General features: G+C 70.2%; 343 protein-coding genes, 5 tRNA genes, 4 pseudogenes and 1 riboswitch. Of the genes and pseudogenes, 174 read left to right on the top strand and 178 right to left on the bottom strand.

The window, feature by feature from the left end; translation table 11 throughout:
* Nucleotides 1-513: 513 nt before the first annotated feature.
* Nucleotides 514-1,185, bottom strand: a complete 672-nt coding sequence (locus tag K2F47_RS37935) for a hypothetical protein (RefSeq protein WP_242911078.1) — start codon at nucleotides 1,183-1,185, stop codon at nucleotides 514-516.
* Nucleotides 1,186-4,084: 2,899 nt separating this feature from the next.
* On the opposite strand from K2F47_RS37935, the gene K2F47_RS37930 reads away from it, so the two are divergent.
* Nucleotides 4,085-4,312, top strand: a complete 228-nt coding sequence (locus K2F47_RS37930; RefSeq protein ID WP_242911077.1) for an NUDIX hydrolase — start codon at nucleotides 4,085-4,087, stop codon at nucleotides 4,310-4,312.
* A 1,790-nt stretch (nucleotides 4,313-6,102) separates the two neighbouring features.
* Here the strand turns inward: K2F47_RS37930 and K2F47_RS37925 are convergent.
* A complete protein-coding gene (locus tag K2F47_RS37925) occupies nucleotides 6,103-6,834 on the bottom strand; it encodes a hypothetical protein (protein ID WP_242911076.1) in 732 nt (243 codons plus the stop codon).
* A 10-nt stretch (nucleotides 6,835-6,844) separates the two neighbouring features.
* Between K2F47_RS37925 and K2F47_RS37920 the strand changes: the two genes are divergently transcribed.
* On the top strand, nucleotides 6,845-8,095 hold the full coding sequence (locus K2F47_RS37920) for a sulfatase family protein (RefSeq protein ID WP_242911075.1): 1,251 nt from the start codon (nucleotides 6,845-6,847) through the stop codon (nucleotides 8,093-8,095).
* A 69-nt stretch (nucleotides 8,096-8,164) separates the two neighbouring features.
* Nucleotides 8,165-9,097 (top strand): formylglycine-generating enzyme family protein, encoded by a 933-nt coding sequence (locus K2F47_RS37915; protein ID WP_242911074.1) that lies wholly within the window; start codon nucleotides 8,165-8,167, stop codon nucleotides 9,095-9,097.
* Between the two features lie 344 nt (nucleotides 9,098-9,441).
* On the opposite strand, the gene K2F47_RS37910 is transcribed toward K2F47_RS37915, so the two are convergent.
* Nucleotides 9,442-9,512: transfer RNA gene (locus tag K2F47_RS37910), tRNA-Gly, on the bottom strand.
* An 88-nt stretch (nucleotides 9,513-9,600) separates the two neighbouring features.
* On the opposite strand from K2F47_RS37910, the gene dcd reads away from it, so the two are divergent.
* From dcd to K2F47_RS37890, 4 genes and pseudogenes are all read left to right on the top strand, one after another.
* Nucleotides 9,601-10,176: a dCTP deaminase gene (dcd, locus tag K2F47_RS37905; RefSeq protein WP_242911073.1), complete on the top strand. Its 576-nt coding sequence runs from the start codon at nucleotides 9,601-9,603 to the stop codon at nucleotides 10,174-10,176.
* 154 nt (nucleotides 10,177-10,330) lie between these two features.
* Nucleotides 10,331-11,554 carry a quaternary amine ABC transporter ATP-binding protein gene (locus tag K2F47_RS37900; RefSeq protein WP_242911072.1) on the top strand — a complete coding sequence of 408 codons (1,224 nt, stop codon included), beginning with the start codon at nucleotides 10,331-10,333 and terminating at the stop codon, nucleotides 11,552-11,554.
* Nucleotides 11,555-11,687: 133 nt separating this feature from the next.
* Nucleotides 11,688-12,407: pseudogene (locus K2F47_RS37895) on the top strand (ABC transporter permease); the annotation flags it as partial.
* Between the two features lie 94 nt (nucleotides 12,408-12,501).
* The gene (locus K2F47_RS37890) at nucleotides 12,502-13,380 is read left to right on the top strand and encodes a glycine betaine ABC transporter substrate-binding protein (protein ID WP_242911070.1); all 879 of its coding nucleotides are present in this window, start codon (nucleotides 12,502-12,504) and stop codon (nucleotides 13,378-13,380) included.
* An 86-nt stretch (nucleotides 13,381-13,466) separates the two neighbouring features.
* Here the strand turns inward: K2F47_RS37890 and K2F47_RS37885 are convergent, their stop codons facing one another.
* Both K2F47_RS37885 and K2F47_RS37880 read right to left on the bottom strand, forming a co-directional pair.
* A complete protein-coding gene (locus K2F47_RS37885) occupies nucleotides 13,467-14,267 on the bottom strand; it encodes a ZIP family metal transporter (RefSeq protein ID WP_242911069.1) in 801 nt (266 codons plus the stop codon).
* A gap of 93 nt (nucleotides 14,268-14,360) precedes the next feature.
* Entirely contained in the window at nucleotides 14,361-16,511 is a 2,151-nt protein-coding gene (locus tag K2F47_RS37880) for a (Fe-S)-binding protein (RefSeq protein WP_242911068.1), read from the bottom strand.
* A gap of 296 nt (nucleotides 16,512-16,807) precedes the next feature.
* Here K2F47_RS37880 and K2F47_RS37875 point away from each other — a divergent pair, with 296 nt between their 5' ends.
* Nucleotides 16,808-17,422: a TIGR03086 family metal-binding protein gene (locus K2F47_RS37875; protein ID WP_242911067.1), complete on the top strand. Its 615-nt coding sequence runs from the start codon at nucleotides 16,808-16,810 to the stop codon at nucleotides 17,420-17,422.
* A gap of 24 nt (nucleotides 17,423-17,446) precedes the next feature.
* Here K2F47_RS37875 and K2F47_RS37870 read toward each other — a convergent pair whose 3' ends face one another.
* A complete protein-coding gene (locus tag K2F47_RS37870; RefSeq protein ID WP_242911066.1) occupies nucleotides 17,447-18,655 on the bottom strand; it encodes an acetyl-CoA C-acetyltransferase in 1,209 nt (402 codons plus the stop codon).
* 96 nt (nucleotides 18,656-18,751) lie between these two features.
* On the opposite strand from K2F47_RS37870, the gene K2F47_RS37865 reads away from it, so the two are divergent.
* Complete coding sequence (locus K2F47_RS37865) at nucleotides 18,752-20,323, top strand: 3-hydroxyacyl-CoA dehydrogenase (RefSeq protein ID WP_242911065.1); 1,572 nt, start codon at nucleotides 18,752-18,754, stop codon at nucleotides 20,321-20,323.
* A gap of 4 nt (nucleotides 20,324-20,327) precedes the next feature.
* Here K2F47_RS37865 and K2F47_RS37860 read toward each other — a convergent pair whose 3' ends face one another.
* From K2F47_RS37860 to K2F47_RS37850, 3 genes are all read right to left on the bottom strand, one after another.
* On the bottom strand, nucleotides 20,328-21,395 hold the full coding sequence (locus tag K2F47_RS37860) for a CU044_5270 family protein (RefSeq protein ID WP_242911064.1): 1,068 nt from the start codon (nucleotides 21,393-21,395) through the stop codon (nucleotides 20,328-20,330).
* 1 nt (nucleotide 21,396) lies between these two features.
* Complete coding sequence (locus K2F47_RS37855; RefSeq protein WP_242911063.1) at nucleotides 21,397-21,981, bottom strand: RNA polymerase sigma factor; 585 nt, start codon at nucleotides 21,979-21,981, stop codon at nucleotides 21,397-21,399.
* Between the two features lie 86 nt (nucleotides 21,982-22,067).
* Entirely contained in the window at nucleotides 22,068-23,564 is a 1,497-nt protein-coding gene (locus tag K2F47_RS37850; protein ID WP_242911062.1) for an MFS transporter, read from the bottom strand.
* 116 nt (nucleotides 23,565-23,680) lie between these two features.
* Here K2F47_RS37850 and K2F47_RS37845 point away from each other — a divergent pair, with 116 nt between their 5' ends.
* Entirely contained in the window at nucleotides 23,681-24,397 is a 717-nt protein-coding gene (locus K2F47_RS37845; RefSeq protein WP_242911061.1) for a TetR/AcrR family transcriptional regulator, read from the top strand.
* 29 nt (nucleotides 24,398-24,426) lie between these two features.
* Here K2F47_RS37845 and K2F47_RS37840 read toward each other — a convergent pair whose 3' ends face one another.
* Nucleotides 24,427-25,623, bottom strand: a complete 1,197-nt coding sequence (locus K2F47_RS37840; RefSeq protein WP_242911060.1) for a hypothetical protein — start codon at nucleotides 25,621-25,623, stop codon at nucleotides 24,427-24,429.
* A complete protein-coding gene (locus tag K2F47_RS37835) occupies nucleotides 25,620-26,288 on the bottom strand; it encodes an RNA polymerase sigma factor (RefSeq protein WP_242911059.1) in 669 nt (222 codons plus the stop codon). The genes K2F47_RS37840 and K2F47_RS37835 overlap by 4 nt, the downstream gene beginning before the upstream one ends.
* Before the next feature lie 563 nt (nucleotides 26,289-26,851).
* Here K2F47_RS37835 and dnaK point away from each other — a divergent pair.
* From dnaK to K2F47_RS37805, 6 genes are all read left to right on the top strand, one after another.
* Nucleotides 26,852-28,720, top strand: coding sequence for a molecular chaperone DnaK (gene dnaK / locus K2F47_RS37830; protein WP_242911058.1), 1,869 nt, complete (start codon nucleotides 26,852-26,854; stop codon nucleotides 28,718-28,720).
* Nucleotides 28,714-29,400 carry a nucleotide exchange factor GrpE gene (grpE, locus tag K2F47_RS37825; RefSeq protein ID WP_242911091.1) on the top strand — a complete coding sequence of 229 codons (687 nt, stop codon included), beginning with the start codon at nucleotides 28,714-28,716 and terminating at the stop codon, nucleotides 29,398-29,400. The genes dnaK and grpE overlap by 7 nt, the downstream gene beginning before the upstream one ends.
* A 179-nt stretch (nucleotides 29,401-29,579) precedes the next feature.
* Entirely contained in the window at nucleotides 29,580-30,746 is a 1,167-nt protein-coding gene (gene dnaJ / locus K2F47_RS37820) for a molecular chaperone DnaJ (RefSeq protein ID WP_242911057.1), read from the top strand.
* Between the two features lie 33 nt (nucleotides 30,747-30,779).
* On the top strand, nucleotides 30,780-31,232 hold the full coding sequence (locus K2F47_RS37815; RefSeq protein WP_242911056.1) for a heat shock protein transcriptional repressor HspR: 453 nt from the start codon (nucleotides 30,780-30,782) through the stop codon (nucleotides 31,230-31,232).
* An 8-nt stretch (nucleotides 31,233-31,240) separates the two neighbouring features.
* Nucleotides 31,241-33,847, top strand: coding sequence for an ATP-dependent chaperone ClpB (gene clpB, locus K2F47_RS37810; protein ID WP_242911055.1), 2,607 nt, complete (start codon nucleotides 31,241-31,243; stop codon nucleotides 33,845-33,847).
* A gap of 155 nt (nucleotides 33,848-34,002) precedes the next feature.
* On the top strand, nucleotides 34,003-34,536 hold the full coding sequence (locus tag K2F47_RS37805; protein WP_242911054.1) for an RNA polymerase sigma factor: 534 nt from the start codon (nucleotides 34,003-34,005) through the stop codon (nucleotides 34,534-34,536).
* 2 nt (nucleotides 34,537-34,538) lie between these two features.
* On the opposite strand, the gene K2F47_RS37800 is transcribed toward K2F47_RS37805, so the two are convergent.
* The 4 genes from K2F47_RS37800 to K2F47_RS37785 all read right to left on the bottom strand — a co-directional run bounded on the left by K2F47_RS37800 (nucleotide 34,539) and on the right by K2F47_RS37785 (nucleotide 38,077).
* On the bottom strand, nucleotides 34,539-35,954 hold the full coding sequence (locus K2F47_RS37800; protein WP_242911053.1) for an MFS transporter: 1,416 nt from the start codon (nucleotides 35,952-35,954) through the stop codon (nucleotides 34,539-34,541).
* The gene (locus K2F47_RS37795; protein ID WP_242911052.1) at nucleotides 35,951-36,436 is read right to left on the bottom strand and encodes an SRPBCC family protein; all 486 of its coding nucleotides are present in this window, start codon (nucleotides 36,434-36,436) and stop codon (nucleotides 35,951-35,953) included. Before K2F47_RS37795 ends, K2F47_RS37800 begins: the two co-directional genes overlap by 4 nt.
* 91 nt (nucleotides 36,437-36,527) lie before the next feature.
* Nucleotides 36,528-37,745 (bottom strand): RNA polymerase sigma factor, encoded by a 1,218-nt coding sequence (locus tag K2F47_RS37790; protein ID WP_242911051.1) that lies wholly within the window; start codon nucleotides 37,743-37,745, stop codon nucleotides 36,528-36,530.
* Nucleotides 37,742-38,077, bottom strand: a complete 336-nt coding sequence (locus K2F47_RS37785; RefSeq protein WP_242911050.1) for a YciI family protein — start codon at nucleotides 38,075-38,077, stop codon at nucleotides 37,742-37,744. The genes K2F47_RS37790 and K2F47_RS37785 overlap by 4 nt, the downstream gene beginning before the upstream one ends.
* Before the next feature lie 118 nt (nucleotides 38,078-38,195).
* On the opposite strand from K2F47_RS37785, the gene K2F47_RS37780 reads away from it, so the two are divergent.
* Complete coding sequence (locus tag K2F47_RS37780) at nucleotides 38,196-38,471, top strand: hypothetical protein (RefSeq protein WP_242911049.1); 276 nt, start codon at nucleotides 38,196-38,198, stop codon at nucleotides 38,469-38,471.
* A gap of 87 nt (nucleotides 38,472-38,558) precedes the next feature.
* A complete protein-coding gene (locus K2F47_RS37775; protein ID WP_242911048.1) occupies nucleotides 38,559-39,356 on the top strand; it encodes an alpha/beta fold hydrolase in 798 nt (265 codons plus the stop codon).
* On the opposite strand, the gene K2F47_RS37770 is transcribed toward K2F47_RS37775, so the two are convergent.
* Nucleotides 39,338-39,703 (bottom strand): winged helix-turn-helix transcriptional regulator, encoded by a 366-nt coding sequence (locus tag K2F47_RS37770; protein WP_242911047.1) that lies wholly within the window; start codon nucleotides 39,701-39,703, stop codon nucleotides 39,338-39,340. The two genes, K2F47_RS37775 and K2F47_RS37770, sit on opposite strands and share 19 nt — an antisense overlap.
* Nucleotides 39,704-39,812: 109 nt before the next feature.
* Here K2F47_RS37770 and K2F47_RS41875 point away from each other — a divergent pair.
* A pseudogene (locus tag K2F47_RS41875) lies at nucleotides 39,813-40,328 on the top strand (SDR family NAD(P)-dependent oxidoreductase); the annotation flags it as partial.
* A 170-nt stretch (nucleotides 40,329-40,498) separates the two neighbouring features.
* On the opposite strand, the gene K2F47_RS37765 reads toward K2F47_RS41875, so the two are convergent.
* From K2F47_RS37765 to K2F47_RS37750, 4 genes are all read right to left on the bottom strand, one after another.
* Complete coding sequence (locus K2F47_RS37765) at nucleotides 40,499-40,723, bottom strand: DUF397 domain-containing protein (RefSeq protein WP_242911046.1); 225 nt, start codon at nucleotides 40,721-40,723, stop codon at nucleotides 40,499-40,501.
* A complete protein-coding gene (locus K2F47_RS37760) occupies nucleotides 40,710-40,919 on the bottom strand; it encodes a DUF397 domain-containing protein (RefSeq protein ID WP_242911045.1) in 210 nt (69 codons plus the stop codon). Before K2F47_RS37760 ends, K2F47_RS37765 begins: the two co-directional genes overlap by 14 nt.
* A complete protein-coding gene (locus tag K2F47_RS37755) occupies nucleotides 40,906-41,763 on the bottom strand; it encodes a helix-turn-helix domain-containing protein (RefSeq protein WP_242911044.1) in 858 nt (285 codons plus the stop codon). Before K2F47_RS37755 ends, K2F47_RS37760 begins: the two co-directional genes overlap by 14 nt.
* Nucleotides 41,764-42,080: 317 nt before the next feature.
* The gene (locus K2F47_RS37750; protein ID WP_242911043.1) at nucleotides 42,081-42,656 is read right to left on the bottom strand and encodes a GNAT family N-acetyltransferase; all 576 of its coding nucleotides are present in this window, start codon (nucleotides 42,654-42,656) and stop codon (nucleotides 42,081-42,083) included.
* A 153-nt stretch (nucleotides 42,657-42,809) separates the two neighbouring features.
* On the opposite strand from K2F47_RS37750, the gene K2F47_RS37745 reads away from it, so the two are divergent.
* Entirely contained in the window at nucleotides 42,810-43,688 is an 879-nt protein-coding gene (locus K2F47_RS37745; RefSeq protein ID WP_242911042.1) for a metallophosphoesterase family protein, read from the top strand.
* Here the strand turns inward: K2F47_RS37745 and pyrE are convergent.
* The gene (pyrE, locus tag K2F47_RS37740; RefSeq protein WP_242911041.1) at nucleotides 43,685-44,218 is read right to left on the bottom strand and encodes an orotate phosphoribosyltransferase; all 534 of its coding nucleotides are present in this window, start codon (nucleotides 44,216-44,218) and stop codon (nucleotides 43,685-43,687) included. The genes K2F47_RS37745 and pyrE overlap by 4 nt on opposite strands.
* 62 nt (nucleotides 44,219-44,280) lie before the next feature.
* Here pyrE and K2F47_RS37735 point away from each other — a divergent pair, with 62 nt between their 5' ends.
* A complete protein-coding gene (locus K2F47_RS37735; protein WP_242911040.1) occupies nucleotides 44,281-44,775 on the top strand; it encodes a lipase family protein in 495 nt (164 codons plus the stop codon).
* On the opposite strand, the gene K2F47_RS37730 is transcribed toward K2F47_RS37735, so the two are convergent.
* The 4 genes from K2F47_RS37730 to K2F47_RS37715 form a co-directional block, all read right to left on the bottom strand.
* Complete coding sequence (locus tag K2F47_RS37730) at nucleotides 44,776-45,420, bottom strand: tetratricopeptide repeat protein (RefSeq protein ID WP_242911039.1); 645 nt, start codon at nucleotides 45,418-45,420, stop codon at nucleotides 44,776-44,778.
* 90 nt (nucleotides 45,421-45,510) lie between these two features.
* The gene (locus tag K2F47_RS37725; protein ID WP_242911038.1) at nucleotides 45,511-46,848 is read right to left on the bottom strand and encodes an NYN domain-containing protein; all 1,338 of its coding nucleotides are present in this window, start codon (nucleotides 46,846-46,848) and stop codon (nucleotides 45,511-45,513) included.
* Nucleotides 46,849-47,190: 342 nt separating this feature from the next.
* Entirely contained in the window at nucleotides 47,191-48,807 is a 1,617-nt protein-coding gene (locus K2F47_RS37720) for an alkaline phosphatase D family protein (protein WP_242911037.1), read from the bottom strand.
* A 54-nt stretch (nucleotides 48,808-48,861) separates the two neighbouring features.
* Nucleotides 48,862-49,878: an NADP-dependent oxidoreductase gene (locus K2F47_RS37715; RefSeq protein WP_242911036.1), complete on the bottom strand. Its 1,017-nt coding sequence runs from the start codon at nucleotides 49,876-49,878 to the stop codon at nucleotides 48,862-48,864.
* A gap of 116 nt (nucleotides 49,879-49,994) precedes the next feature.
* On the opposite strand from K2F47_RS37715, the gene K2F47_RS37710 reads away from it, so the two are divergent.
* On the top strand, nucleotides 49,995-53,117 hold the full coding sequence (locus K2F47_RS37710) for an ATP-binding protein (protein ID WP_242911035.1): 3,123 nt from the start codon (nucleotides 49,995-49,997) through the stop codon (nucleotides 53,115-53,117).
* On the opposite strand, the gene K2F47_RS37705 is transcribed toward K2F47_RS37710, so the two are convergent.
* Entirely contained in the window at nucleotides 53,081-54,094 is a 1,014-nt protein-coding gene (locus tag K2F47_RS37705) for an SDR family oxidoreductase (protein WP_242911034.1), read from the bottom strand. The two genes, K2F47_RS37710 and K2F47_RS37705, sit on opposite strands and share 37 nt — an antisense overlap.
* Before the next feature lie 102 nt (nucleotides 54,095-54,196).
* Between K2F47_RS37705 and K2F47_RS37700 the strand changes: the two genes are divergently transcribed.
* Nucleotides 54,197-55,147: an SDR family NAD(P)-dependent oxidoreductase gene (locus K2F47_RS37700; protein WP_242911033.1), complete on the top strand. Its 951-nt coding sequence runs from the start codon at nucleotides 54,197-54,199 to the stop codon at nucleotides 55,145-55,147.
* A gap of 104 nt (nucleotides 55,148-55,251) precedes the next feature.
* Complete coding sequence (locus K2F47_RS37695; protein WP_242911032.1) at nucleotides 55,252-55,893, top strand: hypothetical protein; 642 nt, start codon at nucleotides 55,252-55,254, stop codon at nucleotides 55,891-55,893.
* A gap of 50 nt (nucleotides 55,894-55,943) precedes the next feature.
* Here K2F47_RS37695 and K2F47_RS37690 read toward each other — a convergent pair whose 3' ends face one another.
* Both K2F47_RS37690 and K2F47_RS37685 read right to left on the bottom strand, forming a co-directional pair.
* Nucleotides 55,944-57,635 carry a protein kinase domain-containing protein gene (locus K2F47_RS37690; RefSeq protein ID WP_242911031.1) on the bottom strand — a complete coding sequence of 564 codons (1,692 nt, stop codon included), beginning with the start codon at nucleotides 57,633-57,635 and terminating at the stop codon, nucleotides 55,944-55,946.
* A gap of 58 nt (nucleotides 57,636-57,693) precedes the next feature.
* Nucleotides 57,694-58,149 (bottom strand): MarR family winged helix-turn-helix transcriptional regulator, encoded by a 456-nt coding sequence (locus tag K2F47_RS37685; RefSeq protein WP_242911030.1) that lies wholly within the window; start codon nucleotides 58,147-58,149, stop codon nucleotides 57,694-57,696.
* Nucleotides 58,150-58,212: 63 nt separating this feature from the next.
* On the opposite strand from K2F47_RS37685, the gene K2F47_RS37680 reads away from it, so the two are divergent.
* The 4 genes from K2F47_RS37680 to K2F47_RS37665 are packed head-to-tail and all read left to right on the top strand — an operon-like array spanning nucleotide 58,213 to nucleotide 59,995.
* Entirely contained in the window at nucleotides 58,213-58,581 is a 369-nt protein-coding gene (locus K2F47_RS37680) for a VOC family protein (protein WP_242911029.1), read from the top strand.
* A 56-nt stretch (nucleotides 58,582-58,637) separates the two neighbouring features.
* Nucleotides 58,638-59,039 (top strand): hypothetical protein, encoded by a 402-nt coding sequence (locus K2F47_RS37675; RefSeq protein ID WP_242911028.1) that lies wholly within the window; start codon nucleotides 58,638-58,640, stop codon nucleotides 59,037-59,039.
* A complete protein-coding gene (locus K2F47_RS37670) occupies nucleotides 59,036-59,488 on the top strand; it encodes a MerR family transcriptional regulator (RefSeq protein WP_242911027.1) in 453 nt (150 codons plus the stop codon). Before K2F47_RS37675 ends, K2F47_RS37670 begins: the two co-directional genes overlap by 4 nt.
* 24 nt (nucleotides 59,489-59,512) lie before the next feature.
* Complete coding sequence (locus K2F47_RS37665; RefSeq protein ID WP_242911026.1) at nucleotides 59,513-59,995, top strand: ATP-binding protein; 483 nt, start codon at nucleotides 59,513-59,515, stop codon at nucleotides 59,993-59,995.
* 303 nt (nucleotides 59,996-60,298) lie between these two features.
* Here K2F47_RS37665 and K2F47_RS37660 read toward each other — a convergent pair whose 3' ends face one another.
* Genes K2F47_RS37660 through K2F47_RS37650 form a run of 3 tightly spaced genes read right to left on the bottom strand, consistent with a single transcriptional unit; the run spans nucleotide 60,299 to nucleotide 61,291 of the window.
* Nucleotides 60,299-60,601: a hypothetical protein gene (locus tag K2F47_RS37660; protein ID WP_242911025.1), complete on the bottom strand. Its 303-nt coding sequence runs from the start codon at nucleotides 60,599-60,601 to the stop codon at nucleotides 60,299-60,301.
* On the bottom strand, nucleotides 60,598-60,960 hold the full coding sequence (locus K2F47_RS37655; protein ID WP_242911024.1) for a hypothetical protein: 363 nt from the start codon (nucleotides 60,958-60,960) through the stop codon (nucleotides 60,598-60,600). Before K2F47_RS37655 ends, K2F47_RS37660 begins: the two co-directional genes overlap by 4 nt.
* 7 nt (nucleotides 60,961-60,967) lie before the next feature.
* The gene (locus K2F47_RS37650; RefSeq protein WP_242911023.1) at nucleotides 60,968-61,291 is read right to left on the bottom strand and encodes a hypothetical protein; all 324 of its coding nucleotides are present in this window, start codon (nucleotides 61,289-61,291) and stop codon (nucleotides 60,968-60,970) included.
* A 136-nt stretch (nucleotides 61,292-61,427) separates the two neighbouring features.
* Between K2F47_RS37650 and K2F47_RS37645 the strand changes: the two genes are divergently transcribed.
* From K2F47_RS37645 to K2F47_RS37625, 5 genes are all read left to right on the top strand, one after another.
* Nucleotides 61,428-61,718: a helix-turn-helix domain-containing protein gene (locus tag K2F47_RS37645; RefSeq protein ID WP_242911022.1), complete on the top strand. Its 291-nt coding sequence runs from the start codon at nucleotides 61,428-61,430 to the stop codon at nucleotides 61,716-61,718.
* A 6-nt stretch (nucleotides 61,719-61,724) separates the two neighbouring features.
* The gene (locus K2F47_RS37640) at nucleotides 61,725-62,231 is read left to right on the top strand and encodes a DUF5753 domain-containing protein (protein ID WP_242911021.1); all 507 of its coding nucleotides are present in this window, start codon (nucleotides 61,725-61,727) and stop codon (nucleotides 62,229-62,231) included.
* Nucleotides 62,228-62,437: a DUF397 domain-containing protein gene (locus K2F47_RS37635; protein WP_242911020.1), complete on the top strand. Its 210-nt coding sequence runs from the start codon at nucleotides 62,228-62,230 to the stop codon at nucleotides 62,435-62,437. The genes K2F47_RS37640 and K2F47_RS37635 overlap by 4 nt, the downstream gene beginning before the upstream one ends.
* 100 nt (nucleotides 62,438-62,537) lie before the next feature.
* The gene (locus K2F47_RS37630) at nucleotides 62,538-63,131 is read left to right on the top strand and encodes a DUF5919 domain-containing protein (protein ID WP_242911019.1); all 594 of its coding nucleotides are present in this window, start codon (nucleotides 62,538-62,540) and stop codon (nucleotides 63,129-63,131) included.
* The gene (locus K2F47_RS37625) at nucleotides 63,128-63,334 is read left to right on the top strand and encodes a DUF397 domain-containing protein (protein WP_308198536.1); all 207 of its coding nucleotides are present in this window, start codon (nucleotides 63,128-63,130) and stop codon (nucleotides 63,332-63,334) included. The genes K2F47_RS37630 and K2F47_RS37625 overlap by 4 nt, the downstream gene beginning before the upstream one ends.
* Before the next feature lie 628 nt (nucleotides 63,335-63,962).
* Here the strand turns inward: K2F47_RS37625 and K2F47_RS37620 are convergent.
* The 9 genes from K2F47_RS37620 to K2F47_RS41620 all read right to left on the bottom strand — a co-directional run bounded on the left by K2F47_RS37620 (nucleotide 63,963) and on the right by K2F47_RS41620 (nucleotide 71,455).
* Complete coding sequence (locus K2F47_RS37620; protein WP_242911018.1) at nucleotides 63,963-64,547, bottom strand: Uma2 family endonuclease; 585 nt, start codon at nucleotides 64,545-64,547, stop codon at nucleotides 63,963-63,965.
* Between the two features lie 487 nt (nucleotides 64,548-65,034).
* Nucleotides 65,035-65,871, bottom strand: coding sequence for an ABC transporter permease (locus K2F47_RS37615; RefSeq protein WP_242911017.1), 837 nt, complete (start codon nucleotides 65,869-65,871; stop codon nucleotides 65,035-65,037).
* Nucleotides 65,868-66,812 (bottom strand): ABC transporter ATP-binding protein, encoded by a 945-nt coding sequence (locus tag K2F47_RS37610; protein ID WP_242911016.1) that lies wholly within the window; start codon nucleotides 66,810-66,812, stop codon nucleotides 65,868-65,870. Before K2F47_RS37610 ends, K2F47_RS37615 begins: the two co-directional genes overlap by 4 nt.
* The gene (locus tag K2F47_RS37605; protein ID WP_242911089.1) at nucleotides 66,809-67,342 is read right to left on the bottom strand and encodes a MauE/DoxX family redox-associated membrane protein; all 534 of its coding nucleotides are present in this window, start codon (nucleotides 67,340-67,342) and stop codon (nucleotides 66,809-66,811) included. The genes K2F47_RS37610 and K2F47_RS37605 overlap by 4 nt, the downstream gene beginning before the upstream one ends.
* A 2-nt stretch (nucleotides 67,343-67,344) precedes the next feature.
* Entirely contained in the window at nucleotides 67,345-67,773 is a 429-nt protein-coding gene (locus K2F47_RS37600; protein WP_242911015.1) for a lasso peptide biosynthesis B2 protein, read from the bottom strand.
* On the bottom strand, nucleotides 67,770-68,021 hold the full coding sequence (locus tag K2F47_RS37595; RefSeq protein ID WP_242911014.1) for a lasso peptide biosynthesis PqqD family chaperone: 252 nt from the start codon (nucleotides 68,019-68,021) through the stop codon (nucleotides 67,770-67,772). The genes K2F47_RS37600 and K2F47_RS37595 overlap by 4 nt, the downstream gene beginning before the upstream one ends.
* A complete protein-coding gene (locus K2F47_RS37590) occupies nucleotides 68,018-69,811 on the bottom strand; it encodes an asparagine synthase-related protein (protein ID WP_242911013.1) in 1,794 nt (597 codons plus the stop codon). The genes K2F47_RS37595 and K2F47_RS37590 overlap by 4 nt, the downstream gene beginning before the upstream one ends.
* A 220-nt stretch (nucleotides 69,812-70,031) precedes the next feature.
* A complete protein-coding gene (locus K2F47_RS37585) occupies nucleotides 70,032-70,151 on the bottom strand; it encodes a lasso RiPP family leader peptide-containing protein (protein WP_242911012.1) in 120 nt (39 codons plus the stop codon).
* A gap of 239 nt (nucleotides 70,152-70,390) precedes the next feature.
* Nucleotides 70,391-71,455 carry a helix-turn-helix transcriptional regulator gene (locus K2F47_RS41620; RefSeq protein WP_242911011.1) on the bottom strand — a complete coding sequence of 355 codons (1,065 nt, stop codon included), beginning with the start codon at nucleotides 71,453-71,455 and terminating at the stop codon, nucleotides 70,391-70,393.
* A 152-nt stretch (nucleotides 71,456-71,607) separates the two neighbouring features.
* Here K2F47_RS41620 and K2F47_RS37575 point away from each other — a divergent pair, with 152 nt between their 5' ends.
* Complete coding sequence (locus K2F47_RS37575) at nucleotides 71,608-72,126, top strand: ricin-type beta-trefoil lectin domain protein (protein ID WP_242911010.1); 519 nt, start codon at nucleotides 71,608-71,610, stop codon at nucleotides 72,124-72,126.
* Between the two features lie 28 nt (nucleotides 72,127-72,154).
* Here the strand turns inward: K2F47_RS37575 and K2F47_RS37570 are convergent, their stop codons facing one another.
* Together K2F47_RS37570 and K2F47_RS37565 are read right to left on the bottom strand one after the other, a co-directional pair.
* The gene (locus K2F47_RS37570; protein WP_242911009.1) at nucleotides 72,155-72,562 is read right to left on the bottom strand and encodes a hypothetical protein; all 408 of its coding nucleotides are present in this window, start codon (nucleotides 72,560-72,562) and stop codon (nucleotides 72,155-72,157) included.
* A 69-nt stretch (nucleotides 72,563-72,631) separates the two neighbouring features.
* A complete protein-coding gene (locus tag K2F47_RS37565; protein WP_242911008.1) occupies nucleotides 72,632-73,375 on the bottom strand; it encodes a DedA family protein in 744 nt (247 codons plus the stop codon).
* Between the two features lie 316 nt (nucleotides 73,376-73,691).
* Here K2F47_RS37565 and fbaA point away from each other — a divergent pair, with 316 nt between their 5' ends.
* From fbaA to K2F47_RS37550, 3 genes are all read left to right on the top strand, one after another.
* The gene (gene fbaA, locus K2F47_RS37560) at nucleotides 73,692-74,714 is read left to right on the top strand and encodes a class II fructose-bisphosphate aldolase (RefSeq protein ID WP_242911007.1); all 1,023 of its coding nucleotides are present in this window, start codon (nucleotides 73,692-73,694) and stop codon (nucleotides 74,712-74,714) included.
* A gap of 65 nt (nucleotides 74,715-74,779) precedes the next feature.
* Nucleotides 74,780-75,229, top strand: coding sequence for a winged helix-turn-helix transcriptional regulator (locus tag K2F47_RS37555; protein ID WP_242911006.1), 450 nt, complete (start codon nucleotides 74,780-74,782; stop codon nucleotides 75,227-75,229).
* 45 nt (nucleotides 75,230-75,274) lie between these two features.
* The gene (locus tag K2F47_RS37550) at nucleotides 75,275-75,802 is read left to right on the top strand and encodes a GNAT family N-acetyltransferase (protein ID WP_242911005.1); all 528 of its coding nucleotides are present in this window, start codon (nucleotides 75,275-75,277) and stop codon (nucleotides 75,800-75,802) included.
* Here the strand turns inward: K2F47_RS37550 and K2F47_RS37545 are convergent.
* Entirely contained in the window at nucleotides 75,799-76,593 is a 795-nt protein-coding gene (locus K2F47_RS37545; RefSeq protein ID WP_242911004.1) for an SAM-dependent methyltransferase, read from the bottom strand. The two genes, K2F47_RS37550 and K2F47_RS37545, sit on opposite strands and share 4 nt — an antisense overlap.
* Nucleotides 76,594-76,695: 102 nt before the next feature.
* Between K2F47_RS37545 and K2F47_RS37540 the strand changes: the two genes are divergently transcribed.
* The 3 genes from K2F47_RS37540 (at nucleotide 76,696) to K2F47_RS37530 (ending at nucleotide 79,514) form a co-directional block, all read left to right on the top strand.
* The gene (locus tag K2F47_RS37540; protein WP_242911003.1) at nucleotides 76,696-77,106 is read left to right on the top strand and encodes a DUF3151 domain-containing protein; all 411 of its coding nucleotides are present in this window, start codon (nucleotides 76,696-76,698) and stop codon (nucleotides 77,104-77,106) included.
* 218 nt (nucleotides 77,107-77,324) lie between these two features.
* On the top strand, nucleotides 77,325-78,608 hold the full coding sequence (locus K2F47_RS37535; protein WP_242911002.1) for an adenylosuccinate synthase: 1,284 nt from the start codon (nucleotides 77,325-77,327) through the stop codon (nucleotides 78,606-78,608).
* Nucleotides 78,609-78,668: 60 nt separating this feature from the next.
* A complete protein-coding gene (locus tag K2F47_RS37530; protein WP_242911001.1) occupies nucleotides 78,669-79,514 on the top strand; it encodes a glycerophosphodiester phosphodiesterase family protein in 846 nt (281 codons plus the stop codon).
* A gap of 165 nt (nucleotides 79,515-79,679) precedes the next feature.
* Here the strand turns inward: K2F47_RS37530 and K2F47_RS37525 are convergent, their stop codons facing one another.
* Nucleotides 79,680-80,765 carry a magnesium and cobalt transport protein CorA gene (locus K2F47_RS37525; protein WP_242911000.1) on the bottom strand — a complete coding sequence of 362 codons (1,086 nt, stop codon included), beginning with the start codon at nucleotides 80,763-80,765 and terminating at the stop codon, nucleotides 79,680-79,682.
* A gap of 535 nt (nucleotides 80,766-81,300) precedes the next feature.
* On the opposite strand from K2F47_RS37525, the gene purD reads away from it, so the two are divergent.
* From purD to K2F47_RS37505, 4 genes are all read left to right on the top strand, one after another.
* Nucleotides 81,301-82,563, top strand: a complete 1,263-nt coding sequence (gene purD / locus K2F47_RS37520) for a phosphoribosylamine--glycine ligase (RefSeq protein WP_242910999.1) — start codon at nucleotides 81,301-81,303, stop codon at nucleotides 82,561-82,563.
* 34 nt (nucleotides 82,564-82,597) lie between these two features.
* Entirely contained in the window at nucleotides 82,598-83,908 is a 1,311-nt protein-coding gene (gene purB, locus K2F47_RS37515) for an adenylosuccinate lyase (RefSeq protein ID WP_242910998.1), read from the top strand.
* Between the two features lie 366 nt (nucleotides 83,909-84,274).
* Nucleotides 84,275-85,057 (top strand): MOSC domain-containing protein, encoded by a 783-nt coding sequence (locus K2F47_RS37510; RefSeq protein WP_242910997.1) that lies wholly within the window; start codon nucleotides 84,275-84,277, stop codon nucleotides 85,055-85,057.
* Nucleotides 85,054-85,911 (top strand): phosphoribosylaminoimidazolesuccinocarboxamide synthase, encoded by an 858-nt coding sequence (locus K2F47_RS37505; protein ID WP_242910996.1) that lies wholly within the window; start codon nucleotides 85,054-85,056, stop codon nucleotides 85,909-85,911. Before K2F47_RS37510 ends, K2F47_RS37505 begins: the two co-directional genes overlap by 4 nt.
* A gap of 412 nt (nucleotides 85,912-86,323) precedes the next feature.
* Here K2F47_RS37505 and K2F47_RS37500 read toward each other — a convergent pair whose 3' ends face one another.
* Nucleotides 86,324-87,367, bottom strand: a complete 1,044-nt coding sequence (locus tag K2F47_RS37500) for a suppressor of fused domain protein (RefSeq protein WP_242910995.1) — start codon at nucleotides 87,365-87,367, stop codon at nucleotides 86,324-86,326.
* A 277-nt stretch (nucleotides 87,368-87,644) separates the two neighbouring features.
* Between K2F47_RS37500 and murA the strand changes: the two genes are divergently transcribed.
* Nucleotides 87,645-88,931: a UDP-N-acetylglucosamine 1-carboxyvinyltransferase gene (gene murA, locus K2F47_RS37495; protein WP_242911088.1), complete on the top strand. Its 1,287-nt coding sequence runs from the start codon at nucleotides 87,645-87,647 to the stop codon at nucleotides 88,929-88,931.
* A gap of 924 nt (nucleotides 88,932-89,855) precedes the next feature.
* The gene (locus K2F47_RS37490; RefSeq protein WP_242910994.1) at nucleotides 89,856-91,187 is read left to right on the top strand and encodes a transcriptional regulator; all 1,332 of its coding nucleotides are present in this window, start codon (nucleotides 89,856-89,858) and stop codon (nucleotides 91,185-91,187) included.
* Nucleotides 91,188-91,268: 81 nt separating this feature from the next.
* Here the strand turns inward: K2F47_RS37490 and hisC are convergent, their stop codons facing one another.
* The 4 genes from hisC to K2F47_RS37470 all read right to left on the bottom strand — a co-directional run bounded on the left by hisC (nucleotide 91,269) and on the right by K2F47_RS37470 (nucleotide 94,921).
* Nucleotides 91,269-92,369 (bottom strand): histidinol-phosphate transaminase, encoded by a 1,101-nt coding sequence (gene hisC / locus K2F47_RS37485; protein WP_242910993.1) that lies wholly within the window; start codon nucleotides 92,367-92,369, stop codon nucleotides 91,269-91,271.
* 85 nt (nucleotides 92,370-92,454) lie between these two features.
* On the bottom strand, nucleotides 92,455-92,736 hold the full coding sequence (locus K2F47_RS37480; RefSeq protein ID WP_242910992.1) for a DUF6401 family natural product biosynthesis protein: 282 nt from the start codon (nucleotides 92,734-92,736) through the stop codon (nucleotides 92,455-92,457).
* A gap of 50 nt (nucleotides 92,737-92,786) precedes the next feature.
* Entirely contained in the window at nucleotides 92,787-93,476 is a 690-nt protein-coding gene (locus K2F47_RS37475) for an NUDIX hydrolase (RefSeq protein WP_242910991.1), read from the bottom strand.
* Between the two features lie 101 nt (nucleotides 93,477-93,577).
* On the bottom strand, nucleotides 93,578-94,921 hold the full coding sequence (locus tag K2F47_RS37470) for an SPFH domain-containing protein (protein ID WP_242910990.1): 1,344 nt from the start codon (nucleotides 94,919-94,921) through the stop codon (nucleotides 93,578-93,580).
* A 236-nt stretch (nucleotides 94,922-95,157) separates the two neighbouring features.
* Here K2F47_RS37470 and K2F47_RS37465 point away from each other — a divergent pair, with 236 nt between their 5' ends.
* Nucleotides 95,158-95,910 (top strand): DUF4386 domain-containing protein, encoded by a 753-nt coding sequence (locus tag K2F47_RS37465; protein WP_242910989.1) that lies wholly within the window; start codon nucleotides 95,158-95,160, stop codon nucleotides 95,908-95,910.
* On the opposite strand, the gene K2F47_RS37460 is transcribed toward K2F47_RS37465, so the two are convergent.
* The 3 genes from K2F47_RS37460 to K2F47_RS37450 all read right to left on the bottom strand — a co-directional run bounded on the left by K2F47_RS37460 (nucleotide 95,907) and on the right by K2F47_RS37450 (nucleotide 97,809).
* Complete coding sequence (locus K2F47_RS37460; RefSeq protein WP_242910988.1) at nucleotides 95,907-96,086, bottom strand: NfeD C-terminal domain-containing protein; 180 nt, start codon at nucleotides 96,084-96,086, stop codon at nucleotides 95,907-95,909. The genes K2F47_RS37465 and K2F47_RS37460 overlap by 4 nt on opposite strands.
* A 254-nt stretch (nucleotides 96,087-96,340) precedes the next feature.
* Nucleotides 96,341-97,063: a hypothetical protein gene (locus K2F47_RS37455; protein ID WP_242910987.1), complete on the bottom strand. Its 723-nt coding sequence runs from the start codon at nucleotides 97,061-97,063 to the stop codon at nucleotides 96,341-96,343.
* Nucleotides 97,064-97,134: 71 nt separating this feature from the next.
* Nucleotides 97,135-97,809 (bottom strand): lysophospholipid acyltransferase family protein, encoded by a 675-nt coding sequence (locus tag K2F47_RS37450; RefSeq protein WP_242911087.1) that lies wholly within the window; start codon nucleotides 97,807-97,809, stop codon nucleotides 97,135-97,137.
* Between the two features lie 423 nt (nucleotides 97,810-98,232).
* Here K2F47_RS37450 and K2F47_RS37445 point away from each other — a divergent pair, with 423 nt between their 5' ends.
* The 3 genes from K2F47_RS37445 (at nucleotide 98,233) to K2F47_RS37435 (ending at nucleotide 101,412) form a co-directional block, all read left to right on the top strand.
* Nucleotides 98,233-98,604, top strand: a complete 372-nt coding sequence (locus K2F47_RS37445; protein ID WP_242910986.1) for an STAS domain-containing protein — start codon at nucleotides 98,233-98,235, stop codon at nucleotides 98,602-98,604.
* Between the two features lie 231 nt (nucleotides 98,605-98,835).
* Nucleotides 98,836-100,536: an SAM-dependent methyltransferase gene (locus K2F47_RS37440; RefSeq protein WP_242910985.1), complete on the top strand. Its 1,701-nt coding sequence runs from the start codon at nucleotides 98,836-98,838 to the stop codon at nucleotides 100,534-100,536.
* Between the two features lie 36 nt (nucleotides 100,537-100,572).
* Nucleotides 100,573-101,412 carry an SAM-dependent methyltransferase gene (locus K2F47_RS37435; RefSeq protein ID WP_242910984.1) on the top strand — a complete coding sequence of 280 codons (840 nt, stop codon included), beginning with the start codon at nucleotides 100,573-100,575 and terminating at the stop codon, nucleotides 101,410-101,412.
* 154 nt (nucleotides 101,413-101,566) lie between these two features.
* Here the strand turns inward: K2F47_RS37435 and K2F47_RS37430 are convergent, their stop codons facing one another.
* From K2F47_RS37430 to K2F47_RS37405, 6 genes are all read right to left on the bottom strand, one after another.
* Complete coding sequence (locus K2F47_RS37430; protein ID WP_242910983.1) at nucleotides 101,567-102,367, bottom strand: glutamate ABC transporter substrate-binding protein; 801 nt, start codon at nucleotides 102,365-102,367, stop codon at nucleotides 101,567-101,569.
* Nucleotides 102,368-102,380: 13 nt separating this feature from the next.
* On the bottom strand, nucleotides 102,381-103,886 hold the full coding sequence (locus K2F47_RS37425) for a GlnX family signal transduction membrane protein (protein ID WP_242910982.1): 1,506 nt from the start codon (nucleotides 103,884-103,886) through the stop codon (nucleotides 102,381-102,383).
* A complete protein-coding gene (locus tag K2F47_RS37420; RefSeq protein ID WP_242910981.1) occupies nucleotides 103,883-104,461 on the bottom strand; it encodes an FHA domain-containing protein in 579 nt (192 codons plus the stop codon). Before K2F47_RS37420 ends, K2F47_RS37425 begins: the two co-directional genes overlap by 4 nt.
* Before the next feature lie 3 nt (nucleotides 104,462-104,464).
* Nucleotides 104,465-105,796: a VWA domain-containing protein gene (locus K2F47_RS37415; RefSeq protein WP_242910980.1), complete on the bottom strand. Its 1,332-nt coding sequence runs from the start codon at nucleotides 105,794-105,796 to the stop codon at nucleotides 104,465-104,467.
* A 64-nt stretch (nucleotides 105,797-105,860) separates the two neighbouring features.
* The gene (locus K2F47_RS37410; RefSeq protein WP_242910979.1) at nucleotides 105,861-108,212 is read right to left on the bottom strand and encodes a serine/threonine-protein kinase; all 2,352 of its coding nucleotides are present in this window, start codon (nucleotides 108,210-108,212) and stop codon (nucleotides 105,861-105,863) included.
* Nucleotides 108,209-109,426, bottom strand: coding sequence for a hypothetical protein (locus K2F47_RS37405; protein ID WP_242910978.1), 1,218 nt, complete (start codon nucleotides 109,424-109,426; stop codon nucleotides 108,209-108,211). The genes K2F47_RS37410 and K2F47_RS37405 overlap by 4 nt, the downstream gene beginning before the upstream one ends.
* A 434-nt stretch (nucleotides 109,427-109,860) precedes the next feature.
* Between K2F47_RS37405 and K2F47_RS37400 the strand changes: the two genes are divergently transcribed.
* The 4 genes from K2F47_RS37400 (at nucleotide 109,861) to K2F47_RS37385 (ending at nucleotide 116,070) form a co-directional block, all read left to right on the top strand.
* On the top strand, nucleotides 109,861-111,231 hold the full coding sequence (locus K2F47_RS37400; protein WP_242910977.1) for a hemolysin family protein: 1,371 nt from the start codon (nucleotides 109,861-109,863) through the stop codon (nucleotides 111,229-111,231).
* Nucleotides 111,219-112,235: a hemolysin family protein gene (locus K2F47_RS37395; protein ID WP_242910976.1), complete on the top strand. Its 1,017-nt coding sequence runs from the start codon at nucleotides 111,219-111,221 to the stop codon at nucleotides 112,233-112,235. The genes K2F47_RS37400 and K2F47_RS37395 overlap by 13 nt, the downstream gene beginning before the upstream one ends.
* A 74-nt stretch (nucleotides 112,236-112,309) precedes the next feature.
* The gene (locus tag K2F47_RS37390) at nucleotides 112,310-113,290 is read left to right on the top strand and encodes a cation diffusion facilitator family transporter (RefSeq protein ID WP_242910975.1); all 981 of its coding nucleotides are present in this window, start codon (nucleotides 112,310-112,312) and stop codon (nucleotides 113,288-113,290) included.
* Between the two features lie 692 nt (nucleotides 113,291-113,982).
* The gene (locus K2F47_RS37385; RefSeq protein ID WP_242910974.1) at nucleotides 113,983-116,070 is read left to right on the top strand and encodes a coiled-coil domain-containing protein; all 2,088 of its coding nucleotides are present in this window, start codon (nucleotides 113,983-113,985) and stop codon (nucleotides 116,068-116,070) included.
* 39 nt (nucleotides 116,071-116,109) lie between these two features.
* On the opposite strand, the gene K2F47_RS37380 is transcribed toward K2F47_RS37385, so the two are convergent.
* A complete protein-coding gene (locus K2F47_RS37380) occupies nucleotides 116,110-116,487 on the bottom strand; it encodes a phage holin family protein (protein WP_242910973.1) in 378 nt (125 codons plus the stop codon).
* Between the two features lie 90 nt (nucleotides 116,488-116,577).
* A complete protein-coding gene (locus K2F47_RS37375; RefSeq protein WP_242910972.1) occupies nucleotides 116,578-117,042 on the bottom strand; it encodes a LapA family protein in 465 nt (154 codons plus the stop codon).
* Between the two features lie 179 nt (nucleotides 117,043-117,221).
* Here K2F47_RS37375 and K2F47_RS37370 point away from each other — a divergent pair, with 179 nt between their 5' ends.
* Together K2F47_RS37370 and recQ are read left to right on the top strand one after the other, a co-directional pair.
* Nucleotides 117,222-117,881, top strand: coding sequence for an HAD family hydrolase (locus tag K2F47_RS37370; protein ID WP_242910971.1), 660 nt, complete (start codon nucleotides 117,222-117,224; stop codon nucleotides 117,879-117,881).
* 80 nt (nucleotides 117,882-117,961) lie between these two features.
* Nucleotides 117,962-119,779 (top strand): DNA helicase RecQ, encoded by a 1,818-nt coding sequence (recQ, locus tag K2F47_RS37365; RefSeq protein ID WP_242910970.1) that lies wholly within the window; start codon nucleotides 117,962-117,964, stop codon nucleotides 119,777-119,779.
* 71 nt (nucleotides 119,780-119,850) lie between these two features.
* Here recQ and K2F47_RS37360 read toward each other — a convergent pair whose 3' ends face one another.
* Together K2F47_RS37360 and K2F47_RS37355 are read right to left on the bottom strand one after the other, a co-directional pair.
* Complete coding sequence (locus K2F47_RS37360) at nucleotides 119,851-120,507, bottom strand: hypothetical protein (protein ID WP_242910969.1); 657 nt, start codon at nucleotides 120,505-120,507, stop codon at nucleotides 119,851-119,853.
* A 2-nt stretch (nucleotides 120,508-120,509) separates the two neighbouring features.
* Entirely contained in the window at nucleotides 120,510-121,004 is a 495-nt protein-coding gene (locus K2F47_RS37355; RefSeq protein WP_242910968.1) for a SigE family RNA polymerase sigma factor, read from the bottom strand.
* Nucleotides 121,005-121,432: 428 nt separating this feature from the next.
* Here K2F47_RS37355 and K2F47_RS37350 point away from each other — a divergent pair, with 428 nt between their 5' ends.
* The 5 genes from K2F47_RS37350 (at nucleotide 121,433) to K2F47_RS37330 (ending at nucleotide 127,877) form a co-directional block, all read left to right on the top strand.
* Nucleotides 121,433-121,726 (top strand): DUF5666 domain-containing protein, encoded by a 294-nt coding sequence (locus K2F47_RS37350; protein WP_242910967.1) that lies wholly within the window; start codon nucleotides 121,433-121,435, stop codon nucleotides 121,724-121,726.
* 98 nt (nucleotides 121,727-121,824) lie between these two features.
* Nucleotides 121,825-122,520, top strand: coding sequence for a response regulator transcription factor (locus K2F47_RS37345; protein WP_242910966.1), 696 nt, complete (start codon nucleotides 121,825-121,827; stop codon nucleotides 122,518-122,520).
* Nucleotides 122,517-123,878 carry a sensor histidine kinase gene (locus K2F47_RS37340; RefSeq protein ID WP_242910965.1) on the top strand — a complete coding sequence of 454 codons (1,362 nt, stop codon included), beginning with the start codon at nucleotides 122,517-122,519 and terminating at the stop codon, nucleotides 123,876-123,878. Before K2F47_RS37345 ends, K2F47_RS37340 begins: the two co-directional genes overlap by 4 nt.
* Before the next feature lie 1,355 nt (nucleotides 123,879-125,233).
* Entirely contained in the window at nucleotides 125,234-126,340 is a 1,107-nt protein-coding gene (locus K2F47_RS37335) for a CapA family protein (protein WP_242910964.1), read from the top strand.
* A 1,108-nt stretch (nucleotides 126,341-127,448) separates the two neighbouring features.
* A complete protein-coding gene (locus K2F47_RS37330) occupies nucleotides 127,449-127,877 on the top strand; it encodes a DUF6210 family protein (protein ID WP_242910963.1) in 429 nt (142 codons plus the stop codon).
* 986 nt (nucleotides 127,878-128,863) lie between these two features.
* Here K2F47_RS37330 and K2F47_RS37325 read toward each other — a convergent pair.
* The 3 genes from K2F47_RS37325 to K2F47_RS37315 form a co-directional block, all read right to left on the bottom strand.
* Nucleotides 128,864-129,334, bottom strand: a complete 471-nt coding sequence (locus tag K2F47_RS37325) for a macro domain-containing protein (RefSeq protein ID WP_242910962.1) — start codon at nucleotides 129,332-129,334, stop codon at nucleotides 128,864-128,866.
* Nucleotides 129,335-129,366: 32 nt separating this feature from the next.
* Nucleotides 129,367-130,209: a glycoside hydrolase domain-containing protein gene (locus K2F47_RS37320; protein WP_242910961.1), complete on the bottom strand. Its 843-nt coding sequence runs from the start codon at nucleotides 130,207-130,209 to the stop codon at nucleotides 129,367-129,369.
* A gap of 765 nt (nucleotides 130,210-130,974) precedes the next feature.
* The gene (locus K2F47_RS37315; protein WP_242910960.1) at nucleotides 130,975-131,943 is read right to left on the bottom strand and encodes an oxidoreductase; all 969 of its coding nucleotides are present in this window, start codon (nucleotides 131,941-131,943) and stop codon (nucleotides 130,975-130,977) included.
* A gap of 55 nt (nucleotides 131,944-131,998) precedes the next feature.
* Here K2F47_RS37315 and K2F47_RS37310 point away from each other — a divergent pair, with 55 nt between their 5' ends.
* The 3 genes from K2F47_RS37310 (at nucleotide 131,999) to K2F47_RS37300 (ending at nucleotide 134,342) form a co-directional block, all read left to right on the top strand.
* On the top strand, nucleotides 131,999-132,421 hold the full coding sequence (locus K2F47_RS37310; protein ID WP_242910959.1) for a MerR family transcriptional regulator: 423 nt from the start codon (nucleotides 131,999-132,001) through the stop codon (nucleotides 132,419-132,421).
* A gap of 462 nt (nucleotides 132,422-132,883) precedes the next feature.
* Nucleotides 132,884-133,624, top strand: a complete 741-nt coding sequence (locus K2F47_RS37305) for an HAD family hydrolase (protein ID WP_242910958.1) — start codon at nucleotides 132,884-132,886, stop codon at nucleotides 133,622-133,624.
* Between the two features lie 364 nt (nucleotides 133,625-133,988).
* Nucleotides 133,989-134,342: a hypothetical protein gene (locus tag K2F47_RS37300; RefSeq protein WP_242910957.1), complete on the top strand. Its 354-nt coding sequence runs from the start codon at nucleotides 133,989-133,991 to the stop codon at nucleotides 134,340-134,342.
* A gap of 540 nt (nucleotides 134,343-134,882) precedes the next feature.
* Here K2F47_RS37300 and K2F47_RS37295 read toward each other — a convergent pair.
* Nucleotides 134,883-134,955 (bottom strand) — tRNA-Arg (locus K2F47_RS37295).
* Between the two features lie 479 nt (nucleotides 134,956-135,434).
* Here K2F47_RS37295 and K2F47_RS37290 point away from each other — a divergent pair.
* From K2F47_RS37290 to K2F47_RS37275, 4 genes are all read left to right on the top strand, one after another.
* Entirely contained in the window at nucleotides 135,435-135,854 is a 420-nt protein-coding gene (locus tag K2F47_RS37290) for a hypothetical protein (protein WP_242910956.1), read from the top strand.
* Nucleotides 135,855-135,984: 130 nt separating this feature from the next.
* Nucleotides 135,985-136,077 (top strand) — tRNA-Ser (locus tag K2F47_RS37285).
* A 335-nt stretch (nucleotides 136,078-136,412) separates the two neighbouring features.
* On the top strand, nucleotides 136,413-136,550 hold the full coding sequence (locus tag K2F47_RS37280) for a hypothetical protein (RefSeq protein WP_242910955.1): 138 nt from the start codon (nucleotides 136,413-136,415) through the stop codon (nucleotides 136,548-136,550).
* Between the two features lie 278 nt (nucleotides 136,551-136,828).
* Nucleotides 136,829-138,520 carry a M1 family metallopeptidase gene (locus K2F47_RS37275; protein WP_242910954.1) on the top strand — a complete coding sequence of 564 codons (1,692 nt, stop codon included), beginning with the start codon at nucleotides 136,829-136,831 and terminating at the stop codon, nucleotides 138,518-138,520.
* Nucleotides 138,521-138,892: 372 nt separating this feature from the next.
* On the opposite strand, the gene K2F47_RS37270 is transcribed toward K2F47_RS37275, so the two are convergent.
* Nucleotides 138,893-139,198, bottom strand: coding sequence for a DUF1330 domain-containing protein (locus tag K2F47_RS37270; protein ID WP_242910953.1), 306 nt, complete (start codon nucleotides 139,196-139,198; stop codon nucleotides 138,893-138,895).
* 188 nt (nucleotides 139,199-139,386) lie between these two features.
* On the opposite strand from K2F47_RS37270, the gene K2F47_RS37260 reads away from it, so the two are divergent.
* Nucleotides 139,387-140,289 carry a LysR family transcriptional regulator gene (locus K2F47_RS37260; protein WP_308198534.1) on the top strand — a complete coding sequence of 301 codons (903 nt, stop codon included), beginning with the start codon at nucleotides 139,387-139,389 and terminating at the stop codon, nucleotides 140,287-140,289.
* Nucleotides 140,290-140,583: 294 nt separating this feature from the next.
* On the opposite strand, the gene K2F47_RS37255 is transcribed toward K2F47_RS37260, so the two are convergent.
* On the bottom strand, nucleotides 140,584-141,018 hold the full coding sequence (locus K2F47_RS37255; RefSeq protein ID WP_242910952.1) for a hypothetical protein: 435 nt from the start codon (nucleotides 141,016-141,018) through the stop codon (nucleotides 140,584-140,586).
* Between the two features lie 527 nt (nucleotides 141,019-141,545).
* Complete coding sequence (locus K2F47_RS37250) at nucleotides 141,546-142,541, bottom strand: SDR family oxidoreductase (RefSeq protein WP_242910951.1); 996 nt, start codon at nucleotides 142,539-142,541, stop codon at nucleotides 141,546-141,548.
* 85 nt (nucleotides 142,542-142,626) lie between these two features.
* Here K2F47_RS37250 and K2F47_RS37245 point away from each other — a divergent pair, with 85 nt between their 5' ends.
* A complete protein-coding gene (locus K2F47_RS37245; protein WP_242910950.1) occupies nucleotides 142,627-143,217 on the top strand; it encodes a TetR/AcrR family transcriptional regulator in 591 nt (196 codons plus the stop codon).
* 188 nt (nucleotides 143,218-143,405) lie between these two features.
* Entirely contained in the window at nucleotides 143,406-143,624 is a 219-nt protein-coding gene (locus K2F47_RS37240; protein WP_242910949.1) for a recombinase, read from the top strand.
* Here the strand turns inward: K2F47_RS37240 and K2F47_RS37235 are convergent.
* The 12 genes from K2F47_RS37235 to K2F47_RS37180 all read right to left on the bottom strand — a co-directional run bounded on the left by K2F47_RS37235 (nucleotide 143,606) and on the right by K2F47_RS37180 (nucleotide 156,448).
* Nucleotides 143,606-144,451, bottom strand: coding sequence for a hypothetical protein (locus tag K2F47_RS37235; RefSeq protein WP_242910948.1), 846 nt, complete (start codon nucleotides 144,449-144,451; stop codon nucleotides 143,606-143,608). The genes K2F47_RS37240 and K2F47_RS37235 overlap by 19 nt on opposite strands.
* 84 nt (nucleotides 144,452-144,535) lie before the next feature.
* Nucleotides 144,536-144,889, bottom strand: a complete 354-nt coding sequence (locus K2F47_RS37230) for a VOC family protein (RefSeq protein ID WP_242910947.1) — start codon at nucleotides 144,887-144,889, stop codon at nucleotides 144,536-144,538.
* A gap of 236 nt (nucleotides 144,890-145,125) precedes the next feature.
* Nucleotides 145,126-146,643, bottom strand: a complete 1,518-nt coding sequence (locus K2F47_RS37225; protein ID WP_242910946.1) for a DUF4419 domain-containing protein — start codon at nucleotides 146,641-146,643, stop codon at nucleotides 145,126-145,128.
* 286 nt (nucleotides 146,644-146,929) lie between these two features.
* On the bottom strand, nucleotides 146,930-147,193 hold the full coding sequence (gene cas2 / locus K2F47_RS37220; protein ID WP_242910945.1) for a CRISPR-associated endonuclease Cas2: 264 nt from the start codon (nucleotides 147,191-147,193) through the stop codon (nucleotides 146,930-146,932).
* Nucleotides 147,194-147,196: 3 nt separating this feature from the next.
* The gene (gene cas1 / locus K2F47_RS37215) at nucleotides 147,197-148,177 is read right to left on the bottom strand and encodes a CRISPR-associated endonuclease Cas1 (protein ID WP_242910944.1); all 981 of its coding nucleotides are present in this window, start codon (nucleotides 148,175-148,177) and stop codon (nucleotides 147,197-147,199) included.
* 1 nt (nucleotide 148,178) lies between these two features.
* Nucleotides 148,179-148,676 carry a CRISPR-associated protein Cas4 gene (locus K2F47_RS37210; protein ID WP_242910943.1) on the bottom strand — a complete coding sequence of 166 codons (498 nt, stop codon included), beginning with the start codon at nucleotides 148,674-148,676 and terminating at the stop codon, nucleotides 148,179-148,181.
* Entirely contained in the window at nucleotides 148,673-151,063 is a 2,391-nt protein-coding gene (gene cas3 / locus K2F47_RS37205; protein WP_242910942.1) for a CRISPR-associated helicase Cas3', read from the bottom strand. Before cas3 ends, K2F47_RS37210 begins: the two co-directional genes overlap by 4 nt.
* Nucleotides 151,064-151,073: 10 nt before the next feature.
* Entirely contained in the window at nucleotides 151,074-151,727 is a 654-nt protein-coding gene (cas5, locus tag K2F47_RS37200) for a CRISPR-associated protein Cas5 (RefSeq protein WP_242910941.1), read from the bottom strand.
* Nucleotides 151,728-151,793: 66 nt separating this feature from the next.
* Nucleotides 151,794-152,837, bottom strand: a complete 1,044-nt coding sequence (cas7i, locus tag K2F47_RS37195; protein ID WP_242910940.1) for a type I-B CRISPR-associated protein Cas7/Cst2/DevR — start codon at nucleotides 152,835-152,837, stop codon at nucleotides 151,794-151,796.
* Complete coding sequence (locus K2F47_RS37190) at nucleotides 152,834-154,180, bottom strand: DEAD/DEAH box helicase (RefSeq protein ID WP_242910939.1); 1,347 nt, start codon at nucleotides 154,178-154,180, stop codon at nucleotides 152,834-152,836. Before K2F47_RS37190 ends, cas7i begins: the two co-directional genes overlap by 4 nt.
* Nucleotides 154,181-154,268: 88 nt before the next feature.
* Nucleotides 154,269-155,006 carry a CRISPR-associated endoribonuclease Cas6 gene (locus K2F47_RS37185; protein WP_242910937.1) on the bottom strand — a complete coding sequence of 246 codons (738 nt, stop codon included), beginning with the start codon at nucleotides 155,004-155,006 and terminating at the stop codon, nucleotides 154,269-154,271.
* A gap of 371 nt (nucleotides 155,007-155,377) precedes the next feature.
* Entirely contained in the window at nucleotides 155,378-156,448 is a 1,071-nt protein-coding gene (locus K2F47_RS37180; RefSeq protein WP_242910935.1) for an SAVED domain-containing protein, read from the bottom strand.
* A 553-nt stretch (nucleotides 156,449-157,001) separates the two neighbouring features.
* On the opposite strand from K2F47_RS37180, the gene K2F47_RS37175 reads away from it, so the two are divergent.
* From K2F47_RS37175 to K2F47_RS37145, 7 genes are all read left to right on the top strand, one after another.
* Complete coding sequence (locus K2F47_RS37175; protein WP_242910933.1) at nucleotides 157,002-159,233, top strand: Cas10/Cmr2 second palm domain-containing protein; 2,232 nt, start codon at nucleotides 157,002-157,004, stop codon at nucleotides 159,231-159,233.
* A complete protein-coding gene (locus K2F47_RS37170) occupies nucleotides 159,230-161,731 on the top strand; it encodes an RAMP superfamily CRISPR-associated protein (protein WP_242910931.1) in 2,502 nt (833 codons plus the stop codon). The genes K2F47_RS37175 and K2F47_RS37170 overlap by 4 nt, the downstream gene beginning before the upstream one ends.
* Nucleotides 161,728-163,314, top strand: coding sequence for an RAMP superfamily CRISPR-associated protein (locus K2F47_RS37165; RefSeq protein WP_242910929.1), 1,587 nt, complete (start codon nucleotides 161,728-161,730; stop codon nucleotides 163,312-163,314). The genes K2F47_RS37170 and K2F47_RS37165 overlap by 4 nt, the downstream gene beginning before the upstream one ends.
* Nucleotides 163,311-163,871: a type III-D CRISPR-associated protein Csx19 gene (csx19, locus tag K2F47_RS37160; protein WP_242910928.1), complete on the top strand. Its 561-nt coding sequence runs from the start codon at nucleotides 163,311-163,313 to the stop codon at nucleotides 163,869-163,871. Before K2F47_RS37165 ends, csx19 begins: the two co-directional genes overlap by 4 nt.
* 331 nt (nucleotides 163,872-164,202) lie before the next feature.
* Nucleotides 164,203-165,990 (top strand): TIGR03986 family type III CRISPR-associated RAMP protein, encoded by a 1,788-nt coding sequence (locus tag K2F47_RS37155; protein ID WP_242911085.1) that lies wholly within the window; start codon nucleotides 164,203-164,205, stop codon nucleotides 165,988-165,990.
* Nucleotides 165,962-168,268, top strand: a complete 2,307-nt coding sequence (locus tag K2F47_RS37150; RefSeq protein WP_242910927.1) for a hypothetical protein — start codon at nucleotides 165,962-165,964, stop codon at nucleotides 168,266-168,268. Before K2F47_RS37155 ends, K2F47_RS37150 begins: the two co-directional genes overlap by 29 nt.
* A 191-nt stretch (nucleotides 168,269-168,459) precedes the next feature.
* Nucleotides 168,460-169,512 (top strand): hypothetical protein, encoded by a 1,053-nt coding sequence (locus tag K2F47_RS37145; RefSeq protein WP_242910926.1) that lies wholly within the window; start codon nucleotides 168,460-168,462, stop codon nucleotides 169,510-169,512.
* A gap of 46 nt (nucleotides 169,513-169,558) precedes the next feature.
* Here the strand turns inward: K2F47_RS37145 and K2F47_RS37140 are convergent, their stop codons facing one another.
* Both K2F47_RS37140 and K2F47_RS37135 read right to left on the bottom strand, forming a co-directional pair.
* A complete protein-coding gene (locus K2F47_RS37140) occupies nucleotides 169,559-170,110 on the bottom strand; it encodes a hypothetical protein (protein WP_242910925.1) in 552 nt (183 codons plus the stop codon).
* Between the two features lie 419 nt (nucleotides 170,111-170,529).
* Nucleotides 170,530-171,747, bottom strand: coding sequence for an isoaspartyl peptidase/L-asparaginase family protein (locus K2F47_RS37135; protein WP_242910924.1), 1,218 nt, complete (start codon nucleotides 171,745-171,747; stop codon nucleotides 170,530-170,532).
* Here K2F47_RS37135 and K2F47_RS37130 point away from each other — a divergent pair.
* A complete protein-coding gene (locus K2F47_RS37130; RefSeq protein WP_242910923.1) occupies nucleotides 171,713-172,846 on the top strand; it encodes a phosphatase domain-containing protein in 1,134 nt (377 codons plus the stop codon). The genes K2F47_RS37135 and K2F47_RS37130 overlap by 35 nt on opposite strands.
* Before the next feature lie 6 nt (nucleotides 172,847-172,852).
* Here K2F47_RS37130 and K2F47_RS37125 read toward each other — a convergent pair whose 3' ends face one another.
* Together K2F47_RS37125 and K2F47_RS37120 are read right to left on the bottom strand one after the other, a co-directional pair.
* Nucleotides 172,853-173,266, bottom strand: coding sequence for a Dabb family protein (locus K2F47_RS37125; RefSeq protein WP_242910922.1), 414 nt, complete (start codon nucleotides 173,264-173,266; stop codon nucleotides 172,853-172,855).
* A gap of 90 nt (nucleotides 173,267-173,356) precedes the next feature.
* Nucleotides 173,357-173,911, bottom strand: coding sequence for a TetR/AcrR family transcriptional regulator (locus tag K2F47_RS37120; RefSeq protein ID WP_242910920.1), 555 nt, complete (start codon nucleotides 173,909-173,911; stop codon nucleotides 173,357-173,359).
* Nucleotides 173,912-174,035: 124 nt separating this feature from the next.
* Here K2F47_RS37120 and K2F47_RS37115 point away from each other — a divergent pair, with 124 nt between their 5' ends.
* Entirely contained in the window at nucleotides 174,036-174,557 is a 522-nt protein-coding gene (locus K2F47_RS37115; protein WP_242910919.1) for a hypothetical protein, read from the top strand.
* A 53-nt stretch (nucleotides 174,558-174,610) separates the two neighbouring features.
* Nucleotides 174,611-175,117, top strand: coding sequence for a hypothetical protein (locus K2F47_RS37110; RefSeq protein WP_242910918.1), 507 nt, complete (start codon nucleotides 174,611-174,613; stop codon nucleotides 175,115-175,117).
* Here K2F47_RS37110 and K2F47_RS37105 read toward each other — a convergent pair.
* From K2F47_RS37105 to K2F47_RS37090, 4 genes are all read right to left on the bottom strand, one after another.
* Nucleotides 175,114-175,665 carry a hypothetical protein gene (locus tag K2F47_RS37105; RefSeq protein WP_242910917.1) on the bottom strand — a complete coding sequence of 184 codons (552 nt, stop codon included), beginning with the start codon at nucleotides 175,663-175,665 and terminating at the stop codon, nucleotides 175,114-175,116. The two genes, K2F47_RS37110 and K2F47_RS37105, sit on opposite strands and share 4 nt — an antisense overlap.
* Nucleotides 175,666-176,053: 388 nt before the next feature.
* Complete coding sequence (locus K2F47_RS37100; protein ID WP_242910916.1) at nucleotides 176,054-176,995, bottom strand: hypothetical protein; 942 nt, start codon at nucleotides 176,993-176,995, stop codon at nucleotides 176,054-176,056.
* Nucleotides 176,996-177,031: 36 nt separating this feature from the next.
* Nucleotides 177,032-177,898, bottom strand: coding sequence for a helix-turn-helix domain-containing protein (locus K2F47_RS37095; protein ID WP_242910915.1), 867 nt, complete (start codon nucleotides 177,896-177,898; stop codon nucleotides 177,032-177,034).
* 152 nt (nucleotides 177,899-178,050) lie between these two features.
* Nucleotides 178,051-178,872, bottom strand: coding sequence for an SAM-dependent methyltransferase (locus K2F47_RS37090; RefSeq protein WP_242910914.1), 822 nt, complete (start codon nucleotides 178,870-178,872; stop codon nucleotides 178,051-178,053).
* An 834-nt stretch (nucleotides 178,873-179,706) separates the two neighbouring features.
* Between K2F47_RS37090 and K2F47_RS37085 the strand changes: the two genes are divergently transcribed.
* From K2F47_RS37085 to K2F47_RS37075, 3 genes are all read left to right on the top strand, one after another.
* Nucleotides 179,707-180,342 (top strand): DUF4360 domain-containing protein, encoded by a 636-nt coding sequence (locus K2F47_RS37085; RefSeq protein WP_242910913.1) that lies wholly within the window; start codon nucleotides 179,707-179,709, stop codon nucleotides 180,340-180,342.
* A gap of 239 nt (nucleotides 180,343-180,581) precedes the next feature.
* Nucleotides 180,582-181,217, top strand: coding sequence for a DUF4360 domain-containing protein (locus K2F47_RS37080; RefSeq protein ID WP_242910912.1), 636 nt, complete (start codon nucleotides 180,582-180,584; stop codon nucleotides 181,215-181,217).
* A gap of 38 nt (nucleotides 181,218-181,255) precedes the next feature.
* Complete coding sequence (locus K2F47_RS37075) at nucleotides 181,256-181,939, top strand: DUF4360 domain-containing protein (protein ID WP_242910911.1); 684 nt, start codon at nucleotides 181,256-181,258, stop codon at nucleotides 181,937-181,939.
* Between the two features lie 3 nt (nucleotides 181,940-181,942).
* On the opposite strand, the gene K2F47_RS37070 is transcribed toward K2F47_RS37075, so the two are convergent.
* Entirely contained in the window at nucleotides 181,943-182,095 is a 153-nt protein-coding gene (locus K2F47_RS37070; RefSeq protein ID WP_242910910.1) for a hypothetical protein, read from the bottom strand.
* A gap of 305 nt (nucleotides 182,096-182,400) precedes the next feature.
* On the opposite strand from K2F47_RS37070, the gene K2F47_RS37065 reads away from it, so the two are divergent.
* Both K2F47_RS37065 and K2F47_RS37060 read left to right on the top strand, forming a co-directional pair.
* A complete protein-coding gene (locus tag K2F47_RS37065; protein ID WP_242910909.1) occupies nucleotides 182,401-184,425 on the top strand; it encodes a phosphocholine-specific phospholipase C in 2,025 nt (674 codons plus the stop codon).
* Between the two features lie 81 nt (nucleotides 184,426-184,506).
* Nucleotides 184,507-184,941 (top strand): DUF6069 family protein, encoded by a 435-nt coding sequence (locus K2F47_RS37060; RefSeq protein ID WP_242910908.1) that lies wholly within the window; start codon nucleotides 184,507-184,509, stop codon nucleotides 184,939-184,941.
* On the opposite strand, the gene K2F47_RS37055 is transcribed toward K2F47_RS37060, so the two are convergent.
* From K2F47_RS37055 to K2F47_RS37040, 4 genes are all read right to left on the bottom strand, one after another.
* Nucleotides 184,904-185,914, bottom strand: a complete 1,011-nt coding sequence (locus K2F47_RS37055) for an adenylate/guanylate cyclase domain-containing protein (protein ID WP_242910907.1) — start codon at nucleotides 185,912-185,914, stop codon at nucleotides 184,904-184,906. The two genes, K2F47_RS37060 and K2F47_RS37055, sit on opposite strands and share 38 nt — an antisense overlap.
* A gap of 51 nt (nucleotides 185,915-185,965) precedes the next feature.
* Nucleotides 185,966-187,558 (bottom strand): sigma factor, encoded by a 1,593-nt coding sequence (locus K2F47_RS37050; protein ID WP_242910906.1) that lies wholly within the window; start codon nucleotides 187,556-187,558, stop codon nucleotides 185,966-185,968.
* A gap of 356 nt (nucleotides 187,559-187,914) precedes the next feature.
* On the bottom strand, nucleotides 187,915-188,181 hold the full coding sequence (locus K2F47_RS37045; RefSeq protein ID WP_242910904.1) for a hypothetical protein: 267 nt from the start codon (nucleotides 188,179-188,181) through the stop codon (nucleotides 187,915-187,917).
* 133 nt (nucleotides 188,182-188,314) lie between these two features.
* On the bottom strand, nucleotides 188,315-189,541 hold the full coding sequence (locus K2F47_RS37040) for a helix-turn-helix transcriptional regulator (RefSeq protein ID WP_242910903.1): 1,227 nt from the start codon (nucleotides 189,539-189,541) through the stop codon (nucleotides 188,315-188,317).
* 178 nt (nucleotides 189,542-189,719) lie between these two features.
* Here K2F47_RS37040 and K2F47_RS37035 point away from each other — a divergent pair, with 178 nt between their 5' ends.
* Complete coding sequence (locus K2F47_RS37035) at nucleotides 189,720-190,808, top strand: NsdA family TPR-like regulatory protein (RefSeq protein ID WP_242910902.1); 1,089 nt, start codon at nucleotides 189,720-189,722, stop codon at nucleotides 190,806-190,808.
* Nucleotides 190,809-190,863: 55 nt separating this feature from the next.
* Here K2F47_RS37035 and K2F47_RS37030 read toward each other — a convergent pair whose 3' ends face one another.
* A complete protein-coding gene (locus tag K2F47_RS37030) occupies nucleotides 190,864-192,132 on the bottom strand; it encodes an aspartyl protease family protein (protein WP_242910901.1) in 1,269 nt (422 codons plus the stop codon).
* Nucleotides 192,133-192,246: 114 nt separating this feature from the next.
* On the opposite strand from K2F47_RS37030, the gene K2F47_RS37025 reads away from it, so the two are divergent.
* Both K2F47_RS37025 and K2F47_RS37020 read left to right on the top strand, forming a co-directional pair.
* Nucleotides 192,247-192,951 (top strand): response regulator, encoded by a 705-nt coding sequence (locus tag K2F47_RS37025; protein WP_242910900.1) that lies wholly within the window; start codon nucleotides 192,247-192,249, stop codon nucleotides 192,949-192,951.
* Complete coding sequence (locus tag K2F47_RS37020; RefSeq protein ID WP_242910899.1) at nucleotides 192,941-194,725, top strand: HAMP domain-containing sensor histidine kinase; 1,785 nt, start codon at nucleotides 192,941-192,943, stop codon at nucleotides 194,723-194,725. Before K2F47_RS37025 ends, K2F47_RS37020 begins: the two co-directional genes overlap by 11 nt.
* Before the next feature lie 23 nt (nucleotides 194,726-194,748).
* Here the strand turns inward: K2F47_RS37020 and K2F47_RS37015 are convergent, their stop codons facing one another.
* Nucleotides 194,749-195,237: a SigE family RNA polymerase sigma factor gene (locus K2F47_RS37015; RefSeq protein WP_308198531.1), complete on the bottom strand. Its 489-nt coding sequence runs from the start codon at nucleotides 195,235-195,237 to the stop codon at nucleotides 194,749-194,751.
* Between the two features lie 418 nt (nucleotides 195,238-195,655).
* On the opposite strand from K2F47_RS37015, the gene K2F47_RS37010 reads away from it, so the two are divergent.
* Both K2F47_RS37010 and K2F47_RS37005 read left to right on the top strand, forming a co-directional pair.
* Nucleotides 195,656-196,582 carry a hypothetical protein gene (locus K2F47_RS37010; protein WP_242910898.1) on the top strand — a complete coding sequence of 309 codons (927 nt, stop codon included), beginning with the start codon at nucleotides 195,656-195,658 and terminating at the stop codon, nucleotides 196,580-196,582.
* Complete coding sequence (locus K2F47_RS37005; RefSeq protein WP_242910897.1) at nucleotides 196,582-197,424, top strand: MauE/DoxX family redox-associated membrane protein; 843 nt, start codon at nucleotides 196,582-196,584, stop codon at nucleotides 197,422-197,424. Before K2F47_RS37010 ends, K2F47_RS37005 begins: the two co-directional genes overlap by 1 nt.
* A gap of 42 nt (nucleotides 197,425-197,466) precedes the next feature.
* On the opposite strand, the gene K2F47_RS37000 is transcribed toward K2F47_RS37005, so the two are convergent.
* The 3 genes from K2F47_RS37000 to K2F47_RS36990 all read right to left on the bottom strand — a co-directional run bounded on the left by K2F47_RS37000 (nucleotide 197,467) and on the right by K2F47_RS36990 (nucleotide 200,390).
* Nucleotides 197,467-197,655 carry a hypothetical protein gene (locus K2F47_RS37000; RefSeq protein ID WP_242910896.1) on the bottom strand — a complete coding sequence of 63 codons (189 nt, stop codon included), beginning with the start codon at nucleotides 197,653-197,655 and terminating at the stop codon, nucleotides 197,467-197,469.
* A gap of 263 nt (nucleotides 197,656-197,918) precedes the next feature.
* Complete coding sequence (locus K2F47_RS36995; RefSeq protein WP_443611980.1) at nucleotides 197,919-199,103, bottom strand: ATP-binding protein; 1,185 nt, start codon at nucleotides 199,101-199,103, stop codon at nucleotides 197,919-197,921.
* A gap of 279 nt (nucleotides 199,104-199,382) precedes the next feature.
* Nucleotides 199,383-200,390, bottom strand: coding sequence for a pirin family protein (locus K2F47_RS36990; RefSeq protein ID WP_242910894.1), 1,008 nt, complete (start codon nucleotides 200,388-200,390; stop codon nucleotides 199,383-199,385).
* A gap of 209 nt (nucleotides 200,391-200,599) precedes the next feature.
* Between K2F47_RS36990 and K2F47_RS36985 the strand changes: the two genes are divergently transcribed.
* Nucleotides 200,600-201,061 carry a MarR family winged helix-turn-helix transcriptional regulator gene (locus K2F47_RS36985; protein ID WP_242910893.1) on the top strand — a complete coding sequence of 154 codons (462 nt, stop codon included), beginning with the start codon at nucleotides 200,600-200,602 and terminating at the stop codon, nucleotides 201,059-201,061.
* Nucleotides 201,062-201,077: 16 nt separating this feature from the next.
* Here K2F47_RS36985 and K2F47_RS36980 read toward each other — a convergent pair whose 3' ends face one another.
* On the bottom strand, nucleotides 201,078-201,506 hold the full coding sequence (locus tag K2F47_RS36980) for a hypothetical protein (protein ID WP_242910892.1): 429 nt from the start codon (nucleotides 201,504-201,506) through the stop codon (nucleotides 201,078-201,080).
* Between the two features lie 162 nt (nucleotides 201,507-201,668).
* On the opposite strand from K2F47_RS36980, the gene K2F47_RS36975 reads away from it, so the two are divergent.
* A complete protein-coding gene (locus K2F47_RS36975; protein WP_242910890.1) occupies nucleotides 201,669-202,406 on the top strand; it encodes a M15 family metallopeptidase in 738 nt (245 codons plus the stop codon).
* Nucleotides 202,407-202,410: 4 nt separating this feature from the next.
* Here K2F47_RS36975 and K2F47_RS36970 read toward each other — a convergent pair whose 3' ends face one another.
* The 4 genes from K2F47_RS36970 to K2F47_RS36955 all read right to left on the bottom strand — a co-directional run bounded on the left by K2F47_RS36970 (nucleotide 202,411) and on the right by K2F47_RS36955 (nucleotide 205,371).
* Complete coding sequence (locus tag K2F47_RS36970; protein ID WP_242910888.1) at nucleotides 202,411-202,578, bottom strand: hypothetical protein; 168 nt, start codon at nucleotides 202,576-202,578, stop codon at nucleotides 202,411-202,413.
* A gap of 55 nt (nucleotides 202,579-202,633) precedes the next feature.
* A tRNA-Ser gene (locus tag K2F47_RS36965) sits at nucleotides 202,634-202,722 on the bottom strand.
* A gap of 82 nt (nucleotides 202,723-202,804) precedes the next feature.
* A complete protein-coding gene (locus K2F47_RS36960; protein ID WP_242910886.1) occupies nucleotides 202,805-203,185 on the bottom strand; it encodes a cupin domain-containing protein in 381 nt (126 codons plus the stop codon).
* A gap of 26 nt (nucleotides 203,186-203,211) precedes the next feature.
* Nucleotides 203,212-205,371 carry a MinD/ParA family ATP-binding protein gene (locus K2F47_RS36955; protein ID WP_242910884.1) on the bottom strand — a complete coding sequence of 720 codons (2,160 nt, stop codon included), beginning with the start codon at nucleotides 205,369-205,371 and terminating at the stop codon, nucleotides 203,212-203,214.
* A 156-nt stretch (nucleotides 205,372-205,527) separates the two neighbouring features.
* On the opposite strand from K2F47_RS36955, the gene K2F47_RS36950 reads away from it, so the two are divergent.
* Both K2F47_RS36950 and K2F47_RS36945 read left to right on the top strand, forming a co-directional pair.
* The gene (locus tag K2F47_RS36950; RefSeq protein ID WP_242910882.1) at nucleotides 205,528-206,484 is read left to right on the top strand and encodes an NAD(P)H-quinone oxidoreductase; all 957 of its coding nucleotides are present in this window, start codon (nucleotides 205,528-205,530) and stop codon (nucleotides 206,482-206,484) included.
* 11 nt (nucleotides 206,485-206,495) lie between these two features.
* Nucleotides 206,496-207,032 carry a bacterial proteasome activator family protein gene (locus tag K2F47_RS36945; RefSeq protein ID WP_242910880.1) on the top strand — a complete coding sequence of 179 codons (537 nt, stop codon included), beginning with the start codon at nucleotides 206,496-206,498 and terminating at the stop codon, nucleotides 207,030-207,032.
* Nucleotides 207,033-207,078: 46 nt separating this feature from the next.
* On the opposite strand, the gene K2F47_RS36940 is transcribed toward K2F47_RS36945, so the two are convergent.
* From K2F47_RS36940 to K2F47_RS36915, 6 genes are all read right to left on the bottom strand, one after another.
* Nucleotides 207,079-207,882, bottom strand: coding sequence for an HAD family hydrolase (locus K2F47_RS36940; protein ID WP_242910878.1), 804 nt, complete (start codon nucleotides 207,880-207,882; stop codon nucleotides 207,079-207,081).
* A gap of 124 nt (nucleotides 207,883-208,006) precedes the next feature.
* Nucleotides 208,007-209,266 carry a serine--tRNA ligase gene (serS, locus tag K2F47_RS36935; protein ID WP_242910876.1) on the bottom strand — a complete coding sequence of 420 codons (1,260 nt, stop codon included), beginning with the start codon at nucleotides 209,264-209,266 and terminating at the stop codon, nucleotides 208,007-208,009.
* 69 nt (nucleotides 209,267-209,335) lie between these two features.
* Entirely contained in the window at nucleotides 209,336-210,142 is an 807-nt protein-coding gene (locus tag K2F47_RS36930; protein WP_242910874.1) for a class I SAM-dependent methyltransferase, read from the bottom strand.
* A 21-nt stretch (nucleotides 210,143-210,163) separates the two neighbouring features.
* Nucleotides 210,164-211,093, bottom strand: a complete 930-nt coding sequence (pheA, locus tag K2F47_RS36925; protein WP_242910873.1) for a prephenate dehydratase — start codon at nucleotides 211,091-211,093, stop codon at nucleotides 210,164-210,166.
* 128 nt (nucleotides 211,094-211,221) lie between these two features.
* Nucleotides 211,222-211,680, bottom strand: coding sequence for a DUF4446 family protein (locus tag K2F47_RS36920; protein ID WP_242911083.1), 459 nt, complete (start codon nucleotides 211,678-211,680; stop codon nucleotides 211,222-211,224).
* Entirely contained in the window at nucleotides 211,680-213,071 is a 1,392-nt protein-coding gene (locus K2F47_RS36915) for a glycosyltransferase 87 family protein (RefSeq protein WP_242910872.1), read from the bottom strand. Before K2F47_RS36915 ends, K2F47_RS36920 begins: the two co-directional genes overlap by 1 nt.
* Before the next feature lie 359 nt (nucleotides 213,072-213,430).
* Between K2F47_RS36915 and K2F47_RS36910 the strand changes: the two genes are divergently transcribed.
* Nucleotides 213,431-215,788, top strand: coding sequence for a hypothetical protein (locus tag K2F47_RS36910; RefSeq protein ID WP_242910871.1), 2,358 nt, complete (start codon nucleotides 213,431-213,433; stop codon nucleotides 215,786-215,788).
* A gap of 181 nt (nucleotides 215,789-215,969) precedes the next feature.
* On the opposite strand, the pseudogene mptB reads toward K2F47_RS36910, so the two are convergent.
* The 3 genes and pseudogenes from mptB to K2F47_RS36895 all read right to left on the bottom strand — a co-directional run.
* Nucleotides 215,970-217,238, bottom strand: a pseudogene (gene mptB, locus K2F47_RS41870) (polyprenol phosphomannose-dependent alpha 1,6 mannosyltransferase MptB); the annotation flags it as partial.
* Between the two features lie 531 nt (nucleotides 217,239-217,769).
* A complete protein-coding gene (locus tag K2F47_RS36900) occupies nucleotides 217,770-218,501 on the bottom strand; it encodes a glycosyltransferase family 2 protein (protein ID WP_242910870.1) in 732 nt (243 codons plus the stop codon).
* Between the two features lie 135 nt (nucleotides 218,502-218,636).
* On the bottom strand, nucleotides 218,637-218,972 hold the full coding sequence (locus tag K2F47_RS36895; RefSeq protein ID WP_242910869.1) for an STAS domain-containing protein: 336 nt from the start codon (nucleotides 218,970-218,972) through the stop codon (nucleotides 218,637-218,639).
* A 305-nt stretch (nucleotides 218,973-219,277) separates the two neighbouring features.
* Here K2F47_RS36895 and K2F47_RS36890 point away from each other — a divergent pair, with 305 nt between their 5' ends.
* Nucleotides 219,278-219,649, top strand: a complete 372-nt coding sequence (locus K2F47_RS36890) for a hypothetical protein (protein WP_242910868.1) — start codon at nucleotides 219,278-219,280, stop codon at nucleotides 219,647-219,649.
* Between the two features lie 731 nt (nucleotides 219,650-220,380).
* On the opposite strand, the gene K2F47_RS36885 is transcribed toward K2F47_RS36890, so the two are convergent.
* Both K2F47_RS36885 and K2F47_RS36880 read right to left on the bottom strand, forming a co-directional pair.
* Nucleotides 220,381-221,520: a sensor histidine kinase gene (locus K2F47_RS36885; protein ID WP_242910867.1), complete on the bottom strand. Its 1,140-nt coding sequence runs from the start codon at nucleotides 221,518-221,520 to the stop codon at nucleotides 220,381-220,383.
* A complete protein-coding gene (locus tag K2F47_RS36880; protein WP_242910866.1) occupies nucleotides 221,517-222,212 on the bottom strand; it encodes a response regulator in 696 nt (231 codons plus the stop codon). The genes K2F47_RS36885 and K2F47_RS36880 overlap by 4 nt, the downstream gene beginning before the upstream one ends.
* Before the next feature lie 159 nt (nucleotides 222,213-222,371).
* On the opposite strand from K2F47_RS36880, the gene K2F47_RS36875 reads away from it, so the two are divergent.
* The 3 genes from K2F47_RS36875 to K2F47_RS36865 all read left to right on the top strand — a co-directional run bounded on the left by K2F47_RS36875 (nucleotide 222,372) and on the right by K2F47_RS36865 (nucleotide 224,980).
* Complete coding sequence (locus K2F47_RS36875) at nucleotides 222,372-223,109, top strand: hypothetical protein (RefSeq protein ID WP_242911092.1); 738 nt, start codon at nucleotides 222,372-222,374, stop codon at nucleotides 223,107-223,109.
* Between the two features lie 62 nt (nucleotides 223,110-223,171).
* A complete protein-coding gene (locus K2F47_RS36870) occupies nucleotides 223,172-223,342 on the top strand; it encodes a hypothetical protein (RefSeq protein ID WP_242910865.1) in 171 nt (56 codons plus the stop codon).
* Nucleotides 223,343-223,423: 81 nt separating this feature from the next.
* Nucleotides 223,424-224,980 (top strand): long-chain-fatty-acid--CoA ligase, encoded by a 1,557-nt coding sequence (locus tag K2F47_RS36865; protein WP_242910864.1) that lies wholly within the window; start codon nucleotides 223,424-223,426, stop codon nucleotides 224,978-224,980.
* On the opposite strand, the gene K2F47_RS36860 is transcribed toward K2F47_RS36865, so the two are convergent.
* Nucleotides 224,977-225,576, bottom strand: coding sequence for a TetR/AcrR family transcriptional regulator (locus K2F47_RS36860; protein WP_242910863.1), 600 nt, complete (start codon nucleotides 225,574-225,576; stop codon nucleotides 224,977-224,979). The two genes, K2F47_RS36865 and K2F47_RS36860, sit on opposite strands and share 4 nt — an antisense overlap.
* A gap of 126 nt (nucleotides 225,577-225,702) precedes the next feature.
* Between K2F47_RS36860 and K2F47_RS36855 the strand changes: the two genes are divergently transcribed.
* On the top strand, nucleotides 225,703-226,116 hold the full coding sequence (locus tag K2F47_RS36855; protein ID WP_242910862.1) for a DUF5360 family protein: 414 nt from the start codon (nucleotides 225,703-225,705) through the stop codon (nucleotides 226,114-226,116).
* On the opposite strand, the gene K2F47_RS36850 is transcribed toward K2F47_RS36855, so the two are convergent.
* From K2F47_RS36850 to K2F47_RS36835, 4 genes are all read right to left on the bottom strand, one after another.
* Complete coding sequence (locus K2F47_RS36850; RefSeq protein WP_242910861.1) at nucleotides 226,061-226,963, bottom strand: endonuclease/exonuclease/phosphatase family protein; 903 nt, start codon at nucleotides 226,961-226,963, stop codon at nucleotides 226,061-226,063. The two genes, K2F47_RS36855 and K2F47_RS36850, sit on opposite strands and share 56 nt — an antisense overlap.
* A 144-nt stretch (nucleotides 226,964-227,107) precedes the next feature.
* Nucleotides 227,108-228,292 carry an elongation factor Tu gene (tuf, locus tag K2F47_RS36845; protein ID WP_242910860.1) on the bottom strand — a complete coding sequence of 395 codons (1,185 nt, stop codon included), beginning with the start codon at nucleotides 228,290-228,292 and terminating at the stop codon, nucleotides 227,108-227,110.
* Nucleotides 228,293-228,821: 529 nt separating this feature from the next.
* Nucleotides 228,822-229,124, bottom strand: a complete 303-nt coding sequence (locus K2F47_RS36840; protein WP_242910859.1) for a hypothetical protein — start codon at nucleotides 229,122-229,124, stop codon at nucleotides 228,822-228,824.
* A 624-nt stretch (nucleotides 229,125-229,748) separates the two neighbouring features.
* Nucleotides 229,749-230,876 carry a helix-turn-helix domain-containing protein gene (locus K2F47_RS36835; RefSeq protein ID WP_242910858.1) on the bottom strand — a complete coding sequence of 376 codons (1,128 nt, stop codon included), beginning with the start codon at nucleotides 230,874-230,876 and terminating at the stop codon, nucleotides 229,749-229,751.
* A 383-nt stretch (nucleotides 230,877-231,259) separates the two neighbouring features.
* Here K2F47_RS36835 and K2F47_RS36830 point away from each other — a divergent pair, with 383 nt between their 5' ends.
* Nucleotides 231,260-232,120, top strand: a complete 861-nt coding sequence (locus K2F47_RS36830) for a methyltransferase domain-containing protein (protein WP_242910857.1) — start codon at nucleotides 231,260-231,262, stop codon at nucleotides 232,118-232,120.
* Between the two features lie 498 nt (nucleotides 232,121-232,618).
* Nucleotides 232,619-233,722, top strand: a complete 1,104-nt coding sequence (locus K2F47_RS36825) for a methyltransferase domain-containing protein (protein WP_242910856.1) — start codon at nucleotides 232,619-232,621, stop codon at nucleotides 233,720-233,722.
* An 88-nt stretch (nucleotides 233,723-233,810) separates the two neighbouring features.
* Here the strand turns inward: K2F47_RS36825 and K2F47_RS36820 are convergent, their stop codons facing one another.
* On the bottom strand, nucleotides 233,811-234,194 hold the full coding sequence (locus K2F47_RS36820; protein WP_242910855.1) for a VOC family protein: 384 nt from the start codon (nucleotides 234,192-234,194) through the stop codon (nucleotides 233,811-233,813).
* Nucleotides 234,195-234,216: 22 nt separating this feature from the next.
* Between K2F47_RS36820 and K2F47_RS36815 the strand changes: the two genes are divergently transcribed.
* Nucleotides 234,217-234,735 carry a TetR/AcrR family transcriptional regulator gene (locus K2F47_RS36815; protein WP_242910854.1) on the top strand — a complete coding sequence of 173 codons (519 nt, stop codon included), beginning with the start codon at nucleotides 234,217-234,219 and terminating at the stop codon, nucleotides 234,733-234,735.
* A 1-nt stretch (nucleotide 234,736) separates the two neighbouring features.
* Here K2F47_RS36815 and K2F47_RS36810 read toward each other — a convergent pair whose 3' ends face one another.
* Both K2F47_RS36810 and K2F47_RS36805 read right to left on the bottom strand, forming a co-directional pair.
* Nucleotides 234,737-236,206 (bottom strand): DHA2 family efflux MFS transporter permease subunit, encoded by a 1,470-nt coding sequence (locus K2F47_RS36810; RefSeq protein ID WP_242910853.1) that lies wholly within the window; start codon nucleotides 236,204-236,206, stop codon nucleotides 234,737-234,739.
* Nucleotides 236,203-236,775 (bottom strand): NADPH-dependent FMN reductase, encoded by a 573-nt coding sequence (locus K2F47_RS36805; RefSeq protein WP_242910852.1) that lies wholly within the window; start codon nucleotides 236,773-236,775, stop codon nucleotides 236,203-236,205. The genes K2F47_RS36810 and K2F47_RS36805 overlap by 4 nt, the downstream gene beginning before the upstream one ends.
* A gap of 285 nt (nucleotides 236,776-237,060) precedes the next feature.
* On the opposite strand from K2F47_RS36805, the gene K2F47_RS36800 reads away from it, so the two are divergent.
* Nucleotides 237,061-237,693, top strand: a complete 633-nt coding sequence (locus K2F47_RS36800) for a GNAT family N-acetyltransferase (protein ID WP_242910851.1) — start codon at nucleotides 237,061-237,063, stop codon at nucleotides 237,691-237,693.
* Between the two features lie 8 nt (nucleotides 237,694-237,701).
* On the opposite strand, the gene K2F47_RS36795 is transcribed toward K2F47_RS36800, so the two are convergent.
* Nucleotides 237,702-238,619: a LysR family transcriptional regulator gene (locus K2F47_RS36795; protein ID WP_242910849.1), complete on the bottom strand. Its 918-nt coding sequence runs from the start codon at nucleotides 238,617-238,619 to the stop codon at nucleotides 237,702-237,704.
* A 176-nt stretch (nucleotides 238,620-238,795) separates the two neighbouring features.
* Between K2F47_RS36795 and K2F47_RS36790 the strand changes: the two genes are divergently transcribed.
* Complete coding sequence (locus K2F47_RS36790; RefSeq protein WP_242911082.1) at nucleotides 238,796-239,359, top strand: ATP-dependent Clp protease proteolytic subunit; 564 nt, start codon at nucleotides 238,796-238,798, stop codon at nucleotides 239,357-239,359.
* Nucleotides 239,360-239,365: 6 nt separating this feature from the next.
* Here the strand turns inward: K2F47_RS36790 and K2F47_RS36785 are convergent, their stop codons facing one another.
* The gene (locus tag K2F47_RS36785; RefSeq protein WP_242910848.1) at nucleotides 239,366-240,310 is read right to left on the bottom strand and encodes a hypothetical protein; all 945 of its coding nucleotides are present in this window, start codon (nucleotides 240,308-240,310) and stop codon (nucleotides 239,366-239,368) included.
* Nucleotides 240,307-241,056: an RNA polymerase sigma factor gene (locus K2F47_RS36780; RefSeq protein WP_242910847.1), complete on the bottom strand. Its 750-nt coding sequence runs from the start codon at nucleotides 241,054-241,056 to the stop codon at nucleotides 240,307-240,309. Before K2F47_RS36780 ends, K2F47_RS36785 begins: the two co-directional genes overlap by 4 nt.
* Before the next feature lie 721 nt (nucleotides 241,057-241,777).
* Here K2F47_RS36780 and K2F47_RS36775 point away from each other — a divergent pair.
* Both K2F47_RS36775 and K2F47_RS36770 read left to right on the top strand, forming a co-directional pair.
* On the top strand, nucleotides 241,778-243,898 hold the full coding sequence (locus K2F47_RS36775) for a bifunctional polysaccharide deacetylase/glycosyltransferase family 2 protein (protein WP_242910846.1): 2,121 nt from the start codon (nucleotides 241,778-241,780) through the stop codon (nucleotides 243,896-243,898).
* Nucleotides 243,899-244,111: 213 nt separating this feature from the next.
* A complete protein-coding gene (locus K2F47_RS36770) occupies nucleotides 244,112-244,720 on the top strand; it encodes a TenA family protein (RefSeq protein ID WP_242910845.1) in 609 nt (202 codons plus the stop codon).
* On the opposite strand, the gene K2F47_RS36765 is transcribed toward K2F47_RS36770, so the two are convergent.
* Nucleotides 244,713-245,801, bottom strand: coding sequence for an alkene reductase (locus tag K2F47_RS36765; protein WP_242910844.1), 1,089 nt, complete (start codon nucleotides 245,799-245,801; stop codon nucleotides 244,713-244,715). The two genes, K2F47_RS36770 and K2F47_RS36765, sit on opposite strands and share 8 nt — an antisense overlap.
* Before the next feature lie 97 nt (nucleotides 245,802-245,898).
* Between K2F47_RS36765 and K2F47_RS36760 the strand changes: the two genes are divergently transcribed.
* The 3 genes from K2F47_RS36760 to K2F47_RS36750 all read left to right on the top strand — a co-directional run bounded on the left by K2F47_RS36760 (nucleotide 245,899) and on the right by K2F47_RS36750 (nucleotide 247,804).
* Complete coding sequence (locus tag K2F47_RS36760; RefSeq protein ID WP_242910842.1) at nucleotides 245,899-246,342, top strand: MarR family winged helix-turn-helix transcriptional regulator; 444 nt, start codon at nucleotides 245,899-245,901, stop codon at nucleotides 246,340-246,342.
* A gap of 277 nt (nucleotides 246,343-246,619) precedes the next feature.
* Entirely contained in the window at nucleotides 246,620-247,132 is a 513-nt protein-coding gene (locus K2F47_RS36755) for a GNAT family N-acetyltransferase (protein WP_242910840.1), read from the top strand.
* Between the two features lie 123 nt (nucleotides 247,133-247,255).
* Complete coding sequence (locus K2F47_RS36750; protein WP_242910839.1) at nucleotides 247,256-247,804, top strand: GNAT family N-acetyltransferase; 549 nt, start codon at nucleotides 247,256-247,258, stop codon at nucleotides 247,802-247,804.
* Nucleotides 247,805-249,551: 1,747 nt separating this feature from the next.
* On the opposite strand, the gene K2F47_RS36745 is transcribed toward K2F47_RS36750, so the two are convergent.
* From K2F47_RS36745 to K2F47_RS36730, 4 genes are all read right to left on the bottom strand, one after another.
* On the bottom strand, nucleotides 249,552-250,235 hold the full coding sequence (locus K2F47_RS36745) for a GOLPH3/VPS74 family protein (RefSeq protein ID WP_242910837.1): 684 nt from the start codon (nucleotides 250,233-250,235) through the stop codon (nucleotides 249,552-249,554).
* A gap of 935 nt (nucleotides 250,236-251,170) precedes the next feature.
* The gene (locus K2F47_RS36740; protein WP_242910835.1) at nucleotides 251,171-253,492 is read right to left on the bottom strand and encodes a heavy metal translocating P-type ATPase; all 2,322 of its coding nucleotides are present in this window, start codon (nucleotides 253,490-253,492) and stop codon (nucleotides 251,171-251,173) included.
* A gap of 30 nt (nucleotides 253,493-253,522) precedes the next feature.
* Nucleotides 253,523-254,443: a DUF8832 domain-containing protein gene (locus tag K2F47_RS36735; protein ID WP_242910833.1), complete on the bottom strand. Its 921-nt coding sequence runs from the start codon at nucleotides 254,441-254,443 to the stop codon at nucleotides 253,523-253,525.
* A 31-nt stretch (nucleotides 254,444-254,474) separates the two neighbouring features.
* Nucleotides 254,475-254,681 (bottom strand): heavy-metal-associated domain-containing protein, encoded by a 207-nt coding sequence (locus K2F47_RS36730; protein WP_242910832.1) that lies wholly within the window; start codon nucleotides 254,679-254,681, stop codon nucleotides 254,475-254,477.
* Nucleotides 254,682-255,004: 323 nt separating this feature from the next.
* On the opposite strand from K2F47_RS36730, the gene K2F47_RS36725 reads away from it, so the two are divergent.
* Nucleotides 255,005-255,868 carry an Fpg/Nei family DNA glycosylase gene (locus K2F47_RS36725; protein ID WP_242910831.1) on the top strand — a complete coding sequence of 288 codons (864 nt, stop codon included), beginning with the start codon at nucleotides 255,005-255,007 and terminating at the stop codon, nucleotides 255,866-255,868.
* A 24-nt stretch (nucleotides 255,869-255,892) separates the two neighbouring features.
* On the opposite strand, the gene K2F47_RS36720 is transcribed toward K2F47_RS36725, so the two are convergent.
* A complete protein-coding gene (locus K2F47_RS36720) occupies nucleotides 255,893-256,354 on the bottom strand; it encodes an SSI family serine proteinase inhibitor (RefSeq protein ID WP_242910830.1) in 462 nt (153 codons plus the stop codon).
* Nucleotides 256,355-256,403: 49 nt separating this feature from the next.
* On the opposite strand from K2F47_RS36720, the gene K2F47_RS36715 reads away from it, so the two are divergent.
* The 8 genes from K2F47_RS36715 (at nucleotide 256,404) to K2F47_RS36680 (ending at nucleotide 265,523) form a co-directional block, all read left to right on the top strand.
* The gene (locus K2F47_RS36715; protein WP_242911081.1) at nucleotides 256,404-256,736 is read left to right on the top strand and encodes a rhodanese-like domain-containing protein; all 333 of its coding nucleotides are present in this window, start codon (nucleotides 256,404-256,406) and stop codon (nucleotides 256,734-256,736) included.
* A gap of 38 nt (nucleotides 256,737-256,774) precedes the next feature.
* Nucleotides 256,775-256,889: riboswitch (TPP riboswitch) on the top strand.
* Entirely contained in the window at nucleotides 256,883-258,256 is a 1,374-nt protein-coding gene (locus K2F47_RS36710) for a purine-cytosine permease family protein (RefSeq protein ID WP_242910829.1), read from the top strand. Its footprint overlaps the riboswitch before it by 7 nt.
* A gap of 142 nt (nucleotides 258,257-258,398) precedes the next feature.
* Nucleotides 258,399-260,393, top strand: a complete 1,995-nt coding sequence (locus tag K2F47_RS36705) for a sensor histidine kinase (RefSeq protein WP_242910828.1) — start codon at nucleotides 258,399-258,401, stop codon at nucleotides 260,391-260,393.
* 375 nt (nucleotides 260,394-260,768) lie between these two features.
* On the top strand, nucleotides 260,769-261,314 hold the full coding sequence (locus K2F47_RS36700) for an ATP-binding protein (protein WP_242910827.1): 546 nt from the start codon (nucleotides 260,769-260,771) through the stop codon (nucleotides 261,312-261,314).
* Nucleotides 261,315-261,768: 454 nt separating this feature from the next.
* The gene (locus K2F47_RS36695; RefSeq protein WP_242910825.1) at nucleotides 261,769-262,902 is read left to right on the top strand and encodes a sensor histidine kinase; all 1,134 of its coding nucleotides are present in this window, start codon (nucleotides 261,769-261,771) and stop codon (nucleotides 262,900-262,902) included.
* Nucleotides 262,899-263,552: a response regulator gene (locus K2F47_RS36690; RefSeq protein WP_242910823.1), complete on the top strand. Its 654-nt coding sequence runs from the start codon at nucleotides 262,899-262,901 to the stop codon at nucleotides 263,550-263,552. The genes K2F47_RS36695 and K2F47_RS36690 overlap by 4 nt, the downstream gene beginning before the upstream one ends.
* Nucleotides 263,553-263,695: 143 nt before the next feature.
* Entirely contained in the window at nucleotides 263,696-264,328 is a 633-nt protein-coding gene (locus K2F47_RS36685; RefSeq protein ID WP_242910821.1) for a hypothetical protein, read from the top strand.
* A gap of 28 nt (nucleotides 264,329-264,356) precedes the next feature.
* Nucleotides 264,357-265,523 (top strand): serine hydrolase domain-containing protein, encoded by a 1,167-nt coding sequence (locus K2F47_RS36680; protein WP_242910819.1) that lies wholly within the window; start codon nucleotides 264,357-264,359, stop codon nucleotides 265,521-265,523.
* A gap of 15 nt (nucleotides 265,524-265,538) precedes the next feature.
* Here K2F47_RS36680 and K2F47_RS36675 read toward each other — a convergent pair whose 3' ends face one another.
* Nucleotides 265,539-266,474 (bottom strand): NAD-dependent epimerase/dehydratase family protein, encoded by a 936-nt coding sequence (locus K2F47_RS36675; RefSeq protein WP_242910818.1) that lies wholly within the window; start codon nucleotides 266,472-266,474, stop codon nucleotides 265,539-265,541.
* A 71-nt stretch (nucleotides 266,475-266,545) separates the two neighbouring features.
* On the opposite strand from K2F47_RS36675, the gene K2F47_RS36670 reads away from it, so the two are divergent.
* Nucleotides 266,546-267,013: a MarR family winged helix-turn-helix transcriptional regulator gene (locus tag K2F47_RS36670; RefSeq protein WP_242910817.1), complete on the top strand. Its 468-nt coding sequence runs from the start codon at nucleotides 266,546-266,548 to the stop codon at nucleotides 267,011-267,013.
* Nucleotides 267,014-267,249: 236 nt separating this feature from the next.
* Here K2F47_RS36670 and K2F47_RS36665 read toward each other — a convergent pair whose 3' ends face one another.
* A complete protein-coding gene (locus tag K2F47_RS36665; protein ID WP_242910816.1) occupies nucleotides 267,250-268,449 on the bottom strand; it encodes an arginine deiminase in 1,200 nt (399 codons plus the stop codon).
* A 42-nt stretch (nucleotides 268,450-268,491) separates the two neighbouring features.
* On the opposite strand from K2F47_RS36665, the gene K2F47_RS36660 reads away from it, so the two are divergent.
* Nucleotides 268,492-269,670 carry an MFS transporter gene (locus K2F47_RS36660; RefSeq protein ID WP_242910815.1) on the top strand — a complete coding sequence of 393 codons (1,179 nt, stop codon included), beginning with the start codon at nucleotides 268,492-268,494 and terminating at the stop codon, nucleotides 269,668-269,670.
* A 51-nt stretch (nucleotides 269,671-269,721) separates the two neighbouring features.
* Here the strand turns inward: K2F47_RS36660 and K2F47_RS36655 are convergent, their stop codons facing one another.
* Nucleotides 269,722-270,354: an isochorismatase family protein gene (locus tag K2F47_RS36655; RefSeq protein WP_242910814.1), complete on the bottom strand. Its 633-nt coding sequence runs from the start codon at nucleotides 270,352-270,354 to the stop codon at nucleotides 269,722-269,724.
* Between the two features lie 220 nt (nucleotides 270,355-270,574).
* Between K2F47_RS36655 and K2F47_RS36650 the strand changes: the two genes are divergently transcribed.
* Nucleotides 270,575-271,414, top strand: coding sequence for an NAD(P)H-binding protein (locus K2F47_RS36650; RefSeq protein ID WP_242910813.1), 840 nt, complete (start codon nucleotides 270,575-270,577; stop codon nucleotides 271,412-271,414).
* A 3-nt stretch (nucleotides 271,415-271,417) separates the two neighbouring features.
* Here K2F47_RS36650 and K2F47_RS36645 read toward each other — a convergent pair whose 3' ends face one another.
* Nucleotides 271,418-272,182, bottom strand: a complete 765-nt coding sequence (locus tag K2F47_RS36645) for an SDR family oxidoreductase (RefSeq protein WP_242910811.1) — start codon at nucleotides 272,180-272,182, stop codon at nucleotides 271,418-271,420.
* A 127-nt stretch (nucleotides 272,183-272,309) separates the two neighbouring features.
* On the opposite strand from K2F47_RS36645, the gene K2F47_RS36640 reads away from it, so the two are divergent.
* Both K2F47_RS36640 and K2F47_RS36635 read left to right on the top strand, forming a co-directional pair.
* A complete protein-coding gene (locus K2F47_RS36640) occupies nucleotides 272,310-272,648 on the top strand; it encodes a winged helix-turn-helix transcriptional regulator (protein ID WP_242910810.1) in 339 nt (112 codons plus the stop codon).
* Nucleotides 272,649-272,748: 100 nt separating this feature from the next.
* On the top strand, nucleotides 272,749-273,192 hold the full coding sequence (locus K2F47_RS36635; protein ID WP_242910809.1) for a nitroreductase family deazaflavin-dependent oxidoreductase: 444 nt from the start codon (nucleotides 272,749-272,751) through the stop codon (nucleotides 273,190-273,192).
* Nucleotides 273,193-273,213: 21 nt separating this feature from the next.
* Here the strand turns inward: K2F47_RS36635 and K2F47_RS36630 are convergent, their stop codons facing one another.
* A complete protein-coding gene (locus K2F47_RS36630; RefSeq protein ID WP_242910808.1) occupies nucleotides 273,214-273,834 on the bottom strand; it encodes a TetR/AcrR family transcriptional regulator in 621 nt (206 codons plus the stop codon).
* A gap of 65 nt (nucleotides 273,835-273,899) precedes the next feature.
* On the opposite strand from K2F47_RS36630, the gene K2F47_RS36625 reads away from it, so the two are divergent.
* Entirely contained in the window at nucleotides 273,900-274,886 is a 987-nt protein-coding gene (locus K2F47_RS36625) for an ATP-binding cassette domain-containing protein (protein ID WP_242910807.1), read from the top strand.
* Complete coding sequence (locus tag K2F47_RS36620) at nucleotides 274,883-275,692, top strand: ABC transporter permease (protein ID WP_242910806.1); 810 nt, start codon at nucleotides 274,883-274,885, stop codon at nucleotides 275,690-275,692. The genes K2F47_RS36625 and K2F47_RS36620 overlap by 4 nt, the downstream gene beginning before the upstream one ends.
* An 8-nt stretch (nucleotides 275,693-275,700) precedes the next feature.
* Here K2F47_RS36620 and K2F47_RS36615 read toward each other — a convergent pair whose 3' ends face one another.
* Nucleotides 275,701-277,035, bottom strand: a complete 1,335-nt coding sequence (locus K2F47_RS36615; RefSeq protein WP_242910805.1) for an FAD-binding oxidoreductase — start codon at nucleotides 277,033-277,035, stop codon at nucleotides 275,701-275,703.
* Between the two features lie 151 nt (nucleotides 277,036-277,186).
* The gene (locus K2F47_RS36610) at nucleotides 277,187-277,993 is read right to left on the bottom strand and encodes an SDR family NAD(P)-dependent oxidoreductase (RefSeq protein WP_242910804.1); all 807 of its coding nucleotides are present in this window, start codon (nucleotides 277,991-277,993) and stop codon (nucleotides 277,187-277,189) included.
* Nucleotides 277,994-278,189: 196 nt separating this feature from the next.
* On the opposite strand from K2F47_RS36610, the gene K2F47_RS36605 reads away from it, so the two are divergent.
* Nucleotides 278,190-278,609: a YciI family protein gene (locus K2F47_RS36605; protein WP_242910803.1), complete on the top strand. Its 420-nt coding sequence runs from the start codon at nucleotides 278,190-278,192 to the stop codon at nucleotides 278,607-278,609.
* A gap of 31 nt (nucleotides 278,610-278,640) precedes the next feature.
* A complete protein-coding gene (locus K2F47_RS36600; protein WP_242910802.1) occupies nucleotides 278,641-279,891 on the top strand; it encodes an RNA polymerase sigma factor in 1,251 nt (416 codons plus the stop codon).
* A gap of 7 nt (nucleotides 279,892-279,898) precedes the next feature.
* On the opposite strand, the gene K2F47_RS36595 is transcribed toward K2F47_RS36600, so the two are convergent.
* From K2F47_RS36595 to K2F47_RS36585, 3 genes are all read right to left on the bottom strand, one after another.
* On the bottom strand, nucleotides 279,899-280,738 hold the full coding sequence (locus tag K2F47_RS36595; protein WP_242910801.1) for an SAM-dependent methyltransferase: 840 nt from the start codon (nucleotides 280,736-280,738) through the stop codon (nucleotides 279,899-279,901).
* A 218-nt stretch (nucleotides 280,739-280,956) separates the two neighbouring features.
* On the bottom strand, nucleotides 280,957-281,400 hold the full coding sequence (locus tag K2F47_RS36590; RefSeq protein ID WP_242910800.1) for a cyclic nucleotide-binding domain-containing protein: 444 nt from the start codon (nucleotides 281,398-281,400) through the stop codon (nucleotides 280,957-280,959).
* A gap of 65 nt (nucleotides 281,401-281,465) precedes the next feature.
* On the bottom strand, nucleotides 281,466-282,143 hold the full coding sequence (locus tag K2F47_RS36585; protein ID WP_242910799.1) for a Crp/Fnr family transcriptional regulator: 678 nt from the start codon (nucleotides 282,141-282,143) through the stop codon (nucleotides 281,466-281,468).
* A gap of 190 nt (nucleotides 282,144-282,333) precedes the next feature.
* Between K2F47_RS36585 and K2F47_RS36580 the strand changes: the two genes are divergently transcribed.
* Complete coding sequence (locus tag K2F47_RS36580) at nucleotides 282,334-282,918, top strand: helix-turn-helix domain-containing protein (RefSeq protein WP_242910798.1); 585 nt, start codon at nucleotides 282,334-282,336, stop codon at nucleotides 282,916-282,918.
* A gap of 85 nt (nucleotides 282,919-283,003) precedes the next feature.
* Here the strand turns inward: K2F47_RS36580 and K2F47_RS36575 are convergent, their stop codons facing one another.
* Together K2F47_RS36575 and K2F47_RS36570 are read right to left on the bottom strand one after the other, a co-directional pair.
* Nucleotides 283,004-283,906 (bottom strand): 5'-methylthioadenosine/S-adenosylhomocysteine nucleosidase family protein, encoded by a 903-nt coding sequence (locus tag K2F47_RS36575; RefSeq protein WP_242910797.1) that lies wholly within the window; start codon nucleotides 283,904-283,906, stop codon nucleotides 283,004-283,006.
* Between the two features lie 2 nt (nucleotides 283,907-283,908).
* Nucleotides 283,909-285,633, bottom strand: coding sequence for an AbeC-like domain-containing protein (locus tag K2F47_RS36570; RefSeq protein ID WP_242910796.1), 1,725 nt, complete (start codon nucleotides 285,631-285,633; stop codon nucleotides 283,909-283,911).
* A gap of 122 nt (nucleotides 285,634-285,755) precedes the next feature.
* On the opposite strand from K2F47_RS36570, the gene K2F47_RS36565 reads away from it, so the two are divergent.
* From K2F47_RS36565 to K2F47_RS36555, 3 genes are all read left to right on the top strand, one after another.
* A complete protein-coding gene (locus tag K2F47_RS36565) occupies nucleotides 285,756-286,502 on the top strand; it encodes an NUDIX hydrolase (protein ID WP_242910795.1) in 747 nt (248 codons plus the stop codon).
* 1,081 nt (nucleotides 286,503-287,583) lie between these two features.
* Nucleotides 287,584-288,606 carry a hypothetical protein gene (locus K2F47_RS36560; protein ID WP_242910794.1) on the top strand — a complete coding sequence of 341 codons (1,023 nt, stop codon included), beginning with the start codon at nucleotides 287,584-287,586 and terminating at the stop codon, nucleotides 288,604-288,606.
* Between the two features lie 83 nt (nucleotides 288,607-288,689).
* Nucleotides 288,690-289,694: a hypothetical protein gene (locus K2F47_RS36555; protein ID WP_242910793.1), complete on the top strand. Its 1,005-nt coding sequence runs from the start codon at nucleotides 288,690-288,692 to the stop codon at nucleotides 289,692-289,694.
* 59 nt (nucleotides 289,695-289,753) lie between these two features.
* Here K2F47_RS36555 and K2F47_RS36550 read toward each other — a convergent pair whose 3' ends face one another.
* Nucleotides 289,754-290,071, bottom strand: a complete 318-nt coding sequence (locus K2F47_RS36550; protein WP_242910792.1) for a hypothetical protein — start codon at nucleotides 290,069-290,071, stop codon at nucleotides 289,754-289,756.
* 69 nt (nucleotides 290,072-290,140) lie between these two features.
* Here K2F47_RS36550 and K2F47_RS36545 point away from each other — a divergent pair, with 69 nt between their 5' ends.
* Nucleotides 290,141-290,980 carry a LysR family transcriptional regulator gene (locus tag K2F47_RS36545; RefSeq protein WP_242910791.1) on the top strand — a complete coding sequence of 280 codons (840 nt, stop codon included), beginning with the start codon at nucleotides 290,141-290,143 and terminating at the stop codon, nucleotides 290,978-290,980.
* 3 nt (nucleotides 290,981-290,983) lie between these two features.
* Here K2F47_RS36545 and K2F47_RS36540 read toward each other — a convergent pair whose 3' ends face one another.
* Nucleotides 290,984-291,490, bottom strand: coding sequence for a winged helix-turn-helix transcriptional regulator (locus tag K2F47_RS36540; RefSeq protein ID WP_242910790.1), 507 nt, complete (start codon nucleotides 291,488-291,490; stop codon nucleotides 290,984-290,986).
* A 71-nt stretch (nucleotides 291,491-291,561) separates the two neighbouring features.
* Here K2F47_RS36540 and K2F47_RS36535 point away from each other — a divergent pair, with 71 nt between their 5' ends.
* Complete coding sequence (locus K2F47_RS36535) at nucleotides 291,562-292,320, top strand: methyltransferase domain-containing protein (protein WP_242910789.1); 759 nt, start codon at nucleotides 291,562-291,564, stop codon at nucleotides 292,318-292,320.
* 145 nt (nucleotides 292,321-292,465) lie between these two features.
* Nucleotides 292,466-294,202 carry a DEDDh family exonuclease gene (locus tag K2F47_RS36530; protein ID WP_242910787.1) on the top strand — a complete coding sequence of 579 codons (1,737 nt, stop codon included), beginning with the start codon at nucleotides 292,466-292,468 and terminating at the stop codon, nucleotides 294,200-294,202.
* On the opposite strand, the gene K2F47_RS36525 is transcribed toward K2F47_RS36530, so the two are convergent.
* Nucleotides 294,178-295,533 carry an MFS transporter gene (locus tag K2F47_RS36525; protein ID WP_242910785.1) on the bottom strand — a complete coding sequence of 452 codons (1,356 nt, stop codon included), beginning with the start codon at nucleotides 295,531-295,533 and terminating at the stop codon, nucleotides 294,178-294,180. The genes K2F47_RS36530 and K2F47_RS36525 overlap by 25 nt on opposite strands.
* Nucleotides 295,534-295,636: 103 nt before the next feature.
* Here K2F47_RS36525 and K2F47_RS36520 point away from each other — a divergent pair, with 103 nt between their 5' ends.
* On the top strand, nucleotides 295,637-296,476 hold the full coding sequence (locus K2F47_RS36520; protein ID WP_242910784.1) for a helix-turn-helix transcriptional regulator: 840 nt from the start codon (nucleotides 295,637-295,639) through the stop codon (nucleotides 296,474-296,476).
* A gap of 4 nt (nucleotides 296,477-296,480) precedes the next feature.
* On the opposite strand, the gene K2F47_RS36515 is transcribed toward K2F47_RS36520, so the two are convergent.
* Entirely contained in the window at nucleotides 296,481-296,765 is a 285-nt protein-coding gene (locus tag K2F47_RS36515; RefSeq protein WP_242910782.1) for a zinc-binding dehydrogenase, read from the bottom strand.
* Between the two features lie 70 nt (nucleotides 296,766-296,835).
* Here K2F47_RS36515 and K2F47_RS36510 point away from each other — a divergent pair, with 70 nt between their 5' ends.
* A complete protein-coding gene (locus K2F47_RS36510) occupies nucleotides 296,836-297,669 on the top strand; it encodes an endonuclease/exonuclease/phosphatase family protein (protein WP_242910780.1) in 834 nt (277 codons plus the stop codon).
* Nucleotides 297,670-297,726: 57 nt separating this feature from the next.
* Here the strand turns inward: K2F47_RS36510 and K2F47_RS36505 are convergent, their stop codons facing one another.
* Entirely contained in the window at nucleotides 297,727-298,053 is a 327-nt protein-coding gene (locus K2F47_RS36505; RefSeq protein ID WP_242910779.1) for an ArsR/SmtB family transcription factor, read from the bottom strand.
* A 106-nt stretch (nucleotides 298,054-298,159) separates the two neighbouring features.
* Between K2F47_RS36505 and K2F47_RS36500 the strand changes: the two genes are divergently transcribed.
* Genes K2F47_RS36500 through K2F47_RS36485 form a run of 4 tightly spaced genes read left to right on the top strand, consistent with a single transcriptional unit; the run spans nucleotide 298,160 to nucleotide 302,325 of the window.
* Entirely contained in the window at nucleotides 298,160-299,608 is a 1,449-nt protein-coding gene (locus K2F47_RS36500; protein WP_242910778.1) for an MFS transporter, read from the top strand.
* 42 nt (nucleotides 299,609-299,650) lie between these two features.
* Complete coding sequence (locus K2F47_RS36495; protein WP_242911080.1) at nucleotides 299,651-300,916, top strand: sensor histidine kinase; 1,266 nt, start codon at nucleotides 299,651-299,653, stop codon at nucleotides 300,914-300,916.
* Nucleotides 300,904-301,545 (top strand): response regulator transcription factor, encoded by a 642-nt coding sequence (locus K2F47_RS36490; protein WP_242910777.1) that lies wholly within the window; start codon nucleotides 300,904-300,906, stop codon nucleotides 301,543-301,545. The genes K2F47_RS36495 and K2F47_RS36490 overlap by 13 nt, the downstream gene beginning before the upstream one ends.
* 3 nt (nucleotides 301,546-301,548) lie before the next feature.
* Nucleotides 301,549-302,325 (top strand): DUF4097 family beta strand repeat-containing protein, encoded by a 777-nt coding sequence (locus K2F47_RS36485; protein WP_242910776.1) that lies wholly within the window; start codon nucleotides 301,549-301,551, stop codon nucleotides 302,323-302,325.
* An 8-nt stretch (nucleotides 302,326-302,333) separates the two neighbouring features.
* On the opposite strand, the gene K2F47_RS36480 is transcribed toward K2F47_RS36485, so the two are convergent.
* The 3 genes from K2F47_RS36480 to K2F47_RS36470 all read right to left on the bottom strand — a co-directional run bounded on the left by K2F47_RS36480 (nucleotide 302,334) and on the right by K2F47_RS36470 (nucleotide 306,480).
* Nucleotides 302,334-304,802 (bottom strand): FtsX-like permease family protein, encoded by a 2,469-nt coding sequence (locus K2F47_RS36480; RefSeq protein WP_242910775.1) that lies wholly within the window; start codon nucleotides 304,800-304,802, stop codon nucleotides 302,334-302,336.
* Complete coding sequence (locus tag K2F47_RS36475; protein ID WP_242910774.1) at nucleotides 304,799-305,536, bottom strand: ABC transporter ATP-binding protein; 738 nt, start codon at nucleotides 305,534-305,536, stop codon at nucleotides 304,799-304,801. The genes K2F47_RS36480 and K2F47_RS36475 overlap by 4 nt, the downstream gene beginning before the upstream one ends.
* Nucleotides 305,537-305,649: 113 nt before the next feature.
* Nucleotides 305,650-306,480, bottom strand: a complete 831-nt coding sequence (locus tag K2F47_RS36470; protein ID WP_242910772.1) for a helix-turn-helix domain-containing protein — start codon at nucleotides 306,478-306,480, stop codon at nucleotides 305,650-305,652.
* A 127-nt stretch (nucleotides 306,481-306,607) separates the two neighbouring features.
* Here K2F47_RS36470 and K2F47_RS36465 point away from each other — a divergent pair, with 127 nt between their 5' ends.
* Entirely contained in the window at nucleotides 306,608-307,354 is a 747-nt protein-coding gene (locus K2F47_RS36465; RefSeq protein ID WP_242910770.1) for an NADPH-dependent F420 reductase, read from the top strand.
* 62 nt (nucleotides 307,355-307,416) lie between these two features.
* Here K2F47_RS36465 and K2F47_RS36460 read toward each other — a convergent pair whose 3' ends face one another.
* Entirely contained in the window at nucleotides 307,417-308,310 is an 894-nt protein-coding gene (locus K2F47_RS36460; protein WP_242910769.1) for an NmrA family NAD(P)-binding protein, read from the bottom strand.
* Nucleotides 308,311-308,524: 214 nt separating this feature from the next.
* Nucleotides 308,525-309,004: a MarR family winged helix-turn-helix transcriptional regulator gene (locus K2F47_RS36455; RefSeq protein ID WP_242910767.1), complete on the bottom strand. Its 480-nt coding sequence runs from the start codon at nucleotides 309,002-309,004 to the stop codon at nucleotides 308,525-308,527.
* Between the two features lie 240 nt (nucleotides 309,005-309,244).
* Between K2F47_RS36455 and K2F47_RS36450 the strand changes: the two genes are divergently transcribed.
* Nucleotides 309,245-310,012 (top strand): hypothetical protein, encoded by a 768-nt coding sequence (locus K2F47_RS36450; RefSeq protein ID WP_242910765.1) that lies wholly within the window; start codon nucleotides 309,245-309,247, stop codon nucleotides 310,010-310,012.
* Between the two features lie 9 nt (nucleotides 310,013-310,021).
* Here the strand turns inward: K2F47_RS36450 and K2F47_RS36445 are convergent, their stop codons facing one another.
* A complete protein-coding gene (locus K2F47_RS36445; protein ID WP_242910764.1) occupies nucleotides 310,022-310,648 on the bottom strand; it encodes an FMN-dependent NADH-azoreductase in 627 nt (208 codons plus the stop codon).
* Nucleotides 310,649-310,747: 99 nt separating this feature from the next.
* Between K2F47_RS36445 and K2F47_RS36440 the strand changes: the two genes are divergently transcribed.
* From K2F47_RS36440 to K2F47_RS36425, 4 genes are all read left to right on the top strand, one after another.
* Complete coding sequence (locus K2F47_RS36440) at nucleotides 310,748-311,260, top strand: RNA polymerase sigma factor (protein WP_242910763.1); 513 nt, start codon at nucleotides 310,748-310,750, stop codon at nucleotides 311,258-311,260.
* The gene (locus K2F47_RS36435) at nucleotides 311,257-311,715 is read left to right on the top strand and encodes a hypothetical protein (protein ID WP_242910762.1); all 459 of its coding nucleotides are present in this window, start codon (nucleotides 311,257-311,259) and stop codon (nucleotides 311,713-311,715) included. The genes K2F47_RS36440 and K2F47_RS36435 overlap by 4 nt, the downstream gene beginning before the upstream one ends.
* 46 nt (nucleotides 311,716-311,761) lie before the next feature.
* Complete coding sequence (locus K2F47_RS36430) at nucleotides 311,762-312,193, top strand: DUF3995 domain-containing protein (protein ID WP_242910761.1); 432 nt, start codon at nucleotides 311,762-311,764, stop codon at nucleotides 312,191-312,193.
* Between the two features lie 246 nt (nucleotides 312,194-312,439).
* Nucleotides 312,440-312,958, top strand: coding sequence for a hypothetical protein (locus tag K2F47_RS36425; protein ID WP_242910760.1), 519 nt, complete (start codon nucleotides 312,440-312,442; stop codon nucleotides 312,956-312,958).
* A 6-nt stretch (nucleotides 312,959-312,964) separates the two neighbouring features.
* Here the strand turns inward: K2F47_RS36425 and K2F47_RS36420 are convergent, their stop codons facing one another.
* Complete coding sequence (locus K2F47_RS36420; RefSeq protein WP_242910759.1) at nucleotides 312,965-313,735, bottom strand: hypothetical protein; 771 nt, start codon at nucleotides 313,733-313,735, stop codon at nucleotides 312,965-312,967.
* 110 nt (nucleotides 313,736-313,845) lie between these two features.
* Nucleotides 313,846-314,685 (bottom strand): MBL fold metallo-hydrolase, encoded by an 840-nt coding sequence (locus K2F47_RS36415; protein WP_242910758.1) that lies wholly within the window; start codon nucleotides 314,683-314,685, stop codon nucleotides 313,846-313,848.
* Between the two features lie 158 nt (nucleotides 314,686-314,843).
* Here K2F47_RS36415 and K2F47_RS36410 point away from each other — a divergent pair, with 158 nt between their 5' ends.
* Nucleotides 314,844-315,569, top strand: coding sequence for a TetR/AcrR family transcriptional regulator (locus tag K2F47_RS36410; protein WP_242910757.1), 726 nt, complete (start codon nucleotides 314,844-314,846; stop codon nucleotides 315,567-315,569).
* Here the strand turns inward: K2F47_RS36410 and K2F47_RS36405 are convergent.
* Nucleotides 315,533-316,351, bottom strand: a complete 819-nt coding sequence (locus tag K2F47_RS36405) for an MBL fold metallo-hydrolase (protein ID WP_242910756.1) — start codon at nucleotides 316,349-316,351, stop codon at nucleotides 315,533-315,535. The genes K2F47_RS36410 and K2F47_RS36405 overlap by 37 nt on opposite strands.
* A 95-nt stretch (nucleotides 316,352-316,446) precedes the next feature.
* On the opposite strand from K2F47_RS36405, the gene K2F47_RS36400 reads away from it, so the two are divergent.
* On the top strand, nucleotides 316,447-317,055 hold the full coding sequence (locus K2F47_RS36400) for a helix-turn-helix domain-containing protein (RefSeq protein WP_242910755.1): 609 nt from the start codon (nucleotides 316,447-316,449) through the stop codon (nucleotides 317,053-317,055).
* A 34-nt stretch (nucleotides 317,056-317,089) separates the two neighbouring features.
* Here the strand turns inward: K2F47_RS36400 and K2F47_RS36395 are convergent, their stop codons facing one another.
* Nucleotides 317,090-317,662: a TetR/AcrR family transcriptional regulator gene (locus K2F47_RS36395; protein ID WP_242910754.1), complete on the bottom strand. Its 573-nt coding sequence runs from the start codon at nucleotides 317,660-317,662 to the stop codon at nucleotides 317,090-317,092.
* 55 nt (nucleotides 317,663-317,717) lie between these two features.
* Here K2F47_RS36395 and K2F47_RS36390 point away from each other — a divergent pair.
* A pseudogene (locus K2F47_RS36390) lies at nucleotides 317,718-318,857 on the top strand (MFS transporter); the annotation flags it as partial.
* A gap of 40 nt (nucleotides 318,858-318,897) precedes the next feature.
* Here K2F47_RS36390 and K2F47_RS41615 read toward each other — a convergent pair.
* Both K2F47_RS41615 and K2F47_RS36380 read right to left on the bottom strand, forming a co-directional pair.
* Nucleotides 318,898-320,214: a pentapeptide repeat-containing protein gene (locus tag K2F47_RS41615; protein WP_242910752.1), complete on the bottom strand. Its 1,317-nt coding sequence runs from the start codon at nucleotides 320,212-320,214 to the stop codon at nucleotides 318,898-318,900.
* Between the two features lie 182 nt (nucleotides 320,215-320,396).
* Nucleotides 320,397-321,992, bottom strand: coding sequence for a phytoene desaturase family protein (locus K2F47_RS36380; RefSeq protein WP_242910751.1), 1,596 nt, complete (start codon nucleotides 321,990-321,992; stop codon nucleotides 320,397-320,399).
* Between the two features lie 346 nt (nucleotides 321,993-322,338).
* Between K2F47_RS36380 and K2F47_RS36375 the strand changes: the two genes are divergently transcribed.
* The gene (locus tag K2F47_RS36375; protein ID WP_242910750.1) at nucleotides 322,339-323,655 is read left to right on the top strand and encodes a retropepsin-like aspartic protease; all 1,317 of its coding nucleotides are present in this window, start codon (nucleotides 322,339-322,341) and stop codon (nucleotides 323,653-323,655) included.
* A gap of 412 nt (nucleotides 323,656-324,067) precedes the next feature.
* Nucleotides 324,068-325,222 (top strand): site-specific integrase, encoded by a 1,155-nt coding sequence (locus tag K2F47_RS36370; protein WP_242910749.1) that lies wholly within the window; start codon nucleotides 324,068-324,070, stop codon nucleotides 325,220-325,222.
* A gap of 492 nt (nucleotides 325,223-325,714) precedes the next feature.
* On the opposite strand, the gene K2F47_RS36365 is transcribed toward K2F47_RS36370, so the two are convergent.
* Nucleotides 325,715-326,698, bottom strand: a complete 984-nt coding sequence (locus K2F47_RS36365) for a tetratricopeptide repeat protein (protein WP_242910748.1) — start codon at nucleotides 326,696-326,698, stop codon at nucleotides 325,715-325,717.
* A gap of 340 nt (nucleotides 326,699-327,038) precedes the next feature.
* Here K2F47_RS36365 and K2F47_RS36360 point away from each other — a divergent pair, with 340 nt between their 5' ends.
* Together K2F47_RS36360 and K2F47_RS41865 are read left to right on the top strand one after the other, a co-directional pair.
* Nucleotides 327,039-327,437, top strand: coding sequence for an ATP-binding protein (locus tag K2F47_RS36360; RefSeq protein ID WP_242910747.1), 399 nt, complete (start codon nucleotides 327,039-327,041; stop codon nucleotides 327,435-327,437).
* Nucleotides 327,437-327,895 carry a DUF397 domain-containing protein gene (locus K2F47_RS41865; protein WP_372490977.1) on the top strand — a complete coding sequence of 153 codons (459 nt, stop codon included), beginning with the start codon at nucleotides 327,437-327,439 and terminating at the stop codon, nucleotides 327,893-327,895. Before K2F47_RS36360 ends, K2F47_RS41865 begins: the two co-directional genes overlap by 1 nt.
* Before the next feature lie 1,275 nt (nucleotides 327,896-329,170).
* Here K2F47_RS41865 and K2F47_RS36355 read toward each other — a convergent pair.
* Nucleotides 329,171-332,569, bottom strand: a complete 3,399-nt coding sequence (locus K2F47_RS36355) for a CHAT domain-containing protein (RefSeq protein WP_242910745.1) — start codon at nucleotides 332,567-332,569, stop codon at nucleotides 329,171-329,173.
* A 12-nt stretch (nucleotides 332,570-332,581) separates the two neighbouring features.
* Entirely contained in the window at nucleotides 332,582-334,426 is a 1,845-nt protein-coding gene (locus K2F47_RS36350; protein ID WP_242910744.1) for a WD40 repeat domain-containing protein, read from the bottom strand.
* 82 nt (nucleotides 334,427-334,508) lie between these two features.
* Here K2F47_RS36350 and K2F47_RS36345 point away from each other — a divergent pair, with 82 nt between their 5' ends.
* On the top strand, nucleotides 334,509-334,865 hold the full coding sequence (locus tag K2F47_RS36345; protein WP_242910743.1) for a hypothetical protein: 357 nt from the start codon (nucleotides 334,509-334,511) through the stop codon (nucleotides 334,863-334,865).
* A 4-nt stretch (nucleotides 334,866-334,869) separates the two neighbouring features.
* Nucleotides 334,870-335,781, top strand: coding sequence for a hypothetical protein (locus K2F47_RS36340; protein WP_242910742.1), 912 nt, complete (start codon nucleotides 334,870-334,872; stop codon nucleotides 335,779-335,781).
* Nucleotides 335,782-335,947: 166 nt separating this feature from the next.
* On the opposite strand, the gene K2F47_RS36335 is transcribed toward K2F47_RS36340, so the two are convergent.
* Together K2F47_RS36335 and K2F47_RS36330 are read right to left on the bottom strand one after the other, a co-directional pair.
* Nucleotides 335,948-336,502: an ImmA/IrrE family metallo-endopeptidase gene (locus K2F47_RS36335; RefSeq protein ID WP_242910741.1), complete on the bottom strand. Its 555-nt coding sequence runs from the start codon at nucleotides 336,500-336,502 to the stop codon at nucleotides 335,948-335,950.
* Nucleotides 336,499-337,023 carry a helix-turn-helix domain-containing protein gene (locus K2F47_RS36330; RefSeq protein ID WP_242910740.1) on the bottom strand — a complete coding sequence of 175 codons (525 nt, stop codon included), beginning with the start codon at nucleotides 337,021-337,023 and terminating at the stop codon, nucleotides 336,499-336,501. Before K2F47_RS36330 ends, K2F47_RS36335 begins: the two co-directional genes overlap by 4 nt.
* A 116-nt stretch (nucleotides 337,024-337,139) precedes the next feature.
* Here K2F47_RS36330 and K2F47_RS36325 point away from each other — a divergent pair, with 116 nt between their 5' ends.
* The 3 genes from K2F47_RS36325 (at nucleotide 337,140) to K2F47_RS36320 (ending at nucleotide 339,162) form a co-directional block, all read left to right on the top strand.
* Nucleotides 337,140-338,165, top strand: a complete 1,026-nt coding sequence (locus K2F47_RS36325; protein WP_242910739.1) for a nucleotidyltransferase family protein — start codon at nucleotides 337,140-337,142, stop codon at nucleotides 338,163-338,165.
* Nucleotides 338,166-338,368: 203 nt separating this feature from the next.
* Complete coding sequence (locus K2F47_RS41945; RefSeq protein WP_504913526.1) at nucleotides 338,369-338,734, top strand: type II CBASS E2 protein; 366 nt, start codon at nucleotides 338,369-338,371, stop codon at nucleotides 338,732-338,734.
* Entirely contained in the window at nucleotides 338,647-339,162 is a 516-nt protein-coding gene (locus K2F47_RS36320) for a hypothetical protein (protein WP_242910737.1), read from the top strand. Before K2F47_RS41945 ends, K2F47_RS36320 begins: the two co-directional genes overlap by 88 nt.
* A gap of 512 nt (nucleotides 339,163-339,674) precedes the next feature.
* Here the strand turns inward: K2F47_RS36320 and K2F47_RS36315 are convergent.
* From K2F47_RS36315 to K2F47_RS36305, 3 genes are all read right to left on the bottom strand, one after another.
* On the bottom strand, nucleotides 339,675-341,918 hold the full coding sequence (locus K2F47_RS36315; protein ID WP_242910735.1) for an ATP-binding protein: 2,244 nt from the start codon (nucleotides 341,916-341,918) through the stop codon (nucleotides 339,675-339,677).
* Between the two features lie 44 nt (nucleotides 341,919-341,962).
* Nucleotides 341,963-343,087, bottom strand: coding sequence for a hypothetical protein (locus tag K2F47_RS36310; protein WP_242910734.1), 1,125 nt, complete (start codon nucleotides 343,085-343,087; stop codon nucleotides 341,963-341,965).
* 113 nt (nucleotides 343,088-343,200) lie between these two features.
* On the bottom strand, nucleotides 343,201-344,331 hold the full coding sequence (locus K2F47_RS36305) for a hypothetical protein (protein WP_242910733.1): 1,131 nt from the start codon (nucleotides 344,329-344,331) through the stop codon (nucleotides 343,201-343,203).
* Nucleotides 344,332-344,360: 29 nt separating this feature from the next.
* Between K2F47_RS36305 and K2F47_RS36300 the strand changes: the two genes are divergently transcribed.
* Complete coding sequence (locus K2F47_RS36300) at nucleotides 344,361-344,645, top strand: helix-turn-helix domain-containing protein (protein WP_242910732.1); 285 nt, start codon at nucleotides 344,361-344,363, stop codon at nucleotides 344,643-344,645.
* A 619-nt stretch (nucleotides 344,646-345,264) separates the two neighbouring features.
* Here K2F47_RS36300 and K2F47_RS36295 read toward each other — a convergent pair.
* On the bottom strand, nucleotides 345,265-345,531 hold the full coding sequence (locus tag K2F47_RS36295) for a hypothetical protein (RefSeq protein WP_242910731.1): 267 nt from the start codon (nucleotides 345,529-345,531) through the stop codon (nucleotides 345,265-345,267).
* Nucleotides 345,532-345,625: 94 nt separating this feature from the next.
* Here K2F47_RS36295 and K2F47_RS36290 point away from each other — a divergent pair, with 94 nt between their 5' ends.
* A complete protein-coding gene (locus K2F47_RS36290; RefSeq protein WP_242910730.1) occupies nucleotides 345,626-346,573 on the top strand; it encodes a hypothetical protein in 948 nt (315 codons plus the stop codon).
* A gap of 155 nt (nucleotides 346,574-346,728) precedes the next feature.
* On the top strand, nucleotides 346,729-348,537 hold the full coding sequence (locus K2F47_RS36285; protein WP_242910729.1) for a hypothetical protein: 1,809 nt from the start codon (nucleotides 346,729-346,731) through the stop codon (nucleotides 348,535-348,537).
* Nucleotides 348,538-348,722: 185 nt separating this feature from the next.
* Here the strand turns inward: K2F47_RS36285 and K2F47_RS36280 are convergent.
* Nucleotides 348,723-348,805: transfer RNA gene (locus K2F47_RS36280), tRNA-Leu, on the bottom strand.
* Between the two features lie 128 nt (nucleotides 348,806-348,933).
* On the opposite strand from K2F47_RS36280, the gene K2F47_RS36275 reads away from it, so the two are divergent.
* From K2F47_RS36275 to pknB, 7 genes are read left to right on the top strand one after another with little or no spacing between them, the layout of a single operon-like run.
* Complete coding sequence (locus tag K2F47_RS36275) at nucleotides 348,934-349,689, top strand: FHA domain-containing protein (RefSeq protein WP_067451055.1); 756 nt, start codon at nucleotides 348,934-348,936, stop codon at nucleotides 349,687-349,689.
* Nucleotides 349,690-349,700: 11 nt separating this feature from the next.
* Nucleotides 349,701-350,210: an FHA domain-containing protein FhaB/FipA gene (locus K2F47_RS36270; RefSeq protein WP_242910727.1), complete on the top strand. Its 510-nt coding sequence runs from the start codon at nucleotides 349,701-349,703 to the stop codon at nucleotides 350,208-350,210.
* Nucleotides 350,207-351,772, top strand: a complete 1,566-nt coding sequence (locus K2F47_RS36265) for a Stp1/IreP family PP2C-type Ser/Thr phosphatase (RefSeq protein WP_242910725.1) — start codon at nucleotides 350,207-350,209, stop codon at nucleotides 351,770-351,772. The genes K2F47_RS36270 and K2F47_RS36265 overlap by 4 nt, the downstream gene beginning before the upstream one ends.
* Nucleotides 351,773-353,359 carry an FtsW/RodA/SpoVE family cell cycle protein gene (locus tag K2F47_RS36260; protein WP_242910724.1) on the top strand — a complete coding sequence of 529 codons (1,587 nt, stop codon included), beginning with the start codon at nucleotides 351,773-351,775 and terminating at the stop codon, nucleotides 353,357-353,359.
* Between the two features lie 10 nt (nucleotides 353,360-353,369).
* The gene (locus K2F47_RS36255) at nucleotides 353,370-354,851 is read left to right on the top strand and encodes a peptidoglycan D,D-transpeptidase FtsI family protein (protein ID WP_242910723.1); all 1,482 of its coding nucleotides are present in this window, start codon (nucleotides 353,370-353,372) and stop codon (nucleotides 354,849-354,851) included.
* Nucleotides 354,848-356,299 carry a serine/threonine-protein kinase gene (locus K2F47_RS36250; protein ID WP_242910722.1) on the top strand — a complete coding sequence of 484 codons (1,452 nt, stop codon included), beginning with the start codon at nucleotides 354,848-354,850 and terminating at the stop codon, nucleotides 356,297-356,299. The genes K2F47_RS36255 and K2F47_RS36250 overlap by 4 nt, the downstream gene beginning before the upstream one ends.
* 22 nt (nucleotides 356,300-356,321) lie before the next feature.
* Nucleotides 356,322-358,136: a Stk1 family PASTA domain-containing Ser/Thr kinase gene (pknB, locus tag K2F47_RS36245; RefSeq protein WP_242910721.1), complete on the top strand. Its 1,815-nt coding sequence runs from the start codon at nucleotides 356,322-356,324 to the stop codon at nucleotides 358,134-358,136.
* Nucleotides 358,137-358,407: 271 nt separating this feature from the next.
* Here pknB and K2F47_RS36240 read toward each other — a convergent pair whose 3' ends face one another.
* From K2F47_RS36240 to K2F47_RS36225, 4 genes are all read right to left on the bottom strand, one after another.
* Nucleotides 358,408-358,989, bottom strand: coding sequence for an anthranilate synthase component II (locus K2F47_RS36240; protein ID WP_242910720.1), 582 nt, complete (start codon nucleotides 358,987-358,989; stop codon nucleotides 358,408-358,410).
* A gap of 4 nt (nucleotides 358,990-358,993) precedes the next feature.
* The gene (locus K2F47_RS36235) at nucleotides 358,994-359,194 is read right to left on the bottom strand and encodes a hypothetical protein (RefSeq protein ID WP_242910719.1); all 201 of its coding nucleotides are present in this window, start codon (nucleotides 359,192-359,194) and stop codon (nucleotides 358,994-358,996) included.
* A gap of 8 nt (nucleotides 359,195-359,202) precedes the next feature.
* On the bottom strand, nucleotides 359,203-359,829 hold the full coding sequence (locus tag K2F47_RS36230) for a class E sortase (RefSeq protein ID WP_242911079.1): 627 nt from the start codon (nucleotides 359,827-359,829) through the stop codon (nucleotides 359,203-359,205).
* Between the two features lie 98 nt (nucleotides 359,830-359,927).
* Nucleotides 359,928-360,626, bottom strand: a complete 699-nt coding sequence (locus tag K2F47_RS36225; RefSeq protein ID WP_242910717.1) for a DUF881 domain-containing protein — start codon at nucleotides 360,624-360,626, stop codon at nucleotides 359,928-359,930.
* Between the two features lie 135 nt (nucleotides 360,627-360,761).
* On the opposite strand from K2F47_RS36225, the gene K2F47_RS36220 reads away from it, so the two are divergent.
* Nucleotides 360,762-361,019: a cell division protein CrgA gene (locus K2F47_RS36220; protein WP_242910716.1), complete on the top strand. Its 258-nt coding sequence runs from the start codon at nucleotides 360,762-360,764 to the stop codon at nucleotides 361,017-361,019.
* 221 nt (nucleotides 361,020-361,240) lie between these two features.
* Here K2F47_RS36220 and K2F47_RS36215 read toward each other — a convergent pair whose 3' ends face one another.
* Entirely contained in the window at nucleotides 361,241-362,128 is an 888-nt protein-coding gene (locus K2F47_RS36215; protein WP_242910715.1) for a rhomboid family intramembrane serine protease, read from the bottom strand.
* 46 nt (nucleotides 362,129-362,174) lie between these two features.
* A complete protein-coding gene (locus K2F47_RS36210; protein WP_242910714.1) occupies nucleotides 362,175-362,699 on the bottom strand; it encodes a peptidylprolyl isomerase in 525 nt (174 codons plus the stop codon).
* A gap of 159 nt (nucleotides 362,700-362,858) precedes the next feature.
* On the opposite strand from K2F47_RS36210, the gene K2F47_RS36205 reads away from it, so the two are divergent.
* Both K2F47_RS36205 and K2F47_RS36200 read left to right on the top strand, forming a co-directional pair.
* Nucleotides 362,859-363,320: a hypothetical protein gene (locus K2F47_RS36205; RefSeq protein WP_242910713.1), complete on the top strand. Its 462-nt coding sequence runs from the start codon at nucleotides 362,859-362,861 to the stop codon at nucleotides 363,318-363,320.
* A 111-nt stretch (nucleotides 363,321-363,431) separates the two neighbouring features.
* A complete protein-coding gene (locus K2F47_RS36200) occupies nucleotides 363,432-364,223 on the top strand; it encodes an acyltransferase (RefSeq protein WP_242910712.1) in 792 nt (263 codons plus the stop codon).
* Nucleotides 364,224-364,259: 36 nt separating this feature from the next.
* On the opposite strand, the gene K2F47_RS36195 is transcribed toward K2F47_RS36200, so the two are convergent.
* On the bottom strand, nucleotides 364,260-364,967 hold the full coding sequence (locus tag K2F47_RS36195; protein ID WP_242910711.1) for an alkyl sulfatase dimerization domain-containing protein: 708 nt from the start codon (nucleotides 364,965-364,967) through the stop codon (nucleotides 364,260-364,262).
* Nucleotides 364,968-364,979: 12 nt separating this feature from the next.
* Between K2F47_RS36195 and K2F47_RS36190 the strand changes: the two genes are divergently transcribed.
* Nucleotides 364,980-366,494 (top strand): recombinase family protein, encoded by a 1,515-nt coding sequence (locus K2F47_RS36190; protein ID WP_242910710.1) that lies wholly within the window; start codon nucleotides 364,980-364,982, stop codon nucleotides 366,492-366,494.
* The last annotated feature ends 707 nt before the right edge of the window (nucleotides 366,495-367,201 follow it).

Genomic DNA, 367,201 nt, shown 5'->3' with positions numbered 1-367,201 from the left:
TATCCGGCCAGTTCTCTGCCCGCAGCCGCCTTGGAGGGGCAGCCATCGCGCGGGAAGCCTTCCTGTTGCCTTTCGGCTGCCGGCATTGGCTTCTTGGGCATCCTGTCCCCGGTGGGGAGTTTTGCTCTCCTTGCGGTCGGCCTACCAGATCATGACTCTGGACCCCATCGGGATTTCCACGTTCCACACCATCGAGTTACGACCGGATTGGGTGCCCTCTATACCCCGGGGCCAGCGGTGTTCACGCAACCGACTGCCTTTCCCCGGTTGCCGCTTGCCGCCTCTTCCAGCGGCCAGGCCCTGCACCCTGGTGACACTTTCCACCCACCCAGGGGTCTGCGTCACGGAGCATCATCAAGGGTTCACTCGCGTTCACCAGCCCGGTCTTCCCCTTGCCCGGTGCTCCCCGGATGGATCGGGGCCCTTAGGCTTCTTCTCTGGGCTTCGCACCCCAACAGGCAGGACCTGCGGCGCACGCCAGAGCGGGGACAGGTGTCGAACACTCACCTGGAGTTATCCATCCGGCATAACCGGACCTCCAACCGTGTAACTCACTCGATTAGTGCGACTTCGTGTCGCACAGGGCAGGCGCAGGAACGCGCAGAGCACGTCGATGCAGGTTTGCCGGAATTCGCGGGTGGGGGCGTCGTCGGCCAGGCCGGCCAGGGCGTGCACACCGCCGAGCTGGATCGCGGGCGAGGGGTCGCCGAGCTGGGCGACGGCGGCGGTGAACCGGTCGGTGCGCTGGCCCTGCTCGGTCAGCTCATGCGAACGCCGCTGCCCCTCCTCGGTCAACTCGAACGTCCGCCGCTGCACCTCCAGAGCATGCAACTGTCCCTGCTCGGTCAACTCGAACGTGCGGCGCTGGCTGGCTTCGGTGGCCTCGGCGCTGCGCCGCGCCGCCTCCACACCCTCGATCGCCGCCTGCGCCGACCGGCGCGCCGAGACGGCATTGGAGGCGGTGTAGTAGATCGCCCCCCCCGCCAACACCCCCGTCCCCACCGCCATCGCCCGGCCCCGCACCGTGTCCAGCGCGTCCGCCAGATCCTTGCCCGCCAGGCCGTCCTTGCCGCCGACCCTCACCCCGTCGACGTGCACCAGCCACCACCGCGCACCCGGCCCCAACACCCACACCACCACCGCCACCACGGCGACACCGACCACCACCAGCGCGATCCGCGCCACCCGCCCGGCCGTCCGTGATCTGCCCGGTCCCGCCGTGCCCGCACCCGCGCCGTCCTGCGCCACCTCACCCACGCCGCTCAGACGCCCAGCACACACCGACCGGTTCACCACACCACACGCCCAGATCCGGCCGCACAGCCAGCCGGCTCCAGAGGGAAACCGCCGCTCAGCAACACATGGGGATGAAACATCCCCCCGGTGGCCATACGCGCTCTCCTCCTGGCATTGACCCTGACCCTGCGCAGCGCGGCAGGAGAGCGGCGCGTGGGCCCGGCGGACGCTCGACCCGGGGCACGGAAACGGTGCGGAAGCGCAGGCGTTTCTGCGCCTATCACTGCGTTTCATCTGGGCGCCCCCCACACCCGCTTTGACCTGGGCCGGGCTCGCCGCGCGGGATGCCCCGGACGTCCTCGGACGCCGTCTGTGGGGGGCATCCGGCCGGTTTCACGGCGTCACGATGGGGGTGGGCGATACGCTCACCGCTGCACCCTCTCTCCCTCCGACCTGCCGGTTGAGGCCTCGCCTGCAGGCGAGGGATGGGAGGTGGTCGGGTTGGGCAGTCCTCGTCGTCGTCGGCGTGACTGGCACAAGATCGTCATGACCTTTGCCAGCGCCGGGCAGTTCATGGTGGCGCTCGCGCGTTTCGCGTGGGAGCTGCTGGACGGCGAGAGCCCCGGACCGCGCCTCTGAGGCCGGGCCGGGGCCCTCCCGGGACGGGCCTCCGTGGCGGCGGGACTGGAACCCGCGCAGCCGCCGCGGGGGCCCTCTTCATTTACGTCCTGCCTGATCAGCGCGTTGAAGGGGGAGCACTGATCAGTCCGCGCACCTGAGCCATGAAGGTAGCAGGCCCGGGGCCCCAATTTCCGCTATGCCCACATAGTTTGCGCCTACCTGGCGGTATTCCCATGACTGTGGGCGCCTCGCTCGCGTCGGGCCCCTGGATGTTGGGACATACGTGGCTGGAGACTCGCCCTCTTGTAGACAACAGCCCCGTGTGCAAGCGGGATGAACTGCGGGAACGCGAACACCCGGCTCCGCCTGGTCCTCGTCGCGGACGGCAGGAGGGAAGTAGTTGCCCGTTCCCTTTGGCGACATGTCTAATCACGGAGAGTTAGCGAAACGTCAACGTCGCAACCCTGAGTGCTTGACAAGGCGGCTCCCCTGATCGCCCGGCTGCTCAAGGGAGCCGCGGGTGTTCGGGAGGAGACCGCGCGGCTCGGGGGCGGCTTACCGCGCGAGAGAGCCGGGGCCCCGTCGGCCGCCGCGACCCGGTACCGGCCGCGCGCCAACCGCGTCGCGGAACCGGACGTGACGTGGCGTGGTAGCCCATCGTGCTCTAGGGGCTTGAGCAGCAACCGAACGGCCAGACACGTTAGGGAGCCGGGCGGGCGCGTCCTTCAGAACGCTGCATGCAGGGCAAGGTCGCCGACTTCTTCCGCACCGCCGCCTCAGAGCCCGCCGAGAACCGCTGTACCGATGTTCCTCAAGGCCGACACTGCCGGGACGCCGCACAGCCAGCACGTCCCGCCGGGCGAGGACGCTCGCTCCACGCCCCATGGTGCGCCTGGGGCCGTCTTCGTCTTCGGGCCTGCTAAGCCGCGCGGACGGTCATGCCTCGGTCTTGGCGGCGCCCCGGTACAGAGCGGAACCCGCCGCTCAGCAACACATGGCAGTGAAACCTCTTCGGCAGCGCCCGGACGCAGCCGCGCAGGGGCCCCTCGACTCCTAAGTCAAGGGGCCGCCTGGTGCTGATGCCGACTAGTGGTGATCGAGGTGGTGGGGGCCAGGATGGGGCGCTGGGGAGCAGATACAACGGACGCGGCCACAGTTTCCGCACACCGGAACGCTCATGATTTCCTCTTTGCCTTGGAAGGAATGCCAGCTGCCCTTTACCCATTATTTCATGATTCACCGCAGCGGCCTCGTTTTGCCTGCCCTGACCCCCTCCCACCCTCCGCCGCCCCCCTGATTTTTTGCTCCCTTGATCGTCCGACTGCCCAAGGGCGCGAAACCGCCCCGCCGCCGGAAAGGAGCACCCCGGGAGGCTGCACAGAACGTCTGGAAAACAATCACAGCCGCGCGCGACTTCCGGGCGAACGGTCACCAAGGGAGGCGGTCGCCGCCGGGCCACCTTGATCGACACACTCGTGGAACGTCCTTAAAGACCATGCACAACACGGGTCCAATTCGGCAGATTCTGTCCCATACGCGTGAATTGGAGGTTAAACGTCAACCTAAGGCCCGATGATGAGAGCGAAGACTAGCTCGTTGCCCTACGTGCATCGTCGAGCCATCGACCCGCGACCTAGTTCACGACGTCCTGTCTTCTAACTCTCCCTTGGAGTGCCGTTGACGAGTCTTCGCACAGAGCCGCCGGGCAGCCAGGGCTGGCCCGTGGGTCAACGACCTCGCCTGGCCCGCCGCCCGGCCCGGACACTCGCAGCGCCCGAGAGGTCCCCGGCAAGACCGGCCCAGATGGCGGCGACTCGAGGTGAACGCCCCAGCCACTGGTAAAGGGGAGACGCGGGCGTCCACCGATACGCGCGTCCCGCTCGGCGGGATGTGGGCGAGCGCGTGTGGTCGCAGGTGATCTTAGGCCGGTGTCACGTTCTTGGTCGCTGGAAGCGGCAGCGGGCAGTGCGGATCGAGTACGTGAACGCGGCCAGGTGCGCGGCCAGGCGCCGGCGCATCTGGTGGAGCCATCGGTGGATGGCTCCGCGTCCGAGCCCAGTTCAACAGTTGCACGCCGTTGACGAGGATGGCCAGAGCCGAGCTGCCGGCGGGGGACGGGGCCTGATGAGGCTACGGAGTGACTACCGTCGCCGAGGTGACGATCGAGGATGCGCGCTACCTCTGACACGAGGCGGCGGCGGTGCCAGCCGGATTGCGAGTCACTCAGGTGTACGGCTACCTGCTCTGCCCACTGACGGCACGGGTGCTGGTGCAAGACGACGATGGGAGGTTCAACCCGCCGGGCGGAACCCTGGAGGAGGAGGACGACGGCTGGGAGGCGACGCTGGCCCGCGAGGCGTTCGAGGAGAACCAGGTGCACATCCGAGCGCGGTCTACCTGGGTTATCAGGAGGTGCACCGGCTGGGGATGGCGCCGTAGGCGCAGGTGCGGATGACGGGCCTGATCAACGCGTTCGAGGAGCGGCGGCCCGACCCCGACGGCGGCCGCACTACCGCCGGTTAATGACCTCGCTGGCCGATGCCCCGCAGATTCTGGGATGGGCGAGCCGGCGGTGGCACAGGCCAAGGCGACCGCGCGGGTCGCTGAGGAGGTCTGGGGGCTGCCCGTGGGTGCTCCGACACCGGCCGGGTACGTCGACTGAGCCGTTCCTGACGTGACGACTGCCCTGTATGCGGCCAGTCCGCACATGCCGCACGGGAGGGCCAGCGGCCCCGCACAAGCGCGCGCACGTCCGCAATGGGACCCGCACGGCGCTGGGCGTAGCTCAGCCGCCTTCCCCCACATCAACCACCGCCCGTTCACGGCCTTCCGCAGACCCGCGCGCTGCGGCTGCTTGGGCCGCTCGGTCGGGGTACGGACGCCCTGATCACCTCAACATCGCCTAAGCGTCAGCGACGCTTAGGCCGAGCCTGGTGGAGGAGGGCGGGGTGGTCGTTCAAGGCGGCTGGGGGCCGTCCACAGGTGCTCCCCGCGCAGGCGGGGATGGTTCCACGCCGGTCCCGCCTTTGAGGACGTAGCCGCCGTGCTCCCCGCGCACGCGTGGGGTGGGCCGGGCCGATAAGGCGCTGATCGCCTCGGCGGGCTGCGAGCTACCGCCGGAGGACGACGTTGACCCGAGCCGCCTGTGCACGTCTCGACGACTACGGAGAGCGCCTGGTGAGGGTTGGTTTGTCGGGGCGGGCTGGTCAAGTACGCGTGGCGTTAACTGCTAGTGCGGTATCTAGCTGCTAGCCAGGTTCTGCGTGACAACCTATGGGTTTTTGATCCGTCCCAGGCGTCCAGCGCTCCTCATGGCTGCGACAGTCGCGGTGGAACCGCTCCTGTGAGCAAGGCGCCGCAAAGCGAGACATAGCAGCAGAGTGCTCGGCGGCCGGAGCCGCCGAGGAGCCCAGGTTCAGGTGTCCAGGGAGTGACATCCAGGCCGCCACAAGGATGGGGCGTACGCCCCCGTCGCGTGTGATCCGCAGTGATAGATGAGTGATAAAGCGCTTGATTGAAGATCAGAGAGGCGCGATCAAGGCTGTGAACTGGGGGTATGTGGAGCGGGTGACGGGAATCGAACCCGCGCTGTCAGCTTGGGAATCAAACCGATCACGGCCGTCACAGCGTCTGACCTGGCCTCCGTTCTTACCGCAAGTGACCGTGTCTACCCCTTGATCACCCTGTCCAACTGCACGCTAATTGCACGCCACTCGTTCCGCTGACCTGCACCGAATCAGCTCCTCCGGCTTCTCCTGCCGTATCCCCGACGTCCGGCCGCACAGACGCGCATCGCTCCGGGGCCCAGGGGCGGCGTACCCCCTGGTTCGAGCACGCTCAGCGACTTCCGTCGCGCTCCGGATCTGGTTCTGTGATCCCTCGTAAGGGTAATGAGGACCCGTGCTGCGAAGCGTGCTGGTTGCGAACCCTCGTAGGGCAATGAGGACATGCCTCGAATCTCGATGCGAACGAGCTTCGGAGCGTTGCGAACCCTCGTAGAGGCGATGATGCCGCCATGGTAAAGCCGCTGGCTGGATGCTGCATGGATGGCCGTAGATGGAGCGCGATTGCAGCAAGCCTTCGGTCGTGCGCGAGACCTCGGCGTGTCGCTGAAACGATCAAGATCGATCTCGGCAGCGCGGTCGATCTGGTGGCTTGCCGCCGCCTCGCGCTCGTCAGCGTGGACTCGGCCAGGGTGGTCGACACGGCCCTAAGCTGAAGTATTGACAATCTATCCTACTTTTCCTATCGTTTTGGTTCGTATCGAAGCCGCTTCAGACGGCTTCCGGAAGGCTGAGCGAGCACCTGGCCGAGGGTCGGGTGCGCCGGCCGTGCTCGAATGTGCGGGCACCCGCAAACTCTGTGCGAAATCACCAATGCGGATGACAGCCCCCTTGTGACGTTAAGGCGCAGGCGTGCGCCGTCGAGGCATTGGCCTATGGCCGTGGGGTGCACCTTCTTCCGGAAATAGGTCAGCTCGCGGGATTGACGCGCTGGGGGACAGTTCATTACCGTTCGCTTATGACTTCGGGTGACTTTTTGGTCGCTCGCCTGCATGTCGATTTTAAGCGGCAGGCGAGCGCGCTCTGTCCGCCCTTCGCCGTATAGCCGTCGCAACGGCAGCGTGTTGCCCTGCCGCCCGCGATGCTTCCTGTGAGTTCGTGTCCACGGCTCCAGTTTTGAGATCACCTTCAGATGCAGCTCGAATTCTTCGCGCTGCGAGCCTGTTTCCCTTTCTCCTTCTCGGCGTCCCGTGTGTTTATCGAGTGATTCATTTCCGTCCGTAGGCGGCATGTCGCCGTCGGTGAGAGGAGTGAGGAACATGAATGAGGAACAGCAAGAACGCGGAAGCAGCGCGAGCGGGGTCGGTCGGCGGCAATTTCTCGCCGGCTCGGCCGCGGCGGCCGCGGTGGCGGCCGCTTCCTCGGCGCTTCCGGGGATCGGCGGGATAGCGTCCGCGGCCACCCGTCCGAACATCCTGCTGATCGTGACCGACGATCAGCCGAAGCAGACGAACTGGGCGATCCAGAAGACCATCGCCTGGCTCGGCGGGCAGGGCGTGACCTACAACAACGGCCACGTCACCACTCCGCTGTGCGCCCCCTCGCGGTCGTCGGTCTTCTCGGGACGGTACGCGCATAACCACGGCGTGCGGAACAACAGTGCCTCTCACAGCCTGGACCAGAGCACGACGGTACAGCGCTACCTCAAACAGGCGGGCTACCGTACCGGACTGTTCGGGAAGTACCTCAACTCCTGGACGCTGGCCGACAACCCACCGCACTTCGAGGAATGGGCGCTGCTCCAGCCCGGATACGTGGACGCCCAGTGGAACCTCAACGGCACCGTTCAGACGATCAACGGATACACGACCAACATCATCAAGAACAGGACGCTGGCCTTCCTGAGCAAATCCACGACCGACACGCGCCCATGGTTCGCGTACGTCACCCCGTACGCCTCGCACGAGCCCAACATTCCCGCCGCCCAGTACGCCGACACGGTCGTGCCGTCCTGGGACGGCCGTCCTTCCGTCCCCGAGGCCGACCGGAGTGACAAGCCGGCCTATGTCAAGAACGCGACCAACACGCTGGCCGACGGCCGGGCGGTGCGGCAGCGGCAACTGCGGACACTGCTGTCGGTCGACGACGCCGTGCAGGCGTTCAAGGACAAACTGGCGGCCCTCGGCCAGCTCAACAACACGCTGGTCATCTACATCGGCGACAACGGGTTCCAGTGGGCCGATCACGGCCTCCTCGGCAAGGGGACTCCCTACTCCCCGGCCCACGAAGTGCCGTTCTACCTGTCCTGGCCCGCAGGCGGCCTGGGCTCGGGGACCACGGACAACCGCATCGTCGCCAACATCGACATCGCGCCGACCATCCTGGCCGCCGCCGGGATCACCCCCACGACGCCGCAGGACGGCAAGTCGCTGCTGTCCGGCTTCAACCGCGATCACCTGCTCGTCGAATGGTGGAAGCAGGGCACGGCGGGCGTCAAGGACAGTTGGGCGTCCTACGTCGCGAAGAACAAGCAGTACGTCGAGTACTACGACCTGCACACCGACGCGAGCGGCAGCGTCTCCGGCACCGGACAGGTCACCTTCCGGGAGTACTACGACCTCGTCAACGACCCGTACCAGCTGACCAACAAGCTCTACCAGGCGAGCCCGGCCGACGAGCAGAACCTGGGCATCCCCGCGCTGGCCTCCCAGCTCGCTGCGGACCGCCAGAGCTGACCACACAGCCAGGATCGCGGCCCGCGTCCGCGGGCGGGCCGCGGTCACCTGGCCGAGCGGAGAGAACCCATGTCCGACCTTTGCTGCACCCCCGGCCGCGAGCCGGCGGGCGCCCTGGCGACCGCGACCCCACAGTCGGCCACGCCGCGCCACAAGCACATGATCCGGCTTTCCGGCGGCCCCTTCCTCATGGGCACCGACGACGAGGAGGGCTATCGGGCCGACGGAGAGGGACCGGTCCGGCAGATCGACCTGAGCCCCTTCCGCATCGAGGCGACCACGGTGACCAACACCCAGTTCGCCGCATTCGTCAAGGCCACCGGCCATGTTACCGAGGCCGAGCGATTCGGGTTCTCCTTCATTTTCGAGAGCTTTCTCAGTGAGGAGAACACGCGCGCTTCCCAGGTTGTTCACGCGACTCCTTGGTGGCGTGCCGTACCGGGTGCCTTCTGGAAGCGGCCAGAGGGGCCTGGCTCGTCCATTACCTCCAGGCAGAACCATCCGGTCGTGCACGTCTCGTGGAACGACGCACAGGCGTACTGCGCCTGGTCGGGCACTCGGCTGCCCACCGAGGCGGAATGGGAGTACGCCGCACGAGGCGGGCTGGAACAGCGCCGCTACCCCTGGGGGGACGAACTGACCCCGGGCGGACGGCACATGTGCAATGTCTGGCAGGGAGACTTCCCGAATCTCAACACCGGCGAGGACGGTCATCTCGGTACGGCGCCGGTGAAGTCCTACCGTCCTAACGGCTACGGCCTCTATAACGTCGCCGGGAACGTCTGGGAGTGGTGCGCCGACTGGTTCAGCGCCGATTTCCACCGCACCGGGCCGCGCAGGGACCCGGTAGGTCCACCCGAGGGCACGACACGGGTGATGCGCGGTGGCTCGCACATGTGCCACGCGTCCTACTGCAACCGCTATCGCGTCGCGGCCAGGTCGTCCAATACGCCCGACAGTTCCGCAGGCAACATCGGCTTCCGTGTCGCTAGGGGCTTCTAGGGGGAAGCCCTCGCCGGCGGTGGTGGGCGCCGACAGCCGCCGGCGTGCCTGGCTCGCGGCTCCGGCCAGGGCATGAGCGATCCGCGTGTGAGCACTCCGAACTGGACGATCATGCTTCTGCGGATGATCAGCCCGCGCTCGAGGTAGGAGATGCGGTCGCCGATCACCTCGCCGCCGACGTGCGACGTCTCGTCCAAGCCGAGCACGACCAGGGCGATGACGGCGCGGCCGGGGCGCTGATACCCGTGGCCTAATGGCACGCTAATGGCCCGCCGCTGACAGCGGTAGAAACGATCAAGGCCCAGGTTCGGGGATCATGTCCCTGGCCTGGGCCTTCGCGTGGGAGCGGGTGACGGGAATCGAACCCGCGCTGTCAGCTTGGGAAGCTGAAGTTCTGCCATTGAACTACACCCGCGTGGGCGGTTGGGGGGCCGCCGCCGTTCGGACATCGTACCGGATCGGCGGTGTGCGCGTGTGGTGGGTGGGGGCGGTAGCTTTTGGAGGTGCTGCTCTCCGATCGTGACATCAGGTTCGAGATCGAGTCCGGACGGGTGAAGATCGACCCGTATGAGCCGGGCATGGTTCAGCCGTCCAGTGTGGACGTGCGGCTGGACCGGTACTTCAGGGTGTTCGAGAACCACAAGTATCCGCACATCGACCCGGCCGTCGAGCAGAGGGATCTGACGCGGCTCGTGGAGGTGGAGGCGGACGAGGCGTTCGTGTTGCATCCCGGGGAGTTCGTGCTCGCGTCGACGTACGAGGTGTTCGCGCTGCCGGACGATCTCGCGGCGCGGCTGGAGGGGAAGAGTTCGCTGGGGCGGCTCGGGCTGCTGACGCATTCGACGGCCGGGTGGATCGATCCGGGGTTCACCGGGCATGTGACGTTGGAGCTGTCGAATGTGGCGACGCTGCCGATCAAGCTGTGGCCGGGGATGAAGATCGGGCAGATGTGCCTGTTCCGGACGAGTTCGCCGGCGGAGTACCCGTACGGGTCGGAGAAGTACGGGTCGCGGTACCAGGATCAGCGGGGGCCGACGCCGTCGCGGTCGTACCTGAACTTCCATCGCACCAGCGTGTGACCGGGATCACCAAAAGATGAAACATCTTCGCGAGACGGGTAGTTTCGACCGACGCATAGCTTTGGCGTCCGGTTGGCATCTTCTTTACGTGAGTTGAGTCCCGTCCGGGCGTGAACCCGTTCTCACCCCGGACGTGGGAACACGAAAGGAGATCGTGTCCATACTCCGCGCGCGAAGCGTCACCAAGCTCTTCGGCCGTAAGGCGGCCGAGGCGCAGCGAAAAATCAGGGCGGGTGCGACGCCGGAGGACGTCCGGGCGCTGGGCGTCACCCCCGCCGTCGTGGACGCCACCTTCGAGGTCGAGCAGGGCGAGATCTTCGTGGTCATGGGCCTGTCGGGGTCCGGCAAGTCGACGTTGATCCGGATGCTGAACGGGCTGCTGGACGTGTCGGACGGGTCCGTGGAGATCGACGGGCAGGACATCGCCAAGCTGTCCCCCAAGGCGCTGCGGGCGCTACGGCAGGACAAGATCAGCATGGTCTTCCAGCACTTCGCGTTGTTCCCCCACCGGTCGGTTCTGGCCAACGCCGCGTACGGGCTGGAGGTGCGCGGCGTTCCCAGGGAGGAACGAGAGCGCACCGCCCGGGAGTTCCTGGGGCTGGTCGGGCTGGAGGGGTGGGAGGACAAACTCCCTGGTCAGTTGTCCGGTGGCATGCGGCAGCGGGTGGGGCTCGCGCGGGCGCTGGCGGCGGGGACCGACATCATTTTGATGGACGAGGCGTTCAGCGCCCTGGACCCGCTGATCCGGCGCGAGGTCCAGGATCTGCTGCTCGACCTTCAGGGACGGTTCGGGAAGACGATCGTCTTCATCACCCATGATCTGAACGAGGCCATGCGCATCGGGGACCGGATCGCGGTGATGCGGGAGGGCCGGATCGTGCAGATCGGGACGGCCGAGGAGATCCTCACGGACCCGGCGAACGACTATGTCGCCCAGTTCGTCGCGGATGTGGACCGTACCAAAGTGCTGACGGCGGCCTCGGTCATGGAGAAGCCGCTGGTCACCGTCCCGGCGAACACCGGGCCGCGGACGGCGCTGCGGACGATGCGCGAGCACCAGACCGGCGCGGCGTTCGTGGTCGGGCGCGACCGCAAGCTGATCGGCAAGGTCAAGGCGGTCGCGATCACGGACGCGGTGCAGGACGGCGTCCAGTCGCTGGAGAGCCTGCTCGACCCCGAGGACCTGCTGCCCGTCGCGCCGGACACGCCGGTCGCCGACCTGTTCGCGCGGTGCGCGGAGAGCGACCTGCCGGTGCCGGTCGCGGACGCGGACGGGACGCTGCTCGGCGTGATCCCCCGGGTGACGCTGCTGGCGGCGCTCGGCGCGATCAACTCGGAGGCCAGGCCGGTGCTGACAAAGGTGGGCGACGATGAGTGATCTTCCCCGGGTGCCGGTGGGCGAGTGGTTCGACGATGCGGTCACCTGGTGCACCGACAACCTCGGGTGGCTGTTCGACGGGATCGGCTCGGCGATCGAGACGACCGTCGACGGGCTGACGGACGTGCTCACCGTGCTTCCGCCGCTGGTGCTGACCGTGGTGCTGGCGCTGCTCGCGCTGTTCCTGCGCGGGTGGAAGCTCGGGTTGTTCACGCTGCTCGGGTTCGGCCTGATCGAGAGCATGGAGCTGTGGGAGCCGGCGATGGACTCGCTGGCGCTGGTGCTGGTGTCGGCGGTCGTGTCGGTGCTGGTGTCGATCCCGGTGGGGATCGCGGCGGCGCGCAACGACGTGGTGAGCCGGGTGGTCCGGCCCGTTCTCGACCTGATGCAGACGATGCCGGCGTTCGTGTACCTGATCCCGGCGATCTTCTTCTTCAGCATCGGCGTGGTGCCGGGCGTGGTCGCGACGGTGATCTTCTCGCTGCCGCCGGGCGTCCGGCTGACCGAGCTCGGCATCCGCGGTGTGGACCCGGAGATGGTCGAGGCGGGCGAGGCGTTCGGGACGCCGCCGGGGCGGATTCTGACCCGAATCCAGATCCCGCTGGCGATGCCGTCGATCATGGCGGGCGTGAACCAGCTGATCATGCTGTCGCTGTCGATGGTGGTGATCGCGGGCATGGTCGGCGCGGGCGGGCTCGGCGGCGAGGTGCTGGAGGGCATCAACCGGGTGGACGTCGCCAAGGGCTTCGAGGGCGGTGTCGCCGTGGTGGTCCTGGCGATCTTCCTGGACCGCATCACCGGGGCGCTCGGCGACCGCACGACCGTGTCGCGCGCCATGGCGAACATCTTCTGACCGCTCCCCGGTCGAACATCCGCTGACCGCCGGTCGTCTTTCGACCGCTGCTCTCAGGTCGGCTTTCACTGTGCAGGACGAAGAAGGGAAGGGTATGCGCTTTACGTTCAAGGGACTGACCATCGCGGCGGTGACGCTCGCCATGGGAATCGGGGCCGCCGCGTGCGACTCCGGTGACAAGAAGGACGACAAGAAGGTCACGATCGGCGTGGTCTCCGGCTGGGCCGAGGGCGAGGCCGCCACGGCGCTGTGGAAGCGCCTGCTGACCGACAAGGGCTACAAGGCCGACGTCAAGACCCTCGACACCGGGCCGCTTTACACGGGAATGGCGAAGGGCGACGTCGATCTGTTCATCGACTCCTGGCTTCCCGGCACCCACGAGGACTACTGGAAGCAGTACGGGAAGAAGCTGGAGAAGCTCGGCGTCTGGTACGACAAGGCGCCGCTGACGATCGCGGTGCCGAACTACTCGCCGCTGAAGTCGCTCGACGACCTGAAGGGCAAGGGCGGCCAGTACGGCGGCAAGATCGTCGGTATCGAGAAGAGCTCGGGCCTGTACCGGGTGTCGCAGGAGAAGATGCTGCCCGCGTACGGGTTGAAGGACGAGTACAAGGTCACGACGTCCTCGACGGCGGCGATGCTCACCGAGTTGAAGAAGGCCACCGACGCCAAGAAGGACATCATCGTCACGCTCTGGCGGCCGCACTGGGCGTACTCGAAGTTCCCCGTCCGCGACCTCACTGATCCGAAGGGCGCGATGGGCCAGCCGGACGGCATCAACACCGTCGCGCGCAAGGACTTCAGCGACGACAAGCCGGAAGTCGCGGGCTGGCTGAAGAAGTTCCGGATGGACGACAAGCAGCTCGGCTCGCTTGAGGACCTCATCGAGAACAAGTACAAGGGCCAGCCGGACCAGGCCGTCACGGAATGGCTGAAGGCGAACCCGAGCTTCGCTCAGTCCATGACGGGCTGACCCTCGTTCGGAACGTTCCGAACAGGTGGTGACAGAAGGGCCGTCCGGGTTACTCCGGACGGCCCTCTGCCATTCACGGAAAATTTTCAGCCCGCTACGCCCACGCTGAAGACGACCGCGAGCAGGCCGATTCCGGTGGCGCAGAGCGTCATCACGCGCGGGTGCCCGCTGTGCGCCTCGGGGAGGATTTCGGCGGCGGCGAGATAGAGCAGGACGCCCGCGAACACCCCGAGATAGGGGCCGAGCACCGCGTCCGGCACCGAGACCAGCAGCGTGAGCGCGGCCCCGACGATGGGCGCGGCGGCGTCGGCGACCAGCATCAGCAGGGCGGGACGGTGGTCGTCGCGGTTCAGGGACGCGGCGGTGAAGGTGTTGAACCCGTCCGCGAAGTCGTGCGTGATCACGGCGAGCGCGACGAACGCGCCGGTCTCCAGCCCGGACTGGAAGCCGAGGCCGATGCTGAGGCCGTCCACCAGACTGTGCCCGACGAGCGCGCACGCGGCCAGCAGCCCGGCCCGGCCCTCACCGGCGCCGGGGCCGTGCGCGTGGCCGCCGGGGTGGTCGTGCGGCGCGTACTCGCCCTCGTGGCCCCGGTGGATCGCCACGGCCTGCTCCACCACGTGGAGCAGCAGGAACCCGCACGCGAAGCCGATCATCGGCGCGGGGACGCCGAACGGCCGGTCGTGGGTCATCTCCAGCGACTCGGGGATCAGGTCGAACGCGACGACGCCGAGCATCAGCCCGCCCGCGAGCCCGAGGACGAGGTGCCGGTGGTCCCGGACGCGCATCGCCGCGAGACCGCCGATGAGCGTCATCAGGAACGCCAGGAGGGACACGAGGACGGCCATCTCCTGGTCATACCAGTTCGGCGGCCTTCCGAGCATCATGGACCGCTATGGGTCGCTTGACCCCCGCGTTAATCCAAGGCCATGCGAACGCGAGAGCCCCGGGAGCCCCGGAGGCCCCGGAGCCCCCAAGCGTCACTCCGCGGCGACGGCCTCCTTCGCGGGCGCCGAACCGCCCTCTCCCTTGATGGAGCGGATCAGGAGCTGCGAGACGTCCACGACCTCCAGCGACTCCTTGGCCTCGCCGGAGTTCTTCTTCTCGTTGATGGCGTCGCCCAGCATGACGAGGCAGAACGGGCAGGCGGTGGAGACGGTGTCGGGATTTGTTTCCAGCGCCTCGTCCACGCGCTCGGTGTTGATGCGCTTGCCGATCCGCTCCTCCATCCACATGCGCGCGCCGCCGGCGCCGCAGCAGAATCCGCGGTCCTTGTGGCGGTGCATCTCCTGCGTCCGGACGCCGGGGACGGTGGCCATGATGTCGCGCGGCTGCTTGTAGACCTTGTTGTGGCGGCCGAGGAAGCAGGGGTCGTGGTAGGTGATGTTCTCCTCGATCGGGGTGACCGGGGTGAGCTTGCCCTCCTCGACGAGGTGCGCGAGCAACTGGGTGTGGTGGACGACCTCGTAGTTCCCGCCGAGCTGCGGGTATTCGTTGGCAAGGGTGTTGAAGCAGTGCGGGCAGGTCGCGACGATCTTCTTGGCGCCCGCTTCGTTCAGCGTCTCGACGTTCTGCTGGCCGAGCATCTGGAAGACGAACTCCATGCCGAGACGGCGCGCCGGGTCGCCGGTGCAGGCCTCCATCGGGCCGAGGACGGCGAACTTCACGCCCGCGATGTGCAGCAGCTCGGCGACGGCCTTGGTGGTCTTCTTGGCGCGGTCCTCAAGGGCGCCGGCGCAGCCGACCCAGAACAGGTATTCGGTGTCCTCGGGGAGTTTCTCGTCGACGACCTCGACCTCGAAGTCGAGTTCCCCGACCCAGTCGAGACGCTTCGTCTCGGACATGCCCCATGGGTTGCCCTTGTTCTCCAGGTTCTTCAGCATCACCCCCGCCTCGGACGGGAACGAAGACTCGATCATGACCTGGAAGCGGCGCATGTCGAGGATGTGGTCGATGTGCTCGATGTCCACCGGGCACTGCTCGACGCAGGCGCCGCAGTTGGTGCACGACCACAGGACGTCGGGGTGGATGACGCCGTTCTCGCCGACGAGTTCCCTGTCGACCTGCATTTCGAGCTTCTGCTCGTCGGTGAACTTCTCCCGCGCCTCCTCGGACGCGGTGAAGTAGGGCGCCTTGGCGAGGGCGTGGTCGCGCAGGTCGAGGATGACCATCTTGGGCGACAGCGGCTTGCCGGTGTTCCAGGCGGGGCACTGCGACTGGCAGCGGCCGCACTCGGTGCAGGTCGCCATGTCGAGGAAGCCCTTCCAGGTGAAGTCCTCGATCTTGCCTCGGCCGAAGACGTCCTCGTCGGGGTCGGCCTCCTCGAAGTCGAGCGGCTTGCCGCCCGACATCATCGGCTGGGCGGCGCCGAGGCCGTCCGGGCGGCGCTTGAACATGACGTTCAGCGGCGCCAGGAAGATGTGCAGATGCTTGGAGTTGACGACGAACACCAGGAACACCAGCGCGACCGCGATGTGCAGCAGCAGGCCGACGGACTCCAGCACTTCGAGGGTGTCGTGGCTCATCCCGTCGAACAGGTGCCCGACGGCGTAGGAGAAGTACGCGCCCTTGCCGTAGTCGAGGTTGCCGTTGGCCCACTCGACGCCCCGGAAGAAGAACATCGTCCAGATCACGTTGAAGATCATGAACAGCGTGATCCAGGCGCCGCTCAGGTGCGAGCCCTTGAAGCGGGAGTCGCGTCCGATGCGCTGGGGCGAGTTCTTGATCCGGATCGCGGTGAAGGTGAGCAGGCCGGCGGCGCAGGCGAGCGCGATCGTGTCCTGGACGAAGCCGATCGGCCCCCAGGTCTGGAGGCCGGGGATGTGCTTGTCCAGCCCGAACAGCAGCGCGACGGCCGCCTCCAGGTAGACGGTGATCAACAGGATGAACGCCCACATGACCGCGGCGTGGGCGATCCCGGCGACGGTCCATTTGAGCAGTTTGCGCTGGCCGAAGACCTCGGTGACCTGGTCCTCCAGGTCGGTCTTCGGGTCGCGCCTGACCTGGAGCACCCGCTCGGGGTCGGGCTGGCCGCTCCGTGCGATCGCGTAGAGGAACAGCACGCGCCGTCCGGCCAGCGCCAGCGCGACCGCCGTACCGGCGAGCCCAATGATCAAAGTGGTCCAGAACACGGTTCCGTCCTCCTGCTACGGGCGATGGCAGTCAGCGTAGGACTCGCCGCGGACCGCGTCTCATTCGGGGGCCGAATACTACTCGGTAGTAGCTTACGCGCCGCTCCGCAGGTCAACGCTCGACCGCTTTCCGGGTCGGCGCCCGGCCGCTGCCCAGGTCAGCGGTCGACCGCTCCCGGCCAGCGTGATCCGCTGCCGATGCTCGCGTCATCCCCACACCATAGAGATGCGTGACGGCGATGAGAATCGTCCGATCATGGAGTCTGTATGAGCGAGGACTAATCAAGGAGCGCCCTGTGAGCACAGATACCGGCAAGACCGCGACCCCCGACCTGGTCCCGGCGGCGCGGCGGCTCGGCCGCCTGATCGCCGGCGCCCCCGACTCGGCGCTCGCCGCCGCGACGCCGTGCGAGAACTACACGCTGGGCGACCTGATCGACCACGTGAACGGGCTGTCGGTCGGCCTCGCCTGGACGGCGGCGAAGGCGTGGCCGGCCGAGAAGTCCGCCCCGCCGTCCGGTGACGCGTCCAACCTCCCGGAGGGCTGGCGCGAGCGCATCCCCGAGCAGCTCGACGCGCTCGCCGCCGCGTGGGGCGACCCGGCCGCGTGGGAGGGCATGACCCGCGCGGGCGGCGTGGACCTGCCCGCCTCCGTCGCCGGCAGCGTCGCGCTGAACGAGCTGGTCGTGCACGGCTGGGACGTCGCCCGCGCGCTCGGCGTCCCCTACGACGTCGCCGACGACGAGGTCGAGCAGTGCCTGAACTTCGTCGGCGCGGCCGTCCGGGACAGCGGCGGCGCCCCCGTCGAGGGGCTGTTCGGCGCCGCCAAGGACGCCCCCGAGGGCGCCGGGCCCCTCGACCGGATGCTCGCCATGACCGGGCGCGACCCGTCCTGGACGCCGCCCGCCTGACGTTCGATCACACCCGCTTGAACATCAGATCTTCTCGAACACCGCCGCGAGGCCCTGGCCGCCGCCGATGCACATGGTCTCCAGGCCGTAGCGGGCCTCGCGGCGGTGCATCTCGCGGGCGAGCGTCGCGAGGATGCGGGCGCCGGTCGCGCCGACGGGGTGGCCGAGGGAGATACCGGAGCCGTGGACGTTGAGGCGGTCCCAGTCGGCGTCCTTGAGGTCCCATTCGCGGGTGACCGCGAGCACCTGCGCGGCGAACGCCTCGTTCAGCTCGATCAGGTCGAGGTCGGCGAGGCCGATCCCGGCGGCGTCCAGCGCCTTGGCCGTGGCCGGGACGGGCCCGATGCCCATCGTGCGCGGCGGCACGCCCGCGCGCGCCCACGAGACCAGCCGGACGAGCGGCCGCAGCCCGAGCTCGGCGGCGCGCTCGGGGGTCGTGACGACGCACGCGGCGGCGGCGTCGTTCTGGCCGCTGGAGTTGCCCGCGGTGACCGTGGCGGCGTCGTCGCTCTTGCCGAGGACGGGACGCAGCCGCGCGAGCCCCTCCATCGTCGTGTCGGGACGCGGGTGCTCGTCGGTGTCCACGACCGTGTCGCCCTTGCGCGACCGGACGGTCACCGGGACGATCTCCTCCGCGAAGACGCCGGAGCGCTGCGCGGCCACGGCGCGCTGGTGCGAGCGGACCGCCAGCTCGTCCTGCTCCTCGCGTCCGATGCCGTACTCGCGGCGCAGGTTCTCGGCGGTCTCCAGCATCCCGCCCGGGACGGGGTGGTTCGCGCCGCCCGCGGTGACGCGGCCGCGCGCGAGCGAGTCGTGCAGGTTGAGGCCGGTGCCGCGGATGCCCCAGCGCGCCTCGGTCGTGTAGAAGGGCGCGTTGCTCATGCTCTCGGCGCCGCCCGCGATGATCACGTCGCTGACGCCGGTCTGGATCTGCATCGCGGCGTAGAGGACGGCCTGGAGCCCGGACCCGCAGCGCCGGTCGATCTGGATCCCGCCGACCTCGACCGGGAGCCCGGCGTCGAGCGCGGCGACGCGTCCGATGGCGGGCGCGTCGGAGGTCGGGTAGCAGTGGCCGAGGACGACCTCGTCGACCGCGGCGCCGGGCAGGCCGGTGCGCTCGACCAGCGCCCTGATGACGGTGGCCGCGAGCTCGGTCGGCTGGACGGTCTTGAACACCCCGCCGAACCGGCCGATCGGGGTACGCAGCGGCTCGCAGATCACCGCGTCGCGCATGGTGTGCTCCTCTTTCTCCGGGTTTGGCGGGTACTTGGCAGGCTACGACGTGGCCGTCCGGAACTCGCGGGCGGGTTTCCGCCAAGCGGACTCCTGTTGAATACGCAGACGATCGAGGAGGCGGCTTTGGAGCAGTGGGCACGACGGGCGACGGCGATCCGGGTGATCGGGACCGGGGCGATGGGACGCGGGATCGCGCAGTGGGCGGCGGCGGGCGGGCTCACGGTGGAGCTGGCCGACGCGCGCCTGGAGGCGGTCACCGAGGCGGTCGAGGACATCGGCGCGATGTTCGACCGGCTCGCGGCGAAGGGACGGATGGACGCCGCCGGAGCGGAGGCGGCCAAGGCGCGGCTGCGGCCGGTCGGGGAGCCGCTGACGCCGCTCCAGAACTGCGACCTCGTGGTGGAGGCCGTGAAGGAGGACCTGGCGGCCAAGCGGGAGCTGTTCGCGGCGCTGGAGAAGGTGGCCCCCGAGCACACGGTCTTCGCGACGAACACCAGTTCGCTGCCGGTGACGGCGATCGGCGCGGCGCTCGCGGACCCGTCCCGGCTGGCGGGGCTGCACTTCTTCAACCCGGTTCCGCTGATGCGGCTGGTCGAGGTGGTCCCCGGCGCGCGGACGGCCGGGTGGGTGCCGGACGCGCTCGCCGACCTCGTCCGGCGCCTCGGGCACGAACCGGTGCTCGCGCCGGACGCGCCCGGCTTCCTGGTCAACCACGCCGGGCGCGGGCTGGTGACCGAGGCGTTGCAGATCCTGTCGGAGGGCGCGGCGGAGCCGGTGGACATCGACCGGATCGCGCGGGACGTCCTCGGCCTGCGGATGGGCCCGTGCGAGCTGCTCGACCTCACCGGCCTGGACGTGTCGCACCCCGTCATGGAGGGCATCTGGACGGGCTTCTACACCGAGCCGCGGTTCCGTCCGTCCCGGATCGCGCGGGCGCGCATGGAGGCGGGCCTTCTCGGACGCAAGACGGGTGAGGGCTTCTACAAGTACGTGGACGGCGCCAAGCAGGAGCCGCAGGAGGTTTCGGCACCGGACGTGGCACCGCGTCCGGTCTGGATCCACGACGAGGAGCCCGGCGTAAGGGAAGGGCTGGGCGCGCTCCTGTCCGAGGGCGGCGTGCAGGTGGAAGCGGGGGACGAGCCGTCCGGCGAGGCGATCGTGCTGGTGGCGCCGTTCGGCCGCAGCGTCTTGGACGTGGCGCGCGACCTCCCGCTGGAGCGAACCCTGGGCGTGGACCCGTTCGGCGGGTTCTTCACCCGTCTCACCGTGTCCGTGCATCCGGGAGTCGACAGGGACGCGGGACGCGCCGCCCTCGCCGCCCTCGTCGCGACGGGACGCGCGGTGAGCGTCGTCCGGGACGCGCCCGCGAGCGTCGCCCAGCGGCTCATGGCGTCGGTGGTGAACGTGGGGTGCGGCATCGCGGAGCAGCGGCTCGCGCGTCCGGCGGACATCGACACCGGCGTCCGGCTCGGCCTCGGCTACCCGCGCGGGCCGCTGGAGTGGGGCGACAGCGTGGGGGCCGCGCGGGTGCTCGCCGTCCTGCGCGGGCTGCACGAGGCCACCGGCGACCCGCGGTACCGGCCGAGCGGATGGCTGGCCGAGCGGGCGGCGCTCGGCCTGCCGCTGGCGGAGGCCGGCACCACCCCGCTCGACCTGACGGGCTGACCGGTCAGGGAAGGGCGGGGACCCGTGGGCCCACGTCGGTCCAGCCGACCTGGAGGTAGGTCATCGTGCGGTTCCTGCCCGGCAGGGCCGCGCTGCCGGGCTCCTGCGCCTCGGCGAGCACGAACGAGGTCTTCGGGTCGATCGTCAGGCGGGTCCCGGCGTCGCCGCGGCCCTGGATGACGATCCCGACGCCCGCGCGTCCGGTGCCGTCGGTGGCGGGGCCGGTGGCCTTCACCCCGGGCATGCCGGCGAGGGCCCGGTAGGCGGCGGCGCGCACCTTCGGCGGGGCGGGCACATCGGAGAGCAGCCCGGCGAGGCACTGCGCGAGGAACCCGGTCTGGGCCTCGGCGGGCACGGGGCCGTCGTCGTTGTGGAGCATCGCGTTCCGGACGGCGGCCCGCAGCCCGGCCGGGTCGGTCGGCAGTGCCCGGACCTGCGCGAACGACATCTCCTTGTCGCAGACCGTGAACGAGCTCGGCCCCTGCACCTTGATCATTCGGCCCGGTCCGGGGGCGAGCGCGAGGCGGCCGCCGAGCCCCGGCCCGCGCTTCCAGGCGGTCGGCCTGCCGTCGCGCTCCCAGGCGGCCTTGTCGGCGGCGGTGCGGGGCCGCGTGCCCGCGTCGCGGTCGGCGATCCAGACCTGGCCGTCCGGGCGCGCCCAGGTCTCGCTCACCCGCCGCCGCTCCACCTGGTACCGCCCGCCCTTGGGGCCGACCTCGAAGGACGTGGTGCCGAGCGTCCGGCGGTGCCAGTAGCGTCCGGTGGCGGGCGACGACTCGGCCTGCCTCGCGGCCGACAGCAGCACCTCCCGCGCCGACACCGGCCGCGCCTGCACGGGATCGGGCGCGCGCGGCGACGTGCCCGAGGACACCAGCACCGCGCCCACGACGGCCGCCGCCGCGACACCGGCGAGGCCCATGACCGGCCACTTCAACCCGAGGGGACGGCGGCGCGGCGCACGGATCTCCTCGCTGAGGCGGCGTCGTCCGGCAGCGGCCGACTCCTCCGAAGGCGGCTCGTCCAGCATCGTGGCGATCATCTGGTACTCGTCCATGCCGTCCATGCCGTTCATGTCAGGGTCCTTCCGTGCCGTCGAAGGGCAGGTCGGCGCGCAGCCTGCGGCGCGCGCGGTTCAGGCGGGAGCCGACCGTCCCGTACGGGATGCCGAGGACGGCGGCGATCTCCTCGTGGCTGAGCTGGCCGAGCGCCTTGAGCAGGACGACGTCGCGCTCCTTGCGCGAGAGCCCGGCGAGCGCGCGGGCCAGGTGCGGCTGGAGGCGCTCGGCGGTCACCGAGGTCGCGACGCGGTCCTCGTGGCCGGCCGGGTCGGGTTCGGCGCCGAGGCGGGCGAGCGCCTGGTAGCGGCGGGTCTCGGTCCGCCGGTGCTGCGCGATCAGGTTCGTCGCGATCCCGTACAGCCATGGCCGGACGGCGCCGCGCGCCGGGTCGAACGTGGCGCGGCGGCGGAAGGCGGCCAGGAACGTCTCGGCGACGACGTCGTCGGCCGCCTCCCGGCCGAGACGTCCCGCGACGTACCGGTACACCGCCGGGAAGTACCGGTCGTAGAGGGCGGTGAACTTCTCGCCGTCCTGGAGGGACGCGGCGAGCAGCGACGCGTCGTCCTTGCCGCGCGTGGAGAGTTCGGGTGGGGCCGTCACCCGTCGGCCCCTCGGCTGGGGTCGGGCATGAAACTACCTCCGGGGGTTGGTGTCATCTTCTACTCCGCACCCGCCCCGGATCGCTTTCACGCGTGCGGGACGGTCTCCTGCGTCCGGTCCGCCGCCGGACGGTCCGCCGGGCGGCCCTCGCGCAGCACGACCAGCGCGAAGATCGCGGCGGCCAGCATCGTCGCGGCGGCGGTGAAGGAGCCCGCCGCCTGCGCGTGGACGAACGCGTCCCGCGCCGTGCGGGCGAGGCCGGGGTCGCCGAGGGCGAGCGCCTCGCCGAGCGAGTGCCGCGCCGGGCCGGGCACGCCATCGGGGAGGCCGCCCCGGTACGCGGCGGAGATGATGCTGCCGATCACGGCGACGCCGAGCGCGTTGCCGAGTTCCTGGCCCGCGTCGTTGACCGCCGAGCCGACCCCGGCCTCCGCGCGCGGGACGGCGGCCATCAGCGTGTTGTAGGCGGCCGGGGTGCCGAGCCCGGCGCCGAACCCGAACACGACGAGGCCGACGACGATCACGCCGAAGCCGTCGCCGGGGCCGACGAGCCCGAGCGCGGCGAAGCCCGCCGAGGCGATCGCGAAACCGGCGGCGATGGCCCTCGCCCCGCCGATCCGGGCCTCCAGCGCGGCGCCGAGGCCGTTGCCGAGCCCGGCCGAGACCGCCACCGGCAGCATCGCGAGGCCCGCCCTGAGCGGCCCGTAGCCGAGGACGAGCTGGAACATCTGCGTGAGCGCGAACATCGTCCCGGCCAGCGCGAACCCGAAGAACGCGATGACGACGGCGGCGCCGGAGAACCGGCGGTGCCGCAGCAGCCGCAGATCGAGCATCGGCTGGGGGTTGCGGTGCTGCCACAGCACGAACAGGCCGAGCCCGGCGGCCGCGACGGCGAGCCCGCCGAGCGTGCGCGGGCCCGTCCAGCCGTGCTCGGGGCCGGAGATGATCGCCCACACCAGCGCCGACATGCCGAGCGTGGACAGCACGGCGCCCAGCACGTCCGGACGGCGGCGCGGCCCCCGCGACTCCGGGACGAGGACGAGCAGCCCCACGACCGCGACGACCGTGACCGGCACGTTCACCAGGAACACCGACCCCCACCAGAAGTGCTCCAGCAGGAGCCCGCCGAGCGTCGGCCCGGCGGCGATGCCGACCATCGACGTCGCGCCCCAGATCGCGAACGCCTTGGCCCGCTCGTCCTCGCCGAACACCTGCGCCATGATCGACATCGTGCCCGGCATGAGGAACGCGCCGCCGAGGCCCATCAGCGCGCGCGTCGCGACGAGTTGCGCGGGGTTCGCGGCGAACGCGGCCAGCAGCGAGCCGAGGCCGAACAGCGCGAAGCCGATCAGCATCGCGCGGCGGCGGCCGTAGCGGTCGCCGAGGCTGCCCGCCGTGAGCAGCACGCCCGCGAAGACCAGCGCGTAGGCGTCGATCACCCACTGGACGTCGGACGTCGTGGCGTCCAGGTCGTCCAGCAGGGACGGGATCGCGACGTTCAGGATCGTGTTGTCGACCACGACCGCGAACAGGCTCAGGCAGAGCACGCCGAGGATCTGCCAGCGCCTCGGATGCGGGTCCATGAATCCCTCCTCGTACAGTGTTCCAGTAGGCCCGCACACTGTACGAGCTTCATCGCACACTGTTCAAGTCCCGGTACCCTGTACGAGACGTCCGCGAGCCGCGAGGAGGAGGCGCCATGGCCAAGGCACCGGCGGGCCCGACGTCCGTCTGGACCCGGCCGCCGCGAACCCGGCGCGAGCAGCCCACGCTGACCCGCGACCAGATCGTCGACGCGGCGCTCGGCCTGCTCGACGCCGAGGGCCTCGACGGGCTCAGCATGCGGCGGCTCGGTACCCGGCTGAACTCCGGTGCTACGTCGGTGTACTGGCACGTGGCGAACAAGGACGAGCTGCTCGAACTCGCCCTCGACCGGGTCATGGCCGAGGTGGAGATCCCCGCCGCGGACGGCTGGCGCGCGGCGGCGAGCGGCTACGCGCGCAGCCTGCGCACGATGATCCACCGGCATCCGTGGACGGTCACGCTGTTCGGCAGCCGTCCCATGATCGGCCCGAACGCCACCCGCGTGCTGGCCGAGGTGCTCGCCGCGTTCGGGTCGGCGGGCTTCACCGGGGTCGACCTCGAATACGCCTGGTCGGCGGTGGTGGACTACGTCATCGGCGCCGCGGGCAGCGAGGCGAGCTGGCAGCGCAACCAGCTCGGCACGACCGCCGCCGAGTGGATGGAGAACCTCGGCCCGTACCTGGCCCGGCTGGACGTGGAGCATCCCGATCTCGCGACCCACATCCGCGAGATCTGGATGAAGGAGACCAGCGGCGTCCTGGAGGAACGGTTCTCGTTCGGCCTCGGCTGCGTGCTCGACGGGCTCGAAACGCGCAGGCCCTCCGCCCGATGAGCGGGCGAAGGGCCTGATGGGGGGATCGGCTAGAAGGGCAGGGCGGCGGGGGGCTGCCGCTTGGTGTCGCTCCAGCCCGTCGAGCGGACGGCCATGTAGTTGATGATGAAGCCGGGCTTCATCTCCGCGTACGGGCCGCCCGGCTTCGTCAGCATGTCCTGGACGGCCAGCACGCCGCCGGTCTTCGCGTCGAAGACGATCGCCGTGCGCGAGGCGTAGGTCCCCTGCTCGGCCTTCGGCGCGCCCCACTCGCCGGTGACCGTCACGGTGCGCTCGGCGGAGGCCAGCGCGACGCCCCGGCGGCCCAGCGGGTCGGCCGTCTCGCCGATCGCCCGGATGCCCCGGTGCCCGGCCAGCGCCCGCATCAGCCCCGCCCGCACCTTCGGCGGGACGGGGGTGCCGCCGAGGATCGAGGCCGTCCGCCAGATCCCGCTGGAGGCGGTCGCCGAGTCGCGCAGCTTCTCCGCCTTCCCCTTCATGCCCGCCGCCCGGCTCGCCTCCTTCTCGCTCAGGAACCTCTCGGCGAGCTTTGCCGGGTCGCTCGGCAGGTTCCGCCACTCCTCCGCCGGTTCGCCCAGGAACTCGCCGCCGCCGCGCGGGTTGACGCCCACCTCCGGGCCGCTCGACCGCCAGCCCGCGACCTTGGCGGAGTAGGTGTAGTAGTGGTCGTTCGACCAGACCCGGAAGCTGGACGGCGACCCGGCCCTGCGCCACAGCGCCTCGTCCGCCTCGGTCAGCGGCCGGGCCGGGAGGTCGCGCCCGTAGTACGCCTCGCCGGTCCCCTTCTTCATCCCCGCCCAGTGGAACGACTCGCTCGCCGCGCCGACGATGGCGTACGAGCCGGTCTTCGGCCGGACGATGTAGGACTGCCCGTCGATCCGGTCGGTGTACCAGTACCTGCCGATCGGCGTCCGCTCCGCGTTGGCCGCCGCCGCGAGCACGGCCTGCCTGTCCAGATCGACGCCGCCGGACGCCTCCGGCGAGCCGGACGAGCCCGCCCCGCCGCCCTGGCCAGTGACGGCGATGGCCACGGCCGCCGCCGCGCCCGCCGCGACCAGCCCGGCGCCGAGCCCGGCCGGCCAGCCGATACGCCGCCGTTCCGTCCGGACGCGCCTGCCCGCCATCTCGTCCTCCAGCATCGTCAGGGCCTTGGCCCGCGCCTGCCCCGACGGAAGCGGCGGCTCGCTCAGCAGGCCCCTGACCTGGTCCATCTCGTTCGCGTTCACGCGGGCGTCTCCTCAATGATCAACGTGGGGTTGGTGCCGCCGAGCGACTCCCGGAGGCGGCGCCGGGCGCGGTGCAGGCGGGAGGCGACCGTGCCGGTCTTGATGCCGAGCGCCTGCCCGACCTCCTCGTAGGACAGGTCGGCCAGCGCCACCAGCAGCAGGACGTCCCGGTCCCCGCGCGGCAGCCGGGCCAGCGCGTTCGCCAGCTCCGCGCCCGCGCCGCCGGCGGTGACGCGCGCCGTGACGACGTCCTCGTGGCCGTCCTCGAAGGGCTGGGCGGGCGTGCGCGCGAGGGCGCGGTAGCGGCGGCCCTCCGAGCGCCGGTGCAGCCCGATCAGCCGGGTCGCGATGCCGTACAGCCAGGGGCGGACCGTTCCACGCGCCGGGTCGAACCCGTCCCGCTTGCGGAACGCGGTGAGGAACGTCTCGGCCGCGATGTCGTCGGCCGCGTCCGCGCCGAGGCGCCGGGCCACATACCCGTGGATCGCGGTGAAGTGCCGGTGGAAGATCTCCGCGAACGCGGCGGGCTCGCGCCGCGAACGCGTGATCGCCTCCGTGTCGGACGCGTCGGACGCGTCGGACGCGTCGGAGGCGTCGGAGGCGTCGGAGGCGTCGGAGGCGTCGGAGGCGGCCCCAGCGGAATCCGGCGGGTCGTGAAGGGCCATGGGGTAGATCCTCGCTGTCGGGGGGAGTGCGCGGTCACGGTCACCCCGCTCTCAACCGATCCCCCGTTCCGCCTTCACGCGCGAGCGCCCCCCGCCCGGAAACCGGACGGAGGGCGCCGAGGAACGCTTTTGCCCTACCGGACCCGGTAGGCGCGGATGATGCGCTGGTCGATGCCACTGCCGCTCGCGTCCTTCGCGCTGACGCGCAGCGAGACCGCCTGACCCTTGACGGGGGCGGGGAGCGGGGCGCCGAAGCGTCCGTCGCCGAGCGGCTTCGCCTGGACGGCCTGCCAGGCGCTCCTCCCGGCGAGGGACGGCGGCGCTGACGTTCTCCTCCGTCCAGAGGATCTTCGAGCCGGCGGGGACGTCGCGGGAACCGGAATAGCCCGCGCAATCGTCCTGTTGTAGAGGTCGTCAGCAAAGTTGAGTCCGGTCGACTCAAGTCATTTGACAACAGGACGGGCCGGACGGCAGTCTTGCTGGTACCAGACCCGACCGGCGTGACCCAGGGGGCGACGCCGGAGAGCACGACAGACCGGCAAGAACGACGGAGGACGAGAGACATGGCACGTGCGGTCGGCATCGACCTCGGGACGACCAACTCGGTCGTCGCGATCCTGGAGGGCGGCGAGCCCACCGTCATCGCCAACGCGGAGGGGTCGCGGACCACGCCGTCCGTCGTCGCCTTCGCCAAGAACGGTGAGGTGCTCGTCGGCGAGGTCGCCAAGCGCCAGGCGGTGACCAACGTTGACCGGACGATCCGCTCGGTCAAGCGCGAGATGGGCACCGACTGGAAGACCACGATCGACGGCAAGGATTTCACGCCGCAGCAGATCAGCGCGTTCGTACTTCAGAAGCTGAAGCGCGACGCCGAGTCCTACCTGGGCGAGACCGTCACCGACGCGGTGATCACGGTCCCGGCGTACTTCTCCGACCACCAGCGGCAGGCCACCAAGGAGGCCGGGCAGATCGCGGGGCTGAACGTCCTGCGCATCATCAACGAGCCCACCTCGGCGGCGCTGGCCTACCACCTGGAGAAGGAGAACGAGGCCACGATCCTGGTGTTCGACCTGGGCGGCGGCACGTTCGACGTGTCCCTGCTGGAGGTCGGCGACGGCGTGGTCGAGGTCAAGGCCACCAGCGGTGACAACCATCTGGGCGGCGACGACTGGGACCAGAAGATCGTCGACTGGCTCGTCGAGAAGTTCAAGAACGCCAACGGCGTCGACCTGTCCAAGGACAAGATGGCGCTCCAGCGGATCCGCGAGGGCGCGGAGAAGGCCAAGATCGAGCTGTCCGGCTCGTCCGAGACCACGATCCACCTTCCCTACATCACCGCGTCGGCCGAGGGCCCGCTGCACCTGGAGGAGAAGCTCACCCGCGGCGAGTTCCAGCGGATGACCTCCGACCTGCTCGACCGGACCAAGGCGCCGTTCCACTCGGTGCTCAAGGACGCGAACATCTCGGTCAACGACATCGACCAGGTCGTGCTGGTCGGCGGCTCGACCCGCATGCCCGCGGTGTCGGAGCTGGTCAAGGAGCTGACCGGCGGCAAGGAGCCCAACAAGGGCGTCAACCCCGACGAGGTCGTCGCGATCGGCGCGAGCCTCCAGGCCGGCGTGCTGAAGGGCGAGGTCAAGGACGTCCTGCTGCTGGACGTGACGCCGCTGAGCCTCGGCATCGAGACCAAGGGCGGCATCTTCACCAAGATCATCGAGCGGAACACCACGATCCCGACCAAGCGCTCGGAGACCTTCACCACGGCCGACGACAACCAGCCCTCGGTGGAGATCCAGGTCTTCCAGGGCGAGCGCGAGATCGCCGCCTACAACAAGAAGCTCGGCACGTTCCAGCTCACCGGTCTGCCGCCGGCGCCGCGCGGCGTCCCGCAGATCGAGGTCACCTTCGACATCGACGCCAACGGCATCGTCAACGTCAGCGCGAAGGACCAGGGCACCGGCCGCGAGCAGTCGATGGTCATCACCGGCGGCAGCGCACTGCCCAAGGACGACATCGAGAAGATGATGCGCGACGCCGAGCAGTACGCCGAGGACGACCGCAAGCGCAAGGAGGAGGCCGAGGTCCGCAACCAGGCCGACACCCTCGCGTACTCGACCGAGAAGTTCCTGCGGGAGAACGACGAGAAGGTCCCGGCCGAGCTGAAGACCGAGGTGAACGACGCGGTCGCCGAGGTCAAGAAGGCCCTGGAGGGCACCGACGTCGACCTCATCAAGTCCAGCGCGGAGAAGCTCGCCCAGGTCAGCCAGAAGATGGGCGCGGCGATGTACGCGCAGAACCCCGAGGGCGCGCAGGCGGGCGCGGAGGACCACGGCCCGACCGCGGGCGCCCAGGGCGGGCAGGCCGACCAGGACGACGAGGTCGTCGACGCCGAGATCGTGGACGACGAGAAGCCGAAGGGTGACGCATCGTGACGACCTCCCCCAACGAGGGCGAGGAGCGGGAGGGCCCGGTGATTCGCGACAAGCGGCGCATCGATCCCGAGACCGGCAAGGTCCGCGAGTCCGGCGGGACGTCCGGCGGGACGGGCGAGCAGCCCGCCGCGCCGGGCTCCCCGGCCGCACCGGCCGAGGGCGATGCGGATTCCTCGCTGAAGACCCAGCTGGCGGAGCGGCTCGCCGATCTCCAGCGGCTGAAGGCCGAGTACGACAACTACCGCAAGCGCGTCGAGCGCGACCGGGTCGCGGTGCGGGAGCAGGCCCTCGGGCAGGTGCTCCAGGAGCTGCTCCCGGTGCTGGACGACATCGGCCGCGCCCGTGACCACGACGAGCTGACCGGCGGGTTCAAGTCCGTCGGTGACCGGCTGGAGTCGGTGACGGGCAAGCTCGGCCTGGAGCGCTACGGCGCGAAGGGCGAGCCGTTCGACCCGACCGTCCACGAGGCGCTGATGCACGCGTACTCGGCGGACGTGACGGAGACGAGCGTCGCGGACGTCCTCCAGCCCGGCTACCGGATCGGCGAGCGCGTCCTGCGTCCGGCGCGGGTCGCGGTGGCCGAGCCCGACCCGAACGCCGAGTCCGCCGCCCAGTCGGACGGCCAGGCGGACGCGTCCGACGCCACTCCGAGCAGCGACGAGAAGACCGACGACGAGTGACCCCTCCCGGCGTTGTGCCGCCGGGGGGATCCGGGGGTGACTCCGGCACGTTCCAGAGGTGACCCTGGAACGACTCGCGGGCCATGCGTCCCGGCCGGCGCCGAGCGGTGCCGGCCGGGACGGGCCCCGGGGCATGCACGAGACATGTGGCAAGTGGCGATAGCAGAGAGCGGGGCGCCGTGAGCACCAAGGACTACCTGGAGAAGGACTACTACAAGGTCCTCGGTGTCGCGAAGACGGCCTCGCAGGAGGAGATCAAGAAGTCGTACCGGAAGCTGGCCCGCAAGTACCACCCGGACGCCAACAAGGGCGACACCGACGCCGAGGACCGCTTCAAGGAGGTCTCGGAGGCCTACGACGTCCTCTCCGACGAGAAGCGTCGCAAGGAGTACGACTCGGTGCGGGCGATGCCGGGCGGGTTCCGGGGCCAGCAGGGCGGCGGCTTCCCCTTCGACCTGGGAGACCTCTTCGGGCAGCAGGGCGGGGGCACGCAGCCGGGCGGCGCCGGGGAGCGCATCGGCGACCTGTTCGGCGGGCTGTTCAACCGGGGCGGCGGCACCCGCACGACCGGGACGCGGCGGGCCAGGCGCGGCGCCAACGTCGAGACCGACGTGACGCTGTCGTTCGGCCGCGCGATGAACGGCGTGACCGTCCCGATCAAGCTGACCAGCGAGGCGCCGTGCGACGGCTGCCGGGGCACCGGCGCGAAGGCCGGCACGGTCCCGCGCGTGTGCCCGAACTGCGAGGGCACCGGGCAGGAGACCCGCAACCTCGGCAACTTCGGGTTCCAGGAGCCGTGCAAGCAGTGCCACGGACGCGGCCTCGTCGTCGACGACCCGTGCCCGATCTGCCACGGCAGCGGCCGCGCGACCGGCACCCGCACGATCCAGGCGCGGATCCCGGCGGGCGTCGCGGACGGGCAGAAGATCCGGCTCAAGGGCAAGGGCGCGCCGGGCGAGAACGGCGGCCCGAACGGCGACCTGTACGTGAACATCAAGGTCCGTCCGCACCAGGTGTTCGGCCGCAGCGGCGACAACCTGACGCTGACCGTCCCGGTGACGTTCCCGGAGGCGGCGCTCGGCGCGGAGATCCGGGTGCCGACGTTCCAGGGGCAGCCGGTGACGCTGCGGCTGCCCGAGGGCACGCCGAACGCCCGCACGTTCCGGGTGAAGGGGCGCGGCGCGTCCCGCCGCGACGGCACCAAGGGCGACCTGCTGGTCACCGTGGACGTCCAGGTGCCGCAGAAACTCGACGACCAGACCCGCGAGGCGCTCACCCGCCTGCGCGAGTCGGGCGCGGGCGACGACCTGCGCGCCGACCTGCTCCAGCAGGCCAGAACGGAGTGACCCGGTGACCGAGCGGCGGGCGGAGGCGCGACCATGAACACCGATCCCTTCGGCGACAGCACCCCGGTCTATGTGATCTCGGTGGCGGCGCAGCTGTCCGGGCTGCATCCGCAGACGCTTCGGACCTACGACCGGATGGGCCTGGTGTCCCCCGGCCGGACCGCCGGCCGCGGGCGCCGCTACTCGATGCGCGACATCGTGATGCTCCGCGAGATCCAGCGGCTCTCCCAGGAGGAGGGCATCAACCTCTCGGGCATCAAGCACATCCTGGAACTCCAGCGCGACAACGTCCGGCTCCGCGAGGAACTCGCCAAGGCCCACGCCGCGCTGGAGGACCTCGCGAACGAACTGGAATCGACCCGTTCCGTCGCGGCGCGGCTCGCGCAGCAGCGGCGGCGCGGGGACGCGGGCGGGACGCCGGGCGCCGATCTGGTGCCGATCAGGCACACCAGCGTCGTTGTCTGGCACGAGCGCAACCGCGACTAGGGGGAATTGTGGACATCAAGCTCACGCAGAAGAGTCAGGAGGCGGTGTCGGTCGCGGTCCGCAGGGCGGCGGCCGAGGGACATCCCGAGGTGGAGCCGGAGCACCTGCTGGTGGCGCTGATCGGGCTGCCGGAGGGCACGGCGGTGCCGCTGCTGGAGGCGGTCGGGGCCGACTGGCAGGCCGTCCGGCGGCAGGCCGAGGAACAGCTCGCGGCCAAGCCGAAGGCGGCGGGCTCGACGGTCGCGACGCCGCGGCTGTCCGGCCAGCTCCAGCGGGCGATCAACACCGCGGGCAACCGCGCCCGCCAGCTTGAGGACGAGTACGTCTCGACCGAGCACCTCCTCGTCGGCCTCGCCGCCGACGGCGGTCCGGCCGCCGGGCTGCTCAAGGAGTTCGGCGCGACCCCCGAGGCGCTGCTGGACGCGTTCGAGAAGGTCCGCGGGCACGCCCGCGTGACCAGCGAGAACCCCGAGGGCACCTACCAGTCGCTGGAGAAGTACGGCGTCGACCTCACCGCCGCCGCCCGGGACGGACGGCTCGACCCCGTCGTCGGGCGCGACGCCGAGATCCGCCGCGTCGTCCAGGTGCTGTCGCGCCGCACGAAGAACAACCCGGTGCTGATCGGCGAGCCCGGCGTCGGGAAGACCGCCGTCGTCGAGGGCCTCGCGCAGCGGATCGTCGCGGGCGACGTGCCCGAGTCGCTGCGCGGCAAGCGGCTGGTCTCGCTGGACCTCGCCGCGATGGTCGCGGGCGCGAAGTTCCGCGGCGAGTTCGAGGAGCGGCTGAAGGCCGTCCTGAACGAGATCAAGGAGTCCAACGGGCAGGTCGTCACGTTCATCGACGAGCTGCACACGGTCGTCGGCGCGGGCGCCGCCGAGGGCGCGATGGACGCGGGCAACATGCTGAAGCCGATGCTGGCGCGCGGCGAGCTGCGCATGATCGGCGCGACCACGCTGGACGAGTACCGCGAGCGCATCGAGAAGGACCCGGCACTGGAGCGCCGCTTCCAGCAGGTGCTGGTCGGCGAGCCGTCCGTGCAGGACACGGTCGCGATCCTGCGCGGGCTGAAGGGCCGCTACGAGGCGCACCACAAGGTGCAGATCAACGACTCGGCGCTGGTGGCGGCGGCGACGCTGTCGGACCGCTACATCACCTCCCGCTTCCTGCCCGACAAGGCCATCGACCTCGTGGACGAGGCCGCGTCCCGGCTCCGCATGGAGATCGACTCCCGTCCGGTCGAGATCGACGAGCTGCAACGCGCCGTCGACCGGCTGAAGATGGAGGAGCTGAACCTCTCCAAGGAGACCGACGAGCCGTCCAGGCAGCGCCTCGAACGGCTCCGCGCCGACCTCGCCGACAAGCAGGAGCAGCTCAACGGGCTCGTCGGCCGGTGGGAGCAGGAGAAGGCCGGGCTGAACCGGGTCGGCGAGATCAAGGAGCGCATCGACCAGCTGCGCGGCGAGGCCGAGCGCGCCCAGCGCGACGGCGATCTGGAGACCTCCGCGCGGCTCACCTACGGCGAGATCCCCGAGCTGGAGAAGCAGCTCCAGGAGGCCTCCGAGGCGGCCGAGAACCGCGACGCGATGGTGAAGGAGGAGGTCGGCCCCGACGACGTCGCCGACGTCGTCGCGTCCTGGACCGGCATCCCCGCCGGGCGCCTCCTTGAGGGCGAGACCGCCAAGCTGCTCCGGATGGAGGAGGAGCTGGGCCGCCGCCTCATCGGCCAGAGCTCGGCCGTCCGCACGGTGTCGGACGCGGTGCGCCGCGCCCGCGCCGGGATCTCCGACCCCGACCGTCCGACCGGATCGTTCCTGTTCCTCGGCCCGACCGGCGTCGGCAAGACCGAGCTGGCCAAGGCGCTCGCGGAGTTCCTGTTCGACGACGAGCGGGCGATCACCCGCATCGACATGAGCGAGTACTCCGAGAAGCACAGCGTCGCCCGCCTGGTCGGCGCGCCGCCCGGTTACGTCGGTTACGAGGAGGGCGGGCAGCTGACCGAGGCCGTCCGGCGGCGTCCGTACTCGGCCGTCCTGCTGGACGAGGTCGAGAAGGCGCACCCCGAGGTGTTCGACATCCTCCTCCAAGTGCTGGACGACGGCCGCCTCACCGACGGCCAGGGCCGCACGGTCGACTTCCGCAATACGATCCTGATCCTCACCTCCAACATCGGCTCGCAGTTCCTCGTGGACCCGACGCTGGAGAACGGCGCGAAACGCGAGGCGGTCTGGAACGCCGTCCGGGGCGCGTTCAAGCCGGAGTTCCTGAACCGCCTCGACGACGTGATCCTGTTCGACGCGCTGTCGACCGACGAGCTGACCCGCATCGTGGACCTCCAGGTCGACAAGCTCGCCGAACGCCTCGCCGAGCGGCGGCTCACGCTCCGCGTCACCGAGGCCGCCCGCGAATGGCTGGCGCTGACCGGCTACGACCCGCTGTACGGGGCGCGGCCGCTGCGGCGCCTCGTCCAGACCGCGATCGGCGACCAGCTGGCCCGCGAACTGCTGTCCGGCGACGTCCACGACGGCGACGAGGTGGTCGTGGACCTGGACGAGCCCGCCGACCGGCTGTCGGTGACCCCGTCCAGCGGCCTGACGCTGACGAAGCAACCCGGCTGAATCCTTTGGCCGGGTCCGCCCCTCTCATAGGCGAGCCGCGTGCGGCGGCGAACCGAACTGGGAGGTCGTCATGATGATCGTTGGTGCCGGAATCGGCGTGGCCGTGCTGATCTGCGCGTGCACGGTCACGGTCCTGCGGCGGCGGAGCCGCTCCCGTGGCTGAGACGACCTGGCCGGGCGAGCGGCTCATCGCCGCCGCCCGGCGCGGCGACGTCGAGTCGATCACCGCTCTGGTGTCGGGCTCGCACCCGCACGTGCGCAGGTTCGCCCGCTCCCTGTGCGCCTCCCCCGAGGACGCCGAGGACGCTGCCCAGGAAGCGCTGATCATCCTGTACCGCAAGATCGGGACGCTGCGGGCCTCCAGCGCGCTCGCGTCGTGGATGTTCCGCATCGTCCGCAACGAGTGCCTGCGGCGGGTGCGGCGCGACGTCCCGGTCCCCGACCTCAGCACGTCCGGCCTCCTGGCGAACTCGGCCGAGGACGAGACCCTCCAACGCCTGGAGGCCGGACGCATCGCCGCCGCGATCGCCGCCCTGCCCGCCGACCAGCGGCACGTCCTGATCATGCGCGACGTCCAGGGCCACAGCGGCCGCATGGTCGCCGACGCGCTGGGCCTCAGCCTCCCCGCGATGAAGTCACGCCTGCATCGCGCCCGTGCAGCCGTCCACCACGCGTTGCAGGGCGAATGACCTCACGCCTGCGTGCCGCCCCGGAAGCCGATCGCCGCGACGACGGCTCCGAGACCGGCGAGGACACCGATGGCGGCGAACGCGGTGTGAAAGCCGTCGAGGCCTTCTCCGGCGACAAGGACCGTCGAAATGGCGGCGACGCCTGCCGCGCCGCCGATCTCGCGCATGGTTTCGAGCAGGCCCGCCGCGAGCCCTGATTCCGATTCCGTGACACCGGACAGCGCACCGATCTGGAGCGTGGGCCCGCAGATTCCGAACCCGAGTCCGGCGATCAGGAATGCCGGAAGCAGGTCGGTGAGATAGGCGGCATCGGCGGGGACCCGGACGAGCCACACCATTCCGGCGGTCAGCAACGCCAGACCGATCACCAGCAGGCGGCGGACGCCCACAACGGCCGCGAGGCGTCCGGCGACCCACGAGACCCCGAACGAGGTCGTCGTCGTGGCCAGCCACGCCAACCCCGTCCGCGTGGCCGAGTAGCCGAGTTTCTGCTGCATCAGCAGCGATCCGAGGAAAATGAACGAGAAGAGCGCGCCGAACGCGAGCAGCGCCGTGACGTTCGCCGCGACGAGCGTGCGATTCCTCAACGCCCCGGCCGGGACGAGCGGGGCCGGTGAACGCCTCTCCGACCACACGAACAAGGCCAACAGCACACCGGCTCCCGCGAACCACGCGAGCGTGCCGGCAGAGGTCCAGCCATGGGTGGAGGCATGGTGGAACCCGTAGACGAAGGTCAGCAGCCCGCCGGTCACCGTGCCCGCCCCCGCGATGTCGAGCGGCCCGGAACGGCCACGGGATTCGTCGGTCGCAAGGCAGGTAATGGCGAGTGCGATGAGCACGAGACCCGAGGGAACGTTGATGAAGAACGCCCACCGCCAGCCCGGACCGGCGGCGATGAGGCCGCCCGCGACGACGCCCACCGTCCCGCCCATTCCGGCGACGGCCCCGTAAATGCCGAGGGCCCGATTGCGTTCCGGCCCTTCACGGAAGGTGACGGCCAGCAGCGACAGGGCTGCCGGTGCGATGAGCGCGCCGCCCAGCCCCTGGCCTCCGCGAGCCGCGATCAGCACGCCCACCTGCTGCGCCAGGCCCGCCACCAGCGACGCGGCGGTGAACAGACCGAGACCGGCGAGCAGCATACGGCGCCGTCCCAGCAGGTCGGTCATCCGTCCGCCGACGAGCAGGAACCCGCCGAGCAGCAGGCCGTAGGCGACGACGACCCATTGCAAACCGCCTTGGCTGATTCCGAGATCGCGCTGGATCGAGGGCAGGGCCACATTCACGATCGCGATATCGAGACCCACCATCGCCATGCCCGCGCACGCCATCGCCAGCACGAGCCCTTGCCGGGGACCCGGCTTTCGCCGGTGCGCAGAGGCCGGCGGCCCGGCGACGGTCTTCACATCGTGGCCGTTCATCGGCGGTAGCTCGCAATCGGCTGGCCGGTGCCGGTGGTGACCAGCTGCGGCAGGCTCTCGGTGATGTAGAACGTCCAGCCGCGCGAGCACGCTTCGAAGCAGGCGGATTCCTGCGCGCTGAGGCCCTCGTGCGTCAACCGCAGCGTCGTGCCCTCGGTGATATCGAAGACGACGTTCGTGCCGGTCCATTCGTCGCGGTCGTCGACGAACGTGAGGTCGGAGTCCACGACGTGCCAGACAACCCTTCGGCCGGGCACGAACTCGGTGATGCGGAACCGGGCGAAGCGGATGCCCTTCTTGGCCCGGACGGTCTCACCGGCGTACGCGGTGTCGTCGGTGAAGACGAACTCGTCGTGCAGGGCGGCGGAATGGCCGATGAGGTTCTCGTTCCACCAGCCGCGAACGTCGGTGACGGCCTCGAAGACCTGCTCCGGCGTCCGGTCGACGGTCATGGTGGCGGTCAGATACTCGGTGTCCGACATGGACCTTGCCTCTCTCTCGGTGGTTTCGCCCCACCGACGAAGGAGGCAGCCCGGGATCGACATCGTCCGGGAAGAAATTTGGTCGCGCTGGTCAGAGCCCGGAAAGGCGTCCCGCCAGATAGCGCCGTTCGGCGTCGGTCGGCGCCAGCCTCAGCGCCTCCTCGTAGGCCGTCGCGGCCTCGGCGAGGCGGCCGTCCCGGCGGAGGAGATCGGCCCGTGTCGCGGGCAGCAGGTAGTAGCCGTCGAGCTCGCCGGACGCGTCAAGGTCGTCGACGAGGGCGAGCCCGGCGGGAATGCCCTCCGCCATCGCGACCGCCACGGCGCGGTTGAGGGCCACCACGGGCGAGGGCGCCAACCGCATCAGCTTCGCGTAGAGGGCGGCGATCTGGGGCCAGTCGGTGGTGGCGGCGTCGGGCGCCGTGGCGTGGCAGGCGGCGATCGCGGCCTGCACCTGGTACGGCCCGGAGCGCCGCACGGCCAACGCCTGGTCGAGCGTCGCCAGGCCCTCGGCGATCAGCGCGCGATCCCACCGGGACCGGTCCTGGTCCTCCAACGTGACCAGTACCCCGCCCTCGGTGCGCTGCGCGCGGCGGGCCTCCAGCAGCAGCATCAACGCCAGCAGGCCGCGCGCCTCGGGCTCGTCCGGCATCAGGCGGACGAGCGTCCGGGCGAGGTGGATCCCCTCGGCGGCGAGCGCCCGGCCCCCGTCCTCCTCGTCGTAGCCCGCGTTGAAGATCAGATAGAGCACCGCCAGAACGGCCGCCACCCGGCGCGGCAGAAGCTCCGCCGGTGGAACCCGGTACGGTATCCCCGCCTCGACGATCTTGCGTTTGGCGCGCACCAACCGCTGCGCCATCGTCGGCTCGGCGGTCAGGAAAGCCTTGGCGATCTCCCCCGTGCTCAACCCCGCCAGCGTCCGCAGCGTCAGGGCGACCCGGGCCGGGAACGGCAGCGCGGGATGGCAGCACGTGAAGATCAGCCGCAACCGCTCGTCCGGGATCTCCTCGGCCGACGACTCGCCCGGATTTCGCTCCAGCACGGCGAGCTGCCGCAACTTCGCCGCCCCCGTCGCGTCCCGCCGCAGCCGATCGGTCGCCCGGTGCCGTGCGGTCGTCGTCAGCCACGCCCCCGGACGCGCCGGAACGCCGTCGCGCTCCCACGTCGCCAACGCGGCGGCGAAGGCGTCCTGCGCGCAGTCCTCGGCCAGGTCCCAGTCGCCGGTCAGCCCGATCAGCGTGGCGACCACCTGGCCCCACTCGTCCCGGTACGCCGCGTCGACCGCAGCGCGAACCGCCTCAGGCGCGGTCATTCCCACACAGGACGGACCTCGACGCACCCCCGGCTCGCGTAGGGGTGCAGCGCCGCGATCGCGAGCGCCTCGTCCAGATCGTCGCACTCGACGATGTCGATACCGCCGATGAAGTCCTTCGTCTCCGCAAAGGGACCATCGGACACCAGCGTCTCCCCGTCACGGACACGCACGGTCGTCGCGTCCGCCACCGGCCGCAGCCGAGCACCCCCGAGGCTGGCCCCCCGCCGCTTCACCTCCGCCGCGTACGCCTGGTACGCCGGGTCCGCCGCGATCTCCTCCATGGTCGGCGAGACCGTCTCATCGTCACAGATCAGAAACACATACTTCATGCCGCCACTATGCACGACCTGCCCGAACGCCACATCCCTACCGCCCGCTCGCCTGAATCCTCTGACCGCGTCCACCCCTCTCATAGGCAAGCCACCCTCCCCACGGAAGGACACGACGATGGCCGACGGCTTCGCAAGCACCTCCCTCCCCCGCCACCTGCTACGCGGCGCAGTGGGATTCGGCGCCCTGATCGCCGCATTCGCCCTCCTACCGCTGTGGGGCCCCGCCACCCTCCTCCTGGCCCCGATCGGCCTGCTGGCCCTACGCGGCTGCCCGACCTGCTGGACGATCGGCCTGATCCAAACCCTTTCCAGAGGCCGCCTGGAACGCACCTGCAAGGACGGCCGCTGCGAACTGACCGCCGCCAAGAACACTCGCGCACCGAGAAGGTGAGCGACCGTCAGCGGCCGGTGCGTCCATGGTCAGCGGGTGCGGACAGAGTGCTGTTCATCGAGACGGACACCTGACGGAGGTTCGACCATGAACGGCACCAACACCCGCGACGAGCTTCACATCGACGGCCGCCGACTCTCCTACCTGGACTTCGGTGGGCCCGGCCGACCGCTGCTCGCGCTGCACGGCCACCTCTACGAGGGCCAGACCTGGGCGCGGCTGGCCGAAGCACTGGCGCCGCAGTGGCGGGTCATCGCACCCGACCAGCGCGGACACGGCGACTCCGACCGAGCCGCCACCTACACCCGCGACGACTACGTCAACGACGCGATCGCGCTTCTGGACCACCTGGGGATCGAGCAGGCCGTGACCCTCGGCCACTCCGGCGGCGGCATCACCGCCTACCAGATCGCCGCCCGCCACCCCGACCGCGTGACGGCCATCGTCAACGTCGAGGGACCGGTCTGCGATCTCGACGACGGCCCCAGCGCCCTGTCGTTCGTGCTGTCGATGCCCTACACCGCCCCGGACCGCCAGGCACTCCTGGACGCCATCGGCCCGCTGGCCCCGATGCTCGGCGACAAGCTGCGCCCCACCCCGGACGGCGGCTGGCGCCTGCCGTTCCACCCCCAGGACACCATCACCTCGGAACAGGGAACGCACGGCGACCACTGGGCCGACTGGACGTCCACCACCTGCCCCGCCCTGTTCGTCCTCGCCCGCGACAGCCAGGTCATCACCCCCGAGGAAGGCAAGGAGATCGTGACCCGGCGTCCCAACACCCGGCTCGCCGAGCTGGACGGCGACCACTTCGTCCACACCACCGACCCCGACGGCTTCGCCGCCGCCGTCACAACCTTCCTGACCTACGACTCGGCGTCGTAGCGGCGGCGGTTCTCAGTGATCTGCCGCCGGTGCTCGACGGCCCAGTCACCCACGGCCGTCAAGGAGCCCAGGAGCGTCAGCCCAAGCTCGGTGAGCGCGTACTCCACCCGAGGCGGGACGGCGGCATGGACGGTACGCGTCACGAGCCCGTCGCGTTCGAGCTGCCGCAACGTCCGGGTGAGCATGCGCTGGGAGATGCCGGTGACGGCCCGGTGCAGCTCGCCGAAGCGCATGGTGCGGGTGCGGAGCTGCCCCACGACGAGGATCGTCCACTTGTCGCCGATCAGCGCGAGGATCTGGAGGACCTCCCGGCAGACGTCCTCCTCCGACTCGGCGACGCCCCGCATGGGTTACCTCCATGTCCGGTACTGACACGAATGTGCCTTCTTGATCAACATCGTAGTAACAGGCCATGCTGCTACGAACAAAGGGTAAGCATGACGGAAGGAACACCCTGTGAGCAGGACACTCGTCATCGTCGGCGCCGGCCCCGGGCTGGGCATGGGGGTGGCCCGCGCGTTCGGCCGCGCGGGCTTCCGGGTAGGACTGATCGCCCGCACCAAGGAGAAACTGGACGCCCTGGTCGCCGACCTGGCCGCCGAGGACGTCCAGGCCACCGCGTTCCCCGCCGACATCCGCGACCGCTCAGCCCTGGTCGCCGCTCTGAACTCGGCCCGAGAAACCCTGGGCCCGATCGACGCCCTCGAATACAGCCCCAGCCCGACCGGCCCGATCACCCACGCGGTGGACACCACAACCGAATCGGCAACGGCCCAACTGGACCTCCACGTATTGGGAGCGATCACCGCCGTCCGCGAGGTGCTCCCGGACATGCGAGCACGCGGCACCGGCACCGTCCTGCTGACGACGGGCGTCTCGTCCACCATCCCCGCGCCCTTCCTGGCGAACGTGGGCATGGCCATGGCGGCGCTACGAAACTGGGCGCACACCCTTCACGCCGAACTGAAACCACACGGCATCTACGCAGGGCACAGTCACCATCGCCACAGGGATTACCCCAGACGACACCGCGCACATCGGCGCCCGCTACTACCGCATGCACCAGCAACGGGCCCAGCCCGAGGAAGTCATAGGCGACCTGGACGCCTTCCGCACCCTGGTAGCCCAGTACAAGTAATCCGTCAGCCTTCCCCCGCCCGCAGCACCGCAGACCCGTCCTTCTTGATCCGCGAGACCAGGCTGAGGAACACTTCACGGCCCACGACCAGCCTCGGGCCGTTCGGGTCCTTGCTGTCACGCAGCGCAATCACACTTCGTACGCCCGCGACCTCGACACACTCATCCGAAACGCCGCCGCTGTGGCTGCTCTTACGCCAGATGGCAGAGGCGAACTCAGTGTTCTTCATTCTCGTCGTCCTTGATCAGCGAGATCAGGCCGAGGAACGCTGCACGCCCGACGACCAGCTTCGGACCGTCCGGGTCCTTGCTGTCACGCAGCCCGACCACACCAGGGGCACCCGCGACCTCGACACACTCGCCCGATGCACCGCCGCTGTGACTGCTCTTACGCCAGACGGCAGAGGAGAAGTCAGTGTTCTTCATTCTCTTCCTTCAGTGTTTCGAGCAGACCGCGGAGGTAAAGCTCCGAGTCGGCGGCCGACAGTGCACTCGCCCGGATACGCTCGAACAGCGCCTGAAGCTCATTGACGTACCGGGGTTCATCGAGCATTCTGCCTCGTCCTCGCGGGCCTTCATAGTACCCAGTGACCGTCCCATCGGAATTCTTCAAAAGCTGGAACGCTACTTCGGGGGCGACCTCGCCCCGGTCGGGGACCACGTAGATCGCGATGTTGGGGCGCTGCATCAACTCCAACAGGTGTTCGTACTGGGCGATCCGCGTCTCGCGGTCTCCGTACTTGCGGTGGAGTGCGTACTCGTCCACCACGAACACGACCTGCGGCGGATTCTCCCTGTCCAGGATCTCCTGCCGCTGGAGGCGAGTCGCGACCACGTCATCGAGCTTGTCGGGGGGCGTGGCCCTCTCCAGGACCGCCCGAGCGTAATCTTCCACCTGGAACAGGCCCATGACCACGGTGTTCTCGTAGACCGAAATGATCGTGGCTTCGCCCTCGACCTCGATGAAGACCGGGAAGTCGGCGGGCAGCCCGATCTCCTCGACGACGCGGGGCTGCAACCAGGTGAAGAAGCAACCCAGCTCGAAGTACTTGTCCAGACCCCGGGCGACGGCCGGGCTCGGCGTCCGGGTGCCGACCTCGATGGCGCCGACGAGGCTGGCCGACACGTAGATGGCGTTGGCCACCGTGTTCTGGGAGACCTTCCGCTCCTCGCGGAGCCGTTTGAGGTGGTAGATGAACAGTTCGCGCGCCGTGGTGTCCGCGGTGAGTTCGACCTCGGGGTCGGGGTGGGGCTCAGGGGTGGTCATCATCCGGGGAACCTCCCGATTCCACAGAAACTTGTGGAGGGCAGCGCGAACTTGTGCGACATACGCACCGCCTCACTTGTGACCAACCGTAGCGCCATGAGCGCCGCTTGGAGTCGATTTCAGAAAAGCCACCGCACATACACTTCGTCGGCGGTGAAGTTGCAGTTAGTAACAGCAGGAAGGTAAAGACGGCAACGACAGCAGGCGCGATCCACGATCCGCGCTATATGCGGCCGATCTACCACAAGGCGGAAGCACGGCATATTGTGAATATTCCGCTTCAAACTGTCCGAAAAGCCGCCTCTACTGAGGTCGGACAGTTACTCGGGAACGGGCCATTCCTCGGCCAGGAGCGCGTATGAGAGGCCGTCGAGCCATCCCCTGGTGCGGTGGAGAGAGTCCTTCACCGTGTGCTGCTCGCGGCGCATCCCGAGCCGTTCCATCAGCCGCCACGAGGGTTCGTTGTCGTAGAAGCAGTCGGCGCACAGGCGACGCAGGCCGAGCCTCCCGAAGGCGAGGTCGATGAGGGCGCGTACCGCTTCGGTGGCGTAGCCTTTGCCGCCGTAGGCGGGATCCAACGTCCACCCGAGCTCTCCTTGGACGCTTTTCGCCTGGTCGGCGACCTCCTTCTGGGCCCAAGCGTCCTGGACCCGCAGCGTCAGATCGCCGATCACCCGGCCGTCCAGTTCGACGATGAGCAGGTCCGCGAGCCGCTCCTCGCGGAGAAAGTGCTCACGGTAGTCGTCGTACGTCGCCGGGGCGGCCCCGATCCATTCCTGAGTCTCCGGCAGTTGCCGGAAGGTCCAGGTCGCGTCCAGGTCGTCGGGGGTGGCCCGGCGCAACAGGAGTCGGGCGGTGGGGATCGGCCAGTCCAGCGTGTCAAAGGGGTGACGCATGGGCCTCATGCTGGCAGAGAGCCCTGGTCACCCGAAACGGATTACTGCGGGCGACCTCCCAACCGCGATGCGGCGCGGTCATGGGCCGTAACCCGGCCGACAGCTCCGCCGCGTAAGCTCGCCTATCCGCCCAACTAGGTCGTGGAGGTCGGGATGAAGGTTGCGTTCATCGGTGATGTGCATGGGTGTGTGTTGCATGCGTTAGGGGCGGCCGTGCTGCTGGCCCGGCGTCGGGGGATCAGGCTGGACGCTGTGATCCAGGTCGGGGATATGGGTGCCTTTCCCTCGGCTGAGCGGTGGGACGAGCCCAGTCGCCGGTTCGGCGCCGAGGGTCCGGCACAGAGTGATTTCTTTCGCCTGTTGGATCCCTCTTCGCGGCTGGGTGAGGGCGTTCGTATGGCGCTTGAGGAGATTCCCCCGCTGCTCTTCCTCAGCGGTAATCATGAGGACCACGAATGGCTCGCGGAGCTGCATCGGGGGCGTGGCGCTGTGACGCCCGTGGACCCCCTAGGCGTCTTGCAGCATGTCGTCTGCGGGCACATCGCCGAGGTCGCGGGGCAGCGAGTGGCGTTTTTGGGGAAGGTCGAGCTGGACGGCTATATGGACCTCGACCCGGACGCCTACGACTCTCTTCTGGCCGTCGAGCCTGGGAGCGTGGATGTTCTGGTCACCCATGACGGGCCGTACGGCATGTCTTCTCACCGTGGGGTCACGCAGGGGTCGAGGAAACTGAGTCGCCTCATCGAGCACCTTCAGCCTCGCCTGCACGTCAGCGGGCACTACCACCATCAGAACGGGCCACGCCGCTATGGGACGACGGTCTCCTACGCCCTCGCCCAGCTCATTCCGCCCAAGCGCAACCTGAGGGACTCGACGCCGGTCAATCCCCGTCAGCAGGTCGCGCCGGGCAGTATCGGGCTGTTCGACACGCGCACCCACGAGTTCGAGTACGTCCACGATTCGTGGCTCGCCGACGTTTGCGGCGATCGGCTCGACCTGGCCGCGCTGATCGGCGGCCCGTTGCCGGGTTAGAGGGAGAGGTCGGTGATGGCGTAGGGGTGGCGGTATTCGAGGTTTTCGGCGGCGATTCGGTCGGCGGCGCCGCGTTCCAGGATTGTCGCTACGGCTACTACCTCGGCGCCTGCTTCGCGTAGGGCGTCTACGGCCGTCAGGACGCTGCCGCCCGTGGTCGAGGTGTCCTCTACCGCGAGGACGCGGCGGCCCTTGACGTCCGGGCCCTCGATCCGGCGTTGCAGGCCATGGGCCTTGCCCGCCTTGCGGACGACGAACGCGTCCAGGCGGCGGCCCCGGGCGGCGGCGGCGTGCAGCATCGCGGTCGCGACTGGGTCGGCGCCCAGGGTCAGGCCGCCGACGGCCTCGAAGTCGAGGTCGGCCGTCGCGTCGAGCATCACCCGGCCGACGAGCGGCGCGATCGCGCCGTCCAGGGTCACGCGGCGCAGGTCCACGTACCAGGAGGCGCGCTTGCCGGAGGACAGCACGAAGTCGCCGTGCACGACGGCCTTGTCATTGATTGCGTTCAGCAGGTCATCACGATCGCTCACGGGAGGAACCCTATTGGGCCCGCCGGGGTTCGCTACGGTGAGGGCATGACGAGGATGTGGACGTGACCCCCGGAACCCTCGTCCTGCTGCATGCGCCCGGCGCTTCCGCTTCTTCGTGGGGGGACCTGCCGGAGATGCTGCGTTCCTACGGGCTCGACGTGATCGCGCCGGACGTGGCGGACGTCGGGCCCGGGTACGTCGCGCGGGTCTCGCTGATCATCACGGCGACCGGGCCGGACGTGCCGCTCGTGCTGGTGGCGCACGGGGACGCGGGGCCGCTGCTACCCGGGGTCGCGCTGGCCCAGCGGGCGGCGCATCGGATGGTCGGCGGGTATGTGTTCGTCGATGCCGCGTTGCCCCGGCCGCAGGACGATCGCATTCCGCCTGACTGGCCTGAGGCGCCCTGCGGCTATCTGCGGACGCAGGCCGATCGGAGTGCCTCGTCCGGGCATGACCAGGCGGTCAAGGAGGCGCGGCTGCGGGGCTGGGCGGTCGTGGAGCACGAGCCGCCGGCCGCCGTCGCGCAGGCGTTGAGCGAGCTGGTCAGCACGCTCTGATCAGGCGTCGTTCTTCAGCAGGTCGTCCAGCAGCGCGTCGTAGTCGTCCTCGGCGCGGCCGAGGTCGATGCGGGCGCGGTAGCGCAGGCGCAGAAGGGCTTCGAGGCTGTCCTCGGCGATGGCGACGTCGTCGGGGCCGGGCGTCAGGGTGTCGGGCGCGGGGCGCTCGTCGGGTCCGCCGCCGATGCCGGTGCCGACGGCGCGGTCGCGCAGGGCGAGGACGACGTCGGCGCCGCTCGTGGCCCATTCGTGCGCGCCGGACGTGTCGCCCTGCGCGTACAGCACCTCGGCGACGGCCCGGTAGACCTCGGGGTCGCGGGGCTGGTCGGCGCGGATCTGCTCGACCAGGCGGCGGGCCTCATCGGGCTCGCCCAGCTCGAAGAGCGCGTCGGCGAGATAGGCGCGCGGGTCGCCGTAGACCTCGCCGCCGTCCTCCAGCGCCTTGCGGTACAGCTCGGCCGCCCGCGCGTGGTCGCCCGCGTGCTGCCACTGCTCGCCCGCGCGCAGCAGCACGTTGGCGCGCGAGACCCCGCCCGACACCGCCTCGGCCAGCTCGGACAGCCGCCTGGCAGCCGAGATGTGATCGCCGGTGCGCAGGGTGTCGAACTCCAGATCGTCGAGATCGTCTTCCGTCACATGCGTCACGCTTCAACGCTACCCGGCACCCGGCGGCCGAAGCGGGCGAATCGATGATGATCGTGAATTACCTACGCGAACCTGGAGGGCGGGTGCCCTTCACCTGCGGGAACGTTCGAGGGCGTCCCAGAATCCGCGGCGCAGCGCATGCCGCACCTCGTCGTGCAGGAGGAAGTCGATCGGGAGCGAGGAGCCCTGGAGCAGCCGGGCCTCCAGGTCGGACGGCATGCGCGGCTTGCGCGCGAGCACGGCCTCCAGCCACAGCGCGGGGGCGTCCCGGGCGACGGACTCGCCGAAGTCCTGGCCCTCCTGGTGCGCGGCCTTGACCGCGTCGGCGAGCGAGGGGGTGTTCTGCTGCGGCGGGACGGGCGCGATCTGCTGCGGGCCGGTGTAGGGGCCGGGCGTCGGGTTCTGGAGCCCCGCGGACGGCGCCGACATCGGCTGCGACTGGTTGGACGGCAGCGGCAGGGGCTGCGACGACAGCGGCGACTGCGGGGGCGGCGGCGGGGACGGCGCCGGGATCGGCGAGTTGTAGGGCAGCGACGGGCGCGAGGGGCCCGGCGCCGTCGTGGACGGGGGGCTCGGCGTCGGCGCGGCCTGGAGCGGCATGGGCGGCTGCGTCGTCGCGTTGCCGAAGGAGGAGCCGAGCGAGCCGCCGGGCAGGGGCAGCGGCATCGGGCCGGTGCCCGCCGAGGAGCCGGACGGCGAGGAGTTCGACGTCATCGCAGGGCCCAGGTCGCGGACGGACGGCGTCGGGATCGGCGGCTGCCCCACGATCGGCGTCGAGGGCGGCGGCCCGGGCTGGGAGGTGGTGCGCAGCGGGCCGATCGGGCTCGTCCCGGTGCCGTGCCCGTTGGACAGCGGGCTCGTCCCGAGCGAGGACGACGAGGGGCTCTCCGCGCCCGAGAGCAGGTTGACGTAGGGCCGCAGGTGGCCGGAGCCGATCTCGATGAGGTCGTCGCACTCCTGCCGCAGCACGCGGGAGATCGTCCAGTTGCCGTCGACGGCGACGTGCACGACCGTGACGCGGACGCCGAGGTCCTGCGCGTCGGCGACGACCTGGGCGAGGTCCTCGTCGCCGCTGACGACGACGGCGTCGGCGAGGGCGCCGTGGCGGGCGAGCGTCATCAGGTCGCGGTGGATCTCGATGTCGACGCCCTCGCGGCGGCCGGGGCGGACGCGTCCGAGCCGCAGTTTCAGGCCCGGCAGGTCGGCGAGCGCCTCATGCTCGGCCGAGCGCCTGCCCTCGACCGTGGCCTCGTACCAGTAGCAGCGCAGCAGCGGGACGCCGGTGCGTTCGCGCGCGAGGTTGCTCAGCAGTTGCAGGAGGCCGCCGAAGTCCCAGGAAACGGTCTCGCGGTGGCGGGTTCCGTGCACCGCCATGGAACCGTCGGCCAGGAGGTAGCCGGCGTCTACGAACAGGGCGCAGCGATCCATGCGGCACCGCCCTTCCTCAACACGGGGCCGTCGGGCCGGCGAGAGTGACCATCGTGCGGCGGCCGCCTTCCTGCGCTCGGGGATGCTGGCCGGCGTAGCGGCCCCGGGCGCCTCTAGCGTAGTGAAGCCCACAAGCCCCGTAGGTCGATACGGCGATTCGCCACTCTTTCATGACGCCCCGCCGGTTCGCGACTCCCCGGTAACAAAGATTGGGGAGCCGCGGCGGACGCTACCAGCCGCGCCCGCCACCCCTCCCGGAACCACATCATCTTTACGGGAAGCAGCAGGTGAACGCTTGACCAGGAGGTCCCTACGACCTCGCCTTCAACAACGCGTGGCGCGTCACGGGGTGATGGACGCGCGGCCCATCTCGGCCAGCGTCGTCGCGTCCCGGGGCGTCTCCCAGCGCACTTTGCACTCGCGTCCCGACAGCGTGACGGTCGCGATGGCGTTGTCGAACCACGGGCCGTCGGTCATCCGCCACCGCAGCGGCGGCGCGGGCACCTTCGACAGCATCGACAGGACGCGGAACGGCGCGGCGGCGGCGCGCGAGCACACGACCTTGTTCGCCCAGCGGAACTTGCCGATCAGCGGGTTCCGCAGCGGCGAGCAGACGATCTGGGTGATCTGCGACCGGGTCTCCGGGGCGATGACCCGCGCCAGGTAGGAGTAGTGGATGTCGCCGGAGAGGAAGGAGATGCTGGCGGGCGCGGGCCCCCGGTCGCCCTGGCCGACCGCGACGACATCGCCCGCGACCTCGCGGAACGAGCGCTCGAACGCGGCCCAGTGCTCCAGGTCGGCGGCCTGCCGGATCTTCTCGCCGAGCGCCGCGCTCCGCTTGCCCCAGGCGCCGCCCGCGACGGCCTCGTTCCACGACTCGGCGTGGTGGATCGCGCGGGGCAGCAGGTAGGGCAGGGAGCTGGCGATGAGCAGGTGGTCCATGCCGCCCTGGCACTGCTCGTCCAGCCAGCGGAACTCCTCGTCGTCGAGCATGCCGCGCCGGTCGGCGGTGAGCAGCCGGGAGCAGCGGCTGTCCACGACGATCAGACGGGTGCCGCCCCAGTCGTGCGCGTAGCTCCAGCGGGTGCTCGCGGGTTCCTTGTCGGCCTGCTCGGCGAACTCGTCCAGGATCGGGCCCGCGTCGCCGGACGCGTCGCGCACCGCCTTGTAGAGCGGGTCGGACGCGCGGTCGCGCGGCGACATGTTCCCGAGGTGCTGGTAGATCCAGTACGAGCCGATCCCGCCGGTGATGCGGGCCTTCCACCAGGGCTGCGACCACATCTCCTCGCGCCAGGCGTAGGAGGTGTTCCAGTCGTCGCGGATGTCGTGGTCGTCGAAGATCGTGAAGGTCGGGACGGTGGACAGCAGCCACCGCACCGCCGGGTCGTGCAGCCAGGCGAGCTTGTACAGGTGGGTGTAGTCCTCGAAGTCGGCGGCCTCGTCGACGGGCGGCTCGTCCGCGCCGCGCCGGGAGCGGATGAACGCGCGCATCTCGTCGCTCAGCTCGTCGGCGTACACCTGGTCGCCGACCATGAGCAGGATGTCGGGCCAGGCGACGTCGTCGCCGCCGCGGAGCCGGTGGGCGAACGCGGCGAGCGCGTCGTGGCCGAACCGCTCGGGCGTGCCGGGGGAGCGGCGGCACGACCCGAACGAGATCCGCAGTTCGCCGTCCGGGTCCAGTGTCCTGATCTGGCTGGGCGGGAACTCGTCGCCGGGGACGGGCCAGACGGTCTGATCGTCCAGGACGACGGCGTAGGGGACGCGGGCGCCCGCGTCGAGCCCGTCGATCTCGACGAGCCCGTAGTGGTGGCCGTGCGCGGTGAACGTGCGGGCGGCCGCGTCCAGGCCGTGCTCCGCGTTCACGACCCGGACCTCGCACGGGCCGTCGGTCTCCACCCAGATCGTCGCGGTGTGCGCGCTCACGTGCCGGAGGTGCGGCCCGAGTACCAATGCGGTCATACCACGTCTCTCTAGCGGACGCGGGGGCGCCGCGTCCACCGGAGTCGGCGCGGCTCAGGGGAGGCGGACGAGCATCTTCCCGGTGTTCGCGCCGCTCAGCACGCCGATGAGCGCGGTAGGTGCTTGGTCGAGTCCGTCCAGAACGGTCTGCTCGGTGTGGAGCGATCCATCGGCGAGCCAGCCCGCGGCCCTTCCGATGAACTCGGGGAAGAGGCCGATGTAGGAGAGGACCTGCATGCCGCGCAGCGTCAGTTCGGCCTGCACGAGCCGGAACAGGTTGGACGGGCCCGGCGCGGGCTCTGCCGCGTTGTACCCGCTGATCGCGCCGACCAGCGCGGCGCGCCCGCCGGGACGCAGCGCGCCGATCGCGGCCTCCAGGTGGTCGCCGCCGACGTTGTCGACGTAGACGTCGATGCCGTCCGGCGCGGCGGCGGCCAGCTGGGGCGCGATCGGCCCGGCGCGGTGGTCGAGCGCCGCGTCGTAGCCGAAGCGGTCGAGGAGCAGCCGGTTCTTCTCCGGCCCGCCCGCCGACCCGATCACGCGGGACGCGCCGAGCTTGCGGGCGAACTGCCCCGCGACGCTGCCGACCGCCCCGGCGGCCGCCGACACGTAGACGACGTCGCCCTCGCGAATCTTCGCCACGTCCGTAAGCGCCGCGTATGCGGTGAGGCCTGGAATTCCGAGCGCGCCGAGGTATTCGGGCTCGGGGGCGAGGTCGGTGTCGATGATCGTGGCGGTCGCCGCGTCCATGACCGCGTACTCGCGCCAGCCGAGGAAGTGCGAGACGCGGGCGCCGGACGGCACGTCCGTCGATCGGGAGGCGATCACCTCGCCGACCGCTGAGCCTTCGAGCGGCTCGCCGATCGCGAAGGGCGGGAGGGTGCCGGGGACGTCGTCCATGCGTCCGCGCATGTAGGGGTCCACCGACATCCACGTGTTGCGGACGAGGATCTGACCGTCCGACAGCTCGGGGATCTTGCTCTCGGCGGCCTCGAAGTTCGCCGCGACGGGCGCGCCCACCGGACGCGACGCCAGGCGGATCTCACGGCCGACCGTTGGTTGTGAAGTCATGCCCCGAGCGTGCCGGGAAGATCTTCAGGTCTTCTTCGGATGCCCTGTAGGCCGGGCCACATTCGGGGCCGAGAGCTTCGCGGACACGGGTTTCGTGGGCACGTTAGTCTGCGGACATGCGTTTCGGGGTGCTCGGCCCGCTCGCGGTCTGGGCGGCGGACGGAAGGCCCGTGCGCGTCCCCGAGCTGAAGGTCCGCGCGCTGCTCGCCGACCTCCTCGCGCACGAGGGGCGGGTCGTCTCGTCCGACCGGCTGATCGAGGACGTGTGGGACGGCGACCACCCGCCGCGCAACCCGACCGCCACCCTGCACACCCGCGTGTCCCAGCTCCGGCGCGCGCTGGAGCAGGCCGAGCCCGGCGGGCGCGACGTCGTCGTGTCGCAGCGTCCCGGCTACCGGCTGCACCTCGATCCGGAGAGCGGCGGCGCGGAGGTGGACGCGTTCAAGTTCCGGGCGCTCGTGGTGCGGGCACGCGGAATGTCAGACCGGCGTGCGAAGGTCGAGCTGCTCGACGAGGCGCTGGCGCTGTGGCGGGGGTCGGCCTACGCGGATTTCGGCGACGCGGAGTTCGTGCGTCCGGCCATCGTCGAGCTGGACGAGGAACGCCTGGTCGCGGCGGAGGAGCGCGCCGAGGCGCGGCTTGAGCTGGGCGAACACGCGGCGCTGGCCGTCGACCTGGTGAACCTGGTCGCGGCGAACCCGCTGCGGGAGCGGCTGCGCGCCGTCCACATGCGGGCGCTCTACCGGGCAGGACGGCAGAGCGAGGCGCTCGCGGGGTTCGCCGAGCTGCGCGCCCGCCTGGACGCCGACCTCGGCCTCTACCCCGGCCCCGAGCTGGCGGCCCTGCACGAGGCGATCCTCAAGCAGGACCCCGAGCTCGACGTGTCCACCTACGAGTCGCAGTACTCCGCGAGCCGCCCGCGTACGAACCTTCCCGCGCCGCTGACCGGGCTCGTCGGACGCACGGCCGCCGTCGCGCAGGTCCGCGACCTCATGCGGACGAGCCGCCTCGTGACGTTGACCGGCCCCGGCGGCGTCGGCAAGACGCGGCTGGCGCTGGAGGCCGCCGCGGCCGAGAACGAAGAGGAGGCGTGGCTGGTCGAGCTGACCGGGTTCGAGCGCGCCACGACCACGCTCGCCGACCTCGTCGCGGGAGTCGCCGCGCTCCTGGGCCTGCGCGAGGACGGCCCGCTGCCCGGCGCCGCCGCCGATCCCCTGCGGCGGCTCGCGGACGCGTTCCGCGCGCGGCCCGCGCTGCTCGTCCTGGACAACGTCGAGCACGTCGTCGAACCCGTCGCCGAGCTGGCCGCGCACCTGCTGCGGGACGCGCCCGGCCTGCGCGTCCTCGCCACCGGGCGGGAGCCGCTCGGGATCTCCGGCGAGCGGCTGTGGCCCGTCCCGCCGCTGGACCCGCCGGACGCCGAGCGGCTGTTCGTCGCGCGCGTCGCCGCCACGATGCCCGGCTACGCGCCGTCCCCGGCCGACCGGGCGGCGATCGCGGCGATCTGCCGGAGCCTGGACGGCCTGCCGCTCGCGCTGGAGCTCGCCGCGTCCCGGGTGCGCGCGCTCGGCGTCCACGAGCTGGCCGGACGCCTCGACGACCGGTTCGGCCTGCTGACCGCCGGACGCCGCGACGCGCCCGCCCGGCAGCGGACGCTCCGCGCGATGATCGATTGGAGCTGGGAGCCGCTCCCGGCCGCCGAGCGGGTCGTGCTGCGGCGGCTCGCCGTCCACGCCGACGGCTGCGCGCTGGAGGCGGCCGAGGCGGTCTGCGCGCAGGACGGCCTGGACGTGCTCGACGTCCTCGCCCGGCTGGTCGACCGGTCCCTCGTCGTCCGGACCGACGAGGGCCGCTACCGGCTGCTGGAATCGGTCCGCGCGTACTGCCTGGACCGGCTACGCGAGGCGGGCGAGCACGACGCGATCCGGCTGCGGCAGCTGCGCCACCACACCGCGCTCGCCGTCCGCGCCGCGCCCCACCTCTACGGGCATGACCAGCGGCGATTCCTCGACCAGCTGGACGCCGAGACCGCGAACCTGCGCGCCGCGCTCGACACGGCCGCCGCGCTCGGCGCCGGGGACGACGCGCTCCGGCTCGTCGACGCGCTCGCCTGGTACTGGCTGCTGCGCGGCCGCCTGACCGAGGCGCGCCGCTCGCTCGACCTGGCCCTCGCGATCGCCCCCGCCGACGGCGACCGCGCGCTGCGCGACCGCGTCGAGGTGTGGCGGACGGGGTTCACGCTGCTGTCCGGCACGATGGTGGAGTTCGACGTCCCGGACGGCGACCCCTGGGCGCAGTGGTTCCTCGCCCTCGCCCATCGCGGCTGCGGCGACCTGGACCTGACGATGTCCATGGTCGAGCAGTCCCTCGGCGGCTTCCGTGCGCGTGGCGACCGGTGGGGCACGGCGGCGGCGCTGAGCGTCCGCGCGACGATTCACCGGGCCCGCGCCGACCTTTCCGCCGCCCGCGCCGACGCCGAGGAGAGCCGCGCCTGCTTCCGCGACCTCGGCGACCGCTGGGGCGGCATCAAGACCGCGAACACGCTCGCCGAACTGGCCGAAATACACGGCGAATACGCCCGCGCGGCCGGGCTGCGCCGCGACGGCCACCGCATGGCCGAGGAACTCCTTTTGTGGACGGAGGCGTCCTTCGGCCTTTCCGGCCTCGGCCGCATCGCCCTTCTGGACGGCGATCCGGCCGCCGCCGAGGATTACCACCTTCGCGCGCTGCGGCTGGCGGTCGGCGCGTCGGACAGGGTCGCCGAACATTTCGCCGAGGTCGGCCTGGCCCTCATCGCCCGCCATCGCGGCGACCTGGACGCCGCCGAGGCATACCTTCTGCCGTGGCTGCACTGGATCCGGACGTTGAAAGGCGAGCCGGGATTGGCGCTCGTGCTGGCCGAATTGGGATTCATCGCCGAGCTACGCGGCGACGCGGCCGCCGCGCTGGCCGCTCACCGCGAAAGCCTGGAATCGGCGCGCGAGGTCGGCGACCCGCGCGCGGTCGCGCTCGCACTGGAGGGCATCGCGGGTGCGCGCGTCCTGTCGGGGACGCCAGGCGAGGCGGCGCGGCTGCTCGGGATGGCCGCCGCGCTCCGGACGTCCGTCGGCGCGCCACTGCCCCCGGCGGAGCGCGCCGACGTCGACCGAATCGCCTCTCGCGCCCGCTCCGCCTTGGGCGAGGCGCGTTATCAGGCCGAGTTTCAGCGGGGTTCGGCGACCCCGCCCGATTCGGCGTGAGCGAGGATTTCCCTTTCCTTTTCCGGGTCCAATCCGAGTTGCGGACGGTCGGCGCGCAGCGGAGCCTCCCCACCGATGCCCTGTAGCCATTCCCAGGTGTCGGTGACCGTGTCCTGGATCGGACGGCAGCGAAGGCCGGTGCTCAGCGCCTTGGTGACGTCGGCCCGCATCAACGTGTCGTAGACCTCGCCTGGCGGGAGCCAGACCGGGATGTCCATCCACGGCTCGACGCCCGCCGCGAGGATCGGTTCCGGGTCCACCCAGACCAGTTCCGCCTTGTTCCCGGTAACGTCGGCGCAGAGGTGCAGGAATTCGTCCATCGTCGTGTGACCGGCGGGGCTGGCGATGTTGTACGGGCCGCCGAGCCCCTGTTCGACGGCGTCCAGGGTCCAGGTCGCGAGGTCGCGGACGTCGATGTATTGCAGGCCATGGTTCTGTGGCCCGGGAGCAAGCACCTTCCCACCTCGGGCCATCCGCGCGAGCCACCAGGGCAGGCGTCCGATGTTCTCGTACCGTCCGAGGATCAACCCCACCCGGACGAGCAACGCCCGGTCACCGAACGCGCGTACCGCCGCCAGCTCGCCGCCCCGCTTGTTCTGCGCGTACTCGCCCTTGCCCGCATCTGCGGAGCCCTCCACGACAGGCGCGTCCTCGCCGCTCCCGGGTGCCGTCGGGAAGGGATAGACAGACCGGCTGGAGATGTAGACGTACCGTCCGGCCCGGTCAGCGAGCAGCTGCGCGGCGTCCCGCACGTCGGACGGCGCGCCCGACCAGGTGTCGACGACCGCGTCCCACTCCCCCTCACCGAGTGCCGCCAACCCGCCAGGCTCAGCACGATCGCCGTGGAGCGACGTCACTCCCGCCGGCGGTTCCTGGCGTCCTCGGTGGAAGAGGGTGACGTCGCAGCCGCGCGCGAGCGCCTCCTCGGTGATGGCCCGACCTGCGAATCCCGTCCCGCCCAGCATCAGTAGCCTCATGGGACCACCCTCCCAAACGTACGTAACGTACTTAACACCCGGTCGCCGGCAGCGGAACGTCGAGTTTGACCTGGAGTTCACTCCAGCTCCTACTTTCGACCCATGACCACACCGCAGCACAAGATCGGTTCAGGGTTCGGCGCGCGGAGCACCACGTCCGACGTCCTCGCGGGCATCGACCTCTCGGGACGGCTCGCCATCGTCACCGGCGGGGCCTCGGGTCTCGGGCTGGCGACGACCCGCGCGCTCACGGCGGCGGGCGCGCGAGTGATCGTCCCGGCGCGCCGCCGCCCGGCCGCCGAGGAGGCGCTGCGCGGAACCGGCGGCGTCGAGATCGAGGAACTCGACCTCGCGGACCCGCGCAGCATCGACGCGTTCGCCGAACGCTTCCTCGCCTCCCGCCGCCCCATCGACCTGATGATCAACAACGCGGGCATCATGGCGTCGCCGGAGACCCGTATCGGCCCCGGCTGGGAAAGCCAGTTCGGCGTCAACCACCTCGGGCACTACGCGCTGGTCAACCGGCTCTGGCCGGCGATCGCGGACGGCGGCGCGCGGGTGGTCTCCGTCTCCTCCAACGGCCACCAGCTCTCCGACATCCGCTGGGACGACGTGCATTTCGAACGCGGCTACGACAAATGGCTGGCCTACGGCCAGGCGAAAACAGCGAACGCGCTGTTCGCCGTCCATCTGGACACTATCGGCCGCGACGCGGGAGTCCGCGCATTCTCCGTGCACCCCGGAACCATCGCGACCTCCCTGGGCCGCCACATGTCCGAGCAGGAACTGACCGACCTTTCCGCAAGGATCGAGGCCAGCCCCACCAACACCGGCTGGAAAACCCCGGAAGAGGGCGCGGCGACCCAGGTATGGGCCGTGGCCTCGCCCCTTCTGAACGGCCTCGGCGGGGTCTACTGCGAGGACTGCGACATAGCCGAGCCCGCGCAGCCGGACGCCTTCCTCGACCTCGGCGTCGCCGCCTGGGCCACCGATCCCGAAGCGGCGGCCCGCCTGTGGCAACTTTCCGCCGACCTCACGGGGGTCTCCGTCTAGGGCCCTAAGGCCCTGCATCCAATGGGGCCCTAGGGCTCTGACCTGGGCACCCGTCCCGGACTTAGGTTCCTTTCGACAGACCGGCCACAGTCGAAAGGACCCCCATGACCCGTAAGGCAGTGAAGATCGCGGTCGTCGCGGCCGCCGTGACCGCGGTCGGCGGAGCCGGCATCGCCACCGTCGTCCAGGACGGCTCGGACAACACCAAGATCACGAACGTGTCGGCCGGGACGCACGTCTCCGCGAAGAAGGCCAAGGTGCCCTGCGTCGTCCCGAATTCCAGGGTCGCCAAATACCGCCACTTCGAGCGCACGGAATACGTCTGGAACAACAACTACCCGTGGCGCACCTCCGCCTGGGGCCCGAAGAACGTCGAGATCAAGAAGGGCGAGAAGGTCTCCAACGTCGTCACCGCGACCCTCGGCGCCCCCATCAAGTCGATCAATCTGGCCGTCGGATTCCAGGTGAACCAGGAGAAGTCGACCGACATCTCCATGCGCTGGCGCCTCAAGACGCGCCGCCACTTCACGCTCCGCGTGGGGCAGGGCTTCAAGGTCTACAAGTTCAACGTCTACCAGGCCCTCGGCTACATCCAGGCGGGCGGCGGCGGATACTGCGTGTTCAACGGCAAGTACAGCTATGTCGGCTCCAGCTACGCCAAGAACTTCTGGACGCTGGACGACAAGTGCACCTACAACAGCAAGGGCAAGCAGGTCCTCTGCAAGAAGAGCGACGTGACCTACTGACCCGCCCCGCTCTCGCCGGCGGCCACACCCGCCGGCGAGAGCACCCGCCCTCAACTCCAGTCGGTGACCCGCGTGGCGATGGCCGCGCCCTCCGCGAGCAGTCCGGTCGGCGCCACATCACCATGCCCGATGAGGGACAGCAGAATGTCCTTCGCCGCCGGACGCACCCCCGGGTCACGGCTCAGCCCGCGCTCGACCATGGCCGCCAGCGCCCCGGACGCCCGCCCCGCGAACTCGCCGAACTCCGCCTCGCCCCGCAGCTTCCGGTACATGATCTGCGGAATCGAGTCGGCGCCGTGGGGCGGCCGCCCGGTCGCCGCGTAGACCATCGCGCACGCCCACGCGTACACGTCCGCCGGCGGCCCGACCGCGCCGCCCTCGAACTGCTCGGGCGCCATGTACGCGGGCGTGCCGATCACGTGCCCGGTCACCGACGACCCGGCGTTGGCGACGCGCGCGATACCGAAGTCGATGACGCGGAGCCCGTCCGCGGCCAGCAGCACGTTGTCGGGCTTGAAGTCGCGGTGCACGATCCCCGCCTCCGCGATCGCGGCCAGCGCCGTGATCGTGCCGATGGCCAGCCGGTCCAGCGCGCCGCCCGCCCGCGGCCCGCCCGCCGTGACGGCCTGCCGCAGCGACGGACCCTCCACGTACTCGCTCACCACATACGGCACCTCGCCCTCGAAGGCCGCCTCCAGGACCCGCGCCGTGCAGAACGACGCCACCCGCCGCGCCGCCTCGATCTCCCGGACGAACCGCTCCCGGGCCCGCGCGTCCCCCAGCGACGCCGCGTGCAGCACCTTGATCGCGACCCGCTCGCCCCGTCCGTCCTCGGCCAGGTAGACCACGCCCTGACCGCCCTGCCCGAGCCGCCGCAGCACCCGATGCGCCCCGATCCGCACGGGATCTCCGGGCCCGAGCGTGCCCGGCGTCGCGTCCTCCCGCCCGACCGCCTCCCTGCCTTCGAGCCGCTCCACCGGGACGTCCAACGCGCGGGCGACGTCGTCCGCCCCGAGCGCCCCGCCGTCCTCGGCGAGCCCGTCGACCAGCAGCCGCGCGGCGGCCTCCTCCACCAGGTCGACGGCCTTCTCCGGCAGGAACCGCCCGGTCAGATGCCGATCGGCGAGCGTCGCCGCGGCCTCCAGCGCCGCGTCAGTGATCACGATCCCGTGGTGCTCCTCCAGCCGCGACCTGAGCCCGCGCAGGACGGCGGTGGTATCACCGACGCTCGCCTCCGCGACGTCCATCCGGTGGAAATGCCTGCGCAGGACGGGCAGCCCCGCGAGCCGCTCCCGCTCGCCCACCGGCGTCGCCGTCGCGATCACCCGCGCCGCACCCGGCGACCCGACCGCTCCCAGCGCCGAGGCCACCGGCACACCGCGGGCGGCCATCGTGTGCAGGTCGTCCAACACCACGATCACGGGCTGGGTCAGGAGCCGCTCCAACTCCCGCACCGCCCCGATCGCCGCGAGATCGAACACGAGCAGCCGCACGTCCCGCAACCCCGCCGGGACGTCCCCGCTCGCGATGCGCAGCGCGAGTCCCTCGATCACCGACGTCTTACCGACCCCCCGCTCCCCGACCACCAGCGGATTCGCGCGGTCACGCCGGACGAGGATCTCGATCAGCCGCCTGACCTCCGCCTCCCGTCCGACGACCGGTCCCACCTGCCCGGCCCGCGCGCGTGCGGTCAGATCAACCGCGAACGGCGACTCACCCTGCTCCGACACGTCGTGCTTCACGCTCAACCCCACCCGCCGACCGATCAGTCAGGCCATCCTCCCCCACTCGGAGCACGAGCTATGCGCCGTCGTTGCCTTCGCGCAGCGAGTGGATCATCCTCTGCAAAATCCGGAACGCGTCCGCCCGCTCGGCCTCGGTCATGCCGTCCAGCATTCTGACCTCGACGGACCGGACCGCCGCGGACGCCTTCTCAAGGCTCCGCCGCCCGCGAGGCGTGAGCCGCGCGGGAAGGGCCTTCCCGACGGGCGCCGCCGCGGGCCTGGTCACGTAGCCCTCTCGTTCCAGGGCCTGGAGCAGCACGTTCATCGTCTGCCGGGTCACGAACGCGCCCCGCGCGAGCTCGGAGTTCGACAGGCCCGGTCGCTGGGCCAGCAATTCGAGGCAGGCGTAGTGCGTGATGCTCATCCCGAGCGGCCGCAGCACCTCCTCCATGGCCGCGCGGAGCGCGCTCGACGCCTCTTTCAGCAGGTAGCCCAGGGACGTCCGCAGGTCGACGACCTCGTCTTGACTCATGTCAGCATTCTGACATAGCGTGTGTTGTGTCAGAAAGCTGACATAATGATAAGGAGCATCACCATGCCCGTCACCGGCCCCGACTTCGTCTCGCTCCAGGCGCGCGACCTCGACGCCTCGCAGGCGTTCTACGAGCGATACCTCGGCCTCGTCCGGTCGCGGACCGGGCCTCCGCACGCCGTCGTCTTCGAGACGAAGCCGATCGCGTTCGCACTGCGCGACATCGTTCCCGGCACCGATCTCGAATCCGCCGCCCGGCCCGGCATCGGCGCCGCGATCTGGCTCCACGCCACAGACGTCCAAGCCATTCACGACGCCCTGGTCGCGGACGGTCACACCATCGTCTCCGCGCCGATCGACGGGCCCTTCGGCCGGACGTTCACCTTCGCCGACCCCGACGGCTACCAGATCACCCTCCACGACCGCGCCTGACCGGAGCTTGCCCGGGGATTGCAGCCGGTACCGGGGTACAGGCTTACCGTCGGTTCATGGAGTTCAAGCAGGGAAAGGCCGGTTCGGCTCCGGCAATTCAGGACGAGGGCTGGACCCCGGCGGCATGCACACTGCCCACGGCCCAGAAGCCATTGCGGGTCGCCGAGTTCGACGCATTGTTCGCCGAGGCGGTCACCGCCGTGGAGCTGGTCGCGTCGGGACGGGTGCGGATGCGTATGCGGCCCGCCCCAAAATTGGCCGGACGCGCGGCCGACCTGGCGGCCCGCGAGACCGAATGCTGCTCGTTCTTCACCTTCTCGATAACCGCGACCAGCGGCGAACTGACCCTGGAGGTCGCCGCCGCCGACGAGCACGCGCCGGTCGTGGCGGCGCTCGCCGAGCGGGCGGAGCAACTCGTCCAGAGAGATGGCATCAAGCCGGAGGAACGGTTCCGGTGAGCGGATACGAGGGGCTCCGCTCCAGCCAGGTCGCCCAGGCAGCCGGGGTGAACCCGCAGACTTTGCGCTACTACGAGCGGCGGGGGTTGATCGCCGAACCGGAGCGGACCCTGGGCGGCCACCGGCTCTACCCTGCCGAGACGGTGACGCTGCTGCGAGTGATCAAAACAGCGCAGCGGCTGGGATTCACGCTGGACGAGGTCGCCGAACTGCTGGAGACCGGCGCCCACCGCCACCAGGCCCCGGACGCCGGTCTCGCCGCACGGGCGCGGCACAAGCTGGCCGAGGTCGAAGCCAAGATCGCTGACCTGGAGGCCATCGCGGGCAGCCTGCGCGAGGCACTGAACGCGGGCTGCGATGACCTGATCGCCTGCTCAAGCCGACCCCGGTGCCCGCTGCCGTTCCCCGGCGTGGACGCGCCGTCCACTGCTCCAAGCCGGCTGCCATAGAACCGCCACGTATGCTCCGGCGGCATGAAGCGGGTGTTGGTGACAGGTATGTCGGGGGCCGGTAAGTCCACGCTGCTGGACGAACTCGCGTCGCGCGGCTTCCCGGCAGTGGACACCGACTACGGCGACTATCTCGAGGAAATCGACGGTGAACGACTGTGGCGCGAGGACCGGATCCGGACGCTGCTGCACGACGCTCCCGTAGCAGAGACGGGCGCGCTGTTCGTGCAGGGCACGGTCCGCAATCAGGGCTTGTTCTATCCGTGCTTCGACCACATCGTGCTACTCAGCGCCCCGGTAGAGGTACTGGTCGAGCGGCTTTCGACCCGCACTACCAACTCCTACGGCAAGGACCCGGCCGAGCTCGCCGCCACCCTTGAATACGTCGAGACGGTGGAACCCCTGCTGCGGGCCTCGGCCACGCTGGAAGTGGTGACGACCGTTCCCGTGCGCGAAGTCGCCGACATCGTCCTGGCGCACATCGGATTGCCATCGCCACCGGTGTGACGGGCGATGTAACCACGAGGCCGGTGCCGGACCTATAGGACGCGCGGCGCGCCGTACCGGATGCCGGCCGGGCTGCCTGGCGTCCGCAGCCTGGGCACCGTCCGCGCCCCACTCGGCCGCCCCGCGACCGCACCCCCAACCCCTCGCCTCCCCGGCGCCCGCCGCAGGTAGGCCGACGAGTTGGGCGGGGGTGTTCGAGGCGGCCCCCGCCCGGGGATGGATGGGGTCCCGGACCGCTTCCCCAGTCACATCGGCTCCGGGACCCCGTGCCCGCCGGACGAATCTTGTCCACGGCGGGCAGCTTTATGCGTCGGACGACGTCGTCTGGACGCGGCGAATGTGGCGGCGCAGCGCGTAGATCGTCGGAGGGTCTCCGTTGACGCCTAATCCGGACACGATCAGCAGTTCCGCCCTGAGATACCGCCGGGGAGCACGCGGCTCGTCCTGCCGGTAGGACAGCAGCCCGGCGGCAGCCCACCGGTTCAGCCGCGCCGCGTTCACGCCGGTCAGGATGGACGCGAACCTGGGAATCATCCACATATCCGCGTGGACGCCGTTGACCTGCGCCACCAGCCCGTATCTCTTGACCGGATACTCCTCGGTCATGCCGCCACCGCCGTTTCCATGCTCGTCCTGATCTCCTTTGCCGCTGCGCTGATTTCATTGGCAGGACGGATGGTCCGGTCTGCCGTGACGTCGTAGAACCACCACTGGCCGTGCCGGTAGAGGCAGCCGACCGTCCTCGCTCGGCGGGGTGCCCGCACGGGAACTACACGCAGGACCACGAATCCGTCGAGAACGGCGAACACGGTCATCAACCCGGCCGCGTCCTCGAACTCCCGAGCCAGGTGGACCAGAAACGTGACCCGCTCGCTCTGCGGAATGAAGGTCGCGGGCCCGCCCTCCTGCTCCACCTCGCTCGGGGGCTGAGGGTGGTTTCCCGGGGTCTTCTCATGGCGTCCCATGACCGGGTCACATCCTGGGGCTGACGACCCTGCCGATCGCCTCGGCCGCCACCTGCGGATCCCCGTCGCCCGCGATGTCCTCGCCCCACGACCAGACGCCCCGCAGGCTCTGACCGACCCACCGGACGTGGACGGTCTCCTTGAGCCGCGCTCCCCCGTCACCCACGACGTCCAGAAACGGGGCCCCGTCGCCGTAAAGCTGCCGCATGGACGTCTTGAAGCCCCCGACCATGTCGAGCGCCCTCACCACATCCTCAAGCCAGGAAACTTCCCGCTCGTACCCCGGTTCGCCCGGCTGCGATGTTCGTCCCGCCGTGTCGTCGATGCACATGATCTGTCTCCTGAGCCACCGATTTCGCTGTCTGGCCTCCGATGGTGTGTTCTCGCGGCTACTCTGCGCTATACAAAGCTCTCCACAAGCGACTGAGCCCAAGCACAGCGTCACGTGCCGGATCAGGGAGGCCCCCATGCCGTCGATCGACCCGTCGGAATCGGCTCGTGCATACCTCGCGTACCACCTCAAGCGCCTCCGCGAGGAAAAGGGCTGGTCACAGCCCACGCTTGGCAGCAAGATCCACGTCTCGGGAAGCCTGATCAGCGGCATGGAGACCCAGCAGCGCCGCCCCACCCGCAGGAACTGCCAGGCCCTCGACCGGGCGTTCGAGCAGGACCAGTTCTTCACCCCGCTCTACCCCCGCGTCCTCGAAGAGACCGGCCTCCCAGCGGGATTCCCCGAGTTCGCAGACGCGGAGGGCTAGGCAGGCATGATCAAGGTTTATGAGAACTTCGTGATCACAGGTCTCTTCCAGGCGCCTGACTACGCTCGCGCCGTGCTGAAGGCCGGCCAGCAGCCGAACAAGCTGGAAAGTCTCGTCACGGCCCGACTCGAACGTCAGGAGATCATCAACGCGGATGAGCCCCCAGCCATCTTTGCGTTGCTAGACGCCTCTGTGCTCCGTCGCCCCTTCGGCGGTCGCGAGGTCATGCGCGCACAGCTCGAGCATCTGCTCACGTTGGCTGACCTGCCGCACGTGCATATCCACATCGTCCCCGAGGACGCCGAACTGTCTCCAGAGGGTACGTTCACGATCCTGTGCTCCCCTGGGGAGCCGGACACCGTCTACGCAGAGTCCGCCGGTGGGCGCGGCCGTCTGATCGACGAAGGCGATTACGTCGCCGAACTTGGCATACTGTTTGAGTTGATCAGGTCCAAGGCGTTGAACGCTGAGGAGTCGACGGCCGCCATCCGTAAAGCGTTGGAGGAACTGTGAAGACGACCGACAAGCTTACGTCCGGCCCCTGGCGCAAGAGCAGTTACAGCGGTGGGCAGAGTGGCCAGTGTGTGGAGGTCGCGGAGACCTACGCGCTTGTGGGAATCAGGGACAGCAAGAACCCCGAAGGTGGTCACCTGTCCATCGGCCGCCCCGCGTTCGCCGCGCTGGTGTGGCGAGTGAAGGCCGGAGACCTCAACCTGTGACCGACCCTCGATCGGCCCCGGCGGGACCTCCCTCCCGCCGGGGCCTTTCGCTTGGCACACTGGTAGAGCCGAGCAAGAGGCACCGGGAGTTGGTGAGGCCGTGCTCTGGCCCAAAACCGTCGGCAGGAACATCAAGATCGGCGCCGACCGCGAGATCGTCGCCGTTTATCCGTACCGGTCAAGCTGCCCGAAATCGGTGTGGCGCGGGCTGATCAGCAATGCGAAATCAGAACTGACCTTCGCGGGATACACCAACTACTTCCTATGGCTGGAGTTGCCCAACCTACGCAGCGTCCTGCGCAGGCAGGCAGAGGCGGGTTGCCGCATCCGCTTTCTCATCGGCGACCCGAACAGTGAGGTCACACGTCGCAGAGAAGAGCTGGAGGCGGTCCCGCTGACCGTCAGCACTCGCATCCAAGTCACGATGGACGAGTTGTCCAAGCTCAGCGACGTCCCGACCATCGAAACGCGCTACGGCGACGAGCACATCGGACTGAGCGCATTTGTCTTTGACGACCAGATGCTCGTCACACCGCACCTCGCGCGCCTGGTCGGGCACGACTCCCCGATGCTGCACATTAAACGACTTCAGGACGACGGCCTCTACGACCGGTTCGCCTCCCACGTCGCCAGCCTCTGGGAACTCGCCAATCACCAAGCCGAGACCGACCAACACCCCATGGAGGAACCGTGAAGATCACCAGCACGACGTCCGTCCAGTGGCGCAAGAGCAGCTACAGCGGCGGCAGCTCCGGCCAGTGTGTGGAGGTCGCGAGAACCGCCACCCTCCTGAGTATTAGGGACAGCAAGAACCCGCACAGCGGCCACCTGGCCATCGACCGCACCGCGTTCACCGTGCTCGTATCGCGAGCAAAGGCTGGGAACCTCGACCTTTAACCGGCCACCGAGGCCAGCCCGAGACGGCGGGCGTACGGCCGGGTCCACCGCCCCGCGCTTCCCCTCCCTTCGGGAGGCCCACCCCAAGAAGGAACAAGCGACCGCGCCTCGCTGAGATGCGGTAGCCGTGTCCGCTGCCAGGTCAACCTTGATCGTTTCAGCGACACGCCGGGGTCGCGTGCACTACCGGAGGCTCGCTGAAATCGCACTCCATGTACGGCTGTCGCCGTGGCATCCAGCCAGCGGCTTTACCATGGGGTCCTCATCGCCCCTACAAGGGTTCGCAACAAACTGACACACACCGCCATGTAGCCCTGGAACGTGTCCTCATCGCCCCTACAAGGGTTCGCAACGTGAGGATGAGCACCGTGCCGCGGTTCATCAGAGGTCGTCCTCATCGCCCCTACAAGGGTTCGCAACTGCAGCAGCACGTCCAGGATCTGCACTAGATCGTCCAGTCCTCATCGCCCCCACGCGGGTTCGCAACAGCCTCCGCGTCGTCGGGCGCAGCGGCGCCGCGCGTCCTCATCGCCCCTGCGAGGGGATCACAAAACCAGTCCCAGATAAGCCAGAAGCCGCCTGCACCCAGCCATTACCGCTCGGGTTGTTGAGCGGTACGTCGCGGATGTCAGCGTTCGCGGACGGCCTTGAGTTCTATGTCGAGGGCGAAGGGCAAGGTGGCGGTGATCCGGTCGTGGTGTACGCCTGTCGCGACGTATCCGCCGGTGGCATCGCCCAGTTCGTAGGTGTAGACGGCGAACGCCGGTGCGGTCTGGTCGGTCTCCACCCGCCAGTAGTGCCGGATACCCGCCTCGGCGTACAAGGCTGGTTGCACTCGGCGGTCCCTGTGCCTGGTCGACGGTGAGACGACCTCGACAACCAGGGCGACCTGATGGGCGAGAATCGGGCGCTCGTAGGGGTCGTGGTCGCTGGAGTACACGACGATGTCGGGAGCGATCTCGACCGCCTCCACTTCATCGTCGTCCAGGAGGACGTCCACGGCGGTGTCGACCTGCCAGGCATCGGGGGCCGCGTCTTCGAGACGAGTCGCCAGACGCCGGGCGATGCGCTGGTGGAGCGGGCGGGGCCGGGGGGCCACCACCAGCGCTCCATGGATGAGGCTCACGCGTACCGGAAGGTCTTCGGGCAGCGCCTCATAATCTGCCCGCGTCCAGGTACCGCCGGACGGCAACGGGAGGGTCAACGTGGGCACGGTTCGTTCCGCCTCCGGTGGTCTGGTGCAAGCACACGTGTCATCCAGCCAGCGGCTCTACTATGGGCTCCTCGTAGCCCCCACCAAGGTTCGCAACGCCCCGGCGGTAGTGGTGGCCAGCAGGAGTCGCTGCGTCCTCATAGCCCCACGGGGGTTCGCAACCGAGCGGTGCAGCGGTGCGCCATGCCGAGCCCGTCGGCGTCCTCATCGCCCCTACGAAGGTTCGCAACGCGGCGGTCCTGCTGTCGGGCGGAGGTCAGGCAGGAGCCTCGTCATCGCCCCTGCGAGGGTTCGCAACACCTTGGCGGTGGTGATGCGGACGTACGCAAGCCCTGGTCCTCATCGCCCCGCAGGGTTCGCAACTTGGCTTCTGCCAGCGTCCAGGCGACGTGCAGGGGCCCTCATCCTCCTCGGCTCCTGCCTGATTGTGGAGGGGGGCGGGCGCTTGGGCTGCGGGGGGTGAGGGTGGGGGCTTGGGTTGTTGGGGTTAGCGGGGGCGGGAGAGGGCTTTGGTGGCTGTGGTGGCGGCTGCGGTGGCGATTAGCAGGCTTGCGAGGATGGCGGTTAGGACGCCGGGGCCCGTGGTGCCTGTTAGGCATAGGTCTCGGGCGGAGTTGATGCCGTGGGTTATGGGGTTGTAGCGGGCGATCCAGCGGAGCCAGCCGGGGAGGCCGTCCATCGGGACGAAGGCGTTCGAGGCGTACATCAGCGGGAACATCACCAGGCCCGCGGTGGCGTGGAGGGCTTCGGACTGGTGGATCCAGCAGGCCAGGGCGATGAAGAGCCAGCTCAGGCTCCAGCTCACCGCCAGGGAGAGGGCGGCGGCGGCCAGCAGGCCTTCGACGCCGCCTGCGGGGTGGTAGCCGAACAGGGCGCGGGCCAGGGTCAGGAGGACGAGTAGGCGCAGGGCGCCTCGGGCCAGGCCGGCGAGGCTGCGGGCTATGAGGATCGAGCCGGGCCAGACCGGCATCGAGCGGAGGCGGTCGAGGATGCCCGACTGGGCGTCGTCGGTGACTCCGATTCCGGCCTGGATGCCGCTTTGCAGCGTTGTGGTGAGCATGAGGGCCGGGAAGAGGAAATCGATGTATTTGATGTGGGCGGGGAAGCCCGGGGCGTAGGCGAGGCCGGAGAAGACCTGGCCGAAGGCGATCAGCATTATGAGGGATTCGACCACGCCGATGATCAGCAGGCGGCGGTCCAGGACGAGGGCGCGCATGGAGCGGGCCGTCAGTATCGCGATCTGGGTCGTCGTTGCCGCGCCGTGCCAGTCGTCGGAGCCTGTGAGCGGCTCGTGGGGGTGGTCGGTGAGGGGCGGGGCGGTCATGGTGCTTCCGTTCGGCGGTGGCCGGTCAGGGCCAGGTACACCTGGTCCAGGCCTGGTTCGGACAGGGTCAGGCGGGTGGGTTCGATCCCGGCCGCGTCCAGGACGCGGACGACGGCGGTGAGGTCGCGGTCGCGGGTCAGGGTGATGGTCAGGGCGCGGCGGGGGCGGTCGCACTCGGGGGGCAGGCCCGCGGCGGTCAGGGCGCGGTCGGCGGCGAGCGTGTCGGCGGCCGTGGCGAGGCGGACCGTCGCGCTGCGGCGGCCGATGCGGCGTTTGAGGTCCTCGGGCGGGCCGGTGGCGACGACGCGGCCGTCGGCGAGGACGGTGATCGCGTCCGCGAGGCGGTCGGCCTCCTCCAGGTGCTGGGTGGTCAGGACGACGGTGCTGCCGGTGGCGGTGAGCCCGCGCACCATGTCCCAGGTGGCGAGGCGGCTGGCCGGGTCCAGGCCGGTGCCGGGCTCGTCCAGGAAGACGACCTCGCTGCGCCGGACGAGGGTCATCGCCAGGTCGAGGCGGCGCCGCATGCCGCCGGAGTAGCCGCGGGCGGGACGGTCGGCGGCGGCGGTCAACTCGAACGCCTCCAGCAGCTGGTCGGTCCGGGCGCGGGCGGCGCGGCGTCCGGCGCCGAGCAGGCGGGCGGTCATGAACAGGTTGTCGCGCCCGGACATTGTGAGGTCCAGCGTCGTCTGCTGGCCGGTGAGGGCGATGCGGCGGCGGACCTGGGCGGGACGTTCGAGCACGTCATGGCCCGCCACGCGGACGGTGCCCCGGGTGGGGCGCAGCAGGGTCGCGAGGACGCCGACCAGGGTGCTCTTACCGGCGCCGTTGTGGCCCAGCAGGCCGTGGACGGCTCCCCTGGGCACGGTGAGGTCGACGGCGTCGAGCGCGATCACGCGGCCGAAGTGCTTGCTCAGCCCGCGGACCTCGATCGGCGCGGTCACGGCTGGGTCCTGGCGTGCACCCGTCCGAGGACGAGGGTCACGGCGCGGTCGTAGGAGCGCAGCAGCACCGGCGCGGCGACCAGGCCGGCGGCCAGCGCGGCGCCGCGGACGGCGAGGCCCTCCCAGGCCGGGGCAGCCAGACCCGCCAGCGCCAGGGCCAGGAGCAGGAGGTTGCGCAGCAGTAGGGGGTAGCTCATGATCGCGCTGCCGCCGAAGCAGCCGCATTCGGCGAACACCTTGCCGCGGACGGCCCGGAAGACCACGCCGATGAACAGAATGAGGAGCGCCGCTGCCGTCCACAGGCCCGCGGTGGCGGTGGCGGGCACGGCGATCAGCACGGCGGTCAGGGCCTCGACGACCGCGAAGGCCCCGGCGAGCACGGTGGTCTCCGGACCCGAGCGCATCGTCAGCTTGCGGACGGTGGTGGCGAACCGCTCGAAATCCTCCCGGCCCCGCAGTTTGCTGAACGCGGCGACGGCGAAGATCCCGGCCGTCAGACTCTGGGCGGCCAGCGCGAACGCCTCGCGCATGCTCACCGCCCGCCCCGGCGCCGGGCGGGCACCGTCATGGTCTTGTGGTAGAGGTGCATGTCGTCCAGCTCCCCGATCGCGGTGCCGTCCACCTCGACCCAGGCGTGCGCGCGGAACGGCTCGACGCGGACGCCGGTGCACCAGTCCGGCCAGGACCCGCCCATCCGGCACAGCAGCGCGACGGCCACCGATCGCCGCAGGCAGCCCTGCCCGGCGCAGTGGAGGCTGACCGCCACGACCGCCTCGCGCGCGGCCAGCGCCTGCGCGGCGGTGGCCGGGCGGGCTCCGCGGCGAGCCGCCTCCAGGACGCGCCGCAACCGGCGTGGCGGCAGCCGCTCCAGCAGCGTCGCCGCGGACACGGCCGCGAGGGCGGCCGCCCGGCGGCCGCGGGAGACGTCCGGTCGCGGTTCGAGGGCGACGGGCATCGTCATGGGAGCAGCACCTTCTCTGCCAGGAGCGATTTGATCAGCGCCTCCACGTCCGAGGTGATCCGGTCGGCGAAGTCGGGGTGCTGCCGCGTCAGGCTGTCCACCGCCTCTTCGGGCGTGGCTCCGTCCGCGAGCATGAGCAGCACGGCTCGGCCGGTGCCGTTGAGGGACCAGTAGCGGCCGGTCCGCTCGTTGAGCAGCACCAGGCCCTGGCCGGTGTCGGTGAGGGTCACATCGGGGCATATCTTCATCGGCCCGCCTCCGAAGCGGCGCGTGAGCGTGGACGTCCGGTGCCGACCGAGCGCAGCCACACCTCACAGGCGAAGGTGTTGAGCAGGGGCAGCAGTTCCAGCGAGACCGGCGGCGGGCTCAGGATGACGGCGCGCAGCGCCGCGGCATCGACCAGGCCGAGCGAGGCCAGGCGCATCCCGTCGCACAGTTCCAGCAGGTCGTGGCGGTGCTCGCGGAGCCCGGTGTAGAGATCCGCGCTGAACTCGGCCTTGGAGCGCCGTCCGAGGCTGCGGCTCGGGACGATGCCGCGCATCGCCTCGACCAGCACGGGTTTGTACCGGTCGGCCCGCAGGCAGTCGGCGTAGTCCACGGCGAGGGCCGCCTCGACCACCTGATCGTCCAGGAAGGGCGCCTCGGTGGTGACGCCGTGCTGGAGCGAAAGGCGGTCGATACGGCGCACCAGCTCACCGCCCTGGCGGATGTGCTGGACGGTCAGGTGCCGGCCGCGCAGCGGCGACAGCGGGGACGGGCGCGCCCGCGCCACCTCCCGCAATCGATGCTGAACTGAGCGCACCGCCTCGGGCGTGGCCCAGGCGGGCATCCGGTAGGCCGGGCCCCAGCCCGACAGCGGGGCGGTGCCGACCCCCCGGATCGGGTTCCGCAGGTCGCGGCCGATCTCGTGGCCCAGCCAGTCGGCGAACGAGGTGCGGTCCAGTAGTGCGGCGACGGTGGGACGGGTCTGCCAGCGGGACACCGCCCGTCCGGCGCGCAGCTGCCCGATCGCCCGCAGCGGCCGTCTGCGCAGCAGGTCGTGCAGGTAGGCGGGGGTGGGAAGGAACAACTCGTCGCCGCCGTGGCCGGTCAGATGCCGGGACGAACCGGCCGCCGCCATCAGGCGCGCCTGCTCCAGCACCATCGCCCGCGCGTGGACGGACGGAAGCGGCGCCTCCAGATCGGGGTCGGTGTCGAGCAGCCCGGCGAAGTAGCGCGGGCAGTCCTCCGCACGGTAGGACATGTGCTCGGCGCCGGGCAGGGACGTCGCGGCGAGCGCGGCCCAGCGGCCGTCATCGCTGGACGGGTCACCGGGCTCGCAGACGACCGTCAGCAGCCGATCGACCCGGCCGGCCGCCAGGAAGCACACGCTGGTGGAGTCCATTCCACCGGACAGGTCGGCGCTCAGCATCGCCTGGCCGTGCGTCCGGACCCGCACCGCCTCCTTTAGCGCGTGCCGCACCCGGCGCGCCCCTTCGGCGAGCGGTAGCTCGGGCGCCGGAAGCGACCGGCCGTGCGTCACCCGGCCGCGACCGTCGGGCCCGATCCGCAGGTGGCAGCCGGAGGGAAGCGCCTGTATCCCCTTCCACAGGCACTCCTCGCTCAGCGGCCACGGCACGGCGGGGGCGAGCAGCCGGACGGCCAGTTCCTCTTCGGCGATCGCCGCGTCCGCCAGCTCGGCGAGCCCGTCGGGACGGTCGGCCGCGATCGTCACTCCCAGCACCTGGCCGTGAAAGACCTCCCGCACCGTCGAAAGGTCTCCCTGGACGAACACGACGCGGTCCATCGCGGCGACCGTGTGGTAGCTGCCGGGCAGCTCGCGGCTCAGATCCGCCAGGGCGCCCGGCTCAGGTTGCCCGACGATGTACCTGGTCAGCCATGGCACGCTCACCTGGACCCGTCCCAGCAGCGCGATACGCCGTCCTCCTGCCGCGGCCCAGCGGACCTCCTCGTCCTGCCAGTGGCCCACGATCCACGGACGTCCCGAATCGTGCGGCAGCATCCGCAGGTCGGGCCACCGGGTATGCAAGGACGCCACGACCAAGGCACCCTCGGAATTGTCGGGAACCACGAAGAACCGCATGCCTTCCCCCAGCGAGCGGGACGGCTCACCGTGATTTCGTCCCGCGCGAAAGCCGGGCCCGGCGGTGTTCGATGCCGGGCGCTTCGAAAGATGGGCGCCGGCCGTGCCGGTCTTTGACGACCGGCACGGCCCTCCCCCGGCAGCATGGGCCGACCGGGGAATCACGAGTGGACTGTCAGCAGTTCCACATGGCGCACTGGTTGATGCGGTCGAATCCCCAGGACCTGTCTCCAAGGGTGATCTCGCGCAGATCGCCGATCACTACGAGGGACGGCGGCTCGTAAGCCATGCTCATGTCGGTTCACCTCCTCCCCTGAAGCGGACGGTCAGGGGTGAGCAACATAGAACCCGACATTCGCTCACAGTGTATATATCGCTACGGACAGTAATGAATGGGTGTTCGGGGTAGGGAGACCTCGCCACCGTCGCGCCACCCCTTGCTGGTGGCCGATTCGCAGGTCACAGGGGTGGACGGGGTCTGGCGGCGCCGCCAGAGTCACCCCACCGGCGGCAGGAGTACCGCCTGCCCGGGAGTCAGTTGAGGAAGCGCGACAGGAGTTCTTCGCGGGTGGAGACGCCCGCTTTGCGGTAAATGGATTTCAGGTGGTCATTGAGGGTGTGAGGCGACACGTGCAGGCGGCGGGCGATTTGCTTGCTCGATAGCCCTTCGAGGACGTGGTCGATGACCACGCGTTCTCTCGGGCTGAGGCCCTGCCAGAGTGCCACCGCCGAAAGCAGTTCCTTACCGGCGGCCGCCTGAATTGTCACGGCGATCGCGCCGGTGGGCATGGGCTGGGCTCGTATGGCGATCCAGCCGCGCGGGGTGGGGACGCGGGTCAGCCCCGGCATGCCCGGGCCGCGGGTCGGCGTCGGCTCCTCCGGGCCGCGGACGCTCTGGGTGAGGTGCCAGATGGTGCTTTCCATCGGCAAATCCGGCGCGGCCAACGCGGCGGCAGGAAGCGTTTCGAGTTCGCGAATCCAGATGCGTGCGGAGGGGGTCGCGGACAGGATCGTCTCGTCGGCGCCGAGGACCAGCACGCCCGGTGGCGCGCCGAGCCTGTTCGGTTCTGGGGGCACGCCCGTCGCATAGCGGCGCAGCGCGGCGACGATGTCGCGGGCCAGGTGCTGGGCGCGGGACGCCTCGTCCGGCGAGAAGGGGCGGGCTCCCCTGGGACGGAGCAGGACCAGGCCGCCCCAGGTCGTCCCGCCGTCGACCAGCGCGAGGCGGAGTTCGCTGCCCACGCCCAGGTCGGCCATCACCGCGCGCATCGTGGGGCTGCGGCGCCGCACGGGGCCGTCGGTGTTGAGGACGCCCACATGGCACGGACCCGCCACCAGGCGCTGGAAGGGAAACGGGTGGTCGCAGTTCAGGCGCTCACCCAGGGTCAACTGCCGCGCGGCCGCCGTCGTGTAGCCGTGCCCGCGCGCCAGGAAGCACCCGGCGCCGGTGACGGGGTCGACCGCGGCGAGCATGTAGCCCTCGTGCGGTACCGCGCGTCCGACCCACCGTGAGATCACCGCACCCAGTTCGGTGGCCGAGCCGACCTCCGTGGCGGCGCCGACCAGTGCGGCGCCGGGCGCGCTCCGTCCAGCGCTCACCCCGCCCAGTATCGACCACGCGCCGCATGCGGACAAGCACGCGTTGTCCATCCCAGGATCTGGGGATGGCCGCCCACCAGTGCCGGCGCGAACGTTGAGGCGACAGGGACCACCGATCCGGCGGACCCGCAACCATCGAACTGGAGAGCACGATGCGCACCTTCTCGATTCTCGCGCTGCTGCCGGCCGTCACCATGGCGGGCGCGCTGTGGGCCGGCTCGTCGGCCTCGGCCCCCTCGTCCGCCTCGGCGGCGCCCGCGCCCAAGCCAGAGAAGAAGCTCACCGGCTTCCTCGTCAAGCCCCGGGCCGCCGGTGGCCTGTGCCTTGAGGTCGCGGACGGCAACACCGGCAACGGCGCCCTGACCACGGTCTGGCCCTGCCACGGCGGCGCCAACCAGCGGTGGTCGTTCGACGGCGGGCGGCTCAGAAGCGACCTGCCCGGCAACAAGTGCCTGGACGTCCGCGGCGGAAACGGCGGCAGCGGGGCCGCCACCAACCTCTACGACTGCAACGGCGCGGCCGGGCAGCAGTGGCACTTCAGGGGCGACAACCTGGTCAGCGGGGTCAACGCGAACTGCCTCACCGTCGTCGGCGCGAACTTCGCGGGCGGGGGCGCGGTCGTGAACTGGCAGTGCGTCAACGGCAGGGACCAGGCGTGGGAGATCTCCTGATCGCGACCGGTCCCTCCCCGGCCTCCCGTCACTTCCTGGCGGAGACGAACCACTGGCCCCGCGTGCCGGACGGCTTGGCGGGCCACTTCCTGCCGTAGATCACCACCTCCAGGGAGCCGCCGTTCGTGGCGACGACCTGGAGGGGGGTCTGCTCGTACTTGCGGGTGTCGCCGGTGGACAGCAGGGCCTGGGTGAGGACCTCGCCGGTGTCGGCGACGCGGACGAGGACGTTCGTGGCCGGGCCGGTCACCCGGATCACGAGGGGCAGCGCACCCGAGGACGAGGAGGACGGGCTGCGGCTCGGCGCGGACTTGTTCTGGCCGCCGTCGCCCGGGGACGGGGAGACGGTCGCGGGATCGTGGTTGTCGGAGTCGCCCGAGACCGCGTTCACCAGGGAGAGGCCGCCGGCGACAAGAAGACCCAGGGCGGCGACCACGGCTACGACCGCGATCAGTATGCGCGCGAGACCACGAGGGTCCGACCGATGACGTCCCACATGGGGAGGTTAGCGATAACTGTCACCGCTGAGCGACGGACGAGACTCTTCGGGGCCATTATTCTTCGGACGCGAGTGCTTGCCGCCCCCGCGCGAGGCCTTCCGGCCCTTCATGACCTCGCGGATGATCGGGATGACCGACAGCACGAGGATCACGGCGACGCCGGGCAGGATGTAGCGCTCGACGTCGGGGACCTCGGAGCCGAGGAAGTGCCCGAGCAGGAACAACGCGTCGGTCCAGACGACGCCGCCGACGACGTTCCAGATGAAGAACTTGCGGGCGTCCATGCCGAGCATCCCGGCGAGCGGGTTGAGGAACGTCCGGACGATGGGGACGAACCGGGCCAGCACGACCGCCTTCGCGGGGCCGAACCGGTTGAAGTAGTACTCGGCCTTCTCCACCCACTCCTGCCGGAAGATCTTGGAGTCGGGCCGTTCGAAGAGCTTGCGGCCGTAGCGCGCGCCGAGCCAGTGCCCGAGCTGCGCGCCGGCGATCGCCGCCACCGGGCCGCCGACCAGCAGCCAGGGCAGCGACAGCGACTGGAACTCCTGGCCGTTGACGGTCGAGACCGCCGTGAGGATCCCGGCCGTGAACAGCAGCGAGTCGCCCGGCAGGATGCAGCCGATCAGCAGCCCTGTCTCCGCGAAGATGATGGCGAGGACGCCGATCGTCGCAAACGTGCCGAAGAGCTGCAACCAGGCCGTCGGATGCAGGTACTCGGTGATGTCCAGGGGAAGGGTCGTGAGATCCACATTGCGAGCGTACCTGTCCCGGCGCTCTTCGTGAGCGCGAAACCGGCCTGTTCCGGGGGTGTTCGAGTCGTTCTCATGCTGGGGATCGCGCCGGACGCACCCTCGCAAACCCCTCGACCGGACGCCGGAATCCTGGATACTTGGGGCACCTCGCGGGCCCCTCTGGAGTGGGCGAGCGCCCCGACGAGATACTGACCGTGGACGGAACGCACTGCCCGGAACCGCGTGACCAGGCGAATCGACTGGGTACGCGGTGGACGGGTGCTACCGCCCGGCCGGATGCCGGCGGCACCCTGCGTAAGAAAGGACGCTGACAATGCCCATCGCAACGCCCGAGGTCTACGCGGAGATGCTCGACCGAGCGAAGCAGGACGGCTTCGCCTATCCCGCCATCAACGTGACGTCCAGCCAGACGCTGAACGCCGCGCTCCGCGGCTTCGCCGAGGCGGAGAGCGACGGTATCGTCCAGGTGTCCACGGGGGGAGCCGAATACCTCTCCGGCGCCACGGTGAAGGACATGGTCACCGGCGCGAGCGCCCTCGCCGAGTACGCCCGCGTGGTCGCCGCCAAGTACCCGGTGAACATCGCCCTGCACACCGACCACTGCCCGAAGGACAAGCTGGACGGCTTCATGCGGCCGCTGGTCAAGATCTCGCAGGAGCGGGTGGCGCGCGGTGAGGAGCCGCTGTTCCAGTCGCACATGTGGGACGGTTCGGCCGTGCCGCTGGAGGAGAACCTCCAGATCGCCGCCGAGCTGCTCGACCAGTGCGCGAAGGCGCGGATCATCATGGAGATGGAGATCGGCGTCGTCGGCGGTGAGGAGGACGGCGTCGCCAACGAGATCAACGAGAAGCTCTACACGACGCCGGGCGACGCGCTCGCGACCGCCGAGGCCGTCGGCGTCGGCGAGCGCGGCCGCTACATCCTCGCCGCGACGTTCGGGAACGTGCACGGCGTCTACAAGCCGGGCTCGGTCAAGCTCCGGCCCGAGGTGCTCAAGGGCATCCAGGACGCGGTCGGCGAGAAGTACGGCAAGGACAAGCCGTTCGACCTGGTCTTCCACGGCGGTTCCGGCTCCACGCTGGAGGAGATCCGGGAGGCGGTGTCCTACGGCGTCGTGAAGATGAACATCGACACCGACACCCAGTACGCGTTCACGCGTCCGGTGGCCGACCACATGCTGCGCAACTACGACGGCGTCCTGAAGGTGGACGGCGAGGTCGGCAACAAGAAGCAGTACGACCCGCGCTCGTGGGGCAAGGCGGCCGAGGCGGCGATGGCGGCGCGCGTCGTCCAGGCGACCGAGCACCTGCTGTCGGCGGGCAAGCGGCTGAAGTGACGTCCCGGCGGGGCCGCGCACCGGCGGCCCCGCCGTTTTCCCTTACGGCCGGGTAGCCTCGCAGCGTGGCACTGCCCCGTACCTATGAGTCACAGAACTGCTCGATCGCCCGCTCCCTCGAAGTCGTCGGCGACCGCTGGACGATGCTGGTGATCCGGACCGCGTTCGAGGGCGTCCGCCGGTTCGACGACTTCCAGGACGTGCTGGGCGTGGCCCGCAACGTCCTCACCGACCGCCTGTCGCGGCTGTGCGACGAGGGCATCATGCGCCGCGTCCCCTACCAGGACCGTCCCGAGCGCTTCGAGTACCGCCTCACCCGCAAGGGCGTCGAACTGTGGCCGGCGATGATGTCCCTGTTGCTGTGGGGCGACCGCCACTACGCACCGGACGGCCCGCCGACGCTCGTGGGCCATCGCGGCTGCCCGGGGACGCTCACGGCGAGCTTCACCTGCGACGCCTGCGGCGCGTCGCTCGGGCCGACCGACGTGGAACCCCGTCCGGGGGCCGGTCGCTGAAATCGTCAGTTGCTTCACAAAACTTGATGCGGTCCAATGGGTTGCATGACGAGACTCACTGTGCGGACGGTCGCCCACCTTCCTCCGCCCGCGCTGGAGGACGTCCGGATCCGTCCGTACGGGATCACCGACGGGCCCCGGCTGCGCCGGATGTCGGAGCGGCTCTCCAAGGCCAGCCTCTACACGCGGTTCTTCTCCGGCACGCCGCACATCCCCGACCACTACGTCCGCCTGCTGGAGCGGCTCGACCACTGGGACCGCGAGGCCCTGATCGCGCTGGACGCGGACGAGATCGCGGGCGTCGCCGAGTACAGCCGGGACCGGCGGCGGCCCTGGTGCGCCGACCTGGCCGTCCTCGTCACCGACCCCTGGCAGCGCCGGGGCGTCGGCAGCGCGCTCGTCCGCTACCTCGCCCAGCTGGCCGCGCGGCGCGGCATCACCGAGTTCGAGGCGGACGTCATCCCCGGCAACCGGGACGCGCTCCGGTTCGTCCAGCACGGATGGCCCACCGCACGCGCGCGGACCGTGGACGGCACCGCGCATTTCCAGCTGCCGCTGCCCGTCCGCCCCTAGGGTTTGCGGGCCACCCCGCCGTGCATGCCGACCTGCTCGGCCGACGGAATCGGGCCCGCCGGACGCCAGTGCGCGATGGAGCCCAGCCCCGGTTCGACCAGGTCGAGGCCGTCGAAGAACCGGGCGACCTCGGATTCGGTGCGGAGCGACAGCAGCGCGTCCGGCGCGTGCCGCCGGTACACGCCGGTGGCCTCGGCGGCCTTGCGGGGGTCGGCGTCCGAGCCGCCATGCGAGATGACCAGGTACGACCCGGGGACGAGCCGGTCGAGGAGCGCGGAGACGATCCCGCGCGGGTCGTCCGCGTCCGGGACGAAGTGGAGCACCGCCACCAGCAGCAGCGCCACGGGACGGTCGAGGTCCAGCGTGCGGGACGCGTGCTCCAGGATCGCGTCGGGGTCGCGGAGGTCGGCGTCCAGGTAGTCGGTCGCGCCCTCGGGCGTGCTGGTGAGCAGCGCGCGGGCGTGGGCGAGCACCACCGCGTCGTTGTCCACGTAGACGATGCGGGACGAGGGTGCGATGCGCTGCGCCACGTCGTGGACGTTGTCCTGCGTCGGCAAACCGGTACCGATGTCGAGGAACTGGCGTATTCCGACCTCGCCCGCCAGGTACTGGACGGCGCGTCCGAGAAAGGCGCGGTTCTGCGTCGCGGATAACCGCATGCTTGGAACGATCTCCAGGAGCCGCGCCGCGGCCCGGCGGTCGGACTCGTAGTGGTCCTTGCCGCCGAGCAGGCAGTCGTACACGCGCGCGGGGCTCGGGACGCCGGTGTCGATTCCGCCGGGCGTGAGCATTGGGCGATCCTAACCGCGTCCCCGCAAGGGCTCCAGGGTTCCCACCGGACCCGCCGGAAAGCCGATTGGGCCGGACGAGGCGCGCCGACCTACGATGACCCGATGACGAACAACCTGCTCGGCGGCCTGCCTCCGACCGAACTGCCGGACAACGCCGAGGCCAGGGAGGCCCTGGCGAACGACGTCGACCCCTTCGAGGTGGCCGCGCGCCACCCCGACTACCCGGGGGCGTGGGCCGAACTGGCCGACCGCGCCTTCGCCAGGGGCGGCGTGATCGACTCCTACGCGTTCGCGCGCACCGGCTACCACCGGGGCCTCGACCAGCTCCGCCGCGCGGGCTGGCGGGGGCAGGGGCCCGTCCCGTGGGAGCACGAGCCCAACCGCGGTTTCCTGCGCGCCCTGCATGCCCTCGCCCGCGCCGCCGCCGCGATCGGTGAGGACGACGAGGCCGAGCGCTGCCGGACGTTCCTCAAGGACTCCAGCCCCACGGCCGCCGAGGCCCTCGGGAACTGATCGCTTTCGCCCCGGGCGCTGATCGCTACCGCTCCGGGGCTGATCGCTTTTACTCCGGGGCTGATCGCTTTCGCTCCGGGGGCTGATCGCTTTCGCTCCGGGCCGCCCCGGACGGCGTGCGTTTTCCTCTGGCTCCAGGTGCGGGTACGCTTTGATCGCAAGAGGCCCCTTCGCTCTTGCGGCGACCGGGGCCTTCGTCGTGGGAAGGAAACAGCGGCATGCCGGCCATCGTTCTTGTCGGAGCCCAATGGGGAGATGAGGGCAAGGGCAAGGCCACCGACTTGCTGGGCGGGGACGTCGACTACGTCGTCCGCTACCAGGGTGGCAACAACGCCGGCCACACCGTGGTCATCGGCGACAAGAGCTATGCCCTGCACCTGCTGCCGTCCGGGGTGCTGTCCCCCGACGTGGTCCCGGTGATCGGCAACGGCGTCGTGATCGACCCGGCCGTGCTGCTCCAGGAGATCGACGGCCTGCGGGACCGCGGGATCACCTGCGAACGGCTGCTGATCTCCGGAAACGCGCACCTGATCATGCCCCACCACCGGGCCCTGGACAAGGTCACCGAGCGCTACCTCGGCAAGGCCAGGATCGGCACGACCGGGCGCGGCATCGGTCCCGCCTACGCCGACAAGATCAACCGGATGGGCATCCGCGTCCAGGACCTGTTCGACCCGAACATCCTGAACCAGAAGCTCGACCTGTCGCTGCGCGAGAAGAACCAGGTCCTGACGAAGGTCTACAACCGGCGCCGGATCGAGACGGACCCGATCGTCCAGGAGTACCTGGCCTACGGGGAGCGGCTGCGGCCGTTCGTCGCCGACACCTCGCTCGTGCTGAACAAGGCGCTGGAGGACGACAAGGTCGTCCTGCTGGAGGGCGCCCAGGGCACGCTGCTCGACCTCGACCACGGCACCTACCCGTTCGTCACGTCCTCCAGTCCGACGGCGGGCGGGGCGTGCGCGGGCTCGGGCATCGGCCCCACCCGGATCAGCCGCGTGATCGGGATTCTGAAGGCCTACACGACGCGCGTCGGCTCCGGCCCCTTCCCCACCGAACTGCTGGACGAGCAGGGCGAGTACCTGCGCAAGACCGGCGGCGAGTACGGCGTCACGACCGGCCGCGACCGCCGCTGCGGCTGGTTCGACGCGGTGATCGCCCGCTACGCCACCCGGGTCAACGGGATCACCGACTACTTCCTCACGAAGCTGGACGTGCTGTCCGGCCTGGAGCGCGTCCCGGTCTGCGTCGCCTACGAGATCGACGGCGAGCGGGTCGAGGAGATGCCGACCACGCAGACCGACTTCCACCACGCCAAGCCCATCCTGGAGTACCTGGACGGGTGGAAGGAGGACATCACGGCCGCGAAGACGTTCGACGACCTGCCGAAGACCGCACAGGCTTATGTCCGGGCGTTGGAGGAAATGTCGGGCGCCCAGATCTCGGCGATCGGCGTCGGACCCGGCCGCGAGCAGACGCTGTCGCTCCGTTCCCTGATCTGACCTGCCGTTTTCACCTCCACTCCACCCGGGCCCGAGGCGCCCGCGCTAGCGTGCGGAGCCGTGACGCGAACCGTCGAGGTCCACGGCCATCGGGGGGCACGGGGGCTTCGTCCTGAGAACACCCTCCCCGGCTTCGCGTGCGCGCTCGACCTGGGCGTGGACGCCGTCGAACTCGACGTCGGCCTCACCTCCGACGGCGTGGTCGTCCTCTGCCACGACCAGGTGCTCTCGCCGGTGAACCTCTCCGACACGAGGCCTGCGCGTCCCGGCGACCCGGCGTTCCCCTACGTCGGCAAGGCGATCAGGGACCTCACGCTGGAGCAGCTCAAGACCGTGGACGCGGGCGTCCGGCAGCGCGACGACATGTTCACGGCGACGCAGCTCCCGCTGCCCGGCACGCCGATCCCGACGCTCGCCGAGGCTTGTGCGCTGCTGGAGCCGTCCAGGGTGCTGCTGTCGGTGGAGTTGAAGACCGATCCCAGCTGGCCTGATGAAGACGTCGCCCGGTTCGTGCCGGCGGTCGCGTCCGTCCTGGACGAAGCGGGCGTGACCCATCGGAGCCGTGTGCTGGGCTTCGACTGGCGCGTCCTCGCGGAGGCCCACCGCCACCCGGCGCTCGGCCGCGTGGCGCTGGTCGAGCGCAAGACCCTCGTCCCGGACACCCCGTGGCTTGCCGGGCTCGCGCCGGAAGACCCGATCGCCGCCGCCGTGGCGATCGGCGCGACCGCCCTGTCGCCCGAGCACACGCTGATCACCCCGTCCCTGGTGGACGACGCCCACGCGGCCGCGCTCGCCGTCGTCGCCTGGACGGTCAACGAGCGCGAGGACATGTCGCGCCTGGCCAAGTACGGCGTGGACGCGATCGTCACCGACTACCCGGACCGCGCTCTGACCCTCAGCGCCTAGCACGCGCCCCGGTGACCTCAGCTGTCACGCGGGCGCGTTGGCTGAGCGGTGGGGCGACGCCGAAGGCGAGCCCCACCGGGAAGATCGCGAAGCGATGCCGCGCCCGCAAAGGCACGGTCACATCCCGAGCCGCCAGGCGAGGGACGTGGGCCGGGACTTCGATAATCACAGCCAGCCGTTGCGGCGGAAACCGCGGTACAGGGACAGACACGCCAGGCCGATGACGGCGAGGATCAGCGGATAGCCGTAGCGCCACTGGGTCTCGGGCATGAAGTCGAAGTTCATCCCGTAGACCCCGGCGATCGCCGTCGGGACCATGAAGATCGCGCCCCAGGCGGAGATCTTGCGCATGTCCTGGTTGTCGGCGACGGTGACCTGCGTCATGTGGGCCTGGAGTATCGGGTTGAGGAGCTCGTCGTAGGACTCGACCTGCTCGCGGACGCGGGTGAGGTGGTCCTCGACGTCCCGCAGGTACTCCTTGATCTCGGCGGGCACGAAGCGGCGGCCCGACAGGTTGCGCAGCGGTCCGGCGAGCGGGCCGACGGCGCGCTTGAGCTGGATGACCTCGCGCTTGAGGCGGTAGATGCGGCGGGACTCGTCGGTGCGCTCGGGGGAGAAGACGGCCTCTTCGACCTCGTCGATGTCCTCCTGGACGGCGTCGGCGACGCAGACGTAGCCGTCCACCACGCGGTCGGCGACGGCGTGCAGGACGGCCGCCGGGCCCTTCGCGAGCCGGGCCGGGTCGCGCTCCAGCTGCTCACGGACGGGCCCGAGGGAGCCGTGCGCGCCGTGCCGGACGGTGACGACGAAGTCCGGCCCGCAGAAGATCATGATCTCGCCGGTCTCGACGACCTCCGCGCCGTCGGGCCCGCTCGCGACGTAGCCGACGGTCTTCATCACGACGAAGTGCACGTCGTCATAGCGCTCCAGCTTGGGACGCTGGTGGGCGTGGATCGCGTCCTCGACGGCGAGCGGGTGCAGGCCGAAGACCTCGGCCAGCTCGGTCAACTCGGTGGCGGACGGCTCGTGCAGGCCGACCCAGACGAAACCCGCGGAGTCGCCGTCGGGGGTGAGGCGGCCGTCGCGGACGAGGCGGACGGCGTCCTCGGCGGTCGCCGTGGAGGCGCGGTGCCCGTCGATGTAGGCGGCCCAGTCGATGACGGCGGAGTCGCGGGGCCGGACCGGCGCGGTGGTGGGGCGCCCGCGCGTCTTGAACAGGGCGCGGCTGGGGCGGACTCGAGTCATGGCCATGAGGTGCTCCTAACCCTCCGGCCACACGCGTAACGCGCGCGCTCGACCCGGGCTGGATCAGCTCAGTGAGCGCACGCGGGCGACGGCCGGACGCCAGATGGAGGCGGACGGATGAACAGTCCTGCTCGGACTGTGAGGGTTTTCCGGCGAACCGCAAGGATCACCAGGACTCATCCCGACCACCTCCTTCCACACCTTGGACAGCGGGGCGTCAAGCCCGTCGCAGCTTACCAGCCGACATTTAAGACGCTGGGCGCAATGGGAAGGTTCACCTGAGACACGTGTGACGGCCGCCTCACCGTCACGCGACCGTCCAGGGGACCGATCGTCAAGTCCCTTGGCCGGTCAGTCACCGTGCCCGCTCGTCCGGCAACCAAAGCGGACACCAGGCACAAGCGCCGGACGCGCCACCGGACACGTACCGCACAGGCACCGGCACGCGCGGCACCGGCCGGACGCAGGTCGCGCAGGCAGAACATGCGCCGGGGCGGGCGGCGGGCGCGGACGGGGGCCGCGACCACTAAGCTCGCGTGACGTGCGAGTACTCGTCCTTGGATCGGGTGGCCGCGAGCACGCGCTCGCCCGCGCCCTGCACCGCGACCCAGCCGTCAGCGCCCTCCACTGCGCCCCGGGCAACCCGGGCACGGCCGGGATCGCGGACAACCACCAGCTCGACCCCACCGACCCCACGGCCGTGACCGAGCTGGCCGGACGGCTCGGCATCGAACTCGTCGTCGTGGGCCCCGAGGTGGTGCTGATGGCGGGGGTCGGCGACGCGCTGCGCGCGGCGGGCATCCCGTGCTTCGGGCCCGACCGCGCCGCCGCCCGCATCGAGGGGTCCAAGGCGTTCGCGAAGGAGATCATGGCGGCGGCGGGCGTCCCGACCGCCGACTCGCGCGTCTGCGAGACGACCGCGCAAACCGAGGCGGCACTGGACGCGTTCGGCCCGCCCTACGTGGTGAAGGACGACGGGCTCGCCGCCGGTAAGGGCGTCGTGGTCACCGACGACCGCGCCGCCGCCGTCGCGCACGCCGCGTCCTGTGAGCGCGTGGTCATCGAAGAGTTCCTCGACGGCCCGGAAGTGTCACTGTTCGCGCTGTGCGACGGGGAACACGCCGTCCCGCTGCTGCCCGCGCAGGACTTCAAACGCGCCTACAACGGGAACGAGGGCCCCAACACGGGCGGGATGGGCGCCTACACGCCGCTCCCCTGGGCGCCCGACGGCCTCGTGGACGAGATCATGTCGACGGTCGTCCAGCCCACCGTCGACGAGCTGCGCCGCCGCGAAACGCCGTACGTCGGCGTCCTGTACGCGGGTCTGGCGCTGACGTCCCGCGGCCTCCGCGTGATCGAGTTCAACGCCCGGTTCGGCGACCCCGAGATCCAGGTCGTCCTGGACAGGCTGGCCACACCGCTCGCGACGCTCCTCCAGGCATGCGCGATCGGCGGGCTCGCCCCCGAGCTGCGACCCGAGTGGCGGCCCGGCTCGGCCGTCACGGTCGTGGTGGCCGCCGAGGGCTACCCGTCCGCACCGGTCAAGGGCGACGAGATCACGGGCCTGGCCGAGGCGAACGTGGTCGAGGACGCCTACGTGCTGCACGCGGGCACCGGCCGCGACGCCGAGGGACGGCTCGTCGCGTCCGGCGGCCGCGTCCTCAACGTGATCGGCTCCGGACCGGATCTGGCCACCGCCCGCGCGACCGCCTACAAGGCCGTCGCCGAGATCTCGCTGCGCGGTTCCCACCACCGCACCGACATCGCCGAAGAGGCCGCCGGGCTCGCGAACCAACCCACCTGACCCCTGACCGTCGGCGACCTGGGACAATCGTCGGGTGATCGAGAGGTACACGCTTCCGGAGATGGGCCGCGTCTGGAGCGACGCGCACAAATACGAGCTGTGGTGCCAGGTGGAGGTCCTCGTCGTCGAGGCCCACGCCGAGGCGGGCACCATCCCGCCGGAGGTGGTCGAGCCGGTCCGCAAGGCGCCGCCGCCGACCCCGGAGGCGGTGCACGAGATCGAGGCGGTCACCCAGCACGACGTGATCGCCTTCCTGTCGGCGTGGGCCGACAACACCGAGCCGCGCGAGGCGGCCCGGTACGTCCACTTCGGCATGACCTCGTCCGACCTGCTCGACACCGCGCTCGCGCTCCAGCTCGTCGAGGCGACCGACATCCTGCTCGCCAAGGCCGACACGCTCGTCGCGACGCTGCGCGACCACGCGCTCGCGCACCAGGCGACGCTGCGCGTGGGACGCACCCACGGCATCCACGGCGAACCCGACGTCTGGGGCCACCGCGTCGCCGACTTCGCCTTCGCCATGGCCCGCTCCCGCGACCGCCTCCGCCGCGCCCGCGAGGCCGTCGGCGTGATGGCCATCTCCGGCGCCGTCGGCACCTACTCCAACATCGACCCGGCCGTCGAACTGCACGTCGCGCGCAAGCTCGGTCTGAAGAGCGCGGACGTGTCGACACAGGTCGTGATCCGCGACGGGATCAGCGAGTGGGTCTCGTCCCTGGCGATCATGGCGACGGTGTGCGAGGCGATCGCGCTGGAGGTGCGGCACGGCCAGCGGACCGAGGTCCGCGAGCTGTGGGAGCCGTTCGGCAAGGGCCAGAAGGGCTCGTCGGCGATGCCGCACAAGAAGAACCCGATCATCTCCGAGCGCCTCGCGGGCATGGCGCGGATCGTCCGCGCGCAGGTCGTCCCGGTGCTGGAGGGCATCCCGCTCTGGCACGAACGCGACATCTCGCACTCCTCGACGGAGCGGATCGCGCTCCCGGACGCCTCCATCGCGCTCGACTACATGCTGAACCTCACCAACCGGCTCATGTCCGGCCTGGTCGTGGACGAGGCGCGCATGCGCGCCAACCTCGACTCGACCGGCGGCCTGATCTACACCTCGACCGTCCTGCTGGAGCTGGTCGAGGCGGGGATGAGCCGCGACGACGAGGCGTACCCGCTCGTCCAGAAGGCGGCGATGGAGACCTGGGAGACCGGCGTCCCCTTCCGCGAAACCCTCCGCACGCACGCCGCCGCCGCAGGCCTAACCCTGGACGAAGCGCGCCTGGACACCGTCTGCCGCCCGGAACGCTTCGTCGAACGCCTGGCCCCCGTCTTCGACCGCCTCACCGCCCTAACCTGACCACGAAGGGCCGGGCGCCCCCGCCCGCCCGGCCCACCAACACCCAGCGGCAGCTCGGCCGCCGAAGGACCGGCGGCGGCAAGTCGATCATGCACCTGTCGGCTCAGCCAGGCACGGCTACCCGGCCGCCACGAGCTCGACGGCGGGTCGGCAGCCGCCCGGCCGTCCAAGGGCCCGCACACCGGCAAACTGAACACCGCGTCCGGCTCGGACGGGAATGCAGGGCAACCCGAGCACCTCGACCTCAACGGCTGGCCAGTGACAGCTCGCCGCCGAGGGGCCCGGGCACCGGCGGGCTGGGGCCGCGCGAGATGATCGGGACGGTGGGGACGTTCGGAACGGATGGAATGACCACAGGAGGGGACCTTGCCCGCGACGCTGACCGAACTGAACGTGTATCCGCTCAAGGGCGGCGGCGGCACGTCGCTGGACCGTGCCGAGCTGACCGACCGCGGGGTCCGGTACGACCGCGAGTTCATGCTCGTCACGCTCGACGGTCGCTTCATGTCGCAGCGGACCACCCCGGCGATGGCGTTGATGCGGCCGTCCTACAACGGCGAGGTCCTTTCGGTGGACGCGCCGGGCATGGAGACCCTCGTCCACAAGGCGGCGGACGACGGGGACGTCCTGGACGTGATCGTGCACCGGTACGAGTGTCAGGGCGTCGACCAGGGCGACGACGCCGCCGCGTGGTTCTCCTCCCTTCTGGGGCGTGACTGCCGGCTGGTGCGTTTCACGGGCGAGCGGAAGACGTCGCGGGGCGGCGGCGAGCTGATGTTCGCCGACGCGTACCCGCTGCTGCTCATCTCCGCCGAGTCGCTCGCCGAGCTCAACGGGCGGCTGGACGAGCCGCTACCGATGAACCGGTTCCGGCCGAGCCTGGTCGTGGAGGGGCTCGGCGCGTTCGGCGAGGACGACGTCCGGCTGCTGCGCGTCGGCGACACGGTGATCGAGCTGGTGAAGGCGCGCGGACGCTGCGTGGTCACCACCACCGACCAGGACACCGGCGAGCGCGGCCGGGAGCCGCTGCGGACCCTCGCGTCCTACCGCACCTGGGACCAGGAGATCGTCTTCGGGCAGGACGCGATCCCCCGCACGGTCGGCACGCTCACGATTGGCGACCCCGTCGAGATCCTGGAGAACAAGTGAAGCACCTGCACAGCGGCAAGGTCCGGGACCTGTACGAGCTGCCCGGCGGCGAGCTGCTCATGGTGGCCCGCGACACGATCTCGGCGTTCGACTACATCCTGGACACCCCCATCCCGGACAAGGGCCGCATCTTGACCCAGCTGTCGCTGTGGTGGTTCGAGCAGCTCGCGGACCTGCTGCCCAACCACGTCGTCTCGACGGACCTGCCGGACGGCGCGCCCGCCGAATGGGCCGGCCGGACGGTCGTCGCGCGCCGGCTCGACATGGTCAAGGTCGAGTGCGTCGCGCGCGGCCACCTCACCGGCTCCGGTCTCAAGGACTATCAGGCGACGGGGACAGTCTGCGGCGTCCCGCTCCCGCCCGGCCTCGTGGACGGCTCCGCGCTGCCCGAGCCGATCTTCACCCCGACCACCAAGGCGCCGGTCGGCGAGCACGATGAGCCGATGACGTTCGCGCAGGTCGAGCAGGCCGTCGGCGCGGACGTCGCCGCCCGGCTCCGCGACGTGACGCTCGCCGTCTTCCGTCGCGGCGCCGAGCTCGGACGCGAACGCGGCATCATCGTCGCCGACACCAAGATCGAGCTCGGCTGGGCACCGGACGGCGAGCTCGTCCTCGCCGACGAGGTCCTGACGCCCGACTCGTCCCGCTTCTGGCCCCAGGACGGCTGGGAGCCCGGCCACGCGCAGCCGTCCTTCGACAAGCAGTTCGTCCGCGACTGGCTGCTGTCGCCCGCCTCAGGCTGGGACCGCGCCTCCGGTGAGGCACCCCCGCCCCTGCCCCCCGCGATCGTCGACCGCACCCGCGCCAAGTACGTGGAGGCCTACGAGCGCCTGACGGGCCGCACCTTCGCCTGACACCTAGCCCACGCCCCACCGCCCCGTGCAACCCCGCTGAGCGCCCGAGCACACCAAACACGCGGCCGCCCCCAGCCGCAGCCCGCGTGCGCCCCTACGGCCGCGCCAAGCACCCAAGCGTCGCAAGGCGCGGACACACAACCGCGCCAGCGCGCGGCCGTGCCGAGACACAGCCATACGAAGCGCGAACGCACCTAGCGCGCAGGCGCGGTAGGCGCGCAGGTTCGGTGGGCATGCAGACCTGCCGAGCGCGTAGGCGTGGTCGTGCCGGACGCGTAGGCGTGATGGGCGCGCAAGCGTGGTGAACGCATAGGCGCGCAGGCGTGCAAAGCGTGCGGGCGTACTGAACGCGCGGCTACCGCGAGCGTGTGGGCGTACGCGCGCGGGCGGGGGGGTGTTGTAGGGGGTGGGGCTAGCCGACTACTTCGCCGGTTTCGTTGCCGTAGCGGTCTCGCATGGCGGTGGGGACGATTTCTACGGTGAGGCCGGGCAGGGACGGTACCGCTGTGCTTCCGGCGGTGGGGCGCAGGGTTGCGGTGAGGTCGTCCAGGGCGGACGGGGGGACGTGCACCTCTAGGACGCCCTCGCCCGGTTGCTCCACGGCGAAGGCGTCGGCGGGGCGGAAGGTGAGGACGGTGTCCTCGGTTTGGAGGAGTAGTTCGCGGCCGAAGGGGAGGCGGCCGCGTAGGGACTCGGCGACCGCGGGGGCCTGGAGGGCGCCGAGGCGGAGGGTGGTGGCTCCGGCGTCGCGTTCCCAGTGGGCGGTGGTGACGTAGAGGAGGCCGCTGTTGGAGCCGTCCCGCGCGATGCCCTCGCGGACGGCGCGCGCGAGGTCCGGGTCGGCGAGCAGGGAGCGGCGGTCGACGTCGGTGACGAACAGCGGCAGGTGGGGGGCGAGGGCGTCCATGAACGCCCCGGCGTTCCACTGGCGGAGGGCCTCGTACTCCTCCGTCGCCAGGCCGACGACCTGGAGGAACTTGACGCGGCCGTGCGGGGTCATGATCTCGCCGAGTTCCGGGTCGAGGACGAAGCCGACGGCGCGGATGTCGGAGTCCTCCCGTTCGGCGGCGATCGGACCGTTGACGCTCATGTGGTGGCCCGGCTCGAACCAGTTGCCCGAGTTGAAGACGTAGCGGCCGAGGTTCTGGAGCAGGTTCGCCGCCCAGACCGGCGGCGTCTCCTCGGCCGGGTCGCGGACGAGGCGGAAGGTGAACTCGAATCCCCAGCCCGACTCGTCCGGGTCGTCGGACTCCTTCTCGTACAGCTCCGACATCCCGTACGACACGAAATGCCAGTGCGGCTCCGGCTCGGCGCGCGCGTAGACGCTGATGCCGTCGAGCGGGTCCGGGCCGCCGAGCGCCCACTTGTGCACCGTGCCCAGGTGGTAGGGGTCGGTGTCCCCGTAGAGGGGGCGCAGGGCGGCGTTGATGGCGTCCCAGCCGGGGGATTCGTCCATGAAGATCACACTAGTCCCGGGGGCGGCGCGGCGGGTCCGGGTGGTGAATTTGCCCCGGAGGCCGAACCTTTGCGAACCCCCGGGTATCTCACCGAACAGACAGGCGCCGGGGTGGCGCGGACCGGACGCCCCATCTCCGCCTCGGTGGTTTACTGGGGTCCCGTTGGGCAGGGGGGACACGTTCGGCGCGCCCGGCCCTCGTGATTCCGCCGCTAGACCCACGTGTTCCGGTAAGCACCGTTGACGGCAACCAAAAGGGAGTTAGGCGGACATGAGCATGGGCCACGAGGTTCGGTACCGCGTGCGCGGCGGCCGGAAGTTGCAGGGCACGGTCTTCATCCAGGGCGCCAAGAACGCCGTCCTCCCGATGATCGGTGCCTCGCTGATGGCCTCCACGGGCCGCACCGTCCTGCGCAACGTCCCGATCATCGAGGACGTGCGGCGCGCGGTGGAGCTCGCGCGGGCGATCGGCGCGAAGGCCGAGCTGCACGAGACCGAGCGGACGCTGGTCATCGACGCGTCCTCGCTCAGCAGCCCGGTGCTGCCCGCCGACATCGCCTCCCGGTTCCGCGGCTCGTTCCTGTTCGTCCCGGCGCTGCTGCACCGGCTCGGCGAGGCCGTCATCGAGGGCGTCGGCGGATGCAATCTCGGCAGCCGCAACCTGGACTTCCACTACAACGGCTTCAAGCGGATGGGCGCCACCGTCACCGAGCAGGTGGCCGACAACGGCGACGGGATCATCCACATCAAGGCCGGCGACCTGCGCGGCGGGACGCTGTACTGCGACACCCCCTCGCACACCGGCACCGAGAACCTGATCATGGCGGCGGCGCTCGCCCGCGGGACCACGCTGATCAAGAACGCGGCGCTGGAGCCGGAGGTGCTCGACAACATCGCGATCCTCCAGGCCATGGGCGCCAAGATCAGCGGCGGCGGCACCGGGTTCATCACCGTCGAGGGCGTGGACGAGCTGACCGCCGTCGAGCACAGCGTCATGCCCGACCGGATCGACGCCGGCGTCTTCGTGATGGCCGCCGCGATCACCGGCGGCGACCTGAACCTCGTCGGCGCGAGCCTGGAGCACCTCGGCGTCGCCGCCGACAAGCTGGAGCAGATGGGCGTCGAGTTCCACCAGCGGGGGGCCGTCCTCCAGGTCCACCGCGACCGGACGCTCCGTCCGATCAACGTCATCACCGACGAGTACCCGGGCTTCGCCACCGACCTCCAGTCGCCGATCATGGCGCTGTCGTGCCTGGCCGAGGGCCCGTCCTACATCTACGAGCGGATCTTCGACGGCCGGTTCAAGCTGGCCTACGAGCTTGGCAAGATGGGCGCCGACATCGAGGTCGACGGCAACCGCGCCAAGGTCAACGGGCCGCGCGTCCTGCGCGGCGCCGAGGTCGAGGCGCACGACCTGCGCTGCGGCAGCGCCCTGGTGCTCGCCGGGCTCGCCGCCGAGGGCGAGACGACGATCACCTCCGCGTACTACCTCGACCGCGGCCACGCCCACACGGCCGAGCGGCTCTCCTCGCTCGGCGCCGACATCGTGCGAGAGGCCGAGTAGGCGGTATTCGCGACCGTGCCTTCGCGGGCGCGAAGGCACCCGCGCCCGGGTCCGCGGCCCGTGGGGGTCGGCCTTCGGGGTCGGCCCCGCGGGCTTGTCTGATCATTTGTATTTCGTATGACGACTGACCATTCTCGGGCCATGGCCGAGCCCTGTTCGCGCGCCGGAGCCGCGTACGGACGGTCACGGGCGACCGAGTGGTCACTCGGGATGGGCGGGCGGCCGCAAGTGGCCGGGCTCGGGGGCCCGGCCTGACCAACTCCGGAGTCGGTCCTTACCGGGGTTGTAACCTCCGGCGGCCGTCGGCTCCGTAATCCGTCAACATGGCGTCACCGGTCAACTACACCTGGCTAGGGAGTGACGCTTCCATGTCCGCCACGCCGAGGCGTTGACCTGGGATGTAAGGTCTGGAACGCTCCCGATGGACCCGACCGTAACGCGGTAAAAAATCACCGCCCCGGAGAGTCACGGCCGCGCGAACGGATCACTCGTATTTCCGGGCGCTTCGGCACCGGGTCGGTGGATTTCGGCCTGCGCGTAAACCGAACGACCGCACAAGGGACCTCTGAGTGCGCAGCAGCGTCAGGAGGGCCCTCTAGCGGCGATTTCGGGTCTTGTTTTTCAACTTCGGACGACCGAAGATGCAGGATCAAGGCTGGCCGAATGGTGACAAATTACTGACTAGGGGGTCGCGTAGGTTACTTTTTCGCCGCACTCTTGATTCGATTTCGCGTCTGGGCGTCACACATCGTCGCCCTGACCCGATCTGCCCACTGAGGAACGAATCGCACGGGAACTGCGGTGCTGGGTCAGAAGGCAGGGGCGACGAGCCATGAGTCAACCGTTGGGCGAAACGTGCGCGAACGCGTGGCTGGGGCCACCGGGTCTCCGCCGAGAGGATGGACCGGAAGCGAGAGATCATCGATGACGGCCGCACGAACGGGGTCGGTGACACCCGATCTCACGATCGGGGTCGTAGGCCCGCATGACCTCGTCGAGAGGGTCATGTTGATGGGCCACGGCCCCACACCGGTACCTAGCCGGCTGGTGGCCGCCGCATATCGGGACGAACAGGAGGCGGCCGACAAGGTCGTGCGGCTGGGCTCGGGCGTGGACGTATGTCTTTTCGCCAGCCCCGTGCCGTACGACTTCGCCCGCAAGGCGGGGGTACTCACGATGCCCGCCACCTACGTCCCGTTGAACGGCGCCGCCCTGCAAGGCGCGTTGCTGCGCGCATCCCTGGACGAACGCTTCGACCCGTCGCGGGTGAGCATCGACGTGCTCGGACGCGCCGAGGTCGAGGAGGCCTACGCCGAGATCAGCCTCGGCACCGAGCAGGTGCACCTGCGCGAGGAGGCCGCCGGGCCCGGCACGCTCGCCGCGTTCCATGAGCGGCTGTGGCGGCGCGGCGCGACGACGGTCGCGATGACCTGCGTCCACGCGACGGCGGAACGGATGGAGATGGCGGGCGTGCCCACCATCCGCGTCCGGCCGACCGGCGCGGCGATCCGCAGCTCGCTCCAGACGGCGGCGCTGCTCGGCGCGCACCACCGGCTGGAGGAGTCGCAGCTCGTCGTCGTGCTCGTGGACGTCCCGACGCTGCGCGAGACCCCCCGCCGCGTCACCCCGCGTTACTGGCGGGACGAGCTGAAGCTGGCGCTGCACCGCGTCCTGCTCCAGGAGGCGCACCGGATGAACGCCTCGGTGTGGCCGCTGGACGACCACAGCTACCTGGTCATCGCCACGCGCGGGTCGGTCACCGCGTCCACCGAGGGCTTCCGGACGCCGCCGTTCGTCGAGCGGGTCCGGGAGGAGCTCGGCCTCGCGATCGAGGTCGGCATCGGCATGGGACGCACCGCGCACGAGGCGGAGAACCACGCGCGCGCCGCGCTCGCGCGCTCGCAGAGCTCCCAGCGGGCCCAAGGCTTCGCGCTCGACCGCGACGGTCGGGCCCTGGTGCCCGCGCCGCGCACCCCGCCGCGCAGCCAGCCGCAGGCCAAGCCGAAGGGTCTGGAGATCCTCGCACGGCTCGCCGACAAGCTCGGCGACCAGGACCAACCCCTCATCGTGGACGCGGAGAACGCCGGCAAGATGCTCGGCGTCACCCCCCGCACCGCGCGCCGCCTGCTGCGCACGCTCGTCGAGGAGGGGCTGGCCTGGCCGCTCCCGCCGAACCGGACGCCGCAGCCCGGCCGCCCGCGCCAGCTCTACCGCCTGATCGTCGAGAAACTCGGCCCGAAGGCCACCGCGGGCTGACGGCGGGCTCCGCAGCCCCCGGACACGGACGGTCCGGGGGCGGAGCGGCCCCGAGCGGTCAGCCGCGGCACCGCGAAGTGGTCAGTTGCGGTGAGGGAAGTTCCTTGCGACGGCCAGGAACGCGTCGTTCTCCTCCGGCGAGCCGATCGAGACGCGGGCGCCCTCGCCCGGGAACGGGCGGACGCTCACGCCCTGCGCGTCGCAGGCCTCGGAGAACTCCATGGTCCGCTCGCCGAGCCGCAGCCAGACGAAGTTGGCCTCGGTCGGCGGGACCGTCCAGCCGTCCTCGATCAGGGCGCCGCGGACCCGGTCGCGCTCCTTCACCGTGCCCTCGACCCGCGCGAGCAGCTCGTCGGTCGCGGCGAGCGAGGCGATCCCGGCGGCCTGCGCGACGGAGTTGACGCTGAACGGCAGGAACGTCTTGCGGATCGCTCCAGCCACCAGCGGATGGCCGACGAGGTAGCCGATCCGCAGCCCGGCCAGGCCGTAGGCCTTGGAGAACGTGCGCAGGATCGCGAGGTTGGGGCGGCCGGCGAGCAGGGTCAGGCCGTCCGGGACGTCGTCGTCGCGGACGTATTCGCGGTACGCCTCGTCCAGGACGACCAGGCAGTCCTCGGGGACGCGGTCGAGGAACGCCTCGATCTCCGCGCGGCCGACGACCGTGCCGGTCGGGTTGTTCGGGTTGCAGACGAAGATCAGGCGGGTGCGGTCGGTGATCGCGTCGGCCATCGCGGCGAGGTCGTGGGTCTCCTCCCGCAGCGGCACCTGGACGGGCGTCCCGCCCGACAGGGCCACCAGCAGCGGGTACGCCTCGAACGACCGCCACGCGTAGACGATCTCGGCGCCCGGCTCCGCCACGGCCTCCAGCAGCATCTGGGACACCCCGACCGAGCCGCAGCCGACCGCGACATGATCGGCCGGGACGCCGCAGTGCGCCGCGATGGCCTCGGTCAGCGCCGTCGCGTTGTTGTCGGGGTAGCGGTTGATGTTCGCCGCCGCGTCGACGATCGCGTCCAGCACCGAGGGCAGCGGGCCCTGCGGCGACTCGTTGGAAGACAGCTTGAACGAGCGGCCCTCGGGCGACACGACGACCTTGCCGGGCTTGTAGGCCACGAACCGGTCGAGGACGGAGCGGAAGCGCGGCGATGTTACTTCGGACACCGTTGTCCTCCAGGTGAACATGGGTGGTCGGCACCCAGCCTACGTATCCCCACACATTGGACATAGTGGACGGTCGCCCGAAGCCGCCGGGGGCGGGCCCGCCGGGCTATCCGGGTGAGCGCAGCAGCCAGCAGACCGCGACGATCCGGACGAACTCCCAGTCGCGGGTGTCGCCCGGCCACCAGCCCCGGTTGAACGCCTCCTCGGCGAAGTCGCGCAGGTAGCCCATCAGCTCGTCCTGGCCGACGGCGCCGAGCTCGTCGCGGAGGGTGGCGACGTGCTGGTCGACCGCCGCGGCCAGACCGGGCGAACCGGCCATCTCCGCGACGCCGGCGTCGCCGATGTCCCGGACGAGCAGTCCCAACACTTCGGACGAGTCACCGTTCATAGGGTGAGAACCTAGCAACGGCCCCACGATGCTCGAAACATCCCCCCAGGTCATGGCGCCCGTCGCTCGGGCGGGGGGCGCAGCATCGGCGGGCGGAGCTGCTCGGCGGCGCCGCGTCCGTACAGGCGTGCGGGACGCCCGCCGTCGCGGGTCGTCGTCCGGTCGGTCGGCACCAGGAACCCCTCGGCGCCGGTGACCTTCCGGTGGAAGTTCCGGGGGTCCAGGACGGTGCCCCAGACGATCTCGTACACGCGGCGCAGCTCCGCGACCGTGAACTCGGGCGGGCAGAACGCCGCCGCGAGCGAGGTGTACTCCAGCTTCGCGCGGGCCCGCTCCACGCCGTCGCAGAGGATGCGCCGGTGGTCGAACGCCGCCCGGTCGTGGTTGGTCAGCTGCTCGACCGACGTCCACAGCACCTGCGCGCGGCTGGAGGCGGGCAGGTCGGGCGCCAGGCCCAGATACGCCACGCTGACGACCCGCTGCCTCGGGTCGCGATCGGGGTAGCCGTAGGTCGCGAGCTGCTCCAGATGGATCCGGACGTCGGCCAGCCCCGCCCGCTCGGCCATCAGCCGGGACGCGGCGACCGGCAGATCCTCGTCCAACTGGATGAAGCCGCCGGGCAGCGACCACGTCCCGTTGTAGGGGTCCCGGTCGCGCCGCCACATCAGGGCGCAGAGCCGTTGCTCCCGCACGGTGAGGACGACGAGGTCGACGGTGACGGCGAGCCGCGGGACGGACATGAAAGAAGTCTAGGGCGACGCCCGTCCGCCTCGGGCTCCCGACAACTCAGGCCCCGCCGGGGACGACGGGGCCTGAGAGGCGGGTCAGTTCTCCTCGCGGGTCACTTCTCCGTGGGGACCTCCACCGGGACGGTGGGGATCTGGGCGTTGGCCGGGGCCGTGCCGTTCTGGCCGTTGGAGCCGTTCATCCCGGCGAGGAGCTGACGCGCGACGCCGAGGCCGGTGCCGCCCAGCGTGAGGGCCTTGGCGAGCATGTCCTCGATGCCCTCGGCGCCGTTGAGCACGACCATGTTGTCGACGTTGCCGAAGACCTGGGCGCCCGCCTCGACGATCTGGGGCCACTGCTCGGCGAGCTGCTGCGCGATGACCGCGTCGGTGTTGCGGGCCAGCGCGTCCGCGCGGGCCTTGATCGCCTCGGCCTCCGCGAGACCCTTCTGGCGGGTGGCGTCGGCCTGCGCCTCACCGAGCAGGCGGGTCGCCTCCGCCTCGCGCTGGGCCTTGAGCTGGATCTCGGTCGCGGCGGCCTGCGCCTGCGCGATCCGCTGCTCGCGCGCGGCCTCGGCCAGCTTGACCTGCTCGTAGGCGCGGGCGTCGGCGGGCTTGCGGACCTCGCTCTCCAGCCGCTTCTCGGTGCGCTCGGCCTCCAGCTCGGCGTTGCGGGTCTCCTTGAGGATGACCTCCTGGCGGGCCTGCTGCGCGGCCTGGCTGACCTGCCCCTCGTACTCCGCCTTCTTGATCTCGGTGTCGCGGATCACGGCGGCGTTCTCGCGCATGGCCTCCTGCTCGCGCTGGGTGGCCTCCTGGTCGCGCTCGGCCTCGGCGATCCGGGCCGCGGCCGCGACGCGGGCGGCGTGCGGACGGCCGAGGTTGGCGATGTAGTCGGTCTCGTCGTCGATCTCCTGGATCTGGAGCGAGTCCACGACGAGGCCGAGCTTGCTCATCTCGTCGGCGGCGGAGCTGCGGGTCTCGCTGGTGAGCCGCTCGCGGTTGAGGATGAGGTCCTCGACGGTGAGGTTGCCGATGATCGACCGGAGGTGGCCGGTGAACAGCTCGTGGATCGCGCCGTCCATCGAGCCCTGCTGCTCCAGGAAGCGCCGCGCGGCGTTGGCGATCGACACGAAGTCGTCGCCGACCTTGTAGATCACGACGCCGCGGACCTTCACCGGAATGCCCTGCTGGGTGACGCAGTTGACCTCGAGGTTCGCGGCGCGGCTGTCGAGCCGCAGCCGGCGGGCGACCTGGAAGCCCGGCAGCACCGAGGTCCCCTTGCCCGTAATGATCTTGAACCCGAGGCTGTCGAGCCCGTCGATCGGCTTGGACCTGGCGCCCAGCCCGGAGATGATCAGCGCCTCGTTGGGCTCGGCGACCCGCCAGACCATCTTGAACAACACGATGAGCACGATGATGGCGACGACGACGGCTACCGCCGCGGCGATCAAGGGCATCCGGCTTCCTCCCCTCGGGCGACGGGCCTCTACAAGGGGGTCCGTACGCGTTTCCTCCTAGACGCAGAAAATGCCTGGACGGTTCGCGTCCTGAGGAATCTTCATAAATTTTCCCACCCGCTGGCTCCCCCAGGGCGGCTGAAACCGGCCACCCGCAGGTGGAGACAACGATCGTCCGGCGTGGTTCTCTGATCCCGCGGCAAGGGCCGGGGGGCTGATCCAAGCCTGGGAGACACGTGAACACGACCGAATCTCCGACGCCGCACGCCCCGGCGGACGCCGCTCAGCGGACGGCCAGGATCGCCGGTGTCTGGTTCATCCTCACCTTCGTCTTCTCGATTCCGGCGGTGGTGCTGTACGACCCGGTCCTCAACGACGCGAACTACATCCTCGGATCGGGCGCGGACACGCAGGTGCGGCTGGGCGCGCTCCTGGAGGTCCTGACCGCCGTGTCGAACATCGCGACCGCGGTCGTGCTGTTCCCGATCCTGAAGCGGCAGAGCGAGGGCATCGCCCTCGGCTACTTCGGCGCGCGCATCCTCGATTCGACCTTCATCCTGGTCGGGGTCGCGTGCGTGCTCGCCGTCGTCGCCCTGCGGCACGACCTGGGCGGCGAGGGCGGCGCCGACGCCGTCCTGATCGGCCGGGCGCTGATAGCGGTCAAGGACCAGACGTTCCTGCTCGGCCCCGCCTTCTGCGCGGGCCTCGGCAACGGGGTGATGCTGGGCTACCTGATGTTCCGGTCGGGCCTGGTGCCGCGTCCCATGGCGCTCATCGGGCTCGTCGGAGGCGCCATCGCCTTCGCCACGGCGACCGCAGTGCTGTTCGGCGCCTACGAGCAGGTGTCAGCGGTGAACGTCCTGTTCACGGTGCCGGAGATCATCTGGGAGGCGGCACTGGGCATCTGGCTCGTCACCAAGGGCTTCCGCCCCGTCCCCCTCATCACCGGGACGGCCGCCGGGCCCACGCCTGACCAGCGTGACGTCTAGGCGAGCGCCTGCGCCACGTAGACCGTCCTGGGCGGGTGGTACTCGACCACCACGACGATCGTTCCGACACCGAACTCGTCGCGCGGGTCGACGGGATGCGCGTAGAACGCCTCGACGCCCCCGCGAATCGGGATCATGACCTCCCCGACCAGACCGGCCCCGATCTTCCCGGTCACCCGCCCCTCCCGACCAATCAAGGGCCCTCCCCTACTTATTGCTTCGTCCTTGGCGGTCGGCGCTGGCGCGCCTTCCTTCAACGGGCGAAGCGGCGATCGCTGGCATCGCTCCGAACTCGCCTGGCGGCTCGCTTCGCGATCAGGTTCTCGCAAGCTCGAACCTGCCTTCGGACGCGATCGCACGGGTGAGGTATCGGCCGGTTCAGGTTAATGGCTGGGACTGTCAGGCAGGGGTCCTGGCGCCTGGGGCCCGGCTAGCCGAGGATGCGGCGGGCTTGGGTCAGGGACTCTCGGGCCAGGCGTTCGGCCTCCTGGCGGGTGGCGCGGGGGCCGAAGACGCTGACCGTGCCCAGGTAGCGCTGGTCCTTGAAGACCACATACCAGGTGTAGGCGCGCTCGCGGCCGGTCACGGTGGTGACGCCGACCGCCCTCGAACCGCCGCCGATGTCGCCGCGCACGGTCTCGACCACGCGGTGCTGCGACCACTGCGCGCCCATTCTGGTGCGGAAGGCCAGGCAGCCGGGAGGGACGCGCGCGTTCACCTGCTTCTCGGCGTCGGCGTCCGACACGCCCATCAGGGTCTCGGTGACCAGGTGGCCGTCGGCCGCGGTGAAGGCGGCCAGCGCGGCGGGGGTGTCGGTCTCGAGGTTGCCGATCGGGCCGCCGACGGCGCCCGTGCCGCCGTTCTGGCAGCGCGGCTTGTCGACCGTGACCTGCTTGCGGAGCTGCTCCAGGTCCTGGAAGGCCTTGAGCGTCCCGTACTCGCCCGAGTCGGGGTCGCCGTTGCGGCGGTAGCCGGGGGTCTCGACGAGGAGCGCCTGCTCCAGCTGCGCGGCGGTGTAGCCACCGGCGAGGACGGCCTTTCCGGCGCGGACGGGCCGCGCGCGCTCTTCCCCGCTGTCGCCGCAGGCGGACACCGCCGCCAGCGTCGCGACGAGGGTGACCGGGAGCATGATCGGGAGGAGCCTGTGGGCCATGCGGGCGACACTACGGCCCGGAATGCGCGAGATCCTCCGGCGACACGCCCGCGCGGCCCTTCCAGGCGGGCTCAGGCCTTCTGGTCGGCCCGCTCGTTGTAGACCCCGGCGTACTCCTGGCCCGACATCTTCTGGATGGTCTCGACGATCTCGTCGGCGATGGCGCGGCGGGCCTTGGCGGGCGGCAGGTCGTCGTAGTGGGAGAAGTCCATCGGGGGGCCGATGCGGACGGTCGGGCGGGGCCCGAACACGCGCGGCAGCGAGGCGCCGAGCGGCTGGATCTTCTCGGTGCCCTCCAGCGCGACCGGCAGGACGCGGGCGCCGGAGGTGAGGACGAGCCAGCCGACGCCGGTGCGGGCGCGGTAGAGGCGCCCGTCCGGGGAGCGGGTGCCCTCGGGGTAGATCGCGAACGCGCCGCTGTTGTCGAGAATCTCGGCGGCCTGCTCCAGGGCGCCCATGGCGGCGCGCCTGGCGCCGCGCCGGACCGGGACGTGCCCGAGGTTGGTGAGGAACCAGCGGACGAAGCCCTTCTTCAGCCCGCCGCCCTCGAAGTAGTCGGCCTTGGCGATGTAGGTCACCGGACGCGGGACCGCAAGCGGGATGATGAAGCTGTCGATGAACGACAGGTGGTTGCTGGCCACGATGAGCGGGCCGTAGCTCGGCACGTTCTCCCCGCCCTCCACCCTGGGGCGGAAAAGCAGCCAGAGGATCGGACGCACCACGCGCGTCATGAACGTGTAGAACACCAAGCCTCCCGAATTCGGCACCGCCACTGTAACCTCTGCGCCGATCCGGGCCCCGGTCACCGCCTGCTTTTCCCGCGGCGGTGCCGGTCAACAATGGGCCTGCCGCAGGTCACGTGCGCACCGGCAAGCCTATACTGGGCACGTCCGCACCGGGGAACGCGGGTCGACGCCATTGGCCGGGGGCTTCGGGCGACCACCATTCTTACCGATAAGTAAGTTTCTCTACAGTAGGTTATTGCGCCCGTTTCCGCGGCCGCCGCGGGGGGAGGGACGGGGCGTCCCGTCCCCGGCGTGGGGTGCGGGGCAGGGCGGAGCAACCTGGTCCTTTACCTGGAACTGCTTGGTATGCGGGCATGGGTGCGCAATGCTGAGGAGTCACCTGGGACGGGCTCAGGCCCTCCCAATCGGGGCGTGAGGTGACCAATGGACTTCGACATCCATCTGATGCGCGACGAGGGCTGCACCCTCGCCCGGGTGCGGGGCGACATCGACGTGGTGTCCCGCGCGCGGTTCGAGCGGGCGTTGTTCGAGGTCGTGGACGCGGGCGGGCCGCTCGTCGTCGACATGCGGCAGGTCACGTTCTGCGACTCCACCGGCCTGAACGCCATCGTCGCCGCCAACCGCCGCGCGCTGGAACGCGGCACGCTGGTGGCGCTGGCCGGGCTGCCGCCGCGGGTCCTGCGGGTCTTCCGGATCACCGGGATCGACAAGTTCATCCCGATCCACGACACGCTCGGCGAGGCGCTCGGGTCCCTGGCCGACGAGCCGCAGGACCACAGCACCGGCAGCGCCTGACCCCCAGCACCGCAGCGCCTGACCCAGGGCCGGCAGCGCCCCGCCTCCGCCTTCCGTCCGGGAATTGGCCGGGGCGAAAGACCCCGTCCCCCTTCCAGCGATACGGAAATCGCACCGCCAACCTGGCGAATCACATAAAAACTGGAAACAGTGGCTTTTGCCACGGCAAAATGTCAGCTAAATCGGCATCTTGTCATGCGGGCATCGACTGGCCTGGAGGGAGTCGCCCCCGTGAGATTCTCTGTCCTGGGTGTGCTGACGGTCACCGACGACGAAGGTCGTCCGCTCGACTTCGGCGAGGGGCGGGTGCGCAAGCGCGGCGTCCGGCATCTGCTGAGCGTGCTCGCGTTACGCGACTGGGCCCTGTCGGCCGAGCAGCTCCGCTCGCTGCTGTGGGACGACGACCCACCGGAGAGCACGTCCGCCCCGCGGACGCTGGTCTACCGGGCACGGCGGCTGCTCCCGCGCGGCGAGGAGAGCCTCGCCACCGAGGTCGACCACGCGGGCGTGCAGCGGTACCGGCTCGTCCGGGGCCCGCGGGACGAGTTCGACGTCGAGGAGTTCGGGAACGCCGCGACGCTGGCCGACAAGGAGCGGCGCCGGGGGGACCTCGAACAGGCCGCGCGGCTCTACGAGGAGGCGCTCGGGCTGTGGCGGAGCCGTCCCGGCGAGGCGCCGCTGCCGGACTTCCCGCCCACCGCGACGATGGACGCCTACCTCGCACCGCTGCTGACCCGCCGCGTCCAGGTGACCGAGGCGCTGGTCGAGACGCGGCTCGACCTCGGACGGCACGGCCCCGGGCTCGCCGAGCAGATCTCCGGCTTCCTCGCGCTCGACCCGCTGAACGAGCGGCTGCACGCGCTGCGCATGCTCGACCTGCACCGGACGGGACGCCGGGCCGAGGCCCTGCTCGCCTTCCGGCACGCGGCCGACTCGTTCGAGCGGCTGCTGGAGACCTCGCCCGGGGTGCGGCTGGAGCGCATGCGCGACCGGATCCGCGCCGACGACCCCTCGCTGCTGTGGCGGCCCCGGCAGCGGTCTCCGCAGGTCGAGGACGAGCGCCCTCCCGACCCGGAGGGCCGCCCGACCGCGCGCGGGGTCGTGGACGTCACGCTCGGCGGCAAGGACAACTACGCCGCCGACCGCGCGTTCATCGCCAAGATCATCAAAGAGACCGGCACCGACACCTGGAAACTGTCGGGGGAGAAGCGCGACTGCGTCGTCCGGATGATCCGCTACATCGGCGGACGCGGCGTCCGGCAGTTCCTCGATCTCGGCACCGGCATGCCCGACCCGGAGGGACGCGACGTCCACCGGATCGCGCGGCAGGTCGCGCCGGACGCGCGGCTCCTGCTGATCGACAACGACCCCCACGTCGGCGCCTACGCCAACGCGCTCATGGCCGACGGCGCGGGCATCGTGTTCCGCGAGCTCGACCTGTGCGACGTCGACGCGGTGCTGCACGAGGCCCGGGCGCACCTCGACTTCACCGAGCCCGTCGGTCTGCTGTGCGCGAACACGCTTCAGCACCTCGGCGACACCGGCGACGACGACCTCGGCACCGGCGCGCTCGTCGAGGCGCTCGGACGCTACTCCGGCGCGCTGCCCCCGGGCAGCCTCGTGGCGATCACCCATCTCAGCGACGACGGCCTCGACCCGCGGCTGCGCCCCTACCTGGACGCCCGCGACCCCGGCAGCGTCTTCGCGCTCCACCTGCGGAGCCCTACGCAGATCGAGCGGCTGTTCTGCGGGCTGCCGCTGGTCGAGCCGGGCCTGGTCGACGTGGGCAGGTGGCGTCCCGACCAGCCGTGGACGCGGCGCAAGATGCGCATCATCGGCGGCGTCGCGGAAGTGCGTCACGGAAGTGCGTCACGGAGTGCGCACGCTCGGATGACCGCGCGGGTGCGCGGTAGTGGTCCGCCGACGGTGTGACCGACCGTGTGACGGGGGCGGCCTATCGTCCGAGGCATGTCTGGTCTAACTCGCTCCTTCCGGGGCGCGATGAAGCCACGACCCAACGCGGGGGACCACCGGGGGCCGACTTCCAGGCCAGCGCACAGCGCGCGCGTATGGGACTACTGGCTAGGCGGGAAGAACTTCTACAGCACGGACGCGAAGGTCGCCATCGAACTGACCGAGATGCTTCCGCATCTCGGCAGGGCGGCACGGGCGCAGCGCGGATTCCAGAGCAGGGCCGTCCGCCACCTGGCGGAGAGCGGCGTCGACCAGTTCCTCGACATCGGCGTGGGGCTGCCCGCCCGGTACGGCACGCACGAGGTCGCGCAGGTCGCGGTGCCGACCGCGCGGGTCGTGTACGCCGACAAGGACCCGGTCGTGATGGCGCACGCACGCGCGCTGATGGCGGGCCGGCCCGAGGGCGCCGTCGCGCACCTGCACGCCGACCTGCGGGACCCGGACGAGATCCTCCTCGGCGCGGCGGAGACGCTGGACCTGCGGCGGCCGGTGGCGCTGCTCCTGCTCGGGGTGCTGGAGCACATCGCCGACGACGAGGAGGCGCAGTGGATCGTGAAGCGGCTGGTGTCGGCGCTCGCGCCCGGGAGCCATCTCGTCGCGGGGCACCTGACCGGGGCGCTGAGCCCGGCGGCGATGGAACGGGCGGTCGCGCACTGGAACACCACGACCGCGCCGGGGGTGGTCAGCCGCACGCCCGAGGCGATCGCGGCGTTCTTCGGCGGGACGGAGCTGCTGGCCCCGGGCATCGTGACCTGTTCGCGCTGGCGGCCGGGGCCGGGGTCGACCGTCCCCGCCGTCCACCGCTACGGCGGGGTCGGGCGCGTTATTTATTAAGTCCCGGCCCACGTCCCTCGCCTGGCGGCTCGGGACGTGACCGTGCCTTTGCGGGCGCGGATCGCTTCGCGATCTTCGCGGTGGGGCCTCGCCTCCGGCTTCGGCCCCACCGCTCAGCTACGCGCCCGCGTGTGCGCTGAGGTCACTGCGGTTTCTAGGAGCAGCCCTCGAACTGGGGGACGCTCGTCGTCAGTTTGAGGCCCGAGTCGCCGAACCACTTGTCGAGCAGGCGCGCGGCCGTGCCGTCCTGGTACATGCGGGTGAGGGCGCGGTTGACGGCCTCGCAGCCCTCCAGGTCGCCCTTGCGTAGGCCCACGCCGTACTTCTCGTCGGTGAACGGGGCGTTGATGATCTTTCCGCCGCGGCCGGCGGCGAAGCCGGCGAGGATCAGGTCGTCGGTGGAGACGGCGTCCAGGCGTCCGGCGGCGAGGTCGTCCATGCAGGCGCCGTAGGTCGGCGCGGTGACGGGCGTGGCGGCGATCTCGCGTTCCTCGACGACGCGCCGCCAGGAGTTGGACCCGGTCACCTCGCAGATCCGCTTGCCCTTCAGGTCGCGGACGTCGCGGATCGCGGCCCCGGGCCGGACGAGCGTGTCCTGGTGCGCGACGTAGTACGGCCCGGCGAACGTGACCGCCTTCTTGCGCCGGGCCGTGATCGAGTACGTCGCGAAGATCAGGTCGACGTCGCCCGCCGCCAGCGCCGCCTCCCGGACGGAGGAGTTCGTCGTGCGGAACCTGATCCGGTTGCGCGGCACGCCGAGCCTGCCCGCGACGTAGACGGCGACATCGACGTCGAACCCCTCGTAACCGTTCGGGCCCTGGCGTCCGAGCCCGGGCTGGTCGGCCTTCACGCCGATGACCAGGGACTTCTTGTCGGCGACCGTGCCGGGGCCCGAGTTGCCGCACGCCGCGAGCGACAGCAGCAGGCCGGCGGCGGCGAGACGGGTGGCGCGCATGGGCTCACTCCTGTCAGCGGAACTCGGCCAGCCGGGGGCGGACGCCCGCGGCGACCAGCACGGCGATGAGGGCGGCGGCGAGCGGCGGCAGCGCCGTCCAGCCGCGCAGGCCGCCGTCGGCGTCGGCGATCTCGGTGTCGAACGCGCGCTGGTGGACGGCGGTCAGCGCGCTCAGCGACGCGTCGTAGGCGCCGAAGTCGCGGATCACGTTGGACGTGCGGCCCATCCGCAGATCGACCGCCCCGGCGCGGTCGCCCTTGGCGGCCAGCTCGCGCATCCGCCGGTCGGAGTCGAGGACGAGCTGGTACGACCTGAGCACCTGGACGAAGTTCGCGCTCGCGCCGCCCCGGGCGCTCGCCCGCGCCTCGTCCCCGAAGAAGCCGAGGAAGGGATCGGGGTCGCCGGGCTTGTAACCCGCGATTCCGCTGTTCACGGCCGCGTAGTAGCTCTCCAGGTTCACCGGCCTGGTGCCCATGTCCGGATAGATCACGGCGAGCGACTTGTCGAGGTAGGTCTGCTCGTAGGTGTCGGCGCGGCCGGGGTCGAGCAGGTAGCGGCTCTCGTCGGCGAACGCGCTGTGGCTGATCGCGCGGGCCCGCGACAGCGCGAGGACGGACTCGAAGCCGTCCTGCTTGGCCGTCCTGATGTGCCCGGCGAGCGCCGTCAGCAGGCCCGCGCCGACCAGGACGAGCGCGAGCGTCGCGACCGTCGCCAGCACCAGCGCCGGGTTGAGCACGCGGCGGAACGTCCGGGTGAGGTAGACCTGCCCGGCGAGCAGGAGCGCGAGCGCGATGGCGCCGGTGACCGCGACCCACGTCCGTCCCGACAGCACCGCCGAGCGCTTCGTCTCGTACGCCTGCCGGACGGCCGCGCCGCTGTCGAGCGTGATGTTGTAGGCCTTCGGCAGCAGTTCGAGCCGCATCAGGTCGGTGGCCTGCCGGTAGGCGTCGACGACCTGCGCCGGCAGCGCCCCGGGCGCGTGGTTCGCCTGCCGGTCCAGCAGCATCGCCTGGCCGACGAGCCGTTCGTAGCGGCCGAGGCCCTGGAGGACCTCCTGGACGGTCGTCCGCAGCTCGGCGTCCCCGCCCGCGATCTGCGCTGCCTGCACCGCCGCCGCGACCGCCTCCGCGCGGCGCCGCTCGTAGAGGCGCAGCGACTCGTCGTAGCCGATGCCGAGCCGGTGCTCGCGCCCGATGAGCAGGATGTTCGCGACCTGCGCGTCCATGTCGCTGAGCGAGAAGTAGAGCGCGCTGGTCGCGACGACCTGCGGGCCCGCGTCGTGCCCGATCGTCTCGACGGAGTCGCGCGCGTTCCCGATCGCCATCGTGAGCACGCCGAGCAGCGCGGCGACGGCGAGCAGCGTCACGACCGCGTAGGCGCGGATCTGCCCGGGGATGGTGCGCAGCCAACGGCCGCGCGCGAACGCGACCGTCTTCCTCTCGGGGCCCATTTCCAGGACGGCCGCCGTCTCGCGAGCCGCCGTCTCGCCCGCGGTGGGCCGTCTCCGCGTCGTCGTCATGACGGGGCCTCCGGCGGGGTCAACATGATGGTCGTCCAGGCGCCGACGTGGATGCGGTCCCCCGCGCCCACCGGGACGGGCACGTTCACCGGGATCGGCTCGGACCCGCCGTTGACCGTCGTCCCGTTGGTGGACCCGGGATCGACCAGCACCCACGTCCCGTCCGGCTGCGCGAGCAGCACCGCGTGCAGGTGCGAGACGCCGGGGTCCTCCGGGAGCACTCCGAGGTCGATCTCCGACCCGCCGCGCCGCCCGATCCGCACCTCGCCGCCCGACAGCCGGACGCGCCGCTCCGGGCAGTACGGCGGGAACACCAGCGCCGCCGAGTCCGGGCCCTCCAGCGCGAGGACCGAGGTGTAGTAGTCGTGGTCGGCGTTGATCACGGCCGTGAGGGGCCCGCGCCGGACGCCGCCGAGCCGCGGCGGCGGGACCATCGGCGTGAGCCAGGCGTGCCGGGGCACGGCGGGCATCTCGAACGTGGGCGCGCCCACCCGTCCGGCCGTCTCGAAGTCGTGGCCGTCGATCTCGCAGTAGCGGCCCGAGCGGGGCGCGCCGCAGTTCGGGCAGTCCCCCATGTCTCAGCCTCCGCCCTCGCCCGGTTCCGTCTCGTTCTGGCGGGTGCGCACCGTCCGCACGGACCGGGTGTCCAGCGACATCTCGTCGGCCTTGGACACCCCGCGCTTCAGCCGGACCGTGCCGGTCTCCGGGTCCAGGACGTCCACGACCCGGTCCAGCAGCCCGGCGATCTGCTCGTTCCCGACCCGCTGGGCCAGCACGACGGCGCGGCCGAGCCGGGTCGTCGCGGTGTCGTCGTCGCCCTCGCGGCGCGCCTCCAGCCCCTCCCGGATCGCGTCGGCCAGCTCGGACTGCCCGGTGTGGTGCGCGACGCGCCGGTTGATCCGGGTGGACTTGCCCTCGTCCTCGGTCCACTCGGCGAGGACGCTGCCGTGCGCGAGCTCCCGCTCGGGCACCTCGGCCGTCCCGGGGACGACGATCTTCACCCAGGCCGCGCGCATCTGCCGTCCGACGTCGCCCGGCGGCACCTCGACGCACAGGTGGTACTCGCGCTGCTCGGCGCCCCACGCGCCGGTCGGGTAGTCGCCCGTCTGCCGTCCCGACTCCGTCCGGCGGCCGGTGAGGTCCTCCACGAGCGGCACCATCTGCTTCACGAACCGCACCCGGGCGTGCTGCGGCGTCCACACGCGCAGCGCCACGTCCGTGACCTCCTTGCCCATCGCGTCCCGCGCCATCGACAGGAAGTCCGACTCCAGGTCGGCCGGGTCGGGGACGTCGAGGAACCCGCCGAGCAGCACAGAGGTGATCTTGCGCAGCTCGGCGACGTCCCAGTCGGTGCCGACGCCGCGCGCGTCGCAGACGAAGCCGTCCGCGCAGTGCCGGAGCGCGGCGTCCAGCTCGTCGGCGCTCTCGTGCTGGTTCTTGCCGTCGGTCAGCAGGATCGCGTGCCGGACGGCGTCGCGGTGCCTCTCGAACAGCCGGTTCGCGAGCCGCAGCCACGAGCCGATCGCGGTGCCACCCGCCGCGTCCAGCCGTCCGATGGCGACGAGCGCGCCGCGCCGCGTCCTGTCCCCCGCCCGGACGAGCCGCTCGCCCTGCGGGTAGATCATCCTCGGCCGGTTCGCGCCGCCGATCACGGCGAAGTGCACGCCGTCGCGCAGCGCCTTCACGGCGGCGCGGGCGGCGCGCTTGGCGGCGACCAGCTTGCCGCCGTAGGACATCGACCCGGACGTGTCGACGATGATGATCTCGGCCGCCGGACCGCGGCGCGGCGCCTGCGCCGGCGGGTGCGCGCTCGCGGCCTCCACCGAGACGATCGCGTGCATCTCCCCGGCGCCCGCCGGAAGGTAGGGGTTCTGGTCGACGCGGATCGTGAACTCGGGAAGGTCGCTCATGCCGGGCTCCCTGATCTGTTCGGGCGGCGGTTCGGCGGGCGGCGGGGCGCAGCGGCGCGGGGGATCACAGGAGGGTCCTCGGGCGGACGGCGTTGGCCCGCTTCACCAGCGCGTGCCGCCGCTCCGCGCCGCCCGCGAGCTTGGCCAGCACCCGGTAGCTCTCCTCCAGCCTCCCCCGGAGCCTCGCCTCCCGCATCGGCACGCCGAGGACCGTCTGCCGCCGCACCGGACGCGCCGGGTCGCGGTCGGCGCGGACCCACGCCAGCGCCGCCTCCAGCACCTCGGCGGCGAACGCCGCCCGCCGCTCGGTGTCGAGCCGGAGCGCCTGCAACCGGCGGCCCGCCTCGACGAGCGTCGCCGCGTCCAGGTCGCGGGGGCGGCGCCCGCGCACCGCCGCCGCGACCGCCGCGAGCTGCGCGGCGAGATGGTGGCTGGAGACCGGCGGAACGGAGTCGAGCACCCGCTCGGCCCCGGCCCGGTCGCGGGCCCTCAGCTTGACGCGGGCCAGCCCGAACGCGGCGCTCACGTGGGTGGGGTCGGTGCGCCAGACCGTCTCGTAGAAGCGCCCGGCCTCGGCGGCCTCGCCCCGGCACTCGTGGCAGAACGCGAGCGCGAGCTTGGGCGCGTGCTCGCCCGGCATCAGGTCGTACAGGTCGGTGAAGACGGCGGACGCATCGCCCGCGCGCCCGTCGGCGAGGGCGCGGACGCCGCGGTACCAGTCGACGCGCCAGTCGTCCGGGCCGTCCCGGGCCAGTTCGTCGAGCAGCGCGCCCGCCTCGTCCAGCTCGTCCAGCTCGATCCTGACCCGGACGAGCGCGAGCCTGACCTCCCGGGACGCGACCGGCGCCGCCTCCAGCGCGGCGGCGAGGTCGTCCGGGTCGCGGGCGGTGAGCCCGGCGAGGAACGCGGCGGCCGGGTCCGCGCCGTGCACCAGCGGAACGGGCAGCGCCACCGCCGCGGCCGCCGCCTCCAGCGGCACGAGCACCGACACGCAGCCCTCGTCGGGACGCAGGCCCGCCGGGGTCCGCGCGTCCTCGCGGCGGGTCTCGCCGGGGCCAGCGACGACCTCGGCCCCGGCGGTGTGCTGCTCGGGGCCGAATAGCGCGGACGGCGCCGGGCGGGGACGCCCGTCCTCGGCCGACAGCACCTCCCGCAGCACGCCGGTGAGCTGCTGCGCCATCTCCGCCGCGCTCTGGAACCGGCGCGCCGGGTCGGGATGCGTCGCCCGGCGCAGCAGCCGGTGGTAGGACTCGTGCCGCTGGAACAGCGGCACCTCCTCGCGCGGCGGCAGGCTCCGCAGGTGCCGCCGCGTGTACCCGGCGAAGGGGAAGCTGAGCACCGCGAGCGTCCGGCCGACCGTGTAGAGGTCGGAGGTGATCGTCGGGCCGCGCGAGCCGATCTCGGGCGCCTGGTAGCCGGGCGTCCCGAAGATCGGGCTGTCGACGTCGAACGCGCGCCGCACCCCGCCGAGGTCGATCAGCTTGAGCTGCTCCTCGGACTGGATCGCGTTGTCGGGCTTGAAGTCGCAGTACAGCAGCCCGACGCCGTGCAGGTAGCCGAGCGCGCTCAGCACTTCGAGGCCGTAGGCGATCACCTGGCCGAGCGGCAGCGCCGCCTGCTCGCCCTCCGCGTCGCGGCGGGAGAGCAGGATGTCCTTCAGCGACCGCCCGCCGACGTACTCCATGACGATGTAGCCGGACCCGGCGTGCTTCACGAAGTTGTAGATCTTGACGATGTTGGGGTGCTCGACCTCGGCCAGGAACGCGCGCTCGGCGGTCGCGGCGGCCAGCGAGTCGGCGTCGCCGGTGTCGAGCATGCCCTTCAGCACGACCCACCGCTCGCTGACGTTGTGGTCACGGGCCAGGTACACCCAGCCGAGCCCGCCGTGCGCGAGGCAGCCGAGCACCTCGTACTGCCCGCCGATCATCTCGCCCGGACGCAGCTTCGGCGTGAACGAGAACGGATGCCCGCAGCTCTTGCAGAACCCCTCGGTGCGCCCGGGGCGCCCGTCCCGGCCCCGGCCGATCGCCGCGTCGCAGCGGCTACAGAAGCGGCGGTTCTCCGGCACCCGCGGATCTTTCATGATCGCGGACGCGGGGTCGCGGGTCGGCACCGGCGGCACCTCCACCAGCCCCGCCCCGAGCATGCCGCGCCGCGTCGAGCCGCTGGAGCCGCTCCGGCCGGAGGACTCCGAGCCGGAGCTCTCGGGCGCGGCGAGCACCGCGACGGGCGCCGACCACCCCGACCCGCCCGACCCAGCCGACCCGCCCGATCCGCCCGAGGCCGCGGCTTCGGTCGCCTCGGTCGCCGCCGGGTTCACCGGCGGCGGCTCGGGCAGCGGGGCCATCCCGCAGACGTCGCAGAAGCCGTCGGCCGCGACGTCGCCGGGGCAGCCGTCCTGGGCGCATCGGGTCATGGCGGGGTCCCCGTCTCCTCGCGTCCGCACTCCCTGATCGCGCGCTGGTACTCCGCCACCGCCACCGTCGATCCGCGCAGGTCGCACGGCGCCGTCCACAGCAGGTCGCGGGCCTGCCCGTAGAGCAGCGTGAGCTTGTCCTCCTCGGCCAGCCCGAGGCGCGCGGCCTTGGCGCGGTAGGCCTCCAGCCGGCCGCGCAGCTCGTTGCGGCGGTCGAGCAGCCCCGCGCCCAGCCGAAGATCGCTCCAGGCACGTTCCCGGGCGTCCTCGGCCGCGCGCTCCAGCTCGGCGACCCGGCCCGCCATCTCGACCCAGCGGCCCGCCTCGCGGAGCCGCTCCAGCGCGGCCAGCCGGTCGCGGAGCCCGGCGGCGAGACCCGGCTCCGGCGCGGGCAGCATCGGCGACGCGATCTTCTCCAGGACGATCGCATGCGTCGCGAGGACGCGCCGCTCCAGCGCCTCGACCTCGTCGATGGCCGCGGTGACCTGCTCCATCTGGCCGGCGTAGCCGTCGCGGAGCCGGGCGACCCCCGACAGCTCCCCGCGCAGCGACGACAGCGTGGACCGGACGCGGTCCAGCCGCGTCGTGTCGGCCCTGCCGTCCTTGACGAGCGACAGCGGATCGGTGCGGACGAGCCTGCCGAGCGCCGTCAGCTCCCGTCCCAGCCGGTCGAGCTCGGGGTGCCGGGTGCCGTCCAGCGAATGGGCCAGCCGCGCCATCTCCCGCCAGCCCTCCTCGGCCTCCTCCAGCGGGACGAGCAGCGCCGACCACGCCGCGTCCGCCGCCGCGACCTCCCCGGCGACGAACTCGTACGCCTCCGACATCAGCGCGACCGCCTCGTCGAGCGTCACCCGGCGCTCGGTCGGGCCGAGCAGCGTCCGCGCCTCCAGCGGGATCTCGCCGTCCGGCATCTCCACCGACAGGCCCGACAGCATCCCGGTCAGCTCCACCAGCGTCGCCGCGTCCGGCCGGTGGGCGCGCTCGCGCAACTGCGTCGCCGCGTCCAGCACGCGCTGGTAGGCCTCGAAGAGCCGCCACAGCACCGCGAGCCTGGCCTGCGCCGCCTGCCAGCGCCGCCACGTCTCGCCGGTGAGCCGGGCGCCCTTGAGCAACCGGCTGCCGTGGTGGCCGTCCAGGTCGAGCAGGGACGCCGCGATCCGCTCCCGCTCCTCGTGCAACTCGCGCAGGGCATGGTCGACGCCCTCCCGGCTCATGGGCGCGGCGGCCCCTGCCCCGCTTTCTTCCACGTCAGTCCCGCGGTCGGCTCTCTCGGTCCCCGTGAGCTCTCCCCGGTCCTGCGGTTCGGGAGCGGGAACCGCATCCAGGATCGGGCTTGCGCTCACCCAATAGTGTGATCCGTGACACTCTACGAAACAAGCGTTCATCCCCGGACGGCACCCCCTCCCCCTTTCGCCCTGATTTCGGGCCTTTCGGCCCTTCCCGGTGCCGCTGCGTGCGGTCGCGCGCACGCCGCGTGTTCGAGTGGCTTCCAGCGGGTGTTCAGCGCGTCCCCAGCACCCGTTCGGTCGCGCCCATACCCTTGTGCTCCAGGAACCTCGCATCGCAAGGTGGCGTTACGCAGGTAAGTCGTCTACGAGAGGAGTGGTGAGTCCGCGGTGTCGGACCCCAGTCATAGACCCGGTGCCCGATGGTGAGCGCGGCCCTGGGGGTGCTCGCGGTCGTCGTTCTCACCGCCGCCACGGGATACTTCGTCGCACAGGAGTTCGCCTACGTCGCCGCCGACCGCGCGGCGCTGCAACAGGCCGCCGAGCGCGACGCCGCCGCGCGCCGGGCGCTGCGGGTGATCGGCCGGCTGTCGTTCATGCTCTCGGGCGCGCAGCTCGGGATCACGATGACCACCCTGGTCGTCGGCTTCATCGCCAAGCCCGCGCTCGCCGAGCTGATCGAGCCGCTGCTGGACGTCGCGGGCGTCCCCGCCGGCGCGACCGGCGCGATCGCGCTCGCCACCGGCTTCGTCCTGGCAACGCTGATCCAGATGCTGCTGGGCGAGCTGTTCCCCAAGAACCTCGCGCTCGCCCGCGCCGAGACGCTCGCGCGCGTGCTGGCCGCCTCCACCCTCGCCTACCTCGCGGTCGCGGGCCCGCTGATCCGGCTGTTCGACCGCGCCGCCGAACGCCTGCTGCGCGCCGTCGGCGTCGAGCCCGTCGACGAGCTGCACAGCGGCGCGACGCTGGAGGAGCTCGGCGACATCATCGGCAAGTCGCACAGCTCCGGGCACCTGCCCGCCGACCTGTCCGGCCTGCTGGAGCGCGCCCTGTCCTTCGGCGACCTGACGGCCGACGAGGTCATGGTGCCGCGCCCGCAGGTCAGCACGTTGCCGGGCACCGCGTCCGCGGGCGAGCTCGTCGCACTGATCCGCGACACCGGGCACAGCGTCTACCCCGTGTACGGCCAGGAGGTCGACGACGTCATCGGCGTCGTCGGCGTCCGCGAGGTCGCCGACGACTCGCTCGACCCGGCGACGCCGCTCGCGCGGATCGTCCGTCCGGCGCTGCTCGTCCCGGGCAGCCAGCCGCTGTACGGGGTGATCGAGCACATGCGCGACGCGGGCGAGGAGTTCGCCTGCGTCGTGGACGAGTACGGCGGCCTCGCCGGCATCCTCACCTTCGAGGACGTCGCCGAGGAGCTGGTCGGCGAGATCGCCGACGAGACCGACGCCCGCGAGGACGCCCCGACCTCGGGCCCCGACGGCTCCTGGCTGGTCGACGCGGGCATGCGCATCGACGAGGTCGGCCGGCTGACCGGCCTCGACCTGCCCGAGGGCGACGCCTACGACACCCTCGGCGGCCTCGTCATGGCCGAGCTGCGCCGCCTGCCGAGCCCCGGCGACCGCCTCACGGTCGCGCTGGACGGCGCCGGGCAGGTCGAGCTGGAGGTCGTCAGCGTCGCGCGCCGCGTCGCCGCGAAGATCCGCATCAGCGGCCCGGCGCCGCGTCCGCCGCGGCCCGTGGAGACCGGGCGGCCGGACGTCGAACAGGAGGTGTCGTGGACCCGCTGACCTCGCTGCTGATCACCGTCCTGCTGCTGATCGGCAACGGATTCTTCGTCGCCGCCGAGTTCGCGCTGGTGGCGGCCAACCGCTCGCAGCTCGAACGCGCGGCGGCCAAGGGCAGCCGTCCCGCCGTGGCGGCCGTCGCGGGCGTCCGCGAGCTGTCGCTGATGCTGGCGGGCGCGCAGTTCGGGATCACGATGTGCTCGCTCGGCCTCGCGATCGTCACCGAGCCCGCGTTCGAGCACGTCCTGGAACCGCCGCTGCACGCCGCCGGGGTCCCCGAGGCGGGCTCGAAGGCGATCGCGCTGGCCTGCGCGCTCGCCGTCGTGACCTTCCTGCACATGGTCGTCGGGGAGATGGCGCCGAAGTCCTGGGCGATCACCCATCCGGAAAGATCGGCGCTGCTGCTGGCGCTGCCGTTCCGGGGCTTCGCGAAGGTCTCCCGTCCCGTCCTGTCGGCGCTGAACGCCACGACGAACGCGCTGCTGCGGCTGATCGGCGTCACGCCCCGCGACGAGCTGGACAGCCACACCGACCCGGCCCGCCTCAGCCACCTGCTCGGCGAGTCGCGCCGCCTCGGCCTGATCGGCAGGCACGACCACGAACTGCTCGGCCGCGCCATCGCCGCGCGGGTCGCGACCGTGGGGCCGCTGGTCGTCCCCGCCACGTCGGTGACCACGATCGGCGCGGACGCGACCGCCGCGCAGATCCGCCGGACCGCGACCGCCAGCGGCCACAACCGGCTGCTCGTCCGCGATGAGGACGGCACGATGACCGGGATCGTGCACGTCCGCGCGGCCATCACCGAACCCGACAGCGAACGCCGCGCGGCCGACCTGGCGCACCCGGCGCCCGTCCTGAAGGCGGAGACGACCGTGCTGGACGCGGTGAGCCAGATGCGCCGGACGCGGGCGGCCTTCGCGGTCGTGAACGACGCCCGCGACGAGTTCGCGGGCATCGTCACCCTCGACGACCTCCTGGCGGAGCTGCTGGCCACCAATCCGCACTGACCACCGCCCCGCACCTGCGAAAACGACGCTGTTGTCGAGATGCCGCAACGCGATTTCTGAGTCATCGTGGGGGGATGAGCGAGCATCGTCACGGGCGGCTCCACCACCTGCGGCCGCATTCCCACGGGGCGGCGGACAAGGTCGACTCCGCGCTGGAGGGCAGCGCCGAAGGCATGCGGGCGCTGTGGATCTCGCTGGCCGGCCTGGGCGCCACGACACTCGTCCAGGCCGTGGTGTTCGCGTTCTCCGGGTCCGTCGCGCTGCTCGGCGACGCCCTGCACAACGCGGCGGACGCGCTGACCGCCGTCCCGCTGGCCATCGCGTTCGTGCTGGGCAGGCGCCCCCCGACACGCCGCTACACCTACGGCTACGGCCGCGCCGAGGACCTCGCGGGCGTCGTGATCGTGCTCGCGGTCGCCGCTTCCTCGGTGGCCGCCGGGTACGCGGCCGTCCACCGCCTCGCTCATCCACAGCCTGTGGAAAACCTCTGGGCGGTCGCCCTGGCCGGGCTCGCCGGGTTCCTGGGCAACGAACTCGTCGCCCGCTACCGCGTCCGCGTGGGCCGCCGGATCGGCTCGGCCGCCCTGGTCGCCGACGGCCTCCACGCCCGCACGGACGGCTTCGCGTCCCTCGCCGTCCTGCTCGGCGCCGGAGGCCTCGCCCTCGGCCTCCCCTGGGCCGACCCCGTGGTCGGCCTCCTGATCACCCTCGCGATCCTCGCCGTCCTGTGGCAAACGGCCCGCGAGGTGGGGCGCCGCCTGATGGACGCCGTCGACCCCGCCCTGGTGGACCGCGCCGAGGAGGCCCTGCGCGGGACGCGCGGCGTCCTCGGCGTCGGCTCCGTCCGCCTCCGCTGGATCGGCCACCGCCTCCGCGCCGAGTGCGACGTGATCGTCGACCCGCTCTCCACGATCGTCCAGGCCCACCGCGTAGCCGTGGACGCCGAGCACAGCCTCCTGCACGCGCTCCCCCGCCTGTCAGGCGCCCTCGTCCACCCGGATCCACGGCCCGGCCCCGGCGAAGATCATCATGCCGTTCTCGCCGAACACCACTGATCCATAAGCTGTGAGACGTTAGTCCGGAGCAGAAGGGGAGAAATACGGCCCCGGGGTCGATCTGGAACGGGATGGCGTCGGTGAAGCAGTCAGCAGAGCCCAACAAGCCGAACGGGGACGAGCACCCCGTCCACGCTCCGGAAAATCCTCCGGAGAAGACCACGGCACCGCTCCCGGAGCCCGACCCGGCCGCGGCAACAATCCCGGACGCGGAACCACTAGCGGCCGCACAACCCCCCACAAACCCAGAAGCGCCCACAGACCCCACCCCCCTCGCACCGCCGACCGCGGAACTCGATCCAGTCGCAGCAACCGACCCGCTCGGTGAACCAGACAAGATCGCGTGGCCGACCACGGAGCTGGGCACCCAGGCGGAGGTGGACGCGCAGCCGGAGGCGAGCGCGGATCTGGTCTCGCGCACAGCGCCCGAGCCAGGCGCGGACCTCAATCCGACCGCAGAACTCGATCCGATTGCGGCACCGGTCGTGGATGCGCAGCCAGGCGCGGAGCCGGGCGGCATTTCCCGGGCGGGAGCGGCCCCACAGGCGGAGGTGGACGCGCAGGCGGACGCGGGCGCGGAGCTCAATCCCACAGCGGAACTCGATCCGGTCGCGATAGCGGACGCGCAGGCGGGTGCGGAGCCTGGGCCGCTATGGGATGGGGCTTGTCTGGTCGAGTCCGCTTATGGGGGGTTGACCGAGGCGTTCGAGGAGCGTGAGGCGCGGTTGCGGGGGGCCTCGTCCGAGGCGGTCGGGTGGGGGGTCTATGTCGCGGCGGTGCGCGCGTTCAGGGAGCGGCGGGTCGTCGGGGATTGGGAGGCGCTGGCCAGGTTGCTCCTCGCCCCGGGCTCCCTGGATTCCGATGATGTTCGGATTGTCGAGGCGGAGGACGGGGACGCCGCCGTCCGCGCGGCCGTCCAGGAAGTGTTGGACGCGAACGAGCGGGCCCTCCTTCTTGCACCCGACCAGGAGCGGGCCGAGGAACTTCTGCGGGGCATGCGGGACGACGCCTTCGCCCTCCTGGTCGAGACGCGCCCGGCGACGCCGCCGGTCGAGCCTGCCGGGCCGATGCCGCGTGGCGAGTTCGGGTCCAACGGCACCGTCGAGTTCAGGCCGCTGAACTTCAACGACGAGGGCAATCTCGACATGACCCTCCCCGATCTTCCGGAGCCCGCGGAGGCGGCCGGGGACCCCGAGGAGTGGGTGCGGGACGCGGTCGTCCGGCCCGTGGGGGAGGCGTGGCGGCAGTCCTGGGAGACGGAGGCGCGCCTGCTCAAGCGCGGGTTGATGTGGCTGGAGCAGTGGCCACGGGACGCGGCGGCGCTGCAAGCCGTCCAGGACGAGAACGCGCGGCGCCGCGCGGAGCTGGAGGCCGAACTGGCCGCGCTCGCCAAGGAGATCGAGGACGCGGGCACGGCGGTCGCGGCGGCCGAGCAGGGCGCGGTGGACGCGGAGGCTGAGGCGGAGCGGCTCATCGCCGTCCAGGACGAGGCGGAGGCCGAGCTGGCGGGGCCGAAGGAGGAGGCCGAGCGGCGCCAAGCGGTGGCGGACGCGGCGGCCGCCGACGCGAGCGACCACACCCGCGACGCCGACGCCGCCCACGCCCGCTGCGCCGAGCTGGAGGCGCGCAACGCGACCGCGCAGTCCGAGCTCCAGGCGGCGCGCGACCTCGAGGCGTCGCTCACCGACGAGCTGGAGCGGGCGAGGGAGGCGCTTCCGGGCGTCGCCGAGGAGGCGCAGCGGCTGGTGGCGGCCGACGCGGACGCCTCGGGGGAGGGCCACGCCGCCTACTACCGGCTCGTCTCGGCGGAGTCGGCGCTGTCGGCGATGAAGCGGAAGATGACGTTCGGGCAGCGGATGCACGTGGCGTCCCCGCCGTCCGGGCTGAGCGGCCTGCGCGCCGAGGTCAAGGCCCGCGCCCGGGAGGCGGACGAGGCGGCCAGGCGCGCCCAGGAGGCCAAGGACGCGGCGGAGAAGGCGGAGCGGCGGCACCAGGAGCTCGCGGCGTTCGTCAACGACGGCGGGACGCGGCTCGCGACCGCACGGGACGCGCAGGAACGCCTCGGCACGGAGCTCGTCTGGCTCGCGTCCGAGCGGGAGAAGGCGGCCGCCGCCTACCAGGAGCAGGCGAGGCTGGCCGCCGAGTCCGTGGACAGGGCCACGCAGATGAGCATGGAGGCCCGCGTCGCGCAGCAGGCCGCGCGGGCGATCGAGGAGCGGGTGGAGGCCGCGCGCCAGGCCCGGGAGGATGCCCTCGCCACCGCCGGGCGGGCCAAGGCCGCCGCGGAGGCCGCGGCCGCGCATGCGGTCGAGACCCGGTCCGCGCTGGAGCGGCGCACGGCGGAGGCCGAGGCGGAGCTGGCGTCCCGCGAGAACGATCTGGAGACCGCGGTCGAGGCGGAGGCGCGCTCCCGCGAGAACGTCCGGGAGATCTGCGGCTCGGACCCGGTCGGCGAGCCCGAGCTGATCGGCAGGCACCAGTCGCGGGCCATGGCGCGGATCGAGCAGCTCACGGCCTATCTGGACGGCGGCGACGCCGCCGACGGCGCGGCCGAGGTCCTGCTCCGCACCGCCGACCTGGTCGTCGGCACCCCGCTCGGCATCGGGCTCACCGCCGCCGGGGAGGAGTTCGACGCGCTGATCGTCGCGGACACGGGACGGCTCACCGACGCGGAGTTCCTGGTCGGCGCCGTCCGCTCCCGCCGCTGGATCCTCGTCGGCGGCGCGGGAGCGGAGACGGGCTCCCCCTTCGCCCGCGTCGCCTCAGCCGGCGAGGGCTAGGACGCGTCGCGCGGCTGAGGACGCCGGGCCGGAGGTCGACTAGTCGTCGTCCCCGCCGAGGACGAGGTGGAGGAGCCAGCCGACCACGCCGACGACGATGGCGCCCCAGAAGGCGGGCCAGAAGCCGGCGACGTGGAAGGGCAGGTCCAGGCGGTCGGCGACGACGCTGGTCAGCCACAGCAGCAGCCCGTTCACCACCAGGCCGATGAGCCCGAGCGTGAGGATGTAGAGGGCGCAGCCGAGCGTCTTCACGATCGGCTTGATGATGGCGTTGACCAGGCCGAAGATGACCGCGACGGCGACCAGCGTCAGCGCGCGCCGTCCGGCCGTGTCACCGGAGACCGTGATGCCGTCGAGCAGCGCCGTGGCCGCCCCCAGGGCGGCCGCCGTGATGCCGATCTTGAGAAGTATCCGCACACCACGATCATGCTGGTCGGGGACGCGGATGCCATCCCTCTACATGGCGATTTCGCCGTGCGCCTCACTCATCATCCGGTACGAGGAGGATTAGTCGCGGCGGTCGAAGAAGGGCGAGGCGGCGGGGTTCTGCTGCCGGGACGCGCCGCCTCCGGGACGCGGCGCCGCGCCTGCCGCAGCCGGTACCCCGGCGTCCGGTGCCGGGGCCGTGGGCTGAGGAGCCGCGGCTGTGCTCTGCCTGATGCGCGCGAGCTCCCGCTGAAGTTGCCGCTTCTCCATCTCCAGGGTCGAAAGCGACTCCTCGTGTTCCTCGCGCAGGTAGCGGAGGTCGCGGCGGGTGCGCATGACGCGTCCGGCGCCCATGAACGTGAGCATCGCCCCGGCGATGAAGGCGAGGGCCACGGCGGCGCCCGCCAGGAAGACCTGCCATTGGTTGTCCACTCCCGGCACCGTCTCGCCGAAGAGCGTGAGGTGCATGGGACCCGTGTTGTCGAGGACGACGCCGACCGCCACCACGAGGGCCGCCGCGACGAGCAGGAAACCGAGGAACACCATGGGCAGATCTCCTCTGCTGTGACTCCGGAGGGGGACGGAGGTCCCCCACCCTGCCAGAGACCCCCCGGACGGCGCCTCCCCCGCCGAAGAACTTCCGTTCGGCTCGTACCCGCGGTTCTCCGGCCATCGCACCGGGTAGTGATCGTTGCCGGGAGACCGCACCGAACGAGGAGGGGCCCATGCCCGTGCAGGCCATCGTGTTCGACCTGGACGGGGTCCTGATCGACTCCGAACCGCTGTGGGAGGAGGTCCGCCGCGGCTACGTGTCCGCGCACGGTGGACGCTGGCTCCCCGACACCCAGGACCGGCTGATGGGCATGAGCGCCGCCGAATGGGCCGACTACATCGCGACCGAACTCGTCGACGGCGTCACCCCCGACGAGGTCGCCTACGAGGTGATCGACCAGATGTCCCAGCGCTACTCGGACGGGCCGCCGCTGCTTCCGGGCGCGCGGGAGGCCGTCCAGCGGATGGCCGAACACCGTCCGCTGGGGCTGGCCAGTTCGTCGCCCCGCGCGCTGATCGACCTCGCCCTCGGCAAGCTCGGGGTGGACGCGCTGTTCCGCGCCACCGTCTCCACCGAGGAGGTCGACCGGGGGAAGCCGGAGCCCGACGGCTACCTCATGGTCGCGGCGCAACTGGAGACCCCGGCCGCCGCCTGCGTCGCCATCGAGGACTCCTCCAACGGCCTGCGTTCGGCGCACGCGGCGGGGATGCGGGTGATCGCCGTCCCGCGCGAGGAGCACCCGCCCGCCCCGGACGCGCTGGCCCTCGCCGCCCGCGTCGTCCGGCATCTGGACGAGATCACGCCGGAGCTGGTCGAACGGCTCGGTTCCTGAGAGCGGTCGTCGGGACGTCTCCGGCCGCTCGCTCGGCCGTCCTTGGGACGGGTGTCGGTGGCGGCTCCTAGGATGGGGCGATGGCTTCCCCCGAGGCGCTGGAGACGCTGCGGCGCGTGTTCGGCTACGACGCGTTCCGTGACGGGCAGGGCGAGATCATCGATCACGTCGTCAACGGCGGCGACGCGCTCGTGCTGATGCCGACCGGCGGCGGGAAGTCGCTGTGCTACCAGATCCCCGCGCAGGTCCGGAAGGGCACCGGCGTCGTCATCTCGCCGCTCATCGCCCTCATGCAGGACCAGGTGGACGCGCTGCGCGCCCTCGGCGTCCAGGCCGGGTTCCTCAACTCCACCCTGGACCACGACGAGCGCCGCGTCGTCGAGGCCCAGTTCGCGGCGGGCGAGCTCGACCTGCTCTACCTGGCCCCCGAGCGGCTCCGCCTCGCGTCCACGATCGAGCTGCTCGACCGCGCCACGATCGCGCTGTTCGCGATCGACGAGGCGCACTGCGTCTCCCAGTGGGGGCACGACTTCCGTCCCGACTACCTGATGCTGTCGGGTCTGCACGAGCGCTGGCCGGACGTCCCGCGCATCGCCCTCACCGCCACCGCCACCGAGGCGACCCGCGCGGAGATCGCGTCCCGGCTCAACCTGGAGCAGGCGAAGCACTTCGTCGCGAGCTTCGACCGGCCGAACATCCAGTACCGCATCGAGCCGAAGACCGACGCGAAACGCCAGCTCCTGCACCTGCTGCGCAACGAGCACCAGGGCGACGCGGGCATCGTGTACTGCCTGTCGCGCAACTCGGTGGAGAAGCACGCCGAGTTCCTCACCCAGAACGGCATCGAGGCGCTCCCCTACCACGCGGGCCTGGACGCGCGGATGCGCGCCGAACACCAGTCCCGCTTCCTGCGCGAGGACGGCCTGGTCATCGTCGCGACGATCGCGTTCGGCATGGGCATCGACAAGCCCGACGTCCGCTTCGTCGCCCACCTCGACCTGCCCAAGTCCGTCGAGGGCTACTACCAGGAGACCGGACGCGCCGGACGCGACGGCCTCCCGTCCACGGCCTGGCTCGCCTACGGCCTCCAGGACGTCGTCAACCTCCGCAAGATGATCGACGGCGGCGACGGCGACGCCGCCCATCGCCGCCGCCAGAGCACCCACCTCGACTCGATGCTCGCCCTCTGCGAGACCGTCGAGTGCCGCCGCGTCCAGCTGCTGAACTACTTCGGCCAGACGGGCGGCCCCTGCGGAAACTGCGACACCTGCCTGTCGCCCCCGCAGACCTGGGACGCGACCGTCGCCGCGCAGAAGGTCCTGTCGGTGATCGTCCGGCTCGACCGGGAACGCCGCCAGAAGTTCGGCGCCGGGCACATCATCGACATCCTGCTCGGCAAGAAGAGCGCCAAGGTCATCCAGTTCGACCACGACTCGCTGAAGCCCTTCGGCGTCGGCGCCGACCTCCGCGAGGCCGAGTGGCGCGGCGTCGTCCGCCAGCTCCTCGCCCAGGGGCTGATCGCCGTCGAGAGCGAGCACGGCACGCTCGTCCAGACCGACGCGAGCGCCGACGTCCTGCGCGGCGAACGCAAGGTCATGATGCGCCGCGAGGCGGAGCGTCCGGCGGCGAAGGCCGCGAAGACGGCCAAGGCGGCGAAGGCCGTGATCGAGCTGCCGCCCGAGGCCGTCCCGATCTTCGAACGGCTCCGCGCCTGGCGCGGCGCGACCGCCAAGGAGCAGGGCGTCCCCGCCTACGTGATCTTCCACGACGCGACGCTCCGGGAGATCGCCACCGCGCAGCCGTCCTCGCTGGCCGAGCTGGGCCAGATCAGCGGAGTGGGCGAGAACAAGCTGGCCAAGTACGGCGACCAGGTCCTGGAGACCCTGGCCGCCGCCTGACACACGGCTTGGTCGTCCTAACCCAGCGCGGATCGTCCCCGCCTTGGGGGTAGGTCGTCCTCACGCGGGGGTCAGGTCGCCTGATCGTAGATGCCGACCGCCCAGGCGCCGTCCCAGAGGCCCGTCTCTGACGCGATCAGCGCGACGCTGCTCGGGCTGGTCTCCGCCGTGACGGGTGCCTGCGGCGGCAGCACCCAGACCTCCAGCGTCCGGGCCGACCCGACCCACCCGGGCCCCGCCGACTGCTTGTCGAGCTGCGACACGTGGTCGTCCGGGCCGCACCGTCCGACGCTCCCCGGACGTCCGGGCGTGTCGAGGCGAGTGATCAGCCAGGAGTTCGGCACGGCGCAGCGCACGTTGAACAGCGTGTTCGCGCTCCGCGCGGTGAAGCGGAGCGCGGCCATCTCCCCCATCCGCTGCCGCCGCACGCTCTGCACGAGCGCCACCACCTCGCCCCGCTGCGCGGCCTCGGGCAGCGGAACCTTGAGGGGCAGCCGCACCGCGACCGGCACGACGTCGTCCATGGGCTGATGTCCGGGCCCGGGGCTCACCGTGAGCGCGGCCGCGGCGGCGACCGCCATCGTCCCGGCGGCCAGCACGCCGCCCCGCCGACGGCGCCGGATGGACCGGCCCCGGCGCACGACCTGATCGACGCGCCCCGGATTGGGGGAGGCGCCCCCGCTGAAATTGCGCAGAACCGCCGTCAGCTCTTCCTCTGCGTAAGGCACCGTTACCTCGTTTCCTTCAACACGTGCAGGGACGGATCCACCCGCAACCGGACAAGAGCCCTACGGAGCTGCGTCTTCACCGTGGAGCCCGTGCATCCGAGGACGACCGCGACGTGCTCGACCGACATCTCCTCGAAGTAGTGCAGGACGACCACCGCACGCTGCCGAGGCGAGAGCCGCCCGAGCGCGTCCCACATGACCTCGCGGTCGTCCACGGCCTGGGAGACGTCCGCGCCGGGGACCTCGGGCAGATGCTCGGTGGGCACCTCGCCCCGCCGCCGCAGCCGCCACCAGGACGCGTGCGTGTTCGTCAGAATCCGGTAGACGTACGGGCCCGGATCGTCCTGAATCCGCCCCCACGCGACCCACGCCTTGGCCAGCGCCGTCTGCAACAGGTCCTCGGCACGGGCCCAGTCCCTGGTCAGCAGGTACGCGGTCCTGAGCAAACGGTCCGAATGCTCCTCGACGTAGTCGGTGAAACCGGCACGATCCGCCATCCCGTCCTCCGCCCCTCGTTCACCGTCCCTACTCCCGGCGCCACCCGAACGGAGGACACCTCCCGTCAAACTGAGACCCACATCACATTTCCACCTCTCCCGCCCCATGCCGCTCGCCACCAACACACACGGCACGAAGCGAAGGCGGCTTCCACGAAGCCGGGCGAGAATTCTCAGGGTTCTCCCAGGATTCTGAGAGGCGTTCTGCCAGGCATCCCCGGTTACATGTGGCCATGCGTACCAACAAGAAGACTCTCGCGGCTGGGATAGGAGCGACAGGTCTGCTCGGCCTGGGCCTATACCTGGCGGTCCCGGCTGCGGCGGCGAACCCGACCCCGACGCCCAGCCCGTCCACGTCCGGGCCGTCGTCCAAGGCGCCTTGGAAAATGCACCAGAGGAACGGCGACGGCCCCCCGAGGCGCCACGGCATGGGCGACTTCCGGGGCGTCCACGGCGAGGCGACCGTCCGCCGCGAGGACGGCTTCCACCTCGCCACCTGGCAGCGCGGAGCGATCACCGCCCGGTCCGGTGCCGCGCTGACCGTCCGAAGCGAGGACGGCGCGTCCTGGACCTGGACCACCGACTCGAACACCACCATTCGCAAGGACGGCGCCAAGTCCGCTCTTTCAGCGCTGAACAACGGAGACCAGGTCCTCGTGTTCGGCGAACGCTCCGGAAACACCCGCACCGCGAAACTCGTCCGCGCCCCAAAGAAGCGCTGACCGGCCCCTCGCAGAAATCAACGTCACTGGACGGGAGCCGGTGACGGGTAACAAGCTGGGTGCCCAGTGAGGCGGGGCAGAACGACAGATGGGGGCCGATGAGCGAGAGCCGGCGGGTGCTCGTCGTGGACGACGAGGCGAACATCCGTGACCTCATCGAGGTCGCGCTGCGCTTCCACGGCTTCGCGACGGCCACCGCGGGCACCGGCGCTGAGGCGCTGCGGGAGGTGGCCGAAAGGCGGCCCGACCTCGTCCTGCTGGACGTGATGCTCCCGGACCTGGACGGCTTCGAGGTGTGCCGCCGGCTGCGCGCGGACGGCGACCAAATACCAATCATCTTCCTGACGGCGCGGGACACACCGTCCGACACCGTAAGAGGGCTCACGCTCGGCGGCGATGACTATGTCACCAAGCCGTTCTCGATCGAGGCGCTCGTCGCGCGGGTCCGGGCCGTCCTGCGCAGAACGGCACCGCTGACCGCCACGGCCCCCGGCGACGACGGCGTGCTGCGCGTCGGCGACCTCGAACTCGACGAGGCGCACTGGACGGTCCGGCGCGGCGGGGCGCACGTCGACCTGTCGCCGACCGAGTTCAGGCTGCTGGCCCACCTGATGCGCCACGCCGGAAAGGTCCTGTCGCGCACCCAGCTCCTGGAAAGCGTCTGGGGCTGGGAACACCACGGCAACGCCCAGGTCGTCGAGACCTACATCAGCTACCTGCGCCGCAAGCTCGACCCGCTCGGCACACCGGTCATCCACACCCAGCGCGGGGTGGGCTACGCGCTGCGGCCATGACCCTCAACGCCCGGCTGCTGACCGGCCTGCTGGCGGTCACGCTCGCGGGCCTGGCGATCATGGGCCTGGTGAGCGCGCTCGTCCTGCGCGGATACCTGATGCACCGGGTGGACGGGCAACTCCAGGCCACCCGCGACCGCGCCGTCGCCCGGTTCGCCCGTCCCGGCCCGCACGGCGTCGCCCCGGCGCAGTTCGTCGTGGTGGCCGTCGCCCCCACCGGAGAGGTGAGGGTGCTCAGCGGCGACGTGCCGAACCCTGACCGTGCCATCACCGAAGTGCAGCGCGCCGACCGTGCTGTTCTCACCGCTCGGGCAGGCGACCTCGCCCCGTTCTCACTTCCCGGACTGCGCGCCGTGGCACGCCCCTGGCGCAACGGCATCGTGGTCGTGGCCGCACCGCTCACCGAGATCAGCTCGGCGGTCCGCAACCTCGTCCTCACCGAGATCGCCACCGCGGCCGTCCTGCTCGCCGCCCTGGCCCTCCTCGGACGCCGCCTGATCGGCCGCGGCCTGCGTCCGCTGGACCAGATGGCCGCCACCGCCCACGCGATCACGACCGGCGGCGACCTGCGCGCCCGCATGCCGGACCCCGGCAGGCGCACCGAGGCCTCCCGCCTCGCCGGCGCGATCAACGTGATGCTCGACCGCATCGAGCAGGCCTTCTGGGCCCGGAGCCGCTCCGAGGCCCGCGTCCGCGAGTTCGCCGCCGACGCCTCGCACGAGCTCCGGACACCGCTCACCACGATCCTCGGCTACGCCGAGCTGTACCGCCACGGCGCCCTCGGCCCCGACGAACTCCCCGACGCGATGCGCCGCATCGAGGACGAGGCCCACCGCATGAACAACCTGGTCGGCGACCTCCTGGAACTAGCCCGCCTCGACCGCGGAGCGGCACTCCACCCGGCCCCCACCGACCTGGTCGTCCTGGCCCGCGACGCCATCGCCGACGCGACCGCCGCGTCCCCCGACCACCCCGTGCGACTCGAGGCCCCCGACACCCTCATCGCCACCGTGGACGAGGCACGCCTGCGCCAGATCTTCGCGAACCTCCTGGCCAACGTCCGCGCCCACACACCCCCCGGCACACCGGCGACCGTCCGTCTCGCCCCCGGCGTCATCGAGGTCGCCGACGAGGGCCCCGGCATGTCCCCGGACGACGCCGCCCGCGCGTTCGAACGCTTCCACCGAGCCGGACAGGGCACCACGGGCGCGGGCCTAGGCCTCCCCATCGTCGCCGCGATAGCCGCCGCCCACCACGGCCAGGCACAACTACTCTCCGCCCCCCACGCCGGAACCACAGTGAGAATCACCCTCCCACCCACACCCCCGCCCGCCACCCCCACCAACACACCGCAGTAACAACACCCCAGACTTGGGCCCACCCGTCACAGCACCAAGCCCCAACCGCCAGAACACGACCGAACCCATCCACCCTGCCGGTGTCCGGCAGCGGACGCAGCCCCCACCGCATTTACAACCACGACTCACCAGCGCTGAGGCGACTGACGCGGTCCTCGACACCACGACGACCGCAGCAGCAGATGGAGTCAAACCCCAATGATCACTCGCCGCAGCTGAACCCACCCACCAGGCGCGCAGCGTTCAGGCAGGCCCCACAACACCCAGCACTTCCAGAAGCCACGCCGAGGCGTCGCCGCGAACCCCCGCAGGGCCGATGAAGACGCTCGCTCCCCGACCATGCGATCGGATGACGGTTTGTTGCGAACCCTCGTAGGGCGTTGAAGACGCTACCCCAGGACCGCGCCACACGAAGCCCCAACGCGTCGACACACCCCTCCCAGACGCGATGAGCACCAGGCTGCGGCCTGACCTACTGGGTCGTGCTGTCGTTGCGAACCCCCGTGGGGGCGATGAGGACCTTTGGACGGGATCGACCGGACCATGGCCGAGGCGTTGCGAACCCTCGTGGGGGCGATGAGGACACGTGGGGCCGTCTGATGGGGGCGACAACTCCATGTTGCGAACCCTCGTGGGGGCGATGAGGACCCCACGGTAAAGCCGCAGGGTGTGCGGTGGGAAGAGGGCCCGCTAGGTGCGGATTTTTCAGCGGTTCGCCGGTTGGGTTCTCGGGCCCGGCGTGTCGCTGAAAAATCATGATCAACGCTCCGAGGCAAGACCGGCGCTCCACCCTCGTGGTGGAGGGTGACGGAGCCCCGGCACACGGGGGTGCAGCGTAACCCCTCATCCAACTCGGGGACGTCCGATCGTCGGCCAGCGTGAAGTCAGCTTGGCGTGCAAGCCGCGAGCCTGCGCCCTCGATCGAGGACGAGGCGCGGAACCCCTCCTCGCCCGACTCCTCCGGCTCCAGTTCGAGCGTGTCGGCCTCGGACCGCTGGACGGGCGACGTGCGCGTCCCCTCCGCAGGCTCGATGGCGTGCGGCGGCGCGACGATCGCGGCCCGCAAAGAGGGCTTGACGGCCGCGTCGCGGCGTGACGTTCGCACGGAGATCCCATCGCGTAGACGCCGCCGAGCGACGCCCTGCGCGATGGCGGCGGCAATATGCCTGTTACGTGACGCTTATTCACTATACAAAGACACTCCCAGAACCCAGCGGGCCCCGACAAAGCCATGACTAACGGTGATCCACATTCTGGTAAGTTGTCGTTTGAGTGAATTAAGATGATGAAGACCCATATGCATGCGAACTTCAGCGTCCACACGAAAGGCCGCGAACGCCCGACACCGGCGCGCTATGGGCGTCCTGCTCGTCGGCACGCTCGGGCTCTCCGCACTGCCGGGGTGCAGTGACGACAACGACCACCCCGCAGGCCAGCGCGGGGCGACCGAATCGGGCGGACGCCAGGCAACTCGGTTCACCGTGGCGGGAACCGGAGACTTCCTCCTGCACGAGGTCGTGACCAAGCAGGCCGCCTCGGACGCACGCGCCAAGGGCAAGGACGGGTTCGACTTCAGTCCGATGCTCGCGCAACTCAAGCCCATCATCAGTGAGACGGATCTGGGAATCTGCCACGTCGAGACTCCGTTGGCCCCGCCTTCGGGGCCGTTCCAGGGCTACCCCACCTTCAGCTCGCCGCCGCAGATCGTGAACGCGATCCGCGGGCTCGGCTACCGTACCTGCTCCACCGCGTCCAACCACTCCATTGACCAGGGAGAACCCGGCGTACGCCGAACCATTGACGACCTGGACAAGGCGAAAATCCGAAACACAGGCACGGCCCGTAGCGCGAAGGAGGCGGAGGAGATCAACATCCTGAACGTGAAAGGAGCCAAGGTCGCCCAGCTCTCCTACACGTTCGGCACCAACGGTATTCCGAAGCCCGCCGGAAAACCGTGGATCGTGAACGACGGCCTCAACCCCCAAAAGATCCTCGCCGACGCGGCCCGCGCCAAGCAAGCAGGCGCCGAAATCGTGATCCTCAGCCTGCACTGGGGCGAGGAATACCAGCACGAGGCGACACCCGAGCAGCGCGGCCTGGCGAGAACGCTAATGCGCTCACCCAATGTAGACCTGATCCTCGGTTGCCACGCGCACGTCGTCCAGCCCTACGAGCAGATCAACGGCAAATGGGTCGTGTACGGCATGGGGAACGCGGTCGCCAACCCGACCGCCAACACTCAGGCCACGCACGAGGGAATCGTCGCGCGGGTCACCTTCACCCGAAACTCCCAAGGCCAGTGGAAGACCCAGCCATCCTTCGTCCCCACGCTCGTCACGCCTGGCACGATCAGACTCCGCACGCTGAGCAGCGATTCAGGAAACCAGGCCACCGTAGCCCGCACAAGCCAGATCGTACGAAGCCTCGGATACAACATCCCACTCGCCTCAACCCAAAACTAAGGCCGTTTCGAAGTCATCCGCGCCAGCCGCTCATCGCGACGATCCAGATGGCACTTGAAAGCGGACGGCGATTTTGCCGTAGCAGATATCCACGACGCGATGGCGCTTGATGCCACATCCCACTGGCGCAGCGGACGCGCTATCCACCCGGATCCAACAATGGGACCACAGCGCCATGCTGCCGACAGCGCCGCCCGAGACACGAGGGTCGTGTAGGTCGATCAACAATCACCGGCTGCCGCACCGCAACCCCCATGGACGTGGTCTGCGGGCTAATAGATAGCGCATGCGAAAGCCCAAAAAGCAGACGACCCTACTCGTCAATGAGGAGTAGGCCCCACCGGCCAGACGGACGTCGAGGCGGATACGCATCGTCCAACCCCCAACCGGGCGAACGGCTACGCCGCACCCACGACCACGTCGAACCGCCGAACCTCTTGCCGCCCCCAAGCCCTGAGCCTCGCGAGGGCAGCCGCTGACCGGCGGAACAAGGGACCCGGACGCCCACGAAGTGCAGACCCCACCCAGCCCGGACGACGCCGAGGCGGATACGCGGCCGCCCGAACCCCGCCCCGAACGGAGCTCGGTCCGGCGGTAGACGTCGCAGGCCACACCAGCCGCGGGCCGATAAGCCCGGCAGGCCACGAACACCACCTCGCCCCCAGACGCTCAACCCCTCGCGCTGCCAACAGCCTGCGATACGACGCCTCACCCGCTGGCAGTGTTAGCGGCGAACAACCCCACATCGCCTACCAGGAGCCATGGCACTCCGGCGCGTCCCGCCACGACGCCCGACCCCGCACCTGCCACCGGATTACGTCCACCTCGAGAACCGTCCCGACCAACACGGGCACAGGCAACAACCATCCGGCCGTGCCCATTGCGCATCGTCCCGCGTTCGTCCGGTCACCGCCGGGCTGTTCAAAGTTCTCCGGTATTTCAAGGTTCTTCATCATCGATGAACCCCTCCACCGGAGACCTCTCGTTACAGATCACTGAACCCGTCTCACCGTAGGACGCCAAAACCCGCCCTAGGACGCGTCTCATAATTGATCTCACAGAGCTAAATTTTGTTGAGTTCACGACGGCAGCCCGGAAGGCTGCCGCTATGAGCTCTCGACGATTCGTCTTCCTCGATCCTGACGGCATGAGTGGCGGCGGCTGGTTGCATGTGGTGGTTCAGGCGAAGACCGGAGTCTTCTATCAACAGCAGTACGGCGGAACCGCCTGTCGGCAGGGGCAGGTGGAGGGCTTTCTTGTGCCGCTGTTCGGCCCAGATGAGCTGGACGCCCTGGGCGAAATGTTCGAGACGAACTTCCGTGGTGCTGGCACCTGGAACCACGCGTGGTCGGATGACGAGCGGGACAGGCTCCGCGTCATCATCGAGGCTGTCCGCTACTGGGCGTGCGACGGGACCACTGAGGAACTGCGCACCCTGCGGTTGGACGAGAGCCGGGTTCAAGAGGTCGACGAGGCGTGGGTCCCGGTGATCACACCGGACGGACCTGGCGTGTTGGTGTGGTTCAACTCGGACTGAGCTTCCGCGGTCAACCAGCCGCCCGCAGCCAGTGGATCAGGGCAGCGATAACGCGCCTGGTCCGGCAGTGATCCGCCAGCTCGTCGAACCCGGTGGCAACGGCGCGGAACTGCTTCAGCCCCACGAAGCAGCGCTCGACAACGTTCTGGCCCCTGGTAGGCGGTCTTGTCGAAGGCCGGAGGCCGGACGCTCCGGCCCGCGTGATGTGCCCTGTTGGCGATCTGGTCCCGGCGCTCGGGGATGAGCGCCTTGATGTTCCCACGCCGCGATAGGTGGCGAAGCCTCCTGGACGAATGGGCTTTGTCCGCTACTACCGAATCAAGTTTTGTGCTCGGACGCCCCGTCCCCCAACCGAGGGATGCGGACCACGTTCAACACCACCGGGAACAACGGTGCAGTCCGCCGCGTCGCCGGTGTTGAGCACGATCGACAGCGGGAGACCTCACCCGTCGACAGCCAGACGGATCTGAGAGACGGTCGTGACCGTGATGGCGGCGCTGAAGCCGTCCGACCGCATGATGGCCGACGGCGTCCACCGTCGTCAGCCCGACACGGGACCGGCCGAGCACCTCGCGACGCGAATCGCGAAACCGCTGCCGGATCTTCCGCTTCGCCTGCCACCTCGGCTCCTTTGTGCGGGCGTCCGCGGCAGGCTGATGTGCTCGGGCAACCGTGGAATCAACCGGGACCGCCCACTCCCCGGCATCCACCGCATCATCGCGAACCCGGACCTCCTAGAGCAGCTGGCCCCAGGTGCCGTCCTTCTCCCACTAGATGAAGCGTCGGTAGACGGCCTACGACGGGCTCTATCGCTCAGGCAGGTCGTGACAGAGGCAGCGCCGGTTCGAGGCCGCCACAGCACTCCGTTCAACCTGCCGATGGGGCCCGCCCCCCCGGACACCCAGCACCATCGCTCCGCGGAAGCAGCGGCTCTATCCGTACCCAGACCGCGTCCGCTGCCATCACGAGATCAATATGAGACACGCCTAGTCGTCGTAGACGGTCACCTCGACGCCCCGCTTGGCGAGGTGCTGCTTCACCAGCGGTTCGACCAGCTCCCACTTCCCCCCGGCGAGCCCGCAGCCGACACGTGGCATGTGCACGCTCGCGTCGAGTTCGACTGCTCTGCCTCCGAGCACCTCCAGACACTGTCCGAGCGCCTCGTACCGGATCGGAGGCCCCTTACGGCTCCGCTTGATCCCCCGCTGCGCGACCATGTTCGCGACCCACACGTACTTCTCGACCTGGACGAACTGCACGGCCCCCAGCCCGAACCCACTGCTCGTCCGCTCGCGGTACCAGCGCCGATACTCCGCCTCCGGCTCCGTCCAGCGCCGCGACACCGCCAGGACGAAGCCCTTCCCCCAGCCGCCCAGGTCGTTGCAGACATGGGCGACGATCTTCACCCCCTTGGCCTGCGGCGACGTCGCGTCCCCCTTGAGATACCTGACCCCCACGCGTCGGCACGCTACCCGCCGCCACCGACATTTCAGCTGACGGGCGCGTCCCAGGCGGCCCGCCACGTCGCCGGCCCGACGACGCCGTCCACGCCGAGGTGCTTCTCCTGCTGGAAGGCGCGGCAGACACGCTCCGAATCCGCTCCGTAAGCACCGTCGACGCTGATCCGCCATCCGCGTGCGTGCATCTGCCGCTGCCACTTCTGGACGTCATCTCCATGCATGACGGGCGGCTGCGTGAGATACCGGCCGGGCCAGGCCGGAGCGTGCGACGGCGGCGGCTTGGGCGACCCGTTGACCTTCCACTGTCCGTAGTCGTCCTTCATGGCCCGGTTGTAGTCGACGCCCACATCGTTGATTGTGTGGTCGTTCGAATACTGCTGGAGATGCGCCCGCGAGTCCCAGCGCCCGCCGGACCACGCGTACGTCTGCCACCCGTACGTGATCTTCTTGGCGTCGAACGCCCGCTTGATCGGCCCGTAGCCGGCGTAGAGACCGATCCGTCCGCGTCCGAGCACCGACGCCGCGCCGTCCAGATAGGCGTTGATCGCCGCTTGCTGGCTGGACTCGGCGTCGAAGTCCACGGCGAAGTAGATCGGACGATCCGACGGCATTCCGCAGGCCCGTGCCTGCTTGGCCGCGTCCTCCGCGTCCTCGACCCCACCGTCCTTCCCGGACAGCGCCCGCGACGCCGACGTCTCCCAGACCACGACCAGCCAGAGGCCACTCTCCGACAGTTGCTCAGCCTCGGCGCGAGTCAGGTTCTTCCCGGTCGCGTCATGCGACAGGTAGCGGCAGACGAACTTCGCCCCCGCCTTCCTCAGCGCGGACGGGCCAGGCCGTCCCCACGCGTAATCCACTCCGAACACGCTCATTTCGCCATCCCTTCTGTCATGACGGGCAGGCAACACCGCATCGTGCGACGCACGCAGGCATATTGACAAACTCACACAAGCCGTTCAACCCATGTCCACCGCAAAGTCTTACCCCACACCCCTCAAAAAGCGAAACGAAGTCCAACACCACCACATAACCGACAAATCAGAAGCCAAACCTCCGGGCGTCCTCATGAGCGCCAAGGGCGCCCCGACCAGCCATGTTGATCAACCAACCGCCCCACGTGGATCACCACACGAAGAGACAAGATCATGATCAACGCTCGTTCGTCCCGAATAGAAAACCCATCCTGCTCGACCAACTGCCGTCAAGCCATCTGGTTGATCATTCGCCGAGAACGTCCACCACCTCTGCCGATCCATCCCAGACTCCGCACACCCTCCCACGCTGCCCTGGAGGACAGCCCACCAACTTCCCCACCATCCCGCCGCCAAACACAAATCTGAATCCGCGTCGCTGCAGCCGCGACGGAGTACTGCGTCGCATCGAACTCCTCATCCTCCGCCATGCCAGCACGCCTCGAACCAGTATTCAGACCCCTACCAGGGACGCAGAAGCGGCGCCCACGAGCCGCTCAAGATGCACGACTTCGCCTTCAGATGCCCGCAATAGCAAAGACACATAGCATTAAATTGTGCTCGGCACCGGTCTGCCTTCTGCCTGCCACTACCGCCGGCACAACCCCTGGCAGGCAACCGGGACGCCTGACCGGGCCACGTCCACACCCTCCCGACGACGCTTCATCAGAAGACCGGCGCGGCCCCGGTCGCCGCGACGGACAAGTCCCAAAGTCGGGCGGCCGAGTCGGGAGCGATGGCGTATTCGCGGACGCCGCCATCGTCCATCGGCTCGTCGGGGCCGGAGACACGGGCGACCTCGCAGTCCTCCAGATAGACCCCGCCACGATTGGCGAGGAGCGGAGACGTGGCTGCCCAGAGCCCAGTCGCGGCACCCTGCGAAGGGGACTTGAACCCGGCACCGATCACGTTGCCGCGCTCGTCCACCCACCCACGGTCGACCTGCTCGCGAAGGGACATCTCCCGCTGCAACCCAGTGATGATCTTGCCCGGGTGCAGGGCGAACGCCCGAATGCCGTCGCCACGTCCGAGAGCATCGAAGTGGATGGCGAACAGAGCATTGGCGGTCTTGGCCTGACCATAGGCCAGCCACTTGTCGTAGCCGGTGCGGAAGTGCGGATCGTGCCAACGAATGTCGGTCAGAGTATGCCCAGCGGAACTGTTGACGACAACGCGGGCACCACCAGCGGCCAGGAGCGGGTAGATCTCACACGCGAAAGCGAAGTGGCCGAAATGGTTGGCGACGAACTGGCTCTCCCATCCAGCAGGGCCGACGCGCCGCTCCGGAGTGGCCATGACGCCGGCGAGAGCCATGAAGACGTCGACCCTGTCGACGCATTCGCTGATTCGCGCGGCAGCCGTACGGACACTGTCGAGGTCCGTCAGATCCATAGGGATCACTTCGCAGCCTTCCACGTCCTCAAGTGCGGCGCGAGCGATACCGGGCCGACGCGCAGGCACAATGACGCGGGCCCCAGCGGCCGCCAACGCCCGGGTGGTCGCCAGGCCGAGTCCGGAGTAACCACCGGTCACGATGGCGGTCTTTCCGGAGAGGACGATGCCTGCCATGACATCCTCGGCGGTACTGGCGGCAGAGAACGGGGAGCCGAGCGGCTGCTGATCAGTGGTGGTCATGTCCACGACGTTACGATCTAGAGCAAGGTCTAGATCAAGCCCTAGGGTGGACGGCATGGAAACCGCCGAACCTCCCGCTGAACAGCTGAGCATCGGGGAGGTGGCCGACCGGACCGGACTCAGCGTCCACGCACTCCGCTTCTATGAACGCGAGGGCCTGCTCGTCGGACCCGTCCAGCGCACCGCCGGAGGCCGACGGCGATACACCCCCGTCGATGTCGACTGGCTGCTGATCTGCGTCAAGCTCCGTGAGTCCGGCATGCCGCTCGCCGACCTCAAACACTTCGCCGAACTGGTACGCCGCGGCCCTGGCAACGAGACTGAACGCCTACGGCTCCTCGACGCCCACCAACACCGCGTCGAGGCGCAGATTCAGGCCTTGGAAGAGTGCCGCGCCCTCATCGCCTGGAAGGTCGGCGTCTATGCCGAACACCTCGCCCACGGCAAGGCAGGCGGCCTCTGGGACCCGACCGGCTGAGACCCACCAACACCTCGTCCACCACCTGAAACCAGAATGCCTACCTACGACCTCCATAGATGGTGACCGACTGTATCTACAATGGTGACGGTCAGCCACATTGAATCGGATCGGGTGACGTCGCACCCCCATTCCGAGGACGACACGCTCGTCGCAGCGAGGTCCATCCGAGACGGCACCTGCATGCCCCAATGGAGGCAAGCGGTCGTGACCACATGTCCCCAGACAGATTCCGGCAGGTCATGACGCCGTAAGCGCCTTTCACGGGTACAGGCTGTCACCTTGGACCGACGCGCTCCGCAATGTCCGACACGCCGAACCGTCTGCGCGCCGCCGCCGGGAGACGGTCGCGATTGCCCTGGACGACGTTGGCCCCGCGCCTCGGAAGAGGAGGCTCGTGCACTCGCATTCTCAGCGAAGCGCGTTGCGTCGTCCGCACAAGGAGTTTCCTACGATGCGTGCGTGCGAACTTTGGTGCTCTGGGACATCGACCACACGCTCATCAGCGTCAGGGGGCTCAGCGGCGAGATCTATTCCACCGTGTTTCAGCAGCTCACCGGCCGCACCGCGGAGAGGGTCGCGGACATGGCTGGCCGTACAGACCGAGCGATCACCTCCGAGACCCTGCGCCATCACGGCATCGAGCCCACGGACGATCTCATGCTCCGCTTCATGGACGCGTTGGGTAACGCGTACTCCGAAAGGCGAGGCGAGATCAAGGCACGCGGCCGCGTTCTGCCAGGAGCGCAGGCGGTACTAGAGGCGCTCAGCACGAGAGCCGACGTGGTGCAGTCTGTGCTGACCGGCAACATGAAGCCGATCGCAGTGTGCAAACTGAGCGCCTTCGGGCTGGAGGGGTTCGTCGACGTCGAGGTCGGCGCGTACGGCTTGGACCACGCCGAACGCCCCCCGCTGGTGAGGCTCGCGCAGGACCGAGCCGGCCGCAAGTACGGCGAGACGTTCGACGCGTCCAGGACGGTCCTGGTGGGCGACACCCCGCACGATGTGCACGCCGGTCACCAGGGCGGCGCCCGTGTGGTGGCGGTCGCGTCCGGGGCCAGCAGCGAAGGCGACCTGAGGGCCGCCGGCGCGGAGGTCGTCCTGAGATCCCTGGCCGACACCGATGCTGTGGTCCGCGCCGTCCTAGACGCTGGCCAACCGCGCTCCCGCTCCACCGACGTCCGCGCCCCAGAGGCGTCGTAGAACTTCCTTCCGGTCGCCATTCCAGCAAGACGTCGACCTATGAAGACCCGACGACGGCGTCCAGGGCATACACCTCGACCACCACGTCCACCTTCGCCAAACCGACCAAGTGCGCTCGTCCCGGGCGCTGGCGCCTCCGCACGAGCTACGCGACCACGATGAGCGGACGCTCTGCGAAGGACGAGCGGTTCGCGTTGCCCTCACCAACGCAAAGGGCCCCTCGCGCTGCATGATTGACGTCCTTCCTTCCGTCTCTTCCGAAGTGCAGGGAAGACTGTTCGCCGTGACGAGGTCGGTGAGTCGTACGGTTTTGGCCGTCACGGCCAGTGGGCCATGGCTGGTCCTGACGGGCAGCACGTGGGCCGTGGACACCGAGAACGAGTCCGCCGTTCGGCTCAGCCGGGGCCGCATGTGGTTGCTGCCGCTGCTGGAGCGTCCACGGATTGAAGTCGAGTCCGAAGCACGGGCCTGCCTCGGGGCCTGTGATCCCGACGTGGGCGAAGCGCTGAGGGCTGTGATCGATATGGGCCTGAACGCTTGGTCGGACTACTGGCTCTCCAAGGCCGCGGCCTGGATGACGGACGAAGAAGTCGTGGTCTTTTCCGAGCGGCTCCACGAGATCGCGCTGGAAAGCGTCGGGCCTCAGTCCCAAGACACCCAGCACGCGGCGAAGCGACGGCTCAAGCAACTGGGACTGTGGTCGCCTAATCGCGGGTGAACTCGTGCGCCGGGAACACCATCCCAACCGAAGCGAGGCCAGTCGGCAGCGAGGCCGCTGTTCCTTCGCCGCTTATCCCTCCCGCCTCGAGGAGCGTGTGGGCGATGTCCCACAGGATGAGCTTGTGCACGCTGTCGCGTCCTCCACGCGTCGCGGTCACGGACGCTACACACCCACCCCGCCCACAACGGAAGGATTACGGGCTGATCTTCGCAAGCGAGGCCGGAGGCCCATGGACCCGACAACTACTTGCACATGTTCTCCAAGCTGGCCAGACGCGCGGAACCCGACCACTGCCGTCCGCCCGGGTTGCGGCACTCAGGCGCGTCGCCGATGCGCGCTCAAGGGACGCCGTCGCACACCGGCTTCCAGATCCTCGGGCAGACGTCGATCGCCTTCACCAAGACCGTGTACGAGCATCTGCTCGTTGACGTCAGACAGACGCCAACCGAGGCCATGAGCGGGGCCGATCGATTCCCGTGGCTCCCATGCCCCATGCAAGAAACCCCCTCCGTCACCGGAAGGGGTCTCTGAGCTGTGCGCACCCGAAGGGATTCGAACCCCTAACCTTCTGATCCGTAGTCAGATGCTCTATCCGTTGAGCTACGGGTGCTTGCTGCCCTGGCTCTCACCAGGAGTTTTACCAACGGGCCGAGAGTCTAGCAGCTCGCACGTGAGTGATTGAGCATAGGATTCCTCGGCCCCGCGCGCTCTCTAGTGTAGGGCACTCGCACCTGTGGCCCGTCCCTCTGAAGCGCCCGAGGCCCTGACGGCAGGCGCTCACCGCCGCCCCTGGCCTGACCTGCCACGCCCGAGTGACGCAACCGCCGAGCCCTCGGAGTCCCCACCGCCGGCACGCGGACACATCGGCTACCGCTCCTCCCATGAGCCCGCCGCCCGGCCCCGTCCGGCGCGGCAGTCCGAGGACGCACGCCCGAGCGTCCGATAGCCCGTTCCATACGCTGCGCGTTGTGACCTGGGTCACGGAACCGATTGTGGCGGGATGGCGCCAAAGGGGTAATCGAGACGGAAGTGACCTGCGAGGTCTACCCTCGTCCGATGTCCCAAACCCCCCTAGAAGGAGAAACCCAAATGCGCATGTCTGCCACCAAGCTCCTCGGCGTCATCGCCATCGGTGGCGTGCTGCTCGGTTCCACGGCATGCGGGCCGATCGACTCCGTCACCGGCGGAGGCAAGAAGAAGACCGCCTGCAAGAACATCGAGTCCGAGCTGCGCAGCGTCGCCTCCGGCGGCGTGTCGAGCGGGTCCGCGGCCAACGCCCAGCGGTTCGCGGACGCGGCGTCCAAGATCCGCAGCGAGGGCCAGAACGCGGGCGGCGACGTCCAGACCGCTGCCACCAAGTTCGCGAGCGACCTGGACGACACGGCCGCCACCCTGCGGCGCCTCAGCTCCGGCAACCTCTCCGGCGGCTCGCCCGACTTCACCGCGATGCAGCAGCACGGCAACGAGCTCGGCAAGGCCTGTGGCTACACCGGCTTCCGCCTGGGCTGAATCGCGACGCTCCGCTCCCGCGGCCCCGGGAGCGGAACCCAGCGATCCGGACTAAGCTCAGGCCATCCCGGGCCAGACTTTGCCGGTAGGCGCGCTGAACCGGTAGCCTGTCCTGAGCCTGAGGGCAACTGGAGGATTCGCCTAGTCCGGTCTATGGCGCCGCACTGCTAATGCGGTTTGGGTTTACCGCCCATCCGGGGTTCAAATCCCCGATCCTCCGCCACCTGACCAGGGGTTTCGCCGAAGATCACGTTCTCCGGCGAAACCCCTGCCGCGTTCCATGTGTCCCTTTCCGGGCGTGGTGTGCACGAGACGTCGCGGCAGTGTCGCCGAACCCAGGCCAGAGCCCCCAAACTGGTCGACGACGCCGCCCTCACCACCGCCGACGCCATCGGCCAGGCGGCAGTGGGCCCCAACGGCACCCACCAACGCCCCGGAAGCGACGCGGTGCGCGGACAACTGTTCCTGCGCACCGGAACCCACGCCGTAGCCCCCCAGCCGCCTCCGGCCGCCGCTCTCCAGCGCTGCGCTCGGCCGCCTCGCCGACGCCCCGTCGCGGTGCCCGTCGACGTCGTCCCGGCGGTCGTGCTCGCCTCGCCGACGGGCGGCCATTCCGGGACGTCCTGGGAACGTTTCGGGGACGGGCTGAGACGTCCTCTAGCGGGCGAGACGTCCTGGCGGCGCGGCCCCCGCTAGACCTAGCAGCATCGCTAGCGGGCTGACGGCCCCTCCGGGGCCCTTCACGCGGGTCCGTGCGGGTGTGCGTGTCACCGGGGACACCTGGCGGTCGTCCCGTAATTGCACGCTCCTAATTAATAAATGGACAGGGAACTTATTAATCCCGCGCCCGACCCCGAACCGAGGGGCGCCGGGGCGCGGCACCGCTTGAGGTGCACCGGATGTTCGGTTTAAATACTTTTGCGTAGATTGTCGCGAATGTGGTTATGTGACGACAAGTGAAAGGTCGGTCAGGGATGGCGATGTTCAGGTCCGCGCGCCGGTTGCCGTTAGCGGTCGCCGTGGTCGGCGCCGTGACGCTCGGGTTGCTCGCGCCGGTCGCGGCGGCCGACGTCCAGTTCGAGCCCGGTGTGCCCGGTCTCGGCGACCCCTATTTCCCCGACCTCGGCAACGGCGGGTACGATGTCGAGGACTATCACGTGAAGATGGCCTACGAGGCCGACACCGGAGCGATCAACGCCACGACCACCATCAACGCGACCGCGACGCAGGACCTGTCCCGGTTCGACCTCGACCTGTACAAGTTGAACGTCCGCTCGGTACAGGTGGACGGGGAGACGGCCGGGTTCGCCCGTACCGGCGAGCGTGAGCTGGTGATCACGCCGCGCGAGGGCCTGCGGAAGCAGAGCGCGTTCACCGTGGTCGTCCGGTACGACGGCATCCCCGAGGCGTTGCGTGGCCCGATCAGTTCCGGCCGACCATACGGATTCGTGCGCACCGGGAACGGCGCGACGATCATCTCCCAGCCGGACGGCGCCTCCACTTGGTTCCCCTCCAACGACCATCCGCGCGACAAGGCGTTTTTCACGGTCGAGACCACCGTCCGGCAGGGCCTCCAGGTGGTCGGCAACGGACGGCTGGTCCAGCAGCCGCGCGGTGAGGACACCGACACCTTCGTCTGGACCGAGGACAGTCCGATGGCGACGTACCTGGTCACCAACTCGATCGGACGGTTCGACACCACCACCAGCACCACCAGCGAGCTCATCTCGCAGCTCGACGCCGTCAACTCGGGGATCGCGTCAGACCCCGCCGCGGCGCGCACCCGGGCCTGGACCAAGGCGGCGGTCGACGGGATAAGCCCCCTCTTCGGCTTCTATCCGTTCGACACGACCGGCTCGATCATCGAGAACAACGACGTCCCGCCGCTCAACCTCAAGGGCGCGCTGGCGACCCAGACCCGGCCCACCTACCAGTCGCCGCCCACGGAGGCGGACGTGGCGCGCGCGATCGGCTACCAGTGGTTCGGCGCCAGCGTCACGCCCGCCCGGTGGAGCGACGTCTGGCTGGGCGACGGCCTCGCCACCTGGACGGAGAAGTTCTGGGCCGAGAGGAACGGCGGCCCGTCCGCGCAGGAGGCGTTCAAGCGGATCTACGACGATCCGCCGACCGTGCCGCCGGGCCGCCCCGGTTTCTGGGACATCGCCGTCGCCGACCCGTCCCGCGACCAGATGTTCCACCCGGCGGTCGCCCTGCGCGGCGGCATGGCCTTCCAGGCGCTCCGCCACATGATCGGTGAGTCGCGGTGCGCGGAACTGACCCGTGCCTGGCTGTCGAGGAACGAGTACGGCACCGCCACGACCGAGGACTTCGAGGCGCTGGCCCAGCAGATCACCGGACGGGACCTCCGCGACTTCTTCAAGGTCTGGCTGCACACCGCCGCCAAACCGCCCGCCGGATGGTGGGGCGTCGATTCCGCCATTCGGACGGAGAGGGCGGGCAGGTGGCCGAACCACCGCCTGCCCTCACGCCCGGCGGCGGTCCGTGCCGGTGATGGCAGCGAGGCGATCCACGGCGGCAAACTCGCTGACCATGCCGTGGACGACGCCGAGTGGGCCGGGGCGCGCGGGGCCGTCCCAGTCGGCCCAGGCGGAGCGGAGCTGCCGCGCGGGCTCACCGGCCGTAGGCGCGGACCTGACGGGTGGTGAGGGTCCGGCGACGCGCAGCATGTCGTCCCAGTGCGCGCAGATGCAGTCCGGGTGGACGGTGTGGCGGGACATGTGGTCCAGCGGTGCGGGTGTTGGTGCGCGCCACAGAGGCACCGCCGCGAGGTCCTCGGTCAGGAACACCCCATCGTCCGGACAGTGCCCCTTACAGAGTTCATAGCGGGCCAGACCGGACGCGTCCCGGGGCGTACCGTCCTGCCTCAGCCGGTGGCGTAGCTGGCGACATCGGCGGCCAACCGCTGGCCTTGCGGCAATTTCCGCGCCGCGGCGATGGGTTCGAACTCGTCTCGTGAGTCGTCGTTCAGCACCGTGGGCGTACCGGGGACGGATGCTCAGCGATAGCTGGGCCGCCGGTCAGTCGAGGCCTTCGATGATGCGAAAGTCGCGCTCGACGCCGTCGGGAAGGGCCACCAGCGCCTTCTGGTATGCCTCGCTCTCATATGCCGCGACGGCCTGTTCGAAGCTGTCGAACTCGATCAGTACGACGCGTTGCGCGATTCCGGCCTCGTGGGCGACGACTCGACCGCCACGGGACGGGAGGAGGGACAGGTTGCGCCCACCCCCAGCCTGGACGGCCGGACCGGCCAGCTTGTCGTAGGCGGCCAGCCCCTCAGGGTCGGAAATGGCGGGGTAGACGCTGACCCAGTAGCCCTTGGTCATGGAAACCTCCTGCGTTCGGCCGGACACGTCCGACTTCGAATTGACACTCAGATCGATCGATCCCGGCGACCGGTACCGCGGTCGGCTGAACCGGCATATGCGCAGGTTAGGGCTTGGTATGCGGTCGAGGGAAAGACCGGTGCGAGATAGACTCAGAACGGTTCGTTATCAATCGGCGGGGAGGGCACGTGGCGCCGGACACGGTGAGCCTGCGGTACTTCCTGGTGCTGGCGCAGGAGCTGAACTTCACCCGCGCGGCCGCACGGATCGGTATCGCACAGCCCGCACTCAGCGCCCGGATGCGCCGATTGGAAACGGAACTCGGTACGGCCCTACTGGTCCGCAACACCCGTAGCGTCGTATTGACCACGGCCGGTGCGGCTTTGGCGGAGTCCGCGCCGCCCGCGCTGGCGGCGCTGGACCGGGCATGGGACACCGCCCGCAGCGCGGCGGCCGGTGACCTGGGCACGCTGCGCTTCGGATACAGCCTGTCCACCGGGGCGGAGACGACCCCGGCCCTGGTGGACAGGCTGACTCGCGGCAACAGCGGTCTCCAGGTCAGCGCGGTCCCGATGGCGACACCGGAGATCTCCCCCGCGGTCGCCGACGGCCGCATCGATGCCGGGATCACCCGCGGTGAACAGCCGGGCCGTGGCGTGCGCCGGTCCCTGCTGCGGCGTGAGCGCACCGGGGTCCAGCTGGCGCAGCACCATCCGCTGGCCGAACACCCGGAGATCGAGATCGCCGACGCGGCCGCCTATCCGCTGCGACTCCCCGACCGTGCGGCCAACCCCGTGATCCACGATCAGCTGGCCGCACTGTTCCAGGACACCCGACCACACCCCCGATTCCACACCCCCGCAGTTTCTTTCGACATGTCTCAGCACGACCTGCACGACGGAGTCACCCTCGCCCCGGCCGGAGAAGCCGCCCTCACCGCATCACCGGCCGGTCTCACCTGGCGACCGCTGCGGGACGCGCCCAGCCTGACGATTCACCTGGCCCTCCCCCGCGAGCAGTCGCCACTACACCGCCGCATCCGTGCCGTCGCCACAACCCTGGCGCGCGAGCTGCACTGGCTACCGGACTGACGTCCCAGAGACCAAGCAAGACTGCGGTGGCCAGGCCGAAAACCCGGCGCCCGTCGTATTTCGCGGTGATGACGACAGCGGTCTTGTTGAACGTCCGGACCCGCTGCCCCGTACCAGCCGCCCCCGCCGACCCCGACCGTTGGGAATCGCCACCGTTTCACAACGGATGTTCGGCCATACCGCCCGGCAGGGGCGCGGAGCGTTACCCGGTCGCGCTGGTGAAGGCGGCGTTGGAGAGGTCGCCGTCCAGTGCGTCCGCCAGATCCTTGTCGATCAGATCACCGACGAAGGCCGTCAACCCAGGTAGAAGACGGAGGTCGTCGAGGAGCCCTGCCAGGTGGCGGTGATCTGGCCGGTCCCGCCTGCCTGAGCCGAGGACGCCACCGAGGCCGGGAAGGACACCCCGGGGCTTCCCGCCGGGATCGTGACGGTCGCCGGAACCTTGATATCCGCGACGTTGCTCTTCAGGGCGACCGTGGCTCCTCCCGCAGGGGCGGCCGTGCCGATGCCGACGGCCATCTTGGTACCGGTGCCGGGTCGTGCCACACCGCTGGACAGGGCGAAGGCGGTGGGCAGAAGGACCAGCTCACGCGAGGCCTGTGAGGTTCCCAGATGAGCCGATGGCTTGATGATGGTGGCGTGGTCACGGTCGTAGGGCTCGGCCGAGTAGGCGGTGGCGGGGAACGATACCGACGTCTTTCCGGCGGGGACGGTGACCTTCGCGGGCATGAGGACGCTGGGTGCGGAATGGTGTTGCGCCAGAGGGTGACCTGGGAGCCCCCGGCGGGAGCGGGTCTGTCCAGGGTCACCGAGCCGGTCAGCTTGGTACCGACCGTGGCGGCCTCGGCGCTGAACCGCAGTGTCGAGACCGCCGGCTGTATCTCCTGGGCCGTTGCCGGCAGCGCCGTCGTGGCGAGGGCGAGCGGGGCGGCGGTGGCCATGACCGCGATGGCGCGTCGTGCGCGGGTCTTAGTGATCATGGTTTGCAGGCTAAGGAGGAGAAACCCCGAGTTCCCAGGCCGGGCGGTATTCCGTTCGCGGTACGTAAGAACTGGCGGCGTCGCCGTCATTCTGGAGTAGTTGCCTGAATTGGCCGCCGGAGCACAGACCGCCCGACCACCGGGCACTACCAGGGGCCCCGCATCAACTCCGGCACCGGCACCTCGCCACGGGCTGGACGCTCCATCCACCACACATCGTCCGGCACGCCGCTCAACAGCCTCGGCACCCGCAATTCGCAACTCCAACCCGCAGCGTCACACGGTGGCGAAAGTGGTGCCGATGGCCCTCATCCGCTCGACGGTGAAAGCCGGGTCGAGCAGGGCTTCGGGGGTGTGCAGGCCCGGGCCGACAGGTTCGCCGCGCAGGCCGAGCAACCGCTCGACGCCGAGGGCGATGCCGAGGGCCGTGAGGGGGCGCTGGCCTGCGGGGTGGAAGAGATGGCGGCGGGTGCGGAGAGGGTCGCCGGACGGGCCGGTCCCCTCCAGGTCGATGAGGACCTCGGTGGAAGGCGGCTCGCCGCGTCGGCGGCTGGCCGAAGCGCCGACGGCGAAGTCGAAGTGGACCTCACCCGCCCCGGTGGCCAGGGCGAGGCTCGGGACGTCGAGGATGGCGATCCGCCGGCCGGGCAGCACGACACCGTCGATGCTGGGCACACCCACCTCCGCCTCGGCCCCGAAGACCCAGGTGAAGGCCCCGTCCCGGCGCACCAGGCCGGCGGAGGTGACAGCGGCGAGGCGCTCCAGGTCTTCAAGCGCCGCGGGTCCGCCGGCGTCCTGGTCGTCGAGGACGGCGGCGATCCGGACGGCGTCGAGCCGTCCGAACTCCCGGGCCAGGTCAAGGGCCACGAGGACGACGAGACCGGCCAGATAGTGGCTGGCCAGCAGCACCGGTGCGGCACTCGCCCGCTGGGCACCGGCGACGACCTCCGGGCCGATGTCGACCAGGCCGCTGGAGATACTGAGGTAGGGCAGGCCGCGCTCCTGGGCGTAACCGAGCCCGTGCAGGCGGGAGTCGCGCACGGCTGCGACCACGGCGGAGAAGTCCTGCTCGGCGGGGAGGCCGAGGGCGGGACGCCGGAGGTCGAGGGTGACGGCGATGGCATTGCCGAGTTCGTCGGCGACCTTCCGGGCGCGGTCGAGGTTGCGGCCCGCGATGGCCAGGGGCAGGTCCGGGTGCCACCCCCGTAGGACGGCGGCGGTGTCCGAGCCCGCCCGGCCCGACCCGCCCATGATCAAAACTGGCTGCTTCATCTACGGAGTCCTCTCACTCACACCAAGCTACATTTTGTAACCTACTCTTTGTAGCTTAGGCTGACGTCCTGACGCAAGGAGGACGATGAGGGCACCATCGACCCGCCTGTCCAAGCAGGCCAGGCGGGAGCAACTGCTCGTCTCGGCGACGGCGATCGTCCGCGACCGCGGGGCCGACGGCCTGACCCTGGTCACGCTGGCTGAGGCCGCCGAGGTCAGCAGGCCGATCGTGTACGACCACTTCGGCACCCGTCAGGGGCTTCTCATCGCGCTCTACCGGCGGCTCGACGAGCAGCACCGGGCCGCGCTGACGCGGGCACTGACGGAAGCAGGGGCTGACGCATACGGGGTCGCAAGGCTGATGGCCCAGGCCTACCTCACCTGCGCCACGACCATGCCGGAACTCAACGCGATCTCGGCGGCGTTGAAGGGGAGCCCGGAGATGGAAGCGGTCCAGCACGAACTGCTCGATGACTACACCGACCTGATGGCCGACGCGCTGGCCCCCCATTCCGGCCTCGGCGCCCAGGCGCTCCGACTACGCTGCGCCGGTGCACTGGGCGCCGCCGAGGCGATCGCCGCCGAACTCAACCACGGGCGCACAACCGTCCCCGAGGCAGTCGACGCGCTAACCGACCTGATCATGAGCTGCCTAACCGCCACCCCCCACCGCTAACACCGTCCGCTGTCACCTCGTCGATCGGGCACTCGACGAGGGCCGGTCAGCTGGTCGATCTCGGACCTTGGGCCGCCAACTTCGACAAACGCAAGGTCGAACGCGGCTCCTCCAGACGGCCTTACGGCACCGGCTGCCAGCACGAACACGCCTGCATCCACTGCCCGATACTCCACAACACCTTCCGGATGCGCGGTCGCCTCGCCGAGTTCCAAACCGGCTTCCTCACCCGTCGTGCACGCGCCGAGGCCGAATCATGGCTCGGCGAGATCGATGGCATCGGCCTGACACTCGCCTTCCCGCGCTCCAAGCGGCAGGAGGCGAAACGCCAGACCCGGCAGACGCCTGTCGACCTGGGTCCTCCCGCTCCGCGCATCAGCGCGAAGGCTCACGGGCACGAATCATGACCTGCCCGGATTCGCTGCTCTGCCACGTGAGTGACGTGCGCGAACCGCGCCAACTCATCCTGGGGAATCACCCCACCCGAACCCGGCCAGAGAGCCGAGGTGGTCAGCCGGAAGACGAGCGCGCGCACGAGCATCTGAAGCCCGTCACGGCCGGGAAGAACATCGTCGAGCAAAGCTGGGGCCGCGTGGTGGTAGAGCAGCCCATCGACGACCACGACGGCCTCGGCATACGGCACCGGCCGCCAGTAGGGGGAGAAATCAATCACGGCTGGTGGCCGACCCGGATGGAACATGACATTCCCGGTGAGGTCCCCATGGACGAGTTGGCTTTCGGTCCGCACCGGCTCTTTTAGATGCAGCAACCTCGCCAGCAGTTCGTCAGCATCTGTCGACGGCGGTGGCGGCGCTTCGTCCCAAGCCACCCGATCGCTGATCGCCCAAGGATCTCGGCGCCGGTCAAGGAATCGGGGCCGTGGTAGATGCCGCAGTGCCTGGTGAAACGCTCTGGAGGCAGCGATCAAACGCTCCCAGTTCCCAGCCGGCCCCGCGTGGCCATCAAGAAGCTCAGCGGCCGTCCAACCCTCAACGACGTAGTCGCCGTCACGCGAGCGGCGGGGCCGCGGAACGCGGAATTCGGCCGAGGCGGGCAGTCCCGCGAAGACCGCTGCGGACCATTCGGCCGCCTGCGGATCACTCGTCGGCTTCAGAACCGCGTTTCCGACGCAGAAACTCTCCCCCTGGCCGCCGGCGAGCGGGCGAGCCGATCCCGTCAGATCGAACGCCGCCAGCACCCTGGCCGGAGGCCCACAAGCCATCCCCGAAGTCATGGTCGAGAGCATGCCCGATCGCCCGACCAGCGGGCATCTGGTTAGCGACAGCGCGCGGGTAGGGGCTGGGTTTTGTTCAAGCGGTCAGGCGGGCTGCCACAGCTCGACCCGATTGCCCTCGGGATCGGTGACCCAGCCGAATCGACCGACACTTTCCATGTCCTGGGTTTCCTCTGCTACGTCCGCTCCCTTGGCGCGCAGTTGCGCGAGCATCGCGTCCAGGTCGCGAACCCGGAAGTTCAGCATGGCTTGCTGGGTGCGGGACCCGAAGTAGTCGGTCTCGGACTCGAACGTCGCGAATACCGTCGGCCCGTCGTTCTGACGCCACAGGCCGTTCTCGTCCGCGTCCAAGCCCAGACAATCGCGATACCACGCGCTCAGGGCCGCCGGGTCGGCGGCCCTCATGAAGTACCCACCGATTCCAAGCACACGTTCCATGCCGCGATTTTGCCAGCAACAGCTCTCGCGCGGACGAGAACCCACGATCGCCCCAAAAGCGCATGGGTACAACTTGGGTTGAGGAACGCTAGCCACCGGACGTGGCCATCCGCCGCGACCGGCGGCTACTTGAGAGGCGAGCCATCGCGATCGCCTCTACGCCGGCGGTGGTGGACGACCGAAACCCCAAATCGCTACTCAACCAATCCCCGAGAACTGCCGCACCCGACATGGTTCTAGGAGGCTGCTCCGTCGAGCTGGTCAAGCCGCCCGGTTTCCAGGTGGGAGATATCACCGCCAGAGTCCAGGGCGGCATCGAGTAGCAGTGCGAGCGAGGTGCCGTACACCGGGACGTCGGCGGGCTCATCCACTAGCCGGAATGCGTTGTTCGGATGACCCTCAGATTCGATCTCGACCCGCTCGACACGGCAGACGATCCAGTGGAAGGTCTGCATGCCGAGGTCGATGGCCGCGCTGATGCACCGGCCGTCAGCCATGTCGATGACCGTCTGGATCGAACGGTGGTGCGCTCCGCGCCGAATCCGGCGGTGGTCCGCGGCCGGACGCAGCCGCCAGGCGCCGTCGAACATCGTCGCCGAGCCGATGCGACGGTAGAGCGCCGCAAGGTCGGCGGGGGCGTAGCGCCAGCGGTGGGGCCGCGGCGCATCGGCCGCATGGTCGCGGATGATCCGGTCGATCACATCGTCGATCTCGACCGAAGCCGGCGCCAGATACCAGCCGTTGAGCGGGCGCAGCGCGCCGTCGCGCTCCTGAGCGACGCCGATCACGCCGGCATGCAGGGCCACGGTCGAATTGACGTGCCGGACCCGGTCGTTGATACCGATCCTCACCCGCGACAATGTGGCCGGCACCCGGTCGCTGCGGATGCCGGGACCGTTATAGGGCCCCTTAGGACCGGTCGTTATGCCGCGGGGTTCGTCGATTGGCAGCCCCAGCAATGGATTGGGCTTGGTGACCTCCCCGTCACCGGACAGGTACGGGTAGAACCGCGCGGCCCAGCCTGTGATAACCTCGCCGCCGTAGGCGTCGACGGGGCTGTAGATGCGCCGCCAGAACGCGATGTCCACATCGCCCGCCGCGGCTCTGACGCATTGGTCGGCGATTGCCGCGAGTGAGCGGCACCAGGTTCGCAAACCGAACGCGGCGAGTGTGTCCACCCGATTACGGATCGTCTGCCAGTCCTCGATCGTGCCGGTCAACGTGATGGACGGGATACCGCAGACGAAGGTCATCCACAGCGCGAAGTAGGGCGAGTACACATCCAGCAGGGCAACCCGTCCGGCCATCCGATCGACGTCTGTGCTGGTGGAAAAGTCGCAGTCGAACTCGCCGACGCTGCTGATCTCGGCAAGGAGCAGCTCACTGAACGACTCGACAGCGTGCTGCCACGAGCCGGGCCCCTGAGGCATCGGCCCGTCGACCATTACCATGAGCCGTTTGCGACCGGCGTGTTCGACCAGCCGGGGGCGCAGTTCCTCGGCGTGAAGGCGCACATGCTGGGCCAGGCCCTGCATGATGGTCAGCCACACCACGTCCGGGGAAAGCACGAGCGGACGATGTTCGGCGAACGCCCGTCCCACGGCGCTGAGCAGTGGGTGTACACCGTCGCTCTTCAACACCGGCACGGTCGGATCGCCTCCGACCACCAGCGCTTCAGCGAACTGATCGCCGAGGGGCCCGGTAGGCAGTCGCTCCACGGTCGGCTCGACATCATCGACCTCGAAGGTCATCATTCACCGGACGGTAGCGCGAGTTTCGCCTGACCGTCTCACCTCCATGGAGGCTTGCGGTTCAACAGACCTGGGCATCGAATGCCGTCAGGACGATGGCACGGAACAGCAGGCACCACAGCGGCAAGCATTGGGCCGTGGTCGGACGGTGCCAGACAGGGAGAGTAGACCGCTGATAGCGGCGATGATGATTTCCGCTGGCCGCGGGTCCGCAGTTTCAGAGCCCATTACGACCCCTGGCGAGGGTATGAGGACGGCGTTCATGTGGCGACTGTGGGCTGGTGGGGGTTCACAGGATGTCGGTGGGGTTGGGTTCGGCGGCGCCCCAGGCGTGGCGGATGGGGGTTGTGCCTGGGGGGAAGGTGTAGACGATCACGTTGTCGTAGGAGAGGTCCAGGAGGGTTTCGACTTCTGATTGGAAGCGGCGTAGTTGCGCTTGGGTGACCTGGCCTTCGAAGACGCTTCGTTGGACGTGGTGCAGGTACTTGCGGCAGGTTCGCAGGATGCGGGGATTTCGTTCCGCGGCGGTGTCGTAGACGACGATGACGTGCACGGCTCACCACCAGATGCGGAACGGCTTGTAGGTGGTGCCTTCGAGGCATCGTCGGGTGAGGGCGAGGGCGTCGAGGTAGAGCAGTTCGTCGTAGGCGACGGAGCGGTTGAGGGTGCGGTGGGCGACGGTGACGGCCAGTTCGTCGCGGACGGCCTGGACGACTAGTTTGCGGCCGTTTTCGCTGAGCATGGCCTGGTTGGTCTCGGTGTCGAAGTGGTGCTCCTTGAGTTGGTTCCGGGTGGCCATCCGCAGGAGCAGCCGCTCGGCGAAGAGTGGCCTGAACATCTCGGAGATGTCGAGGACCAGGGAGTGGCGTTGGCGTTCCATGCTGCTGTGCAGGAAGGCGATGCCGGTGTGCAGGGGCGTCAGACGTAGGGCCGTGAGAGTACGGGCGTAGGTGATGCCGTTCACGTAGCTGATGAATGCGTTGCCCGCGTTCTTGGGCGGGCGGCGGCTGCGGCCGCCCAGCTGGAGCCAGCCGGGGAGCTTGGTGTCGAGGACGTCCCATGCCGATCGGCGGAAATTGCCCTCGATGCCCATGAGGTGGGCGGCGCTCTCAGCGGATTCGAGGTCCTTTCGCAGGACGTCGTAGGGGCGGGCGAGGAGTTTTCGGTCGATGACGCGGCGGACGTTGAAGGCGGTGGAGCCGACGATGTTGCGGGCGACCTGGAGTGCGGCTTCGGGGTGTTCGGCAAGGCGAGCCTGGGCGAGGACGGTTTCGCCGGACGTGCTGGTGTCCGAGGTGAGCAGTGATCCGGCGTAGTCGCCGTAGTGGCTCAGGAAGTGGACGTTGATGCGGTGGCGGTTCAGGAGCGCGATGACGGAGGTGTTGATGTCGGTTTCGGCGCAGGCGACGATGTCACGGACGTCGGTGACCGGCAGGTGAACCTTGCCGGTTCCTTCGCGTTCGATGACCAGTGATTCGTCCTTGCGGCGAATGCGGCAGGGGCTGGTGAGCCAGTAGGTGCGTGCGGCGGCGGGCATGTCATTCCGTCCAGCAGTAGTCGGTGTAGCTGCAACCCCGGCAGGCGGAGCGTGCGAGGCGGGTGGGCGAGGTGTCGGCGGCGGCGACGGTGAGGACCTCGGCGATGTCGGCCTTGGCTTTATGGGCGGCTTCTGGTGTGTAGGGGTGGCGGTGGGTGCGGCGGGTTTTGGGGTAGTGCAGGATCGCGCCCTGAGCGTCGATGCCGATATCTGCGAGGCGGTAGCAGTAGTGGCGTCCCTGGGCCTGGTCGGCGGGGGTCGGCCGGGCCGATGATTTGACTTCGTGGACCCAGTGGCGGCCGTCGACGAAGTCGAGTTTCGCCGCGCCGAGGTCTACCGGGCTGCGGCGGGTGTACGAGGTGTCGTGTACGGCCTCACCGAGTTGCACGCTGCCGTTCAGGTGTTCGGGGCGGACCCCGCGCAGGTAGAGCCACAGTTGGCGGCGGCAGTGGTAGAGGTATTTGATGTGGACGCCGCCGACGTCATCGGCCTCGATCAAAGGATCTCACCCGGTTCGTATTTTTGGTGGGGGTCGGGGTTGATGGCCCGCAGGCCTAGGCGTTCGTCGTAGTCGCCCTCGATGACGCATATCCTGAAGCGCTTGTCATAGCTGCCAAGGGAGGTGCACCATGACGGGACGGGTATGAGGTACTGGTCGGCGTGCAGGCGAGCGACTGCCTTGTCCTCCTTGCCCTCCAAGGAGGCCCTGTAGTCGTCGTGGTCTTGGCGAAGGATGACTTCGGATCCTTCGAATTGCCGGTCGAAGATGTCAGCTAGAAGAGACCGGTCGTCGAAGGGGTGGGAGAATTCGAGGAAGGCCTTCTCGAATTCGCGGCGGTGGCGCTCGACCCTTTCGGACCAGGTGCGGCCCCAGGGGCCGGCGTAGATCTCGTCCAGCCATCCGGTGATGACCTGTTCGTTGATGGCCTGTCCGTCGTGGCGGGTGAGGATGTCCCAGCCGTGCAGGGTGGGCTCGGCTTCGTAGACGCCGTCGGCCCACTGTTCGCCGTTGCGGGTGGAATAGGCGGGTTGGTGGACGATCAGCGGGGCGGGGGCCAGGGTGCCGAGCCTGTTGGTCCTGCCGAAGCGCTGGACGAGGGCTTCGAGGTCGGCGGCCGAGGTGTGGCAGGCGTCGAGATCGAGGTCGAGGGAGACTTCGAGCGCTTGGGTTCCGACCAGCAGGCCCGGCCGGCGGGGCTCTCGGCTGCCGAAGCGCTTCTTGATGGCGGTTTCGATGGGGGTCCGGTCCATGCGGCGGTAGCGCGAGTGCAGTAGATGTGCGGAGCCTGCGCCGTGGAGTTCGACGCAGAAGGGTCCGAGGGTTTCGTAAAGGGTGATCGCGTCGCGGATGTTGTTGGCGACGATGAGGACGGATTGGTCATCGATGAGTCGTTGGCGTATCTCGTCGAGGGACTTCTTGTCGGTGAGATGGGCTTGGCGGGTGTGCAGCCGGTGCCGGACGGGTGGTTGAAGCTCCGCCGGTGGTTCGACCAGGGTCGTCCGGCCGTCGAGAGCTTGGGAGACCAGGTCGGCGAGGGCGGTGGGCATGGTCGCGGAGAGCACGGCGACGCGTCCGCCGAGGCGGTGCCAGAAGCTGAGGACGGCGAGGATCATGCCGAGGCGGCGCGCGTCGTAGGCATGCAGTTCGTCCAGGATGAAAATCGAGTTGGCGCTGTCGGTGAGGATGCTGGAGTGCACGGGTCCCGCCAGTGCGCCCCGAAGGAGCTGGTACGGGGTGCCGATACGGAGGAGTTCACGGAAATTCTTGGTGGCCTCCGCGCGGGAATGCGCTTTGGTTGCGGCGGCGTCCTCACTGGCGCATCCATCGGAAAGGGACTTCGCAAGGTGGTACGAGGCAGCTCTGGAGTGAGCGACACCGATCCCGTCAGGTGAGTTCAGGTCTTCGGCGAGGCGGCCAGTCATGGCGTTGATGCTGGCCAGGTAGGGCAGTAGGTAGAAGACGCGGGGATTTCCATTTGCGCGGACCGCCAGGTCGCCGGTCTGGGTCACCGCCCATAGGAGGACCGCCTCGGTTTTGCCGCTTCCCGTCCAGGAGCGCAGGAGAAGGTTGCCGAGGGTTTCGGCGGCCTGTCGCTGTTGCGGACGTAGGGTGTGGCCGCGACCCGCGAGCCGCTCCGCCAGCCGGACGGGGTAGGTCTCGTTCAGTGGGTTCCGGCTGTCCAGGGGCACGTGCGCGGAGGACAGGTGGTCGGCCATGGTGACTGCGCCCAGTAAGAGAACTGCCGTGGTGCCACCGGCGTTGCCGTATGGGAGTTGCAGCCCCCAGCGATCCACGAGTTTCTGGAATTGCCGATGGGCGGCGTCCGTCAACTGGCGGACGCCGGGTCGCGGCGCGGTCTCGGGGAACGGCAGACGGTACCGGCGGCCGGTGGCGTGCAGCCATTCCATGAGGGCGACGAGGCGCTCCTGGTCGGCCGGTGTGAATTTTTCGGCGAAGTCCTTGGGACGGTCGTCGACGTACTGCGTGAACAGCGGCAGTTTGGACGCGCCTTCGAGGCCCGAGGTGAATGGTCGGTGATGCCCGGCCACCACCGCCGCTACCCAGTCACATTGCTCGGTGGGTAGATCGGCGAGAAGCAGGCGTACGAATCCCAGGGACAGCACCTCGTGCCGTTCGCCCCAGACGGTCGGCTTCTGCCCGGCGATGTTGCCGATCATCCGCTGGAAGCCGTCCGGCAACTTGCCTGTGTCGTGGAGCAGCGCGGCAAGCGCCGCCCACGTCCAGAAATCGGGTGGCATGCCGGGGATGTCGCCCACCCGGGCACGGATCGCCCACACGGCTTCCAGGGTGTTCAGCAGATGGCTGGTCAGCAGCTCGCCGGGAACTCCCGGCTCGGGGGAGCTCTTCGCTCGAAGGTCTTTCACAGTGGTGGTCTCAGGGGGTCGGGGCCAGCCGGTCCGGATGGACAGGTGGGAGGAGCGCCAGGGCCTGTCCGTCCGCAGTGGCGAGGCCGGTGTCGATTTCAACCCGCGCGCCGTCCGGGGCATATCGGTAGTTGTCCCAGGTGAAGCGGGCTCGGTCGGCGGAGATGGCGGTCGTCAGCCGCATCGTCGTGCCGGTTGCGTTCGGCAGGCCGAAGGGGACGATCGCATGGTTCTGGCGGCCGGTCGACGTGGTCAGCTCGGCGCGGCGGACGGCCGTGGCGACCAGGTCCTGGCTGCGACCGAGCCGCAGCGGCCAGACCGGGCGGCGGATCGCGCGCGTCCACAGGCCGATGTCCTCGGTGAGCCAAACCGTCAGCGTGACGAGGGCCAGAAAATCCCGGATCTTGATGGTGACGTTGGTCGGGGTCCCGGGGCTGCCGAGCGGGTGGTAGGTCTCCAGGTCCTCGCCCGATCCGGCGGCGTGGAAGGTCATGGCGAACCGGGTGTGCGGGGGCACCCGGTCCCATCCTCCGGCGGCGGCGGCGAGCATCCCGCCGACGGTGGACGGCGGCGGGCAGGGCAGCCCGACCTGGAGCCCGTCGTAGAGGGGGTTGCGGAAGCTGACGACCGGAGCCGTGACGGTCACTTCCAGGGCCTCGGGCATGGGCGTACTCCTTGCGGACGACGCGGACGACGCGGGCGGGCGGGTGGCTCGTACGGTGCGGGCGTGCTATCGCGCGTCGTCGAACCAGTGGTCGTGGTCGCCGCGTTCGATCTCGTCGGCCAGGGTGTTCAGGACGGTCCGGGGGTGGCCGAGGACGAGCCGCTCCTCCTTGATCAGGTCGGCGAGGTCGCTACCGGCCCGGTCGCGCTGGCCGCCGAGGAACCCGGGCGCCCAGCCGATGCGGACCGGGCCGTCCAGTTCGTCGGCCCACGCCTCGATCTCCTCGCGCAGGACGTCGGCGTCGAAGTGGGTCGCCTTGTCGCGCTCCCGTACGACCCTGGTGAACGGGTTGGTCCCGCCCTTGATCGGCGCGAGGATCAGCAGGCCGGGCGTCCGGTCGCCGTAGTGGGCCGACTGCTTGGCGCCGCCCTTGACCACCGCCATCGTCCGCAGCAGCACCGCGACCCGGCGGCGCCGCTCGTCGATCGGCAACCGCACGCACCGCACGTCGCGCAGGACGACCTCACTGCCGCCCCGCTCGACCACCTCGTCGGCCAGGCCGCCGGGCAGCGCGGCCTTGGTCGTCCTGCCACCGGTCTCGAACGTCCCGGCGCGCGGCAGGTCGAGGAGCAGGTCACCGGCCAGGTCGGCGGTGTACATCTCGTGCTCGTGGATGACGGGGTTCGTCCCGGGCTCGAAGTCGCGGCTCATCGTGCCGAAGTCCATGATCGGCCTGTTGGGCACGACCGAGACCAGGGTGCCGGTCGCCAGCACCGTGTCGCGCATGAACGTCTGCGACTTGCCCGCTTCGTCCGCCTTGACCGCGATCATGTAGCCGAACAGGTCGTCGTCCAGGTAGAGGTCGGGACGGCCGCGCGTGTAGGCCTGCTGCTTCTTGCCCTCCCCGCTGCGGATCACCGGCGAGGTCGGCTCACCGGTCGGCAGGCTGTCGCGCAGCCACCGGCGACCTGCCTGCGCGGACACATACGGATACTTGTCCCCTCTGCCGACCATGAACTGCTTGACCATTCCCCGGTTGTCCTCGCCCCGCCCGTTGTTCGGCGCACCGGCCTTGATCTGGAGAATCTGCTGTCCCACCAGGAACGTCACAGCCGTGCCCCTTCCTCCTGGTCGCCGCCGACGGCGACGGCCAGTTCCTTGATCTCCTGAAGTTCCTCCTGTGAGCCCTTCGGCTCCCATCCCGCCTCGGCCAGCGCCTCCAGCACGGCGAAGACCAGCAGCCGCCGCCAGGACCAGGACCGCTCGTCCTCGAAGAGCAGCCGGTAGTCCTGCACCGGCAGCAGGACGGGCGAGGTGTCCTTGGGCCGCGCGAAAAGGAGCCAGTCCACGCCCTTGGAGCGGAACCAGCCGTGCAGGTTTCCGCCTTTGCTGTTGGCCTGGATGAATTCGCGGAACGGGCCCCGGCGGCTGTCCTGCCCCAGCAGTGCGGCCAGCCGTCGCGCCAGTTCCTTAATGCGTTCGACGTCCTTGTCGTCCATGGTCAGTACCTCACGGCAGTAGTCGTAAAGGAGTGGGCCTAACACGATCGTTTCGGCGGGGATGAGGGCGGCCGCCGAGATCTTGTTCAGTACGTGGCCGATCGCGAAATCCAAGACCTGTGCCGGACGGGTGAACGCGCGCTTGGCCAGGAACGCATCTCCCGGAACCTGCTTCGTTCCCTGCGTCGCGACCAGCACCGGGTATGCGGCCCTGAGCTCGGTCTTCTTGTTGGTGGATCGGAGCCATTCCGCGACCGGCTGGGTCAGCTCCTGCGTGGCGAGCAGCTGCTCCTTGTTGGAGTTGGACAACACGATCAGCTCCACACCGGAGGTGATCCGCTGGCTGTAGGCGCGCACCGCTTGCAGCACCCACAATTCGCGCGCGTACGGGCTGGGCTTCTGCTTCTTGGACGGCCCGGCGGAAGCCCGACGCAAGGTCTGATCAACCGTGGTCGCGGTCATCCTCGTCAGGAATTCGTCGTCCCAGGAATGCATCAGGGCGGCCCGGCCGCCCGACAATGACGCGCCATACGGGAAGGCCCACAGGCTCGCGACGCACGGGTAACACAGCGGTGTGCCCTCGTGACCTGGTGCGGTGGTGTTGCGGTGCGCGACGCTCGCGCCCAGGGGGATGTCGACCTTGCCGTACCAGTCGCAGGCCGGGCGTGCGCAGTATGCGCACGGCGCCTCCGGCCAATCAGCCGGATCCGGACACGCCCGCCACTCCTCGATCAGCCGCTTCCGCTCCGGGGGTGTTTGTCGTCCGCGCGCGGTCGGATTCAGCTTCGAATTCGGCCACAGCAGGTAACTGGCCCCGAGCCAGAACCCGCCGTCATCGGTGGCCTTCGCCGCCTTGACCGTCTCCAGGAGGTGGCTCGTCATCCGCTCGACGGTCGCGTGGAGGAGGCCGCCTGATACGTCGCGGGGGTGGTCCACCTTGGCGAGCGCCGCCAAGGCGAAAGCCCCTACGCGCTGCAAAGGACTCGCGGTCAATTCCAAGGACGGGGCCGCAGTCAATTCCAAGGACGTGGCCGATGCGGTCTCAGGCACCGATCCAGCCCATTCCGGTGCTGTTGGCCTGACCGAGCCCCCAGGAGTGCAGAGCCGAAAGCGTCTCCGGCGCCCCGGACACCATTACCTCAACCCTGGCCCCCGGCTTCTTCCCGCCCCCGCCGCTGCCGACCGCGAACGAGCGCTTCGGCCCGATCCAGCCGACGTTTTCGAGGGTCACCTCCGGATCCAGGCGCAGGGCCGCCGCCTTGCGCCGGAGATTGCTCTGCACGTAGACGTCCCATTCGGGCTCGCCCGGAAGGCACCACGCCTGCCGGTGCGCGCGGGCACCGGAGTCGTCCCGTCCCGAGCACTTCATCACCACCGGCGTCTCGGTGCGGAAGACGGCCTTTCCCGACTCGAACTTCGGTGCCTCCACCGGCTCGACCGTGTCGACGATGAACGCGGTCGCTCCCCACGCCAGCACGGGAATCGCCGCCAGCGCGGCCGCCCAGCCCTCGACCACCGCGATCAGCGGACTGCCGAACTCCACGACACCGGGGCCTTCGGCGGCATAGACCCCGCGCCGCCGCCGCGCCGCGGGGAACACCGGCGCGCCGTACCCGAAGGGGGCGAGTCCGTGGGATCCCAGCCCGTTCCGGTGGAGGGCCTTCCCCAGCTCGGGCGCCCCCCGCTCCAGCAGCGCGTACGACAGCGCCCGGCCAGGCGCCAGCACCTCCTCCCATGGAAGCTCCTGGGCCCCCGTATGGAAGCTCACTCGCAAACGCATCAAATCGGTCCTTTCTCGGCAATTGGTAACGGGCAGGAGGTGTGAACTTTCAGCCAGGACTGATGGACGGCCGGTTTTGTCAGACCCGTCTGCGAGCGTGAACTCCACCGGCTCCTCGCCCACGACGGGGGACGTTACGCCACCCTCATGGTGGAAGATGAGCTGACAACAAACTTAATCACGACATCGCCTGTCCGGATGTGGTCTCGAACGCAGGAGTGGATATGCTGGCTTGGAATATCGCCCCGCTCGATCAGCATTTGCCGGGGTCACAACTGATCGAGTTTTTTGTCGGTTTTGTCCGCAGGCTCGCGCTCATCGCCCCTAGGAGGGGTCACCACAATTCCCCATTTTCATCCGAATCCAGACCTTTAGCCGCTATCGGACGGGAAGGGGGTATAGGTGCTGGAGACGTCGTCGAAGTTGAAGGCCGTCCAGCGGTGGGGCTGGATGTGAGCCAGCCGGGCGCCGAGGGCGATGGAGATGGCGACCGGTCCGGTGAGAAAGACGGAGTGCCGTCCGGTACGGGCGTCCGCCGGCAGGGGAGCGTCACGCCAGGCGCGGCAGACCTGCTCCACGATCGCCGTGTAGGTCTCCTCGGTCTCCTCCAGCCTGCCCGTGCTCCGCCGGCGCAAGAGCAGGAGGTTGCCGATCCCGTGCCCGCGGCAGGCGGCGCGCACCGGCTGGACGAAGTCGTCCCCAAGGTTCTGTAGGTCGATGGCGAGCGCCGTGCACGTCCGGTCCCCGTCCTCGATGACCTCCAGCGGCTCCATGGTGAGGAGTTCGGCCGTGAGCGGTCCTTCCCGGAGGCTGATCGCCGGGAAGTAGGACGGGTCGCCGTCGCGCTGCCGCACCGCGTGGACGACGATCTCGCGCGGGTGGGTATGGCCGATCCTGGCGCCGAACCGGAACCCGGCCGGCAGCGGCATCGTCGGGATCACGTTGATGCGGGTGGCGCCGCTGACGAGCCGTTCCGCGATTCCCGCCGCCGCGATCATCTCGTCGGCGAGAGCGTCGATGCCCTCCTTGGGCCACGGGTGGGACTCGGGGAGCGCGAGCCGGGTCCGCACGGTGACCGCGCAGGCCCGCTGGCTGTACTCGATGGCCTTGCCCTCCAGCAAAGCCGCACGCGCGGCGCCGCGTCCGGGGTCGGCCGCGGTGACGACGAGCCCGATCTGGGTCTTGGCGGACGCGCGGACGCGCAGCCAGCCACCGAACCCAATACAAGCGAGCCCGGCGAGACAGCCGAGGACGAACCACCAGCGACCGGCCGGAGTATGCGTCATGACCGACTTGGCGGCCTCGATGCCGAACCCGCCCGCGAGGGCACCACCGATGCCGCTCCAGGTGGCGCCGTCGGTGATCACGCGGTGGGTCCGCGACGGGGTCGTGGACGGGCCCCCGACGACCGTCATCGTCGGTGCGTTCGTGGTCTCGGTCATCGCCGCCTCGCTCCCTCGCCGTGGACGACACGTACTGATGGACGAAGCCGCTCCCGGCACCCCCGCAGCACCAAAACCCCTGCACAGGCTCACGCGACCACGTCCTGACGCTGGAGAACCTGTAGCGATGGACGAAAGCCGCACCCGGCGCGTCCTCGGCGCCATACCCCTGCACAGGCTGGGACGGCCTCGCCCTGACGCTAGGAACCTGTGGGGACGGACGAGGGCCGCTCCCGGCGCCCCGCCACGCCAGCACCCCTGCGCAACCTCAGGCGACCACCTCCTGAGGCTGAAGAACCTGCCGGAAGGGACAAAAGCCGCACCCGCCCCCGGGCGGCGCCAAAACCCTGCGCGGGCTCGGACGGCCTCGTCCTGAGGCTAAGGAAACCGCCGGGAGGGACGGTGCCTACTGAGAGGCCGGAGTCGGTCACCGTCAGTGTTCGCGTTCGCCGGAAGGCGGCCGATCGGCCCACCTAGCATGCCGCTCTGACGACCGTCGGGGTCCGTCCATCAGTCCCTACCGATGGTGCTGTGGACGAGAAGGGGGCGCAGGGTGCAGGTGCACGCGGTCGTGTTGAGCACGGCGGGCAACCAGAACTACATCTTCGGATCGAACAAGCGCCGGGAGAATGTCGGCGCATCGCATCTGATCACCTGTGTCGAGGGCGAGTGGCTCGACAGGGCGTTGGCCGAGGCCTGGGCGGACGCCGGAGCCGAAGCGGAAGTCGGGGTGGGCGCGGAGGCGCCGGGCGTGGACGGCCGCGCGTGGCGCGTCGAGGAACACGGCATCGAAGTGGTGACCGCGAATGCGGGCGGTGTGACGATGCTGGTCAGGGACGAGGAAGTCGGCAAGAAGGTCGTCGGGATCATCACCGAAGCGGCCTTGCGCGAGGCACCGGGCCTGGACGTGTGCGGCGCGGTCGGCCAACCCTTCACATGGGGGGACCCCAACGAGATCGCCCGGGGCATCGCCGAGGCCCGGGAGCTCCTCGTGGTCGCGCGGACGCGGCGGCGCGGGCCGAGGCTGCGGTTTCCGGGGGTGCCGATCGCGGCGCGGTGCGGATCCAGTGGGCTTCCGGCTCGCGGGGTCGTCGAGTTCCCGGAAGGACGATCGCCTTCGGATAGACGGCATCCCCCGGAAGGACGGCCACCTTCCGCAGTACGGCCACCTGCGGCAGCACAGCCGTCTGTGGAAGCGCAATCGCCTACGGAAGGGCGACCGCTGATGGAAGCACGGCCGCCGGTAGAAGTGCGACCGCCTGCCGGGGCACGGCTTCCTGTGGAAGCACGGCCGTCCGTGGAAGGACGACCGCCCGCAGAAGCGAGGCCACCTGCGATAGGGCAGGCGCCAGCGGAAGCGCAGCCGCCGGTAGAGGCACGGCCGCCCGCGGAAGCGAGGCCACCTGCGGAGGGGCAGCCATCGGCGGGAGCACGACCGCTTGCCGAAACTCGGCTGCCTGCGGAAGCACGGCTCCCTGCCGAAGCACGGCCGCCCGTGGAAGGGCGACCACCTGCGGAGGGGCAGGCGCCGGTGGAAGGGCAGGCGCCGGTGGAAGGGCAACTGCCTGTCGAAGGGCAACTGCCTGTCGAAGGGCGACTGGCTGCCGAAGCTCAGTTGCCCACCGAAGGACGGACGCCAGCCGAAAGGCCCCTGGAGGGAGCGCGGGCGCGTGCGGAAGGGCGGCTGCCTGAGGCTCGTTCGGCGCCGAGTCTGGCGAAGTTGCACGCCTTCGATCGGGCGTTGCTGCGGCTGGCAATCAAGATGGGGCTCTGTGTCGAAGGCGACGAGGAGGCGGTGGCTCGCCGCAAGCTTTCCTCGATCATCGACCATCTGAACTTCAGGGCGGAGTGGGTCGCGGTCGTCCATGCCGACGGCAATGGCATGGGGAAGGTATTCCAGCGCTTCCCGTCCCTCATGGAGGAGCAGGAGGTCAAGACTGCGGCGGATTATGTAAGCAAGTACCGCGATCTGTCGGAAGGCGTCGACGAGTGCGCCCGGGACGCGTTCCGGTCGGCGTTGAAGAAATTGCGTGGCAACGGCTGGTCGGCGGGCACGGACGAACCGCCGGTCCTTCCGCTCGTTCTCGGCGGCGACGACCTCACCGTGGTCTGTGACGGGGAGCTGGCCCTCCCGTTCGCACGCGATTACCTGGAGGAGTTCACTCGGCTGGCCAACGAGCACGACGCGGTCGGTGGGGTACTCAAACACGTGGAGGATTTGCGCGGGTTGGGCGCTTGCGCCGGTGTCGCCATCGTGAAGCGTGCCTATCCGTTCCACCGCGCCGTCCACCTGGCCGAGGAGTTGACCGACGAGGCGAAGGTGGTGAAGCAGGAACTGGGGCAGGACAGGAGCGCCCTGTCATTCCATGTTCTCTACGAGAGCGCGTACGCCGATCTGGAACGCCTGCGCGAGCAGCAGACGCTCGATGACGGGGATACGTGCCTGTCGGGGCAGCCCTATGTCGTCGGGGACGTGGGCGATGCCGAGTGGGCGCGCCACCGGCATTGGGACGACCTGGAAAGACGAGTCGCCGCGCTGACCGCCAGGGAGGACGGTGCCCTCGTCATCTCGGCGTCCCAGGCGCACGAACTGCGGTCCGCCCTGTTCCGTGGACGCCAGGCCGCGCAATCGCGATTCAAGATGGTATCGACGTGGCTCGGAGAGGAAGCGGTGCACGGGCTCGCCGACGACGGTTCGCTCTTCTGGGAGGACGGAACGAACCGCACGGGGCTCCTGGACGCGCTGAACGCCGCTCCCTTCCTCCGCTCGAAGGACGTGTCATGAGCCATTCCATTTCGCTGACCCTGCGCATGCTGAGTGATTGGCACATCGGCGCCGGTACCGGACAGTACGGTCGGCTGAGCAGGCAGGTGCTGAAGGACGAGAAGCACGGGTTGCCTTTCGTCCCGGCGAAGTCCCTCAACGGCGTCTGGCGGGACGGCTGCGAGATCGCCGCACGCGCCCTCGACACCAACACCGGCACCAACAGCGAGAGCAGGACGGGCAGGGGCACGGGCAGGGACGGGGGCAGCGGCAACAGCGGCAACGGCAGCGGGAGTGACAGCGGCAGCGGGAGCGGGAGTGGCAGCGGCGGGGGCGGCGGGGCGAGTGCCAGTAGCGGCGGCGACAGCAGTGGCGGCGGCGGGGCGAGGGGTGGGGATGGTATTTGGCGGTCCTGGGTGGATTATCTGTTCGGTTATCAGCCGACCTTTCTGAGTGCCGAGGCGGGTGACGCGCCGGCGGTCGCGGCGCGGCATCCGCGGCCGGCCGCGTTGCGTTATCTCGGCCCGCTCCGCCTTTCCGGTGAGCTCGGGCAGGCCATCGCGGGGAATCGGCGCCTGCTCGATGCGGTGACGTTCGTGAAGCCCGGCGTCGCGCACGACCCGGTGACCGGGGCGGCCAGGGAGGACATGCTGCGTTTCGACGAGATGGCGCGCGGCGGGGTGACGTTGGAAGGCACGGCGGAGCTGCCGGAAGGGTTGACGGAGGAGCAACTCGGCTGTGCGCGCGCCCTGCTGTGGGCGGGGGCGAGGCTGGTGGAGGGGATCGGCGCGAAGCGGCGCAGGGGGTCCGGGCGGTGCCGTCTCGATCTCGGGGGCACGGGACTGCCTCCGAGTGGCGACGACCTGGCGCGCTGGACGGCGAACCCGGTGCCACCGCCGCAACCCGAAGGCCCACCGCAACCCGACTCCGCTGGTAAGAGGGCGGCGGGCGAAGGCTGGGAGCACGTCGTCCTGCGCATGACGCTCGAAACGCCGCTGCTCGCGCACCACCGCACGGTCGGGAACCTCGTCGAGAGCCGTGACCATGTGCCCGGTTGGATTCTGCTGGGGCCGGTGCTGAAGCGGCTCAACTCGTCCGCGGCGGCCGCGGCGGCGCGCTGCGGGGACCTCGTGGTGACGCCCGCGACCCCTCAGGTGGACGGGGCGCGAGGCCGTCCTGTCCCCCGTGTCTTCGAGCGCGACAAGGAAGACCGGAGCATCCATAACCGCGCGGCCGAGGCGTCCCCGCAGGACAGGGCTTTCAAGCGGGTGCGAAAGGGCTATGTCTCCGTCGCACCGAACGTGGCGGTCGAAACGCCCGAGTTCGTCCTGAGAATGCACAACACGATCGAGGACGAGTCGCAGCGTCCCGCCCAGGCCCTCGGCGGCGTCTACGTGTACCAGGCGATCAAGCCCGGGACCGTGCTGGTGGCGGAGGTCAGGGTCCGGCGGGGAATCCTCGACGCCGGATGGTGGACGAACCTGAGCGGCCAGTGGCGGCTGGGCCGGTCCCGCAAGGACGACTACGGCCTGGTTTCGGTCACCACCGAACTCGTCGACCCGACATCCGAAGCGACTCCGATCAGGGCTGGTGACCGGCTGTGCGTGTGGCTGCTGTCGGACGTCCTCGTCCGCGACAGCAGGCTCGCGCCGAGCGACGACCCCCATGATTTCGCCGAACTCCTACAGAAAACGTTCGCCGAAGCCGGAGCGGACGGAGTGAAACTCGAACCGGTCCTGCAAGAACGCGGCCGGATTCCCACCAGTTATGAGATCGCCCGAACCGACTCCTGGCACCGCGGGTGGCGGCTGCCGAGGCCGGTCCTGCTCGGGTTCGCGGCGGGCGGCTGCCTGACCTTCGCGGTGAAGGCGGGCCATATCGGCGCGGACGTCCTGGCGGAGGTCGAGCGGTCGGGCATCGGCGAGCGGCGCGGCGAGGGATTCGGTCAGGTCCGTATCAACGATCCCCTTCTCGTGAACAAGGTGCCCACCGGCGGCGGCAGGCAGCCGGTCGAGCAGGCGAGGGCGGCGGCGCGAAGGCTGGCCACGAACGACCCCGGTCACGCCGGCGCGCGGTTGATCGAAACGGCGGCGTGGCGCGCGGAGATCTGGCGGCTCGCCGAGGAGCGGGCCGCCTCCCCGAACGAGGTGCTCGGCTCGATCGTCGGCCTCTCGGCGACGCGGCTGAACGCGCTCCGCCGCCTGTTCGACCACCTCGGCGAGGAGCCGGAGGTGCTTGAGGCACGCATCGTCCGGCTCACGAAACGGTGGGACGCGCCGCGCATCACGGCGGCGATCCGAACCCTGCTGGCCAGGCAGGACGTATGGGAAACGCTCCAGTTCGAGGATCAGTACCGGCTGTGCCTGACCGTCGACGGCCCGGACGTCCTCCCCCGCGAACTGCGGCCGGAAGCGCTGCGTTCGCTGCTCACGGCATGCCTGGCCGCCCACACCCGACAAAAGGCCCACACCCAGCAAGAAGCGCACACCCGACAGGAAGCCCAGGAGGAGCGCACATGACCGGGCGTCCGATGGACCGGCGGCTCCGCGTGCGCGGCTGGCTGCGCACCCAGACGCCGCTGCATGTGGGCGGTGTCGCGCTCGATCCGGCCGAGGCACTGCCCGTCGCCGTGGACGGGCAGGACCGCGTCTACGTCCCCGGCACGAGCCTCGCCGGGGTGCTACGTGCCTGGATGCGCGGCGCCGATCCCCTAACCGCCCCACTGAACGACATGTGGGGTTTCATCCCGGACAAGGACCCGGACTCCGGGCAGGCGAGCCGGGTCGTCGTCCGCGACGCCGTGATCACCACCACGACCGGTACCGACGGGGACGGAATCCCGAACGAACCCCTCAGATCGCGAGCATTGCCGGTCGTCCACGGTGTCGGCATCGACCGCGTCACCGGCGCCGCCGCCTCGGCGTTCCTGTACGCGCGCACGATCGTCCCGCCCGGCCACTACCTGTCGTTCGACCTCGACGTCGAGACGACCCGGAAGACCCTCGACCGTGACCGCGCCCGCCTGCACGCGTTGCTGACCGCGTTGAAGGCCGAGGAGATCGGCGTTGGCGCCGCCAACGGCAAGGGCTTCGGTGTCGTGTCGCTGATGGCGTCGCCGCTCGACGTCCACGAACACGACTTCACCAGCCGGGACGGCCTCCTCGCCTTCCTCGGCGGCGAGCCCGAGGTGTTCGACGAGTCGCGGGTGGACGCGGGCGCCGCCGACCTGCCCGCCCGCCGCGAAAAGCTGACCGTCCAGCTCCGGTGGAGGCCGGACGCGCCCGTCATGGTCCGGGCCGCCGGCGAAGGCGCGATGATCAAGACGCTGCCGCTGACCACCCAGCTCGGGCCGGACATGCTGAAGCTCACGCTGAGCGGGAAATCCATCAAGGGCGCCCTCCGCGGCCACGCCGAACTCATCGAACGCACCGCCCGCGGCATCGACGCACCGCCGCCCCCGATCCAGGACGCGGAGGACGACGCCGACGCGCCCGCGCGCCGGCATGCCGAGGCCTTCCTGAAGCAGCTCGACGGGCTGGACGCCGTCTGCGTCCTGTTCGGCACTGCGCGGCGCGAACCGTCCACCCATCCGTGGGGCGCGGGGGCGCTGACCGTCCACGAGTGCGTGAGCGAGACGGTCGTCCCCTCCGACGTATGGGACATCGTGGTCAACGGCGCACCGGACCCCGACGACGCGAAGGCCCTCCCGCCCTCGGTGCGCGACGCGCTCGCCGCCCGCGGCCTCGACCAGGCCGACCACGTCGCGATCGACCGCTGGACGGGAGGCGCCGCCGACCACCTGCTGTTCAGCGTCCTCGAACCGCACGGCGTCGACTGGGAGCCGATCCGGCTGACCGTCGACCTCACCCGTCTCGGCGGCCACCGAAATGTGGCTCTCGCGCTACTCCTGCTCGTGCTGCGGGACCTGGAGCAACGCCGCGTCCCGCTCGGCGGCATGGTGAACCGGGGCTTCGGCGACGTCACGATCGAGACCATCGAATTCTCGGGCAACGGCTGGACGTCGCGGACCACTCTCAAGGACGCCCTCCGGCACGGGGAAATCGCGACCGCATGGCGCGAATACGCAGGGGGAACGCGATGACCGGCACGACCTTGCACGTCGCCACCTGCGACGGCCTCTCCTTCGCCGAAGCGATGAAATGCGCACCGGACGGGTTCGCGCTGCTTACCACACCATGGCGCTACGAGGTCGTCACCGTCGCCGAAGCACGCGGCTCCTCTTTTGAAGGTGTCTTCGAGGCTCGCGCTTTCGACGAGCACACCGAACTGCGCTGGATTCAGGATTCCGGGCGCGCCGTCCTGCTCACCGAGGACCCGACGATCCTGCCTTCGTCTTTCATCGCGCGCCCCTCGGTGGATGCCATCAGCACAACAGATGGCGGCTACCTCCTGTGGGGAAAGGCCGTCAGCACATCGGACGGCTGGACGACGCTCACCACGGAGCGCATCGGCAGCCTGCGCGTCCCAGGTGAGTTCGGTCGCGGCGACCGCGTGGAGGTGGCGACCCGCGAGTACATCGCACGCGACTCCGAGCACGGCAACGCCTACATCGCGGAAGAACGTCTGCTGTCCTTCAAAGTCTCAGACCCGATGCGCAGGGAGAAGCATGACCGGGAACAAGCCGCCCAAGCCCAGTGACATCCTCTTCCGTAACAAGTTCGCTACCGAGAAAGCAGCGCGGACGCCGAAGCCGAAATCCGCTCCGTCCCGCAAACCCCCGCCGCGTGGCTCAGGGAACGGCCGTCAAGAGGCGTTCCTCAACCCGTACACCTTCGTTCCCGCCTTCTCGCGCGAGGGTATGACGGGTGCCTTCGCCGACACCGTTCCGCACGGCGCCGACCGGCTGCACGAGGAGAACTGGACGGGGACGATCGGCGTCCGACTCATCGTCCGGACGCCGCTGCTGCTGCTCGACACCGCCCGCGCCTACAACGCGCCGGGCGACGAAGAGGGACACCTCACCTACCCGGTGCTGCTGCGCGACGGCCGCCCTCACCTCCCGGCGACCGCGCTCAAGGGAATGCTGCGCGCCGCCTACGAGGCGATCACCAACAGCCGGTTCGGCGTGTTCAACGGCCACGACGACCCGCTCGGCTGGCGGCGCGTCGCCGACGACGCGCGCCACATGTATCCCGTCCGCGTCAGCGCGGACGGGAAATCACTCGAGTTCTGGGAGGCCGTCAAATTTCCTTCCTACCCCAAGGCGGCCACGATTCCGCCTCCGGAACACGGTGAACGCGTGTGGGTGAAGACGACCAAGGAAGGCACCGAGTTCAGGTTGGACTCCGAGATCAGGACCGGCAAGGGATGGGAGGAGGGATTCGCCTTCATCACCGGTCAGAACGCGGAGAAGAAGCACGATGAGCGGGTCTTTGTCAGGGGAAGGTCCAAGCCCGCCCCGCTGACCGACGAACTCCGCGAGCGCTGGGAAGCTCTCATGGACCATTATCGCCGACACGAGCAGGACATCGAATCCGGTGGCGAACTCGAAATCAGCCCTCACCGGAAGAGCGAGGAGCGGCGCAAGCTCACACCGGAGACCTTTTGCTGGGCGTACAAGAAGAACGGACGCATCGAGGCGCTGTATCCGGTCATGATCCCGCGTGATCTCGCCATCGCGAGCCCGGCCGAACTGGTTCCGCCGAAGGTGGAGCCCGCCGCCTCCTACCGCGATCTGTCCCCGGCCGACCGCGTGTTCGGCTGGGTCGCGCAGGAGGGTTCCGGTACCCGCCCGGCCGCGTACCGGGGCCGGGTGCGCGTCAACAACATCACCTGCGTCACCGCCGCTGAAAAGGCCGTCGAACGGTTCTCCGGAAAAGGGCTGCCGCTGGCGATTCTCGCCCAGCCCAAACCCACACAGAGTCGCTTCTACCTTTCCGAGAGCGCCGCCGAACCGAACCGTCCGATCAAGGACGGCATACCCAAGAACGACGTGCACCGCGACCCCGACCGCGCCCTCCGGGGACGCAAGATCTATTGGCATCACCGGCGTGCGGCGGCGAGCGCCTCCTACTGGACCCAGCCGTCCGCATCGAAAGGCGACCCCACCCAGCAGCCGGTCGACAACGACCTGTACCGGGAGTACCGGCGGCCGAACGCGGTCGCCGACGAGCGCCTCACCGATGACAGGACGGCATTCCAGACGACCGGCGAGCCGCAGCGCGACAAGCAGAACCGCTCCGTGCGCGGCTGGATCGCCAGAGACACCGAGTTCACCTTCAGCATCGGCGTCCGCGACATTCCCGAAGTCGAACTCGGGGCGCTGCTGTGGCTGCTGACGCTCGGCGACGACCATCACCACCGGCTCGGCCTCGGCAAGCCGCTCGGCTTCGGCAGCGTCCACCTCTCCCTGGATCTGAAGGAAACGGAACTCCACACCGGCGCGCAATGGTCGGAGTACTATCGCGACCTCATGGGGGAGCTTCCCGGCTCCTCCGCGGAAGCCACGGTGACCACCTGCATCCAGGCGTTCGTTCAGGAAGCAAGCAACCAGCCGGGATTCGCCGCGATCGAAAGCGCCTTCCGCGCCGCAGCGCGGGGCAAACACGACCTCCCCGTCCACTATCCCCGCGCCCGCCCCAAGGGCATGCGGGCGCGGCGTACGCCCCCGAACCCAGCCGGGGAGTCGTACGCCTGGTTCACCGCCAACGAGAAACTCCAGGGCAGAGACGTCGCACCGGGCCGAGGCCGTTCCCTCCCGTCCGCCGACGCCTCCCGAGGAAGCGAACTTGTCGTCTACGACGAAGAGCAGCCCTGACCCGGACGCGGCGCCGCTGCTGATCCACCCGATCGGCGGCGGCGACCTCGGCCAGCGCCCGCTCGCGACGTCCCCGGGCCCGATCGACTTCCACGGAAGTCCGGGCGATCGACGGCCCCTGCACAAGGTCTTCGACGGCCTCACCGAGACCGGCACCGACATCGGCGGGCTGCTCATCATCGCGACGACGAACACCAACAATTTCTCGCGGCGCCCTTTCGCGGAGCACGCGCAGCACATGAAGGAACTGCTGTGCTCCCCGAACGGGCTCTGCGGCCGCACATTCGCACGCGACAAGCTCCACATCGTCCAGGTCGCCGAGCCCACCGTCCGACACGGCGTCGATTCCCTGAAACCCGTGCTCACGGCGCTCGCCCCCCGCGAATGCCTGCTGACATCCGGGGCCGGCTCCTATGCCCTCGGCGCCGGTGTCCTGCTCGCCGGCATCGAGACCGGCGTGCAGATGACCCTGCTGCCGGTCGACGAGCCGTCCGCCGCCTATCGCCTTCGCGACCTGATCGACCCGCATGACACCCTGAGGAACTGGCTGCTCCGGCATCGCTTCTGGGACGAACTCGCCACCGTCGACCCACCGAACGCGGACCTCTGGCAACTGCTCGCCGCCCGCCAGCGTGCCGACATCAGCCTCGCCGAGGCCGCCACCCCCAACCCCGCCCTCACCCAGGGAACACTCGACAAATTTCGCGAACTCTGGCCGACCGTCCAGGCCGCCTTCTACGAACGACTCGCGCGGGGCGAGGCCATCGACCACGCCCTGCTCCGCACCTGGTTCACCCAGCGGATCAGCAAACCGTCCCGCAAAGAGGACGCCGCGGTCCCCGTATCGGCGCGACGGCTGCTGGCAGATCTCGCGAAGAAACTGAGCGACCCGGAATTCCGCGGCGGCGCCGGCCTCATCAAGGAAGCTCGTTACCGGCTCTCACCCATCCCCCGGGCACACCACGCGGCGCTGGTGGGCGACGACCAATTCATCGGCCTCTTCGAGGAGAGCGCCAACCACAAAGCACACCTCGCCCCACCCGGAGCCCGCCGCCTGCCCGGCTCACTGCTCGCGAACGCCGACCAGTGGGAGAAGGGCGACCCAGTTCCTGGCCTGGTGAAACAGCGCGACATGGCGGTATGGCCCGTCCTCGGAACCGGCGATGTCCTCGTCCTGATGTGCGTCGGAATGACCCCCGAGAATGACCCGGCCGACAAGGGTGGACACGCGGCCGTCCACAGGGTCATGAACTGGGCGTCCGAGCGCTGCGGCACCCTCGCCCGCCCCGGCCGGGTCAGGCTGCGCCTGCTGGCCAGCGAGGAGACGATGGAGCGTGCCCGCTCCTGGGTGACGCTCGCCCGCGCCACCGCCCCCGCCGGCAGCCTCGACGCCGCCGTCCTCGGTCCCTTCTCCACCGACCCGGGCGATGCCGCCGCGATAAACGCCGCGCTCCTCACCGCACTGGGTGAGGCCGAGCCGACCGGCCGGTACGGCTCGACCAGCCTCCGGGACGTGGACGAGGTTTTACTCGTCATCAATTCTGGAAAACCGGTCACGGTCAATGGAATGGTCGCCGCAGGCGTCCAATGGTCCCTGAAAGCCGCATGCCCGCTGCGCGTCGCCGAACTCGGCCGCGACCGGGCACTGCGCACCGTCCTCAACGAGGCCGGCCTCGCCCTGTGCCGCCTCGGAATGGACGCCCGCCTCGCCCGGCTCGCCTCATCGGCCGTCCGCCGACTCGACACCCGCACCGCCTGGCAACTGCTCGACACCGGCTCACCGGCCCTCTCCAGCGCCCGCGACACCGCCGCCCGGCTCCATCGCAACCTGTACGGCCACGCGGAGCCGACGACAAGCGTGGACACCCGCCGCGAAATGGCCTGCCGACGCCTCGAACTGATCGCCCACGTCCTGGCGGACGAGCCGTGGCGGGCTTGCTACACAGCCGTGGAAGTGCTCCGTCCGGGTCTCTTCGACTGGGACGCATGGAAATCCATGAGGCGGCAATTCGCACCGCTCGCAAGGCTGAACGCCTACCGAAACGAGACTCCCTATGCCCACCTGCTCGACAGGCTCCGCGAAGAGCAGCTCGGCCACGGCGTGCGGAAACCGTCGAGGAGACCACCCGATCCGGGGGCGGTCCTCAAAGAGCTGCGCGGAGCCATCGACGCCCTCAGCCGGCCGCGTAGTCACCAGGACTACCCGAGCCTGCCGCTCGTCCCCCACTACACACGCCTCCTTCCCCAGCTCGAACACCTGGGGAAGGAGGCCCGGTGACCACGGACGGCACCGGTTCTCGCAAGCCGCTTGACGTGAGCGGAGGGTCACTCCGATACTGGTGACCGTTCGACGGCTGCGGCCGAAGAGCGTTTTCGAGGCCCCTGCGCCTCCTGAGGAAGACCGGACCGATCCCCGGATTTCATTTCCCGTGGGACGACCGGTCTGTTCGGACTACCTCAGGAGGTTCCGTGCGGCCCCTCTCCCACCTGACCCACCCTGACGGCGACATCGCGTTCCACGCGTTCCACGCCTTCGTCTCCCCGGCGTTGCGCGTGGCCGCGCGCGGACCGCTGCTCCGGGCGAGGCACGCCGGCCGTCCCTGCGGCGCGCCGACCGGCTCGCGGTGGTGCGCCGACTGCGAGGCGACGGTCGACGACCTGCTCATGGACGGCTGCAAGCGGCTGCGGACCGCGCTGAGCAAGGAAGTGCCGGTGACTCGCGCGGGGCAACCCGTCCGAGAAATGGCCCTGGTGTGCGAACACCTGTTGTCACCCGACGCGAAAGAGGAGGACTCCATCTCCTGGGCGCCGAGGCTTCGGGAAACGGGGAACATCGTCGAACCCGCGTGGCTGCGGGCCGCACGGGCGCAACTCGTCCACTATCCGTTGCGCCATCTGGAGGAGCAGACAAGGCGCGCGGACGCGGTGCGCCGGGGCGCCTCGGCGCGTCCAGATCGGGACCTGCGCCAAGCGGCCTGGGCCGCTTCGCTGCGCGAAGATCCCGCCGGCCTGGAAATGCTCATCGTGGCGGTGTTGCGCATACGACGCAGGGTTCCCGACCCATTCCAGGTGCCGGACGACATACGGGAGCGCCACGGGTTGACGCGAACGGAGGCGTCCCGGCGGTTGGGGAGGGCACTGTCCGCATTGCGCACGGCCAACCCGGGGTTCTTCACCGCCAACATCGAAGCGCCGGTGGGCCTCGAACTCCCGGCCGCCCCGCCGGACGGCCCGGCGGGACAAGACCACGCCCGCGCGACCCTGGCCCGCCTGCTCACGTCCCGCGTGAACGAGCCCGACCCGCACGCGACGCGCCGCAAAACGTATCGAAAGGTCGCCACCGCCGTATGCGAGATAGGTATTGGACGCCCCGCCGACCCGGTCGCCGTGGCAACCCAGGACTTGGGCATCGCACCAGAACTGGCCGGACGAATGGTGCGCCGCCTCGCCGTTCTGGTGGCCACGGCAGGCGTAGATTGGACGGATCGAGTCGCAGAATCCGCCGAAACGTCCGTCCGATGAGCACCCCGCATGCGGTTTCTCCACATCTCGCGACGTCTATGGCCTCTCATCGTCCCTGCGAGGGGTCGCAGCTGCGGCGGCGCTTGTAATGGATTGTTACGGCGGCCAGCAGGGGAGGCCATGCGAGCATTGGTGCGTAACAGGCGTGCATGAACCACAGGTCCGCGCCGGTGGGGCTGCCCGCCGGGTTCTTGATAGCCGTGTAGAGGTAGCCGACGTTGTACAGCGCCACCAGCGCCGCACCCGTCATAGCGGCGATAACTACGGGCTTCACGAGGATGGGGCGGCCGCCGATCCATGGCATCCCTTGGGGGAACCGCTCACCCCAAGGTTGGATCAATCCCAGGGTCAGCAGGGCGAACAGTTCCGCGACCAAGCTCAACCCGACCACGTACGCCGAGCCCCAGCCGGGCGTATGGAGGTCGTCCATGAAAGACTTTTCGAAGCCCATCGGGTTGCCCCAGGCCATCGGCAACCGCCACAGCCCCGAAGGAAGCGCCGCGAGTGCGGCGATGTGCGCGGCCCAACGGGCCCAGCCGGGTACCCCCGGCACCGTGCCGAAGGCAGATCGCCGAACCGGAACAGCGAAGGTGGCCATCTAGGGCTCCTCGACATCAGATGCAGGCTGACCTCTAGATACTCGCGACCCGCAACTCCCGACGACCTCCCCCACAGGACGGGAACGCTCACCCGCAGGGGTGATCCCGCCCCCCGACTCGTCCCGCACTGGTCGTGGACACTGCGCCCCGACACAAAGTCGATCAAGACTTTTCAGCGACACGCCGGGCTCGACAGCACAACCGACGGATCGCTGAAAAATCCACGTCCGACGTCCCCCTCTTCCCTCCCCAGACCTGCACCTTTACCCTGGGGTCCTCATCGCCCCTACCGGGGTTCGCAACCCTGACCACGCGGACATGCGTGGGGGCCGGGACACCCGGTCCTCATCGCCCCCACCGGGGTTGTAATACGCCCCTCGGCTGGCGTTGGTGGTACCAGCTGAACGAGAGTCCGGTGTTAGGAGGTGGGGGTTTCGTCGTCGTAGAGTCTTGTTGTGATCTTGCCGTCCGCGGTGACGTAGCCGTTGATGATGCCCTTGGTGCTGTGCGGGGTGGCGAGGTTTCCCCTGGTGTCGAGGGCTATGACGCCGCCGGTCGCGCCTAGGGCGGGGACCTTTTCGTTGACGACGGTCGCGGCGGCCTTGGTCACGGGTAGGTGCGCGTATTGCATGAGCGCGGAAATGTCGTGCGCGGCGACGGTGCGGATGAAGGCTTCGCCTGTGCCGGTGGACGAGATGGCCACGGTGCGGTTGTCGGCGTACGTTCCGGCGCCGATGACCGGGGAGTCGCCCACCCGGCCGGGCTGCTTGTTGGTGAGTCCGCCCGTCGAGGTGGCGGCGGCGACGTTGTGCGAGCGGTCGAGAGCGATGGCGCCGACCGTGCCGCCGGTCTCGGCCTTCGCGCCGGGTTTCGGGTGTTTGGCGTCCATGAGCTGGTCCCAGCGGCGCTGCGTCCAGAAATAGTCCTGGGTGGTGTACGGGACGCCATTGCGGAGCGCGAAGTCGTCGGCGCCCTTGCCCGCCATGAAGACGTGCGGCGATTTCTCCATTACCAGGCGGGCGAGCGAGATCGGGTTCTTGGTGTGGTGGACGCCGGCCACCGCGCCTGAACGCAGGTCACGGCCGTTCATGATGGAGGCGTCCAGTTCCTGTTCGGCGTCGGCGTTGAACACGGCACCTTTGCCTGCATTGAAGTTCGGGTCGTCCTCCAGGACGTTGACGGCTGCCTCGACCGCGTCCAATACCGGTTTGTTCTGCTTGATTAGCGCGTAGCCGGTTCGCAGTGCCTTGGTCAGGCCGTCGCGGTAGGCCTTTTCCTCTTCGGGTGTCAGGCTGCCGCGCGGCACGGACCCGGCTCCGCCGTGGACCGCCAGCACGACGCCGCGCAGATCCGACGCCGGCGCTCCCCGGACGGGCATCGCGGCGGCGAATTGGGAGCCGGACAGGCCGATGACCAGCGCGGCGAGGCCGACGGACACGGGCAGGGAGCGACGCATGGGAGACCTCCTGGAGTGAACGACCACCGAGATCGTCCCCGGCCCGGCTTCAGCAACACGTTCAATACCTGCCAAAAGTCGTGCTCGTTCGCGGGGCCGGATGTCATGATCGGTGGTGTACCGGTGTGTGTCGTGCGGGGGTGCCATGGTCGAGCCTGCGAACGTGCTGCTGTCGGGCATTGTCGGGTCCACCGCCTATGGTTTGGCGGGGCCCGGTTCCGATATCGATCGGCTCGGTGTGTACGCGGCGCCGACCGTCGAGTTCCATGGGTTGAACCCGCCCGCCGGGCGTGCGGCGACCACGGTCACGACCAAGCCCGATGTGACCTTTCATGAGGCGGGGAAATTCGCCGCGCTCTGCCTTCAGGCGAATCCGACCGTGACCGAGTTGATGTGGTTGCCGGACGAGCTGTACGAGGCGCGTACGGCTCTCGGCGACCAGCTCATTGGAATTCGGGCGGCCTTTCTTTCCGCGGCGCGGGTCAAGGACGCCTATCTGGGATACGCGTCGCAGCAGTTCAAGCGCATGGAGACTCGCGGGGACGGGTCCTTCAGCGCCGACACCCGCAAGCGGACCGCCAAGCACGCCCGTCACCTCGCGCGGCTCGTCCACCAGGGGCTCGGTTTGTATCGGACCGGGCAGCTGGACGTGCGGCTCTCCGATCCGGAGTGGTATCTCGGCTTCGGGGAGCGTGTCGCCGCGGGCGACCTCGCCGAGGCCCGCGCGGTACTGGGGCGGGCCGAGGACGACTTCGCCGCCGCCCGCACGCCGCTGCCGGACGAACCGGACCGCGACCGTGTCGAGAGCTGGCTGCACGACGTCCGCGCCGCGCATCTGTCCCGGCCTGCCGCGCGGGGGCTCTACCTGGTCGATCTCGATGGGACCGTGGCTCTGCGGCAGGAGACCGAGGACGTCCGCTCGCCCTATGACTGGGCCCGCGTCGGCGAGGACGTTCCGCACGAGCCGATCGTGGAGGTCGTCCGCGCGCTGGACGCGGCCGGGCACCGGATCATCTACCTGTCGGGCCGGTCGGAGGAGTGCCGCGCGGCGACCGGCGTGTGGATCGCCGCGCATGTCGGTGTTCCGGGCGAGGCGCTGCTGATGCGTCCGGCCGGGGACCATCGGCCCGACCGGGTCATCAAGCGTGCCCTTTATGAGAGGTTCGTGGCACCGGTCGGGCCCGTGACGGCCGTCCTGGACGATCGTGCGTCGGTCGTGCGGATGTGGCGTGCGGACCTTGGTCTCACCGTGTTGCAGGTCGCCGAGGGCGACTTCTGAGCCCGCTCAGGCGTGCTGTCCCGGCGCGGCGCTTCCGCTGTATTCGCCCAGGTCGGAGACGAGCTTGGTGAGTTCGGGGTCGCGGTCGTAGCGGCGCTGGTGCAGGGCGGCGATCTTTGCGCCCAGCTCGGGGTCGGGGTCGTCGGTGATGTCGAACGAGGCGAACCTGTCGACGAGCGGCAGGCCGATCCGGTCTGTCCGCATGTGCGTGGGATGCGTGAGGTACTCCCAGTAACCCTCCAGGTCCTCGATGTGGAAGGTGGCGCCCCATTCGTACTCGCCGCCGTAGTCGCGTCCGACGGTAAAGGACGTCACGGACGGGATGGAGCGGCCCTGGTTGCGCAGGCTCTCCAGGGCCTCCTCGATCTGCTCGGGGGAGACGCCGGGCTTGAACGTGAAGCGGTTGCCGTGCACGATCACGGTTCTTTCCCTTCGAGGCGGTGGAGTGAGTGGCTAGTCACTCACTCCTTCTGACATGGAGAACGCGGCGCGGGTGCGCCTTGTTCCGATCTACGGGTGGCGGATTCCGGCGTCCAGCAGCCGGGCCCAGTGCTCGGGGATCTCGTCGACCCCGGCCGTCACTATCAGGTGGCAGAGTTGGCCGTAGGCCATGAACCGCTGGACGGCCTCGTCCGACGCTCCCGAACGGGCCCTGGCCAGCTCGACCACGCGTTTGAGGCCGGCGCGCAGGCCCGCGCCGATCTCGGGGATCTCGGCGACCGACTGCGCGTGCACCTGGAGGAGCAGCAACGTGCGGTCGGCGATGAGCTCCGCGTAGGCACCGCCCATCGCGTCGAGCACGTCCTCGGGGTCCGCCGAGGCGGCGGCGCCGGCGCCGCGTTCGAGCGCGTCCAGGACCTGGTCGAAGCAGGCTTCGAGGGCGGCGGCGAACAGCTTCTCCTTGCTCGGGAAGAACTTGAAGACGTAGGCGGGCGAGATCTTCGCCGCGCGCGCGACGTCCGCGACGGTCGTCCCGTGGTACCCGCCGTGGGCGAAGGCGCGGACGGCGGTCGCCGCGACGACCGGGCGGCGGAGCTCGGCGGTGGAGAGCATGCCTCGGGCCATGTGAGTGACCGTACACTCACTCCTGCCGCGCGTAAAGCGAGACCGCGGGACGCGACGCGACGAGAACGAAGCCGTATGGGCGCCAGGTATGGCGAATCGGCCGCCCCGGCGGCATGCTCAGAACATGATCGATAACGTATCGCCGACGACGGGGACGCGGCGGTCCGTGGCGTCGATGATCTTCACCGCGGCGAGCCTCGCGTTGCCGCTGGCGCTGCTGGCGGGGGCGGTGCACCTGCTGGCGTTCGCGATCGAGGAGGGCGGGGCGACGCGTGACGCCGCCGCTGGACGCGGGCGCCCCGGAGTGTTCCTCGCGGAGAGCATGCGCTGCTCGCGGAGGTGCTCCTGGTACGGCCGTTTCACACCGCGGGCCGGTAACGCGGTGAAACACGGCGTCGAACTTCGGGGAGCGGACGAGAACGCGGTCAAGGCGGGAAACCGGCTACAAGGACGGGACGTCGGACGTTTCGTCCAGGCGGACGGCGGCAAGGGCGAATGGGGGTCCACGATCAGCGCCGCCGTCGGCATATTCCTGCTCCTGGCCTTCGCCGTGGGAAGCCTGATCGCCTTCTTCGTCGGCAGGGACAGTGCTCGCCGATCCACCGGCTACCGGCGCCTACCGGCCGGGACCGGTCCCGGAGCCTGAGTCCTAGCTTCGAGCACGTAAGCGGTAAGCCTGAGGACAGCGAACTGGGTGCGGTGCGGGGGACATATCGCACCGACAACCGGCGACGCGGCCGGATCGCGGCGATCCTGCTGCTGGGCGGCGTACCGCTGACCGCATTCGCGGTCGCGTCCTGGATCTTCCTCGACGAAGCCAGCAAGAAGAGCCCGCCGACCGGCGGTGACCCGCTGGTGTTCCCGAGCATTCTGCTCGGGCTCGGGATCGGCATGCTCATCATGGGCGGCTGGATCGGCGTCCTGGCGCTCAACCGCCGGGGCGAGGTCTTCGAGTTGCACGACAACGGCCTGCGGTATTCGCGGGTCGGCCGGTTCGAGCGCGTCACGTGGAGGGACGTCGAATGCCTCGTGATCCGTGACGGCAAGGACAACGCCTTCGCCCGGTGGGCCGGCGGCGACGTGAGCTGCACCGTCGTTCTCACCGAGGGACGCAGGCTCGCCATTACCGGCCTGACCGAGAACGCCGCGCAACTCGTGCGGCATATCGACGCGGCGATGCAGTCCCGGACCGACCCGGACGGTTAGGGAATCCACATCCAGGCGTCCGTGTGCGTCTCCTTCACGTTGACCGGGACTTTTTCGAGCCGCCAGCCTTCGAGCAGGTGGTAACCGTCGGCGACCTCGTGCAGTTCGTTCGAGGTGATGACGGCGAACTCCGCCTTCCGCGCGCTCATTCTCGCCTTGAACTCCGGCGCGTCGAGCATGCGGCTCACCCGGTTGAGAGCGGTGCCCGAGTAGCCCTTGGCGTCCTTGACGAGATATCCGGCGTCCAAGGCCAGGCGCAGTTGCATCTTCGCGGGGTGGGCGGCGAGGAGGTTGTATCCGCGCACCTCGCCGCAGAGTTTGCGGATGAAGTCGCGGAACAGCACCTCGACACCGACCTTTCCGGTGACGACGAGGAGGCCGTCGCCACGGTCGATGTTCTTCTCGGACCGCCAGCGCACGCCGGTGGCCGCCGACGCCGACTTGGCTATATCCCCCACCGCCTTGCGCATATACGCCTGCGACGTCACGTCCCGGCTGGCGAAACGGGAGATGTCGACCGCGAAACAGGTCCGGTGCCGAGGTCTCATGACCTCGTGCCCCCGGTGGTTCCGCTCACCTGCGCCTTTCGGGGTGTCTTCTCGTTCGCGGCCTAGGCCCAGGGAATCGATCAATCGGTCGGACTCCAGTTCGTTCAGGGCGGTCGACGACCGGCCGTCTGCGCCGTGGCGCCGGTTCACCGGAAAGAAACTTTCACATTAGACGCGACCGTTTCCCGCTTCCGAGAAGGTGGCCCGCATTGCGACATGAGCCCCGGAAGTACGGTCGAACACACCATACCCTGTCGTACCGAAGCTGGCCAATGAGCGACTTTGCCCGAAAGAAAACAAAATGAACTGTCAGGCGACGGCAGGAGAAGCAGGGAAACGCTACGAAACGCTTATCGCGGCACCGATAAATGATCACGGACCGAGCGCTTCAGCCCTCAAGAAGTGGCGCCTTCCCCCTGGTACCGGGATTGGTGGCGCGGCCGGCGCACCTGCCGAAGAAGCGCGCGGCGGCCTCGTCGCCCGAGCGGAGCGCGGCGTACTCCAGGACCCGCGCCTGCGTGACGGCGAACACCCTCGCCTCATCACGTCCGGTTTTGAACGCCATGAAAAGGTCGGTGGCGGCGGACACCCCGGCCGCACCCGCGTTGGCGGCGAACGACTCCGCGCGCTGGGCATAGGGAGAACTCGAGGCGATCAAAGCGAGGGCCACCTCGAACAGCACGCCGGGGTCGCCGGTGGAGGTGCGGACGGCAAGGGACCGGGCGTACTGGCCGAGGGTCGTCAGCGCGTGCATTTCGAGGCGGGTCATCTCGACCGGTTCGGGCACGGCCAGCGGACGGGACGGCTCGGCGAGCGGACTCGGCGTGGGCAGTCGCACCGGCGCGTCGACGCCCCCCGCGTCCTCGATGAACTCGCCCCGGCGGACCTGCTCCTTGTCCAGGGTGCGCGCCTCGATCAGCAGCGCCTGCCAGCCGCGGAGGGTCGACACCCCGGGATCCACGGGAATCACCTCGTCCACCCGGGCCAGGTGCTGGAAGGCGAGGATCAGGCGGGAGAGCTGCGACGCGCTCGGCAAACTGTCATGCGTGCCTGCGAGGATCTTCTGGATGTTCCCCTTGGACGACAGTCCGGCGGCGTCGCCGGCCCCGGCGAAGTCGGGGTAGAGATCGGGAAGCCGCTTCAGCGTTTTCAGGACCCGGCTCAGGTAGGGCTCTCCATGTTGGAGGTATGTCTGGTTCAGGCAGTTCACCATCAGCTGGTGGGCCCGGGTCCGTCGCGGCTTCGTTGCCATCGGTCCGTCCTTGCACTGGCATGCGAGCTGGGTGCTGAGCTGTCGCCGCCGGCCAGCCTGCCACGCCCGCCAGGTCACTTCTGCGTCATACGCGACATTTGGCCCCACCCGGCTTCACAGCGCGGAGATCATCCGCCGTAGCAACGGGGGGGTGTGCGCCGGAGGCTCGGCGACGATCGCCAGCAGGTCCATCGCGTACTGGGCCCGCTTCTGGTCCTCGAAGTAGTAGCCGCGCTCGAACTGCTGGAGGTAGGTCACCTGCCGGACGTCCGGGTCGCGCAGCACCCGCACCAGCGTGAACGGGCCGCGTGGAAGGTCCTGCCCGACGGACAACGGGATGATCTGGACGGTCACGTGGGGCAGCTCGCACAGGTCCAGCAGGTGGTCGAGCTGCCGGTAGGTGATCTCCGGCGTGCCGACGCACCGGCGGAGGGCGGTCTCGTCGATGATCGCCCACAGCCGGGGCGGATGCCGTTCATAGAGGACGCGCTGGCGACGCAACCGCAGTTCCAGGCGTTGGGCCAGCTCGACTTCCCCGACCGCCCGGTTGGCCCCGCGAATCATGGACGCGGCGTAGGCGGAATGCTGGAGCAGGTCGGGGATGGCGCCGACCGCGTAGCAGCGGATGAGCTCGGCGGACTGCTCCGCGCCGAGGTAGGGCAGGAACCACGGGTTTATCAGGTGGTGGTAGGGCTTCCACCAGCCCTCCTGCCGGGAACTGATGGCGAGCTGGAGCAAATGGAGGCGGGCCGCGTGGTCGGTCAGCTCATACAGCGACGCCAGCGCCATCACGTGGTGCGGATCGGACGCGGTCAACCCCTGTTCCATCGTCTCCAGCAGCGGCAGCGACCCGATGGCCGCGCCCGCCGTCTCGGACGTCACGCCGTTGCGTTCGCGCAGGTCACGAAGCTTGGCCGCGAGCAGCAGGCGCGGACGCGTCAGCGCGTCGGGCTCGTCCGTCGGCAGGAACAGAGTGGGCACGCTTCACCTCCCCCGGACGCACCGCGCCACCACGACCTGTCACAGCTCACGACAACTCGCTACAAGTCTGAGCAAGCTTGCCCGATCCCGCCGGGCCCGGGCAGCCCGTCAGGAATACCGGCAGGAAAGAACAAGAAATCATGCCGGGAATGTCATGGCTTTCGGCCGACGCCGCCGAACTGGTCGACCTCATCCGGTAGGAGGTCGGTGGTTTCGGGCCGCCATCGGTTGCACGACACGACGCCCGGCTCCAGCAATTCCAGGCCCACCGCGTCGAACAGATCCTCCAGTTGGCGCTTGGACCTCCACACCCCCTTGGGGGCGGCGTCCCGGTTCCACATCTCGACGGCGTCCCGTGCGCGCACGCCGGTGATCTCGTCGGTCTGGTGGCTGATCGCCAGATGGCTTCCCGGGACGAGCCGGTCCATCAGGCGGCCCAGAATCCGGCGCGCCTGGTCGTCCTCCATGATGTGCCAGACCACGCCGAGCATGGTGACCGCGACGGGGCGGTCCAGGTCGAGTGTGCGGCTCGCCTCGTCCAGGATGTGGTCCGGGCCGTGCATGTCGGCGTCCAGATACGCGGTGACACCCTGCGGCGTGCTGGTCAGCAGCGCGCGGGCGTGCGCCAGGACGAGCGGGTCGTTGTCGACGTACACGACACGGGCGTCGGGACGCAGGCGCTGGGCGACCTCGTGGGTGTTGTTGGACGTCGGCAGGCCCGTCCCGATGTCGAGGAACTGGTCGATGCCCGCCTCGCCCGCGAAGAACTCCACCACCCGGCTCAGGAACAGCCGGTCGGCACGGGCCTGCGCGACGATATCGGGCAGTATTCGCTCGATCTCGTCGGCCATCGCCTTGTCGGCCTCGTAGAACTGGTGGCCGCCGAGCCAGTAGTCCCACACGCGAGCCGAATTGGCGACGCTCGGATCCAGCCCGGGGACCGATGGCAGATGCTCCTCGAAATGCTCACTCATGATCAACCCCACCAAATCAGACACAAAGCTGTTTTCAGGCTAAACAATCCGAGCAGCGGGCGCGAGGTCCTTCATTGGACAGGACCGGCGGCTTGACAGGAAGCAACGACCTCATCCGGCACAATACAGCGCCGTCGCCCCATCCATTAGCCGACCCCCCTGCGCGACTCCCGGCATTCATCGCGCCCTCACCCCAATGTGCTCATTGGGCAACAACGGGCCCCGCGTCCGTGCGGGCGGCCGATGACATGGGGATCGACCTGCACAAACCCGAGCAAGGGTGGCTTTCGATTAACTTCGAGCAGGCGACGGCGGAGCTTGGACATGTCCACCTTGACGGCCGGACCCGCGGAGTCCTATCGATTTTATCGAGAAGGCACCCCGCCCCAGAATGTGCCTTTGTGAATCCGCCGATCAACTTCGCTCGCGAGCACTTTCGACGCGGAACCGCGCGCAACGGAGTCGTGATTGCCCGACCACCGGGAGTGAGCGACACAGCGGCCAGGCCGGCGTCCGGAAGGGTGGCTTCGGCTAGTGATCAACAGAGGTTTCGGCTGCCCCTTTCCCCGATGCTGGAACGTTCGAGGCTGGTGGGGCGGGTGGGAGCACGAGATCAGGCGGCCTGGGACGCAGTTGTTTAAAAAAGTTAAGACAGAAATCGAATCGAAAAAGACGACGTTGACCCCCTTCCTCGGGGGGGAATACCGTCACGAATGCTTACCGGCCGCGCGGTGATCAACGATGAACCCGCGAGCGACAGTGGCCAGAAATATCGGAGCGGTCAGCAGGGCCGCACCGAATCCCTCTCCCCTATTCGCGTGAAAGACCAAACACATGATGAATGCCAAACGCACGGCGATCGCACTGGCGGCTCCCCTCGCCCTGGCCGCTCTGACGGCCGCTCCCGCGTCCGCCGCTCCCGCCATACCGGACGGCGTCACCGTCGAGGTGGCCACCGTCAACGGCTCGGGCTGCCCGAAGGGCACGTCCGCGGTGGTGATCTCCGAGGACAGGACCGCCTTCACCGTCAGCTACAGCGACTACCACGCCTACGCCGGCGGTGACGCGACACCGGTCGACTCCCGGAAGAACTGCCAGCTCAGCGTGAACGTCCACGTCCCGGACGGCTACACCTACGCCATCAGCGGCGCCGAGCACCGCGGCTTCACCGGCCTGGAGGCCGGGGCGACCGGCCTGCTGCGGACGAACTACTACTTCCAGGGCCTGCCGCGGGACACGACGGCGGACCACCAGGTCAGGGGCCCGGAAGTCAAGAACTGGGAGTTCAACGACAGGATCCCCGCGCCGCAGCTGGACTACAAGCCGTGCGGCGTGTCCCGCAACCTCAACCTCAACACCGAACTGGTCGTGGACCAGAAGGGCTCCGACGGCAAGAAGACGAGCTTCATGTCGATGGACTCCACTCACAGCAGCGCGCGCTACTACTTCGAGTGGAAGCGCTGCCCCTAGCCGTTCGGACCGGGGCCCCGCCAATGCCGGGGCCCCGGTCGGCGGCACCATACCCGTCCAGGAGGGAACAGATCGCGAAAAGCGACGCACTCCCCTTTACGGGTGGCCGCCACCGCCACAAATGATTTTCGGCTGCGAGGTGATCAACGGTGAAGCCATGAGCGACAGCAGCTAGGAAGCATCGGGGCGACCACCATGGCCGCGCCGGACCCCACCCGATTCGCGCGGAAGAGCAACACATGATGAATGCCAAACGTACGGCGATCGCACTGGCGGGCGCCCTCGGCGTCGCCGCCCTGACGACCCTCCCCGCCTCCGCGGCTCCCCCTGCCCCGGACGACGTCAGTGTCGAGGTGGCCACCGTCAACGGCTCCGGTTGCCCGCAGGGCACATCCTCGGTCGTGATCTCCGAGGACAGGACCGCCTTCACCGTCAACTACAGCGAATATCTCGCCTACGCGGGCGGTGACGCGTCACCGGTCAACTCCCGTAAGAACTGCCAGATCAACCTGCGCGTGAACGCCCCGGCCAACTGGACCTACGGCATCATCGGCGCCGACCACCGCGGTTTCGCCGGGCTGGAGGAAGGGGCGTCCGGCCTGGTGCGGACGAACTACTACTTCCAGGGTCACCCGACGAACCAGGTGAGCAGTCACCAGCTCAAGGGCAGGTATGTCGACGACTGGACGTTCCGCGACAGGTTCAGCCCGTCCGAGGTCGTCTACAAGCCGTGCGGCGAGTCCCGCAACCTCAACCTCAACACCGAACTGCGGGTGAATGCGGGAAGCTCCGACAGCAACAAGATGAGCTTCCTGTCGATGGACTCCACCCACAGCAGCGCGCGCTACCTCTTCGCGTGGAAGCGCTGCTCCTAGCCTTCGGCTCTAAGATCGGGCAAGGGTCCGGTGCGGCCGTGAAGCACCGCACCGGACCCACCCGGCTCGGGAGGGAAGTCCTCCACATGATGAATGCCAAACGCGCGGCGCTCGCGCTGGCGAGCACATTGGGCCTCGTCACGCTGACGGCCGCTCCCGCATCCGCGTCCCCGGCAATACCGGACGGCGTCAGTATCGAGGTGGTCTTGGTCCACGGCTCCGGCTGCCTGAAGGAGACGTCGTCGGTGGTGATCTCCGAGGACAGGACCGCCTTCACCGTCAACTACAGCAAGTATCTCGTCTATACCGGCGGCGAGGCGCCACCGATAGCCAGCCGGAACAACTGCTTGATCATGCTGGGCGTGCACGCCCCGGCCGACTACACCTACGGCATCCGCGGCGCCGACCACAGTGGCTTTGCCGGTTTGCAGGACGGGGCATCCGGCCAAGTACGGACGAGCTACTTTTTCCAGGGAATGCAGACGGACCACGTGAGCAGCCACCAACTCAAAGGCCCGTATCTCGGCCACTGGGTGCTCACTGACAGGTTTCCTCATCCGATGGTGAACTACAAGCCGTGTGGCGAGGAACGCTACCTCGCTCTCAACACCGAATTGCGAGTGAACCCGGGAAGCTCCGACAGCGACAGAATGAGCTTCCTGTCGATGGGCTCCACCCACAGCAGCGCACGCTACGACTTCGCGTGGAAACGCTGTCCTTAGCCTTCAGATCGAGGCCCCGGCGAAAGCTGGGGTCTCCTGCTGGCAGAGCCATTCGTCCAGGACGCGAGAGTCGGTCTTGGTGAGGCCTTCCGGAGCATCGACGCGGTGGAGGAGGGCCTTGCCGTTGTGGTGGGCGGCGACCCAGGATCGGTCCAATCGGGTTCCCACCGGGTTTCAGCGGGGCCGTGCGAATATCTCTGGCGGCGTGGCGGGTATGCGACTTTCCTGGGAAATGGCATGAGACGGGCTTCGTCCATGCCGGTGAAGGCGGCCTTGTGTGCAGGCCGCCTTCACTCTTCGTGGCGGCCGGTGCCGGTGTCTGGACTGGTGCCGTTCACCGCCGCGTCGCCTCCCCTCATCGAGCCGTTGCCTTCCGGTGCCGTTCGTGTTCGCGTCGCGGCGTGTTCCCCGGCGGCTGCTGCTCTGGGGGCCCTCAGTCACACCAGAAAGGCACCCCGGCCATGACGGAACTCGATCGGCGGCGTTTCCTGCAACTGGCAGGCGGAACGGCGGCGCTCTCGGCGCTGCCCGAGAGCATCGCGCGGGCGGAGGCGATCCCCGCGCATCGGCGCACCGGGACCATCCGCGATGTCGAGCACATCGTCGTCCTGATGCAGGAGAACCGGTCCTTCGACCACTATCTCGGCGCGCTGCGCGGGGTGCGGGGGTTCGGCGACCCGCGGCCCGTGAAGCTGCCGAGCGGCAGGACGGTCTGGCACCAGCCGAGCGGCGACAAGGAGGTGCTGCCGTTCCGTCCCGACGTGGACGACCTCGGGCTCCAGTTCATCCAGGGCCTCAACCACGATTGGACCGGCGGGCACAAAGCCTGGAACCAGGGAAAGTACGACCAGTGGATTCCCGCCAAGGGAACGACGACGATGGCGTACCTGACGCGCAAGGACATCCCTTTCCACTACGCGCTGGCGGACGCGTTCACGGTGTGCGACGCCTACCACTGCTCGTTCATCGGGAACACCGACCCGAACCGCTACTACATGTGGACGGGATACACCGGCAACGACGGCAAGGGCGGCGGGCCGGTCCTCGCGAACGACGAGCGCGGCTACGACTGGACGACCTATCCCGAGCGGCTGGAGAAGGCCGGAGTGTCGTGGAAGATCTACCAGGACGCCGGTGACGGCCTGGACGCGAAGGGCTCCTGGGGTTGGACGAACGACCCCTACATCGGCAACTACGGCGACAACTCGCTGCTCTACTTCAACAAGTACCGCAACGCCGCCCCGGGCGATCCGCTGTTCGACAAGGCGCGGACGGGCACGAACGCCAAGGCCGGTGACGACCTGTTCCGCATTCTCCGGTCGGATGTCCGGAACGGGAAGCTTCCGCAGATCTCATGGATCGCGGCGCCGGAGGCATTCAGCGAGCATCCGAACTGGCCCGTCAATTACGGCGCCTGGTACATCGCGAAGGTGCTGGACGCGCTCACCGCCAATCCGGAGGTGTGGAGCAAGACAGCCCTGCTCATCACCTACGACGAGAACGACGGCTTCTTCGACCACGTGCCGCCGCCCTATCCTCCCGACTCGCGGAAGCAGGGTCTTTCGACGGCCGATATCACGACGGAGATCTACCCGGGGTCGTCCACCTACGCGCGGGGCCCGTACGGGCTCGGGCAGCGCGTCCCGATGTTCGTGGTGTCGCCGTGGAGCAAGGGCGGCTGGGCGTGCTCGCAGGTGTTCGACCACACGTCCATCATCCGGTTCATGGAGCGGCGTTTCGGCGTCCGGGAGCCGAATATCTCGCCGTGGCGGCGCGCCATTTGCGGGGACCTCACTTCGGCATTCAATTTCGCGCGTCCGGACGAGCGGCCCACGACGCTTCCCGACACCAGCCGTTACGCGCCCAAGGACCACGACCGGCACCCCGACTACGTGCCCAAGCCCCCGGCGGACCCCGCGCTGCCCAAGCAGGAGTCCGGGCAGCGTCCCGCGCGGCCGTTGCCGTACACACCGTCCGTGGACGGTAAGGCGACCGACAAGGAGTTCACCCTCCGCTTCTCCTCGGGAAGCGGAGAGGGAATCTGCTACCTGGTGACCTCGGCGAACCGGGCGGACGGCCCGTGGAGCTACACCGTCCACAACGGGCGGACGCTGTCGGAGACCTGGGACACCAAGGACGCTTACGAGTTCTCGGTGTTCGGCCCGAATGGATTCTTCCGCCAGTACTCGGGCAAGGGCGCCGGGCCGGAGGTGTCGGCGCATCACAGCGGCGGCTCGCTCAGGCTCGTCCTGGTGAACAACGGCCGGACGCCCCGCCGCCTTACGGTCACCGACAGCTATGGCGAAGGCTCGGAGAGTTACTCGATCCGGCCGGGCGGACGGGCCGTCCATCGCGTGTCCCTGCGCCGGACCAACTCCTGGTACGACGTGTCCGTGACCTGTTCCAGCGACGATTCCTTCCTGCGGCGGCTGGCCGGTCACGTCGAGAACGGCAGGGCGAGCGCCACCGATCCCGGAATCGGCTGAGAAAACTTCCGGCCCGATGTCGAGAACGCGGCGGCCGGTTCGACCTCTGTGTGTAGCAGCCCTCTGAACAAGGAGCACATCATGCACGCAGCGACCGCCGCCTCCGTCCGAGACCTGACCTCCCGCCCGCTGTGGCTGGTCGGAGCCGTCGCGGGCGCCGCCGCGAGCGCCGCCACGGAGGTGTACGGCCTGGTGGCGCGTGCCGCCGGCGTCCCGATGGAGGCCGGGGGCATCGGCGCCGCGACCGCCGACCCGGTCACCGTCGGGATGTTCGCCATGGGCACGGTCATCTGCACGACGCTGGGCACCGTCCTGGCGCTGGTGCTCGCGCGCTACGCGTCCCGTCCGGCCCGGATCTTCGTGACCGTCGCGGTCGCACTGACCGCGGTGTCGCTGTTCAGCCCGCTCGCGGCCGGTGACACCGCGGTCTCGACCAAGATCATGCTGTGCCTCTCCCACGTGCTGGCGGCGGCGATCGTCATCCCGGCGATCGCGCGCCGCCTCGCCCGTCCGTGACCGCGCGCCGCAGCAGGCGGGGGCGGACCTTGCCGAGACCCTGGAGCGGGCGCGGGCGCAGGTCCGTCACGTCGTACCCGCCGATCGGGAGCGCCGCCGCCAGCGCGCCGTCGATCAGCACCGTCCCGGCGTGGGCGGTGGCGGTGAGGCGCGCGGCGAGGTTGACCGGTGTCCCGAAGACGTCGCCGAGCCGCTGGATGACCTCCCCGTACGCCATCCCGACGCGGACCTTGGGCACCTCGGGGTCGGCGTTGAAGTACTCGGCGATCCGCAACCCGATCTCTGCGGCGGCGCCCGGGTCGGACGCGACGAACAGCACCTCGTCGCCGAGGGTCTTGACGACGCGTCCGCCGTGCTCGGCGACGGCCTCCGCCGCCGTGGACTCGAACCGTTCCACGAATGCGGCGAGCGCGTCCCCGTCCAGGCGGCGGCTCAACTGGGTGAACGAGACGACGTCGGCGAAACCCACCGAAAGCCAGGCGATGCCCGCGGCGGGATCGGCGCTCGCGGACGCGGTCGTCGCGGCGGCGCGCATCCCGGCGGCGGCGAGCTGGCGCCGCCAGCCGTGCAGCAGCAGGCGCTCGAACGCCGGACGCAGCTCGCCCGTCGCGGCGAGGGCGGCGGTGACGACGTCGGCGGTGGGGGCCTCGCCGAGGCGTTGCAGCCAGACGTCCCCGAGCCAGCTCGCGAGCCGTCCCATCGTCTGCCCGACCGCGCGGACGAGCTGGAGCACCATCTCCTCGTCGATCAGGTCGTCCTGGAGCAGCTCCTTGATCTCGCGGAGCGCGTCGGCGTCGCCGTCGGTGAAGGCCACCTCGTCGTCCGGCGGCGTGGGGAACCCGAGGGCCTGCCAGATGCGGCGCGCGTAGTCGTCGGACACGCCGCTGAGGCGCTCGACCTCCTTGCGCGTGTGGCGCAGGGGGCCGCCAAGGAGGATCTCCTCGATGTCCTGGGGACGGCCGTCATGTGTCATCAGTCGATGTAACACCAGGGCGCGGGACGATCACCAGCCGACCCCGTCCGATCACAGGACGCTGGCGCCCCACACGACGGTCACGGTCTGCTCGGTGCCCTCGGCGTCCTTGAACGTGACGGTTCCGCGGCCGGGCAGCCCGATCAGCGGGGAATCGAGGGTGAGCGTCAGCACGCTCGTCCCATCCTCGGGCATGCCGCCCTCGGTCTGCGACAGCGTGAGGCGGTTGCTGGACGAGTCCGCCTTCCACGTGACCGGGCCGCTCTTGGCCGCGAGCCGCACGGTCGCGGTCCTGGTCCCGTACAGCTCGACCTTCGCGGGGGCGACGAGGAGGTCGCCCGGCCCCTGCGGGGGTTCGGTCCCGGGCGGCGGCGTCGGCGAGGGGGAAGTGGGCGCCGTCGTCTCCTGCCCCTCCTTCCCCTGCCGGACGGTCGGCGACCCCGCGCCCGGGCCCGGCACCACGGGCGCCGGCTGCCCCTGCCGCTTCGGGTCGTGCGGGTCCCGGTCGCCCGGCCTCGGGCCGCTCGACGGGGCCTGATGGGTGATGGACGGCTGCGGACGCGTCCGCAGCGGCGGCCACGACAGCGGATCGCCGCCGAGCCCCGGCCCCATGACGAACACGGCCACGAGCGCCGCGACCAGCGCGCCCGCCATCCCGCCGCCGGTGATCAGCCATTTGCGGGTGAACGGCGAGGGCACGTCCGGCTGGCTCGGCAGCCCCTCGGGCGTGAGCGTGCCGCCGCGCGCGGCGATGTCCGCGCGGTATCCGGCCAGCTCGGGGTCGGTGGCGGTGTGCATGACGCGGTGCCGGAGCGCCGCCGGGAGGACCGGCGCGGGCGCCCTGCCGAGAAGCGCGGCGGCCCGTACCTGCCCGCGCCGGCGGCAGTCCGGACACCGCGCGACGTGCTCGTCGAGCACCGGGTCGCCGGACGGTTCGGGGACCTCGCCGCGCCGGTGGGCGGTCCGCCAGAGCCTGCCCGACCGCGGGCCGCGCGTCCTCCCCCGGTGCGGCGCGGCATCACGCGATGCGAGGACGGCGACGCCTCCCGCACAGGCGACGACGGCGTTGTGCAGCTCGTCGGCGACGGCGGCCTCCAACGCGTCCCGGCCCCGCCGGATCCGCAGCGCCGCCCGCCGGGTGGACAGGCCGAGCGCGGCTCCGAGCCTGGTCGGACGCAGGCCGTGCCGGAACGCCAGCACGACGACCTCCTGGTCGACCGGCTCCAACCGCGCCATGCCCGCGCGCAGCAGCTCGTGCAGTTCCTCGGACGGCGGCCACTCGTCGTCCGGCTCGCCGGTGCCCGCGCGGTCCATGAACGGCGCGTCGGGGAACTCGGCGTCCGGGTCCCAGTACGGTTCCTGCGCGCGTCCCTCCCGGAGGCACCGGCGCCGGGACGCCCCGTACAACCAGGAACTCAGATGCAGATGGTCGCGCATGCGCGGCGCGCGGCGGCAGGCGTCGATGAACGTGTCATGGACGATGCCCGCGGCGGCCGTCTCGTCCGCCGTCATCGACACCGCGTAGTCGTAGAGGCGCTCCCCGTACTCGTCATAGAGCGCGGCGAGGGCCGCCTCGTCACCTTCGTTCAGCCCTTTGACCAACCTGCGGTCGGCCACGGCCTCGGAGGGGGACACCCTGGGCATTCACGCTCCCGACAACGGCGTGGAAGTCCGCCCCAGAGGGGTCGTCCGGACACTCGGCCCACCCTGCATACACCCGTCCACCCCTGAACCACCACAAGATCGCCAAAATCGACATGAACGATGACAGCGGGATCAATCTCCACCCCACAGGGTGACCACCGAAGGGCCGCCCGTCCGGGACGCGCGATGCCGGTCGTCGTCCCGGACGGGCGGCCGGGCACGGCCCCGGGGGCGGGGGGCCATGCCCGCCGTGCAGCCTCGCTTGCAGCGATCCGAGCGCCTGGCGTCCGGCTGCACGACATCAGGGCGGACGCGACGGCCGCTGCCGCGCCTTTCCAACGGCCGCCGCGCCCACGTCAAGGGGTGTCCCCGTCCGCGATGATCATCGCCGCCTCCGTGACCTGCTCGGCCGGAGCGATCGGCTCCCCACCACCGTCGAAGAACCACAACCGGTCCCCGTCGATGACCCGGGGCCGACAGAAGACCACCCGCGCCACCGCAGGCGTGGCCACATCCAGGACGAACCCCAACTCACTCCGAACCCCCCGCCCCTGAAGCGCGGCCCCCAGAGCAGCGAGCGGCGCATAGGCGAGCTGGCTTGCCCGAGCCGTACCATTCGTCACGATCGGACCCACCTTCCGGCCAGGGCCCCGACCGAGATACGCCCGGGGCCGCCTGCGTTCGGAAGTAGTCAAACCGCTCTGAATTGAAAGCGGCAGGGACGTTCCATCCTACTTTTGCGACGCTAAATTGCGCCTAGAGTCGAACTCCTACAAATTCAGCAAGGCGGAGCAATCCGGGCGGACACGGCGATATCTCGCTCAAATCGTGAATGATCGAAACCGCGAGTGTATGGTGGCGCATCCAGGCGGGTGCAGTCCTGCGGAGTGTTTCCAATCTGTGCACGGCGCCGAGGGCGTCCCCGAGGTCGGTGTGGGCGCGCGCCAGGTCGAGCAGGAGCCAGGTTCGCCATGAGGGAGGGGTCTCCCGGCTGAGCCGGATGCCGTCGGCGAGCGTGAGCGCTTCGTCGGGGCGCCCATGCTGCACCGCCAGCCGCACCCGTTCGATGCGGACGGAGGAACGGCTGAACACCGACACGGCGCGACCGTCGGACACCGGCGGAAGCTTGGTCAGCTTCTTCGACTCCCGCTCGGCGATCGTCATCATTTCCGTCGCCCGGTCATAGTTGCCCGACCGCGCGGCGCTGGTGGCGGCCGACATGACCAGCCCGCCCCAGACGCGCAGGCTCGCGGCGGTCGTGATCCCGGTCTCACGGACCACCACATCGGCGCCGTGCTCGGCGAGATGGGCCGCGTCGTCCAGCCGGTTCTGGCGCTGGTACGCCCAGGCGACCGAGCCGTAGACCATCGGCGCGAGCAGGGGATCACCGCTGTTCTGAGCCGCCGTGACCGCGCGCTCAAGGCTGGACAGCGCGAGGTCCGTCTTACCGAGGCGGATGGCCAGGTGCCCCGCCAGTTGGAGGGCCTTGCCCATACTCACCTCGCCTGCCGCACGATGCTCGGGGGGCCCGATCGCCGCCGCCAGACGGGCATCATCGATGATCGCGGGAAGCACCTCGATCAAGCGGCCGAATTGCGCCGAGTGGTACAGCGTCCAGCCGTCGGAAATCTCCGCTCGCAGCATCGGAATTGACAGGCCGTCGGCCGCGTCGTGCGTGGGCGGCGGCTCAAACAGCGGAGGCATGATCGCGCGCCGCAACGCGACAAGTTGGGGAGATTCAGTCTCCCCATTGGACGGCACGCCCGGTGGATCGCCTATCAGGGCGGTGACCTCCACCCCCAAGCCGCGGGCGAGCGCATGCAATGTCGGGAGTCGCGCACTGTGCTTACGGCGCTGCTCCAGCTTGCGAACCACGTCCACCGACACCCCGGACCGCTCGGCGAGGCCCTCCTGCGTCAGGTCGGCCAACCGCCTCAGCCGCGCGAGACGTTCGCCGATGTGCTCCTCGTCGCCCGTAGCCATGGGAACCTCTCGCCGCGTTCCGCTGCCGCCTCCCACGGTACGCGCCGCACAGCGGCAAGGGGCGAGTATCCATAACGTCCTGAGTTCGTGCAATCACACACTGTTGTCGGGTAGCGAGGGGAGACTTAGCAGGGAAGGGCCCACGCCATTGGTGGCCCCAGGCGAGAGGTGCATCGCTGTGTCCACCTCCGACAAGAAAGCGATCGGCGCGCGCCTGCGCGAACTGCGCGAGGAACCCCGCGACCAGCATGGCCGCCCCCACCGCTCCCGCGAGAAATGGGCCCTCGTCCTGCGCAGCGCCGCCGGTGCCGCAGCAGACGAATTGCCGGGCATCACGAGCCTGGCGAAGATGATCCAGCAATGGGAACGCGGCGATCACGTCCCCGGCCCGATCTACCGCCCCCTCTACGCCCGCGCTACGGGCAAACCCGAGGCCGAAATCTTCGGCGGCGAACCCACACCCGCCCACCTCTGGCGCCCGGATGGGCTGACCAGCGCGGTAACGCCCGATAACGAGGACCGCCTCAAGCAGGTCTCCCTGCGTCCCGCGCGGCTGGATGTCGCCACGCTGGAGGCGCTCGCCGCCGTCCTCGCCGGGCAGCGCCGCCTGGAGGACGCGATGGGCCCGGCCGCGCTGCTCGGCCCGGTCGCCAGGCAACTGGACGCCCTCGCGTTCATGCTGCGGGACGCGCGCGGCCCCTTACGCGACCGGCTCGGCCGGATCGTCGCCGAATGGACGGTCTACGTCGGGTGGCTGAACGCCGCGCTTCGCCGTGACGAGCAGGCCCTCGCCCTGTTCGGACGGGGAGAAGAACTCGCTGACGACGTTGAAGATGGGACGATCTCGACCCTCGCGACGAGCTTTCGCGGCTACGTCGCAAGGCAGCAGGGCCGCCCACGCGCCCTCGTCCGCGCGGCCATGGCGGCGCTCGCGACCCCTGGCGGCCATCCCGCGCAGCGGACTTTCGATGAGTTGCAGGCGGCGCAGGGATACGCCGCGCTCGGCGAGCGCGAACAAGCACAACGCCTCTTGGGCGAGGCCGCCGAGCGCGCCGAGAACGACGTCGACCCACCGCCGCCGGTGTATTGGTACAGTCCCGCGTTCTTCCGGCTGTACATCGGCATGATGCATCGCGATATCGGCGAGTACAGCGCAGCGGCTGCGCTGCTCATCGCCGGTCTCGACGGCCTTCCCGCGGACCAGCTCGACGCCGAGTGGCTTGGCGAATACCGAGCCGCCCTCACGGAAGCCCGCGAGCGCGCATAGGGCGCGTCATCGTGTCGGGGCGGACCGAACCCGCAGGTGATCTGAGGAGCAGGCGCTAGGGGTGGGTGATGTAGAGGTTCATGTTGGTGTAGTCGAAGGTGATGGCGAAGGGCTTGAAGAACTCGTGGGTGATGTTGGCGAGGGTGTGGAAGCCGTAGGCGTCGTCGAACAGGAGGGGGCCTGCGACGCCGCGTATGTTGTGGCCGACGGCTCGGCCCAGGCTGACCCGGCTCGCTTCTATGGGGAAGCATTTGATGGTTCCGTTGAACCATTCCGGGTGCTCGTAGTCGGGCTCGATGCCGACCTGTTCGGCCGTCCGCTCGGTGGTCACGATGCCCAGTTCGGTGCCGCCGGTGTCGAGGGAGACGACCTCCGGGCCGTGGCCGTTGACGCTGCCCAGTGCGCAGGGGATGAAGGGCTTGGTCGGCAGCCACAGCGGCAGCCGCTGGGCGTGCCTGGCCGAGCGCTCGAACTCGTGAAGCTGTGCCCGGGTCTTGCGGCGCAGGATGAGCGCCTGGTCCGCGTAGTCCATCGTGGTCAGGAAGCGGTGGAAGAGTGCCGTGCCCAGGGCGCCGGACAGCTGCGGCATTCCGGGCGGGGTCGGCTGCTTCTGGTCGCTCCACAGGACGGGCACGTTGCGCATCTCCATGTCGCCCAGCCGTATGGAGTCCGCCACGCCGAGGTAGAGGGTGGTCTCCGTGCCGGGGATCCCGCCGCGCATGGTGGACACCACGCGCAGCCCGGCCTCCTCCGCGAGCTCCGTCGAGAGGCCGAAGCCCGCTCCGGTGTCGAGCATGAAGTTCCGCGCTTGTCCGTTCACTGACGCCTCGATGACCGGTAGCGGGTCCACCGCTTTGAACGGCAGCCGTGTGGACGCCGCGCCGTGCAGCTCGAACGGTGTGCCGGTCACTGCGGCGTACTGCTCGCCGTAGGCGGCGCGGCTCGTTCCGCGCAGGAGCGGTGCGGCACGGGAGAGTTGGTTCTGGCGCGCGAAGCAGTCGGCGAGCCGTATTTTCGTGTCGGTGTCGGCTGGTGCCAGGCGTAGGGCGCGAGAGAGGTACCACTCCGCGTTCTGGAATCTGTTGGACAGCAGGGCGATGTATCCGCGTTGGGCCAAGGCGTGCGCGTTGTCCGGGTTCCGGTGCAGGACGCGCTGGTATGCGCGATCTGCCGCTGCGAACCGTCCGGCCTTGAAGAGGCGGTCGGGGTCGATCTCTGCGGCGGCCTTTCCGGCGGTGTCCAGCAGGGGGAGGGCGGCCGCCGCTCCGGCCGTCAGCCCGGCCCGCCGCAGGAAACCGCGCCGGCCGAGGTTCTCGTTCGTCATGACGCTCCTCTCGTTGCCGTGCAGCGTGCCGATCACCTATCAGGATTTGGTTAGGTTCCTGTCAGAGGCCGGTTCTCTCGGGGAATCTTCAGGAAGGTGCGCGACACTCTGGGGATGTCCGCGCGGATCCTCATCGCCGAAGACGATCGCAAGCAGGCCGATCTCGTCCGGAGGTACCTGGAACGCGAGGGGCATCGGACGACGGTGGTGCACGACGGCCGGGCGGCCATCGACGAGGCCCGCGGGCGGTGGCCGGACCTGCTCGTCCTCGACCTGATGCTCCCCGGCGTGGACGGCCTGGACGTGTGCCGCGTGCTGCGCACCGAGCGCGACCTCCCGATCGTCATGCTCACCGCCCGGGCCACGGAGGACGATCTGCTGCTGGGGCTGGCGCTGGGCGCCGACGACTACGTCACCAAGCCCTACAGCCCGCGGGAGCTGGTCGCCCGGGTCAGGACGGTGCTCCGCCGCGCCGCCCGCGCCATGACCGCCGAGACGACCGCGCACAGCGTCGGCGGCCTGGTCGTCGACACGGAGCGCCACGAGGTCCACGTCGACGGCGCGCCGGTCGACACCACGCCGGGGGAGTTCGCCGTGCTCGCGTGCCTGGCCGCGTCACCGGGACGGGCGTTCACGCGGCCGATGCTCCTGGAGCGCGTGGGCGGGTTCGGCCGCGACGTCACCGGCCGCACCATCGACGTCCACGTGATGAACCTCCGCCGGAAGATCGAGCGCGAGCCGACCCGGCCCCGGCGGCTGATCACCGTCTTCGGCGTCGGCTACAAGCTCGCCCGGGACGGCGGCCCGGATGCGCCGTAGCCTGCGGGTGCGGCTGCTCGGGATGTCGCTCGCGGTCGTCGCCACGGCGCTGCTCGCCACGTACGGCACCGGCCGGCAGCTGCGGGAGGAGCGGGCGAGCAGCGCGTCCCTGCTGGAGACCGACAGCGAGATCCGCGGCGTCCTGCTCACCTACGCGAACGACCACCGGAGCTGGGACGGTGTCGGGCCGCTGGTGCGGGAGCTGGCCCGCCGCACCGGGCGCCGGATCGCGCTCACCACCTCCGGCGGCGAGCCGATCGCGGACTCGGCGCGGGGGCCGCTGCCTCCGGCGCCGTCCGCCCGGATCGACGCGGCCGACCCGCGCACCCCGCTTCGCGGGTCGCGGCCGAGCCTGGTCGCGCGGATGACCGACGTGTCGCTCGCGTACTACGGCTGGCAGCTCACCGGCCCGGAGCGGAGACGACGGCAGTCCCTCGCCGAGCGGGCCGTCGGCTGCCTGCGCCGGGCGGGCCGCCCGGCCACGGCCGGCACGCGGGACGGAACCGACCTGTCGCTGTACAGCCCGCTTTTCGCCACCGCCGGGAGGTCGCTCGCGGTCTACGGACCGCCGGACGTGCGCCGATCATGCGTCTCGCCCGAGCTGTACGCGCCCAGCGCCGCCGCGCACGGGCTCAACCGGTCGGCCGTCGAGCGGACCCGCGCGTGCCTCGACGCGCACCAGCTTCCCTACGAGGCCGCAACGGACCCCTTCGGGATGCGCCTGCTCCAGCCACCGAAGGGCGCCCGGAAGGACCGAGCGTGGTCGGACTGCGAGCGGGCCGCCCGGGTCGCGGCGAAGCGCTCGTACGTCGCCGCGCCCGCCAGGCTCTACCTGGGCACGAGCGACCGGTTCGCGCCCTTCTCCCCGGACGGCTGGGCCCCGACCGTCGCGACCACCTCGGCGATCCTGCTGGTGGCGGGCGTGGTCACCGTACTGGCCGGAGGACGGCTCGTCCGGCCCATCGTGGCGCTGACCGCCGCCGCCCAGCGGATGGCCGCAGGCGACCACGGGGTGCGCGTCCCCGCGCGCGGCGGCGACGAGGTGGCCCGGCTCGCGGCGGCCTTCAACACGATGGCCGCCTCGGTCGGTGACAGCGTCCGGCAGCGGAAGGCGCTGGTCAGCGATGTGGCCCACGAGTTGCGCACCCCGCTGGCGAACGTCCGCAGCCACCTTGAGGCCGCCCAGGACGGGGTGCTCCCGCTCGACGCCGCCCTCGTCCGGTCGCTGCTGGAGGAGTCCGACCTGCTGGACCGGCTCGTGTCCGACTTGCAGGACCTCGCGCTCGCCGACGCCGGGACGCTCCGCGTCCACCCGGAGGAGCGGGACGCCGCCGACATCGCGGGCCTGGCGGTCGCCGCGCACCGGGCGCGGGCCGAGTGGTCGGGGGTGGCCGTCCGCGTCCATGCCCCGCCGGAGCCCGTCATGGTGCGCGCCGACCCGGCCCGGTTGCGCCAGGCGCTCGGCAACCTGGTCTCGAACGCGGTGCGGCACACCCCCGAGGGCGGCGCGGTGGACGTCGCGGTGCGTCGCCGTCCGGACGGCGTGGTCTTCACCGTCGCCGACACCGGCACGGGCATGGCGCCCGAGCACCTGCCGCACGTGTTCGACCGGTTCTACCGGGCCGACCCGTCGCGCAACCGCGCCACCGGTGGCAGCGGGCTCGGGCTCGCGATCGCCAAGCACCTCGTCGAGGCGCACGGCGGCCGCATCGAGGTCGCCAGTGTTCCGGGCCGGGGCTCGATCTTCACCATCCGGCTTCCGCACGGCCCCTGACCACTTTTGTCCGGGACGGGACGTCAGCTGAAGGTGTTGTCGTCGCGGAGGCGGGTCATGGCGCGGGAGACCGTGCTTTTCACCGTGCCCACGCTGACGCCGAGGATTTTGGCGACCTCCGTCTCGGACATGTCCTCGTAGTAGCGGAGCATCACGGCGAGGCGCTGGCGTTCGGGGAGGCGGCGGAGGGCGCGGGTCAGGACGTCGTGGAGTTCGCTGCGGCGGGTGTGGTCGTCGACGGGGCGGTCGGGGAGTTCGTCGGTGGGGTAGATCTCCAGTTTGCGGCGGCGCCACCAGGAGATCTGGGTGTTGACCATGGCGCGGCGGACGTAGCCGTCGACGGCGGCGCGGTCGTGGATGCGGTCCCAGGCGAGGTAGGTCTTGGCCAGGGCGGCCTGGACGAGGTCCTCGGCCTCGGCGCGGTCGCTCGTCAGCTGGGTCGCGGCGCGCAGGAGCGCGGGGCCTCGGTCGGCCATGTACTCGCGGAACTCCTCGTGGCGCGTCCTGTTCACGTCATCACCGAGCCAGGGGTTGTGGAGCGGCGCCCCGCCGGGGACCTTTCTGGATCTTGACTGCGCGTGCTTCCGGTACAGTTGACGATCTCAGCTGGACCGTAATTGCGGGCCTACTAAAACCATAATTTCGGGTCAACCAGTGCATAATTTACAACCGACGTCTATGCATCGTCCCCCGCCGAACGACTTATCGCGACAAATCCGTCGACTGGAAGGTCACCGCGCGTGAAGCTTGACTCGCCGTCCTAACTACCGTGACCGAGTCAAGATCAATGCCGGAGTCCCCGCCATGCCGCTACCCCGCCCTCGTGGAGCAAGGCGCCGCCGACACCGGGAGGCCGTCTTCGGAGGAACCCCCGCCCTCCGTACCGGCCTGCCCGAGAGATCGGATCCCGCGCTGGACGTCACCGCTGGGATGATCTTGGACGCGAGCCCGCACCTGCTCGTGCTGCGCACCGCCGACGGCGAGGCGCGGCTCCCGATGACCGATGCCACCAGGATCTGGCACGGCGGCCGCGGGGGCCTCGCCGCGCTGCGTCCCGGACGCGAGGTGATCGTGCGGCCGAAGGCCGACGGGCTCGGCGCCGACCGGGTGTGGGTGGACATCGCCCGCGTCACCGGCACGATCCTGGCATGCGGGGACGACTCCGTCGATGTCGATATGGGCCCCCATCGCGGCCGCGCCCACGTGGTGATCCCCCCGCACGCCCTCGGACGGGTGCTGGTCCGGCACCCCCGGCTCCAGCCCGGCTACCTGATCGACGTGGTGTGCGTGCGGTCGGCCGGAGGGCCGCAGGCCGTACGCCCCGGTACGTCGCAGCCGGGCTACCGGGCCGACGATCTCGCCGCGCCCGAGGCGTCCACCCCCGTCCCCGAGGTGCTGCACGGGACGGCGACCTGGTTCGGCGACGTGACCACCCGCGGTGGCACCTGGCCCGACGCCGGGCAGAGGGGGTCCGGCGTCGGCCAGGTGCCGGGGAGCCGCCCGGTGCCGGGGAGCTTCGGCGCCGCGTATCCGGCGGTCGATCCCGAGGGGGACGGCGGGGGGTGCGCGGACGCGCCGTCCGGCTGCGTGGCGCTCCCCTACCTGTCGCTCGGCAGCGAGGTCACCGTCCACAACGAGTGCGGCGGACGGTCCGCCACGGTGCCCGTCGTGGAGTGCGGCTGCGTGGCCGCGCGGTACTGCGACCGGTGCGTGGAGTGCGGGACGTCGCCGCGCGGGCGCATCGTCGAGCTGACCCCGGCCGCGTTCGTCGGCCTCGGCGGCGAGCTGGAGGCCGGCTGCTTCAACGCGGTCGTGCGGCCCCACGTCCCCGCGATGGCGATGGGGAGGGCGCGGTAATGGTGACCTCGATCCAGAACACGCAGGTCCTGCTGCTGGCGACCGTGCTGCTGGCCGCGTGCCTGGCGAAGCTGATGGTCCGCGAGCGGGCGCTGGACGCCCCCGACCACGTGCACGGGGTCCCGGTGCCCGCCGGGCTGACGGCGCTGCGCCGCAGCCGAGGGCTGAACGTGGGCCTCGGGCTCGGCGAGGGCCTGCTCGGGCTCGCGCTGCTGGTGACCTCGCACGTGTCGGTGCGGCTGGCGACGACGATCGCGTTCGCCGCCGCGACCTGGGTCGTCGGCGAGCTGCGGGCGCACCGGCCGGACGCGGGATGCGGCTGTTTCGGCGGGCTGAGCGGCAAGCGGGTCGGCGTGCGCACCGTCCTGCGGGCCGTGCTGTTCACCGCCGCGGCGGTCGCCTCGCTGGGCGCGCCGCTGGCGGGGTTCCAGGTGCTGCGGGACGTCCAGGCGCAGGTCGGGGTGGTGCTGCTGGCGGAGCTGGCGCTGTTCGCGGCGCTGTCCCCCGAGCTGTCGACACTGCTGGAGCGGGGCGGGCTCGCGCCGGGGCGGGGCCGGGCGGTGATGCCGTGCGAGCGGCGCCGCAGCCCGATCGCCGAGACCTACGCGACGCTCTACGAGAGCCGGGCGTGGGCCGCGCACGAGAACCTGGTGTCGAGCGCCGTCCCGTTGGACGTGTGGCGCGAGGGCTGCTGGCGGTTCGTGGTCTTCCCCGCCCGGGTGGACGATCAGGACATCGAGATCGTGTTCGCCGTCTCGACCGCCGAGCGCGACCGGCTCGTCCTGTCGGCGCTGGCGCAGCCCGAGGCGGCGGGCGCCGGGCCGCTGTCTGCCGTTCTCTAGTCTTTTCTTGGACGCGTCCAAGAAAAGACTAGAGAACGCTCGTCACCAATCCTCGTCGTCGGCGCCCATGCCGTCGTCGCCGTGCGGCGCGCCGTCGTCGCCGGGGGCGAGGCGGCCGTCGCCCATCGTGTCCTCGTCGCCCATGTTGCCGGCGGAGTACGACATGGCGTCCCCGGTCGAGTACTCGTCGTCCGGGTCCTGGTTTCGGTACTTGTCCTGGTCAATGGTCATGTTTCCCCCCGCTTCACCCTCGCCATACCCACCTGCCCCGGCGCGACGCCCGGTCGACCTCTTTCTCTCTATAAGCCTCCCTAGCAAAAATCCTAGAAATCCTTAGAGAACGTCAGAGGCATGCCAAGGAGAATCTACGGCTATCTAGGTCCGATGCTAGAGAGGCGAATATTCACCGGACGCGCGAGCGCCGATGCGGATTTCTACGGCCTTCTAGCCGGACGTCTAGAGGGCTGTAGAGAGCGGTAGGAGGGCGGGAAAGGCTAGGCGGGCTGGGAGCGGAGGAACTTGCCGAAGTGCGGCACCGTGAACGCGACCATGCCGCGCTCGGCGCTGTAGATGAGCCCCTTCTTGATCAGGCCGTCACGGGCGGGCGAAAGGCTGGAGGGCTTGCGGCCGAGCTCGTCGGCCACGGCGGCGGTGGGCACGGGGTCATCGCCGAGCCCGGCCATCGCGCGCATGTAGTCGCGCTCGGCCGGGGTCGCGCGCTCGTAGCGGCTGCCGAAGAAGCCGACCGCCAGCTCGCTCTCGGCCTCCGGCGCGGCGACCTTGATGTCGTCGGCGGTGATCGGGGTGTCGGGCGCGACGTCCCAGACGACCTTGGCGTAGGCCTGGACGAAGTAGGGGTAGCCGTCGGCGGCGCCGTACAGCGCGTCGAGGGCGTCGGCGGTGAAGGTGACCTGCTCGCGCTCGGCCGGGGCCAGCAGCGCGACGTCGGCGGACTCGCGGTCGAGCCGGTCGATGCGGGCGTAGCGGAACAGCCGCTCGGAGTAGGACTTGCTCGCCGACAGGACCGCCGGCAGGTGCGGCAGCCCCGCGCCCACCACGATCAGCGGCCCGCCGACCTGCGACAGCTCGTGGCAGGCGGCGCACAGCGCGGACACGTCGTCGGCGGGGATGTCCTGCATCTCGTCGACGAACAGCGCGATCCCGGCGCCGACGTCGGTGGCGACGGACGCGGCGTCCACGAACAGTTCGGTGAGGTCGATCTCCAGGTCACCGGAGTCGGCGCGGCCGCGCGCGGCGGGGACGTCGATGCCGGGCTGCCAGCGGTGCGCCCGCGCCTTCGCCTTGCCGGACGGCTCGGGCCCGGCCTGCGCGAACGCCTTCAGCACGCCGAGGAACTCCTCGATGCGGTCGGGCGCGCGGTGCCGGGGCGCGAGCTCGCGGACGGCCATGTGCAGCGCGGAGGCGATCGGCCGCCGGATCGACTGGTCGGGCCGGGCCTCGATCTTGCCCGTGCCCCACAGCCGCTGGATCGCCATCGACCGGAACGCGTTGAGCAGGACGGTCTTGCCGACCCCGCGCAGCCCAGTGATGATCATGCTGCGTTCGGGCCGGCCGCGGGCCACCCGTTCGAGCACGACCTCGAACTGCTTCAGCTCGCGGTCGCGGCCGGCCAGCTCCGGGGGTCGCTGCCCGGCTCCGGGGGCGTAGGGATTGCGCACGGGGTCCACGCTCTCGGACTCTATGAGGCGATATAGCTGCGGCCGTAGATTTGCGTAGAAACCGCTGCGGCGTGTCGCGTGCGGCTCCCGCCGCCGGTGCCGCGCCGTGGCCACCGTCGCCACCATGCCGCCTCCCGGGCGAACGCGCTGAGATCGAGCAAGTCGAATCTCTGTTCGACTATTCGAACACAGTAGCGCACGCCCGTGGCCCCCGTCACCCGATCCCCCGATCCGGTGCCGTCTTCTCGTCGGCGCCGGATCGGGGGAGATCGAACCAGGTCAGAGTGATTCGTCCTGGGAGGAGCGGTGCGGGATGGCCTCGGCCGGGATCGTCCCCATGCGTCCGGCCTGGAAGTCCTCGAACGCCTGGACGATCTCCTCGCGGGTGTTCATGACGAACGGCCCGTAGCGGGCGATCGGCTCCCGGATGGGCAGCCCGCCGAGCACGAGGATCTCCCAGCCGTTCGCGCTGGCCTGCGGCTGCTCGGCGGCGGCGCGGACGACCAGGCCGTCCTCCGTCCCCTGGTGGTGGGAGCCCGCGAAGATCGCGAGCTGGCCCTCGCCCACCGGGGCCTCCTCGACCCCGGCCGTGCCGCGCCCGGACAGGACGTACACCAGCGCGTTGAACTCGCGCGGCCACGGGAGCGTCAGGCGCGCGCCCGGCGCGACCGTCGCGTGCAGGTAGTTGATCGGCGTGTAGGTCACGCCCGGGCCGTCGAACCCGGCGAGCGAGCCCGCGATGATCCGGACGAGCGACGAGCCGTCGTCGGCGGCGAGCAGCCGGACGTCCCGCGCCTTGATGTCCTGGTAGCGCGGCGGGACCCACTTCTGCGAGCGGGGCAGGTTGACCCACAGCTGGACGCCGTGGAACAGGCCGCCCTTGGCGACGAGGTCCGGCGGCGGCTGCTCGATGTGCTGGATCCCGGACGCGGCGGTCATCCACTGCGTGGCGCCGTCGGAGATCAGGCCGCCTCCCCCGGTGGTGTCCTGGTGCTGGAACGCGCCGTCGATGATGTAGGTGACGGTCTCGAAGCCCCGGTGCGGATGCCAGGGGGTGCCTTTCGCCTCGCCCGGGGCGTACTCGACGGCGCCCATGTGGTCCAGGAGCAGGAACGGGTCGGCGAGGGACAGGTCGATTCCCGGGAAGGGGCGCCGGACCTGGAAGCCCTCCCCCTCCACGTGCCGCTTGGCGGTCACGACTTTGGCGACGCGGCGCCAGCCGGTGCCGTCCTCGGGGAGCAGCGGCAGCCGGGGCAGGGTCAGCGGGTCGGCCATCACGGCGGGCATGGGGTGCCTCCCATCGGTTCCGTGCCGTCCGTCCTCGCGGGCGGCTCGATCGCTCCGGGCGGAGCGTTCACCCGTCCCAACCTAGTTGATGGTTCAACTATTTCCGATGCCGGACGGCGGTGCGGTAGCGTCGTCGGCATGCGGGGAGGCCCACCCCGATCGGTGCGCAAACAAGTTGAAGCTTCAACTTGTATCGTATAGTGGGCCCCATGAGCGAACCACGCTGGCTCGATGCCACCCAGCAGCGCGACTGGCGCGCCTACGTGGACGGCAGCGTCCGGCTTACCGAGGTCATGGACCGCGACCTCAAGACCAGGCACGGGCTGTCGGTGTCGGAGTATGAGATCCTCGTCCGGCTGTCGGAGGCCCCCGAGCGGCGGCTGCGGATGGCCGAACTCGCCGCCAACGCCAGCCAGTCGCGCAGCCGCCTCTCCCACACCTGCTCGCGGCTGGAGTCCAAGGGCCTGGTCCGGCGCGACAGCTGCCCAAGCGACAAGCGCGGGGTGATCGCGGTGCTGACCGACGAGGGCTTCGCGGCCCTCGAACGCGCCGCCCGCGACCACGTCGAGACCGTCCGGAACCACTTCATCGACGTGATCGAGCCGGACGACCTGGAGGCCATCGGCCGCGCGTTCAACGCCGTCCTGAAGAAGATGACCGGCGGCGCCTGACGGTTTGCGTCCCGGCTCAGAGCGGGACGCTGAGGCCGGTCAGGAAGCCGACCGAGACCAGCGTCAGGAACACCCAGGCGACCATCATCCCGAGCCCGAACGCCCGCCACCGCCCGCCGACCTTCACGACCAGCAGCCCGCCGAGCCCGAACGCGAGCACGAGCAGCGTCACGAACTGCGGCGCCAGGCTCTGCCGGCGGCTCATCATCAGCGGCGCCCACATCATCAGGGCGTCCACGAGCACGAAGATGCCGAAGCCCGCCGCCAGCGCGCCGACGTCGCGGCCGACGAACTCCCGCGTGCGCTCCGCGAGATCCTGCGCCCGCTCGGATTGCAGCTTGAGGCGCGGCTGGGCCTGCGCCCCCTGCTCGATCTCCACGCTGTGCGCCACGGCGAAGATGTCGTCTTCGAGGCTCGGGAGGTCGCTCCCGTCCGAATCCGCCATGCCCGCTCCCATGGGCCGGTGGGACGCCGGATGACATGCCCGGCGAACGGACGAGTTCACGACGCGTCCGCCCCGGCCCCGTCTCGGCGGACACGCCCTCCCTCGAACGGTAGCGAATCCAGGGTCCGACGCGAAGAGCACCCGGCATGCGATCCTGCGAACATGCCAGGCAGAGGGCCCCTTCGCAGTGTCGCGTTCGCCGCCGCTTTCCTGACCGTGTCGTTCGCCGCGACCGGGTGCGGACGCGGCTCCGACGACTCCCGCAAGAGCGGGTCGCCGACCCCGTCCAGCAGCCCGTCCGGGACGGCGGCCACCCCGTCCCCGACCTCGACCGCGTTCACCGCGCGGGTCGAGCGGGTGACGGCCGCCGACCTGAAGTACTCGTGGCGCAAGGGCTGCCCGGTCGCGCCGTCCGGGTTGCGGATGATCCGGATGACCTATTGGGGCATGGACCACAAGCCCCATCCGGACGGGAGGCTCGTCGTCAACGCCAAGGCGTCCGGCGACCTCGTGAAGGTGTTCAGGAAGCTGTACGCGATGCGCTACCCGATCAGGCGGATGGAGCCCGTCGACGTCTACAAGGGCAGCGACTTCGACTCGATCGAGGCGGGCAACACCTCGGCGTTCAACTGCCGCAACGCGACCGGTTCGACCTCGTTCTCCCAGCACGCCTACGGGCTGGCCGTCGACCTCAACACCTGCGAGAACCCCTACGTCTACGCGGACGGGCACGTCGCGCACAAGGACTGCAAGAAGTACCGGAACCGCCGCAACGACGACCCGGGCGTCATCCACGCGGGCGACAGGGTCGTGAAGGCGTTCGCGTCGATCGGCTGGGGCTGGGGCGGCGAGTGGAGCGGCGCCAAGGACTACCAGCACTTCTCCAGCTCGGGCCGCTGAGGGATCACATCATCAGGAGCGCGGCGACGGCGATCACGACGACGGCCACCACGGCGAGGACGCCGATGATGAGGGCCATGTTCGGGCCCGAGGACTTCTCGGCCTGACCCCGGTTCTGGAAGTTCTGGAACTGGTGGGTAGTACCGGCCGGATCGTTCGGTGTCTGCGCCATGCCGAAGAGGGTAACGGACGAGTCCGTCCAATTTCGTGGCGATTCGTCTGTCCGGCGGAGAGTGTGGGATTCGAACCCACGAGGACTGTCCCCAGCCCTGGGCGCTTTCAAGGCGCCTGCACTAGTCCACTATGCGAACTCTCCAGGTGGTCACCGCCAACGATAGCGGTCCCGGACGTCCGCCATCGACCGCATAACGGGTGTCCATACGAGGGGTGACGCAGGGTCAGGCGTCCCTGGTCGGCACGGCGTAGCCGGGGATCGACGGCCAGCGGACGGTCATGACCACCGACTCCTCCTCGGCGTGCCAGGAGTGGTCGACGCCGCGTCCCCACACGACGTAGTCGCCCTGCTCGGTGAGGACGACGTCGCGACCCGGAAACTGCATCCGGAACCGTCCGCTGATGAGGACGAGCAGCGCCGTGCGCTTCTCACCGCTCGTCCAGCGCGCGCGGCTCTCGCCCTTCGGGTGCACGCCCCACTTGACCTCGACCTCGTCGCTGTGCCGCAGGTCGCCGGACGGCTTGAAGTGCCCGAGCAGCCAGCCCCGGTCGGCGGCCGCGTCGGCGGCCGCCCTCCCCACGTACACGCCGTCGTCGTCCGCCACGGGCGTGACTCTAGCGCCCGCCGCCGTCACCGTTCGGGACGCGGGAACGCGAACCCGTCGCCGACCACGGCCGCCAGGTTCAGGTACGCCTCGCGCGTCGCCGGGGCGAGCTGCTCCAGCTCCACCTCGGCGCCCTCCTCCAGGTGGTCGTCGTAGGGAATCCGGACGACCGCGCGGCAGCGGCTCTCGAAGTGCGCCTGGAGCTTGTCGAGGTCGACCTGGCTGCGCGTCCTGTTGCGGACCATCGACAGCACCACCACGCCGTTGCGGACGAGGTGGCCGTGGTCGTGCGCCTCCAGCCAGTCGAGCGTCGCGCTCGCGGAGCGCGCGCCGTCCACGGAGGGGGAGCTGACCAGGACGAGCTGGTCGGCGAGGCTGAGCACGCCCGCCATCGCCGAGTGCAGCAGGCCCGTCCCGCAGTCGGTGATGCAGATCGAGTAGTACTGCTCCAGGACGACCGCGACGGCGGCGTAGTCCTCGGCGCTGAACGCCTCGCTGACCGCCGGGTCGCGGTCGGAGGCGAGCACCTCCAGGCGCGCGATGTTCTGCGAGGTGAAGGCCCGCACGTCGGCGTAGCGGGAGATCTTGTCGCGGTTGTTCAGCAGGTCCCGGACGGTCGCGGCCGTCTCCAGCTTGACCTTGTCGGACAGCGTGCCGCGGTCGGGGTTGGCGTCCACGGCGATCACGCGGTCGCCGCGGTAGGTGCCGAGCATCGAGCCGAGCCCGGTCGTCGTGGTGGTCTTGCCCACGCCGCCCTTCAGCGACATCACCGCGACCCGGTGGTGGCCGCCCGCGACGGTCGTCCGCGCGCGGGCGATGAGGTCCTTGCGGCGCAGGTCGCCCTGGGACTCGCCCGGGTGGATGCCGCCCGCCGTCGCCTTGTAAACCGCGCGCCGCCATCCCGAGGACGGCGCGATCCGCCGCTCGCCCAGGAGGTTCTCGGAGCTGAGGCTCTCCGCGTCCTGCGGGTTCGGCTGCTGCTGTGGCTGTGCCGGGTAGTTGCCCTGCGGCGGACCGGGCGGCTGCCCCTGGGGCGGGCCGGGCATCTGCTGGTACGCGCCGTGCGGCCCTTGGGGTTGGCCGTGGGGCGGCCCGTACCCGTATCCCGGCTGCCCCTGCGGATAGGGCTGCCCGGTGTTGGGGTCGCAGGCGTAGCCCGGCTGGCCCTGCGGCCCTGGCTGGCCCATCGCGTTCGGGTCCTGCTGGTACGGCTGGCCGGTGTTCGGGTCGATCGTCGGGTAGTTCGGCGGCAGGGGCGCGTTGGGCCCCTGCGGGTACGGCTGTCCGGTGTTCGGATCGACCGGCGGGAACTGCGGCGGCGCCCCCGCGTTCGGGTCCTGGTACGGCTGCCCCGCGTTCGGGTCCTGCTGGTACGGCTGGCCCGTGTGGGGGTCGAGCGGCGGGAACTGCGGGGCGCCCATGGACGGGTCGGCGTACGGCTGGCCCGTGTTCGGGTCCACCGGCGGGTAGTTCGGCGGGACGGGCGGCCCCGGGTCGGGTGCGAACTGCTGCCCGGCGGCCGGGTCCATCGGGGGGAACTGCGGCGGCGGGGCGGGCGCGTTCGGGTCCGGGCCGACGAACTGGTCGGACCCGTAGGGCGGGAGCTGGTCCAGCGGCGGCGCGCCCTCGCCCGCCGGGTCGGCGGGCGGCTGCGGCGCGTTCTCCCACGGATGCTGCGGCTGGATCGAGGGATCGGCGGGAGGCTGCTGCTGGTACGCGGCGGGCGGCGGAGCGGGAAGCATGTTCGGGTCGAAGGGAGGCGGCCCGCCCTCGTAGGACGGCCCCTCCTCGAACGGCGGGGGCGCCGGGAGGCCGGGGAACGACGGGGGCATGGCCTGCTCGGGAGTGGGCGCGCCCAGCGGCGGCGGGCCCGGCGGACCCAGCGGACCCTGCGGCCCTTCCGGCGGCGGACCCTGCGGAGGCGGGCCCTGGGGCGGGCCGAAGCTCTCCGGAGGCCCCTGGAAGGGCGGCGGGGCGGCGAGCCAGGGATTGTCGTGCTCGGCCGGCTCGGCGGGCGGGTCCGCGACGGTCTCGTCCTCGGTGGCGGACGGCGGGGCGGGCGGCACGGGCGCGCCCGTGGGCGCGGTGGCGGACGGGTTCGCCGGGCCCGGCGGGTCGTCGCTCATCGCGTCCAACGAGGCCAGCCGCTCCTCCAGGGAACGCCCGTCGTGCTCGTTCCTTGCCACCGTTTCTCCCTCGGCACTCATCGACGATCACTTGCGGAGCAGGTAGGCAAAACGGCCCCTTTGCAGCTTACCGGTGCGCCAATACCACGCATCCCTCGCGTAGATCGACATTGCCCGTGCAACGGGCATCGGCGGCTCGGCCGGTAGCGTGCACGTATGCGTGCGATCGTGATCCGCGAGCCGGGTGATCCCGAGGTTCTGGAGTGGACGGACGTCCCCGACCCGGCGCCGCAGCCGGGCGAGGTGCTGATCGAGGTGGCGGCCAGTGCCGTCAACCGGGCGGACGTCATGCAGCGCAGGGGCTTGTATCCCCCGCCGAAGGGCGCCCCGCCCTATCCGGGCCTTGAGGTGTCCGGACGGATCGCCGAGCTCGGCCAAGGTGTGACGCAATGGCACGCCGGGGACGAGGTGTGCGCGCTGCTGTCCGGGGGAGGGTACGCCGAGCGGGTGGCCGTGCCCGCCGCGCAGGTGCTTCCCATACCGCGCGGGGTGGGACTGGTCGAGGCCGCCGGGCTGCCGGAGGTGGCGTGCACGGTGTGGTCGAACGTCTTCATGCACGGCGGGCTGTCGGCCGGGGAGCGGTTCCTCGTACACGGCGGCGGCAGCGGGATCGGCACGCTGGCGATCCAGGCCGCCAAGGCGCGCGGCGCGCACGTGACGTGCACGGTCGGCAGCGCGGAGAAGGCGGAGCGCTGCCGGGAGCTCGGCGCGGACGTCGCCGTGAACTACCGCGAGGACGACTTCGTCGAGCACGGCCCCTACGACGTGATCCTGGACCTGATCGGCGCCAAGTACCTCGCCCGGAACGTGGACGCCCTCGCCACCGGCGGACGGCTGATGGTGATCGGCCTCCAAGGCGGTGCGAAGGCCGAGCTGAACATCGGGAAGCTGCTGACCAAGCGGGCGCTCGTCCACGCGACGAGCCTGCGGGCCCGTCCGGCGGAGGAGAAGGCGGAGATCGTGGCCGCCGTCCGCGGGCATTTGTGGCCGCTGCTGGAGGCGGGGGACGTGCGTCCGGTCATCGACCGGGAGGTGCCGATGGCGGACGCGGCGCACGCGCACACGCTGCTCGAACAAAGCGGTCATGTCGGCAAGATCTTGCTGACCCTGTGAGGATGAGGATTATGAACGAGCCTTCGAAGAACCAGTCTGACAAGGAACCGCAGGTTCTCGTCGTCGGCCCGAACGGCATCGCCATCGAGGGCGCCGGCGACGGCGAGAACGAGGGCAAGTCGGTCACCGAAATGGTCGAGCAGCCCGCGAAGGTGATGCGGATCGGCGGGATGATCCGGCAGCTCCTGGAGGAGGTGAAGGCCGCCCCGCTGGACGAGGCGTCCCGCGCCCGGCTGCGCGAGATCCACAAGTCGTCCATCGCGGAGCTGGAGGACGGCCTCGCGCCCGAGCTCGTCGAGGAGCTGGAGCGGCTGTCGCTGCCGTTCACCGAGGGGACGATCCCGAGCGAGTCGGAGCTGCGGATCGCGCAGGCGCAGCTCGTCGGCTGGCTGGAGGGCCTGTTCCACGGCATCCAGACGACGTTGTTCGCCCAGCAGATGGCGGCGCGCGCACAGCTTGAGCAGATGCGCCGGGCGCTGCCCGCGGGCCTCGTCCCGCCGGACGAGGAGCAGCCGGGCCCGCGCCACACGTCCGGCCCCTACCTGTAGCGCCGGAGCCGATGGCGGCGGCCGCGGCCCGAGGGCGCGGCCGCCGTCACGGGAAGAGGCGTTCGAGTACCTCGGCGACGCCGTCGTCGTCGTTGCGGGACGTGGTGTGCGTGACCGCCGCCAGCACCAGCGGATGCGCGTTGGCGACGCCGTAGGACGTCCCCGCCCAGGTCAGCATCGGCAGGTCGTTGGGCATGTCGCCGAACGCGACCACGTCCCCGGACGGGATGCCGTGCTCCCCGCACAGCTCCGCCAGCGCGCTCGCCTTGGTGACGCCGTGCGCGCTGATCTCCAGCAGCCCGCGTCCGGACGAGTGGGTCACCATCACGAGGTCGCCGACCATCTGGACGGCCTTCTCCGCGAGCGGGTCGGGGTCCGCGCCAGGCTGGAAGGCCAGCAGTTTGGTGCCGGGCCGGGCGACGAGTTCGTCCTCGTCGACGGGACGCCCGCCGAAGCCCTCGGCGTCCCAGCCGCCGAGGTCGTAGTGCCGCTCGAACACGAACCCGTCCGGGTACTCGACGGCGAACCTCATCTCGGGCGAGATCGTGCGGAGCCGTGCGACGGTCTCGGCGAGCACGTCCGGCTCGATCACGTGGGCGCGGACCACGGACTCGTTGTGCAGGTCGTAGACGACGGCGCCGTTGGCGCAGATCGCGACGCCGCGGTGGCCGACGGCGGCGGCGATGTCGGTCATCCAGCGCGGCGGGCGGCCGGTGACCATGACGAGCATCCGGCCCGCGCGCTCGACGCGGGCGAGCGCGGCGACGGTGCGGGCGGAGATCGTCCCGTCCGAGCGCACGATCGTGCCGTCGAGGTCGGTGGCGATCACACGGGGCGAAATCTCGGACATGTCACCTTCCAGTGCGGATGGGACACACCCTAGGCGACCCCGTCCAGCTCACGGCCCGGGACCCCCGCCCTCTGGGAAACGCCGAAGCCCGCCCTCCGCTCGGGGGGCGGGCTTCGCGCGGGCCTCAGCGCTTGACGGGCTCCAGCACGTCCAACCCGATGAACTTGCGGAGCGCCTCGGGGACGTGCACCGAGCCGTCCGCCCGCTGGTGGTTCTCCAGGATCGCGACGATCCACCGGGTGGTGGCGAGCGTCCCGTTCAGCGTCGCGACCGGCTGGTTCTTGCCGTTCGCGTCCCGGTGCCGCACCGCGAGCCGCCGCGCCTGGAACTCGGTGCAGTTGGACGTCGAGGTGACCTCGCGGTAGGTGTTCTGCGTCGGCACCCAGGCCTCGCAGTCGTACTTGCGCGCCGCGCTGGCGCCGAGGTCGCCCGCCGCGACGTCGATCACCCGGTAGGGCAGCTCGACCTTCGCGAGCATCTCCCGCTCCCACTCCAGCAGCCGCAGGTGCTCGGCGTGGGCGTCGGCCGGGTCACAGTAGGAGAACATCTCCACCTTGTCGAACTGGTGGACGCGGATGATGCCGCGCGTGTCCTTGCCGTAGGAACCGGCCTCCCGGCGGAAGCAGGACGACCAGGCCACGTACCGTCGCGGCAGCTCGTCGAGGATCTCGTCCATGTGGTACGCGGCGAGCGGCACCTCGGACGTGCCGACGAGGTACAGGTCCTCCTGGCGGAGCTGGTACACCTCGGCGGCGTGCGCGCCGAGGAACCCGGTGCCCTCCATCGACTCCGGCTTCACCAGCACCGGCGGGTACATCGGGACGAAGCCCGCCTCGATGGCCTGTTCCATGGCGAGGTTCAGCAGCGCGTGCTGGAGGCGCGCGCCGACGCCGGTCAGGTAGTAGAACCGCGCGCCCGACACCTTCGCGCCGCGCTCCATGTCGATGGCGCCGAGGCCCTCGCCCAGCTCCAGGTGGTCCTTCGGCTCGAAGTCGAACGCGGGCGGCTCGCCGACGGTGTCGAGGACGACGAAGTCCTGCTCGCCGCCGGGGGGCGCGCCGTCCTCGATGAGGTTGGGGACGCCGCGCAGCAGCTCGTCGAGTTCGGCGCCGAGCCGGTCGGCCTCCGCCTCGGCCTCCTTCACCTGCTGCGCCAGCTCCTTGGCGCGGACGAGCAGCGCCTGCCGCTCTTCGCCCTGCGCCTTGGACACCGACTTGCCGAAACTCTTCTGCTCGGAACGCATCCGCTCGAACGACGACAGCGCCGAGCGGCGCCTCTCGTCCAGGTCGAGCAGCCGGTCGACGACACCGTCATCCTCACCGCGGGCGCGCTGCGAATCGCGCAGCGCCCCGGGATCCTCTCGAAGAGCTCGCAGGTCAATCACAGACCCGAGGCTACCGGCCTGAAGCCTTCCTCCGCGCGCGGGTTAACGCGCTTCGCGCGGACGCGGAGGTCAGCGGGCGGCGCTCGCCAGCAGCGCGTGCGCGGGCAGGGCGACCTTCCCGTCCGGGGTCGCGTAGGCGGCGATGAGCCGGTCGTACTCGGCCTTGATGCGGCGGACGGTCGCGGCGTCCTGGCGTCCGACGATGAAGCCGTCCGTGCCGACCCGCGCCAGCGCGCCGGTCTCCCACCACTCCTCGGGGTCGGTGACGTGCTCCCAGGTGACCTCCTCGACGGCCACGTCGGCGAAGCCCGCCTCCACCATCAGGCGGCGGAACGCGACGGGCTCGCCGTGGTCGAGGAACGGCGAGCGCGGGACGTCGTCCGGCCACGGCACCCCGGCGGCCTCGGTCGCCTTCGAGACGACCGCGAGCCCGCCGCTCATGGGCATGACCCAGCAGCTCAGCGCGATCCGTCCGGCGGGGCACAGCGTCCGGCGCAGCGCCGCCAGCACCGCCTCGGGCCGCCCCACATTGTTGATCACGAAGTTGCCCGCGACGGCGTCGAACGCCCCGGCCTCGAACGGCAGGTCGGGCAGGACGGCCAGCCGCGCGTCCAGGCCGGGAACGTTCCCACGGGCGGTCGCGATCATGTCGGGGTCGGCGTCGATCGCCGAGACCTTCGCGCCGCGCGCGACGGCGGCGGCGGCCACGGTGCCGGTGCCGGTGCCGACGTCCAGCAGGCGCGTCCCGTCGGCGACGCCCGCCGCGTCCAGCAGCGGGCCGACCAGGTAACGGGTCATCCGGGCGAAGCCCCGCTCGTACGCGGGCGCCCGCCCGGCCCACAGTTCCCGCCCGTAAAGATCAAAATCCTTGGCCACCCTCGCAGGGTAGCCTCCGCCCTACCCGCGGATGGACGCCAGCCAGGCGGCGGCCTCGGCGAAGTCGTCGTCGTGGGTGCCGCGCCGGATCTCGGGGCGGACCTCGTCGGCGCGCGGGTAGGAGCCGACGAAGCGGACGTCCGCGCAGACGCGCCGCAGCCCCATCAGCGCCTCGCCGACGCGGGCGTCGGCGACATGGCCCTCGAAGTCCATCCAGAACAGGTAGGAGCCGAGGCCCGCGCCGGTCGGGCGGGACTGGATCAGCGTCAGGTTGATGCCCCGGACGGAGAACTCGGTGAGGATCTCCAGCAGGGCGCCGACGTGGTCCTCGCCGAGGAAGGCGACGACGGTCGTGCGGTCCTTGCCGGTCGCGGGCGGCGGGGCGCAGGGGCGGCGCAGCGCGACGAAGCGGGTGACGGCGTCGGCGACGTCGTGGATGTCCTCCGCGAGGACGGACAGGCCGTAGCGGGCGGCGGCGAACGACCCGGCGAGCGCCGCGTCGTAGTGGCCGTCGGCGACGTGCTGCGCGGCCTCGGCGTTGGAGGTGGCGGCGTGCCACTCCGCGTCCGGGACGTTGGTGGCGAGCCAGCGGCGGCACTGCGGCTGCGCGATCGGGTGCGAGGCGACGGACTTGATGTCGCGCAGGTCCGTCCCCGGGCGGACGAGCAGCGCGAACGCCACCGGCAGGTGCACCTCGCCGACGATCTGGAGGGGCTCTCCGGTGGCCAGCTCGTCCAGCGTGGTCGGGACCGAGCCCTCGACGGAGTTCTCCAGCGCGACGACGGCGGAGTCGACGTCGCCGTGGCGCAGCGCGTCCAGCACGGCGGGCACGGTCGCGTAGGGGAGGTGCTCGGCTCCGGCGGCGTCCGGGATCGACAGGAGCGCCGCCTCGGTGAACGTGCCGTGCGGGCCGAGATAGGCGAAGCGTTCGGGCCTGCTGGCGTCGGTCACGAGGTCCCCCGGGCGGTGGCAGCCGATGTGCGGCGGAGAAAGTACTGGGACTGCCGAGTTTACTGCGCCGCGCCGACCCGAGCGGCGGGCCGGGGCAGGGCCCGGGACGCGGCTCCGGGACGCGGGGCTCAGGCGCTCCTGGTGGGGGTGCGGTCGCCGTTGCCGTAGTCGGCGAGCGGGTCGTCCATCGTGACGACGGGCCCCTTGCCGAGCCGGGCCGCGCGCAGGGCCTGGTTCTCCTCGGGAGACAGCATCTCCACGGGGTAGCCCTCCTGGACGACCTTGGCGTAGGTCCGGGTCTCGGTCCGCCCGTTGATCGAGCTGAGCACCACGCCGTCGCCGACGGCGTTGATCAGCGCGAGCGAGAACGACCGATGACCGGACATCTCCTTGAGCGCGTCATAGTGCACGATCGCGAGATCGCGCATGGCGCGCTCGTCGACTGAGCCGTCCGCCACCTGGAGCTGGCGTCTCAGCATTTCTCCGCACTCGGCGACGACCTGGTTCACCCGGTTGTGGGCCACGACCGCGATCGTCAGTCCGGCCACCCCGGCGACCAGGCCGGCGACGGCCACCGCGACAAGCATCACGGGGCGAGCGTACCCACCTCGACCTCCGGTTGCGAAGGATCCTCGCGCACCGGCGCGTGGAACAGGCGATTCACGAGCCAGATTCCGAGGACGAGGACCATCCCGATCGCGGCGGCGCCGAACGCGTCCTGGATCACGCGGCCCCAGAACACCGAGAAAAGCGAGTGATCCGGGCCGATGAGCTTCGTGCCCCACCACGGCAGCGGGAAGAGGAAATAGATCCAGGCGGCGGCGGCGAAAAGACATCTTCGCGTGTCCCGCCCATCACCGACCAAGGCACCGACAACCGCGATCATCCAGACGAGATGGTGGATCCACCCCACCGGGGACAGCAGCACCGACAGCAGTCCGCTGATCGCGACGCCCGCCAGGAGCAGGCTGTAGGCGTTCGCGCCGGCCAGCGGGTCGGCGGCGGCGAGGTGGTCGGTGCCGGACACGCGTCCGGTGCCGGGGATGGTCCCGACCTGCGCGTCCGCGGCGTAGGTCGCCCGCCGGGCCAGCTTGAACCCGTAGTACGCCATCACCAGCACGAGGACGAGCCACACCAGCGACCGCGCCGGGCCCTCGGGCAGGATTCGCGAGACGATCCCGTTGATCGCCTGGTTCGTGGTGCCGTCGACGGCGCCGGTGCGGTCCCCGCCCTGGAGCAGGGCCCCGAACCAGTAGTCGACCGAGTCCGAGGGCAGCAGCGCGAACGTCCCGAGCGTGGCCGCCGCCGCCGTGTACAGCGCGTTGACCGCCGCGTCCCGGCGTCCGGTGATCAGGAAGTAGATCAGGAAGACGCCCGGCACCAGCTTGACCGCGACCGCGATGCCGACCAGCATGCCGCGCGGCCAGCGCGTCGAGCGGGTGCAGCAGTCGGCCAGGCACAGCGCCAGCAGGAACAGCCCGACCTGCCCGAACCGGATCTGGTCGCGGACGGGGTCGAGCCAGGCCATCGCCGCGACGAGGACGCCGAGGGCGAGCGGCGCCCAGCGTCCCGTCCGGCGGATCAGGTCGCGGAAGGCGTAGTAGACGGAGATCGCCAGCGCCAGGTAGAGCGCGATCGTCCACGTCCACTGGGCCGCGCGCCAGGGCATCAGCGTGAACGGGACCGCCAGGACGGCCGCGAACGGCGGATAGGTGAACGGCAGGAACTGCGGCGGCTGCGTCAGGACGTCGTACAGCGGCGCGTCGCGCAGCAGCGCCCGCCCGCCGTCCCGGTAGACCTCCAGGTCGACGAGCCGCTGGTCGGGCTGGTTGCCGAGCCAGTGCGAGACGATCGGGGTCACCGCCACCACGACGACGGCGACCCCGGCCAGCAGGATCAGCAGATCCGCCGGCGTGCCCCACCGTCTCCCGGACCGCGGGAGTTCGTCCTCTCCGCGTCCCCCACTGACTTCACGCATGCCCTCATCCTGGCCTAAGCGGGACATCGAACCCTCCATCGGAGGGCATGCGAAGCCCCGCGAATGTGACCGGCCGTCCCGGCCTGAAGGATATGCATCCGCGAACCCTCGCGGAGCCGCCGGTGTTCATTAGGCCTCGGCCCAAGGGGCTCACCTGGGGCTGTGCTATTGGAGTCCGGCCCGAAGGGGTCGCTTGACGACTCGCCCCCTTGACCGTGCCTTCGGCGGGCGCGGCTGTGTTCCTCGCCATCTCGGCCGAGCGTGCTCTTATGCGGACGCGGCATCGCTTCGCGATCTTCCCGGTGGGGCCTCGCGGATGGCTCGGCGCCGTCAGGTGACCCTCTTGTAGCCTGAGGGCCATGATTGCGCGGGGGACGACGATCGGGGTGTTCGTCGCCGCCATCGCGGCGATCGTGGGCGGGCTCACCTGCCCGGCGCTGGCCTCCAGCGGCACTCCGGCGGGACGGGCCACACCGGCGACGATCAGCGGACGCGTCGTGATCATCGGGGTTCCCGGGCTGCTGTGGAAGGACCTGCGCCCGAGGCGGACGCCGGTGCTGTGGGGGCTCACCGCGCAGGGGGCGGGCGGCAGCCTCAGTGTCCGCACCACCAAGGTCAACACGTGCCCGACGGACGGCTGGCTGACGCTGTCGGCGGGCCAGCGGGCGCGGCTCCAGCACGGCGACTGCGCGCTTCCCCCCGCGCCGGTCGTGTCGGGCCAGCCGTCCCCGACCGGTCCCCCGCCCGCGGGCGGGGCGGTCGCGCCCGGCTGGCCCGCGATCAAGAGCGACAACGCCGGGACGTCCTACCACGCGCAGGTCGGGCTGCTCGGCGACGCCGTCCACTCGGCGGGCGGCTGCACGACCGCGATCGGCCCCGGCGCGGTGTTTGGGCTGGGCGACGGCTCGGGACACGTCGACCGGTACGTCCCGTCCCCGGACAAGGCCGCCCCCGCCGACTGGTCGCGCTGCGCGATCACCGCCGTCGACGTGGACGAGATGTTCCGCGCCTACCTCGACGCGGGCGTCGACTCGCACGGCGACCAGGTCCCGGTGGGGCACGACGAGCGCGCGGCCGCCGCGTCCGCCGTCGACCGCCGCGTCGGACAGGTGCTGTCGAGCGTCCCGGCGGGGACGGCGGTGCTGGTCGCGGGGCTGTCGGACACCGGCGTCCGGCCCCACCTGCGGGTCGCCGTCGCCAGGGGCGGCGGCTTCGGACCGGGCCTGCTCACCTCCGGCGCCACCCGCCAGCAGGGCATCGTCACGCTGACCGACCTCACCGCGACGACGCTGGACCTGCTCGGGCTGCCGCAGCCCAAGGAGGCCGTCGGGTCGAAGTGGACGGCGGAGCGGTCCGGCGCGTCCACCGCCGACCGGGTCGACGCGCTCATGGACGACGACGTCGCGGCGCAGGCGATCCGCAACGTCCAGACGTCGTTCTACTGGGTGCTGTTCGCGTCACAGCTCGCGCTCTACGGGATCGCCGCGCTCGCCCTGCGCCGCCTCGGCGGCGACCCGCGCGCGCGGGCCCGCATCCTCGGCGGAACCCGGGTGATCGCGCTGCTGGCGGCGTCCGCGCCCGGCGCGTCCTTCCTGGCCGGGCTGCTGCCGTGGTGGCGGGCACCGCACCCGACGCCGGCCTTGGTCTGCACGGTCCTGGGGTTCGCCGGGCTGATGACGGGCCTGGCGCTCGCGGGCCCGTGGCGGCGGTCGTCGGTGACCCCCGGACTGATCGTCGCCGGGCTGACCGCCCTCATCCTCGCGCTGGACGTCGTGACGGGCTCGACGCTCCAGCTCAACACGCTGATGGGCTACACCGCGCTCGTCGCGGGCCGCTTCTACGGCTTCGGCAACCAGGCGTTCTCCCTGTTCGCGGCGGCGGCGGTGGTGGCGGCGGCCTGGCTGGCCGAATACCCCCTCCGCGCAGCCGGGCAGAAGGGCCCAGCGTCACGGGAACCTGGGACTTCGGCAGCGGAGTCACTGGAACAGAGAGATTCGGAGACGGCGGAGAAGCATCCGAGGCCGGGGGGGCGTTGGCGGAACGGAAAGGTCGCGGCGGCGGGCGTCGTCGCGCTGGTCGGTGTACTCGCGGTAGCGGTGGACGGGCTGCCGTCCTGGGGCAGCGACTTCGGCGGCGTGCTGGCGCTCGTCCCGGCGTTCGCGATGCTCGGCATGATGGTCACCGGACGGCGGGTGTCACTGCCGAAGCTCGCCCTGTTCTGCGTGGCCGGGGCCGCGGTCGTGCTGCTCATCTCCTACGTGAACTCGCGCAGCTCCAACCCCACGCACCTCGGCCGCTTCTGGCAGGACCTCATGGACGGCGACGCGTGGGACGTCGTGTCCCGCAAGTTCGACGCGATGGCGGGCAGCGTCGGCTACTGGCCGTTCACGCTCCCCCTCGCCGCCGCGCTCGGCTGCCTGTTCTTCGTGCTGGCGCGCCCGAACCGGTGGCGGGTCTCCCTCCTCCAACGCGCCTACGAGCACAGCCTCACGATGCGTCCGGCGCTGATCTGCGCGCTGGCCGTGGGCGTCATCGGGACGCTGGTGAACGACTCGGGCATCGTGATCCTCTCGGTCACGTTCAGCCTCCTGATGCCGCTGATGCTCGCGGCGGGGATCCGCTCGCTGGAGCTCGACCTGAACGCAGGCACAGGACGACCAAGGCCACAAGGACCGCGAGCAGCGTCCACGGGATCACCGTCGGCCGGACGACCGTGAACAGCCAGGTCAGCCCGTCCGGCAGCCTGATCAGCTCCGGCGCGCGGGCGGGCAGGTAGGCGAGGCTGAGCGCGCCGGTGTGGGCGAGCAGCACCCAGTCGAACCGCGTCCAGGGCAGCAGCGCGAGCAGCGCCCAGCCGAACCCGTCGTACCAGGGCAGTTCGTAAGGCGCGGCGAGCAGCCACGCCAGGACAAGCGCTGCCGCGATGCGCCGATCGTCCTGCTCACCCCGAGGCAACGCACGCGCGAGCAGGACGAACAAGCCCAACCCAAGCACCATCGACCCGACCTTGATGACGCCCCGGCCGAAGGCGGCGTCCACGAGGTGCCAGGGGGTGGCACGCGAGACCCTGTCGCTCGCCTTGCCGACCTCGGCGAACACGTGCGGCCCCGCCAGCAGGTACGCGACCACGGCCACGGCCACGGCGCCCCCGACCAGGACGGCCAGGCTCGCGATGGCGCGGCGGTTCCGCGTAGTCCAGGCGTCGCGGAGCAGCGTCCAGACGGGCCCGCCGACGACCAGCGCGGCCGGCAGCTTGATCGCGGCCCCGGCCCCGACCAGCGCGCCCGCCGCGAGCGCCCGGCCCGGCCCGCGACCGGAGAAGACGGCGAGCGCCGCCACCATCGGCGCGATCGCGAGGACGTCGTTGTGCGCGCCCGCCACCAGGTGGAACAGCAGCAGCGGATTGCACGTCCACAACAACGCCGTGCGCAACCGCCGCGCCTCCCCGCGCGCCGTCCGGTAGAGGATCAGACCGGTCAACGCGAACGCGAGCAGGTTGATGACCGACAGCACGAACACCGTCAGCCGCACCGACTCGCCCCCGACCCACGACGCGAACGCCTGCGACCCCGTGGTGATCGGCCCATACACCGACGGCGCCGACCGCCACTCCTCAGGCGCCCCCGCCACGGGATCGCGCGGCATATCCACAGCACGGGTGACATACGGATCGTGCCCGGTGGCCGCCATCCGCCCATACGAGGCGTAGTTCAAATGATCAGTAGACCCGGTGGGCGGCAGCATCGTGAACGCCACCGCCGCCAGCAACCCGGCGACCACCAGCGGAAACGCCCTGACCCGCCACCCCCGCCGAACCGCGACGAAACAAGCCGCCAGCCCCGCCGTCCCCACCACGATCCCCGCCACCACAAGCCCAATGACCACATACGGCGATGGATGAACACTCAACGAATAAGGCGGCTCCCCACTCCCCCCCGCCAGCCTCGCCTCAAACGCCGAAGGCCCCAACACCCCCACCACAAAAAAACAAACCAGCGCAACCCCAATCCCGCACAGCCCCCCACGCCCCCACCGCACACCGCCCACCCGCTCGCGGGACACCCCGTCAACCCCCCTCTCAACCACCCGCACGAGCCGCCCCACCTCCCCCACAACCCGCCCCCACCAACCCAACTCCGGGCCTACGCCCCACCAATTCCCCGGCATCCGCCCCACGACAGCGAGCACGCACCCCACCGACACCGCGATCGAGGCCCGCCCTCTGAACAGCCCTCACCCCCCGCACCGTCCCCACCCCACGAACGCCACCCACCCCACAAGCGGCATACCCCCCACGAACAACACCCACCGCCCGAACGGCACCCGCCCTGTGAACGGCACCCGCCCTACGAACGCCACACGCCGTACGAACGGCGTACCCCCCGCGAGCAACACCCACCTCGCGAACGGGAACCGTCCTACAAGCGGCGCACACCCTGCGAACGGCACCCGCCGCGCGAGTGGCACACACCTCATGGACGGCGACCACCCTGCGAGCGGCACCCGCCTCTTGAACGGCGTACCCCCCGCGAGCGACGCCCACCTCGTGGACGGCGACCGCCCTTCTAGCGGCGCACATCCTGCAAGCGGCGGCCGTCCTCTGAGCAGCGCTCATCCTGGGAGCGGCGGCTAGATCGTCAGTGGCGGCCGCTGTGTCGGGGGCGTGGGAGGTGGTCGGGGGGTGGGGGGTGGGATGGGTCATCGGGGGCGGTTTCGGAGGCGGGCCAGCTGGGTGGCTATGGCCGGTTCGCGGACGGCGAGGGCGCGGGCCACGTCGCGGAACTGGCGGGCGCGGTGCAGTTGGGCGTGCCAGTCGGTGCCGGTGGCGCGGTGGGCGAGGGGCACTTCCACCTCGGTCACGCGGAAGCCCTTGCGGAGCAGGTCGATGGTGAGGGCGGTCTCCACGCCGAAGCCGGGGGCGAGCGGCAGCGCGGCGTCGAAGGCGGCGCGGGTCAGGCAGCGCTGGCCGTTGAGGGGCTGGGTGGCCTCCCAGCCGGTCGCGCGTCTGATGCCGTCCCGGGACAGCCGGACGACGAAGCCGTGCCCGCCGAGCTTCACCGTCGAGGAGAACGCGGCGATCGTCATGTCGGCGTCGCCGGAGCGCACCGGTTCGACCAGCGGGGCGGCCTCGCCCGCGGTGTCGGCGAGGTCGGCGTCCAGGAAGAGCAGGTGGCGGGGCAGGTCGCGGTCCTCGTCCAGCAGCCGGACAGCCTCGGCGCCGCTCTCCATCGCCGCGCCCTTGCCTCGGTTGCGGCCGTGCCGGACGACCCGCGCGCCAGCCTGCCGCGCTGCGCCCGCGGTGCCGTCGGAGGAGCCGTCGTCGATCACTATGACCAGGTCGGCGCCCGGCAGCTCCCGCGCGGCTCTGACGGTGGCCGCGATGCGGTCGGCTTCGTCCTTGGCCGGGATGATCACCGCTACGTCCTGCATGCCGTGATCGTAGTGCGCTCGAGCGTCCCCCGCCCTACCGACCGCAACCTGTGGATAACTTCGCCGCAGCGGTGGTACGCGAAGCGCGGCGGCCCGCGGGGACTCCCCGCAGGCCGCCGGTCGGTTGTCGGCGGGTCAGCCGGCGTCGAGCGCCGGCGCGGCGTCGACCACGGTGAAGACGGTGTCGAGCCCGGTGACCTGGAGGATCCGCTTGACGGCCGGACGCGGCGCCGCGAGTTCGAGCTCGCCGCCCTGCTCCTTGAGGCGCTTCATGGCCGCAAGCAGCACGTTCATGCCGGTCGAGTCACAGAACTCGACACCGCTCAGATCGACCACGATGCGGTTGACCTGGTCGCGCAGCAGGCCCGCGAGGGCCGCCTGCAACCTGGGCGCGGTGTACAGGTCGAGCTCGCCCGTCGCCGTGACGACGGCGTGACCACCCTGAGACACGGTCGAGACGTTCAACTCCACGTTCGGCACACTATCTCGCCGAAGCCGCGCGGGCCAGACAGTTCACCAACTCCCGTGTGGCGCGGGCGTGTCCGGGGCGTGCCGCCACAGGACGGCGCTGTACGCTTTGTGTACTACGTTCAGTGATGTCACGGTTGCAGATGTGCGGGACGGCCCGACCGCGCCCCGCCAGCCCGCCTCCGGCTCGTGGTCGGCCATGTCTCGTTCACGACCTGCCCTCCGATCTGCGTGGTTCCCCCTCGCGGAACGCTCCGGTAGGGAAGGCTGGACGCGTGCGTCAGCGGCATTGAGGGGGTGCGCCGCACATGAAGGCCGATCGAACGACCGACCCCAGACAGACCCGTCTCCGCGAGCGCCTGGAGACGATCCGTGCGCGCTCGGAGAAGTCCACTTCCTGGCGGGCCTCCACGCGGTACCTGTCCCGGCTGGTGAACCGGGATGGGTACGTCCCCGTCCGCGCACGGCTCCCCCGCGAAGACCTCGCCTTTCTAGCGGGTGCGCGCGACGAGCTCATCGCGTTCGCCGATCTGGGCGTCCGCCTACTCGAACTCCATCGCCCCCAGGAGTCCGGCGGCATCACCAGCGACCCCGACAACCCTATCCAGCGATGCCGCGCGTGCATGTGGCGCTGGCCTTGCCCCACGTTCCGCGCCATCGACAACGCCCTCGACACCTAACCCATACGCGCAGGGCACGCCTCACCCCCGCAGCGCCGACACACGCCTCCCACCCGCAATGCTGGCGCACGCCCAACCCCCCGCAGGCGCACGTCCCACACCCCAGGCGCACGCCTCACCCGCGCAAGAGCGCGGCTCCCACCCCCAGACGCACAGCTCACACCCGCAGCGCACACCTCACCCGCGCGAACGCAAGCCTCACACTCGCGGCACACGGCTCACACTCGCAGGGGCGCGACTCACACGCGCAGACGCACGCCCGACGCGCGCGCGGGCGCACGGCTCACACGCGCAGGCGCGCGGCTCACGCTCGCGAGGGCGCGGCTCACACCCACAGACGCCTGCCTCACGTGCGCGGGCGCGGCTCACGCACGCGAGGGCACGGCTCTCGCGCAGACGCGCGCCTAACGCGCGCGGCTTACACGTGCGAGGGCGCGGGTCACTCGCATCACTCGCAGGCGCACGGCCCACGCCTGCGGCGCACCGCTTACATGCGCGGCCGCACAACCCAGACCCGCAGACGCACAGCTCACACCCGTCGGCGCACGGCTCAGACTCGCGAAGGTGCGGCTCCCACCCGCAGACGCCTACCTCACGTGCGCGGGCGCGGCTCAGGTTCGCGGTTGCCCGTCCCATTCTCGCGGGTGCACGGCTCACGCACGCGAGGGCGCGCCTAACGCGCGCGGACGCGCGGCTCACACGCGCGGAGGGCCGGGCGCGTTTGCGGGGGCTTATGTGTGTAGGGGGAGGCGTACTTCGAAGCGGCAGCCTGGGCCTACGTTTGCTACGCCGATCTTGCCTGCGTGGGCCTCTACGATGCCGCGGGCGATGGCTAGGCCGAGGCCTGCGCCGCCGCCGGGGGTGCGGGCGGTTTCGCCTCGGAACGCTACGTCGAACACGCGGGGCAGGTCGTCTTCGGGGATGCCACCGCAGGCGTCGGCGACGGTCAGTCGGGCCTCGCCGTCCTGGACGTCTCCGACGATCTCTACGGCGCCGTCGCTCGGGGTGTGCCTGATCGCGTTCACGACGAGGTTGCGGAGGGCGCGGCCGAGTTCGCCCGTGTCCACCTGGACGGGCAGCCCCTCGCGAACGTCCCCCCGCACCCGGACGCCCTTGGCGCGCGCCAGCGGCTCCGCCCCGGCGACCGCCTCCGCGACTAGGTCGGCGAGGCCCACCCGTCGCCGCGAGAGGCGTAGCGCGCCCGCGTGGATGCGGGACAGTTCGAACAGGTCGTCGACCATTTCGGTGAGCCGCTCGACCTCCACCCTGATCCGCTCGTGGTAGCGCTGGACGGTGCTCTGGTCGGCGACCACGCCGTCCTCCAGCGCCTCGGCCATCGCGCGCAGGCCGGCGAGGGGGGTGCGCAGGTCGTGGCTCACCCAGGCGACCAGTTCGCGGCGGCTCGCCTCCAGGGCCTGCTCGCGCTCGTGCGCGGCGGCCAGGCGGTCGTAGGCGGCGCCGAGCCGGTCCTGGGCGGCGGCGAGTTCGCGGGAGAGTTCGGCCAGCTCGGCGGGCAGGTGCGCGTCGGGCGGCGGGGTGAACCGGTCCGCGCGGACGGCCTCCACCAGCACCCGGTTCGCGGCGACGAGCCGCCGTCCGAGCAGCACCGACACCGCCATCGCGACCAGCCCCGCCGACGTCACCACCGCGAGCACGACCGATCGGTCGTGCTCGTTGAGCAGCATCATGAACGAGATCACGACGATGCCGGAGATCGTCGCGAGCACGGTCGCCGCGCCCACGACGACGAGCTGGGTCGCGACCGAGCGGCCGCGCAGTCCGTACAGCAGGCCGAGCGCGACGGCCGCGACGACGAGCGCGGCCAGCGCGGCGTAGAACACGACCCAGAGGAGGTCCTCGAACGGGATCATCGGGGCTCGTAGCGGTAGCCGACGCCCCAGACCGTGACGATCCGCTGCGGCGCGGTCGGGTCGTCCTCGATCTTCTCGCGCAGCCGCCGGACGTGGACGGTGACGGTGGACGAGTCGCCGAACGTCCAGTCCCAGACGCGTTCGAGCAGCTCCTCGCGGGTGAACGCCTGGCGCGGGTGGCGCAGCAGGAACGCCAGCAGGTCGAACTCACGGGCGGTGAGCGCGAGCCGCTCGCCGTGCAGCGTCGCCTCGTGGGCGGCGACGTCGACGATCAGGTCGCCGTCCCGCAGCGGCCCGCCGGACCCGGTCGCGGTGACCGCCCCCCGCGCCCGCCGCAGCACCGACCGGACGCGCAGCGCCAGCTCACGCGGGCTGAACGGCTTGGTCACGTAGTCGTCCGCGCCGGTCTCCAGCCCGACGAGACGGTCGGTCTCGGTGCCGAGCGCGGTGAGCATCACGATCGGGACGGCCGAGGTCTCGCGCAGCCGCCGGCACACCTCCAGGCCGTCCATGCCGGGGAGCATGAGGTCGAGGACGACGAGGTCGGGCGGACGGTCGCGGGCCGTGCGCAGCGCCGTGTTCCCGTCCGCGACGCACTCGACGTCGTGGCCGTCGCGGGCCAGATAGCGCGCGACCACTTCGGCCACCGTCGGATCGTCGTCGACCACGAGGACACGTCCGGGGTGGGTCATCGGGCCGGTCCCGGTACGGGCATGCGCAGGCAGATCACGCTTTCACGCTACGGGGCCGCTTACCGTTTCAACCGATCGCGTCACCACTCCGTAAGGAATCGGGTGGCGGGACGCTGCCATCGCGTCGCCATCGGCGACGATCGTCGCTTTAATGAGCGAATGGCGCCATCTCGTACCGCGACCCCCATAGCCGGAGCCGTCGCCCTCGTCCTCGTCGGCGGCGCGGTCGCCACCGGGATCGCCCTCGTCATGACCTATGCCCGCATCTACGAGTCGCCGGCGCTGCGGAGCCTGCGGATCTCGACGGGCTACTACGCGTTCGAGTGCCTGCTCGTCGGTGTCTTCACCGCGCTCGGGACGCTGATCGCCCGCCCGCGCGACCCGGTCACGCCGGTCGTCGCGGCGATCTCCGGCTACGTCGCCCTGTACGTGGGGCAGCGGATCGGCGTGATCCTCTACCCCGTCACCCAGGGCTACGGCATGCCGGACGGGGAGGAGATCAACTTCATCCTCAAGCCGCACTTCGAGGGCTGGGACCTGCTGGCGATCGTCGCGGCCGGGGCGATCGCCGGGCTGCGCGTGGTGATGGTCTCGGGCAACACGGCGCCGCGACGACCCGCACCCACGCCCGCGTTCGGCGCCCAGCCCGGATACGGGCACCCGCAGTTCCAACCGCCCCCGCCGGGCCAGCCGCCCGTGCCAGGCCAGCCGCCCTTCGCGGGCGCGCCTCCCGTCCCAGGGCAACCGCTCATGCCGGGGCAGCCGCCCGTGCCTGGCCAGCCACCCGCCTACGGGCCCCCGGGACAGCCCTACCAGCCGCCCATGGGACATTTCCCGCCTCAGGGTGGCGCCCCCGGGGCGCCTCAGGGTGGTGGTCCGCCGTACGGCGGGGTCTAGTACTTTCCGGCTCGTCCCATAGTGTGATGCCGATTCATGTTCGACCCAATAACGTGAGACCCATGGGTAAGACAATCCTGGCGATCATCGGCGTCGTACTCGCGATCTGGCTCGCGGTGAGCGTGGTCGGCGCCCTCATCTCCATGCTGAAGCTGTTCTTCTTCATCGGTTTCGTCGCCGTGCTCGTCGTCCTGGCGGTGACCCTCATCTCCAAGTCGAAGAGCCGGCTGTAAGGCGGCCCGGCCCCTTGCCCGGGCCCGCCGTTGCCCTCATGATGCCGGGACAAGCAGGCGGTCATCGGCGAAGGGACCAGCGTGGCGGGCCTGACCGACGTGCTCCGCGAGCGCGCGGAGCTGCACCCCGATCGCGTCGCCCTCATCACGGGCGACGTCCGATGCACCTACGGTGACTTCGACCGGCGCGCCGACCGGGTCGCGGCCGCACTGGCCGCGTCCGGTGTCGGCCACGGCGACCGCGTCGCGATCCTCGACAAGAACTCCCTGGAGTACGCCGAGCAACTGTTCGGCGCGGCGCGGGCCGGGGCCGTCCAGGTACCGGTGAACTACCGGCTGGCCCCGGACGAGGTCGCCTACATCGTCAACGACGCGCGGGCCAAGGCGCTCATCGTCGGCCCCGAGTTCGTCGCGGTCTTAGACGCGGTCGCGGGCAGACTCGAGCACACGACCCACCTCATCGTCATCGGCGGGCCGCCCGGCGGCGCCTACCTCGACTACTCCACCTGGTTGGACGAGGCGTCCGCGACGCCCTTACCCGAGACGGCCACCTCGGACGTGTTCGTCCAGCTCTACTCGTCCGGCACCACGGGCCTGCCCAAGGGCGTGATGCTGACGCACGACAACTTCCTCTCCGTGCTCCCGCTGATCCACGACGCGTGGGACCTCGACGACGCGTCCGTGATGGCGATCGCGATGCCGATGTACCACGTCGCGGGGCACGCCCTCAGCATCTGCGTGATCTACGACGGGATCACGGCGGTGCTGAACCGCGACCCGGACCCGACCGCCATCGCCCAGGCGGTCGAGCGGCATCGCGTGACGCACCTGTTCCTCGTCCCGGTGCTGCTCCAGTTCATGCCGCTGGTCCCGGCGGTCGCGGAGGCGGACCTGTCCAGCCTGCGGATCATGCTGTACGGGGCGTCGCCGATCAGCGAGGACGTCCTGCGCGGCGCGATGGCGATGCTGCCGCACACCGGGTTCATCCAGGTCTACGGGCTCACCGAGACGACCGGCGCGATCACGATGCTGCCCGCCGCCGACCACGACCTGACCGGCCCGAATCCGCGCAGGCTACGCAGCGCCGGGCTCCCCAACCAGGGCTGTGACCTGCGGGTCGTCGATCCCGTGACGCTGGCCGACCTGCCGACGGGCGAGGTCGGCGAGATCCTGTGCCGGACGCCGCAGAACATGAAGGGCTACTGGAGGCTGCCCGAGGCGACCACGTCCACGCTGCTGCCCGGCGGCTGGCTCCGGACGGGCGACGCCGGATACCTCGACGAGGACGGCTACCTCTACATCCACGACCGCGTCAAAGACATGATCATCTCCGGCGGTGAGAACATCTACCCCGCCGAGGTCGAGAACGCGCTGATGAGCCACCCGGCGGTCAGCGACTGCGCGGTCATCGGCGTCCCGGACGAGCGCTGGGGCGAGACCCCGAAGGCGATCGTCGTCCTCACCGGGGACGTGACCGACGAGGAGCTCATCGAGCACTGCCGCGCGCGGCTCGCCCACTTCAAGTGCCCGACGTCGGTCGAGCGCCGCGACGCGGTCCCCCGCAACCCCACCGGCAAGATCCTCAAGCGCGAGCTGCGCGCCCCCTACTGGCGCGACGAAGACCGCCCCGTCCGCTAGAGCACCCTGTCGGGCTCGGCCAGGTCTGCCAGGACGTGCGCCACCTGCCACCGCAGCCGCCGCGCCTGCCGTTCGGGCGGCCACCGGCTGGGATCGAACACGGCCTGGATGCCGATGCCGTCCACCGCCGTCATGAGGGTCTCGGCGGCTTCCTCCACCCGCGCCCCGGGCGGGTGGCCCGCCGTCTCCAGGACGAGTTGGAGCGCCTCCCGCCACGTCCGGTAGCGGTCGCGCTGTTCCTCCGCCAGGGCCGGGTCGTGCGCGGCGGACCCCCAGAACGCGATCCACACCAGCCATTCGAGGCGGCGGCGATCGTCCATGGGCAGGCACTCGCAGAGCAGCGTCTCGATGCCGGTCGACGGATCGGCGGCCAGCGCGGCGACGCGGTCGGCGACGGCCTGGCTCACCGAGTTCAGGGCCGCCACCAGCACCTCGTCCTTGCTGCGGAAGTAGTGCATGACCATGCCGGTGGTGCATCCGGCCGCACCGGCGATGTCGCGCATCGTGGCCCCGGCCAGCCCGGACTCGGCGATGACCCGGCACGCCGCAGCGGTGATGTCGCGGCGGCGGCCCTCGTGATCTACAACCTTCGGCATTGACATCGCAGGTTACATCATGCAGGTTACGTAACCATGGTTACGGAAAAACCAGCCCCGAGCCCGGCGGCGAACCGGACACGGGATCAAATCGCCACACACCCCAGCCGCACGCTGAAGACGCTGATGCTCGTCACCGACGTCGGCTTCGTCCTCTACTGGGTGATCACGGCGCTGCACGTGCTCCCGGCCGAGTCGCTGTTCAAGGACTACGAGAACGACCTCGTCGCGGCCTGGAACTGGTCGTTCCTGCCCCTCGACCTCCTGGTGAGCGGCACCGGACTGACCGCGCTGGCACTGGCCCGCCGGGGCGTCCCGGCCTGGCGTCCGCTGACGATCGTCTCGCTCACGCTGACGTCGGTGTCGGGCCTCCAGGCGATCTCCTACTGGACGATCCGCGCCGACGTCAGCCTCTCCTGGTGGCTGCCCAACCTGTTCCTGCTGCTCTACCCGCTGGTACCGATCGCCGCCCTGGTCCGGGGCCTCACGGCTGCCGGAACCGGATCACCGCCGACAGCGGCCGGTGGTCGGACGAGGTGACGGCCGTGTCGGGCACGCTGCTGGACGTGCCCGTGTCCTTGGTGATGAACAGGTAGTCGGCCTTGCGCAGGGGCTGCCCCCGCCAGTCCTGGACGGTCTTCGCCCCGGTGCGGGCGGTCGCGCTCTGGTCGCACTCCGCGTAGGCGCTGTACAGCGGGTCGAGTGCCGGGTCCTCCGGGCCGTCGGTGAGGTCGCCCCCGAGGACAACGCGCGCACCCGAACCGGCGATCGACACCAACTCCTGCGCCTGCTTCCGCCGCCACGTGCCGTCCGGGTCCTCGGCCCTGGTGCTGAACTGCGTGCCGCAGACCCGCGTGTTCCAGGACGGGACGTCGCCGCACACCGCCGACCGTCCGGCGGAGGAGGGCGACGGCAGCCGGGACGTGCGGACGCCCTCCATCGGCGCCCCGACGCCCACGGCCACACCGGGCCGCCCCTGCCCGCCCGCGCAGGCGGGTCCCTCGGCGAACGGCGCGAACGCCCAGCTCCACTTGGCGAACCGTCCGGTCCGCTTGAGGGCCTGGACCTGCCCGGAGCAGACGTCCTGGAGGAACACGGCGTTCGTCTTGACGGTCCGCCCCCCGACCTCCGTCGCGTTCATCCGGGTCGTGATCCGCCGCGTCAGCTCGTCCGGCCGCTCCCCGAGCGGGCACCCCGGACGCGGCGCCCCGCACACGTTCCACGTCATCGCGTTGATCGTCACCGCGGGGACATCGCGCGCCCCGTCGGCGTGCGCGGGCCCGCCGCCCGGCAGGCCGTCGATCGCGGCACCGGCGCCCGCGGCGACGACCACCGCCGCGGCCGCGCAGATCGAGAGGAGGGGAATCAGGGCGCGGGGGGATCGCACACGTTCTCCAGAAAGGGGGTATCAGCGGGGATGATGCCGAAATCTCACCACATCAAGATCGCATCCGCCAGCGGTTCGCAGCCCCCCGGAGCGTGAGTTTTCCCGGTCCGAGAGGGCTTGCCTCTCGGACCGGGAGAACAGGACCTAATCGAGGAGGGCGACGACCGTCCCGGCGCCGACCGTGCGCCCGCCCTCACGGACGGCGAAGCCGAGCCCCTCGGTCATCGCGACCGGCTTGCCCAGCTCCACGTCCATCTCGACGGAGTCGCCGGGCATCGCCATGCCGCCCTCGCCGCCGAGGTCCACGCCGCCGACGACGTCCGTCGTGCGGAAGTGGAACTGCGGCCGGTAGCCGTGGAAGAACGGCCTGCTCCGGCCGCCCTCCGCCGCCGTCAGCACCCGGACCCGCGCGCGGAACCGCGTGTGCGGACTGATCGCCCCCGGCACGCTGACGACCTGACCTCGCCGGACCTGGTCGCGCCGGACGCCGCGCAGCAGCATCGCGGTATTGTCGCCCGCCTCCGCGTGGTCCATGGACCGGCCGAACGTCTCCAGCCCCGTCGCGACCGACCCGAACGACTCGCCGAGGCCGACGACCTCGACCGCGTCGCCGAGCCGGACGGCGCCCTGCGCGACGACGCCGGTGACGACCGTCCCGCGTCCGGTGATCGTGAGCACGTTCTCCACCGGCAGCAGGAAGGGCCGGTCCAGCACGCGCTCGGGCACCGGCACGTACGCGTCGACGGCGTCGAGCAGATCCACGATCCTGGACGTCCAGTACGGGTCGCCCTCCAGCGCCCGCAACCCCGACACCCGCACGACCGGGACCTCCTCGCCCGGGAAGCCGTACTCCGACAGCAGCTCGCGCACCTCCAGCTCGACGAGGTCGAGCAGCTCGCCGTCCTCGACCATGTCGGCCTTGTTCAGCGCCACGACCACATGCCGCACACCGACCTGCTGCGCGAGCACGACATGCTCCCGCGTCTGCGGCATCGCCCCGTCCTGCGCGGACACGACCAGAATGGCCCCGTCCACCTGGGCCGCCCCAGCGAGCATGTTCTTTACGTAATCAGCATGGCCCGGCATGTCGATGTGGGCGTAGTGCCTGGTCGCGGTCGCGTACTCGACGTGCGCGACGTTGATCGTGATGCCGCGGTCGCGCTCCTCCGGCGCCCGGTCGATGCCCTCGAACGGGACGGCGGACGCGAGCCCGCGCCCGGCGAGCACCTTCGTGATCGCCGCGGTCAACGTCGTCTTGCCGTGGTCGACGTGCCCCATCGTGCCGATGTTGAGATGCGGCTTGGCGCGCTCGTAAGCCTGCTTGGCCATGATTCCTCGTCCTCACCCTGTGTTGCATGGAAGTGAGAACCGCGCGGGCCCCTTTTCGGGCTCGCACATGTCCAGGCCACCCCCCTCCGCTGGTTCTCCGGAGGTGGGACGGAGAGGGGTCAGCTTCGCGCGCCGCCTGCGACGGCCACGTTCGCTGCGGCTGCCAGGAAGGCAGCCGGCACCGCGCTCAGCGGGCAGAGGCCCGCGAGCGACAGGGTGCCGGCCGCGAAGAACATGCTCCGCACACTACGAACTGCCCTCCCCGGTGTCGACAGGTTTTCCACAAGGCGAGCGGCCCCCGAGAAACCCGCATCTCGGGGGCCGCCCCTCCACCGCCCAGCGGACCGCACCCGCCTCGGGTGTTGGACGGGGGTCAACGCTGAGCGGCGGTGCTCACACGACCCGCCCCACCCCCGACCTGGGGCCGTGTGAGCGCTTCGTTATGCGGGCCCTGGGACGGGGGCTGCCCAGGACCCGCCTCCCGCGCAGCCACCCGGGGGGCAAGCGGCCACACGGAAGCTCTCGGCGCTTACCCGTCCGGCCGGACGAGCTTTCGCGCCAACACGACGAACCTCGAACCGCCCGCGTCACCGCTCCCATGCACCTGATAGGCGAGCCTGTGAGCCGCGTCCCGGATGGCGGCCACGGCCCCGGGGAGCTGGCCCGCCTCCTCCAACAGGGCCCGCACATGCTTGGACACCTCGTCGAACGCCATGACGAACGCGTCCGACCCGGAAGCCTCCGCCGCCTCCGCAAGCGCGTCCTCCGCCCGCTCACAAGCGGCATGAGCGACATACCGGATCAACGCTTTGGGACGCCCCTGCTCCGCCATGACCTCCTCAAAGGCAGCCACAGCGTTCTGCACCAGAAGCGCAGGACGCCTCGCGGCACTCACGCCGTCCTCCGCCGCATATCGGCCAGCACCATTTGAGTGGTCTTGAACGGTTCCTGCATCCGGGCAAGCCACTCCGTCCCGCCGGACACGCACGGCGTAACGAACCACCACTCACCCGGAGGTCGGCGGTACGCACACCCAAGGGTGAACGTCCCTCCGATCCCGTCAACCCGGGATATGGACAGCGCCGGGTACCCATACAGTGCGACCAGGGCGCACGCGATGTCTCGTTCGCCCGAAAGGTATTCCCGGACATACGCAAGCGCGCCCATGCGTTCACTGTGCACAGATGTGAGGACGCCGAGCAAGGCAGACACATCGGCACCCGCACCGGCGCCCACGTCTAAGGCAGGCGCGCCCGAATGACGCACCTCCGCGTTCGGGACGGTTTCAGGCAACGGCAACCGATGATCCCGAGGCTCCTCCACCACACCGGGCGGATTAGGCCGAATCGGACGATTCTGTCGCGCATGCATACCCATGTCAGCCTCACCTTTCCAGGGCAGTTGGAGGTGCTGCCGGGAAATTTAGGCCGGAAGATAGATCACGACAGTGGCCGGGTTAGTGGCCAGAGTTCCCGTTGACCTCCTGCATCAGCAAACGCAAGGTGAGGGAGTGCTTCTCTGGGGGAAGGCGGTTAAGGGCAGCCTGCGCATAAGCGACACCGCCGGATTTGTCTCCCGCGCGGGCGAGCATCAAACCGCGATGCATCTCCAGATGCGTAGCAAATCGGGGCAATCCTTCCGGCAACTCATCACGTGCGCGATCCTGCGCCTCGACAGCGCGCCTCTCGTCACCGAGTCTCGCCGCCAGCAGCGAGACAAAGACGTTCATGCGCCACCACGGAACGGCATAGTCCGAGGTCTGCTCCTCGGAGCCCACCTTGTCGAACACGTGGCGCCCCTGCTCGACCAGGTCGAGCGCGCCGCGCCTGTCGCCCCTGATCGCCGCGACATGCGCCTTCCCCATGACCGCGTTGAGCCTGCCGAGCGACGGTACTTCACTGATCTTCAGGGCCTGTTCGGCGAACATGTCGGCCATGCCCAGGGACGCGCCCTCATATCCAAGGGCGATGGCCGCTCGCCCGCGCACCCATACGCGCGTTAGCTCATCCCCTGATCGGTCGGCCGCCTCCGCCGCGATGCGGTACCAGGTGGCGGCCTTCGCGCCGTCCGAACCGGGGAACGTCTTCCCGTACAAGGTCATCAACTTGGACGCGATACCCCACATCTCCGGCTCGTCCAACTGCTGTTGGAGAACCAGGAGATCGTGCGCCAACCGCTTCTGGATCTCTGCCGCCCCGAGCGACATGTAATCGTGGCCGTAGGCTGCCAGTTTGTCCCGCCAGAAATCGAGGGGGAGCGACTCTGAGGCGAGGGCCGCAGTAAAACCGGACCGGATCAGATCGGAGGCGACCACGGGCGCGATGGACGTTGCGGCCACGCTGGTGATGAACTGGCGTCTATGCAATTTCGCATCCTCAAGAACTTCCAAGGGCACTTCCAGCACCGCCGCGAAATGCCGCAACCAGAACGGGCCCACGGTGCGCTTACCGTTCTCCCAGCGCGAGACGTCCTCCCGCGTAACGGTCGCGCGTCCCGCCGATTCGCACAGTAGATCCGCCAGGCGGCCCTGGGAGTAGCCGAGCGCCTCGCGAAGATCACGAATGAGCGTGCCGAGCGGCGTCATGCGTTCATCTTCCCCTGCCGCTAGTGGCCATGGGGGTAGCCGCCACAGTAGCCACCCCCGCCCCTGACACACCCGAACCACGCAGAAACCCTCGCCTCCCCCAGTAGGCGGGGGTTTCTGCCGTCCACGGACGGAGCCACACCGCACGCCCGGCACGGGGGTCGTTCCATGGCCGGGGATGGCGTGAACCATGCGGCCGCGCCGGGGAAGCGCCGCAACCTTCGGCGCACCGGCCAGCGCATTCGCGCCGTCCTCCACCGCATGTCATTGATCGCCAAAGGAGCACGCTGCTTGATCACATTGATGGCGTGCTGTCGGATGCGCTACTGAAGGTTCATCTAACCTCGATTACAGCTAGCCACCGGCGTGTGACAATAGGTTCAGTGAAGACCGCTGCGGAGGCCATGGCGGCGATTCCTCGGGAGCAGTTCGTCCCGGATGTGGTGTACGTGCCCGGCCCTGATCACTGGCTGGTGCCATTGCGACGTTCCGACGAGCCTGCGCTATGGCGGCGGCTCGTGGAATCCGACGACGAAGCCGTGATCACAAAGGTGGGTCTTGATCCCACCGTTCCGGCCGAAGTTTGCGACCCCGTGAGTGGGCGCGGCCTGGTGGCAGCGGTTTCGAGTAGTTCACCCCGGATCATGGCCAGGATGATCAACGAACTGGATCTTTCGTCGGGCATGCGGGTACTGGAGATCGGTACCGGTACCGGTTACAACGCCGCCGTGCTGGCGTACCTGCTCGGCGCGCAGAACGTCATCAGCGTCGAGATTGATCCGGAGGTGGCCGAAGAAGCGCGAAAGGCCCTGGCTAAGATCGGCTACTCGCCGACGGTGGTCACCGGCGATGGCGAAGACGGCTATATGCGCTGCGCCCCCTACGACCGGATCATGGTTACCGCTGCGGCTCACACCGTGCCGTACGCCTGGGTGGAACAGACCCGGCCCGGCGGCATGATTCTGGTGCCTTGGGCTCCGACGGTTCATCCGGACGCGCCATTGCTGCGGCTCACCGTACGTGACGACGGAACCGCTGACGGACGATTCATCGCAAAGGCGGGGTTCATGCCCCTGCGTGCACAGCATCTGCTCCCTCGGGTCAGCCACGAGACCGAGGAGCGATGGACCAAAGCCGGTTGCCCCGACTACCCCCGGTACGGCGTCACAGTGACCGCTGAGGGGCAACGGGTCTGGCTGGACTCGCCCGCGAATCCGGTGAGCGGCGCTGTTCCGAGGGGGTGAAGGGCTGCGGGCTCCCGTTGCCGGTGGAAGGGTGCGGGCGGATCGATGGCCATGGGCCCCGCCCCGTGATGGTTGCGGAACCACCCCCGCACGGTGCCCGGCGGACGCGGCCGTCGCAGGTGACGCGGGAGGCACGACACCCCGGAAGCCCGGAACCACACGGAAACCCCGGCCTACCTTGGTAGGCCGGGGTTTCTGTCGTCCACGCACCGAGCCCATACCGCCTGCCCGGGCACAACTCGGAGTATCTGACTTTCGCGCTGCGTCCACCCCTGACGGTTGGCGTTCGGGACTGCAAGGGTACGCACGGCCCCAGCTCGCGCTGCCCATCGCGAGCTGGTGACCGCGATCAAGCGCGGTGAGCACGCCACTGGCTGAGAGGCAGGATGACATGGGGAAGCACGAGGGCGACCCAAAACAAGACAAGCCCTTTGAGCCGAAGCCGCCCAAGAAGGAGGATGGTGACGGTCAGGTCCCGGGCGGTGGAAAGCGTGGGAAGTGAACGTCCCTGAGCTCATCGAGGCACTCGCCGACAGGCTGACGGCCAACGGCGAGTTGACCGATCCGGCGTGGCGTGCGGCCTTGCGCGCTGTGCCCCGGCACCAGTTCGTTCCGCCGGTGGCGTGGGCCAACCCCTACGACGCGCCTGGGTGCGGCATCGATCGCGAGCAGCGTCCGGACGAGTGGCTGAAGGCGGCCTACGAAGACCAGTCGATCATCACCCAGATCGATGACGGCGCGACCGCAATCGGCGGTGAAGGCGACTTCACCTCGTCCTTGTCGGCCCCCGGCGTCGTTCTGGAGTTCCTGGAGCTTCTGGACGCCTACGACGACGACCGTGTCCTTGAGATCGGGACCGGAAGCGGATGGACCGCCGGACTCCTGGCGTATCGCGTCGGGGATGAGAACGTCACCAGTGTCGAGGTCGATCCCGAGCTCCTCACGCGCGCGGCGGACAATCTCAAGGAGGCGAGGTATTCGCCCCGCCTTGTTCTTGGCGACGGGGCCGAGGGCTGTTCAGATGGAGCCCCCTACGATCGCGTTCATGTGACCGCCGGAGTAGGCCGGGTTCCCTATTCCTGGGTCGAGCAGACCAGGCCGGGCGGCGTGATCGTCTTCCCTTGGATGCCCGAGTTCGAGCCCGGCCACAAGGTGCGCCTGACTGTGGACGGCGAAGGCTCCGCCAGTGGCAGGTTCGTCGGCGGCACCCGGTACATGATGCTGCGCGGCCAGCGAACCCCCGCCGCCCCCACGCACGAGGGCCCGTACCGGGAACGAGACGCGACGCTCGACCCTCGGCGCGTTTTCCGCTCGGGCTACGGCGCCGATGTGGCCATCGCGGGTTGCCTGCCGGACGTCTCGGTGGTCCGTGGACCGGGATCACCTTTCGAGGGGTGGCTCTGGACGGGAGATTCCGGTGCCCATGTGGTCGGGTCCGAGGTGCGGCAGTTCGGCGAACGCGACTTGTGGGACGAGATGGAGGCCGCGTTCTTCCGCTGGGTGAAGTGGGGCCAGCCCGAACGGAGCAGATTCGGCATGACCGTCGCGTCCCATGGCCAACGCGTCTGGCTCGATTCCCCGGACAACCCGATCAGCCTGTGACGGCCCTCGCCGCATCCGGAGCGGCGATGAGGAGTAGGGCATGGACGCGTACTCAATGTGCGCGGTGGTGCCCCTCCAGAACGCGGGGCTATGAGGCGTCTGTTGACTGGTCCATGACGTAGAGGGTCGCGCCGCCCGGGTCCTGGTAGGTGGCGAGGAATCCGCCGGGGATCTCCGAGGGGGGCTCGACGACGGCGAGTGTCTCGGGGCGGGACTTGTGGAAGGTCTCGACGCTGTCGACGACGAACAGCGGGCCGGCGGGGGCGTCGGGGGCGTGGGCGTCGAGCATCAGCTGGACGTCGGTGCCGGGCATGGCCAGCGCGACGGTCGCGTCGCCCTCGCGCCAGGTCTCGGTGAAGCCGAGGCCGTCCCGGTACAGGGCGAGGGAGGCCTTCAGGTCGGAGGTCGGGGTGAACAGGAACTCCAGCTTCATGGCGCGTCCTTCCTTCGTCTCGTAACTGGACTCGGGCACAGCATAATGACATTATGTCCGAGTGCGCGAATGGATGCCCGTTTCCTCCTCCCCCCGGGGGCGGCTCGCGCTCGCCGCGGTCAAGGAGTTCGGGGCGCGTCCCTTCGACGAGGTCACGGTCGCCGAGTTGGCGGCGGCGGCGCAGGTCACCACCGGGGCGCTCTACCACCACTTCGAGAGCAAGCTCGGGCTCTACGCGTTCGTCCGGGCGGACGTCGAGCGGCGCCTGCTGGACCGGATGGAGGGCGCGCTGACGGCCGCCGGGCCCGACCGCTCGGCGGCGGTGACGTCGGCGCTGCTCGTCGGCCTGGACTTCGCCGTCCGCGAAGGCTTTCTGCGCATCCTCGGCGATCCGCCCGCGGGCACCGGGCCCGACCCGCTGGCCGAGATGCTCGCGGAGGCCGTCCCGGCGGCGCCGCTGCTCGGCCGGGTGCTCGCGGCGGCCTGGCGCGCGGCCCTGGCGGCGGTCGCCGAGGGGGAACCGCCGGACCAGGTCCGCGCTGCCGTCGCGGCGCTCGGCCTCCGCCTGCCGGACGCCTAGCTCAAGCGTCCGGTTTGTGTTTTGGGAGGAACGAGGCCGGGATCAGGGCCAGGAGCATGATTCCCACGGCGAACCAGTAGGTGTCGCGGAAGGCGCCTGAGAGGGGTTCGGCCACGGCGGCGTGGGCCTCGGGGGTCAGGCGGTGCAGGGCCTGGAGGGTGCCGCCGCCGGTGTCCGGGACGACCCCGCTCATGAACGCCGTCAGGATCACGGACGCGAGCGCCATGCCGATCGCCGCCGATGTGGTGTTGACCAGGTTCACCGTCGTGCTCGCCGCCGGGGCCCGCTCGTGCGACATGCCGCGGGTCGCCGTCGTCATCGTGGGCATCATCGTCCCGCCGCCGCCCGCGCCCATCAGCACCATCGCCGCGCACAGGCCCCAGTACGAGGCGTCCGCGTCGAGTTGGACGGTGAACAGCGTGAAACCGGTGACCGACGTCGCGATCGCCACCGGGACGAGGCGTCCAGCGGGAATGCGGTCGACCAGCCGTCCGGCGACCTGCACTGCTACGCCCGAGCCCAGCGCGAACGGGATGCCGAGCGCGCCCGCGACGGTCGTGCTCTCACCCCGGACGACCTGCAAGTACAGGGGCAGGAGCAGCATCGTCCCGAAGTAGCCGGACGCGAACAGCGTCAGCGTTCCGGTGGCCGCCGCGTAGGTGCGGTCGCGGAAGGGGGCGAGGTCGATCAGGGGGTGGCGTGCCGTCAGCGCCCGCAGTACGAACAAGGCGCTCAGCACCACGCCTGTGACCAGCGGAAACAGCACCCCGGGTGATCCGAACCCGCCGCGCTCGCCGCCGGTCGTCACGCCGTACAGCAGCGCCGCGAGACCCGGCGACAGCAGCAGCATCCCGGGCACGTCCAGCGGACGCGGCGTCTCCGGGACGTCGCGGGGGAACGTTTGCAGGCCGAGCAGCACGACCGCCACCGCGACCGGCACGTTGACGAAGAACATCCACCGCCACGACACCTCGTCGATCAGCCAGCCGCCGATCACCGGCCCGGCCAGCGGGCCGACGAGGATCGCCAGGCCGAGCGTGCCCATCAGCTTGCCGAGCTGGTCGGAGCCCGCCGCGCGCAGCAGGATCGTCATGCCGACGGGCATCACCATGCCGCCGCTGACGCCCTGCATGATCCGGAAGACGATCAGCGACTCGATGTTCCAGGCGAGCCCGGCGAGCACCGACCCGGCGGCGAACGCCGCGATCGCGCCGAGGTAGAGGCGGCGCGCGCCGAACCGTCCGACCGCCCAGGCGGTGCCCGGGATGACCGCGCCGAGCGCGAGCGAGTAGGCGGTCGCGACCCACTGGACGGTCGCGAGCGGGGCGTCGAAGTCCTGCGACAGTTTGTTGATCGCGACGTTGACCACGGTGGTGTCCAGCGTGATCATGACCGCCCCGAGCACCAGCACCAGCACGATCGCCATGGCCCCGGACTCCGGCCGCGTCCGGGGCCTCGGCTGGGTGATCATGACCCGTAGGGGCGGAGGGAGCGGGCCTCGCGCAGCACCTGCCCCCACCAGTCCAGCTGGTCGAGCAGGCCCTTCGCGGCGGCGGCGGCGCCCTCGGCGTCGCTCGGACGGCCGTCCTCGCCGAACCAGTTCCACGGGTGGTGGAAGCTCACGGTGTCGCGGATCGTGACCGCGTGCAGTTCCGCGAAGACCCCGCGCAGGTGCTCGACCGAGCGCAGGCCGCCCGCGAGGCCGCCGTAGGAGACGAACGCGACCGGCTTGGCGCGCCACTCGTGGAAGTGCGTGTCGATCAGGTTCTTCAGCGTGCCGGGGAAACTGTGGTTGTACTCGCAGGTCACGACCACGTAGGCGTCGGCCTCGGCGAGCTTCGCCGTCACCTCGGCGAACCGCTCGGGCGCGGCCGAGCCGAAGGCCGAGGGGGGCGGTGCGTCGGCCACGTCCAGCACTTCGACGGCCATGTCGTCGCGCTCGGCGGCGATCCCGGCGAACCAGGTGCCGACCGTCGGCGCGAACCGTCCCTCCCGGGTGCTGGCAATGATGATCGCGACGCGCAACGGATTCTCGGTCATGTACCTCTCCTCGAAACTGGGCCAACGGGACCGAAGCTACGGAGGTCGACCAGCCGGGGAATCTGTCATCCGACTGGGTCGGCCTGCTGGACCCACTGTGAAACCTCATCATTACTTGAGGTCAAGGGCCTCCCGGGACGGCTCCGCGGGGCCCGGCGCCCGAGGGGCCCGGGTCCGAGGGGCCTGGCGTGCGAGGGGCCGGCGTCCGAGCGCTATCCGCTTGTGGGCGCAACCCCTCCATTACGCTCCGACATCACCCGTTCCCCGCTTCTCCGGACGCATTGGATGAAACGCCGGGATGGCCGTTATCGGGCGCATTCCCGCGGCGGACCGAAACGGCGGCCGGTGTATGTTCAGAGTGTGCGGGTGGAGACGAAAGCCGTGTTCCTGCGCCAGGGGCGCCGGGTCGCGCTTCGCCGTATCACGGCGTATGACCAGGAGGAATTCCTCGGGCTGGTCGAGTCGAGCCGCACCCTGCACCGGCCGTGGATCACCCTCCCCGGCACGCCGGACGAGTTCGACGACTACATCGGACGCTTCGATGGGCTCTCGGCCGACGGATTCGTCGTCTGCCTCGCGAAACGCCAGAGCATGGTCGGCTTCGTCAACCTGAACGAGATCGTCAGGGGCGTCTACCAGCGGGGCCTCATCGGGTACGGCGCGTTCGCCCCGAACGCGGGCCGCGGGTACATGACCGAGGGCGTCGACCTGCTCCTCGACTACGCGTTCACCGAACTGGGTCTGCACCGCCTGGAAGCCGACATTCAGCCCGGAAACGCCGCGTCGTTGAATCTGGTCAGGAGATTGCGCTTCCAGCGGGAGGGATTTTCCCCCGCTTTCATCTGCATCCGGGGAAAATGGGTGGACCATGAGCGGTGGGCGATCACCCGGGAGATGATGGACACCCGGCCCGGCTGAGCGCCGCGCTATGTGGGAAGCCAATAGGACGGGTCGTCCGGCGGCGTCGGCGGTTGGAGCAGCGCGAGCAGTCGGCGCAGTTTCGGATCGTGGTTCCGGCGGTGCCAGACGATCGACCAGGGGAACAGCGGGACGGGATCGACAATGGGCAGCCGCCGGGTCCCCTCCTCCGTCGGCAACGTCATCTCCTCCTCGCCCACGGTGACGCTCCGCCGTTCACGGGCCATCAGTTCCCGGTAGCTGAGGATGCCGATCGCGGGTTCGGAGAAGCGGAGCGGGATGCCGAACTCGGACGTGAAGCGCGTCAGAAAGGCCCGCCATTCGGTGGCACCGGCCGGATCGGGCATCACCAGTCCGGCGGACGCCAGTTCGGCCATCGGCAGCGTCCGCCGGGACGCGAGCGGGTGGTCGTCGGAGACGAAGGCGTAAAGCGGGACGAGCGAGAACAGGCGGCGCTCCAACTCGTCCGGCCAGGGCAGGCCGAGGTCGTTCGCGTAACCGAAGGCGGCGTCGATTTCGCGGCGGAGGAGGGCGGGCACGGCGGCGGCCAGACCTTGCCGCATGCTCGGCTCGACGGTGAGGTCGGGAAAGGGCGCGATGGCCTCGCGAATGACCTCCACCGGCGTGAAACGCTCGTGAAAGACGTCGATGCGCAACGGGACGGAGACGCCCCGGACGGCGTCCACCGCCGCGTCGAAGGACGCCAGCGCCTCGCGGGCCAGCGGCAGCAGACGGTATCCGGCCGGGGTCAGCTCGACGGAGCGGGTCGTGCGCTCGAACAGCGGCGCGCCGAGCGCGGCTTCGAGACGCCGGACGCGCTTGGACAGCGCCTGCTGGGTCAGGAAGAGCCGGGCGGCCGCCCGTCCGAAGTGCAGCTCCTCGGCGGCGGCCACGAACGCGCGCATCCCCGGCAGGTCGGCCTCCACGTTCCCAGATTAACAACCCGGGGTTGTGGAACCGCCGGAAAGGGTTGTTGGACATGCCACTGACATGCGGATTCCCTGGAGGCATGTCCTTCCAGCTGATCGATTTCGACCCCACCGCCTTCAACACGAGTGCCTTCGACCCGAGCGTGCTGCGGAGCACCGCCAAGGCCGACGAGATGTCCGCGCTCGGCGGCGAGCACGTCTTCCAGCGGCTGCTGAGGCAGCGCATCATCGTCCTCGGCCAGGAAGTGGACGACGCGATCGCGAACCGGATCTGCGGCGAGATGCTGCTGCTGGCCGCCGAGGACCGCACGCGCGACATCCACCTCTACATCAACTCGCCCGGCGGTTCCGTGACCGCCGGAATGGCCATCTACGACGTGATGCAGTTCGTCCCGAACGACGTGGCGACGCTGTCGATGGGATTCACCGCGTCGATGGGGCAGTTCCTGCTGTGCGCGGGCACGCCCGGCAAGCGGTACGCGCTCCCGCACGCGCGGATTCTGATGCACCAGCCGTCCGGCGGAATCGGCGGCACCGCGTCCGACATCAAGATCCAGGCCGAGAACATGCTGTTCACGAAGAAGGTCTTCCAGGAGCGGGTCGCCTTCCACACCGGGCAGCCGGTCGAGCGGATCGCGGCCGACTCCGACCGCGACCGGTGGTACACGGCCGAGGAGGCGCGCGACTACGGATTCGTGGACCACGTCGTCCGGCACGCCGACGAGGTGGCCGTCTAACGCCGGCTAAGCGGTCGGCGCCGGCTTTTGCCCCCTGGCCCGTCCGTTCGATCCGGAACCGTGGCCATTACCGGAGCCGGGGTCGCCGTAGTCATGGCCGCCGCCGTGTCCTCCCCCGTGTCCTCCGCCGTGACCGCCGCCGTTCCCGTTCCCGTTCCCATGTCCGTGGCCGTGTCCGTGACCCCCGCCATTCCCGTTCCCGTTCCCGTTCCCGTTCCCGTTCCCGTTCCCGTTTCCGTTCCCGTGCCCGTTACCGTCGTCGGGCCCTTTGTCGGTGCCATTTCCGGGCCCTTTTCCGTGCCCATCGCCCGGGTTTTCCACTTTCGTCTTCTCGGGCCCCTCCTGCTTCTTGGGCCGGTCCTTGTCGCCATGCTTTCCCTTGCCTTTGCCCTTGTCCTCGCCCTTGGCCTTGCCGTCGTCCTCCTTGGCCTTCTTGGACGGGACGGACCCCGGCGGCTTCGGCCACAGGGACCCGCTCGGCGTCGGCGGGCGGTCGGTCTCCTCGATGGGCACCTTCGGGGAGCGGTGGGTGGGCGCGGGGGTCGGGTCCTGCCCGGGGAGGTGTCCGGTCCCGGCGGCGACGGCGACCCCGCCGGACGCGACCAGGATCGCGACGCCCACCAGGATCTTGATCAGCACGATCCGGGGCAGCATGGCCAGCCGGCGCAGGTGGGCGCCGGCGACCCGGAGCATCCCGGCCCACCAGGACGGATGAGGTGCGCAGGCCGCGACGAACGCCGCGGCCGCCGCGTCCTCGCCCGCGAGCTCGTCCGGGCGTGCGGGGCCCCCGGCCGCGGCCAGCAGTTCCCGCAACCGGGCGGCGTCGTCGGCCGCGCTGTCCTGCGGGGCTCCGGCGGCGGGGGGACGGCCGGCGGCGGCGCGCGCGGCGGTGTCGAGCAGGTGCTCGGCGGTGCTCGGATCGAGCCCTCCGGACCTGTGGTGGTCGTTCATCTCACCCCTTCAGCGCCGGGACCGCCGCTTTTGTCACCACGGTTCGCGGGGAGGGCGTCCCGCGGCGGTTCCGCTGCCTCCCGCCGTACCGTTGACGGGTCGGCGGTCTCCGGTGGGGCTGTTTCCGGTGGGGCGGTCTCAGGCGGTCCTGTTTCGGGCGGGGAGCTATCGGGCGGGGGGACAGTGGGCGGGGGGACATCGGGTACGGCTGAGGCAAGCCGTTCGGCGAGCCGTCGCAACCCACGATACGAGGCGGTGCGGACCGCCCCGGCCCGCTTCCCGAGAACCCGGCCCGCGGATTTGGCGTCCAGGCCCATCACCACGCGCAGCAGCACCGCCTCGGCCTGGTCGCGGGGCAGTTCGTTGATGAGGCGCAGCGCGTCGCCGGTCGCGATGCCGTCCAGGGCGATCGACTCGGTGTCGCCCTCCGCCGCGATCGCGACCAGCTCCTCGACGGGCAGGTCGGTCGCCGGACGGCGGGACCGGCGGCGCAGGTGGTCCAGCGCGCGGTGCCGGGTGATCGTCGCGGTCCAGCCGCGGAAACCGTCGAGGTCGCCGCGGAAGCTGGGCAGGTCGCGGGAGATCTGGAGCCACGCCTCGGACGTCACGTCCTCGGCGTCGGGGCCGACCAGCGCGCCCGCGAACCGCAGCAGCCGGGGCTGGACGTCGCGGTAGAGCAGGCGGAAGGACGCCTCGTCGCCCTTCTGCGCCGCGCGCAGCGCACGCCCGAGTTCGTCCTCCTTCACCGCATGATCCGCCCGTCGTGCCTCCGCTTTCGTCACCGGGTCATTGTGCAGGGATTTCCAGGGCGGTGTGACACAAAAGGCGCGCATGACGCTGAAGTTGTGAACGTACCAGCGCGGAGCGCAGGGGACGTTCCCCTCGCCCCGCGAAGTAATGGAACAAAATGATCAGCGACGCCTCGACGCGACGTCCCATATTGGACGATCAACCCCCGGATGACGACCGTCCGGAAGGTGGTACCCGGCCGCCCGTCCCGGTGTTCGTGGACCTGAGCGGACGGCGGCGGCGGCTCGTCCGGCGGGCCGGGATGGTCGCCGGGGCGCTGCTCCTGCTGTTCCTGAGCGCGCTCGGGGTCGGTGTCGCGACGGGCGCGGATGTGCCGCTGACCAGGTGGGATGTCCCGTCCGACCACCCGTCTGGGAAGGCGAGGAAGGCCCCGAAGCGACCCGCCGGAACGCGACACAAGATTGGAAACAGGGCGCGACAGCCGGGCCGCGTGCCCGTGTCCGTGCCTTCCCGGGTGACGAGGCCGCTGCCGTCCCCGTCCGTCCCGAAACGACCGAAACAATCGACCTCGGGCCCGACGCCGACCCCGGTCCCGTCCGTGACCGTCTCCACGGACCCCGGCGGCTCGCCCACGTCCCCGCCCACGCGGGGCCACACGAAGAAGCCGCGCTGACGGCCAGACGCCCGTGGCCGCAACGCGAACCACGGGGACACTGGGTGCTGCTCCTGCTCGGCGGGCTCGCGCTGACCGTCCTGCTGCTGCTGGACGGTTTCGCGCACGGCGCAGTCGGCGAGGCGCCGCACGAGGAGCGGCCGGGACGGGCCCCCGCCGCGATCACCGAGGGCGGCCCGGTGGTCAACCTGGTCGACGGCACGCCGCGCAGCCTGCGCATGCCGGCCAAGACGATCGCGCTCACCTTCGACGACGGCCCCGACCCCGTCTGGACGCCCCGCGTCCTGGACGTGCTGCGCAGGCACAACGCGCGGGCCACGTTCTTCACGATCGGCGCCCACATCGCGGAGCATCCCGGGCTGACCCGCCGCATCCTCCGCGAGGGCCACGAGATCGGGTCGCACACCTACACGCACCTGGACATGTCCGGTGCGCCCGCGTGGCGGAACAAGCTGGAATTGGACCTCACCCAGCGGGCACTGGCGGGCGCGGCGGGCGTCCACACGAGACTGATGCGCATGCCGTACTCGTCCGTCCCGGACGGACTGAGCGCCGTCGAGTGGCGCGCGGCGCGGCGGGCGGGCGAGGACGGCTACGTCGTCGTGCTGACCGACCGCGACACCGAGGACTGGGCGCGGCCGGGCACCGCGAAGATCGTCGGGTCGGCGCTGGCTGCGGAGCGGCGCGGCGAGGGCGCGGTCGTGATGCTGCACGACTCGGGCGGGGACCGGACCGAGACGGTCGCGGCCGTCGAGCAGATCATCGACCGGCTCGCCCCCCGCGGCTACCGGTTCACGACGCTGACGGGCGCGCTGGCGATGCCGTCCGCCGAGGTCCCGGTGTCCGCGCGGGAGAAGGCCGTCGGCTGGACGCTCGTCACCGCGCAGCGCGCCGCGTCCAGCCTGACGGGCACGCTGGCCCTGCTGTTCGGCGCGACCGGCGTCCTGTACGCGGCGCGCCTCGCGATGCTGCTGCTCTTCGCGCACATCCACACCCGCCGGGCGCGCGGCCGGTCGCGGCGCCGTCCGCGTTCCTCCGGCGCACCCGTTCCGGCCGGACTGCCGCCCGATCCGTTTCCGCCTGTTTCAGTGATCGTCCCCGCGTACAACGAGGAGGCGGGGATCGCGGCGACGGTCCGGTCGCTGGTCGACACCGACTATCCGGGCACGGTCGAGGTGATCGTGGTGGACGACGGGTCGTCGGACCGCACGTCCGAGATCGTCCAGGGCCTGGCGCTGCCGCAGGTCAGGCTGATCCGGAAGGTCAACGGCGGCAAGCCGAGCGCGCTCAACGCGGGCATCGCGGCGGCGTCGACGCAGACCCTCGTGCTGGTGGACGGCGACACGGTGTTCCAGCGCGACACCCTCCGGCACCTCGTCGCGCCGCTGGCCGATCCCGGCGTCGGCGCGGTCAGCGGCAACACCAAGGTCGCCAACCGGGGCGGGATCATCGGCCGCTGGCAGCACATCGAGTACGTGATCGGCTTCAACCTCGACCGCCGGATGTTCGACGTCCTGCGGTGCATGCCGACCGTACCGGGCGCGATCGGTGCGTTCCGGGCGTCGGTGCTCGCGCGGGTCGGCGGCGTCCCGGGCGACACCCTCGCCGAGGACACCGACCTGACCATGGCGATCTGCCGCACCGGCCTGCGCGTCGTCTACGAGGAGAAGGCGCTCGCCTGGACGGAGGCGCCGTCCTCGCTGCGCCAGCTGTGGAGGCAGCGCTACCGGTGGTGCTACGGCACGATGCAGGCGATGTGGAAACACCGCCGCTCAGTGGTCGAACGCGGCGGATCGGGACGGTTCGGCCGCCGCTGCCTCCCCTACCTGCTCGTGTTCCAGGTGCTCACGCCGCTGTTCGCGCCCGCCGTGGACCTGTTCGTCCTGTACGGGCTGGCGTTCCTCGACCCGTCCGCGCCCCTGCTGATGTGGACGGCGTTCGTCGCCGCCCAGACCGCCGCCGGCGGCTACGCGCTCTGGCTGGACGGCGAGCGCCTGCGCCCGCTGTGGTCCCTGCCACTCCAGCAGGTCGTCTACCGCCAGCTGATGTACCTCGTCGTCGTGCAGTCGGTGGTGACGGCCGTGCTGGGGGTGAAGCTGCGCTGGCACACCGTCCGGCGCACCGGGACGTTTGCCGACATTCCGGACGTCCCGGCGGCGCGTTGAAGCCGTGGGAACAATCCCGGGGAGCCGTCGGTTACATGAGACAAGCCGGTGTGCCTGGTGTCCCCGGGCCTCACCTATCGCCTTCACGGAATACCGTTCGGCTGGAGCCGTGTTGTGCCTTTCGCCGAGAGGCGACCCACACACCGGCCTACGTACGACGAGCCCCGCCGGGCTAACCCGGCGGGGCTCTCGTCGTCTGGGAGACTTTTCGGCATGAGTCTCGCGTCCCACCTGGAAGAACTCGGCCGTCCGCTCGTCGAGGAGCAACTCGGGCACCCGACCGTCGCCGGGATCGCGCGCGGGGACCTCCCCGAAGCGGTGTTCCGGTCGTGGCTGGAACAGGACTACCTCTTCCTGCACGACTACGTCCGCGTCTTCTCCCGGCTCGCCTGGCAGGCCCCCGCCGCGCACCTCGGCGACCTCGTCGACCTCGCGTACGCGACGTTCCATGACGAACTGGACCTGCACCGCTCGCTCTCCGCCGGGTTCGGCGCCGACCTGGACGGCGCGAAGAAGGGCTCCGCCTGCGCCGCGTACACCGCGTTCCTCCTGGACAGCGCCGCTTCCTACGCCGAGGGCCTCGCCGCGCTCTACCCCTGCATGTGGGGCTACTCGACGCTCGGGGCGCGGCTCGCCGAGAACCCGCCGTCGGAGCCGCGCTACCGGCGCTGGGTCGACACCTACGCCGACCCCGGGTTCGCCGAGCTGACCAGGCGCGTCGCGCAGATGATCGACGAGTCCGGCGCCGACCCCGTCCGCGCCGAGCCCCTGTTCCTGGAGGGCATGCGCCACGAGATGGCCTTCTGGGACGTCCCTACCTGATCGCGGGCACCGCCTCGTCGGGGTAGTCGACGTACCCCTCGGCGCCGCCGCCGTAGACGGTCGCCGGGTCGTGCGCGGCCAGCGGTGCGCCGGTCGCGAGCCGCGCGGGCAGGTCGGGGTTGGAGATGAACAGCCGCCCGAACGAGAAGACGTCCGCGAGACCCGCCGCGAGCACCTCCTCGCCCGCGCCGAGCGGGGTGGCCTCCGGGCCGTTGTAGTTGCCGATCAGGGTGCCCGACCAGCGCGGACGCAGATCGGCGAGCGCCTGGTACGCGCCACGCTCGATGATGTGCAGGTACGCGAGGCCGAGCGGGTCGAGCGCGTCGACAAGCGCCCGGTAGGTGCCGCGCGGGTCCCGCTCGGCGATCTCGTTCTCCGGGTTGTCGGGCGAGATCCGCAGGCCCACGCGCCCGGGGCCGACCTCGGCGGCGACGGCCTCCACCACGTCCAGCGCGAAGCGGAGCCGGTTCTCGCGCGAGCCGCCGAACCGGTCGGTGCGCAGGTTGGTGTTCTCCGCGAGGAACTGCTGGATCAGGTAGCCGTTCGCGCCGTGGATCTCCACCCCGTCGAACCCGGCCCTGATCGCGTTGCGCGCCTCTCTGGCGAACGCGCCGATCGCCCCCTCGACCTCCGCCGTCGTCATCGCGCGCGGCGTGACATGGTCGACATTGCCCGCGTTGGTGTAGATCCGCTCCGACTCGATCCGGACGGCGGACGGGGCGAGCGGCGTGGCGCCGTCCGGGAGGATGAACGGGTGCGTCATCCGTCCGACGTGCCAGAGCTGGGCGAAGATCGTCCCACCTGCTACGTGCACGGCGTCGGTGACCTGTCGCCAGCCCGCGACCTGCGCCTCGGTGACCAGCCCGGGGACGCCGGGCCCCGACTTGCCGAGGACGTCCGCCCAGATCCCCTCGCTGACGATCAGCCCGGCGCCCGCGCGCTGTGCGTAGTACCGGGCGGTCAGCGGGTTCGGGACGCCGGTGACGTCGTCCGCCCGTCCCCGGGTCATGGGGGCCATGGCGATGCGGTTGCGCAGCGAGAGGCGCGGGCCTTCGTACGGGAGAAGCAGCGGACTGGTCATCCTTCGTCTCCTTTGCATGCACCTGCATGTAATGTATGTGCATGCAGATATTCGCACCGCATGTACAGTGCTGTCAACGGAGAGCCGAGGTGGCGTGATGAGCGCAGGGGACGTCGAGATCGACGACCTTGTCTGGGGCGACGTGGTCACCCTGTACGGCAGGGTCGAGAACCGGCTGGCCAAGGCGCTGCAACGCGGCCATGGCATCGGACTGTCGGAGTTCCGCGCGCTGTGCCGGCTGGCGCACTCGGGCGACGGCGAACTGCGCATGCAGGAGCTCGCCGACCTGATCGGCCTCAACCAGAGCTCGGTCAGCCGCCTCGTCGCCCGGCTGGAGTCGGCCGGTCTGACCAGGCGCGACATGTGCCCGAAGGACCGGCGCGGCGTCTACACCGTGATCACCGAGGAGGGCCGCGCCGTCCAGGAACGGGCCGCCCCGACCTACCACCAGGCACTGGCGGACGCCCTCAACGACGCCGCGTCCGACCCGGGCCTGGGCCCGCTGGTCACAGGCCTACGCGGAATGCTGACCATAAGCTAGCCCCGCACCCGCTCACGCGGAACGGGCACCATCGGGCCAGTTCCGCACCCGTCAGGTAGCCATCGCCTACAGGACGCCTCCCAGGCGCCCTGTAGGCACCCGCGAGACGCCGCATCCTGGAGTACGGCCACGATGCCGTTGCGGATGTTATGATCTTGTAGGTCAGTAAGCCTCCTAGCCGCATAGCCGGCAGGGAGGCTTTTTCGCATTCCGGGCCCTTAGCCGCTCCACCCCTCCCGCCGCGCGGGTTAGCGGTGCCCTCCACCGAAGGAATCCCATGTCCGACCTGGCTGTCCGGCTCGCCGATGCGGATGACCGCCCCGTCCTGGAGCGCCTGTGGCTGATGTTCCAGCACGACATGTCGCAGTTTCGCGACGTGCTGCCCTTCCCGGACGGAACGTTCCGAAGCGAGCGGCTCCAGGCGGCGCTGGACGACGCCGACTGGGCCGCCTACCTGCTGACGAGCGGCGATCGGCCGGTCGGGTTCGCCGTCGTCCGGGGGCTCACCGGCCCGGGACGGGTGCTGAACTCGTTCTTCGTGGTGCGGGGAGCGCGCCGGAGCGGGCTCGGGCTGCGCGGGGTCCGCGAGGTGGTGTCCCGGCATCCGGGAGCGTGGGAGATCGCTTTCCAGGACGACAACGCGACGGCCGCGAGGTTCTGGCGCCACGTCGCGGCCACGATCGCTCCCAACACCTGGACCGAGGAGCACCGCCCAGTGCCGAACCGTCCCGACCTACCACCGGACACATGGATCTCGTTCAACGTGATGGACGGTCCGCCCAAGCGATAGCAACACGCCCTCGCCCCAGAACCCCAACCACCACACCCCACCGCGCCCTAAATCCTTTGGCGCGACCAGGCCAACTGCCCACACAATGACGGCCGATGACGCCGCTCGTCGGAGGGCTTACTGATGAAGGTGTTCCTGGAGACGGACCGCCTGCTGCTGCGGCGGTTCACCGAGGCGGACGTGGACGACCTGGTCATTCTGGACGGCGATCCTGAGGTGATGCGCTTCCTCACCGGCGAGCCGACCCCGCGCGACGAGATCGAGAACGACGTCCTGCCAAGGATCCTGTGCGACTACGCCCGGGGACCGGCCGGACGCTGGGCCGCGCACGAGCGATCAACGGGCGAGTTCGTGGGTTGGCTCGCCCTCCAGCCACCGGACGACGGCGACCCGACCGAAGTGGAACTGGGCTACCGGCTCAAGTCCTCGGTCTGGGGCCGGGGGTACGCGACCGAGGGCGCCCGGGCACTGATCCGGAAGGGGTTCGCCGACCTCGGCGTGCGCCGGGTGTGGGCCCAGACCATGGCGGTCAACACCGCTTCGCGCCGCGTGATGGAGAAGGCGGGCCTGCGCTACGTCCGGACCTTTTATCCACAGTTCGACGACCCCCTTCCCGGCACCGAGCACGGTGAGGTCGAATACGACCTAGAGCGCCCCGCACACCAGCGCTGATCACGAAAGGAGCCCGCGCCCAGGCGCACGAGCCGCCGCGCGAACCGTCCCAGCACAGGCGCGCGAGGTGCCGGACGAACCCACCTGGCGCGGGTCGGCGAGCCGCCGCGCGAACCCGCCCGGCTCAGGTGGGCGAGCTGCCGGCCGAACTCACCCGGGCGAGGTGCGCGAGGCGCCGCGTGAACCGACCTGGTACAGGGGGCGAGACGCCGGTGCGAGCCACCCTGGTTCAGGTGCGCTAGGCGCCGGGCAAACTTTGCTGGCTCAGCCGAGCGAACCGTCCTGGCTCAGGTCGGCGAGCCGCTGCGCGAGCCGTCCCGGCGCAAGGGCGAGACGCCGCACGAACCGTCCTGGCTCAGGTGCGCGCAGCGCCGGGCAAACCCACCCGGCTCAGGCGGACGAGCTGCCCGGGCGAACCCAGCCGGTTCAAGGGGTGAGCCGGGGTGAGCCGTCCTGCCTCAGGTGGACGAGGTGTCGGGAGAACCATCCTGGCTCAGGCGCGCGAGCCGCCGCGCGAACACCCTGGCTCAGGCGCGCGAGGCACCGGGCAAACCCTTCTGGCTCAGGCGGGCGTACCCTCCTGGTTCCGGTGGGTGAACCGCCGAGCGAACCGTCCTGGCTCCGGCGAGCGAGGCGCCACGCGAACCCACCCGGCTCAGGTGGACGAGCTACCAGGGCGAACCCACCCGGTTCGGGTGCACGAGCCGCCGCGCGAACCCACCTGGTCCAAAGGGCGAGCCGCCAAGGCGAACGTCCCGGCACAGGCGCGCGAGGCGCCGGGCGAACCCACCTGGCTCGGGTCCGCGAGCTGCCGCGCGAACCATCCTGGTTCAGGTGGGCGAGCCGCCGCGCGAACCGATCCGGTTCTAGCGTGCGAGCTGCTGCGGGAACCCACCTGATTCAGGTGCGCGTGGCGCCGGGACGAGTTATCTCGGCTCAGGCACGCGAGGTGTCAGGCCAACCCACCTGGCTCGGGTCGGCGAGCTGCCGCGCGAACCCACCCGGCTCAGGTGGGCGAGCTGCCGGGCAAACTCACCCGGTCGAGGTCGCGATGCGCCGCGGACCCAGCCGGTTCAAGGGGTGAGCCGCCGGGGCGAGCCGTCCTGCCTCAGGTGGACGAGGTGTCGGGAGAACCATCCTGGCTCAGGCGCGCGAGCCGCCGCGCGAACACCCTGGCTCAGGCGCGCGAGGCACCGGGCAAACCCACCTGGCTCGGGTCCGCGAGCTGCCGCGCGAACCCATCCGGTTGAAACGTGCGAGCTGCTGCGGGAACCCACCTGATTCAGGTGCGCGTGGCGCCGGGACGAGTTACCTCGGCTCAGGCACGCGAGGCGCCGGGCAATCTGCTGGCTCGGGCGGGGGCACCGTCCTGGCTCAGGCGGGCGAGCCGCCGCGCAAACTCTGCTGCCTCAAGCAGGCGGGCCGTCTTGGATAGGAGGGCGAGCCGCCGCGCGAACCGTCCTGGTTCGGATGCGCGTGGCGCCGGGCAAACCCACCTGGTTTGGGACGGCGGGCTGCCGCGAGCCGTCCCGGCACAGGCGCGCGAGGCACCGGGCGAACCCTGCTGGCTCAGGCGGGCGAACCGTCCTGGCTCAGGTCGGCGAGCCGCCGCGCGAGCCGTCCCGGCTCAGGGGCGAGCTGCCGGGGCGAACCGTGCTGGCGCAGGTGCGCCGGGCGAACCCTGCTGGCTCAGGTGGGTGAGCCGTCGTGGCTCGGGTGGGCTTGGCGGCGGGTGAAGCTTTCTGGGTCAGGTGGGTGGGGCGCCGGGTGGGGCGTCCTGGGCCGGGATCGGTACGGACACGGCCGCCTGCTTGCGGGCGATCGCCCTGGCGACGGCGGGGCCCGCCCAGCCTCCGGCTGTGACGGCGGCGATGCGGCCGTCCAGGTCGGGGATGGCGGAGAACAGGATGCGGGCGAGGTCGCAGGCGTGCGCGATCTCCAGCAGCGTCGCCGTCCGGGGGTTGGGGGCGAGGCCGTCGACCGGCGCGCTCGCCAGGGCCGCGTCGAGGCGGGCCACGATCTCGCGCCTCGGCACGGGGTTCAGTTCGGGGTGGCTGCTGGAGCGCAGGACGCCGAGGATTCGCTGCTCCTCCTCGGCGAGGATGCCCTGGCCGATCAGGCCGTTGCGCAGCCTGAGCAGCAGCGCCGCACCGCTCAACCCGGCGACCCACCGGTCGGTCACGACGCCCGGCGACTCGACGATCCGCGCGAGCGCCTCGTCCAGCTCGGGGTCACGCGCGGGCGCCCGGCCGGTCCTGGCGCCGGGCGAGCACGGCCGGACCCGTCCACCCTCCAGGCAGGCGCGCCCGGACAGGACGAGTTCCGCGAGGATCGCGCCGGACAACGCGAGGTCGAGCTTCGCGGCGCCGATGACGGGCCGTCCGCCGGCCGGATGAATGGCCAGCAGGAGAAGCTCGTCGGCGATCCTCATCGTGCCCCTGCTCCCTTCGCCTTCACCCCGTTATGGGACGGCGCGAGTTCCTACCAGGTTGCCAGGAACACCCGGAAAACGTTAGCGCCCGCCCCCCACAAGGGACCGCGCGCTTTGCGAGGTTCGACAGACGACTTTCCCCGCCCAAGGTCAAAGACCCTTCGGCACGCGTTGCCAGCAAGACCCGGCACGCACTGCCAGTCCCCCATCACCCGCCCGCAAAGAATCTCACCCCCCGATCTCCGGCATGGACGAGCCCCCACATCGAGAACTAGCGCTCGGCTCTGGACCAAGGACCGCAGCGGCCCCGCCTTGCTCTAGTCGGTCCGCGACCTGCACGACTACGAGGCGGCCAGCGGCGACTTCCAGGCCGTCGTGGACCTGGCGAAGGACGGAATTCCTGCCCGGCGAGCGGATCCTGTTCGTGGGCAACGGCTCCGTCGACGCCTATGTGTACTTTTCCACACTGGCGGGCCGGGGGCCTCGCGAGCGCGCGCCGGGTTCAGCGACCCGGCACATATGGTCAGGCGGGTTTCCGGTCTGCGAGGGCGGGCTGGCACGGCGCGCGGGGTGGGATGGGTGGGGTGGGGCAGTCGGGGGTGTGGGCCGAAGCGCTTCTGGGGGGCGCGAGGTTGGGGGCGGGGGCGGGGTGGGCGGCTAGGCGCGTTTTGGTTTCGCGCGCGGGGATGGGATGGGATGGGTTGAGGGCGGCCGGTCGGGGCTCGCGGGTTTCGGGGTGGATGTGCTTGGGGGGCCGGGGTCGCCGAGTTGGGGCGGGGCGCGGGGCGCGTTTTGGTTTCTCGCGCGGGGCGATGGCCTCCCTGGGGCCCGACTCCGGCTTTGGTTCGCGCGGGGTGGGGTGGGTCGGGAGGTAGGCGGTCGAGGTGTGGGGGTGGGCGGCGAGCGCGGTGGGGGTCGCGCTCGCCGCCCTCTGGTTAGTGGGTTGCCGGGGTTTGTTTGCGGAGGGTGTTGGTGGGTGGTGTTGGGGTGTGGGGAGCGGTGTCCGCCAGGGCCTTGAAGCTGCGTAGGCGGAGGCTGTTGCTGACCACGAAGACCGAGGAGAACGCCATCGCGCCGCCTGCGATCATGGGGTTGAGCAGGCCGGACGCTGCCAGGGGCAGGGCGGCGACGTTGTAGGCGAACGCCCAGAACAGGTTGCCCTTGATCGTGCGGAGCGTGCGGCGAGACAGGCGGATCGCGTCGGCGGCGGCTCGTAGGTCGCCTCGGACCAGGGTCAGGTCGGACGCCTCGATCGCCACGTCGGTGCCGGTGCCCATCGCCAGGCCCAGGTCGGCCTGGGCGAGCGCGGCGGCGTCGTTGACGCCGTCGCCGACCATCGCGACCGTCTGGCCTTCGGACTGGAGGCGCTTGACGACGTCGACCTTGTCCTGCGGGAGGACGTCGGCGATGACCTCGTCGATGCCTACCGTGTCCGCGACCGTCCGGGCGACCGTGGCGTTGTCGCCGGTCAGCAGGACAGGGCGCAGCCCCAGCGAGCGCAGCCGCTCGATCGCCTCGGCCGAGGTCGGCTTGACCTGGTCGGCGACGGTGATCACCGCGCGGGCCTCGCCGTCCCAGCCGACCGCGACGGCGGTTCGGCCCAGGGATTGGGCCGATTCCATTGCCGTCACGAGGGAGGGGGGTAGGTCCTGCGACCACTCGGTCAGTAGTTGTGGGCGGCCTACCAGGACGGCGTGGCCGTCCACGATGCCCTGGACGCCCAGGCCCTCGACGTTCGCGAAGTCCTCCACGGTGCCGAGCGTTCCGGCGCGGTCGCGGGCGCCCTTCGCGATGGCCTGCGCGATCGGGTGCTCGGACGCGTCCTCCAGCGCGCCCGCCAGCCGCAGGACGTCGGTCTCGGTCACGCCGTCGGCGGTGATCACCTCGACCAGCGCCATCTTGCCGGTGGTGACGGTGCCGGTCTTGTCGAGGACGACCGTGTCGATCTCCTGGGTCGACTCCAGCACTTCGGGGCCCTTGATCAGGATGCCGAGCTGCGCGCCGCGTCCGGTCCCGACCATGAGGGCGGTCGGGGTGGCGAGGCCGAGCGCGCACGGGCACGCGATGATCAGGACGGCGACGGCGGCGGTGAAGGCGCCGGCGAGGCCGTTGCCGGTGCCGAGCCAGAAGCCGAGGGTGGCGACGGCGAGCGCGATGACGACCGGGACGAAGATCCCCGAGATCCGGTCGGCGAGCCGCTGGACCTGGGCCTTTCCGGTCTGCGCGTCCTCCACCAGCCGCGCCATCTGGGCGAGCTGGGTGTCGGAGCCGACGCGGGTCGCCCGCACCAGGAGGCGTCCGCCGGCGTTCACGGTGGCGCCCGCGACGGTGTCGCCCGGCCCGACCTCCACCGGGACGGACTCGCCGGTCAGCAGCGACGCGTCCACGGCGGACGAGCCCTCCTCGACCGTCCCGTCGGTGGCGATCTTCTCGCCGGGACGGACGACGAACACGTCGCCCACGGCGAGCCGCTCGATCGGGATCCGCTCCTCGCGCCCCTCGCGGACGACCGACACCTCCTTGGCGCCGAGTTCCAGCAGGGCCCTCAGCGCGGCGCCCGCGCGGCGCTTGGAGCGGGCCTCGAAGTAGCGGCCGGCCAGGATGAACGCGATGACGCCGGACGCGGCCTCCAGGTAGATGTTCATCGACCCGTCCGAGCGGGTCATGGAGAACTCGAAGCCGTGCCGCATGCCGGGCTCGCCCGCCATCCCGAAGAACAGCGCCCACAGCGACCAGCCGTACGCGGCGAGCGTGCCGACGGACACGAGCGTGTCCATGGTCGCGGCGCCGTGCCGGAGGTTGGTGAACGCGGCCTTGTGGAACGGCCAGCCCGCGTAGACGACGACGGGCGAGGCCAGCGTCAGCGAGAACCACTGCCAGTTGTCGAACTGGAGGGCCGGGATCATCGCCAGCGCGATCACCGGCGCCGACAGCACGATCGCCGTGATCAGCCGTTCCCGGAGCGCGCGCAACCCGTCGGGTGGCTCCTCCTCCGTGGGGCCCTCGGCGGGCTTCGGCGGCGGGGGCAGCTCGGCGGTGTAGCCGGCCTTCTCGACCGTGGCGATCAGGTCCTGCTCGGATACCCCCGCGGGGAACTCGACCCGGGCCTTCTCGGTGGCGTAGTTGACCGAGGCGGTCACGCCTTCGATCTTGTTGAGGCGCTTCTCGACGCGGGCGGCGCACGACGCGCACGTCATCCCGCCGATCGCCAGCTCGATCCGCCCGGATTCCGCGTCTGGTACGGCGCCGGTCGTCATCGCTCCTCCTTCTCCTCGATCGTTCGGACGTCAGTGCGTGTGGCTGTGGCCCTCTTCGGGCGCCTGCCGCGCGGGTGCCCCCGACGTGCCGGCCTGCACGGTGAACTCGGCCGTGCGGACCTTGCCCTCATGCTGGAAGTCCAGGTAGAGGCGGTACGCGCCCGCGCTCGGGGCCTCGGCGTAGAACGTGATGTCGGGGCCCGGCCTGGTCTTGCCGTCGCCCGGTTCGCCGTCCGGGTGGACGTGGAGGTAGGCGAGGTCGCCCTGGCGCAGCGCGACCAGGTGCCCGTACGCCTCCAGATACTCCTCCAGGTCGGTGACCGGTTCACCGTTCTTCCGGACGGACAGCGTCAGCTTGCTGCTCCTGCCCGGAACCAGGTTCCCGGCCAGCGTGACCTCGTAGCCGTCCACGACCTTGGAGACCGGTTCGGGCTTCGGCAGCGGCGTGTACTCGTCCTGGCCGCCGGCGAAGATGTCGGCGCCCAGGGTGAGCTGCTCCTTCGCGCCCTCCGGCTGGACGTCGGTGAAGAACCGGTACGTCCCCGCCTTGGGGAGCACGATGGCGATCGCCCAGACCCCGCCGCCGACCTCCGTCGGGTGCAGGTGCTGGAAGCCGGACAGGTCGCGGCGCGCGATGATCAGGTGCAGCCGCTTGCCGTGCAGCGGCTTGAACCCGGTGACCGGCCTGCCGTCGGGCCCGTTGATCGTGAACCGGAAGTCGGTCAGCTCGCCGGGGTTGAACGTCGTCCGCCGCGGGACGAGGGTGTAGCCGTTCTGGGAGATCTGGAGGCCGCCGGGTACCCGCGTACCGGTCTCGCCGCCGCCGTGCCCGCCGTGTCCCGTGTCCGCCTTGGCGCCCACCGGGCCGGCGAGCTTGCCGATCCCGGTGGTGCCGCCGAAGACGACCGCCAGGCCCAGTGCGTAGATGCCCAGCTTGGTCGGTGTGTTCATTGTTTCGCTCCGTCCCCCCGTTTGCTCGCGCTCAGCGCTTGAGTTCGTAACCCGCCTCTTCGACGGCGCCCTCGATCAGGGCGTCGTCCAGAGGACCGTCGCTGGTGACGGTCACCCTGCCGGTCTCCAGGTCCACGTCGACGCCGGTGACGCCGGTGAGCCGCTCGACCTCCTCGGTGACCGAGTTCACGCAGTGGCCGCAGGTCATCCCGGCGACGGTGTAGGTGGCGGTGCTCATCTCGCGTCCTCTCCTTTTACCCCAGGGGGGTATCTCGTGGGCCTCATGCTGCCATAACCGGACACCCAGCACAACCCGTACCCCCTAGGGGTTATTTCGAGATCCAGGTCACAGCCCGTGTGGACCTACCGGCGGGTCGTGACCCGGAAGTTATCCACACCCTGTGCGCCGGACGTCCCGGTACCCCCTCCGCCGGTTTGTTGATATTCGTCAAGGTATGACGGCCGGAAACTGCTCGCGGGCGGGCGAATCCGGAGTTGTGCACAGGGTTTTCCACAGGCTTCCACAGCCCTGTGGACGGTTTCTTCGCCGATACTGGGGTCATGCCTGAGTTGCCTGAGGTGGAGGCGCTGGCCGGTTTCCTCCGGGAGCGGGCGGTCGGCCACGCCGTCGCCCGCGTCGATGTTCTCGCCATCTCCGCGCTGAAGACCTACGACCCGCCGGTGACCGCGCTGGGCGGCCTGACCATCACCGGCGTCGCCCGGCACGGCAAGTTCCTCGACCTCGACGTGGACGGCGTGCACCTGGTCATCCACCTGGCCCGTGCGGGCTGGCTGCGTTGGCGGGACGAGTTCCCGGCGCGTCCCGTCCGGCCGGGGGGCAAGAACCCGCTGGCCCTGCGCGTGCACCTCGACGACGGCTCCGGCTTCGACCTCACGGAGGCGGGCACCAAGAAGGGGCTCGCCGTGTACGCCGTCCGCGACCCGTCGCAGGTGCCGGGCGTCGCCTCGCTCGGGCCCGATCCGCTCAACGACGCGTTCACCACCGAGGCGCTCGCCGGGATCCTCGCGGGCAGGCGCACCCAGATCAAGGGCCTGCTGCGCGACCAGAAGATCATCGCCGGGATCGGCAACGCCTACTCCGACGAGGTCCTGCACGTCGCGCGGATGTCGCCGTTCAAGATGGCGTCCGCGCTCACCGAGGACGACGTCGCGACCCTGCACGAGGCGATCGTCACGACCCTGCGGGACGCCGTCGAGCGCTCGCGCGGCCTCGAGGCGCAGGACCTCAAGGGCGAGAAGAAGACCGGCCTGCGCGTGCACGGCCGCACCGGTCAGGAATGCCCGGTGTGCGGCGACACGATCCGCGAGGTGTCGTTCGCCGACTCGTCCCTCCAGTACTGCCCCACCTGCCAGACCGGCGGCAAGCCGCTGGCGGACAGGCGGATGTCCCGCCTGCTCAAGTAGCCCGCCAGGCCGGGCCCCTCAGGGTCAGCGCACCTTCGGGACGTCGCCGAAGAGGGCGCCGACCGTCGTCCAGCGGTGGAGCTGGCAGCCGTCCTTGCGGGTGAACTTCGTGTCGATCTTCTGGCCCTGCCAGGTGCCCCTGACCGTGGCGATCTCCGGACCGCCGTAGATCTGGGTGCACATCTGGCCCTTGGGCACGGGCTTGAACGGCTGTTTGGCCTTGGTCAGCTCGGCGCACGCGGCGCCGGCCTTCGGATGGTCGCCGCCGGGCGGCGCGCAGTTGAGGGTCCAGGTCTTGGCGGGGGCCTCGGCCGAGGCCCTGACCTGGATCGTGAGGTGGTCCGCCGGAGCAGTCGAGGGCTGGACGGACGTCGCGCCCGAGGGCTGGTCGGCGGGCTTGCCGGAGGACTGTTCGTCGCCGCAGGCCGCCAGTGAGAGGATCATGGCGAGGCCGGGCGTCGTCACTAGGAGCGTCCGATACCGCATAGGTGATTCGACGCGACGGGGCCTCGCGCGGTTCCATGGGGGTGTGATGATTTTCGGGGACGACGTGCCGGCGGTCGACGCCGCTGACGTTCCGCAGGACGGCTACCTGCTGGACGTGCGGGAACAGGACGAGTGGGACGCGGGCCACGCGCCCGCCGCCGTCCACATCCCCATGGGCCAGCTCAGCGATCGGGCCTCGGAGGTCCCCCGCGACCAGGAGGTCTTCGTGGTGTGCCGGTCCGGGGCGCGGTCGGCGCAGGTGACGGTCGCGCTCAACCAGGCGGGTTGGCTGGCGCGGAACGTGGACGGCGGCATGAAGCGCTGGGCCGAGGCGGGGCGTCCGATGGAGAACGGCGGTGACGGGCCGCCGTACGTCGCCTGACCCCCCACGATGCGTTTGGGCGCTGTACGATCGGTTTGACCGATATCCGCGGGAGCTCGGGCCAGGCCGGGCTGAGAGGGCGACGACGAGGTGTCGCCGACCGCATGAACCTGTCCGGGTAATGCCGGCGTAGGGAGCGTGCCCGCATGACGTCCGCCCTTGACGCGCGTTCCGGGGACGACCGTCCCCGCGGCGAGGCCCCTCGCGAGCTCTCCAGGAACGAAGTCCCCTACACGCTCGATGAACCCGCGCCGAAGGTGCTCGGGTTCTGGGACCAGAGCGCCTTCTGGGCCAACCTCGGGGTCAGCCTCTTCGCGTTCTCCGGCGCCTACACCGTGCTCGCGCCGGACGCGGACGGGAAGCCGACGCTGTCGATCGTCGCGGGCATCGTCGCGATGGCGGTCGGGACGGTGCTCGGCGGGCTGATGCTCGGCCTCGCCGCCGCGCCGGGCGCGCGGACCGGCCAGCCGGCGATGGTGCTGCTGCGCGGGCTTTTCGGCGCGCGCCTCTCGTATGTTCCGACCGTCCTGAACATCGCCCAGCTCGTCGGCTGGGGGACGTTCGAGCTGATCGTCATCGCCGACGCGGCGCGCGCGCTCTGGGACGGCGTCCCCCGCTGGTCCTACGTGATCGCCGCCGGAGTGATCACCACCGTCCTGACGATCTGGCCGCTCGGATCGGTGCGGATGCTGCGCCGGTACGTGACCGCGGCCGTGATGATCGCGCTGGTGTACTTCTACGTCCAGCTCGTCCGCGAACCGCTGCCCGACCTGACGGAAGGCTCGTGGGGCGGGTTCTGGATCGGCGCGGACGCGGCGCTGGCCGTCTCCATCTCCTGGGTCCCGGTCGCGGCCGACTACACGCGGCACGCCCGGAGCGCGCGCGGGGCGTTCGGCGCCGCGTCCGTCGGCTACTCCGCCACGCAGATCATCGCCTACATCCTCGGGCTGCTGGCGCTGGCGCTGGTCGCGGGCGATTCCGCGAAGGTGTTCGACCCGTTCCTGAACGTGTCGCTCGGCGTGCTGTTCTTCGCGGTGTTCGTGCTGCGCGAGGCCGACCAGTCGTTCGCGAACGTGTACTCGACGGCGGTGTCGATCCAGAACCTCGTCCCGCGCGCGGACCGGCGGGTGCTGTCGGTCGCGCTCGGCGCGGGCATCACCGTCCTCGCGCTGGTGCTGGACATCGGCGACTATTCGAGCTTCCTGTCGCTGATCGGCTCGGTGTTCGTGCCGCTGCTCGGCGTGCTCGCCGCCGACTTCTTCCTCGGCCGTGGCAAGTCCTGGGACCTGTCGCAGGCCGCGCCGTCGCGCTGGGGCATGATCGCGGCCTGGGTCGCCGGGGTCGTCGCCTACCAGTTGATCAACCCGGGCACGGTGAGTCACTGGGCCGGCTTCTGGACGGACGTCCGCGACGCCCTGAACTTCACGCCGCAAACGTGGATGAGCGCCTCGATGCTGTCGTTCCTGGTCGCCGCGACCGCCACACTACTGATCGGTAGGGTGGGGCGGACCGGACGTTGACGGGCACGCCACGCCAGGTCCCCCGTCGGCGGATTTCGGTGCAGGTAGGCCCCTGAAGTGGCGTTCCTCCGTCCGATCCTGGCTGGCTGTGGGAACTTTTCGGCACTGGTTGACAGGCGCCGGACCCGGGGGCGGTGGCACGATGACAGGCGTGCATCACCACGTCCACGATCCGATCGCGCGCGCCGTCATCGAGAGCGCCGCCGACGCGATCGTGGCCGTCGACCAGCGGCACCGCGTCACGGTGTGGAATCCGGCGGCGGAGCGGATGTTCGGCTGGAGCGCCCAGGAGATGGTCGGGCGGGTCCCGCCGATCGTCCCGGACGAGCTGAAGGCCGAGCACAACGCCGTCCAGGAGCGGCTGCTCACCCGGCGTCCGGGGGAGGGCGAGACCGGGCAGATCTCGATCGCGACCCGGCGCTTCCACCAGGACGGCCGGCTCATCGACGTCCGCATCGACACGAGCCTGCTGAAGGACCCGACCGGCGCGCCGCTCGGCTGGGTGGGCGTGTACCACCCGGTGGAGGACGACGAGATCGTCCAGCACCACATGGCGGAGCGGGCGCGGCTCGTCCGGCGGCTGAACGACATCGTCGCCGACCTGAACGCCGAACTCGACCTCGCGGTCGTGCTCGACCGGATCACCACCGCGCTCATCGAGCTCACCGGCGCCGACGCGGGCGGTTTCGTGCGCATCGAGGGCGACCGGCTGCGGCTGGTCAGCATGACCGGGCTGCCCGAGCACATGCGCGGCACGACCGCCGACCTGCGCTCCAGCCTGGTCGGCGAGCTGCTGCGCTCGGGCAAGACGGTGAAGCTCGCGACCGGTGAGCGGCGGCTCGGCGACCTGATCTGGTCCGAGCTGCCCGGACTTCACACGATCGCGCTCGGCCTGTCCTACTTGCAGAACAAGCCCTATGGAGCGCTGTACGCGCTGTTCTCCGGCCGCAAGGTCGGCCACATGGAGCTTGAGCTGCTGGAACTGCTCGCCGGGCACGCGGGCGTCGCGGTCGGCAACGCCGTCGCGTACGCGGAGGTGGTGCGGCAGCGGGCGCACGAGCGCGCGGTCATCGACTCCAGCGCGGACGGCATCGCCGTGCTCGACCACGACCTCGTCGTCCGGCAGTGGAACCCCGCCGCGCACACGCTGACGGGCATCCCGCCGGAGGACGCGCTCGGCCGTCCGCTGCCGTTCGACATGCCCGCGCTGGGCGAGATGCTGACGTTCCGGCTGGAGTCGGGAATCTGGCTGAACGTCCTGGCCGCGGAGATCGAGGAGACCGGCGAGCTCGTCCTGGACTTCCGGGACGTCTCGGAGGCCAAGGCGCTCGAAGAGGCCAAGGACCTGTTCCTCGCCACGACCAGCCACGAGCTGCGCACCCCGATCACGGTCGTGCAGGGCTTCGCGTCCACGCTGGTCAACCGGTGGGACAAGCTCGCCGACGCCGACCGCCGCGCCGCCGTCGCCACGATCGCCGAGCGCGCCCAGTCGCTCGGCCGGCTCGTCGAGCACCTGCTGCTCGGCTCCCGGGCGGGCGCCGACGAGCTGCCCGTGACGATCGAGACGTTCGACCTGCGCCGCGTCCTGGAGGGCGTGGTGGCGGGCTTCCGGTCGCTGTCGCCGCTGCACCAGGTCGAGCTGGAGGTCGCGGCCGACCTGCCGTTCGCGCGGGGCGACGCGATGGCGACCGACATCGTCCTCGGGCAGCTGCTGGAGAACGCGTTCAAGTACTCCCCCGACGGCGGAACGGTCCGCGTCGCGGCGCGCGCCGAGGGCCCCGAGCTGGTGGTCACGGTGGTGGACGAGGGCGTCGGCATCGCCCCGGGCGACCACGAGCGGATCTTCGAGCGCTTCGTCCAGGGCGAGGCCGGGGACCGGCGGCGGTTCGGCGGCATCGGGCTCGGCCTCTACATCGTCAAACGGCTGACCGAGGCGCAGGGCGGAACGATCTCCGCCCATGCCGCCGAGGCAAACCGTGATGCATTTCACACGATGTCTCACAAGGTAGGACATCGTGTGACGACCATCTCAACGCCGGGTGAACCGGGACCCCGGCCGGGTGCCGTGACCACCTCTGATCCGGCATCGCAGACCAAGGGGACATGCATGCGTCTCGTCCTTCGGAGGGCGGGATGATGGTTACTTACCGTGACGATAGGAGGTCCGGTGCGAGTCGGTGAGAACGCTGTGACCGGCGCATTCCGCGTTCCTGACAGGTGGCAGGCTGGCCTCCTGCGGAAAAGTTCGGTGACGACAGGGTGTGACGGACGAAACGCGCGCGCGAGGAGTAATCCGCCGTTGGCTGGATAGATCCATTGTTGGTCGCCGTTGGTGACGAGATTCCGTTCCGACGCCGCAGACAGGGGTGATCACCGTGACCGGACGGCCGGTGACTCGTTGTGCGGGTGGCGAAGTTTCTCGCCCGGGTTTCCGGTCCGGACCAACAGGGCATTTCGGTCCTACTGAACAGGCGGCGGCGGATCTCGTCCGAGCAAGCGAATCCACGGGGAGGTGAGGGCGTCGAGCGTCGTACTGCTACCACACGCACCGTCCAGCGTCGCGGTCGCGCGCAAGCGCCTCAGCTCGGAGCTGGCCGCCTCGGGCGTCTACGAGTCCATCGTGGACGACGCCAGCGTGATCGTCAGCGAACTCATCAGCAACGCGCTCCGGCACGCGCGCCCGCTCCCGTCCGGTCAGGTCAAGGTCGTCTGGCTGCGCCGCGGTGACCTGCTCGAACTCGAGGTCAGCGATGGCGGCGCCATGACCGAACCCCGCCGCGGACCCGGCACGCTCTCCTCCCTCGGAGGCCGCGGCCTCGGCATCGTCGAGGCGCTCTCCGAAGGCTGGGGCGTCCGCCACGAAGAGGGCGCGACCACGGTGTGGGCCGTCCTGCGCGCCCCCCGCACCAGCAGCGCCAACGGCTCGGCCACCCCCACCGGCGCCCACGCCGGCGTCCCCGAACAGACCAACCTCCCGGACGCCGGCGACGAACCGGACAGCCACCTTTTCACCCGATCCAGGTATGGAGCGGCCTCAAGTAGGGCATACCCCGGCTAGAGAGACCAACGCCTCACCTTGTATGGTCCTCTTCAAGCTCGGGCGCTGTCGTGCCCCCGTCGACACCGCCCGAGCTCTATTTTTTGTGTTTTTCTTGGCGTCGGTCGCTGGCGCTCCCTCCTTCGGCGAAAACCACGGCGATCGCTGGCATCGCTTCGAACTCGCCTGGCGGCTCGCTGCGCGATCAGATTCTTGCTTCGCTCGAATCTGCCTTCGGACGCGATCGCAACGTCCCGGTCGCTGCAACCTGGGGTTACTACTCAACCCGCGCCTTCCGCGCGTGGGTGTGTTGGTTGGCGCCGCCGGTTTCCGTTGTCGCTCCCCTCTCGCTCGCTGCGGGCTGGGGTTACCGCCTCGTCCCGGGCTGAATCGCTCGTGCGGGCGAGGCGGGCTTGCCTGGGGTGGTGGCGATACTGGGGGGATGTCGGGTCGGGTCCGTAGGTTCGGTGTCCTCTTGCGTCCGCGTTCTTGGGTGGACGTGCTGATCGCTGTGGGCGTCGCGGTGCCGGTGTTCGTGCCGTTCGCCACGGCGCCGCAGGTGACGCCGCTCGGGGTGGTGTTCAACCTCGGGACGGTCGTCCCTCTGGTGTGGCGGCGGCGGGCGCCGTTCGCGGTCGTATTGGTCGTGGCGTGCTTCGCCATGGGGGTGTCGCTGCATCACCGGCCGGGCCTGATGTTGCAGTACGGCGCGCTGGTGGCCATCTACACGCTCGCCGACCTGGGGCGGCACCGCTGGCAGCGCTGGGGCTTCATCAGCGTGGTCGTGGCGACGATCCCGCCCGGCGCTCTGCTGGTCAAGGGCAACGACGCGGCCGAGTTCATGTTCACGCTGCTCCTGCCGGTGACGGCGTTCCTGCTGGGCACGCTGGCACGGACCGCCCGGGAACGGTCGAACGCGTTGGTGGAGCGGTCCGCGCAGCTCGAACGCGAGCGGGAGGCCGAGGCGGCGCGGGCGGCGGCGGAGGAGCGCTCGCGCATCGCCCGTGACATGCATGACGTGCTCGCGCACGCCGTCAGCATCATGGTGGTGCAGGCCGAGGCCGGTCCGGTGGTGGTCCGGTCCGATCCCGACCGGGCGGAACGGGTCTTCGACGCCATCGCCGACGCGGGGCGGGACGCGATGGCCCAACTGCGCCGCACGCTGGGCGTCCTCAAGGAGGAGCAGGACCACGGCATACGCGCGCCCCAGCCTACCGTCGGCGCGCTTCCCGGACTGGTCGAGCATGTCGACCGCACCCAGGTCCGCGTCCGGCTCACGGTCGAGGGCGGGAGCCGTCCGCTCCCCGCCGAGGCCGACCTGGCGGCCTACCGCATCGTCCAGGAGGCGCTCACCAATACGGTGAAGCACGCCAACGCGCGGGAGGCCGAGGTCCGGCTCCGCTGGACCGACCACGAGCTGGAGATCACGGTGACCGACGACGGGCAGGGCGACGCGGGGGCGGACCCGGGATGGCGGCGAGGGGGCAGCGGTCTCATCGGCATCCGTGAGCGCGTCGCCGCCTGCGGCGGCACCGTCGAGGCCGGTCCCCTGCCGGACGGCGGGTTCCGCGTCCTGGCGCGGCTCCCCCACGCGGCGGTGACCGCGTGATCAGGGTCGTGCTCGCCGACGACCAGGAGCTGGTCCGCAGCGGCTTCGCGATGATCCTGGACGCCCAACCCGATATCGAGGTGGCGGGGGAGGCGGGCGACGGCACCGCCGCGATCGCCGCGGTGCGCCGGCACGCCCCCGATGTCGCGCTGCTCGACATCCGCATGCCGGGCCTGGACGGCATCGAGGCCGCGAAGGTCGTGTGCGCCGAGACCCCGACGCGCGTGATCATGCTGACCACCTTCGACCAGGACGACTACGTCTACGACGCGCTCTACGCCGGGGCCAGCGGCTTCCTGCTCAAGGACGTGCGCCGCGACGACCTCGTGCACGCGGTCCGCGTGGTGGCGGCCGGGGAGTCGCTGCTCGCCCCCGCCGTCACCCGCCGCCTCATCTCCGACATCACCCGCAACCGGCCGCGCTCCGGTGCGACCGCCTCCGACCGCCTGGCGGTGCTCACCGAACGCGAGCGCGAGACCCTGTCGCTGCTCGGCCGCGGCCTGTCGAACGCGGAGATCGCCGCCGCCATGGTCGTCAGCGAGCACACCGTGAAGACCCACGTGAGCAACGTCCTCGCCAAGCTCGGCATCCGGGACCGCGTCCAGGCCGTGATCGCCGCGTACGAGACCCGGCTGATCGAACCCTCCTGATCTCCGTCGCGCGGGGGAGCCGCGGGCCCGTACTCCCTCGCGCGGCCGATGCCCCGAGACCCGCCGTGGCGGCGATCCGCCCGGGCACCGGTTCCCCCGAAGATCGAGAACGTAGGGACGCTCGAACTTCGGGAGAACCGCCCATGTCCAGGATCGCCTTTCACCTCGCCCCCGCGCTCATGCTCGCCTACGGCGTCGTCCGGCTGATCGACGGCCGTGACGGGCAGCACGGCCCGGGACCCGCCTGGACGGTGGGGCATCTGCTCTTCTTCGGTTCGCTGGTGCTGTACGGCGGGGTGATCGCGGGCCTGTACGGCCGGATCAGGGGCACTGGCCGCTGCACCGCGCACCGGGTCGCGGCGGGCGGCATGACCGCGGTCGCCGCCTTCGGGCTGGTGACGTTCGTCCGCGTCACGATCGTCGATCTCGTCGTCGGCTTCCGGGCCGCGGACGCCGCCGAGAAGAGCGTGCTCGCCGACCGGTACGCCGACGTCCCCGCCGTGCTCCCCCAGGCGGTCTACGAGATCGGCCCGGTGCTCTTCATGCTCGGGCTGGTGGGGCTGCTCGTCCAGTTCGCGGTCCGCGCCCCGGGAGGCAGGGCGGTGGCCGCGCTGAGCCCCGTCCTGGTCCTGCTCAGCTTCGTCGCCATCGCGCTCGACCTGGACCTGCTCCCGGTGGGCGCGGCGCTGATCTGGATCGCCCTCGCCCTGTGCACCCGCGACCGGAACTCCTCCTCCCCGGTACGCCCTGGGGCCGGGGCCCACGCCGCGGCCTAGCCGCCGATCGAACCTCCAGGAGATACAGATGATCAAGCAGAGGCGTGCGCTGCGCGGCGCACTCGTCCTGGCCCTGTCGGCCGGTGTCGCGGCGGGTGGGCTGACCGGCACCGCCACCGCGGACGCCGACCGGGCTCCGCTGCGGGAGCTCATGACCCGGCTGACCACGGTCGACGGCGGGCCCGGAGCGCTCCTGCACGTCCGGGACCGGCGCGGCGGCACCGTACTGACCAGCGGTGTCGCGGACGTCACGAGCCGCGCGCCGATGCGCGCCGACAGCGAGTTCCGGATCGGCAGCATGACCAAGCCGTTCGTGGCCACGGTCGTTCTCCAGCTGGTGGGAGAGCACCGCGTCGTCCTGGACGCGCCGGTCGAGCGCTACCTGCCCGGCGTCGTACGCGGAAACGGCAACGACGGGCGCGCCGTCACCGTCCGCCAGCTGCTCCAGCACACCAGCGGCATCCCTGACTACCTGGGCTTCCTCGACCGGCAGGAGATCCTGAGGAATCCGCTGGCCCACCACGACACCCGCGACCTGGTCGAGTTCGCGCTCACCCACCCGCGCGCCTTCGACCCCGGCGAACGCTGGGGCTACTCCAACACCAACTACCTGCTGGCCGGCATGATCATCCAAAGGGTCACCGGCCGCGCCTACGGCCGGGAGATCCGTCGACGGATCATCGAACCGCTCGGCCTGCGCCACACCTCCGTCCCGGGTGACAGGACGGCGATCTCCGGACCGCACCCGCGCGGATACGTGAGGCCGGGCCCCGACGCGCCGCTCCTCGACATCACCGCGTTCAACCCTTCGATCGCGGGCGCCTCCGGTTCGATGATCTCTTCCGGAGCCGATCTCAACCGGTTCCTCGGCGCCCTCGTGGGCGGCAGACTGCTCCGTCCGGCCCAGTTGCGGGAGATGATGAGGACCCGTTCGACCCGCAACCCCGGCGACCCTGTCGACCCCGCCAACCGGGCCTACGGCCTCGGTCTGGAGAGCAAGTCGCTGCCCTGCGGCGGCCTGTACTGGGGACACGGCGGCGACATCTTCGGGTTCAAGACCGCGGGCGGCGCCACGGTCGGCGGCGGCCAGGCGACCGTCATGGTGAACCTCGATCCGGGCGCCACGCGCGCGCAGAGCGACGACATGACGGCCGCCGTCCAGAGGGCGCTCTGCCAGGACCGGACCACCCGGTAGCTCACCCAGGCGTCCTCAGTGCTTGTTGCCCGCTCGGAGCCAGGTGATGTAGTCGGTCACGGCGCGGTCGGTGTCGTATTCGGGCTTGTAGCCGGTGTCCTCGTGGAGCCGGGTGATGTCCTGGTAGCTCTGCTCCCGCGGGCCTCCGGCGGGCAGGTCGACGCGGGCGCCGGGGATCACCTGCTTGATGGACGTGATGATCTCGGCGTTGGTCGTGGCGCGGCCTGAGGCGACGTTGTAGGTGCGGTGGTTGAGGGTGTCCGCGAGTTGAAGAAGGGCGATGGCTCGGCCCGTGTCCTTCACGTAGCAGAGGTCGAGCGCGTCTTCCGCGAGAGGCGGCGCGTGCAGGGTGGAGAGGTCGGGCTCCCTGTCCTGGACGGCCGCGTGGACCAACTCGGGGGCCGCGAAAAACAGGGCGCCGTGGGGGTCGCGCGGGCCCCAGGTGCCGGAGATGCGGTAGTTGACGATCTCGATGCCGGTGGCGCCCGCCAGGTGGTCGTTGAGCAGTTCGCCGATCTTCTTGAAGGTCGGGATCGAGTGGAACGCGGACATCGGGAGCGGCATGTCCTCCCTGAGCGCATCCGGGGCGGTGATGCCGGAGTAGACGCCGATCGTGCTGGCGACGCCGACCCGGCGAACGCCCCAGTCCTGGGCGACCCGCATGACGTTGAGCAGGCCGTTCAGGGCGCCGCGCGCCTGCTCGACGGGACGGGCGGGGTCGGGCGGCCAGGGACCGGAGTGCGCGAGGTGCACGATGCCGGTGATCTCGTGGCGGGCGCCGATGCCGAGCAGCGCGTCCAGGTCGGTGATGTCGGCCTGCTCGACGGACACCCGCTCGTCGGCGTGCTCGGCCGGGCGGCGCTGGAGCAGCACGCAGCTTTCGCCCAGGTCGAGCAGTGCCTGCACGGTGTGGGAGCCGATGAATCCCACGCCTCCGGTGACGAGGATCATTGAGGTCTACCTTCTGTCGTTCTGCTGATTATCAGTATTACTGACAATCAGGCTAGCGATAGAGTTGGGGGGTGTCCAGTGGTGAGGGGTCGGTGCCCGAGGTGAGCAGCACCCTGGGTTATCTGCTCAAGCACGCGCAGCATCGGATGGTCGAGCTGAACACGAGTGCGTTGGCGCCGTACGGCATCGACGGGCGGGATCTCGGAATCCTGCTCGCCCTGGCCGGGCACGAGCCGGGCTCTCAGCAGCAGGCGGCGAAGCGGCTCGGGATCGACCGCACGACGATGGTCGCGATGCTGGACGCGCTGGAACGCAAGGGAATCGTGGCGCGCCGTCCACACGCGGAGGACCGGCGGCGCAACGTGGTCGAGCTGACCGAGGCCGGGCGGGAGACCCTCCGCCTGGCCGTCGAGGCCAGCCGCGCCGCCGAGCGCGAACTCCTCGCCCCGCTGACCCTGCAGGCCGCCGACCAGCTACGCGACGCCCTCAGGACGGTCGTCCTCCGTCCGGAGGACGGAAGCGAAGTCCGCGAGTCATAAGCCGTCACCGTCGGGCGCGCCTACCTCAGCCACCGCCCCAGCCCGCGACAACCTCAGGCGCCGCGATCGCGTCCGAAGGCAGATTCGAGCGAAGCGAGAATCTGATCGCGCAGCGAGCCGCCAGGCGAGTTCGGAGCGATGCAGCGATCGCCGCGTAGCCCGTTGAAGGAAGGCGCTCCAGCGCCTGACGCCGAGGGCTACGCAATGAACACGGCTCCAGCGCCTGACGCCGAGGGCTACGCCCTCAATACAGGACAGGACATGCAGCGGGGGCCGCCTCGGCCTGTGCCCAGTTCGCTGCCGGTGATGCGGATGACCTCGATGCCGGACGCCTCCAGTTGGGCGTTGGTCTCGATGTTGCGTTCGTAGGCGACGCAGAGGCGGGGGGCCACGGCGAGGGTGTTGTTGCCGTCGTCCCATTGTTCGCGTTCGGCGGTGACCGGGTCGAGGCCGGTGTCGATGAGTTTGAGGCGGTCGAGTGACATCGCCTCGGCGGCGGCCTCCAGGAAGGGGCGGGAGCCGCCGACGCGGAGGTCGCCGCCTTCCAGCGTGACCGTGTAGGCGGTCAGGGAGTGGGCGAGCGGCGGGTACATGACGAGGGTGTCGACGTCCACCATCGTGCAGACGGTGTCGAGGTGCATCGTGGCACGTTCCTGCGCGATGGGGACGGCCAGGACGGTGTGGGCGAGGCCCGCGCCGATGACCTGGCGGGCGAGGCGTTCGACGCCCGCCGGGGTGGTGCGTTCGCCGGTGCCGACGGCGATCACGCCGGGGCACAGGAGCAGGACGTCGCCGCCTTCGAGGTGTTCGAGGTCGGCGGTGTAGATGGGCTCGACGCCCGCGAAGCGCGGGTGGTGGGCGTAGATCAGGCCGGTCAGGGCGGACTCGCGGCGGCGGGCCTCCATCGCGAGGCTGGTCACGGCGACGCGGTCGCCGATCCAGGTGCTGTTGTCGCGGGTGAACAGCAGGCCGGGGAGCGGGTCGACGATGAAGTCCAGGCGGTCCATGAGGCGGTAGACGAGGCCGTGGCCCGACTTCAGCTCCTCGTGGGCGAGCCCGGCGATCAGGGTGTGCGCGAGGTGCTCGGGGTCCTGGTCGCGCAGGTAGCCGTCCAGGACGCGGCGGAGCTGGTCGCCGAGGCGCGGGTCGGCGGTGACCTCGGTGATCGCCTGTTCGCGGGCGCCCTCGTATTCGAGGGCGTCCTGGAGGAGTTCGGTGACGTAGAGGACCTCGACGTCGTGGCCGCGGAGGGCCTCGGCGAACGCGTCGTGCTCCTCCTGGGCGCGTCCCACCCAGGGGATGGCGTCGAACAGCAGCTTGTCGCTGTTGCGGGGCGTGAGCCGTTTCAGCTCCGCGCCGGGGCGGTGCAGGATGACGGTCCGCAGCCGTCCGACCTCGCTGGTGACATTGTGTTCGTGCGCAGTCGTCTCCGTCACATGTAAAAGTCTAGGTCGCCGGTCCTGTGGCACGATCTCGGGGTGATCGGCAAGAGCGCCGGGCTCCCCCTGCACCTGACGGCGGCGACGTTGCTGCGTGTTTCCGCCGAGGGTGTGGCGACCGCGCTGGTGCTCACCGTCCAGGCCCGGACGGGGGACGCCGCGACCGCCGGCTACCTCCAGGCGGCGATGACGCTGCCGTACGTGCTGAGCGGTCCGGTGATCGGGAACGTGGTGGACCGGGTGGCGCGGCCCCGGCGGGTCGCGGTCGCGATGGCGGCCGGATACGCGGTCGCGACGGCGGCGCTGCTGCTCCTGGCGGGGCGTTCGCCGCTGGTGCTGGCGTTGTGCGTCGCGGCGGTGATCGGCTGCACCGAGCCGGTGGTGGTGGCGTTGACGAGCCTGCTGCCGCGTTTCGTGCCCGCGGAGCGGCTCTCCCGCGCGTACGGGCTGGAGGCGTCCAGCTTCAACCTCGCGGCGATCGCGGGGCCCGGGCTCGCGGCGGCGCTCGCCGGGGCGATGGGGGGCCAGTACGCGGGGCTCGCGATCGTGGCGAGCGGCATCCTCGGGATGCTGACCCTGCCGTTGCTGCCCTTCCCCGGGGCCTCGGGGGGCGCAGGGCAGAAGGTGTCCGGGTTCGTGATGGGCGGGTTCTCGGTGCTCGCCGAGGGGCGGGTGCTGCGGGCGCTGACGACCGCGACGACGCTGGCGTGGCTCGGGTTCGGCGGGGTCGCGGTGACGGCCGTCCTGCTCGCCGAGCACGTCGGCGCGGAGCCGAGCGCGGGCGGACGGCTGCTGGTGGCGATGGCGGTCGGGTCGCTCGCGGGGTCCCTGGCCTCCAGCCGGTGGCTGCGGCCCAAACACGCCGAGCCGGTGATGCTGGTCGGGCTGGTCGCGTTCGGGGCGGCGCTGGCGTCGCTGGCGGTGGTGCCGTCCGTCCCGTGGGCGATGGCGGCGTTCGCGGTGGCGGGGATGTTCGAGGGGCCGGTGTTCGCGGCGACCCTGATGCTGCGCCAGCGCGAGTCGCCGCCGGACCGCCTCGGGCAGGTCAACACCACCGCGGGCAGCCTCAAGATCGCCGCGTCGGCGGTGGGCGCGGGCCTGACCGCCGTCTCGGCGGACGCGGTGGGTGCGGTCGGGCTCGTCCTGGCGATCGCGTCGTTCCAGTTCGCGGGCGCCGGACTCGGTCTGTTCCTCTTGCGCTTCCGCAGAGATTCGTAGCCTGCGGGCCGGACGGCCGGTGGCAGGCCACCGGCCGCCGCGTCCCTCCTGCTACTTGGTCGCGTGCTCGCGGATGCTGTCCGTGTAGGCGTGCTGGTGCCGCCACGATCCGAGGTGCTCGAAGATCACCTTGGCGAAGCCCGGCGCGGTCTTCTCCTCCGTCCAGGAGCGCTGGAGCTCGGAGCCGACGGCCAACCAGTTCACCGGGACCACCCCGGCCTGGACCAGCCGCATGATGGCGGTGTCGTGGGTCTCCTTGGTGGTCGCGGCCGAGGCGTCCACCACCGCGTACACCTCGTGGCCGCGGTCGAGCGCGGTCAGGGCGGTGAACGCCAGGCAGACGTCGGTCTGGATACCCGCCATGATCAGCTTCCGCCGTCCGGTCGCCTCGATCGCGGCGGCGAAGCGCTCGTCGTAGAAGGCGTCGAACCCCTCACTGCGGTGGACGACGGGGTGGTCGCCGAGGACCTCGGCGAGCTCCGGGTACAGCGGGCCGGACGGCGCGTCGTCGTACCCGTTGGTGACGACCATCGGCACGTCGAAGACCTTGGCGATCTTCGCCAGCGCGACCGCGCCGCTGACGTTCTCCTCGACGGTCTTGGGTCCGATCAGGTTCGCGAAGCCGACCGCGTGGTCGATCAGGACGATCGCGCTGTTGTCCGGGGAGAGCGGTGTGCGAGCCATCGTCTTACCTCTTCTGCCGTAGGGACTTCGAGTGGGGGCGGATCCAACCCCCTGTCGACCGGCGCCGATGCTCAGTAAAACTGTCTGCGCAGGCAAATATTTCAACGGCGGCCGGATTGCCGCTGTGACGCCGCACACATGGGGCGCCATTTATTGGAACGAAGTATTCCGTTCTGATAGTGTGCAGGCAGTTGACCAGCGACTATCGAAGGAGCCCCGCATGTACCTCGTCATCGGCGCCACCGCCCATTTCGGCCGCCAGACCGTCGAGGCCCTGCACGCCGAGGGCCACGCCGTCCGCGCGCTCACCCGCACCCCCGGCAAGGCCGCGCTGCCCGAGGGCGTCGAGGTCGTCCAGGCCGACCTGACCGTGCCCGAGACGCTCCCCGCCGCGCTCGACGGTGTGACCGCCGTGTTCCTCGTCCTGCAATACGGGATGGACGCGACCGACCTGATCGAGGCGGCCGCCAAGGCCGGTGTGCGGCGGATCGTGTTCCTGTCCTCGGGCGCCGTAGTCGACGGCGCGGACGAGCAGCCGGACGTCATCGCCGCCTACCACGCGGGCGTCGAGAGGCTCATCGCCGAGTCCGGCATGGAGCACACGTTCCTGCGGCTGCTGTTCCCGGCCATCAACTCGCTCACCTTCGGCATGCAGCTCCGGGGGGGCGACGTCGTCCGCGCGCCCTACACCCGGGCGTCCTTCAGCGCGATTCACGAGCGCGACGTCGCCGACGTCGCCGTCCGCACCCTGGTCGACGACGGCCACAACGGTCAGGTCTACGACCTGACCGGGCCCGAGGCCCTCACCCAGGCCGACCAGGTCGCGATCCTCGCCGGGACGCTCGGCCGCCCGCTCGTCGTGGAGGACCTCAACCCCGAGCCGACCAAGGAGCAGATGGCCCGGTTCATGGACGGCGCGTTCCTCGACGCCCTGTTCGCCCTGATGGCCGAGGCCGTCGGCAAGCCCGCAGAGGTCAACGACGTGGTCCGGCGTATCGCCGGGCACCCGGGCCGGACCTACCGGCAGTGGACGCTCGACCACGCGGCCGACTTCTCCTGAACCTCAGCTGGACGGGCCGCCGACGAGGACCGACCAGCCGCCGTCCACCCGGAGGGTCGTGCCGGTGGCGGCGTGGAGGGCGGGGTCGGCGGCGAGCGCGACCGCGGCGGCGACGTCCTCGGGTTCGAGCACCCGGCCCAGCACGGACTCCCGGGCGAGGACGGCGCCGCGCTCGCCGTCCATGATCGCGGCCGTGGCCGGTGTCCGCACCGCGCCGGGCGCCACGACGAGCACGCTGACGCCGTCCCGCGCGGTCTCGGCGGCGACGTGGCGGGCGAAGGTGGCCAGGGCGGACTTCGCCGTGCCGTGGGCGAGCCGTCCTCCGCCGACGTAGTCCGCGGCGGTGCTGCCCATGTAGACGATCCGGCCCGCGCCCTGCGCCCGCATCGGCGCGAGGACGCGCTTGGTGATGTGGAAGGCGCCGGCCAGTTCCCCGGTGACCTTGGCGGCGAAGTCCGTCCACGAGAGGTCGGCCAGGGCGGCGAACGGCGGCGGGGCCGTGTTGGCGTTGACGACGACCGCGTCGATCCGTCCGTGGGCGGCGAGGATGCCGGACACCAGACCGTCGACGGCGGACGGGTCGGTGACGTCGGCCCCCGCGCTCGACGCGCTGCCGCCCGCGTCCTCGATGTCGCGCACGATCCCGGCCGCCTCGGCGGCGCTGCTCCGGTAGTTGACGATCACGTGGTGCCCGCGCGTGCCGAGCCGCCGCGCGATGGACGCCCCCAGCCCACGGGCGGCTCCGGTGACGAGAGTGATCGGTGGCACGCTTCCTCCTCGGTCGTGAGCAGGTCACTAACCTAAGGAGAGCGCGAGTGCGGCGGAAGGCGCTCACCGCGCGGTGTGCTCCTCACCCGCGGGTGAGCGCGCAGCCCGCAGGCTCGGGAGGGGTGCGATGGGTGACGTGTTCCACAAGGACTGCCCGGCGCGCGAGATCCTGGGGCACCTCGCCGGCCGCTGGACGATCCTGGTCCTCACGGCGTTGCTGGCCCGGCCGCGCCGCTATCACGAGCTGCGCACGGTCGTCGAGGGCATCAGCGACAAGAGCCTCGCGGCCACGCTCCGCGCACTCCAGCAGGACGGCCTCGTGCACCGCCAGGTCGGCACCGGGCAGCCGCCCCCGGTGACGTACTCGGTCACCGACCTCGGACGCGGCGCGGCGGCGGCCCTGGACCCCCTGCTGCAATGGATCCGCGCCAACGCGGCGGAGATCACGGCGTCCCGCGACGACTGACCGGCCGCGCCGGGGCCCGCGCTGGACGGGTCATTGAAGTCGCGCGGTGCTTGTGTTGGAATGCGCAAGGAATTCCGGCCGCGACGGTGGAGTGAACGCGATGCCTCTCGAGGGTGAGTACGAGCCGAGTCCGGCGCAGTGGGTGCGCGAACAGGTCGAGCTGTACGAGAGTTCGGGCGGCACCCAGGGAACGACGCTCATGGACACGGGCCTCCCCGTCATCATCCTCACGACGCGCGGCGCGAAAAGTGGCAAGCTCCGCAAGACCCCGCTGATGCGCGTGGAGCACGAGGGCCGGTACGCGGTCGTGGCCTCGCAGGGCGGCGCCCCGAAGCATCCGGTCTGGTACTTCAACCTCAAGGCGGAGCCGCGGGTGGAGCTCCAGGACGGTCCGGTCCGCCAGGACATGACGGCCCGTGAGGTCACCGGGGACGAGAAGGCCGAGTGGTGGAAGCGCGCGGTCGCCGCGTATTCGCTGTACGCCGAATACGCGGAGAAGTCCGACCGCGAGTTCCCCATCTTCGTGCTGGAGCCCGTTTCGTAAACGGCGGACGGCACGCCGTCCTCAACGCGAAGCCGATCCGCCGGCGCCGTCGGCGCGGCAGAGGCGCAGGGCGCTCTCCAGGCACAGGGCCGCCGCGTCGGGGGCGGTGGCGCGTCCGGCGGTGATCTCCGCCGCGGCCGTGTGCTGGAGGCCGATGACGGCGGCGGCGAGCCATCCGGCGGGCAGCGAATCCTCGAAGGCGCCCGCGCACTGGCCTCGCCGGATGAGCCGTTCGAGGCGCGGCGGGACGACCTCGTGCGGGTCGTTGGCCTCGGGCCGGGGCACCCAGGTCGCGGTGGGGTCGAGCAGCAGGGGGTAGCGGCGCAGGAAGCGCCAGCCCGCGTCGAGGAACCGCGCGAGCGCCTCGGCGGGCGGGGCCGTGTCGAGGTCGGCGGCGTCGAGCAGCGCCGAGTACTCCGCGGCGGCGCGCTCGATGAGCGCGGCAATGAGGGCGTCGCGCGAGGGGAAGTGCGCGTAGACGGTCTGGCGGGAGACGTTCGCCTTGGTGGCGATTTCCTCCATGCCCGCGTCGAATCGTTCGCCGAGCACGGTCCGGGCCGCGTCGAGGATGGCGTCGATGCTGCGCCTGGCGTCGGAACGCCGGGGGCGTGCGGGCGCGGCGGTGTCGGTCTTCTCGGCCATCCCCGCGATGATATCCGTCCTGGCACAAGCTTGACATGCTGTAAGAGATAGCTAACTCTTACAGCATGTCAAAGAACGACGGCCTCGCGATCGAGGCGCGCGGGCTGGTCAAGGTCTACGGCGGCCACCGGGCGCTGGACGGGATCGACCTCACCGTCCGGCGCGGCCAGGTGTTCGGCTTCCTCGGCCCGAACGGCGCGGGGAAGACGACCACGATCCGGGTGCTGGCGACGTTGACGCGGCCCGACGGCGGCACCGCGCGGGTCCTCGGCCACGACGTGGTCGGCGAGCGGGACGCGGTCCGGGCGCGGGTGGCGGTGACCGGCCAGTTCGCCGCGCTGGACGAGGATCTGACCGGGCACGAGAACCTGGTCGTCTTCGGACGGCTGCACGGCCTGTCCCGCGCCGAGAGCAGGCGGCGCGCCGAGGAGTTGCTCGCCGGTTTCCAGCTGGCGGACGCGGCCGGACGCCCGGTGGGCGGCTATTCGGGCGGGATGCGCCGCCGCCTGGACATCGCCGCCAGCCTCGTCGTGCCCCCCGACCTGCTCTTCCTGGACGAGCCGACGACCGGGCTCGACCCGCGGGCCCGGAGCCGGGTGTGGGAACTGGTCCGCCGGATCGCGGGCGCGGGTACCACGGTGCTGCTCACCACCCAGTATCTGGAGGAGGCCGACCAGATCGCCGACCGGATCGCGGTCATCGACCATGGGCGGATCGTCGCCGAGGGCACCGGCGCGCAGCTCAGATCGCGGGTCGGGTCGGGCACGCTGCACCTTCGGCTGCTGGACGGCGCGCAGCGTCCGGCGGCGCGGGAGATCCTGGCCGGGGCCGTTGGCGAGACGGTTCGTCTCGCCGGTGATCCGCTCGCGTTGTCCGTGCTGCTCGCGACGTCCGCCGACGACGTGGGACGGCTGGTCGGGCACGCCCTGACCCGGCTCGCCGACGCGCGGGTGGGCGTCGCCGAGGTCACCGTCGGGCAGCCCAGCCTGGACGAGGCGTTCCTCGCGCTGACCGGGCGGCCGTCCACGATCGAGGAGGGCGTGCACGCATGACCATCCCCGTCGACGCCGTGCTGGGCATCGGGCGGCCGCGCCGCCGGGTGGGGGCGTTCACCGCGTCCGCGGTCTTCGGCCGCCGCGCCATGCTCAAGATCAAGCACGATCCCAAGCAGCTCGTGGACTCGATCGCGATCCCGGTCCTGTTCACGGTGCTGTTCACCTACCTGTTCGGCGGCGCCGTCAGCGGCTCGCCCGGCGCGTACCTGAGGGTGCTGCTGCCCGGCGTGCTCAGCATGAGCATCGCGATCGTCACGATGTACGGCGGCGCCCGGCTCGCCCAGGACGTGACCACCGGGGCCTTCGATCGCTTCCGCTCGCTCTCGGTCTGGCGCGGTGCCTTCGTCGTCGGCGGGCTGCTCAGCGACGCCGCGCGCTACCTGTTCGCGTCCGCGATCGTGGTAGGGCTCGGGCTGGCCATGGGGTACCGGCCGGACGGCGGCCCGCTCGGCGTGCTCGCCGCGGTAGCCCTCGTCGTCGCCTTCGGGCTCGCCCTGTCGCTGCTGTGGGCGGCGGTCGCGCTGCTCGTCCGCGACCCGGCCGTGGTGATCAGCGTCGCCAACGTCGTGCTGATGCCGCTGTCGTTCGCCAGCAACATCTTCGTCGAGCCCGCGACGATGCCCGCCTGGCTCCAGGCGTTCGTCGAGGTCAACCCGCTCAGCCACGTCGCGACCGCCGCCCGGGGGCTGATGAACGGCGACGGCGGGACCGGCGGCGCGCTCGCCTGGTCCCTCGTCGCGACCGCCGTGCTCACCGCCGTGTGCGCGCCGCTCGCCCTGTACCTCTACGGCAGGCAGGACTGACTGGGGCGTCAGGTCGCGGGCGGGATGTTGTGGTTCAGCCGGAACAGGTTGGCCGGGTCGTGGACGGCCTTCAGCTCGCGAAGCCGCTGGTAGGTGGACGCGTCGAACGCCTCGCGCACCCGCTCGGGCGTGGCGGCGGCGCCGAAGAGGAAGTTGAGGAGCCGTCCGGACGACGCCTTGGCCAGCGCCTTCTCCGCCTTGTCGTGGACGGCGCCTCCATCGCCCTTGGTCAGGACGCCGATCAGGTACGCGGCGTCGCGGTTGCCGACGGCGGTCGGGTGCGGTGGGGCGGCCTTGAGGGCGCCGCCGAGCTGCCGGATCTCCACGATCGTGCGGTCGTCGGCCAGGTCGAGCAGGGTGCGGGCGGTGTCCGCGCCGAGTTCGTCCACCGTGAGGTTCGTCGCCCGGTACGCCATCGGGATCGGCGGCTCGTTGTGGATGGTCCCCGATTCGGTATAGGGCATGTCCGCGACGGCGTCGATGAGGCGGGGGCCGACCGCGCGGAGAGGTGCGATGAGGCTCTCGCCCTCGGCGGCGTCGCCGAGGTAGGCGATCCGGACGTGCGCGACGCGCCGTCCGCGCAACGGCGCCGGAAACACCGGAGCGTCGGGGACGGGCATCATCGCGATCGACGAGGTCATCGCGTCCGGGACGGTGGCCGACCACGTCCGCCACGTCTCCAGGATCTCCGGGATCTGCGCCGTGTCGAAGAAGAGCCCGCCTCCGTACAGGCGCGTCACCGGCAGCAGCCCGATTTCCAGGCGTGTCACGATGCCGAAGTTCGCGCGGCCGCCGAGCAGCGCCCAGAACAGGTCGGGGTCAGCGTCCGGGGTCACGTTCCGGAGCTGGGCGTCGGCGGTGACGACGTCCAGCGAACGGACGTGGTCGGCGGCGTTGCCGAACGCGCGCGACATCAGCCCGACCCCGCCGCCGAGCACGTAGGAGACCGCGCCGACCCCCGGCGCGGACCCGCTCAGCGGCGCCAGCCCGTGGGCCGCGGCCTCCGGGACGACGTCGCTCCACCGCGCGCCCGCCTCGATCGACGCCGTGCGGGCGTCCGGGTCGACGCGCACGCCGGTCATCCTGCGGGTGCTGACGAGTAGGCCGCCGTCCATGCCTTGGGGGAGGCCGTGCCCGGTGTTCTGGACGGCGACCGGCAGGGCGTGGGCGGCGGCGTACTCGACGGCGGCGCGCACGTCCGCCGCGTCCAGGGCCCCGACGATGACGTCCGGACGGTGCGGGCCGTTGAGTTGGACACCGGTCCGCTCGTCGTCGTAGCCGTCGTCACCGGGCTCGAAGACCGGGCCCTGGATCTTGGCGGCGAGTGTGTCGTGCGTGGTCATCGAGTCCCCCCGGACGATTCGGTTGCCTTACCCCTCCATCTTGGGGACTGCCGATGCCAGAAGTCCAAGAGATAGATCTGCTGGAGTTGATAAGCGTTGGTTATAGCGATGCCCGTGCCGGGGCCACGCCCGGCACGGGCATGCGGGGGGGTCACAGCTCCTTGAGGAACCCCGAGTCGACCGCGAAGTCGGCGCCCGTCGTGCTCGCCGAACGCGGGGAGGCCAGCAGCGCGACCACGTCCGCGACCTCCTGCGGAAGCGCGAGACGGCCCGTGGTCAGGCTCATCATCTGGGGCGCGACGCTGTCCATCACCGCCTCGCGGTCGGACCCGGTGACGCCCGCGAGGACGTCGGCGGCGCCGCCCTCCTCCGTCCACCACGCCGTCCGGACCGGGCCGGGCGACACCGTGTTCACCCGGACGCCCTGCGGCCCGAACTCCTCCGACAGCCCCTTGGTCAGGTTGTTCAGCGCGGCCTTGGCGGAGTTGTAGTCGAAGTTCATCGGCGCCGGGTGCCGCGCGTTGCCCGACGAGACGTTCACGATCGCCGCCGCGTCGCTCTTCAGCAGGTGCGGGAGCGCGGCGCGCACCATCCGGACGACGGCGAAAAGGTTGAACTCATACATCGCGCGCCAGTCGTCGTCGGTCAGCGGGAGGAAACCGAACCGCGGCAGCGCCGCCCCGGGCGGCGGGCCTCCCGCGTTGTTGACCAGCACGTCCAGCCCGCCGAACACCTCGACGGCACGTTCCACCACCGCCGCGGGCGCGGCCGGGTCCATGAGATCGGCGGGCACGTGCAGCAGGTTCGGCCCGGCGAGCGCGTCCAGGTCGGCGCCGGACTTGCGGGAGACGGCGACGACGCGCGCGCCCTCGTTCAGCAGCGTCCGGACGACGGCGAGGCCGATTCCCTTCGAGGCGCCGGTGACGATCGCCACACGGCCGTTGAGCTGCAAATCCACGGGAGGTTCCTCTCATCGGTGCGCGCCCTGATCGGCGCGACGCCCCATGAACCCCGTCCCGGCCGTTCGCGTTGCACCTCCACGGCGCCGAAAATTTTTGGAAGAAGTCGGTCGGACGTGTCGATCGGCGACGTTCCCCGCTCGACCTAGGGGGGACAGGGCCCGCGAGGGGCCCACCGACCAGGGAGACGGAACCATGAAGTACATGCTGATCATGCGCGCCACCGACGAGGCGTTCGCCGCGTTCGCCGACGCCGACTTCGAGCAGATGATCGAGACCGTCGGCCGGTACAACCAGGAGCTCATCCGCGCGGGCGTGCTGGTCGCGGCGGAGGGGCTGGGCGACGCGTCCGAGGGCGTCGTGGTGGACTACTCGTCCGAGCCGCCCGTCGTCACCGACGGCCCCTACGGCGAGACCAAGGAGCTGTTCGGCGGGTTCTACATCCTCAACGTGGCGTCGAAGGAGGAGGCGGTCGAGTGGGCGAGGCGCTCGCCGCTCACCGGCCCCGGCCTCAAGACCGAGGTCCGCCGGGTCACCACGATCGACGAGTTCCCGCAGGACAACGAGTGGATCAAGAAGGAGCGGGCGTGGCGGGAGTCCACCGGCCAGCTGTGAGAGCGTACGACCGACCTGGCCGGAGGAGAGGATGACCGACCCGACCGGACGTGACGCCGTCGCCGCCGTCTGGCGGATCGAGTCGGCCCGGATCGTCGGCGCGCTCGCGCGCTACACCGGCGACTTCGGGCTGGCCGAGGACCTGGCCCAGGAGGCGCTGGCCGAGGCGCTGGTGACCTGGCCGCGCGACGGCGTCCCCCGCAACCCCGCGGGATGGCTGCTCACGGTCGGGCGGCGCCGCGCGATCGACCTGTACCGGCGGCGCTCCGCCCTGGACGACCGGTACGCCGCCCTCGCCCACGACCTGGGCGAGGGCGGCGACGCCCCGGACGACGACCTCCTGTGGGACCCGGACCAGATCGACGACGACGTGCTCGCGCTGATGTTCGTCTCGTGCCATCCAGTCCTGTCGCGGGAGGCGCGGGTGGCGCTCACGCTGCGCGTCGTCGGCGGCCTGACCAGCGACGAGATCGCGCAGGCGTTCCTCGTGCCGACCGCGACCGTGCAGGCCAGGATCACCCGCGCGAAGAAGACGCTCGGCGCGGCCCGCGTCCCGTTCGCGGTGCCGCCCGCCGCCGAACGCGCCGAACGGCTCGGGTCCGTCCTCAGCGTGATCTACCTGATCTTCACCGAGGGCTCGTCGGCCAGCTCGGGCGGCGACCTGATCCGGCTCGACCTCGCGAGCGAGGCGCAGCGTCTCGCGCGCGTGCTGGCCCGCCTGATGCCGGACGAACCCGAGGTCAGCGGCCTGCTGGCGCTGCTCGAACTGACCGCCGCGCGCTTCCCCGCCCGGATCGGCCCGGACGGCGAGCCGGTGCTGCTGGAACACCAGGACCGGCGCCGGTGGGACCGTCCCGCGATCGCCCGGGGACGCGCCGCCCTCGCCCGCGCGCGGCAGGCCGGACGCGGCCTCGGCGCCTTCGGCCTCCAGGCGGCCATCGCCGAGTGCCACGCGCTCGCCCCCTCGGTCGACGCGACGGACTGGGAGCGGATCGTCCTGATCTACGAGGCGCTGGGCCGCCTGGCGCCGTCCCCGGTGGTCGATCTCAACCGCGCGGTGGCGGTCTCGATGGCGCGCGGCCCGGCCGCCGCACTCCCGATCGTGGACGGCCTGGCCGCCGCGCTCCCGACCTCGCACCTGCTGCCGAGCGTCCGCGGCGAACTGCTCACCCGTCTCGGACGCACCGACGAGGCACGCGCCGAACTGGAACGGGCCGTCGCACTCTGCGGCAACGACCGCGAACGAACGCTCCTGGAGAAGAAACTCGCCGCGCTTCCTTAGGACTTTCTCAGGGCTTTCGAGCCACCGCTCCGTAACCGTGGACATGCTCGGGCCCCTCGCCCTGGTCCGGGTCGGGCCGCCATTGCGTGATGGAGACGAGCCCCGGCTCGACCTTCTCCAGGTCACCGAAGTAGCCGCCGATCTGCTCGACGCTGCGCAGAATGTAGGGCAGCGCCCCGGACTTCGCGTAGTTCTCGGTACTGCGCACGGCCTCCTCGGACGTGTCGGTGCAGTCCCACACCACCAGGAAGCTTCCCGGCGGCACGCCCTCCACGGTTTCGGCGACGATCCGCTTCGCGGTCTCGTAGTCCTGGCAGAACCCCAGTACCCCCATGAACATCACCGCGATCGGCTGCGTGAAGTTCAGGACGTTGGACGCCTCTTCGAGGATCTGCTGAGGCTCGTGATAATCGGCGTCGAGATAGTCGGTGACGCCCTCGGGCGTCGTCCCCCGCATGAGCGCACGCGCATGCGAAAGAACCATCGGGTCGTTGTCGACGTATACGACGCGCGCCTCGGGAGCCGTGCTCTGGGCGATCTGGTGGGTGTTGGACTCGGTGGGCAGCCCGGCGCCGATGTCCAGGAAGTTGCGCACCCCCTCCTGCGCCGCGAGGTGCCGCACCACCCGGATCAGGAATTTCCGCGACTCCCGCGCCAGCGTGGTCAACTCGGGGTTCACCCGGGCCGTGGAGTCGCCGACGACCCGGTCGACCTCGTAGTTGTCCTTGCCCCCCAGCCAGTAGTTCCACGTCCGCGCCGGCGAGGGGATATCGATCCGGAAGCGCGACTGCGCGCTCTCGGGAAGGCGGGGCGGCTGGTTCGCACCTGGGCTGCCAGAAGAGGGCATGATCGACTCCTCGAAGAGGTCTGGACCAGTCCCGAATTATCCTACGTATTTCCGGTCCAGCGCGTTAGCGACCTGCCTGAATCGGCGGTTATCACCGGTGCCGAAAAGTCCCTTTCCTGCTCCGGGCGGACGTTTGCGAGCCCGTTTGCCCGCCGGAAACGCGCACAATCCCGTGGCCGCCGATCCCTGATGGGGCCCGGACCCGCGCCCCTCGGCCGTCAACTCCCGCGCAGGCCGTCGATCATGTGAGAGCGTTCGATATACCGCCTCAGCAGGGCGTTCGCGATCTTTGAATCCGCTTCGAGGAACGCCGTGTACTCCTGCGCCGGCAGCGCCAGCAGCCGCGCGTCCTCCAGCGCGAGGACGGTGGCCGACCGGGGCTTCCCGCAGATGGCCGACAGTTCCCCGAACAGCGACCCCGGGCCCAGCGTGGTCATCGTGCCGCTGCCGTCCGCCGAGATCGCCCGCACCCGTCCGGACAGCAGGACCAGCACGGACGTGCCGTCCTCCCCCTCGCGGAAGATGGTCTTGCCGGCGCCCCGGTGCTCCACCGAGCCGCGGGCGATCAGGGCGTCGCGCTCGGAGTCGCTGAGCATGGCGAGGAAGGACCCCGGCTCGGGTATGGGAATCGCCTGTCCCGTCGTCGCGGACGGCATCGTCATCGTCCTCCCTTGCGCTCGGCCCGGTCGATCAACTCCCGCCCGCGCGCGTCACCCTTGCTCCTCCATCAGGCCGAGGCCGTCCGCTCCCCGGCGGCGATCGCACCGAGCGCGGGCAGGTCGCGGACGACCGTCCGCTGCCGGGCGGCACTGACGATCGCGGCGCTCTTGAACGTCCGGATGATCTTCTTCACGGAGTCGAGCGAGGCCCCGGCGAAGTCGGCGAGGTCCCGCTGGCTGACGCGCAGCACGATCCCGTCGCCGGTGTGCTGGCCGAGCCCGCTCTCGATCAGCTCGATCAGGGCGAGGGCCAGCCGCCGCTCCACCGCCAGCTCCGACTCGGCGATCTTGCGGGTGGCCTGTTCGAGCCGCTCGTCCTTGGCCACCAGCTGGGCCAGCGCCGCGCGGGGGTGGCGCTGGAGGAACTCGATCCACCGGGCGGCGGACACGAGCAGCACCTCGACCTCGTCGATCGCCTCCACGGTGGCCGACCGGGGCTTGCGGCGCAGCGGCGCCATCTCCCCGACGATCTCACCCGCCCGCCGGACGGCGATCATCCGCTTCGGCCGCCCCGCCGAGATCATGACGTGGCCCTTGCGGATCAGCAGGACGAAGTCCGTCTCCTCCCCTTCCTGGAAGAAGACGTGCCCGCCCGAGCGGTGCAGCGTCTGCCCCTTGGCCTCCAGCCAGAGGAGCTCCTCCTTGGTGAGGAGGGAATCATCCTGATCTAACGGCGCAGGACTCATGGAGCCGAGCGTATTTCTACACTTTTGACGGCGCAAGGCTACCCCCGACCGGGGGTAGCAAGCCCTCGAAAATGGCCCGTTCCCACAGCTCAGGGCCCCGTCACCGGGTGCAACGGAACGACTAGGCTGTATGCCAGAGTGACCGAGCCGTCAGGCGATCGCCCGGCTGGCCGTGCGGAGGGGTGACCACGTGACCGAGCCGACCGCGGCCCTGCGGACCGTCGCGGCCAACGTCCGCGCGGCCCGGCAGCGCGCGGGCCTGTCCCTCGAAGAACTCGGACGGCGCGCCCAGGTCAGCAAGGGCGCCCTCGTCGCCCTGGAGAAGGCCCAGGGCAACCCCAACCTGGCCACCCTCGTCCGGCTCGCCGACACCCTCGGCGTCTCGGTGTCCGACCTCATGCAGGGCCGGCCCGAAGGCCGCGTCCGCGTCATCACCGCCGACTCCGTCGCCCCCCTGTGGACGGGCCCGAAGGGCGGCGAGGCCCGCCTGATGCTGACGACGTCCACCCCCGGCCCCGTCGAGGTCTGGCGCTGGCACCTCGAACCCGGCGAGAACTACCCCAGCCACCCCCACCAGGCCGGAGTCGTCGAGACCATCAGCGTCACCTCCGGCGCCATGACCCTGGTCGTGGACGGCACCGAGTACCCCGTCGAAGCAGGCCAGACGGCCACCTTCAACGCCGACACCCCCCACACCTACCGCGGCGCCGGCACCACCCCCTGCCACCTCATCATGACCGTCCACCTCCCCCCAGCCCCACCCCATTCCCCCTGATCCCCGATCTTCACGCGATCGGCATCTGGGTAAAGCGGCCTGTCGAGCGTTCGGAAAGCGAGACGCGAAGTTCCACGGCGCCCGATCAGACCAGATAGGGGAGTATTCGGCGGAGGGTCACGGCCGCATGCCACGCCGCCACGGCTTGGTGGTCATCGTTCTTGTCCGGACCGGCGTCGTCGGATATACCACGAATGACCATCCAGCCCTGAAGGTGATTGGAGATCGCCGACTGTTCGTGGCAGGCCTGGCTGAGCCCTCCGGCTTCCATGTCAACGGCGAGGATCTTGTCATTGAACCGGGACAGGTAGCTGATGATCTCCGAGTCCCCGTCGGCGATCACCGCATCGCCCGAGCCTATAAGACCGTTCAGGATTTTGGGCGTTCTCGACGTGCCGCCGGGGTCGGCGATGGGTAGACGGGCAGGTTCGCCGTGGTCGGTGAAGAAGGCGTTGACGGCATGACCGATGGCGGCCGGTGCCTCCTTCTCCTCACCTCGGCGCTGGGTTTGTTGCGGCATCTCCTTGCGCAGGTCGTAGTAGGCGACACGGGTCGCCTCCACCACGTCGCCGATGCTGATCCTTCGGTGGATTCCTCCACCGATCCCGACCAGCACGACCACCTTGGGATCGTAGTGGCGGCGCAGGTGGTCGAAGGCGATGACGGTGGACCGCTGTCCCTGGTTGAGCGTCCTGGTGGCCACCAGCCGTGCGGGGTGGGGGCCTTCCATATCGACTTCTCCCAGGTCGAAGTTCAGGCCTCCGTTGCGTTGTGACCGGAGCCCCAAGGCGAGGCGGACGGCGCTGGCCTCCACGGCGAGGATGGTGATGATCCCTACGTCACATCTGGGTCTGACGTCGATGCCGTCGTCCGCCCTGTCGGTTGCGCCGGCCACTTCGACAGACGCTCCTCGGCCTATCGCCGACTGCTGGAACTGGGTCGAACCACCGAACGTGGCAATACCCTCGTTGTGCACGCTCTCCGGCATGATCAGACACCTCCCTGTTGTGATGCACCCGTCTGGGCTTGCATCTGGACCTGAACTCGGGAGCCGGAGCCGACCGCCGAGTTCTTCATCTCCAGCCGTCCACCCATGTTGAGCACACCGCTGTTGTTGATGATGTTGCTGGCCATTCGCTTGAAGGCCGTGGTGTCGACCTTTCGTCCGTCCAGGAATTCCTCGGTCGCCTTGAGTAGGCGCAGCTCGACGAGCTTGATGTCGTCATGTATGCGAATCTCATCGAACCGTGATTCCTTCCATGGCAGCGACTTGTCCTCGCGGATGCTGATGCGGCTGCCGACCGGGAGGCGGCGCCGCGGAACAAGCGTGCGATCCTTGCGCGCCAGCGCGGCGCCCGCCAGGGTCAAGGGCGCTCTGATCAGGCGCACGACCTGGCCGACCTCCTCGGGGAGCCGCCACAGGGCCCGCAGCGCCGCCCGCACCACCGCTCCGGCGCCGGTCTCGCCGTAGTGGTCGATGACGTGGTAGTCAGCCGGCGTACGCGTCAGGGCACAGGCAGCGAAATCGAGGCTGAGCGAGCGACCGCGCACCGCCGCGCGCAGGAACACCGTGGTGACCAGTTCTCCATCCGTGGTGACCTGCATCTCCAGAAACTGATGGGCCGCGTGATGGGAGTCATCAATGATCTGTCTGAGCCGGGCGACTCCCGGAGCCCCATAAAGCAGATCGCATTCTGCTGAGACGTCCAGTTCTTCGATGAAGACCCGGTCGCATACTGTCAATCGGATCCTGCGCGGATCCTCACGATCCGCGACGCGGCGCATGGCGACGCGCAGATGATCGACGAGTTCGTCGGTACGGAAAGGGGGCCGGGTGTACTCCCGCTCACGCATGCTCTCCGAGCCAGGCCGCAGCAGCTGAATGACCAGGGGCGGCAGCCAGCGGTGAACAAGTTGACCGCTGCCCACAAAAATCGTCCGCTCTCGGTCGAAGGGATCGAAATCCTCCCAATCTTCCATTTCCGCTTTGGGATCAGGCCGTTGGAAGACCACGACAGTGTGGGACTGCTGGTAATTGATGATCTTCTGTCGTCGACTGAGACGTCCGCTCCTCAGGACCGGTGCGCGCGCGATCTGATTGAGGGAGATCTGGCGCAGTGTCGCCGCCGCGACGATCGCGAGCGCGATCGGCAGCAGGAGAATGAACGCCGCACTGATCGCGGCGCTCGGCGGCCGTCCGGTCCAGCCGGCAGACACCGTGGCGACCACGAGCGTGATCAGGCAGAGAGCGGAATGCAGCCGCAGCATCCACAGCTGATCCTGTAGTCGCTGCTCATCCTTGATCTCTGAGATGTCCCGCGCCGACCGTCTGAGCAGCCAGCCGATCAGTTCCAGCCTTTTCAGCCTCAATGCGTCCGGGAGTGCGGCGGCACCGGCGCGCGCGAAGTAGAAGAGTCCGAGCCAGCACAGCAACACGACGATGACGTGGCCGCCCAGGCAGAACCATCCGATCGTCAATACGAGGCAGGTGACGGCCTGCTGTAAGGATTCCAGCAGCCAAGACCGCCAGGCATGCCGCACGACCGGGACGAGGTCGAACCCGTAGGAGGGTGCAACCCGGTGATGCGGATCGTTGTAGACCTGCTCCAGGACCTTGCGGCGGAACGCCCTGTCGAGGTAGGTCCCCGCGCACAGATGCCTGGTCGCCGCAGTGTCGTGGTTGACGTGACCCTTGGGCTGCTTGGTCAGCGACACCCGTGTGTCGTCCAGTGAGATCGACCCAGTGATCATTTCGCCCCCGCGCGAGTCGTTTAGGTCGCTCTGACCTTAACCAGCGCACAGGTTAAGGTCAATGTGACTTTTTACGGAGAGGCGCAATGATCCACTCATCCGGCAAGCGCGATCATGCACAGGTCGCAGTGACCGTTGACCTGGTCATTTTCACGGTGCGTGACGACCAGCTCCAGGTACTACTCATAGAACGCGGGCAGGAACCCTTTGAGGGGCGGCCCGCACTACCAGGCGGATATATCCGCGAGAGGGAACGTCTGGACGCAGCGGCGCTACGAGAACTCCATGAAGAGACGGGGGTAGACGGCAGCCGTCTGCATCTGGAGCAGCTCCGCGCCTACAGCGACCCGGATCGCGATCCACGCGAACGGGTCATCACCGTGGCTTACCTTGCCCTCGGGCCCGACATGCCCCTCGCCCGCGCCGGCACCGATGCCCGCGCCGCTGAGTGGGTGCCTGTGATGACGGCCTTGAACGGGGACATCGAGCTAGCTTTCGATCACGCAGTGATCCTGCGCGAGGGACTGGAGCGGGCGCGGTCCCAACTCGAGTACACCACGGTCGCCGCAGCGTTCTGTGCCGAACCGTTCACCATCGCCGAGCTGCGGCGCGTTTACGAGGTCGTTTGGGGTCTGAAGCTCGATCCCAGCAACTTCCGTCGCAAGGTGACCGGGGCACACGACTTCCTACGTCCTACCGGCGAGCACCGCACGCCGGAAATCGGCCGACCCGCCGCCCTCTATCGCCGCGGGCCTGCGCGGCTGCTTTCGCCGCCGTTGCTGCGCTCGAGCGATGTGGCGGGCTCGCAGTTCAGCACGGCGGCATTGCGCTGACGCAGGCTTTCGCTCGGCCTGCAGTCTTCTTCGTCGACGCCCGCTGGTCGGGCTCGCCGTCATCCCGCGCGACACCCGGGCGCGGGGGCGGTGCCGCTGAAAAGTGAAGCGGTCAGGGGGATATACGGGTTAGCCGGAACTTGGTGGGGACTGGGGTTGAATTTCAGGTCAGCCGCATATCGCCCTCGGAGAATCCGACTTCCGTAGGCGGGGCATGGATGCTTTTGTGATTGTTTCTTCGCGGCTCAGCGTGGCATCTCGTGCTTGTTTCCGGGTTTACCGGACGGGTCGCGATCAAGAAGATGGCAAGCTGATCTGCGATGAATATCGACCGAGCCACTACTCCCCGGAAACGGCGAGGCACGCTCAGGCCAGAGCCTAGTTCCGGGACGCGATAGCCCGTTCGTTACGTGCGGGCCGACGGTTCGGTTTATTCGATGCCCGAGGCCCCCGAGGTTCCTGGCGCCGCCAAGGGGTGATGCTTCTTCTCGGCTGGCTGGCGCAGGTCGGTCTGCGGCCCTGGCTGGCCGGGGAGCAGACGTCTCCCACCGCCAATCCCGACGAGACCGGCTATCTGATAGCCGCCCGCATTCTCTCGGGCGGGCGCCAGCGGCTGATCTGTCGTACAGCACCGTTTATCACGGTGGATACCCGCTGTTGCTGGCTCCGGCGTACTGGCTCAGCGACGATCCGGAGACGGTCTATCGGCTCTGCATGGCCGTCAACGCGCTGATCAGCGCGGCCATCCTGCCGCTCGCCTTTCGCGCCGCGCTGGATCTGCGACTCACGGCGCGCTGGTCGTACGCCGCCGCGCACGTGACGGCGCTGCTCCCGGCCGCCGCCTTCTATGGCTTCTACGTTCTGACGGACGCCGTTCTACCTGTCGTCTTTCTCGGGTGGGTCCTGCTGCTCTACCGCTGGCTACGGGACGAGAAAATGGTGTACGCGGCCGGGGCGAGCCTGGTGGCCGCCTATGCCTACGCGGTTCACTCGCGCGGCACCGTCCTGCTGGCGGTGCAGGCATCTACGGTGCTCGTCATGTTGTTTCGCGGACGGGCAGGCCGGCGATCGGCCGCCGCAGATGTACCCCCTCGGGGACAACGACCTCGAAGGCAATCTGGTCTGGCGGCTCACCCACGCCGAGGGGTACGGATGGACGCTCTCCCTCAGCGCGGGCCAGCTCTGGTATCAGATCGTCGCCACGGCGGGAATCGCCGGTCTTGGCCTCACGGCGCTCATTACGGCCGCCGTGCGGCGCGGTACCCCATTCCCCATGCGGTGGACCGCATTGGCGGTTCTGGCGGCGGTCGCCGGTGTCGCCGTCGCCACCTCGGCGGCCCTTCCCGACGAACAACGGGTGGGCAACTTCGTCACCGGACGCTACCTGGCCTGCCTGCTTCCCGTTCTCTTCCTCGCGGGACTGGCGGCCTTGCTCCGGGCGCGTGGCAAGGAACTCGTCACAGGCGCCGCCGTCGCTCTCGGGCTCGCCATCGCGCTTGGCTGGGCGGTCATGGACTATGCCGACGACCGGCTGCACACCAGCAAGTACATCGCCTTCGATTTCCTGGAGATGAACCTGCTGACGGGTGACTGGCAACGGTTTCATCTGTGGCGCGCCACTGTGGTCTCGCTTGTTCTGTTCGGGGCCGTGCTCTTCCTCGTCCGGGGAATGGACGCGTTTCCGCGCCGGATTCATCGGGCTGGTGCTCCGCTGGCGGTCGCGTTGCTCGCGGTACTGAATCTGGCCGTCCTGACCACGTCCAGCTACAGAATCGCCCGGCCACCCGCCCGGGACGCCGCGAACTTCGCCGGTATCGGACGGGCCGGGGATGCGGGAACGTACCGCGCCGTCGCCATCGACCAGGGCGTGCCGTGGGGTTTGCGAGTGCCGCTCCTGTTCCAGGTGTGGTGGACCGAGGTCATCGACTTCGACGCGGCCTCGGCCCGTCCGCCCGGTCAGGCCGATCTCGTCATCCTTCGCTGGCGCGCGTCGACCGCCCCCGCTGCCACCTGGCCTGACGTTCCGCCGGGCTTCCGGATTGTGGACACCTGGTCGTCCTACGCTGACGGGGTCGCTCAAGGCTGGGTCGCCTGGGCCCGCTGATTATCAGAGGGTGAGGCGTGGGCGCGCGAATGCGTCTCTGGCCGAATGAATTGTGCTCGTGCCGCCCGCCCTATCATGATCGGATGTCTGTTGCGGAATTCGTCTCCCAGGCCAGCGATCTGCACGAGTGCCGTGCCGGGACGGAGCTGTTCGCGCGGCCGGAGATCCAGGAGTTCTTCCAGCGGGTCACCGGTCCCGACGCGGCCATCGCGGAACTCGCCGCGCCGGTGGAGAGCGGGGACGTGTTCCGCGCCGGGATGGCCGCCTTCCTGTGCGGGGCGATGGTCGAGCGCGGCGGCTCGGCGGCCGGGGCGGCCGAGGTCGTCCTGCCCGTCATGAAAAGCGAACTGCTACGGGCTCGCGAACTCATGGCGGAAACGGCGGCCGAGGACGAGGTCTTCGAGCGGGCACCCGACCTCGTCCGGGCCCACCACACGCTGCCGTTCGTCCTGCTCGCGGCGATGACCACGCTCAGCCGCGACGAGCAGGCCAGAAAGCGCGTGCGCGCCGACTCCGAGGTCGTCGAACTGGTGGCCGAGTTGGAGGGGCGCTACGAAACGCTCTACTACGTCCGCGAGGTGCTTTCGCTTCTGGACGGTCGGGAAATCCTCCTCGCCGACCCGCGCAACCGCCGCGCTTTCCTCCTCGGCCTGACCGGCGTGCGGAACGTCATGTACCACTTCTTCGCGCTCGCGCAGGACGCCCTGCTCCAGCACGCCGGTCCCGGCTATCTGGCGGCCGAACCCACCGATCCCGCCGCCGTGCGGTACGCCACGAACGACGGCCTGACCGAAGAGGAGCGCCAGGCCGCCCGGAACCTGATCGACCACCAGCGCTTCGGGTTTCACTATCCGGGCGTCAAGGACGGCGCCCCGGCTCCGGCGCTGTTCTTTCCAGGTTCGGCCGCGTTCTCCGAGGTCCCGGTCATCGGCGGCGTCCCGACCCTTTTCCTGGACGAACGTTCCGTCAACGCCCAATGGTCGCCCACCAATATGTATCCGGTGTTGCACGAGGCGTTGAAAGCACAGGTCACCCTGCGAGAACTGTCGCCGTCGGAGGTGGAGGCCCGGTTCGCCGCGCTCGGCTAAAGGGCCTTACGCGCGGCGGCCGCCGTCGACCGACAGCGCCGCCTTTCGGGAACCGCCGCTCATCGCAGCGGCTCGTGGTTCGCCCAGGCGACCTTGTAGGGGTACCGCGACTGCCATTTGGCGATGACCTCGTGCAGGCCGGGCGCGCTGAACGCCGCCGCCAGAGCGTCCATGTCGGCCACGGTGACCTGCACGATCGCGGTCGCGATCAGTGCGGGAACGGCGTCCTCGCCGGGGACGGGCAGGTGGCGCCGGGCCGCGAAGGCGCGGACGAGGCCGCTGTCGAGCATGACCCTTTCGATGTCCGCGAGGTATTGGTCGAGCTCGGCCTCCGGGGGCGCCTGGTCGAAGGAGACGATCATTGTGTGCTGGATCATGTGACGATTCTTGGCGGCGGGCGCCGGTCTGTCCAAGATCGGTTCGATCTCCGGCGATAACCTGGAGGCATGGCCGAGCTGGAGACCCGCGAGATCGAGTACTTCATGGCGGTCGCCGACGAGCTGCATTTCGGGCGGGCCGCCGTCCGGCTCTCCATCGCCCAGCCGGCGCTGTCGAAGGCGATCCGGCGGATCGAGCACCGGCTCGGCGTGGCCCTTTTCGTCCGCTCCAGCCGCCGCGTCGAACTGACGCCCGCCGGGGCCGCGCTGCAAGAACACGGACGTCACGCGCTCAACGCCGTCGCCGCGGCCGTCCGCAGCGCGCGTCGCGCCGCCGATCCGCAGGCCCATCTGCGGCTCGTGATCAAGCCCGGCGGCGACGCCGGGCTGCTGTCGGGAATCCTGGCCGAGTACGCCCACCAGCCCGACGCCCGCCGGGTGGACATCCTGTTCAGCGGGCCCGCCGACCGCACCGACTTCCTCCGCGACGGCCGCGCGGACGTCGGCCTGCTCTACGCGCCGTTCGATGATCTGGGCGGCCTGGCCCACGAGACGCTGCACGCCGAGGACCGGGTGGTCATCGTCCCGGCCGGGCACCGGCTGGCCGGGCGCGCCTCGGTGCGCACCGCCGACCTGGACGGCGAGACGCTTCCGCGCTGGAAGGGCGTTTCCGCAGGCGACGGCACCGGTCCCGAGGTCGCCGACGTGATCCAGCTGCTCCACATGATCAGCGTGGGCCGGACGATCGGGGTGCTGCCCCGCTCGCTGGTCGATCCGGCCCCGGCCGGGGTCGTCTGCGTCCCGGTGACCGACGCGCCGCCGAGCCGGCTCGTCCTCGCGTGGAACGAGCACGACCGCCGTCCGCTCATCGCGTCGTTCGTGTCCGCCGCCCTCAACCGGCGCAGGTGATCGTCAGGGCGCGGCGCGGCGAGCGGCGATCAGCGGGCCGATCACCTGGGTCCCCGGGCCGATGCGCCCGCCGGGGCCCGGCAGCTGGGTCGTGTTGTCGACGGTGAGTTCGTTGCCGCAATAGGCGCACGCGGTAATGGCTTGAGTGTCGTGTCCGCATTCCAGGTGGTGGACGCGCACCGGTGGCCCGGACTCTCCGTACCAACGGTCGCCCCAGCGCATCAGCGCGAGCAGGACGGGATACAGCTCCTTGCCCTTCTCGGTCGCCAGATAGTGCTCGCGCGGCGGATGGTCCTGGTAGCGCTCGCGGATCAGCACACCCTCCTCGACCAGGCGGGACAGCCGGGCGGTCAGGATCTTGCGCGAGATGCCGAGGTCGCGGGCGAGGTCGTCGAAGCGGGTCACGCCGAGCACGACGTCTCGCATGATGAGCGCCGTCCACGCGTCCGCGAACAGGTCGGTGGCGCGCGCGATCGAGCAGGCGACGTCGGAGAGCGGGGTCCTGGTCACACCCCCAAGACTACGAGTTCCCTAGGGAGACTATGATGAGTCTCCTAAAGAAACTGACTCGGAGGAGTGTCATGGGACCGACCATCGAACTCGACTCGCGCGCGGCCGGTGCCATCGACGGCCGCCACATCCGGGCCCTCACCTTCCAGGACGTCCGGCTGGAGTACGTGACCTCCGTCCTGAACCGCCACAAGATCGCCCCTTCCGGACGGACGGCCCTGGTCATCGGCAGCGGACGCGGCCTCCTCGCCGAGGGGCTGGCCCGGCTCGGCCTGAACGTCGTCGCGCTGGACCCGTCCCCGGAGGCGACCGCGATGGCGGAGGAGTCGGGCACCGGGGCCGTCCAGTACATGACCGCCCGCGCCGAGAACCCCGGGCTGGACGGCGCGTCCTTCGACGTCCTGTTCTACGCCGACACCTTCGAGATCACCGACGATTTCGACCGGGTCGTCGCGCACGCGGCGAGGCTGCTGAGCCCGGACGGAGTCCTGTTCTACGACACGGTCAACCGGACGCCGGTCTCCCGGCTGATCTATCTGGGCGCCTTCCAGGCGCTGCCGCAGACCCGGATCATGCCGCGCGGCCGCTACACCGCCGCCCGCCTGCGCACCCCCGCCGAGGTCGCGTCCGCCCTGGCCGCCCACGGGCTGGCGAACGAGGACATCTGCCCCTTCAAGCCGAAGAACGTCCTCGACCTGGTCAAGGCCACCATCGCGCGGCGGCGCGGAAAGGTCGACGATCGGGCCGTCAAGGAAATGACGGACTTCGTCCTCGAACCAAAGGGCAAGCCGCTGGTCACCTATCTCGGTCACGCCCGTACAAAACACTAGAAGAAGGGCATATCGAGCCCGCCGCGGCCCCGGGGGGTCGTCATGGCCGGATGAGGCAACTCAATGGGCTGGGCGCGTCGCCGACCACGCAATTAGGATGTGGTGCTCTCGTACGCCGAATACGACGGGTGGAACGCGCACCGCCATGCTGGGTTATCCCTCCGACTGGGCCTTGGTAGATGTGGAGACCTCCGGGTTCCGGCCCGCCGAGGACCGGGTACTGGCCGTCGCCCTGCTGACGATCAATTCCGAGGGTGAGGTGACCGGGGAGTTCTCGTCCCTGCTGAATCCCGGCTGCGATCCCGGGCCGGTCCACGTCCACGGGCTCACGGCGGAACGGCTCGCGGGCTCCCCCCGCTTCGAGCAGATCGCGGCCCGGATCGCCGCCCTTCTCCAGGGCCGCGTGATGGTCGCCCACAACGCGCGCTTCGACTACGACTTCCTGGCGCACGAGTTCGTCCGCGCCGGGCTGCCCCTGCCGGTCGAGAAACGGCTGTGCACGCTGGCCCTGAACCGCCGGCTGTCCCCTCCCACACCGAACATGCGGCTGGGGACATTGGCTGCTCATTACGGTATCGTCCAGCGCAAGGCGCACGACGCGGAGGACGACACCCGCGTCCTCGCCGGGGTACTGCGGGGCTCGCTGACCGCCGCGGCCCGCCTTGGCCTCAGCCTTCCGCTGGTGGCCTGCCCGCCCCGACACACCACCACCCGCAATCGGTATCCGGCTCGTATGCCCAAGGTTCCCTGCGCCTATCGCAATCCGGGACGCCTCGCGCCCGGCGGGCCACTCGTCCAGGGAATGAAGGTGGCGATCACCGGCGACACCCGAACGCCTCGAACCGAGTTGGCCGCCAAGGCCTCGGCGGCCGGGCTGAACATGATGTCGACGGTCAGCCGCTACACGAGCGCGCTGGTCACCAATGACCCGAAGACGTCGAGTGCGAAAGGGCAGCGTGCCGCCGCCGAAGGCGTTCCGGTCATTGACGAGCCGACATTCATGCGCCTGTTGCAGGACGTTCGCTCCGGCGTCCCGCACGAACTCGAAAGGCCGCCGCCCGCCGCCGCTCCGAAACAGCCCGAGCCTTCTGCGCGTCCCGCGAAAGCTTTGACCGGACGGCGCGTCCTCGTTCTGGGCGGAACGCATCCGCAGGCCGCGTCGATACGGAACCGGGTCACCGAACTCGGAGGCTCGGCCGCCGTCAACCTTTCCAGCAGCGTCACCGATATCGTCATGCTCCCCGGCGGAGAACGCGACCGGCGCATGCCCCGGGTCCGCTCGCTCGACCTGCCCGTCCATGACGAAGGCTGGCTGCGGGCCCCGAAGCCGCGCACGGTGGCACCGGAGGAGGCCGCGATCCTCGTCCTGCCGCGAGGCGGCGCCGCCGACCTGCCGCCCACCTCCCGGACATGGGCCGTCACCGCGACATGGGAACACCGCGTGACCTGCGACATCGACCTCGTCGCCTTCGCGCTGGACGGCGACGAGCAGGTCTCCCGCGACGAGGACTTCGTCTTCTACGGCGCCACCGAGGCGCCCGGCGGGACCATCACGCTCTCCGCGGACGGCCCCGCCGAACAGTCGATCACCATCGACACCGCGCACCTCCCCCCGGCCGTCCACCGGGTCGTCATCGCGGCCGCCATCGACGGCACCGCGACGTTCGGCACGGTCGGCGCGGTGGAGATCGGCGTCGCGCCCGGCAGCAGCGAGGCCCCGCTGGCACGTGCCACCCTCGACGCCGGAACCACCGAGCGCACGATGCTGCTGGCCGAGGTCTACCGGCGCGGCCCGTTCTGGCGGCTGCGCGCGCTGGGCCAGGGCTACGACCACGGCCTGGACGAACTGGCCCGCGGCTACGGCGTCGACGTCGACGACTGACGCCGCGTACGGCTCAGCAGCCAGATCAGGATGGCCGCGGTCACCGTCACTACGGCGTTCACGGCCACGGCCGGGTGGACGCCCGACGGCGTGGTGGCGATGCTGCTGAGCAGCGGGATTCCGATGGTCATGCCGACCTGCTGGGCCATCGCGCTCAACCCGGTGGCCAGACCCTGCTCATGGTCGGGTAGGCCGGATGTGACGGTGACGATATACGCAACGACCGCCACCATGTTCCCGAAGTAGCAGGCCGCCAGGGCCGCCACCACCCACCAGGCGTTCCCGGCGACGAGCAGTCCGGCGGCGGACAGCCCCTGGACGGCCAGTCCCAGGGCCAGGACGCCGGACGCGTCCATCGGGCCGATGAGGCGGGGCGCGACCGCGCCTCCGGCCAGCGCGAGGAGCCCGGCGGCGCCGAACGCGAGCCCGGTCGGCGCGGCGGAAAGGCCGAGCGTGTCCTGCAAATGGATCGTCATCAGGAACGTCGCGCCGGTGGCCATGCTGACCGTGGTCAGCCCGCCGAGGACGCCGAGGCCGACCGTCCGCCGCCGCAGGATGTGCACGGGCGCCAGCGGATCGGGGCTGCGCAGTTCGACGAACCAGAACGCGGCCAGCAGGACGGCGGCGGGCACCAGTGCCCAGCGCGCGACGCCGCCGGTCGTGGCGCCCCACACCAGGGCCAGCAGGCCGAGCGTGACGGTGATCGCGCCGGGCAGGTCGAGCCGGGACGTGCGCCCGCGCCCCTCAGGGACCAGGCGGAGCACCGCGACGAGGATGACCAGCGCGACCGGCACGTTGATCAGGAACGCCCAGCGCCAGCTCCAGAACCCGGTCAGCAGCCCGCCGAGCAGCGCGCCGCAGGTGAACCCGGCCGCCGTGATCGCACCGTTGAGCCCGAGCGCCCGCGCGCGCAGCGGCCCCTCGGGGAACGTCGTGGTGATCAGCGACAGCGCGGCGGGGGCGGCGATCGCGGTGGACAGCCCCTGGACGGCGCGGGCCGACAGCAGCGCGGCGGGCGTGTGGGCCGTCCCGCCGAAGACGGAGGCGAGCGTCAGCAGGCCGAGGCCGATCAGCAGCATCCTGCGGCGGCCCGCGAGGTCGGCGACCCGTCCGAACAGCAGCGTGAACCCCGCGGCGGGCAGGGCGTAGGCGGTGGCGACCCACTGCAACGTGCCGAGGCCGAGGCCGACGCCCCGGCCCACGGCGGGCAGCGCGACGTTGAAGATCGAGAAGTCGGCGGCCAGCATGAACTGGGTGCCGAGCAGGAGCGTCAGCACCACCCTGTGGCGCGCGCCCATGCGGACGGGCGGGGCGTCGATGCGCGTGGTCATGCCACCCGAGCGTGCCGACGGCGCCCGCGCTTACCCAGCCACCCCTTTTTCCTACGCCTGACAGGGTCAGGCTGGCGCCGCGTCCAGCAGGCATGATGCCTCTATGGGTGCGAGTACGGAATTGGGCCGGTTCCTCCGCGTGCGCCGCGACCGGCTCACCCCCGAGGACGCCGGCCTGGCCCCGCACGGGACGCGGCGCCGCGTCCCGGGGCTGCGGCGGGAGGAGCTCGCCCAGCTCGCCGGGGTGAGCGTCGCGTACTACACCCGGTTGGAGCAGGGGCAGAGCGTCAACGCCTCGGACACCGTCCTCGACGCGATCGGGCGGGCCCTGCGCCTGGACGACGAAGAGCAGGCCCACCTGCGCGGCCTGGCCAGGCCGCCGCGCAAGGGCGTGCGCCGCTACCGCCCCGAGCGCGTGCGCCCCGCCACGCTCGCCGTCCTGCGGTCGATGGACGTCAACCCCGCGCTCATCCTAGGCAGGGCCGCCGACATTCTGGCCTGGAACCGTCCCGCCCACGCGCTGCTGGCCCCCCACCTCGCCCTGGACGCTCCGGACCGCCCCGCCGACCGTCCCAACATGGCCCGCCTGGTGTTCCTGGAGCCGCACACCCGGGACCTGTACGCCGACTGGCCCGCCAAGGCCCGCGACACCGTGGCCTACCTGCGCAAGGCCGCCGGACAATGGCCGGACGACCCGGCGCTCACGGAACTGGTCGGCGAACTGGCCATGAAGAACACGGAATTCGCGGCGCTGTGGGCGCGCCACCTGGTCCGGGACTGCCATTCGGTGAAGGTGACGTTCTGGCATCCGCTGGTGGGAGAGATGAAACTCGCCGAAGAGGTGTTCCGCTTGCAGGAGCAGCCCGACCAGCGCCTGGCCGTCTTCGCCGCCGAGCCCGACTCCGCGTCCGAGTCGGCCCTCCGCCTCCTCTGCGCCCTGTAATCGACTATGTCAGCAGCAAGGATTTACCGGTGAAGCGTCGCACCTCAATATCGGCGTGCGCGGCGGCGGCCTCCGCCAAGGGGTAACTCTGGCCGATGACCGGGGCCAACTGTCCCGCTGCCACCTCGTTCAGCACATGTGTCACCCGCCGGGGAGTGTGGGTCCAGAATTCCGGCAGCCGCGCCATGTCCACGACGGCGAGCCGTCCCCCGGCAGTTCGACCGGTTCCAGGACGTCGGGCGCACCGAACCGGGCCGCCATGATCGCTCGCATGCCGCCCACCCTCCAACCTCGACCCGCCTTGAGGTCAAGTAAATACGTTTGGCCTGGTCGGGATGGTGGATCTAAATTTGGTGCACGTGCGGATCATCTCCCTCAACGCCTGGGGCGGCGCGATGTTCGACGAGCTCGCGCCCTGGCTCGACACGTGCGGCGCCGACGTCCTGTGCTTGCAGGAGATCACCCACACCCCGGGGCTCGGCGGCTGGACGCGTTTCGACGACGCCGACCGGTCACTGCCCCAGCGGGCGAATCTCCTGGCGGACGTCCGCTCCCGGCTCCCGCGCCACCATGGGCTGTTCGCGGTGAGCGACGCGGGGCCCGTTCAAGATCACGAAGGGTGGCGGCACCGGCAGGACTTCGGGGTGGCCACCTTCGTCGCCGAGTCCCTTCCCGTGGTCGGCATGCGTTCGGCGTTCGTGCACGGTGACTACACCGAGCATCGCGACCAGTGGCCGACCGACGGGCGGGCCCGCGCCGCGCTGGCCGTGCGCGTGTACGACCGGCAGGCCGAGCGGTTCGTCACCGTGGTCAACCTCCACGGTTTGCGCGACCCGCGCGGGAAGGTCGACACCCCGGCCCGGCACGCGCAGGCCGAACGGCTCGCGGACCTCGTCGGGGAAGCGCGCCACGACGGTGACATGACCGTGGTGTGCGGTGACTTCAACCTGCTCCCGGACAGCAAGACCTTCCAGATCCTCGCCGAGATCGGGCTGACGGACCTGGTCGGCACCGCCGACACCAGGACCTCCCGCTACGCCAAGCCGCTAAGGCACGCCGGTTACCTGCTGGTCTCCGACCCCGCCGGGGTGGAGCGGTTCGAGATCGTGGCCGAACCCGAGGTCTCCGACCACCGCGCTCTGTTGATCGAGGTCCCGGCCCACGGCCGCTCGCCTGGCGGCTCCCGGCCGTGACACCGGTCAGCTACACGCCCGCGTGACGGCTGAGGTCGTCGCGTAGCAACGCCCGGGTCAGGGGGTGGTCTCGTCGGTGCGGGCGCCGGCGAGGATGGCGTCCAGCAGGCCCGGGTAGCGGGCGTCCAGGTCGTCGCGGCGCAGGGTCAGCAGGTTCTCGCGGCCGGACGGCTCCTGGATGATCACGCCGCTGTCGCGGAGCACGCGCCAGTGGTGGGTCATGGTGGATTTGGCCGCGATGCCCAGTTCGGCGAGCACGCTGCCGCAGTTGCGCTCGTCGTCGCCGTCCAGCACGCGGACGGCGGCCAGCCGCACCGGGTGGCCGAGCGCCGTGAGCACCCCGTCGATACGGATCTGGTCGCGGTCCGGGTGGCGGTACCTCATGGTCCCACCGTAGCGCGACAGTCGAACAATTGACCCTTGCATCTTCGTACGATTGTACGTGAGTATTCGTACGATCGTTCTGTCGCTCTGGAGGGTGTCCTCAGCTATGTCCGCTGTAACGAGGCAGCCGCGGTTGGGCTGGACGCTGGCGCTGCTCGCGCTCGCGCAACTGATCTACGCGCTGGATCTCAACATCGTGTTCGTCGCGCTTCCCGAGATCGGGGCCGACCTGGGCTTTCCCGGTCAGACCCAGCAGCTGGTGGTGAGCGCCTACGTGGTGTTCGCGGGCGGGTTCCTGCTGTTCGGCGGCCGCGCGGCCGACCTGCTGGGCCGCCGCCGCGTCTTCGTGCTCGCGCTGGCCCTGTACGCCGTCTCGTCGCTGGCCGGAGGGCTGGCACCGTCCCCCGCCGCGATCATCGTGGCGCGGGCGGTGCAGGGGATCGGCGGCGCGCTGCTGCTGCCGTCCACGCTGTCGCTGATCAACACGTTGTTCGCCGAGGGGCCGCAGCGCAACCGGGCGCTGGCGGTCTGGGGCGGCGCCGGGGCCAGCGGCCTGACGATCGGCGCGCTGCTCGGCGGCGTGCTGACCGAGAACTTCGGCTGGCCCGCCGTCTTCTACGTCAACGTGCCGCTGGCCGGTCTCGTGGCGCTGGCCGCGCTGGCGGTGATCCCGCGCGACCCGTCCGGCGGGCAGCGGCGGCGCTTTGACCTGCCCGGCTCGCTGACCGCCACCACGGGCGCGACGCTGCTGGTGTTCGCCCTGGTGGAGGGCCCGGAGGAGGGGTGGGCGAGCCCGCTGGTGATCGGCGCGTTCGTGCTGGCCGCCGTGCTGCTGGCGGCGTTCGCGACCATCGAGCGGCGCAGCGCCGATCCGCTCATGCCGTTCCGGCTGTTCCGCAACCGGAGCCTGACCGTGGGGCTCAGCGTCACGTTCATCTACATGGCGACCTTCGGTGTGCTGCCGTACTTCCTGACCGTGCTCATGCAGAGCGTGCACGGCTACAGCGCCCTGCAAACCGGGCTGGCCTTCCTGGTCCCCTCGGTGGCGATCGCCACCGGCACGCAGCTCGGCGAGCGGCTGACGACCCGGATCGGCCTGCGCACGACCCTGCTGATCGGCTTCGCGGTCGGGGCCGCCGGCACGGCGGTCATGGCGGTCGGCTTCGGCGCGGACGCCGGTTACGGCCTGCTGGTGCCGGGGCTGATCGTCTCAGGCGTCGGGCAGGGCGTCGTCTGGACGGCGATGTGGATCGCCGCCGCCACCGGCACCGCCGCGCACGAGCAGGGCGTCGCCAACGGCATCAACTCCACCGCCCTCAACATCGGGAACGCCATCGGCCTGGCCGTGTTCACCGCGCTCGCCGACATCGGCACCGAGGGCAAGGCGGGCGAGGCGCTGCGCACGGCCACCGCCCACGGCGAGCTGGTCGTGGTGCTGCTGACGGCGGCGGGGATGGTCGTCGGGCTGCTGGTCAGCCTTGTTCTGCCGCGTTCCAGGGCCTCCGTCGCGCCCGCGGACGAGGCGTCCGATCCCGAGCAGCTGATCGCGAGCTGATCCCGGACCCGGGTGTCGGATAGCGTGGCGGCTGTGGTCGTGATGCCGCGGGGGTTCCCGACGCGGGCGGGGATCGGGGCGTGGTGCAGGTCGCCGATCAGGGCCGCCACCTGGCTCGCGACGGCGCAGGTCGCGGCGGGCGGCGCGGTGGGGCTCGCGGGCCTGGCCGCCGTCGCGATGCCGATCGCGGTCGGCATCGAGCTCGCGCGGTCGGTCGTCGCGCCGGTGTTGGCGCTGGTCGTCATCCTGGCGGTGGTGCGCGGCTGTGTCGTGTTGCAACGCTCCAGGGTCACGGTCTTCACCGGCGTCGATCCCGCGGGGAGCCGTCCGGGTCCGTCCTGGTGGCGCTGGCCCTTCACCGCCGGGGCCTGGCGCCAGGTCGGCTACCACTTCGTGGCCGGGCCGGTCGCGATCGGCATGGCGACGCTGGTCGGCGCGGCCTGGAGCGGGGGGCTGCTGCTCGCGTCCGCGCCCGTCCACGCCTGGACGCTGCCGCCGGACGGGCCGCTCGGCTGGAACCCGCGCGCGCCCCTCGCCGTCGCCGCGACGACGGTCACGGGGCTGCTGCTCCTCCTGCTCGCCCCCGCGCTGGCCACCGCCCTGGCACGGGCCGACCTGGCGGTGGCGCGCGCGTTCCTCGGCCCGACGCGGCGGCAGGAGCGCGCCGCGCTGGACCGCCGGGTGTCCGGGCTGGCCGCGAGCCGGGCCGCCGCGGTCGAGGCCGCCGACGCCGAGCGCCGCCGGATCGAGCGCGACCTGCACGACGGCGCGCAGCAGCGGCTGGTGTCGCTGGCGATGAACCTCGGCATCGCCCGCGCGATGCTCAAGGACCTCCCCGAGCCCGCCCGGGAGATCATCGCCGGTTCGCACGAGGAGGCGAAGCTGGCGCTGACCGAGCTGCGCGGCTTCATCCGCGACCTGCATCCCGCCGTGCTGGACGAGCTGGGGCTCGACGCGGCGCTGTCCGGGCTCGCGGGGCGGACGCCGGTCCCCGTGGACGTCCGGGTCGACCTGCCCGAACGGCTCGCCCCTGCGCTGGAGTCGGTCGCCTACTTCGTCGTCTCCGAGGCGCTCACCAACGTCGTCAAGCACTCCGGTGCGTCCCGCGCCGAGGTGAACCTCGCGCAAAAGGACGGCCGGGTCGTGCTGACCGTCGCCGACGACGGGCACGGCGGTGCCGACACGGCGCGCGGCAGCGGCCTGGCCGGGCTGTCCCGCCGGGTCGCCTCGGTTGACGGCACGCTGTCCCTGTCCAGTCCGACCGGCGGCCCGACCCGCCTGACCGTGGAACTGCCATGCGCATTGTGATCGCCGAAGACTCGTTCCTGCTGCGCGAGGGCCTCGTCCGGCTGCTGGAGCTCGGCGGCCTGACCGTCGTCGCTGCGGTGGCCGACGCCGATGCGCTGCTGGAGGCGGTCGCCCAGCACGATCCCGACCTGGTGGTCGTGGACGTGCGGATGCCGCCCACCCACACCGACGAGGGGCTGCGCGCCGCGCTGAAACTGCGGGAGGGCGGGCCTCGGCCGAGCGTCCTGGTGCTGTCGCAGTACGTCGAGGAGCGGCACGCCGCACAGCTGCTGCGAGGCGACACCAGCGGCTTCGGCTACCTGCTGAAGGACCGGGTCGCGGACATGGAGGAGTTCCTCGCCACGGTGCGGCGGGTCGCCGGGGGCGGGACCGCGATCGACCCGGAGGTCGTGTCGCAGCTGCTGAGCCGCAGCGACGGCCCGCTCGACCGGCTGACCCCGCGCGAGCACGACGTGCTGCGGCTGATGGCGGAGGGCCGGTCCAACGGCGGGATCGCCGAGGAGCTGGTGGTGAGCGAGAGCGCCGTCGCCAAGCACGTCGCGGGGATCTTCGCCAAGTTCGACCTGCCCGGGACGCCGCAGGAGCACCGCCGGGTGCTGGCCGTGCTGAGGTTCCTCAGCGGTGAGTGAGCGATGACCCTCCTGCGCAACGCCTGGATCGCGTTCGGGGGAGCCGCCACCGTCGCGCTGCTGGGCGTGGGGGTCGTCGGCGGACGGGTGTGGCTGAGCGGTTCCGACGAGCCATCGCGGCAGACCGTTCGGTACTCGCGAATCCACGCTGTGACCAGGGTGGTCGTGGACTTCGACAGCGGTCACGTGCTGATCGCGGCGGGCGGGGACGGCCGCGTCGACGTCGAGCGGCGGTCTGTGGACGGGCGGGTCCTCGACCTGAAGGAGGTCTGGGAGGGGGACCGGCTCCGGCTCAGCGGCGTGTGCCGCGACGGGAACGGCAAGCGCGTCACGCGCTGCGGGGCGCGGTACGTCCTCCGGGTTCCGGCGGCCGCCGAGGTCGAGGCGCGCGCCGACTCGGGCGAGGTCACGGTGGCCGGGCTGACCGGCGCGGTGTCCTGGACGTCCGGCAGCGGCGATCTGGACCTGCGGGACGTCCGGGGCCGCGTCCGGGCGACGACGAACTCGGGCGCGGTGACCGCCGCGGCGCTGCGTTCGCCGAGCGTGGACGCGCGGACCAACACCGGCGACGTCACCCTGGCGTTCGCCGCCGCGCCGGGCTGGGCGGGCGCGACCACCAACACCGGCGACGTTCAGATGACCGTTCCCCCAGGCCGGTACCGGATTGGCGCCGCCACCATCTCGGGCCAGCGTGACGTCACGATCCCGGAGGACGCCGCGTCCCCGTCCACGCTGGAGGCCCGCAGCAACACGGGGGACGTGCGGCTGCGGGCCGGTTGACCCAGCGATCACTGTCCGCGCGGGGCCGGTCCGCCGGTGAGCAGGCGGGTCGCGATCACCGACGTGCCGAGGGCGGTGGCGGCGCAGGCGGCGGTGACCGCGAGCACGGCGGCCCACGGGACGGTCAGCGGGAAGCCGCCCACCAGCCTGGTCAGCGCCTCCCGCTGACCGGCCACGACGGCGGTCGCCGCCGCGCCCGCGAGGACCACCCCGACGACCGTCGCCACCATGGTCTCGGCCGCCACGAACGCCAGCGTCTGGCGCCGGGTGGTGCCCGCCAGCGTGAGCGCCGACAGTTCGCGGCGGCGGTCGGGGGCCGCCATCACGAGGGTGTTGGCGATCGCGAGCAGGGCGAACGCGAGCGCGATCCCGAACACGTTGCCGGTGGCGAGCCTGGACTTGCGCTGCTGCTCGGCCCGCTTCGCGTCGAGCAGGTCCGCGCTGGTGGCCAGCCGCACGGGCTGGTCGCGCACGGCCGCGCGCAGCGCCGCGCCGACCGCGGAGGCGTCGCCGCCCGCCGCCACCGTGACCTCGATCCGGGTCGGGCGCGCGCCGCCGGTGCGGGCGGCGGGGAGGTAGCCGATCTCGCCGGTGACCGTGGTGCGGGTCTGGGCGGCCACCCGCAGCGGCACGGACATGCCGTCCGGCAGCCAGGCCCGCACCCGGTCGCCGGTACGGACGCCGAACTCACGCGCGCTGCCCCGGTCCAGGACGAGGAAGTCGCCGCCGAGCCGTCCCATGGACCCGTCCACGACGGTGGGACGCCGCGTCGCGTTCAGCGCCCGCGGATCGACGGCGAAGGCCGACAGCGTGCCCAGGTAGCGGTCGCCGTCCCCGCTCAGCCGCACCTCGGCGGGGGTGTAGACGGCGACCGTGGCGCCCGGGACGGCGCGCACCTGCTCGATGACGCCCGCGCCGATCTCGCCGTCGCCCTGCGCCGCCAGGACGTAGTCGGCGCTGCTCTCGGCGCGCGCACCGGCGACGTTCGCGGCGTTCGCGGCGTCCTGCGCGGTGAACAGCGCGGCGCCGAGGCCGACGGCCAGCACCACGGGGGTGGCGATCGCGGCGGTGCGGCGCCCGGCGAACAACACGCCCTCGCGGACCACCATCGCGCCCGCGCCGAGCCGGCGCAGCGGCCAGGCCAGCACGGCCAGCACGGGACGGACCAGCAGCGGGGTCAGCAGCGCGCAGCCGCCCACCAGCAGGATCGGGACGAACAGGTAGTTCTGCAAGCTGAGCGCCGAGGCCTGGCCGCCGCCGACGACACCGGCGCTCGTGCGGACGCCGAGCGCGAGCAGCACGCCGCCGAGCACCAGCCGCACCGGCGTGACCGCCCGCCGCCGGCCGCCCGCCTCGCGCAGCGCCTCCGCCGGACGGACGCGCCCGGCCCGCCACGACACCACCGCCGTGCCGAGCACCGCCGACAGCAGGCCCATGCAGAACGAGATCACCAGCGGGACGGGACGCGCGTCCACCGCGAGCCAGGACGGCGCGACGCCGTGGTCCACCATCCAGCCGCGCAGCACCCCGGTCAGCGGGACGCCGATCGCGCATCCGAGGGCCGACGCCAGCACGGCCAGCAGGAACGCCTCGGCGATCACCATCCGGCGCACCTGCCCCGGCGTCGCGCCCACGGTCCGCAGCAGCGCGACCTCGCGGCGGCGCTGCTCGACCACGAAGGCGAAGGTCGCGATGACCACGAACACCACGACGAAGGCGACCAGCATCATCGACGTCCCGGCCATCCCCTCGGCGTCGCGGAGCTGGTCGCGGCCGCCGTTCTGGTCGCGTTCGGCCAGCAGCCGGTCGGCGCCGGTGAGCACCCGCGCGCCGGTCCCCTGGGCCGCCGCGCGCACCGAGGCCGCCGGGCCGTAGGCGATCACGGCGCTGACCTCGGGCGACAGCCGTGCCGCCTCCGCGTCCGCGAAGAACACGGCGTGCTCGAACCACACGGGGGCGGTGACGCCCGCGACCCGGTAGTCGCCGAATCCGGCGCCGGTGGCGACCCGGACGGTCCCGCCGACCAGCGACGGGTCACCCCCGCCGACGACGATCTCCTTCGCCGAACCGGGCGCATGCCCCTTCACCAGCCGGTAGGGGGTGAACGCGGCGGTGCTCCAGGGGTGGCCGACCTGCTCGTCCGGGCCGCCTGGGAGCTGCGCCGGAAACGTCCGGTCCTGCACGGTCTTGCCCGTACTCGGCAGCGCCTGGACGGTCCGCTCCGGCAGCGGGCTCGGGCGGCCCACCGGGAACTCGCGCGGGTCGCCGTCGCCGTCCTTCAGCGTGACCGTGACCGGCGCGGTGACCACGGCCGGGGCCTGCGCGTACCGCTGCGGGCCGTGGAACTCGGTGGAGGTCACCGCCCGCAAAGTCAGGGCCGTCATGGCGATGATGGCGGTGCCGAGCGTCAGCGCCAGGAACGCCCCGGCGTAGCTCGCCGCGCGGCTGCGCAGCGTGGCCAGCGCGATCCGGATCATGTCGCGTCCTCAAGCTTGGTGATCCGGGCGGCGACCAGTTCCGGGGTCGGGGCCTCCAGGCTCCCGGCGATCCGTCCGTCGGCGAGGAACAGCACCTCGTCGGCGGACGAGGCCGCGACGGGGTCGTGGGTGACCATCACGATCGTCTGCCGCTCCCGGTCCACGAGCTCGCGGAGCAGCTTCATGACTTCCCGAGAGGAGTGGGAGTCCAAGGCGCCGGTGGGCTCGTCGGCGAACAGCACCTGGGGCCGCGTCACCAGCGCGCGGGCGATCGCCACCCGCTGCTGCTGGCCGCCCGACATCTCGCCGGGACGGTGCCGCCGCCGCTCCGCCAGGCCCAGCCGGTCAAGCGCGGCGTCCACGTCCTGGCGCTTCGGCCGCCTGCCCGCCAGCATCAGCGGCAGCGCGACGTTCTGCCGGGCCGTGAGCGAGGGGACGAGGTTGAACGCCTGGAACACGAACCCGACGCGGTCGCGGCGCAGTCTGGTCAGCGCGCGCTCGCTCAGCCCGCTCAGCGCGGTCCCGGCGAGCTCCACTTCACCGTCGTCGACACGGTCGATTCCGGCGGCGCACTGGAGCAGGGTGGACTTTCCCGATCCCGAGGGACCCATGACGGCGGTGAAGCGTCCGGCCGGGAAGGTGACCGAGACGCCGTCCAGCGCGGCCACCCTGTTGTCGCGGCGGCCGTAGGTCTTGCTGACCCGGCTGATCCGCACCATGACGTCGGTGTTCATGACCTCGACGGTAGATTCTGGACCCCCGCCGGAACCATGAGTCGCACACCCGATTCGACCCTGTACCCAGCACCAGGTCGCCCCTGGCCCGCGCACCAGACCTGCCGACCGGGCTACAGGTTCGCGAGTTCGCGCAGGGCCTTCTCGGACGGGGAGCCCGGCTCGGCGGCGAACAGGTCCAGGCCGACGCAGGACGGCGCGTCCGGGAGCGTGAGGCGTTCGCCGTGCAGGGTGAGGTGTCCGACGACCGGGTGGTGCAGCCGGTACGAGCGGGATCGGACCCGGGCCACCGAATGCTCCGCCCAGAGCCGGGCGAAGTCGCGGCTCAGCTCGCGCATGGCGTCGATGTGCGAGGTGAGGGCGGCGTCGCCGCGAAACCGTCCGAGCAGGACGCGCAGGTGCGCGACGTGCTCGCGCGCCGTCCGCTCCCAGTCGGCGTGGTGCAGCTCCCGCAGGTGGGGCTCGACGAACAGCAGGTGGGTGAGGGTGCGGCGGTGCTCCGGCAGCGCGGCGAAGTCGCCGAACACCGCCACGGCGAGCGGGTTCCATCCGACGATCTGGGTGTGCCGCCCGACCGCGAGCGCGGGCGCCATCTCGAACGACCGCAGCAGGTAGCGCAGGCTCTGGGGCAGCTCCGGGCCGTCCTCGGCCACGGTGCACGGCCGCGGGCGCCGCGCGATGGCGCGCAGGTAGGCCAGCTCGTCGGCGTCCAGGCGCAGCGCGGCGGCCACGGCGTCGATGATCTCGTCCGAGACGGCGTCGCCCCGGCCCTGTTCGAGCCGGGTGTAGTGGGCGACGCTCACGCCCGCCAGCCGCGCCAGCTCCTCGCGCCGCAGGCCCGCGACGCGGCGCACCGTCCCGTAGTCGGGCAGCCCGACGTCCTCGGGACGCAGCCGGGCCCGGCGCGATCTGAGGAATCCGCCCAGCTCCGCACGGTCGTCCACGTCATCACCCTACGCAGGACGCGCGGCGGGTGATCAGCCCGTGCGTAGGCACGCCACGGACCTGGCCGGACGGCGGCCGCCGCTCCAGGCTGGCGGGCGAGCGATCATCGACGAACGGAAACGGACCATGCCTCGGACACTCGGACTCATCGGCAGCGGAATGATCGGATCCGCCGTGGCCCGGCTGGCGCTCGCGGCGGGCCTGGAGGTCGTGCTCAGCAACTCGCGCGGCCCCGAGACCCTTGCCGACCTCGTCACCGAACTGGGCGAGGGCGCCCGCGCCGCCACCCCGGCGGAGGCGGCGCGCGTCGCTGACCTGGTCGTCGCCGCGATCCCCCTCAGGGCCTACGACCGGCTCCCCGCCGAGGCCCTCGCGGGCAGGACGGTGCTGGACACCGCGAACTACTACCCGGAGCGGGACGGCCACCTGCCCGAAGTCGACTCCGGCGAGCTGACCTCCAGCGCGCTCCTGCAACGCCACCTCGCGGGCTCCCACGTGATCAAGGCGTTCAACACCATCACCCCGCACCAGCTCGTCTCCCTCGCCCGGCCCGCGGGCGCCGGGGACCGGAGCGCGCTGCCCATCGCGGGCGACGACGACGCGGCCAAGGCGGAGGCCGTCCAGCTGCTGGACCTGCTCGGTTACGCCGCGGTCGACATCGGCCCGCTCGCCGAGAGCTGGCGCAGCGAACCGGACACGCCCGCCTACGTCCGTCCCTACCTCGGCGAGGTGCCCGCGATGAGCGTCGAGGACTTCCTGCGCTGGACGTTCCGGACCCCAGGCGTCCCCGTCGCGGCGGCGGAGATCCGCAAGCTCATCGAGATCACCGTGCGCCGACCGGCGGGCGCGGCCAGGCTCCCGAGCGATTACTGACGCGCCGCCTGCGAGACGTGCCCGTGCCGACGGCCGCCGGGGCCGCCGGCGCGGGCGCCCGATCAGGACGAGGCGCGCACGAAGTCGGCCACCGAAACGGGCTTGACCTGCGGGTACCTGGCGTTGTCCAGGGTGTCGAACTTGCCCTTCCCGCTCACCATGCACCACTGGTACTGAAGCGCGACGTAGTCGAACGGGTTCTCGGTGAGCCCGGCCTGGCGCGCGATCTCGGCGCGCAGTTCGTCGGCCGTGCCGAGGTTGCGCAGTTCCAGCGTCCGGCCCGAACCGCGCTGGACGGCCTCGTGGAACCGGCGGAACGAGACGACCTCACCGGCGAACCGGAGTGTGCCGGTGGCGCCCGGATCGAGCGCGACGGCGGCGGTGTAGGCGGCCGTGTCGGACACGGAGGTCAGGTCGAGCGGCTGGTCGGGGTCGCCCCAGTGCGACAGCGTCCCCTTCTCCCAGTCCACGATCCCCATGAAACCGACCATGACCTCGTAGAAGGCGCCATTGAGCACGGAGACCACGTCCAGGTCGGCGTCCCGGAAAATGGCGGCGGCCCGGCGGCGCCAACCGATCATGAAGTTGTCGTCGTCGTCCAGCTTGGTCAGATCCACGGCGAAGTCGGACGGGATGAAGCGGGCGGCACCGGCCTTCTCGGCGGCGCGCACGAGGTTGACCTGCCCGTCCACGATCACGTCGGGGCCGCCCTGGACGGCCGAGATCACCGTCGTGGCATCACCGACCGCTTCGGCCAGCTTCGCCGTGGGGTCGGTGATGTCGCCCACGACCACCTCCAGGCCACGCGCCTGGAGGGCCTCGATCGCCGCCCTCTTCCCGACGTCCTCGCCCGGCCGCACCAGCGCCCGGACGGACGCGCCCTGGTCGAGCAGCGAGCCGACGATCCGTCCGCCGAGCAGGCCGGTCGCCCCGGCCACAAAAACCTTCGATGACATGCTGTTTCTCCTGCGTGTAGTGATTCGGTCGGAACCTGTTTCCAGGCGTCTCTGTATTGCGCTCCCGGCCCGGTGGCCCGAATTCGGGCAGCACAACAGAACGCACGTGACCTCTGAAGCGCCATGGAAGGCAGGGCAGAGCGCCGCGCGGACGGCACGGGAACGTGGATATGCGGGTCGTGGCGACGACGGTCAGCGCACGATCAGAAGACTTCTACGAATTCTTTTTGATGGCCTCGGCGAAGGCGCCGAGCCCTTCCGCCAAATGTTCGACGTCGGAGGACTCCCAGTCGGCCAGGAGCGCGGCGACGGCGTCCGCCCGCGCCTTCCACAGCTCGCGGATGGCGAGCCTGCCCTCCTTCGTGACGCTCACCAGCTGCGCCCTGGCGTCCGCCGGGTCGGGCCGCCGCTCGATGAAGCCGCGCCCCTCCAGGCGCTTGGCGGGTGGTGACAGCGTGGACTTGTCCACCTCCATCAGCCCGGCCAGCGCCGACAGCCGCACCGGCCCGTGCAGCGAGACCTGGGCGAGCAGCGTGTAGTCGCCCAACGACATCTCCAGCCCGGAGGACGCCATGATCCGCCGCCGGGTGGCCGGGGCGAACATCCAGTTGCCGACCGTGGCCAGCGCGGCCGCCACGCGGTCGGCCGCCTCCCGCTGACCGGGCCCGCCTCCCGCGCCGGGGGCATCCTCCATCTCCCGTCCCATCCTCCGTATTAGTTGGTTTGACTCAACCAACCATAACTCGCGGGTTCCCTCCCCTGCAAGTACGGCCAGCCGGTGTCGGGTGTGGGCGCGGTGCCGATGGTGGTGGCCAGGGCGTCCATGACGAGGTGCTGCCTCGGCCGCCAGCGGCCGCGGATGGCGGGCCTCGTGGTTCCGGCGCGCGCCGCCGCCTCCCTCGTCAGGCCCCTGTAGCCGACCTCAAAGGCTGCCATGGTCCACGGCGCCGACGAGACCGGAACCCCCGCCGTCCAGGAAGAGGCCGCCGACCGGTGCGGCCCGCTGCGTCCGATGACCTGGGGCATGCTGGTGCTGGCGGCCGGGGGCGGGGGGGCCGGGACCGCGCCTACATGGCTGCTGTTCCTCGCCGGCCGCTTCCTCCAGGGGCGCGGTGATGGCCATGGCCTACGCGAGGCGTCGTCGGTCTGGACGTTCCCGTCGCTGGTCGGCCCGGCCACCACCGGCATCCTCGCGGAGCGGACCACGTGGCGGTCGGTGTTCCTGCTCATCCTGTTGCTCATCGCCGTGGCCGCCGTCCTCAGCCTGCCCCCGTTGCGCGGGCTGGGACGGGCCGGTGGCACCGAGACCGCTCCTGCCGGGCTGCTCTGGTGGAAGCGTCCACTGGGGAGTTCCGTGCTGCTGACCAACGCGGCCGCCCTGGTCGCCGTCGGCGTTCTCGTCACGGTTCCCGCGCTGCGCTGGGTGGCACCCCCGGGCACGCTGAGCGCGCGGCGCGGCCTCGGCGCCGGGGTCGCCGTCCGCGCCCTGCTGTGCGGGGCCTACTTCGGCACCGAGGCGTTCCTTCCGCTCGGCCTCCAGGAGTCGCGGGGCATGAGCGCCACCGCGTCCGGCCTCGGGCTGGGTGGAGCGGCGATCGCCATCGGGAAGGAGCACGACTCCTCGCTGCTGGGCGTCCTGACCGGGCTGCTCGCCGTGGGCGGCATGCTGCTGGCGCGGCGTCGCCGTCCCGAAAGGGCGTGAGTTCCGTGGTCAGAAGCGCTTGCCCTCCTCGCGGGCGCGGGCGTGGGCTTCGCGGCGTCCGGTCTCGGCGTCGGCGGTGGCGAGGTTGGGACGGAACTGGACGGTGGCGATGTCCGTGATCCCGGCCCAGCGCAGCCAGCCCTCGAAGAACGCGCTCTGGAAGTCGGCGCCGAAGGCCGGTCCGCGGCCGTCGCCGTAGACGGCGCTCGTGTAGACGACGGCCGCCTTCTTCTCCTTCAGGAGACCGGTGTAGCCGTTCTCGGGGTCGAACCCGAAAACCCAACCCGGCTGGGAGATCACGTCGACGAACTGCTTGAGGATGTACGGCACGCCCGAGTTCCACATGGGGACGCTGAACAGGTAGCGGTCGTAGGAGTCGAACCGCTCGAAGACGGCGCGGGCCGCCGCCCACGCGCGTTCCTGCGCGCCGGAGGGGTCCTCGCCCCCGAAGACCGCCATCTTGGCTCCGGCTCCGGCGGGGCCGAACTCCGGGAGCGTGCCGTCCCAGAGGTCGTGGTGGTCGACTGTGTCGCCGGGGTGGGTCTCGCGGTAGGCGTCGAGGAACGTCGCGGCGAGCGACAGCGACTCCGAGGACGTCCCGCGCGGCGAGGCGGAGACGTGCAGCAACCGGCTCATGGGCGTGATCCCTTCATTAAACGGACTGTGGTCCATATGACTGAGCTTAACGGACCATAGTCCACTTAGCAATCGGCCGGGTCTCGCTAGGGTGGGCCGGTGAGCGGGGTCGACCCTGAGGTCGTGCGGCGGGCGCAGCGCGGCGATCTGATGGCATTGCACGAGGTCCTGGACGTGCTCACCCCGTACGTGCGCCGGCTCTGCGGGCCGATCGCGCTCCAGGACGCCCCCGACGCCGCCCAGGAGGCGCTGATCGTGGTCATGCGCAACCTGAAGGACCTGCGCGAACCCGGCGCCCTGCTCGGCTGGGTCCGGGTCATCGCCGTGCGGGAGGCGGTACGGGTGGCGAAGCAGTCGGCGCGGGCCGTCCCCGCACCGCTGGCCGAGGTGCCCGCGCCCGGAGATCCGGCGCTCGCCACCGATGTCCGTGACGTGCTGGACCGGCTGTCGCCCGAGCACCGCGCCGTCCTCGTGCTGCGCGACCTGGAGGGCCTGGACGAGGGGACGGCTGCACGGATGCTGCGGGTGCCCGCCGGGACCGTCCGGTCGCGGCTGTTCCGGGCCCGGGCGAGCTTCCGGCGGAACTGGCGAGGCGAAGGGGCGGGGCGATGACCTGGCCGAACGACGACCTGGACGATCCGCGACGGCTCCGCGCCATCGCGGCGGCGTTCCCGGGCGCCATGCTGGAGGAGGCCGTCCTGCCGTCCGCCTTCGACGACGTGTGGGCGGTGCTGGGCGACCCGGAGCGGGGCTTTCCCGGGCTGGTCCCGGACGTCCGCTCGCTCCGCATCACCGAACGCGATGGCGAACGGATGCGCGCGACCGTGCACGGCCGCTCCGGCCTGCGAGCACGGTTCGACATGGTGCTTCGTCCCGGCTGGTGCCTGATGCAGAGCCGTTTTCTGGTGTTCGGGATGGGTGTTGTCGCCGAAGGGGAAGGCACGCGTTTCGCGTACATGGCGGCGCTTCGGGTGCCGGGTGCGCGTTTTCTGGGGCCGGTGATCCGGCGTGTGCTGGGCCCGGTGGTGCTGCGGCGCTTCGTCCGGCGCTTCACCCCGGAGGAGTGACGCGGATCACGGGAGTGGTGCGGGCTCTTCGCGTCCTCTCCCTAGCATGCGAACTTACGAAATCGCGGCCCTCCTGGTGGCCGCCGTCCTCGTCCTCGACGCGCTCCTGCACGTGTACTGGATGACCGGGCGCACCTGGCCCGCCCGCGACGTCTCGGCCCTGTCCCAGGGGCTGCTGAACGCGGACGTCCCCTTCACCCCGCGCGTCCTGGCTCCGCTCGTCCTGGCCCTGTCGGGTGCCGGGGCCACCGTCCTGGCCCAGGCCGATGTGATCCTCCCGGGTCTCCCGGGCTGGCTCCCCCTGACCGGGACGCTCGTCGTCGCCGCCGGAGTGGGGGTGCGCGCCCTGGCCGGTGTCGCGTGGGCCCTCGGCATCGGCGCCGAGAGGGACTCGACCTTCTACCGGCTCAACCTCGTCCTGTACACGCCGCTCTGCCTGCTCATGGTCGCCGCGACAGCACTCGTGGCCGCGCACTGAGTCCCCGCCGAACCACGGCACTACGAACCGAAGAGCAGCCTCTCCATACGCTTCCCGAGTCTGATTTCACACTAAATGCCGCTATGCCGCACACCCGTTTCAGGGACGCGGGGGCATTCAATGCGATATGGCCGATCGTGGCCGCCTGCTATGCGGTGAAATGTCGTTGACAGCAATTCACCCGTCACGCAAACTCGCCATACCCCGTCGCGAATCACGATTCGCCAATTGCATCAGGAGGCACACATGGAACAGCAACGATGGGGCTCGGCGCCGGGTCTGAAGCGAAGGCTCGCCGTGGTCGGGTCCGCGGCCGTGCTGGTGGTCGCCGGCACCGTGACGACGGCGGAGGCGACGCCCGCCGCCCCCACCGTCCCGGCCAAGTACCAGGTCGACTTCTCGACCGGTGCCACGGCGCGCGGCGCCAGGGTCATCCACTGCGAGGTCCGGTTCATCGGCGCCCACGGCGGCATCCCGCACAAGTCCGGCCACGTGCACGGCACCATCAACGTCCGCACGGGTGTGACCTGTAGCCAGCCGCTCCGGATGATCCGCGGCAAGGTCGGCCTGTTCAGCAACCGCGGCACCAAGATCAAGGCGTTCGGCAGCACCGGAAGGCGCACGGCCAAGGGCAACGCGGCACTCGTCTGCCGGACCGGTAAGTACCACGGTGAAGTGGTCGCCACCCTTTACGCACCCCCCGGATATACCCCGCGGGTCGCGACCGTCGCGAAGAAGACCCCGACGGTCTCCATCCACTGCTGACCCGGATTACCGGTTGATGTCGTCGCTGTCCGCCCACACCGGGTCGGTCACCTCGACCGGAACGGCCTCCAACCGCTCGTCCGCCAATATGTCGGAGACGAGCGCCCCGGTCCCCCCGAGGTAGGTGGAGTCCAGATCCGTCTCGGACGTGACGCACCACGCCCGGTCGTCGGGCCAGAACAGGTTGGGCGACTGCGAGAGCAGCGGCATCGCGAGTTCCCCGGCGGCGTCGAGGGGGCCTTCGAGTAGGAGATATGCGCGTTCCGGCAACTCCACTCGGGGGCCCTCCGCGATCTCCGGCGGGAATTCCGGCGGGAGCATGTCGGGCTCCCACGCCTCGCCGTCATCGGCTGTGAACGTGGCGGTCGACTCGTCCGGGGCCAGTCCGTACCCGTCCCAGACGCAGAACCAGCAGCGTCCGGCCGTCGTGGTGTGCCCGGCCAGGACGTCGCACAGCGCCGCCAGGAGATACGGAGCCAGCGACCCCGGATCGGGCTCCTCCACCCACGGCCGTTCGGCACCCGTGCGCGGAACGGGCCCGGCCAGCGTCTGGAACTGCACCCGCGGATGCACCATCCCGCCCGACCACTCGGCCACCCGCGCCCACGTCACCGGGCTCTCGTCGGCCGCGTAGGCCGGGTGCAGGATGCGCGCGTACGCCTCGAAACCATGCGGCACCAGACCGCCCACCCCGGACCCGAACGCCCCGACACCCGCGACCACCCAGTCCGCGGGCCGGACGTCGCCGCACGGCGAAAGCCGCGAACGCCGAGCCATCACCCGAACCTCCGATCGCGCGTCCTCCCGTCCTCGCACAGTACGCCAGCGCCGCGTACCGGCGAGGCCGCACCGCACAGGTGCATCTGGACGCGCCGCCGCCCCCCGTCTCAGCGCAGGCTCTGGGTCTTCCCGGCCGGTCGGAGGTCGACGAGCCTGGCGCCGATGCCGTGCCTTTCGAACGCCGCCACCAGCGACTCCATGTCCTCGGAGTAGATGTTCCAGCTGTCGGTGTGCACCGCGACCACCTTGCGAGGGTCGAGGTACGTCGCGACCTCGGCCGCCCGGTCGGAGGTGAGGGTCAGCGGCGCGTTGTCGAGGATCGCCGGGGTGCGGGCCGCGCCCGCGAACAGTACGGCCGTGTCGATGCGGCCGTACTCCTCCCGGACGCGGTCGCCGACCGCCTTGGCGACCTTCACGGAGGCGTTGTCGCCGGAGACATAGGTGGTCGGGACGCCCGTGCCGCTGAGCACGAAGCCGGTGACCTCGCCGTCCTCGCCACGGTCCACGCCGTCGGGGCCGTGCAGGGCGGGCACCGCCGTGACCTCGATCTCGCCGCGGGAGGTCTTCAGCGTCCTGGACGTCCAACTCTCCATACCGGTGACATGGTCGCCGAGGCGCCGCCGCGCACCGGGCGTGGAGAACACGACGGGGACTTTCCGGAGCAGGTCACGGCCCGAGTCGTCGAGGTTGTCGTCGTGCTGGTCATGGGAGAGCAGCACCGCGTCGATCGCGCCGACCCGGTCGACGCCGAACGCCGGGGGCCGCGTCTTCTCCAGGCCGCTCGGGTACGTCCGCGGCCGGTCGAAGGTCGGGTCGATCAGGATGCGGGCGCCCGCGATCTCCAGGATCGTCGTCGGGCCGCCGACGTGCGTGACGGTGAACGCGTCGGTGCCGGACGGCCGGTCGCCGCCGACGACCTCGGCCGGGACGGATGCGGAACGCTTCATGAGGCGGATCTCCCTCTCTCGGAGCAGGCGGTCGGACGCTCCGACCGTGCTTTCAACGCTAACACATTATGTAAGCGTTGATAACGAACCCCTGCTCTGCCAGCCCCAGATCTCCCTTCTACTCGGTTCCGGCGCGTTAGCGCCGCTATCATTGATCCATGGCCACGGCACGGACGCGCATCCTGGACGCCACCGCTGAGCTCCTCGCCACCAAGGACGCGCTGGCGATCTCGACCCGTGCCATCTGCGAGCGGGCCGAGGTCGGCATGCCGGAGATCTACCGCCAGTTCGGCGACAAGCAGGGGCTGCTCACCGCGGTCGCCGACGTCGGCTTCGAACGCTTCCTCGCGAACAAGCGGCAGAACCCGGCCACCGCCGATCCGGTGGCGGACCTGCGCTCGGCCTGGGACAGCCATGTCGCGTTCGCGATCCGCAACCCCCACCTCTACCGGCTCATGTTCACCCCGACCGGGGACGCCAGGCCGCGCGGGATCAAGGAGGCGCACGCGCTGCTGCTGGCGGCCATGGAGCGCTGCCGTGCCGCCGGACGGCTCCGCGCGGCACCCGAACTCGCCGCCCGCTCGGTGCTGTCCGCCAACGTGGGCGTGTGCCTGATGGCGCTGTCCTTCCCCGACTCCTTCGGCGAACTCGACATCTCGCAGTCGGTGCGCGACGCCCTGATCGCGAAGGTCACCGGCGACGAGGGGGAGGACGCGCGGATCGGCGTCGCGGCGGTCCTCGCGCAGGCACTCGTCGGCACCCTCACGGGCACGGCGTCCGTGGACCCCGCCGCCCTGGACGACCTGACCCGCGCCCTCCGCCCGAAGTCCCCAGGCGATGGGCCCGATCAGCCGATCGGCGGCGCGAGGTACTCCAGCGCGTAGCCATCGCCTGAGGGGGTCACGCGGGCGATGCCGGGCGAATCGAGGTGGGCGCCCGCCACGAAGTGGTGCGGCCGGGTCAGTTGTTCGAGGAGTCCCGCTCGCGCCGCGCGGGCCTGGGACTGGTCGCCGTCGAGCTCCCAGGACACGTTCGGCTGCTCGAACTGGAGCGTCGGGACGTGGACGGTGTCGCCCCAGGCCAGCAGACGACCGGCGCCGCTCGCGATCTCGTAGACGGTGTGGCCGGGCGTGTGGCCCGGGGTGGGGATCGCGGTGGCCCACTCGTTGATCGCGGTCCTCTCCGACACGGGCACGACCCGGTCGCGGATCGGTGCGAGCCGTCCCGTGAAGACCGAGGTGTCGCCCGCGCCGATCCACACGCGCTCCAGGCCGGTGAACGCCTCCGAACCGTCCGGCGCGATCAGGCCGCTCACGTGGTCCTCGTGCCGGTGGGTGATGGCCACGTCGGTCACCCGCGTCCGGTCGACCCCCGCCTCGTCGAGCGCGTCGTAGATCAATCCCATCGTGGGGTCGTGCCAGACGTCGGACGCGCCGGTGTCGATGAGGACCGACCGCGTGCCGTCGGTGACGTAGAAGGCGTTGACCGACAGCCGCAGGTCGTCGCCGGCCAGCGGGACGGCGGGCGGCAGCTCGGCGAGCGCGCGCCCGTCCTCGTCGCGGAGCCGGGTCGGCGGCATGTCGATGTAGCCGTCCCGCAACGAGACAACCTGTAGGTCGCCGAACTCGAACGTGGCATGGTGCCGGCCGCTAGAGACCAACCGCATGGGAACCTCCGTGATATCTCCAATAGAAGACTCAGTCTCCTTTAGGAGAAACTCTACACTGTGGGCCGCGAGATACCCATCGATCGAGGAGCACGGTGGTCGAGCAAGACGGAACCGCGGCCGGACCGGAGCACGGCGACGACCTGGCCGGCGCGTTCGGCGCCAACGTGCGGCGGCGCCGCGAGGAGGCGGGGCTGACGCTGGAGCAGCTGTCCACCCGGTCGTCGGTCAGCCGGGCGATGCTGTCCAAGGTCGAACGCGGCGAGAAGAGCCCGACGATCGGCGTCGCGTCCAGGATCGCCCACGCGCTCGACGCGTCGCTCTCGGACCTGATCGGCGCGCCCGCCGCCGCCGCGTCCGGTGTGGCCGTCGTCATGCGCAAGAGCGATCGCCCCGTCTTCCGCGACCCGGAGACCGGCTTCGAGCGGCACATGGTGTCGGCGGCCCCGGGCGCGGGAGGAGCGGAGATGATCGTCCACCACCTGCCCGCGCAGGTCTCGACCGGACTGCTGCCCGCCTACCCGCCGGGCACGGAGAAGCAGGTCGTGGTGCTCGAAGGCACGCTCACCGCCGCGATCGGCGGGATCAGCGAGACCCTGCACAAGGGCGACTCCCTGTTCTTTCAGGCCGACGCGGACCACGGCTTCGCCAACCGGACGAACGCCGCCTGCGAATACATCATGGTCATCACCCGCCGAACCTGATCAGCCGCCGCGTACGCGTCAGAACCGGCGGGGGTCAGGCCCCGGCGAGGAGGCGGCGGGCGGCGTCGCGCGCGTCCTGGCCCGCGGCCGGGGCCCCGTCGATGGCGGTGACGACGCTGGCGCCCTCGATCAGCAGCAGCAGTTGCCGCGCGGTCGTCGCCGGGTCGGCGAGGCCCAGGCCGTCCAGCCGGTCCTCCAGCAGCGTGCGGTACCGGACGAGGTGCCGGCGCGCGATCGCGGCGACCTCGACGTCCGCGCGGGTGTCGGTGAAGGTGTTGACGACGGCGCACCCGTGGTAGGCGGGCTGCGCGAACCAGTCGATGAGCAGGTCGAAGACCGACAGCACCCGCTCGGGCCCGGGCGGCGCGGACGCCGTCTCGCGGTCGAGCCAGGCGTGGATGCGGTCGCTGTAGTCGGCGAGCATGGCCCGCACGAGCGCTTCCTTGGACGGGAAGTACCGGTACAGGCTGAGCTTGGACGCGCTCGCCCGCGCGGCGATCTCGTTGACGCCGACGGCGTGGACGCCGCGCTCGTAGAACAGTTCGGCTGCCACGCCCAGGATCTTCGCGCGGGTGGCGGCCTGTCCCGCCGGCAACGTCTCGGCCATGGGCGCATGATACCGGCTTGTACTGTGACAGTACAGAACTGTACTGTCTTGCCACATGGACGACTCGACACCGACGGGGCGACTCTGGGCGGCGGTCCTGTGCGGTTACCTCGCGCTCGGCGCGACGTTGCAGGAACTCCCCGGCTACGTGACCGGCGACCTGGGCCGGGGCACCGCCGCGGCGGCGCTGGCCGTCGGCACCGCCTTCGCCGCCACCGCGCTCGTCCGCCCGTTCGCCGGACGCGCCGGGGACGCCGGCCTGGCCCGCCCGGTGGTGATCGCGGGCGGCGCGCTCACCGCCGCCGGCGCCCTCGGCCACCTGCTCGCCCCGAACCTCGCGGTGCTGCTCGCCGCCCGGCTGGTCATGGGCGCGGGCGAGGCGGCCCTGTTCTCCGGCGCCCTGCCCTGGGTCCTGGCCGGGGCCACCGGCGACCGGAAGGGCCGGCTGACGGGATGGTTCGGGCTGTCGATGTGGGGCGGCCTGTCCGCGGGCCCCGTGCTGGCCGTCCTCGTCCACCGGCTCGGCGGCACCGGCGCCGTCTGGTGGACGGTCGTGGCCCTCCCCCTCGTGTCGAGCGTTCTCCTCGCCACCACCCGTTCGCGGCAGGAACGACGACCGGGCTCCTGGCACGACATCCTGCCCAGCGGCGCCGGGCTGCCCGGGCTGTGCCTCGGCCTCGCCGCCTACGGCTACGGCACCCTGACCGCCCTGCTCGTCCTCTACCTCGGCGACCGCCACATCGGCGGCCAGCAGATGGCGCTGGCGATGTTCGCGGTGCCGTTCCTGCTCTCACGCTCGGTGGGCAGCCCCCTGGTCGACCGGCACGGCGGCGCCGCCGTCGTCCGGGTCGTCCTGCTGGTCGAGGCGGCGGGGCTGGCCGTCCTCACGACCGCGACGTCCGAACCCGTCGCCCTCGTCGGCGTCGCCGTCACCGGCGTGGGACTCGGCCTCGTCTACCCCTGCACGACCACGATCACCCTGGGCCGCACGAGGGCACTGCGCCCCGGCGCCGCGGTCGGCACGATGACGTCCTTCTGGGACCTCGGCATCCTCGCCGCCGGCCCGCTCGGCGGCCAGCTCGCCGCCCACCTCGGCTACCGGACCGCCTTCGCCACCGCCATCGCCGCGACCCTCGGAGCCCTGGCCACAACCACGCTCCTGCCCCCCCCCCCCCCCCCCCCCCCCCCCCCCCCCCCGCCAACTCCCCACCCCAACGTCCTAGAGCCGCACGAGATCAGAGACCGGTGGCGTGGAAGCGGCAGCGGTCCAGGCCCGAGCGTTCGTGGGCGGCGGGTGGGGCGTGGCGGGTCAGGCGGGCGCCCGCGAAGACGGCCGGGCCGTGGAACGTCGCGCGGCCGTCGGCCGAGCCGGGCAGGCAGAAGTCGGCGCGCTCGAAGACCGCGTCCGTGAAGTCGCTCCTGCCGTGGAACTGGGCGCCGCAGAAGTCGCCGTAGGCGACCGAGACGCCGCTGAGGTCCAGGTCGACGAGCGTCGCGCCGGACAGGTGCAGGGACAGGGCCGGCCAGCCGCCGGGACGGCCGCGGGAGGCGAGCGTCTCCTGTGCGGCACGGCGCGCTCGCAGTTCGGCGGCCTGCGGTGACGTCAAGGGTCCGGTGACGGCGAAGGGCAGCGGCACGCGCAGGTACTCGCACAGTGCGCGAACCACCGCCGCGCGGGCCGCGGGATCGGCATCGCCGAGCGAGGCGAGCAGTTCGATCGCCGCCAGGCGCGCGGAAGGGTCCGGGCCGGCCAGTCCACGGTGACCTGGGGTGGCGGCCAGCTCGCCATCGTGGAGGTGCCAGCCGAAGGGCCACTCGTGCTCGGCGGCCTCGGCGCGCGCCCCGGTCAGGTCGGCGGTCGGGACCACCAGGTGGACGGGACCGCCGAACGCCGCGCCGGTGAAGTCCGCGGAGTCACCGAACCGGGCCTTGCCGAACCAGGCGTCCGCGGCGAACTCGGCGCCCCGGAAGGTGACCGGCCCGGTGAAGCGGGCACCGTCACCGCCCTCGATCCACTCCTGGTAGTCGAAGTCGAGCACGGCCAGCGGCCAGTGCGGATCGTCCTCGTTGGGCTCCTGCCAGGCGGGCGTGACCGCGTCCTCGATCTCTTCCCAGGCGGGATCGTCCTCCGCCAGTCCGTCCTCGCCGCGCCCGAACCATGCCAGATCCCCGAACCGCGCCCTCGCGAACCCGGCCGCGCCCCGGAACCGGGCCCGCCCGAACACCGCCGCCCCCGCGAAAGCCGCCTCGCCGAACTCCGCGTCCCCCTCGCACAGGATGCGCTGGAACACCGCTTGCCCGTCAAAGCGCGCCCCCGTGAAGTCCGCATCTCCGATGAACCGCACGTCAGAGAAATCCACCGTGCCGAATGCGCAGCCCGCGAACCGTCCGTCCACCAGCACGGCGCCACGCAGATCGACGTCCAGGCCGTCTTCCGCGTGCAGCAACTCCGCCAGCACGCGTCCGCACTCCCTTAGCGCGTCGAGATCCTCGCCCCCGGCCCGCCGCCACCACCGGCAGAGGGAGTCCACCGCGTCCTGCCCCCTGCCCACCACTTCTGGCGGCCCGTCCCACCCGTCGCGCAACCCGCACCCACCCCTCGCAACAACCTTCGCCGGACGATCACCCCGGCGCCCCAGCGTCCCACCGCAACGTCCCACAACCACCAGGCCAGGTACATCACCCCGCAGCCCTACAAGAGGCCCTCCTCACCGAGATCGCCTCCGGCGAGGAATCAGCGGCGACCGCGTCGGGTGTGCAGGAGCCTTTCGGCGACGAGGAAGCCCGAGCCGCCGCCGAGACCGGGGCCGGGGTGCGTGGAGGCGCCGATGTGCCACAGGCCCGGTACGCCGGTCGCGTGGCCGGTGCCCGAGGACAGGGGCCGCCACAGGGTGTACTGGTCGATCCGGCAATCGCCGCCGTAGGGGTCGCCGCCGACCAGGTTGACGTTCATCTCCTCCAGTTCGACAGGGCCCAGCACCAGCCGGTCGGTGACGGCGGCGTCCAGGTTGGTGATGTGGGGACGGAGAACGCCGAGAATCCTGTCGGCGTAGGCGTCGCGGACCCGTGGTGTCCAGGTCCCGTCGCCGGGGTCGATGACACCGGCCGCGTCGCCGCGGACCTGCCGGGGCAGTTCCTGGAGCTGGAGCCACAGCAGGCCCTTGCCCTCGGGGACGCGTCCGGGGTCGACGGTGGCGGGCTGGCCGACGGCGACGGTCGGCCGTTCGGGCAGCAGGCCGCGCCAGGCGGCGTTCACCGATGCCGACAGGGAGTCCAGGTCGTCCAGGACGTGCACGATGGCGACGTCGTCCAGAGCCGGGTCACTCCATCGGGGCGGTTCGTCGAGGGCCAGATGGATCTGCATGGCGGCACGGCCGTGCCGGAAGGCCCGGGCCACCCGAACACGATCCGCGGGAGCACCACTCAGAAGCTCTTCATAAAGGACGCGGGGGGTGACGGAGGCGAGGACGGCGCGGCGGGCGCGCAGTCGGCGTCCGTCCGCGAGCCGTACACCGGTGGCGCGGCCTTGTTCCAGGAGAACCTGGGTGACATCGGCACCGGTGAGAAGCTCACCGCCGGCATCGGCGACGATCCCGGCCAGCGCCTCGACAAGGCGGACACCGCCGCCTTCGGGGACGGGCATCCCGCCACTGACCACGGCCGCGGCGATGACCTTGGTGATGAAGGCCGAGCCGGCGTCGTCGGGACCGAGGCCGCCGTGCAGGGCCCAGGGGGCCAGTATCGCGCGGGTGACGGGCGAGGAGAACGTCCGCTCCAGCCACGGCCGTGCGGGCTCAAGGACCTCCGCGCCGGACGCGACCAGGCCCCGGCGGCCCAGCCGCCGCAGCGCCCGCCAGCCGAGCCGCAGCGCACCGGGACGCCAGAAATCGGCGCCGAGCAGGCCGAACGCCAAATCGATCTTGCCACCGAACTCGGTCATCATCGCCGACCAGTTCTCGGCGTCGCCGAGGGAGGCCAGGGTCGCGGTGAGTGCCTCGGGATCGGTCGACAGGACGGCCGCCCCATCGCGGCATGCGACGCCGGTGGGTCGCGAAGTGTTGCGGTAGACAACGCCACGACGGGCCAGTTCATCGCCAAGAGCGGCGTAGGCGGGACCTCCGACGAACAGGGGGTGCCAGCTCGACAGCAATTCCACGGTGTAGCCGGGGAAGACCTCCCGACTGGTGTGGATGGCACCGCCGGGCCGATCCTCACGCTCGCACACCGCGACCCGCCAACCACCGCGCGCGAGCTGCGCGGCGGCGACGAGGGCGTTAATGCCGCTACCGATAACAACGGCGTCGAAAGCCTCGCCACCGCTCGACGCCATGGGTGTCTCATTCATAGCCGACAGGTACCCAAAATGCCGACCGCCCGTGCCACCCCAGCAACGCGCAGGGCCCCAGCCCACCCGACACCCTCGCCCGATCAGCAGACGCGGACAACACCTTCCTGGCCGACGCTCGGCGCGATGACGTCCCACCGCATCCTCACCGCAACAACCCCCACCAGCCCAACAACCGAACCTCCGGGGCGGGGGCCCACATCGGGGCCGGGGGGCGCCGCCCTGGTGGCAAGGAATGCCAACACTGGTAACGGTGAGGCAACGGTGCCGCGGGTTGAATGGCGTCGCCCCCGGCGAGGAAAGACGCCTTGCGCCCCTTGAGGAGCCTGCCATGTCCCTGCCCGAAACGCCGTCCCACGACCTCGGCCGCCGTGCGGTCCTGCGCCGCGCCGGTCTGACCGCGGCCGCTGTCACGGCCGCCGCGTCCGTTCCCTTCCTGGACGCTCCGTCGACCCGAGCGGCGGCGGCGGGCTTCGCCAAGGACCCGGACCAGCTCTTCAGGTCCGGCCGGTTCGCCGAGGCCGAGCGCGCCTACCGGCGGCTGCTGCGCACCGATCCGCGCAACGCCCACGCGAACGCGCAGCTCGGCTACATCGCGCTACTGTCCAACCGGTTCCGGATGGCCGAACGTTATCTGTCCGCCGCCATCGACCTGAACCCGGCCGACACCGGCTCCATGCGCAGGCTCGCCGACTGCTTCGTCCGCCAGGACCAGCACGCCCGGGCGGTCCCGCTGCTCAACGAGATCGGCACGCCGCACACCAAGGCGTCCGCAACGCAGTTCAGCCACCTCGACGCCTCGCCCTACCGGATCTCCGGACCGGCCGGCACTCGCGTGCCGTTCCGGTTCATCGACCCCGTCCCCGTGGTCGAGGCGTCGGTGAACGGTTCCCGGCCGCTGACGTTCATGGTCGACACCTACGCGACGCTCGACCTCGCACCGGAGACCGCGAAGGAGCTGGGGCTGCGGGCGGTGGCCACCACCTCAGGCGTGGCCAGTAACACGCCGGTGATCATCTACCTCGGCGTCCTGGGCTCCTTCCGGATCGGCGACATCGAGGTCCGGAACCTGCCGATCCAATGGTCGGAGGGCGGCCAGAGGCCGACGCTGCCGGACGGTTCCACCGCGGCCGGCGCGTTCGGCACGACCGTCCTCTACCACTTCCTGGCCACGATGGATTACGCGCGCCGTGCCCTCGCCCTGCAACGGCGCCGACCCGCCCGCAGGTCGGACGGCCTGCCGCTGTGGCTCGCCGGGGACCACTTTCCATGCTCGCTGGGCAGCCTGCGCGACGACGCCCCCCGCGTGGTGACCGTCGACACCGGCGGCATCGGCCACGGCCTGGACACGACGGTGGAGATCGCCGAGTCTCTCGGCATCCCCGTCGACCGCGCGCACCCGGTCGGGTCGATCAACGGCATCAACATCTACCCGATCCGACCGGACCGCATCAGCCTCGGCCGCGCGGTCGGGCGCGACATCCTCGGCTTCGCCGCCGAGAAGGTGTTCCCCGGCCTGCCCGGCCCCGGCCTTTCCGCCACGTTCGGCTTCGACGCGATCGCTAATTTCACGCACGACTTCTACAAGCCCTACGCGGTGACCTTCGACTACACAGCCATGCGCCTACGCCTAACCCGCCCCCGCTGACGCCCTCGAAGGCATCGAGCACGGCGGCAACCAGCGCGTCCGCGGCGTCGCCGCGCAGAGCCTCCTGCTGGCCTTCCAACTGGCCCACACCAACGAACGCAAGATCAACGGCTCCCCGCACACAGGACACCCAAGCCACTAGGCCATTGGACACCCACCACCAACGAGACCGGCAGGAGGCGTGGGGGGCGAAACCCCCCTACTCTGGCGTCTCCCCTGATGAGCAGGGGGGTGTCACCGGAGATGATCTTCAAGGAGCCATCACGGGAGCCATGGCCACCGGTTCCCGGGAACATGGCCGCTCGAACAGGCGTTCGATCTATTGAGAGATCGTCAAAGGGTGGGGACCGGTACTCGCAATACCGGTCCCCCGGACACCGACAACCGTCTTCAGCCAGAGGAGCCGACGTCCATGTCCGAGCGTATCAACGGGTTCAAGGCCAGTATCTACCCCGAGCGCCATCCCGAGACGAAAAAGTTCCTCCATTACGTCGGCGTACTCGATCTGGGACACCACCCCAACGGCAAACGAAACCGGCCCAAGCGAAAGGCCGCCACCAAAGAAGCGGTACGCGAAAAGCTCACCAAACTAGCCGACGAAATCAAGAGCGGGATCAAAGTCGAAGAGGCCGACACCGTTATCAAGGTGGCTACTGATTTCGTGGATCTACTGGAGCGGCAAGGGCGAGCACCGTCCACTATCCGCAACCACAGGAAGAATCTACGCAACCACCTAGTTAAGATCGGCCATATCAAACTAGGCGACCTGACTGTTCAGCACGTCGAAGACTGGCTAGCCGAAGTCGCCGAGTCGCTGGCCACCGGCACGCTTCGGCAGGCACACAATCTGCTGTCACGAGCGATCGACCACGCTATGCGCCGCGATAAAGTCACGCGAAACGTGTCCCGAATGGCGACGCAGATCAAGGGCAAGCCCACCGGCAGGGAAAGCAAGAGCCTTTCTCCTGCGCAGGTTCAGGCAATATTCGCCATCGCGCTCATTCACCGGTTCGCGCCGTATGTAGTGCTCGCCATCACCTCTGGCTTGCGCGTGGACGAACTGAACGCGCTCACGTGGAATGACCTAGACCTCGAAGAGGGAGCAGTCGGCACCGTCAGCGTGGTACGCGCAGACAGGCATTCAGGGGATACGAAGACAGCCGAATCGAAGCGGGCTCTGCAACTGGCCGATATCGCGGTAACTACGCTGCTCGCCCACCAGAAGCGACAGCGCAAAGAATTCGCGACGCGAGGAATGGTCGTGTCCAGAGAGACGCGAGTCTTTACGCAAGAGGATGGGAGCCCGTACCGAACAAAGGCAGCGCGCCGCGACTTTCGCCACGTGTTGCGCAAAGCAAAGATATCCAACCCGGAAGATTGGACTACCCGCGAAACTCGCACGACCTTCGTTTCCATCATGAGCGATGCAGGAGTGCGGGCAGAGGACATCGCGGACATGTGCGGGCACGACGTGAAAACGTTGTTCCGCTATTACCGAAAGCAGCTAAAACCGCGCTTGCGGCAGTCCGCAAACGTGATCAATAGCGTGTTCGGCGCTGCCGCGTAGCCGCCGAACCGCTGGTGAGCCGCTCGTAGCGGCCAGAACGCCCCTGACAGCCCGTCAGGGGCGTTCGTCTTGTCGAGGCTTCCCCGAAGCGCCAGGGTCGGCCCGGAGGCCGCCAGTGGGGCCCTGAAGGCTCTCTAGCGCCCATGGATGCGTCGTGCAGGCCCGGAGCGAGCAGGACTCCCCCACTCCAGAACGCGCGCCGCACAGTTGCCATCTCGCAACCATTTACGGGCTAGCGACCTCACACCGAGCCGAATTAGCCGAACAACACTACCCCGATGGCCCGCGAACGCAGTGATCCCCGAACCGGTGTAGGCGGCACGCTCGGGACGACCAGGACCAGCGCAGTGCCTTCGACGCACCCCGAAAGGGACACGGAAGGCCACGCCGAAGGACTCGCCAAGGGGTACGCCGAAAGGTACCCGGATAAATAGAATAATAAGGAAGTGAAAGGAGCCGTCGAATGCTCGTGACGCCTCGAAGCACCAACCTTTATCGCTGGCCGCGCTTCTCGATTACGCTCGGCATTGCAAGCATCAACCGCTCGCGCGCGAGGTTGATATCTGGAACTTTTACCCATCGGGCAGACTCACTCAGCACCGAAGACACTTTTCGATCAACCCACCGCGAGGTGATCAGTGGCGCCACGTATGCCAGCATGCCCATTAGCTCGGCGGCTCTATCAAGGTCGCGGCAAGCAAGGGCAACGCTCGCAGCGTTCGCGAGATCATTGGCCTGATATTGCGCCGCTGGTAGTGGCTCAGTAATACGCACTGCATCCTCGAACGACATGAAGGCTTCGCGGTTCTCGCCTACCTTGTGGAGCACGAGACCCGAAACACCATGCACCCACGCCTGATCCAGTGGAGAAAGCTGCTCCTGACTACGAGCCTGGTCAATAAATTTCTGAGATCGCGACTTGGATGATCCAGCCCACGTACTTTGACCAAAAGCCCAACCAAGGTATGCCTTCAGAGCGGCGCGAATTCCTTCACTGACATCCGGAAGCTTCAGCCCCTCCTGCGCGTGGTAAGCCGCGCGTTCTGGCTTGCCCTCCTGTAGGTACAGGTCGCTCAGTAGCGCGTGTGCCGCCGCCTGCCGCTCAGTGTCCGGGCCGTAAGTGGCGAGATTGAGAGCGTCTCCGGCGAGGCTTAGCGCCACGTCAGGCCGCCCGGCATCATAAACCGTCCAAGCGGCTTGCCGCGAGAACTCCGAAGCCGAAACCCGAAGTTCCTTCCCGCCCTTGGGAAGCGCTGCACTAATGCTCCGTGACTGACTAATCACCTTTGTCGCGATGGGGACCCCGCCAAGTTCGTCCCGCAAGTCGGCCGCCCGCTGCGCCAGCGAGAGAACGTAATCGGGTTCGGCGTATGGACCGCCAGCCTCAGAAGAAACGCCGAGCATTCCGGCGGCTTTGCCGGCGATTGCGCCACTGGCAGTCTTGATGACCTTCTCGTGAAATTCGCGACGCTTCACGGGAATCCTCCTTTTGGGCCGTATGACCACTTCCCAGCCTACTTGCCCCACGATGCTAGCGAATCGTTTGATCCCGGGGTCTCGGCGTCCCGTAACCACACTCGACACCCAACCTTGGGTTAATCCCAGCTCAGAACCAAGATTTCGCTGGCTCCAGCCCTCTGATTCCATGATCAGGTTTAGGGCCCGTCCTGGGTCCGTTGTCTCCATGACCTGAGAGTACGTCAGAGCGTTGTCACTTACTAGCCGGTCTCCACTGAACCCGTGACCCTGGACACCTCGAACCAAGCCGCAAGGACCGTCGGGAGCGCATCGAGCGTTAAGCCAAGGGGTGACTGAAATGTCTACCGGCACGCCGAAGTTGACAGAGATCCAATTTCGCTGCGACGCGGAAGAGGTAAGTCGGGCACGCGCGGCAACCCGTCGCCGTCTTCGAGGCAAATCTCAAGAACTAATCGAGCGTGCCGAGCACTGCGTCTCGGAAACGATCGCTAATGCGATCACGCATTCTGCATCTCAGGCCACAAGTGGGCTCGTTTCACTCGTCCTGATTGAACTGGATGACCGAATTCGAGTCGAAGTCATCGATGACGGCTCAGAGAGCAACAGGCCCACCGTTATCGAGGACCCCGACGACGAAACCGGGCGCGGACTCGTCATTGTCGCCCAACTGTCGGATGATTGGGGATTTCACCTTGATCACTCGGGCTGCAATGTTTGGTTTGAATTGAAGTTCTGATGGTCACTCTTCCGGAGAACGGCGACCATTGGCACGTGGGCACGTCGCGACTTGGCAACTGGGAGATCTTCCCAGAGCGACATGACCGGGCAACCGCAATGCGGCGACTGCGAAACCTGCTCACCTCCGATGGTCAGGCCACCAGGAACCCTGGCTACGCTGCGGCGATGGCCGTGCTTGATCGTGGATACAGCTCATGTCGGGTTGGCGCGAGATCCTACGTGGCCTTCGCTTGCGCGTGTCCGCTGCTCCCCAAAGAGGAAATCAACAGGAAGGAAGAAATGATGTTCCAGAGATCGTCACACTGCGATGGGATGCGCCAGCCAGGATGCATCGAGATGGCAGGAGGCCCGGACTTCGTGGCCTTGCGGGATTCGTCCGACCCGACCGGACAGATTCTCTACCTGACCCATCAGCAATGGCGCGGCGTTTCTTGGAGGCTTCAGCGAGTCAGGTGACCGACCGAAGCCCATCCTAGGCACATCGACGGTTCCGCTCCAGCCAGCTCGTACACGCTTGGAGCGGAACCGGCGCACACCGTTCCAGGAGCGTTCGTAAATGAGGCACTGGCATTTCATCCGGGTAACTTGCGCCTTGATCAACGGCACGGATGGCCTAATCTTGGACGTCCACCAGTTTTTCGCTATAAACAAATTTCCCGATCCAGAGGACGCTACCCGTGCCCTGGTAGACGACGTCGTCAAGCATTATCCAGACGCGAAGCGGCTTGCTTGCATCAAAGACGTTCTTACGACTATGCCTAACATCCCCGAAAGTTCACAGTTTAACTACTGGACCCTTTCAGGGAAGCTCGTTATATGGGAATTAGTTCCCTGTCGCCGGGGATGTCAGGTCACTCGGCGCTCAGCGGAGCGGCTCTTGCACGACTCGGCGGCTAAGACCTTGGCAGACGCCAAGAGGAGCCTTGGCAGCGAGCCCGGACGCTCACCAGGGGCCCCCGCCCCGTCGGGGGGAGCCACAGCGGGGAGCCACCCCCCGGAGACTCCGTCCGACGAATCCTGATCCCTAGAGGTGACCCTACGAAGTGGACCCTGCTCAGGAGCCCCTTCGTCAGACCTCACGCGCCCCTCTGGCGCGACAGGTTGACTCGGGGGCGAAGCCCCCCACATCGGGGGTCCGGGGGTCGTCCCCCGGGTAAACATGACGAAGGAGTGGCAGGTCCACGCCCTCCGTGGACACACCACTCCCAACTCCGAGTGGGCCACCGACGAAACCCGCTGACCAGCAGGGTCCTGGGGTCTCCCAGCGCGAATTCCACGTCAAACAAGATCATCTTCCACTCTACATCCGCCGGTCGGCACGTGAGTGCAGGCTCGGAGCCGTGCCTGATCCATGCTGGGACGTCCCAACCCGTCCACCGCCGCGTTGCGATCAGCGATGGTCGACTTGCTGGACACCCCCCGCCCTTACCATCTAGGTGCTGAAGAACATCAGCGACATCGGACGCGGCTACGACCTTGCGCGGCGACCGTCTATCCACCGGCACGCCCGGCCCCGAGGTGCCCCTCGCCGACGGCAACATTTCAACGACCGCAGCAACACCCTGAAGAGCAGTCCCGTGACGGCCGTGCCGACCCGGTCGCCGCCGGTGCGGCGCTCGCCGGGTTCGACGGCGGCTCGCCGTGATCGTGCCCGCCCTGGCCGACGACCTTCCGCGGCGGTCCCCCGTCAAGCGCCCCCGAGTCTCAACTTCCCCGGCTAGGCCGAGAGACTCAGGGGCCGCTGTGGACGAGAGGCGCCCAGAGTTCCGGCTGCGTCCGATGCCGGGCGCGCAGGCCGAGGGTGACCTCCCGAAGAACGGACGCCGCCGCATCGGCAACCGGAGTTCCGGGTAGCGCCGCGTAGAAGGCGGTCGCGGCCTCGGCGGCGGCGGTGTCGACGAGGGGCCAGAGGCTGGCCACGACGTGTCGGAACCCGGCGAGTTGGAACGCCGACGCCAGATGCAGAACCTCGTCGGCGTAGCGGACACCGTGCCCGGCGGTCGAGCACGCCGACAGGTACGCCAGCTCCGCTTCGGGCAGCCGCAGGCCCCCGAGCTCAGGGAGAGTCAGCATCCGGTCGTGGAGTAGGAGGCCGCCGGCGGCCGGTGACACGGGGTCCGCGACGGCGTGGCAGGCGAAGTGCGCCCATGTGGCATCGCCGAGGGCGTTGAGAACGTTATTTGCCGTGGCCTGCGCGTCCGTCAGCGACGGCCCGTCGAGGAGGCGCGCCTCCGCGTCCGTCTCGCGCAGGTCGGCGTGGCCGGGAGTCTGCGCGAGCACGACGGTCAGCGTTTCCCGACGGGCGGTGGACGGGCGCTGCCGGGCGTCCCGCAGTGCCCGCAGGGATGGCACGAACGAGGAGACCATGACGTCCAGGGCCCCTGGGCTCCCGGGTTCCTCGGCGGCGTGCAGCGGTAGCAGGCCCAGCGCGCCAGTCGGCAGCCACCAGACCCGATGCGGTTCCAGCCCGGGTGGGCCGAGCACGTCCGCGACGGGGCCGACGGCGGTGCGCCACAGCCAGGCCAGGACGTCCCGGACGGTCCGTCGCAGGATCATCACGCCGCTCAGGGACCGTCTGCTGGAGAGCGCCGCGAGAAGCGCCGTGACCTGATCGGCCACGACTCCCTCCCGGAGCTCGGGCAGAGGCACGTGGACGGGCGGCCCCTCGGGCCGGACGAGGACGGCGTCGCCGCGATCCCGGCCCGCGTTGAGCAGGACCGCGGTGCCGCCGGCAGGGGCCGCGCGCAGGTCGTCCAGCCGCGGCGCCGCCAGGAAACGCGCCAGGCCGGGAAGGGCGCGGATCCGGCGTAGCAGCGAGTCGTGGTCGTCCCACCAGCGGCGGCGTTCGGCGGCGCCGAACCCGGGAGTGCCGAGCCGTTCGCACACCCATTGGAACCGGTCGGCGAGCCGGGGGTCGCGGTCGCGGAGGTCGGCCACGCCGACGCGGGTGCCGGCCTGCGCGGCGAGGAGCACGCCCCGGCCGAGTTCGGCGAACTCGATGGCGCCCGCCGGGTCGCCGCAGGCGCAGTGCGTGGCGACACCAGCGGCGACCAGCCCCGCGTGTTCGCCGATCCGGTGTTGCTGGTCGGACCAGCCCGCTTCGCGCGGTGCCACCGACGGCAACAGCGCGGCGGCCGCGTCCAGGAGTTCCACCGCGAGGCGGTCGGCTCCGCCAGCCTGAGCGAGCAGGCCAGCGGCGTGCCGGGCCGCCACGCGGTCGGCGGGCGAGGCGGTCTCCTGATCGTCGCCCATCCCCGCCAAGTCGCGGAGCCGCGCCGCGGACGGGGACGCGCCGCCGCCGTCCACCCGCGCCTGGTACGCGCGGCACAGCCCGGCGGCCGCTCGCGGCCGGTCCGGATGGCCCGGAGGGAGGCCGAGCCAGGCCCGTTCGGCGCGGTCGACGGCCGCGGCGAGGTCGGCCGGGGAGCCGGTGGCGCGGAGCCGGGCCAGGTGCGCGGCGGCGAGGTCGGCGAGCCGTCCGGGCAGGTCGGCGTCGTCGGCGGGCGTCAGGTCGACGGCCTCGCCGCCGAGGGCGATCGCCCGGTCGAGGTCGGTCGGGTCGCCGGTGCTCCGGTGCCGGGTCCAGTGCGCGGCGGCGAGCCTGGCGAGGCGCCCGGGCAGTGCGAAGTCGTCCTGCGCGGTGGCGTCGACGGCCTGTTGGCCATGGTGGATCGCCCACTGGAGGTCGGCGTCCGAGGCGCCGACGCCGTACCGCAGCCGGTACGCCTCGCCGAGCATCGACCGCCGCTCCGGCGCGTTCCCGGGCGCTGTCAGGCTCTCCTCCCCCAGCTCGACGGCCCGGTCGAGGTCGGCGAGCACGCCCGTGCGCGTGTAGCGCGTCAAGTGGACGGCGGCGAGCCGGGCGGTCGTCGCGCCTCGCGCTGGATGCCCGTCGGGGAGCGCGGCCCGCGCCCAGGCGGCCGACGTGGCGGCGCGGTCCAGGTCGTCCAGGGAGCCGGTGGCGATCGAGCGCCGGTGCAGGGCGTCGGCAAAGCCGCGCAGGACGTCCGTGCGGCGCGGGTCGTCCTCCGGGAGCGTTTCGAGGGCCTCGTCGGCGAGCGCGACTGCCCGATCGAGATGCCGCGGGTCGCCGCCGCGGCGGTGCCGGAGCAGCACGGCATCTGCGGCGGAGGCCAGGTACACGCCCCGATCGGGATCGTCCGAGGGCGCCGTCGCGACGACCTGCTCGGCGAGGTCGGCGGCGCGATCGAGGTCGGCGCGCGAACCGGTCCGCTCGTGCCGGCGTAACAGCGCCGTGCTCAGCTCGGACCGCCACGCCGGGCGGGCGTGGTCCCCGGCGGCGGCGAGGGCGCGTTCGCTCCGGCGGACGGCGGCGTCGAGGTGCTCAGGGTCGCCACTGTGTTCGAACAGGAGCCGGTAGGCGGCGCCGAGATCGGCGAGGACGGGCGGTTCTGCGTCCGGGTCTGGAACCCGTTCGAACAGCCGGATGCTCCGCCGGAGGTCGTCGAGCTCCCCGCGCAGCCGGAACCGGCACAGGTAGGCGGACGCGAGCGACGTCCACGCGTCGGATTCGGGCCCTGCGGTGGCCCGCCCCGCAGCGGCGCTCTCACCAGCGGCGACGGCCCGCTCCAGGTCGGCGCGGGAGCCGTCCCGCTCGTGGCGGCGCCGGAGCGCGAGGCAGAGCGCCGCCTGCCGGGAGACGTCCGCGGGCCTGCGGTTCACGGCCGTGGCTAAGAGGACGATCGCGGCGTCGAGCAGCGCCGGTTCCCGCCCCGGCGAGCGCAGTAGGGCCCGCGCAGTGTCGGCCTGCGCGCCGTCGTCGGACTCAGGGCCGAGCAGCGGACGCAGCGGCGGCGGGACGCGGCGGCGGTCGGCCGCGAGGGGTGCGGCGGCCACCACGGCGCGCGCCAGGTCGGCGGTTCCCGCCGGGCTCCCGGGGGCGCGGCACAGGTACCGCTGGCAATACAGCACCGCCAGCGTGACGCTCGCCGTGACGAACGACTCGATCAGCGTGGAGGACGCGGTCGCCGTGTCGACGGCCCGGACGGTTCGCCACAGCGCCGACGCGTATCCGTCGGCCTCGGCGCCGAGGAGCAGCGGCTCGTCCCCGGTCGCTGAGTACTCTCCCAGCAGGTCCGCGAGCTTGGCGGACACATCGTCCAAAGGCATCCGGTCGGCCCGTTACCAGCGCGGATTCAGCCGCAGAACGCGCGCGGGGCGGTCGTCGGCGTGCGCCGCCGCCAGCACCAGCCCCCCGCCGGGCCGCGCCGCCAGTTCGACGGCATGGTGCAGGCCGTGCCTCCCGTGGTCGACGCGGGCGAGCTCGGCGCCCGACTCGGTGTCCCAGACCAGGGTGGCCGGTCCGTTCGCGGCGGCGACGGCGACGCGCAGGTCCGGCAGGACGGCGAGCGCGACGGCGGCGGAGCCGGTCTCCTCGATGGGGAAGGTCCGGATGACGTCGCCGGTGAGCCCGTCCCAGACGCGCACCGTAGGTCCGGCGGCCGCCGCGACCCGGAACGAGCCGTCGGACAACGTGGCCAGCGCCACCTTCGGCACCATCAACGTCGGTGTGTGCTCCATGACGAACTCGTGCGTCTTCGTCTCGGTCTCGACGTCCCAGACGTGGACGGCCGAACGCGTCGAGTCGTCCGAGGCGGCGGCGACGCAGACCTGCCCGTCAGCCAGCACCGTCCCGGCGACCGACCAGACCACATCGACGCCCGGCGGCCCCACCTCGAATCGCGCACGCTCCCTGGCGTACTCCACCGACCACACCCGGACCGTCCCGTCGTCGCTGCCGGAGATCAGCCACGGGACATCGCGCGGCGGGCACACCCAGGCCACCGCGTTGACCGCCCGCCGATGGTCGTCGATCTCCTGGAGGACCGTGCCGTCCCCGGTCGACCAGGCTCGGACCTGGCCTTCCTTGCCCGCGGTCGCAAGCACCACCGACCCGTCGCCGATCACGGCCAGCGCGACGTCCAGCACCCACTCGGCGTGGCCGGAGAAGGAGCGGGCGATCCCGCCGTCCCGCAGGTTCCACAGGTGGGCGCCGTCGTCGTGGCCGGAGGCGAGGACGGTCCGGCCATCAGGCAGGACGGCGAGGGACAGCGCTCTCAACGCCGGCTCGCCGTCCCCTGCGCCCTCCGTCCACGCGGACGGGGTGACGTCGCGCACTTCCGCTTCGGTGGGCAGCCAGTCCCGCGGCTCTCCGGTAATGGCGCGCACTGGGCTCGGCGGGTTCGGCGCGTCCGGCGTCAGCGGCCAGTCGAAGCGGGGCTGTCCATACAGGTAACGCCATTCTTCGGCCTCGTCACTGGAAATGATCGACCCGTCGGGAAGGGCGGTGAGACCCTCGGGCACCTCCGGACGTCCCGTGATCGGCGCCTGATAGGGGACTTCGTCGAGGTCTGTGGCGCGATAGGGTAGTTCACGGTCCTCCTTGGAGCGGACGACCTCCTCATACAGGTGAACGGCCGCGTCCTCGTCGGGAAAGTCGACGACCCGGTAGTCGCCGCCCGCGTCGAGGGCCACGACGACGGCGAACCTCGGGACGCCGTCCTTCGGGTCGACATATCGCGTCACTTCTATCTCGCCTCCGAGAAGGGCGTGCGCCTCCGTCCGGCGTAATGTCTTCCCGGAGCTGATCGCGGCCCAGAGCTCGTCCCAGATGGCGTCCTTAAGTTCGCCCCAGCATTCGTAGAGGCAGGGATCGCCCGTGTCATAAAGAATCCGGGAGCCGTCCGCGCCGCAGAGCAGGCGAAACGGCTCGGGGTCAGCGGGCACTTCCTCCCACCGCCCTTCGTGCCGCCGCATCTGCGCCTGAACCGCGCGCCGCGCAGCGCGCCGGTCGGGGAACCTGCGGACGCCGAAGCCCTGATGCCGCACATACCAGCCGCCGGATTCGAGTTCGCCGACCTGGATATGGACGGGGCCGTCGAACGAGCCATGATCGCGCAGAACCCACTGCATGGCCGGGAAGTGATCTTCACCCAGGACGAAGTCCCAGAACTTTTCGCCGCTCACGCCGCGATCCTAACCACGACCGGCACCCATATCGGGGAAAAACGGCTACTTGGCAACCATGCGTCAGATAGCGTTCTCGGTCGTGGACGAAGAAGCCGACGAATCCGGCGAACGGTGGGCGCTCGGCGCCCTCTGCGACGATCTGCCCGCGCTTCGCGATCATTGCACGGACGAGCCGGAACAGCGGCTGCTGTCCCGCATCGAGGCCGAGGCCCGCGCCCGGCGTCCCATCCGCGCGCTCCTCGCCGACCTCATCGGCGGTGACCCGTCCGGGACGACGCGCGGACCCGGGTCCGGCCTTCCCGGCGGCGGACCCGGACGAGCCGACGAGGAGGTCTTCGGCTGTCCCGACGGGGCCTGTGACCGCACCGCCCCCGGCGTCCCCGCAGGTCCGTTCCCGCGCTGCGGCATCACCGGCCTGCTGATGGCCCCGAGATGACGATGTGAACGCCTTCTTCGGCGAACTGGCCAAGAAGCTCGCCGAACGCTGGGTGGCGCTGCTCGCCGTACCCGGCCTGCTGTTCGTCGCCGTCGCGTGGGCCGGGGTGCGACTCGGCTGGGCCCACGCGCTCGACTTGGCGCTACTCCGCAAGGAGGTCATCGCACTCGGCACAAGCCAGGGCAGGTTAGCCCTCCCGGCGCAGATACTCTTCGCCGTCGGGCTGCTGCTCGCCTCGTGCGGGATCGGGATCGTCGTCCAGGCACTCACCCCGCCCATCCGCGCGATCTGGCTCGGACTGTGGCCGCGCGGCCTACACGGGCTGCGCGACCGGCTCTCCACGGCCCGGACCCGCCGCTGGAACGCGCACGTCGAAACGCGTCAGGCCCTGCAACGCGACCACCCCGCCGCTGGCCGGACGCCCGCGCAGCAGGCCGCGATCGACGCCGCCGCCGACCGGGCCAACCGGATTGCCCTCGCCCCACCCGCGCGTCCCACCTGGATGGGCGACCGGGTCGCGGCCGTCGAGCAGGTCGCGCTGAACCGCTACTCCCTGGACCTGGCGTTCGCGTGGCCGCGGCTGTGGCTGGTCCTGCCCGAACCAGTGCGCGCCGACCTGTCCGCCGCGCACGGCCAGTTCGCCGCTACCGTCGTCACCTTCGCCTGGGCGATTCCCTACGCGGTGCTGACGGTGTGGTGGTGGCCGGGCGCGATCATCGCGCTCGCCGTGGCCCTCACCGGCTGGACGCGCGCCCGGTCTACCTTGGCCGAACTCACAGACCTCACCGAAGCGGCCCTCGACCTGCACGGACGCACACTGGCGACGTCCCTCGGGACGTCGCCGCCGGAAAGCTCCGGCCCGCTCACTCTGGACGAAGGCCGAGCCATCACCCGTCAGACCCGCAAAGGCCGCTGAACACCTCTGGTAGCGCGCAGGGGCGGGATGAGCAATTCCACCGTCTGATCCTCATCCCGCCCCTTTTGACCAGCAACAACACCGCCTTCGCCAGTCCCAGATTCCACGCTAGAGAGATCATTTTTTATGGTGTGGAGCGAGCGCGGTCGATCCTCCAGAGCAGTGCTCAGCCCCGGCGGCTAAGTTGTTTCACGACTCCGGTGGTGTTGTACCGGAACCGTGCCATTTCGTTGGTCACGCCGTAGGCGTCGGCGATCTGGCTCGGGTTCATGCCGCGGGATACTGCCGTCATCAGGAGTGGTCGTGGGAGGAGGAGGGTGCCGCCCATCGCGGTGGCCTGTTCTTCTTGCTCGGGCATGCAGGTGCGGAAGGGGATGCCGCCCACCTCGCGGATCTCGGTGAGTTCGTGGCGGAGCAGAAGGTGGGCGACCTCGTGAGCGACGTCGCTGGCCAGACGACCCGCTGTGCGCAGCGGGTTGGTGACGACGTAGTTCTTGCCCTTTACGTGGAAGGTTGCCGCGGAGAAGGCGTAGGCCTGCATCCGTTCCAACTCTTCCAGCGCCTCCAGGGCGCCTAGTTGCTCGCCACTTACCACAGCGATGCCTAGATGTTCCGCGAGGACGTGAATGCTGATCGGGGCGTTGGGGGGAAGGCCCATCTCATTGCGGAGTCGGACGGCTTCGCGTTCGGCGTTCGCCTTGAAGCCACGAGGAAGGGTCACAGCTCCCCGATCTCGATCTTACGGACGAGTTCGTCATGCATGTCGTTCAGGACTGTTGCCAGCCGCTCTGGTACGCCGGGCCGCAGCACCGAACTGGCTCGAAGATGACACGCAACAGGGGAGCGGCGCGGGGTGACATCCTGGGCGAGTGCGTCGTACATCCCGCGCAGCATGGCGCTGATCTTCTCCGACGCATCCGGTGTAAGGCGCGGGTCGGTTCGCAGGTGACTGATCGCCTGATCAAGCGGTGAGGTGGTCCGCTCGCTGATGGGGTTGAAGAACCGCGACGGCGAGACGCCCAGCCAGGTACACAGCCGCGTGAAGGTGGCCAAATCGGGCTGAGAGCCTGACTCCACTCTGGACCAGGTACTGAAACTCACACCTGCCTCAGCGGCTGCCTTGCGGATCGACAGGGCACCCCTGCGTTCCTTCAGCATCCTGCCGAGCTCATCGATGGCCAGCCGTTCGGCTTCGACCGGGATCTCCTCCTGACGGAACTCAGGATCGGGCGCGGAGGTCATGCCGCCATCTTACGTCTTCGCGGTGCAACTTGCGTGCAACACCCATCACCTGTCATGCTAGCCACCACTGAAGTCACGTTGCACCTTTCATGCAACACCAACCCACTGGAGGAACCATGGGACACACCGAAGACATCCTCAACGACGTTCGCAGTCGGGTAGACGCCCACCGCGAACCGCTGGCCGAGGTGCGGAACCGGCTGAAGCTGGTCCGCTCCAAAGCGATCGGCTTTTCAGGCGCGCTGCGGACGTACGCAAGCGGCTCGATGCCGCAGAACACCTTCATCCATCCGATCGGCGACGGTGATGGCGGGCTCGTTCTGGACCGTCGCGCCTACCCGAAACTCGGACCTGACGGTGGCGGCGAAACACCGAAGGAGATCACTGGGGATCTTTGCTCTCTCCTCGGCCCGGCCGTCCGCGAGGTCTATCCCAAGGCACACTGCGGCACCTCCAAGCGCGGTCCCAAGATGTTCTTCGGTCAGCCGGTGGATGGCCAGGACCCGACCGTGGACTTGGTCGTCGCGCTCACGCGTCGCGACGGCGAAGGCCTATGGATCCCCAACCTGGAGAACGACTCCTGGGAGGCCTCCCACCCAGAGCGCCACGTCGAGCTGTTCACCTCAGGCAGTCAGTCGCTGCGTCGGACCCGTCGACGCGTGATCCGCCTCCTCAAGGCGTGGAACAAGCAGTACGGCCAGCCCGGGTTCTCCTCGCACAACCTCAGCGTCTGGGCTTGGGAGTTCGTCGAGCCGGGCATGGGAGTGGCCACTGCACTGAGCATCGTGCTGTCCGAGGCCACCGCGCGAGTCGCATCGGGACGGGCGACCAAGGACCCGGCAGGAGTATCGAAGGACGTGCAACTGCTGATCCCGCCCGCCACCGCCGCCCGGCGCCTTCGGACGGCGTCCACAGCAGTCACCGAGGCTCTGGAACATGACGACGATCGGCAGGCGGCGCTGTCCGCGCTCTCACGCATGTTCTTCAAGTACCTGGACGACCCCGCACCCACCGGGCTGGCGAACAAAGTCGCCTCCTTGCGGCGGGGTCTACCCGTGACCACCACTGCGCTGGGCCTGGGTGGTCCCGACAGGCTGGTGCGCCCGACTCGGGCATACGGCGCCCAGGGAATCCACAAGTGAGCAGGGGCTGCGGTCAAGGAAGACTGGCCTGGTATGCCAGGCCAGCCCCACGCATCCTCTTTCAACATCGACTTGCCGCCTGTGGTTTCCCAGTTCGAACTACCCGTCCACCACAGCGGCACCGCGGGGGTTACGCCCTGATCCTTCGCCTCGACCTCGAGGACATCCCCAAGCAGAACATCGTGATCGCCTTCGGGCGCGCGATGTCCGATCTGCCCTACGTCTACTCCGACGGGCCGGCAGAGTCTCCCCACCGCTACGACGACGGTGCGCTCTGCATGTGGTTTCCGTACGACCCGACCGACCAACAGTGGACCCGGCCCGACGGACCGGCCGTGCTGCTCGGACATATCGTCGCCCACCTGATGCGCGAGGAATGGTGGCGTCTGACGGGCGAGTGGCCCGGAGCCGAGGCGCCGCATCTACCGGACCACTCCCGCAAAAGTGGTACCGATGAGGATCATCGGTCACCATGCATTCCATGGCGGGTACTGCGGTGCAGGCGGGATGGACATGGGCCCAGACGGCGGCACTCCTGGCCGCCACCATCGCGATCGTCGGTGCCGTGATCGTTGCCGTCGTCGGGTACGGGCTCACCCAACGGACCGCCCGACGCGAACGGCTGGCCAAGACATTCGCGGAAGCCCTGTCGGCGGTTGAGGATTACGCCGAGCTGCCGTACCGCGTCCGGCGTCGCTCCGGCAGCCCTGAGGCCCGAGTCCAACTCACCGAGGACATCAGCAAAATCCAGTCCCGTATCGCCTTCTACCAAGCCTGGATGCGCATCGAAGAACCCCAGGCCGCCATGGCCTACACGCGGCTAGTCAGGGCGGTGAAACACCAGGCTGGCACGCAGATGAGCGAGGCATGGACTAAACGCGTCCGCACCAAGGATCACCAGATGAACCTCCACGTGGCCTACCCACGTGAAGAGATCGACGAAGAGGTCGCCCAGTGTGTCATGATCATGCGCTCGGTGTTGGGACGTGGCAATTGAACCTTGACGTGTCCTGCTCGGGCCCGCCACGGTATCGCGGCAGTGGCATCGGCCCGAGATCGCAGTGGCGGGGTCGATGGCGGCGGTGGCCTGCCGGGTGTTGACAGTTAGACGATCACCGAATGGCAGTACCGTAACTCGGCGATCGAATATCGCTGCTGGACTGCCGCACTCAGGAACGCGACGAGGTCGGATCTAAGCGTCCACGTGCCCTGCCCGAAGTCGATACAGGTGAGGGGAACCGCCAGGTCGGCATCGGCTGCAAGACCGGACATCGGTGGCGGCCCACCGGGGCGGGCACCCCTCCCACGCGTGGCGGGAGGGTCGCAGGTCACCGCAGTCGCTACCCACTGCTGGACGGTTCCCTGGAGCGCGCTGAATCGCCCCAGGCCATCGGAGACGTGAGGGGCAAGCAGGATGTGTGAAAACGCCTGCAGGAGACCGTCCTCGGACGGAGATAGCGGTGCTGCGGTTACTGATAGCCATCTCCCTTCTCCTCTGTGGGTACAACTTTAGAAGGGAGGGACGTCCTCAACCTGAGCGATCTCGACCTGCACATCACTCTGGAACTGCACATCACTCCTTTTCTCGTCTGTCTTTTGCTCCTCCTCCACTTCTGCCTTCGGAACGTACTTCTTGAGCATGATGAACTTGGGGGTCCTACCTGGACTCCTCTCGTCTTCTCGAGTTATAGTGTCCCACTGTCCTGGATACAGTTGGTCCAGTGCCTGTTTGACTAGCCTCATGCCCCATTGGTCGGCGGATCCGTCGCGCTTCGCATGCGCGGGCGCCTTCTCGGCCAGCAGATGGCCGACACGTCCCCACTTGATGCCGCGAGGACTATTGATCATTTTATGAAACTCAGGCTTGTCTCGAAGATGAACGATCGCGATGGCGCTGTCGTCTGCTGCGTGACTTTCTCCAGTCGCCTTGCTGGCGTCTTCGGGGGGATGGCTGGCTGCGAGGCTTGCGGTGGCGGCTCTCGCTTCGGAACGGCGTTCTTCAACGGCGGCCTTGGTCTGAGTAGCAAAATTGTCGGGGGCCTCGGTCGAGTAGTCGGGGTCGGCCATCGCGTACGAGTCTTCGAAACTGAGGACGCGCACGGGGACGGGGTAGGGGCGCGAATGGCGGTCGGTTCCAGGGGCGCTGGACCAATAGATGCCATTGCCGACGAGTGGTTCGTTGAGCAGGGTGGCCAGGAGATCCTCAGAGAAGTGGGCGTTGGCCTTCTTTAGGGAAATCAGGTCACCCTGGGAGAGCAGGTGGAAGACGAAGAAGTTATCCCCCTGGCTGAGAAGCTCCTGCGGCAGGCTGCCTGGCTGCTGTGTGATGAGCAGGGCGCCGAGATCGTACTTGCGACCTTCCTTGACCCAGGATACGAAAGGCCCGTCTTCGCTCTGGCTGGAGCCGCCGAGAACGGACTGGGCTTCTTCGATTACGGCGATGGTGGGAATCGACTTCGGATCGGCCTCAGTGAATTGGTTTTGGTTGTGTTCAAAGATGTCACCGAGAATCACGCCAGCGAGTTGGAGTCCCTGGGAACCACGCATTTGAGAGATATCCACCACGCAGAGCTTGCCTTGCGACAGGCAGTTCTTCAGAGCACTCAGGAGTTGGCTGTCGGGATCGTGGAGTGCGTTGACAACGCGGGTCATGTTGCCGATCGCCGCGTTAGTTTCGGCCTCTTGGCTGGGCTCGAGATTAAGGATCTGCTGGACCTGGGAGCGGTCCGCACTGTACTTCTCGCGGTGGATCAGATCGACGAGCTGCCCCCACCTGGGTGCTTCGAGAGACTTAAGTTTGACGACGTTCTGCTGGTCCTGCTTTTCCGGCGGCAGGGCGATGCCTAGCACTCGCGATGCCTGGAGTTCCTTGATGTTCAGTTTGACGCCGTTGACGACGAAGGACTGGTAGAAGTCACTGGGTCCCTGGCGGTTGGTAAAGACGACGAGCTTGTCGCGCAAGTGCGGCACGTCACACAGGGCGGGACGGCCCTTGAAGTCGGGCCAAAAGTACTCTCCATCCGGGTCGAAGATAACCGTGCCGACAGGAGCGCTGCCAGAGCGTCGTGGGACGCTGGGCTGGCCTTGATATAGAGCGGAGAAGAGCAACTTGACCAAGTTCGACTTGCCGAAGCCAGCGCGAGCAAAGACAAAACTGCGGCGTGCTACAAGCTTATCGATCTGAAAAGTCGGCATGATCGCTGGCTGTTGGATCTGCATCCATGAGGTATCGCCTACCCGGCTGTCATTACCAGCATAGACGAACTCACCGAAGGCAAGGTAGCCGATGGGAACCGCGCCGTCGGTGGTGTCTTTGGCGTTGACGACCTCGGCGAGCAGGTCGTCGCCCAGGAGCGCGACTTGGGCGCCGACATGGGGGAGACGCCGGTGACTCGGGACGAAGATGTGCTTGTCTCCCTCCATTCGAAGGACGCCAAGAATACGAATGTCAACCTTGTACTTCAGGTAGCGCTCGCGCAGCTCGTCGGGGATGGGCCGCTGGTCGCGGACCGCGCGGGTGGCGTAGTCCTCGCCGATAGGGGACACCAGGCGACCTTGGGAGGAGATGGTGGTGATCCGCCCTAGAATGGCCTCACGCTCGTGTTCGAGCTGGACGAGGACGAACTGGCCGTGCATCGCCATGGTCTGGAAGTCGTCGTGGTGCGGCAGCACAAGGTCCGCATGAAACTCCATGCCACTTTCGGAGAAGCCACGGAAGGTGCCGACGACTTTGTCGCGCTCGAACAGGCTCATGTCGGTTCTTGCTCCACAGAATGCGGACCGGGAAGGATGGGGTGTTACTCGTAGCGGCGGGCAGCGACGTCGGAGGCGAGCCGCAAGGCGTCGATAACCGGCGCCTTGTCCTCGCCAACTTGGTCGCGGACAGCATCGACGAGTTGATCTTCGACGATGTCCATGTCTAGGTCGGCGACGCGGGAGAAGTTGTCGGCTTGCTGGATACAGTTAGGGTAGAGCGGGATGGGAAAGCCGGCCACCGCATCCGCCTGCAGGTATCCGAAGATCGCCTGAACTTCCCTGTCCTGACGGGACATGACGTCCACGGTCCAAATAGGATCGCCGGAATGCGGTCCGAAGCGGACGAAGTACATGGATCCAAAGTTGAACTTCGGCTTCTCGCCCGTAGAATCGTCCTCGATGTCCCGAGTATACTCGTCCCAGAGGTACACTTCGTCTAGCATTTCTGTGGGAACCTTGGCAAAACAGGCCGCACCGTTGTCAAAAACGCCGGACAGTGATATCGCCAGCCGATAGTACTCCAAGACCTGAGTCTTCTTTGCTAGTCCGACCAGCCACACCTTGCGCCGGTCGCGAGACCGGATTCGTTCTATGGCCTCGTACATCAACTCGCCCATCTTCACGAACAGCTCGCCGTGGAAGATCTTGCTGCGTAGCAGTCCATCACGGACGATCAAGGTGTCAACTGCGTAATCGCGATGACAGATCAGATCGTACAGCGTGGCCCACTCACACAGGTCCCGGAAGACCTGCACCCAACTGGGCGACTTGCCGGACATCATCGGCGACAAATCTTGGAGCCATCGTACGCCCAGCCCGTGCATCATCCTGCCCAGCGCGGTCTGTGGACTGCCGTCCTCGTGGAACTGACGGCGACTCAGAGCCGTGATGTCAGTGATCGGGGAGACCACCTCCATGCACAGTTCCTTACCGCTAGAGTCCACGACGCGGATAACTTGGAGATAGAAGGGGTTGAAGGCGACTTTGTTATTTCCACCGTCGGAGGCCATCAGCGCGACAGACGTCGCTGCCCGCGGTTTGATCACTCTGACCTCGGAACGGATGGCACGGGTCTGCTCGACCAGCCTGTCCAGCACCTCGCGGCCAGCTTCGACCTGATCGCCGATCAGTTGCTTGAGCTGCTTGATCTGGTCCGCGTCAAACATGCCTCTCCCCATACTGCCCCATGGGCAAGCGGTTACTCGTCCAGCCTCCTAACAGGATTGCATGAGACACTGACAGCGTGTTATGCAGTTGTGGAAAGTGACCGGTTGCTGCCCTAACGGGGCAGATCGACCAGCTCCGCAACGAGGTCGATCTCGTCGATGGCGGAGCCGGCCTTGCCGAACTGCTCGGCCTGCCTGTTCCGTTTGGCCGGCGTGCCAGCCTGTCGGACCTCCTTGACCACCCACCCAGCCTTTGACTCCTTCACGGAGGCCAAGAGCATCTGTTCTGGATCAGTGCGGGCTGAGGGTAGAGAGCCGAACCGGATCGCTAGCCGGGCGCCCTGGTGACAGCGGCGGGCGGTAGCGGTCCATACCTCGGCCAGAGCCTGGATGAACGCCTTCTGATTCGGCTGGCGGGCGATCTGCCCTTGCGAGCCGTAGGGGACCTCGGGAGAACTCCCGAGGAACCATGAGCGCAGCCACTGATCGGCCACGTAGGTGCGCATGCCGTAATAGGGAGGTGAGGTGACCACTAGATCGAACTTCTGTCTCAGGCGGTTGAGGGTCTCGACAGAGTCACCCAGGTAGACCTTCCCGCCGTGGGCAAGCGGCGCCGCGCCCAGAAGACGTTGGACCCGTCGCTCAATAGCTGCCAAGGCGGGGACGCGCGCTGGCTCCATCTCGCGTTTGGTCCAGAACTTCACTGCATAGCCGGGCTTGGAGGCGTATGTGCGCGGCATCTGGTTCGACAGGTAAGACGGGACACCCTTGTTGCGCGGACCATGCAAGATGCCCAACAGGACCGCTCGCAGCATGGCTGCTGTCGGAGTGTTCATCTCCAGCAGTGCGGCGCGCAGGGTCACCAGCTCGCGCAGCGTCTCCTGCTCGAAGCACCACCGCCAGAACTCGCCCTCGGGTATCTCGCCGCTTAAGCCACTGTTGAGGATCTGCCGAGCGAGTCGGACCACGGAACCGGGCGTGACCTGTATGAGCTTGGCCTCAGCGATGGCTGCGGCCACCGGATTGATGTCGATGCCCACGGACGGCAACCGGGTCAGACGTGCGGCATACAGGGTTGTGCCCCGCCCGCAGAACGGGTCTAGCACCCGGGTGGTTTCCGGGCGGGCAGCAAGCTGCTGAAGGGGGAAGTCCAGCGGAAACATGGTGTAGTAGGGGCAGATGGCGTTCAGGCGCAGCACATCTTCGGGCCAGTTGAGGGAAGAGGTCGCTGCAGTCGCCATCATGAGGTAATCATACAGGTATAATTATACCCATGTCACGCAGGAGGCTAGATCCCGCTGCACAGCGCCGCGGACAGGCGCTGGCCTCTCGTCTGACGCAGGTCCGACGCGCCTCCGGACGCTCAGCGGAAGCCGTTGCTCGCGGCGCGGGGATCTCCGTCGAGACAGTACGAAGTATCGAGAAGGGCCGCACGTCCACGCCGGAATTCTTCACGGTTGCTGCCCTGGCTACCGAGTTGGAGTTGTCGCTCGACGAGCTCTATGTCTTCGTTAGCGAATCTTACTGTAATGATCTTTCAGGACCCGACAATTCTTAGCGTCGCACCTCCAACTGATCCGCTCCTTGACAGGTGAACCGCCCCGAGTTTGATGGAGGCTGGATTAGTTGGCTCCAGCCGGGGCGGCTGAGGTGACCTCACGGTAGTACAAGTCCTCGAACTCGGCTGGCGGACGGTCGAGCAGGCATGGTGAAGCCGTCGGTTGTTGTGCCAGTCCACCCAGTTAGCGTGGCGAGCTCGATATGGTCCAGGGTGCGACAGGGTCGGTGTTGGTGAGTCAGTTCGGTCCTGCACTGCCCGGTCATGGTCTCGGCAAGAGCGTTGTCATAGGCGTCTTCGACCGACCCCGACCGATGGTGCGGCTCTGGCGTCGGCGAGTCGGCAGAGGTAGCGGATCGATGTACTGCGATCCTGCGTCTGAGTGTGCCACCAGACCATCCATGTCGCCGTGGCCTTTGCAGGCCCGAGTCCACAGCGCCATCGCCAAGGCGTTCAAGCCCAGCTCAGTGCGCATCTGCCGGGCGGCCCGCTACCTAATGATCTCCCGGCGTATGCGTCAACGGCGACGCGACGTGCCGTCCCCGCCCAGGTGGTGACGTAGGTGAAGACGGTGACTCGCATGGCTTGGCATGGCGGCGATGGAGTCGCAGTCGACAGGTCACCAGGCCTGGCTCGCAGCGAGATTGGCGAGGATAACGCGGCACTTGCCGCCACCATGGCTGGCACTCGGCAGAACGATTGGCGCATCGCCCGCTCGACCGTACAGCGTGCCACTTGATCTGTTGCCGGTTGAGTTCACGCCGGACTTCATACGCCCGGAGACCTTGAAATTTTCCTTCCACATTCTGCCGGTAATCATCAAAACCACCGAACGCTCACCAAAGGACGCAATGGGGGGCAAATCGTCTTCAATTGCCCTGACCAAGAGTCCGTAATACCCTTCCTGCAATTGGATTAGCAGGCGGGGGGCTGGGCAACGCTGATCAACGTCAGTTCATGGCGCTCGATCAAGGCGGCAGATGGTGTCGAAGCAGGTCAGCGGACAGGAGGACGTGGTCGCCTCCTACACGCCCGCCGACAACCCGCCGGGCTGGCGGCGGGTGGCCGGCGAGGTGCGCAAGGTCGTCCGGACTGCGTTGCCGCTCATGCGGTATTCGGCGGGCGAGCTCATGGGGGTATTGTCCCAGCTGGCGCTCTTTGCCGATGCCGAGGGGCAACCAATACGAGCTGACTTGTGGCTCACCCGCGAGTACATCGAGCGGTTCGTCTTGGTGGGCTGCGCGCACTTGGGCGAATCTTCCCGGGCCAACTACCGGTCGAAGCTACTGCGGTTGCGCGAGGCAGTGCTGGGTGGCGATTGCGCCACCGGCACGCCTGCTCGCTTGTCCAGTTCTCCGACTTCCTACCCCTACACCCGGGCGGAGCAGGTGTCGTTGTGGACGTGGGCCTGCGGCCAGCCGACGGATGAGCTGCGGGACAACTTGGCCGTCCTGATCAGCCTTGGGCTCGGCTGTGGTCTGAGCTCTCACGAAATCATTCCGTTGCGAGCGGGTGACGTGAGCGTGGGGGGATCAGGCGCGCGCGATCAGCCGACTGTGGTCGCGGTGCGCGGTAGGCGCTCGCGGCTGGTGGTGTGCCGTCGCCCGTGGGAGTCGACCTTGACCGACCTGGCTGCCCGTGTAGACGTTCGAGATGCTCACCTCTTCCGGCCTGGCGCCAGTAGGCGCGGCGGCAACCTCGTCACCAACTTCCTGTCCCGCTCCCATCCGGTGTCTGGAACGCCGGCCCTCAAGACGAGTCGCCTACGCGCCACCTGGCTGGCGGAGCTGATCGAGGCCGGACTACCGCTGACGGTCATCGTGGCCGCAGCCGGGCTGGGAGCGCTGCACGGCTTGTCTCGCCTCATGCCGCACATCGGCCGTATGGAGGCCTCGCAGGCGGCGCGGTTGCTGCGGGACAGCCCATGACAGTCACAACCGCAGGCCCGAGACGGCGTAGGGCTGTTCTTACAGCTCATATGGTGCAGATGCAACCCTTCCTTTATCGGGCTTTTTGGTCCCTTCATCGCCCGCACCGACGCAGCCGAGGCGGAGCGGCAACTGCGAGGCCTGGAGCCGTAGCGGTGTCCGACGCCACACTCCGCGCAACTGGCGGCGGGACTCAGCAGCCCGGCGGTTTCACACACCCTGCGAAGGGCCACGGGTGGCACCGCATCCGGGAGGGTCGAGTCGAGTTCAGCGACTTGAGGGTCCGACGCGCAGCCGAGTTCGTCGACGCCAGCGGCATCGCCGACGAACTTCAAGCCATGATCGCTAAGACGACAGGGCGACCTCGCCTCTGCACCGTCCAAGGTCTGCTGGTCGGGATGACCTTGTGCTCGCGCCGGAACGCCAACGGCGCTGTGTTCTTCAACCAGGTCGCCGACATCTTGCACTGGGCGATCCCGGAGGACTGGCGGCGCCGGTTCAAGCTGCTGGAGCGGCCGGACAACCTCGACGGGTTCGAAGCCGCCTACGCGGTGATCCTTCGTCTGTTTCGCACCATCGTCGCCGCTCTGGATCCCTCTTCACTGCCCAAGAACAAGCACCTGACCGTCGAGCAGGCCAAGGCCTACTTCGCAGCCGCGGACCCCCAGCTGCTGCAGCAGCATCGTCAAACCCTCACCCGCATCAGCAACCGCATCCTGGAGGCCTCGCTCGCCGCCGTCGAGCAGCATCTGACAACACTGTGGGACGGATCGGTCGGCGTCGATGCAACCCCGGTCGAAACCTTCGCCAGAGGCGTATCGGCCAAGAGGGACTACACCTCCACCGATCCCGATGCCGCCTACTACGTCCGTGAAGGCGACCACCGCGACCCCGACCTGACACCGTCGGCGCCGCGACCGCGCGGTCGGCGCAGGACCACGAACAAGCTGCTGTGGGGGTACGACGCCACCCTGGCCGTCGCCCGCAACCCCCATCACGACCCGCAGCCCATGCCGAACGGGTGCGGTGACCCTGAAGCTCTTCCCGCACTCACCGTGGGATTCATGCTCGACAAGCCTGGGCACAGCCCCGGCGCCAACGGCATCGCTGTCCTCGACGACATCCGGCGCCGAGGCCATCCGGCCGGAGAGCTGGCCGCCGACGCCGCCTACAACAACTCCATCGCCGCCGACTGGCAGATCCCTTTGCGCAAGCTCGGCTACCGGCCCACCTACGACTACCGCGTCGACCAGCTCGGGAAGATCGACAGCATCCACGGCACCATCCTGGTCGAGGGAACCTGGTACTGCCCCTCGATGCCTGAGAACCTCGTCAACGCCACCATCGGTCACCGCCGTCATCCGGTCGATCCCAAAGCGATCGACCAGCAGACCTGGCGCACCCGCATCGAGGCACGCGCTCGATTCGCCCTGGCTCCCAAGGGCAAGCCCAACGACAACGGCCAGCAGCGGTTCATGTGCCCCGCGACCGCCTGCCGTGCGCAATGCGCCCTCAAACCCACCGGCCTCGGCGCCGGCCCCCACCTGCCCCTGGTCGACCCCATCCCCAGCCCTGTAGGGCCACCCAAGATCTGCCAGCAGACCAGCATCAGCGTCGCCATCGAGGACGGCGCCAAGCACTGGCAACCGCGGGCCTACGGCAGTCCGGAATGGCAAAAGATCTACGGACGGCTCCGCAACACAGTCGAAGGCATGAACGGCTACGCCAAGGCCGACGCCCACGAGGGCATCGAGCACGGCGGCAACCGACGCGTCCGCGGCGTAGCCGCGCAAAGCCTTCTGCTGGCCTTCCAACTGGCCCACGCCAACGAACGCAAGATCAACGCCTGGCTCGCCACGCTCCCCGGCCCGGACGGACGGCCGCACCGCCGGGCCCGATACAAGACACCCAAGCCGCTGGGCACCTGGACACCCACCGGGCACATCACCCCGCCCGCAGCCTGAAGCCCCCGCGCTCACCACACCGCCACACCACCACAAACCAGACCCAAGGGCCGAGGCGCTCTCCTGCGTGCCTGTCCCCTCGGTTTCGGCGATCACAGCCTCCGTAACGACAAAGACCCCGAAGCTTGCCAGCTCCGGGGTCGTTTCGTCACTGTGGGGCTACGACTTTCGTCTGTGCCCCCGAGTGGGCGAGGAGGGATTTGAACCCTCACATCCTTTCGGACACACGGACCTGAACCGTGCGCGTCTGCCGTTCCGCCACCCGCCCGTGGGTGCGTGCCCGTCTCCGGGCGCTCGAAAAGGCTAGCACGCGCTGAGCAGTGGTTAGGTATCCAGATACGTCGAGCGAACCTTCGCACCGATACGATCGTCTACCAGTGGGGAAGGGAGGTGCCCGTGGGCGTCATTCAGCGCTTCGAGCGACGGCTCGAGGGCATGGTCGAAGGGGCCTTCGCCCGTGCCTTCAAGTCGGAGCTCCAGCCGGTCGAGGTGGCCAGTGCTGTGCAGCGCGAGATGGACGATCGGGCGGCGATCGTGGCGCAGGGCCGCACGCTGGTTCCGAACGACTTCGTCGTCGAGATCTCTCAGCAGGACGGGCAGCGGTTGCAGGTCTACGCCGACAGCCTGAGCCAGGAGCTGGCCAATCTCGCGCGCGAGTACGCGAAGGAGCAGGGGTACTCCTTCGTGGGCCCGGTGCGGGTGCGGTTCGAGAACGCCGGCGACCTCGCCACGGGGATGTTCCGCATCAGGTCCGGTGTCATCAGGGGCTCGACGGTGGAGGGCGGGGAGATCCGCCAGCCGGTGAGCGACGTGCCGCAGGGGGGCAGGGGGGGTGCCTTCGGGGGGCATCCGCGGCTGCTGGTGACGACGGCGGTGGAGGGCTCCGACACCACTCAGCGCACTTATGAGATCAACACTCCGGTCACCCTTCTGGGTCGCGGTACCGACTGTGACCTGCGTCTTGTTGATCCCGGCGTGTCCCGGCACCATGCCGAGATCCGCGTAGAGGGTCCCGAGATCGTGCTCGTGGATCTAGGGTCGACCAACGGCTCGTTCGTGAACGGGCAGCCGATCCGGCGGGTGACGCTGGTCGACGGCTCCCGCGTCACGATGGGTCGCACCACGCTTGTTTTCCGCCGCGACAGGGAGTAACCCCGACTCCGATGACCCCATTCACCCTCACGCTGATCAAGCTGGCGTTCCTCGCGGTGCTCTGGCTCTTCGTCATCGCGGCCGTCGGCGTGATCAGGGCCGACCTGTTCGGCTCGAAGGCGGCTGCCAAGGCGGCTTCGCGAGCCGCGCAGCCGCCCCGTCCGGCGAAGGCGGCGGCGAAACAGTCCAAGGCGCAGCGCGCGCCGCAGCGCAGCAGCGCCCAGCATGGCGCCCCGACGAAACTGGTGGTCGTCCAGGGCGAACGGGCGGGCACCGTCATCGACCTCACGGGGGTGCCCATTACCATCGGCCGGGCCAATGACGCCACGCTCGTGGTGACCGACGACTACGCTTCGAGCCGGCATGCCCGACTTTATGCGCAGGACGGTCAGTGGATCGTGGAAGATCTCGGCTCGACCAATGGCACATATCTCGGACGCACGAAGGTGAGCCGGCCGATGCCGGTGCCGCCCGGCGTCCCGGTCCGTATCGGCAAGACCGTGATCGAGCTGCGCAAATGACACTGGGAATCCGCTACGCCGCGCGCTCCGACGTCGGCATGCTGCGCGAGGGCAACGAGGACTCCGCGTACGCGGGCGCGCATCTGCTCGCGGTGGCCGACGGGATGGGCGGGCACGTCGGCGGGGAGATCGCGAGCGCGGCGGCGATCGAGGCGCTGCGGGGGCTGGACAAGGACCTCCCCGCGACCGAGCTGCTGGCCGCGCTGGAGCACACGGTCAAGACGGCCAACGACAACCTGCACCGCATCGTGGAGTCCGACCCCGCGCTCCAGGGCATGGGTACGACGCTGACGGCGATGCTATGGGCGGGCAACCAGGTCGCGCTGGTGCACATCGGGGACTCCCGCGCGTACCTGCTGCGGGACGGCAGCCTGTTCCAGATCACGCACGACCACACGCTGGTGCAGTCGCTCGTGGACGAGGGGCGCATCAGCCCCGACGAGGCGGCCTCGCACCCGCAGCGCTCCCTGCTGCTGCGGGCGCTGGACGGCCGCGGCGAGGTCGATCCCGACCTGTCGCTGCGCGAGGCGAAGGTCGGCGACCGGTACCTGCTGTGCTCAGACGGCCTGTCCGGCGTCGTCACGGCGGAGACGATCTTCCAGGTGCTGACGGACGTCGCGGACCCGGAGCAGGCCGTCCGGCAGCTCATCGACCTGGCGAACCGGGGCGGCGGGCCCGACAACATCACCTGCGTGGTCGCGGACGTGATCGACCTCGGCCGGCAGCCGCCGACGGGCGGCCCCGGGCACGCGGTGGGGGCGGCGGCGAACGCGGCGCCGGGCGGCGGCGGCCCGGGCGCGGGCCCGGCCGACACCCCGGCGGGGCGCGCGGCGCAGTTGCGCGACACGATGCCGCAGCCGCCCGTCGCGGTGGACGAGATGCCCCCGCCCGCGCCGATGCCGATGGGCGACCCGATGGCCGGTCCCCCGCAGCAGCCGGCGATGGCGCAGGCCGCGCCGGGGCGGGCCAGGCGGGGCGGGGCGCGCAAGTGGACGTGGCTGGTGGTCGCGGCGGGCGTGGTGGTCGTGGCGGTGGCGGCGGGTGGTGTCTATCTGGTGCAGACCGTTCGGAACGGCTACTACATAGGGGAAGAGGGCGGCCAGGTCGTCCTGTACCGGGGGTCCACGGACGAGTTCCCGCTGATCGACCTGTCCCGCAAGGCGGCACCCAAGGACCAGCCGAACCCGCCGATCCCCGTCGCCGATCTGCCGCAGAACTTGCAGCAGCAGGTGAAGGCCACCTACTCGGTGAAGGGGCCGGCGGCCCTGAACGATTTGAAGAACAGCGTTTGCAAGTACGTCCTCGTCGCCGAGGGCGACAAGGTCGCGGTCGCGAAGGGCAAGGGGCAGCGCGACTGCCCGCAGGGCACGCCGAAGGCCAGTGACCTCCCGGTCGCCGAGCTTCCGCGCTCGGACGCGACCGCGGTCTCCAAGGGCACGCTCGCGTTCGTCGGCCAGGCCGCCGCCGACGCGAAGCTGAACGAGCTGCGCGCCCGCCGGGACGAGTGCAAGACGCCGAACCCGACCATTCAGGATTGTCCCGCGGGCAGGGGGAAGTCCTAGATGAGTTCGATCGGGGCGCAGATCCGGGCGCATCTGCCGTACCAGCGACGCAACGCGGCCTCGTTCGCGTTGCTGATCTTCGCGATGGTGCTGACGCTGTCGGCGTTCGCGGAGGTCGGGCTCGCCCGGGACGGCTACATCCCGAAGGGCCTGTTCCTGTACGGCGGCGGGCTGGTGGTGCTGGCGTTCGGCGCCTACTTCGTCCAGGCCAAGTTCGCGCCGTACGCCGACCCGCTGCTGCTGCCGCTGTCGGTCGCGCTGAACGGCATCGGCCTGGCGATGATCTACCGCCTCGACCTCGACACCAGTGAGGACCACAGGGTCGCGGCCGCCGCGGGCAAGAAGCTGCTCAAGGACGCGGCGGACGCGCCCGGCCAGCTCATGTGGACGTTCGTCGGGATCGGGCTGTTCGTCGCCGCCATCCTGATCATGCGCGACACCGACAAGCCGGACGCGCCGCTGTCGTTCACGCCGAAGACCGCGCAGCGCTACACCTACCTGATCGGCCTCGGCGCGATCATCCTGTTGCTGCTGCCGATCGTCCCCGGCATCGGCGCGGAGATCAACGGCGCGCGGGTGTGGATCGCCCTCGGCCCGTTCTCGGTGCAGCCGGGCGAGTTCGCCAAGCTGCTGCTGGTCGTGTTCTTCGCGGGCTACCTGGTCAACAAGCGGCAGGCCATGTCGCTGATCGGAAAGAAGATCGGCCCGTTCAGCCTGCCGCGCGCCCGCGACCTGGGCCCGATCCTGGTGATCTGGTTCTTCTGCCTGGGCGTGCTGTTCATGCAGAAGGACCTCGGGACCGCGCTGCTGTTCTTCGGCCTGTTCGTGTCGATGCTCTACATCGCGACGCAGCGGCTGTCGTGGGTGATGATCGGCATGTGCCTGCTGGCGGTGGGCGTGTTCGTCGCGACGCTGCTGCCGTTCATGGGCCACGTCAACCAGCGCATCGACATCTGGCAGAACCCGAAGCCCTACTTCGACGGCGGCTGCCTGCTGGAGACCGGCAAGGTCGTCCCGGTCAACCCCGACACCGACATCTACAAGAAGTTCAAGGCCAAGGGCAGCCTGTCGCCGGGCTTCAGCGCGTGCGCGGAGCTCGGCGGCGAGTACTCCGACAGCGCGCAGCTGATGAAGGGCCTGTTCGCGCTCGGGCAGGGCGGGGTGCTCGGCACCGGCCTCGGCCAGGGCGAGCCGTGGCGGACGCCGCTGTCGTTCAGCGACTTCATCTTCGACTCGCTGGGCGAGGAGCTCGGCCTGACGGGGTTGATGGTGCTGCTGCTGGTGTACGCGTTGATCGTGCAGAGAGGCATGAAGACCGCCGTCGCCGCGCGAGATCCGTTCCTGAAGCTGTTCGCCGGAGGTGTCTCGTTCGTCCTCGGCCTCCAGGTGTTCGTGATCGTCGGCGGTGTCACCCGGTTGATCCCGCTCACCGGTCTGACGACGCCGTTCCTGTCCCAGGGCGGTTCGTCGCTGATGGCCAACTGGATCCTGATCGCGATCCTGGTCCGGATGAGCCATGACGCGCGCAAGCCCGCCCCCCAGGCGATCCAGGACGAGGGCATGACCCAGATCGTGAGCACGAGGTGATCTCGCCCCTATGAACATGGACAAGCCGATCAGGCGGGTGGCGATCTTCGGGTTGCTGCTGTTCTTCGGGTTGATGGCGCAGGTGAACTACGTCCAGGGGAGTCAGGCGGACAACCTGCGCAACGACTCGAACAACCACCGCCAGTACTCCGACCTGTTCAACTCGCCGCGCGGAACCATCTCGGCGGGCGGCGAGGTGCTGGTGTCCTCGGAGGAGACGCACAAGGACAACCCGAAGTACGGGCGGATCTACAAGGACGGCCCGGTCTTCGCGCCGGTCACCGGGTACTTCAACGGCAACGCGACGCAGGTGGAGCGGGCCTACAACTCGCTGCTCGGCGGCAAGGACAAGCGGATCACGCAGCAGCGCTGGTTCGACACCTTCATCGGGAAGAAGCCCGTGGGGGCGAACCTCGAACTGACGATCAACCCGAAGGCGCAGCGGGTGGCCTACGAGCGGCTCAAGGGGCAGACGGCGGAGGGCCGCCGCGGCGGCGCCGTGGTGATCGACGTCAGGACGGGCGCGGTCCAGGTGGCGGCGTCCTGGCCGTCCTTCGACCCGAACGAGGTGGCACCGCAGACGGGCGACAAGGGCGTCAAGCGGCTGGCGGAGCTCGACGGCGCGACCGGGGTCCTCAAGCCGCTGGTCGACAACGCGCTGAGCCAGACGTTCCCGCCGGGCTCCTCGTTCAAGTCCGTGACGACGGCGGTCGGCATGCAGGACCTCAACATCAACAGCTCGACGACGGTGAACACCGGCCAGCTCATCCTGCCGGAGTCGGGGCGTCCGCTGCCGAACTCGCACGACAGCGGGAGCTGCGCGGGGTCGGCGCCGCTGAAGGGCGCGTTCGCCGAGTCGTGCAACACCTCGTTCGGGAAGATGGCCCTGGACCTCGGCATCCAGCAGCTCCACGACGGCGCCAAGAAGTTCGGGTTCGGCGAGCGGGTGAACCTGGAGCCCGACATGCCCGCCGCCAAGAGCGAGGTGCCGGTGTCGGTGCAGGACGCGAGCGGCAAGACGATCCCGACCGGCAAGGACGGGACGGCGCGCTCGGGCATCGGCCAGGAGAACGTGCGCGCGACGCCGTTGCAGATGGCGATGGTCGCGGCGGCGATCGCCAACAAGGGCAAGATCATGAACCCGTACGTGGTGCAGCGGGCGCGCGCGAAGGACCAGAGCGAGGTCTACAGTGCCTCGCCGAAGCCGTACGGCCAGGCCATGACCGGTGACCAGGCGTCGCAGCTGGAGGACATGATGCGCGCGGTGGTCTCCGAGGGCACCGCGAAGAACCTCCAGAGCGCCAACATCGCAGGTAAGACCGGTACCGCCGAGCAGGGGGCGGGCATCCCGAACTCGCGCTGGTTCGTCGGGTTCGGCCCGTTCGACAACCCGCGGTACGCGTTCGCGGTGGTCACCGAGGGTTCCGGCGACGGTGCCACCAACGCCGGGCCGGTCGCCGCCGCGATCATGGCCCAGGTGCTGAAGAAGTGAGCGCGGACCTCGTCCTGAACCACCGGTACCGGCTGCTGGAGCGGCTGGCGATCGGGGGGATGGGCGAGGTCTGGCGTGCCTCGGACGCCTCGCTCGGGCGGCAGGTGGCGGTGAAGCTGCTGCGGCTGGAACTGGTGTCGGACGCGTCGGCGCTGCGCCGGTTCGAGTCGGAGGCGGAGTTCGCCGCCGGGCTGCGACACCGCGGCATCGCACGGGTGTTCGACTTCGGCGAGCAGGACGGCCGGATGTACCTGGTGATGGAGCTGGTACCGGGCGAGCCGCTGGACGAGATCCTCGTGCGCGACGGCGGGCTGCCGCTGGAGGCCGTCCTCGATCTGCTGGTGCAGGCGGGGCGGGCGCTGACGGTGGCGCATGAGGCGGGCATCGTGCACCGCGACGTCAAGCCGGCGAACCTGATGATCTCGCCGGACGGCACCCTGAAGATCACCGACTTCGGTATCGCGCGGCGGCTGGAGGCGGCGTCGCAGACGGCGACCGGCATGGTGATGGGGACGGCGCACTACATCTCGCCGGAGCAGGCGTCGGGGCAGCCGATCAGCCCGGCCGCCGACCTGTACTCGCTGGGCGTGGTGGCCTACGAGTGCCTGACCGGGATGCCGCCGTTCGACGGGCGCACGCCGGTGGAGATCGCGCTGAAGCACGTCAAGGACGAGCCGCCGGAACTGCCCGCGCACGTGCCGGCGGAGGCGCGGGCGCTGATCGCGGCGCTGCTGGCGAAGGCGCCGCAGGACCGTCCGGCGGACGCGAACGCGGTGGCCGACTGGGCTTTGCGGGTCCGGGCGTCGCTGAGCACGGGGCGGTCCGCGCGTCCCGGGGAGAAGCCCGGGGTGGTCTCGGTGGCGCCGTCGGTGGGGGTGACCACCGCGGCCCGGCCGGACGGTACCGGCCAGACGTCCGATATGTCGGGATTTGACGCAGGGTCAGGGCCGGATAACCTCACCGGGGGGATAGATAACCCAGGCGAAAAGGCAAGGACCGGGGACGGGCGACGGCGCCTGACCTACGCTTCGGTCGCGGCCGGGCTGCTGCTCATCGGCTGCCTGGTCATCGGCTCGCTCTGGAAGGGGCTCGCCTTCGCCGGATCGGGCGACGAGCGGGACGCGCCACAGCAACCGGCCACCGGCCCGGCGGGCGGGGAGGGCCAGGGGGACCCGGTCGGGAAGCCCGGTGGGCCGTCCGCGCATAGGGATGGTGGCCCCGCACCGACTGTCACGAGACGGCACGGTACGCGTAGGATCCGTCCGTCAACGCCGGGGACGGGCAGTGGGTCCCCTACACACAAGCCAACGAGGAAACCGCCCCGGGCGACTCCCAGCGCCCCAGACCCGACACCGACACCGACGGGCAGCACCACGACTCCGTCAACTCCGAGCCCGGATCCCTCGCCCACGCCGGGCGGGGAGCTAGGTTCGGAGGACAAGGTGTAGACGTACGAGGGAAAGTGCACATATGAGTCAACCTCGGCTGCTCGGCGGCCGCTACGAGCTCGACACGGTGATCGGGCGTGGCGGCATGGCCGAGGTCTACCGTGCCCGAGATCTGCGTCTCGATCGCGTGGTCGCGGTCAAGACCCTGCGCTCAGACCTGGCCCGTGACCCCACATTCCAGGCCCGGTTCCGCCGCGAGGCCCAGTCGGCCGCGTCGCTGAACCACCCCTCGGTCATCGCCGTGTACGACACCGGCGAGGACATGATCGGCGACACCTCCATCCCCTACATCGTCATGGAGTACGTGGACGGGAGCACGCTGCGCGACCTGCTGCGGGAGAACCGCGCGCTGCTGCCCGACAAGGCTCTGGAGATCACCGACGGGATCCTGCGGGCGCTGGACTACAGCCACCGCGGCGGGATCGTGCACCGCGACATCAAGCCGGCGAACGTGATGATGACCCGGGCCCACGAGGTCAAGGTCATGGACTTCGGCATCGCCCGCGCGATGGCCGACTCGGCGGCGACGATGACGCAGACCGCGCAGGTGATCGGCACCGCGCAGTACCTGTCGCCCGAGCAGGCGCGCGGCGAGCGGGTCGACGCCCGCAGCGACATCTACTCCACCGGCTGCGTCCTGTACGAACTGCTCACCGGCAAGCCGCCGTTCACCGGCGACTCCCCGGTCGCGATCGCCTACCAGCACGTCCGCGAGGAGCCGGTGCCGCCGTCCCAGGTGGACCCGGACATCCCGCAGTGGGCCGACGCGATCGTGCTGAAGGCGATGGCGAAGGACGCGGCGCACCGCTACCAGAACGCGACGGAGTTCCGGCAGGAGATCCAGCGCGTCCTCCAGGGGCAGCCGGTGTCCTCGACCGCCGCGTCCACGATGCTGATGGGCGCGCAGCCGGGCGGCACGCAGGTGATGGGCGGCTACCAGGGCGGCCCGCCGCCGCACACGCAGGTGCAGCGGCCGGTCGGCGACGGGTACGACCTGCCGCCCGTCCACTACGACGAGAACGGCCCCGAGCGGGGCGGCGCCGGGAAGAAGGCCGCGATCTGGATCGCGCTCGCGGTCGTGTTCATCGGCGGCGCCGCCGCGATCGGGTTCCTGATGTCGGGCGGCAACGACAAGGGCGAGAAGAAGGTCGCGGTGCCGCAGAGCATCGTGGACGTCCCGCGCAAGCAGGCGGAGGCGGAGTTGACCAAGCTCGGCCTGAAGCTCGGCGACCCGACGACCGACTACAACAACGACATCCGCAAGGGCAACGTCATCACCGCCGACCCCAAGCCCGGCAGCGACGTGGCCGAGGGCTCGACGGTGACGCTGACGATCTCCAAGGGCAGGAAGCCGCCCGCCGAGGTCGATGTGCCGGACGTGGCCGGCAAGCCGTACTCGGTGGCGAAGAACATGCTGGAGGAACGCGGCTTCGAGGTCGAGAAGCGGGTGGAGAACAGCGACTCCGTCCCGCGGCTCGACGTGATCCGCACCGACCCGAGCGGCGGCGGCAAGGCGCCGAAGAACTCCAGCGTCACCGTGTTCGTGTCGAACGGGCCCAACAACCTGAAGGTGCCGACGCTGACCAACAGCAGTCAGCGGGCGGCCTGCGGGAAGCTGGAGAGCCTCGGGTTGCGGTGCAAGGTCGAGAAGGGCTTCGCGCCACCCGAGAAGCCGGTGGCGCCGGGCTTCGTCTACGACCAGTCGCCGGGGCCGGACGCGACGGTCGCGCCGGGCGACACCGTCACGATCTACGTGGCGCAGAAGCCCTCGCCGACGCCGACGATCGGCCCGTCCGGTCCGGGCTTCCCGACCTTCCCGGACGGCGACGGAGGCTGAGCCCCACGTGACGGTAAGGGCCCCGATCCCCGGCAGGGGGTTGGGGCCCTTCGTCGTCGGCGTCCCGTCGTCGGCGCCACGCGGTCGCCGTAGCCGCTATGGGGCCGGAGCCGGGCATGAGAGAGGGCTTCCGCCACTCGGGGGCAATGGCGGAAGCCCTCAATATGGTCTTCGGACGGACTTGCCTGGACGTTACGAGTTTTAACGGAATTTTTCCGAACATGGTGGCAGCCGGCCCGCCGCAGTCGGCTCGTGGCGGCGAACGCGCAGGTCAGACGGTGGACATGCACATCTCCAGCCAGTTGGCCAGCAGATGATGCCCATGTGCCGACAGCACCGACTCGGGATGGAACTGGACGCCCTCGATCGGGAGGTCGCGGTGTCGCAGGCCCATGACGACGCCGTCCGGGGTCGTGGCGGTGACCTCCAGGACGTCGCGCGGGACCGTTCCCGGCTCGACGGCGAGCGAGTGGTAGCGGGTCGCGGGGAACGGGACCGGCAGGCCGCGGAACACCCCGGCGCCATCGTGCTCGATCGGGCTCGTGTAGCCGTGGACGACCTGCGGCGCCCTCCGGACGGCGGCGCCGTGCACGTGGGCGATCACCTGGTGGCCGAGGCAGACGCCGAGCAGCGGCATCGCGCGGCGCTCGGCGTCGGCGACGAGGTCGAGGCACACCTCGGAGCCGGACGGGTGCCCGGGGCCGGGGCTCAGCAGCACGCCGCCGGCGGACGCGGCGTCCCGGACGGCGACGTCCGCGCGGTCCTTGACCACGCAGTCGGCGCCCAGCTCCCTCAGGTACTGGACGATGTTGAACACGAAGCTGTCGTGGTTGTCCACGACGAGGACCCGCACGCGCTCACCCGGGCCCGGGCACCGACGGGCTGGACGTCCCGGTCGGCTCGCCGTTCACGACGCCATGGTCGAAGTGGACCTTCGGCTCCATCCAGGGGAAGACGACGTACCAGAGTATGAGGGCGACGGCGATCGCGACCGCGATCGCGATCCCGCTCTTGGCCTGCCAGGTCCCCGGCAGGTGGCGCCAGATCCAGGCGTACACGGCGTCCTCTACTTTCCGGTTGTGGCGGCGCGGGGCAACTCGGAGACCATCGTGCCGAAGATGATCATCCGCTCGGCGGCGGAGTACTTCGGGTGACACGTGGTCAGCGTGATCCGCTTTTCGGTCGGTCGCTTATTCGGGTGGTTCGGTACCGGCGCGGTCACCTCGACGGCCGTCGGCTTGACGATCTCGCGCCCGGTGACCTGGTACACGAACTGCCGGTCGCGGGTGTCGATGAGGATCTTGTCGCCGGCGCGCAGCTCGCCGAGCCGGTTGAAGGGGGCGGAGTAGGTCGTCCGGTGGCCGGAGACGACGAAGTTGCCGATCTCGCCCGGCATGGCGCTGCCCGGGTAGTGGCCGGGGCCCTTGCGCAGGTCGGCGCGGTCGACGCCCTCGATGATCACGTAGTGGTAGCCGTCCCCGAACCGGGGGATGCGGATCATGGCGAGGCCCTTGCCGAGCCGCACCTTCTCGGTGGTGACCTTGGGCGCCTTCCAGGTGTCCATCAGCTCGCGGCCGAGCCGGTCCTGCTGGGCGCGGGTGTACTGGCCCGTCCCCCACAGCTCGTAGGTCACGAACAGCATCAGGATCAGCCCGGCGGTGATGCACAGCTCGCCCAGGCCGCGGATGACCATCCGCACCGCGCGTCCCCCCTCTGTCGACGATTCCGTCTCGCTACCCCTCGTCCCCCTACCGCGGCCCCGCTACCCCGGCCCCGCTGCGCCCGGCCGCGTCAGGGGCCGCCGCCGTCCTCGGGCACCGTGGCGTGGCTCATGGTGACGTTCGCGGTGTAGGCGGGCAGCGCGGCGCGGTCGAGGGCCTGCACCGCGTACCCGAGCCCGTACGCGTGGACGTACTTGCGGTACGTCCCGATCACGGGGGAGGCGTCGAGCGCGGCGCGCAGCCGGTCCGGGTCGCCGACGGCGGTGATCCGGAACGGCGGCGAGTACACGACGCCCTGGAGGATCAGCGTATTGCCCACGCACCGCACCGCGCTCGTCGAGATCACCCGCTGGTCCATGATCTGCATCGCGCGCGCCCCGCCCGCCCAGAGCGCGTTCACGACGGCCTGGACGTCGCTCTGGTGGACGACGAGGTCGTCGGGACGGACACCGTGCGGCAGATCCCCCGATTTGGGCAGTGGAGCGTCGTCCAGCGACACGCGGACGGCGGGCCCGGTGACCGCCGTGAATCCCGACCGGAGGGCGAGCCGGTCGGCCTCGCCCTGCGCCTGCTTCACCCGCGCGTCGTGCCGTCCTGCCTCGCGGGAGATGGCGTCGACGTCGCGGCGCAGCCGGCGGTACTCCTCGCGCTCCCGGCGCGCCCGGCGCTGATCAGCGGAGATGAGGTCGGTGATGCGGGTGCGGCCCTCGTCGCGCAGGCTCGTGCCGCGGGCCGTGCTCGCGCTCGCCGCGAACAAGGTTCCCGCCACAAGCGTGATAGCTGGGATGATGCTTCCCCAAGCCGAACGCCGTACGCTGCTCACCAGCGACTACGCTAACCGACAAAACACCCATGCGCGGTCCGGCGCTCCGGCCGCCGGACGCCCGAGGAGATCGAATCCACCGTGGCCAAGTCCAAAGTGCGCAAGAAGGCTGTTTACACGCCCCCGCAGAAGTCCAAGGCGCCCGAGGTCAGCCCCCGCTGGCTGGTCCCCACGATGGTCGGCCTCTGGCTGATCGGCCTCGCCTGGATCGCGGTCTTCTACGTGACGGCGAGCACGAACACCGACGTCCCGTTCATGTCCGATCTGCACAACTGGAACCTGGGGATCGGCTTCTCCGCCATCATCCTCGGCGTGGTGCTCTCGACCCGCTGGCGCTGACCGCCCGCGCCGTCCCGCCAGGGTGACCGCGCCGGTTGCCACCTCGCTCCCGATGGCCACCGGTCCGCGGTACCCACATTGACGTCGAGCCAATCCACGAAAGTTATCCACAGCCTGGGGATCTCCCACCCCGGCTATCCCCAGGTTTTCCACAGGCGCGGAGCCGAGCTCGGCCCGAACGGCCGGGACGACGCGACCCGGCGAGGCCGAGCCCGACCCGGCTACAGGGCCGAGCTCAACTCCGCGGTCTTGGCCAGCACGAGCACGGTGAGCAGCGCCAGCGTGACCAGCGGCGCCGCGATGTGCACGAGGCCCCGCCGGGCGGCGGGCGCGTAGGCCATCGCCGCCGCCAGCGCGCCGCCGACGACCAGGCCGCCGATGTGCCCCTCCCAGGAGATGTCGGGCACCGAGAAAGTGATCACCAGATTGATGACCAGCAGGAACACGATCGGCCCGACCTGCCCGCCGAGCCGGCGTCCGATCACGAAGTAGGCCCCGAACAGCCCGAAGATCGCGCCGGACGCGCCGACCGCCGAGTTCCCCGGATCGACCAGGTACAGCAGCACCGAACCGCCGAGCCCCGACAGCATGTACAGCGCCAGGTAGCGCCAGCGTCCGAGCACCTGCTCCAACGCCGGGCCGATCGCCCACAGCGCCCACATGTTGAACACGATGTGCGCGATGCCGAACGACCCGCCGCGCTGGTGCAGGAACATCGACGTGACCAGCCGGTACCACTCGCCCTCGGACACGCCGATGACGTCCCCGTTGATCAGCGTCGCCTGGCCGATCATCATGTAGTCGGCGATGAACCGCCAGGACGACAGCTCGATCAGGTAGGCGAGCACGCACAGGCCGATCAGCGAGTACGTGACGACCGGCACCGCCGACGCCGCCCCCGGCACGCCCAGCGGCGTCACCGGACGGGCTCGCCGCGCCCCGCGGTTCCCCTCCGCGACGCACTCCACGCACTGGTGCCCGACCGCGGCGTCCCGCATGCACTCGGGGCAGATGTAGCGGTCGCACCGGGTGCAGCGGACGTAGGTCTCCCGTCCCGGATGCCGGTAGCAGGTCGGCACCGAGGTCTCGGGCTTGGGTTCTGTGCTCATGAGGGGGCTCCGTGGGGCCGGGGCAGGGTCCTACCCTGTAGGACGATTAACGCCGCTCGATCGTCACCGTCTTGATGGCGACGTCGTCCTTCGGACGGTTGCCGCCGCCGGTCGGGACCTGCCCGATCCGGTCGACGACGTCGGTGCCCTCGATCACCTTGCCGAAGATCGTGTGCCGTCCGGTGAGGTGCTGGGTCGCGGCGACGTTGGTGGTGATGAAGAACTGCGAGCCGTTGGTGCCGGGCCCGGCGTTCGCCATCGCCAGCAGGTAGGGCTTGTTGAACTTCAGGTCGGGGTGGAACTCGTCCTTGAACTCGTAGCCGGGGCCGCCGGTCCCGGTGCCGAGCGGGTCCCCGCCTTGGATCATGAACCCGTCGATGACGCGGTGGAAGATCGTCCCGTTGTAGAGCGGCGCCTCGGTCTTGCGACCGGTGCGCGGGTCGGTCCACACACGGGTGCCCTCCGCCAACTCGGTGAAGTTCGCCACGGTCTCGGGCGCCTGCTCCGGGTAGAGCTGGATCACGATCTTGCCGAGCGTCGTGTCGAGCGTCGCGAAGATCTCGTTGGCCACGCTGGCCGCCTCCTAGTGAAGTTGGGTGTTCGTCGATCCCGGACACGCATGAATCGCTCACGCGGAGTAATCAGACAATCACCCTCGCGCGGTTTACCTCCCCGATAACGGGAAGGTGCTGAACAGGACCTCGCAGAAAGGGAGGTTAGCGTGTCCCTGATGATCAGTACTCGCCGGAAGCCGCGGGAGCAAGTTCGCACGCGGTTCACCCGGACGCAGGAGGCTGCCCGGCATGGCGCGGAGATCGCCCGGCGGCGGGTCGGCGCGTCAGCCGAGCGGATCAAACCGGTCGCCGCAGACCGCGTCCTCGTCGCCCGCGGCTGGGGCGCGCCCCGGATCAGGCGGGCGGCCCAGTACGTGGAGACGGGCCTCGCCCCGAAGGTGAGCTCGTTCCTGAGCGGCGTCGCCCACCGGGTCGAGCCGCCGGGTCGTGACCGGCCCCGGCGCGGCGCGGTCGTGGCGATGGTGGGAGCCGTCGCCGCCGTCGGCGTGGCGGGTGCGGTGCTCACGCGCCGCAGCGTCACCGGCGGTTCGGACGACGCCTCGGAGGAGGCCACCTCGGCCGACTCCATGACCGTCTCCGGCGCGGACGTCGACGGCCAGGTGCACTCACCGCACTGACCCGCCCGTGAACGAGAAGGGCCCGGCCTCACGAGGCCGGGCCCTTCTCGTCCTACGCCTTCGGGGTGGTTTCCGGCGACGTGGTTTCTACCAACCGGTACGGTGAGCGCCATGTCACCGAATCCCGGCGTGGCGCGGCGGGCGCTGGCGGAGCGTGTGCGGCGGCGGGCGCGCCAGGGTGCGCACGCGGCCGTCCACAGCGCGTGGGAATGGGTGCGGCGGCACGGCGAGATCACGCCGCAGACGCCGGGCCGCCACAGGTTCGCCTACCTGGGCGAGGGCGCGTGCATCGGCTTCCCGGTCGGGGCGATCTACGGCGAGCCGTGGATCTCGATCGGCGACCACACGCTGGTCGGGACGCATGTGACGATCTCCGCCGGGTTCGTCCCCGGCCTCGATCTCGGCCCGGACGTCATCGTGCGGATCGGTGGGAGCTGCTCGATCGGACGGGGCACGCACATCGTCGGGCACCAGTCGATCGAGATCGGCAACGACGTCTTTACCGGGCCGAACGTGTACATCACCGACCAGAACCACACCTACGGGGACCTGGACACCCCGATCGGACGGCAGTGGCCCGAGAACAACCCGGTCGTGATCGGGGACGGCTGCTGGATCGGCACCGGCGCGATCATCCTGCCCGGCACCCGGCTCGGCCGGAACGTCGCGGTCGCGGGCGGCGCGGTCGTCCGGGGCGAGTTCCCCGACCACGCGGTCGTCGGCGGCGTGCCCGCGAAGATCCTCCGCAGCCACGACGGGGACAACGGCTGGCAGCCGCCGCTGCGCACCGACGGTTCCGCCATGCCGCTGGACGAGCTCGCCGCGCTGTCGGTGGACGGGATCGGCGGCCTCCAGATCCTCCAGGACAGGCTCCGCGAGGAGGCGGCCCAGGTCACGGAGTGACGATCGGCCGCGCGACGTCCCGCGATGAAGGCGGGGTCACGGGGTGACGATGGGGAAGTCGGGCTCGGCGCCGTCCAGGACGGCGAGCAGCCGCCGCAGCGCCCCCGCGTCCCCGGTGCTGGTGATTCCCTCGGCGCTCTTGCCCGTGACCAGCCCGAACAGCTGCGGACGGTTGAGAGTGAGCGTCAGATCCGCGCCGCCGATCCCGTCCGAAACGCGCCGGTGGATGAGGACGCCGTTGGACAGCGTCATCCGGTGGCGCTCGGCCGTGTCGCCGAACGCCCAGTCGATGGTCAGGTGCTCGTCCCACGCCTTGGGCCCGTTCACCCTGATCGCCATCGAGTCGAAGACCTGCTCGACAGACAGCCCGGCGGTCATGCCCGCCGCGATGCCGAGCGGGACCGGCCGCACGCCCTCGCGCAGCTCCAGCGCGCCGGTGAGGTAGAAGTTGCGCCAGGTCCCGCACTCGGCGCCCTCGCCGAGCCGCCGGTAGACCTCGGCGAGGCCCGTCCTGGCGTCGGTGTTGCCGGGGTCGGCGAAGACCACGTGGTCGTAGAGGGTCGCGGCGAACCGCAGGTCGCCCTGGTCCGCGTAGTCGCGGGCCAGCGCCATCACCCTGGACGCGCCGCCCATGCACTCGACGTACCGCGTGGCGTTCTCGACCGGCGGATGCTCCCACAGGTGCGGGGGGTTGCCGTCGAACCAGCCCAGGTACCGCTGGTAGAACGTTCCTGTAGGTAACACGAGGAGCCCCTCATGGACGCTACTGACGGTGACCTCATTCCCGTGGTCGACTACGCACGCGCGAGCGTAGACAAGAGGAAGGACGAGCACTCGGTTCGGAACCAGCAGACCACCAACACCCAGACGGCCAAGCGGCTTGGCTGCCGCATCGTCGCCCGGTTCTCCGACAACGACAAGTCCGCAGCCAAGGAGGACCTCGTACGGGACGGCTTTGAGGCCATGCTTCGGGTGCTGCGCACAGGCCATCTAGAGGACGGCACCCCGGTTTCGGGCTGCATCGTGGTTCACGATGACCGGCTGATCCGCAAGGCAGGCGACTACGAGCGGTTCGTCGATGCACTGACCTACAGGGAAGGCCGGGTGTACGCCGACCAGCGCGGGTTCATGGATCTCTACAGCGAAAACGTGGAGAACATGGGACTTATGGGGGCTGTGGCCTCACGCATCGAGATCAAGAAGATGCGTAGGCGAATGCGTCAGCATCACAGCGACAACGCTCGTGAGGGCAAGCCACTTCAGGGGCCCCGGCCGTTTGGATGGCAGAAGGACGGCGTCACGTTGGACCCTGCCGAGTCGGCTCTGCTGCGGCAGGCAGCCGAACGGTTCATCGCTGGCGGTTCGATCAATTCCATCTGCCGGGACTGGCTCAAGAAGGGAGTTAAGACCTCCCGGGGGAACGAATGGACCAGCCGTACACTTACGGTTGCACTAAAGAAACCTCGCCTGTGCGGATGGCGAATCCTGAACGGTGAAATCGTGAGGGACGACGATGGTAATCCCATCGTGGGTGCTTGGGATTCGATCATCACCCCGGAGCAGTGGCAAGCGATACAAGCGATCTTCGCCGAACGCAGCGGCAAGCAGATCGGCCCAGATGGGGTGCTACTCGGCAACCTGCAACGCGACCACCGCGAACACCAGTACCTACTAACCGCGACGCTGCGATGCGGCGTGATCCTCCCGGACGGCGCCATGTGCAACCACAAACTACGTGCCGGGTTTCAGAAGAAGATGGGCCGTCATCGCTACTTCTGTCAGGCGCCAAGCAACGGGGGATGCGGCAAGCTCGCTCGCCGGGGGGACCTGATTGACGAATTCGTTTCCGAGGCAGTCCTAGCGAAACTGGAACAGCGCAGCACCGTGGAGATCAAAGAAGTGGGTCCATGGCCTAAGAAACGCGAACTGGCGGAGAAGGTTGAGCAGTTTAACGAGCTTCGAGCGCGCTTCGCCAAGCGGAAGATCACCAATTCGCTGTTCTTCGAGGAGATTGAACGGCTGGAACCGGACATTGCCAAGCTGAGAGCAGAAGCCGAGAAGTACGAACTCGAAAGTGCACGCGCAAAGCGAGACCTCACCGAAATCCGCCGCCGTTGGTACTCCGAGACCGACGATGACCGCTTGGACCTCTCCCAGAAACGTGCCTACATCCGGGAAGCGCTGCACGCCGTGATCGTGCACCCCGCCGGTAAGGGGCACGGCAAGCGCTTCGACCCTGACCTACTCGAACCCATCTGGCGCGAAGACTAAGCTCAGCCAGCGTCGAGGCCCCGGAGGTGAAGGCCGACCGGGGTCTCTTGCTTTGTGATCTGCATCACTTCTAGCCGTGTGCGGCCAGTCGTCAGCGGACGCCACCGGACGCCAGCGGTCACCAACGGACAACCACACACACCCCGAAGCCCTACGCGATGGGCGGTTTCGGGGGTTTGATCTCCGCGTGCGCGTGGCACAGTGAAGATCGGAGCCGCATCCAGCGACTTCGAGATGGGCGAGTGGTGGCGGGGTCGGCTCCCGCCGGGAGGCCCGTGAGGTGTCCTCCGTACAACGCGACAGCCGTTACACATCACACACATACACATTCGCCGGGGTGGGCTCTCGGCACGTAAGACCGGGGTCGCTACCGGGCAGGCTTGTCCTGCGGGAACAGCTCACTAACTCAAAGAGCCCTGGCCAACACAGCACACAGATAGCCACTCGTCGCGAAGCACTTCGATCAGGTGGGCGTCAGCCTACCCGTGAGTCGTGGTGTGTTCGTCTCGGGGATCGTGCGCGCTCTCTTCGCTGTGGCCAGGGAGAGGATTACAGGGTTGAAGCCCAGCCCGGAAGCTGTCGCATGGGGCAAGCGTCAGGCCAGCCAATCGCCGCGCTGGACTGAGGACAAGTGGAACCGCATCGGGACGATCTTCGGCCTACTGCTGGCCGAGGACGAGCCCGAGGAGCAGAACCAGGACCAGGCA

This window comes from Actinomadura terrae (genome assembly GCF_022751215.1).
GTDB classification, from domain to species: Bacteria; Actinomycetota; Actinomycetes; order Streptosporangiales; family Streptosporangiaceae; genus Spirillospora; species Spirillospora terrae.
Note: the sequence above shows the minus strand (reverse complement) of the source record. Positions and strands in the feature narration are given on the sequence as shown.

Bases quoted from the DNA above. Each gene is read 5' to 3' on its own strand.
- K2F47_RS37925 (WP_242911076.1), bottom strand. From the start codon at position 6,834: ATGTTCGGACGGGTGGCCGCGGACGCTATCCCGCCGATCCCCGGAAGC.
- K2F47_RS36575 (WP_242910797.1), bottom strand. From the start codon at position 283,906: ATGCCGGAGAGCGTGCACAACGAGGGTATTGCCACGTTCGGTGGTTCG.
- K2F47_RS36915 (WP_242910872.1), bottom strand. From the start codon at position 213,071: ATGCGTGAAGTCAGTGGGGGACGCGGAGAGGACGAACTCCCGCGGTCC.
- K2F47_RS37540 (WP_242911003.1), top strand. From the start codon at position 76,696: ATGACGAACAACCTGCTCGGCGGCCTGCCTCCGACCGAACTGCCGGAC.
- K2F47_RS36620 (WP_242910806.1), top strand. From the start codon at position 274,883: ATGACCATCCCCGTCGACGCCGTGCTGGGCATCGGGCGGCCGCGCCGC.
- K2F47_RS36800 (WP_242910851.1), top strand. From the start codon at position 237,061: ATGAAACGCCGGGATGGCCGTTATCGGGCGCATTCCCGCGGCGGACCG.
- K2F47_RS37765 (WP_242911046.1), bottom strand. From the start codon at position 40,723: ATGAAGAACACTGAGTTCGCCTCTGCCATCTGGCGTAAGAGCAGCCAC.
- K2F47_RS37655 (WP_242911024.1), bottom strand. From the start codon at position 60,960: ATGGGACGCCATGAGAAGACCCCGGGAAACCACCCTCAGCCCCCGAGC.
- K2F47_RS37790 (WP_242911051.1), bottom strand. From the start codon at position 37,745: ATGACCGCGCCTGAGGCGGTTCGCGCTGCGGTCGACGCGGCGTACCGG.
- hisC (WP_242910993.1), bottom strand. From the start codon at position 92,369: ATGTTCACCTGGAGGACAACGGTGTCCGAAGTAACATCGCCGCGCTTC.
- K2F47_RS36530 (WP_242910787.1), top strand. From the start codon at position 292,466: ATGCTGGGTTATCCCTCCGACTGGGCCTTGGTAGATGTGGAGACCTCC.
- K2F47_RS37330 (WP_242910963.1), top strand. From the start codon at position 127,449: ATGAGCTCTCGACGATTCGTCTTCCTCGATCCTGACGGCATGAGTGGC.
- K2F47_RS36770 (WP_242910845.1), top strand. From the start codon at position 244,112: ATGAGTCTCGCGTCCCACCTGGAAGAACTCGGCCGTCCGCTCGTCGAG.
- K2F47_RS37420 (WP_242910981.1), bottom strand. From the start codon at position 104,461: ATGGGGGACTGCCCGAACTGCGGCGCGCCCCGCTCGGGCCGCTACTGC.
- K2F47_RS37435 (WP_242910984.1), top strand. From the start codon at position 100,573: ATGTCTGGTCTAACTCGCTCCTTCCGGGGCGCGATGAAGCCACGACCC.
- K2F47_RS37885 (WP_242911069.1), bottom strand. From the start codon at position 14,267: ATGATGCTCGGAAGGCCGCCGAACTGGTATGACCAGGAGATGGCCGTC.
- K2F47_RS37165 (WP_242910929.1), top strand. From the start codon at position 161,728: ATGACCGGGCGTCCGATGGACCGGCGGCTCCGCGTGCGCGGCTGGCTG.
- K2F47_RS37750 (WP_242911043.1), bottom strand. From the start codon at position 42,656: ATGCGTCACCCCTTTGACACGCTGGACTGGCCGATCCCCACCGCCCGA.
- K2F47_RS36305 (WP_242910733.1), bottom strand. From the start codon at position 344,331: ATGATGGCGACTGCAGCGACCTCTTCCCTCAACTGGCCCGAAGATGTG.
- K2F47_RS36290 (WP_242910730.1), top strand. From the start codon at position 345,626: ATGGTGTCGAAGCAGGTCAGCGGACAGGAGGACGTGGTCGCCTCCTAC.
- K2F47_RS36920 (WP_242911083.1), bottom strand. From the start codon at position 211,680: ATGCTTGTCGCGGTGGCCGTCGCCGGCCTGGTCGCCGGGGTGGCCGGA.
- K2F47_RS36880 (WP_242910866.1), bottom strand. From the start codon at position 222,212: ATGACCCACCCCGGACGTGTCCTCGTGGTCGACGACGATCCGACGGTG.
- K2F47_RS36630 (WP_242910808.1), bottom strand. From the start codon at position 273,834: ATGGCCGAGAAGACCGACACCGCCGCGCCCGCACGCCCCCGGCGTTCC.
- K2F47_RS36380 (WP_242910751.1), bottom strand. From the start codon at position 321,992: ATGGCGTCGAGCGGTGGCGAGGCTTTCGACGCCGTTGTTATCGGTAGC.
- K2F47_RS36545 (WP_242910791.1), top strand. From the start codon at position 290,141: ATGGCCGAGCTGGAGACCCGCGAGATCGAGTACTTCATGGCGGTCGCC.
- K2F47_RS37340 (WP_242910965.1), top strand. From the start codon at position 122,517: ATGACCCTCAACGCCCGGCTGCTGACCGGCCTGCTGGCGGTCACGCTC.
- K2F47_RS37310 (WP_242910959.1), top strand. From the start codon at position 131,999: ATGGAAACCGCCGAACCTCCCGCTGAACAGCTGAGCATCGGGGAGGTG.
- K2F47_RS36200 (WP_242910712.1), top strand. From the start codon at position 363,432: ATGTCACCGAATCCCGGCGTGGCGCGGCGGGCGCTGGCGGAGCGTGTG.
- K2F47_RS37135 (WP_242910924.1), bottom strand. From the start codon at position 171,747: ATGCCCGACAGCAGCACGTTCGCAGGCTCGACCATGGCACCCCCGCAC.
- fbaA (WP_242911007.1), top strand. From the start codon at position 73,692: ATGCCCATCGCAACGCCCGAGGTCTACGCGGAGATGCTCGACCGAGCG.
- K2F47_RS37605 (WP_242911089.1), bottom strand. From the start codon at position 67,342: ATGCGCGAGGCGTTCGCGCTGGCCGCCCAGAGTCTGACGGCCGGGATC.
- K2F47_RS37170 (WP_242910931.1), top strand. From the start codon at position 159,230: ATGAGCCATTCCATTTCGCTGACCCTGCGCATGCTGAGTGATTGGCAC.
- K2F47_RS37870 (WP_242911066.1), bottom strand. From the start codon at position 18,655: ATGCGCGACGCGGTGATCTGCGAGCCGCTGCGTACCCCGATCGGCCGG.
- K2F47_RS37480 (WP_242910992.1), bottom strand. From the start codon at position 92,736: ATGAACGGTGACTCGTCCGAAGTGTTGGGACTGCTCGTCCGGGACATC.
- K2F47_RS36520 (WP_242910784.1), top strand. From the start codon at position 295,637: ATGGGTGCGAGTACGGAATTGGGCCGGTTCCTCCGCGTGCGCCGCGAC.
- K2F47_RS41865 (WP_372490977.1), top strand. From the start codon at position 327,437: ATGGTCACTCTTCCGGAGAACGGCGACCATTGGCACGTGGGCACGTCG.
- K2F47_RS36735 (WP_242910833.1), bottom strand. From the start codon at position 254,443: ATGAACACACCGACCAAGCTGGGCATCTACGCACTGGGCCTGGCGGTC.
- K2F47_RS36885 (WP_242910867.1), bottom strand. From the start codon at position 221,520: ATGATCCCGTTCGAGGACCTCCTCTGGGTCGTGTTCTACGCCGCGCTG.
- K2F47_RS37650 (WP_242911023.1), bottom strand. From the start codon at position 61,291: ATGTGCATCGACGACACGGCGGGACGAACATCGCAGCCGGGCGAACCG.
- K2F47_RS36945 (WP_242910880.1), top strand. From the start codon at position 206,496: ATGAACGAGCCTTCGAAGAACCAGTCTGACAAGGAACCGCAGGTTCTC.
- K2F47_RS37140 (WP_242910925.1), bottom strand. From the start codon at position 170,110: ATGGCCACCTTCGCTGTTCCGGTTCGGCGATCTGCCTTCGGCACGGTG.
- K2F47_RS36990 (WP_242910894.1), bottom strand. From the start codon at position 200,390: ATGCCCGCCGTGATGGCCGACCCGCTGACCCTGCCCCGGCTGCCGCTG.
- K2F47_RS36805 (WP_242910852.1), bottom strand. From the start codon at position 236,775: ATGACCGAGAATCCGTTGCGCGTCGCGATCATCATTGCCAGCACCCGG.
- K2F47_RS36255 (WP_242910723.1), top strand. From the start codon at position 353,370: ATGAACATGGACAAGCCGATCAGGCGGGTGGCGATCTTCGGGTTGCTG.
- dnaK (WP_242911058.1), top strand. From the start codon at position 26,852: ATGGCACGTGCGGTCGGCATCGACCTCGGGACGACCAACTCGGTCGTC.
- K2F47_RS37915 (WP_242911074.1), top strand. From the start codon at position 8,165: ATGTCCGACCTTTGCTGCACCCCCGGCCGCGAGCCGGCGGGCGCCCTG.
- K2F47_RS37350 (WP_242910967.1), top strand. From the start codon at position 121,433: ATGGGCGACTTCCGGGGCGTCCACGGCGAGGCGACCGTCCGCCGCGAG.
- K2F47_RS37235 (WP_242910948.1), bottom strand. From the start codon at position 144,451: ATGACTTCGGGGATGGCTTGTGGGCCTCCGGCCAGGGTGCTGGCGGCG.
- K2F47_RS37710 (WP_242911035.1), top strand. From the start codon at position 49,995: ATGCGTTTCGGGGTGCTCGGCCCGCTCGCGGTCTGGGCGGCGGACGGA.
- K2F47_RS37760 (WP_242911045.1), bottom strand. From the start codon at position 40,919: ATGAAGAACACTGACTTCTCCTCTGCCGTCTGGCGTAAGAGCAGTCAC.
- K2F47_RS36410 (WP_242910757.1), top strand. From the start codon at position 314,844: ATGGCCACGGCACGGACGCGCATCCTGGACGCCACCGCTGAGCTCCTC.
- K2F47_RS37040 (WP_242910903.1), bottom strand. From the start codon at position 189,541: ATGGCTACGGGCGACGAGGAGCACATCGGCGAACGTCTCGCGCGGCTG.
- K2F47_RS37640 (WP_242911021.1), top strand. From the start codon at position 61,725: ATGATCAAGGTTTATGAGAACTTCGTGATCACAGGTCTCTTCCAGGCG.
- K2F47_RS37725 (WP_242911038.1), bottom strand. From the start codon at position 46,848: ATGGATCGCTGCGCCCTGTTCGTAGACGCCGGCTACCTCCTGGCCGAC.
- K2F47_RS36320 (WP_242910737.1), top strand. From the start codon at position 338,647: ATGGCGGGTACTGCGGTGCAGGCGGGATGGACATGGGCCCAGACGGCG.
- K2F47_RS37455 (WP_242910987.1), bottom strand. From the start codon at position 97,063: ATGGCCCACAGGCTCCTCCCGATCATGCTCCCGGTCACCCTCGTCGCG.
- K2F47_RS37695 (WP_242911032.1), top strand. From the start codon at position 55,252: ATGACCCGTAAGGCAGTGAAGATCGCGGTCGTCGCGGCCGCCGTGACC.
- recQ (WP_242910970.1), top strand. From the start codon at position 117,962: ATGGCTTCCCCCGAGGCGCTGGAGACGCTGCGGCGCGTGTTCGGCTAC.
- K2F47_RS36480 (WP_242910775.1), bottom strand. From the start codon at position 304,802: ATGATCCGGATCGCGCTGGCCACGCTGCGCAGCCGCGCGGCGAGCTAC.
- K2F47_RS36585 (WP_242910799.1), bottom strand. From the start codon at position 282,143: ATGAGTCCTGCGCCGTTAGATCAGGATGATTCCCTCCTCACCAAGGAG.
- K2F47_RS36375 (WP_242910750.1), top strand. From the start codon at position 322,339: ATGTCCCTGCCCGAAACGCCGTCCCACGACCTCGGCCGCCGTGCGGTC.
- K2F47_RS37680 (WP_242911029.1), top strand. From the start codon at position 58,213: ATGCCCGTCACCGGCCCCGACTTCGTCTCGCTCCAGGCGCGCGACCTC.
- K2F47_RS37335 (WP_242910964.1), top strand. From the start codon at position 125,234: ATGGGCGTCCTGCTCGTCGGCACGCTCGGGCTCTCCGCACTGCCGGGG.
- csx19 (WP_242910928.1), top strand. From the start codon at position 163,311: ATGACCGGCACGACCTTGCACGTCGCCACCTGCGACGGCCTCTCCTTC.
- K2F47_RS37090 (WP_242910914.1), bottom strand. From the start codon at position 178,872: ATGAGTGAGCATTTCGAGGAGCATCTGCCATCGGTCCCCGGGCTGGAT.
- K2F47_RS36655 (WP_242910814.1), bottom strand. From the start codon at position 270,354: ATGGCTCGCACACCGCTCTCCCCGGACAACAGCGCGATCGTCCTGATC.
- K2F47_RS37010 (WP_242910898.1), top strand. From the start codon at position 195,656: ATGATCTTGGACGCGAGCCCGCACCTGCTCGTGCTGCGCACCGCCGAC.
- K2F47_RS37835 (WP_242911059.1), bottom strand. From the start codon at position 26,288: ATGGCCCTTCACGACCCGCCGGATTCCGCTGGGGCCGCCTCCGACGCC.
- K2F47_RS37390 (WP_242910975.1), top strand. From the start codon at position 112,310: ATGAGCGAGCATCGTCACGGGCGGCTCCACCACCTGCGGCCGCATTCC.
- K2F47_RS37130 (WP_242910923.1), top strand. From the start codon at position 171,713: ATGGTCGAGCCTGCGAACGTGCTGCTGTCGGGCATTGTCGGGTCCACC.
- K2F47_RS37375 (WP_242910972.1), bottom strand. From the start codon at position 117,042: ATGGTGTTCCTCGGTTTCCTGCTCGTCGCGGCGGCCCTCGTGGTGGCG.
- K2F47_RS36740 (WP_242910835.1), bottom strand. From the start codon at position 253,492: ATGACGACCGGCGCCGTACCAGACGCGGAATCCGGGCGGATCGAGCTG.
- K2F47_RS37005 (WP_242910897.1), top strand. From the start codon at position 196,582: ATGGTGACCTCGATCCAGAACACGCAGGTCCTGCTGCTGGCGACCGTG.
- K2F47_RS36810 (WP_242910853.1), bottom strand. From the start codon at position 236,206: ATGATCACCCAGCCGAGGCCCCGGACGCGGCCGGAGTCCGGGGCCATG.
- K2F47_RS36425 (WP_242910760.1), top strand. From the start codon at position 312,440: ATGGAACAGCAACGATGGGGCTCGGCGCCGGGTCTGAAGCGAAGGCTC.
- K2F47_RS37785 (WP_242911050.1), bottom strand. From the start codon at position 38,077: ATGAAGTATGTGTTTCTGATCTGTGACGATGAGACGGTCTCGCCGACC.
- K2F47_RS37470 (WP_242910990.1), bottom strand. From the start codon at position 94,921: ATGCCCTTGATCGCCGCGGCGGTAGCCGTCGTCGTCGCCATCATCGTG.
- K2F47_RS36860 (WP_242910863.1), bottom strand. From the start codon at position 225,576: ATGCCGAAGGTTGTAGATCACGAGGGCCGCCGCCGCGACATCACCGCT.
- K2F47_RS36505 (WP_242910779.1), bottom strand. From the start codon at position 298,053: ATGAGGTACCGCCACCCGGACCGCGACCAGATCCGTATCGACGGGGTG.
- K2F47_RS36840 (WP_242910859.1), bottom strand. From the start codon at position 229,124: ATGGCGGAGCAGGGGCGTCCCAAAGCGTTGATCCGGTATGTCGCTCAT.
- K2F47_RS36405 (WP_242910756.1), bottom strand. From the start codon at position 316,351: ATGCGGTTGGTCTCTAGCGGCCGGCACCATGCCACGTTCGAGTTCGGC.
- K2F47_RS36270 (WP_242910727.1), top strand. From the start codon at position 349,701: ATGACCCCATTCACCCTCACGCTGATCAAGCTGGCGTTCCTCGCGGTG.
- K2F47_RS36595 (WP_242910801.1), bottom strand. From the start codon at position 280,738: ATGCCCTCTTCTGGCAGCCCAGGTGCGAACCAGCCGCCCCGCCTTCCC.
- K2F47_RS37490 (WP_242910994.1), top strand. From the start codon at position 89,856: ATGACGGCCGCACGAACGGGGTCGGTGACACCCGATCTCACGATCGGG.
- K2F47_RS37065 (WP_242910909.1), top strand. From the start codon at position 182,401: ATGACGGAACTCGATCGGCGGCGTTTCCTGCAACTGGCAGGCGGAACG.
- K2F47_RS36640 (WP_242910810.1), top strand. From the start codon at position 272,310: ATGGGTGACGTGTTCCACAAGGACTGCCCGGCGCGCGAGATCCTGGGG.
- K2F47_RS36760 (WP_242910842.1), top strand. From the start codon at position 245,899: ATGAGCGCAGGGGACGTCGAGATCGACGACCTTGTCTGGGGCGACGTG.
- K2F47_RS36600 (WP_242910802.1), top strand. From the start codon at position 278,641: ATGACCGACCCGACCGGACGTGACGCCGTCGCCGCCGTCTGGCGGATC.
- K2F47_RS36475 (WP_242910774.1), bottom strand. From the start codon at position 305,536: ATGAACACCGACGTCATGGTGCGGATCAGCCGGGTCAGCAAGACCTAC.
- K2F47_RS37080 (WP_242910912.1), top strand. From the start codon at position 180,582: ATGATGAATGCCAAACGTACGGCGATCGCACTGGCGGGCGCCCTCGGC.
- K2F47_RS36940 (WP_242910878.1), bottom strand. From the start codon at position 207,882: ATGTCCGAGATTTCGCCCCGTGTGATCGCCACCGACCTCGACGGCACG.
- K2F47_RS36970 (WP_242910888.1), bottom strand. From the start codon at position 202,578: ATGGCGCAGACACCGAACGATCCGGCCGGTACTACCCACCAGTTCCAG.
- K2F47_RS36730 (WP_242910832.1), bottom strand. From the start codon at position 254,681: ATGAGCACCGCCACCTACACCGTCGCCGGGATGACCTGCGGCCACTGC.
- K2F47_RS37275 (WP_242910954.1), top strand. From the start codon at position 136,829: ATGGCGATGTTCAGGTCCGCGCGCCGGTTGCCGTTAGCGGTCGCCGTG.
- K2F47_RS37120 (WP_242910920.1), bottom strand. From the start codon at position 173,911: ATGGCCCGAGGCATGCTCTCCACCGCCGAGCTCCGCCGCCCGGTCGTC.
- K2F47_RS36455 (WP_242910767.1), bottom strand. From the start codon at position 309,004: ATGGAGGATGCCCCCGGCGCGGGAGGCGGGCCCGGTCAGCGGGAGGCG.
- cas1 (WP_242910944.1), bottom strand. From the start codon at position 148,177: ATGCCCGCCGCCGCACGCACCTACTGGCTCACCAGCCCCTGCCGCATT.
- K2F47_RS37105 (WP_242910917.1), bottom strand. From the start codon at position 175,665: ATGAGACCTCGGCACCGGACCTGTTTCGCGGTCGACATCTCCCGTTTC.
- K2F47_RS37050 (WP_242910906.1), bottom strand. From the start codon at position 187,558: ATGCCCAGGGTGTCCCCCTCCGAGGCCGTGGCCGACCGCAGGTTGGTC.
- K2F47_RS36745 (WP_242910837.1), bottom strand. From the start codon at position 250,235: ATGAGGATCGCCGACGAGCTTCTCCTGCTGGCCATTCATCCGGCCGGC.
- K2F47_RS37290 (WP_242910956.1), top strand. From the start codon at position 135,435: ATGCGCATGTCTGCCACCAAGCTCCTCGGCGTCATCGCCATCGGTGGC.
- K2F47_RS37595 (WP_242911014.1), bottom strand. From the start codon at position 68,021: ATGAAGATATGCCCCGATGTGACCCTCACCGACACCGGCCAGGGCCTG.
- K2F47_RS37270 (WP_242910953.1), bottom strand. From the start codon at position 139,198: ATGACCAAGGGCTACTGGGTCAGCGTCTACCCCGCCATTTCCGACCCT.
- K2F47_RS37085 (WP_242910913.1), top strand. From the start codon at position 179,707: ATGATGAATGCCAAACGCACGGCGATCGCACTGGCGGCTCCCCTCGCC.
- K2F47_RS37345 (WP_242910966.1), top strand. From the start codon at position 121,825: ATGAGCGAGAGCCGGCGGGTGCTCGTCGTGGACGACGAGGCGAACATC.
- K2F47_RS36615 (WP_242910805.1), bottom strand. From the start codon at position 277,035: ATGACCACGCACGACACACTCGCCGCCAAGATCCAGGGCCCGGTCTTC.
- K2F47_RS36755 (WP_242910840.1), top strand. From the start codon at position 246,620: ATGTCCGACCTGGCTGTCCGGCTCGCCGATGCGGATGACCGCCCCGTC.
- K2F47_RS37320 (WP_242910961.1), bottom strand. From the start codon at position 130,209: ATGAGCGTGTTCGGAGTGGATTACGCGTGGGGACGGCCTGGCCCGTCC.
- K2F47_RS36490 (WP_242910777.1), top strand. From the start codon at position 300,904: ATGCGCATTGTGATCGCCGAAGACTCGTTCCTGCTGCGCGAGGGCCTC.
- K2F47_RS36890 (WP_242910868.1), top strand. From the start codon at position 219,278: ATGAAGGCCGATCGAACGACCGACCCCAGACAGACCCGTCTCCGCGAG.
- K2F47_RS36265 (WP_242910725.1), top strand. From the start codon at position 350,207: ATGACACTGGGAATCCGCTACGCCGCGCGCTCCGACGTCGGCATGCTG.
- K2F47_RS36650 (WP_242910813.1), top strand. From the start codon at position 270,575: ATGTACCTCGTCATCGGCGCCACCGCCCATTTCGGCCGCCAGACCGTC.
- K2F47_RS37185 (WP_242910937.1), bottom strand. From the start codon at position 155,006: ATGCGTTTGCGAGTGAGCTTCCATACGGGGGCCCAGGAGCTTCCATGG.
- K2F47_RS37475 (WP_242910991.1), bottom strand. From the start codon at position 93,476: ATGTCCGTCCCGCGGCTCGCCGTCACCGTCGACCTCGTCGTCCTCACC.
- murA (WP_242911088.1), top strand. From the start codon at position 87,645: ATGGGCCACGAGGTTCGGTACCGCGTGCGCGGCGGCCGGAAGTTGCAG.
- K2F47_RS37700 (WP_242911033.1), top strand. From the start codon at position 54,197: ATGACCACACCGCAGCACAAGATCGGTTCAGGGTTCGGCGCGCGGAGC.
- K2F47_RS37400 (WP_242910977.1), top strand. From the start codon at position 109,861: ATGGTGAGCGCGGCCCTGGGGGTGCTCGCGGTCGTCGTTCTCACCGCC.
- K2F47_RS37720 (WP_242911037.1), bottom strand. From the start codon at position 48,807: ATGACCGCATTGGTACTCGGGCCGCACCTCCGGCACGTGAGCGCGCAC.
- K2F47_RS36500 (WP_242910778.1), top strand. From the start codon at position 298,160: ATGTCCGCTGTAACGAGGCAGCCGCGGTTGGGCTGGACGCTGGCGCTG.
- K2F47_RS36590 (WP_242910800.1), bottom strand. From the start codon at position 281,400: ATGACGATGCCGTCCGCGACGACGGGACAGGCGATTCCCATACCCGAG.
- K2F47_RS37020 (WP_242910899.1), top strand. From the start codon at position 192,941: ATGCGCCGTAGCCTGCGGGTGCGGCTGCTCGGGATGTCGCTCGCGGTC.
- K2F47_RS36975 (WP_242910890.1), top strand. From the start codon at position 201,669: ATGCCAGGCAGAGGGCCCCTTCGCAGTGTCGCGTTCGCCGCCGCTTTC.
- K2F47_RS37795 (WP_242911052.1), bottom strand. From the start codon at position 36,436: ATGTCGGACACCGAGTATCTGACCGCCACCATGACCGTCGACCGGACG.
- K2F47_RS37225 (WP_242910946.1), bottom strand. From the start codon at position 146,643: ATGATGACCTTCGAGGTCGATGATGTCGAGCCGACCGTGGAGCGACTG.
- K2F47_RS37245 (WP_242910950.1), top strand. From the start codon at position 142,627: ATGAGGGCACCATCGACCCGCCTGTCCAAGCAGGCCAGGCGGGAGCAA.
- K2F47_RS36205 (WP_242910713.1), top strand. From the start codon at position 362,859: ATGATCAGTACTCGCCGGAAGCCGCGGGAGCAAGTTCGCACGCGGTTC.
- K2F47_RS36230 (WP_242911079.1), bottom strand. From the start codon at position 359,829: ATGGTCATCCGCGGCCTGGGCGAGCTGTGCATCACCGCCGGGCTGATC.
- K2F47_RS37705 (WP_242911034.1), bottom strand. From the start codon at position 54,094: ATGAGGCTACTGATGCTGGGCGGGACGGGATTCGCAGGTCGGGCCATC.
- K2F47_RS37780 (WP_242911049.1), top strand. From the start codon at position 38,196: ATGGCCGACGGCTTCGCAAGCACCTCCCTCCCCCGCCACCTGCTACGC.
- K2F47_RS37850 (WP_242911062.1), bottom strand. From the start codon at position 23,564: ATGGACCCGCATCCGAGGCGCTGGCAGATCCTCGGCGTGCTCTGCCTG.
- K2F47_RS36765 (WP_242910844.1), bottom strand. From the start codon at position 245,801: ATGACCAGTCCGCTGCTTCTCCCGTACGAAGGCCCGCGCCTCTCGCTG.
- K2F47_RS37755 (WP_242911044.1), bottom strand. From the start codon at position 41,763: ATGATGACCACCCCTGAGCCCCACCCCGACCCCGAGGTCGAACTCACC.
- K2F47_RS37425 (WP_242910982.1), bottom strand. From the start codon at position 103,886: ATGACGACGACGCGGAGACGGCCCACCGCGGGCGAGACGGCGGCTCGC.
- K2F47_RS37645 (WP_242911022.1), top strand. From the start codon at position 61,428: ATGCCGTCGATCGACCCGTCGGAATCGGCTCGTGCATACCTCGCGTAC.
- K2F47_RS36855 (WP_242910862.1), top strand. From the start codon at position 225,703: ATGCTCGTCACCGACGTCGGCTTCGTCCTCTACTGGGTGATCACGGCG.
- K2F47_RS36555 (WP_242910793.1), top strand. From the start codon at position 288,690: ATGTCTGTTGCGGAATTCGTCTCCCAGGCCAGCGATCTGCACGAGTGC.
- K2F47_RS37660 (WP_242911025.1), bottom strand. From the start codon at position 60,601: ATGACCGAGGAGTATCCGGTCAAGAGATACGGGCTGGTGGCGCAGGTC.
- K2F47_RS37500 (WP_242910995.1), bottom strand. From the start codon at position 87,367: ATGGACGAATCCCCCGGCTGGGACGCCATCAACGCCGCCCTGCGCCCC.
- K2F47_RS37675 (WP_242911028.1), top strand. From the start codon at position 58,638: ATGGAGTTCAAGCAGGGAAAGGCCGGTTCGGCTCCGGCAATTCAGGAC.
- K2F47_RS36560 (WP_242910794.1), top strand. From the start codon at position 287,584: ATGTACCCCCTCGGGGACAACGACCTCGAAGGCAATCTGGTCTGGCGG.
- K2F47_RS37000 (WP_242910896.1), bottom strand. From the start codon at position 197,655: ATGACCATTGACCAGGACAAGTACCGAAACCAGGACCCGGACGACGAG.
- K2F47_RS36785 (WP_242910848.1), bottom strand. From the start codon at position 240,310: ATGAACGACCACCACAGGTCCGGAGGGCTCGATCCGAGCACCGCCGAG.
- K2F47_RS37405 (WP_242910978.1), bottom strand. From the start codon at position 109,426: ATGAGCCGGGAGGGCGTCGACCATGCCCTGCGCGAGTTGCACGAGGAG.
- K2F47_RS36355 (WP_242910745.1), bottom strand. From the start codon at position 332,569: ATGCCTTTGGACGATGTGTCCGCCAAGCTCGCGGACCTGCTGGGAGAG.
- K2F47_RS37890 (WP_242911070.1), top strand. From the start codon at position 12,502: ATGCGCTTTACGTTCAAGGGACTGACCATCGCGGCGGTGACGCTCGCC.
- K2F47_RS37575 (WP_242911010.1), top strand. From the start codon at position 71,608: ATGCGCACCTTCTCGATTCTCGCGCTGCTGCCGGCCGTCACCATGGCG.
- K2F47_RS36370 (WP_242910749.1), top strand. From the start codon at position 324,068: ATGTCCGAGCGTATCAACGGGTTCAAGGCCAGTATCTACCCCGAGCGC.
- K2F47_RS36300 (WP_242910732.1), top strand. From the start codon at position 344,361: ATGTCACGCAGGAGGCTAGATCCCGCTGCACAGCGCCGCGGACAGGCG.
- K2F47_RS36680 (WP_242910819.1), top strand. From the start codon at position 264,357: ATGATCAAGCAGAGGCGTGCGCTGCGCGGCGCACTCGTCCTGGCCCTG.
- K2F47_RS37550 (WP_242911005.1), top strand. From the start codon at position 75,275: ATGACGAGACTCACTGTGCGGACGGTCGCCCACCTTCCTCCGCCCGCG.
- K2F47_RS37180 (WP_242910935.1), bottom strand. From the start codon at position 156,448: ATGACCGAGACCACGAACGCACCGACGATGACGGTCGTCGGGGGCCCG.
- K2F47_RS37055 (WP_242910907.1), bottom strand. From the start codon at position 185,914: ATGACACATGACGGCCGTCCCCAGGACATCGAGGAGATCCTCCTTGGC.
- K2F47_RS36415 (WP_242910758.1), bottom strand. From the start codon at position 314,685: ATGAAGCGTTCCGCATCCGTCCCGGCCGAGGTCGTCGGCGGCGACCGG.
- K2F47_RS37370 (WP_242910971.1), top strand. From the start codon at position 117,222: ATGCCCGTGCAGGCCATCGTGTTCGACCTGGACGGGGTCCTGATCGAC.
- K2F47_RS37250 (WP_242910951.1), bottom strand. From the start codon at position 142,541: ATGAAGCAGCCAGTTTTGATCATGGGCGGGTCGGGCCGGGCGGGCTCG.
- K2F47_RS36430 (WP_242910761.1), top strand. From the start codon at position 311,762: ATGCGAACTTACGAAATCGCGGCCCTCCTGGTGGCCGCCGTCCTCGTC.
- K2F47_RS37600 (WP_242911015.1), bottom strand. From the start codon at position 67,773: ATGACGATGCCCGTCGCCCTCGAACCGCGACCGGACGTCTCCCGCGGC.
- K2F47_RS37715 (WP_242911036.1), bottom strand. From the start codon at position 49,878: ATGACTTCACAACCAACGGTCGGCCGTGAGATCCGCCTGGCGTCGCGT.
- K2F47_RS36685 (WP_242910821.1), top strand. From the start codon at position 263,696: ATGTCCAGGATCGCCTTTCACCTCGCCCCCGCGCTCATGCTCGCCTAC.
- K2F47_RS37800 (WP_242911053.1), bottom strand. From the start codon at position 35,954: ATGAACGGCCACGATGTGAAGACCGTCGCCGGGCCGCCGGCCTCTGCG.
- K2F47_RS36870 (WP_242910865.1), top strand. From the start codon at position 223,172: ATGGGTAAGACAATCCTGGCGATCATCGGCGTCGTACTCGCGATCTGG.
- K2F47_RS36525 (WP_242910785.1), bottom strand. From the start codon at position 295,533: ATGACCACGCGCATCGACGCCCCGCCCGTCCGCATGGGCGCGCGCCAC.
- K2F47_RS37860 (WP_242911064.1), bottom strand. From the start codon at position 21,395: ATGAACGGCATGGACGGCATGGACGAGTACCAGATGATCGCCACGATG.
- K2F47_RS36625 (WP_242910807.1), top strand. From the start codon at position 273,900: ATGTCAAAGAACGACGGCCTCGCGATCGAGGCGCGCGGGCTGGTCAAG.
- K2F47_RS37845 (WP_242911061.1), top strand. From the start codon at position 23,681: ATGGCCAAGGCACCGGCGGGCCCGACGTCCGTCTGGACCCGGCCGCCG.
- K2F47_RS37775 (WP_242911048.1), top strand. From the start codon at position 38,559: ATGAACGGCACCAACACCCGCGACGAGCTTCACATCGACGGCCGCCGA.
- K2F47_RS36325 (WP_242910739.1), top strand. From the start codon at position 337,140: ATGGGACACACCGAAGACATCCTCAACGACGTTCGCAGTCGGGTAGAC.
- K2F47_RS41945 (WP_504913526.1), top strand. From the start codon at position 338,369: ATGTCCGATCTGCCCTACGTCTACTCCGACGGGCCGGCAGAGTCTCCC.
- K2F47_RS36460 (WP_242910769.1), bottom strand. From the start codon at position 308,310: ATGTCATCGAAGGTTTTTGTGGCCGGGGCGACCGGCCTGCTCGGCGGA.
- K2F47_RS37665 (WP_242911026.1), top strand. From the start codon at position 59,513: ATGAAGCGGGTGTTGGTGACAGGTATGTCGGGGGCCGGTAAGTCCACG.
- K2F47_RS36675 (WP_242910818.1), bottom strand. From the start codon at position 266,474: ATGATCCTCGTCACCGGAGGCGTGGGATTCATCGGCTCCCACACCGTG.
- K2F47_RS36835 (WP_242910858.1), bottom strand. From the start codon at position 230,876: ATGACGCCGCTCGGCACGCTCATTCGTGATCTTCGCGAGGCGCTCGGC.
- K2F47_RS36710 (WP_242910829.1), top strand. From the start codon at position 256,883: ATGACGTCCGCCCTTGACGCGCGTTCCGGGGACGACCGTCCCCGCGGC.
- K2F47_RS36720 (WP_242910830.1), bottom strand. From the start codon at position 256,354: ATGCGGTATCGGACGCTCCTAGTGACGACGCCCGGCCTCGCCATGATC.
- K2F47_RS37445 (WP_242910986.1), top strand. From the start codon at position 98,233: ATGGACTTCGACATCCATCTGATGCGCGACGAGGGCTGCACCCTCGCC.
- K2F47_RS36790 (WP_242911082.1), top strand. From the start codon at position 238,796: ATGTCCGCGCTCGGCGGCGAGCACGTCTTCCAGCGGCTGCTGAGGCAG.
- tuf (WP_242910860.1), bottom strand. From the start codon at position 228,292: ATGGCCAAGCAGGCTTACGAGCGCGCCAAGCCGCATCTCAACATCGGC.
- K2F47_RS37410 (WP_242910979.1), bottom strand. From the start codon at position 108,212: ATGACCCGATGCGCCCAGGACGGCTGCCCCGGCGACGTCGCGGCCGAC.
- K2F47_RS36565 (WP_242910795.1), top strand. From the start codon at position 285,756: ATGATCCACTCATCCGGCAAGCGCGATCATGCACAGGTCGCAGTGACC.
- K2F47_RS37535 (WP_242911002.1), top strand. From the start codon at position 77,325: ATGCCGGCCATCGTTCTTGTCGGAGCCCAATGGGGAGATGAGGGCAAG.
- K2F47_RS36215 (WP_242910715.1), bottom strand. From the start codon at position 362,128: ATGAGCACAGAACCCAAGCCCGAGACCTCGGTGCCGACCTGCTACCGG.
- K2F47_RS37030 (WP_242910901.1), bottom strand. From the start codon at position 192,132: ATGACGAACGAGAACCTCGGCCGGCGCGGTTTCCTGCGGCGGGCCGGG.
- K2F47_RS36635 (WP_242910809.1), top strand. From the start codon at position 272,749: ATGCCTCTCGAGGGTGAGTACGAGCCGAGTCCGGCGCAGTGGGTGCGC.
- K2F47_RS36910 (WP_242910871.1), top strand. From the start codon at position 213,431: ATGATTGCGCGGGGGACGACGATCGGGGTGTTCGTCGCCGCCATCGCG.
- K2F47_RS37315 (WP_242910960.1), bottom strand. From the start codon at position 131,943: ATGACCACCACTGATCAGCAGCCGCTCGGCTCCCCGTTCTCTGCCGCC.
- K2F47_RS36705 (WP_242910828.1), top strand. From the start codon at position 258,399: ATGACAGGCGTGCATCACCACGTCCACGATCCGATCGCGCGCGCCGTC.
- K2F47_RS37615 (WP_242911017.1), bottom strand. From the start codon at position 65,871: ATGACCGCCCCGCCCCTCACCGACCACCCCCACGAGCCGCTCACAGGC.
- K2F47_RS36465 (WP_242910770.1), top strand. From the start codon at position 306,608: ATGCCTCGGACACTCGGACTCATCGGCAGCGGAATGATCGGATCCGCC.
- K2F47_RS37815 (WP_242911056.1), top strand. From the start codon at position 30,780: ATGAACACCGATCCCTTCGGCGACAGCACCCCGGTCTATGTGATCTCG.
- K2F47_RS36435 (WP_242910762.1), top strand. From the start codon at position 311,257: ATGACCTGGCCGAACGACGACCTGGACGATCCGCGACGGCTCCGCGCC.
- K2F47_RS37685 (WP_242911030.1), bottom strand. From the start codon at position 58,149: ATGAGTCAAGACGAGGTCGTCGACCTGCGGACGTCCCTGGGCTACCTG.
- K2F47_RS36725 (WP_242910831.1), top strand. From the start codon at position 255,005: ATGCCTGAGTTGCCTGAGGTGGAGGCGCTGGCCGGTTTCCTCCGGGAG.
- K2F47_RS36450 (WP_242910765.1), top strand. From the start codon at position 309,245: ATGGTCCACGGCGCCGACGAGACCGGAACCCCCGCCGTCCAGGAAGAG.
- K2F47_RS36495 (WP_242911080.1), top strand. From the start codon at position 299,651: ATGCCGCGGGGGTTCCCGACGCGGGCGGGGATCGGGGCGTGGTGCAGG.
- cas5 (WP_242910941.1), bottom strand. From the start codon at position 151,727: ATGCCCGAGGCCCTGGAAGTGACCGTCACGGCTCCGGTCGTCAGCTTC.
- K2F47_RS37525 (WP_242911000.1), bottom strand. From the start codon at position 80,765: ATGGCCATGACTCGAGTCCGCCCCAGCCGCGCCCTGTTCAAGACGCGC.
- K2F47_RS36535 (WP_242910789.1), top strand. From the start codon at position 291,562: ATGGGACCGACCATCGAACTCGACTCGCGCGCGGCCGGTGCCATCGAC.
- K2F47_RS36875 (WP_242911092.1), top strand. From the start codon at position 222,372: ATGGCGCCATCTCGTACCGCGACCCCCATAGCCGGAGCCGTCGCCCTC.
- K2F47_RS36330 (WP_242910740.1), bottom strand. From the start codon at position 337,023: ATGACCTCCGCGCCCGATCCTGAGTTCCGTCAGGAGGAGATCCCGGTC.
- K2F47_RS37240 (WP_242910949.1), top strand. From the start codon at position 143,406: ATGCGCGGTCGCCTCGCCGAGTTCCAAACCGGCTTCCTCACCCGTCGT.
- K2F47_RS37115 (WP_242910919.1), top strand. From the start codon at position 174,036: ATGATCGATAACGTATCGCCGACGACGGGGACGCGGCGGTCCGTGGCG.
- K2F47_RS37545 (WP_242911004.1), bottom strand. From the start codon at position 76,593: ATGCTCACGCCCGGCGGAATCGACACCGGCGTCCCGAGCCCCGCGCGC.
- K2F47_RS37415 (WP_242910980.1), bottom strand. From the start codon at position 105,796: ATGAGCGACCTTCCCGAGTTCACGATCCGCGTCGACCAGAACCCCTAC.
- K2F47_RS36485 (WP_242910776.1), top strand. From the start codon at position 301,549: ATGACCCTCCTGCGCAACGCCTGGATCGCGTTCGGGGGAGCCGCCACC.
- K2F47_RS36420 (WP_242910759.1), bottom strand. From the start codon at position 313,735: ATGGCTCGGCGTTCGCGGCTTTCGCCGTGCGGCGACGTCCGGCCCGCG.
- K2F47_RS37770 (WP_242911047.1), bottom strand. From the start codon at position 39,703: ATGCGGGGCGTCGCCGAGTCGGAGGAGGACGTCTGCCGGGAGGTCCTC.
- K2F47_RS37355 (WP_242910968.1), bottom strand. From the start codon at position 121,004: ATGGCGGATCGTGCCGGTTTCACCGACTACGTCGAGGAGCATTCGGAC.
- K2F47_RS37230 (WP_242910947.1), bottom strand. From the start codon at position 144,889: ATGGAACGTGTGCTTGGAATCGGTGGGTACTTCATGAGGGCCGCCGAC.
- K2F47_RS36980 (WP_242910892.1), bottom strand. From the start codon at position 201,506: ATGGCGGATTCGGACGGGAGCGACCTCCCGAGCCTCGAAGACGACATC.
- pknB (WP_242910721.1), top strand. From the start codon at position 356,322: ATGAGTCAACCTCGGCTGCTCGGCGGCCGCTACGAGCTCGACACGGTG.
- K2F47_RS37060 (WP_242910908.1), top strand. From the start codon at position 184,507: ATGCACGCAGCGACCGCCGCCTCCGTCCGAGACCTGACCTCCCGCCCG.
- K2F47_RS36605 (WP_242910803.1), top strand. From the start codon at position 278,190: ATGAAGTACATGCTGATCATGCGCGCCACCGACGAGGCGTTCGCCGCG.
- K2F47_RS36310 (WP_242910734.1), bottom strand. From the start codon at position 343,087: ATGTTTGACGCGGACCAGATCAAGCAGCTCAAGCAACTGATCGGCGAT.
- K2F47_RS36750 (WP_242910839.1), top strand. From the start codon at position 247,256: ATGAAGGTGTTCCTGGAGACGGACCGCCTGCTGCTGCGGCGGTTCACC.
- K2F47_RS36190 (WP_242910710.1), top strand. From the start codon at position 364,980: ATGGACGCTACTGACGGTGACCTCATTCCCGTGGTCGACTACGCACGC.
- K2F47_RS36360 (WP_242910747.1), top strand. From the start codon at position 327,039: ATGTCTACCGGCACGCCGAAGTTGACAGAGATCCAATTTCGCTGCGAC.
- K2F47_RS37025 (WP_242910900.1), top strand. From the start codon at position 192,247: ATGTCCGCGCGGATCCTCATCGCCGAAGACGATCGCAAGCAGGCCGAT.
- K2F47_RS37430 (WP_242910983.1), bottom strand. From the start codon at position 102,367: ATGCGCGCCACCCGTCTCGCCGCCGCCGGCCTGCTGCTGTCGCTCGCG.
- K2F47_RS36900 (WP_242910870.1), bottom strand. From the start codon at position 218,501: ATGCAGGACGTAGCGGTGATCATCCCGGCCAAGGACGAAGCCGACCGC.
- K2F47_RS37745 (WP_242911042.1), top strand. From the start codon at position 42,810: ATGAAGGTTGCGTTCATCGGTGATGTGCATGGGTGTGTGTTGCATGCG.
- K2F47_RS36550 (WP_242910792.1), bottom strand. From the start codon at position 290,071: ATGATCCAGCACACAATGATCGTCTCCTTCGACCAGGCGCCCCCGGAG.
- K2F47_RS37585 (WP_242911012.1), bottom strand. From the start codon at position 70,151: ATGAGCATGGCTTACGAGCCGCCGTCCCTCGTAGTGATCGGCGATCTG.
- K2F47_RS37255 (WP_242910952.1), bottom strand. From the start codon at position 141,018: ATGCCCGCGAAGGTCACCGTCCCCGCCGGAAAGACGTCGGTATCGTTC.
- K2F47_RS36395 (WP_242910754.1), bottom strand. From the start codon at position 317,662: ATGGCCGAGACGTTGCCGGCGGGACAGGCCGCCACCCGCGCGAAGATC.
- K2F47_RS36985 (WP_242910893.1), top strand. From the start codon at position 200,600: ATGAGCGAACCACGCTGGCTCGATGCCACCCAGCAGCGCGACTGGCGC.
- K2F47_RS36260 (WP_242910724.1), top strand. From the start codon at position 351,773: ATGAGTTCGATCGGGGCGCAGATCCGGGCGCATCTGCCGTACCAGCGA.
- K2F47_RS36445 (WP_242910764.1), bottom strand. From the start codon at position 310,648: ATGAGCCGGTTGCTGCACGTCTCCGCCTCGCCGCGCGGGACGTCCTCG.
- K2F47_RS36315 (WP_242910735.1), bottom strand. From the start codon at position 341,918: ATGAGCCTGTTCGAGCGCGACAAAGTCGTCGGCACCTTCCGTGGCTTC.
- K2F47_RS36950 (WP_242910882.1), top strand. From the start codon at position 205,528: ATGCGTGCGATCGTGATCCGCGAGCCGGGTGATCCCGAGGTTCTGGAG.